Below are 452230 nucleotides of genomic sequence, written 5' to 3' on the forward strand. Positions count from 1 at the left end.
CGGCGGGCTGGAATTCGTCGGCACGCTCGCTCCGCTCAGGCCATGAGACCGCACCGCCGCGCCCTGTCTGCCGCCCTCGCCTGCGTGCTCGTCCTCCCGGCCGTCGTCGTCGCCAGTCCGGCTCTTGCCGAGACGTTCGCGGGCACCTACGCGCCCGTCGCCGAGCAGGTCGCCGACGGCATCTGGGTCGTGCGCGGCGCCGACGCTGAGATCCGCTTCGACAACGGCGGGGCCATCGCCAACTCGGTCTTCATCGCCACCGATTCCGGCACGGTCCTGGTCGATCCCGGCCCCTCGCTGGCCTACGGCAAGGCGCTGGCCACGCTGGCGCGGCAGGTGACCGGAAAGCCGGTGGTGCGGGTCTACCTCACGCACCTGCATCCCGATCACGGCCTCGGCGCGGCGGCTTTTGCGCCCGCCATCGTCCACGCGCTGCCCGCCACCCGCCACGACATCGAACGCGACGGGGCGGGGTTTTCCGACGCCTTCTACCGCATGCTGGCCGACTGGATGGTCGGGACCGGCGTGGTCGTGCCGCAGGGCGACGTCATCGAGGGCGCCGCCGAAATCGGCGGACGCAGGCTGCAGCTCTTCGCCATGGCCGGGCACAGCCACGGCGATCTCGTCATCCTAGACGAACGCACCGGCACGCTGATCGCGGGCGATCTGGTCTTCCACGACCGCGCGCCGTCGACGCCGCACGCCGATATCGCGGGCTGGCTCGCGGCGCTGGACCGGCTGGATGCCCTGCCGAAACGGATCGTCGTTCCCGGCCACGGCCCGGTCGATACCGGCGGCACCTCCATCGCGCAAACCCGCGGCTGGCTGGCCTGGCTGCGCGCATCGCTAAGGCAGGCGGTGGTCGAGGGAAAGGACATGAACGAAGCAGGCGCAATGCCGATACCCGCGCAGTTCGCCGCCATGAAGGTCGCGCGCTACGAACTGCAGCGCAGCGTGTCGCATTTCTACCCGGCACTCGAGGCGGAGGTCTTTCCCGAAATCGGTCGCTGACCGATCAGGCCATGCGCCGCAGCACCGTGTCGCGCAGCACGAAATGATGGCGCAGCGCCGCGCCGACGTGCAGCGCGATGAGCACCGCCGCGATGACCCCCATCGCCTCGTGCCCGTCGTGCATCACGGTGTAGATCGCGTCCGCCTTGGTCACGGCGAACCTGGGCACGGGGACCAGGCCGAACCAGTCGAGCGGGTACTTGCCCGCCGAAGAGAATATCCAGCCCGACAGCGGCAGGGCGATCATGAGCGCGTAGAATGCCGCATGCGTCATTTGCGCACCGGCCCGTTCCCACGCCGGCATCGCAGCGGGCAGCGGCGGCCTCGCACCGACGAATCGCCAGGCGAGGCGAAAGAGCGAAAGGGCCAGCACGGTCAGCCCGATCGACTTGTGGACCGGAATGACGCGCACGATCCCCTCCAGCGCGTCGTTGAGAAAGCCGCTCAGCAGGTTGGCAATGATCAGCACGGCCATCGCCCAGTGCAGCGCCCGCGCGACGGCGTCGTAACGCGCCAGCCTGTCGGACGATGCACGCACGCTCACAGGTCGAACCCGATGCCGATCCAGCCGGTGCGCGGCGCGCCGAGATCGATCGAGCCCGACTGGTTGCGGGTCTGCACGTCCTCGTCGGTCAGGTTTTCGCCGCGCAGCACCAGCGACAGGCCGCGCATCAGCGGCACGCGGGCATAGGCATCGAACGTCGTTGCCGCCGGCAGCACGTTGCTTTCCAGATCGTCCTCGAACTGCGCGCCGACGTGGCGCACGGTGCCGGAAACGAGCCAGCCCTTCGCCGGTTCGACCGCCAGCGTCGCGCCTGCGACCCACTTGGGGGTCTGCGCCGGGCGATTGCCGTCCAGTTCGTTGCCCGCGTATTTCGCCACCGCATCGGTATAGGCGACCGAGCCGCGCAGGCTGACGATGCCGCGCTCGATCCCCGCCGACAGTTCGACGCCGCGCGCGCGGATCGCGTCGATGTTCTGCCGCTCGCGCAGGTTGGTGGCGATGGTGACGTTGGCGATGGCGTTCTTCACCCGGTTGTCGAAGGCGGTGAGGCCCACCGTCACCCCCTCTCCCGGGGTCAGGTCGATGCCGGCCTCGTAGCCTTCCAGCTTCTCGTTTTCGAGATCGGCGTTGGCGTTGGTCACCACCGGGAAGACGGTGAAGCCGCGATAGAGTTCGTTGAGCGTCGGCAGCCGCAGGCCGGTGTAGGCCGCGGCGCGCAGTTGCACGATCTCGCCCAGGTCGTAGACGACGCCGCCGCGGAACGAACCCTGCCAGCCGGACCTGTCGGCAAAGCGGGTGTCGCCGGTCACCGTGCCCGCCGCGTTGCGGGTGACGTAGAACCCGTCGGTGATCGTATAGCGATCGGCCCGCGCGCCCGCCGTCAGGGTCAGCGCGCCAATCTTGATGTCGTCCTCCACGAAGAAGCCGAGATCGGTCGTGCGCCCGCCCGCGTTGCGCCGTTCGGTTACCGCGCCGCTGAAGGCGCTGATCGCGTCCTCGCGCAGTTCGCCGTCGGCCATGCGGAAATCCGCACCCAGCCGCAGGTTCTGGTTCGCGCCGACCGGGGGGCGGATCTCGAACTTGCCGCCAAGACCCGTCGAAGGCGTGTTGCGCTGGTCGAGCACCGGAGTGAAGCGGGTGCTCGAAATGACGATGTTAGTGAAATTGCGTGCCTGCACGTAGGCCAGCGCGTCGAAGGCCCAGTCGCCCCGGCCCACCAGCCGGATGCTCGCGTCCTGTCCCTCGCTCGACGAATTCGCGCCCTTGAACCGCAGCGTGCGATCGTCGCGGAAGACGAGGCCGTTGGCCTGCAGCTCGACGGTATCGGAGATCGGCGCCACAGCGCGGACCTGGCCCGACCACTGGTCGAAACGCGCCCGCGCGGTGGCAGGATCGCGCTGGTCGACCGGCGTGGTGTGGAAGCCTTGGCCGCGGTCCCACCGGCCCGAGGCGAGCACGAAGCCACCCCCCAGGCGCTGGCCCAGCGTGGCGCTCAGTTCGGTTTCCTCGCGATCGTTGACGAGGGCATGGCCGCTGAGCCCGCCGAGGAGGTCGTAACCGCCGCTGGTCAGCTCGATCGTGCCTGCCAGCGCGCCGGCACCGAACGGACCGCTGCCGCCGCCGCGCGTCACCCGCGCGCTGGCCAGCCGTTCGGGTGCCATCGCGGAAAAGGGAATGTAGCCGAAGAAGGGATCGGCCATCGGCACCCCGTCGAGCAGGACTTGCGCCCGGCTCGACGCGTTGCCGCCCAGCGCCCGAAGCGTCACGCCTTGGGCCGAGGGATTGGAGGAGCGGCTGTCGGACCGGCGGAACTGCTGGAAACCGGCGATGCTGCCGAGCGCATCCTCGATCCGCCCCGATCCGGTGGTGACGAGATTGCGATGGTCGAGCACCTGCACGTCGTAGGCTTCGACCGCCGGGGTCTCCGGCAGGCCTTCGCCGCGTACGACGATAAGGGTCGCGGTCGCGGCATCGTCCGCACCGGGTTCCGCTCCATCCTGCGCCACGGCGGGAACCGCGATCGCGGCGATGGATGCGGCGAGCATGGACAACAGCGGCTTGCGACCAATCACGGACATTTCCCCAGTCTTTTCATTATCGAAGAACGCATTCGAACAACCGGCGGCCACGTGAACGGGGCCGCCGGTCGCTCGATAGAGGATCGCACCGGGTGGCGATACCTCAGAAAAAGAGTATGCCGCCGACCGCGATGGCGTCGCTTTCCGCCTCGTTGCCGTTGTGCGCCTCGGCCTTCGAACGGACGTATTCGCCGATCAACGTGACCCAGCTGGTCAGCCCGTAGCGAACCTGCCCGACCCAGCTCGAATTGGTGCTGACGAGCGTGGGGTTGGCCAGCGCATCGGCGGCATTGGCGTAGTCGAGCCGGCTTTCGCCGTAGCTGCCGCCTACCGACAGCTTGCCGAACGTGGCCAGCGCCTGGAGGTAGAAGCCGTCGCTGTCGCGCGCATCGCCCGCGCCGTCGGTATCAAACAGGCCCAGCACCGTCGTGCCGAGACCGCTGGCGGTGTAGTAGTAGCCGACCGCGGTGATCGGCCCGGCGGTGATCTTGGCGCCCATGTCGACGCCCTTGCCGGTGTACGATCCGCTGACCGTCGATTCGTGCTTTTGCGTGATACCGCCCGCCCACAGGTGGGTGGACACCGCGCCGAAGCTGCCGTCGTAGGTCAGCTTGCCCTGGAACCCGGGAGAGCCGTTGGTCTGGTCGGTCCCGTCGGTCAGCGACTTCAGCGGCTGGAACACGCCGACGCTGGCCTGGAAGCCGCCCATGCTGGGCGTGGTATAAGTGATCTGCGGCTGGAAATCGGTGTAGATGTAGCCCGAACCGATCCGGCCCAGCGTGGTGTTGGCCGGGGCGACGTTGCCGCCGGTCGGCCCGCTCGACAGCAGGGTGATGTCGTTGAGGATCGCGTCGGACCCGAACAGGCCGATGTCGCGCCCGATCTTGAAGGTGCCGAGACCCTTGCGACCGAAGGTCATGAAGGTCTGGCGAAAATCGATGCCCGCGGTGGCGAGCGCGGTCGGCTGCCCGCCGTTGTTGGCGCCGAGCGCGCCCCAGCGGGCCGAGTTGATCCCCGGATACATGCCGAACGTCGCGCCGATGTCCCAGCCTTCCTGCTGCGTGCTGACGTTCACCACCAGGAACCCGGGCAGCAGGCCGTTGCGGATCGCGCTGGAATCCGATCCGACCGAGGCGATGCCGCCGGTCACCGCCGTCGTCGCCGAGGGCGTGTCGGGATTGTCGTGAACGTAATAGCCGTTGACCGAGCCCGAGAACCGGATCGTCGCCGGCCCGACCTGAAGCCCGATGCCGGTATCGGTCATGCGGACCATCTTGTCGGGATCGAAACTGGCGGGAGCCGGTGCGGGTGCGACAGCGGCGGGCGCCGCGGCGGCAGTTTCGGCCTGTTCCTGCGCCAGCAGCGCGGCATATTCGTCGTCGGTCAGAATGCCCTTTTCGTGCAGACGCTTCAGCAGGGCTTCGCTCGATCCCGCGTAGGCCGGAGCCGACGACAGGGCAATCGCAATGGCCGCGGCAGCGCCGCGCAGCATGATCCTGGAGATCATTTTCTCCCCCTTCCTTTCTTCTGTCGGATCGCCTTGGGCGACCCCGGATGAAAGGATGCGGCGGCGGCGCGCGGCACGATATTGGACTTTGGTTCTCGTACTTTAGGCCAATCCGGTTTGGCTGACCCCGGCGACAAGCCCCGCAACAAGCCCGGTGACGGGCGCCGACGATCAGGGCGCGATGACCACGCCCCACGGCCCCTTGCCGACGGCGATCCTGCCGGTCACCTGCCCGCTCGCGATGTCGACAACCGCGACATCGTCGCCGGTACCGTTGGCGACCAGCGCGGTGTGATCGTCGGGCGTGATCGCCAAGTGCCACGGCCTGCCGCCTGTCTCGACATATCCGGTCACCTTGCGGCTGGCGACATCGACCACCGCGACCCGATCCGCCCGGCCCAGCGCGACGATCGCGGTGCGCCCGTCGGACGTGAAGCGGATCCCGCAAGGCAGCACCTTGTAGGCAGCGACGCCGGGCGGCGCGAAGGACAGCGTCTCGACGATCCTGCGGCTGGCGACATCGACGACGTGAACCGTCCCGGCAACTTCGGCGGCGATCCAGACCTGCGCCCCGTCGGGCGTGAACTCGACATGGCGGGGCCGGAAGTCGGTCTCCATCTCCTCGACCACCTTGCGCGTCGCGACGTCGATCCAGCTGACCGTGTTGTCTTCCTCGCCAGTGACCAGCAGCCACTTGCCGTCGGGGCTCTGCGCGATGCCCTCCGGCTCCTCGCCCACCGCCACCTGCCAGCCGACGTGCCGCGTCCCGAGATCGACCGCGGTCATGGCGGCATCGTCCTCGTTGGCGATGAACAGGGTCGTTCTGTCCATGCTGACGAAGAACTGTTCGGGATCGTTGCCCGACGGCAGTGTGGCGACCAGCTCGCCGGTCTTTGCATCGCGCATCTCGACCGCGTTGTCGGCGCTGGCGCAGACGAGGAGGTAGCGGCCGTCGCGGGTCAGGGTGATGCCGCGCGGCCGCTTGCCGACGGGCCATGTCGCGATCGCCTTGCCTGTCGCGACGTCGATGACGGTCACCTCGTTCGACCGTTCGTTGCTGACATAGGCGGTGGCCGCCCGCCCCTCGCCCACCGGGGCAATGGCGAGGGCAAAGGCGAAGCCGGCGGCGATGCCGGGACAGATCCGACGTGATTTCATGCACATGTCCTACAGCCTGCCGAGGCACCGGCGACATTGTACCAAGGTTCAATGGGTCGGCGCGCCGGGGGGCCCTATACCATGATGCCAAGCAGGGGGCGTGCCTGTCCCGTCCCCCGGGGTCGCAGAACGAGGATGCCAGACATGTCGAAATTCGCCAGCCGCGTGGCGCTTGGTGCCATGACCATTGCCTTTGCCGGTCTCGCCGGTTCGCAACTGCTTGCCCACGGCGACGTGACGCCGCAGGCGGTCGACACCTCGGCGCTGCCCGATATCGAGGGCGGGAACGACGTCTGGCTGGCGAAGAACCCCTATTCGGGCAATGCGAAGGCGATCGAGATCGGCACTTCGGCCTATGCCCAGAACTGCGCGCGCTGCCACGGGCTGCAGGCGATCTCGGGCGGCATCGCGCCGGATCTTCGCTACCTCGAACTGGGCGAAAGCGGCGACGAATGGTTCATCGAACGCTACCAGCACGGATCGAGCCACGACGGCAAGGTCTACATGCCGCCCTTCGGCGACGTGCTGGGACAGAAGGCCGGCTGGGCGATCCGCGCCTACGTCGAATCCCTCCACACGGACGATTGACGGTGGCGATCGGGCGCAGGTCCTTCATCGGCGCGCTCATCGGCTTTGCCGGAACGAGCCTTGCCGGAGCGGGCGTCGGGGCGCTGGCCCTGCCCCGCATCGCGTCTGCCGCCCCGCTGGCCGCCGTGCGCGAACGCGGCGTGCTGCGCGTCGGGCTTTACGACAACAACCGCCCGTGGTCCTGGGACGAGGGCGGCAGGGTCATGGGCATCGACGCCGACATCGCCCGCGCGGTGGCGCAAACCTTCGGGGTCAGCGCCGACCTGGCGCTGTTCCCGGCGGACGAGGAAGTGTCGGACGACTTGCGCAACGTGGTCTGGCGCGGCGGGCTCCTGGGCTTTCGCAAGTGCGACGTGATGATGCACGTTCCGTTCGATCGGACGTTCGCGGCGCAGCAGGACCAGGTCGCGATCCTTGCCCCCTATTACCATGAAAGCTTCGGCGCGGCCTGTGCGCCCGGCATGACCGAATGCGAAGGCATGCCGACCGAGTTTCGAGGGCGGCGGCTGGCAGCCGAACTCGATTCGATCCCCGATTTCTACCTGATCGGCAGCTTCGGCGGAATTCTGCGCAAGGATGTCGCGCATTTCACCAGCGGCTACGACGCGGTCGCCGCGGTCAAGTCGGGCGAGGCCGACCTGGCCGTTGCCACCAGAGCGCAGATCGAGGCGGCCATCGCGACCGCGCCGGGCGACAAGGCCCGGGCGCGCAAGGGGCCGCTTCCCGCCATGCTCTCGCCCGGATGGGACGTGGGCATCGCGGTCGACGAAGCGAGCCGCACGCTCGGCTTCGCGATGGAGGAGGAAATGGACGCGATGATGGCGGACGGGCGAATGAAGACGATCTTCGCCGCGCACGGCGTCGCCTGGCGGCCCGCGCAGGCGGCAGCGCCCGCGGCCTGACGCCCTCGTCCTAAGGTGCAATTGCCGGTCGGCGGGGCGGCCCTACTCTCGGGAACATCAAGGATTGCCAACGGGACGCGCAACGCGCCCGACGAACACGACTTCGATCGAACGAAGGAGGGAAGGATGAAGGGGCGTTTCAAGATTCTGGCCGCGACGCTGGCGGCATCGTGCGTGGCGGCGGGCGTACCGGCGCAGGCCGACAACCACGGCGGCCCGACGATGGCCGACCTGATGAACGATGCGGAAACCACCGGCGACGTGCTGACCTACGGCATGGGCCCGTGGCAGCAGCGCTATTCGAAGCTGAACAAGATCAACACCGGAACCGTCAAGAAGCTGGTCCCCGCCTTCGCCGCCTCGCTCGGCGGGGAAAAGCAGCGCGGGCAGGAAGCGCAGCCGCTGGTGCACGACGGCACGATATACGTTACCGGTTCCTATTCGCGGCTCTTCGCCTTCGACGCGAAGACCGGCGAGAAGAAGTGGGAATACAACGCCCGCCTGCCCGACGGCATCATGCCCTGCTGCGACGTGGTCAACCGCGGCGCGGCGATCCACGGCGACAAGGTCGTCTTCGCCACGCTCGACGCGCATCTCGTCGCGCTGAACAAGGATACCGGCAAGGTGGTCTGGAACAAGCAGATCGGCGACTACAAGGCCGGCTATTCGGCCACCGCTGCGCCGATCATCGTCAAGGACATGGTCATCACCGGCAATTCGGGCGGCGAATTCGGCGTGGTCGGCGCGGTCCAGGCGCGCGACGTCAACACCGGCGAGCTGATCTGGGACCGCCCGACGATCGAGGGGCACACCGGCACTTTGCGCGGCAAGCCCAACGGCGTGACCGGCAAGACCAACGCGACGTGGCAGGGCGACCTGTGGAAGACCGGCGGCGGCGCGACATGGCTGGGCGGCACTTACGATCCGGGCACCAACCTCGTCTATTTCGGCACCGGCAACCCGGCCCCGTGGAACAGCCATCTGCGCCCCGGCGACAACCTCTACACCAGCTCCACCGTGGCGATCGACGCCGACACCGGCGTCATCAAGTGGCACTACCAGACCACGCCGCACGACGGCTGGGACTTCGATGGCGTGAACGAGTTCATCCCCTTCGACGCGACGATCAAGGGCAAGCCGATGAAGCTGGGCGCGAAGGCCGACCGCAATGGCTATTTCTACGTCCTCGACCGCACCAACGGGAAGTTCATCTCGGCCAGCAAGTTCGTCATGCAGACGACCTGGGCCGACGGCATCGACCCCAAGACGGGTCGGCCCAATTTCGTCGCGGCGAACCGCCCCGGCGCGCCGGAGGCGGCGGAAAAGGGCAAGAGCGTCTTTGCCAGCCCGTCCTTCCTCGGCGGCAAGAACTGGATGCCGATGGCCTACAGCCAGGATACCGGCCTGTTCTACATCCCCTCGAACGACTGGGGCATGGACATCTGGAACGAACCGATCGCCTACAAGAAGGGCGCGGCCTACCTCGGCGCGGGCTTCACCATCAAGCCGATCGCCGACGATCACATCGGCGCCCTGCGCGCGATGGATCCGAAGACCGGCAAGATCGTGTGGGAATACAAGAACCCGGCCCCGCTGTGGGGCGGCGTCCTGACCACCGGCGGCAACCTCGTCTTCACCGGCACGCCCGAAGGCTATCTCAAGGCCTTCGACGCGAAGACCGGCGAGGAACTGTGGAAGTTCCAGACCGGATCGGGCGTGGTCGGTTCGCCGATCACCTGGGAGGATGGCGGAGAGCAGTATGTCGCCGTCATGTCCGGCTGGGGCGGCGCGGTTCCGCTGTGGGGCGGCGAGGTTGCCAAGACCTTCAAGGAAATCAGCCAGGGCGGCTCGCTCTGGGTGTTCAAGCTCTCCAGCTGAGAAAGGCGCGGGCGGCCTTTCACGATCCCCCCGGCGTGACGGGCCGCCCCCGACCGGCTATGAACCACCTCGCAACCGACTTCCTCCCTCAGAGGCCCATGATGAACGAGGTTCCCGCACCCGAGCGCGTGCTCATCGTCGACGACCACTCGCTGGTGCGCGACGGGTTGCGCTCGATCCTCGAGATCAGCTTCCCGGATTGCGACATCCTCGAGGCGGACAGCTTCGAGCAGGCACTGGAAGAACTGCAACAGGCGGACGAGGTCGATCTCGTCCTGCTCGATCTCAACATCCCCGACGTCAATCGCCTGTCGGGCCTGAAGCAGCTGCGTGCCGATTTCCCCAGCACCCCGGTGGTCATGGTGACCGGCGTGTCGGACCCCGTCATCATGCGCGACGCGCTGGCCGCAGGCGCAGCGGGGTTTGTGCCCAAGTCGCTGAAGCGCCAGGCCATCGTCGATGCGCTGCGCCAGGTGCTGTCGGGCGAGATCTACCTGCCCGATCTCGAGACCAGCGAAAGCGACGATGCCCGCATGCGCGAGGACGAGGAGATCCGCGCCCGCATCGACAGCCTCACCCCGCAGCAGAGAATCGTTCTCGGCCACCTCGTCGCCGGGCTGCTCAACAAGCAGATTGCGCACGAACTGGACGTGTCGATGACGACGGTAAAGGCGCACGTCTCTGCCATCCTGCAAAAGATGAACGTCTTCTCGCGCACGCAGGCGGTGATCATGGCCAACCGGGTCGGCTTTACCGACTGACGAGAGAGCTACCATCCATCGACGCTACCGCGTCGCCTTTGGCCATTCCGCTCTCGGCAGAGACCGGCCTTGCGCCCCTGACCGGCCTGTCGCGCGTCCAGCCGGCCACGACGTAGCCGTCCTGCGTCAGGCACTCTTCCATCGCCGTGCGGATCCGCTTTTCCTTGCGCCCGCGATCGCCGCGCGAAATGCCCCAGACGATGCCGAGCACCGGCAGGGCGACGACCGCCACGGTGCCGGCCACCGCCGCCCCGCCCCAGCTTGCGCTGCCCGCGGTCATCCCGCCCGCCGCCGCCGATCCGGTCCCGGTCGCGACTTTCGTCGCCGTCGCCTTGCCGCCAAGGCCCGCGGTCCTCGCGCGGCAGGATGCCAGCGACGCCTCGTAGGCGTCCCGTTCCTGCGGCGCGGCCGCCAGTGTCGGCGTGAAGGACCGCGGCCTGGTCGAGCAGCCGCCCAACACCAAGGCCAGCGCCGCCACCGATGCGATCGTCCCCCTGTTCATCACCCTTGCTCCGCCCCACGAAAAGGCGACCCGGCCGCATGACTACGCGCGGGTCGCCCATGCGGTGAGGTGCAGCAGGCGGCAGGCGTGGGGACCGCCCAGTTGCAGGCACGTGCGTCCCTGATGCACCGCGTGGCGCAACCGCGATGCGGATCAGCCGGTCAGTTCCAGCTTGCGCAGCAGTGCCCGCAACTGCGCGGGCTTCACCGGCTTGGTCAGCACCGGCAGGTCCTGCGCGGCGAGGCTCTGCTTGACCTCGTCGGTGCGGTCGGCGGTGATGATGATCGCGGGAAGTTCGCCCGAGGCGCCGCCATCGGCATGGCGCCGGCGCAGCCGGGCCACCGCCTCGTCGCCGAGCAGGTCGTCGTCGAGGTGGTAGTCGGCGATGAGCAGACCGGTGCCGCGCTCCACGCTCGCCACCACTTGCGGATCGTCGGGATGGCTGCCGGTGACGACTTCCAGCCCCCAGTTCTCCAGCAGCACGCGCATGCCCTGCTGGACCTGCGCGTCGTTGTCGACGACGGTGACGGTGCCGCCGGTGCGCGGCAGGCGGCGGGCCTCGCGGCTTGCCTCCTCGCGCAGGGCCGCCGGCTCCGCGCGCGGCACGCGGATGGTGAAGGTGCTGCCCCGGTCGGGCACCGAATCGAGCGTGATCTCGTGCCCCAGCATGGCACTCGCCCGGCGCACGATGGCCAGCCCCAGCCCCTTGCCCGGCGTCTTGCTGGTCTTCTTCAGGCGGCGAAATTCCTCGAAGATCTCCTCGCGCATGTCGTCGTCGATGCCGACGCCGGTATCGCTCACCGCGATCAGCACGTCGCCGCCCTGCACGTGCGCTCGCACTCGCACCCCGCCCTCGCCGGTATAGCGGATCGCGTTCGACACGAAGTTCTGCAGGATGCGGCGCAAGAGGCGCATGTCGCTCGCCACCCAGAGCCCCGTTTCGGGAACGTCGAAGGCCAGCCCGCTCTTGCGCGCCAGCGGGCCGAACTCGATGCGCAGCGCCGACAGGATGCGGTCCAGCGCCAGCGGCTGCACCTCGGGCTGGATCGCGCCCGCGTCGAGCCGGCTGATCTCCAGCAGCGCCTCGAGCAGTTCCTCGACCGAATCGAGCGCCACCGCGCTCTGCCGCACCAGTCCCCGATTGGTCGTCGCCAGCCGCCGCTCGGCCAGCGCCGACACGAAAAGGCGCGCGGCGTTGAGCGGCTGCAGGAGATCGTGGCTGGCCGCGGCGATGAAGCTGGTCTTGGACCGGTTGGCGTGCTCCGCCTCGTTCTTGGCGGCGACCAGCTGGCGGTTCACCTCGACCAGTTCGGCGGTGCGTTCCCTGACCCGCTTTTCCAGCGTCTCGGCCTGTTCGGTCAGGCTGCGCTGGAAACGGATGCGGTCGGTCACATCGTCGAAGGCATAGGCCATGCCGCCGCCCGCCAGCGAGACCGAGCGGATGACGAACTGCCGCTCGCCCATCGAGCAATCGGTGCTGATCCTCGGCCCCTGTTCGCTGCGCCAGGCGATGGCCTGCGGCAGGTCGAGCCCGCGCCGCAGCGTGCACCATTCGTGCAGCCGTTCGTGCGTGCCGATCGCCTCGTGCAGGTCGTCGGCAATGCCGAGCATCCGGACCAGCGGCTCGTTCCACGCGATCAGCCGGCGTTCGGTGTCGAACAGGCACGCGCCTTCCGACAGGGTGTCGAGCGAGGCCTGCAGCGCCAGGTTGCGGCTGGCCAGTTCCTTCGCGCGCTGGCGCGCGTCCTCGGCTTTGACCGTGGTGATGTCGGTGTAGATGCCGACCGTCCCGCCCTCGCTTGTGCGCAGTTCGTTGATCTGCAGCCAGCGCCCGTCGGTCAGGAGCTGGACGTGCGCGCCCGATGCCTCGCGGTGGCGGGCGACACGCTCGCGCACCCAGCGTTCGGGCGCGATCTGCGAGCCGACGGTGCTGCCGCTGCGGGCCAGCCGTTCGGCGAGGTCGGAAAAGGTCGTCGCCTCGTCCAGCCCGCCGCGAAACTCGGGGAAGATGTTGAGGAACCCCTCGTTGTGCATGATCAGCCGGTCTTCGGCGTCGAAGATCGCGAAGCCGTCGGACAGGCTTTCGACCGCATCGCGCAGGCGCGCGCGGGCGGCATCGGTGGCCTCGTGCGCGGCGGACAGCCGGACGTTGGCGTCGGCCAGCTTCTCCAGGGTGGTTTCCAGCTCGTTGGTGCGATCGCGGACCATCGTCTCGAGCGCGATGGCGGTCTCGAACATCGAGTAGGAGCCGTCCATGTCCGCCGATCGCTCGACCCGGTCGATCAGCGCCTCGTTGATCTTCTCCAGCCGCCGGACGCGTTCGCGCAGCGCCGCGATCTCCGCATCGCGCGCGGCGTTGTCTGACGGGATTTCGAGCGCGCTCATCCCCGCCCCAGCGCCAGCCCGGTGAAGGTCTGGTTGACATGGGCCGAACGGAACTGCTCGCCATAGGTGTTGAACCCGACCACCCGCGACCGGCGGTAGAGGTCGGCGATGGCGCGGCCCAGTTGCCGTCTTTCACCGTCCATGCGGTTGAGCACGCAATCGAAGGCGATGACATGGTCGAGTTCGCCGACCTTGCGCTCCGCCTCGGCCAGGGTCTGCGCCATGCCGCCGATCCAGTCCTTGGGCTCGCCGATGGTCATCACCACGCCTCGGTCGATCGCGCAGTAGAAGGTCAGGCTGCCGTCCGGATTGACCGACTGGATCGAGCGGACGTGATAGGCCCCGCCGGTGCGCACCATCAGCGGGTGGGTCGCGAAATAGCCGGGGTCGAGCACCGCGCCCGGTTCGCCCACCAGCCGCATGTATTCCTCCGCCGCGGGGGCGGCGTTGATTTCGTAAACGGTGCGGGTCTCGGCATCGGCTTCGGTAATCACCATCCGCTGCGCGCCGGGGCTGTAGTGATTTTCGGAAAAGACGTGGATCGGGCGGGAGGAGGACAGCAGCCCGATCACTGCGGCGTCGCGCTGGAAGCGTCCGTCGACGAAGACCCCCGTCTCCTTGAAGGCGAGACCGTCACCGCTCGATCCGCCGATGAGGTCGATGTCGGCCAGCGCCTCCTGCGCGGTCATCGTCAGCAGTTCCTCGCGGTGCGACAGTCCGTCGACGAGGAAGATCGCCACGTGCGACAGGTTTTCGCCCAGCCGCGCGCCCGCCGCGCCGCGCGCTTCGGCCGAAAGCTGGCGCACCGCCTGGCGCGCGCCTTCCGGATCGAACCCGTCGAGATCGCGGAAGGTCAGGAGCTTCAGGTGATAGGCGCAGGCGGGGAAGCCGACGAAGACGATAGTGTCGCTGGCGTAGCCCTCCGTCCCCACCTCGCCCGCGCTGGTGCAGCCGAACAGCGGCTGTCCCGGCATCAGGCCGCACAGCGCCTGGGCGAGATCCTCGCGGTCGTAGCGATGCGAACAGAACACCAGCCCGCCCGCCAGCGGCACGCCGGCGATGGCCGAGGCGATGCGGGCAACGGCGGCGGCAGGATCGGCGGAATCGGTCGATACGACGACGAGCCCGTCGGACAAGGCTTCGGGCGGCCCGGCTGCCCGGTCGCCTGCTGGCCCGGTATTGGGGCGGTCGCACTCCGCGTGATCACTGGCGACTTGATCCAACGCCCTCTCCTCGATTGCCGCCGGTCAGTCGCCCCGCCTTCCTAAGAACGGGCGGGGTGCTGCCGGTCGTTGTTCGTGCCGCGATCCTAGCCGGTCACCGCCAGCGGGCCAAGCACGCCATCGTCGGCGCGGCGGCTTCAGACCTCCACTTCGTCGCCGCGCGGTGGTTCGCCCGCGGCCGCCAGCGCGGCGACCTCGGCATCGGAAAAAACCCGGCTGCGGACGATGAAGCGCACGCCTTCGGGCGCCTCCAGGCTCATGCCCGAACCGCGTCCGGGCACAACGTCGATGGTGACCTGGGTATGGCGCCAGTATTCGAACTGCGCCGCGCCGATCCAGACCGGGGTGTCGCTGGCAAGGATGCCCAGCAACACGTCCTGCGCGCCCACGCGGAACTCGCCTCGCGCAAAGCACATCGGCGCCGAACCGTCGCAGCATCCGCCCGACTGGTGGAACATCAGCGGGCCGTGCGCCGCGCGCAGCCGGGCTATCCAGCCCTCCGCCTCCGGCGTGGCGAGGATGCGGGCGGGCACATCGCTCATCGTGCCGATCCCGCCCGCAGACGCGCACGCGCCAAGGCCGGAACGGGCCGAAGCCCGCCCCGACCCGGGATGGCCCCGACCCCGTTCCGGCACCCGAGAGTGTCGCGCCGGCAGGATCGGGGCGGGAGGAGGTCCGCCCCGGCGACCGACATCAGAAGAAGCCGAGCGCCTTCGGGCTGTAGCTGACCAGCATGTTCTTGGTCTGCTGGTAGTGGTCGAGCATCATCCGGTGGTTTTCGCGCCCGATGCCCGACTGCTTGTACCCGCCGAACGCGGCATGGGCCGGATAGGCGTGGTAGCAGTTGGTCCACACCCGCCCGGCCTGGATCGCGCGGCCAAAGCGGTAGCAGGTGTTCATGTCGCGGCTCCACACGCCGGCGCCCAGGCCATAGAGCGTGTCATTGGCGATCGAGAGCGCCTCCTCGTCGGACCCGAACTTGGTCACCGACAGGACCGGGCCGAAGATCTCCTCCTGGAAGATGCGCATTTTGTTGTGCCCTTCGAGCACGGTGGGCTGGACGTAGTAGCCTTCGGCCAGTTCGCCTTCGTGCACCTTGCGACCGCCGCCGGTCAGCACCTTGGCGCCTTCGTCCCTGCCGATGCCGATGTACGAGAGGATCTTTTCGAGCTGGTCGTTCGACGCCTGCGCGCCGATCATCGTGGCGGGGTCGAGCGGGCTGCCCATCCTGATCGCCTCGACCCGCGCGATCGCCTTTTCCATGAACCGGTCGTAGATCGATTCGTGGACCAGCGCGCGGCTGGGGCAGGTGCAGACCTCGCCCTGGTTCAGCGCGAACATGGCAAAACCCTCGAGCGCCTTGTCGAGGAAGTCGTCATCCTCGCGCATCACGTCGGCGAAGAAGATGTTCGGGCTCTTGCCGCCCAGTTCCAGAGTGCAGGGGATGAGGTTCTCGCTCGCGTACTGCATGATCAGGCGGCCGGTCGTCGTTTCGCCGGTGAAGGCGATCTTGGCGATGCGCTTGTTCGACGCCAGCGGCTTGCCCGCCTCCACGCCGAAGCCGTTGACGATGTTGAGCACGCCGTCGGGCAGCAGGTCGCCGATCAGTTCGGTCAGGACCATGATCGACATTGGCGTCTGTTCGGCGGGCTTCAGCACCACGCAGTTGCCGGCGGCGAGCGCGGGGGCCAGTTTCCACACCGCCATCAGCAGCGGGAAGTTCCACGGGATGATCTGGCCGACCACGCCGAGCGGTTCGTGAAAGTGATAGGCGATCGTGTCATGGTCGATTTCCGAGATCGAGCCTTCCTGCGCGCGCAGGCAACCCGCGAAATAGCGGAAGTGGTCGATGCCCAGCGGCAAGTCCGCCGCGGTCGTCTCGCGGATCGGCTTGCCGTTGTCGATCGTCTCGACCAGCGCCAGCATGTCGAGGTTGTCCTCCATGCGCTGGGCGATCCGGTTGAGGATGTTGGCGCGCTCGGTGCTCGACGTGCGGCCCCAGGCGTCCTTCGCCTTGTGCGCGGCGTCGAGCGCCAGTTCGATGTCCTCCGCCGTGCCGCGCGCGACCTGGCAGACCGGCTTGCCGGTGACCGGGGAGATATTGTCGAAATACTGGCCGCGGACCGGGGCGACCCACTGGCCGCCGATGAAATTGTCGAACCGGTCGCGGATGAGCGACTGGCCGCTGAACTTGCTGAGCGCCTGTTCGAGCATGGTGGATTCTCCTCTCGCCAAATCTGTCGAGGGGCAATCTGCGCGCAAGGCTGGCGCTCGCCAATTATACCTTGGGTCGCCCCGTTCCCGACTGGTTCCCAAAGGCTGCGCCTGCCTGAACGTACCGGTTTGTATCGGTTCATCTGCGCGACAGGTCGCGGTCCATAGCCGGCAGGGCGGGGAATAAAGGGACAGATTTTTTGACAGGTGTATCGATGGCGACCCCAGTTTCCCGCGGACTGCTTCGCGTGCTCATGATCGGCCTTGCCGCAACCGCGATGGCGCCGCCCGCGCTGGCACAGAGCCGGGGTTGGGGCCAAGGACCGGGTGCCGCGGGCGGGCCGTGGATGGAACCGATGATGGACGGTCCGCGCAGCGCCGGGCGCGATGTCGCACCGGACCCGCGCGAAGGGCGGGTGGAAGTGAGCCGCTTCGTCATGGCCGATGCGGGCGTGCTGCTCGACCCCGGTCCGATGCGCATCGTCTCGCTGCCCGGCGGCACCGACGATGCCGCGACCCGCGCAGTCTACGAAGCGGCGCTGGTCGATCAGCTCGTGCGGGCCGGATTCGATACGCTGTCGCCGGCGCCCGCCGACGGCCGCGTGCTGGAGATGCGGATCGTGCGCGACGTTTTGGTTCCTGCCGAGGGGAAGAAGAGGCCGGTCAGCGGCACGGCCACCGTGGGCGTGTCGAACCGCGGCTCAATGATGGGCATGGCCGTCAACGTCGACCTGTCCGATCCGAAGACGGCGCTGATCGGCACCCGGCTCGAACTGCACTTGCGCGCAGGAGCCGACGGCCCGGTCCTGTGGGAAGGCCATGCCACGCTCGCCAGTCGCGACCGTGACGACGAATGGGGCGAGGCGGCGATCGCCAGCCGCCTTGCCGCGGCGTTGTTCGAAGGGTTCCCGGCCCATGCCGAGCTGGTGCCCGCCCCGATGCGCTGACGCGGCCGGTCAGAGCCGCGCGATCGCGACCCCGATCGCGGCATAGACCTCGTCCAGCGTGGCCCGGTCGATGCAGTAGGGCGGCATGACGTAGATCGTGTCGCCCAGCGGTCGCAGCAGCACGTTCGCATCGCGAAACATGGCGAGCAGGCGCGGCGCGATGTCGGCCATGTAGCCCTCTCCCTCGCCCACCTCGAACGCGGCGATGGTGCCGCACTGGCGCGCGTTGCGGATCCGGTGGGCACCTGCCAGCGCGGCGAGGCTTTCGCGCTGCATCGCGGCCAGCGCGTCGATCCGCGCGGCCACCGGTTCCTCGCGCCAGATGGCAAGGTTCGCCGCCGCCGCGGCGCAGGCGATGGGATTGGCGGTGTAGCTCGACGAATGGAAGAACATCCGCGCCCGGTCGGTCGACCAGTGCGCCTCGAAGATCGGCTCGCTGGCCATCGTGACGGCCAGCGGCATGGCTCCGCCGGTCAGCCCCTTCGACAGGCACAGGATGTCGGGCACCACCCCCGCCTGTTCGCAGGCGAGCAGCGTGCCGGTGCGGCCCCAGCCGGTCATGACCTCGTCGGCGATGAAGAGCGTTCCCGATGCCGCGCAGATCGCACGCATCTCGGCCAGCACGGCGGGCGGATACATCTTCATGCCACCCGCGCCCAGCACGAGCGGTTCGACCACGAAGGCGGCGGCGTCGCGGCAGGCGGCCGCCAGCGCATCGTAGGTCGCCTGCTCCTGCCCCTGTTCGGGAAACGGCACCCGCGTGACGTCGAACAGCAACGGTTCGTAAGCGCGATTGAAGACGCCGCGCTCGCCCACCGACATCGTGCCGATGGTGTCGCCGTGATAGCTGTGTTCCATGACGACGATGCGATGCCGCGGCTCGCCCCCGGCGTCGGCGCGGGCCAGCCAGTAGCCGAGCGCCATCTTCAGCGCGACCTCGACGCTGGTCGACCCGGAATCGGAAAAGAACACCCGGGTCAGCGTATCGGGCACCATGGCGCGCAGGCCCTGCGCCAACGTTTCCGCCGGTTCGTGGGTCCAGCCCGCGAAGATGACCTGGTCGAGCCGCCCGGTCTGGTCGCGGATCGCCTGCATGATGCGGGGATGGGCATGGCCATGCGTCGTCACCCACCACGACGAGATCGCGTCGATCACTCGCCGTCCGTCGGCGGTATGCAGGAACGCGCCCTCGCCCCGTTCCACCAGGGGGATCGGCTCCTGCAAGCCGTGCTGGGTGAAGGGGTGCCATACGGGCGAGGTCATGCGGTGAAGTCCGCAAGGTCGAAGCCGGCGGCGAAGGCGGCGGCAAGGCTCGCGCGGTCCAGCGGATCGACGCGCGGCAGGCGGCCAAGACGCTTCACGCCGGCGATGGCGCAGATGGTCGCCTCGCTATCCTCCACCGCGTCGCCGACGAAGGCGATGCCGAGGATCGGCACCCCGCGCGCGCGCAGCGCCTCTATGGACAGCAGCGAATGGTTGATCGTGCCGAGCGCCGTGCGCGCCACGAGCACGACCGGCAGGCCCCAGCGGGCGAACTGGTCGGCGTAGAGCCACTGCCGGTTGATCGGCACCAGCACGCCGCCTGCGCCTTCGATGACCATCGGGCCTTCGACCTGCGGCACGGCGAGGTCTTCCGGCGCGATCCGCACGCCTTCGATCTCCGCCGCGACGTGGGGCGAAGCGGGCGTCGCGAGGTCGTAGGCAGACGGCAGCGTCGGTGCCCCGGCCAGTTCGGCCACCCGGTCGCTGTCGCCGCGTCCCAGTTCGTCGCGCCCCGCCTGCACCGGCTTCCAGTAGGTCGCGCCCAGCGCGCGGGTGAGCGCGGCGGCGAAGATCGTCTTGCCGATGTCTGTGTCGGTCCCGGTGACGACGATCCGCGGCGCGCTCATTCCGATCTTCCGTAATGGCCGGTGACGACCTCGTACGTGACCGCACAGCCGCCGGCCTCGAACGCGGCCATGATCCGCCGCATCGCTGCCGGACCCAAGGCGCGATGACCGGCGGCAGGGGTGTGCGCGCCGATCGCCCGCAGCGCGCGCAGGAAGGACAGCGCGCTGTCATGTTGCTCGATCACCGGCTCGATCGCGGCGGCGATGCGGTGTTCCGGCAAGGCGGCGGCCAGCCGATCTGCCTCGGCAAAGGGCGGCGTGCCCGGCGTTGCCCCGACCGCGTCATGCGCCGCGCGCCATTCGGCAAAGCTGCCCGCGCCCAGGGTCGAGAACAGGCAATGCCCGCCCGGCGCCAGTGCCGCGATCATGCGGGCCAGCGCCGTAGCCTGGTCGTCAAACCACTGCATGGCGAGGCTGGAACAGATCAGATCGTAGCCGCCATCGGCCGCGATGCCGTATTCCCCGTCGAGCACCGCGAAACCACGTCCCGGCGCGTCGCCGACATGTGACCGGCAGCGCTCCACCATGGCGGGGGAGATGTCGGTGACGAGCCATTCGCCGGCCAGCCCGCGTTCGACCAGCGCGCGCGTCAAAAAGCCGGTGCCGCAGCCGATCTCGAGCACGCGCGGGCGGGCGGGCAGGTCAAGCGCGGCGATGCGGTCGGCCAGGTTTTCCGCGACCTGCCGCTGCACGCGGGCGTGCCTTGCGTAGCCGTCGGCACCGGCGAAGGCGCGCTCGATACGGCGGCGATGGGCGTTCATCGCACCCGCTCCGCCATGGCGCGCACCGCGTCGGCGCAGGCGTCGGGATGGGTCAGCGGCAGCAGGTGCCCGCCGTCCGCGATCGTGCGCCGCTCTATCCGTGCCGCCTCGGCAAGGACCACGTCGCGCATCGCCGGTGGCAGGACCGGATCGAGCGCGCCTTGCAGCGACAGGACCGGCGCGGCCAGACGGCCTGCCTCCGCCCGAAGGTCGTCGTGGCGAAGGGCGCGAAGGTCCCTTTCCAGCGCCTCACCGACGATCCCGCCCGCCGGCTCCTCGGTTCCGCAACGGGCGCGGAAATCGGCGAGCGTGCGCGCCGCATCCTCGGCAAGGCGCGCCTGCATCCGCTCGATCACGCGCACCGGCACGCCCGGCGTTTCGGGCGCGGCGGCAAAGCGATCGAAGCCGTTCACGGCGACAAGTCCGATGCAGCGGGCCGGAACATCGGCCAGCAGGCGCATCGTGCCGAAGCTGTGCGCCACCGCCAGCACCGGGCCTTCGGGCATCGCATCGCCCACCGCGCCGAAATAGCCGCGCTCGGCAAAGGCCATCGGATAGCCGTCGAGCCGCGCCGCGACATCGCGCCAGACGGTGAAATCGAAACCCCAGCCGTGGAGGAAAAGCAGCGTCGGCCTCATGCCTTCGGTCCGATCGCGGCGACGAGGGCGTCGATGTCAGCCTCCTCGTGCGTACTGCGCAGCGCGATCCGCAGGCGGCTGGTTCCGGCAGGCACGGTGGGTGGGCGGATGGCCCCGGCGATCATCCCGGCTTCGGCCAGCCGGTCGGCGAGCGCCATCGTCAGCGCCGCATCGCCGACGATGGCGGGGACGATCTGCGTCGTCGATCCCGCGACGTCGTAGCCCGCACCGGTCAGCCCGCGCCGCAGCCTGTCGCCCAGCGCGGCGAGCTTCGCACGCTCCGCGTCCATGCGCGGCACCAGGTCCAGCGCCGCGTCGATCGCGCCGAGCACGGCGGGCGGCAGGGCGGTGGCGTAGATGAAGCCGCCGCAAGCGTTGATCAGCCAGTCGACCAGCAGCCGCGACCCTGCGACATAGGCACCGAAGCTGCCGAGCGCCTTGCTGAAGGTGCCCATGGCGATGTCGACCCCGCCCGGCACAATCGAGGCAAGACCCGCCCCGCCCGGCCCCAGGACGCCGGTGGCATGCGCCTCGTCGACATAGAGCACGGCATCGCGTGCGCGCGCGATTTGCGCAAGGCGAACCAGGTCGGCCCGGTCGCCGTCCATGCTGAACACGCTTTCGGTCAGGATCAGCCGCGCCGGGGCATCGGCATGACGGGCCAGCAAGGCGTCGAGCGCGTCGAGATCGTTGTGCGCAAACCGGTGCTGCCGCACCCCCGCCGCCGCGCACCCGGTATGCATCGAATTGTGGTTGAGCCGGTCGGCAAAGACTTCCGCCCCCGGCATCGCCGCGAGCAGTGCAGGGATCACCGCCGCGTTTGCCTGCCAGCCGGAGCCAAGGATCAGCGCCGCTTCCGTCCCCTTGAACGCCGCGATCCGCGCCTCGAGTTCGAGCACCGCTTCGTGCGTGCCGGTGACGAGACGCGAGGCGCCCGATCCCGCGCCCAGCCGCGCCGCCCACTCCCGCGCCCGATCGACCAGCAGGGGATGTTGCGCCAGGCCCAGGTAGTCGTTGCTGGAAAAGTCGATGCACGTGCGCCTGTCGCGCGCGATGCGCCCGCCCGGCAGAAGCGCGGCGGGGCGAAGGGTGCGACGCAAGCCGACCTCGGCACGCTTGTCCAGCGCGCGCGTCAGGAACGGTGCCAGAAGGTCCGGGCGTTGCGTCATCGGGGCGCTTCTTGCCCTTTTCGCGAAGGACCGCAAGGCAGGGGTTTCCGTCATTGGCCACCATCACCGTCCGCGATCCGGCGAAGATGCCGGGCGCCATGTCGCCGGGCCCGCGCATGTCCGGATCGGCGCCGCGCGCGGGGGACCGCAATGCGGCGCCCACGCGAAGACCGCCCCCACCATCATGCGGATCGAGGACGTCGTCAGGCCAACCGCATGGTCCCCGACTCCTCGCGGCTGGCGTCTAGACTTGCCCGATTTTGCAGCGCAGGATCCGGGAACTGCCCGTCGGTGGCAGGTTCAATCCTGATCCGAACGCGCGAGAAGGGCCTGCGCCATTTTCAGATGCGGCGCATCGATCATCTTGCCATCGAGCTGCAACGCGCCGACCCCGGGATTGTCGGCGAATGCCGCGACCACCCGGCGGGCATGCTCCAGCGCAGCGGCCGAGGGCGTGAAGGCCGCGTTGATCACGGGAACCTGCGAGGGATGGATCGCCATCATCCCGGTGAACCCGTCACGCGCGCCGCGCGACGCATAGGCTCTCAAAGCTGCGAGATCGTGGATCGAGGGAAACACCGTCTCGATCGCTGCGACCCCGGCGGCATGGGCGCCGAACAGGGTCAGGGACCGGGCCAGCTCGTAAGGAGGCGTGAAGGAACCGTCCTCCTCGCGGGACGTGACCGCGCCGACCGATGACGGGAGATCTTCGGCGCCCCAGGTCAATCCGGCGAGATGGCTGCCGCAACCCGCATAACTGCCGAGGCCGAAGACGGCCCTCGGCGTTTCGGTCGCGATCGGCAGGATCGGTATGCGAACATCCGCAGGAAGAAGCGCGAGAAGCGCCTCGACGGTATGGCTCCCCTCGCATTTCGGAAGCACCAGTCCATCCGGCCCGGCCGGTACGATCTGCGCGATGTCGTCGGCTGCAAATTCCCCGTCGAGCGGATTGATGCGCACGAACAGTTTCGGCCCGCCGGAAGAAGACTTCAGGACGCTCGCGATATTTTCTCGCGCCACTTGCTTGTTCTGGGCAGCGACCGAGTCCTCGAGATCGAGGATCAAGGCATCAGCAGCCAACCCTTGCGCCTTGGCGATGCGGTCGGCCCTGTCGCCGGGCACGAACAGAAGCGATCTCAGCCTCATGCAACCTTCCCCAGTAAGAATGATCCTCGAGCAGGAGGGCCGTCATCCCACTGCTCGACCGACCCTTGTCGAAATCCCACCACACCGCAAGCGGGATCAACTGCGAGAGTTCGGAGCCTTTACCCGGTTCATTTCGCGCAAGCCAAAATGACCGTCCTCGGCATGCCAGGTTGTGAGACCCGAAACGCTGTCCGATCCAGTGGGCAGAGCGTGTATCTGGCGGCGACGATACAGGCGAGCCGGCATAGCTGCCAAGCCGCGCCACGACACATGCCTCACCCATTACAAGATGCGCCAAACAGAGCGAGTTCTGGGGAGCTGTCTTGCGCGGTCTCACTTCGACCCAAAACGCGCGAGGGGATGGTGGAGCCGAGGGGAATCGAACCCCTGACCTCGTCATTGCGAACGACGCGCTCTCCCAACTGAGCTACGGCCCCGTTCCATCCGGTGCCCGGCAGTCCGGGCGAGGCGCGCAATTAGCAGCGGACGCGCGCGAGTCAAAGGGTAAAATCGCGATTTCCCGCGCAGAATGTTCAGGATCCCGCCGGGATGCTTCCGGCCCCCGCGACAGGCGTTGCGGAGCCGGTCACCGCCGGGTTCGGAACCGGAGAGACGACGGGCGCACCGGGGCCGTAGGGCACGTCCGCCGAGGGCGCCAGCGGGTTCGCCACGGGCCGCCGATAGGGCACACCGTAGGTCGCCAGATAGCTCGCGTCCCAAGCCGTGGCGGCAACGCGATAGGCCTCGTACTCGTTGAAGAAGGCCAGATAGACCGCCTCGAGCTGCGGCAGCAGATTGGCCGCCGCGACATCGAGCCCACCGGCCGGCACCGTGGTGAGCGCAGTGCTGACGTTGAAGGCCGCGTCGCAAAAGCGCGGCAGGACCGGCGGCATCGCGAAATAGTTGTAGACCTGCGTCATGTACCGGTCGCGCACGTCCTTAAAGCCGGGGCCGTATTTCTGGCGGAACTCGCTGTCGAGCGCGCGGTTCGTCGCGGACAGTTCGCGAGCGTGGGTCTTGAGAAAGGCGCCGTAGTTCGCCGCCATGCTGGCATGGCCCGCATCCTGGCAGTTGAGAGCGGCGACGTTGTAGGCGGAACGCAGGTTCCAGACGGTCTGCGCCGCGGTCAGGCCGGTGTTCACCGTTTGGCGCACGCCCAGAGCGTTGACCGCGGGAACCAACAGGTTCTCCTGCGCGAAACCGGGGGCGACGGGCCGGGCGGGGAACGCCTGGACCACCGGCGGCGGGGGCGGCGGCGGGGCGGGCGGCGGCGGCGGGGTACAACCCGACAGCGTCGCGATGCCCACGACGGCACAGGTCTGCACGATCTTCACGATTTTCGACGCCACGAAACCGGCCCTCTTTCCCATGATCCAAGCTTTCCGGGCACTGTGCATGATCGCTGCTTGCGGCAGGATTAAGACGCGCACCGGATGTGCAGGGCGATTCATGCCCTCCCCAGGCCAGCGGTGCACCCGGCTCTCTCGATCCGTCCACAGCCAATTCGCCCGGCCGCGCGAATTCTGCGGTAAAATCAACGCTCTGCCCCAAACGCGAAACGCCCGGCGCGGGGTGACCCGGCCGGGCGTCGTCAGTTTGCGGGCATCAGGTCCGCAGAATTAGCGTCAGTCGCGCTGACCCATGAAGTGCAGCAGGAACTGGAACATGTTGATGAAGTCCAGGTACAGCGTCAGCGCGCCCAGGATCACCGCCTTGCCCATGAACTGGGTGCCGGCAAGATGGAAGTACTGCGCTTTCAGCCGCTGCGTGTCATAGGCGGTCAGGCCCGCGAAGATCAGCACGCCCAGGAAGCTCACCGCCCAGGCGAGGGCCGAGCTCTGCAGGAAGATGTTGATGACCGACGCGATGATGAGACCGATCACGCCCATGATCAGGAAGCTGCCGAAGCCCGAGAGATCCTTCTTGGTCGTGTAGCCGAACAGCGAGAGGCCGGCAAAGGCACCCGCCGCCGCGAAGAACGTGGCCGCGATCGACGCGCCGGTATAGACGAGGAAGATAGTCGACAGGCTCATGCCCATCAGGACCGCAAAGCCCCAGAACATGATCTGCAGCGTGCCCTGCGAGAAGCGGTTGGCGCCGAAGCTCATCGCGAAGACGATCGCGAGCGGCGACAGCACGACCAGCCACATCAGCGGCGAGCCGACCAGCGACGCGGTCATCCCGCTTGCGGCCATGGCCATCGCCACGATGCCGGTGAGCAGCACGCCCGACGCCATGTAGTTGTAAATCGAAAGCATGTACTTGCGCAGGCCCGCATCGTAGCCGGCCCGCGTGCTCGGCACGCTCGGATTCAGGCCCGGAGCAGCGCCGAAGCCACCGCGCGCCTCTGCGCGAGTGGACTGGGGGTCGTTCCAGTTTGCCATGTCTTCAAAAGCTCCTTCGATGGCCCTCAGGAAGGTGGGGCCGTCTTGTGGCAATATCGCAACGGTGCGCCGCGATTACAAGGAAAACCGGACATCGGTAAAACGGGGCCAAACGCTTCGTTTCAAAGGAAAACAAGGCGTTAAGCAGTGTCGCAAATTGTATCAGGTCGCCCCGTCAGGACCGTTCGCGCGCGTCTGCCGACATCGCGGCGCTGCGGTCCACGGCATCGCTCAGGGTGTCGGTGACGAGCGCCAGCAACCGGTCTTCGGCATCGAGCGTGCGCAATCCCGCCTCGGTCACGCCGCCCGGCGAAGCGACCCGGCGGGCGAGTTCGGCGGGGTCGTGCTCGCTCGTCATGGCCAGCGCCGTCGCCCCGTCGACCGTCGCCTTAGCCAGCCGCTGCGCCTGCTCGGCGGGAAGACCCAGCCGCGTCGCCGCCATGCCCAGCGCATCGATGAAGCGATAGACGAACGCCGGCCCCGACCCGGCCAGCGCGGTGACGAGATCGAAGCGATCCTCGCCGATCCACTCCCCCTGCCCCAGCGGGGCGATCAGAGCATCGACCATCGCGGTCTGCGCGGGCGAAAGCCCATCCCCCGCCAGCGCGACCGGCGACTTGCCGAGCGCCGCCGAGAGATTGGGCATGACCCGAACGACAGCGCCGGCGCGCGGAAACCGCGCCGACAGCGTGGCGAGTTCGACCCCGGCGAGAATCGACAGGAGGACGGTGGCGGGGCCCAGCACCGCCTCGATCACCGGCGCGGCAGCGGCCAGGCCCTGGGGCTTTATCGCCAGCAGAACCGCGTCGAACGTCTCGCCCGCGTCGAGATCGCCCATGTCGCGCAGCAGCCGCACGCCTTCGGGCACCGCCTCGACATAGGGATCGACGACCGTGAAACCCGATGGCGCCATGCCGCCGCGCAGCCAGCCGGCCAGCATCGCGCCGCCCATGTTGCCGCAACCGATCAGCAGGACGCGCGCGGGCAGGCTCATCACGCCTCTCCCGCCGCGTCGATCAGGGCGCCGGCCAGCGCCTCTGCCGGGCTGCGCCCGCCCCACATCACGAACTGGAACGCGGGATAGAACCGGTCGCATTCCTCCACCGCGTGTTCGACGGCCATCTGCGCCTGGCTGATCGACAGCAGGCCGTCGTCGCCGAGCATCAGGCCGTGGCGATAGAGCAGCACCGAGCCGGAGGACCACAAATCGAAATGGCCGAGCCAGAGCTGTTCGTTGACGAGGCTCATCAGCTCGAACATCTGGGTGCGCTTGTCGTCGGACACGCGCACTTCGGGCAGGCAGAGAAGCTGGAGCACGTTGTCCTCTCGCCGCCAGATCGCGCGCAGCTGGTACTTGGCCCAGGCGCCCTGGACCTCGCCCGAAACCTCGTCCTCGCCGATCAGTTCGTAGGGCCAGCCGCGCGCCTCGAACAGCGACACCAGCATGTCGACCGGTGCGGCATCGTCGTCGCGTTCCTCGTGCCTGTCCGTCCTCATGCCCGCCTGTCCGTCGTTGTCGTCACTGATCCGCGACCTTCATGAATCGAGCGGGCCGGTTTGCACAATCCGCGCTTCGGACAGCGGTGGGCATAAGTCGACAGGCTTGTTCATGGCTTGTGGACAAGCGCTGGGCCGGCGGTGAATTCGCCGCGGAAAGGCCGCCCGCCAACCCGGCGCGGATCAGCGGCGATTGCGATCGTCACGGCTGGCGGGCGGCGCCGGAGTGGACGCGGCCTGTGCCGCAAGGGCGGACAAATCGGGGAAGATTCCAAGGTTTGCCGCCGCCGCCTGCTGCGCCCGGCTGAGCAGCGGCATCGCGTCCATGTAGGGGCCGAGCTGCGCCGCGAGGTCGGCGGGCAGGGTCTGCTGCAGCACCTTGCGCGCCTCCTGCGGCTTGCGGTCGATGGCCAGCATGAAGGCATGGGTCCGCCAAGCGCCCCGGTCCTGCACGTTGAGCAGGGGGCGAAGCATCGCCGCCCCGGTTGCCGCATCGCCGCTGATCGCGAGCGACAGGGCATAGCGGCGCAGCACTTCGTCGTCCGGCGACTGGCGATGGGCCATCGCGTAGTAGTACTGCGCCGAGGGCTGGTCGCCGATGAGATCGTACCCGAGCGCCCGATCGGCGGCAAAGGCGCTTTCGGCCACGCCCGCCTTGTCGGCCTGCTCGAACAGGGCCAGGCCTTCGCGCGCCCGGCCGCGATGGATCTCGATTCCGCCGCGCGCCGCCATGATCATCGCATCCCTGGGCGCGAGCTGCTGCGCGCGCAGCGCATAGGCGGCGGCGATGTCGATCATGCCGAGCCGCATCGCCGCCTGCACCGCATCGCGCAGCGCGGAGAGATCGCCGGCATTGCGGCCCAGCCGCGTGCGCGCGTCCTGCAAGGCACGCTCGTTGGCGTCGGGCGTGCTGCGCAAGGCCTGCGCCCCGGCCGGCAGCGGCGCGGCGAGAAGGCAGGCCAGCGAAAACGCCGCCGCGAACTGGGCGGCAAAACCCGGTCGGCGACGGCGCATCATGTCACGCAGAAGTGTCTCAGCGATTGTGTCGACCCAGGAAGCGCGGGATGTTCAGCGCCGCCCCGTCGTCATCGTCGTCCCGGCGATTGTCTTCGGGCGCGGGCTGGCGCGACAGGCTGGTCATGCGTTCGAACAGCGTGCTGCCGCCCGCGGCCGGACGGGCCTGGGGCGCGGCGGCGGGCTGCGCGACCGGCGCGGCGGCGCCCTGCGCGGGCACGTCGTTCGCACCCGGCGTCAGCGTCGGGTGCCAGCCGGTAGCGGCGCGCTGCGGCGCAGCCTCGAAATCGTCGCCGAGCAGCAGTTCGTCGCCGCGCGGCACGGTCGGCGCCGCAGCGGGGGCCGGTTCGATCTCCTCGGCAAGGTCGAGCGAGAGGTCGAGCGGTTCGTCCGCCGGATCGGCCTGGGGCGGGGTCGCGCCGTAGCCCTGCGGCACGCGGGGCGCTTCGGCGGCGGGTGCCTGCACCGGGGCGGCAGGAGCCATGCCCAGGCGCATCGGGGCGCGGCCCGAACCCATCGAGAAACCCTGCGAGACCGGCGCGGCCTGCACGCTTTCCGCCGACTGGTCGATGCCGGTGGCGACGACCGAGACGCGGATCTTGCCGGCAAGGTCGGGGTTGAAGGCCGAACCCCAGATGATGTTGGCGTCGGGGTCGACCAGTTCGCGGATGTGGTTCGCGGCCTCGTCCACTTCCATCAGGCGCATGTCCTCGCCGCCGATGATGGAGACGATGACGCCCTTGGCGCCGGCCATCGACACGCCGTCGAGCAGCGGGTTGGCGATCGCCTTTTCGGCGGCTTCGAGCGCGCGGTTCTCGCCCTCGGCCTCGCCGGTGCCCATCATGGCCTTGCCCATTTCGCCCATCACCGAGCGCACGTCGGCGAAGTCGAGATTGATGAGGCCGGGCATGACCATCAGGTCGGTGATCGAGCGGACGCCCTGTTGCAGCACCTCGTCGGCGAGCGCGAAGGCTTCCTTGAAGGTGGTGTCGGGGCTGGCGACCAGGAACAGGTTCTGGTTCGGGATGACGATCAGGGTGTCGACGTGCTTCTGCAGCTCCTCGATCCCCGCCTCGGCGCTGCGCATGCGGCGCGAGCCTTCGAACATGAAGGGCTTGGTCACGACGCCGACGGTCAGCACGCCCTTTTCGCGCGCCGCCTTGGCGATGACCGGGGCCGCGCCGGTCCCGGTGCCGCCGCCCATGCCGGCGGCGATGAAGCACATGTGGACGCCTTCGAGCATCCGGTCGATCTCGTGCAGCGTCTCTTCCGCCGCCGCCTTGCCGACTTCGGGCCGCGAGCCCGCGCCGAGGCCCTGCGTGATTTCCGGGCCGAGCTGGATGCGGTCTTCGGCGATCGAGTTGTTGAGGGCCTGCGCGTCGGTGTTCGACACGACGAAATCGACCCCTTCGATCTCTGCCCGGATCATGTTGGCGATGGCGTTGCCACCGGCCCCGCCGACACCGATCACGGTGATGCGCGGGCGCAGTTCCTCGACTGCCGGTGGACCGATATTGATGCTCATGAACGTCTCCGCAAAATCGCTGCGTCCAGCGTGCCCCTACTTTAACCACTTTGTGCCACAGAACGAATCGGCGGAGCAAAGGCTTTGCGGCGATTGTGCACACCTGTCGTCGGGTTTTGGCACCGGTGCGACGACACGCCGCCGCCTCGGCACCGGCAAAGCCTTGGCGGCATCGATACCGGGACGCGGATTTTCCCGGCATGAACGGGCGGTTGGGCACGAACGGGCGGCAGGGCCCGGAAGGTGTCATCCGCACCCGCCGGGCCGCCGTTCTTCAGGCCGGTATCGTCAGAACGAGTAGCGGGCCGTCGCCAGCCAGGTCCGCGGTTCGATGATGAAGCGCGGCTGGATGACCGAGAAGCCGAAGCCGGTTTGCCAGCCTTCCTCCTGGGTCAGGTTCTTGCCCGCCACCTGCAGGTTCCACGGACCCGTCTCGTAGCCGAGGTAGGCGTTGAGGCTTTCCTGCGGTTCGATCAGGCCGATCGCGGCGTTGTCGGGCGTCGAGTAATAGCCGTCGCGCTTGCCGTAGTCACCGCCCAGCTTCACTTCGCCCCCGCCGAGGACGAAGCGATAGTCGACGCCGACGGTGAACGAATAGTCGGGCAGCGAGGGCGGGGCGTTGTTGATCAGCGAGGCGTTCTCGACACTGGCGTCGGTGTACTTGCCGTCGTTGAGCGCGGCGTTGCCCCAGATCTGGAGGCCCTGCACCGGGCGCCAGGCCAGTTCTGCCTCGATCCCCTGGATCCTGACGTCGTAGTTCTCGACCAGGAAGCCGCCGTCGCCGAGGCTGATCGGCTGCTGGCGGTCGACGATGTCGTTCCAGAAAACGGTGAGGCCGAAGCGGACGGTGCGCCCGATGTCGCCCTTGATGCCGACTTCGTAGGCCTTGGTGATCTGCGGCTTGAACGCCACGGCAAGCTGCGCGGCGGTGGAGGCAAGACCGTTGTAGCCGCCGGCCTTGAATCCTTCGCTGTAGGATGCGTAGAGGAGGACGTCGGGGGTCAGCTTGTAGTTGACGCCGAGCTTGGGGGTGAACTTCTTCCAGCTGTCGTCGCTCACCGCAGGCACGCCGCCGATCGTCGCGTCGAGGCTCTTGTCCTCCTTCGTGTAACGACCGCCGGCGACGACCGACAGCGCGTCGGTGAGGTTGACGGTTGCCTGGCCATAGGCGGCCCAGGCGTCGGTCTTGGCACCGAACACCGTTTTCGAAGGCGCGAAGAAGATCGTCGAATCGATGTCCTGGCCCGCGCTTTCGTGGAAGTAGAACAGGCCCGCGACGTAATCGACGATAGAGGCCGAGCCTGCGGCCTGCAGTTCCTGCGTGAACTGCCACTGGTCGGACACCGCGCCCCGCTCGAACAGGGCGTAATAGGCGTCGGGATCGATGCCAGGGATGAACGCGATGTACGATCCGGGCACCCCGCCCGAGAAGTCGATAAACCAGGAATCGTCGAGATCGGAGTAGCCGGTGATCGACTTGAGCGTCCCGCCGCCGAAATCGTAGGCGAGGTTCAGCGACGAGCCCCACTGCTTCACCTTGGTCGAGGACATGTCGGGCGACAGCACCGTCCGGTAGTCGCCGGAGATCGGGACGATCTCGCCGCTCTCGACCGTCGTGTTGCTGGCGAACAGGCCGTCGCTCTCGAGGTCGAGGTAGAAGACGTTGAGCCGCGCGGTCAGCGCCTCGCCCTTGTAGCCGAGGTCGAACTGGCCGCCGGCAAAGTCCTCCTCGCCCACCTTGCGGTCGAGCGTCGCGTTGTACCACTTGCCGCCGTCACGCCCGCGGATCATGCCGTTCAGCGAAAAGGCCCAGTCGCCGCTCGCGCTCAGCGGCACGGAGACGTAGCCCTTCAGCCGCCGCTCGTTCCACGAACCGTAGCCCGCCTGCACCGTGCCGGTCAGGTGGTCGGCCGGGGCCTTGGTGATGATATTGATTGCGCCGGCGGAGGAATTGCGACCGTAAAGCACGCCCTGCGGCCCGCGCAGCACCTCGATCCGCTCGATCTCGGCAAAGTCGACGAGCGCGGCCTGAAGCCGCGAGTTGTAGACGTCGTTGGTATAGAGCGCGACTTCGGATTCCGAGAGGACGAAGGCGCTGTCGGTCACCCCGCCGCCGCGGATGAAGGCCTTCAGCCCCGCCGAGCCGCCGGTCACGCCGTCGAGCTTCACGTTGGGCGACAGCCGCTGGATGTCGAGCGGGGCGGTGATCTGGCGGGTCTCGATCTCCTCGGCGGTGATCGCGGTCACGCTGACCGGCACGTCCTGCAGCCGCTGGTCGGTGCGCTGGGCGGTGACGACGATGTCGCCGAAGCCGTATTCCTCCTCGCCGCCATCCTGGGCAAACGCGGTGGCGGGCATGACGGCAATGGTGCAGGCGAGCAGCAGCGAACGGCACTTGGTGGTGTTCATGGGACCTCCCTTTGGTCGACGATCATGGGGTTGGACGTGACGGGCCGGGCGGAACGGGATCTTTCCCTGTCCAGTCCGGATAGCGACCGAGGGCGAGGAGCGACGCGCCGCCCCCGGCCATCAGCATGGCGGCAAGGTAGAGGGCCGGGTCGTAGCTGCCGGCGGCATCGCGCACGGCGGCAAAGGCGGTGGAGCCGACCCCGGCGGCCAGCGCGAAGCCGGCCCACTGCCAGGCATAGATCCGTCCGAAGCTGCGCATCCCGAAATAGCGGCTGCACAAGTAGGCGATGAGATCGAACTCGGCACCTCCGGCAAGGCCGACGAGCGCGGCGGCCAGCCCCGGCGAGACCTCGCGCGCGATGAGGATGCAGGCGATGCTCGGCACCCCCAGCAGGACCAGCGCGACGAGCGGCGCCCAGAAGCGGTCGAGCAGCCAGCCCGCCAGCAGGCGACCGGCGATGACCGTGACGCCGAGGATGCTGGCATAGAAGGCCGCGTCCGCCACCCCCGCCTCGGCGAGCATCGGCACGAGATTGGGAATGGCCCCGCCGACACCGAACGAGATCGCGGCAAAGGCGGCGAGGATCAGCCAGAAGCGATAGCCCCTCAGCGCCTCGGCCAGGGTTAGGCCGCTCTCCGGCACACTCGCCGCGTGGGCCGAGGAGCCTTTTGACGGGCGGGCATGAAACAGCAGGAGCGTGGTGGGAAGCGCGACGAGGGCGACCGCGCCGGCCATCGCGAAATAGGCCGCGCGCCATCCCGCTTGCGCGACCACTTCGCCGATCAGCGGCGGCGCGACGATGGCGGTTAGGCCGCTGCCCGAAAGCGCGATGCCGAGCGCCGTGCCGCGCCCGGCGTTGAACCACCCGGCGATGCCCCGCGACCAGGTGAGCGGCGTGGTGCCGAGCGAGACCGCGGCCATTGCGAACCAGGCGGCCTTCCACATCGTCGGACCGTCCCCCTGCAAGCCCAGTCCGGCGAGGCCGCAGACCAACCCGACCTGTCCGGCGATGGCGACCGCGCGCGCGCCGAACCGGTCGATCAGCGATCCGGTCGGCCCGGCCATCACCACGGTCGCGATCATCGAGAAGAGCAGGCCCGAAAGAATGTCGGCGCGGCTCCACCCCAGGTCCGCCGCCATCGGCCCGGCGACGACGCCCAGCGTGTAGAACGGCAGGGCCGAAAGGCCGAGCGACACGCCGACGAGCGAGGCGACCAGCACGCGCCAGCCGCCGCGCATCTCCTCGCGCATGCCCGGCCGGATGGCGGTGGCGGTCAAGACGCCGCCTCGTCCAGAAAGGCGCTTAGCGGCGCGGCGACCGCATGCTTGTCGCCTTCGTCGCCGTCGATCTCGGCAAGCCGCCCGAACGGCAGGAGTTCGAGCGCGCGGCGGGTCGGCCCGGCCAGCATGTCGCCGCGTTGCGCCAGGCACAGGGTCGGGCATGGCACCTGCGCCAGCATCGTCTCGGTGGGATAGGCGAAAGCGGCGCGATAGGTCGCCGGAATGGCCGACAGCCCTTTCAGCACGTCCGTCACGAAAGCGAAGAGCGAGCCCGCATCGGGCAGCCCGCCACCGCGCGCGGCGGCTGCCGACTTGTCGAACCAGGGGAAAAACAGGTGCATGTCGCGGGCAAAACCGTGCGCGCGCAGCAGGTGCGTGCCGTCGTGATCGGGCACGATCGCGGGCGCGTAGTCGCGGGCGAAGCGCGCGGCGGTCTGCGCGTCGAAGATCGGCACGCCGTCGATCACCAGGCGGCGGACCTTGCCGGGATGCCGTGCCGCGATCTCCACCGCGACGCAGGCCCCGGTGTGAGTTCCGTAAAGATCGACCGGCCCGCCAAGCGCGTCGATCAGCGGCAGGAGATCGGCGGCAAGATCCGCAATCGCGGGTTCCGCCATGTCGAGCGCATCGCTGTCGCCCAGACCGGGCAGGTCGGGCGCGACGACATGGCGCGGCGCCAGCGCCTCCATCAGCGGCACCAGGTGCCGCGACGAGGCGGGGAGGAGATGCAGGAGCACGAGGGTCGGGGCCGCGCCGGGCGCTCCGCCCTCGCGGAAATGGAGCTGCCGCTCACCACGGTCGAAGAAGCGGCGACGGACCACGCCCGCGCGTTCCGCTTCGGTTTCGGCAATGGCGCGCGCAGGTTTCGGCAATGTCGGCCCCCCGGTGACAGCGAGGGGTCAGAATGCCGGTCCGCGCGCAAGACGCACCGCCTTGCCGGCAAATGTTCGCAGGGTGGAGAGAATGGCGCCCCTCCCCTTCATGCGGCATACCCGCTCAAACCGGGAGAGCGACCGGATCTTAGGCGAAGATCGCGGGCGAAAGCGTGATGCCGGCCCTCAACGGCGCGAAGGCCGCGGCCTGTTCGCACAGCAGGACCTGTCGCCCCTGTCGCAGCAGCGCGAGCGAGAGGGCAAGGCCGGCAATGCCGCCACCGACGACGATCGCACGGTCCATGCCCGCCCGGTCCATGTCCGCCCCGTCCATGGCCGCCCGGTCCGCGCCCGGTCTGTCAGGCCGCGTGGGCGGGCGGGGCGCGCAGCGCGCGAGCCAGCGCCGGCACGAAAGCCATGCTGGCGAGGAAGAACGCCATCGGCACCAGCGAATAGGTGACGAGCACCCCTCTCAGCGCCCCGGCGTCCTGTTCGATGATCCCCCCGCGCGAGGATTCGAAGCCGAAGGCCGAAAGCGTGATCCCGGCGATCAGCGGGCCGAGCGCGAAGGCGAGCTTTTCCGCTGCGGACCAGATCCCGGCGTAGCTGCCCTCCATCGCCGCGCCGGCCCCGGTCTCGCCCTGGTAGATGCTGTCGGTGAACAGCGATGTCAGCAGCATCACGAATCCCGCGTTGGTCACCCCGATCAGCGCCCCGCGTACGAGGATCAGCCCGTCCTTCAGCGTCACCTCCCCCAGCACCGGCAGGGTCATCGCCGTGTCGGCGCCGAAGTCGATCCACAGCCAGCTGAGCGTGACGAGGCACCAGGCGAGAACCTGCCAGACGAACAGCGGCAGCTTGCCGATGCGGCGCGAAAGGGTGAGCCATAGTGGCTGGACCGACAGCCCGACCAGCGACATGACGAGGACGAAGGGCAGCAGCAGTTCGACGCTGCCGGCGAGGTAGATGAAGACCAGTGCCACCGCCGTGTAGGACGACGCCTGCCCCACAGTCTGCAGGAACTGGATCGAGAGCAGCAGGCGGAAGGTGCGATTGCGGGCGAGCGTCGCGAACTGCTGGCGCAGCGGCGGCGGCGCCTGCTGCCCGGCGGCCTTGCCGGCCAGGACCGGACGCAGCCCGAGCGCGCTGCCGAGCATGGTGACGAGGCAGATCAGCCCGAAGACCAGGCCCATCGCGTGCCAGCCAGCGTGGCCGCCGCCGAACCAGAACACCGCAGGCTGCGCCAGCCCGACCCCGAGCAGGACCCCCGCGGTCAGAAAGATCATCCGGTACACGAGAATGCGCGTGCGTTCGTGCGGGTCGGTCGACAACAGCGCCGCGATGCCGAGATAGGGCACCGAAAAGGCGCTGAACGCGGTCATCGACAGCAGGAAGATGCCGCTCACCAGGGCGGCGCTGACCAGCGAGTTGGCGAATTCGGGCACGCTGAACAGCGCATAGAAGCCGACGCTGGTCAGCACCGCTCCGGTGACGAGGAACGGCGTGCGCCCGCGGCGCGGTGCGGCGCGGTCGGACCACGCGCCCATCAGCGGATCGCACAGGATGACCCACAGCTTGGGCAGCAGGATCGCGAGCCCCGCGATCCATGCCGGGATGCCGAGGATCGTGGTCATGAACACCGGCAGCAGAGCGGCGGGCGTGTCGCGGAAGATCTGCGCCCCCGTCTGCCCCAGCCCGTAGCGGAGCAGGACGTTGACGGGCAGCGGTCCACTGGTCGGAAGCGCTTGCGAGGACTGGCCGTAGGGATTTTTCAAGTACGAGCCTTGCTGCGAGGGACGATACCGCAGGCTGCGGGCGCGATGCCGGGCTGCATACGACGCGCAGGGGATATCTCCGCGTGCCGGATAGGGCAATCGGCGCGGGCCGCCATCTCCGGCTGGCGGACAGACCGCGCCGCAGGCCTTTGAAGCCGCCGTCCGTGGCTTCTGATGCGTCGACCGGCCGCCACCCATGGCCGCCGCGCCATGAAAGGGACGCGTCATGACCGCCTTTACCCCGCGCCGCCACGCCGGTCGCATCCACTACTTCAAGAGCGAGGTCATCGCGGGGCGCGAGGATTTCGCCATCGACGTGCGGGCCGACGGGCGCACGGTCCGTTCCTATTGCGAGATGGCCGAGGGCGACCTGACCCGCGATGCCTCGTGGACGCTGGACCCGTCGCATCGCCCGGTCGAGGGCCATGTCCGCGTGGTCCAGCACGGGCGGCAGGCCGGGAGCGCCTGGTACCGCTTCGGCGACGGCTTCACCGAATGCGAATCGCTGACGGCGACGATGGGCCGGACCACGCAGCGGCTTGACGGGGACGCGCGCTATCTCGGCCTGCACCCGCTGGTCGGCGACGGACTGATCGCACTGGCCCGCGGCACCGACGCCCCAGGCACCGAGCGCCGGATCGAGAGCGTGACCTGTTCCTACGACGTCAACGGCGAGACCAGCCTCGTCGCGCTGCCCATCGACATCGGCGTGACGTATGTGGGCGAAGAGGACCTGACCGTTCCGGCGGGCACCTTCCGCGCCCATCGCCACGCGATCCGCTGGCAACCGCACTGGCCTGCCGCGCACCTGTGGGTGCTGGGCGAGGACGCGGTGTTCGTGCGCCTGCAATGGGATTTTTCCGGCCTCGACGCGCAAGCGGTCCGGCTGGCGACGGGCGGCGGCGCGATGTCGCCGCAGTTCGACTGGTAGCGCTCAGTCCGCGCGGGGCGGCGCATCGGGCCGGACGAAGGCGGCGACCGCCTCGGCCCAGGCCTCGCCTTGCTGGTCGACGATATCGACCCCGCCCCCCTCCAGCGCGGCATAGGCGAAGCGGGGGAACATCGCGCTGGCCCGCAGCGCATGTTCGTGAATCAGGTCGCCGGTGTTGGTGAGGATCAGCGTCGGCAGGTCGAGCAGCGCGAGCCGTTCGGCATGATCGTACATGAAGGCGGCGTAGTGGCCATGCCAGAACGGGCCGCTGCCGACGAGCGCCTGGACGACATAGTCGCTGAGCCGGTCCGCCGCGATCGTCCCCGCCGCCAGCCGGTCGCGCAAGTCGAAGAACTCGACCATGTGCGCCGCGTGCGGGCGCGGGCCAAACGCGCGCTCCCACGGGTGGAGGTTGGCGAGGAAATCGGCGCGGTCCGCATCGCTGACCAGCAAGGGGCCGTTGACGACGAGCGCGTCGAACCGGTCCGGCGCGGCGAGAACCGCCTCGGTCGCGACCAGCGCGCCGGTGTGATGGCCGAGAATCGCACTGCGAGCGAGAACGAGCGCGTCGAGTACCGGCCCGACGATGCGCGCGAAATCGGCGATGGTCGGGACACGGCCTACCGGGTCGGACCCGCCGAAGCCGGGAAGATCTATGCCGATGGGCCAGATCCCGCGCCGGGCCAGCGGCTCGTAGACGCGGTCGAACTGGCCCGATGTCATCGGCGCCTGATGCAGCAGCACCAGCGGCACGCCCCTGCTCGCCGCGCCGGCCAGTTCCTGGAAGTGGATCTGGCCGAACGGGCCATCGGCGTAATGCCGGCGCGGGCGGCTCATGCGCCTTCGGCTCCGGTGCGTTCCTGTTCGGCGGGGTCGTTCTCGACGAGGTTGACCAGCACCCCGTCGCAGTCGCGGATGCAAACCTCCCGCTGCGCGCGGTGCGCCATCACGAACAGTTGCGGCTCCGGCATCCAAGTCGCGCCCAGCGCGCGGGCGTCGGCCAGCGCGGCGTCGAGGTCGGCGACATAGAAGATCAGCGCGACCTCGCCGATGCGGGCCGGACCGGCGGGCGGCGGCAGTTCGGCGGCGCCGCTGTCGTCGGCAAGCCGGAACAGCCCGACCATGCCGTAATTCGGTCCGGGGCGCTTCAGGATGCGGATCTCGAACGGGCGCGGATCGGCAAAGCCGAGGATCGCCGTGGCGGACGGATGGTCGAGGCGGCCTTCGAAGTAGGTCTCGGTCAGGCCGATGGCGCGATAGAACCGGCTCGCCCGTTCAAGGTCGCGCACGAACATCGTGGCCCGCACCAGCGCGGACGACTTGTGGGCGATCATCCTCGTACTCCGCATCGTTCAAACCGCGAAAAGGCGGCGGATGGCAGGCCGGCGCCAGTCGTCATCCGGGATTCTCCGTCAGGCGGACATTCGCGTCCCCGCCCCGCCGTCGCGGACAGCGCCGTGAAATCCTTCGAGCCAACTCAGGGAGCCCAGCGCACATGACCGGCATCGCGGAAGTCATCCTCAGCGTCTACGACATCGACCGCATCTCCACGCCGCTGGTCGAGGCGGGCGGTTACGCGCGGGAGGACCTTGCCGACTGCCCGGCGGAACAGTGGAGCGCGTGGCGCGTGCCGCGGGATTGCACCCGCATCGCCCAGACACTGCTGCGCGCCCCCGGCGATCCGCGCGGGCGCATCCGCGTGGTTCGCTTCGACGGCGTGGACAAGGCGCTCATCCGCCCCAGCCAGCGGACCTGGGACAGCGGCGGCATCTTCGATCTCGACATGTTCTCCACCGACGTGCGCGCGCTTTATTCCCGGCTCGTCATCGACCATGGCTGGACCGCGTTCGGCGAGCCGGTCGACTACGTCATCGGCGAATTCGACGTGGCCCAGGTGGTGGCGCGCGGGCCGGACGGGCTGAACCTCGCGGTGATCCAGCCGCACAAGCCGCCGCTCTTCGCCCTGCCCGCATTCGACCGGCTGAGCCGGGTCTTCAACTCGACGCAGCTCGTCGCCGATCTCGACCGGGCGCTCGCGTTCTATCGCGGCGTCCTTGGCTGGCAGGTGCTTCTCCACGAAGAGGTGACCGGCGTGATCGAGCCGGGGGCCGACGTCCTCGGCCTGCCCCTGCCGCTCGCCCGCGAATGCCGCCGCCGGGTGGCCATCGTCCATCCCGAAGGGCGCAACGACGGCTCGGTCGAACTGATCGAGATCGGCGGCGTCACCGGCGAGGACCGTTCGGCGCGCGCCGTCGCGCCCAATGTCGGCCTTCTCGCCCTGCGCCTGGCGGTCGCGGATGCGCGGGCGGAGGCCGAGGCGATCGTCGCACGCGGCGGGACGCTCCATACCCCGCCGATGGCGGTGGACATCGCCCCGTTCGGCCCCGCCACGGTCTTCAGCGTGCGCGCGCCCGACGGCGCGATCCTCGAATTCGTCGAGTGCGCGGGTTTTTCAGGGCAGGACTGACCCGGCCCGACGCCGAGCGATCAAAAGTATTCGCGGATCGCCCGCATCACGCGGTTGGCCAGCTTCATCTGCCCGAACCGGCTCGTCGTCTGCCAGGCGGAGCCGTGCGTGCGGATGTCGATCGGATCGGCAGCGGCATAGAGGACGAGGCCGGTCAGCGCCGCGAAGCCGGGGCGGGCATGCGCTTCGGGCAGGCCCTTCATCGCCGGCGGGCGGCCGGTGCGCACGGGCTTGGCCAGCGCCTGCTGTACATGGTCGGCCAGCCCCGCCAGTTCCGCACCGCCGCCGGTGAGCACGATCTGCCGCCCGTTGCCGCCGCGTCCGGTAACGAAGCCGAGACCCTTAAGGGCCCTGGCCACGTCCTCGGTCCAGCGGGAGAGCTGGTTGCTGATGGTGCTGATCAGTTCGGCGCGGGGCACTTCGTCGCCGCCGTCGGCGAGCGGGATCTTCTCGCGGTGGTCGGTCGGGCTGGCGATGGCCGAGCCGCAGACGCATTTCAGCCGCTCGGCCTGCGCGCGGCGGATGCCGAAGGCGCCCGCGATCGCGTCGGTCAGTTCGTTGGAGCCGTAGGGCAGGACCGAGACGCCGACCAGCATGCCGCCGACATGGACCGAGACGTGCGTGACTTCCGCGCCGAAATCGACGACCGCGACGCCCAGTTCGCGTTCCTCCTCGGTCAGGCAGGCATGGCCCGTCGCGACCGCCGCGCCGACGACGCCTTCGACCTCGAGGTGCGCGTTCTGCACCGCTTCCATCAGGTTGCGCAGCGGCCCGGCCTCGGCCTCCATCACGTGGACCGCGACGGCGAGGCGCTGGGCATGAAGCCCGCGCGGGTTCGACACGCCCTGCGCGCCGTCCAGCACGTAATGCGCGGGCTGGGCGTGGAGCACGACGCGCGGCTCGCCCAGTTGCGGCACGATCCGCTCGCGCGCTTCGGCCAGCAGGTATTCGACGTCGTCCTGGTCGATCCGGCGACCGCCGATCTCGATGTCGACTTCGCGGATCTCGCTCATCAACCCGGCGTTGGCGCAGCCGATCCAGACGCTCGACACCTGTGTGTCGGCGGCGCGTTCGGCGCGTTCGATGGCGTCGCGGATGGCGTGGGTCGCCGCGTCCATGTCGGTGACGTAGCCGCGCCGGATCCCGTCCGCGGCGCGGTGGCCCGAACCCAGCACGATCATCTCGCCGTCGCCGGTCAGTCCCGCGATCATCGCGGAAATGCGGAACGAGCCGATGTTGATCGCGCCGAAAACCTTTTCGATCCTGAGGTTCGCCATCACTGTGTCCCCGTTGCCTGCGCTGCCATCTTCTTCGCTTCTTCGCGCGCCTTGCGCTCTTCCTCGGCCCGGCCCGGCACGCGCAGGTAGATCTTGCTCGGATCGCGCATGTCGAAGGCCGCGACCTTGCCGCCGAGCAACCGGTTCATCCCGTCCATCTGGGCAAAGGCGACGAGCGCCTTGGCCGCCTCCTCCTCGCCTTCGGGCAGGGCGACGACCTGGCCGGTCGCGAACGTGAGGTTCCAGCGGCGATGCCCGATCCACTCGGCGCCGCGCACCTGTTTCTGCAAGGCAGGCGCGGCCTCGAGCAGGACCGAGAGATCGGTTGCCATGTCGGCCGCGCCGTCACCCTTCAGCACCAGCATGTTGCCGGCGCTGGCGGCGGGCACCGGCTCCAGCTTGTGGCCGCTGGGATCGATCAGCACGAACTGCTCGCCCTGCTTCAGCACCGCGTGCGGCGTCCGCTCGATCACGTCGATGACCAGCGTGTCGGGCAACTGGCGCGATACGCGCGCATCGGCGACCCACGGCAACTGCACCAGCTCGTCGCGCAGCGCGGCAACGTCCAGTCGCGTCATCGGCTGCGCCTGCGCGGCGATGGCGCGGCGGTAGATGTCCTGCTCGTCCATGCGCTCGACGCCGTGGACCTCGACCCGCCGCACCGCAAAGCCGCTGTCGGCCGCCAGCCGGCCGATCTTCTCGTCGGCGAAGGCGGGTAGCCCGGCCAGCACGGCCAGGCCCCAGGCAGCGCCCAGCGCGGCAAGGATCAGCACGACCGAGAAGGTGCGCTGCAACGCCCGTTCCGACAGGCCGAGCATCTCGAACAGCGAATTGAACAGGCCGCCGGTCTTCGCCCTGGCCCCCGCGACCGCGCGCTTCTTGCCGCGCGCCGATGCCGCGCGCCTGACGCCCTTGCCGCCGCGCTTGATCGTCGTGCTCACGTCGATGTTCCCATGGGGGCGGGCACCACGTCGTTCGCGCCGAAGCGGCCGACGCGGCGGATTTCCCATTCCAGCGTTACGCCCGAATGCGCGTGCACCCGGCGGCGCACTTCCTCGCCCAGCGCCTCGATGTCGGCGCTCGTCGCCTCGCCGCGGTTGATGAGGAAGTTGGTGTGCTTCTCGCTCACTTGCGCGTCGCCGATGGCAAGGCCGCGGCAGCCCGCCTCGTCCACCAGCTTCCACGCCGATGTGCCGGGCGGGTTCTTGAAGGTCGAGCCGCCGGTCTTGGTGCGCAGCGGCTGCGAGGCTTCGCGCGCCTCCGAGATGCGGTCCATCTCCGCTTGGATCGCGGCGGGGTCGCCCGGCTCGCCGCGCATGGTGGCGGCGACGACGATGGCGCCGTCGGGCAGGTCGGAATGGCGGTAGGTATAGCCCATGTCGGCCAGCGACAGGGTGGCGGGCGTCCCGTCGCGCAGCACCACTTCGGCGCTGGTCAGGATGTCCTTGACCTCGCGGCCATAGGCGCCGCCGTTCATCCGCACGAAGCCGCCGACGGTGCCGGGGATCGACTTCAGGAACTCCATCCCCGCGATGCCGCGGTCGCGCGCGGTCGAGCTGGCAAGGATGCCGGACGTGCCGCCGCCGAAGCGCAGCGTGTTCTCGCCCGCGTCTTCGGCCCCGGCAAAGGCCTTGCCCAGCCGCACGACGACGCCCGGCACGCCGCCGTCGCGCACGATCATGTTGGAGCCGAGGCCAAGGCCCATGACCGGCACCTGCGGCGGCAGCGCGGCGAGAAAGGCGCAGAGATCGGCGGTATCCTCGGGCTCGAAAAGCAGTTCGGCGGGGCCACCGGTCTTGAACCAGGTCAGCCTTGCCAGCGGCGCGTCGGCGGTCAGGCTGCCGCGCGGCGCGGGCATGGTGAAGCGGCCGCTCTCCAGCGCGATCGCCAGCCGGTCGCCATCGGGCACGATCGTCGCCATCAGGCGCGGTCCTGCCGTGCGTTGACCGCGTCGGCCAGCCCCGCCGCCCACTTGGTAATGTCGCCCGCGCCCAGGCAGACGACCTGGTCGCCTGGCTGCACCGTTCCCGCCAAGAGGGTCGCCAGCGCATCGGCGCTCTCGATCACCCCGGCGCTGTGGTGGCCGCGTTCCTTGAGGCCGGCGACCAGCGCCTCGGCGTCGACGCCCTCGATCAGCTGCTCGCCCGCCGGGTAGACCGGGGTGATGTAGACCACGTCGGCATCGTTGAAGGCCTGCTGGAAGTCGGCCATGTGATCGCGCAGCCGGGTGTAGCGATGCGGCTGCGCCACCGCGATGACGCGGCCCCCGCCCGCGATCTTGGGCGCCCCCTCGCGCGCGGCGGCCAGCACGGCGCGGATTTCCACCGGGTGGTGGCCGTAATCGTCGATCACCAGCGCCGGTTCGGCCCCCGTGGCGATCTCACCCACCTTGGTGAAGCGGCGCTTGACGCCCGAGAAGCGAGAGAAGCCCGCCTGGATCGTCGCGTGCGGGCACTGCATTTCCAGCGCCACGGCGATCGCGGCCAGCGCGTTCTGCACGTTGTGCCGTCCCGCCATCGGCAGGTCGACGCCCTCGATCCGCTCGACATGCCCGTCGCGGTGGCGCACCGCCACGTCGAACCGGTTGCCGCCGGGATAGGGCTGCACGTTCTCGCCGCGCACGTCGGCCTGCGCCGAAAAGCCGTAGGTGACCACCCGCCGGTCGCGGATCTTGGGCAGGATCGACTGCACTTCGGGGTGATCGATGCACAGCACCGCCGCGCCGTAGAAGGGCACGTTCTCGATGAATTCGACGAAGGCGTCCTTCACCGCGTCGAAGCTGCCGTAATGGTCGAGGTGCTCGGGATCGATGTTGGTGACGACCGCGATCTGCCCGTCGAGGCGCAGGAACGAGCCGTCGCTTTCGTCCGCCTCCACCACCATCCATTCGCTTTCGCCGACCCGGGCGTTCGAGCCGTAGGAATTGATGATGCCGCCGTTGATCACCGTCGGGTCGACCCCGCCGGCATCGAGCAGGGCCGCGACCATCGACGTCGTCGTCGTCTTGCCGTGAGTGCCGGCAACCGCAACCGTCCGCTTCAGCCGCATCAGTTCGGCCAGCATCTCCGCCCGTCGCACCACCGGGATGCGGTGTTCGAGCGCGTAGACCACTTCGGGGTTGTCGCGCTTTACCGCGGTGGAGGTGACGAGCACGTCGACGCCCTCGAGGTTTTCGCCCTTCTGGCCGATCATCACCGGGATGCCGCGCGCGCGCAGCCCTTCGACGACGTAGCTCTCGTTGATGTCCGATCCCTGCACCGAATAGCCGAGGTTGTGCATCACTTCGGCGATGCCCGACATGCCGATGCCGCCGATGCCCGCGAAATGGATGGTGCCGATGTCGGTCGAGACGCCCCTCATGCGCCCGCTTCCGCCACTTCGCCCAAGCCCTGTGCCTTGTCGCGGGCGGGCTGGCGCACGCGGATCACGTCCATCAGCGGCGCGCCGCCGAAGCTTTCGACGAGGTCAGCGAGGTCCCTGGCCGCGTTGGGGCGGCCGCAGTTCCACGCCATGTGCGCGGCATTGCCGAGCGTTTCGGGATCGGCGGCCATCGCCTCGATCTGGCGGGCGAGTTCGGACGGCGTGAACCTGTCCTGCCGGATCGCGCGCGCGCCGCCCGCCTCTGCCATGTCGCGGGCATTGGCGGCCTGGTGATCGTCCATCGAGCCGGGCAGCGGGATCAGGATCGCCGGGCGGCCCACCGCGGTCAGTTCGGCGATGGTCGATGCCCCCGCCCGCCCGATGAACAGGTGCGTGTCGGCGAGCCTTTCGGCCATATCCTCGAAATAGGTGCCCAGTTCGGCGGGTATCTCGTGCTCGTGGTAGGCGGCGCGCACGCCCTCGATATCGGCGGCGCGGCACTGCTGCGTCACCTGCAAGCGGTGGCGCAGGCTTTCCTCCAGCATGGCGAGGCCCGCAGGCACCACCTGCGACAGGATCGATGCGCCCTGGCTGCCGCCAGTGACCAGCACCCGCAGCAGCCCGTCCGCGCCGAACGGCGGGAACGGGCGGTCGCGCAGCGCCAGCACTTCGGCGCGCACCGGATTGCCCAGCACGTGAACCTTGTCCTTGCACCCGTCGGGCATCTTCTCGACCCGCGCATAGGCGGTGACGATGGCCGCGGCCTTCCTGGCGAGGAAGCGGTTGACCCGGCCCAGCACCGCGTTCTGTTCGTGGATGACGGCGGGCACTTTCGCCGCGCGCGCGGCCAGCAGCGTCGGAAGCGCCGGATAGCCGCCGAAGCCGACGACCGCGCTCGGCTCGAAATCGCGCAGCAGGGCCAGCGCCATGCCGCGCCCCTTCCAGATCGCGAGCGCCGCCTTCAGCCGCGCCACGAGACCGCCCTGCATCCGCCCGGCGGGCAGGACATAGACGCCGAGGCCATCGGGCACGCCGGGAATCGCCCGGCCGCGTTCGTCGGTCACCAGCGCGACGCGGTGGCCGCGCGCGATCAGCTCGCTCGCCAGCGCGAAGGCCGGGATCATGTGACCGCCGGTGCCCCCGGCTGCCAGTACGTAGTGGCGCGAGACGCTCATCGTCCCCAACCTGGAAGCAACACGTCTATCTCCTGTGGCCCATCGGCAGGCCGTCCCGTGTCAGATACGGGTTTCGCCGCGTCACCGCCAGCAGCAGCCCGACGGTAAGGCACAGCGCAATCATCGACGAGCCGCCGTAGCTGATCAGCGGCAGGGTCATGCCCTTGGAAGGGAACAGCTGGAGGTTCACCGCCATGTTGATGAAGGCCTGCCCGCCCAGCAGCGCGGCAAGGCCGGTGCCCGACAGCAGCGTGAACAGGTCGTCCTCTCCCGCCAGGCGCCACAGCACCCGCACGACGAGCGCGCAGAACAGGAGCGCGATGCCCGCCACCGCGATCAGTCCGAACTCCTCGCCAATGACCGAGAGGATGTAGTCGGTGTGCGCTTCGGGCAGGATGTTCTTGCGCTCGCCCATCCACAGCCCGCGCCCGAACCAGCCGCCGCTGGTCAGCGTCTTGTTGGCAAGGTCGACCTGGCTGAACGCCTCGCTGCCGCCCAGGAACGCGTCGATGCGGTGGCGCGCGTTCTCGTAGAAAAAGTAGGACCCGACGACGAGGCCGACGATGCCGCCCGCGCCCCAGCCGACGAGCTTCAGCGGCAGGCCGGCGACGACGACCAGCACAAACCAAACCCCGCACAGCAGGATCGCCGTGCCGAAGTCGGGCTGGAGCATCAGGAACAGGCACGATGCGGCGAGCAGCGCGCCCGACAGGGCCATGACCGGCAATTGCGGATCGCGCACCCGCCACGAAAGGATCCAGGCGCTGAGGATGGTGAAGGCGGGCTTGTAGAATTCGGACGGCTGGAACCCGAAACCAAGCCGGATCCAGCGCCGCGCGCCGTTCACTTCGGCCCCGACGAAGGGCACCGCAATCAGCAGCAGGAACATCCCGGCGCCGAGCACGATGGCGAAGCGTCGCGCCGATTCGCGCGGCAGCAGGCTGACCGCCAGCATGACCATGATGCCGACCGCGAGAAAGCCCAGGTGCATCCAGAAGAAGTGCAGGTCCGACAGCGTCGTCTCCGCCGTCGACAGTCGCTGCGCGCTGGCGGCGGACCCCGCGGCCACGCCGATCACGCCGGTCAGCATCAGCGCGGCGACGATGGCCAGCAGCACCTTGTCGATCTCGCGCCACCAGACGGCCAGTTCGTGCCAGCGACCCTTGCGCCGGGGAGATTGCCGCCGCGCGATGTGAACGCCGCCTGCGCCGCGCTCGAAACCGCTGTCGATGTGGCTCGTGCTCATGCCGCTTCTCCGAGCGAATGGACCATGCTGGCAAAGGCCTCGCCCCGCTTCTCGTAATCGCGGAACTGGTCGAAACTGGCGCAGGCCGGGCTGAGCAGCACGACGTCGCCGGGCCGCGCGGCGGCGGCGGCGGCGCGGACCGCCTCTGCCATCAGCTCGCTGCGGGTGACTCGCGGCACCCGGCCTTCGAGAAGCTGGGCGAACATCACGCCGGATTCGCCGATGGTGTAGGCCGCCGCGACATTGCCGAGATGGGCTTCCATCTCGCCGAGAGTGTCGCCCTTGGGCAGCCCGCCGACGATCCAGTGGATGCGCGGGCCGTGATCCTCCGGCGCGAAGGCGGCCAGCGCCGGCGCGGTGGAGGCAGGGTTGGTCGCCTTGGAATCGTTGACGAACAGCACGCCGCGCAACGTCGCCACCCGCTCCATCCGGTGCGGCAGGCCGGGAAAGCTCTTCAGGCCCGCCTCGATCTCGGCGTCGGTCAGGCCGATGCGGCGGACCGCGGCGACGGCGGCAGCGGCATTGCCGAGGTTGTGCGGCCCCTGCAGCGCCGGCCAGTCGGCCTGCGCGCCGGGCACGGCGACATCCTCGATCACCACCGGCGCGCGGCCGTCGAGCGCGCGGGCCACCGAACCGATGCCGGTGAGCGTGGCGCGGTCGACGATGGCAAGGCCGTGGCCGCGCTGCATCTGGAACAGGCGTGCCTTTGATACCGCGTATCCGGCGAAACCCTCGTCATAGCGGTCGAGATGATCGGGCGAGAGGTTGAGCAGGATGGCGATCTCGCAGGCAAGGCTGCGGGTAAGGTCGATCTGGTAGCTCGACAGTTCGAGGACGTAGATCCCGCCCGCCGCCAGAGGTTCGGTCGAAAGGACGGGAACGCCGATATTGCCGCCCAGCCGCGCATCGTGCCCGGCGCTTTCCAGCAAGTGGTGGATCAGCGCGGTCGTCGTCGACTTGCCGTTGGTGCCGGTGATGCCGATGACCCGATGCGGCGGCAGCGCGGGGCGGGCCTGCGCGAACAGTTCGATATCGCCGATCAGCGGCACGCCCGCGGCGCGGGCGATGTCGGCGATGGGGTGGCGGTTGATCGGCACGCCGGGCGAGACGACGATGCCGTCGCAGCCGCGCACGCTCTCCACCGTCAGTTCGGCGATGACGCAGCGGCCGCCCGCCTCGCCCGCGCCCATCGCCGCCAGCGCGGCGGTGCGGGCATCCTCGTTCCGGTCCCAGGCGACGACGCTGGCGCCGGCCTTGGCCAACGCGCAGATCGTCGCGATCCCGGTGCGCGCTAGGCCCAGCACGGCATAGCGCCGGCCGGCGAAGACCGTTTCCGGCAGGATCGAGGCGGCGCCTTCGCTCACCGGACCTTCAGCGTGGCGAGGCCGATGACGGCGAGCACGATCGAGACGATCCAGAAGCGGATGACGACGGTGCTTTCGGCCCAGCCCTTCTGTTCGAAATGGTGGTGGATCGGCGCCATGCGAAAGATGCGCCGACCGGTGCGCTTGAACCAGAAGACCTGGACGATGACCGACACTGCCTCCAGCACGAAGAGCCCGCCGACGATCGCAAGCACGACCTCGTGGTGCGCGGCGACGGCGATGACGCCGAGCGCCCCGCCCAGCGCGAGGCTGCCGGTGTCGCCCATGAACACCGCCGCAGGCGGCGCGTTGAACCACAGGAAAGCGAGCCCGCCGCCGATGATCGCGGCGCACAAAATCGCCAGTTCGCCCGCACCCTCGACGAAGGGGATGCCGAGATAGCTCGAATAGTCGGCCCGCCCGACGAGATAGGCGATGATCGCGAACGTGCCGCTGGCGATGATCACCGGCATGATGGCCAGCCCGTCGAGCCCGTCGGTCAGGTTCACCGCGTTGCCCGCGCCGACGATGACGAAGGCGGCAAAGACGTAGTAGAGCGGCCCCATCGGGATACCGAAGGTCATGAACGGCAGGTAGAGCGTGGTATCGTCGACCACCAGCCACGCGGCGAGGCCCGCGACCGCGAACTCGAACATCAGGCGGACCTTGCCCGACACGCCCTTGTGGCTGCGCTTGGTCACCTTGTCGTAGTCGTCGAAGAAGCCGATCGCGCCGAAGCCGACGGTGACCGCGATGCAGGCCCAGACCATCCAGCTTTCGAGATCCATCCACAAGAGCATCGAGATCAGCACGGATGTGAGGATCAGCAGCCCGCCCATCGTCGGCGTGCCGCGCTTGGCGAGGTGCGTCTGCGGCCCGTCGAGCCGGATCGGCTGGCCCTTGCCCTGCCGCACCCGGAGATAGCCGATGAAGCGCGGCCCGATGACCATGCCGATGACGAGCGCCGTCAGCAGGCACGCGCCTGCGCGGAAGCTCTGGTAACGGATCAGGTTGGCCAGCCCTTCGAATTCAAAAAACTGGGCAATGATGTACAGCATCGAGTATCCTTCGACCGTGGGCCTTCAGCGGTTCAGCGGCCAGCCCGGATGGCCGGGCAGCAGGTCCGCGAAGCGCAGGGCGATACCGGCGTTCGGTGCGATGTCCAGCCATGCGCGAAGCGGCCCGCCTTGTGAAGCGGGCCGCTCGTCATTTCCCCGGTTGGCCTTGGCGGTTTGCGCCCGGCGGCGATCGCCCCCTTGGTGACGCCGCATCGCCGACACGCCCGCGTCAGGGCCGGATCAACCGGCGACGACGCGGCGCTGCGCCTCTTCCCCCGGCGCACCCGGCTGCATCACCAGCGCGGCGCTGCCCAGCGAGGCCCCGGCGGCCCGCATCGCGCCGAACACGGCCAGCGCGGCGCAAGGGTCGCCATAGGCATCGTCGAGCGCGAAGCACAGACGCTGGCCCATCATCTCGGCCGTGACCAGCCAGCCGCCGCCGAAGCCGCCGACCGCGTCGAGGAGGCAGATGTCGGCGCTGGCCTTGCGGCCATAGCCGTAGACCTGGGCTCCCATGTCGAGCGCGGCGGCGCGCCAGCAGGCGAAATCGGCATGGTCGGCAGGCAGGACCGCCGCGCCGCCGGCCATCAGCGATCCGCTCGCGCGGATGCCCTCGGCCCGGTTCAGCAGGTGGCCGCCGACGAACAGGTGCGGGCGCAGCCGGTCGATCGTCGGCAACCCGTCGATGGCGAAGATCGCGTGCGCGCGGTCGGCGGCAAGGCCGGCGAGCGCGGCGTCCAGCCCGTCCTCGCACGACGGGGCGTAGGCAAGCCCCCGGGTCGCCCCGTCGAGCGCGGCGCCGAGCGCGGTGGGCACGCCGCCGGCGGCAAAACCGGCGTGGCCGATGATCGTCGCGCGGGCGCGGTTGCGGGCGGCGCGGGCCAGCCGGGCCAGCGCCTCGTCGACGTCGTCGACCAGGATGTGCGGCCCGCGCACCGGGCGGGTCGAGACCACGCCCACCGCGCCACGCGCCAGCGCCGCGACCGCGTCCACCTCGCCGCGGGCGAAATAGAGCGCGCCGGGAATGACCCGGGCCGGGCTCATCGCGATCGAGTGCGCGGCAAAGTCGCCATGCGCGACGCCGCCCACCGACAGCGCCACCGTGTGGGCGCGCCATAAGGTGCGGTAGGCCGTGCCCTCGCTCTCCTCGATGATGGCGCGGCGGGTTTCGGTCGGTACGGGTTGGGCACTCATGCTGCACACTCCCTGGCTACGGTGACGTCGTCGAACGGATAGACGCGGGCATCGTCGCCGCGTCCGATGATCTGGCCCTGTTCGTGGCCCTTGCCGGCGATGAGGACGATGTCGCCCTTCCCCGCCTCGGCGATGGCGGCGGCGATGGCGTCGCGCCGCCCGCCGATCTCGCGGATGTTGTCGGCCCCTTCGGCCCCGGCGAGGACGGCGGCGCGGATCGTGGCCGGATCCTCGCCGCGCGGATTGTCGTCGGTGACGATGGCAATGTCGGAATGGGCGGCGGCGATCTCGCCCATCGGGCCGCGCTTGCCGGTGTCGCGGTCCCCGCCCGCGCCGAAGACGGTGACGAGCCGGCCGGTGACGTGCGGGCGCAGCGCGAAGATCGCGGCCATCAGCGCATCGGGGGTGTGGGCATAGTCGACATAGACCGGCGCGCCCGCGCGGTTGATCGCGGCCCGCTCGAGCCGCCCGCGCACGGGCTGCAACCGGGCCATTGCGTCGAAGACCTGCGTCGGCGGAACGTCGGAGCTTGCCAGCACGAGGCCCGCCGCGACCAGCGCGTTGGCGGCCTGGTAGGCGCCGATCAGCGGCAGCTTGACCGTGTGGGTCGCACCGCCGTGTTCCAACGTCAGCACCTGGCCTAGTTCGGTGGGCGTGCGCGAAAGCAGGCGGATGCCGTCCCGGACAATATCGGTCCCCTCGGCATCCGCCTGCTCGCCCACCGCGAACAGGCGCAGACCCCTGAGGCGCACGTGTTCGCAGACCGCGCGGCTGCGCGGATCGTCCATCCAGACCACAGCCGCTCCGCCGTCCGACACGACCTCGTCGAAGAGGCGCATCTTGGCGGCGAAATAGGCCTCCATGTCGGCATGGTAGTCGAGATGGTCGCGGGAAAGATTGGTGAAGGCGCCGGCGGCGACCTTCAACCCCTCGTTGCGGAACTGCGACAGGCCGTGGCTCGACGCCTCGTAGGCGACGTGGGTCACGCCTTCGCGGGCAAGCCCGGTCATGTTCGACAGGAACGTGACGATGTCGGGCGTGGTGAGGCCGGTCGACACGCTCTCGTCGGGCGTGGTGACGCCCAGCGTGCCGATGGAGGCCGCGGAAAAGCCGCACATGCGCCAGATCTGGCGGGTCATCTCGACCGTGCTGGTCTTGCCGTTGGTGCCGGTGACCGCGACGACGGTGGCCGGAACCGGGGTGAAGAAGCCTGCGGCGAGCCGGGCAAAGACCTGGCGCGGTTTGTCGGCGGCGACGTGGATCGCGGCGTCGACTTGCGCATCGGGCCGGGCGACGACGGCGACGGCCCCGCTGGCGACGGCCGCGGGGATGAAATCCTCGCCGTTGACGGCGCTGCCGCGGAACGCGCCGAAGACGGTGCCGGGCGCGACCTTGCGGTGATCGATCGCAAAGCCGGTGACGTCGGCGTCGCCGTCGACCGCGATCCCGGCCTTTGCGGCGAGGTCGGACAGCCTCATTCGTGGCCCCCGTCGTTGCCGATCAGCGGGCGCATGTCCGACAGGTCGATGTCGCGGTTCTCGTCCGGATAGACGCCGAGCATCGGCCCGATGCGCGGCACGATACGGCCCACCGCGGCGGCCGCGTTCCACGCGGCGGTCCGCTGGTAGCTCGTCGCCGCCGTGCCCTGCGGCTCGTCGAACATCGTGACGACGACGTAGCGCGGGTTGTCCATCGGAAAGGCGGAGGCGAAGGTGGTGACAAGCGCGGTTCGCTTGTATCCGCCCGCGCCCGGCTTTTCGGCCGAGCCGGTCTTGCCGCCGATGCGGAAGCCGGGGGCTTCGGCCTTGCGGCCCGTGCCGTCGGTCACGATCAGCCGCAGCATCTGGCGCATCCTGGCGCTCGTCGCTTCCTTGAACACGCGGCGGCCCTTGGGCACCTCGTTCGGGGCCAGCTTGTGCAGGGTCGACGGGCGCCAGATGCCACCGTTGACCATCGCGGCATAGGCGCTGGCAAGGTGCAGCGGGGTCACGGCGATGCCGTGACCGAAGGACACCGTCATCGTCGTGATCCGCGGCCATTCGCCGCTGCGCCAGATCGGGAACCCGCGGGCGGGCAGTTCGATGTAGGGCCGCTCGTTGAAACCGAGCCGCTCCATCGTCCGCTTCATCCGCGCGCTGCCCAGTTCGTCAGCGATCTGCGCGGTGCCGATGTTCGACGAATGCATCAGGATCTGCGGCACGTTGAGGCTGGGGCCGAGGCTGTGGCTGTCCTTGATCGCAAAGCCGCCGATGCGCAGCGGCGCGCCGGTTGGCCAGGTGCGGCCCAGATTGGTGATCGTGCCGGCATCGATGGCGGCGGCCACCGTCAGCGGCTTGAAGGTAGAGCCGAGTTCGTAGACCTGGTTGGTCACCCGGTTGAACATCTGCTTCATGCCGGCTTCGTCGATGTGGTTCGGATCGAAGCTGGGCAGCGAGGCGAGCGCGACGACTTCGCCGGTATCGACGTCGAGCACGATGCCGCCCGCGCCCTTGGCCTGGGACAAGCCCATGCCGCGCAGCAGTTCATCTTCCAGCGCGGCCTGGACCCGCGCGTCGATGGCGAGCACCTGTTCGCTGCCGCGCGTGCCGGCATCGGTGAGCTGATCGTCGAAAACCTGCTCCATCCCGACCCGGCCCTTGCCGTCGGCGCCGACATAGCCGAGCACGTGGGCGGCAAGGTTGCCTTCGGGGTAGTAGCGGCTCGGCTCGGCGGGCGGCGACAGCGCCGGTTCGCCGATGCGGAAGACGCGGTTGGCCTCCTCGGGCAGGATGCGGCGGCGCAGGTACTGCCCCTTGCCGCTGGCGAGCCGCTTCGCGAGTTCCGCCTCGTTCATGTCGGGGAAGATCTCGACCAGCTTGCGGGCGACTTCCTCCGGGCTGCGGGTCAGCGGCGGGCCGCCTTCCATCGCCTTGGGATTGAACCACAGCGCATAGGACTTGAAATCGCGGGCGAGCGGCATGCCGTTGCGGTCGACGATGGTGCCGCGATCGGGCAGCAGCGCGTTGCCGCCGGGGGTGAACGCGCTGGCCGAACCGAAGATGCCGATCATCGCCACGCGCAGCACCAGGATCGCTGTCGCCAGCGCAAAGGCGAAGGCGATCAGCGCGACGCGGGTGCGCGCCAGCTTCAGGGTCGTCGCGCGCAGGTCCGCCCGGCGCGCGGGCGCGGGCGGCGGTGCCTGGCGGGCGATGCGGTGAGCAGGGCCGGGCCCGGACAGCCCCTGGGCCGTACCGAGCGGGATCGATGCCATCAGCGCTTGCCTTCCGCGATCACGCTGTCGAGGTCGAACCGCTCGGCAAAGCTTTTCGGCGCGGCGGGGCTCTTGGACGCAGCGGGCTTGGCCGAAACGGCGGGTTTGGCGGTCGGTTGCGCAGCGAAGCGGGCCTCGCTCTTGGCGGCGGCCTTGGGTCCGACTTGCGCAGGGCGGATGCGGGCGTCGGTGGCGACCAGCTGGCGCATCATCGCCGGAGCCTTCGTCTCGGCCTGGGCCAGGCGGATGGCGGGCTTTTCCGCTTCGCCCTTCAGCGCGGGCGCGCTGGCGGGTTCCGCGCTCGCCATGCGGACCGGCGCGGCGGCTCTCGTGGCGACTTCGCCGCGATCCTCGCCCTGCGCATCGGCCACCGCCATGCGGACCGGCTGCGCGTCGATGATCTCGACCTGCTTGCCGAGCGAGGCGAGCTCGGCCCGGCCGTCGAGGAACTGGTCGGCGCGCGGCGCGACATAGCCGAAGTCCACCTCGTTCCAGCGGACCAGCTGCTGCTGGCGCGAACGGGTCTGGAACTCGGTCTCCAGTGAGGCGATCTGCTGCTTGGTCGCGACGATCGCCTTTTCGGTTTCCGCGATCTCGCTGTTCACCGCCTTGACCTGCAGCATGAGCACGAGGCTGAGCGCAGTGGCGACGACGACCGACCCGGTCCACATTACCGATTGCATGCGGTTGCGGCTGGTCATGCGGAAATCCTTTCGGGGGCGGGACGGGCGGGGGCGGCGGTGCGGATGGCGGAGCGCAGCACGGCGGAACGGCTGCGCGGGTTGCGGGCCAGCTCGGCCTGCGACGGGCGGACGGCCTTGGCGGGCTTGGCAAAGACGGGCGCGTGCACGGGCGCGACGTCCGGCATGTGGCGCGACGGCGCGGCCCCGGCCTGCGCGGCATCGCGCAAGTAGCGCTTGACGATCCGGTCCTCGAGGCTGTGGAAGCTGACGACGGCGAGGCGGCCGCCTTCCTTCAGCAATTCCTCCGCCGCGGACAGCGCCGCCATCAGTTCGTCCAGTTCGCCGTTCACGTGGATGCGGATCGCCTGGAAGCTGCGCGTTGCCGGGTCCTTCGGCGCGCCGGGGTGGTGGCCCAGCGCCTTCCTGACGACGGCGGCAAGCTGGCCGGTCGTTTCCAGCGGGCGGGCCGCGACGATGGCGCGGGCGACGCGGCGCGACTGGCGTTCCTCGCCATAGCGGTAGAGGACGTCGGCGATCGCCTCCTCGCTGGCGGAATTGAGGAAATCGGCGGCGCTCTCGCCCTCCTGGCTCATCCGCATGTCGAGCGGGCCGTCGACGGAAAACGCGAAGCCGCGACCCGCCTGATCGAGCTGCATCGAGGAAACGCCGATATCCATGACGACTCCATCCACTGCCGCCAGACCAGCTTCCTGCATTGCTGCGAGCATTTCCGAAAAGCGACGGGCGTGGAGGACGAGGCGGGGGTTTTCCCCGGCAGTTTCTTTCCACAGTTTCGCGGCGCGAATCGCATCGGGATCGCGGTCGAATCCGTGGACGGTGGCCCCGGCGTCAAGCAGCGCGCGCGAATAGCCGCCCGCGCCGAAAGTGGCGTCGATGATGACGCTGCCCGGCTTGGGATCGAGCGCGGCGATCACCTCGTCGAGGAGGACGGGAATGTGGGGCGCGTTCACTTGCGGCCCCGCTTCGGCTTGTCGTTTTCGGCCATGAGCGCCTTGCACGCGGCCTTCGCCGCGGCCCAGTCGTCGCCCATCGCCATCAGCTTGTCGGGATTCCAGATGGTGAAGAACGCGCCGCCGCCCTGGAAGAAGACCTGTTCCTCCAGCCCGCCAAGTTCGACGAGATAGTCGGGCATGATGAAGCGGCCCGAATCGTCGAACGGCAGTTCCATGAAGCCGTAGAGCTGGGCCGAACGGGTATCGCGGTCGAAATCCTGGCCGAGGCGGATGGCCCGCTCCTCTTCGCGGTCGAGCTGTTCTTCCAGCTCGTCCATGCGCGACAAGCCGAAGCCGATCAGGCAATCCCAACGTTCATGCTTGGCAAGGCACAGGACCTTGTTGTCGTGGCTGGAATCGCGGACGACCTTGCGGAACGCGGGCGGCAGCACGAAGCGGCCTTTTTCGCCGCGAAGCGAAAAGCCCTGCCCCCGATAGCTGAATGGCCGTCCCGCCAAGTGAAACCCCGATCCCCAACATCGCCTTGAAAAGGCAAGACTTCCCCGCACCCGGCTGCACACAGGCATGGCCCGGAAACACCCCCCTTGGGTGCGGCTGACACACGTTCCTTGAACGGAGTGAGTAATACTCCGGCTTTATCGGGGATGAAAGGGGAAATTACGGGAAAATACGTTTTGAAACCGTTTTCCGCGGGTTTGCGGCCTGCGTCTTCCGTCGGAACGAGGCGAGAATCGGCCAGGCTGCCGCCGGATTCAAGGCGAATCCCGTGATTTCCCCGAAGAATCGGGACCGATGGATCGGCGTTCCCGTCATTTCCCCGGCCAGACCGGGATTCGCGGCGCTCAGTCGCCCTGCGCGGGCGCTTCGGCGGCGGTCACGAGGGCGGCGAGCAGCGCGCCCCCGCCCTCTCCCGCGTTGTCCCCATCGGCGAGGAAGGTCGCGTCGCCCAGCAGGAGGACGTTGCCCTTGCCCAACCGGCACGAGGCGGTCAGCGCCTGCGCCGCGCCGTCGCCGAGCCGGCAGCGGCTTTCGTGGCCCTGCCCGGTCAGTTCGAACAGGCCGCCTTCGGCCACCGGGACCGCATGGCCCGACCAGCGGGCGACGTGATCGTCGCGCGCGTCGTCGACCAGCCTCAGGCCCCAGCGCGCCAGGATCGGCGAGAGCATGGCGATCGCCTCGGGCCGGCGGCGATCGCCGAGGCCGTAGCTCGAATGCGCGTCGAGCATCGGGTCGACGATGAGCAGCAGGTGCCCGCCCGCGCGCACCCAGTTGTCCAGCGCCACGTTCTCTTCGGGCGCGAGCGCGCGCGGCTGGGCCATGACCAGCGTGCCCCCGGCGGGAAGCTGGGTGAGGTTGTCGACCGGCTTCAGCGTGCGGTTCGTCTCCAGCACCTTGCGGGCCCAATGGACCGGGGCGTCGGCCGAAAGCATGTCGGCCATGCCCCCTTCGGCCCACAGGATCGGCAGGCTGGTGAAGAGCAGCAGGTCCGACCGCGCGACCTTCGCATTCGGCTCGGAAGCGGCGGCAGTGGCGCTCGGGGACGGTGCGGGATCGGGGGAATTGGCGGAGCAGGCGGCGAGCAGCAGCAGCGCCGCGACGAGCATGAGGCCCGGACGCGGCGGCATCACTCGCCGGCCGGAGCCGGGGCGGCATCGCCGCGCGTTTCGGGCGGCATCTGTGCGGCGGGCAGGTCCTGCACCACCGGCTGGTCAGCCGGCAGTTCGGGAGCGACGCCGATGTCGACCAGCGGGTCGTTCGCGTTTTCGGGCGCCGGATCGGTCGCCGTCGCGGGCGTGGCGGCATCGTCCGCGTTGCGCGTCATCTGCGCAATCGAGCTGGCCAGCGTGACCACCAGCAGCACCGACAGCAATCCGCCGACGCCGACTTTCAGCCGTTGCGCCGCCTCGGCGCGGGTGCCGAGGAGGCCGGGGGCGGGCGGCACGTCGGCGGTGTCGCCCAAGGGACGGCCTGCGCGGGACAGGATGTTGCGATTGCGCGCCATGCGATCCGCCGTCACCGCGCCAGCCAGGGGAAGACCGGCAGGCCCTTCGCCTCCAGCCATTCGCGGTTGTAGAGCGAGGAGAGATAGCGGAAGCCGGTGTCGCACAGGATCGTCGCGACCCGCGCCGGGCGGCCCAGCCGCTCGGTCAGTTCACGCCCCAGCCGCACCGCGCCCGCGACGTTGATGCCGCTCGACAGGCCGAGGCACAGCCCTTCGTCGGCAAGCAGCTTGCGCACCCACTCCAGCCCTTCCTCGTCGGAAATACGGTATTGCGTGTCGACCGGCGCGCCCTCGAGGTTGGCGGTGATGCGGCCCTGCCCGATGCCTTCGGCGACCGAATTGCCCTCGCTCTTCAGCTCGCCCGTCTGGTAATAGGAATAGAGCGCCGCGCCGTGCGGGTCGGACAGGGCTATGGTGACGGTTTCGTCAAATTCCTTCAGCCCCATGCCGACGCCCGCCAGCGTGCCGCCGGTGCCGACCGCGCAAGTGAAACCGTCGATCCTGCCTTCCATCTGCGACCAGATCTCGGGCGCGGTCGAATCGATGTGGGCGCGGCGGTTGGCGATGTTGTCGAACTGGTTGGCCCAGACCGCGTTATCGGTCTCTTCCGCGATGCGGCGGCTGGTGTGGACGAAGTGACCGGGATTGGAAAACGGCGCGGCGGGCACGGTGACCAGCTCGGCCCCTAGCGCGCGCAAGGTGTCCATCTTCTCGCGGCTTTGTGTTTCGGGCATGACGATGACCGTCCGGTAGCCCAGCGCATTGGCGACCAGCGCGATGCCGATGCCGGTGTTGCCCGCCGTCCCTTCGACGATGGTGCCGCCCGGCTGCAGCACGCCGCGCTTTTCCGCGTCGCGCACGATCCACAGCGCGGCCCGGTCCTTGACCGAGGCGCCGGGGTTCATGAACTCGCACTTGCCGTAAATGTCGCAGCCCGCCGCCGCGCTCGGCCCGGCAAGGCGGACGAGCGGGGTGTTGCCGATGAGCGAAAGGGTATCTGGAACGGTCGTCATGGTGGGCTGAGAGGTAGGGTGCGCGAGGGCCGAGGGCAATGAAGAAAACCCGACCGGCCTGTTAGCGCCGCCTCATTCGCGCGCGGCCCGGATCGCGGCGCCCGCGGCAAAGGGCGCGAGCGCGACGAGCACGAGGCTGACCGCGCCGGTAAGCGCGATGCCGCCCGTCCCGCCCGGCAGGAGACTGCCCGCCCCGAACACCAGCAGCGGCACGGCGAGCGGCATGACGAGCAGGCCCGCCAGCGCCGCCCCGCCGCGCAGCCCCGCGGTGATCGCCGCGACCGCCACGCCCAGCGCGGCCAGCCCCGGCGTGCCCGCCAGCAGGCCCATTTCCAACGTCAGCAGCTGATCGCCTGACAGGCCGAGCAGGACCGCCGCGATCGGCGTTGCCAGCATCAGCGGCACGGCAAACGACAGCCAGTGGGCAAGGATGCGCAACGAACAGGTCCACTCCTCGGCCAGGCCGCGCAGCGCCCACTGGTCGAAGAAGCCCGCTTCGAGGTCCGGTTCGACCAGCCGGTCGAGCGGCAGGATCGCGGCGAGCAGCGCGGCGACCCAGACCACCCCGCCGCCGGTGCGCGCCAGCAGCTTCGCATCCGGGCCGACGGCGAAGGGGTAAAGCATCGCCACGGCCAGGAAGAACAGCACCGGCAGCAGCGCCCCGCCCCGCCTGCCGCCGCCCAGCAGCAGCGCGATGTCGCGCCGCAGGATCGCCCACATCATCGCGCGAATTCCGCAAGCTCGAGCCGCGCCAGCCCCGGCACCGCCACCGGCTGGTGCGAGGCGAGCAGGCACACGCCGCCGTCGGCGCAATGGCGCGCGACCAGCCGCTCGACCATCGCCACCGACGCGGTGTCGAGCCCGTTGAGCGGTTCGTCGAGCAGCCAGATCGGCGCGCCTTGCGCGATCGTGCGGGCCAGCGCCGCCCGCTTGCGCTGTCCGGTCGACAGGTAGCGGACCGGTACGTCGAGCAGGTCGCCCAGCCCGACGTTGTCGGACACCCTTTCCAGCCGGTCGTGCGCCGTGCCGTCGACCCGGGCCCAGAAGGCGAGCGCCCGGCCCAGCGGCTGGTGCGTGTCGAGCGCGGGGCGTTCGTCGAGCAGGGCGAGCGCGCCACCGCGCGCGACCGAACCGGCATAAGGGCGCAGCAGGCCGGCGAGGATGCGCATCAGGCTCGACTTGCCGATGCCGTTCGCGCCGGCCAGGTGCAGCGCCTGTCCCGGTCCGACATGAAGCGAGAGCCCCGCGAACAGGATCCTGTCCCCCCGGCGGCAGGCCAGGTCTTCGGCGCTCAGGAAAGGCTCGCTCGCATTCATCCGCCTCGTGCCCTAAGCACTTCGCGCATGACTGCCAAGACGAAGGATGGACCAGTGGTGGAACGGCTGACCGGCGATGCGCTGCACGGCGCGGTGGCGGATCTGGATGGATGGGAACTGCGCGGCGATGCGCTGGCCATCGTGCGCACGTTCGCGTTCGCCGATTTCAGCGAGGCGTTCGCCTTCATGACCCGCGTCGCGCTGATCGCGGAAAAGAGCGACCATCACCCCGAATGGTGCAACGTGTGGAACCGGGTGGACATCACCCTGACCACCCACGACGCGGGCGGCGTGTCCGCGCGCGACATCTCGATGGCGCGGGCCGTGTCGGCGCTGCTCTGACGCGCAACGACCGTCGCACAACGAAAGAGGGGCGAGCCGAAGCCCGCCCCCCCGATCTGCGACCCTCAGCGGGTCCGCGATGCTCTCGCTCAGAGGCCGTCGACGGCCTTGCTGACCAGGATGTTGACCGCGACGCGGCGGTTCTGCGCCATGCCTTCGTCGCTGTCGTTCGGCGCGGCCGGATCGGATTCCGACATGCCGGTCGGGGTCAGCATGCGGTACGGCTTCCAGCCGCAGGCCTGCTGCAGGTAGTTCACCACGCTGCTGGCGCGCTTTTCGCTCAGCATCTGGTTGTATTCCTCGCTGCCGCGCGAATCGGTGTAGCCGACGACCAGCAGCAGGGCGTTGTCCATGGCTTCGGCCTGGCTCGCCGCCGAGCAGAGCGCCTGCTTGGCATCGTCGGTCAGGTTGGCCTTGCCGGTGTCGAAGTTGACGTTGGTGGTGCCCTTGATGTTGTACTGGTCGATGTCGCCCATCCGGCCCTTGAGCGCCTCGGTCGCGGCCTCGTTGCTGGTGAAGCGCTGGTCGGTGCCGTTGAAGATCATCGACGCGGTCTTGAGATCGTCGCTCTTCATCTTGATCGACGTGGCAAGCAGGTAGTTGCCCGCCTGCTTGGTCTTCACCTCGATGGGCAGGCCGTTGAACAGCGAGGAGGCCAGCTGGGTCTTGGAGTTAAGGCCGAGGAAGCCGCCCTTGGCCTTGATCTCGGTCGCGTCGTTGATCGCGATGATGCGGTCGCCGGTTTCGGTGCGCACCTTCATCTTGTCGCCCATGCGCGCGACGATCACGCCGTCCACGTCGGGGCCCTCGGTCATCTGCGACGGATCGGGCGCGTATTCGCCGTAGACGGTGGTGAGGGTGCCGTCCTCGGCATTCTGGGCGTGCACGGCGGGGACCGCCAGCATCGTTGCAGCCAGGAGGATCGGCGTCGTCGTCTTGAGGAAGTTCATCGTTCGGGTGCTCCAGTTCATTCGAATTCGTCTCGCCCGCCCCCCTGTCGTAAGCGCCCGGGCTGCCCCCCGGAACTGACGTGGCCGGCAGCGGAACAGGCCTCGCCGGCCCCGCCTGGTTGGTGTGATGCGACAAGGGACGTCGCACAGCGCGCAGGAGGCTGTTGTGGTTAACATTGCCTGTTAATGAACCGGTCGCCGATTGGCCGCGATTTCACGGACAGGCAGAGCCGACCCTGCGATGAACCGAGCGGGATTAAGGCAGGTCCGCCTCAATTCTGCGACGGGTCGCGACGCGATTCGCTGCCGCATAACGGCTTCGCGCGCGCCTGAAAGCCCCGGCCGCAGGCACCGCTCGGGGCCGACCGCACTGCCCAAAGTCAGAGTCCGGAACGAGGCTCGTCTGCACTAATCCGTTCGCCGGGAAGAACCGGGGAGGATGGCGGTGGACGACACAACGCAAGGGACCTTCGACTTCGTCGTCGTCGGCACGGGGGCGGCGGGATTGCTGGGCGCGATCACCGCCAGTCTGCGGGGCCTGCGGCCGATCGTCATCGAAAAGGCCGACCGCTGGGGCGGCACGACCGCCACGTCCGGTGGCGTGCTGTGGATTCCCAACAACGACCTGATGCGCAAGCAGGGCGCGAGCGATTCGCCCGAAGCGGCCCGCGACTACTTGCGCGCCCTCATCGGCGAGGATGCCGACGACCGGGTGGCGGCCAAGGCGGAGGCCTTCCTGGAAAACGCGCCGGACATGGCCCGCATGCTGGCGAAGCTCGGCCTGCGCTGGTTCCGCACCACCGACCATCCCGATTACTACCCGGGCATGCCGGGCAGCGGCGTCGGGCGCACCATCGAATCCGCGATGGTGGACGGCGCAACGCTCGGCCCGCGTTTTTCGACGATGCGCTATGCCGAAGTCGACATGCCGGCGATCCACAGCGGCCAATTCGGCTCGCTCACCCGCGCGAAGACCAGCCTGCCGCTCATGCTGGAGGGGGCGAAGACCGTGGCCCTGCACGCGGTGCGCAAGCTGATGGGCAAGAAACCGTTGGGCAACGGGCGCGCGCTTGCCGCCGCGCTGATGAAGATCGTCGACGAACGCGGCATACCGGTGCGCCTCTCGACCCGCCTCGTCGAACTGGTCGTCGAGGACGGCCGCGTCACCGGCGTGATCGCCGAAAGCGAGGGCCGGCGCGAACGGCTCGATGCCCCGGCAGGCGTCCTCCTCGCCGCCGGGGGCTTTGCGCAGAACGCCGCGTTGCGCCGCGAACTGCAAGGGCGCGACCGCACCTGGAGCAACGCGATTGCCGAGGACACGGGCGACGCGCTGCAAGTCGCGATGGCGGCGGGGGCGAGCACCGAGCTGACCGACGATTGCTGGTGGATGCCGACGATCCAGGTGAACGAACACCGCAATGGGCTGGCGCTCGGCCTGCGGGCGCTGCCGGGTAGCATCGTCGTGAACGGCAAGGGGGAGCGCTACATGAACGAGGCGCGCTCCTACATGACCACCGGCAGGGTCATGCACGAACATGGCGCCGCCGGCGAACGCCACTGGCTGGTCATGGATGGGCACTTCCTCAAGCGCTACATTTTCGCCGAGCTTTCGGACAAGGCCGTCCGCGCCGAGATGGAGGCGAACGGATACCTCGTGCAGGCCGACACGCTGGGCGAACTCGCCGCCAGATGCGGTCTCGACCCGGCCGCGCTCGAGGCGACGGTCGCGCGGTTCAACGGCTTTGCCCGGACGGGCAGGGACGAGGACTTCGGGCGCGGCGAGACCGCTTACGACCGCTACTGGGCCGATCCCGGCCATCGCCCGAACCCGAGCCTTGGCGAGATTGCCCGCCCCCCGTTCTGGGCGGCGGTGATCCGGCCCGGCGACCTCGGCACCAACGGCGGGCTGCGCACCGACCGCCACGCCCGCGTGCTCGACGCGGCGGACAGGCCGATCGAGGGGCTCTACGCCGCGGGCAACGGCAGCGGCTCTCCGTTCGGGCGGACCTATCCCGGCGCGGGCGCGACGATCGCGGCGGCGGCGACCTTCGGCTATCTCGCCGCCCGCCACGCGGCCCAGCGCCGCAGCAACGCGCCGGACTGAACGGTCGGGACCAGGCGCGCGCGACAAACCGCTTTCCTACACCGCGCGGCCCCGTCACAACGGGATCCCGCTCCTTGCCATTGTGATATCCTCGCCAGAACCCCGCCGCTCGCGCGGCTGGTGTAACCCGTCGCCCATGCCGCGAAATTGCCGCGTTCCTGCGGGTTTCAGGCGGACCGGCAGGGTGACACCGTGTCGCCTTTGTCACCCTGTCGCGGCGCGGCGGCCCATCTGCGCGTCGACCGGCTTGTCTAGGCGGCGGCCCGCAACCGGATGCAACATTGCAGCCCTTCGGGGGCGAAGACCTGTTCGACCGTTCCGTCAGGGGCGAGCGCGCCCGAGATCAGCATCGAACCGAAGCCGCTGCCGCGCGGCTGTGCCAGCGGCGGCCCGCCGCGCTCCTGCCAGTCGATCTCGACCTGGCCGTCCCGGCACCCGAAGCGGATCGCGACGGTGCCTTGGTTCGTCGACAGCGCGCCGTACTTGATCGCGTTCGTCAGCAATTCGTGAAAGACGAGCGCAAGACCCTGGCCGGCCGATGCGCCCAGACGCGCCTCTTCCTCGACCAGGACCTCGACCTGGCGGCGGGTGCCGACGAGCGCGGCCAGTTCCATCTCGAGTATGGCGCTCGGCATCGTCGCGCCCGCCGCGTCGCCGACCAGCAGGTTCTGCGTCCGCGACAGGGCGCCGACCCTTCCTTCGAGTGCCTGCGCAAAGCCGGTGACATCCTCCGCCCCGCGCGCCGTCAGCCTGATCATCGAGGTGATCATCGCGAGCATGTTGCGGACCCGGTGGTTCAGTTCCTCGGTGATAAGCCGGAGCCGCGCCTCGTTCTGCTTCGATTCGGTGATGTCGACGACCTGGCCGATCAGGCTGGTCATCGTCCCGTCCGCGGCGAAGATCGGGCGTCCGGACGCCTTGATCCAGCGGTTCTCGCCCGCCGCGGTCCGGATCTGGCATTCGAAAGACCACGCCTGCCGACCGGCGATGGCGGCTTTCTGCAAGGCGTCGACCCTGCTCCGCTCGCCTTCGGCGACATGCTCGAGAAAGCGGTCGTAGCTCCATTCCGGGCTCTGGTTGTAAAACCCGAAAATCTTGTCGTGGGCCTCGTTCTTGACCGCAAGACCGGTTGAGACGTCCAGCTCCCAGACGCCGATATGGCCGCTTTCGAGAGCCAGCCGCAGGTGCTCGGCGCTTTGCTTTTCGAACGGTTGGAGATCAGGCATCGGCGCGCTTGTAGCCTGCCCCTGCTTGCGAGTCATCCGGTCGGCGTTGCCGCTATTCCTTTTGGCGGGATCAGGCCCGGCGCCGGCCCTAGAGCGCCGCGTTCTGGTAGTAGTGCCAGATGAACACCGCCGCCGCGCCGCGATGCGGTCGCCAGGGCTCGGCAAGCTCGCGGGTTTCCTTCTCGCCCGGCCTTTCGGCAAGACCCAGCAGGCGGCCGAGGCCGACCTGGACGGCAAGGTCGCCGGCAGGCCAGATATCCTCGCGCCCTTCGGCAAAGAGCAGATAGATCTCCGCCGACCAGCGCCCGATGCCCTTGATCCGGGTCAGCGCGGCGATCGCCTCCTCGTCGTCCTGGGGAAGCTGGGCAAAATCGACCTCGCCCGCACTCACCAGCTCGCACAGCGAGCGGGCATAGCCCTGTTTCTGGCGCGACAGTCCGCAGGCCCGCAGCGCTTCGAATTCGGCGGCGAGCAGTTCCTCGGGCGGCATCGCCTCGCCCAGCAGGGCCTCCAGCTTGTTCCACACCGATGCGGCGGCGGCGACCGAGACCTGCTGGCCGACGATGGTGCGCAGCATCGTGCGATAGCCGCGCTCGCGAATCCGTTCCGCCGGATAGCCGACTGCAGCCAAAGCGCGGGCCATGGCCGGCTCTTTCGCGGCGATGGCGTCCAGCCCTGCTTCGAGCTGCTTGCGCGTCAGACCCACGGCGACCTCTCTTTCGGAATAGTTCGGCAAGCCGTGCCAGCATGCCTCTTGCCAATCTGTGCTCCAGCCACTAGCAGCGCCGACGACCGGCGAAAACGGGATGGCCCGGATTTGCCCCCAACGACAGGGAATTGCTTTACCGATGCCCAAGCTGATCGTGGTGAACCGTGAAGGCGAAGAATCGACCGTCGATGCGGCGGATGGTCTTTCGGTGATGGAAGCGATCCGCGACAACGGCTTCGACGAATTGCTGGCCCTGTGCGGCGGCTGCTGCTCGTGCGCCACCTGCCACGTCTATGTCGACCCCGCCTTCGCCGACAAGCTGCCGGCGCTGAGCGAGGACGAGGACGACCTGCTCGACAGTTCGGACCACCGCAACGAGACTTCGCGCCTTTCCTGCCAGATCCCGCTTAACGCCGATCTGGATGGGCTGAAGGTTACCATCGCGCCCGAGGACTGAGGGTCGCGAACAGATTTCGGGAAGGCCGCGCGCCTGCCCAAGGGTTCGGAGAGGAGAAGCCCCGGTGCCGCGCAGCACCGGGGCACTTTCGTGTAAGGGGCGGGCGTTTAGAGGGCTGGCGAATGCGCCCGCTCGATCAGTAGGGCGGCTTGTCCAGCCCGGTCGGGCTCTTGGTAAAGATCTCGCAGCCGTCCTCGGTAATGCCGATGGAATGCTCGAACTGCGCCGACAGCGAACGGTCGCGCGTCACCGCCGTCCAGCCGTCCTCCAGCAGCTTTACCGCCGGCTTGCCCAGGTTGATCATCGGCTCGATGGTAAAGAACATGCCGGGGCGCAGTTCAGGCCCGGTTCCGGGGCGGCCGGCGTGGATCACTTCGGGCGCATCATGGAACAGCCGGCCAAGGCCGTGGCCGCAGAAGTCGCGCACGACGCCGTAGCGCTGGCTTTCGGCATGGCGCTGGATCGCCGCGCCGATGTCGCCCAGCCGGTTGCCCGGGCGGGCCATCTCGATGCCGATCATCAGGCATTCGTAAGTGACATCGACCAGCCGCTTCGCCTTCAGCGGCGCGTCGCCGACGATGTACATCCGGCTGGAATCGCCGTGCCAGCCGTCGAGCAGCGGGGTCACGTCGATGTTGAGGATGTCGCCTTCCTTCAGCGCCTTCGGACCCGGGATGCCGTGGCACACGACATGATTGATCGAGATGCAGCAGGAATGGGCATAGCCGCGATAACCCATCGTCGCGGGCACCGCGCCGCCCGCCAGCGTCAGGCGGCGGACCTCGTCGTCGATCTGCGCCGTCGTCACGCCGGGGCGGATCAGCGGCACCATCGCGTCGAGGATTTCCGCCGCCAGTCGCCCGGCCCTGCGCATGCCTTCGAAGGCGGCGGGGCCGTGCAGCTTGATCGTGCCGTCGCGCGGCAGCATGTCGTGTTCGTCGACAACCATGTATTCCGTCATGCCTGCCCATGTAGCGCCTCGCCCCCGCAATTGCGAGGGGGCGCGCGCCGCCCGGCCCGGCCGGCTCGATTCAGCGCAGTTCGAAGGCGGCCCGGTACTCCGGCCTGATCGCGTCGAGGATGGCGGGCGTCACCGGCAGGGTGATCTCGTAGATTCCCTCGGCATAAGGACCGGCGTTGTAGGCGGGGATGAGGAATCCGATCCGGTCGAAGGCTCGCCCCTTGGCGGAGCCCAGGATCACCGTCGAGTTGGCGACGGGTTCGATGCAGGCATAGAACGGGTCGCTGGGCCTCGCCTCCTTCGGCAAGCTGCCCCGCCGGCGTGCCCGTTCCTTGTCCAGCGCGGCGCAGAACGGGCCTTGCGTGGCGGTATCGAGCGATGCGGCGGACCTGAACATGTCGATCGGCTCGATCGCCTTGCCCGCCGCGCGGTCCCAGACCAGCGCGTCGAAGACCGTGCCGCCGTGCGCGCCGCCGGTGTAGGTGTAGATGCTGGCGGAAAGAGACAGGTAGCGAGGAAGGTCGGTGACGATCTGCCACTCCTTGTGATAGGCCCGGCTGCGACACGGAACGCAATCGGGCGGACTGTCCGCTTCGGCCTTTTGCCATTCGCCCTTGTTCTCATCGAAAGCGGCCTGGCGTTCGGCATCGAGCCTTTGCCGCAGAACGGAGATCGCGTCGGCTGCGGCGGGCCAGGTGTATTCGAACTGGAACCTGCCGTTATCGCCCAGCGTCACTTTCTGCGCGAAGGCCTTGCCGGACAGGGCGGGCGTCGGCGCAGGAGCCGATGCGGCGGTGGCAGCATCGCCGCCGGACCCTCTCGCCTCCTGCCGCGGTTCGTCCCGGTCCCCCTCGGAACCGCAGGCCGCGAGCGACAGGGCCAACCCCGCCAGCGCCGATGATGCGACCATCATCCTATTTTTCCCTCGCAATCGGGTTCTCCAAACGGCTAACGCAGACACCATGACCGACAAGACCGCGCTGATCCAGCCCGACCGGGGGCAGGACGCCATCGCCATCCACCTCGTCAACACCGACGGCTTCGAAGCCTGGGCCAGGACGCTGTCCGCGCCGCAACGCGCGGCGCTGGCAGCACAGAAGTTCATCGGCAAGGGATACCAGACCGCGATCGTGCCCGACAGTGCCAAGGACGGACCGGGCTGGTTCGCGGTCGGCGGGGTCGCGGACCCGGACGAACTGTCGAGCTGGTGCCTCGCCAAGCTGGCCGAAGCGCTGCCGGCGGGTACGTATCGCCGCGTCGGCGGACCCACGGGGCCGGCGCTCTACGGCTGGCAGACGGCGCAATACCGCTTCACCCGTTACAAGGACGACAAGGAGGCCGAAGGCCCGCGCGTGCTGCTGACGCAGGACGCCGCCGCCATCCCCGCCGCCGAGGCCGAAGCGGAGGCCACCGCCATGGTGCGCGATCTCGTCAACGTGCCGGCAGAGGACATGGGGCCGGAACAGCTGGAGGCGGTTGCCGCCGACCTTGCCCGGGAATTCGGCGCGAAGCTGACCGTGACGCGCGGCGATGCTCTCGAAAAAGGCTTCCCCATGGTCCATGCCGTGGGCCGGGCGGCGGCGCGCAGCCATGCGCCGCGCCTGATCGAGCTGGAATGGGGCGCCGAGGATGCGCCGCGCCTCGCCGTGGTCGGCAAGGGGGTCTGCTTCGATTCGGGTGGACTGGACATCAAGACCGGCAGTTCGATGGCGCTGATGAAAAAGGACATGGGCGGCGCGGCGCATGCCCTCGCCCTTGCCCGCCTCATCATGGGTCAGCGGTTGAAGGTGCGGCTGCACCTGCTCGTCCCGGCGGTGGAGAACGCAGTGGCGGGCAACGCCTTCCGCCCCGGCGACGTGCTGAAAAGCCGCAAGGGCCTGACGGTCGAGATCACCAATACCGATGCCGAAGGGCGGCTGGTGCTGGGCGACGCGCTGGCCAAGGCGAGCGAGGACGGCGCGGGCCTGATCCTCGATTTCGCCACGCTGACCGGTGCGGCCCGGGTCGCGCTCGGCCCCGATCTGCCCGGCCTTTTCGCGCGCGAGGACGCTACGGCGCAGGCGCTGCTCGATGCCGGAACCGCGCATGACGATCCGGTCTGGCGGCTGCCGCTGCACGAAGGGTACCGCGAGATGATGGCCAGCGACATCGCCGACCTCGTCAACTCGGCCTCGGGCGGGTTCGCCGGGGCGACGACGGCGGCGCTGTTCCTCGACCGGTTCGTCGGCGACGGGATCGACTGGGCACACTTCGATACCTTTGCCTGGCGCCCCGCCGCCAAGCCGGGACGGCCCAAGGGCGGCGCGGCACTGGGGCTCAGGGCCGCATGGCACATGTTGCAGGCGCGATACCCGGACTGACGGTCGCCGAGCGGGCCGCATGGGGGCCGCGACCATCTGCCGCCTTGCCTCAGCCTGCCGCGCGGTTTAAGCGCCCCTCTCTCGCACTGACAAGATCGCAAACCACCGCCTTGACCGACAAGTCCCCCGCCGTTCCCCAGTTTTCGAGCTATGCCCTCGCTGGACCCTCGCGCCATGCGCGCGATGCCTGCCTGCCGGTGCGCGGCGACCTGGCGCACATCCGCCTGGCGGGAGAGGTCTTCGTGCCCCACTACGCGGTGCCGATGCGCCATGTCGCGACCGCCGCCGCCTCGCTGCTGGCCGCCGCGCGCACCGATGCCGCGCACCTTGCCGAGATCGAGGCAGGCACGGTGTTCGACGTTCTCGACATCGCGGGCCGGTGGGCCTGGGGCGTGGTGGGCGGCGACGGCATCGTCGGTTACCTGCCGCTCGACGCGCTTGCCGCCGAAGGGGATCCTGCCTGATGACCGCCAGCGTCTTTATCGACGGTGCCGCCGGCACAACCGGCCTCGAAATTGCCGAGCGGCTCGCCAGCCGTGCCGATTTCACGGTGCTGACCCTGCCCGACGACCGGCGCAAGGACGACGCGGCGCGGGCCGAATTGCTGAACGATGCGGACTTCGCGATCCTGTGCCTTCCCGATGAAGCGGCGGTGGCCGCTGTCGGGATGATCCGCAACGATCGCACGCGGGTCATCGACGCATCGACCGCGCACCGCGTCGCGGACGGCTGGACCTACGGCTTTCCCGAACTGGTCGGCGAAGCGGCGGTGCGCGAGGCGCGCTTCGTATCGAACCCCGGCTGCTATCCCACCGGCTTCCTCGCGCTCGTCGCGCCGCTGGTCCGCGCCGGGCTGATCCCCGCAGACTGGCCTTACGGCTGCCATGCGGTGTCGGGCTATTCGGGCGGCGGCAAGGCGCTGATCGAGCGCTACGAAGGGGCCGACGACGCTCGTGCCACCGCACCCAGCTTCCGCGCCTATGGCCTGGCCGGCGGGCACAAGCACCTGCCCGAGATGAAGGTCCACGCCGGCCTTGCGCGCGAGCCGCTGTTCTCGCCCGCCGTCCTGCCGACCTTCCGCGGCATGATCGTGGAGGTCGCGCTGCCCGCGTCCGCCTACATCGGCCACGATGCCGACACGCTGCGCAACGCCCTCTCGGGCTTCTACGCCGGCAGCCCGATCGTTACCGTCCGCGCGCCCGATCCGGCGATGGGCGAATTGCTGCTGCCCGCGACGATGGCGCCGTGGGACGGGATCGACCTCTACGTCTTCGGCGGCGCCAGGGGAGAGCAGGCGCGCCTGATCGCGGTGCTCGACAACCTCGGCAAGGGAGCGAGCGGCGCGGCGCTGCAGAATCTCAACGTCATGGCGGGCCTTCCCGCCGATGCCGGCCTGCGCCTCGATCGCTGAATCGGGCTCGGATGTACTGCCCTTTTTTTGGGCATCGCCTTATATTTGAGCAATAATTGCCCACCGGGCAGACAGCGCGGACGGATCGTTTCGCGGATGCGGCAAATTGTGCAGCAAAATGCGCTTTTCCGGGCCGCTTTCCCCTTTCGCCGGGTACATCCATCGCCTAAGTTGCGCCGCACGCAAGAGTGGCACGATTCTTGTAAAACATTGGTGATACCGCTGCATCGGCGCACGGGGTTCGAGGGGCGGGAAACCCACCGAACGGCGCCCGGCAACGGGATCGTACAGGACGCGGGGGCGCAAGAAGTACCGACGTGAAGAAGATCGAAGCGATCATCAAGCCGTTCAAGCTCGACGAGGTGAAGGAGGCGCTGCACGAAGTCGGCGTCACCGGGATAACCGTGCTCGAGGCAAAGGGCTTCGGCCGCCAGAAGGGGCACACCGAACTCTATCGCGGCGCCGAATACGTCGTCGACTTCCTGCCGAAGGTTAAGCTCGAGGTGGTCGTGGCCGAGGAATTGGCCGACCGCGTGATCGAGGCGATCGCCGGAGCGGCGCAGACCGGGCGTATTGGCGACGGCAAGATCTTCGTCTCCACGATCGAGACCGCCATCCGCATCCGCACCGGCGAGCGTGACGCCGACGCCGTCTGATTTTCACCGCGGGGCAGACCGGCCCCATCCGTGATGCCATCCCCCGGCATGGGCCGGGCACTTCCAAGTCGAAAGGTATGAACATGGCCTCTGCAAAGGACATCCTCAAAAGGATCAAGGACGAAGAGATCGAGTGGGTCGATCTCCGTTTCACCGACCCCAAGGGCAAGTGGCAGCACCTCCAGATGCTCGCCGGCCCGCTGGACGAGGATCAGCTTGAGCAGGGCCTGATGTTCGACGGTTCGTCGATCGAGGGCTGGAAGGCGATTAACGAGTCGGACATGATCCTCAAGCCCGACCTTGACGCCGCCTACATCGATCCGTTCTCGGCCACCCCGATGATGGTCCTCTTCTGCGACATCGTCGAACCCTCGACCGGCGAACTCTACTCGCGCGACCCGCGTTCGACCGCCAAGCGCGCCGAGGAGTTCCTGAAGTCGACCGGCCTCGGCGACACCGTCTACGTCGGCCCCGAACCCGAATTCTTCATGTTCGACGACGTGAAGTTCTACTCGGGCTACGACGGCTACGGCTACAAGATCGACGACATCGAACTGCCGACCAACACCAACAAGTCCTACGAAGGCGGCAACCTCGGCCACCGTCCGCGCGCCAAGGGCGGCTACTTCCCCGTTCCGCCGGTGGACAGCTGCATGGACATCCGCGGCGAGATGGTCTCGACCCTCGTCGAAATGGGCCTGCCGATGGACAAGCACCACCACGAGGTTGCCTCCGCGCAGCACGAGCTCGGCATCACGTTCGGCACGCTGACCGAAACCGCCGACCGCGTGCAGATCTACAAGTACGTCGTGCAGATGGTGGCGCAGGCCTACGGCAAGACCGCGACCTTCATGCCCAAGCCTATCAAGGAAGACAACGGATCGGGCATGCACACCCACATGTCGATCTGGAGCAAGGGCAAGCCGACCTTCGCCGGCAACGGCTATGCCGGCCTGTCGGACAACTGCCTCTACTACATCGGCGGCGTCATCAAGCACGCCAAGGCGCTCAATGCCTTCACCAACCCGACCACGAACAGCTACAAGCGCCTCGTCCCGGGCTTCGAGGCCCCCGTGCTGCTGGCCTATTCGGCCCGCAACCGCTCGGCTTCGTGCCGCATCCCCTACGGTGCGGGTGAAAAGGCCAAGCGCGTCGAGTTCCGCTTCCCGGATCCGCTGGCGAACCCCTACCTGTCGTTCGCGGCGCTGCTGATGGCGGGCATCGACGGCATCAAGAACAAGATCCACCCCGGCGACGCGATGGACAAGAACCTGTACGATCTGCCGCCCGCGGAACTCGCCCAGGTCCCGACCGTGTGCGGTTCGCTGCGCGAGGCGCTGGATTCGCTGGCCGCGGACCACGACTTCCTGCTCGAAGGCGGCGTGTTCACCAAGGACCAGATCGAAGCCTACATCGAGCTGAAGTGGGAAGACGTCTACAAGTTCGAAATGACGCCGAGCCCGGTCGAATTCGACATGTATTACTCGTCGTAAGCCGTTCGGCCCAAGACAAGACGAAGGGGCGTCCGGGCAACCGGGCGCCCTTTTCGCATCCGCTCGGCGCGCCGAGTTCGCACACGGGCGCGCCGCATGTTGCAATGCACCATCGACAGGCCATATTCCGCTCATGACATCAGACCCCGCGCGCGAGCCTGCCGACGAAAGTACCGTCCTCGTCCTGCAGGGCGGCGGAGCGCTCGGGTCGTATCAGGCCGGGGTGTTCGAGGCGCTTTGTGCCGATGGCACCGAACCCGGCTGGGTCGCCGGCATTTCGATCGGCGCGATCAATGCCGCCATCGTCGCCGGAAACCCGCCCGAACGGCGGCTGGAACGGCTGCGCGCGTTCTGGAATCTCGCCTCCAGCCGCGTGACTTGGCCCGCTCCTGCCCGGGACGGCGAGGCGCGGCGCTGGTTCAACGAGATGAGCGCCGCGACCGTGGCGATGATCGGCATACCCGGCTTCTTCGAGCCGCGCTGGATTCCGCCCGCCATGTTCTGGCCCGACAGCAACGTGGCGAAGGACGGCGCGATCAGCTTCTACGATACCGCGCCGCTGCGCCGCACCCTGCTCGACCTCATCGATTTCGACTATCTCAACGCACCGGGCGGCGTCCGCCTTAGCGTCGGCGCGGTCCACGTGCTGACCGGCAACTTCATCTATTTCGACAATCGCTCCTGCTGCATCGGCCCGGCACACATCATGGCGAGCGGCGCGCTGCCGCCGGGCTTCCCGCCGGTGTTCATCGACGGCGAACCCTACTGGGACGGAGGCCTCGTCTCGAACACCCCGCTGCAGTACGTCCTCGACAGCAGTCCTGATGGCGGGCTCACCATCTTCCAGGTCGACCTGTTCAGCGCGCGCGGGGCCATGCCGCAGACCCTGCCCGATGCGTTGCAGCGCGAAAAGGACATCCGCTATTCCAGCCGCACCCGTCTCAACACCGATCTCAACAAGCAGATGGAAAAGCTGCGCCAGGCCGCGCGCAGGCTGGTGAGGAAACTGCCGCCCGAGCTGCAGGACGATCCCGATGCGCAGTTTCTGGCCAACCTGCCCAGCCACGGCGGCATCTCGATCATGCACCTGATCAATCGCACCGAGATGACCGGCAGCCATTCCAAGGACTACGAGTTTTCCCGATACACCATCGACGAGCACTGGACCGCGGGGCGAAAGGATGCCGAACGCTCGCTGCGCCACGAACGCTGGACCGGGCGGCAGGCCCGGCCACGCGGGATCGTGACTTACGACCTGACCGCCGATTGAAAGTCTCCGTCACAGTCGGCTGAACCCGCGCTAAACGGCGCGTTCAGCGGGTTCTGCCCGTCCCGTCGCGCCCTCGACTCGTCCTGCCGCGGTCAACCGGTCCGTCGCATTTGCGGAACGGTGCGGCATGCCCGCCGTTAAGCGGGCAAAAGGAGACATTCGATGCGTAACTTCCTGATGGGCGTTGCCGCGGTCGCTTTGGCCGCCGGCAGCGCAGCGGCCCAGCCGGGCAACGGCAACGGGCCGGACAAACAAGGTGGCGGCAAGCCCCAGGCCAGCATGGACCGGGGCGGCGGCGACAAGGGCAATGGCAAGCCCCGCAACGAAGGCCCCGTCCGCGTGGCCCAGGCTGGCGGCAACGAGAAGGCCAATGGCAACGCCAAGTCCAATGGCAATGGCAACGCCAAGGCGGATCGCGGCGGGGATGCGATGCGCGGCAACGGCAATGCCGGCAACGACCGCATCAAGCCCGAACGTGGCAACGACGCCAGGGTCGTGCGCGCGAACGGCAACGGTAATGGAAATGGCAACGACAAGGTCAAGGGCGCAGCCGCAAAGGACATGCGCGGCGACGGGCAAGTCGTCCGCTACAATGGCCGCGAATACGTTCGTGAAGACCGTTTCCGCTATTCGGACCGGGACGGCATGGCCCGCAGCTACGGCCTGATCGACGGGTGCCCTCCGGGTCTTGCCAAGAAGGACAACGGCTGCAACCCGCCCGGTCTCGTGAAGCGGGGCGATTACGATTACGACCAGGCGAACTGGTGGCGCCTGCCCGGCCTTATCGGCGGTCGCTATCGCTATTACGACAACAACCTCGTCCGCATTTCGGACGCGGGCCGGATCCTGGGATACTACCCGCTGCTGGGCGGCGCGCTGGCCACCGGTAACGTCTGGCCGACTTGGTTCGACTACCAGCCCGTGCCTGACTACTACGAGAGCTATTACGGGCTCGGCCCTGTCGGCAGCTATCGCTATGCCGACAACGTGCTCTATCGCGTCGATCCGGAAACGGCCGCGATCACCTCGATCGCGGCGCTGCTGACCGGAGACACCTTCAACATCGGGCAGCCGATGCCGTCGGGCTACAGCGTCTATAACGTGCCTTACGGCTACCGTGACCGTTACTACGACACGCCCGACATGATGTATCGCTACAGCGATGGTTATGTCTACGGCATCGACCCGACCACGATGCTCGTCGCCTCGGCGATCGAGATGGTCCTTTGAGGAGAACGAAGATGATTGCGACCCGTCTTCGCGGCGGCCTGTTCACCGCAGCCGCCCTCGCCCTCGCCATGCCGCTCGCCGCCTGCAATTCGGGCACGGAGGAGGCCGCCACCGGGGAAACGGTGAGCACCGACACCCTTGCCGCCGAACTGGGCGATGCCGATGGCCTGTCGACGATCAGCACGGCCATGAAGGACACGGGCCTGGCCCAGGTGTTCGACGGTTCGGCCAGCTACACCCTGCTGGCGCCGACCGACACCGCGTTCGAGGCGGTGGCGGGTGCCGGGCTCGACAAGCCGGAGAACCGCGCGCTTCTCGCCGAAGTCCTGCGCGACCATGTCCTGCCGGGCGCGATGAGCGGCGAGGACATCGCCAAGGCGATCGAGACCAGCGGCGGCCCGGTCGAGATGAAGACGATGGGCGAGACCGCCGTCACCTTCAGCAAGGACGGAGACGCGCTCGTCGTCAAGAGCGCCGACGGTGCGACCGCAAAGATCACGGGCAAGGAAATGCTCGCCGCCAACGGATCTGCGCTCCCCATCGACACGGTGCTGCGCAAGTTCTGACGCACTCGGCACCGCCTGCCAACGCGAACGCCGGCCCCGCAACGGGCCGGCGTTTTCGCATCAGTAATCCTTGCTGACCTTGGCCGACACGGAATTGTTGCCCATCGACGACACCGTCGCCAGCAGCGAAAGCCAGCCGGTCACCCGGTATTCCAGCTCGGTCGCGCTGTAGCCTTGGCCGTCGGTGACCAGCTCGACGTAGAAGTCGCGGCCCAGGTATTCGCCCACCGCGACGCTCGTCCCCCGGCCCAGCGCCTCGTCCGCGCCGATCACGCGCAGCCGATCGAGGCCGAGCGCGCCGCGCAGCTTGTTGATAGGGTCGAGCCCGCCGCCCCCGCCGCCGCGCATCGACGCCAGCGCCGCACCCAGTTGCAACGCTTCGGGCGCGGAGATGTTGGCGATGGAATCGCCGAACAGCAGCCGCGACAGCACCTCCTCCTCCGGCAGCGCTGGAATCGAGCTGAAGGTGATGACCGGGGCGAGCGCGGTGCCGGTAATCGCGATCTTGGCGTTGATGCTGTTGATGTCCGCCTCTGCCACGATGTCGAGCCGCGGCGCGGGCGGGCTTTCTCCGGAAAAGCGGATGCGTCCGCGCGTGAGCTCGAAGCGCTTGCCGGCGAACTGGTAGCCGCCCCGCACGAGGTTCGCCTCGCCATTGAGGCGCGGCGCATCGGTCGTGCCGCGTAGCTGGATGTCGGCCCCCCACTCGCTGTCGAGGCCCATGCCGGTGACGGCGAACCGGTTGTTGGCGCGCACGTCGATCAGGTAGCGCCACGGTGCCATCGCCCTGGCACGAGGCTGACGGTCTGGCGGCGCGTTGACTTCGCGACGGGGAATGTTGGGCAGCGTGGCCGCCGCCTCCGCATTGCCCAGGCGCCAGCGCCCGCTGACAACGTCGAGGCGGCCCGCGATGGTGCCGGTGTTGTCCTTCGCCACGATGCGCAGGGGGCCGGTCACAACCGCAGCCATGTCGTCGCGGTTCAGCAGGCGGGCATCGCGCGCGGCGATCCGGATGTCCATGCCGACGCTGGTGGTGGCGATGTCGGAAAGGTCGACCGAGCCACTGCCGGAGACCGATCCGCCGTTCGCCGCCTTGCCCGCAAACCGCGAGATGCGCAGCACCGAACCGTCGAAGCTGCCGCGCGCGGCCAGTCCGGTGATGTCGGTGCCGGTCAGGGTCGATTGCAGGCGCAGGTTGTCGGCCTTCAGCGTACCGCGCACGACCGGTTGGTCGATCGTGCCCCGCACGTCGCCCGCCAGCGCGACCGGGCCGGTCAGGTCGAACACCTCGATCGCGGCCAGCCGCCACAGCGCATCCGCCGCGCCCGAATAGCGCATCTGGCCATAGAGCGAGCCGGCGCGCAGCCGGTCGAACAGCGCGCCGCGGGCGGGCAGGTTCGAAACGCGCACCTGGATCCGCCCGCTCTGCGCCCCGTCGTCATCGAGCACGGCGCGGGCCTGCAGCGTGTCGGGGCCCAGTTCGGCTACCAGAGACACGTCGACCGGGCGCGAGGTCAGGACGAGGCCCGAGCGGGTGAGATTGTCGAACTTCAGCCGCGCCTTGCCGGTGCCGGGTGCGCCGGGCGTGTCGAGATAGTCGACCACGCCCGACACGGTGCCGCCCAGCCCGAGATCGGGCATGACCAGATCGGCGATGTCCAGCGGCATCCTGGCGAAGCGCGCGGTAAGGCTGGTCGTCTCGCCCAGCCGGCCCGAGACCTGCACCGTGCCGCGGGCGAAATCGACTTGCGTCGTCTGCAGCAGCCAGTCGCCGTCTTCCTTGATCAGCACCGCGCGGCGGGGCATCCGGATCGGCTCTCCGGCATAGCGACCGCGCACGCCGAAGCTGATCCGTTCGGGCGCGACGTCGCCGATCATGCGCAAATTGAAACGGGCGTTGCGCTGCCCTGCGACGTCGGCGCGGAACGATCCGACGCCGTCCTTCATCTGCCCTTCTGCCGCCAACCGGCCGATGAACAGCGAACCGCGCTGCACGCCTTGCGCCATGACCTTGGCGGTGATGGTTCCGCCCTTGCCCAGCGTTCCGTCGGCGACGATACGGGCGATGCGGACGGTGATTGGGGTCGGCCCGTCGAAGCGGGCGTTGCGCAGGATCACGTCCGCCGCCACGCCCTGACCGGCCGGGGTCGGGGTCAGCACGACATCGCCCTCGACCCCGCCGCCCGACAGCGCCAGCGCGCCCGCCGCGCCGCCGTCGCGCAGCTCCAGCCGGCCTGCGACGCTGGTGCCCGACACGGTCAGGCGCGCGATGTCGACGGTGGTCGCGCCGCCCCTCGGCATCGTCACGAACAGTTCGCCGTCGAAAGGCCCGAGCGTGCTCATGCCCGAAGTGACGATGGCGAACCCGTCGTCCTTCGGATCGATGGCGACGCGCACGTCCTTCAGTCCCGCCGCGGGATAGGGATCGGCAAAGACCAGCACCGCGTGCGGTCCCTTGCCGTCGATCGTGCCGTCGACGGTAAAGGCGCCGTATGCGACCTGCTCGCCCCGACCGGTCAGCTTTACCGTGCCGTCGACGGCGCGGCTGCCCGCCAGCGTCATGCGCAGGTTGCGCGAAGTGATCCTCGCGTCGCGCACCAGCAGCGGCGCATTGCCCGCGGTCGAGACATCGGCGGTGATCGCGATCGCGGGACCGGCGATGTTCGCCAGCGTGGCGTTGGTCACCTTCACCAGCTTGCCGTCGATGCGCGCGTCGACGCTCCACCCCTGCGGCCCGCCGATCAGGGCGGAAACATCGGCGCGGGCATTGGCATTGCCCAGCCCTTCGAGCGGCAGGTTCACCACCTCGACCGGACCGTTGAGCGCATAGCGTCCGGTCGTGACGTTCCCGTCGAGCGAAAGGCGGGCGGTCAGGCCCTGCGCGGCCAGCGCCAGCGCTTCGGAGCGCAGCCGACCGGCGCCATAGACCAGGGTGCCGTCGAGGCGCACGTCGCGCAGCCGCGGGTCGAGCAGTTCGACGCCGGTTTCGACCCGGCCCGCCGTTCCGCGCACCGGCAGCACCAGCCTCGCGCCGTTCCACCGCGCGTCGCCAGCGGCCTTCAGCGCCGCGATCTGCGTCGTGCCGATGCCGATCCGGTTGGCGGACAGGTCGTAGGCGATGGCGAGATCACGGAATGGGCCGTCGACGGTCATGTCTGCGACCAGCCCCTCGGTCCGCGCGCCGAGCAGGTCGGGATCGGTGACGCGGGTCCGCATCCACATGTCCCGCACTTCGTTGTCGGCAAGATCGAGCACGCCGTCCGCGCCGACCCAGCCGCCGCGGCCGACCATGATGGCGCGGCCATCGAAGACGCTGCCGGCGAACTTGGTCGTCACCTTGACGTTGAGCTTCTCGCCGACCGCGCGGGCCGGCAGGCCGGTCAGCAGGTTGCCGGGCATCACCTGCCCAAGCGCGCCGTAGACGTCGTTGCGCTTGGTCAGTTGCAGCAGGGCAAAGGGCTCGCCGCCCTTGACCACTGCGAACCGGCCCTTCCAGTCGGTCCACTTGCCGTCGCCGTCGATGGTCGCGGCCACGTCCTCCTCGGCGCCGACGAGGCCGGCCAGCAGCCCGCCCGCCGGCGCGTTGTAGCGCGCCGTGAGGTCGAGCAGGTTCTTCGCCTCCGAAGCGTCGAGCCGGACGAAAAGCTGATCCTTGCCGCCCAGCTCGCTCATCAGGTTGATGCGCGCGCGTCCGTCGGCAATGTTCGCCTGCGCCTTGAGGTTCACGTAGCGGCCCACGCCCGCCACCGCCTCGTCGACATAGAGCCGCTGGATCTCGAACCGGTCGATGCGGATCGGGAAGTTCGGCAGGATCGGCGCATCGGGATCGCCCGGCTTCAGCGCGGGCAGGCGGCTGAGCGTGCCGCGCCGGGCGATGAGAGTCCGCACGTCGAGCCCGGTCGAAAACCACTTGAGCGGTCGCCAGTCGAGCTCGACCTCCGGCACTTCGAGGAAGCGGCCCTTGCTGTCGTAGAACTCGACATCGTGCAGCGTCGCCTTCGACAGCACCGACCCTTCGATCCGCCCGACCTTGACCCGGAGGCCCGATGCCGGAGCGTAGGAAGCGAGGCTGTCGACGAGGAAGCGATGGCCGATCGGGCTGTCGATCAGCAGCGCGGCCCCGCCGATCAGCATCAGCAGGCCGACGAAACCGGCGATGATCCGGTTGCGCCAATACTTGCCCCAATCGCGCCCCGGCCGTTCCTGCGGCGCCTCGACCTCGGGCTGGATGACGGAATCTTCGGCCATCAGAACGCCTGGCCCAGCGCGACGTAGACCGCGATGCGGCCGTCGCCGGGCCGCCGGTTGAGCGGGGTCGCGACATCGACGCGCAACGGCCCGAAGCTGGTGTGATAGCGCACGCCGATGCCGGCGCCGAACTGCAGGTCGCGCAGGCGCGGCGTCGTCGTCGTGTCAACCGCGCCGGCGTCGACGAAAGGCACCACCGACAGCGCGCCGTCGAACAGGCCGGTGCGCACGCGCGTTTCCAGCGAGAACTCGGTCAGAGAGCGGCCACCGGTGGGATCGCCCAGCGTGTCCTGCGGGCCGATCTGCTGATAACCGTAGCCGCGCACCGAACCGCCGCCGCCGGCATAGAGCCGGCGCGAAGGCGCGATATGGTCGAGCGAAGTGCCCTGGATCGTGCCCAGCCTGGCGCGCGCGGCGACGACGATGCCCTTGCCGACCGGCTGATAGTAGCGCCCTTCGATGGAGGCGCGGGCATACGTCGCCTCGGTTCCGTTGCTGGTCGATATCTCCGGCGAGAGCCAGCCTTCCAGCCGCCAGCCGCGCGTCGGGTCGAGCAGGCTGTCGCTTTGGTCCAGCAGCACCGAACCGGGCAGCGCGGCGACGAAATAGGTTTCGCGCGGCCCAGTCTGTCCGTCGAGCGTGCCTTCGCGTTCCTGGGTCGCGACCAGTTCGAGACCGACCGAGTAGGACAGTTCCTTCTGGAAGATCAGAGTCGACAGCTTCTCGAACCTGGCGATGGCCGACACGGTGCGCGCTTCATAGGCGTCGCGGTCGATGGTGTTGGCAAAGACGTCGAGCGAGATGACCTTGTCGCGCCCGTGCCAGTTGTTGCGCCGCAAGGTCGCGCCGATCAGCTGCTCCTGCGTGCCCGCGATGCCGCGCAGGCGCAGCGAGCCTTCGGGCGGGAACAGGTTGCGATGCTCCCAGCTCGCCTCCACCCGGATGCCGTCGGTGGTGGCATAGCCGATACCGCCAGCGATCGTGCGCAGCGGCCCCTCCGTCAGGTCGACGTCGAGATCGACCACGCCCGGCTCGCCGTTTGCCGGCGCTTCGACCTCGCGCGGCTTGACCGAGAGCGTGGACACGAGGCCCGTGGCGAGGATCGCGCGGCGCAGATCCTCGACATCGCTGGCGCGGTAGATTTCCCCCGGATCGAAGCGCGCGATTTCCGCGAGGTGCTTGCCCGACAGGAACCTGGGCATCGAACTGACGACGGTGCCGAAAACGTACTTGCCGCCGGGATCGACGGGGATGGTCAGGTCCGCCTCGTCGCGGGCGTGGTCGATCAGCAGGTCGGGCGGGCCGACTTCGGCAAAGGCATAGCCGTTTTCGCCCAGCGCCACGTCGAGGTCGACGCGTTCGTAGACGATCGCGTCCTCGTAGACCGGATCGCCTTCGGAGATCTGGAACGCGCCGCGCAGCAGGCCGTAGTCGTCGCCGGTGCTGTCCAGCCCGCCGAGGTCGATCGCGCCGAAGCGATAGCGGGTGCCCGGATCGATGGTGAAGGTGAAGCGCGCGTCGCTGGCGACGATGGCGCCGTCGGGTCCCGACCCTTTGCCCTCGGCGGGCGTGTCGACGCGCTGGGTGACGTCGGCGTCGTAGAAGCCGTAGACCGAAAGCAGGGTCTGCAGCAGCTCCTGGTCTGCCTTGGCCCGGTTGGCGAGCTGGGCGAGATTGTCGTCCCCGTCGGCGAGCTGGACGATGTCCGACAGGTCGCGGAACCGGTCGCGGAATTCGTCGATCCGCTCGAACTCGGCGAACGAGGGGGGATAGCGCAGCGTTATGCGCTTGCCGATCGTCGTCTCGACCGTGTCGGTCTCGGGCGGACGGTCGCGCGTCATTTCGGGCAGCGCGATGTCCTGCGCCGGGCGTGCCGCCTCTCGCGACAGCGATTCGGCGAGCGCGGGGTCTTCCTCCAGCGGTTCGATCGCCACGTCGACGTCGCCGTCGGGCCAGTCGAGCGTGAAGGCGGTGTCGCCGTTCATCGGCGTGTCGGGATCGGGCCCGTCCTGTTCCGGCGTCTGCGCCGCGACGGTGTCGACCGCCCAGCCTTCCGGATCGGCAATGGCCGAATCGGGGATCAGTGCTTCGAGTTCGGGATCGGCGTCGAGCGACTGGGCGCGGGCCGCGTGCGGCGCCAGCGTCGTCATGACCAGCGCCATGACCCCGGCCAGCAGCGCGGCGCGGCGTGGTGCGTCAGTCCTGCGCGACGTGGAGCCCGCTGCCGCCAGCGCTTCGCACGAGGCCATCGCCCATGGCGCCATCGCGGACGAGACCATCGCGGCCCATCCCGTCCTTGCGCAACCCGCCACCGTCGCTGCTGCGTCCGGGCGCGGCGACGACGTCGGCGATAAGCGCTTCCTGACGCTCGGGATCGAAGCGTTCCCACCCGTCGGCGCCGAGTTTTTCAAGCGGACGATAGCGCACCTTGTATTGCATCCGCGACGATCCCTCGATCCAGTAACCGAGATAGACGTAGGCCAGACCCGATGCCGCCGCGCGCTGGATATGATCGAGAATGATGTAATTGCCCAGCCCCGACCGCGTTGCATGGTTCGGATCGTAAAACGAATAGATCATTGAAAGACCATCGTTCTGCCGGTCCGTCAAGCATGCGCCGACCAGCCGGCCGGGCGCATCGCCTTCGCCGGGTTCGCGATATTCGATGACGTAGCTGGTGACGGGCGTCTGCTCGATCATGTCGGCATAGTCCATCTCGTCCATCGCGGACATGCCGCCGCCGGGGTGGCGCGAGGCGAGATAGGCCTGCAGCAATTCGAACTGCTCGACGGTGGACCAGGGGCGGCAGGCGGTGGCGATCAGGTCGCCGTTGCGCGCCAGCGTGCGGCCCTGGGTCTTCGACGGGCGGAATTCGGAGGCCACGACCCTGACCGAAACGCAGGCATTGCACCCCGCGCAGGACGGGCGATAGGCGACGGTCTGGCTGCGGCGGAAACCGATGCGGCCCAGCGCATCGTTGAGAGCGTCGGCATCGGGGCCGGACAGTTCGGTGAAGACCTTGCGCTCCTGTCGGCCCGGCAGGTACGGACACGGCGCCGGGGCAGTCACGTAGAAGCGGGGGAAGCGAACCGGGGCAGTCACGAAGCTGTCAGAGCCCTCTCGTCAGGATTGTCCGGGCAGGCAGGGTCGGCCCGGGCATTGGGCCGACCTGCCAACCGGCGCACACGCGACAACCAGGACAGTCGCGATGCAGCGCGTATCCCTCTTATGCCCGACAAGGCCCAAGTGTTAAAGCCCATTAACCACGAAAGCGGAGGGCGGCTAACGGCTTGCTTGCGCGCCCATCCCGAAACGGGACAGGGCGCCGGCAAGACGGTTCAGGCCAGTTCCGCCTCGGTCACCGCATAGCCCTGTGAGATGAGGGTCGCGATCAGCGCCTCGATCTGCCCGCGGTCGCGCGCCTCGCACTCGATGTCGGTAATAAGCCCCTTGGCCGGCAGCGTCGTGAAGATCCGCTGGTGATAGATCTCGATGATGTTAACGTGGTGCGCGTTGAAGGCGTGCATCACCTTGAACAGGGCGCCGGGCCGGTCCTGCAACGTGATCCGCAACCGCGCGAGACGGCCCGAACGGGCCAGATCGCGCAGCAGCACATTGGCCAGCAGGCGGGTGTCGATGTTGCCGCCGCACAGCACGAGGCCGATCTTCTTGCCGGCAAACCGCCCTCGGTGGCTCATGACCGCGGCGAGCCCCGCCGCGCCGGCGCCCTCCACCACGGTCTTCTCGATCTGCAGCAGCATGGCGACCGCGCTTTCCAGCGCGCTTTCGTCGACCAGCACGATGTCGTCGACCAGCGCGGCGATGACCTGGCTGGTGATCTCGCCCGGTTCCTTGACCGCGATGCCCTCTGCCAGGGTGTCGCCGCCGCATTCGTGGCTCTCGCCCTTGATCCGCGCGAACATCGAGGGATAGAGCGCCGCCTGCACGCCGACGACCTCGATGCCCGGCTTCATGTCCTTGGCGATGGTGGCGATGCCCGAGATGAGCCCGCCGCCGCCGATCGGCACGACAAGCGTGTCAAGTTCGGGCACATCCTCCAGCATCTCGACACCCACGGTTCCCTGCCCCGCGGCGACGACCGGGTCGTCGAAGGGGTGGATGAAGGTCAGGCCCAGTTCGACCTCCAGCTTGCGCGCGTGGGCGCTCGCCTCGTCGAAGGTTTCCCCTTCGAGCACGACCTGCCCGCCGACCGATTCGGTCTGCATGACCTTCACCGTCGGGGTCGTTCGCGGCATGACGATGGTGACCGGAACGCCCAGCCGGGTCCCGTGATAGCTCAGCCCCTGCGAGTGGTTGCCCGCCGATGCGGCGATGACGCCGCGCGCCTTCTGCTCGTCGGTCAGCTTCAGCAGGGCGTTCAGCGCACCGCGCTCCTTGTAGGCCGCGGTGAACTGCTGATTTTCGAACTTCAGCCATATCTCGGCGCCGGTAATCGCCGACAGCGTCTTGGAATGCATGATCGGGGTGCGCACGACCTGGCCGGCAATCGCCCTTGCCGCGGCCCGAACGTCGTCTGCTTCGAACGGCAGGGTCGCACCCTTTGCCGCCATTTCCGTCGCTGTGCTGCTGTTTGCCATAGGCTGCGGCCCCTATCGGATATGGCGCGCGATGGAAATGCCGTTTAGACGCGGCGGTCATGACTGGTCGCCCCCCGCTTTCCGCCCGCGCCCGCCGCGCGTCCGCCCTTCTCCTTTCCTCGATCGCGCTGATCGCCGCCGCTCCGGCCATGGCCGACACGCTGGTCGACAATATCCAGGGCATCCGCGTCGATGCCAGCGGCAAGGTGGAGCGGTTTGTCGCGATGATCATCGATCCGAGCGGACGGGTGAAGGAAACCCTCGCCCAGGCGCCGAAGAAGCCCAAGAACATCGACTACCGCGTCGACGGCAAGGGCCGCGTCCTGCTTCCCGGCTTCGTCGATTCGCACGTCCACCTGTCCGGCATCGGCTTCAACGCGATCGGCCTCGACCTGTCGGACACCAAGACGATGGCGGAGGCGCTGAATAGGATCGCCGACTATGCGCGGCGCAACCCGAACAAGGCGTGGATCATCGGCCGCGGCTGGAACGAGGTGGTCTGGAACACCGGCCGCCTGCCGACCGCCGCCGAGCTGGACGCCGCGGTGCCCGACCGCCCGGTCTGGCTGGAGCGTGCCGACGGCCACGCCGGCTGGGCCAACAGTGAGGCGATGAGGCGCGCCGGCGTCACCGCCGCGACGAAGGCCCCTGCGGGCGGACGCATCGACATCGCGAACGGCCAGCCCAGCGGCATCTTCGTCGACGCGGCGACCGCGCTGGTGACGAAGCAGCTGCCGCCGCCGCTGCCCGAAGAGCGCGATCTCGCCTTTCGCAAGGCCCAGGAACTGCTCCTTTCGAACGGCGTGACGGCGGTGTCGGACATGGGCATCGGCCTGCTCGACTGGCAGGCGATGCGGCGCGAGGGCGACGTCAACCGGCTGTCGCTGCGCATCGCCGCCTACGCCGCCGGGGTGGACGAGATGATTACCATCGCCGGACCGGGGCCGAGCCCGTGGCTCTATGGCGACAGGCTGAAGCTGGCGGGAATCAAGATCTACCTCGACGGCGCGCTGGGATCGCGCGGCGCCTGGCTGATGCAGCCCTATGCCGACATGCCGTCGAGCAGCGGGCTGCAACTGGTCGGCGGCACGCAGCTTCGCAACATCATCAGCCGCGCCGCGATGGACGATTTCCAGGTCGCCATCCACGCCATCGGCGATGCCGCCAACCGCGAGGCGCTGGACGCCATCAGCGAGATGAAGGACAGCTATCCCGGCGACCGGCGCTGGCGCATCGAACATGCGCAAGTCGTCGATCCGTCCGACCTGCCGCGTTTCGCGCAGGAGGGGGTCATCGCATCGATGCAGCCGCATCACCAGGTGTCGGACCGGACGATGGCCGAAGCGCGGCTCGGGCCGAACCGGCTGACCGGTGCCTATGCCTGGAAGTCGATGCTGAACGCGAAAACGCACCTCGCCTTCGGATCGGATGCGCCGGTCGAGGTGCCCAACGTCTTCGAGGGCATCGCCGATGCCGCGACCCGCGCCGACGCGAACGGCCAGCCCTTTGGCGGGTGGCAGCCGCAGGAAATCGTCAGCCGCGAGGATGCGCTGGCCGCCTATACCGCGGGCGGTGCCTACGCGATGGGCGCGGAAGGCCGCTTCGGCACCTTGGCCAAGGGGGAATGGGCCGATTTCGTGCTGGTCACGGTCGACCCGCTGCTCGCTCCCGTAGCGACGCTGCGGCAGGGGCGCGTCATGGAAACCTACATCGCCGGGCACAAGGTCTGGTCGGCAGGCGATCCGGGCGTTTCGGCCGCCACGATGCCCGAGATCGGAACGAAGGCGACCATCGACGGCCGCTGATCACCCGCCCAGCGGATCGTCAGCCGACGGGCTCCTCGTTCGGATCGGTCGCTTCGGTTTCCGGGTCCGGCTTCGCTGCGCCGCCCAGCCGCATGATCAGCAACGAGCCTTCGAACAGGACCAGCAGCGGCGCGGCCAGCATCAGTTGCGACACGACGTCGGGCGGCGTGATGACCGCCGCGACGATGAAGATCGCGACGATCACGTAGCGGCGCGACTTCGCCATGGTCTCGTGGCGGACGATCCCGGCGCGGTTGAGCAGGAGCATCAGCACCGGCAGCTGGAAGCTCGCCCCGAAGGCGAGGATGAACTGCATGACGAGGTCGAGGTATTCGCCCATCGCCGGCAGCGCTTCCTGCTGCAAGCCGCCGGTGCTGCCCTCGAACCCGATGAACCACTTGAAGGCGGTGGGCATCACGAAGAAATAGGCCAGCGACGCGCCCATGACGAACAGGATGGGCGAGGCGAAAAGAAACGGCAGGAAGGCCTTCTTTTCCTTCGCATAGAGCCCCGGCGCGACAAAGGCCCAGAGCTGGTTGGCGATGATCGGAAAGGCGAGGAAGAAGGCGGCGAAGATGCCGACTTTCACCTCGACGAAGAAGGCCTCGTAGAGCTTGGTGTAGATCAGACGGCCCTGCCCCGGCGGGAACGCCGCGGTCAGCGGGCGGACCAGCAGGCCGAAGATCTGGCCGGAAAACGGCAGGCAGATCGCAAAGGCCGCGATCAGCGCCAGAACCGCGCGCAGCAACCGGCGGCGCAGTTCGATCAGGTGATCGAGCAGCGGGGTTTCCGTCTCGTCGAGATCGCTGACCTTGAACACCATGGCGGGCGGCTCAATCCTTCGCCGGCTTCGCGGGTGCCGGATCGTCGAACAGCGGCAGCGAACCCGGTTCGGCCGTCGGGGTGGGGGCCGTCGGAGGCGCAGCGACAGATGGCGGTGCTTCCGGCGCGGCAGATTTGGCCGCCGCCTTCGCGTCCGGAGTGGCAACCGGAGGTTTCTCGCTCGAAGGTGCGGGCGAAGCCACGTCCGCCGCGGCATGGTCGAGCCGTCCGGTCTCGGGATCGGCGCTGGGATGCTGCCGCATGATCTCGGCGTTGCGCCGGTCCCACTCCTTCTGCATGTCCTCCAGCTCCGCCTCGCGCACCATGGCATCGAGGCCGGAGCGGAAATGCGCCGACACCCGGCGCATCTTGCCGATCCAGCGTCCCGCCGTGCGCAGCGCGAGCGGCAGGTCCTTCGGCCCGATGACGATCACCGCGACGATGACGATCAGCAGGAGTTCGGTGGCACCGATATCGAACATCGATCAGTGTTCCAGCACGCCGCGGGCGGGCGGCGAAATCAGAGCTTGGTCTCGCCGTCCACGTTCGTCTTGGTCGGGTCCGCCTTGGTCGGCGCGGGATCGGCGGCGGGCGTCACGTCGCGGGTCTGTTCGATCCGCATCATGTCCTTGCCGCTTTCGTCGTTCATGCCCTGCTTGAAGCTTTTGATGCCCTTGCCGAAATCGCCCATCATTTCGGAAATCCGCCCGCGCCCGAACAGCACGAGGATGACGAGCGCGATGATGATGAGCTGCCAGGGGCCGACGTTCACGGGAATTCTCCTTCGCAGGCTATACCGCCCGCTTGCCTGTTCGCGGGCGATGCCGCCCGGTTGCCTGTCTTCGGGCGACCGCCCGGTCGCGTCACTGCAGGCGATACCGCCCGGTATCAGGGCCTGTCTAGGCGCTTTGCCCGTATATATCCAGTGAGCCGTTCGGTTCGTCATCTTCCGCGCCATCGCCCGACTGGCGGTCATCGGTTTCCGCTTCGGCCGCATCCTCGCCGGGCACGGCCATCTCGCGTTCCATCGCCTCTTCCACCGGGTCCAGCAGGCCGGCGGCGCGCAATTCGGCCAGGCCCGGCAACTCGCGCCGGCCGCCGAGGCCGAAATGGGTCAGGAAAGCGGGCGTCGTCGCATAGATCACCGGCCGGCCGGGCACCTCGCGCCGACCCGCGACGCGGACCCAGCCTGCCTCCATCAGGACGTCGAGCGTCCCCTTGGCGGTCTGCACGCCGCGAATCGATTCAATTTCGGCGCGGCTCACCGGTTCGTGATAGGCGATGATGGCAAGGCACTCGGTCGCCGCGCGCGACAGCCGGCGCGCCTCTTCGCGTTCCCGCCGCAGCAGGTGCGCCATGTCGGGCGCGGTCTGGAAATGCCACAGCCGCCCGCGCTGAACGAGGTTCACGCCGCGCTCGCGATAGGTCTCCTCAAGCTGCGCCAGCGCCTCGCGCACGTCGGCGCCGTTCAGATGCTCGGCGATCTCCTCGCGGCTCAGCGGCGTTTCGCTGGCGAACAGCAGCGCCTCGACCGCGCGGACGAAGTCGTCGGGCTGGCTCATGCCTCCCTCTCCTTCGAACGTGTCCGCGAACGGAGCCGAAGCGGCCCGAACGTCTCCTCCTGCGAAAGGTCGGCCCGGCCCTGCTTGGCCAGTTCCAGCGCCGCGACGAAGCTGGAGGCGAGCGCCGACTTCCGCAATTGCGGGTCGGCGTGGGGCGGCAGGAACTGGCGCAGTTCCATCCAGTCGAGCGCGACGCCGAGCATGGCGGAAACCCGGCTCAGCGCCGATTCGAGCGTCATCACCATGCGTTCGCGCACCATGTGCACCACCGGCGCGGTGCGCGCCTTGACCCGGCCATAGGCATGGACGAGGTCGAACCATTCGCATTGCCACGCCCGGCGATTGAGCACGCGCAGCCGCTCTGGCGCGCCGCGCGCGAACACGTCGCGGCCCAGCCGGTCGCTCGCCATCAGCCGCGCCGCCGCCTCGCGCATCGCGGCCAGGCGCTGCAGCCGCAGCTGCAGCCGCAGGGCGAGCAGTTCGGGGCTGGGATCTTCCTGCTCTTCCTTCGGCAGGAGCAGCGCCGACTTCAGATAGGCGAGCCAGGCGGCCATCACTAGGTAGTCGGCCGCCAGTTCGAGCTTCATCTCGCCCGCCCGGTCGATGAAGGCGAGATACTGGTCCACCAGATCGAGGATCGAGATGCGCCGCAGGTCGACCTTCTGCCGCCGCGCAAGGTCGAGCAGGATGTCAAGCGGGCCTTCGTAACCGTCGATGTCGATATAGAGGCGGGCCGGATCGTCCCTCGTGTCCTCGGCCAGGTCGGTCGCGGTGAGCGCGGGCACGTCCCAGTCGTCCCCATCCGGCAGGGAGACACCCGGCGTGGAGGCGAGCGGCAGGTGCGGCTCGCCCCCCGTGCTCATGCCGAGACGCCTGCCGCGGCCAGCCCCGCCGCAGCCAGCAGCGCGTCGCGCTTGGCCACGGCCTCGGCCCGCTCCCCGGCGCGGTCGAAGGGCCGGGCGACATCCGCGCCCGCCATCGCCGCATCGAGCCGGCGGCGCGCATCGGGCGTGATTTCGGGCAGCGCGGCGCAGATGCCCTCCATGTCCTCCATCCGGGCCCAGCAATTGAGCACCAGGTCGCACCCGGCCGCGATGGCCGCGGCCGACCGTTCGGGGATCGTGCCCGACAGCGCCTCCATGTCGATATCGTCGGTCATCAACAGGCCGTCGAAGCCGATCCGGCGGCGGATCACCTCGGCAATCACCGTGGGCGACTGGGTCGCGGGATTATCAGGGTCCCACGCCTCGAAAACGATGTGCGCGCTCATCGCCATCGGCGCGTCGCGCAGCGTCTGGAACGGCTTGAGGTCGCTGGCGAGGTCCGCCTCGTTCGCGGTGACGCGCGGCAGGTCCTTGTGGCTGTCGCACAGCGCACGGCCATGGCCCGGCATGTGCTTGACGATGCCGACCACGCCCGCTTCGGCCAGCCCGTCCAGCACCGCGCGGCCGAGCGAGCCGACCCGCAGCGGATCGCGGCCCAAGGCGCGATCACCGATGACGTCGTGCGCGCCTTCCTGCCGCACGTCGAGCAAGGGCAGCGCGTCGCTGCTCACGCCGACTTCGGCCAGGTCGAGCCCGATCGCCAGCGCATTGCAGCGCGCCGCTTCCAGCGCGGTGATCGGCGCCACGTCGTAGAGCCGGTCGAACAGGCCCTGCGGCGGGTAGGCAGGCCACACCGGCGGCTTCATGCGGGTGACGCGCCCGCCCTCCTGGTCGATCAGGATGAGGAGGTCGTCGCGCCCGTGCAGCGCGCGCAGTTCATCGGTCAGCGCGCGCATCTGCGCCACGCTTTCGCAGTTGCGCCCGAACAGGATGTAGCCAGCCGGTTCGCAAGAGGCGAAAAACGCGCGCTCGGCGTCGGTGGGGGCAAGCCCGGAAAGGCCAAAGATCACAGGTATCATCGAGTCGCAACCGTCCGCGAACCGGCCCGCCAAGGCAAGACCCATCGCCCCGCCATGCCCGATTGAATGATCGATCGGGCGGAAGGGTCGATTTTGCCCAAGGCGAGCCGAAAATGGTGATGGGCCGCGACCCGGAGCGCAGCGTTCTTCAGTCCGCGAGCACCCGAAGCGTGCCGCATCGCGATTTGCACGATGTCATGGGCGAAATCCCCGCAGGTCAACGCTTGACCTGGCACTCCAGGCCGTTGCGGCGCATGTCGTCGCACAGGGCGAACGCGCCGGCCATCGATCCCGCCACTGCCTGCAACCGCCAGACCGTCCCGATGTCGGCCTGACCCTGGACGATGCGGCGGTCGTAGCTGCCGAGCGGTTCGTAACGGCTGCGCAGCTGTTCCCAGCCCTTCTGCGCGTCGCCCTCGCTCGAATAGGCGCCGATCTGCACGGCGACGCCCGACACGGGCGGTGCCGCCGAAGCGCTGGGGCTGGCAGCGGCGACCGGCGCCGACTCGTCCTGCTTGGCCAGGGTCGCCTCGTTGTCGTAGCCCTGACCGACCTTGTAGGCGGTGTCGCCGGTGCCGGCGACAATCGATCCGCCACGCTCCTTCGGCCGGACCTTGTAGGGTTGTTCGGGCGCTGCGATCAGGGACCCGTCGCCTTCGGGCGGGGCGCTGGCCCACTGGCCCAAAAACAGCACCGCCGCCGCGACGGCAACGACGAGGCCGGCCACCACCGCCGCGAACTTGCCGATGCGCGACCAGTCGAGCCCTTCGTCAACCGTCTCGTCCGCCGATTCGAGCCAGGGCAGGCGCAGTTCCGGCTCGCCCAGCGCGAGCCTGCCTTCGCTGTCCGGGAGTTCCCCGGCACCTGCCTCTGCATTCACGTCGGCGACCCTCGCTCAAGAAACGCTCAAAGCTGCTCCGCCGCCTCGACCCCCAGGATGGCGAGGCCGTTGCGGATCACCTGCCCGACTTGCGCCGCAAGGTAGAGCCGCGCGCCGGACAGGTCGGCATTGTCGGCGACGATGAAACGCTTGTCGACCCGGTCGTTGCCGATGTTCCAGTAGGAATGGAAGGCGGCGGCCAGATCGTTGAGGAAAAAGGCGATGCGGTGCGGTTCGCGCGCGCGGGCCGCGGCCTCGACCTGCCGCGGGAACTGCGCCGCGACCTTGACGAGATCCAGCTCCTCCTCGCCCAGCAGGTCGAGATGCGCGGACGACGGCGCAAATCCCGCCTCGGCACCCTTGCCGAGGGTCGAGCAGATGCGCGCGTGGGCATACTGGACGTAAAAGACGGGGTTGTCCTTCGACGCTTCGACCACCTTGTCGAAGTCGAAGTCCATCTGCGCCTCGGGCTTGCGGGTAAGCATGGTGAAGCGGACGACGTCCTTGCCGACCATCTCGACCACGTCGGCCAGCGTGACGAAATTGCCCGCCCGCTTGCTCATCTTGAACGGCTGGCCGCCCTTCAGCAGCTGCACCATCTGGACCAGCTTGACCTCGAACGGGATCGGCGTGCCATTCCCCTCCGGGCCAGCCTCGGTCAGGGCCGCCACCGCGGCCTTGATCCGCTTTACCGTGCCGGCGTGATCCGCGCCCCAGATGTCGACGAGCGCATCGGCCCCTTGCGCCTTCTGGTAGTGATAGGCGAGGTCCGCGCCGAAATAGGTCCAGCTGCCGTCGGACTTCCTGATCGGGCGATCCTGGTCATCGCCGAACCGGGTCGAGCGGAAGAGCGGCAGCTCGACCGGCTCCCAGTCCTCCGGCGTCTTGCCCTTGGGCGCTTCGAGCACGCCGTCATAGACGAGGCCGCGTTCGCGCAGGAACGCCTCGGCCGCCTCGGGCTTGCCCGCGGCCTGAAGTTCGGCCTCCGACGAAAACAGGTCGTGATGGATGCCCAGCAGCGCGAGATCGGCGCGGATCATTTGCATCATCGCGGCAACGGCGCGGGTGCGGAACAGGTCGAGCCATTCGCTTTCGGGCGCGGCGGCATAGCGGTCGCCGAACTCGGCGGCCAGTTCCTGCCCGATCGGGATCAGGTATTCGCCCGGATAGTAGCCTTCCGGGATCTCGCCGATGTCTTCGCCCAGCGCTTCGCGGTAGCGCAAGTGGGCCGAGCGGCCCAGGGTCTGCACCTGCGCGCCGGCGTCGTTGACGTAGTATTCGCGCACCACCGCGAAGCCCGCGAATTCGAGCAGGCCCGCCAGCGCATCGCCGACGACCGCGCCGCGGCAATGGCCCATGTGCATCGGCCCGGTGGGATTGGCCGAGACGTATTCGACGTTGACCGTCTGCCCCGCGCCCAGCGCGCTGCGACCGTAGGCATCGCCCAGCGAGGCGACGGCGGCGATCTCGCCCAGCCACGCCGCGGGGGCGAGGCGCAGGTTGATGAAGCCGGGACCGGCGATGCTCGCCTCGGTCACCAAGGGGTGCGCGGAAAGCTCGGTCACCAGCCCCTCGGCCAGCGCGCGCGGGTTCGTCTTCGCCGGCTTGGCGAGCACCATCGCGGCGTTGGTGGCCAGATCGCCGTGGGCGGGATCGCGCGGCGGCTCCACCGCGACGGCGGCGCGGCCGACGCCTTCGGGCAGAGTGCCGTTCGCGACGAGCGCATCGAGCGCGGCATCAACGGCCCGCGACATGATGGCGTGGATGGTGTCGGTCTGGATCGTGGTCTCGGTCATGCCCGCGCGCCTAGCCCACCGCGACGCGAGAGGGAAGCCAGGACAGGAGCGCAGAGGCCGAGCCAAAAGCCAGAATCGGGCGCGAAGCCAAGGCAGGCGGATGCCAAGCACCTGACGGCCTGAAACAATCGGGCCGCGAAGCGAGACCCGCAAGCCAAACGAGCGCCCGAGCTTATGCGAAGCAAACAAGCCAGGCGGATGCCTCGCACTTGATGGCCCCAGAAAAACGGGGCGCGGAGCGACACCCGCAAGGCCGAACGGCCGCCGCGCCTTATTGGCGCGAAGCCAAGCCGGGCGGATGCCCGGCGCCCGGCGTCTGAGGGGCCCGCAGGATTATCGCGTGGCGTTGTAGGCCAGCTGGTCCTGCGTCAGCTGGAACCCGATCAGCATCTCGAACGTGGCGCGCGCGATCGCTGCCTTGACCTCGGGATCGGCGAGCGGATCGAGCGCGGCATCCTCGTCGCCCGCCTTGCGGCGCTTGGTGATGCGTTCGCGGATGTCCGCCGGCAGGGTCGCCGCGGCGGCGTCGACATAGGCGCCGGCGCGGGCCGAGCCCTTGCCGCGTTCCTGCCCGGCGGCAAAATCGACGCGCACGGTGCCGACCTGCTTGGTCACCACCACGGTGCCGCCCTGCAGCACGGTCACGAAATAAGGCAGGTCGACGCTGCGCGCGGCGGACACGTCGCGGCGGGTGGCGAGGACGTCGAAGGTTGCCTCGGTATAGACCTGCGCGCCGCTGTCGTCGCAAGTCGAGCGCACGTTGGTGATCGCCGCTGTCACGTCGAGCGCGTCGAGCGTCCTGGCCCCCGGCTGCGTGAAGGTGGTGAGGTTGCCGAGATAGTCGGGAACGCCGACCGCCGGGCACACGCCGCGCACCGCGGTGATGCCCACGCCCTGGTCGACGATGATGTCGCCTTCGGACTTGCAGCCCGCAACCGTAAAGGCGGCGAGCATCGCCATCGCGGCGGAGGCTTTGAAACGGAAGGTCATCTCTGGCGGTACCCTGTGCCCAAATAAAGCGAACTGGTCTTGCGAACGTCCTTGCGCGCCTGCCCTAGCCGCAAGGGCCGCGCACGGCAATGCGCAGGCTTGTAACTTTGCCCTGTTGGCGCTGCAAACCTGTCTCCAGGGTTTACGAGGCGCGCATCCGCTTTACCTGGGGGCGATGCCGTGGCTAAAGGGCAGACGATGCCCGAAACAGCCCCGCTTTCGCCCGCCGCCACCGCCGAGCGGCCCCTTCGCCTGCTGATCGCCGCGCCGCGCGGCTTCTGCGCCGGGGTGGACCGCGCCATCGAGATCGTCGAGCGCGCGCTCGATCGCTACGGCGCGCCGGTCTACGTGCGGCACGAGATCGTCCACAACCGCTTCGTCGTCGATTCGCTGAAGGCCAAGGGCGCGATCTTCGTGGAGGAGCTGGACGAAGTGCCTGACGGGGTGCCGGTGGTCTTTTCCGCCCACGGCGTGCCGAAATCGGTGCCCGCCGATGCCGAAAGCCGCGGGCTCGACTATCTCGACGCGACCTGCCCGCTGGTGAGCAAGGTGCATCGCCAGGCCGAGCGGCAGGTGGAGGCCGACCGCCACATCATCTTCATCGGGCACAAGGGCCATCCCGAAGTCGTCGGCACTTTTGGCCAGGTACCGGACGGCGCGATGACGCTGGTCGAGACGGTCGCCGACGTGGAGGCGCTGACCTTCGGCCCCGAAGAGCCGCTCGCCTACCTGTCGCAGACGACGCTGTCGGTGGACGACACGCTCGACATCATCACCGCTTTGGAAGGACGCTATCCGCACATCGTCGGGCCGAAGGCGGAGGACATCTGCTACGCGACCTCGAACCGGCAGGCCGCCGTCAAGGCGATCGCCGGCGAATGCGACCTGGTGCTGGTGATCGGTGCGCCCAATTCGTCCAACTCGCTCCGCCTCGTCGAAGTGGCGGAGCGGATGGGCGCGACCGCGCGGCTGGTCCAGCGCGGCAGCGAGATCGACCCCGCCTGGCTCGATGGCGTCGACACCGTCGGCCTCACCGCCGGTGCCTCCGCGCCGGAACTGCTGGTCCGCGAAGTGGTCGCCGCGCTGGCCGCGCTGCGCCCCCTCACCGAGGAAGTGATCCGCACCGCGCAGGAACGCATCACCTTCAAGCTGCCCCGCCAGCTTCGCGACTGACCGGCTCTCGGGGGGTATCATGGCCGTCTACACGCGCATCGGGGCCGAGGCGATGGCCGCGCTGATCGCCGAATTCGACGTCGGCGAGATCGTCAGCGCCAAGGGCATCGCCGAAGGGGTGTCGAACAGCAACTGGCTGATCGAGACCCGCAAGGACGAGGTCAGCTCGCGCTACATCCTGACCGTCTTCGAAGGGCGGACCGAGATCGGCGACCTGCCGTTCTTCCTCGGCCTGCTCGACCATCTCGCCGCCGCCGGCTGCCCGGTGCCGCGCACGATCCACGACCGCACGGGTGCCGCGTTCCGCCGGTTCGAGGCCGACGGCGAGGAGAAGACGCTCGCTCTCATCGAATTCCTGCCCGGCGTCTCCGCCGACTGCCCGACCCCGGCGCAGGCCGAGGCGGTGGGCCGCGCCATGGCGCAAGTACACCTTGCGGCGCAAAGCTATGCCGGCTCCCGCGAGAATGGCATGGGACCCGATGCGTGGCGCCAATTCGCGCGCGCGTGCGACGGCCGCTGGCACGAGATCGATGAAGCAATGAAAGACGTTCCCGCCATCCTCGATAACGTGATCGCCGCGCTTCCCGCCGACCTGCCCCGCTCGATCATTCATGCCGATCTGTTTCCCGACAACGTTCTGCTGGTCGGCGAGGACGTGTCGGGCCTCATCGACTTCTATTTCGCCTGTTCCGGCCCGATGGCCTACGATCTTGCCGTCGCGCACGCGGCGTGGAGCTTCACCGCTGACGGGCGCCAGCATGACGCGCGAATCGGCGCGGCGCTGCTGCGCGGTTACGAAGCGGTGCGCCCGCTGGAACCGACGGAACGGTCGGCGCTCCCGCTGCTGGCACAGGGGGCGTCGCTGCGCTTCCTGCTGACCCGGTCGTACGACTGGCTCAACACGCCCGCCGACGCGCTGGTCACCCGCAAGGACCCCTGCGCCTTCTTTCGCCGGTTGCAGTTCTACCGCGAGCGCGGCGCGCAGGTCTTCGCGTGAGCGACGGGCACGGGAAGGACAGGCCCGCCACCCGGGTCGAGATCTTCACCGACGGGGCCTGCAAGGGCAATCCCGGCCCCGGTGGCTGGGGCGCGCTCCTCCGCAAGGGCGGGACCGAGAAGGAACTCTCGGGCCGAGAAAGGGCCACGACCAACAACCGCATGGAAATGACCGCGGTAATCGAGGCGCTGAAGGCCCTCACCCGCCCCTGCGAGGTCGATCTCTACACCGACAGCAAGTACGTCATCGACGGCATCACCAGCTGGGTGCACAACTGGCAGAAGCGCGGCTGGAAGACGGCGGCGAAGAAGCCGGTGCTGAACGAGGACCTGTGGCGCGCCATGCTCGACGCCGCCGCGCCGCACCGGATCCGCTGGCACTGGGTGAAAGGCCACGCCGGTCACCCGGAAAACGAACGCGTCGATACCCTCGCCAGCGACCAGGCGGTGCTGGCGAGCGCATCCTGATCGGCCGGTGCCCGCCGCCGGTTCGCGGCGCCGTCAGCTTGCGGTGGTATCGACGATCTCGGCCTTGGGGCCGTTCTTGAGGATCGAATCGATCGCGTTCCTCGCGCTCGACTTCGAGGTGTAGCCCTCGGTCCAGAACATCGTTTCGGCGTTGTAGCAGAAATAGGCGACGTACTCGCCCTTCTTGTTCTTCCGGATCTCGAAACGGTGCGCCATCGCGTCTTCCCCCATGGTCTTGCGGAAAGTCGCGCAAACTATCGCAAGACGACGCTCATGCAACCCAGCGTCAGCCGAAACGTGCGGGCGCGTAGACGGCGGGGTCGATGTCGGCGGCCATTCCGGCGTCGGTGTCGAGCAGCAGCGACGATGCCAGCGCCGCGGCCGCCGGCGCGGTCTGGATGCCGAAGCCGCCCTGCCCCGCGCACCAGAAGAAACCGGGCACGCGGGCATCGAAGCCGTAGACCGGCATCCGGTCGGGCGCGAAGCTGCGCAGGCCCGCCCACTTGCGCTCGACCGCCTCGACCCGCCAGTCGACGACCCGCTCCATCCGGTCGATCGCGACGGCGACGTCCAGTTCCTCCGCCGCGGCGTCGCAGGGATCGCTCGGCGTCTCGTCGTGCGGGCTGAGCCAGACGCGGCCGCTTTCGGGCTTGAAATAGAACGTCTCGTTGATGTCGAGCACCAGCGGCAGCGTGGCGGGCGCGGGCGGCGCGGTGCGCAACTGCGCGACCGTGCGGCGCAGCGGCGCGATGCCGAGCGGGGCGACCCCGGCCAGCCGCGCCACCGGATCGGCCCAGGCCCCGGCCGCATCGACGAGCACGTCGCAGCGCAGCGTCTCGCCATGGGCGAGGCCGAGCGACCAGCCGTGCCCATCGCGCGTCGCGGATACCAGCCGCGCATGAACCCGCAGGTCCACCCCGGCCCGGGCCGCGGCACCGAGGTAATGGGCATGCAGCGCGGCGACGTCGATGTCGGCACACGAATGTTCCCAGGCGGCGCAGGTCCATTCCGGACGCAGACCCGGCACGTGCCGCTCCATCGCCGCGCGGTCCAGCATCGCGATCCCGGCACCGAGATCGGCGAATCGCTCGGTAAAGTTGCGGACCGTCTCGCGGTCTTCCTCGCGCCCGATGTTGAGCGCACCGCGCGGTGTAAGGAACCCGCCTTCGTCGAGGTAGCGATACGAAGAGGCGGTCAGCGGATAGACCCCCGGCCCGCCATAGGTTTCGGCCCAGAACGCGGCGGAGCGGCCGGTCGCGTGATAGCCGGGCCGCTCCTCGCCCTCGATCAGGACGACGCTCGCGCGCCCGGCGATCGTGGCGGCAAGGCTTGCGCCCGCCATGCCGGCACCGACGATGGCGATGTCGAAGCGCGGCGCGCTCATCGCCGGGGTGCCCTGTCGTCGAGGAAGTCGCGAATCGCCTGCATCGCCCTGTCGCGCACCGGGTCCGCTTCCCGCAGGATCTCGTGCCGCGCCTCGTCGCCGTATTCGACCAGCCGCGCATCAGGCAGTAGGCGCGCCGCGCGGCGGATGGCACCGGGCGAAACCAGCTTGTCGGCCCGCGTCGCGAGCAGCAGCACCGGGATCCTGACCGAAGCGAGCGCGGCGGGGCTCGCGATCCTCGCCATAGATAGCACCGCCTGTTCCAGCCAGCCCCAGCTTGCCGGCCCCATCGCCAGTTCGGGGCGGACGGTCCGCCAGAATTCCTCGTCCGCGTAACGAGCCGGATCGTGAGTCAGCAGGTCGATGCGATCGGCCGGAAACTCGCCGGGCTTCTCGCTCCACTTCCACGCGGGACGGCGGGGATCGCCCATGCGGGCGCGCAGCGCGGCGAAGGCGCGGAGCAGCGCGAAGGGCACCGGCACCCCGGCAAAGCCGAGCATCGGCGCGACCAGCACGGCGGCATCGGGATCGATGGCACCTTCCTCGAGCGCGCGCAGCAGGATGTGCCCGCCCATCGAATGGCCGAAGGCGATTCGCGGTTCCGGTGCCGCCACCCTCCACCGGCGCCAGAACGCGGCGAGATCGGCCACCCACGTGGCGAAATCGTCGATGTGCCCGGTCAGCGGATCGGCGCCAAGCCGTCCCGATCCCGCCTGCCCGCGCCAGTCGATCGCCGTCACCCGCCATCCTTCGAGATGCCAGGCGTGCAGCGTTTCGAGATACTTTTCGTACGTGTCGCCCCGCCCGGGCAGGAACAGCAACGAACCGCGCGGCGCGGCGCCCGATGCGGCCCCCGGTGAACCGGGCCAGTCGATTCGCCGTATCGCGTGCCCGTCCCCTGCGCGCCAGACGGCTTCCGTCGCGATCGTCGGGATGGCGCGCCGCACCGACATCGCCGGATCGACCGCGGCGGGGTCTGCCCCGGCGGGATCGGCCCGATTCGCGGTGTCCGGAGGCGGGTCGGCGCTGATCGATCGGTCCTTTGGCACGCGCGGGAAACAGCGCGGAAATGGATGAAGGGTTGGTTACCGTTTGGTAAGCCATCCCGCCTAGACCGGGCCCATCAAGGTAAATTTTTCCAACCCGCCACGGCCTGTCGCCGCCGGCGGGAAGGGACCACGAGGGGCCCGACATGAACGCAGGACTGGTCGTTTACGGTTTGCTCGCCGGCTTGGCAATCGCGGTGGTCTATGGCGCGTTCACCGATATCCGCACGCGCAAAATCACCAACCGGCTGACCCTGACGGTCGCGGCTTTCGCACCGGTGTTCTGGTGGGCTTCGGGCCTTGCGCTCTGGCCGGGCGTCGCGGCGCAGCTCGCTCTGGCGGCAGGCATGTTCGCGTTCGGGGCGCTGATGTTCCGCCTGCGCCAGATGGGCGGCGGCGACGTCAAGCTGCTGACCGCCATCGCGCTGTGGCTGCCGCCGGCGGTGTTCGGGGTGCTGATGCTGATGATCTGCATCGCCAACGGGCTGCTGACGGCGTGGATGATCACGCGTCACCGCCGCCTTCGCCGCGCCGGGCTGGAGGCGGCCCAGCTCCAGATTCCCTACGGCGTTTCGGTCGCCGCCTGCATGCTTTTGCTGCTGGCGATCGCCTATGGCCCGGCCCTGCAGGAAACCCTGATGTTCGGTTCAACGCTGTCTTGACCTGATTTTAACCATTGCCGGCCAACTTGCCGGTTAGAGCGCTGGCCAGAAGACTCGGAAACCGGCCGGTAGCAGACACGACGAAGGGGCGACTTTTGCCATGGACAAGAAGAAGCTGATACTGCTGGTGGTTGCGCTGGTCGTCGCGGTGGGTACCGCGCTGATGGCCCGCTCGATGTTCGCCGGCAATGCCACTCCGACCGTTGAGGCTGCCACCGCCGAGCCGAAGGGACCCCGCGTCCTCGTCGCCACGCGCAAGCTGCCGATCGGCACCATCATCACCGCCGACGCGCTGCAGTTCAAGCTGTGGCCCGAGGAAATGGTGCAGGACGCCTACTTCGTCGAAGGCCAGGCCGACATGAACCAGCTTCTCGGCACCGTCTCCCGCTTCCCGATCACCGCGGGCCAACCGGTGACCCAGGGCGCGCTGGTCAAGCCCGGCGACCGCGGCTTCCTCGCCGCCGCGCTCGGCCCCGGCATGCGCGCCGTCACCATCCCCGTTTCCGCCAAGACCGGTGTTGCCGGCTTCATCTTCCCCGGCGACCGCGTCGATCTGCTGCTGACCCAGAAGGTGTCGGGCACCGAGAACGAGGACGGCTTCAACGCCGCCGAGACCGTGCTGCGCAACCTGCGCATCCTCGCCACCGACCAGCGCACCGACAGCCAGGTCGTCGACGGCAAGACGGTCGTCACCAAGACCAGCCTCGTCACCATCGAGGCGACGCCCCGCATCGCCGAGAAGGTCGCCGTCGCCGAAAAGCTCGGCACGCTGAGCCTGGCGCTGCGCCCGCTGGCCGACACCCGCGCCGAGCTCGACCGCGCCATCGCCAAGGGCGAGGTCGTGGTTCCCGATGGCGCCTCGCCCGAGCAGGAGGAGGAGATCCTCCAGCTTGCGATGAACGCGCCGCAGGAAGGTCGCTCGACCTACCAGACCGGCGGCGACGTCTCGCGCTTCCAGGCCCGCTCGTTCAAGCCCCGCTCCGCCGCGCCTTCGCCCTTCATGCCGGCGATGGCCAGCGGCCCGGCACCGGCGGCGGCTCCGGCCGTGCCGAGCGGTCCGGTCGTGCGGATCACCCGCGGCACCAGCACCTCGGCCGTTCCGGTGGCCCGCTAAGGCCCCGACGCACAAAGGGACGGAACCGACATGACCACGCTCATTCATTCCCAGGGGGGAACCAAGATGAAACGCATGCTCGCGAGCATCGCCTTCGCCGCCACCGCACTGGCGCCGATCGGCATCGCCGGCCTCTCCGGCACCGCTGCGGCCCAGTCTGCATCGCTGCCCAAGCCGACCAACGAAGTCGTTGTCTCGGTCGGGACCAGCCAGCTCGTCAACGTCGGCGGGCGCATGGCCGACATCTTCATCGCCGACGACAAGATCGCCGACGTTCAGGTGAAGTCGGCCAACCAGGTCTTCGTGCTGGGCAAGTCGCCCGGCGAGACGACCCTTTACGCCACCGACAACGTGGGCCGGGTCATCTGGTCCTCGGTCATCCGCGTCGGCAACAACCTCTCCTCGATCGACCAGATGCTCGATCTCGCGATGCCCGAGGCGCGCATCCAGACCGCGACGATGAACAACACCGTGCTGCTGACCGGCACCGTCGCCGCACCGGAGGACGCGGCAGAGGCCGAGCGCCTTGTCTCGGCTTTCGTCGGGCCCGGAACCAATGTCATCAGCCGCCTGCGGCTCGCCACCCCGCTGCAGGTCAACCTGCGCGTCCGCTTCGCCGAAGTCAGCCGTTCGCTGGTTCGCGTGCTGGGCGCCAGCGTCAACACCTTCGACGGCACCAGCGGCTTCAAGTTCGGCATCGCGCAGGGGCGTGACGGGTACTTGCCGCAGTGGACAGTCGGCGGCGACGGCCTTTTCGTCGGCGGCACCGAGGCAGGCGGCACGGGCAGCCTCATCAAGCAGAATTCCGGCACGTCCACGATCGGCGGCATCGGCAAGTTCCTCGGCCTCGATATCGCCGCCGCGCTCGACGTGGGCGAGACGACGGGCCTCGTGACGACCATCTCGGAACCCAACCTCACCGCGCTTTCGGGCGAAACGGCCGACTTCCTCGCGGGCGGCGAATATCCGATCCCGGTCAGCTCGGGCCTCGGCTCGACCTCGATCGAGTACAAGAAGTTCGGCGTCAGCCTCTCCTACACCCCGACGGTGCTGGCCAACGGCCGCATCTCGATCCGCGTCCGCCCCGAAGTCTCCGAACTGTCGAGCCAGGGCGCGGTCGTGGTCAGCGGTTTCCAAATCCCGTCGCTGACCGTGCGCCGCGCGGAAACGACGATCGAACTGGGTTCGGGCCAGAGCTTCATGATCGCGGGTCTGCTGCAGAACGGCTACAACAGCGCGATCGAAAAGACGCCCGGCGTCGCCGACATCCCGATCCTCGGCAATCTCTTCCGCTCGAACAGCTTCCGCAAGGGCGAGACCGAGCTGGTCATCGTGGTCACGCCGTACCTGGTGAAGCCGGTCGACGATGCCGACATCGTGCTGCCGACCGACGGCCTGCGCACGGTGCCCGAATTCGAGCGCCTGCTCCTCAACAAGAACACCGATGGCGTGACCGGTACCGCCCGCCCGATGCCCAGCGCGACCAAGGATGTCGTCGCCCCCGGCATCAGCGCGGCGACGCCGCAATCCGCCGACCCGGCCCGCCAGCCCGTTCGCAGCGCCGATGCTGCCGGATCGGCGCCCGGCTTCTCGTTCTGATCGCACGAAGGACAATGGTGATGACGATGAACACTGCAAACCGGTTCACCCGCTCCCTGCGCCCGCTGGCCTTCGCGCTGCTGGCCAGTGCCGGCCTCTCGGCCTGCGCCGGCGGGGTCGCGACCAACCGCACGCTCTATTCGGACAACCAGCCGGTGGTCAGCCGCACGAATTACGTGTTCGACGTGCAGGCCGGCCCGTCCGGCATCCCGATGAGCGAACAGCGCCGCCTGACCGACTGGTTCGACGCGCTCGAACTCGGCTACGGCGACAAGGTCTCGGTCGATGGCAGCAGCCTCAGCCCGGCGGCCCGCGACGATCTCGCCAAACTCGCCGATGCGCGCGGCTTCCTGCTCGGCATGACCGCGCCGGTCACCGAAGGCATGGCCCCTGCCGGGTCTGCCCGCGTGGTCGTGACCCGCGCCGTCGCCTCGGTCCCGAACTGCCCGAACTGGAGCGCGCAGTCCGATGCGAACCCCAACAACGCCACCAGCCCCGGTTACGGCTGCGCCATCAACGGCAACCTCGCCGCGATGATCGCCGACCCCGAAGACCTCCTGCGCGGCCAGCGCGGTTCGGGCGAGACGGTGGTGATGAGCTCGACCAAGGCGATCGAAGCCTACCGCGAGGCGAAGCCGACCGGCAACGGCAACAAGGTCAACGAAGTCGCGTCCGACAGCAAGTAAGAAGGGATAATCCGATGAATGCTCCCTGGGCTCCCGGCGGCGGTAACGCCGGTCATGGCGATCGCGACAGCTTCGCCGCGTTCCTGTGCGACGAGGCGACGACCGATGTCGTGCGCAACGCCGCCTCCGAACTCGGCCTGCCGCACGAAAAGTGCAACAAGGGCGGCCTGCGCAACGCGGTGCAGACCCTGTCGGTGTCGGCCAGCCCGTCGATCCTGCTGGTCGACCTGTCCGAATGCGGCGATCCGCTGAGCGACATCAACGCCCTGGCCGAGGTGTGCGAGCCGGGCACGGTGGTCATCGCCATCGGCCAGGTCAACGACGTGCGCCTCTATCGAGACCTCACCGCCAGCGGCATCCAGGACTACCTGCTGAAGCCGGTGACCGAGGAAGCGGTGCGCGACGCGCTGATTCAGGCGCAGACCAGCTTCAACGCTCCGCGCCATAGCGGCGGCGGCGAAAGCGCGGCGCGCGACCACGTGCTGACCGCGGTGGTCGGCACGCGGGGCGGCGTCGGCGCCTCGACTCTGGCGACCTCGATGGCCTGGCTGTTCAGCACCGAACACAAGCTGCCGACAGCGCTGCTCGATCTCGACGTGCATTTCGGCACCGGCGCCCTCACCATGGACCTGGAGCCGGGCCGCGGCCTGACCGACGCGATCGACAACCCCAGCCGCATCGACGGCCTGTTCATCGAACGCGCGATGGTGCGGGCGAACGACCATCTCTCGGTGCTGTCGGCCGAAGCGCCGATCCACACGCCGCTGATGACCGACGGTTCGGCTTTCGTGCAGCTGGAGGACGAGTTCCGCCAGGCCTTCGACATGACCGTAGTCGACCTGCCGCGCAACATGCTGATCAACTTCCCGCACATCCTGAACGGGGCGGACGTGTTCATCCTCGCGACCGAACTGACGCTCGCCTCGGCGCGCGATTCGATCCGCATCCTGTCGTGGCTGTCGAGCCATGCCGAGCACGTGAAGCCGATCGTCGTCGCCAACCGCGTCGGCCAGGGCGCGGGCGAGATCAGCCGCGCCGACTTCGAGGCCTCGATCGAACGCAAGATCGACTACATCATCCCCGCCGACGTGAAGGCCGCGATCCATGCCGCCAAGCTGGGCCAGGTGCTTGTCGAGGCGAGCCGCGGCTCGAAGGCCTCGGCGGTGATCCGCGACATCAGCCGCGCGATCGTGACCAGCGGCGGCGACAGCGCTTCCGCCCCCGGAAACGGCAAGGGCAAGGGCAAGGATGCGGCCAAGGGCGCATCGCTGATGAACAAGTTCGACCTGCGCTCGATGCTGGGGTCCAAGCAGAAGGCGTGACCCGCGCCCGCGCAAGGACTCCCGGCTGAACCGGTTCGACAAGGAAGGACGCGAAGACGATGGATATGGCGCAAATCGGCATCATCGCCCTGGGCATGTTCGTGATCATGTTCGTCGCGTACGTTGCGCTCTACGGCTCGTCCGCCTCGCGCGCGCAGACCAAGCGGCTGCAGCAGATCCGCTATCGCCACTCGGAAAACGGCGAGGCGAAGGTCGAGGCGCAATTCAAGAAGGCGGTCGCCGCCCGCCGGGTGAAGCCGCACCGGGTCGCCGGCGCCGATTCGAAGGCCGCGGCCCTGTCGCTGCGGCTCGAACGCACCGGCAAGGACATCACCGTCCAGCAGTATATCTACGCCTCCGTCGGCATCGGCGTGCTGGTGGCGCTGCCGATCGTCACTGTCTTCGGCGCGCCGCTGCTCGGCCTCGCCCTGGGCGCGATGATGGGCGCGGGCGTTCCGCACCTTGCGGTCAAGTACCTGATCGCCAAGCGGACCAAGGCCTTCAACACGCGCTTTCCCGACGGTATCGAGCTGCTCGTGCGCGGCCTGCGCGCCGGCCTGCCGGTGACCGAGACGATGGCGGTCGTCGCGGGCGAGATCGACGGCCCGGTGGGCGAGGAGTTCCGCAACGTGACCGACCGGGTGCGGGTCGGCAAGTCGCTCGACGACAGCCTGCAGGAAACCGCCGACAAGCTGGACCTGCCGGAATTCAAGTTCTTCTGCATCAGCCTCGCCATCCAGCGCGAGACCGGCGGCAATCTTGCCGAGACGCTTTCGAACCTCGCCAAGGTGCTGCGCGACCGCATGCAGATGAAGCTCAAGATCCGGGCGATGAGCTCGGAAGCCAAGGCCTCGGCCTACATCGTCGGCGCCCTGCCCTTCGTGGTGTTCACGATGGTCTACATGCTGAACCCCAAGTACCTCGGCGGGTTCTTCACCGACGACCGCCTCATCGTCGCGGGCCTCGGCGGCCTGGTGTGGATGAGCCTGGGCGGTTTCATCATGTACAAGATGGTCAGTTTCGAGGTCTGAGGGAAAGGCAAGGATCATGGTCAACAATCCCGCAGGCCCCACGCTTCTCGGCTTCGACGTCATCATGGTCGGCACGCTGCTGGCCGGTGTCGCCGCCCTTGCCGCGATGATGGCCGTCTACGCCGCCGTCACCGTGCGCGACCCGATGGCCAAGCGCGTCAAGTCGCTCAACGCCCGGCGCGACGATCTCAAGGCGGGCCTCATGGGCACGATCAACGTGCGCCGTTCGATCCGCCGTCGGACCGACGTGACCAACAAGGTCCGCGACGTCCTCGGCTCGCTGAAGATGCTGCAGGATTCGCAGATCGCGACGATCGAGCAGAAACTGATGCAGGCCGGCATCCGCCGCAAAGAGCTGGCCTATGTCGTCGTCGCCGCGCGGCCGGTGCTGATGATCACGCTCGGCCTGCTCGCCGCGACGGTGATCTACTGGACCGACATGTATCCCGACTGGGGTTCGATGCGGCGGTTCAACACCTTCGCCTTCATCCTGATCATGGGATACAAGGCGCCCGACATCTATCTCAAGAACATCATCGACAAGCGGACGAGCGCCATCCGCAAGGGGCTGCCCGACGCGCTCGACCTCCTCGTCATCTGCGCCGAGGCGGGCCTGACCGTCGACGCCGCCTTCGGCCGCGTGTCCAAGGAACTGGGCCGGGCCTATCCGGAACTGGCCGACGAATTCGCGCTGACCTCGATCGAGCTGTCGTTCCTGTCCGAACGCAAGCAGGCGTTCGACAATCTCGCCTACCGCGTCAACCTGGAGGCGGTGAAGGGCGTGACCACGACCATGGTGCAGACCGAACGCTACGGTACCCCCCTGGCCAGTGCTCTGCGCGTGCTGTCCGCCGAATTCCGCAACGAACGCATGATGCGGGCCGAGGAAAAGGCCGCGCGCCTGCCCGCGATCATGACCGTGCCGCTGATCCTGTTCATCCTGCCGGTGCTGTTCATCGTCATCCTCGGCCCGGCGGCCTGCGCCATCTCCGACACGTTCCTCAACCGGGAATCGTAGGAGCGGGTGCGCCGCCACACGGCGTGAACCGAAAAGGGCGGCGGGGGATGACCCTGCCGCCCTTTCTTCATGCAACGCCGACGGAAGGACAGGTCGGTGCGACCGTCCGGGGCGAGCCGATCAGTTGGTGTCGGTGGCGCGCACTTGCGCGAAGAGCTTGTCGAGGATCCGGCGCAGGTTGCGCTGCTCCGCCGCGGTCAGGCATTCGAGCAGTCGTGCCTCCAGGCTGAGCGCCAGGGGCATGATCTGGCCGTGCATCTCGCGGCCCGATTCGGTGAGTTCGAGCAGGTGGGAGCGTCCGTCACTGTCGTTCGGGCTGCGCTCGACCAGTCCGCGATCGGCCAGCACCTTGCACGCACGGTTGACCGCGACCTTGTCCATGAACGTCGCGCCAACCAGTTGCCGCTGCGTCAGCGCACCCACGTCGCCGAGCACGGCCATGACGCGCCATTCGGGCACGTTGACGCCGAATCGCGTCCGGTAATCGGCCGCAATGCGGTTGCTGACCGCATTCGAGGTCACCGAAAGGCGATATGGCAGGAAATCCGCAAGGCGAGGTTTCACGGGCGACATGAAGGGGGTTGATACGCAAATGTGCGCTGTCCGCCAATATAAAGTAACATCTGGAATGGAATGTTGTTTGAAAGTCACATTTCGTTTCATCCGCGCCGGTCACATCGGTAACCACCCTCGATTCACGTAACCGGGGAAACCGGTTTGCCAGCCCGCCGGTGATGACCAACGCACTCACCGTTGCATAAATCGCTGACAATCATTGCTATTTGCCGCGCGGACCGCGTGCCTGCCGGGGATTCGCGTGTCACGAATTTGCCGCGACCGACGTGCCATGATGGCCGATTGCGAGATGTGATCGATCGGCAACACTCGCAACCAATTCTTCTCAATTGAGACTATCTGGTTTTGCATTGTTCCATCCGATGGGGGATGCCTCGGCCAATTCCCCGCGCCTATCGCGACGCGCCGGGAAGCCACCCGGCGTTCGGGAAAAGCGCCGGGCCCAGAAATGCAAAGGGACTGCATCACATGACACTCACCACCATTCGCAAGCGTGCGCTTGAGGCGAGCTCCGCCCTCAACGCGCTCGCCCTGGTCGGCATCGGCGCTGCGGCGTCGGTCGCTCTTCCGACCGTGGCTGCCGCACAGGACGTGACTGCGGGCTCGCTGTCGGGCACCGTCACCGACGAAAGCGGCGCACCGGTCGCCGGCGCCACGATCACCGTCGATTCGCAGGATCGCGGCTTCACGCGCACGACCACGACCAACGCGTCGGGCCAGTTCAGCCTTTCGCAGCTGCCGATCGGCAACTACGCGGTCACCATCAGCGCGCCGGGCGTGCAGACGACCAAGAACGAGAACGTCGCGGTTGCCCTGGGTGGTTCGAACTACACCTTCCCCGTTGCCGCGGTCTCGACGACTGAAGGCGACGTGATCGTCGTCACCGGCCGCGCGGTCCGCACGGTCGACTTCTCGGGCACCGCCACCGGCGCCGTCTTCGATGTCCAGAGCATCGCGGAAAACCTGCCGGTCGCGCGCAACATCGAAGCGATCCAGCTGCTGACCCCAGGTGTGACCTCGGGCGACACCGCGTTCGGCGGCGTCTCGATTGCCGGTTCGTCGGTTGCCGAGAACATCTATTACATCAACGGCATGAACATCACGAACTTCCGTACGTTCGTGGGCGGCACCACCGTGCCGTTCGAGTTCTATGACCAGGTGCAGGTCAAGACCGGCGGCTACCAGGCCGAATTCGGTCGCAACACCGGCGGCGCGGTCATCGCCCTGACCCGCTCGGGCGGCAACGAATTCCACGGCGGTTTCAACGCCAGCTACATCCCGGATTCGATGCGCGAGACTTCGCCGAACACCTACTCGCAGGCGAACGAGCTCGACAAGCGCACCCAGGCCGAAGGCAACATCTGGCTGTCGGGTCCGATCCTGAAGGACCGCCTGTTCTTCTTCGGCTTCTACAACCCGCGCCACTTCACGCAGTCCGACACGGCGCGCGTCGAGGATCAGAACGAAGACGGCGAACTGCTCGGCACCTACACCAACACCACGCTGACCGAGCGCAAGCTCAACGATCCGTTCTACGGCGGCAAGCTCGACCTGAACCTGTTCGACGGCCACCGCGTTGAAGCCACCTACTTCAACGACAGCCAGGACGAGACCGTCAAGCAGACCGTTCTCGACACGGGCGAGGTCACGAACACCACCAACTTCGCCGGTGGTTCGAACATGATCTTCAAGTACACCGGTGCCTTCACCGACTGGCTGACCCTGTCGGCCCTGTACGGCAAGTCGAAGTTCGACCAGACCTCGGCGGGCGACGCGGACTCGGTTCCCTACGTCCTGGACGGTCGCAGCGGTTCGCTGGTCTACATCGCGGGCAATCCCAATGGCGTGATCGACACCGGCCGCGACAAGCGCGAGAACTACCGCTTCGACGCGGATCTCAGCTTCGACCTGCTCGGCTCGCACAACATGCGCTTCGGCTTCGACCGCGAGAACCTGACCGCCGTCAACGCGACGATCTACTCGGGCGGCACCTACTACCGCTTCTACCGTTCGGGCGCCGAAGGTGCGCTGGGCGGCCTGATCGACCCGAACACCGACTACATCCGCGTTCGCGTGCTGGATTCGGGTGGTGCGTTCAAGTCGAAGAACACCGCGTTCTACGTGCAGGACGACTGGGACGTCACCGACAAGATCAATCTGTCGCTCGGCCTGCGTAACGACACGTTCGAGAACACCGACGGCAACGGCGATACGTTCATCAAGCTGAAGAACCAGTGGCAGCCGCGTATCGGCATCAACTTCGACCCGACCGGCGAGAAGCGTGCCCGTATCTCGGCCTTCTACGGTCGCTACTACCTGCCCGTCGCGGCGAACACTAACATCCGTCTGGCCGGCGCCGAATTCTTCACCGAAGACTACTACACCCTTCCGGTGGACGGCAGCGGCAACTACAACGGCAGCCTGAGCGATCCCACGCTGGGAACCATCGTTCGTGAAACCGTGCTGAGCGACGGTTCGGTGGCCCCGGCTTCGACGCTGGTGTCCAAGAACCTCAGCCCGCAGTACCTGGACGAGTTCATCTTCGGCGGCGAATACAACGTCTCGCCGCTGGTCAAGCTCTCCGCCAACTTCACGTACCGCACCCTCGGCGCGGTCCTTGAAGACGTCGACTTCGACGGTTCGGGCGCCTACGAGTCCATCGTCGAGAACTACTGCGACACGCAGTCGCTCTCGTGGTGTGCGCCGGGCGTGACGCCCACGGTCGGCAGCGGCGGCTACGTCCTCCTCAACCCGGGCAAGGACCTGATCGTCGACGCTTCGGACGACGCCGGCAACCTGCACGAGCTGGTCATCCCGAACTCGTTCATCGGCCTGCCCAAGGCGAAGCGTAAGTACTACGCGGCCGAGTTCAAGTTCGACCGTGCCAACGACGGCATCTGGGGCATGAGCGCCTCGTACGTCTGGGCGCGTTCGAAGGGTAACTACGAAGGCGGCGTGAAGTCGGACAACGGTCAGGACGATACCGGCCTGACGCAGGACTTCGACGAACTCGGCTGGATGGACGGTGCCTACGGCTATCTGCCGAACCACCGCACCCACACGTTCAAGGTCTACGGCAACGTGACCCCGTTCGAGAACTTCAACCTCGGCTTCAACGCGATCGTCCAGTCGCCGCGCAAGTTCGGTTGCCAGGGCTCGTACCCGGTCGGCGACGGTCGTGCGACCGACGTCCTCGCCTCGTCGTGGTACTGTAACGCGCAGATCGCCGCCGGTAACATCGACGGCACGCTCGACCAGCCGGTTGGCCGTGGCAGCGTGTTCGACAGCGACTGGAACAAGCGGATCGACCTTCGCTTCGCCTACACCGTTCCGTTCCCGTCGACCGACGGCGGCGTGACGCTGAGCATGGACGTGTTCAACGTGTTCAACTTCAAGAGCAAGCTGGACTACAACGAGTTCGGCGATCTCGACGACGTCAACACGATCAACCCCTACTACCAGCGCGTCACGTCGTATCAGACGGGTCGCTACTTCCGCTTCGGCATTTCGGGCAGCTTCTAAGACTGTCCGCCAGCCAGGCAAAAAAGAGGGGGCGGTGCGCAAGCACCGCCCCTTTTTTCGTGCCGGTCGGCGCAAGGCCGACGATCGATGCCAAGCCAAGGGGGGCCTCGCCCCCACCGGCCCCTCAGCGGCGGAAGGAATCGAGCAGTTCGCGGTGCCCCGGCAGCGATGCGACCGCGCGGTCGTGCGTGTCGATGATCGTGCGTTTCAGCTTCGCCCACTCGCCCGCGTCGTACTTGCGCTCGGGATGAAGCTGCCCGCCCTTGTAGAACCCCTTGCCGAACAGCGCGGCGAGATAGGTGTTCTGATCGAAGTAGTTGGTCGGCTGCACGTCCGCCTGCACCGGCAGGGTATGGCGCCACGCTTCCAGGTTCGCGGCCAGCCGGTCGGGCAGGACCGGCTCGGTCCGCTGCGCCCGCCAGTACGCGGTGTCGTCGCGGTTCGACAGGCGGTAGTGCAGCGCGATGTATTCGACCACCTCGTCGTAGAGGGCGGCTGTGCGCTGGTTGTACCGATCGGCCAGTGCCGCCGGGAAACTGCTGTCCGGGAAATAGTTCATCAGCCACTTGAGCGAGGTCTCGACCGTGTAGATCGCGCTCGCCTCCAACGGCTCGACGAAGCCCGAACTCAGCCCCATCGCGATGCAGTTGCCAACCCAGTTGCGCTGCGCCCGGCCCACCCGCATCGGAATGATCCGCATGCGTTCCGCCAGCGCGGGATCGCCCAGGTGCGCCGCGAACTCGCGCCGCGCCGCGTCATCGTCGATGAAGCGGCTGGAATAGACGTAGCCGTTGCCGGTGCGGTGGTAGAGCGGCACGCGAAAGGCCCAGCCGTGGCCCAGCGCGGTGGCGCGCGTCGCCGGTTCGATCTCCCCGATCTCGGGCCAGTCGAGCTGGATCACCGCGGCCCGGTCGTTGAGCAGGGTCTGCGAATAGTCGACATGGCCGATGCCCAGCGCCTTGTTGAGGATGACACCGGAAAAGCCCGTCGCGTCGATGACCATCTCGACCGGATGGGCCCCGCGCCCGGCCAGTTGCAGGCTGTCGACGAAGCCGTCGTCGCGCAGCGTCACGTCCACCACGTCGTCGCTGACGTGCACCGCCCCGCGATGCAGCGCGACCGTCTTCAGCAGCGCGGCATAGCGGCTGGCATCCGTGTGATAGGCATAGCGCAGCACCGCTTCGAAGTCCGCCTGCCCGATCTGGCGCGGCCCCTTGGCCTGCTCGATCGCCGCACGGCAGGGCGAGATCGTCGCCGCGTAGTCCGGCGCTTCTCCGAAAGGCTTGCCGGCCAGTTCGAACCGCTCGAACTCGTTGCCCGCCGTCAGATAGCCGACAAAGGGATTGACCCAACTCGTCGGCTCGCCGCGAGAGCCGACGTCCCAGTTGAGGAAATAGCCCGCCAGCTTGAAGGTGGCGTCGGTCTCGATCATGAACAGCCGCTCGGGAATGCCGAGCGATTTCAGCGTCTCCGGCGCTGCGGGCGACAGCGATTCGCCCACCCCGATGATCGGGATGTTCGGCGATTCGATGACCGTGACCGACATCTCGCCCGCGGCAAGGTTGGTCTGGAAGCGGGTGGCGAGAAATGCGGCGGCCAGCCAGCCGGTCGTGCCGCCGCCGACGATGGTGATGCTTTTGACGGGAGAGGTCATGGCCCATGCCTCTCCCATCGCCATGATGGTGTCAATCGGCGCCGGTCGATCCGCGGCGCCCTGCCTGTCACCCCACCGCGAAGACCAACCCGCCGTCCCCGTCGGCGATGTGAACGGTGCTGCCGTCGGGGATCTCGCCGCCGAGCAGTCTTTCGGCGAGCGGGTCCTGCAGGTAGCGCTGCACCGCACGCTTGAGCGGCCGCGCGCCATAGACCGGATCGTAGCCGACCCGGCCCAGCCACGTCTTCGCCCCGTCGGTCAGGTCGAGCACGATCTTGCGGTCCTTGAGCAGTTTCTGCACGCGGCCGACCTGGATTTCGACGATCGGCGCCATGTGTTCGGCGCCGAGCCGGTGGAACAGGATGATCTCGTCCAAGCGGTTGAGGAACTCGGGCCGGAAATGCGCGCGCACGACCTCCATCACCTGCGGCTCGACATCCTCGACCTTCTGCCCATCGTCGAGATTGGCGAGATACTGGCTGCCCAGGTTGCTGGTCAGGATGATCAGCGTGTTCGAGAAATCGACCACCCGGCCCTGCCCGTCGGTCAGGCGACCGTCGTCGAGCACCTGCAACAGCACGTTGAACACGTCCTGGTGCGCCTTCTCGACCTCGTCGAACAGCACGACTTGGTAGGGCCTGCGCCGCACCGCTTCGGTCAGCACGCCGCCTTCCTCGTAACCGACATAGCCCGGAGGCGCGCCGATCAGGCGGGCGACAGCGTGCTTTTCCATGAACTCGCTCATGTCGATGCGCACCATCGCGCTGTCGTCGTCGAACAGGAATTCGGCGAGCGCCTTGGTCAGTTCGGTCTTGCCGACGCCCGTGGGGCCAAGGAACAGGAACGAGCCCAAGGGCCGGTTCGGGTCCTGCAGGCCCGCGCGCGCACGGCGCACCGCCTTCGACACGGCGACGACCGCCTGTTCCTGCCCGATGACGCGCGCGCCGATCGCCTGCTCCATCTGCAGCAGCTTCTCGCGCTCGCCCGCCATCATCCGGTCGACCGGGATGCCGGTCCACTTCGAGACCACGGCGGCGATGTCGTCCTCGGTCACTTCCTCGCGCAGCATGGCGTTCTCCGCCTGCCCCTGCGCTTCGGCGAGTTGCCTCTCGAGCTGCGGGATGCGGCCGTAGGAAAGCTCGCCCGCCTTGGCGAGGTCGCCGGCGCGCTGCGCCTGTTCCAGCTCGATGCGCGCGGCATCCAGCTCTTCCTTGATCTTGCCCTCGGCGGCGATCTTGTCGCGCTCGTTCTGCCAGCGGGTGGTCAGCTCGCTCGACTGCTGCTCGAGATTGGCGAGTTCCTCGCGCAAGTTGGCGAGCCGGTCGGCGGACGCGGTATCGGTTTCCTTGGCGAGCGCCATTTCCTCGATCTTGAGCTGGATGATCCGGCGGTCGAGGTTCTCGATCTCCTCGGGCTTGCTCTCAACTTCCATGCGGATGCGCGATGCCGCCTCGTCCATCAGGTCGATGGCCTTGTCGGGCAGGAAACGGTCCGAGATGTAGCGGTTCGAAAGCTGCGCCGCCGCGACGATCGCGCCGTCGGTGATGCGCACGCCGTGGTGCAGCTCGTACTTTTCCTTGAGGCCACGCAGGATCGAGATCGTGTCCTCGACCGTCGGCTCACCCACGAACACCGGCTGGAACCGCCGCTGCAGCGCGGGGTCCTTCTCGACGTACTTCTGGTATTCGTCGAGCGTGGTCGCTCCGATGCAATGCAGTTCGCCGCGAGCGAGCGCGGGCTTGAGCAGGTTGCCCGCATCCATTGCGCCTTCGGACTTTCCCGCGCCGATCAGGGTGTGCATCTCGTCGATGAACAGGATGATCTGGCCTTCGGCACCCTTCACCTCGTCGAGCACGGCCTTCAGCCGCTCCTCGAACTCGCCGCGATACTTCGCGCCCGCGATCAGGCTGCCCATGTCGAGCGCCATGAGCGTGCGGTCCTTGAGACTGTCGGGCACGTCGCCGTTGGCGATGCGCAGGGCCAGCCCTTCGGCGATGGCGGTCTTGCCGACGCCGGGCTCGCCGATAAGCACGGGATTGTTCTTGGTGCGCCGGGCAAGGATCTGGACGGTGCGGCGGATCTCCTCGTCGCGGCCGATCACCGGGTCGAGCTTGCCTTCGCGCGCCGCGGCGGTCAGGTCGCGGGCGTACTTCTGCATCGCCTCGTAGCTTTCCTCGGCGCTGGCGCTGTCGGCCCGGCGACCGCCGCGAAGGTCAGAAATAGCCGCCTCCAGCGCTTGCGGCGTCAGGTTCGCGGCCTTCAGCGCCTGCCCTGCCGTCGTGGTGGTGGCGAGAGTGAGGGCGAGCAGCATCCGCTCGACCGTGACATAGGCGTCGCCCGACTTGGTGGCGAGCTGTTCGGCCTGGTCGAGCACGCGCACCGCATCGTTGTCGAGGCCGGGCGTCTGTTGCGCCCCGCCGCCCGAAACGGCAGGCACCTTGGCCAGCGCCTTGTCCACCTCGGCCTGCGCGAAGGCGGGGTTGCCGCCCGAGCGGGTGATGAGGCCCGAGGCCATGCCCTCGCCATCCTCGAGCAGGGCCTTCAGGATGTGATCGGGCCCGATGCGCTGGTGGTTCATGCGGATGGCGACGGTCTGCGCCGCCTGCAGGAAGCCCTTCGCCCGGTCGGTGAACTTTTCGAGATTCATGTGGTCGCTCTCCTGAATGCCGACCTCAGATAGTGTTGCAATTCTGCAACACAAGGCCCCGTCTCGTCGGACACGAGATTTTCTCTGACGATGCCGATTTCAAGAGGCGCGCACTTTGCGCTGGCGCAAATAACCGCGCGGCCGGCGAGTAAGGAAAAAGGGCGCCGGAACCGCTCCCGACGCCCTTTCCCGCATTCGTTGCGAAGGATCAGCCCAGCTTTGCCTTCAGGATCTCGTTCACCACTGCCGGATTGCCCTGCCCCTTCATGGCCTTCATCGTCTGGCCGACGAAGAAGCCGAACAGCTTGTCCTTGCCGCCCCGGTATTCGGCGACCTTGTCGGCGTTGGCGGCAAGCACTTCGTCGATCACCGCCTCGATCGCGCCGGTGTCGCTGTTCTGCTTGAGCCCCTCGGTCTCGGCGATTTCATCGGGCGCGCGGCCGGTCTTCAGGACGATCTCGTAGATCTCCTTCGCCTGCCCGCCCGAAACCGTCCCGCCCGCCAGCAGCGCGAGGATCGCGGCGTTGGCCTCGGTCGTGTCGTTCGCCTCGTCCGCGCCTTCGGCGGCGTTGCGCACGCCCGGCGCGACCGAAAGCACCCAGTTGGCGACCTGCGTCGCGACATCGGCCTCGCCCTTGCCCAGCTTTGCCGCGGTCGCCGCCAGCAGCGCCTCGAACCGCTGGTACACCTCGACGTCGGCGGTCAGCTGCCCGGCGTTGTAGGCGCTCAATCCCAGGCCGTTCTCGTAGCGGTGCCGCTTCGCATCGGGCAGTTCGGGCAAGCTCGCCCGGCAATCCTCGAGAAACGCGTCGTCGAGCTCCAGCGGCAGCAGGTCGGGATCGGGGAAGTAGCGATAGTCGTGCGCGTCTTCCTTCGAACGCATCGTGCGCGTCGTGCCGGTGTCGGGATCGAACAGGCGGGTTTCCTGATCGACCGTGCCGCCGCTCTCGATCACGTCTACCTGGCGGTTCGCCTCGTACTCGATCACCTGCATCACGAAGCGGACCGAGTTGACGTTCTTCGTCTCGGTGCGGGTGCCGAATGCGTCGCCCGGCTTGCGGACCGACACGTTGACGTCGGCGCGCATGGACCCTTCCTCCATGTTGCCGTCGCACGAACCGACATACCGCAGGATCGAGCGCAGCTTGCGGACATAGGCGCCCGCCTCCGCCGGGCTGCGCATGTCGGGCTTCGAGACGATCTCCATCAGCGCGACGCCGCTGCGGTTCAGGTCGACGTAGCTCATCGTCGGGTGCTGGTCGTGCATCAGCTTGCCCGCGTCCTGTTCGACGTGGATCCGCTCGATGCCGATGCGCTTGGTGTTTTCGGGGTCCTTATCGTCCAGCGCGATGTCGAGATGCCCCTCGCCCACCAGCGGGTGGTAGAGCTGGCTGATCTGGTAGCCCTGCGGCAGGTCGGCGTAGAAGTAGTTCTTGCGGTCGAACCGGCTCCACTTGTTGATCTGCGCGTCGATCGCCATGCCGGTGCGCACCGCCTGGCGGATGCATTCCCGGTTCGGCACCGGCAGCATGCCCGGCATCGCCGCGTCGACGAGGCTGACCTGCGTGTTCGGCTCCGCCCCGAACGCGGTCGCCGCGCCGGAAAACAGCTTCGCGTTGGAGGTGACCTGGGCGTGGACCTCAAGGCCGATGACGACCTCCCATTCGCCGGTGGCACCCTGGATGCGGTATTCGGTCATTCTTCGTTCCAGTTCAAAGCGGCCGCCTGCTTGATGGCGGCGAACTGCCGGTCGAGGATCGGCTGCAGCTTGGCGAACAACTCTTCGGGCAGATGCTCCAGCGTCTGGGTCACCCCCTCGAGCGAGCCGTCGATGTCGTCGGGCGAGGCGAGCCCGGCGTTGGCGATCATGCGGATCGACTGCAGCGAGGCGTGCAGCGACGCCATCGCCAGAGTGTATTCCGCCGAAACCTTCACCACCAGCGCTCGGGCTTCGCGGTGAAGGCGGCGCGCTGCTCGATCGCGAGCCCGGCGTTGAGCACGCCCTGTTCGTCGAACGGGCGCCCGATGATCTGCAGGCCGAGCGGCAGGCCCTGGCTGTTGAGCCCCGCCGGCACGCTCATCGCCGGCAGGCCCGCCAGGCTGGCCGGCACGGCGAAGACGTCGTTCAAATACATCGACAGTGGATCGCTGGTCTTCTCGCCCAGCGCGAAGGCGGCGCTCGGCGCAGTGGGCGCGAGGATCACGTCGCACTGCGTGAACGCCTGCTCGAAATCGCGGGCGATGAGCGCGCGGACCTTCTGCGCCTGGCTGTAGTAGGCATCGTAGAAGCCCGCCGACAGGACATAGGTGCCGATCATGATGCGGCGCTTCACTTCGGCGCCGAAGCCCTCGGCCCGGGTCGCGGCATACATGTCCTGCAGGCCGGCGCCGTCTGGCAGGTCGCGCAGGCCGTAGCGCACGCCGTCATAGCGGGCGAGGTTCGACGACGCCTCCGCCGGGGCGATGATGTAGTAGACCGGCAGCGCGTACCGGGAGTGCGGCAGCGAGATGTCGACGATTTCCGCCCCCGCGTCCTTCAGCCAGGCGATGCCGTCTTCCCACGACCTGACGATTTCCGGATCCATCCCGTCCATCCGGTATTCGCGGGGAATTCCGACCTTCTTTCCGGAAAGGTCGGCGTTCAGACCTTCCTCCCACGCCGGGACGGGCAGGTCGAGCGAGGTCGAATCCTTGGGGTCGAAACCGGCCATCGCCTCCAGCATGATCGCGCAGTCGGTGACGTCGCGCGCCATCGGCCCCGCCTGGTCGAGGCTGGAGGCAAAGGCCACCACGCCCCAGCGCGAGCAGCGGCCATACGTAGGCTTGATGCCCGAAATGCCGGTAAAGGCGGCAGGCTGGCGTATCGAGCCGCCGGTGTCGGTGCCGGTCGCCGCGGGGCACAGCCGCGCCGCGATCGCCGCCGACGAACCGCCCGAGGACCCGCCGGGGGCAAGCGCGGCATTGTCGCCGTTCGCGCGCTTCCACGGGCTGATGACGTTGCCGAAATAGCTCGTCTCGTTCGACGAACCCATCGCGAACTGGTCGAGGTTCAGCTTGCCCAGCATGCCCGCGCCCGCGTCCCACAGCTTCTGCGACACGGTCGATTCGTACTGCGGCATGAAACCTTCGAGCATGTGGCTGGCGGCGGTGGTCTGGACGCCGCTGGTGGCGAACAGGTCCTTCATGCCGATCGGCACGCCGCCCATCCTGCCCAGCGGCTCGCCCCTGGCGCGCTTCGCATCGACGGCCTTTGCCGCTTCGATCGCATGATCGGGCGTGACGACGATGAAGGCGTTGAGCGCGCTTGCCGCCGCGACGTTGGCGTTGAACGCGTCCGCCACTTCCACCGCGGTGAAGTCGCCGTCGGCGACGCCCTTGCGGATCGCGGCGACGGTCAGGTCGGTCAGGTCGGTCATTATTCGATCACCTTGGGCACGCCGAAGAAGCCGTGTTCGGGCGCGGGGGCGTTGGCCAGCACCTTGTCACGCACGTTGCCGCCGGTCAGCGGATCGGCATCGACGATATCGTCGCGCAGGCGCAGGGTATTGGGGATGACCGCGGTCATCGGCTCAACCCCGGCGCAATCGACCTCGCCCAGTTGCTCGACCCAGTCGAGTATCTGGTTCAGTTCGGGGACCATCGCCTCCACCTCCGCGTCGGTGACGCGGATGCGGGCGAGCGAAGCGATCTTGGCGACCGTGGCTTTATCGACAGACATGGCGCGCGGGTTAGCTTCACCGCGCGCCCTTGCCAAGCGGGAGAGTGGAGGAAATGCGCCCGGACCTGGACAAAGTAGGCCCCGGACAAAGCAGGCCCCCGACAAAGTAGGCCCCGGACAAGGCACGCCCCGCGCCAAAGAGGCCGGGGCGGGCCGGTCGGCTTACTGGCCTGCAGGACCCTCTGGCATTGCACCTTGCGGAGCGCCCTGGGGCGCGCCCTGCAGCTGGCTCGGGTCGATGCCCATCTGCTGCATCTGGCGCTGCATCGCCTCGATCTCGGCCTGGCTGCGGAAGTCGATCAGGTCGACCGTGAAGTAGAGATCGCTGTTGGCGGGAATCGCGCCCTGCGCCTGCGCACCGTAGCCGAGCGCGGCGGGGATGAAGATCTCGTAGCGGCCGCCCTTCTGCATCTGCACCAGCGCCTGGCTGAAGCCGGGGACGACGCCGTTCACCGGAAACGGCACCCGCTCGCCCGAATCGAAGACGGTGCCGTCGGCCAGCCGGCCTTCGTAGTTGACGAGGACGATGTCGGTTTCGCCCGGCATCGCGCCGGTGCCGGCGGTGACCGTCTCGACCGAAACGCCCTTGTAGCTGGTGGCCCAGGCCGCGCCGGCGGCGAAGAGGATGGCGACGATGACGCCCAGCCACAGCTTGCCGAGAATGCCCTTGCCGACCGGCTGCAGGGGAACGCGGGTGACTTCGGTCATGATCGTCCTCTTCGATTCGCTGCGCCGGGCCCATCGGCCGGGCGCAAGGGTCTTTCCGTCAGGCCAGCAAAAAGGGCGCCCGACAGTGTCAGGCGCCCCTTTGGCTCATGCGGGCGGGCGCGGCAAGTAAGTTTGCGCGTCGCCTGACCCTATGATCAGCGGGTCTTAGCGCGAACCGTCGCGTTCCATCCGCTTGCGCTCCAGCTTGCGGGCGCGGCGGACGGCGGCGGCCTTTTCGCGGGCGCGCTTCTCGCTCGGCTTCTCGAAGTGGCGGCGCAGCTTCATTTCGCGATAGACACCTTCCCGCTGCAGCTTCTTCTTGAGAGCGCGGAGGGCCTGGTCGACGTTGTTATCGCGAACGATGATCTGCATAAAAAGCTTCTACCTCAGTTTTCCGTGGCGACGGCGGCGGCATCGATGACGGTCGCCACAACCGGTCGTAAATTGCAAACGGGCCGAATCCCGCACGGAATCGACCAGATCGGCGGCGCGGCTACCAGCAGGCGCGCCGAAAAGCAAGCGCCCAAAGCCGGAGCCAGGGCGGCTCGGGCCATCGCGAGCGACGCCGATCCGCGCTCCACCCCCTTGCAATGTTGCCTTCATACCACAAACCGCCCGGTTTCGCAATTTGCGCCGCAGCCCGGCAGCGCCGTCCCTCGCGCCCCGCCTGCTCGCCCCGCTCTTTCGCGTCGCCGTGCTCTTTCGCATCGGCGCGTCTGCGGCTAGGGCAGCGAGCATGATCCAACCGTCCACCTTGAACGCATCGCTCCTCGTCGCCCTTGGCGGCGGCGCGGGCGCCGTGCTGCGCTTCCACCTGGGCCGCGCGGTCGGGTCGGCCTTTCCCGCCGCGGCGACGGCTTTTCCCTATGCGACTCTCGCCTGCAACGTGATCGGCTCGATGGCGATGGGCCTGCTGGCCGGATGGCTGGCGCGGCACGGGGCGGATCGGGGGATCGGTGCCGAGGGATGGCGGCTGCTGCTCGGTGTCGGGCTGCTCGGCGGCTTCACCACCTTTTCGGCCTTCAGCCTCGAGGTCGTGAACCTGTGGCATCGCGGCGCGCCGGGCCTGGCGGCGACCTACGCGCTCGTCTCGGTATTCGCGGGCGTGGCGGGACTGCTGCTCGGCCTTTCGATGATGAGGACGGCGGCATGAGCGAGAAGCCCTCCGACACCGTCCGCCAGTTCACCGTCGGCCGCGACGACGAGGGGACCCGGCTCGACCGCTGGTTCAAGCGCCACTTGCCGCAAGTCGGCTTCGCGACGATCAGCCGCTGGGCCCGCACCGGCCAGATCCGCGTCGACGGCAAGCGCGCCAGGCCCGAGGATCGCCTCTCCGCCGGTCAGGTCGTGCGCGTCCCGCCGGGCGGCGAGCAGGCCGATCGCGCCGCGCGCGTCCGCGTGCCGCTGACCGAAGAGGAGCTGGAACGCGCCGACGCGATGCTGCTGCACCGCGACCGCGCTGCCATCGTCATCAACAAGCCGGCCGGCCTCGCCACGCAGGGCGGCACTGGCACCGAGATGCACGTCGACCGGTTGCTCGACGCTTTCACCGCTTCGGATCGCGATCCGCGCCCGCGCCTCGTGCACCGGCTCGACAAGGATACCAGCGGCGTGCTGCTGACCGCCGCCACGCCGGGCAGCGCGGCGTTCTTTTCGAAGCGTTTTTCCGGACGTTCGGCGCGCAAGGTATACTGGGCGCTGGTGGTCGGCGTGCCCGACATCGCGCAGGGCTTCATCGACCTGCCCATCGGCAAGCAGCCGGGCACCGGCGGCGAGAAGATGATGCCGGACGAGGAAGGCCAGCCCGCGAAAACCCGCTACCGCGTGGTCGACCGCGCGGGCAACCGCGCCGCCTGGGTTGAGCTGGAACCGCTGACCGGGCGCACGCACCAGTTGCGCGTGCACATGGCGGCCATCGGCCACCCGATCGTCGGCGACGGCAAGTACGGCGGTCAGCTTGCGTTCCTGACCGGCTCGATCAGCCGCAAGATGCACCTGCACGCGCGGCGCCTGATCATCGACCATCCCGACGGCGTGCCGCTCGACGTCACCGCCCCACTGCCCGAGCATTTCGCCGCGAGCATGGAGCAGCTGGGCTTCGACGAGGGGCTGAGCGACGCCGCGCCCGAACAGGGGCCGCCGCCGCCGACCCGCGAAGACGAGAAGCAGGCCGCCAAGCGGCACGCCAAGACCTATCGCAAGGAACGCCGCGGCGAGCGCCGCTCGCGCACCGCGGGCGCGCCGCGGGCCGGGGCGAAGCCGGGCGGCAAGGCCGCGGGCGCGAAGAAGACCGGCCCGAAGCCAGCTACGCCCAGGAAGGCCGGACCGGGTGCGGCAGGGGGCAAGCCGGGCGCGAGGCCCGGGACGAAACCGGGCGGTGCAAGGCCCGCCGGTGCCAAGCCACGTGCCGGCAAGCCCGGCGACGGCAAGCCTTCGGGTAGCAGGCCCACTGGCGGCAAACCCGGCGGGAGCCGGCGCCCCTGATGCATCCCAACGCCGCCTTCCGCCATGACGACCGGGCGCTTCACCTCGCGCTGATCGACGAGGTGGGGTTCGGCACGATCTTCGCGCAGACCGCGGACGGTCCGCGCGTCGCGCACGCGCCGCTGCTGCGCCTTGGCGAAGACCGGGTGCAGTTCCACCTGTCGCGCGGCAATGCGCTGACCCGCCATCTGGCCGGGGCCGAGGCACTGGCGGTGGTCAACGGCCCGGACGGCTACGTCTCGCCGCGCTGGTATGCCGACCAGCAGCAGGTGCCGACTTGGAACTACCTCGCGCTTGAAATGGAAGGGTGCGTCACCGCGCTTCCGGCCGAGGCGCTGGCCGCGCATCTCGATGCCGTGACCGCGCGCGAGGAAGGCCGCTTCGAAGGCGATGCGTGGACCACGGCGAAGATGGATCCCGCCCGCCTCGCCCGGATGCGCGAAGGCATCGTCGGCTTCGAACTGGCGGTCGGCGCGTGGCGTCCGACCTTCAAGCTTTCCCAGAACAAGCCCGCCGACGAGCGTGCGCGCGTGATCGAGGGGCTGGAGGGGCGTGGCGCGCGCGGGCTCGCCGCGCTGATGCGGACGCTGGTCCCATGAGCGGCCCCATGATCGGACCCCTGATCGGGTGCGCGTCGTGACCGGGCTCGCGATCTTCGACTGCGACGGCACGCTCGTCGACGGGCAGGCCAACGTCTGCATCGCGATGGAGGAAGCCTTTGCCGGCTGCGGCATGCAGGCGCCGCCCCGTGCGCTGATCCGCCGCGCCGTCGGCCTTTCGCTGCCGCAGGCGATGGCCATGCTGCTGCCCGACAGCACCGCCGAACAGCAGGACCGGCTGGCCGACCGCTACCGCGCCGCGTTCCGCGCCCAGCGCGAGGCGGGCCTTGTCTACGAGCCGCTGTTCGACGGGATGGCGGACCTGCTGCACCACCTTCGCGACACGGGCTGGACGTTGGCGGTCGCAACCGGGAAATCGGATCGCGGCCTCTCCCACTGCCTTGCCGAACACGGCATCACCGATCTTTTCGCCAGCCTTCAGACCGCCGATCGCCACCCGTCGAAACCGCACCCGGCGATGATCGAGCAGGTCCTGTTCGAAACCGGCATCGGCCCGGCGCGCACGGTGATGATCGGCGACACCAGCTTCGACATGATCATGGCCGAGAATGCCGGGGTGCGCGCCGTGGGCGTCGGCTGGGGCTATCACGACGCCCACGAACTGCTGGACTGCGGTGCGGACGGCGTGGCCGAAACGATCGCGGAACTGCGCACGTTGCTGGAATGGACGCGATGAGCGAGCGCGACCCCGCCGCCGCGAAATGGGCGACGATCCAGGTCCTGCGGCTGACCGGCGTGGCGCTGGCGGTCTTCGGCATGCTGGCCGCCAGCGGACGCGCGCCGTGGCCCGATGGCCTGGCGCGTGAATACGCGTGGATCCTTGCCGTCATCGGCATGGCGGACGCGCTGGTGATGCCGGTGCTGCTGGCCCGGATGTGGAGTTCGAGAGACAAGTGAAGCGGTTCTACAAGCTGGCCGAGGCCGCTCCCGTCGAGGGCGGATGGCAGGTGATGCTCGACGGGCGCGGTTTGAAGACGCAGGGCGGGCGAGCGCAGGTCGTGCCGAACCGCGCCCTGGCTGAGCGGCTGGCGGGCGAATGGGCGGCGCAGGGCGAGGAGATCGCACCCGGCACCTTCCCGCTGCGCGACATGACCGACTACGCGATCGACATGGTCGCGGCCGATCCCGCCGTCGCGATCGATGCCATCCTGCCCTACGGCGATACCGACACGCTGTGCTATCGCGCCGCCGGGGGCGACAGTTTCCGTACCCGGCAGGACGAGGCGTGGGAGCCGATCCTGGCCGCGGTCGAAGCGCGCGAAGGCGTCTGCTTCGCCCGGACCGAGGGCGTGCTCCACGCCGCGCACCCCGAAGGCACGCGCGAACGCCTGCACGCACGCTTGGACGGCATGGACGCCTTCACGCTGGTCGCGGTGCAGAACATGGCCGCGCTGGCCGCTTCGCTATGCGTCGCGCTCGCCGCGCTGGAGCCGGGGGCCGATCTCGACGCGCTCTACGCTGCCGCCAACCTGGAAGAGGATTGGCAGGCGATGCAGTGGGGCTGGGACGAGGAGGCGCGGGCCCGGCGCGACGCGCGGCTGAAGGGGTTCACCCTGGCGGCGGAACTGGCCGCGCTGGTCCGGCAGGACTAAGACGCACCTTCGTCGCAGCTTGACATGGCCCGGGCCAAAGCGAGGCTCGGGCGGCGCCTGTCAGCGGCCCAGCAGCCAGCCGCTGACTTCGCCCGCGACGTTATTGGCCGCCTCGTTCATCGCCGGGGCAACCGCTGCCGCCTCTGCCGCGATGCCGGGGAGGGTCGATCCGAACCGGCGCTGGCGCATCGTCCCGTCGGGCGAAACCGCGACCGCGTCGTAGGTCACCGTCACCGAGGATGTCCGCGCATCGTAGCCCGCCTCCACCAGCCGGCCGTAGAGCCGGGTCCGCACCTTGATGCCGGGATCTTCGCCCTCCACCACCAGCCCGCCGCGCCGGGCGCGCAGGGTTTCGGCGACGAGGTGCTGGAACAATCGCGACGGACGATCGACGTAAGTCGCATCCTCGAGATAGGCGACGCTCGTCGCGTCGATCTGCACCGGCACGCGGTTGACGTCGAGCCGGTCCTCGACCTCGGGCTCGAACACGAAGATCGCATCGGTCACCGCCCCCGCGCTCGCCGTGCCCGGTGCGGCGACTTCGCGCGGGGTGAAATTGATCAGCTGGTCCGGCACCTTGGGGCCGAGGCTGAGGCAGCCCGACAGGCCGAGCAGCATGGCAGGCGCGAGGATGGCGGCACCCAGACGGAGGGGGCGTTCGAACATGGTCTTCATCTCCCTCAGGGCTTGTAGTCGGGCAGCTTGCCGCCGCCGATCAGGCCACCGGCCCCGTTGTCGTCGATCTTCTCGGTGATGTTGCGCAGCGCCTTGGTCGTCGCGCGAAGGTCGCGGATCGCGGCTTCGGCGGCGGGCAGCGTGGATTCCGAAAGCTGGCGCGCGGCAGGGCGCGTATCGGCGGCGGCGGCCTGCAGTTCGTTGGCGGCGCGTTCGGCGGCGGCCAGCGTGTCGCGCATCTGGTCGGCCAGCGAGGCGCCCTCGCCGTTGATCAGCTTGTCGGTCGAGGCGGCGACGCGCTGGAATTCGGCCAGCGTCTCGCTCGCTTGGCGCAGCGTCGCCTGCAGCTCGGCCATCGTCGCGTCGATGCGCGGGGTGGCGTCGGCAAGGTCGCGGCTCATCCGTTCGGTGTTGGCGAGGATGCCCTCGATCGACTGCTGGTTCTTGTCCGACAGCATCATCGTCAGCCGCTCGGTCAGCGTCGCGAGCCGCTCCATCAGCAACGGCGCGTTGGCGAGCAGTTCGCCAAGGCCGCTGCGCTTGGTCGGGATCACCGGCACGCCTTCGGGGCCAATCTTGGTCAGCAGCGGCGCGTCCGAGCTCGCCCCTTCGAGCTGGATCGTCGACACGCCCGTAAAGCTGCCCTGGAGGCTGGCGAGCGTCAGCCGCGTGACCGGCACTTCCTCGTCGATGGAAATGCGCACGCGCACGAACTGCGGATCCTTGGGCCAAAGCTCGATCTTCTTCACCTGTCCCACGGGAACGCCGGAGAAGGCCACTTCGGAACCCCGGGCAAGGCCGCTGACCGATTGCTTGAAGAAGATGTCGTATTCGTTCTGCGAACCCTGGTTCAGGCGCGCGATCCAGATGACGAACGCCGCGAGCAGCGCCAGCAGGAGCAGCGTAACCGCCCCGACCCAGATATGATTGGCCCGTGTTTCCATTGCCGCGCTCTATGCCCCGCCCGAAAGGTTCTTGTCCATCGCGGCAGCTTTCCCCTGCTGCCCCGCCGTTTCCGCCGCCCGGCCGCGCGGGCCGTTGAAGTATTCCTGGATCCACGGGTGATCGGTGGCCAGCAGTTCGGGAATCGTCCCCACCGCGATCACCTTGTGGTCCGCCAGCACCGCCACCCGGTCACAGATCGCGTAAAGCGTGTCGAGATCGTGGGTGATCAGAAAGACGGTAAGTCCCAGCGTGTCCGCAAGTTCCCGCGTCAGGTTGTCGAAGGCCGCCGCGCCGATCGGATCGAGGCCCGCGGTGGGCTCGTCGAGGAACAGCAGTTCCGGGTCGAGCGCCAGCGCGCGGGCCAGGCCCGCCCGCTTCTTCATGCCGCCCGACAGTTCCGACGGATACTTGCTCGTCGCCTCCTCCGGCAGGCCGGACAGGCGCACCTTGTAGCGGGCGATCTCGTGCCGCAGGTCGTTCGACAGCTCGGGATAGAACTGCTTGAGCGGCACCTCGACGTTTTCCGCCACCGTCAGGGTCGAGAACAGCGCCCCGCCCTGGAACAGCACGCCCCAGCGGCTGCGGATGTCGATGTCCTCGTCCTCGCGCGCGTCGGTGATGGCGTTGCCCAGCACCTCGATCCGGCCTTCCTGCGGGATCTGCAGGCCGATGATCGAACGCATCAGCACCGACTTGCCGGTGCCCGATCCGCCGACGACGCCGAGAATCTCGCCGCGCCGCACCTTGAGCGAGAGGTCCTTGTGCACGACCTGCTCGCCGAAGCGGTTCGTCAGCCCCTCGACGATGATCGGGAATTCGCCGTCGAAACGGGTGGGAACGTCGTGCGCCTCGCTCTCCGCCTCCGCGATAAGCTCGTCCGCGCGGTCGAGATCGCGCTCGGCCTGTTCGTGCTCGGCCATCAGTTCCAGCCGATCTCGGTGAAGAAGACCGCGAAGAAGGCGTCGAGCACGATGACCATGAAGATCGCCTGCACCACCGCGAGCGTGGTGCGCAGGCCCACTTCCTCGGCGTTGCCGGACACCTGCATCCCCTGGTAGCAGCCGCTCATCCCGACGATCAGGCCGAAGACCGGCGCCTTGACCAGACCGACCCACAGGTCGGTCAGCGGCACCACTTCGCGGATGCGCGACAGAAAGGTCCAGAACGGGATGTCGAGCGCGAAGTTGGCGATGAAGGCCCCGCCGATGATCGCGATGACCGCCGAATAGAAGCCCAGCACCGGCATCATCAGCACCGCGGCAAGGATGCGCGGCACGACCAGCCGTTCGAACGGAGAGACGCCGATGGTGCGCATCGCGTCGACCTCTTCGGTCAGCTTCATCGTGCCGATCTGCGCGGCAAAGGCGCTGCCCGACCGGCCCGCGACCATGATCGCGGTCATCAGCACGCCCAGTTCGCGCAAGGTCAGCCGGCCGGTGAGGTTGATCGTGTAGATCTCCGCGCCGAACTGCTGCAGCTGCACCGCGCCCTGCTGCGCGACGACGATGCCGATCAGGAAGCTCATCAGGCCGATGATGCCGAGCGAGGATACGCCGACCAGCTCGATCTGGTGGACCAGCGCGAGGTGCGGAAAGCGCCGGGGGTGCCGGATCAGCGCGGCCATCGCCATGATCGTCGTGCCGAGGAACGAGACCATGTCCTTGAGCGAGGTGGCGAAGCCGGCGACCTTCGCGCCCACGGCCTGCGGCACCCGTTCGGTCAACCCGGCGCGATGCGGGATGATCGGCGCGCTGCTCTCGGCGTTCTTCACCGCGTCGATCAGCCGCTTCGCCCGGTCGTCCGCGCCGCGGATCTCCGCACCCAGCGCGCCCGACGCGCGCCAGATCGACCACGCGCCGACGGTGTCGATTTCATGGACCGCGCCGATGTCGATGGCGGAAACCTTGCCAAGCTCGCGCAGCCGGCGGTCCAGCGGCGCGATCGAGGAAACGGTCAGCGGACCGCGCACCCGCAGCACCGGCCCGCCTTCACCCTCGACCGTTTCGAATTCCGCCCATTCGCGCATATGCGCAGCCTCATGGGCGAAAATCACAGGTGCAGCAAGCACATCCGCGAAGCTCGTGCCGGAACGGGGCGCTCCTTCGCCACAGGTCGGGCTGACCGCGCCGTCCGCGCCTCCCGCATGCCCGCGGCCACAGGCGCGTGGCCCCTTGCCCCGCCCCTGCCGCGCTGGCAAAGGCGCAAGCCATGAGCGACACCGACATCAAGCAGGACGCGGCACCGGCGTCCCTGGCGAAAACCTTCGATCCGGCGGGGATCGAGGCGAAGTGGTATGCCCACTGGGAAGAAAACGGCCTGTTCCGCCCCGAACGGCCCGACGCGCAGCCCTTCACCATCGTCAATCCGCCGCCCAACGTGACGGGCGTGCTGCACATCGGCCACGCGCTCGACAACACGTTGCAGGACGTGGTGATCCGCTACGAACGGCTGCGCGGCAAGGATGCGCTATGGGTCGTGGGCACCGACCATGCCGGCATCGCGACGCAGATGGTGGTGGAGCGCAACCTCAATTCGCAAGGGGTGAAGCGCACCGACATGAGCCGCGAGCAGTTCCTCGACCATGTCTGGGAATGGAAGCACCAGTCGGGCGGCGCGATCACCCGCCAGCTGCGCCGCCTCGGCTGCTCGATGGACTGGTCGCGCGAGCAGTTCACGATGGACCCGCACTTCACCCGCGCGGTGGTGAAGGTCTTCGTCGACCTCTACAACAAGGGGCTGATCTACCGCGACAAGCGGCTGGTGAACTGGGACCCGGCGCTGAAGACCGCGATCTCCGACCTCGAGGTCGAGACCCGCGAGGTGCAGGGCGGCTTCTGGCATTTCCGCTATCCGCTGGCCGATGGCGTGACTTTGGATGACGGCCAAGACTACATCGAGGTCGCGACCACGCGGCCCGAAACGATGCTGGCCGACATGGCGGTCGCAGTGCACCCGGACGACGAACGCTACCGTTCGGTCATCGGCAAGGAGATCGAGCAGCCGATTACCGGGCGCCGGCTGAAGGTCGTCGCCGACGAACACGCCGATCCCGAACTGGGTTCCGGCGCGGTGAAGATCACACCGGGGCACGACTTCAACGACTTCGACGTCGGCAAGCGCGCAGGGATCGCGGCGAGCGAAATGCTCAACATGCTCGATGCCGAAGCTCGCGTGATGCAAGCAGACGGTCGGATTCCCGAAAAGTATATCGGCAAGGATCGGTTCGAGGCGCGCCAGATGGTCGTGGCCGAGATGAAGGCGCTGGGCTTCCTCATCCCGCACGTCGACAAGGACGGGGGCGAGCACGACGCCGAGCCGCGCACGATCCAGACGCCCTTCGGCGACCGCGGCGGCGTGGTCATCGAACCGTGGCTGACCGACCAGTGGTACGTCGATGCCGAAACCCTCGCCCAGCCGCCGATGCAGGCGGTGCGCAACGGGCGCATCGAGATCGTGCCGAAGACCTGGGAAAAGACCTTCTTCAACTGGATGGAGAACATCCAGCCCTGGTGCGTCTCGCGCCAGCTCTGGTGGGGACACCGGATTCCGGCGTGGTACGGGCCGACGAAAACCGAACTCGGCCTGCAACTCACCCACAACCAAGACAAGGGTGGGCAATCGCCCGTCTTCGTGGCGGAAACCTTCTCCGAAGCAGCCCAGCTTGCGTCAGAGTATTACGGTGTCGACGCCTCGACCGTATGGGAAGCCGAGAGCAGTTGGGATGCTGCTGGCGTAGCCCCCCCGGACACATTGGCTGAGAAGTACATTATTGGCGAAGGACTGTCTCTTGGCAGTCGCTTGCCTCTTTGGCGCGACCCCGACGTTCTCGACACGTGGTTTTCCTCCGCGCTCTGGCCCTTCGCCACATTGGGCTGGCCAGACGACACCGAGCTTCTCGCCAAGCACTATCCCAACGACCTGCTCGTCTCGGGCTTCGACATCCTGTTCTTCTGGGACGCGCGGATGGCGATGATGGGGATGGAGTTCATGGAAGAGGTTCCGTGGAAGAAGCTCTATCTCCACGGCTTGGTGCGTGCCGCCGACGGCGCGAAGATGTCGAAGTCCAAGGGCAACGTCGTCGACCCGCTGGGCCTCATCGACACCTACGGCGCCGACGCCTTGCGCTTCTTCATGGCGGCGATGGAAAGCCAGGGCCGCGACGTGAAGATGGACGAGAAGCGGGTCGAGGGGTACCGCAACTTCGCGACCAAGCTGTGGAACGCGGCGCGCTTCTGCCAGGCCAATGGCATCGGCGCATCGCAGTCCATTGCCGCCCCTGCCGCCACCAGCGCGGTCAACACCTGGATCATCGGCGAAGTCGTCGAGGCCGTCGCCGAACTGGACAAGGCGATGGCCGACCTGCGCTTCGACGCGGCGGCGAACACGATCTACCACTTCGTCTGGGACCAGTTCTGCGACTGGTACATCGAACTGGTGAAGGGCAACTTCGACGAAGAGACGAAGACCGTGGCGGGCTGGGTGCTCGACCAGATCCTCGTCATGCTCCATCCGTTCATGCCGTTCATCACCGAGGAACTGTGGCACGCGCAGGCCGACGTGGCGGGCACGAAGCGCCCCTACGACCTGATCGTCGCGCAATGGCCCGCGCCCGAGGCATCGGTGGACGCCGCCGCCAAGGCCGAGGTCGAGTGGCTGATTTCGCTCACCTCCTCGCTGCGCGCGGCAAAGAACGAACTGGGCCTCGCGCCGGGCGCGAAGCTGGAAGCATGGCTCACCAGCACCGCCGGCGTCGCGCCCAGTTCCACGCGGGGCATTATCGAGCGCAACTTCCCCGCCATCGACCGCGTCGCGCGGCTGTCGACCGTGAATTTCGGCGCAGCCCCGGCGGGTGCGGCGATGCAGGTCAACGTCGGCGCCGACACCTTCGTCATCCCTCTCGAAGGGCTGATCGACGTGGCGGCGGAAAAGGCGCGGCTCGAAAAGGCGCTCGCCGCCTCGCAGAAGGAAGCGAAGTCGCTCGAAGGGCGCCTGTCGAACCCCAGCTTTGTCGAACGCGCCAAGCCCGAAGCGGTCGAAAAGGCCCGTGCCGACCACGCCCACCATGCGGCAGAGGCCGAGCGGCTGGCCGCGGCGCTGGCGCGGCTGGGTTGATGGGGCTGGGATAAGCGCATGCCGCTGGTCCTCGCCACCGACGATACGGGAGGGCCGGAGATTTTCGCCTCGCTGCAGGGCGAAGGGCCGAGCGTGGGGCGGCCCGTCGCCTTCGTGCGGCTGTCGCGCTGCAACCTTGCCTGCACCTGGTGCGATACCGCCTATACCTGGCGGTTTACCGGCGACAACAGGCCGCACCGCGACGACATCGCCTTCGACCGCAAGGCCAACCAGGTCACGCTGGACGAGGCCGAAGCCGCCGCCCGCATCGCCGCACTGGGGCAGGACCGGCTCGTCATCACCGGAGGCGAGCCGTTGCTGCAGGGCGCGGCGCTGGCGCGGATGCTCGAACACCTGCCCGACATCCAGGTGGAGATCGAGACCAACGGCACCGTCCGCCCCCCCGTCCGCCTCGACGCGCGGGTCGACCAGTTCAACGTCAGCCCGAAACTGGCGCACAGCGGCAATCCGGCCGAACTCGCACTGGTCCCGGCCATGCTCGATTTCTGGGCGAGCGACCCGCGCGCCTTCTTCAAGTTCGTCATCGCGGAACCGGCAGACCTTGACGAGGTTGAGGCGCTGATGACCGCGCACCGCATGGACCGAACCCGCGTTTTCTTGATGCCCGAAGGCACCGACAGCGCCACCCTTCGCACCCGCGAGGCGTGGCTGGCCGAGGCCGCCCTGGCGCGCGGCGTGCGGATGACCGACCGGCTCCACATCCACCTCTACGGCGACACCCGCGGGACATGACCCGCCCCGAACTGAAGGGCGACCTGACCCGCGGGCCGATTCTCAAGACCCTCCTCGCCTTCAGCCTGCCGACCCTGCTGTCGAACATGCTGCAGTCGATCAACGGCACGGCCAATGCGATCTGGGTGGGCCAGCTGATCGGCGAGGATGCCGTCGCCGCCACCGCCAACGCCAACATCGTCATGTTCCTCGTCTTCAGCGCGGCCTTCGGCTTCGGCATGGCGGGGACCGTCCGCATCGGCCAGCGCTATGGCGCGGGCGACGTCGACGGGGCGCGCCGCACGTTCGGCACGGTGGTGACGCTGTGCGCGGCGGTCGGGGCGCTGGTGGCCCTGCTGGGCTGGATTTTCGCGCCCGCGATGCTGGCCGCGCTCGAAACCCCGGGCAGCGCCTATGCCCTCGCGCTCGCCTACTTGCGCGTGATCTTCGTCTCGATGCCGTTCGGGATCGTCACCATCGTTGTCGCGATGAGCCTGCGCGGCACCGGCGATGCGCGCACGCCGCTGATCTTCATGATCCTGTCGGTGGTGCTCGACGTGGTGCTGAACCCGATGCTGATCACCGGCCTCGGCCCGCTGCCCGAAATGGGCATCGCGGGCGCGGCGGCCTCGACCCTTTTGGCGAACCTTGTCAGCCTGGTTGCGATGATCGCCTATATCTACCGCAAGGACCTGCCGCTGCGCCTGCGCGAAAGCGAGTTCGCCTACCTGCGGCCGCGCCGCGACGAACTCGGCTTCATCTTTGCCAAGGGCCTGCCGATGGGCGCGCAGATGCTGGTGATGTCGGCGGCGGGGATCATCGTCGTCGGCCTCGTCAACCGCGAGGGGCTGGTCGCCGCGTCGGCCTATGGCGGGGCGATGCAGCTGTTCACTTATGTCCAGATGCCGGCGATGGCGGTGGGCGCGGCGGTCAGCGCGATGGCCGCGCAATACATCGGCGCGGGCAGGATGGACCGGCTGGACCGCGTGACGCGCGCCGGCTCGCTCCTCAACCTGGCGCTGACCGGCGTGATGACCGCGCTGGTGCTGGTGTTCGACCGGCAGTCGCTCGGCCTGTTCCTGACCCCCGGTGGAGAGGCGCTGGAACTGGCGCGGCACATCCAGTTCATGGCGGCGTGGAGCTTCATCCTGCTCGGCGTGACGATGGTCTATACCGGCACCTTGCGCGCCGGCGGCATCGTCTGGCGACCGCTGGCGATCATGTTCATCGCGCTCTACCCCGCGCGGCTCGGCTTCTATTACCTCGCCTATCCGCGCATCGGGGCGGACGCGATCTGGCTGACTTATCCGGTCGGCTCGCTCGTCGCGCTGGTGCTGGCCCTGTCGCTCTACCGCTTCGGCAACTGGCGCACGAAGGCACAGGCGGTGGCCGGCGGTCTCGCGGCAGAGCAGGCCTCGGCCGAATGCGAACCGACCGGACGGGCGCAACCGGCGATCTGACCTGGCACTCAGGGCAGGCTGCGAGCGGGATGAGAGTGTCGCTGCGGGGTCGATTGGCGATGGAAGCCGTCTGACAGCTAACGACCCCCTTTGCGGACATCCACGGCACGAAGCACTCACGGAAAAAGCGGACGAAGTAATTGAGGGAGCCGCCGGAGCGGCTCCCTCGCGGTGATTAGGTTAGTGACTTGCGGAAGGTTACTTTGTCGTCTCCGTCTGACCAGTAGTCACGGATCCGCGCTTCCCGCTGATATCCGAGTATGTCGTAGAACGCGCGTGTCCGTTTGAACTTTACTGTTCCCGACGTATCCACGAGCAGGATGCGGACGCCCTCCGTGGCAAGCTGCGTTTCGACAGCCTTCATGAGTTGGCTGCCGAGGCCCGCACCGTGGCGCTTCGGATCAACGGCTATCATCAGCAGATTCCATACGTTGTCGGCGAACTCTTCGGGAACAAAGTAGCAAGCTGCATCGACTTGACCGTCATCGAAGACGAGCCAGCGCTGGTCTTCGTCGTTGTCGAAGTATGCCGCCGTCATGCCGGGTAGCAATCCAGATGGAAACATCGCGTTTTCATCGATCAGATAGGCGACGCGGTTGAGGTCACGTCGCTCAAGCGGGCGAATGTGTTGGTTTTTCATGAAAATGCTTTCGGATGAATTTGACACGATAAAGCGAATGGCAAAGCCGAACTTGCCATTGGTTTCGTCAGCGAGCCGAACCTTAGTGGTTCAGCCGTTCGATTGGGTCGTGTTCAAAAAATCTCCGTGCGTCCTTAGGGGACAAGGGCGCTCTGCCGAATTCAAAACGCAGCTGCAAGATCAATGTCGTTATCTTGGATAATTCGAATAATTGCCGACCTTCTCCTTCCCACCCCAATTGCTCTCGTCCCCACCTAGACACCTCTCGTCCCGAAAGCCGACTGGCAGTTTTCCGCCAGTTTTCGCCAAAAGCGGAAATTCCACTAACGACCCCAAAACGGACTTCAAGCAGAAATCAAAAGCGGAGACGATTGCTGCCGCAGATCTAGAGGTTTACTGATAGGGAGATGGTCAGGATAGCACTAGGATATGGCTCGCTCTTCTGTGCGCTCTACTTCGCGAACAGGTCGAACGCCCGGAGGGCGAGAACAGAGTTCCAGGCTGCCTTAGCGCGATTGCGAACATCTCCCGATTTCACTGATGCGTTCGATGCGCGTATTTCGATGATGGAAGGGTACGGCGATGAAGCACGCCATAAGCTCGAGAGATCTATCGATACGCTCCAATCGAGGTGCGACGATAATGGTCGATATATCGCGCTTTACTGTCAGCACTTCCTAAATCTTTACCAACGAAGCAATCAGGCATGGGTCAGCAAATCGGAAGCCCGTTCGCTCTCGCCGAGCAGCTATCTTGTCTATTTCCTACCCTTCTTTTCTGACGAGGCTATTTCGCGGATCCTGCATGGGAAAGGCGCTAAACTCGATCCGAAACCGTAGTGCCTAGCTTGCCGCTAATCTTGCGCCGTCGACCTCCTCAACGTTCCAGCACATCGTCAAAAAAACACCCCATCCCCGTCATGCGGCCAAGATCGTAACGGGCTTGGAACCAGACGCCGTGGAATAGGGCTTGAACTGTCCTACAGGCTCGCCTTCGGTCATCGTCGACGCCGTCCTTTCCCATCGTCGCGATGTCGCCGTCAGGTGTAACCTGTCACCCGGCCCGGCCAGCCTGGGGATTTCGCCGGTTTCGGGACGGGATAGCGGGTGACAGGGTGTCGCCTTAGTCACCCTGCACGCCCAAGAAGCGGGCCGGCCAGCACCTACGGAGCGCCGCGGGCTACTCCCGCAAGGCCGAACGGGCGCGTGGGCGCGTGTGCGGAAGCCAAGCGGGCCGGATGGCCCGCGCCCGGCGTCTGAGGGCGTCGGGCAAGGCGGGACTCGAAAAACTACCGATGCTGCGCGCGCCAGCGGGTGACGATGCGTTCGACCGCCTCTTCCTCGCCGCCGCTCTCGTTCCACAGTTCGCTGAAGCTCGGGTCCTCGGACGCCGGACGCTTGCGTTCCTCGAGGTCGTCGAACGTGACGCGCATCGGGATCGCCGTGCCTTCGCCGCAGACGATGCATTCGCGGTTGCGGAGCGCCGGGATGGTGTCGAGGAAGCCGCGCGCGCCTTCGGGCATCGCCGCCTTCACGAAATCCTGGTCGCGTTCGTTGTTGAGGCGCATCGACAGGATCGTGCCGCACTGCGACAGCACGCCTTCGGCAAGGTCCGACGGGCGCTGCGTGATGAGGCCCAGCGAGATGCCGTACTTGCGACCCTCCTTGGCGATGCGCGACAGGATGCGGCCCACGCTCGACTTGTCGGCGTTCTTCTCGTTGGGCACGTAGCGGTGCGCTTCCTCGCAGACGAGGAGGATGGGCCGGGTCTTCTCGTCGCGGCCCCAGATCGCGAAGTCGAACACCATGCGGCTCAGCATCGCAACGACGGTGCTGGTGATTTCCGACGGCACGCCGGACACGTCGATGATCGAGATCGGCTTGCCGTTCGACGGCATGCGGAACAGGCGCATGATGACTTCGCTCATGGTGTCGGCGACGAGCATGCCGCTGAACATGAACTGGTAGCGCGGGTCGGCCTTGATCTCGTCGATCTTGGTCTTCACGCGCAGGAACGGGGCGGTGTTGGTCGCCTTGTCGAGCTTGCCCATCTCGTCCTGGATCGCGTTGGTCAGGTCGGACAGGAGGTAGGGGATCGGCGAATCGACGGTCAGCCGGCTCATCTGCTCGGCCATGCGGTTCTTCGACCGGGCCTTCAGCAGGCACTTCGACAGGATGTCCATGTCGGCCTGGCGGTCGGTGCCCTCGTTGGTGATGAACACCTCGCAGTGTTCCTCGAAGTTCATCAGCCAATATGGAACCTTGAGGTTGCCGACGTCAAGGATCTGGCCCGTGCCCCGGAACGCGGCGGAATATTCGCCGTGCGGGTCGACCATCATGATGTGCCCTTCGGGCGCGGATTCGACGATGCGGTGGAGGATGAGCGCGGCGCTGGTCGATTTACCCGTACCGGTCGAGCCGAGCAGCGCAAAGTGCTTGCCCAGCATCGCGTCGATGTAGAGGCCAGCCCGGATGTCCTTGGTCGGGAAGACCTTGCCGATCTGGATGTTCGAACGGCCGTCCGAGGCATAGACCTGCGCCAGGTCGGCGTTGGTGGCGGCGAAGACTTCCGCGCCGGGCACCGGGTAATGGGTGATGCCGCGGGTGAAGTTGCGGATGCGGCCGGTTAGCTTCTCTTCCTGCCCCTCGCCCAGGAAGTCGATCTCGGCGATGATTTCGCCGGTCGCGCGGTCCAGCGTCTGGGTCCGGACCGAGGCGAGCAGCCAGATCTGGCCGACGCGGACCTTGATCTGCGAGCCGACGAGCCCGGCAAGCTGCACGGACGGATCGGCTTCGCGGGCGCATTCGGCGAGCCGCTGCGGATCGAGCACGGCGCGGGATGAGGAACCGGCGATCTGCAGCACTTCGCCGATCGCGCGATGGGCGGTGGAGGTCCGCACTTCGGGCGCTTCGGCCTCTTCGTCCTCCGCGGCGTCCGAAGGTGCCTTGCTGTCGGCTGCCGGCTCCGACGCGGGATCGGGCTTGCGCAGGATCGACGGGCGCGTCGGCTGATCGGTCGCGGCGTCGGGCGCAGCGGGCGGATCGCGGCGGATCGAAGGGCGCGCAGGCGCATCGTGCGGCGCAGCGTCGAAGCCGCCGGGCGGCAGCGGCGGATCGATCGGGCGATAGCGTTCGCCCGATGCCGGTTCGACCGGCGCGGAATCGAAGGCTGGGGGCGCGGGCGGCGCAGTCGGTCGCGTCTCGCCCGCATGGTCATGCGCACGATCGCCCGCCGGCGGCGGCGACGCGGCATTCCGGTCATGGCCGAAGCCGCTGGGCGGTGCGGGCGGTTCGGTCGAGGGGTGCCCGGCAGCACCGTAGGAACTGGCGCCGGAGCGTCCCGAATCGTGATGACGCTCGCCCCGTTCGCTCGGCGGGGCGGGCGGCTCGATCGAGGGCGGCGGCAGGTCAGGCGGAGACGCGAAGCGGGCCTCGCCCTGTGGCGGCGCGGCGGCCGGAGTCGGCGGAACGTCCTCGCCCAGCGAGCGCCGTTCGCCCGGGCCGACCCGTTCGAACGGCCGACGGAAGGGGTGTCCGCCAGGGAACCGGTTCATGTCGTTCATCTGCGCGCGCCTCTTTGCCGCTGGTGTGCTGATGGGGTTGGTCAGGGGCAGCTTAGGGCGACAGGGTTAACGTGGTGCTAAAGATGCCCCGGCACCCGGCCCCGACGCCACAGGCGCGGGCGGCTGGTCACCCGTTGGCGAAGAGGCGACCGGCGACGAAGCCCATGCCGATCGAGAGCATCACCGCGGCAAGGCCGTAGAGCAGCGAATCCTCGCGGCTCCACACCTCGACCGCGCGTTCGAAGCCGCGCTTGGCCACGGTGACGTCGCTGGTCGCGGAAGCGACGACGCGGCCATTCTCCAGCGCGAAGGTCTCGGCGCGGTAGCGGCCGGTGATGACGCTGGATGGCAGGGGGATACGGGCCTGGTAGAGCACGTTCTGGCTGATCGTCACGCCGCTTTCGTCCTGCCGGTAGAGCCCCGCGGCGACCCGCTTTTCCACCAGGCCCGCCGAAAAATGGTCCTGCTGCTCCGGCTCGATCGAACCGATCGGCGAAAGCTGCAGCCAATCGAGCCCCAGTTCGTAGATGGCGCGGGTCTTCTCGTCGGTGATGTCGTCGAGCGAGCGGGAGGAGGCGAGCGCGTAGAACGACGGGGCGGAGCGGAACGAGGCGCTCTCGGCATTGATCCACATCCCCAGCCGGCGCTGCTTCTCGCGCAGGGAAATGGCCTGGCTCGGCCCCTTCAGGACGACGATGATGTCGTAGCGCGCCTGCTGGGACGGGCGCGTGCCGTCGGGTTGCAGGACCGCGCCGTAGAGCAGCAGGTCGGCCCCGGTGAAGCCTGTCCGCACGACGACCTCGTGTTGTGACACCTCTGGCACGAGGATCGGGTCGCGCGCGCCCGTCAGCGCGAAGAGCGCGGCGGCCAGCAGACCCGCGCGGGCGAGCCTGCCCCGCGTCACAGCGGCACCACCGTGAAGATCTCCTCGGGCCGGTAGGTCAGGCCCACCGCCATGCGGATCGCGATCATCAGCACCAGCATCGCCAGGACGAAGCGCAGGAGTTCGGGCCGCACGTCGGATGCGAAGCGCGCGCCGATCTGCGCGCCTGACACCGATCCGAACAGCAATAGCCCCGCCAGCACGATGTCGACCGCGTTGGTCGTCAGGGCGTGCATCAAGGTGGTGGCGATGGTGGTGAAAAGGATCTGGAACAGCGAGGTGCCGACGACGACATTCGCGCTCATGCCCAGGACGTAGAGCATCGCCGGGACCAGCAGGAAGCCGCCGCCGATCCCCATCAGCATGGTCAGCACGCCCACCGCCATGCCCAGCAACAGCGGCGCCAGCGGCGAGATGTAGAGGCCCGAACGATAGAAACGGTAGCGACCGGGCAGGCTGGCCACCAACGGATGGTGGCGGCGCTTGCTTGGCGTGCGGCGCAGCCGGGCGAGGCGGCCGCCGAAAACCTCGGGGATCGCTTCGCGCGCCATGATGACGCCGATCGAACCCAGCACCACGACATAAAGGACGCTGATCGCGACGTCGATCTGGCCAAGCGCGGAGAGCAGCCGGAACAGCAGCGCGCCAATGCCCGTGCCGATGATGCCGCCGCCCACCATCACGCCGCCCATCTGAAAATCGATGCCGCCGCGCTTGTGCTGGTAGATCGCACCCGATACGCTCGCCCCGGTAACCTGCGTCGCGGCGGACGCGGCGGCAACCGTGGGCGGCACGCCGTAGAAGATCAGCAAAGGCGTGGTGAGAAATCCGCCGCCCACGCCGAACATGCCCGACAGGATGCCCGTCAGCCCGCCCAGGAGGACGATGACCAGGCCGTTGACCGACAGGTTGGCGATGGGAAGATAGACGTCCATGGCTGACCTATCGGGTTAGGCGCTTGAACCTTTATTGCAAGCGAACAGGGCGCCTTCAAAGGACTTTGCTGCACGATTTTGCGCTAGAATCCCGCTGACAGGGTGACGACCGGGCCGGAACCGGGCTCGGCCTCGCCGAAGACGCGGTGCCGCCAGTCGATCGCGGCCCTGCCGAAGACGCGGCTGCCGATGGGAAAGCGCAGCGCCGCGGTCGGCCCGACATCGATGCGTTCGACCCCTTTTTGCGCCCCGCCCCACGCACCCAGCCCGGCCTCCAGCCGCAGCCGTTCGCTGTCCAGAAGGTCGAAATCGCGCACCACCCGGAGCTGCCCGTCGGCAAAGGCGCTCCCCACCTCGCCGCCGACATAGCCGACCTGGGCATAGGCCTCGGCCCGCGTCGCCAGCGGCAGCGCGACCGGCGGCGGGCCGATCACCGCCAGCGCGGCGGGGCGCAGGCGCGTTTCGCTCGGTCGCAACCTGGCATCGCCGAAGAAGCGCAAAGCCCGCCCCTCGACCAAGAGATCGATCGGCAGCGCCGCGACGGGCCGGACCGCGACGCCGGCCGCGGCCTCTACCTCGCGGTTGCCGGTGAGCGTGGTCGTCGCCCGCAGATAGGCGCGAGGATCGAATCGGCTGGCGGGCAGGAGGCGATAGCGAAGCACCGCGCCCGCCTGGCTCGCGCCATAGGTCCCCGCGCCGACCAGCGCCGCGCCGGGCCGCTCCTTGCCGCGCCACAGCACCCAGGCATCGGCGGACCAGCGCCGTCCGACGCGCGCCTCCGGCGGGACCGCGCCGAAGGGAATGGCGGCGGGCGGCAGTGGTGATGGCGAGCGGGCCGGCTCGGCAGGACCGGTATCGGGTGAAGGGGCGGGAGAAAGTGCGGGGCGCACCGTCGCGGGCGGGACCGCGATTGCGGGGCGTGGCACATCCGTGCGGGACACGAGGGGCGGCGGCGGGGTCGGGGCAGCGAACACCGCCCCCGCCGTGGGCAAGGGAAGTGTTGCGGTTTTTGCAGTTGCCAGCGGGGCGATCCGCGGCACCGGCCTGGAAACCGGCTCCACCCGGCCCTTGACGGTCGGCGGCAGCGGCAAGGGCACGTCGAGAATGCGGTCGACCGGTCCCCAGGCCCGCAGCCCCACCCACAGCGCCATGATGCCGACCAGCGCCGCGAGGGGCTGGCCGCGCCGCCTGGGCCGCGCCGTCACGCCTCTTGCGCCTCTGCTGCCGGGTGCCGGTCGTGCTCGGTCTTCTCCCAGGTCGCGGGCGTGCCCAACAGCGTGCGGGCATAGCGGATGACGGCGCGCCGCGTGGCCATGATGGCGATGACGTTTCCGACCGGTATGCGCAGCACCGCGCCCGCCGCTTCGCCCCAACCGTATTCGCGAGCCACCAGCACCGCCCGCACCAGCCCGCGCCAGGCGAACGTGGCGGTGGTCACCATCAGCGCCCAGTAGACCAGCGTCGGCAACTTGCCCGCCGGGTGCCAGCCCATGGCATCCGCCAGCCACAGCACGCCTGCCAAAAGCACGAGCAGATAGGCCGCCGCCAGCACGACCGCGACGAGCGGCCCGCGCCGGTCGCGAAGGCGCATCCACAGTTCGACTGGTCCGGCGCTCCAGCCAAGCTGGTCCCACCCGTCGAAGGCGATGCCGTGGACCCAGCGGGATTTCTGTCGCACGGCGGTTTTCAGCGTGGCGGGGAAATAGGCGCGCGTCGCGATCAGCGACCCGTCGTGCGAGCGGACGCGCAGGAACGCGCCGCCCTGGCCGCCGGGCCGCGAGCCCTTGCGCCCGATCAGCATGCCCAGTTCGTAGTCCTCGGTCATCGCGGCGGGGTCGAAGGGCGCGCCGTCGCGCCCGTGTCCGCGCCGCTCGGCCACCATCTCCAGCGCGTCGCGGGCGAAGGCGCAACCGACCCCGGCGGCGGGCAGTCCCGCGCCCAACCGGTCGCGGACCACCATCTCGCGCGCATGGGCGTCGGTGAATTCATCGGCGTAATGGTTGCCGACCCACGACGATCCCGGTTGCAGCTCGGGCCGGACCGGGATCTGCACGAAATCGGCATGATCGAGACCGGCGTCGATCAGGCTGAGCGCCTCGGGATGGACCATGTCCTCCGCATCGTGGAGCAGGACGGCACGAAAGCGTCGCCCGCTGGCCGCCTCCTCCTCGCGCATGGCGCGGTAAAGGCGGTTGAGGCATTCGCCCTTCGTCGTCGGGCCCGGTGTTTCGTTAATGACCACGGTCACCCGCGGATCGGCGCCGCCCGCCTCCACGATCGCCTCCCTCGTCGCGGGATCGTTGACGTAGCAGCCGGCAAAGACCCGCAGGTCCGCGTGGGACCACACGGCAAGGGTATGGCGCAGCATCGGGCCGATGACGCGCGCTTCCTGCCACGCCGGGACGAACAGGGCGATCGGGCCGGAGAGTGTCTGCGGAGCGGGCGCTTCGATCCGGGCGGTCCGGGCACGCCCGGTCAGCAGCAGCCAGAACCAGGCCAGGTCGACCATCAGTTCGTCGAGCGCGCCGACGACGAACCAGAAACCCGCAAACAGCAGGAGTTCGAGCCGCGCACTCTCCAGCAATTCGAAAAGCGGGGTAATCCACCCCTGGGCTGCGACCCCCATATGTCCCCCACGACCCGTGCGCCGAATGACCCCCCCGGCAGCGCACCACGACTGCATATGGAAGCGCGGTTCAGGTTGCAACGCCCCGTTATATCGGGAAAGGGAAAAGGCATGCTTCAGATCGTTTCCACCCTTCGACCGAAAGCCTGCATCGCCCGCCCTGCGGAGATGCTGCGATGAAGGCTGCCGCCTATGCGCTGAACCGCACGTTCAAGGCGTTTTTCGATAACGAGGCGGCCTCGGGCATCCTGCTGATCGTGATCGCTGTCCTGGCGATGATCGTCGCCAATTCGCCGCTGGCGCACGAATATCACGACCTGTTCCACGGCACGTTGCCGTGGACGCCGATCGGCAAGCTCGACAACCTGCACCTGTGGATCAACGACGCGCTGATGGCGATCTTCTTCTTCGTCGTCGGGCTGGAGATCAAGCGCGAGGTGGTGGACGGCGCCTTGTCCGACTCCTCGGCGAGGCGTCTGCCGGTGGTCGCGGCGGCCATGGGCATGGCGGTTCCCGCTGTAGTCTTCCTCGGCGTCGTCTTCGGCGACGGCGCGCCCGAACTCCAGCGTGGCTGGGCCATCCCGGCAGCGACCGACATCGCCTTTGCCATGGGCATCATGGGCCTCCTCGGCAATCGCGTGCCGCCCTCGCTCAGGCTGTTCCTGCTGACGGTAGCCATCGTCGACGACATCGGCGCGGTCGCGATCATCGCGTTGTTCTATACCGCCAACATCAAGCTGGCCTGGCTGATCGCCTCGCTGGTGATCCTCGCGGTGCTGGTGGGGCTGAACCGGTTCCGGGTGGACCGCTGGTGGGCCTATGCGCTGCTGTCGCTGGCGCTGTGGTTCTGCGTGCTCAATTCGGGCGTCCACGCGACGATCGCGGGCGTGCTGGCGGCGCTGACCATACCGATGCGGCTCGATGCGCATGGCGACAGCCTGCTGCTGCGTTTCGAACATGCGCTGCTGCCGTGGAACGCCTACCTCGTGGTGCCGCTGTTCGGCTTCGCCAATGCGGGCGTCGCGATGGCGGGCATCGGCCTTGCCGGCTTCCTTGATCCGCTGCCGCTGGGCATCGCGGCAGGCCTCGTCATCGGCAAGCAGGTCGGCATCATGGCCGCGATCCTCGCTTGCGACCGCCTCGGCGTCGCCCCCCGTCCCGAGGGTGCGAGCTGGGTGCAATTGTGGGGCACGGCGGTGCTGTGCGGCATCGGCTTCACGATGAGCCTGTTCATCGGCGCACTCGCCTTCCCCGGCTATCCGCACCTGATCGAGGAAGCCAAGCTGGGCGTGCTCGGCGGGTCGTTGATCTCGGCGCTGCTCGGATATGCGATCCTGCGCTTTGCCAAAGGCGTTCCCGAAGAGGCGGCGGCGGAACGCGGGGCCCGCCCCGCGTAATCGCGGACGGGCATGATTGCCGCCGGGCAGCCGTTACCAGGTCCCGGTATTCGCCATGCTGGCCCACGGTTCCTGCGGCGGCAGATGCCCGTCCTGCAGCAGTTCCACCGAGATCCCGTCGGGCGACTTGACGAAGGCCATGTGGCCGTCGCGCGGCGGGCGATGGATGATGTGCCCCGCGTCCATCAACGCCTGGCAGGTCGCGTAGATGTCGTCGACCCGGTAGGCGAGATGGCCGAAGTTGCGGCCACCGGTGTAGACTTCGGCGCTGCCATCTTCGGGCGGCCAATTGTAGGTCAGCTCGACCTCCGCGACGCCTTCCTGTCCGGGCGCGGCGAGGAAGATCAGCGTGAAGCGCCCCTGCTCACTGTCGAAGCGCCGGGTTTCCCGGAGGCCGATCAGCTCGAAGAAGGCGATGGTCGCATCCGGGTCGGTGACGCGGATCATGGTGTGCAGGTATCTGGTCATGCGCGCCAAGGTAGGCGCTTCGTCCCGCAGGGCAAGCAGCGGCAAACGAAAACGGCCCGCAACCGTCAGGCTGCAGGCCGCATCGTGTCTGGCGTTACGCCGTGACGGAAAGCTTAGAAGCTCGCCGACAGGGTTCCGACGATAGCATCGTCGGTCAGGCCGTCGATGCTCGGACCTTCGACGCCGACATACGCGACGCCCAGTTCAAGACCCTTGAAGCCGACCGAAGCGCCGACCGACCAGTCGAAGGCTTTGCCATCATCGGTGAAGGTCAGGTAACCGTCGGTGTAGCCCAGATGCGCCGAGAACGAGACGGGCGTTTCCGGGATCGAGAAGCCGAGGTCCGAATAGATGTACAAGTTGTCCTGGTCGCCGAGCGAGCTCTGGTCGGGAGCGTAAGCGACCCCGACGGTGACTTCGGCCGGGCCGACCGCTCCGGTCAGCGAGGCATAGGGTTCCCAGTAGTCGCAGTTGCAGCCCGAATCGTTCGGGTAGGCGTAGTAGAGGACGCCGACGTCAGCCGAGATCGTCTCGGTCAGAGCGCCCGTCCAGCCACCGTACACGTCCAGCTCCATAGAGCCGTAGCCGAGGTCCTCTTCAAGCGAGGAAGCCCACGTGCCGACATAGAAGCCACTCGAGTGGGCAACGTCCACGCCGCCCTGGATGGCCGGGTCGCCGCCCGAGAGCGAAACGCCGCGGAAGCGGTAGTCGGTGGTCAGCGCGACGTTGGCCGAGACGGTGACGTCGCCGGTTTCGTCCTGAGCGAAAGCCGGAGCGGCGGAAAGTGCGGTACCGGCGAGAACGGTGGCAGCAAGGAGGCTGCGGAAGGAAATGGTCATATCTATACCCTCATGATCTTCAAGGATCCTCTCCCTCCCACGCCAGCCGAACATCGTTCATTGCGTGCTCATGTCTTGGCGCGAAACAAAGGTGCAAGCATGTGGTGCAGTGCACAAGACAGATTCTACCGCAGCGCACAAAAGGGTCGTTTCGGTGTGGATTCTTTGCAACGCACCGTGCCGCGGTTGCAACCTTCGCACCTGCGGAAATCGCGCGGTTGTGAAGGCGATCGGGCAGCACTAGATTACAAGGACCTGCAAGTCATTCCCCTGCCGACAGACCGATGAACGCCCTGACCCGCATCTGGAACCGCGCCCTCGGGCGGCGGGAGTTGCAGCCGTCTCTGCCGGAGGGAGAGCGCGTCTATGCGATCGGCGACATCCACGGACACCTTTCGCTGTTCGAGGACATGATCGCGCGGATCGAGGCGGACGACGCCGCGAGAGAGCCGGCCGATACGACCGTGATCCTGCTGGGCGACCTCGTCGATCGCGGGCCGGACAGCGCCGGGGTGATTGCCGCCGCGCGCGACCGGGCCGGGCGCCGGCGGGTGCGGATGCTGGCGGGCAATCACGAAGAGATGTTCCTCCGCGCCTTCGCGGACGAGACCGCACTGCGCCATTTCCTGCGCGCAGGCGGCAGGGAAACGCTGCAGAGCTACTTTGCCGACCCCGACGAGTATCGCGCGCTTGCGCTCGACGACCTGCTGGCCCGGATGCCGCACGTCGTTCCCGCAGCGGACCTGGCGCTGATGCGCGGGATGGAGGATCTCATCCGGATCGGCGACTATGTCTTCGTTCACGCCGGGATCGATCCGTCCCGACCGCTGGACGGGCAGCGGACCGGCGACACCCGCTGGATCCGCGAACCGTTCCTCAGCCACCCGGACCGTCTCGACGTCTGCGTCGTGCACGGACACACGATCCGCAGCGACGTGGTGGTCCACGCGCCGCGCGGCTGGCCCAATCGCATCGGCATCGACACCGGCGCGTATCAGTCGGGCAAGCTGACCGCGATCGGCTTGCAGGGAACCGAGCGCTGGTTCATGGAGACCCGCGCGAATTGACCCGTCCGGCGTGCGCGAAGGAGAATGGCTCCGCGATCCGACCGGCAAGCTTCGGGGGAACTGAATGAAGATCGCGATGGTCGGCTCGGGTTACGTAGGCCTGGTGTCCGGCGCGTGCTTTGCCGATTTCGGGCACGAGGTCGTCTGCATCGACAACGATCCCGGCAAGATCGAGCGGCTGCTGGCGGGCGTCATGCCGATCTACGAACCGGGGCTTGCCGAACTCGTCGCGTCGAACGTGCGCGCGGGCCGGCTTTCGTTCTCCACCGACCTCTGCGAATCGATCAGGGGCGCGGGCGCGATCTTCATCGCCGTCGGCACCCCCAGCCGGCGCGGCGACGGCCATGCCGACCTCACCTATGTCTACCAGGTCGCCCGCGAGATCGGCGAAAAGCTGTCCGGCCCGGCGGTGATCGTGACCAAGTCGACCGTGCCCGTCGGCACCGGTGACGAGGTCGAGCGCATTCTTGGCGAAAGCGGCACGCCGCATCGCTTCGCCGTCGTGTCCAATCCGGAATTCCTGCGCGAAGGGGCCGCCATAGGCGATTTCAAGCGCCCTGACCGCATCGTCATCGGCGCGGAGGACGAGTTCGGCCGCGAGGTCATGCGCGACGTCTATCGCCCGCTGTTCCTCAACAAAGCGCCGATCCTGTTCACCGGGCGCCGCACCAGCGAACTGATCAAGTACGCCGGCAACGCCTTCCTGGCGACCAAGATCACCTTCATCAACGAGATGGCGGACTTGTGCGAGCGCGTCGGCGCCGACGTGCAGGACGTGGCGCGCGGCATCGGGCTCGACAACCGGATCGGATCCAAATTCCTCCACGCCGGGCCCGGATATGGCGGATCGTGCTTTCCCAAGGACACGCTGGCGCTGCTGAAGACGGCGGAGGATTTCGACAGCCCGGTCCGCATCGTCGAGGCGGTGGTCAAGGTCAACGACGCCCGCAAGCGCGCGATGGGCCGCAAGGTGATCGAGGCGCTGGGCGGCGCGGAAAAGGCGCGCGGCAGGAAGGTCGCGATGCTGGGCCTGACCTTCAAGCCGAATACCGACGACATGCGCGATTCCCCGGCGCTGGCCATCGCGCAGACGCTGGACGACGCGGGAGTGGCGATTGCCGCCTACGATCCCGAAGGCATGAATCTCGCCGCGCCGATGCTGCCCTTCGTGACCATGGCCGACAACGCCTATGCGGCGATCGACGGTGCCGATGCCGTGGTCATCGTGACCGAGTGGGATGCGTTTCGCGCGCTCGATCTCGATCGCGTCAAGTCGCTCGCGAAGGCGCCCGTCATGGTCGATCTTCGCAACGTCTACGACCCGGCCGACATGGCGGCGGCAGGCTTCGCCTACACCGGCGTCGGCCGCGGCTGAGGCACCGGAAGACACAAGGAGATCATCGAATGTCGCCCTTCATGCAAACCCTGCGCGCGTCATCCCACGGCCTCGCCCTGTTCCTCGCCGCCTGCACGTCGGCAGCGCAGGCGGCGCCCTATGTCATGTTCCGCGACGCCGGCTGCGGCTGCTGCCACCAATGGGCCGAGCATGTCCGCAGCAGCATGAAGACCGAAGTCGTCATGCGCGAGGATGTGCCCATGCCGGAAGTGAAGGCCGCGATGGGCGTACCGGCGGCGCTGGTATCTTGCCACACGATGGAAGTGGAGGGCTACGTAATCGAAGGACACGTTCCCGCTCGCGAGATCGAACGGCTGCTGCGCGAGCGTCCAGCCGATGTCAAAGGGCTGGCCGTGGCCGGAATGCCGATGGGTTCGCCGGGCATGGAAATGGGTAACCAGACCGAACCCTACGACGTCATCGCGTTCGGCGATTTCGGCACCCGGGTCTTCGCACACTACGATTGATTGCACTGGCTTCGGCTGTTGGACCAGCAATGTCCGGCCTAGGCATTCAGCACCGCAAACGGTCTGGCTGCGGGGCATGAAAGTAGAACTTGCTTGTCGGCAATATCGCACCGGGGGGCCTGTAAGCCGGGTTCTGTGACGCGGACGGTATGCCATAAGGCGGCACCGTATCCTCGCCGGCAGCCATTCCTCTCGGCCTTGCGTTGCCGCAAGGCTCCAGCAGCCAACCCGGACGGTCACGGGGCGAAACACCCCTGCCCTGCGCCTTGCGGCCGAGCGCGCCGTCCCTATTCGGCCTTGCTCCGGGTGGGGTTTGCCGTGCCGCTTGCCGTTGCCGGAAGCGCGGTGCGCTCTTGCCGCACCCTTTCACCCTTGCCTGTGACCCGAAGGTCCATCGGCGGTCTGCTCTCTGTGGCACTTTCCCTTGGCGAAGCCGCCCCGATTTCTCGCAGCGGTCCGCCCGGCGGGCGTTACCCGCCACCCTTGTTTCGTGGAGCCCGGACTTTCCTCGGCAGGCCTTGCGACCCGACGCGGCTGCCCGGCCCCCCGGTGCGGCGTCGGTGCCTACACCAACGCGGCGCCGACGCAAGAATTAACGCGTAAGGCCCCTGTCGCGGTCGACCAGCAGCTGGAACAGGATCGCGCGAACCTCGCCGTCGATCTCGCCGTCGATCCGTTCGGGGCGGAAGCGGCGCTGGAACGCCTTCACCGCCGCATGGCCGTCGCTGATGTCATAGCCGAAGCGTTCGAGCGCGAGGTAGAACGAACCGTCGTTGTCGAACGGATCGCCCAGCCCCAGCTTTTCGGGCCGGGCCAGCGCCAGCCGGTGCCTGGCCAGCCGGGCCCAGTCGAATTTCTCGCCCGGATCGTCCTTGCGCTGCGGGGCGACATCGGAATGGCCGACGACATTGGCGCGAGGTATGTCGTGGCGTTTCACGATATCGTTCAGCAGCAGGAGCAGCGCCTGCATCTGCTCCTCGGTGAAGTCCTCGTATCCCCACGAATGGCCGGGGTTGTCCAGCTCGATGCCGATGCTGGCGGAATTGATGTCCGACTTGCCGCGCCAGTACGAACGACCCGCGTGCCACGCGCGCTTCTCCTCCTCGACCATCTGCACGATCTGGCCTTGGCGGGTGATGCAGTAATGCGCGCTCACCTTGCTGTCGGGGCAGCACATCTTCTCGATCGCCTCGTGCACGTCGGGCATGTCGGTATAGTGCAGGACGACCATCGATACCGGCAGAGCGCGCTGGTCCCAGTTCGGCGACGGGGCCGACCAGTCGATATCGACGCGGGGACGGAAGATGCGCCGGTCAGGCATCGACCGCGTGGCCATGCGGCAGGATCGCGCCCAGTACGAGGGCATTGTCGGTCCGGGCGTGCTGAACCCCGCCGCCGCAGCCGGCGCTGACCAGGCGGATGAGTTCGGCGGGCGCGGTATGGGCGTTCAGTTCCTCCAGCGGGACACGGCCGTCGAGCGCGTCGCCGACATGCGCGTCGAACGCGATGCGGGCGCCTTCCGCCCGGATCGCGATCTCGTGCGCGGTGCCGCTGTCCTCCACCGCGAAAGTGACAATACCGCCGCGCGGCAGCGCCTCGATCGCGAAGAGCGCGAAGTTGAGCAGGACTTTCACCGCCGCCTTGGGCAGGCTGCTGACGCCGAGCGTCCATTCGACCCTTATGTCCCGCCCCTCGGCCGCGAGCGCGTCGATCAGTTCGCGCACTTCGGCCACCGGCAGTTCTTTATCGAAGCCGCCCGCCGCGCCGAAGGCCAGCCGGAAGAAACGCAGCTTGGTGGCGGTGCGGCGCGCGCCATGCGCGAGCAGCTCGATGCACTGTTCGCGCATCGCCGGGTCGGTCTCGTCCTGCAGCAACTCGATGCCGTTGGTCATGCCTCCGACCGGCGAGAGCAGGTCGTGGCACAGGCGCGAACACATCAGGTTGGCCAGAAGGGTGGGATCGACAGTCATGCAACGCTCCTGTTCAGGGCCACAGGCGATAGGCCGGACAGGTTGAGAAATCCTGTCCGTCCACGGAGGCAGCCCGGTCGGCAGCGGGGCCTGGACGACGGAAGCGAGAGGCGGTGCGCGATGGGATCGATCATAGACACAGCGTGCATAGCGAGGGTGGTCGACCGTGGGAAGGCGGCTCGGCACTTGCCCTTCCCGGCGGAGGGTATCCGACACGTCTCGGCGCTGTTCGGCAACGGTCTGGCGCGCGCTGATGAGGGCGGGGCGCGCCATTCCGTTTTTTCACGCAAAATCATAATCTTGCCGCATTTGGCGAACCTGCGGCGAAGCGCGCCGAAAGCGCGGCTGGCGGTGGACCTCAAATCCCTGCCGATCCGTTCAAGCCCTGTAACCCCGGCGAAAAGGGGAACGCACCGAACCGGGCCACAGCTGCCTGACCCGGCTCACATGCGACTGTTTCGACAAGGGCAGCGTCAGGAGAATTTACCATGGACGACCGTTATGACCGTCTCTCGAATCCCCAGCGCTATAATTCGGAACGCGACGATGAAGGCTATCGCCAGGCGCAGCAGTGGGACCAGACGCCCGCGCAGGCTGGCGACACGATGGACCGGGATGATTATCGCGTGACGCGTCGGTTCGGCACCGAGAACCGCGACCGCGATCGTAGCCGCGGCCTCGCGATGCAGGATCGTCAGCAAGCCGGCGGTTTCGAAGGCAGTCGTTCGATCGCCGCCGACTATCGTGACAACCGGGGCTATGGTCGTTTCACCAGCGACAGCTACGGCGGTCGGGACTATGCCTACCGCCAAGACCCGTCCTACGGGTATCGCGGCGCAGGCACAGCCGGATACGGCGCGAGTTACGGTGCCGGCGGGCGTGCCGACTACGACCATGATCGCGGCTTTTTCGAGCGCGCGGGCGACGAGATCGCCAGCTGGTTCGGCGATGACGATGCTGCTCGTCGCCGGGAGCAGGACCATCGCGGGGTTGGGCCGCAGAACTATGCACGATCCGACCAACGCATCCTCGACGACATCTGCGACAAGCTGACCGACGATCGCTATGTCGATGCCAGCGACATAACCGTTACGGTGCAGGAGAGGGAAGTGACCCTAGACGGTACGGTCACTTCGAAGCAGGCGAAGCGGCGCGCCGAAGACGTGGCCGACAACGTTTCCGGCGTCGGCCACGTGCAGAACAACTTGCGCGTCAAGGATCGGAGGACGACGGACGAGCGCCCGGCGCTCTGATCGGTCGAAAACGGATCCAAACTCAAAAAGGGCTCCCATCCGGGAGCCCTTTCTTGTTAAGACAGGTGTTACAGGCTCACGGCGCTTCCGCTCTGCCTCTCTGGCGGACGAAAGCTCGAGCCAGGGCTCGTGGCTCGTTCCATGTCACGGGTTTGCATCGATCATGTCCGGATCGGTGTCGCGGGGGCGATCTCTCGGGGGAAAGATCGCTCCCGCCCTCATGACCGCTCGACGAATCGTTTAGGGCTCAATCTTGCGGAAGTCGCTCGGGTGGCTGCCCGCATCCTTCGAACACGCCCGCCTTCGCCACGCCAAGGCCATCGCGCCACCAGCCGACCGCTCCTTGTGCGACGATGGCCCAGAACCTTCCGTCGCCCGCGGCCATCGCGGCATCGGTCGCCGACGGCTCGGCAAAGCCGCTGGGGTGCGAATGATAGTAACCCAGGATATCCGGCCCGTCGCCGCGCGCCGCGCGATGGGCGGCGATCAGCGCCGCGGGGTCGATCTCGAAATGATGCTCGGGCAGGGGGTGGACATTGTCGCAGGGCACCACGGCCTCCACCACTCCGTCACGCCCCAGCATGATGCCGCAGCATTCGCGCGGATGGGCAGCGGCGGCCTCCGCGATCAAACGTCGCTCGAGTCGGCTTGTCGGCGGGCGATCCATGGCCCATTTCGTTAGCCATGGGGAATGGGGAAGTCATTCGCGGCGTGATCGAAGCCGGTGGGCAAAGGCTGGACAAGGCGCTGGCCGACGTCACTGACATGTCGCGCGAACGCATCAAGTCGCTGATCGCGGAAGGGCGCGTGACGCTCGGCAACACGGTCGCGACCAGCGGTTCGGCCAAGCCCGCGGCCGGGACCCGTTATGCCATCTCCGTGCCGGAGGCGGCCCCGCTCGACACCGTGGCGCAGGATATCCCGCTCGACATCGTGTTCGAGGACGAGCACCTCGTCGTCATCGACAAGCCTGCCGGAATGGTCGTCCACCCCGCCGCCGGCAACGAGGACGGGACACTGGTCAACGCCCTCCTCCATCATTGCGCCGGGCAGCTTTCCGGTATCGGCGGCGTGGCACGCCCCGGCATCGTCCATCGCATCGACAAGGATACGTCGGGCCTGATCGTCGTCGCCAAGAGCGATGCCGCGCACGAGGGACTGGCGAGGCAGTTTGCCGAACACTCGCTCGACAGAATCTACAAGGCGGTGGTGAAGGGCCATCCGGTGCCGCCCGCCGGCACCATCGCCAACCGGATCGGGCGCAGCGACCGCGACCGCAAGAAGATGGCCGTGCTCGACGACATGTCACCGCGCGGCAAGCACGCGATCACCCACTACCGGACGGTGCAACCGCTGTCCCACGCGGCGCTGGTCGAGTGCAGGCTGGAGACCGGGCGAACCCACCAGATCCGCGTTCACATGGCGTCAATTGGTCATGCGCTAGTGGGGGACCCAATCTATGGAAGACCCGATTCGCGGCTCAGGCCCCATCTCCAGCGGCTCTCCTTCGCCCGCCAGGCGCTTCATGCCGCCGTTCTCGGCTTCGACCATCCGGTCCGCGGCGACCGATTGCTCTTTTCGAGCGATATACCGGGCGACATGCGGGAACTGATCGAAACGCTCGATGATTTCAAATGATAGAATCATCAACACTTCGGACGCTAACAGGTCTAGAAAGAACAGACGTGACCGCAAACCGGGATGCCCAGCCGGGGTCCCGGACAGCAGGTTGACGGTAGAAAGGTTCGGTAGGACGTGAAAAAGACACCCACAGTACCGGCGCTGGGCGGAGAGCAGAGCCTCAATCGCTACCTCGCCGAAATCAAGAAATTCCCGGTGCTTACGGCTGAGCAGGAATACATGCTCGCCAAGCGCTACGCCGAGCATGGCGACACCGAGGCGGCGGCCCAGATGGTCACCAGCCACCTGCGACTCGTGGCCAAGATCGCCATGGGCTATCGCGGCTACGGCCTGCCCGTCTCCGACCTCATCTCCGAAGGCAACGTCGGCCTGATGCAGGGCGTCAAGAAGTTCGAGCCCGATCGCGGCTTCCGCCTGGCGACGTACGCGATGTGGTGGATCAAGGCCTCGATCCAGGAATACATCCTGCGTTCGTGGAGCCTGGTGAAGATGGGCACCACCGCCGCGCAGAAGAAGCTGTTCTTCAACCTGCGCCGCATGAAGAAGAATCTCGAGGCGTTCGAGGACACCGATCTTCATCCCGACGACGTCGCGAAGATCGCGACCGATCTCGGCGTGCCGGAGCAGGAGGTGGTCAACATGAACCGCCGCATGCTGATGGGCGGCGATGCCTCGCTCAACGTGTCGATGCGCGGTGACGAGGAAGGCGCCGGGCAGTGGCAGGACTGGTTGACCGACGATCGCCCGCTGCAGGACGAAACCGTCGCCGAGGCCGAAGAGGCCAAGGTCCGCCACGAGATGCTGGTCGACGCGATGGACGTCCTCAACGAACGCGAGAAGCACATTCTGACCGAGCGTCGTCTGACGGAGAATCCGCAAACGCTCGAAGAGCTTTCGCAGCAGTACGACGTCAGCCGCGAACGCATCCGCCAGATCGAGGTCCGCGCCTTCGAGAAGGTGCAGAAGGCGATGCAGCGCATTGTCGGCGAAAGGCTGATCCCGATGGGTGCCTGAGCGCCTGGCAGCGAACACATGACGGGGCGGCGGCGATGGATCATCGCTGCCGCCCTTTTCGCGTCCGCCTTCTGGCCGCGCTTCGCGCCACACGACAATCTGCCCCCGACGCACAGGACGGCTACCGCGAGGAAGCGATCTCGACGTTCGGGCTGGCGCACGACAACCCGTTCGCGCGGATCGCGCTCCACCTGCTGGGCCAGCGGATCGCCGTGCGTGACTGGCGGGTCGATCCGGGCCGTTGCGATGCCGGCAGCACGACTTGGCCCGCGATCCGCGACGTGCGCACGACCGTCACCAGGCTCGGCCCTTGGGGCCTGCCGCTGTGGCCCGCGGCGCGGTGACCTGCGGCGGCGCCGGATGGCTCGGCGATGAACTCGTCCGACGCCTCCGCATCGCTTCCGGTGGCGCCCCGCCTCCTCCCCCAAGTCCCCCGCCAACGCTCTGAAGCAATTCCGCTTGCGGCCTTGTGGCAAGGCGGTATCACCTGCAACCTTTGGCGCTGCCCTTCCTGCCGGAGAGAACCGCAGATGACCGTGCATATCGAGGCCGAGTCCGGCGAAGATCCGCTTCACGCCAGCCCCGGCACGATCCGCCGCCCGGCCATCTTTGCCCCGCTCTTCGCGCCGTTCGGCGTCAGCAGCGGCTATGTCTCGGTCACGCTCGCCTATCTTCTGGGCGAAGCGGGGCTGTCGGTCGCGATCATCGCCACGCTCATCGCGGTGAACGCCTGGCCGCAGACGGTGAAGATGCTGTGGGCCCCCTTCGTCGACACCATCGGCAATCCCAAGGTCTGGTATGCCATCGGCGCTTTCAGCGTCGGCCTGTGCATCCTCGCCATGTCGGTCATGCCCAAGACCGAGGCGCAAGTGCCGATCTTCATGGCGCTGATCGTCATCATGTCGGTCACCTCCACCTTCGTGTCGATGTCTGCAGAGATCTTCATGGCCAACCAGGTGCCGGCGGCCATGCGCGGGCGGGCGAGCGGCTGGTCGCAGGCGGGCAATCTCGGCGGGGCGGGGCTGGGAGGCGGCGTCGGGTTGCTGCTGGCCGAAAACCTGGCCCAGCCGTGGATCTCGGGCGTCGTCATCGCCGCCTTCTGCATCGCCTGCTGGTTCGCGACGCTCGGCCTGCCCCGCTTCGTCAGGACGACCGCGGCGCGCAGCTACGCCGGAGAGCTGAAGGAAGTCGCCGTCAACGTCTGGGAAGTCGCGCGCTCCCGCGTCGGTTATCTGGCCCTGCTCATCATGCTCCTGCCCATCGGTTCGGGCGGTGTGCCATGGTCGGCCATTGCCGGGGAATGGGGCGCAGGCGGCAACACGGTGGCCATCGTCAACGGCCTTGCGGGCGGCCTTGCCGCGGTCGTCGGCGCATTGCTCGCGGGCTTCATCTGCGACAGGATGGAACTGAAGCGCGCCTATTCGATGTTCGGCATCCTGGTCGGCCTGGTCGCCGTGGCGCTGATCTTCGTGCCGCGAACGCCGATCGTATTCGCCATCGGCGTGCTGGCCTACCAGATGATGGTCGGCATGGCCTACACCGGCTATGCGGCCATCGTGCTGGAAGCGATCGGCAAGAAATCGGCGGCCACCAACTTCAACCTTATGGCGGCGCTGTCGAACATTCCCATCGCGGTGATGTCGATGGTCGACGGCTACATGCACGACAATTTCGGCACCGATGCGATGCTGCTTGGCGAACTGGCCTTTCCGGCCGCGGCCATCGTGCTGTTCTGGATCTTCGTCGCGGCTACGGCGAAACGCGGCAGGGCGGCGGCACGGCCCGCCTGACCCGGTTGGCAAGCGCCGCGTCCATCCGCTAGGGCATCGCCATGGCCAAGGCAGCTTCGCGCGGCATCGTGTCGCGCTTCATCGTCGGATCCCTCAAGCTCGTCTTCGCGCTGATCGTCATCAGCATCGCTTGGGTGCTGGTCTATGCCGTGGTGCCGGTGCCGGTGACCGCGACGATGCTGATGGACGACAAGGGCATCACCAAGGACTGGGAGCCGCTGTCCAACATCGATCGCGACATGGTGCGTGCCGTCATCGCGGCAGAGGACGGGAAGTTCTGCAGCCACGACGGTTTCGACCGGGAGGCGATCGAACAGGCGATGGAACGCAACGCGCGAGGCGGCCGCATCCGGGGCGGATCGACGATCAGCCAGCAGACCGCCAAGAACGCGTTCCTGTGGCAGGGGGGCGGCTATTTCCGCAAGGGGCTCGAGGCCTGGTTCACGTTCCTGATCGAGAAGACCTGGGGCAAGCGCCGGATCATGGAGGTCTATCTCAACATCGCGGAAACCGGCATCGGCACTTATGGCGTAGAGGCCGGCTCTATCCGCTATTTCGGCCATTCCGCCGACCGCCTGACCAAGACGGAGGCGGCGCGCATGGCCGCGGCCCTGCCCCTGCCCAAGAAGCGATCGGTCAAGAATCCGTCGGGCTGGCTGGCCCGCCACGGCCACACCATCCGCGGACGCATCGGCGTGGTGGCGCGCGACGGGCTGGACAGCTGCGTCTACGACTGAAAGCAGTGACGCGATGAAGGAACGGGACTGACATGGGCGGATCACACGCGCACGATCATGGCGGCGCTCACGGCGGCGATCACCATCGGGGCCATCACCACGGGCATTCGCACGCGCCCGCGGGGTTCGGTCGCGCCTTTGCCATCGGCGTCGCGCTCAACACCGGCTTTGTCGTCATCGAGGCGGCCGCCGGATTTCTCTACGGCTCGATGGCGCTCGTCGCCGATGCCGGTCACAACCTGTCGGACGTGCTCAGCCTGCTGATCGCCTGGGGCGCCAGCATCCTGACGACAAAGCCGCCATCCTCGCGCTTCACTTATGGCCTGAAGTCGAGCTCGATCCTTGCCGCCATGGCCAATGCGGCGCTGCTGCTGATAGCGCTGGGGGCGATCTCGGTCGAAACGATCCGCCGCCTGCTGTCGCCCCAACCGGTCGAGCCGGGGCCGATCATGATCGTGGCGGCCATCGGCATCGTCATCAACACCGCCACCGCGCTGCTGTTCATGCGCGGCCGCAAGGGCGATCTCAACATCCGGGGCGCTTATCTGCACATGGTCGCCGACGCGGCGGTCTCGGCGGGCGTGGTCGTGGCCGGGCTGCTGATCTGGTGGACCGGCCTTGCGTGGATCGACCCCGTGACCTCGCTGGTCATCGTCGCCATCATCGCGGTGGGCACCTGGGGCCTGCTGAAGGACAGTGTGAAAATGGCCCTGCTGGCCGTGCCCGACGGCATCGACGAGGGCGCGGTGCGGGCGCTGCTGGAGGGGTGTCCCGGCGTCACCGGTGTCCACGACCTGCACATCTGGCCGATGAGCACGACCGAAACCGCGCTCACCGCACACCTGATCGTGCCGGGCGAACATCCGGGCGATGCCTTCCTGCACGACGTCTGCCAGCGGCTGCACGACCGCTTCGGAATCGAGCACGCGACCATCCAGGTCGAGCGCAATGCCGCCGCCTGCGCGCTTCACGACGACGGGGTCGTCTGACAAGTCCTTGATTCCGGAACGAAGTAATTCGAGGCCGCATTCGCGCTCATGACAAATGCTGCCATGATGTTGCGCTGATAGCGGACGTGGAATACCTTTCCGAACGTAGGGAGCGCGGCTCTGCTACGTGGGGGGTGTTTCTTGAATACTGAGCGGCTGAAAAGCATCCTGCTGCGCGTCGGCTTGCTGATCGGCATCCTCGCCTGCATCCTGACTGCCTTCGTCAACCTGGCGCAGCTGCGTTGCTTCAACGCATTCGTCAACGCCGCGTGCAACGTGTCGACCACCCGCAACCTCGTCGCGCTGACGTTCGACGATGGGCCGAGCGCGGCAGCGCAGGGCACGATACTGCCGCTTCTGGCCGCCAACGGCGCGAAGGCGACCTTCTTCCTGTCGGGACAGAAGCTGGAGAAGGACCCCGCGGCCGCCCGCGCGGTCGTCGCTGCGGGGCACGAGATCGGCAATCTCGGCTATTCGAACCAGGTGCTCGAAAATCGGCCCCAGTCGTTCTACGCCGAGGAGATCGAGCGGACCGATGCGCTGCTGCGCAAGGCGGGCGTCGAGAAGCCCTACCTGTTTCGTCCGCCCTACGGCATGCGCTCAGTCGGCCTGCTCTGGGAACTGCACCAGCGCGACTACAAGCTGATCATGTGGGACGTATCCGACAACGGTCGGCGCGAAGCCCCGGCGCAGGCCTATGCCAGCGCGATCCTCGCGCAGGTGCAGCCCGGATCCATCGTCATGCTCCACGCCATGGGCGCGGACGACGAGGACGCGCGCGAGGCGCTGCCGCTGATCCTGCAAGGGCTGAAGGAGCGGGGACTGAAATCGGTGACCGTCAGCGAGCTTCTGGCCACGGACGGCAGGTAATCGTCGCAACGCGGAGCGGCCGAACGCAAACGGCGCGCCGTCCGCAGGAAAGCGCGCCGACTTGCTTCGCGTGTGAGGCGGCCGTCAAGCGGCGGCTTCCTGCCCCTTGTGCACCTGCACCGGCTCCTTGCGACCCTCGACGACATCCTTGTCGACGACGATCTCGGAAACGCCTTCCAGCGTCGGCAGGTCGAACATGGTGTCGAGCAGGATCGCCTCGACGATTGAGCGCAGCCCGCGCGCGCCGGTCTTGCGCTTGATCGCCTTCTGGGCGATCGCCTCGAGCGCGTCGTCAGTGAAGGTGAGCGCCACGTCCTCCAACTCGAACAGCTTCTGGTATTGCTTGACCAGCGCGTTCTTCGGCTCCTTCAGGATCATGACCAGCGCCGGGACGTCGAGATCCTCCAGCGTGGCGATCACCGGCAGGCGCCCGACGAATTCGGGGATCAACCCGAACTTCAGCAGGTCTTCAGGCTCCGCCTTCGACAGGAGTTCGCCGACCTTGCGCTTTTCCGGATCGGCGACATGCGCGCCAAACCCGATCGAACGCTTCTGCAGACGGTCGGAGATCAGCTTCTCCAGCCCTGCGAACGCGCCGCCGCAAATGAACAGGATGTTCGTGGTATCGACCTGCAGGAACTCCTGCTGCGGATGCTTGCGGCCGCCCTGCGGCGGGACCGAGGCGGTCGTGCCCTCCATCAGCTTGAGCAGGGCCTGCTGCACGCCTTCGCCCGAAACGTCGCGCGTGATCGAGGGGTTTTCCGCCTTGCGCGTGATCTTGTCGATCTCGTCGATGTAGACGATGCCGTGCTGCGCCTTCTCGACGTTGTAGTCGCTCGACTGCAGCAGCTTGAGGATGATGTTCTCGACATCCTCGCCCACGTAACCGGCTTCGGTCAGTGTGGTCGCATCCGCCATCGTGAAGGGAACGTCGAACGTGCGCGCCAGCGTCTGCGCGAGCAGCGTCTTGCCCGAACCGGTCGGGCCGACCAGCAGGATGTTCGACTTCGCCAGTTCGACGTCGTTGCCCTTGCCGCTGTGCTTCAGCCGCTTGTAGTGGTTGTGAACCGCGACCGAAAGCACGCGCTTGGCGCGATCCTGGCCGATGACGTAGTCGTTCAGCGTCTGAAAGATTTCCGCGGGCGTGGGCACGCCGCCGTCCTTCTTCCCGGCGATCCCGGCTTTCGTTTCCTCGCGGATGATGTCGTTGCAAAGCTCGACGCATTCATCGCAGATGAAAACGGTCGGGCCCGCGATCAGCTTGCGCACCTCGTGCTGCGACTTCCCGCAGAAGCTGCAGTAAAGGGTGCTCTTGCTGTCGGATCCACTGACTTTGGTCATAATCCATCCTGAAGCGCCCGGAATCGGGCCACTTTAACCGAATTTACGCAGGGTCGGCGGAGAATCAACCTCGCCGGACGCTGCAAGGGGGAGTCAGGTGCATAAACGCAACGCCCTGACCCGTTCGTGAACTTGCCCGGCAGGCCCGTTCGACCGCGCGCCTGGGCGCAGGCGGCACGCGCCTGCGAACCGGGCGTCGCCCGCGTCAGCCCGCGCTCTCGGCGTCGGTGCGGCTGACGAAGACTTGGTCGACGAGACCGAATTCCTTGGCCTCGTCGGCCTCGAGGAAGGTGTCGCGGTCCATCGCCTTCTCGATCGTGTCGAGATCCTTGCCGGTGTACTTGACGTACAGGTCGTTCATGCGGCGGCGGATGCGCAGGATCTCGCGCGCCTGGATCTCGATATCCGAGGCCATGCCGCGCGCGCCGCCCGAAGGCTGGTGGATCATGATCCGCGCGTTGGGCAGAGCGATGCGCATGCCCGGCTCGCCCGCGGCAAGGAGGAAGCTGCCCATCGAGGCGGCCTGGCCGATGCAGACGGTCGAGACGCGCGGCTTGATGTACTGCATGGTGTCATGGATCGCCATGCCCGCCGTGACGACGCCGCCCGGCGAGTTGATGTACATCGAGATGTCCTTGTTGCTGTCCTCGCTTTCGAGGAACAGCAGCTGGGCCACGATCAGCGAGGCCATCGTGTCCTCGACCTGCCCCGTCACGAAGACGATGCGTTCGCGCAGCAGCCGCGAGAAGATGTCGAAGCTGCGTTCGCCGCGGCTGGTCTGCTCGACCACCATCGGCACCAGCGCGCCGGTCACGGGATCGGTGGTGAATTGTCCCTGGGTGCCAAATGCAGTCGCGCCGGTGGCGCCAAACAGGTCGAGCATGGAAGTCCTCTTGAGATTTGCCCGCCCTATGTCGGCGCTGGTTTTGCCGACTTCAAGTGGTTTAACCCTTGCCGGGATAACTCGTGCCGAGGCAGAACAGCCGGTCATGACGATCTCCCCCGCGCGCATCGCCCTCCCGCTCCTTTCCCTGGCCATCGCGTTGACGCTGCCGCAGGCCCGGCCTGCCCAGGCCCGCGACTTGGCCGTCCCGCCCGAGGTGGTGGCCGAGCAGGAGCGCATCCGGCGTCACGAGGATGCCGGAGAGGCGATCGGCGCGATCATCGCGGCGGCTCTCGATGTCGAGGCGCAGGCGGCGAAGTTGGCCGCCAGCGGCCGGCCCCTCGCGGGCCGTACGGTGCTGGTGAAGGACAATGTCGAGACGCGCGAATGGCCAACGACCGCGGGCAGCCTCGCGCTTGTCGCCAACGACACCCGGCGCGATGCGCCGCTGATCGCCCGGCTGCGCGCGGCAGGCGGCGTGGTTTCGGGCAAGACCAACCTTTCGGAGTGGGCCAACATCCGCAGCACCCGCTCGACCAGCGGGTGGAGCGCGGTGAGCGGCCTCACCCGCAATCCCCACGCGCCGACACGCAATTCCTGCGGCTCGTCATCGGGCAGCGGCGCGGCGGTGGCGGCGGGGTTCGCGTGGGCGGCGATCGGCACCGAGACCGACGGATCGATCACCTGCCCGGCCAGCGTCAACGGCGTCGTCGGGCTGAAGCCGACCGTCGGCCTCGTCAGCCGGACCCACGTGGTGCCGATCAGTTCATCGCAGGATACCGCCGGGCCGATGGCTCGCAGCGTCAGGGATGCCGCGTTGCTCCTGTCCGCCATCGCGGGTAGCGATCCGCTGGACCCGGCCACACGGGATGCCGACGCGCATCGCGGCGACTTCACCGCCGGGCTGGACGACGCCTCGCTGCAAGGCGTCCGGATCGGCGTGCTGCGCAAGGCCGTCGGCAGCCGCAAGGATGTCGCCGCCCTGTTCGATGCGGCGCTGGCCGACATGCGGCGCGCCGGGGCCGAATTGGTGGAGATCGACTGGCAGCCCGACCCGGCCATGGGCGAGGCGGAATACGCCGTCCTGCTTTACGAACTGCGCGAAACGATTGATGCCTACCTGTCGGCCTCTCCCGCCGCGATTCCGGTGCGCAGCCTTGCCGAGGTGATCGATTTCAACGCCGCCAACGCCGATCGCGAGATGACGTGGTTCGGGCAGGAGATCTTCGAGCAGGCGGTGACGAAGACCGACCGCGAAGCCTACCTGAAGGCGCGCGCCGACAGCCTGCGCATGGCGCGGACCGAGGGGCTGGACAAGCTGCTGGCGGACAACCGCGTGGTTGCGCTCGTCGCGCCGACGGCGGGCCCGGCCTGGACCAGCGATCTCGTCAACGGCGACAATTACGCGTCCGACATCGGCATGGGCTCGATCGCCGCGATCGCGGGTGCGCCGCACCTGTCGGTGCCGATGGGGGCGGTCCACGACCTGCCCATCGGACTGTCGTTCATGGGTCCGGCGTGGAGCGACCACCGGATGCTGAAACTGGGCGCGGCCTACGAACGCGCACGCACCCCGCCGTTGCCGGTGCCGCCGATGCTGGCCGCCGCGAAGTCCGACTGAACCCACTGCGGCAACGAAAAGGGGCCGGAGAAGCATCGCTCCCCCGGCCCCGAATTCGCTGTCCAGGCGGTGAGGCCCGGCGCGCGATGGATCAGGCCTCGGCCTTCTTCGCCGCCTTCTTGGCCGGAGCCTTCTTGGCAGGCTTGGCCTCGGCCTTTTCCTCGCCGGCGTCGGCCTGCTCGGCCTTCTTGGCAGGGGCCTTCTTGGCGGCGGGCTTCTTGGCCGGCTTTTCCTCGGCGGCGGCGTCGTTCGCCTCCGCGCTCGCTTCGGTGGCCGGTTCGTCGGCCTTGGCGGCCTTCTTCTTGGCCGGGGCCTTCTTCGCTTCAGGCTTGGCCGCGGGGGTCTCGCCCTCTTCGGCCTCGATCGCGGCCTGCAGCTCTTCCTTGGTCACTTCGCGGGTCGTGACTTCGGCCTTGTCGAACAGGAAGTCGACGACCTTGTCCTCGTAGAGCGGGGCGCGCAGCTGGGCGGCGGCCATCGGCTCGTTGCGGACGTATTCGACGAAGCGCTGACGATCCTCGGGGCGATACTGCTGCGCAGCCTGCTGGACCAGCATCTGCATTTCCTGGTTGCTGACCTCGACGCCGTTGGCCTGGCCGATCTCGGACAGCAGCAGGCCCAGGCGCACGCGGCGCTCGGCGATGCGGCGGTAGTCGTCCTTTTCGGCCTCGATTTCCTTCATAGCGGCTTCGGGATCTTCCTCGCGCGCGGCTTCCTGGGTCAGCTGCGCCCAGATCTGGTTGAACTCGGCTTCCACCATGCTCGGCGGCACGGCGAAGTCGTGGCCGGCGGCAAGCTGGTCGAGCAACGCGCGCTTCATCTGGGTGCGGGTCAGGCCCGCGGTTTCCTGCTCGAGCTGGCCGCGGAGCAGTTCCTTGAGCTTGTCGAGGCTTTCCAGGCCGAGGTTCTTGGCAAACTCGTCGTCGGCCTTGGTCTCGGTCGGGACCTTCACTTCCTTGACGGTGATGTCGAAGGTGGCTTCCTTGCCCTTCAGGTTCTCGGCTGGGTAATCGGCCGGGAAAGTCACGGTGATGGTCTTCTCATCGCCGGTCTTGGCACCGACGAGCTGTTCCTCGAAGCCGGGGATGAAGCGGCCGGAACCGATTTCCAGCGCCGCGTCCTCGGCCTTGCCGCCCTCGAACTCCACGCCGTCGAGCTTGCCGACGAAATCGATGATGAGCTGGTCGCCCTCGGCGGCCTTCTTGGTCTTGGCGGCCGCCTTGAACGACTTCTGTTGGCCGGCGATACGCTCGACCGCTTCCATCACTTCCTCGTCGGAAACGGGAACGGTCAGCTTCTCGAGCTTGAGGCCTTCGATCGAGGGCGCCGCGATCTCGGGCAGCACTTCGAGTTCGACGGTGAGCGTGGCATCCTTGCCCTGCTCGTAATCCTCGCCCAGCGCGACCGAGGGCTGCATCGCGGGACGCAGCTTGTTCTCCGCCATCACCTTGTCGACCGATTCGCGGACGACTTGGTTCAGCATGTCGGCGTGGATCGACTCGCCGTGCATCTTCTTGACAAGGTTCGCGGGAACCTTGCCGGGACGGAAGCCCGCCATCCGCACTTGCGGCGCGATGCGCTTCACTTCGGCGCTGACGCGCGAATCGATCTCGGATGCGGGGATGGTGACGTTGTAGGCGCGAGCCAGCCCGTCGTTCTTCGTTTCGGAAATCTGCATGGGTATCCCTTCTAGGGGTAACTTTCTCGTCTGGCGCAAGTCTTTACGCCGCAAGGATCCGCTCCGGGTGCCGCCGTTTCGGCCTGGTGCGGGCGAAGGGACTCGAACCCCCACATCTTGCGATACCAGAACCTAAATCTGGCGCGTCTACCAGTTCCGCCACGCCCGCGGCACGCCTTCGCGCGCCCTGCGGCACGAAAATCGGCTCGCGGGCCTCTATCCAACGATCGCGAAAAGCGCAAGGGTTGCGGGATATCCCGCCGTAAAGGAGCGTTGATTGGTCATGGCCAAGCAACCAGATCCCAAACCCGACACCATCGAACCCGTCGCTCCGCCGGAGACTCCGCCGGTCGTAACGCCCGACGAACAGCCCCGTATAGACCCGAGCCCTGACCCAGAAATCACCGAGCCGGGCCCCGACATCGTCGAACCCGACATTGGCCCGATGGAAACCCCGCCGCCGCTCGACTGAACCGGCGAAAAAGGTGCGCTAACGCGTTGTCAGCGCCCTGAACGCGGCGAGCCAGCCGGGGAAGTCCGCCTCGTTGCGAAGCAGGCGCGCCGGCGGCGGGCAGACCAGGCAGCGCGCCTCGATCGAGGCGGTGCCCATCATCCGGGCCAAGTCCTCCAGCGTCGCGCCCAGCATGGCGTTGCGGCGCGCGGTCGCGAACTGGGCCAGCGTGACCGGGGCGTCGGCCTCGTCGTTGCTGGTCATGCCCTGGACGAACTCCTGGAACGCGGTCGGCTTGGCTTCGAGATAATCGGCATGCCAGTCGCCGTCCTTCAGCTTGGCCTGGGCCGCGGCGAAGGCCAAGGCATCGTCCAGTCCGCCGAATCGATCGACCAGGCCTGCCTGCCGCGCCGGCCCGCCGGCCCAGACACGCCCTTCGGCGAGTTGCAGCATCTGCTCACGGTTCTTGTTCCGTGCCTTGCCGGCGATCGAGAGGAACTGGTCGTAGACGTTGAGCGTCTGCGCCTGCAGCACCGCCTCCATCTCGGGCGAGAAGCCGCCGATGATGTCGGGCTGCCCGGCCAGCGGGGTGGTGCTGAGATCGTCCTGCGTCACGCCCACCTTGGCCAGCGTTTCCTCGAACGTCGGCACGACGAGGAAGACGCCGATCGATCCGGTGACGGTCGACGGGTCGGCGAAGACGGTGGTCGCGGGCGTCGTCACCCAGTAGCCGCCGCTCGCCGCGAGATTGCCCATCGACGCGATGATCGGGATGCCCTTTTCCTTGTGGCGCAGGATCGCCTGGCGAATGCGCTCGGCACCGGTGACGGTGCCGCCGGGCGAATCGACCCGGATGACGAGCGCGGCGAGATCCTTCGACAGCGCCTCGTCGAGCAGGTCGGCAATGCGGTCCCCGCCCGCCGTGCCCGGCCCGGCATCGCCGTCGACGATGTTGCCCGCGATGGTGATGATGCCGATGGCCTTGCCGTCGCTGCCGGGCTTGTTCGCCTTGCCCCAGACTTCGTAGCTGGTGGCGGCGAAGGCGGCCGGATCGTCGGGCGCGTCGTCGTCCTTGCCGACGATCTGGCGCACGCGGGCGGCAAAGGCCTCACGCGTGCCCAGCTTGTCGACGAGGCCGAGCGCCAGCGCCGCGCGGGCCGGATCGCCGTTGGTGGCCGTGATCGCCGCGACCGGATCGTTGGCCATCCGCGCCACTTGCGCCTTGGGCCGCGCCTTGCCGACATCGTCCTGCCAGGTCGTCCACATCGCGTCGAACAGCCCGGCGAGGTCCTGCTTCGCCGGATCGGAGAACTTCGTCAGCGTGTAGGGTTCGACCGCGCTCTTGTAGAGACCCGCCTTGAAGACGTGGACCTTCACGCCCAGCCGCTCGGCCAGCCCGCCGTAAAACGTGGCGCGTCCGCCCGGCCCGGCGATCATCGCGCCGCCCATCGGGTCGAGCCAGACCTCGCTACCGTGCGCGGCCAGCTGCATCGAATCGGCGGTATAGGCGATGGCATGGACCAGCACCGGCTTCCTGGCCGCGCGCACGCGGTCGAGCGCCTCGCCGATCTCGGTCAACGTCACCTGTCCGCCGCCGAGGAAATAGTCGAGGTCGAGCACGACGGCCTTGATCTTCTCGTCCTTGACCGCGCCGTCGATGGCGCGGATCACGTCGCGTGCGCGGTGCTCACGGGTCGGCACCCCGCGCGAGGCGATGAGTGCCAGCGGGTCGACCGCCTGCGGCTCTTCCACCACCACCCCGTCGAGCTTCACCAGCAACGCGCCCTCGCGCACCTCGTGCGGGGCGGGACGCATCGACAGCAGCGCATAGAGCGCGCCGAAGAACATCAGCATGAACAGGAGCACGAGCCCGTCCTTCACGGCGACGAGCAGTTTCCAGACCTTGCGTGCGAACGACATCGTGACCCTTTGTGAAACCCCTGCGGCGATGCGGAAAGACCCCGCCGTCGGCGTCTTGCTAAAGGGCGCGGGCGGGCGGGCAAAGGGGAAATCTGCGAATGACCCACAGCCGCGCAAAGCATCGATGCTTGCCCTGCGCGGCCAAGGTCACTACGGCACCGTTCTCAGCATGACAGCGACAGACCCTCCTGCCTCCACCCGCTACCCCGCCGGTGGAGAGGCGTTTCCGCACAAGGATCTGACCGGCATTTCGGAACTGGCCCCGTGGCAGATCCTCTACCTGCTGGACGAGGCGGAGCAGTGGGTCGAGCTGAACCGCCAGCGGACCAAGCATGTCGACGCGCTGGCCGGCCTCACCATCATCAACGCCTTCTTCGAGAACAGCACCCGCACCCTGCTCAGCTTCGAGATCGCGGGCAAGCGGCTGGGCGCCGACGTCGTCAACATGCACGCCGCGACCAGCAGCGTGAAGAAGGGCGAGACCCTGATCGACACCGCCGCGACGCTGAACGCCATGCGGGTCGATGCCATCGTCATCCGCCATGCCAGTTCGGGCGCGGTGCGGCTGATCGCCGACCAGGTCGACTGCCCGGTGCTGAACGCGGGCGACGGGCGTCACGAACACCCGACGCAGGCCTTGCTCGACGCGCTGACCATGCGCCGCTGGCTGCGTTCGCGCGGGCTGGAAGAATTCAACGGGCTGAAGGTCGCGATCTGCGGCGACATCCTGCACAGCCGGGTGGCCCGCTCGAACATCCTCCTGCTCACCGCGCTGGGCGCCGAAGTGCGCGTCTGCGCGCCGCCCGCCTTGATGCCGGCCGCCATCGAACAGATGCGCGTCACCCCCTTCCACCGCTTCGACGAGGCGATCGAGGACGCGGACGTGGTGATGATGCTTCGCCTCCAGAACGAGCGGATGAGCGGGCCGTTCGTCCCCTCGGCCCGCGAATACCGCCACCTCTACGGCCTCACGCAGACCCGGCTCGAACGCGCCGCGCCGCATGCGCTGGTCATGCATCCCGGTCCGATGAACCGGGGGGTGGAGATCGACAGCAACGTGGCCGATCTGCCCGAGATCGACGGCATGGTGCGCAGCGCGATCACCGGGCAGGTCGAGATGGGCGTCGCGATCCGCATGGCCTGTCTCGACGTGCTGACCCGCCGCGCCCGCGGCGTGCCGGGATGGGAGCCGCTGGCATGAAGCCGCTCGCCCCCCTCACCATCGCCGGCGGCACCCTGCTGACCGGAGATGCCGAACCGGCAAAGGGCAACCTGCGCTGCGAAGGCGACCGCATCGTCGCGGTCGGCGATGTCGCGCCGCAACCCGGTGACCGCATCGTCGAGGCGACCAACCGCATCGTCATGCCCGGTCTCATCGACCTCGGCGTGTTCGAGATCGACAAGCCCGCCTTCCACTTCGGCGGCATCACCCGGGCCGCGCTGATGCCCGACCAGCCGCCGCCGCTCGACTACCCGGCGCGGGTCCGCTTCGCGGCGAGCTATGGCAAGCCCGATTTCTGGGTGCACCCCATCGCCGCCGCCACGCGCGGGCTCGAGGGCAGCGAACTTCCCGAACTCGGCCTGATGCAGGAAGCGGGCGCACGCGCCGTCTCTTCGGGTCGCAAGTGGATCGCCGATTCGGGCGTGATGCTGCGCGTCCTGCAATATGCGGCGATGCTCGGCCTGCCGTTCATCGCCCATGCCGAGGATGCCGGACTGGCGGGCGACGCGGTGGCCACCGATGGCGAGACCGCGACCCGGCTGGGCCTGCCCAGCGCCCCGGCGGAGGCGGAAGCCCTGGCGGTGGCCCGCGACATCGCGCTGGCCGAAATGGCCGGGGCGCACCTGCACATCCGGCAGGTGACGACGGCCGCGGCGCTCGATCTCGTCCGCGCCGCCAAGGACCGCGGCGTGAAGGTAACCTGCGGCGTCACGCCGGCGCACTTCATGCTCTCCGACATCGCGGTCAACGGCTTCCTCACCTTTGCCCGCCTGTCGCCGCCACTGCGCGCCGAGAGCGACCGCATGTCCGTGCGCCGCGCCATCGCCGACGGCACCATCGACGTCATCGCATCCGGCCACGACCCGCGCGGGCCGGAGGACAAGCGTCTTCCCTTCGCCGACGCCGCGCCGGGCATGGCAGGCGCCGAAACCCTGCTGTCGCTGACGCTGGGCCTGGTCCGCGACGAGGTGATCGGCTTGGCCCGCGTTGCCGAACTGCTCTGCGCCAATCCGGCCAGGATTCTCGGCGTCGATGCCGGTCGGCTGGAAGCGGGGCTGGAAGCCGACATCGCGGTGATCGACCCCGACCGTCCGTGGATCGTCGATGCCGACCGGATGGAGGCGCAGGCCGGGAACACCCCGTTCGACAAGCAGCCGGTGCAGGGCCGCGCCATCGCCCTGTTCAAGGGCGGGATGGACCTGAAGGGCTAGCGGCCCTCGCCTCGGCCCCGCCCATCGGCGCGGGCAGCGACAGGATCGCGACGTTCGCGCCGATCACCACCGCCAGGATCGCCATCAGGATCGCGCGCTTGCGATCGCCGCGCTTCAGCGCCAGCCACGCGCCCCCCAGCAGGGCAAGCGCACCCAAGACCATGATCGATAGGACGATGTCGTTCATGCCTCCGCGCTAGCCGATGCCGCGCCCGCGCGAAAGCCCGCAGCGCAACGGCGCGCGCCGCCTTCCTCCGGTCGCAACGGCGGGAACGAACCGCTTCGCTCGCGCGCTCCTCATTCATGCGGCGCCGAAGCCCGGCCCGCCCGTATCGAAAGGGGAAATCCCATGAGCATTTTCGGCAAGATCAAGGATGCCATCTTCGGCAAGAAGAAGGCGCAGCCGGATGTCCAGATCACCGTGGACGGCAAGACCGTCGGACGCGACGGCAACCTGGTCGAAGCGCAGCCGGGCGGCGTGCCGCCGCCGACGGTAACGACCAGCAACGCCGGGGTGATGAACGACGTCGACGTCGAACAGCAACTTGCCGCGATGCCCGGCGCGTCGGACCTCAACTGGCGCTCCTCGATCGTCGACCTGATGAAGCTGGTCGGCATCGACCCCAGCTACGAAAACCGGAAGGATCTGGCGCGCGAACTGGGCGACAAGGACTATTCGGGCAAGGCCGAGGAGAACATCTGGCTGCACAGGGCGGTCATGCAGGGCCTGGCCAGGAATGGCGGCAAGGTCCCGGCAGCCATGCTGGACTGATTTGTCGCAACAGGCACGAAAAAGCCCGCCGGTCCGCGATGGACCGGCGGGCCTTTTTTCCGGGCCGAAGCCGCTGTCCCCTAAGACGGGAGAGCGTTCTTCGGCGCGATCTTAAGCCGGCAGAGCCTGCTTGGCCTGGGCGATGATCGCGTTGAAAGCGGCGCTTTCGTTCATCGCGAGGTCGGCCATGACCTTGCGGTCGAGTTCGATGCCGGCGAGCTTGGCGCCGTGCATGAACTGCGAGTAGCTCAGGCCTTCGGCGCGGACAGCGGCGTTGATGCGCTGGATCCACAGGGCGCGGAAGTTGCGCTTCTTAACCTTGCGGTCGCGATAGGCGTACTGGCCGGCCTTCTCGACGGCCTGACGGGCGACGCGGATCGTGTTCTTGCGACGGCCGCGATAGCCCTTCGCCTGTTCAAGGATCCGCTTGTGCTTGGCGCGGGTGGTTACACCCCTCTTGACGCGTGCCATGTTCCGTTACTCCTCAGTTCAGCCCGTAGGGCGCCCACTTCTTGATCGTCTTCGCGTCTGCGTCGCTGATCACGGTGGTGCCGCGGTTCTGGCGGATGTACTTGCCGTTGTGGCTGATGAGGCGGTGGCGCTTGCCGGCGACGCCGTGCTTGACCTTGCCGGTGGCGGTCAGCTTGAAGCGCTTCTTGACGCCGCTCTTCGTCTTGAGCTTGGGCATTTTCATCTCCTTGTAGAGACACGTCCCAACCAGCCCTGGCAGCCCTTTTGGCCAGGCCGGCAGATGAATCACGTGTCGTTGAAGTCGGCGCCCCTACAGAACCGGGGGCACGATGGCAAGGCCGCACGGCAATTTCGCGAGAGGCGCGGCGCTCAATCCATCGATTGCAGGATGAACCACGACAGCGCGGTGCCGCCGATGAAGAGCATCCACGACCACGGAAAGGCCATTTGCTGGATGTGAAGGGTGTGCACGTTGAGCACCCCGCCGGTCGAGCCGCCGTTCCTGAGAACCATCGACACGATCCACGAAAAGAGCGCGCCGGGTACCAAGGCCTTGTAGAGTGCGATCATGATCCCGTTCGACCGAAACAGACGTGTGGTCGATGGGAAGGATCGCGCAGGTGGGTTAAGATTTCGCTTACGCACACCCTTCGGAAGCGCGGCTCAGGCGGTGTAGATCATCCGCTTCGTCATCCCGCCGTCGACGACGATCTGCTGCCCGGTGACAAAGCCCGCGCCGTCGCCGGCGAGCCATGCGATCGCGGACACGATGTCGTCCGGAACGCCCACCCGCCCGACAGGGTGCTGCTCGCGCGCCTTCTTCGAATGCTTCGGCTCGGTGCGGTCCGACTGCTTCTGCCACGGCCCGGTCTCGATCCACCCGGGCGCGACCGCGTTGACGCGGATATCGGGGCCCAGCGAAACCGCCATGGCGTGGGTCAGGGCGGCCAGCCCGCCCTTGGCCGCGGCATAGGCGAAAGTGTCCGGCTCTGACTGGATGGCGCGGGTCGAGGTAATGTTGACGACCGACGCGGGCGCTCGCTTGCGCAGCAGGGGAATGGCGGCGCGGCTGCACAGGAAGGCGGCGGTCAGGCCGGCGTCGATCCAGCGATTCCAGTCGGCCAGCGCGAACTTTTCGAACGGGCCGCAATAAGGGTCGGCGATCCCTGCGTTGTTGACGAGAAGGTCCAGCCCCTCGGTCCACTCGCCGACTTCTTTGAACGCGGCCTCGACCGCCTGTTCGTCGCCCGCATCGCAGGGAACGGGGAGGAGGCGGCTCTCGGGCAGCAGATCGGCCAGTTCACCCAGAGCCGTCTCGTCGATATCGAACGCGGCGACCCGCCAGCCGGCAGCGGCGAAGTGCAGCGCGGTGGCCCGGCCGATCCCGGCCCCGGCCCCGGTGACGAGCGCGGTCCTCATCGGTTGATCTCCTCGTCTAGTTTGGCGAGCGTGGATGCCAGTGCCTTGCGATGGACCTCGGCGTCGATGGCGGGCGGTACGTCCCGCGCCTCGACCCGAACGAGCGCGCCGTCGGCGTTCGGCTCGATCGTCCAGCGTAGGGTCATCATCCCGGCTGCATTGCTGTCGTGGGAGGGAAATTCGACGACCTGTTCGATCATGCGGTCTCGCTCGACCTTCGCGAATTGCCCGACGACCTCGTCGCGACCGCCGCCCGCCTTGCCTTCGGGACGCTCGTCGCCGGTGTAGGACAGCGTCATCCGGTAATCCCCGCCCGGGCGCGGATCGAAGGCGTGGATTCTTGCCGTCATGCCCTCTGGTGGCAGCCAGCGTGCGACGGCAACAGGGTCGATCATCGCCTCGAAGATCGCGGTGGGGCTGGCATTTATACGGCGTTCGGCCTGGTCGATGCGGGGTTCCATGCCGGTCACAACGCGCCCGCCGCGATCAGGTGCCGTTGCGGCTCTTCAATATCGGCGCACCGGTCGCGGCGAGCAAGGCGAGAAAGTCGCCGCCCGGCACCGGCAGGGCCCCTGCCGGCAACGGTGCGCGCCAGAGATAGGCCTGTGCCGTGGCAAGACCCTTTGCGCCGCGCACCCGGACCGTGCCGCGCCGGTATTCGCGCCCCTCGTAGCGGTCGAGGCGGGCAAGTTCGCCCGGAGCCAAGCCGATCTCGGCCAGCATGCCCCTAACCCGGCCGCTGCCGGGCAGCAGCGCGGGGAACCAGCCGGAGGGGGAGGGGATGGCCAACATCCGGCCCGGCGCGGAGGCGGGAACCGCGCTCGCCACCCGCTCGCCGAGCCAGCGGGACATCGGCGTGTCCGCCGCGCCCATCAGCGTGCCGTAGAGAAACAGCCGCAAGGGCGCCGGCTCAGTGCCCGCAGGCCAGCGCCGCGACGACATCCTCCAGCCGTGCGGGATCGCCCAGCGCGATGACATGACCATCGCTTTTGGCGTGGAGCGGTTCGCCGTTCCAGTCGGCCATCGTGCCCCCGGCCCCTTCGACCACCGGAATTAGCGCGGCGAAATCGTGCAGCTTCAGGCCCGCTTCGCACACCACGTCGAGTTGCCCGCTCGCCAGCATGGCGTAGTTGTAGCAGTCGCCGCCCATGACCATGCGCTTGTGATCGGTCTTTGCGGCAAGCGCCATGAAATGCTCGCCCTGGTGATCGTCGAAGTAATGCGGGCCGGTCGTGGCCAACGTAGCGTCGGCCAGTTCGCGGCAGGGGCGCGTGCGGATTTCGCGCCCGTTGAACAGCGTGGGCATGCCCATCGCGCCGATCCACCGCTCGCCGCTCACCGGCTGGTCGATCACGCCCAGCACCGGCCAGCCGTCGACCATCAGCGCGATGAGCGTGCCGAAGATCGCCCGCCCGGCCAGGAAGCCCGCGGTGCCGTCGATGGGATCGAGCACCCATTGCCGGCTCGCGCCTTCGCGCTCGGCGCCGAACTCCTCGCCGATCATGCCGTCGCCCGGCCGCTCGGTGCCGAGGATGGCGCGCATCGCCTTTTCCGCCTCGCGGTCGGCGATGGTGACCGGGGTGGCATCGCCCTTGCGCCCGGAATCGAGCGGCGTGCGGAAATAGGGGCGGATCGCCGCACCCGCCGCGTCGGCAAGGCGCGCAGCAAGAGCGATGTCGTCGGTCAGGTTCATGGCCCTGCCCTCGCGCCCGGACTCGTTCGGGTCAAGCGCAATCAGCAGGACGTCAGGGCGCTGCCGGCGCGGTCCCGTCGCGCGGCACCAGGATTCGTTCGGGCTGATCCTTCACGTGGACCCGAAACGCGATGGCCCGCGCCCCGTCCGGGCCACCGATCGGTTCGTGAATGGCGCGCGGCGGAATGACGAAGCTCTCGCCCGCCTTGTAGAGCCGGTCGGGCTTGCCCTCCTCGACGTGGATGGCGCTGCCCTCGATCAGGTAGAGGAATTCCTCGCCCGGATGATAATGGCGGGGCACCTGCGAGCCTGCCGGGATGATGACGTCGGACACAATGACCTCGAGATCGGGCGCGGCGGTGATCGGCGCCCGCATCATCTCGTTCGATCCCGGCGGCAGCGCATGGCCCGGCGCACCATCGTGCGCAGACACAGGCGCGGCCACGGCTAGCATCACCGGCAGCAAACACTTCGACATCGCAATCCCTCCGGTTGTCCCGGGCGGAAAGCTACGCTTAATCGAACAGCGAGGAAACCGAGCTTTCGTCGGCGATGCGGCGGATGGCCTCGCCGATCAGGGTCGCGATCGAAAGGACGCGGATCTTGTCCGATTCCTTCGCGGCCTCGGTCGGCATGATCGTGTCGGTGATGACCAGTTCGGTCAGCGCCGAGTTCGTCACCTTGGCCACCGCGCCGCCCGAAAGGACGCCGTGGGTGATATAGGCGACGACCGACTTGGCGCCCTGGTCCAGCAGCGCCTGCGCTGCGTTGCACAGGGTGCCGCCCGAATCGATGATGTCGTCGATCAGGATGCAGTGGCGATCCTTCACTTCGCCGATGATGTTCATCACTTCCGATTCGCCGGGACGGTCGCGGCGCTTGTCGACGATGGCGAGCGGCGCGTTGTCGAGCCGCTTGGCCAGCGCGCGGGCGCGGACCACGCCGCCGACGTCGGGCGACACCACCATCAGCGACTGGTCGCCGTAACGGGCCTGAATGTCGGCAGCCATCGCGGGCGCCGCGTAGAGGTTGTCGGTCGGGATGTCGAAGAAGCCCTGGATCTGCCCGGCGTGGAGGTCCACCGCCAGAACGCGATCGGCCCCGGCGCGGGTGATGATGTCGGCGACCAGCTTGGCGCTGATCGGCGTGCGCGGGCCGGGCTTCCGGTCCTGCCGGGCATAGCCGAAATAGGGGACGACGGCGGTGATCCGCTTGGCCGACGCGCGCTTCAGCGCATCGATGCAGATCAGCAGTTCCATCAGGTTGTCGTTGGCCGGATAGCTGGTCGACTGGATGACGAAGACGTCCTCGCCGCGCACGTTCTCGTGGATCTCGACGAAGATCTCCTCGTCCGCGAAACGCCGGACGCTGGCGTCGGTCAGCGAGGTTTCCAGATAGCCCGCCACTGCGCGCGCCAGCGGCAGGTTGGCGTTGCCCGACATGATCTTCATCGCGTCACTCCCGTTGTGCCCCATGGGCGCAGATGCGGTCCGGGGTCCGATTCCCCGATGGCTGCGGCCTTAGCGGCGAGTCTCGCGATTGCAACACGGCCCATCGCGTTTGGGCGCATTATTTACCCCTCGCTGCCGCCTTCTCGCCAGTCGATCAGTTCGCGGACGAACCTGCTCTTCTCCTCGCGATAGGCATCCATGTCGCCGCCATCGTGCCGCCGTTTCAGCGCGTTGTAGGCGTCGACCGCTGCCGGATCGGCACGAAGCGCGCGGTGGAATTCGAGGAAAAAATCGTAGGCGCTGCCGAATGCCGTCAACTGGATGCCCAGCGGCGGATCGCGGTCGTCGTCCTCGAACGAGGCGAAGTCGGCAGTGCGGACGGTGCCGACGTTGCGGTCGAACCGCGCGGCCAGCGCGCGCTCCGCCGCGTCGAAATCGGCGGCGGGCAGGCGCACGTTGACGTCGAGATCGCCCTTGGTCAGGCAGCCCGGTATCGAAGTTGCGCCGACATGGTGGAATTCGGCCCCGGCGGGCAGCGCCGCGCGCAGGCCGGGGACCAGGTCGGCGAAGGCCGCATCGGCCCGGCGGCGGGCGCGGTCGGCGTCGGCAGCGAGGAGGAACCGCTCGCCCATCGTGCCGGCCCCGCCGCTTGCCGGTCACTCAGGCTTGTGATGCTCGCCGCGAATCCAGCGCACGGTGCCGGACGAGGCGCGCATGACGACGCTGTCGGTCGTCATCTTGCCGCCCTTCAGGTGCTTCACGCCCGCCAGCAGCGAACCGTCGGTCACGCCGGTCGCGGCGAAGATGCAGTCGCCCTTGGCCAGATCGGTCAGGTCGTAGATCCGGTCGAGGTCCTCGATCCCCCACTTGCGGGCGCGCGCACGCTCGTCGTCGTTGCGGAACAGCAGGCGCCCCTGGAACTGGCCACCGACGCAGCGCAGCGCCGCGCAGGCAAGGACGCCCTCGGGCGCGCCGCCCGACCCCATGTAGATGTCGATGGTGGTTTCCGGGTTGGTCGTGGCGATCACGCCCGCGACGTCGCCATCGGGGATCAGCACGATGCCGCAGCCCAGCGCGCGCAGTTCGGCGATCATCTCGGCATGGCGCGGCCGGTCCAGCACGCAGGCGATGATCTGGTCGGGTCGCACGCCCTTGGCGGCGGCGACGGCCTTCACGTTCTCGGTCGGCGACTTGCGCAGATCGATGGTGCCCTTGGGGTAGCCCGGGCCGATCGCGATCTTGTCCATGTAGACGTCGGGCGCGTTGAGCAGGCAGCCCTCCTCGGCGGCGGCCAGCACAGCAAGCGCGTTGGGCCCGGCCTTGGCGGTGATCGTCGTGCCCTCCAGCGGATCGAGCGCGATGTCGATCTTCGGCCCCTTGCCCGGCGCGCCGCCGACCTTTTCGCCGATGTAGAGCATCGGCGCCTCGTCGCGCTCGCCCTCGCCGATGACGACGGTGCCGTCCATGTAGAGGTTGTCGAAGGCCTTGCGCATCGCCTCGACGGCGGCGGCGTCGGCGGCCTTCTCGTCGCCGCGTCCGATGAGGTGCGAAGCGGCGATGGCCGCCGCTTCGGTCACGCGGACCATTTCGAGGACGAGAACGCGGTCGAGTACGTCGCTGGCATTGGGCACTGGCAATCTCCCCCTCGGGATGAAAATGGCTCCGTCGCTCGTGACGATGCGAACGGGCGTGAAGTGGTGACGGTCGCTAGGCGATCATTGTTTCAGGATGTGCATGACCAGCGGCGGCTCGGTCAGGCTGTCGGACCCGGCGAGCAGGTCGAGCGCCCTGTCGACGCAGCCCTCCTCGCCCTCGTGCGTGACCATGGCGACCATGACCGGCCCGCCGGCATCGCCGCCCTTCTGGATCAGGCTCTCGATCGAGACGCCGCCGTCGCGCATCGCGGCGGTAAGCTCGGCCAGGACGCCCGGACGGTCGGCGACCATGAAGCGCAGGTAGGCCTTGCCCACCCTGTCGCCGGGTGCGGCGGGGACGGTGGCGTCGAGCTCGGCCACGGGGATCGAGAACGGCGGGTCGATCTCGTTCTCGCTCTCCCACAGGCGGGCGATGTCGATGATGTCGGCGACCACCGCGCTGGCGGTCGGCCCGTCGCCCGCGCCAGCCCCCTGGAACAGCAGGCGGCCGGAAAAATTGCCCTCGGCAACGACGGCATTTGTTGCGCCGTCAACATGGGCCAGCGGGTGATCGCGGGGCACGAGATAGGGGTGGACCCGCTGGAACAGACGCTTGGCACCGTCTTCGGTGCCCTCGGTCCGCGCCATGCCGATCAGCCGGATGACGTAACCCAGCGAATCGGCCTGCGCGATGTCGGCGGCGAGCACGCGACGGATGCCGGTGGCGCTCACGGCGGAAAAGTCGAGCTGCGTGCCGAAGGCGATGGAGGCGAGGATCGACAGCTTGTGCGCGGCATCGATGCCGTCGATGTCGAAAGTCGGGTCCGCCTCGGCGTAGCCCTTGGCCTGCGCCTCTGCCAGAACGTCGGCGAAGTCGCGGCCGGTGTCTTCCATGGTCGAGAGGATGTAGTTGCAGGTGCCGTTCAGGATGCCGTAGACCCGCTCGATCTCGTTCGCGGCGGCGCCTTCGCGCAGCCCCTTGATGACCGGGATGCCCCCCGCGACCGCCGCCTCGAACCGCACCGGCACGCCCGCCGCCTCGGCACTGCGAGCCAGACCAAGGCCGTGGTGCGCGATCATCGCCTTGTTCGCGGTGACGAACGCCTTGCTCCCCGCGATCGCCTTGCGCGCGAGCGTCAGCGCCGGGCCGTCCGACCCGCCGACCAGTTCCACCACCACGTCTACGTCGTCGCGGGCGGGCAGCGCGGTCATGTCGTCTTCCCAGGCATAAGGGGAAAGATCGACACCGCGATCCTTGTTCCGCTCGCGAGCGCTGACGGCGACGATTCGCAAGGGCCGCCCGCAGCGGCGTTCGATCAGCGCGGCGTTGGTCTCGATGAGGCGAATGACGCCCGCACCGACCGTGCCGAGACCGGCCAGCGCCAGTCGCAAGGGTTGCTTGGGCGGATGTGCGTTCGCGTCGCTCACGTGGTAAGGCCTCTTTGCTGCGTCGCGCCGCCGTTAGGCGACACGCGCGCGAAAGGCCAGAGGCTATGACCCGGCACAGGCGACGTCGATGTCAGCATGCCGTAACGGCAGTTCGTCAGAACACGCGCTGCCGTCCGCAGGGACCGAGCTGCTGCATCACCAGCGCATAGTCGCGCGCCGCCGCCTGCCGCAGGCCGGGATCGCTTGCCGTCTGCGCGGATGCGGGCAGCCTTGCCGGAAGCGTGCAGGCCAGGCGATACCAGGCCAGCGTGCCGGGTTGCGGCGCACCCGCGCCGGCGTCGACCAGTTCGCCGAACGACAGGCCCCACTGCACCGGCGCATTGGGCGATCGCAGCACCGCGATCGTCGCCGGATCGCCGCTTGCGGTCTTCAGGAAGATCTGCGTCTCGCCCTCACCGGCGAGGGTTCCGGGGGTGTGGTGGATATCGCGCACGCCGGTCACGACCGGTGCCGAATTGGCCGCCACGATTTCCCGGAGGAGGGACCGCAACCGGGCCTCGCCCGCCTGCTCGAGCGGAACCTGCGCGTCGGGCGCGACCAGCTGAAGCTCGCCCGGACGACCCGCGACCGGCTGCGCGAACAGCACCATCGTCTGCTTCTTCAGCCGGGGCAGCTTGCCATCGACCAGCTTGACGTCGGCGAGGTATCGGACCTTGGCGCCGATCGTCGGGCCCGACAGCAGCGTCTTCGTATCCGCCTCGACATAGGCGCGCGCATAGCCGTCGCGCACCGGACCCGTGCGGGCCGGGTCGACCTTCGACGCCTTGGCAACCGTGACCACGACGACCATCGGCGCGGCGGTCGCCAGGTCGGCCAGGTCGGCAAACGGCATCAAGCTACTCGATTCGACAACGGGCACCTGCGCCTGCGCCGCTGCGGGGGTCAGCACTGTCGAAAAGATCAGGGTGGCGAGAACGGGGGCGAGCGTGGTCTTGATCATGATATGTCGGATTCCGTTCGACTGGTCGTGTGATGGCGGGAAGGCCGGCCTGCCCCCTTGGCCAAGGGGGCAAAGCGCGCACCGGCCGCCTGTTTCGGCATGGCCATGATAGCGCAAGATCGCGTGAATCCGCGCTTAATCATAAAGGAATTGCACGGCGCTGCCATCCTCGCTAACAATCCCGAAAAAAGGGGCTGGGCAAGACCTGGCCGATCTCGAGTGCGTGTTCAACGGTTTCGGACAAGGTCGATCCAATCGACAGGCGGGACCGGCAGCATGCACCCCGGAAACTTCCGGCAGGGTGGAAAAAATGGGGCGTTCGACCGGGCGGGTGACCGTCGGGTTGTGCGTTAGTCGGGTGCGCGCATGGCAATCCCTTGTAAGTTTTTTGGAGTGATCCGTCTGAATGGCCTATGCTGACCAACAGATGAGCGGGAGCAAGCTCACCGCTATTATCATCGTTGCGCTGATCCATATCGTGGTCGGCTACGCTCTCGTCACCGGGCTTGCCTACGAGGCGATCCAGAAGGTGAAGGAGACCGTGACCGCGGTAAACATCGAGGAACCGCCGCCACCGCCGCCGCCGCCGCCGCCGCCGCCCGAGGACATGCCGGACCTGCCGCCGCCGCCCGTGGCGCCGCCGCCGGCGATTTCGATCGAACGGCCCGCTCCGCAGATCGAGACGGTTCGCGTCGCGCCTCCGCCGGCACCGATCGTGCTGCAGGTGCCGCCCCCGGCCGTTGCCCCGCCGCCGGCCCCGCCCAAGGTGTCCCGCGCCCGCGGTGTCGCGCCTGACGGCCAGAGCCGCTGGGCCGCCCGCATCCAGGAAAACTACCCGAGCCGCGCGCTGCGCAACGAGGAAGAGGGCCGCGTCGGCGTTCGCGTCACCATCGGCCCCGACGGCAAGGTTAGCGCCTGTTCGGTGACCAGCTCGAGCGGCTCGTCCTCGCTCGACGAAGGTGCCTGCGACGGTATGCGCCGCTACGCCAAGTTCAAGCCCGCGCTCGACGACGACGGCAACCCGACCTCGGCGAGCTGGAGCACAACCATCGTCTACAAGCTGAGCTGATTTCAGGCCGGGCCCCGCGCCCGGCCGGTTCCCTCTTGAAACCAACAAACCTGTTTGACTGAAGGATATCCCGTAATGCTCATCGAAATCATGGCCGCGGCCGCCGAAGCGGCTCCGCAGAACAAGTTCGGCTTCAAGGAAGCTCTCGAACAGGGCGGCTTCATCGCCTACGCGACCGTCATCATCCTCGGCGTCATGTCGTTCGGTTCGTTCTACATCCTCTTCACCAAGTGGTTCGAACAGAACAAGATCCTTCGTCAGGGCCGCGAGGTCCGCACCACCTTCTGGCGCGCCAACTCGCTGCGCGAAGGCGCCACTAAGCTCGAGAAGAACTCGGCCTATCGCCAGATCGTCGATGACGGCATCGCCGCCGAAGAGCAGCACGCCAAGATGACCGACAGCCTCGAGGCCCACGACTGGCTGCACGGCTCGCTGGCCCGTTCGGAAGCCTCGATCAACGCCCGCCTCGCCGGCGGCCTGCCCTTCCTCGCCACCGTCGGCGCGACCGCGCCGTTCATCGGCCTGTTCGGTACCGTCGTCGGCATCTACCGCGCGCTGATCGCCATCGGCATCGCCGGTTCGGCCTCGATCGACAAGGTCGCCGGCCCGGTCGGTGAAGCGCTGATCATGACCGCGCTCGGCCTGCTCGTCGCCGTTCCGGCCGTGCTTGCCTACAACTACCTGCAGGCGCGCAACAAGCGCATTGCCGAGCAGCTGGTCGGCTTCTCGACGGACGTTCTGGCCAACATCAACTCGGGCGGCGCGGTGAAGCCCGTCGTGGTTGCGGCTCCGGCCAAGACCGCTCCGGCGACCACCGCCGCTCCGGTCAAGAAGTAAGCGTACGCGATTGGGGCGCGATGCCGAACGGCATCGCGCCCCTCTCTTCCGCCAAGGCGGCAGGGAGCCTTCCAGGCTACGGTGGTCCGGCCGACGGACCGAGTACGAGATAGGATGAGATAATGGCGATATCTGCGGGACCCGGTGGCGCTGAGACGCCGATGTCCGACATCAACACCACGCCGCTCGTCGACGTGATGCTGGTGCTGCTGATCATCTTCCTGATCGCGGTTCCCGTCGCGATCCAGTCGATCGAACAGCTCAAGGTGCCGATCCTCGTGTCCGAGGAATCGAAGGACAAGGTCGAGAACCTGTCGATCTCCGTCACGGCGACCGACGCCAACGGGGTCAGCCCCGGCCAGCCCGGTTACCAAGGTGCGGCGCGGAACGGCGAATGCCGGGTCTACATCAATGCGACCCCGGTCGATTCGGCCGAGCTGAACAAGAAGGCGTTCGACCGCCTGGACCAGATCATCAAGCGCGAGGGCGGCATCGAAGCGTTGGCCGATGATCCGGACAAGATCCCGCAGGTCCACATCCGCGGCGACGTCAACGCCCCGTGGAAGTGCGTTGCTGGCACGATCTACCAGGTCCAGACCGCCGGCTTCCCGACCGTGGGCTTCATTTCGAACCCCGTCGACCCCAACGGCTGACGGCCGCAACGACTAGTTAAAGGAGACATTCCATGGCAATGTCAGGCGGTTCAGACGACGGCTCGCCGATGATGGAAATGAACACGACGCCGCTCATCGACGTCATGCTCTGTATGCTCATCATCTTCATTCTCTCGATCCCGGTGGCGACCCACGCGGTCAACATCGACCTGCCGGCTCCCAGCTCGGTGCCGCAGAACGTCGTTCTCAATCCGATTAAGAACAAGGTCGTGATCACCCAGAGCGACGTCATCCTGTGGAATGGCACGCCGGTGAACCAGAACCAGTTCGTCGCGACGCTGCAGCAGGCGGTGGCGATGCAGCCGGAACCGGAACTGCAGTTCCAGCCGGAAGAGTTCGCGAGCTACGAGACTTCGGCCAATGTGCTGAAGATCATCAAGGGTTCGGGCGCTACCAAGTTCGGCTTCGTCGGGAACGAACAGTACCGCGACTTCGCCGCGGCTCCCAAGGACGTCAACGCGACCACGACGGTTCCGTAAGCGTTCGCGAAAGTGCAACGGATGGGGCGGGCCGAAAGGCTCGCCCCTTTTCGTTTGGGTCAGCGCGGACAAAATTTTCAGCGACCTGCCCGTCGACGATCAGACCGCGCTATCGTCGGGGCGCATCGCAAACCCTCCCAATGTCTCGGCTTCCAGAAGCAGTTCGTCATCCGCCCTTCCCGCCGGCATCGTTTCCCTGCCGATCACGACCATGACCGGCACGGCAAGCGGGCTGACCCGCTCGAGCCGCACATGGACCATTTCGGCCGCCGCACGATCGAGCACGCCGGCGAGCCTCCCGATGTCCGTCATGCGCGTCTGGGCCTCGGCCCAAGCCGCCTCGATCAGGACATGGTCGGGTTCGTATTTCTTGAGCACGTCATAAATGAGGTCGGTGGAGAAGGTCACCTGCTTGCCGGTCTTCCGCTTCCCCGGCTGCTGCCGCTCGACCAAACCGCCGATCACCGCGGCCTCGCGAAAGGCGCGGCGCAGGAGATGCGATTCTTGCACCCACTCGACAAATTCGTGCGCGAGGATGTCGGGTGACAGGATCGAGACCGGGTCCTCGATCGGCTTGAGGCCCCACACCGCGAGCGAGTAGTCGTTGGCGACGAAGCCGAGCGGAGAGAGCCCGCGCTCCTCCATCCGCCGGGTGACCAGCATTCCCAGCGACTGGTTCGCGTTCCACCCCTCGAAAGTGTAGAACACGCTGTACTCGCGCTTGGCGTGGGGAAAGCTTTCGACAAGGAGCTGGTTCGGGCCGGGCAGCCGGCTTCGCCAGTCCTGCACCTCCAGCCATTCGCGCACATCGTCGGGGAATCGCGCCCAGCCGGGCCGATCGACCAGCATCGCGCGTACCCTGTCCGCCAGATGGGTGGTCAGCGGCATGCGCGCGCCCCCATAGCTCGGGATCATCGCCGACTTCTTGCTGCCGCGGACGATGACTTCGCTTTCCTTGAGGCTCTCCACCTCGAGGCTGATCCCGGCGAACTGGAACGTGTCACCGGGCCTTAGAGCGGCCGCGAATCGCTCCTCCACCTTGCCCAGCGAGCGACCGTTGCGGAACCGCACGGTCAGCATCTCTCCGTCGATGATGATGCCCGCATTGAGCCTGTGCCGGGCCGCCTGTTCCGGATGCGTCAATCGCCAGACGAAGCCGCCGGTGCCATCGGCCTCGCGCGTGATGCGCTTGAACCGGTCATAGGCGCGCAAGGCATATCCGCCGTCGGCGACGAAGTTGACGACACGCTCGAACGCCGCTTCATCGACCCAGGCATAGGCCCAGGACGACCGGATTTCGCGCAGGAGATCGTCTTCCCGGAAGGGCGCGGCGCAAGCGCAGCCCATCACGTGCTGGGCCAGAACGTCGAGGCTGCCGGGGCGGAAATCCTCGCCGTCGCGCACGCCCTCCTCTACCGCATCCTTGGCGGCCTGCGCCTCCAGGAACTCGAAACGGTTGCCGGGGACGAGGATCGCGCGGCTCGACTGGTCGAGCCTGTGGTTGGCGCGGCCGATGCGCTGAAGCAGCCGCGACGAACCCTTGGGCGCACCCATCTGGACGACGCAATCGATGTCCCCCCAGTCGACTCCCAGGTCGAGGCTCGCGGTCGCGACAAGCGCGCGCAATTCGCCGCGAGCCATCGCTCCTTCGACTTTTCTTCGGGCCTCTACCGACAGCGATCCGTGATGGATGCCGATGGGGAGCGTGTCGTCGTTCACGTCCCACAGCAGCTGGAAGATATATTCGGCCAGGAACCGCGTGTTGGTGAAGATAAGCGTCGTGCGATTGCGGCGTATCTCCTCGTAGAGCTGCGGCACGGCCCAGGCAGCGGCATGGCCGCCCCACGGCACCCGTTCCTCGATGGGGAGGAGGATCTCGATTTCGGGCGGCGCGCCCGGCTCGCCGATGACGTGCGCGACGGTGTCGATATCCCCCCACGGGGCCAGCCATTCGCGATAGAGCTCCGGATCGGCGACAGTGGCCGAAAGCCCGATGCGGCGCATGTCCGGCGCAATGGCCGTCAGACGGGCGAGCGAAAGGGTAAGAAGATCGCCGCGCTTGCCGGTGGCAAAGGCGTGGACCTCGTCGATGACGACGCGCTGCAACCCGGCGAACATGGCGAAGCTCTCGGGGTAGGACAGCAGCAGCGAGAGCGATTCCGGCGTCGTCAGGAGCACGTGCGGCGGCCTGGCGCGTTGCCGTGCCTTTTTCTGCGAAGGGGTGTCGCCGGTGCGGCTCTCGACGCGGATCGGCAGGCCCATCTCGTCGATCGGCGTGGTGAGGTTGCGCTGAACGTCGGTCGCCAGCGCCTTCAGCGGCGAAACGTAAAGCGTATGAAGACCTTCGGGCGGCGGCGCTCCGGCAAGGCGTTCGGGCGTGAACGCCGCGAGCGTCGGCAGGAACCCGGCCAGCGTTTTTCCCGCACCGGTATCGGCCGTCAGCAGCGCGCTCTGCCCGGCGTCATCGGCTGCCAGCATCTCCGCCTGATGACGGCGGACACTCCAGCCCCGCGCGTCGAACCAGTGCTGAAGTGTGCCGGGGATCGCCATGGTTCGCTTGTAACGAACGAAACACGACGATGGATACGGGGTGCGAGCGATGGGCAAAAAAAGACCCGGCAGGAAAGACCGGCCGGGTCGTATTAGTTTGGGAGAGGATGCCTGAAAGGCCTGATCTTTGTGCACCGCAGCACGATTCGTTGCAACTGCGAAAGGCGCAAGTGAGCATGCGTTTTTTGCAAGAGTGTCAGTAGGTCAGTTCACGGCCTTGGTCGAAAGGCGTCCAATACAAGATTAAATCCAAATTGATCAGTCGTTTAGAGGAGGAAAAATGCCGCCTCGCGCCCCGAGATGACACCGGGCGCAGAAGTAGACCAAACCACCACGCACACCGATTTTTGCATTTGCGATGCAAACGTCTGCAAGAATCAGTGCCCTGCCTGCGGTCCGCGTTCCAGGCCGGATTGCGCCAACTGCGAATCGATCTGCTCCATCAGCCGATCCAGCCCCGCCTGCGAATCGCTCTCGGCGCGGGCGACAAGCACGTCCTGGGTGTTGGAGGCGCGCAACAGCCACCAGCCGTCCTCGCCCGTGACGCGCACGCCATCGGTGGCGTCGACCCGGTCCTCGCTGCCTTCGAGCCGCGCCTTCACTTCGTCGATCACCGCGAACTTGCGGCTCTCGTCGACCTGGAACCGCAATTCGGGCGTGTTGATCATCGCCGGCATCGCGCCGCGCAGTTCGGTCACCGACCGGCCCAGCCGCGCGCTCGCCACCAGGAGCCGGACCCCGGCATAGAGCGCGTCGTCGTAGCCATAGTACTCGTGCGCGAAAAAGACGTGGCCGCTCATCTCGCCGGCCAGCGGCGCACCCGTTTCCTTCATCTTGGACTTAATCAGCGAGTGGCCGGTCTTCCACATCATCGGCTGGCCGCCATTGGCCGCAACGCTGTCGAACAGCGCCCGGCTGGCCTTCACGTCCGCTATGATGGTGGCACCGGGGACGATCTTCAGCAGGTCCTCGGCGTAGATCATCAGCAGCTGGTCGCCCCAGATGACCCGTCCTTCGCCGTCGATCGCGCCGATCCTGTCGCCGTCCCCGTCGAAAGCCAGTCCGAAGTCGAGGTTCTTCTCCGCGACAAGGGCACGCAAGTCGGCGAGGTTCTTCTCCTCGGTAGGATCTGGATGATGATTAGGAAAATTCCCGTCGACCTCGGTGAAGAGGGTGAAATGCTCCCCTGGCAGCTGGGCGACCAGCGCTTCGATGGCCGGCCCCGCCGCGCCGTTCCCCGCGTCCCAACCGATCCGAAGAGCGGACAGCCGATCACGCCCTTCGGGCCCGAGATCGACGATCGGACGCAACAGCCGCTTGACGTATTCGTCCAAGATGTCGCGGCGCTCGACAGTGCCCGACCCGTCGAGCCAGTCACCCGCGTCCGCCATTTCGCCGAGCTTCAGGATGTCGGCGCCAAAAAACGGTCGCCCCTGAAATACCATCTTGAAGCCATTGTAATTGGGGGGATTGTGGCTGCCAGTTATCTGAACGCCGCCATGCACATCTTCGGCTGACGCTTCTGCATAATAGAGCATGGGCGTGGGGCCAAGGCCAACCTTCACCACGTCGCAGCCGCTCGCGGTCAGCCCTTCGCACAGGGCATGTTCGAGCATCGGCGAACTGATGCGGCCATCGTAGCCGATCGCCACCTTCTTGCCGCCGGCGCGGCGCAGCAGCGTCGCGAAGCCGCGGCCAATGGCGCGCGCATCGTCCGGCCCCAGCGTTTCGCCGATGATCCCGCGGATGTCGTATTCGCGAAGGATGGTGGGATGGAAGCTGTGCGTCATGAAGGGCCTTTCGCTTGGAAGACATGCTGTGAAAGACGGGCACACCGGCGCGATCGCCGGAGCGGCCAAAGGATTGCATTCCTTTAGGCGTTTTTCGAGCGCGTTTGTTCCAAGAGAATGTCGCGCGCCGCGTCGATTTCGTGGACGCGCTGTTCTGATCCGCCGCGGTCGGGGTGCGCCTCCAGCATGGCGCGGCGGTGCGCGGCGTTAATCTCCGCCTCGTCCGCAAAGCGCGACACGCCGAGCAGGACCCGCGCCTGCGCCTCTTTCTGGGCACGCTCGGACTTCGCCCAGGCCTGCCAGGGCCATGAACCGAACAGCAGGCGGAAGCCGATCCCCAGCAGAACCGCGAGGATGACGAGCTTGATCATGCGGCCTGTGCCTTGCCGGCGCCGGCCTCTCCCGCCTCCTCGCGATCGTCGGCGCTTTTCCGAGGCTCGAACGGCGGCAGGTTCAGCCCCTTGACGAGGTTGCGCAGTTCCTGCCGCGCAACCAGATGGCTGGTGCCCAGATCGCCAAGGTGCCCCTTGTCGAGCAGGGTCAGGCCCGACGGGAACAGTTCGCGATAGATGACGCGTTCGGACAGGCCCGCCGCGCTGCGAAAGCCGACCCGCCGCGACAGTTCGGCCAGCGCCTCGTCGATGCGACGCATGTTGCGCGCCTCGATATGCTGGACGCGGTTGCGCAGCACGATCCAGTCCATCTCGCGCCGGCCTTCCTTCACCGTGGCGAGGCCCCGCTTCTTGCGCGCCTCCCAGATCAGTTCGGCATAGAACGAGAGCTTCTTGACCTTGAACGTCTCGGCATCGACCTGGCCGATGAGGTCGAAGTCGACGAAACTGTCGTTGAGCGGGGTGACCAGCGTGTCGGCCTGCGTCGCGACGTGGCGAGCATACTTGTCGTCGCGGCCGGGCGTGTCGAAGACGAGGAAATCGAGCCCGTCGCTGATCTCGGCGACCATCTCGTCCAGCGCCTCCACGCTCGGCCCGCCGAAGACGCCGACGGCGGCGCCGGGCAGTTCGATGCCGCGACGCTTCTCGGTCTCCAGCCGGTTCTCGAAATATCGGTAGAAGGTGCGCTGGCGCGGATCGAGGTCGATCGCGCCGACCCGCGCGCCCTGATAGGCCAGCGCGACCGCGACGTGGACCGCGGTGGTCGACTTGCCGGTGCCGCCCTTTTCGTTGGCGAACACGATTTTGTGGGGGCCGGAAGATTGGCTCATCGTCGATCCTGTCAGGAGCCGACCCCCTTGCGGGGGTGGGCGCGCTCATGCATTCCGGCGCTGGTTTACCGGAAGGGTCGAGAGACATGCAAACAATCCGCGCGCTCAATCCACTACGGCAAGCGTGTGCCCACTTCCGGGCCGGGGCCGGGCCGGGCGCGAAACTGGCGCTCGTGCCGACGATGGGCGCGCTCCACGACGGGCACCTGACGCTGGTGCGCCGTGCCAGGGAACTGGCCGAGGTGGTGGCCGTCTCGATCTTCGTGAACCCGAAGCAGTTCGGCCCGAACGAGGACCTCGACGCCTATCCCCGCCAGATGGAACGCGATAGCGCGGCGCTGGTGGCCGAAGGTGTCGACCTGCTGTGGGCGCCCGATGTCGCCGCGATGTACCCGGACGGTTTCGCCACCAACATCAGCGTCGAGGGGGTCAGCGACGGCCTGTGCGGCGCGGCGCGGCCAGGTCATTTCGACGGGGTTGCGACGGTGGTGTGCAAGTTGTTCAACCAGGTCGCGCCCGATATCGCGCTGTTCGGCGAAAAAGACTGGCAGCAACTGGCCGTCATACGCCGCATGGCGCGCGATCTCGACCTGACCGCCCCGCATGCCGACGACATCATCGGCGTGCCGACCGTGCGCGAGGCGGACGGGCTCGCCCGTTCCTCGCGCAATGCCTACCTGTCGGCAGAGCAGCGCGCCGCCGCAGCCGTGCTGCCGGCCGCGATGCGCCGCGCGATCGAGGCGATGCTCGGCGGCGCAAATACCTCCGCCGCCCTTGCCGAACTGAGGGAGGCGCTGCTGTCCGGCGGCTTTGCCAGCGTCGATTACGCCGAGCTGCGCGATGCCGGGTCAATCGCGCCGCTCGATGCACCCAACGGGCAGGCGCGGCTTTTTGTCGCCGCACGGATCGGCGGAACGCGGCTCATCGACAACATGCCGGTCGCGTAGGGCGTCAGGGCTGCATCAGGACGCGGCCGAACGGGTGTCCCTCGGCCACGAAGCGGTGCGCCTCGACCACCTCGGCCAGCGGGAAGACCCGCTCGATCGGCATGACCAGATCGCCGCGTGCCATCCGGCGGGCGATGCTGGCGATGAGGGCATGGGCGCGCGGCGTGTGCATCTCGCCCCCGAAAGAGATCGCGTGAACCGTCGCGCTACGGCGGATTAGCTCGAAGAATTCGAAGCGCGGCGTATCGCCGGTCGCCGCGCCGATCACTTCGTAGCGGCCACGATAGCGCAAGGCCTGCAACAGGGTCGACACGCCCTTGCCGCCTGCCATGTCGAGCACCATGTCGACGCCCTTGCCGGCGGTCAGGTCGCGGCACACCTTGGCGATGTCCTGTTCGCGGTAGTTGATGCCGTGATCGAGGCCCCACTCCCTGAGCCTGTCGAGCCGCGCATCGCTCGACGCCGTGCCAATAACGGTCGCGCCCGCCTTCGCGGCAAGCTGCACCGCGGCCAGCCCGACCCCGCCCGCCGCGCCCTGGATCAGCACCGTTTCGCCCGGCTGCAGCCGCCCGAATTCGAACAGCGCGTCGCTGGCCGTGCCGAAGGCGACCGGGATGGTCGAGGCGGCCTTGAGGTCGAGGTCGTCGGGTACCGGGTAGCAGTATTTCTCCGGCACCGCGAAAAGCGAGGTGTGGCTGCCGTTCCAGTTGAAGCCGATCACCCGGTCCCCGGCGCGAAAGCGCGTGACGCCGCTGCCGACTTCGACCACGCGGCCCGCCGCCTGGTAGCCCGGCACGAAAGGCGTGACGCGCGGCGGGCTGACCAGCCGGTTAAGCAGGTCGCCCCCTTCGATGCTGATCCATTCGACCGCGATGACCACGGTATCGGCCTGCACCTCGGGATCGGGCAGGTCGCCGTACTGCATCACCTCCGGACCGCCGTTCTCGGTATACCAGGCTGCCTTCATCGCATCGCTCCTGTCATGATCAGCGACACGGGGTGCCGCCCGGCGCGGCGCTTGGCAACCTGACACAATGGCAGGAGATCAGGCGGAAAGGATGCGCTTCTTGATCCTGCGAATCGCGAGCCAGGTCGCCAGCACCACGAAGGGCACGACGGCGGCGGTGGCGAGCGTGGCGGGAATGGCGGGCCATTCCTTCTCGACCCCCTTCAGCACATAGCCGATCAGGCCGACGAGGTAGTAGCTGAGCGCGACCACCGACAGCCCCTCGACCAGCTGCTGCAGGCGCAGCTGCGCGCTGATCGACCGCTCCATCGAATGGAGCAGACGGGCGTTCTGATTCTCGATGCGGGTTTCCACCCGGCTGCGGAACAACGAGATGAACTGGGCGGTGCGTTGCGCGAGCTGGTCTTCGCGGCGGCGATGCGCGGCACAGGTGCGGATCGCGGGCAGGAACCGTCGCTGGGTGAAATCGGCCAGCGACAGGAAGCCGTGGCAGGGGCGGATGGCAAGATCGGCCAGCCGCTCCTCGACCAGGCGGCCATAGGCGGCCGTGGCGCTCATCCGGAAATCGCTGGCCGCCGCCTCGGTCATCAGCTCCATCGACAGGCCGGTCACTTCCTGCAGCAGCGCATCGTCGGTCACATCGGCGCTGCCGACGCGTTTTCCCAACGTCGCCAATTGCCGCTCGATCCCGTCGAGCACTTTCCACCCGCGCTGCGCCAGCGGCAGGCCGAGCAGCGCGAGGTTGCGGTAGTTGCCCAGTTCCTGCAACCGCTGCAGCGTGCGCGAAAGCTCGCCCGGCGGCATGCCGTTCGCCGCCACCAGCACCGCCCCGAACCCATCCGCGCGCAAGTGGAAGTCGGACCAGATCCGCGCGCCCGGTCCATGGTCCCTCGCTCCGACATGACAGGAGACGAGATCGTTCTGCTCGAACCCGAAGCGCGGCAGCATTCCGGCCGCCGCATCCTCGTCCGCGACGACGGCGATCCGGGTCGCGCGCACGACCTTGCCGGGAAGGTCGAGCATCCAGTCGAGCGCGCGGGCCACGTCGGCCTCGGCATGGGGATCGAGCGCGGCCTCGGCCCCGCGGGTAACGAAAAGCGTCGCGGTCGTCGCTTCGCTGTGCCGTTCCCAGTTGAAGACGATGCCGGGGGCAAATGCGGCCTGGAGGTGGCGCGGATTGGGCGAAGGCTCCGCCTCGGCTCCCAATAGCAGGCGGGCGAGCGCGGCCATCTCGGCCTCGCGCTCGTCCTCGGCGACCTGGCGCAGGAACTGGATGACGGTGCAGTCCGGCGACAGGGCCGGCCAGCGCCGCAAGTGCATCTCGCTGACGACCGACCGCCGCAGTTCGTGTTCGTTGCGCATGGCCCCCCCTTGGCCGGGGAGAATACGCCTGCTGTCGATTCAGTCCATAGTGCGAACGAACAAGGTGCGGATGGGGCGCGGACGGGCGCAAACGGGGCGCGCCCTGCCCTCGGCCCAACCGGTCAGTCTTTCGTCTTGATCCAGCCGATGCCCCGTCGCAGCAGGTCGTAGAAGACCGGCAGTTCCCAGGCGCAGCGGTCGACCGTCGGCCACCAGTCGGCCAGCGGCTGCAGGTCGTAGTGCCCGCGGCAATGCCCCAGGGTGTTGTAGAGCACCGCGCCCGCGCCCCGGCGCTTGATGTACATGACCGGGTGGATGCCCGGCGCGTCGGCGGCTTCGGCAAAGCCGGTTCCCGGTTCGGTGCACTCGGTTTCGAGCAGCACGTGCAGGTCGCCGTGCGTTTCCAGATGGTAGAGTTCGTCCGTCGTCTCGAACGCCTCGACGCCCCGGGTCAGTTCGTGGTCCGGGTCGGCAACCGTCACGGTATAGGGCGCGATCGGCGGGTGGGTCAGGAACTGGCTGCCCAGCACGTCCATGAACAGCGGCGCATCGCGCAGCGCATGGAACAGGCCGTCGTCCATCAGCTTCAGGATCGAGTTGGTGCCGTGCAGCGCGTACCAGCGGCCGCCCGCCTCCACCCAGTCGCGCAGCGTTTCCTGCGCGGAATGCGACGGAACGACGTTGCAAGTGTAGCTGATCAGGATGTCGGCACCCCTGATCGCCTCGAGGTTTTCGTAATCCTCGAACACCCGGGTCCGCACGCGCGGGTCCTCGGCCAGGAGCTTGAGCAGTTCGAGCCGGGCAAAATCGATGTCATGCCACTCGCCCCCGGCGATCAGCACGCAATCGATGCGGGCGGGATGATCCTTCGCGGTCGAAGCCGCCAGCGGATCGGGACCGTGATCGACCTTGCTCATTTGTCCTTCCAGCCCCCGAGTTCGCCGTTGATGTACTTCATCAGCGTATCCTGGAACTGGCGGATGCGAATCTCCTGGTAATTGCCCAGCTGCACTTCCCGGTTCTTCGAGGCTTGGAGGCCCTCCTGCACGTAAGGCAGGTTATCCATGTCCTGTTCGAACACGTCGGCCAGGATACCCAGCTCGGGTGCCTCGGTCCACTTCTGGTCGAGCGTCAGGAACTTGCGCGGCGCGGCGTTGGGCCGGGGATCGCCCTTCTTGACGCGGGCGAGAATGCGGACGTCCATCACGCAGGTATCGGGCGTCTTGCCGGGGAACCAGCTGTAGACGATGTTCGGCATGAACCCGCCCCAGGGACCGAAGTTGGGGAAGACGTTGTAGACCAGCGCGTCGAGCACTTCGGCGTCGGTTGCTTCCATGTGGTCGTAGCCGGTCGTTTCGGTGTAGACCTGGCGCATCTTGTCGCCCAGCGCCTCGCGCGCGGTCTTTCCTTCGGGTACGGTGACCGCCATCGGGTTGCTGGTGTCGTAGTTGTCCGAACTGCGGCCGTTGTACTTGATGAACTCGTCGACGATCCACTGCTCGCCCTGCCCTTCCTGGATGTGCGGGCTCATGATGCCGAACGGGGTCAGGTTGACGTTGATGTTGTCGCCCCAGGTGCGATAGGCGGCGTTGGAATCGCCGGTGAAGGGCAGCAGCTGCGGGTGGGTGACGATGGTGTGCCAGGCTTCCATGAAAGCCTCCATCACCACCTTCCAGTTGGCCGGCACTTCCTTGGCGACGTGGAGGACGGTCGCGCACTCCTCGTGCCGCCAGCGCTTGAAATGCTCGGGCAGCGGATCGAGGTATTCGATCAGGCTCGGCCCGCCCTTCTCCTCGCGGATGAAGATGTACCCGGCCCAGCGCGCCACTTCGGCATCGGGCAGGTCCATGTTCTTCTTGGCCAGGTGCGGAAAGTCCCACTGGCACGGCGCGTGATCGAAGCTGCCGTCCTTGTTCCAGGTGAAGGCGTGGAAGGGGCAGGTGAACTTGTCGGCGCTGCCGTCCTCGGTCCGCAGCTTGCGGCCGCGGTGCAGGCAGACGTTGTGCATGGCGCGGACCGAGCCGTCGTCCTGCCGGACGATCAGGTACGAACGGCCCGCGTTCTCGTAGACGACATAGTCGCCCGGCTCGTTCAGCTCTTCCTCGCGCGCGGCGAACTGCCAGACGTAGGGCCACATCCGCTCGCGCTCCAGCTTCGCGAATTCGGGGCTGGTATAGCGTTCCGACGGGATCGGGTCAGACCCGCGGAAGGTGTAGCTTTCCTCGGTCAGGATATCGGGAACGGGCTTGGAATCGAGCTTCATCAGCTCGTTCCAGCTGATTCCCTCGCTGCGATCCTCGCCGAAACTGGGGGTGGGGTCGATGTCGGCCATGACACGTACATCCTCTGCACTGAAATCAAACGATTACGGGCGCGTTTCGCGCCATTCTTGCGGCCACCTTGGCGAAGGCGCGGTGCGGCGTAAACTTGCGCAAGTCATAGGTTGTTTATGCGAGGCATCGGCGCAATCTCGTCTGAACGGGAAACGCTCTGGCAAATAGGGAGCTGGATATGTCTGACAGGCTTGCGGGCAAGGTCGCCCTCGTCACCGGCGGCACCGCCGGCATCGGCGCGGGTGCGGTGCGCCGGCTCAGCGCCGACGGCGCAAAGGTCATCTTCACCGGCTCGCGAGCCGAAGCGGCGCAAGCGCTCTGCGCCGAGACCGGCGCCACCTTCGTGTCGCACCGGGTGCAGGACAACGACGCATGGGAAGAGCTGACGGCGATGATCCGCAAGGATTTCGGACGGCTCGACATCGCCTTCGCCAATGCCGGGGTCGAAAAGGGCGACGGCAGCATCGAGAGCATCACGCTTGAAGGCTGGAACGGCATCGTCGAGGTGAACCAGACTGGCGTGATGCTGACCTGCCAGCACGCGATCCGCACGATGAAGGACAATCCGGGCGGGCCGACCGGTTCGGTGATCATCAACTCGTCGATGAACGCGCACCGGGCGATGGGCAACTACCTTGCCTATTCGGTGACGAAGACGGCGGTGACCGCGATTGCCAAGTCGGCGGCGATGTATTGCGGGCAGGCCGGTTACCAGATCCGGGTCAACGCGATCCTGCCGGGCGTGGTCGAGACCGAGATGATCACCAACATCATGAATTCGCAGCCCGATCCCGCGCTGGCTCGCCAGATGTACGAGGGGATGAGCCCGATGAAGCGCATGGCCAAGGTAGAGGAGGTCGCCGCCCTCGTCGCCTTCCTCGCCTCGGACGAGGCGGCCTTCATCTCTGGCGGCGAATACCACATCGACGGCGCATCGACCGCCGGGACGCTCGGCGTCTGATCGGATCGGGAACCATCGCATGACCAATCTTGCCAATACCGTCGCCCTCGTCACCGGGGGCCTGCGGGGGATCGGCCTTGCCTGCGCCGAAGGGCTGGCCAGCCGGGGCGCGAAAGTGTGGATCGCCGACCTGAAGCCGGAAGGCGATGCCGAGGTCGGCGAGGCGCTGTCCGCCATCGGCAACGGCGCGGCCTATCTTCGCCTCGACGTCGCCGACGAACAGTCGTGGATCGACGCGGTGGCGAGGATCAGCGACGCCGACGGCCGGCTCGATATCCTAGTCAACAACGCCGGGATCGACGGCACCGGCCGCATCCAGGACATGGACTTTTCGCTCTGGCGCAAGGTGCAGGCGGTCAACAGCGACGGCGCCTTCCTCGCCACCAAGCATTGCTACGCGCTGCTGGAGAAGAGCGGCAAGGACCGCAAGGGCGGTTCCTCGATCGTCAACATCAGCTCGATCATGGGCTTCGTCGCCTTTCCCGAAAGCAGCGCCTACGTCGCGTCGAAGGGCGCGATCCGCCTGTTCACCAAGGCCGCCGCGCTGGAATTCGCGACCTACGGCGCGCCGATCCGGGTGAACTCGGTTCACCCCGGCTTCGTCCAGACCCCGCTGCTCGACGAAGGGTTCAACCGGATGGTCGAGCGCGGCGTCGCCGAAAAGGCGGAGGACCTGAAGGCGCAAGTCGCCGGCTCCACCCCCGTCAACCGGCTGGCCGACGTGGAGGAGATCGCCAACGCCGTCGCCTTCCTCGCCAGCACCGAAGCCAGCTACATGACCGGCAGCGAAGTCGTCGTCGACGGCGGCTACCTGGCGCGTTGACCGAAAGGCCTGCCAAGTGACGATCGCTCTTCCCGACTGCATCGCCCTCGTCACCGGCGCCACCGGCGGCATCGGGCGCGAAGTGGTGAAGGCCATGAACACCGCCGGCGCGACCGTGATCGCCACCGACCTTGCTGAAAAGGCGGAGGTCGAGGGCGCGGCGCGCTACCTGCGGCACGACGTCACCAGCGAGGACGACTGGCACGATGTCGGCGCGATCATCGCCGAAGATCATGGCCGGCTCGACGCGCTGGTGCACAACGCGGCGATCTCCGTCGTCTCGCGGTTCGAGGATACGCCGCTTTCCGAATTCCACCGGGTGAACGCGGTCAACGTCGATTCGATCGTCATCGGCACGCAGGCACTGCTGACCTTGCTGCGCGCCGGCGGCGAGACGCGAAAGAGCGGGGCCTCGGTGGTCAATGTCTCCAGCGTCGGCGGCTTGCGCGGCGCACCGTTCAACGCGGCCTATTGCACCAGCAAGGCGGCGGTGAAGATGCTGAGCGTGTGCATGGGCGCGGAATTCGCGGCGCTGGGCTACAACATCCGGGTCAATTCGGTGCATCCCGGCGGCATCGCGACGCCGATGATGGAAGGCATCCTCGACCGCTACGTCGAACTGGGCGCGGCTCCTTCGCGCGAGGCGGCGAATGCGGCCAACAACGCCCGCCATCCGATCGGCCGTCTCGGCCGGCCGGAGGAGATGGCCGGCGGCGTGGTCTTCCTGTGCTCGGAAGCGTCGAGCTTCATGACCTGCGACGAACTGGTCATGGACGGCGGCTTTTCGCGCGTCTGACAGTCCCCCTGCCGGCGATGGACGATCAGCCGGCGGGGGACCGAGGATCAGCCCAAAGGCGCGGTATCAGCCGCCACGACCTTCGAGGTAGTCGTTGATCACCTCGTGGAAACGGCGCACGCGCGTTTCCTGGCGCGACAGCCACGCATCCTCCCAGGCCACCGATTTCAGGCCGTTCTGCTGCTTTACGGCGATCGACAGGTCCTGCGTCAGGAAATCGCCTTGGGGGATGTCCGCCTCGTAGTCCGAATAGTCACCGTCCTCGTAGGGCGCTTCGGCATAGGGGCGCATACCGTAAAGCGTCGCCACCTCGGTCGCGCCTTCGACCCGCGGCACCATGTACCAGTAATCGAAGGTCGACCAGTTCGGGTCGTCGACATCGGGTTCGGTGCGGAAGAAGTGCAGGCCCTCCGGCGTCCCGGTGATCGTCACGTTCGGGAACAGCGTGTGGTGGAACTGGTCGGTCAGTTCCCAGTCGGTGAACTTGTCGAAATAGGTGTAGCCCCGCTCCGGCCCCAGCCGCCGCCGCGCTTCCTGCAGGGCAAGCCGCCCCTCCTGCGCGCGGCCCTGGTATTGCTCGGGATCGATATCCCATTCCTTCAGCACTTCGGCCCAGAGCGGTTTCACTTGCTGCGCATCTTCGTAGCGGGACGAGGGCTGCAGCTTCTCGATCATGCGGTTGTGGCCGGTCGGGTACATCTCGAACACGGTGGTCGAGTAGTGATCGTCGATCATCGGCTCGAACTGCGGGTGCACCGCCGGGATGTGGTAGCTCTCGTTGAAGTTGTCGCTGGCAAACTTCCAGTTGGTGTTCACGCGCAGGCGGCGGTTCACCACGCGGACCCAGTTGTCGAGATCGCGATTGGCGAGCAGGTCGGGGATCGGATGCAGGTATTCGGCCAGCGGCACCGCGTCAGGGTTGAAGCTGAACCAGATGAACCCGCCCCAGGTATCGCACTTCAGCTCCTTCAGCTTCAGCTTGCCGCAGGGATTGACGTCGAAATCCTCGGGGTCCTGGACCTCGTCCAGCTCACCGTCCAGCGCCCACTTCCAGTTGTGGTAGGGGCAGGTGAAGTGGCTCGTCACGCCGCCTTCGCGGGTGCCCACCAGCTGGTTGCCGCGGTGCAGGCAGACGTTGAAGAACGCCTTCACCGATCCGTCGTGCTGCTTCACCATGATCACCGATTCATGTCGGAACTGGTGGGTGATGAAATCGCCCGCTTCCTCGAGCTGCGAAGTCCGGCCGCCGACGTGCCAGATCTTCTTCCACATGTGCTGCCACTCGCGTTCCGCGAACTCCTTCGACCAGTAGCGGTCGCCGGTGATCGCATCGCCGCGGGCGGCGGGGTATTGGGCGTCGGGGTGCGCCGGGTAAGCGGGGCGTTCGGTTCGATCCATAACGGTAGCCATGGCGGGATCTCCTGTCGTCAGGTGTTGCTCACGCTTCTCCGTGGATCTCGGTCAGGGAGCCGGGCAGCGGCATCATCGGCGAGATCGTGTAATGGCGGCACTTCCATGTGCCGTCCTGTTCTATGCATTCCATGCGGTACTTGACCTGCACGGTGACGGTGTTGCCGTCCTTGGCCCGGCCCATGCCGATGACGTAGCTGGTCATCGCGCCGACCGTGCCGTCCCAGCTTTCGGGACGGTAATTGCTCATGAAGTGGAAATGGTGGCTCATCGTCTCGAAGACGGTGTCGAAGAACGCCTTGATGTCGCCGCGCCCGTACATCATCGGCAGGCCGATCGCGGTCATGTCGACTTGCGCGTCGTCGGTGAACAGGTCGAGCAGGTTGTCGATGTCGCTCAGCGCATCGACCGCGTAGGCGTATTCGACCATGAGATCCTGAAGGGCATCACGGACGTGGCGGGGCATCTGGGTCATATCGGAAGCTCTTTCGTGGATCGTCGGCGGATCAGCCGACCGGCATCATGGCCTTCAGGGAGAAGTGGCGGCACTTCCAGGCATCGTCCTGCCGCACGCATTCCATGCGATAGCGGACCTGCACCTCGACCGCGTCGCCTTGTTTCGGTCGGCCCATGCCGATGACATAGGCGGTGATCGCGCCGACCTCGCCGTCCCAGCTGTCGGGCCTCAGGTTGGCGGGCATGTGGAATTCCCACGCCATGTTCTCGACCAGCGAGTTGTAGAAGGCGAGGATCTCGTCCCTGCCCCGCATCGTCGGAAAGGCGACGTCGGAAAAGTCGATCACCGCGTCGTCGGTGAACAGCACTGCGACGTCCTCGCCGCTGCGCCGGTTGTCGACGGCGTAGGTATAGTCGGTCATCAGGTCGCTCAGTGCCTCGAACACCTCGCGCGGCATGTCGCATCGGGCCATTGTCGTGTCCTTTCGCTCAGGTATGCCGCTCAGCGGTGCGGCGGGGGGCCGAGCACGACGTCGTTGAGCAGTTCGTGGAAGCGCTGGATGCGCTTTTCCTGCTGCGACAGGATGCAGCCGGTGAAGCCGCGCGAATTGAGGCCCTGCTGCTGCGTTGTGCCGATCGACAGGTCCTGGTCCGCGACGTAGCCGACCGAGACGCCGTCGCCGTAGACCGAATGACGCGCAAGCGCATCGTGGCGCAGCGGCAGGTCACCGAGCGGCGTGCCCTTCACCTCGTCCTGCCCCTCGACCGGCGGATAGAGGCACCAGTGCTGGAACACGCACTTGGCCGGATCGGTCGGGTGCGGTTCGGTGCGCAGGATCTGGCACTGCTCCGGGCTCATCGTGATGGTGAGGTTTGGAAACAGGGTGCAGTGGAAGTAATCGACGAGCTGCTGGTCGGTCATGTCGTCGTAGTTCTTGTAGCCGCGCCCCGGCCCCAGCTCGCGCTTGGCCTTGATGATCGCTTCGCGCAGGTCGCCGGTGCGGCCCTTGTAATCGGCGGGATCGAGCCCCCACGCCTTGGCCACGTCGTCAAGGATCGCGGGCACCTCGCCGCTGTGGAAGTCCTGCCGCGTCGTTGCCTGGTGGCCGACCATCCACATCGCGTTGTGGCCGTTGTCGTACATCTCGAACAGCGTGGTCGGCAGGCCGTCGTTGATGAAGGTCGACAATTCGGGGTGGATCGTCGGCAGGTGATAGCTCTCGTTGAAATTGTCACGGATGATCTTCCAGTTGAACTCGCAGTCCGCCGACACGTTGATCACGCGGATCCAGTTCTCGAGCCCGTAGTTGGCCAGCCGCTCGGGAAACGGCTTCAGCCATTCGAGCAGCGGCGCGGCGTTGGGATCCATGTTCCAGAACACGAACGGCCCCCACGTCTCGCAGCGCAGTTCGGACAGCTTCACCTTGCCGCAGGGATTGCCGCCTTCGAAATCGTCTGGGTCCTGGACGTGGACCAGCGTCCCCTCGGCATCGAACTGCCAGCCGTGGTAGCCGCAGGTGATGCGGGGGGTGGAGCCGGCATCGCCCAGCACCAGCCGGTTACCCCGGTGGGGGCAGGTGTTGTAGAAGGCGCGGATCGAGCCGTCGGCCTGCTTCACCATGATCACCGATTCGCGGCCGAAGTTGTGGCGGATGAAGTCGCCTTCCTCCTCCAGCTCTGCGGTCACGCCGCCCAGATGCCAGATGTGCGGCCAGAGCTTCTCGTACTCGCCTTCCATCCATTCCTTCGACGTGTAGCGGTCGGCGGTGATCGTGTCGCCGCGCACCGGCTGGTCGAAATCCGGAGAGTAGCGGGCGGCGCCGGTCTGAACGTTCATGATGCCAAGTCCTCGTATCCTGCTCCGGCCGGGCCGGAGAATGCGGTGGTCATGCGGGCCAGTCGCGGGTCTGGCTGAAATCGCGGCCCTCCCGCTGGCCGTGCGGCGCGGTCGGGTTCGCTTCGAAAAAGGCGCGGGTGCCTTCGCCATCGGTCATCCAGTCGGCGACCAGCGTCCGCTTCCAGATGCGCCAGTCGCCGTCCCGGCACTGGTATTCGTCGACGTAACGGCCCGAGATGAAAAGGTCGCGCGGTTCGCCGCCCTCTCCGGTCACGTCGTGATAGGCCTGAAAGTACCACTCGCCGCTGGCATTGGCGAGATCGTGGAGTTCGAGCGTGACCTGCCCCAGCATGTGGTGAGTGCGAGTCATCGAGCCGAGGAAGTCGAGCGCGAAATCGGCGAATTCCTCGCGGTTGCCCTGCATCGCGCCGCAGTTCACGAAGGCATCCTCGTGAAAGGCGGAAAGGAGCAACTCGCGGTCGATCCGGTCCAGCCCGCGCATGTAGCGGGCCGCCGCCGCCGCGATGTCGCGGCGGGCGGCCAGGTCGCGGATCTGTGCCTCGAGATCGAAATGGCTCATGCCGGCGGGCCTTCCACGTCCCATTCCAGACACAAGCGGCGGATCGAGGCGACGATGCCGCCGTCGTTGGTAAGATCGCTGTCGGCGGAGACGCGGAAATCGGGGATCCGAGCCAGCCACTCCTCGATGGTGATCGCGACTTCGGCGCGGGCCAGTTCCTGTCCCGGGCACATGTGCGTCCCGCTGCCGAACGTGGAGTGCGGCGCACGGCGGCGCGACGGGTCGACCGAGAACGGGCACTCGTTCTGCGCCGGGTCGATGCCGTGAACGGCGGTCGGCATGGCAATCATTTCGCCCGCCTTCAGTTTGACGCCGCGGAACACCATGTCCTCGCGCACCTCGCGGCCGATGGTGACGATGCCGAAGCGGCGGAACAGCTCGTTCGTCGCGGTGATCGTGCCGCCCGGATTGTCGCGCAGCGACTGACGCAGATCAGGGCGACGAGCCAGTTCGAGGAAGGCGTAGCCCATGAAGTTGACCACCGTGTCGACGCCCGCGATGAGCAGCTGCGTCACAAGGGCCAGCGCCTCGTCATGAGTCAGCGGACGGTTGCTGCCGTCGGGCAAGGTCAGCCCCGCGTCCAGCATCTTGCTGATCATGTCGTCGCCGGGATTGGCGCTGCGCTCCGTCACCAGCGGGCTGACATAGTCGTAGAAGGCAGCCTTGGCCTCCTCGAAGCTCATGTCCATGTCGGGCCGGGTCATGCACAGCGCCCAGTGGCGTATGGTCTCGGCATCGGACTGCGGCACGTCGACCATGGCGAGAAACACGCGCACCGGGAAGATGCGGGCGAATTCCTCGGTGAAATTGCAATGACCGCGGGCCCGGAACCCCTCGATCAGTTCGACCGCCACGTCGCGGATGGACTGGCGCATCCCGCGCACTTCGGACGGGCGCAGGCTGTCGTTCAGCAATTTGCGATAAGGGCGGTGTTCGGGCGGATCGATCGTCGTCGGGATCAGGCCGTGCAGCTCGCCGACCGACTTGGGGATGACGATGACGCGGTTGCTGAACTTTTCCCAGCTCGACTGCACCTCGGCCAGCGCCTCGCCGCCCAGCGCGATCCAGTGGCCTTCGTTGCGCGGTGTCCAGACCAGTTCGGGATTGGCCGCCTGGATCGCGGCCCAGGCGCGGTGGTAATCCTCGGCCTGGCCTTCGGGCGCATAGATGTCGACGTCGACCACCCGGGCGGGATCGACGTGCGGGGGGGCGCTTACGCCCGGAAGGGTATCGCTCGTCACGCTCGCCATCGCATCTCTCCTGTACCGTGAAACCCGCCGGCAGCGCCCGGTTCGGTCCGGGTCGTTCTTGCGATGGCGGGCGGGTCGTTCATTGTGTCGCTACATCCCGGTCGGTGCAATCCGCTGGTGGCGGCGGGCATCGCACCCGCCGCACGCCCGGTCAGAAACTGTACCGCAGATCGAGGCCATAGGTCCGCGGCGCCCCGATCGACGCCAGCGTGCCGATGCCCGCGAGATCGAGTTTCTGGTTGTAGTATTTCTTGTCCAACAGGTTGCGTCCCCAGACGCCGATGCGCCAGCCGCCCTTGTCCGGTCCCCAGCTCAGCGCCGCGTTGACCAGTTCCACCGCGCCGACCCGCTCGATCGGTTGGTTGGTGTAGCTGGTGAACTTGGCGCTGGTGTAGGTGTACTGGGCGCTCGCGTTGATCGTGCCCGGCCCGACCGGGGCCTCGTAGTTGAAGCCGAGGACCGCGTTCCACTTCGGCGAGTTCATCAGGCTGTTGCCGGCAAAGCTGATCGGCACCAGCCCGCCCGTCGACGGGTCGAGCACCTCGGTGTCGTATTCCTCGTACTTGGCGTCGAGATAGGCGAGCGCGGCGTTGAGGCGCAGGCCATCGGTCGGCACCAGGGTGGTTTCCAGCTCGAAGCCCTTGGTTTCGGCCTTGCCCGCGTTGGCGATCGTGGCCGAGTTCGCGCCGGACGGATAGGTGATGTTCTGCACCACCTGCATGTCCTTGTACTTGTTGAGGAATGCGGCGAAATTGACGCGCAGGACCCGATCGAGCAGGTCGGCCTTGAAGCCCACTTCGAAGGTGTCGAGATATTCGGGATCGAAGGGGCCGATATCCTCGGCAATCACGATGCGGCCCGTAAAGCCGCCTGACTTGAAGCCGCGTGCGTAATAGCCGTAGAGCAGGACATCATCGCTCGCCCGGTAGTCGAGGCCGACCTTGTAGCCGACATTGTCCCAGCTCTTCTTGCCGCTCGCCACGATCAGCGAACCGGGGATGATCGGGTCGTCGAACTGCGCCTGGCCGTCCGGATTGATCGAGTTGGCCGTGGTCGAGACCGCCTCGGTCTTTTCATGGCTGTAGCGGATGCCCGCCTGCAGGGTCAGGGCCGGGGTCAGTTCCTGGTAGACCTGCGCAAAGCCGGAAATCGACCAGTTCTTCTGGTCCTGAGTCTGCGGCTGGCCGAGGCCGGGCAGGAAGCCGTCGAGCTTGCCGTCCTGATCGAGGAAATACTTCTGGCTGAAGAAGTAGCCGCCGACGATAAGCCGCGTCGTGTCGGTCACTTCCGCGAGCGTGCGCAGTTCCTGGCTGAACTGCTTGTGGTCGGTCTGCCGCCGCGTCTGCAGGAGGACCAGCGTCGTCGCATCGTCGTCCGAATAGAGGTCGCTGTCGTATTCGCGGTAGTTGGTAATCGAGGTGATCTGACCGATGCCACTGTCGAGATTCTGGGTCAGCGTGGCGGAGTACGTATTGCGCCGGTTGTAGTCGGGCTGGTCGTCCGACAGACCGCGGTAGAAGTCGAAATCGTCGGTCGTCTCGCCCGGAACGTAGAACAGGTCGCCCGGCCCTGCATTGATGATGCCGGTCTGCGAACCGTTGCGGCTGCGCACGTATTCCCCGATCACGGTCGCGTCATAGTCGCCGGCGGCGTATTTCAGATAGCCGCGAAGCGAAGTGATGTTGCGCCGGCCGATCCGCTTGTCATCGGCATAGTTGCGGAAAAAGCCGTCCATCTCGTTGTGAAGGACGCTGATCTTGCCCGACAGGTTTTCACCGAGCGGGAAGTTCAAGGCGGCATTCGCCTCGATCTGGCCGAAGTTGCCGTAGACGAATTGCGCGTCGCCGCCGAATTCGCCGGTCGGCTGCTTCGTCACGACGTTGATGACGCCGCCGGTGGTGTTCGCGCCGAACAACGTGCCTTGCGGACCGCGCAGCACCTCGACCCGGTCGATATCGAACAGCGAGAGCAGCGCGGCGGTGTTCACGCCGACGACGACGCCGTCGATCACCACCGACACCGTCGTGCCGACATAGGGGTCGGCATCGTTCACGCCGACGCCGCGGATCGTGAAGACCGCCGAATCGGGAGAGTTCGAAAAGGTGTTGATCTGGACGTTGGGGATCGAATTCGACAGGTCGGCGACGTTGTTGACCTGCTGGTCCTGAAGGGTTTCTCCGGTGACCGCGGTGACCGAAATCGGCACGTCCTGAAGATTCTGCGCCTGCTTCTGCGCGGTGACGACGATTTCCTCGAGGCCGCCCGACTGCTGCGTCTCGCCCGATGCATCCTGCGCGTGCGCGGCGCCGGCCGCGGCGATTGCGACGATGCTGATGCCGGATGCGATGCCGTTCCTGAACTTGCCCATGACCATTCCCTCCCGTGTCCGCGTTTTTCGCGGAATTCTTGCGCCCCGGAATAAATACCGGCGCTGTTGCCGGTTTTCCCGCATGGCGCTATGCATCGATACTGAGCATTGTGATAGGTTTCGTGGCGGAGGGGTCGGGGAGATGGGACGCAGATGACGACGAGACACGCCGAAATCCTCCGCCAGATCCGTCCCCGCGGCGGGCCGGAGGACATCGAGCGCTGGCAGCAGCGCAAGGGTCAGATGACGCGCGAGGCGATGCTCGATGCTGCCGTCGACAGCCTCGTCGACAGTGGCTACGCCGGGCTGTCCACGAACGACGTCGCGCGGCGCGCGGGCGTGTCGCGCGGCGCGATGCACCACCATTTCGCGACCCGCGATGCCCTTGTCGAAGGGCTGATCGAGCACGTCTTCTATCGGCGCATGAGCCAGTTTCTCGACATCTTCACGGCTGCCATCTCCGACATCCGGCAGCGCGGCGGGGAAGTTCTGCCGCACGTGGTCGCGACGCAGCTTCACTGGCAATCGATGCAGACCCGCGATTACGAGGCCTATCTTCGCCTGGCCGTCGCCGCGCGCAACGATGCCGAACTCGAAGCGATCTTCCGCCCCGCCGCGCGCCGTTTCGACGAACTGTGGATCACCGAGATGACCCACGCCTTCCCCCAGTGGCGCAACGCCCGCGAACTGATGGTCCTAGCCAACGATTTTGTGCACGCGACGCAGATCGGCCTGCTCGTCAACGGCAGCACCATCGGCGAGGAGCGCAGCCGCCTGATCCAAGAACACCTGTGCCAGGTCGTGTCGCTGCTCGCCGCGCGGGCACCGGACTGACGGCTCCCCGCGGCAGGAGCGGCGGAAATTGCGGCAGACTGAAAACAGGCACGGTTGCCGCTTTTCCTGACGCATGTCATAGTTGCCGCAAGGGCCGGCGTGCATCAGCCTGCCCCCAGAACAGACCATCCGGGAAGAGGAACCGGCTCTCATGAACCAACAGACCGCAGTGCCGCCACCGATGGACGGCCGCGACCCGTCCAACCTGCGCGGCGACAGGATCACCGGCGATCGCTACTATTCGCCCGAATTCGCGCAGAAGGAATGGGACCACGTCTGGACCAAGATCTGGCACATCGCCGGACGGACCGCCGACATTCCCGAAGCGGGCGACTTCCTGGTCCACAATTTCATGAAGGAATCGGTCATCGCCGTCCGGCAGGAAGACGGATCGATCCGCGCCTTCTACAATTCGTGCGGGCACCGCGGGATGCGGATGGTCCACGAATCGAGCTCGGTCGAGAAGTTCCACTGCCCCTACCACGGGTGGAAATGGGGCATCGACGGGGTGCTCGCCTACGCGCAGGACGCCGACGTCGACTTCAGCCGCGGCAACCCGTGCGGCAAGCTGAAGCTGAACGAACTGCGCTGCGAAACATGGGGCGGGTTCGTCTGGTACTCGATGGACCCCGACGGCATTTCGCTGCACGACTTCCTCGAGCCGATGCCCGCGCTCTATCGGAACTATCCGATGGACAGGGCCGTGCGCGTCGCGTGGTACCGCATCGAGATCAACGCCAACTGGAAGTTCGTCACCGACAACTTCTCGGAAAGCTACCACACCCGCACCGCGCATCCGCAAGTGCCGCCGTGGATCGACCAGGACGTCGATTCCGCGCGTCACGAGATGTGGCCCAAGGGTCATGGCCGCACGGTCCAGCCGATGCGCCCGTCGCTGTCCGACCGGCCCGAGGGCGGCGGCAATGCCATGTTCGAGGCGGAACTGCGCAAGTGGGACATCGATCCGGCGCGCTACGCCACCTACGAGGACTTCGCGATGCAGGGCTGGCTCGACCTCAAGGCGGCCAAGCAGAAGCTGTGGCGCGAGAAGGGCTATCTCCACTACGAACACATGAACGACGAGGAGATCACCGATTCCCCTCACACTGTCATGTTCCCCAACGTCACGATCAGCTTCCTGCCCGATCACCTGATCCTGTTCCGCTCCGAACCGCACGCCACCGATCCGGAGAAGTGCTATTTCGACCTGTGGTGCATGGCCTTCCCGGTCGAAGGGCAGACCGAGGTCGAATCGATCATGGCCGGGATCAAGCCACTGAAAGAGGTGGCAGAGTGCGAGCACCGCATGTTCGACGCCGGGCGCGGCGTTCCCGAACTGGCGGGCCAGATCGTCTACCAGGACATGGAACTGGCCGAGGCGATGCAGGCGGGCATGCACTCGCGCGGATATACCGATGCCTATCTCTCTGATCAGGAGACACGCATCCGCTTCTTCCACGAGGTATTGAACGACTGGATCGAAGGCAGGAGACCCTGACATGGCGAATATCGTGATCACCGGTGCGGGGCGGGGCATCGGCCTCGACCTTGCCCGCAAGCATGCCGCGCGCGGCGACCGGGTCTTCGCGCTCGTCCGCGATACCGGCAAATCCAACGCGCTCGCCGCGCTGGCCGAGGGGTCGAACGGCGCCGTCAGCGTCCACCGGCTCGACGCTGCCGACGTCAAGGGCATTCCCGCCGCTGCGGCGGCCGTGCCGTGCGAGAGCGTCGACGTGCTCTACAACGTGGCGGGCGTAAGCGGTCCGATTGCCGGCGAACTGGAAGGCGATATCGATTGGGATGCGTGGGACGAGGCCTTCGACATCATGGTCAAGGCGCCCTTCGCCATCACCAAGGCGTTCCTTCCGAAGATGGGCGAGGGCAGCAAGGTCGTCAATTTTTCCAGCCAGCTTGCCGCCTCGACCTGGCCCTATGGCGGCTACTACGTCTATGTCGCGACCAAGGCGGGCCTCACCGCCCTGACCCGTTCGCTGGCCATCGATCTCAAGGATCGCGGGATCACGCTGATTTCGGTCCACCCCGGCTGGGTTCAGACCGACATGGGCGGCCCGGACGCGGATATCACGGCCGACGAGAGCGCGAACGGCATCGTCGCGCTGGCCGACAAGGTGGGCATCGCGGACAGCGGCGGCTTCTTCAAATGGAACGGCGAGCCTCACCCGCTTTGATCGCCACAGACTGACAGGGAGGCACGACATGCCCTTTACCGGACCGCTGGAGGATCGCGTCGCGATCCGCGAGGTGATGGAAACCTACGCCTACGGCGTGATGACGATCAATGAGGAGGTCTGGGCCTCGACCTGGGCCGACGACGCCTACTGGGCGCTGCCCGAATATCCCGACCTCGGCGGTTTTACCGGCAAGAAGGCGATCGTCGAGGCGTGGGCCGGGTCAATGAAGGCCTACGGTCTCGACAACATGACCAAGCCGATGGTCTACATCGCCAATCCGGGCCGGATCGAGGTCGACGGCGACAAGGCCGTGGCGACGACCTTCACCATCGAGGTCTACGAACACCCCGAAACGAAGGAGACGGTGTTCACCAACGGCCATTACGAGGACGAACTGGCGAAGATCGACGGCAAATGGGTCTTCACCCGGCGCGAATACCGGATCTTCCACGAACGCCGCTGATCGCGCGGCATCACGCCGGACGCAACGCGCGCTCTCAGCCGACGGCGGGGAGCGCGCTTTCGCGTTCGTCGACGTAATAGACCTTCATCGTGGCGCGGTCGAACAGCTTGTCCTCGTCGATCCGGATCTCCTCGGCCACCGCCTCGTCATCGCGGATCGAGGCGAAGAAGGCCTCCATCACCGCTTCGCTCGGAAAGTCGATTTCCATGACGACGTCGCGCTCGCTGCCGTCATCCTCGCGGCCCACCGGGGTGAGAAAGCGGCGCACGTAGCGCGTGGCGTAGCCCGACAGGACCTTTTCGCCGATCACCCGGTGGCTGCGTTCGTAGTATTCGACGAACTCGTCGTGGGTCATGCCGTCGCGGCGGCGAAAGATGCTGAGCAGGGTAATCGTCATCGTCTCGTCTCCAGCCATTGGCGGGTGGCCTGCGCCACCGCGCTCGCCCGGTCCACCGGGTCGGGAAATCCCTCGCGCAACGCCGCCGAGCGCAGTTCGATCGACAGCGGCAGGTCGTCGGGCAGCGCGCGATAGATCGCATCGAGATCGAGCGCGCCCTCGCCCGTCTGCTGGCGCAAGTCGACGGCGTCGACGATGACCGCGTCCCAATCGTGCACGTCGGGCCGTTCGGCCAACGCGTCGCAGAACTGCGCGTAGGAAATCAGCGACCGGTCCAGCGACGCGATCTGCGCCACCGGGGTGTGCGAACGGTCGACGTGGATCGGGTCGATCAGGATGGCGGCGCGTTCGTGATCCACTTTCTCGACGATGGCCTTCGCCTCGGCCAGGTCGTGCACCGCGCTGAACCAGCCAAACTCGAGGTTGATCCGCAAGGACGTGCCCTCGACATGACGGCAGAGCTGGGCCAGCCAGTCGGCGGTCCTGCCGTGATCGGGATCGGAACTGACGCACAGCGCATTGGCCGCGCCCAGTTCCAGCCCGACGTCGAGGATCGCCTTGTGATCGTCCATCGTCGCACCGTCGCGCAGCCACAGCACCTCGACGTCGATGACGCCGATGCCGGTTTCGGCCAGGGCCTGCCGCGTCGCCGTGGTCTGCGCCGGGCTCCATTCCGCCGGGTCGACCCAGAGCCCGGCCAGTTCGAACCCCGCGGCGTGGGCTGCGCGAACCACGGTCGCGGCGTCGAATTCTGGCAGGACGCCGGACGCCAGCCCAATGGGGTTCATGCTCACATTTCCGGTTCGGGCTGGGTGGGATCCTGCGCGACGTACCAATTCAGCCATTCGTGGAAGTACTGGTTGCCGCGTTCGTTCTTGCCGAAGATGAGGTTTTCGTGCGCGCCGCTTTCCAGGCCTTTCTGGATCTGCATGCCGATCACGTAATCCTCTTCATAGGTCACGTCGCGGAAGAAATCGGCCATGCCTTCAAGCTTCGCCTTTTCCTCCTCGTCCCTGGGCGGGTTGCGCGACAGGTAGGAGAGCACCGTGCGGTTCTCGTTCGCCTTCGGCCCCGGGAAAAGCTGCGCGACCTGCGTGATTTCGGGCGCGACGAAGATCGACACGTTGGGAAAGAGGATGCGGACGAAGTCGTAGCCGTAGTTTTCGCGCGTGCCCCATTCGCCACGCGGCACGTCCTTCAGCAGGTTGCCGATCTCGTGCTGGGGAAAGCCGATCCGCATCGACGGGCCGAACCCTTCGTAATGGGTGCAGTTGGTCGGCGTGCGCGGAAAGATCGTTTCCGGGTGCAGCGACTGGAAGTGGTACCCTTCCAGATAGCCGTCGAAGGCGATCTTCCAGTTCGCGCCGTGGATCGTGCGGTTGCCGACGAAGTGCCAGTCGGCAAGGCCCAGGTCCTCGAAATCGGCGAGATAGCCGCGATAGTAGGCATCGAGGTCGATCGCGCCGTTCGGGTCGAGCACGACGAAGATCATGCCTGCCCGCTCCTCGCAGGGCAGCTGGCGCAGGCCCAGTTCGGCCTTGTCGACATCGCCGAAGGTCTGCCGCTCGTTGATGCCGATCAGCTTGCCGTCGCGCCCGAAAGTCCAGGAGTGGTACTTGCAGGTGAAGCGCGGGCAGTTGCCGCGGCCTTCCTCGGCCACCGGCGCGCCGCGGTGCGAACAGACGTTGAGGAAGGCGCGCACGGTGCCGTCCTTGTCGCGGGTGATCAGCACCGGCTTGCCGACCGCGTCCATCGCCTTGTAGTCGCCCGGATTGGGCATCTCGGCGGTGAAGGCGAGAAGCAGCGGCAGCTTGTGGAAGACCACGTCCATCTCGTTGCGGAAGATCGCCTCGTCGCAATAGCTGGCGGCGGGGACGCGCATCGTGCCCTCGCCCTGGAACGTGGTCTTGTTCTCGACATAGCCGAGCATGGTTTCGGCGATTTCGCCGATGTGGCCGATGCGCGCTGCGCGATCCATCGTGGTCTCCCGGACTGGTTTGCGGGCGCGCGATGAACGCGGACCCGGATTTTCCGCCCAAGGCTGCGCGCCGAAAGGGAAAAGGACAACTCCCCAAGGTGACAGGTGCGCTTGGCCGATTGAGCCGCGAGCCGTGCTGCCCTACCCTTTTCGCCAATGGCACCGACGCCGTCGTCTGGCGAAGAGAGATCGGATGGCGACGCGCACGGCGCGACGGGCGCGCGGCGAATATCGAGGAGCATGCAATGGCGAAACTGGCGATGCCGTGGGACTGGCTCGAACTGCCGCCAGGGCACCTGCGCGCCTTTGCCGACCAGTGGGCCGGCAAGACCATCGCCGACTTCGCGCGCGAACGCGCCGCCGCCGATCCCGGCTATGTCGCGCTGGTCGACGGCGTCCGCTCGCTCACCTATCGCGAATGGCTGGGCGAGGCGCAGGCGCTGGCCAACGCCATGGCCGCGCGCGGGCTGGAGCCCGGCGACGTAGTCGCGTTCCAGACCCCCAACTGGCACGAGGCGGGCATCCTCAACCTCGCCTGCGCGATCCTCGGCCTGGTGGTGAACCCGATCGTGCCGATCTATCGCGACCATGAAGTCGCGATGATGCTGGCGGACTGCCGCGCGCGGGCGATCTTCACCTGCACCACGTTCCGCAAGTTCGACTTCGCCGAGATGGCGGCGCGGCTGAAGACGGACCTGCCCGATCTCGATTTCGCCTTCACCGTGCGCGGCGAAGGGCCGGACGATCTCGTCGCGCTGGTCGAGGAAGGGCGCTCGCTGCCCGACGTGGCGCCAGCGGTCGATCCGCGTTCGGTCAAGATGGTGCTGTTCACCAGCGGCACGACAGGGCGCCCCAAGGGCGTGCTGCACAGTCACGACACGCTCGAGAACATCGTGCGCAAGAGCTACGCGCACTGGGGCGTAAACGCGGGCGACACCACGATCATGCCCTCGCCCGTCACGCACATCTCGGGCTATGCCAACGGGCTGGAGACCCCGCTGATCAGCGGTACCCGCGTGATCCTGATGGAAGCCTGGAACGCCGACGAGGCGCTGGCCCTGATCGAGGAGCACGACGTCGTCGGCACCGTGGCGGCGACCCCGTTCCTCGTCGAACTGGCCCACGCGGCACGCAGCGCGGGCAAGCGGCTGCCCACGTTCCGATTCTTCGCCTGCGGCGGCGCGGCGGTTCCGGCCGACCTGATCCCGGCGGCGAACGCGGCCTTCGACAACCTCACCGCCTTCCGAGTGTTCGGCGCCAGCGAGGTGCCGCTGGTCACCTTCGGCTGGCCGCGCCACGAAGCGCTGGCCGCCGTGACCGACGGCGAGGTGATCGACTACGAGGTAAAGGTGGTGGACGACGAGGGCGCGGCCGTCCCCGTTGGTACCGAGGGCGAGATCCTCGCGCGCGGCCCCTCGATGATGCTGGGCTACGCCGACGAGGCGCAGAGCCGCGCCGCCTTCGATGCGGAGGGTTATTTCAAGACCGGCGACCTCGGGGTCCTGTCCGCAGAGGGCGCGATCACCATCACCGGGCGCAAGAAGGACCTGATCATTCGCGGCGGCGAGAACATCAGCGCCGTCGAGATCGAGGACGTGCTGCGCACCCATCCGCAGGTCCGCGACGCCAGCGTCGTCGCCATGCCGCACGAACGTCTGGGCGAAGGGGTCTGCGCCTACATCATCAGCGAGGGCGAACCGGCCACGGTCGAGGCGCTGTGCGCCCACGTGCAGGCGAGCGGCCTGGCCCGCCAGAAGACGCCGGAAAGGTTCGAGTTCGTCGAAGACTATCCGCGCACAGCGTCGGGCAAGATCCGCAAGGACCAGCTCCGCGCCGACGTGAAGGCAAAGATGGAGGCGGAGGCTTCTTCGGTTACGTAACGTTACAAGATATATCTTGAAAGATTCCCAGGAGGGCGTATCTGCCGTGTCATGAAACACGGAAACCATACGCGCGGTCATCGCGCCCATCGCGGCCCTCGCGGGCCTTTCGACGACACCTTTGGCTATCTTGGCGGCCACGATTGCGGCCATCACCGCGGGCACCAGGACATGAAGCATTTCGGCGGCCACGGCGGTGGGCGCGGACCCTTTCGCGGCGGGCCGGGCATGGGGCCGGGCATGGGGCCGGGAATGCGCGGACCGGGCGGGCGCGGTGCCAAGCGCTTCACCGGCGACGAACTGCGCCTGCTGGTGCTCGACCTGCTCGACCGCAACGGTCCGCGCCACGGCTACGACCTCATCAAGCTGTTCGAGGAGGCGAGCGAGGGCGGATACAAGCCCAGTCCCGGCGTGCTTTACCCGATGCTGACGATGCTCGCCGACATGGAGCTGGTCCGCGAAGGCGACGACGGCGAGAAGCGCCGAAGCTACGAACTGACAGAGGCTGGGCGCACCCTGATTGGTGAACAGGCGGAGACGCTTGCCCGCGCCCGCGAACGGCTGGCCGCGATGGCCATGCTGGCGCAGCGCACCGATCGCGGCCCGGTTCGGCGCGCAATGATGAACCTGCGCACGGCGGTCATGCAGCGCCTCTCGGACGAAAAGGCGGACGAGGAGCTGCTGCTCGACATCGCCGCCGAGCTCGACCGCGCGGCGAGCGCGATCGAGCGGATGCGGCGCTGAGCGTTCAGGTGGCCCAGTTCGCCCCGGCCGCATGGCGGCCGGCGCGGCGGCCGAAGTACGATCCCGGCCCGAGGCTCATGCCGCTGGCATAGGCCTTGCCGTTGCGCGGGATGTGCGCCGCGCTCGCCCCCACGGCGTAAAGGCCGGGGATCGGCTCCGCGCGCGGGGTCAGGCATTCGCCGTTCGGCCCCGTCTTCAACCCGCCCAGCGTGATGTAAAGATAGGTCGATCGGTCGAACGAGATGTCGAACGCGGCGTAGGGCGGCTGGTCGAGCGGCTTCAGCCATTCGGCCGACTTGTGCAGCACCGGGTCCTTCCCCTCCGCCGCCGCGGTGTTGTATTCGGCCATCGTCTTCACCAGCGAGCCGGTCGGCAGCCCCAGGCCCGCCTCCATTTCCTCGATCGTTTCCCAGCCATCGACCAGCTGGTGCCGGGCAAACGGATTTTCGGGATAGGCGAAGATCTCGCTGTCGAGGATCAGCCAGGCCTTCTGGTCGGGCTGTTCCATCACGAAGTTGCCGAGGCGGCCGTGATAGCTGTCCTCGGTCACGAAGCGTTCGCCGCGCTTGTTGACGACGATGCCCTTGATCAACTGGGCCGGCGGGTAGATCGATCCGGTCGGGATCACGCCGTCCATCGCGCTCGTCCCCGCACCTGCCGACAGGCCGAGCAGCACGCCCATGCCGTCGTTGCTGGGGATGCCGAGCGGCTCGCTGGTTTCGCCCAGCAGCGGCAGGTTCTTCGCGATCATGTCGCGGTTCATGTTGTAGCTTCCCGCTGCGATGATCACCGCGCGGCGCGCCTTCACATGGATCGTGCGGTCGCTCTGTTTTACGCGAACGCCCACCACCCGGCCCGAGGCGTCGGCGACCAGCGCGGTGACCGCGCTGTCGTACATCGCCGGAATGCCTTCCGCCTCGCAGCGGGCGAGGAGCGGCGCCATGCCCGCGTGCCCGGCGTTCTCGCCCTCTCCCGCCACCTTGTGGCCGCGCGGCGCGGGCCTTGCGACCAGCTTGTAGGGCCAGACCTTCTCGTTGCCGGTGCTCATCAGGCAGGTGGTGTCGAGCAGGTAGACCGCCTTGCCCTTGAACTCGGTACGCTCGAACGGAACGCCCTGTTCCTCCAGCCAGTCGAAGTGGGCCGGGCTGTCGTCGCAGAACTGGCGCACCGCCTGCGGGTCGAGCGGGTCGCAGCTGGCCATGATGAAGTTGGCCATCTCGTCGGGCGTGTCGTCGTAGCCCATCGCCTTCTGCACGGCGGTGCCGCCGCCAAGGTAGTAGATGCCCGATGACATCGCGCTCGCCCCGCCGCCGCCGCTGGCCCGTTCGACGATCAGCACCTCCGCGCCCGCGCGGTGCGCCTCCAGCGCGGCGCAGCTTCCCGCCACGCCCTGGCCGATGACGAGGACGTCGCATTCCCGGTCCCACTGTCCGATCGCGGCGGCATCCAGCAGATCGGGCACCCTATCGGTCGCTGCGGTCATGGCTTTATCCCTCCGCCGCGCCCGTGGCGGCCATGACGCTGGCTTCGATGTCCTGCTTGCTGGGGTTGCCGCGCAGGCACAGGCCGCCGTTCACCTGCAGGTTCTCCCCGCTCATGAAACATTCGTCGCTGGCCAGGAACACCGCCGCGGCGGCGATGTCGTCGCTGGTGCCGTAGCGCCCGCCGGGATAGCCCTTGAGGAAGGCATCGAACAATCCGGGGACATCGCCCGCATCCGCCGTCATCGGCGTTTCGGTAAGGCCCGGCGAGATCGAGTTGGCACGGATGCCCTCGTGGCCGAATTCGTTGGCGACGCAGCGGATGACGTGGTCGGCCCCCGCCTTGGTGCCCATGTAGGCGGCGTGATCCCAAAGCATGATCTTCGCCGTCGCGCTGCTGATCTGGATGATCGAGCCGCCCTCGCCGCCCATCGATCGCGCCATCTTGCGCACCATCGCCTGGTAGAACTGGAACGGGCCGATGAACTGCAGCGCAGTCATCTGTTCCAGTTCCTCGCGCGTGTTGTCGAGGAAGGGGGTAAGCAACCCCCAGCCGGTGGAATTGATCGCGATGTCGATGCCGCCGAGCTTATCCGCCGCCGCGTCGGCCAGCGCATTCACGCTCGCCTCGCTGGTCAGGTCGCAGGGGACATGATCGCAGCCCGTTTCGGCGGCGAAGTCGGCGAGGACCTCTTCCTTGCGCCCGGAAACGAGCACCCGCGCGCCCTCTGCCATGAAGCGGCGGGCGATGTGCTGGCCCATGTTGTCCTTGCTGCTCGCGCCCAGAATCACGGCGCGCTTGCCTTCCAGCCTGCCCATGGCAAATCCTCTCATCCTGTCGTTCGACCGGCAGGATTACCATTTGCCACGCGCGCATCGGCCTACGCAAAAGGGCAGTCGTGCAGGGCGTCCGCGCAGGCCTAGACCTGTACTTCGCTTCGCGTTCGGCCCCTCCTGCGGCCGATCCGCGACATACCGATCACAAAACCAGGGAAAGGATCATCTCATGGATCTCGGCCTCAAGGGCTTGAAAGCCATTCTCGTCGGCGCAAACGGCGGCATCGGCCGCCAGGTCGCCAAAGTGCTGGCGGCAGAGGGCGCGGACGTCGCGGTCTGCGGCCGCAGCCAGGAAAAAGTCGACAAGGTCGTCGGCGAACTGTCGCCCAGCGGCGGCAAGGTCTTTGCCGAGGCGATGGACGTGACCGACCCGGAAAGCGTGCCCGGCTTCGTCGAACGTGCCGCCGAAGCGCTGGGCGGCTGCGACATCTTCATCAGCTTTACCTCCACCAACCTCGGCGTCGACAGCGACGAAGGCTGGCAGGCGATCCTCGACGCCGACATCAAGCCGATGCGTCGCGGCATCGCGGCGGCCATGCCCTTCCTCGAGAAATCTTCGAACGGATCGATCATCTGCATGAGCTCGACCGGCGCGGTCGAGGAGTTCATGGGGGTCCAGCCCTACAACGCGCTGAAGGCGGCGGTGATGGTCTATTCCTCGGGCCTGGCGCAGTCGCTCGCCCCCAAGGGCATCCGCGCCAACTGCATCACGCCCGGCCCGGTGATGACCGATGACGGCCCGTGGGCCTACATCAAGGAGAACATGACCGACTTCTACGATGCGACCATGGCGCAGATCCCGACCGGTCGGATGACCACCGGCGAGGAACTGGCCAAGACCATCGCCTTCGTCGCGTCCCCTGCGTGCAAGGCGATGACCGGCGCCAACATCGTGGTGGATTCGGGTTACACGAAGCGGGTCCAGTTCTGACCTGAGCACGTTTGCGGCGGGCGCCCCCACCCGACCGTCCACGAAAAAGGCCCCGGACCTAGCCAAATGCGCAGGGTCCGGGGCCATTTTTGTTGATCGCGATCAAAAACAGGCAGGCCTGCCCGGTTTATCATGCTCCCCGCATCGACACAGGAGCATGGCGCACATGGCAGAAGCAGACCCCGCGCGTTTCGAACGCGCACGCTGCCCCGGACCGGGCTGGGAAGACATCCTGGCCGCGGACGATATCCAGCCGCCGGCCTTCATGGCCGAGGACCGGTACGCTTACCTGGGATCGGAGCCGATCGACGCCTCGCGCTATCATAGCCCCGAGTTCTTCCGCGCCGAGTGCGAGAGAATGTGGCCCCGCGTCTGGCAGTTCGCTGCTCGCGAAGAGGACATGCCCGAACCGGGCGACTACGTCACGTACGACAACGCCGGTCGATCCTATCTCGTCGTCCGGCAGGAGGACGGTTCGGTCCGGGCCTTCCACAACGTCTGCCTGCATCGCGGGCGCAAGTTGAAGACCGACTGCGGATCGGCCCACAAGTTCGTCTGCCCGTTCCACGCCTTTGCCTGGAACATCGACGGTTCGCTGAACTCGATCCCCTGCCGCTGGGACTTCGGCCACCTCAGTGACGAGAGGATGACGCTGCCCGAAGCCAGCGTCGCGCGCTGGGGCGGCTACATCTTCGTGCGCGAAGCCGAGGACGGGCCGTCGATCGAGGAGTTCCTCGCCCCCCTGCCCGACTTCTTCACCCGGTGGCGGCACGAGGATTGCACCACCATCGCCTGGGTCGGCAAGGTGGTGCCCGCGAACTGGAAGATCACGATGGAAGCTTTCATGGAGAGCTACCACGCCTATGCCACGCATCCGCAGCTGATGCCCTTCACCGGCGACGCCAACTCGGCCTACCACGTGCTGGGCGATCACGTGAACGTGAACTACACGCCGTTCGGCACGATCAGTCCGCATGTCGCGAACCAGGGCCTGTCCGAACAGTGGCCCGAGCAATGGATCGTCGACGAGTTCGTGAAATACAACGGTCGCAGCGCCGACAACTACGACCGGGATGCCGGCAAGTCCGCGATCACGGTACCCGATGGCGGAACCGCGCGGCAGGTGCTGGGCCAGGCGCTGCGCGCAACCAGCGAACGCGCATTCGGCGGCGACTATTCGGGCGTGTCGGAAAGCGAACTGCTCGACGCCCTCGTCTACAACGTCTTTCCAAACTTCGCCCCCTGGGGCGGGTTCATGCCGAACATCGTCTATCGCTGGCGCCCGTGGCCTGACGAAAACAGGTGCCTGATGGAAGTGCGCGTGCTGTCCCGCGTGCCCGCAGGCCAGCCGCGTCCCGCCGGCGTGCCGATGCACATGCTGTCCGATGACGAGAACTGGGCCGATGCGCCGGAACTGGGCGTGCTGGGCGCGGTGGTCGACCAGGACATGGAGAACATGATGCTGACCCACGAAGGGCTGAAGGCATCGAAGAACCAGCGGATCGAACTGGCCGACTACCAGGAAGTGCGCATCCGCCACTTCCACCAGGTGCTCGACCGCTATCTGGGCGAGGCGCGCTGAAATGACCGAACTCTACGCCAGGTACGGCGACATCGCCGAACGGATGCTCCATTTCGTCGAAAGCCGCACGACCGACCAGGCGCCCTCCACCCTGCGCGTGCCGGTGTCGAATTACCTAGACCCGGCGCGGTGGGAGCGGGAGAAGGAGCTGGTCTTCAAACGCCTTCCGCTGATGCTGGCGCTGACGATCGAGCTGCCCGCAAAGGGCGACTACAAGGCGATGGACGTGATAGGGATGCCGATCCTCATCACCCGCGCCAGGGACGGAAAGGCCCGTGCGTTCCTGAACGTCTGCAAGCACCGCGCCGCACACCTGGCGCCCGATGGCAAGGGCAACTGCTCGCGCTTTTCCTGCCCCTATCATGGCTGGACCTATTCGAACGAGGGCAAGCTGCTCGGCATCGCCGAGGCGAGCACCTTCGGCGAAGTGGATCGCAGCGACCTGCACATGACCGAGCTGCCCTGCGACGAGACGACCGGCATGATCTTCGTCATCCTGACGCCGGGGCTCGAGATCGACGCCAAGGCATGGCTCGGCGACATGCACGAGGATTTCGCCGCGCTGAGGCTGGAGGAGTGGTACTACCACAAGTCCAAGGAGATGCGCGGCGCCAACTGGAAGGTCGCTTACGACGGCTACCTGGAAGGCTATCACTTCGCGGCCGCGCACACCAATACGGTGGCCCCGCGCTCGCCTTCGAACCGCGCGCATTTCGAAGGGTTCGGCCCGCACATCCGGCTGGGCTTCCCGCAGAAGTCGATCGTTCACCTCAAGGACCTGCCGCGCGACGAATGGGGCCGGCACGAGAACGACGGCTACGACTTCATCCGGATGCTGTTCCCGAACTTTGCGCTCTTCCTCGCGCCGGAAATGTGCCAGTTCGCGCAGCTGTTTCCCGGCGACGCGCCAGACCGCAACGTCACGGTGATGAACTACGTCTTCCCGACCCGGCCCGAAACCGACGAGGAGATGGGCAAGCTCGACGAGATGTGCGACTTCTTCTTCGACGTGGTGGAGGAAGAGGACTACCGGCTGGGCCTGCAGGTGCAGAACGGGCTGGAAAGCGGCGCAATGACGCACCAGACCTTCGGCCGGAACGAACCGGGCAACCAGTTCTTCCACAAATGGCTCGACCATTTCCTCGACGAAACGGGAGAGACGCCGATGCCGGTGATGAAAGGCTGAACGGGCGCGGGCGACGGATGCGGACCGAAGTCCGCTTCCCGGCCTGCCGCCCCGCCGCCGATCAGGCCAGCTTCAGCAGCAGCTTGCCGGTGTTGGCGCCCGTGAAAAGGCGCATGAAAGCGGGGTAGGCGTTCTCGATCCCCTCCTGCACGTGTTCGTCGATGCGCAGCTTTCCCTCGGCAATCCATTGCGCGACTTGCGCGCCGCCCTCGGGGAAACGCGCGACATAGTCCATGATCAGGAACCCGTGCATCGTCGCCTCGTGCACCAGGATCTGCCACAGGTTCTTCAGGCCATGCGGCTCGACCGCGTTGTATTCGCTGATCAGGCCGCACAGGATAACGCGGGCCTTGCGCGCCAGGTTGAAGACTTCCGCTTCCATGACCGTGCCGCCGACGTTCTCGAACAGGATGTTGATCCCATCCGGAGCCGCCCGCGCGATTTCCTCCCGAAGCTGCTCCTCGCTCTTGCCGCGATAGTCGATCGCGACATCGTACCCGTAGTCGTCGACAAGGCGACGGCACTTTTCGAGTCCGCCCGCGATGCCGATGGTGCGGCAGCCGTGGATCTTGCCGATCTGGCCGACGACCGAACCGACCGCCCCCGCCGCCCCGCTGACGCACAGTGTCTCGCCGGCCTTCGGCTTGGCGATGTCGGTCATCGCGAAATAGGCGGTCAGGCCGACCGCGCCCATCGCCGAAAGGAACTTCGATGGGCTGCTGACCGCGGTCACATCGACCTTCTGGGTGAAGAACTCGGGCAGGATCGCGCTGTATTCCTCGATCCCGTTCAGCCCGATGACCCAAGTGCCGACGGGGAACTCGGGATTGTCGCTGGCCACCACTTCGCCCACCGTCGTCGCGCGGACCGGCGCGCCCAGCGGAATCGGCGGCATGTAGTTCGGCTCGTCCGACATCCAGCCGCGCTGCGCGGGGTCGAGCGAGGCGAAATGGTTGCGAACCACCAGCCCGCCGGCCGGCGCGCCCGGCACCGGTTCGCTGACCAGTTCGAAATCATCGGGCACCGGGTCGCCGACCGGGCGGCGGCGCAGCAGGAAACGGCGATTGACGGTCATGTCCTTGTCCTCTCTCGGCTTCGCGCGCAGCATAAGAGGTTTGCCGCACGCCTTGCGGTGATCTTCAGCGGACCCAGCGGATCGCGTTTTCGACCAGCCGGCGATAGTGCAGGTTCCCGTAGGCTCCCGGCCCGTCGCCGGGCTGGATATAGACCAGCCGCGACCGGCCAACGGTCCTCGCCCAGCCGACCAGATTGCTGCCCGGCGGATGGTCCCAGCCGTCGCGGCAATACATCCGGCCTTCTACCGCATGGGTCGCGGACCAGAAATGGTCCTTGTCGAACCGCGCATCGGACCAGAGCAGCGGCGTCACGTCGTCGCCGAACACCTCGGCAAGGTAGGGCTCGTCAGTCAGGGTGAAACATTCGGGAAGCCCCGCGGTCACCGGGTGGCCCTGTGCCACGGTGAATTGCTGCGCAACATCGTGCGCGAACCCGCTGTCCAGCCGATGTTCGCCGCGCAGCATGCCCGGGCGGTAGAGGAAGCGCCCGCCAAGGATCTCGGCATAACGCTCCCACGTCGGCCAGCCGGCCAGCGCGTGATGCAGCGCGACCACGCCCTTGCCGCTGTCGAGCAGTGCCTCGAAACCCGCCTCGAACCCGGCAGGCGGCGCGACGTAAGCGGGCGGATTGTCCGGCGCGGCAAAATCGAGGCCGGGCATGTCGTAGAGCACCAGCACGTCGAACTCGCGCATGCCGTCCGGGTTCATCAGGAACGCGGCGGCCGGCTGGTCGACCATCGTCGCCGATATCCCCGCCATCCCCTCGAACACCGAAGCAAAGGCGTCGCGGCCGAAGGGATGCCCCCGCACCGCGACGAGGCAGCGGATGTCGGCGCGATAGTCGATGGTGGGCATGGCCGATCAGCCGCGCACGTCGATCAGCGCCTTGCCGGTGTTCTTGCCCGTCAGCATCCGGGCATAGCCGATCAGCGTGTTCTCCAGCCCGGTCGTCACGTCGAAGGCGGCGGTGATCCGCCCTTCATCGTACCAGTCCTTGAGCGTCTGGTAGAAGCCGGGACCCTTTTCGGGCACGTCGGGCAGGAAGAATCCCTCGATCCGCAGGCGGCGCATCAGCACCTGGTCGTAGTGCGCCGGCCCCGGTGCACCCTGCGGCGCGTCGTAATTCGCGACCATGCCGCAGACCGCGATGCGGCCATAAAGCGCCATGTTCTGCAGCGCCGCGTCGAGCACGGCGCCGCCGACATTCTCGAAATAGGCGTTCACCCCGCCCTCGATCCGGCCCAGTTCGGCGACGAGATCCTCGTTCTTGTAGTCGATGCAGCGTTCCGCGCCGAGGCTTTCGACATAGCGGCACTTGTCCGGCCCGCCGGCGATGCCGATGACGCGCGCGCCCAGGTTGCGGCCGATCTGCACCGCCAGGCTGCCGGTCGCGCCCGCTGCGGCCGACACCACCATCACTTCGCCCGGCTGGATGCGCAGGATGTCCTGGATGCCGTAAAGCGCGGTCCAGCCGTTGAGGCCGAGGACCCCGAAGTGCTGCCGGATATCGTCGAGCGTGTCGTCCACCGCCACGGCCCAGGCCTCGTCGGGCCGGAAGGTCGAATAATCGGCCCACTGGCCGAAGGCGCGGACCAGCGTGCCGACCGGAAAGCGATCGTCGCGGCTCTCGCTCACCCGGCCCAGGCCGAGGCCGACCATCTTCGTGCCCAGCGGCAGCGGCGGCTGGTAACCGTCCTCGCGGCCGCCCATCCACATCCGCGTGCCGGCATCCATCGAGAGGTAGTCCGCCTTCACGCGGATCTGTCCATCCTCCAGCGGCGGCAACTCCTCATGCTGCAATGACAGCGCCGCAGCAAAGTCGTCGCCCTGGGGGTGGGCGTCGAGACGCCAGTAACGGTTGGTGGTCATAGGCATCCTCGGTTCGAAGTGTTGCACAATGTCTATAGTCTGCCGGGAATGCATGACCCTGTAATTTCGGTCAGGGAGGCAGTCGCGGGCTTTGTGGTAAGAGCATCGCCAGGAAAAGAGCTTTTTCCCAGGGAGAGACATTGATGTCATTCAGCAAGCATTCGCTTCTTGCCGCTTCGTGCCTTGCCGGCGCGGCCTTCGCCAACCCCGCCATCGCGCAAGACACCGCGCCGGCCAGTGAAGAAGTCCGCCAGGGCGGCCTCGACGAAATCGTGGTCACCGCCCGCAAGCGCGAGGAAAGCGTGCAGGACGTGCCGGTCGCCGTCACCGCGCTTTCGGAAAAGGTCATCGAGACCCGCGACATCACCAGCATCGAGAAAATCGCCGCCGCGACCCCGAACCTCAACGTCGGCCGCGCCTCGAACGGCTCGGCGGCGCAGATCACCCTGCGCGGCATCGGTTCGTCCTCGACCTCGATCGGTATCGAGCAGTCGGTCGCGATCGTCGTCGACGGTGCCTACTACGGCCAGGGCCGCGTCATCGAGGAAGGTTTCTTCGACCTCGGCCGCGTCGAAGTCCTGAAGGGCCCGCAGGCCCTGTTCTTCGGCAAGAACGCCACCGCGGGCGTGATCTCGCTGACCACCAATGACCCGACCAACGAATGGGAAGGCTCGGTCAAGGCCGGCTACGAGTTCAAGGCGGAACAGTACAGCCTCGAGGGCATTCTCTCCGGTCCGGTCAGCGATACCGTCGGCATCCGCTTCGCGGCCCGCTATTCCAAGATGGACGGCGGCTACTACAAGAACGTCTCGACCCCGATGAACTACACCACGGTCGACGTGGCGCAGGGCTTCGGCGATGTCGAGACGCTGGTTTCCCAGCCGACCGAAAGCCCGATGTCGCAGCAGGAGGAATTCCTCGCGCGCATGACGCTCAAGTTCGAGCCGACCGACAACCTGACCAGCACGCTCAAGGTCACCCGCGACCAGAACGACACGCTGAACAACAGCTGGAACTACGTCGCCTACTCGTGCGGCAACGGCACCGGTTTCAGCCAGCTGACGGTCTATCCGTGCAAGAAGGACTTCGTCACTCACCAGAACAACCTGCCGGTCGAACTGTCGTCGATCTCGCCCTATGGCCGCGATGACGGTTCCACCTACAACCGCTACCGCAGCTGGGCGATCAACAACAACCTCGAGTACGATTTCGGCTCGATGGTGCTTGCCTCGGTCACCAACTGGCAGCGCAACAACAACAGCTGGGCCTGCGCCTGCAACTTCCAGACCACCGACACCAATCCCGGCGGGATGATCTTCGCGACCGAGAACTCGACTTGGGAAGCCTGGTCGCAGGAACTGCGCCTGACCTCCAACTTCGACGGCATGTTCAACTTCATGCTCGGCGGCCTGTACCAGAAGACCGATCGCGATTTCGGTCAGTGGGGCTACTACGGCGGCGTGCGCGATAGCGCGGCGCGTCCCGACCTGCTCTACGCGGCGAGCGAGAAGATCAGCTGGACCAAGGGCGAGACGATCGCCATCTTCGGCCAGGTCCGCATCAACCTGATGGAGAACCTGGAGCTTGCCGGCGGCGCCCGCTACACCGACGAGAAGAAGGACAGCTACTTCGCGCAGGAATACGTCAACCCGGCTTATTCGGCGGTCTATCGCTCGGGCACCGATCCGCTCGGCACGATCACGGCCAACCAGAAGTTCGACAACTTCTCGCCGGAAGTGACGCTGACCTACAAGCCGACCCCCGACCTGCTGCTCTACGGCGCGTACAAGACCGCCTACAAGTCGGGCGGCTTCTCGAACGGCGGCATCAACTCGGCCCTGTCGGCCGATCCGTACAGCGACCTTACCTTCAACCCGGAAAAGGCGCGCGGTTTCGAAGCCGGCATCAAGTCGACGCTGGCCGACAACCAGCTGCGCGCGAACGTGACCGTCTTCCGCTATATCGTGAAGGACTTCCAGGTCGACTTCTTCAACTCGCCGGTCTTCGCGTTCAACACGCTGACCGCCGACGCGAAGACGCAGGGCGTGGAACTGGAACTGGAATACGCTCCGTACTCGGTCCCCGGCCTCAACGTCACGGCCGCGCTGAACTACAACGACGCGACCTATGACAAATTCCCCGAAGGTCCGTGCTACTCCGGCCAGACCCAGGCGGAAGGCTGCAACGTGGTCACCCCCAATGGCATCTTCCAGAATCTGACCGGAAAGTCGCTTTCGGTCGCGCCGAAGTGGACCGGCGTCGTCGGCTTCGTTTACGAAACCGACCTGTCGGACAGCATGATGATCGGCCTCAACGCCAATGCGCGCTACAGCGACGATTACAATCCGTCGGGCTTCGCCAATCCGATCGCCGTCCAGGACAGCTACTGGTCGATCGATGCGGGTGCGAAAATCGGCGCAGCCGACGGCAACTGGGAACTGGCGGTCATCGGCAAGAACCTGACCAACCAGTTCTACGTGACCGGCGTCGTCGACGGGCCGAGCTCGGGTACAGCTTCGGGCGGCGTCACCGGCGTCAAGGCCGACCAGCTCGGCTTCGGCAGCCTGCCGCGCACGGTCAAGGTGCAACTGACCAAGCGTTTCTGATCTTTCCGGATCCGAACAAAATGGGGGAGCCACTTTCGGGTGGCTCCCTTTCTTGTGTCGGCGCTTGGCACCGCTGAACGGGCCGAGGAACACAAAAAAGGGGAGCACGCCATGTGGCGGCTCCCCTTTTTTTCACCGGTGCCGCATCCGCGCAAACAACGCGGAGCGGTCTAGCGGAAAGCTCAGAGTCCCTTGGGACCGTGCTGGCGGTGGATGTTACGGAACACGCGCTTCGTGAAATACCAGCGCCCGTCGATCTTGACGCATTCGTCGTCATAAACGCCTTGGTCGCGCATCGTCTTGTCACCCTGATCGTAGACTTCGCTGGTATAAGACCGCATCGTCGCCCGGTCGCCATTCACTTCGATCGAGCCGGGCCAGGCGTGAAAGAGCACGCCGGGAAAGCTCTTCATCGCTTCTACCCACAGGCCGACGATATTGGCGCGGCCCTGCTGCGGCGGGAATTCGGGATAGTCGGGCATCTCCCAGCGCGAGTCCTCGGCCCAGCAGGCGCCCCAGGCATCGGCATCGTTGCGCACGACGGCGTCGGCATAGCTGTCCAGCAGTTCGCGCAGGGCCAGGCGGTCGGAATCGGGTCCGGTAAACGGCATCATGCTCTCCTTCGGTTCGATGGGCGCGAAGGTATAGGGCGCTCACCGCCGCGAAAGCTGGCCGATTGGGTAGGTCGCGGGCGGGCCGCTACCGCCCGCCGGCGCCGGTCAGCGCGCGACCGGCAGTTCTTCCATCGACGGGGCCTCGCCGGGCACGCAGACCTCGATCGTGTCGTTCTCGACCCGCACGGGGAAGGTGCGCAGGTCCTTGTAGGCGCCGCCAAGGCAGCGCCCGGTCGCCATCTCGAACCGCGCGCCGTGCAGGGGGCACATGATCGCGCCGCGCCGGACCCGCCCTTCGGACAGCAGCGCCGCCTGGTGGGTGCAGCGATCGTTCACCGCGAACAGGCCGTCCTCGGTCTTCGCGACTAGGACATACCAGCCCGCCACGACAGCCGCCGCCTTGCCGGTTTCGGGAAACTCGCTCATCGCGCAAAAGGTGTGCCAGCTATCGCTCACGTGTCTTGTCTCTGATTGATCGGATGCTCAGGCCTTATCGGCCCGATGACCCGGTTACACGCTAATCTTTGCGATAGCTACCGCCGGGCCGGGCCATTGGCGAGACTGCGGCGCAAGGCGATCCTAGGGAGTATATGGCTATGTCGCAGGAAACGATGGCACGCGTGGTCGATGCGCTTTATGCCGAATGCGCGCTGGGCAACTGGGACAAGGTTGCCGAAATGGTGACCGACGATCTCGAGATCGTGGAGGCGGCCGGCCTACCCATGGAAGGCACCTATCGCGGCAAAAACGCGCTGCGCGACCTGTTCACCAAGGTCTTCGGCATGATCGACATTGCGGGCGTCGACATCTTCGATCGCTGCTACGGCGAAGATCACGTCGTCGCGCTGGCGCGCATGAATTTCGCCGACCCATCGCTGGCACCGGCCGAACTGGCGGAGGCGTTCCGCTTTCGCGGCGATCAGGTCTGCGCGATCATTCCCTACTATTTCGACCAGGCCCCGGTCCGCGCCGCCGCCGCGCTGAAGGCCGGCTGACGCCGCACGGCGCTGAAACAGGAACGGGGGCCGCAGCATCATGCCGCGGCCCCCGTTTCGTTACCGTGACGCGATAGCGCCCGTCAGCCGAGCTTGCGCACCGGGTCGCTGCCGTCCCAACTGGTCGCCGCATCGCGCATCATCGCAAAAAGTTCGGCCCCGCCGGCCCCCAGCTGAATATATTCAACCAGCCCGCCGGGCCCGAAGCCTGGGTCGGCATAGAAAACGCGCCCGTCCTCGCCCACCTTGCCGGACACGACGACTGTGCCGCCCGCATCGAGAACCGCGCGCCGAGCCACCTCTATATCCTCCACCACGTGGCAGGTGTGGTGCAGCGCATCGCGCACGCCGTACTGGCCGCTGTAATGGGCAAGGCCGTCATTATCGGGACGAACCAGTTCGATCTGGATGTCGTTCCAGTAGGCGATCGCGACCGAGAAGACCGCGTCCGTCGGCTCGCCCATATAGGTCATGTCGCCGAGCCGGATATTCTCCATCAGGAAGAACGGCCCGACCCCCATGGTCTCGGTCCAGTAGCGCAGCGCCCCTTCGAAATCCGTCGGCACGAAGGCCATCTGCATGATCGGCGCCAGCGCCGCGATCGAGGCGGGCCGGGTCATGCGAACAGCCCTTCGGGCGCTTCGAGCAGGCCCTTCAGCGTGGCGAGGAACTTCGCGCCCGCCGCCCCGTCGATGGCGCGGTGATCGACCGACAGCGTCATCGACATCACGGTGGCGAAGGCGATGTCGCCGGTCTCGGTCTCGACCGCGCGCTTCTCCGCCGCGCCGACGGCGAGGATCGCGCCCTGCGGCGGGTTGATGATCGCGTCGAAGTTCTCGATCCCGAACATGCCGAGGTTGGAGATGGAGAACGTGCCCCCGTCCATGTCCTCGAAACCCAGCTTGCCGTCCTGCGCCTTGCCGATCAGTTCCTTCGTCTTCGCGGCGATCTGGTCGATGCGCATCCGGTCCGCCTGCCGCACGATCGGCGTGACGAGGCCCTTGGGGCTCGCCACCGCGACCGAGATGTCGGCGTGCCGGAACGAATGGATCTCCTCGCCGTGCAGCTGGACATTGACGTCGGGGTGCTGCGCCAGCGCCCTGGCGGCGGCCGTGACGATGTAGTCGTTGAGCGAGGCCTTGATGCCGAGCACCATGTTCGCGGTCTTGCGCAGTTCCATCAGCGCGTCGACCTCGACTGCCACCCGCAGGTAAAAGTGCGGGATGGTCTGCTTGGCCTGCGTCAGGCGGCGGGCGACGACCTTGCGGATCTTGTCGAAGGGCACGACCTGCGGCGCGTTCGCGACCATCTCGAACGGAGCGCCGAACGCGGCCGGGGCGGAGGGCGAAGCGGCGGCAGGCGCCGGTTCGGGCACCTTGGCCAGCACGTCCTTCTTCGAAATGCGTCCGCGCGCACCGGTACCGGTCACCCCGGACAGGTCGATGCCGTGGATCGCGGCCAGCCGCCGGGCGAGCGGCGAGGCGAAGACGTCGGTCTCCTCCGGCAGCACGGTGGTACCCTTGGGCGCGCCGGTGTTCGGTCCGTGCACGGCCTGCTGCACGTCCTGGAACGTGATGCGACCGTTGCGGCCGGAGCCTTCGATAGCGGACAGGTCGACCTGTTCGGCCTGCGCCAGCTTCAGCGCCTCGGGGCTGATCGGGCGGTTGGTCTCGATCGTCACCGGGACCGGCGCATCGTCATGCCCCTCGATCCCGGCTTCCTTGGGCTCGCCTTCCTTCTTCTTCTGCTTGCCTTCGGCCACGCCGCCCTGGGCGGGGACGAAGTCGGCGACGAACTGGGCGATCTCGTCGTCGCTGGCCGAACCGTCGTCGAACACCGCAAGCAGCGCGCCGACCGGCTCCGGCTCACCGCCCGCGGGAATCACGATCTTGCGGACGGTCGCGTCGTATTCGGCCTCGACCTCGTTGGTGATCTTGTCGGTCTCGATAAGGCAGATGAGCTGCCCCTTGGAAAAGCTGTCTCCCTCGCCGAACATCCATTCGGCGATGGTCCCTTCCGTCATTTCGATGCCCCATTTCGGCATCGTGAAGGCACGGATCTTTGACATGGCGTCGCGCCTCCTCAGTTGTAGGCCAGGACCTTGCGGACCGCGGCCTCGATCTTGGCCGGGTTCGGCAGGTAGGCGCTTTCGAGCTCGCGGGCGAACGGCACCGGGGTATGCGGCGGCGTCACCATCTCGATCGGCGCGCGCAGGCTGGCAAAGGCCTTGTTGGCGACGAGCGCGGCCAGATCGGTCGCGAACGAGCAGCGCGGCGGCGCTTCGTCGACGATGACGAGGCGGCCGGTCACTTCGATCGAATCGAGGATCGCTTCCTCGTCGAGCGGGCTGGTCGAACGGAGGTCGAGAACGTCGGCGCCGATACCGTCCTTGGCCAGCGCGTCGGCGGCGCCCTCGGCCATGCCGACCATCATGCCGGTGGCGAGGATCGTCACGTCCTGGCCCGCGCGGGTCAGGCGGGCGTGGCCGAAGGGGATGACGAAGTCCGGATCGTCGGGCACTTCGCCCTTCATGCCGTAAAGCGCCTTGTGTTCCATGAAGATGACCGGATCGTCCTCGCGGATCGCCTGGCGCAGCATGCCGGCGACGTCCGCCGGGGTGGCGGGCATCACGACCTTGAGGCCGGGCATGCCGGTCAGGATGGCGTGCGGGCTCTGACTGTGCTGCGCGGCGGCGTTGTAGCCCGCGCCGTAGATGCAGCGGATGATCGCCGGGCACTTGGTCTTGCCGCCGAACATGTAGCGGAATTTCGCGATCTGGTTCCAGATCTGGTCGAGCGACACGCCGATGAAGTCGGCGAACATCAGTTCGGCGATCGGGCGCTTGCCGGCCAGGGCCAGGCCGCCCGCCGCGCCGACGATGGCGCTTTCCGAGATCGGCGTGTCGATCACGCGATCGGGGCCGAACGCCTCGTAGAAGCCGCCGCTGGTCGACCAGATGCCGCCGATCGCCTCGGGCCCGCCCGCGGTGCCCATGCCGCCGACGACGTCCTCGCCCAGCACGACGACGCTGGGGTCGCGCTGCATTTCCTGAAAGATGGTGTTGCGAACGGCGTCGCGATACATGATTCGTGCCATTGTTTCGCTCCCGCTCAATAGCTGATGTAGACGTCGGCCAGCACGTCCTCGGCGGTGGGCCGGGGTGCCTTCTTGGCCGCTTCGACGGCGGCGGCGATGGCTGCGCCGACTTCAGCATCGATCTTGTCGAGGTCGGTGCCTTCGAGCAGCTTCGCCTCGGTCACCGTCTCGCGGAACTTCTTGATGCAGTCGCGCTCGGCCCGGATGCGGTCAAGCTCGCCCTTGCCGCGATAGCGCTGGGGATCGCCCTCGAAGTGGCCGTAGAACCGCTCGGTGTCGAATTCGACCGCCGCCGGGCCGTTGCCGGCGCGGACGTATTCGAGAACTTCGCTCATCGTGTCGTGCACCGCGCTGAAATCGGTGCCGTCGGCGCGCCAGACGCGCATGCCGAACGCCTCGGCCCGGCTGGCGATGTCCTTCTGGGTGCCGACCGCGTAATCGACTCCGGTGTGTTCGGAATAGTGGTTGTTCTCGAACACGAAGATCGCCGGGGCGTTGGTGACGACCGCCATGTTCATCGCCTCGAACGTCGTGCCCTGGTTGCACGCGCCGTCGCCCGAAAAGGCGATGGCGACCTTGAGCTTGCCGTTGGCATCGGGGCCGTCGAGCTTGGCGGCCAGTGCCGCGCCCACCGCGATCGGCGCGCCTGCGCCGACGATGCCGTTGGCGCCCAGCATGCCCTTGTCGATGTCGGCGATGTGCATCGAACCGCCCTTGCCCTTGCACAGGCCTTCGCGGCTGCCCCAGATCTCCTTCATCATCCCGTCGACATCGCAGCCCTTGGCAAGGCAGTGGCCGTGGCCGCGATGGGTGGAGACGATCTTGTCATCGTCGGACAGGTGTTCGCACACGCCGACCGCGACGGCTTCCTGCCCGCAGTAGAGGTGGGTGAAGCCGGCGATCTCGCCCTTGGCGATCTCGTCGTGCAGGAATTCCTCGAAATCGCGGATGATCTTCATCCGGCGATAGGCTTCCAGCAGGTCTTCGCGGCTGAGCTGCATAAGTCTCTCCCGAGTATGGTGTCTTAAAGGCCGAGGACGGTCTTGGCGATGATGGTGCGCTGCACCTCGTTGGTGCCGCCGAAGATGGTCCAGGCACGGCTGTTGAGATAGCGGGCTGCGGCGACCTGTGCCTTGTCGCTGCGGACCGGAGCGGGCGCGTTCTCGCCATAGAGCGGGCGCGCGGTGGGCAATTGCAGGCCGACAGGGCCGAACAGGTCGACGGCAAGGAGGTCGACCTCCTGCCGCAGGTTCGATGCCAGCAGCTTGCACAGCGAGGTCTGCGGCCCCGGCTTCTGCCCCTTGGCGATGCGCGAGAGGATCTTCAGCTCGATGATTTCGAGCGATTCGATGCCGAGCCGCAGCTTCGCGACCCGGCGGCGCCAGTCGCGATCGTCGGCCAGCCTGCCGCCGCGCCCGTCGGGCTGGTCCTTGGCCAGCGCGGCGATGTCGTCGAGGTCGTGGAGCAGCTTGGGCGCATGGCACGAACCGCCACGCTCGTTTTCCAGCAGGAACTTGGCGATCGTCCAGCCCTGCCCCTCTTCGCCGACAAGGTCGTCGACCGGCACGATCACGTCTTCCATGAAGACCTGGTTGACCTCGTGGTCGCCCGCGAGCGTCAGGATCGGACGGACCGAGATGCCCGGCTGGTTCATGTCGACGAGGAGGAAGCTGATGCCCGCCTGCTTCTTCACCGTGGAATCGGTGCGCGCCAGCAGGAACATCTTGTTCGCGAAATGCGCGTGGGTGGTCCAGATCTTCGACCCGTTGACGACGTAGTGATCGCCGTTGCGCACTGCCGTCGTCTTCAGCGAGGCGAGATCGGACCCGGCGTTCGGCTCGGAAAAGCCCTGGCACCAGTAATCCTCGCCCGACAGGATGCGCGGCAGGTACGTCTTCCGCTGTTCCTGCGTGCCGAACGAGAATATCACCGGGGCAACGAGCTTGAGACCCAGCACGGTGAGGTTGGGCGCGCCGGCGAGCGCGCATTCCTTCTCGAAGATGTAGCGCTGCGTCGGGGTCCAGCCAGTCCCGCCGACCTCCTCGGGCCACTGGTAGCCGAGCCATCCCCGCTCGTTGAGCCTGGCGTTCCAGTCCTGCCCGATGTCGGGTTCGACGAAAACGCTGGGCGAACTGATCGCGCCGTCGCGGATGCGGTCCGAGAGGTTGGCGCGGAGAAAGGCGCGGACTTCCTGGCGGAAAGCCTCTTCCTCGGGGCTGAGGTCGATGTCCATCTCAACGCTCCAGAATGGTGACGGCCGAGACGCCCGGCGCGCCGTAGACGTGGCTGTAGGCGGTCTTCGGCGTGCCCGGCACCTGCCGTTCACCGCCCTCGCCGCGCAGCTGCACGACGTTTTCGTAGACCTGGCGCAGGCCCGATGCGCCGATCGGTTCGCCGCAGGCAAGGCAGCCGCCATCGGTGTTGACCGGCAGCTTGCCGCCGATCTCGGTCAGGCCTTCGGCCAGCCACCTTTCCTGGTCGCCATCGGCGCAGAAGCCGTTCTCGGCCATGTGCATGATCTCCGCGCCCGCCTCGGTATCCTGGAGCTGGGCGACGTCGATGTCGGCGGGCCCGATGCCGGCGATGGCGAAGGCGTCGCGGCTGGCGATGTTGGTGGCGCTGCCGCCCCGCTCGATGTCGATGCTGGGCGCGAACACCTCGAAGCTGCCGGGCGGGCGGGTGCGCATCGTCGCGGCCTTCAGCCGGATCGGCGTCTTGCCCAGTTCGCGCGCCTTCTTCTCGCTGCCCAGGATCAGCGCGACGCCGCCCTCTGCCGGCGAGCAGAACATGTATTTCGAATAGGGGTCGGACACCATCGGCCCGTCGAGGATCTCGTCCAGCGGGACAGGCTGGCGACGCCAGGCATGGGGCGCCTTCGCACCGTTGCGGAACGCCTTTTCGGCGACGAGGCCAAGCGTCCGGCGGCTGATGCCGTTGAGGTGCATGTAGCGCATGATCTTGTTCGCGAAGAACTGCGTCGTCACCATGTAGCCGGCATCGCCGTACCATTCGGGCAGGTTGTATTCCGACGGCTTGGCATCGAAGGCACCGCGCGGGTGCTTGTCGAAGCCGACGGCAAGGCCGATGTCGCATTCGCCCGACTTGATCGCCATCTGCGCCGAGAACAGCGCCGATCCGCCCGCCGCGCAGCCGTTGCGCACGTTGATGAACTGCGCGCCGGTCAGGCCGAGCTGGTCGACCATCGTGTCCGGATTGCCCGCCGCGTCGGACGCGCCGTAGGCGAATTGCACATCATTCCATTCCAGCCCCGCATCGGCCAGTGCCTGGCGCACGGCAAAGACGCCCTGGTCGACGCCGGTCATGCCGTCGGTGCGGCCGAAAGGGTGGATGCCGATGCCGATGATGCACACGTCGGTCATGGGTTCAGGCCTTTCCTGCCGGACGGAACGCGGGGATCAGCACGCTGTCGGCGGCGTCGGGGTCGAGCGGGGTGGGCGTGAATTCGAGCGGCATGCCGATCGCGATGTCGTCGAAATCGACATCGACCAGCCGCGCCTCGACAATCGTTTCGCCGGGCAGCTCGACATAAGCGACCGGGAAAGGCTTGAACGCCTCGGGCCCCTTGTAGGGCGGGCTCTTGGGCCGGAACCGCTGGATCGTGTAGCTCCACAGCGTGCCGGTGCGCGACAGGGGCACTGCCTCGAACCGGTCGTTGGCGGGGCACGGGAAGACGATGCGGCCGGTCTCGCGGTTCCGCCCGCCGATCAGGCGCGGCGAAGCCTCTTGCGTGAACAGGCCTTCGGCGATGGCTTCCATGGATCTCCCCACCCGATCGTCGCCGCCGGCGGCGACGCTTGCTGAATCGACTTCGTGTGCAGTCGTTAAAGCGCAATCGCCGGGAAAGTGCAGGCTCCCTAAAACGATAGGAAGACGACGCCGCGCCCCGATCCTGCCGCTCCGCCGCGTCAGTTGAGCGAGATGTATCCCAGCTGCGCCGCCTTGAAGACGGTCTGGCTGCGGTTGACCGCGTTGAGCTTGGTCGAGGCATTGTGGATGTGGAAGCGCACCGTCGCGCGGCTGCGCGACATGATCATGCTGATTTCCAGGTCGGTCTTGCCGATCGCCGCCCAGCGCAGGCATTCGACTTCGCGCTTCGACAGGCGCGAACCGGGCGGCAGGGCCTGGATCGCGCCCATGACGCGGGTATAGCTCTCGATGAAGGTGCGCGAATAGACCGCGAAGAGATCGCCGTTCTTCTCGAAATCCTCCGACAGGTCGGTGCGCGTGGGATCGATCGGGTTGAAGCTGACCGCGCCGATCTTGCCGAAGGCCATGTGCACCGGCACGACGATCGCCGCACGGGTCCGCGCCCGGCTTTCGAAATTGGAGATGTCGATCGCATCGAGATAGGCGTTCGGCGCGCGCAGATGGAATCCCTCGGCGTTCACCCAGAAGGGCTCGTTTTCGAAGCGGAGCGCGGACGTGATCGGCGATTCCAGCGCGATGCGCGGATTGCGCCACCACACGTCGTCGCGGTCGGCCCAGCCGAAGATATCCTTGGCCAGCACGTTGCCGTCGGCATCGACCGGGGTGCGCTTGTCGGCGATGTCGTGCGCCGGCGCTGCAAGCATGTCGTTTTCTGCGGCGATTGCGGCCAGCGCCTGTGCGGCCGGCCGGATGTCTTCGGCCGTGCGGATGCGCACGGCATCGAGGTGATCGATCACGAATTTGGCCATGGATTTCCTCTCAGGCGCGAACCCTAAAGCGCATGCGTGACAAGGACAATGCACACCCTAACTTTTTTCAGAGCGTTTGCGGCAGCCCGGGCTTTGCTACTGCGGTACAGGATTGGAGGGCTCGTGAATTTCGAACTGAACGAAGACGAAGAGATGCTCAAGGCAGTCGTCGAACGGTTCGTCGCGGACCGTTACGACGTCGAGAGCCGCCGCGCTTACCTGAACGAAAGCGGAGGCTTCAGTGCCGAGAACTGGGTGCTGCTGGCCGAACTGGGCGTCATGGCGGTGCCCCTGCCGGAGGAATTCGGCGGCCTCGGCCTCGACGCGACCGCCCTTGCCGTCACGTTCGAGGCGCTGGGCCGCGGCATCGTCGTCGAGCCGGTGCTCGAAAGCGCGGTCCTGCCCGCCCTGATCCTGGCCCAGTGTGCCGACGACGGCCTGCGCGAGGATTGGATCGCGGCGCTCGTCTCGGGCGAAAGGCGCGTGGCGCTCGCCCATGCGGAGGAGAACGCACGCGGCGGATCGGTCTGGATCGAGACCCGCGCCACGGCCAGCGACGACGATTTCGTGCTCGAAGGGACCAAGGCCTACGCCATCGCCGGCGGCGATGCCGACGCTTACCTCGTCACCGCGCGCCTGTCGGGCGAAGCGGGCGACAAGGATGGGTGGAGCCTGTTCCTCGTCCCCGCCGACGCCGACGGGCTGACCGTGCGCCAGTGGCGCATCGCCGACGGCACCTGGACCGCCTCGATCGAGCTGTCGGGCGTGATCGTCCCGGCCGAGGCGCGGGTCGACTGCTCGCACCAGCAAGTCGTGCGCGTCCGCGCGCTGGCCGCGCTTGCCCGTTCGGCCGAGGCGCTGGGCATCATGGAGGCGATGTTCGCCGAAACGCTCGAATACCTGCGCACCCGCGAACAGTTCGGTACCCCGCTCGGCTCGTTCCAGGCGATCCAGCACCGCATGGCCGACCAGTACGCCGCGCTCGAACAGGCCCGCGCGCTGATCGAGCTGGCGGTGGTGAAGGAAGACGACGACAGCTTTGCCCATCATGTCGACGGGGCGCGGGCCTTCATCGCCGAAGCCTCGTTGCACCTCGGTCACGAGATGATCCAGTTCCACGGCGGCATGGGCGTCACCGACGAACTGTCGATCGGCCAGGGGCACAAGCGTCTGCTGGTCCTGTCTCGCTGGCCGGAGCCGGCGGAGACCACGCTGGACCGTTTCGCCGCCGCGGCCTGATTGGCGGGACCAGATCGGAGGAACGGTCGCGACAGCCGGCGGGGCAAGGCGCCCGGCGCTCAGGTCGGCGAGCTTTTTTATGACAATGCCGTAACGAGCCTGTAACATCGCTCGCACACAGCATGCCCCGTTCGCTCATGACCCATCGCGCGCCTGCCAAACCGCCTGTCGTCGGAACCGCCACCGAATCAGGCCCGTCGAGTGCGGCTGAACGCTATTTCAACCGGGAGCTCAGCTGGCTCGCCTTCAACGAGCGCGTCCTGGCCGAAGCGTGCAACCGCGAGTACCCGCTGCTCGAACGGCTGCGTTTTCTCTCGATCTCGGGCAGCAACCTCGACGAGTTCCTGACCATCCGCGTCGCCGGCCTTGTCGGCCAGATGCAGCGCGGCATCGACAACCGGTCGATCGACGGCAAGTCGCCCGCCCAGCAGCTGACCGAGATCCGCCGCAAGGTGGAGGAATTGGGCGACATCCAGCAATCCACGCTCGACGAACTGCGCGGGCTCCTGGCCGAACAGGGCATCCGCATCGCCGACATCGACGAACTGGGCAAGGATGCGCTGCGCGGGCTGCGCCGCTACTTCGTCGATGAGCTGAGCCGCGTGCTGACGCCGCAGGCGATCGACCCGGCCCATCCCTTTCCCTTCATCAGCAACCTCGGCCTGGCGCTGCTGTTCAAGCTGCGCCGCAAGGCCGACAATGCCTCGCTGATCGAGATGGTGCTGGTGCCTTCGGGCATCCCGCGCTTCGTGCGCCTGCCCGACCAGCCGGACCTGTTCGTGCCGGTAGAGGCGGTGATCGCCCGCTTCGCGTATATCCTCTTTCCCGGCTTCACCATCCGCGGCAGCGGCGTGTTCCGGGTGCTGCGCGACAGCGACATCGAGTTCGAGGAAGAGGCCGAGGATCTCGTCCGCTTCTTCCGCTCCGCGATCCAGCGCCGCCGCCGGGGCCGGGTCATCCTGCTCGAACTGGGCGAAGGCTTCGACCCGGATGCCGAGGCGCTGCTGCGCGAGGAACTGGCGCTCAGCGAAGCGCTCGTCACCCGGTCCGCCGGCATGCTGGCGATCGGCGGGCTGGGCGCGATCGTCGATGCACTCGACCGGCCCGACCTGTCGTTCGAACCGTTCACGCCGCGCTATCCCGAACGCATCCTCGAACACGACGGCGACGTCTTTGCCGCGATCCGCGCCAAGGACATCGTCATCCAGCATCCCTACGAAAGCTTCGAGGTGGTGGTCGATTTCCTGCGCCGCGCCGCGGCCGACCCGGCGGTGGTCTCGATCAAGCAGACGCTCTATCGGGCCGGCAACCAGTCGCCGGTGATCAACGCGCTGATCGCCGCGGCCGAGGCGGGCAAGTCGGTGACCGCCGTCGTCGAGCTGAAGGCGCGCTTCGACGAGGAGCAGAACCTGCACTGGGCGGCGCAGCTCGAACGCGCCGGGATCCAGGTCATTTACGGCTTCATCGACTGGAAGACCCACGCCAAGATATCGATGGTGGTGCGGCGCGAGGAAGAGGGGTTCCGCACCTATTGCCACTTCGGCACGGGCAACTACCACCCGGTGACGACGCGCATCTACACCGACTTGTCCTACTTCACCGCCGACCCCGCGCTGGGCCGCGACGCGGCAAAGCTGTTCAACTTCGTCACCGGCTATGTCGAGCCGTCGCGGATGGAGGCGATCGCGATCTCGCCGCTGAACCTGCGCGAAAGGCTGTTCGAACTGATCGACCGCGAGATCGAACATGCCCGCGAAGGCAAGCCGGCGATGATCTGGGCCAAGCTCAACGCGATGACCGAGCGCCAGGTGATCGACCGGCTCTACGAGGCGAGCCAGGCCGGCGTCGTCATCGACCTGGTGGTGCGCGGCAACTGCTGCCTGCGCCCCGGCGTGCCGGGCCTGTCCGAGAACATCACCGTCAAGTCGATCATCGGTCGTTTCCTCGAACACAGCCGCATCTGGGCCTTCGGCAACGGGCATCGCCTGCCCAGTGCCCGGGCCAAGGTCTTCATCACCTCCGCCGATGCCATGTCGCGCAATCTCGACCGGCGGGTCGAGGTCCTGGTCCCGCTCCGGAACAAGACGGTGCACGATCAGGTTCTACGTCAGGTGCTGCTCGCCAACCTGCTCGATACCGAACAGAGCTGGCGCCTGCAGGCCGATGGCAGCTATGTGCGCATGGCGACGGACGATGAAGGCAGGCGGTTCAACGTGCATACCTATTTCATGAAGAACCCCAGCCTTTCCGGTCGCGGCACCGCGCTCGACAGCGAAAGCGTGCCGACGCTGACCTTGCGCGGCGGCAAGCGGCGGTGACCCGCGCGCCGCGCCGGATCGCCGAAAGCACGGATCGAACGGGCCCCGACCGGGCGGTCATCGACATCGGTTCCAACACCGTCCGGCTCGTCATGTACGGCGGCTCGCTGCGCGCGCCCGAAGCGCTGTTCAACGAAAAGGTTTCGGCCAGGCTGGGGCGCGACCTCGCCGAAACCGGGCTGATCCCCGACAAGGCCACCGCGCTGGCGATGACCGCGCTGCGCCGTTTCGCCGCCATCGTCGAGCAGCTGCGCGTCCCGCAAGTCGACGTCGTCGCCACCGCCGCGATCCGCGATGCGACGAACGGCCCCGAAATCCTTGCCGCGATCCGCGGCATCGGGCTCGATGCGCGGTTGCTGTCGGGTGACGAAGAGGCGCGCGCCGCCGCATCCGGGGTCATCGCCGCGTTCCCGGACGCCGCCGGGGTCGTCGCCGACCTGGGCGGCGGCAGTCTCGAGCTTGTCGCGATCAGCGACGGGCAGGACCACCACGGCGAAAGCCTCCCGCTCGGCACCCTGCGCCTCGGCGCCTTGCGCGAGAAAGGCGCCGAGGCGTTCAATCGCGCCATCGCCCGTGCCTTCGACAAGGCGGGCTGGGCCAACGACCATGCCGACGTGCTCTACATGGTCGGCGGCACCTGGCGCGCCTTTGCCCGCTACGCGATGATCGCCAGCGACCATCCGCTGCACGACCCGCACGGGCTGCGCATCACCGCCGCGCAGGCCGACAAGATGGCGAAGAAGCTGCTCAACGCCGACCCGGCGCGCCTGCGCGAGGGTGACGGCATTTCCGGCACCCGCGCCGCGGCGCTTCCCGACGCGGCCGCGCTGCTGCGCGCGATGCTGGCCAATCTCGAGCCGAGGGAGCTGGTCTTTTCCTCGTGGGGCCTTCGCGAGGGCCTGCTCTACCAGCGGCTGAGCGATACCGAAAAGCGGCAGGACCCGCTGCTCGCCGGGATGACCCGGTTCACCGCGCCGCGCGGCGCATCGCTGGCGCAGGCGATGATGATCGCCGGCTGGACCGCCCCGGTGGTGCAGGGCGCGACGGCGGCGAGCGAGCGGCTGCGGCTGGCCGCGACGCTGCTGGCCATCGCCGCGTCCCGGGTGGAGCCCAACATCCGCACGCGCCATATGCTCGACTGGGCGCTGGAAAAACGCTGGCTGGGCCTGGAGATGTCGGACCGCGCGCTGATCGCCGCGGCGCTGCTGGGCAGTTGCGGCAAGCCTGCCTTGCCCGCGGACCTGCTCTCCGTCGCGCCGGAGGCGCAGCTGCGCGAGGCGATCGGCTGGGGCCTTGCCGTCCGCCTTTGCCGCCGGCTCGGCCCCGGGCCGAAGGGCAAGGTCGCGGACTGCGCTCTCTCGATCGAGGGGGACCGCATCGTCCTGACCGCCGGGCCCGCGGGGGCGGACCTCATCGGCGAAAGCGTGCGCGGCGATCTCGACCGGCTGGCGCAGTGGCTGGGGCTGGCACCGGACATTCGCCTTGCGGTCGCAAGCTGAGCGGAAAGGGTTTATGACACTGGTGTGACCGCGCGGCGCCGGGGCTGTTCACGGCGGGGCGCGCCACCCATGATCGAACCTTCAGCGCGAAAGGTACGCAATGGCCAAGTCGCAGACATCCGAAGCCGAGGCACCCGTCGCCGACGATGCGGCCCACGCGCCCGCACGCGAAACGTTGAGCAACAAGCAACTCGCCCGCGCGATCCTCGATCGCGCCTTTCGCCCCCGCATATCGGAAGTGCGCCGGCTTGCGGCAGCCGTGCTGGGAAAAAAGGCCGGCAAGGGCAAGAAGGACAGGAAGGCCAAGCTCGCCCGGCTGCCCGGCCAGCCCAAGGGCAAGCGGGCCAAGGGCCGCAAGAAGCGCACCTGATCGGGTGCGACACCGGCAAAATCGCATGCGGCGGCCGGTTTAACACCACCGTCGCCGAACCGTCACCCGTGCGTCACAAAAGCGCGGCAGAGCCTCCCCTGACAATGGGGCACGGGCATGCGGCGCATAGAGATACTGGTCACGAGCGAACCTTTCGGCGGGACCGCCCCGTTCGTCCATGACGATGTCGCGGTCCACTTCCATCGCTGGTCGCAACTGGGCGAACTGCCGCTGATCGAAGGCGAGCTGTGGGCCTTCGTCGATTGGGTGCTGCCGACCATGTCGGGGCTCGAGGCATGCCGCCGCCTGCGCTGCGACCCGGTTGCCGCCGAGGCCCACATCACGCTGGTGCTCGAGGAGGACGATGTCGACTTGCGCCGCCGCGCGCTGCGCCACGGAGCGGACGACTACATGCTAGGCCCCGTCGATCGCACCGCCCTGCTCGACCGCGTGCTCGCGGTGCAGATCGCCGACGACCTTTCCCGAGAGCCGCGCACGATCCACCACGGATCCATCGCCATCAACCTCGCCGCGCACCAGGCGTCGTACGATGGCGCGCCGGTGCCGCTGATGCCGAACGAACTGCGCCTGCTGCGCTATTTCCTCGAGCATCCGGGCCGGGTTTTCACGCGTGAGCAGCTGATCCACGCGCTGGGCAAGCAGGAACCCCCGCTCGACGAACGCACCGTCGATGTCTGGATCGGCCGCCTGCGCCGTGCGCTGCGCCAGGTCGGCGCGGGCAATCCGCTGCGCACGATCCGCTCGCTCGGCTACGTCTTCGACGGTTAGGCGCCGCCGCCGCCATCGCGCCCAGAAAAAGAGCCCGGCCCGCGCCTTCCCCCCATGGAGGCGCGGACCGGGCTTGCTCATCCGGATCCCGGCAGGATGGCGCCGATCCGGACGGAGACTCCTGCGGCTCCGGGAACGCGGAACCGCAGGAGCCGCAAGGTTCACATCTTGACGGTGGCCGACAGCGCCATCACCCTCCCGACATCGTAGGTGTTCTGGTCGACCCGGTTGTCGCCGAACTGCTGGTATTCCTCGTGCTTCTTGGCAAAGATGTTGCGGGCTTCGAATTTCCATTCGGTGTCGAGCCCGAACATCGCGATGCCCTGCCGTGCGACGAAGTCGACGACGAGACCGGGGTTCTCGATCACGTCGGGCTGGTTCGCGTTGCTCAGGCCGCGGCTCACCACGCGCTTGCTGGCATAAGTGAGGAGCAGGGTCTGCTGCGACAGCGAATCCCGGTCTTCGAGGCTCAGCTGGACATTGCCGATGTGCTTCGACTGACCGGTCAGAGGCGCGCCGTCGCGGAAGAAGTCCGCCGCGTTGGTGCTGCTTGCCGGATAGACCGCGACCGGGTCGCCATCCTTCACGTTGAGCTGCGATTCGGACCAGGTGTAGTTGATCCCGGCGACGATCCGGCGGCTGGCGAAGACGTCGAAATGCTTCTGCAATTCGAGTTCGACGCCGTAGAGATCGGCGCTGGGGGCGTTGGCGAAGCTGGTGACGAGATCGGTGCCGGTGATGAAGCTTTCGATCGGCTTGTCGATCTTCTTGTAGAAACCGGCGAGCGAAAAGCGCTGTTCGGGCGCGAAGTACCACTCGTAGCGGACTTCGGCGTTGGTCAGCTTGCTGTCGGTCAGCGACGGGTTGCCGCGATATTCGCGGTTACTGTCCGGGTCGAAGTAGAACTGGAACAGCAGCTCGCGGAATTGCGGCCGGGCGATCGTCTTCGACGCGTTGAAGCGCAGCTTCATGTCGGGCGTGACGTTCCACGTCACTGTCGCCGTCGGCAGCCAGTAGTCGTTATCGAGATTGGTCGATGCCGTCGATGCGCCCGGGGTGTTGAACACCACCAGCGGCGTGACCACTTCCTTCGCCGTCTCGTAGCGCACGCCGGCATCGATCTCGAACGCATCGCCGAGCTGCGCGTTGATCTTGCCGTACCCGGCGTGGTTGACCAGCGTCGCGACGAAAGCGGGATTGCCTTCGTTCGTCTCGATCAGCTCGATATCGAAATAGTCGATGATCGCATCGCCCAGAAGCAGGTCGGGGCGCAGCATGCCGACGCCCAGCGGGAAGTCGGTCGGCGCGGTGAACTTGAAGTCGCGGCGCGAACTGGTGCGGCGGGTGTCGGCATAGCTGTAGCCGATCGTGCCGACCATGCTGGCTGACAGTTCGTAGGACAGGTCGACGCTGCCCGACCACAGGTCTTCGTTGAGGTCCGAGAAGCTGACTTCGGCATCGCCGCGCTGCCCGTTGTCGAGCACGTTGACGAAGTAGTTGCCGTAGGGGTCGGCCGGATCGTTGGTCCGGGCATATTCGAAGCTCAACTCGTAGGGCGCCTCGCGCTGCGAATTGGCATATCCGGCCCGCAGATCGAGGCTGAGGCCGTCGGCCGGCTTCATTTCGGCCACGATCTGGCTGTTGAGCAGCTGCCGTTCGTACCAGCCGGTGTTCTGGCGGCGATAGGTCGCGATCGTCTGGTTGCGCGATCCTTCGGAAAGACGCGCGCTCTTCACCGTGTCGCGGATGAAGAGGTTGGTCCAGCGGACCTTGCTGTCGCCCGCCTCCAGCCCGAAACCGAGCAACCCGTTGACGACGATGCGGTTGTCGGTGCTGATGCGGTAGAAATCGGATTGCAGCGTCGAAAGGTCGCTATCGAGCGAATACTGGTTGATCGCCCCGCGCGAGCTCCACTTGTTCGAATAGCCGAAGTTGGCGATCACGCCGACCGTCGCTTCGCCCACGTCGAACGACTTGCCCGCGGTCAGGCCGCCGGAAAAGTTGGCCGGCAGGTTTTCGTAACGCTGCAGGATCGAATTGTTCTGGTTGACCAGCGCCTTGGCGATCGGCGCGGTGTCGACGTTGCCCGCGCTCAGCCGCTCGCGGCTGTCGAAAAAGGCCTGGAGGGGCGCCGGGACGTCGCGGGTGCCGTCGTCGAAGCCGGTCCAGTCGCTGCCGCTGCCGAAATAGGTGTAACCGAGCTGGCCCGTCGTTTCCGAATCGTACGACGCGCCCAGCTTCAGTTCGAAGAAGCCGTCGCGCGGCGCGGCCTTGGTCGTCAGGTTGATGACACCGCCGCCGAATTCGCCGGGAAAGTTCGCCGAATAGGTCTTCTGCACCAGCGACGAAGCGATGACGCTGCTGGGAAAGAGATCGAGGGGGACGACGCGCTTCAGCGGCTCGGGGCTGGGCAACGGCGAGCCGTTAAGCAGCGCCAGCGAATAGCGATCGCCAAGGCCGCGGACATAGACGTACCCCTTGCCCACGACCGACAGGCCGGTCACGCGCGACAGCGATCCGGCGATGTCGCCCTCGCCGGTCCGCGCGATCTGCTCGCTGGACAGGACCGAGACGACCTGCGGCGCGGTGCGCACGAGATCGCGCGAGCGGCGGCCCGTGACGACGATCTCGCCGGGCAGGGAGACTTCGGGAGCCTCTCCCTCTTCCGGCCCCTCGTCGGCCAGGCCGTCCTGCGCCGCGACGGTGGCGTCGCCCGTGGTGTCCGCATCTTGCGCCATGGCGGGTGTCGCCAGCGCGGTGGAAAGCAGCAGCAGGGATGCAAGCCGCGTCGTGTTCATTTGGGTGTCCCCCCGGAACAGAAAATTCATGTGAAAAGCGGGGGCGGCCAGAAACCGGCCGCCCCCGCAATCAGGTCGGGCGGCCGATCAGGTCGTCGGCAGCGCGGTGCACAGGCCCGAATTGCCGGTGCCGAAGTTGGCGTTACCGCTGTTGCAGGTCCAGCCGGTGTACCAGGTGTCCGCGCTGTCCCTCACCGCCCCGATGTAGGTGGTGGTGGTAAAGAAGGTGGAGACCGAGTTGGCGTTGAACGCGGTCACCGCCTCGTTCGTGCCGTTGATGAACAGGCTCGCCAGCGTCGACGTGTAGTCGTCGTCGTTGTTGTCGGTGCCGTCGCCGAACGCGGCTTCGGCCGTGCCGGCCGGAACGCCGCTGTCGATGTACTTGGGCGCAAGGCACTGCATGACCGTCGACTTGAAATCGGCGGTGACCGAAGTGCCGCTGAGGCGGAGACACTCGTTGTTCGGCGACACGACGATGCTGTTCATGATCAGGTTGTCGGAGTTGCCGCGCAGCAGCATCGAGGCCTGGTTCGAATTGGCCGCGTTTCCGGCGATCATCGTCGCGTTCGACAGCTTCACGTCGGTGCGCGGCGTGTCGGTCAGGAGGCCGTCCGAATCGATCTCCAACAGGGCGTCGGCCTTGCTCGCGCGCTGCTTGATGATCGCATACTGGATTTCGACCCGCGCGCCGGTGTCGGCGTCGATGCTGTCGTCTTCGGCACCGACCGCGATGTAGTGCTTCATCCGGGTGACGCCGCCGAAGAACTCGGTGCCGTCGTCAGAGCTGTTGTAGCTCATGATGTGGCTCAGCGTGGTGCCCGAACCGATCGCCGACGGGGTCAGCGACTGCAGCTCCTTGTCCGCGCCCAGCACGAAGCCGGAATAGCGGATCTGGACGTATTCCATCCTGCCGCTGTTGTCGGCATCGTTGTTGCCGCCGAACAGGGCCGGATCCGCCGCGCCTTCGACCTGGCGTTCGCACGTGCCGCCCGCCACGGTGCCGACGGTGCAGTCGGTGACCTTGCCACGGCCCATCAGAACGACACCGCCCCACTGGCCCGACGATTCGTCGTTGTTGAGGCCGAGCACGTTGTCGCGGCTGGTGAAGATGATCGGCTGGGTCGCGGTGCCGACAGCATTGATCTTGTTACCGCGGTTGACCGCGAGCCACGACACGCCGGTGCCGCCATAGACGATGACGCCCGGCTCGATGGTGAGCGTGACGTTGGTGTCGGCAGAGCTGGCGGTGAAACCGCCGTCGGTGCCGACGTCGACGCGCCCGGCCATCTGGTAAAGCAGGCCCGGCAGCTTCGGCAAGGTCGAGGAAGCGGTGAACCTGGCCGGCAGGGTGCAGACGCGCCACTCGCCTTCGGGGCCCTTGATCGTGCCGCCGTCGGTCAGGCCGGCGGGATTGGCGATGGTCGGGCAGCCCGCTGCGGGGGTGACGAGCGACGCACCGGGCGTCGGCGTCGGAGTCGGGGCCGGGGTCGGCGCCGGGGTCGGATTGTTGATGATCACGTCGCCGCCGGTGCCCAGCTCTGCCAGGTCGTCGGGTCCGCAACCGCTCAGAATGACGGCGCTGCAACCAGCAAGCAGCAGGCCATGGAGTTTTTTCACGATGAATCCCCCTCAAAAGGTCGAATCGACTGGCCCTGATTGCCAGTGCGTCTCGGCACCTAGGGGTGCTGCGTGACAGTTTGTTTTCGCTAATGTGACGAAATGAATATGACGATGATACGACAAGCATTTGACAAACTGCCGTAAATTTCACGCCCGATCAGTTGGTTGTCGGTTCGGGCGAATCGGATGCCGGTCCGCGCCGAAGGCGGAACATTGCAGTTTTATGACAGTGTGACGTTTTTGTTGCAGATCGGGGGGATGCGGGTGATCCTCGGCTCATAGAAGTTGGGAGAAAGCCGATGGGCCTTGCCGTTATCCTTGCCGCCGCCCTTGCCGCACAGCCGGCGATTCCGGCTGCCGACACCGCATCGAACGTCGAGAACGTCGATGTCGCCTACACCGAACTCGTCGATGGCCGCGATGCTGAAGCGTTGCACAAGCTCGAACAGTCCGCGCTCGTCCAGGCCGGCGATCCGGCTGCGCTGATCAACCTCGGCACCGCCTACGCGCGCGCGGGCGAAGAAGCCAAGGCACGCGCCAGCTTCGCCGCGGCGATGGCCAGCCGCGATCGCTACGTCCTCGAACTCGCCGATGGCACCTGGGTCGAATCGAAGGTCGCCGCCCGCATGGCCAGTGCCGCGCTCGGCGCCGGTGCGGTCCTCGCGCAGAAGTAGACCCGCCGACCGCGCCCGCGGTCCCTCCCCGGCTTGTTCCCCCGGCAAAGGCGATCCTTGCGGCCAGTCCGCAAGGATCGCCCTAACCTTGCAGAAATCGGTGACGATCTCGTCATACGTCTGTCATCAACCTCGCGCAGACGGGCGGCATGCAATGCGCGAGTCGTTCCTCCAGCCTGATCCGTAACGGACGGGCGCTGCCCGTTCTGGCCGGCGCCCTTCTGGCGTGCGGTCTTGCCCCTGCGTCGGCCCGCGCCGACGTGATGGAGATCGGCGCTAGCGGGGCGGTGTGGGTCGCGGGCGGGCCGCAGCTTCCCGCAGCGTTCGGCCCCGATGCCGACGCCCTCGTCCCCGACGATGACGCCGGAGCCTTCGCCGATCCCGCGCTGGCCGGCAACCGGGCTATGGTCACCGATGCCGCCGGCACCGCCGGTCCCGCCCGCTGGCAGGCGCGGGTGGCCGAGTTGGCCGCCAAGTACGACATCAGCCCCGCCCTCTTTGAAGCGCTCGTCTGGCAGGAAAGCCGCTGGAACGAGGGTGCGCGATCGCCCGTCGGCGCCCGCGGCCTCGCCCAGCTGATGCCCGGCACCGCCGCGCAGATGGGGGTCAATCCCGACGATCCGCACGCCAACCTCGAAGGCGGCGCGCGCTACCTGCGCCAGCAACTCGACACCTTCGGCGGCGACATCGAAAAGGCGCTGGCCGCCTACAACGCCGGGCCGGGCCGCGTTCACCGCGCCGGCGGCGTTCCCGCCATCACCGAAACCCGCAAATACGTCGCCGCGATCATGGCGCGACTGACCGATCCTGTCCGGAGATAACAAACCGATGCGCACATTCCGCCCCGCCCTTTTCGCCGCGGCCCTTTTCGCGACGCCCAAGGCCGCCTTCGCGCAGGCCGCCGCCGATCCCAACGGCTCCGGCCCGATCGTAGCCGCGCTCGGCTGGATGCAGGGCACGCTGCTCGGCAACGTCGCCACCGCCGTCGCGGTCATGGCGGTCGCCGCCGTCGGCTTCATGATGCTGACCGGCCGGATGAACTGGCGCTTCGGCGCCACCGTCATCATCGGCTGCTTCATCCTGTTCGGCGCCGGTGCGATCGTGTCGGGCATCCAGTCGACCGCCGCGGTCAGCTGATGAGCCTCGTCCGCCATCCGGTGCATCGCGCGCTGACGCGTCCGCAGATGTTCGCGGGCGTGACATATAACTTCTTCATCATCAACGCGGCCCTGACGACAGAGATCTTCCTCATCACGAAGAGCTTCTGGGCGTTGCTGGCCGCGCTGGCGATCCATGTCGTCGGCTATCTCGCCTGTCTTCGGGAGCCGCGCGTCTTCGACCTGTGGCTGACCAAGGTGAGCCGATGCCCGCGCGTGCCCAACTGGCAGCGCTGGGGTTGCAACAGCTACGCGCCTTAAGGGGGGCCGCACATGCCGAAGCTTTCAACGATGCTGCCCTGGTCGGCCAAGGAGACCAAGGCGGGCGACCGGCTGCCATACCGCGCGCTGATCGACGAGAACGTCGTGCTGCTGCGCGACGGTTCGCTGATGATCGGCCTGATGGTGCCCGGTTTTGCGTTCGAGACCGCCGATACCGCCGAACTGAACGCCCATGCCGCGACCCGCGAGCTGCTGCTGCGCAGTGTCCTCGACGCGCGCTTCGTGATGTACCACCACGTCATCCGCCGCCGCGTCCACATCGAACTGGAGAGCCGCGCCGACGATCCGCTGGCCGCGCATATCGACGATGGCTGGCGGCGCAAGCTGGCGGGCGGTTCGCTCTACGTGAACGACCAGTTCGTGACGCTCGTCCGCCGCCCCGCTCGCGGCAAGGCGGGGCTGGTCGAACGCCTTGCCCGGAAATCGAAACGGCGGGGCGACAGTGTCGAGGCCGATCCGGCGGACCTGCGCAGCCTGCGCGCGGCGGCGACCTCGCTGGTCGCCTCGCTGGGCGAATACGGCGGGCGGTTGCTGGGCGAATACGGGGGCGCCAACGGCCCCTGCTCCGAAGTGCTGGAAATGCTCTCGGCGCTCGTCAACGGCGAGATGCGGCCCGTGCGCCGCCCCGCAGAAGGCACCGACATCGGCCAGATGCTGCCCTACAAGCGGCTCAGCTTCGGCCTTGACGCGCTGGAACTGCGCGGTGCCGATGCGCGCCCGTCGTTCGCCGCGATGGTCAGCCTGAAGGACTATCCCGACACCACCGCGCCGGGCCTTGTCGATGCGCTGCTGCGCCTGCCGTGCGAGCTGGTGCTGACCGAAAGCTTCGCCCCCGCCGACCGGCAGATCGCCCGCGAACGCATCGACCTGTCGCTGCGCCGCCTGCGCTCCGCCGACGAGGAAGCAATGGCCGAACGCCGCGAGATGTCCGCCGCGCGCGACGCGTTGGGCACAGGCTCGGCCGGCTTTGGCGACCATCACCTGTCGCTTATGGTCCGCGCCGCCGATCTCGACACGCTGGACGAGGCGAGCGCGACCTGCGCCGCCGCTCTTGCCGATGCGGGCGCGGTCGCGGTCCGCGAGGACGTGAACCTGGAGCCTTCGTTCTGGGGCCAGATGCCCGGCAACGAAGGCTTCATCGTGCGCCGCGCGATGATTTCCACCGCCAACATGGCCTGCTTCGGCTCGCTCCACGGCTTTGCCATGGGCCAGCCCCACGGCAACCACTGGGGCGAGGCGGTGACGCTGCTGCAGACCACCAGCCTGACGCCGTTCTTCTTCAACTTCCACAATGGCGATCTCGGCAACTTCACCGTCATCGGCCCGTCGGGTTCGGGCAAGACGGTGGTGATGAACTTCCTCGCCGCACAGGCGCAGAAGTTCAATCCGCGCACCGTGCTGTTCGACAAGGATCGCGGCGCGGAGATCTTCGTGCGCGGTATCGGCGGCAACTACAGCCGCATCGCCGCCGGACACCCCAGCGGGTTCAACCCGCTGGCCCTGCCCGACAGCCCGGCCAATCGCGCGTTCCTGCGCGAATGGCTTGGCGTGCTGCTGAAGGTTTCGGGCGCGGAAGAGGAGGCGATGGTCGCCGCCGCCGTCGACGCCGCCTTCGCCAACGATCCGGCGCTGCGCCGCTTGCGCTATTTCCGCGAGCTCCTAGCCGGCACGCGCCGTCCGGAACCGGGCGACCTTGCCAGCCGGCTCGATGCCTGGATCGGCGAAACGGGCCATGGCGGGGGCGAGCACGGCTGGCTGTTCGACAACCAGCAAGACGAACTGGACCTGACGGCCAGGACGGTCGGCTTCGACATGACCGCGCTGCTGGAAAACCCCCGGCTGCGGACGCCGGTGATGATGTACCTGTTCCACCGCATCGAGGGACGGCTGGATGGCGAGCCGACCATGATCCTCATCGACGAGGGGTGGAAGGCGCTCGACGACGAGGTGTTCGCCCACCGCATCCGCGACTGGCTGAAGACGCTGCGCAAGCGCAACGCGCTGGTGGGCTTTGCCACCCAGTCGGCGCGCGACGCGCTGGAAAGCCGGATCGCCACTGCGCTGGTCGAACAGACCGCGACGATGGTCTTCATGCCCAACGCCCGCGCCCGGGCAGAGGATTACTGCACCGGCTTCGGCCTCACCGAACACGAGTTCGAGGTCATCCGTTCGCTCCCCGCGCACAGCCGCTGCTTCCTGGTGCGGCAAGCCGATGCCTCGGTCGTCGTCCGGCTCGACCTGTCGGGCATGCCCGACGTGCTGACCGTCCTGTCCGGGCGCGAAAGCACGGTGCGCAAGCTCGATGGGCTGCGCGAACGGTACGGCGATGCGCCGGCCGCATGGTATCCGGCGCTCACCGGCTCGGCCTGGCCCGAAGACCGGAATGGCGACGACGCCTTCGGCGGCGACATGTGGATCGAGGCGGCGGAATGAGCGCCTGCCAGGACCTGGCGATCAATGCCTCGGCGGGCGTCGGCCCGGCGCTGGGCGCGGTCGACTGCTTCGCCAACCAGACGGCGGCGAACGCCTTCGGGCGGCTGTTCGGCACGCAAGGCTCGCTGCTGCCCGCGCTGACCATCCTGCTGACGCTCTATATCGCGTTCTTCGCGATCTCGCTGCTGACCGGTCGCACCCGGCTCGGCATCTCGGCACTGACTCCCCGGATGATGACGCTTGGCCTCGTGCTGACCTTCGCGACCAGCTGGGTCGCCTACCAGGGCGTGGTCTGGAACCTCACCATCGGCAGCGCCGACCAGCTCGCCGCGATCCTGACCGGCACCAACGGTTCGGCAACGGCCGCCTTCGCGGGCAAGCTCGACCTCATCTTCAACGCCATCGCCGCCACCGCGAGCCAGACCGGCCAGGGCGCGCAGGCCGTCGCCGGCGGACCGGGGCTCGCCTCGCCCACCGGGGTCATGTGGCTGGCGGCGATGATCCTCCTCCTCGGTACTGTCGGCGTGCTGGTGACCGCGCGGATTGCGCTGGCGATCCTCCTCGCGGTTGGTCCGGTCTTCGTCGTGCTGGCGCTGTTTGGCGGCACGCGCGGGCTGTTCGTGGGTTGGCTGCGCGGGCTCGTCATGACCGCGATCACGCCGCTGTTCGTCGTCGTCGGCGGCTCGATCACGCTCGAACTCGTCGTCCCGCTCGTCGCGGGACTGGCCACCGGGGCAGAGATCAACGGGCAGGCCGCCATCGGCCTTTTCCTCGTCGCCTGCGTCCACATGGCGCTGATGATCATGGCGGGCCGTATCGGCGGCACGATGGTCGCCGGGTGGACGGTGTTCGGCCTGGCCGGGCAGAGCGCAGCGGAACGCGTGCCGGCCGTACCGGTCACCATCGCGCCGCAGGAAACCGCCGCCGCCGCCGCCGCGGCACAGGCCGCAGGCTCGCGAGAGCGGACCATCGTGGCGCCCGCCGCGGCCCCCGGCGCCAGCACGCCTGCCCCTGCCGCCGCATCGCATCGCGAAACCCGCGTCGTCACCGGCCCGGCGCCCCAGTTCAATCCTTCGCTGCCGCTGCTTCCGGCGCAGCGCGCGCGCGGGGTCGGAAGCCGCTTTCGCGCCGCCCCCAGCACCATCCGGGAGATGAAAGCATGACCCGCCCCTTGCGCACCGCCGTGCTGATCGCGGCGCTCGCCGCCAGCACCGCCGCGCAGGCCGAGAACCGGCCCCTCGAAACGCGCCCCGCCGCCTCGGCCCCGTCCGATCCGCGCCTGGTCAGCCGCCTCTACAACCCGAACGAGGTCGTTGCGATCGAAGGTCGCCTCGGCGTCCAGGCCTCGATCGAATTCGGCGAGGACGAGCGGATCGAGAACGTCGCCATCGGCGATTCCGAAAACTGGCAGGTGACCCCGAACAAGCGCGCGAACCTGCTCTTCGTGAAGCCGATCGCGGCCCGGGCGCAAACCAACCTGACGGTGGTGACCGACCGCCACACCTACTACTTCGACCTCGCGTCTAGCGCCACGGCGCGTCCGCTCTATGTCCTGCGCTTCACTTATCCCGCCGAAGCCGACAAGCCGAAGAGTGAGGTTCAGCAGGCATCGCTGTCCACCGACGAGAGCGCGATCCTTTCGGGCACGCTCGAAGGGCAGGAGCCGGTCGACCCCTCGCAGCTCAACTTCGCTTGGGAAAGCAAGGGCTTCCAGAAGCTGCTGCCGCGCCGCATCTACGACGACGGCGCGTCGACCTACCTGGCGTGGGGGCCGAAGCAGGACGTGCCCGCGATCCTGATCCTCAACGAAAAGGGCGAGGAAGGGCCGGTCAACTACGCCGTGCGCGACGGGGTGATCGTGATCGAGGACGTGCCCGCGCAGATCGTGCTGCGGTCCGGCAGCGCGAAGGCGACGCTCGTCAATGCGCAGCCGGCATCGCGCCTGGCCGCCGCCGCGCCTGCCAAGGGGAACTGAGCATGGCGCGCCATTCGAACCTCGCCGAAAAGCGCTTCGTCGCCAACGATATCGATCCGCGCGACGAAGGCGGGGCGCAGGTCATCGATCTCGCCACGCGCAATGTCCTGCCCACCGTGACGCAGCGGCGCAAGAGCGACAGCCTCGGCCTCGTCGCCGGAATCGCCATCGTCGCGGCGCTGGGCGGCTTCACCTTGTGGAGTCTCGATTCGGTGCGAAGCGGCCCGCAACAGCAGCCCGCCGCGCCGGCGCCCGCGCCGCAGCAGGCCGCGGCCCCTGCGGTCGCGCCGCCGATGGCCCCGCCGGTGGCCGCCCCTGCTGCCCCTGCCCAGCTTGCCGCGCCCGCACCCTCGCCGGTGCTCGCCGCGCCGCCGCAGACCGGGATCGCGATGGCGCCCACGTCCAATCCGCATGCCAGCCCGACCATCGTTTTCGATGCGAGCGGCCTGCCCGTTCCCATGGTCGGCCCTGCCGGCCAGGCCGGCAGCGCCGGCGAAGGCAACAGCAACGAGAGCTTCGCCGCCCGCCTCGGCGCGGTCGGCGGCACCAAGGCGACGGCGGAGGCCAGCTTCGACCCGCGCACCACGGTGACGCAGGGCACGCTGATCCCGGCGGTGCTGGAAACCGCCATCAACACCGACGTCCCCGGCTATGTCCGCGCGGTCGTCAGCGCCGACGTGCGCAGCTTCGACGGGGCACGGGTGCTGGTGCCGCGTTCGTCGCGCCTTATCGGCGAATACAAGAGCGGGCTCCAGGCGGGGCAGAAGCGCGCCTACGTCATCTGGACCCGGCTGATCCGGCCCGACGGCGTGTCGGTCAACCTCGCCTCGCCCGCGATCGGGTTCGGCGGCGAGACCGGGCTGGCCGGCAAGGTCAACGGCCACTTCTTCCAGCGCTTCGGATCCGGCCTGCTGCTGTCCATCGTCGGCGGTCTGGCCACCGGCGGCGCGGGCGTCATCCTGGGCGGCGGGCAGTCGGCGGCGAGCGAGGCGGTCAGCCAGAACGGCAAGATCGGCCCGACGATCCGGGTCCGGCAGGGCGAGCCGATCCGCATCTTCACCGCCAAGGACCTCGACTTCTCCAAGGTCGCGACCAAGTGAACGCGACGGTCCTGCCACTGGGCCTGCCGGGAATGGACGTGCGAACCGATGTCGAGGGCGTCTCCGAACCGGCGGCAGCCCCGGCGCGCAGCGTCTATCTCGACGCCTACCTCGCCCCGTTCCAGCCGTGGCTGGCGCGGCAGAGCGTGACCGAGATCCTCGTCAACCGTCCCGGCGAGTTGTGGATCGAGGACGGCGAGCAGCCCGGCATGCAGCGCATCGCCGTGCCGGCCATCGACGACCGTCTTCTCCAGCGCCTGGCCGAACAGGTCGCGCGGATCAGCCATCAGGGTATCAACCGCGAACACCCGCTGCTGGCCGCGACGCTGCCGGGCGGAGAGCGCATCCAGCTCTGCGGACCGCCCGCCACCCGCTCCGGCTGGGCGCTGGCGATCCGCCGCCACCGCACGCTCGACCTGCCGCTGGAGGCCTATGACCGCGGCCCCATCCTGCCGCGCGCCGATGCCCCCATGCCCGATCCGCTGATGCAGCCCATCGCGTTCCTGCGTGAGGCGGTCCTGCGCCGGCAGACCATCCTGATCTCGGGCGGCACCTCGAGCGGGAAGACCACCTTCCTCAACGCGATGCTGAGCGAGATCCCCTCGACCGAACGCGTCGTCCTTGTCGAAGACACCGCCGAATTGCGGCTGCCCGGTGCCAACGGCGTCGGCCTGACCGCGATCAAGGGCGATCTCGGCGAAGCGAAACTGACCGCGAACGACCTTGTCCAGGCCGCCTTGCGCTTACGTCCCGACCGGATCGTGCTGGGCGAGTTGCGCGGGATCGAGACCGTGTCGTTCCTGCGCGCGATCAATACCGGGCATCCCGGCTCGTTCTCGACCGTCCACGCCAACACCCCGCGCGGCGCGCTGGAACAGCTGGCGCTGATGAGCATGCAGGCCGGCATCGGCCTCACCCGGCGGGAAACGATCGAATATGCCTCGTCGGTCATCGACGTCATCGTCCAGCTCGACCGGCAGGACGGCAAACGCGGCATCGCCGCCATAGCTCGGCCCAGCGAGCTGACCTGACCGGCGAACATCGCCGACAGTTGAGGACCGTCGCGGAGTCTTGTGATCAGGCACTCGCTGACCGACAAGCGCCGGCAGCGTATGGGAAGTTGGAGCGGGTAGCGGGAATCGAACCCGCATAGCCAGCTTGGAAGGCTGGAGCTTTACCACTAAGCTATACCCGCCCGCGACGCAGCGCCCGGCTTGCGGTCTGCGCTTGCCATTGCCGGGGCTTGCTCGTCAACGCCTCTTTGCATTTTCCGGCCCGGCTTTCCTTTGCGTTAGTTTCGGCCAGCGCCTGTCCCGCTAGGATGCCGGGCCTGTGCAGGACTTTTCGGGAGACACGAGCATGCAGGTTATCGTTGCAGGTTGGATCAAGATGGCAGGCCCGGCCTCGCCCACCTTGCAGTCCGCAACGGGGCTGATCGAGGCCGCGCTCGCCGAGGATGGCTGCCTCGACTACGAGTGGGCCGTCTATCCCGACAGGCCCGACACGATCCTGGTGTTCGAGCGGTGGGAGACGGTGCAGGCCCTGATCGCCCACCTTAACGCCCCGCCCTATTTCGAAATGGGAGGCCACCTCGAAAAGGCGGGCATCGCCGGTGCCGACGTGCTGGTCCACTCGGTTCAGGGCACCCAACCGATCTACGGCGACGACGGCCTCATCGCGGAAGAGATCTTCGGCACGAAGACGCGCTGATCCGCAAACCGTCATAACGGGGCATCGTACGAGAAAGGGCCGCCGGATCGTCTCCGGCGGCCCCTTTTCCTGTGCCCGTCAGGCGCGTGACGCTCAGTGCTTCACGTTGCGCCAGACGTTTCGGTACGCGAGGTAGGCGAGGCCCGTCAGGATGATCAGGAAGATCACCACCGGCCAGCCGGTCTGGTGGCGCTTCGCCAGGGTCGGCTCGGCGGTCCAGACGAGGAACGCGGACACGTCCTTCGCCATCGCGTCGAGGTTGTTCGGCGAACCGTCGTCGAACGTGACCTGCCCGTCGCTGAGCGGCGGCGCCATCGCGAGGTTCAGGTTCGCGAAGTACGGGTTGTAGTGCAGGCCGTCCGGCGTCTTGGCGTCGGGGAACTGCTTGAGCAGTTCGGCCGGCTGTTCCTGGTAACCCGTCAGCAGCGAATAGACATAGGCGGCGCCGTCGTGGCGGGCCTTGGTCATCAGCGACAGGTCTGGCGGGATCGCGTTGTTGTTCGCGGCGCGCGCGGCGATGTCGTTGGCGAAGGGCTTGGGGAAGTAGTCGGTCGCCACGCCCGGACGGGTGTTCGCCTCGCCGGTCACCGGATCGACGCCGGGCACCTGCCAGGCGGCGGCCTCGGCCTTCACCTGCGCTTCGCTGTAGCCGAGCTGCTGCAGGTCGCGGAAGGCGACGTGGCGCAGCGAGTGGCAGGCCGAGCAGACTTCCTTGTAGACCTTGTAGCCGCGCTGAAGCTGTTCGATGTCGAACTTGCCGAACGGCCCGTCGCTGGCAAGGTGCAGCGCCTTGGGGTGCTTGTGGAATTCGTGCTCGACAGTGGGCAGGGCGGGTTCGGTCGCGGCCGAATAGGCCCCGACGGCGAAGGTGACGAGCAGCCAGCCGGTAAAGAAAAGGCCGACGAGGATACCGATGAGGCGGACCATGTGTCTGTTTCCCTTGTCGGCCGGTTACGCGGCGTGTGCTTCGCCGTGCTTGGCGAGCACCGCTTCGGTGATGGAATTGGGCAGCGGCTTCGTCTTCTCGACCATCGAGACGATGGGCAGGATGAGGAGAAAGTGCGCGAAGTAGTAGGCCGAAGCCAGCTGGCTCAGCATGACGTAGGGTTCCTCCGCCGGCGCGCCGCCGCAGTAGAACAGGATCGCCATGCAGGGCACGAAGCCGAACCACCAGAACTTGCGCATCGTCGGACGGAAGCGCGAGGACCGGACCGGCGAGGTGTCGAGCCAGGGCAGGAAGAACCAGACCAGGATCGCCGCGAACATCGCCAGCACGCCGAGCAGCTTCGCCGGTACGAAGAAGAAGTCGAAGGTGAAGGCGCGCAGGATCGCGTAGAACGGCCAGAAGTACCATTCGGGAACGATGTGCGCCGGGGTCGAGAGCGGATTGGCCGGGATGTAGTTGTCCGGGTGGCCCAGGTAGTTGGGCAGGAAGAACACGAAGATCGTGTAGAGCACCAGGAACGCGGCCAGTCCGAAGCCGTCCTTCGCCGTGTAGTACGGGTGGAACGGCACGGTGTCCGATTCCTGCTTCACCTCGACGCCGGTCGGGTTCGACGAGCCGGGGATGTGCAGCGCCCAGATGTGCAGGATGACGACACCCGCGATCACGAAGGGCAGCAGGAAGTGCAGCGAGAAGAAGCGGTTCAGCGCGGCGTTGTCGGGGGCGAAGCCGCCGAGCAGCCAGACCTGCAGCGGCTCACCCACCAGCGGGATCGCGCCGAACAGGCCGGTGATGACCTTGGCGCCCCAGAAGCTCATCTGGCCCCAGGGAAGCACGTAGCCCATGAACGCGGTCGCCATCATCAGCAGGAAGATCGTGACGCCGAGCAGCCAGATCATCTCGCGCGGGGCCTTGTACGAACTGAACAGGAAGCCGCGGAAGATGTGGATGTAGACCACCACGAAGAACGCCGACGCGCCGTTGGCGTGCGCATAACGCAGCATCCAGCCCCAGTTGACGTCGCGCATGATGTGTTCGGTCGAATCGAAGGCGACCAGCGCGTTGGGCGCATAGTGCATCGCCAGGACAACGCCGGTGACGATCTGGATGACGAGGCAGAAGCCGGCGAGCACGCCGAAGTTCCACCAGTAGTTGAGGTTGCGCGGCACCGGGTAGCCCGCGCCGATCGCGTTGTAGACGAGGCGCGGCAGCGGCAGCTTCTCGTCCAGGAACCGCATCAGCGGGTTGGTCGGCTGGTAATGGTTCGCCCAGGGAAAGCTCATCTCTTCAGTCCTCAGCCGACTTTGACGGTGGTATCGGAAGTGAATTCGTACTCCGGAACCTGCAGGTTCAGCGGAGCGGGGCCCTTACGGATGCGGGCCGCGGTGTCGTAGTGCGAACCGTGGCAGGGGCAGAAATAGCCGCCGAACTCGCCCTTCACCTCGCCCTCGCCCGCGCCCAGCGGCACGCAGCCGAGGTGGGTGCACACGCCCATGGTGATGAGCATGTCCTCATGCCCTTCCTTGGTGCGCTCCTCCAGCGTGGCCGGATCGCGCAGCGAGCCGATGTCGACCGCGTTCGCCTCGGCGATTTCCTTCGGCGTCAGGCGGCGCACGAACAGCGGCTGCTTGCGGAAGACGGCCTTGACCGCCTGGCCCGGCTGGATCGCGGACACGTCGAGTTCGGTCGAGCTTTCGGCCAGCACGTCCTTCGACGGGGCCATCTGGCTGATCAGCGGATAGAGCACCGAGAGAGCGCCGACGCCCCCGAACGACACGGCGGCGATTTCGATGAAGTCGCGGCGACGCACGCCGCCGTCTTCACCGTCCGCCACCCGCTTTTCCACGGGAGGGTTGTCGATCGTCGCCTCTGCCATGCCTGGCCATCCCTGATCTGGCCGTCCGGCACAATCGCCGGACAGGAAGGTTCGTATTACCCGGAGTGCGTCCGCCCCCGGACTTGCACGGAGACCCCGCACGCATGGGCAATTCGCCCCATGCAGGACCCGTCTTGGCGCGCCTCATAGACAGGCCGCACGGATTTTCCAACAGGCATTTTAGCCAGATTCCGCATGCGCGAAGCCCGAGCTTTGCGGCCAGGCAGCGGAGCGGGCGGCGAGCACGCGGAAAAGCGTGCCCATCTCGGCAGGGTCGACCAGCCGGTGCAGAGCGGTGGCGAGGGATTCGGCTTGGGCGGGATTCGCCCGCGCCAGCGCCGCCGCGCGCTGCCCGATGCCCAGCGAGAGCAGGAAATCGCCCTGCCCCGCGACTCCGTCGACGACGAGGCCGCCGTGTCGCGCCGCGCTGGCCAGGGCCCCGAAATCGACGTGCGCGGTCAGGTCCGCCGTGCCCGGTGCCGCAAAGGGGTCGGTCCTCTGGTGCCGGGCCACCGCCTGGAAGGTCGAACCGTGGCGCAGCACCTCGTACCCGTAGTCGATCGCCAGGATCGCCCCCCCCTGCGCCGCGACGCGTTCGGCCAGCGCGGCCATGATCGCGCTGGCGGCGGGACACGTCTCGATCAGGGCGCCGTCGGGCGCATCGGCGAGATCGGCGGGAACAGCGGCGTCCATCGGCCGGTCCCCGGCGACGGGCACGAGGACATCGCCGGCAAGCCCCACCATCCGCTCGCGCCAGCCCTGCGCCGTCTTTACCAGTTGCCGGATCGGCAGAGCGTCGAAGAATTCGTTGGCGACGACCAGCAGCGGGCGGTCGTCTGGCAGGGTGTCGATGTCGTCATGGTGGGTCACCGCGCCGAGCAGCGCCGACTGCGCGGCGCGCAGCACCGGCGACCCTTCGACGAGGTGCACGTCCGGCCGTCCGGCCGCCCGCGCCAGCACCCGCAGCGAATCGCGCGCCAGCGTGCCGCGACCGGGGCCGAGTTCGACATAGGCGGAATCCATCCGCCCGGCTCGCGCCCTGAGGTCGGCGAGCCAGCCGCCGATCATCTCGCCGAACATCTGGCTCACCTCCGGCGCGGTCACGAAATCGCCCGCTGCGCCCAGCGGATCGCGCACGGCGTAATAGCGGGCATTGGCCTCGGCCATGTATTGGCCGAGCGGGATGGGCCCGAAGCGGCGGATCAGGCGCTGGAAATGCGCGCCCAGATCGCCTTCGTCACCATCCTGGCGATTGGCCTCCACCGGCGTACGGTCAGGCGTGGTCGCGGGTCGGGGCATCGCCAGTGGCAGCATCGCCCTGGGGGGCGTTCACCGCAGTGCCGCGCTGGCCGATCGGCGGCCTGGTCAGCGCCCAGATCGCCATGCCGACACCGATGGCGATCATCGGCAAGGTCAGCCACTGGCCCATCGACAGGCCGGTCGCCTGCGCGAATTCGGCCAGCTGCGCATCGGGTTCGCGGAAGAACTCGACCGTGAAGCGGGCCAGCGCGATGCAGGCGCCGAACACGCCGACGAGCAGGCCGGGGCGATAGCGGGCACGCGTCAGCCAGAACAGCGAGAGCATGATGACGATGATCGCCAGCCCTTCCAGCCCCGCCTCGTAAAGCTGGCTGGGGTGGCGCGGCAGCGGCCCGGCGCGCGGGAAGACCATGGCCCACGGCACGTCGGTCGGCCGGCCCCACAGCTCGCCGTTGATGAAGTTGGCGATGCGGCCGAGGAACATGCCGAAGCCGACGTTGACCGCGATGTAGTCGCAGACCCGGATGAAGTTGAGCTTGCCGCGCCAGCACACCCAGGCGATCGCCAGCGTCACGCCGATCAGCCCGCCGTGGAAGCTCATGCCCCCGTTCCACAACTGCACCAGCTGGTCCGGATTGGCCCAGAGCGAGGGTTCGTAGAACGTGGCATAGCCCAGCCGACCGCCGACGATGATGCCCAGCGTGCACCAGAAGAACAGGTCTTCGGCGTGGCGCTGCGCCATCGGCGCGCCCGGCTGCTTAAGCATCTTCGTCAGGTGCAGGTAGGCGAGGACGATGCCGACCAGATACGCCAGCGAGTAGTAGCGCAGCGTGAAGAAGCCGAGATCGATGCCCGGGCGCAGGCCGAGGTCCGCCCAGTGGATCGGTTCGGGCGCCGTCTGGGCCGCGGCAGCTAGCATTTCGAGCAAGGGGCTGACTTTCCTTCGGTTCCGGCTCCGGTCCGATTCGGGGTCCGATCGGGTGCCCGATCGCAGGTAGCCGGTGGTTCGGGCGCGCTTTTGGCACAGCGCCGCCGCCGATGGTAGGGGGCAGTCGATGCCGGGGCGGACGCGATGGCCACTTCCCTTGGCCGCGTCGCACCCGATATAGGATGCAGGCCCGCTCCGCCCGGCGTCACGAAGGACCCCACTTGGCCAGTTCCCGCATTCCCAACCAGCGCGCCATCGTCGATCGCCGCGGCCTCGCCGCCCGGCTGGACGCGGCGGTGGCCGAGATGCCCTCGTTCGACCGCAAGCCGATCGTGGCGATGCTGCGCGACGCGCTGGACAAGGGCCGCCTGGAAATCGCCGCGCGCCTGGCCGAGGAGCCCGCCGCCGGGCACAAGGCCGCCGCGGCGCAGGCCTTCCTGATCGACCAGCTGGTCCGCGTCATCCACGACCACGTGATCGACCACGTCTATCCCCTGGCCAACCGGTCCTCGGGCGAACGGCTGACGATCATCGCGGTCGGCGGCTACGGACGCGGCGAGATGGCGCCCCAGTCCGACGTCGACATCGGCTTCATCACCCCGATCCGGAACACCGCGTGGTGCGAACAGGTGATCGAGGCGATGCTCTACTACCTGTGGGACCTGGGGCTGAAGGTCGGCCACTCCAGCCGCACGCTCGACGACATGGTGCGCATGGCGAAGCAGGACCTGACGATCCGCACCGCCATGCTGGAATCGCGCTTCCTGTGGGGCGACCAGGACCTGTTCGAACAGGCGCGGGTGCGCTTCTGGTCCGACGTCGTTCGCGGCACCGAACGGCAGTTCATCGCGGAAAAGCTGGAAGAGCGGGAGGCGCGGCACAAGCGCATGGGCGATTCGCGCTATGTCGTCGAACCCAACGTGAAGGAGGGCAAGGGCGGCCTGCGCGACCTGCACACGCTCTACTGGATCGGCAAGTACATCCACCGCGTGCGCGAACCGGCCGAGCTGGTCGGCGCGGGGCTGCTGACGCAGAGCGAATATCGCGCCTTCCGCCGGGCCGAGAACTTTTTCTGGGCCGTGCGCTGCCACATGCACATGATCACCGGGCGGGAGGAAGACCGCCTGACCTTCGACCTGCAGCGCGACGTCGCCGGGCGGATGAACTTCGTCGACCGGCCCGGCAGCAGCGCGGTCGAACGCTTCATGCGGTTCTATTTCCTGCAGGCCAAGCGCGTCGGCACGCTGACCGGCGTGTTCCTCGCGCAGATGGACGAACAGTTCGCGCAGAAGGCGAGCCGCAAGCTCTTCTCGCGCCTGCGCGAGCGCAAGCGGACGGTGAAGGGCTTCACCATTTCGGGCGGGCGCATCAACGTGCCCGGCGACACCTTCTTCCAGAAGGACCCGGTCCGCCTCATCGAGATCTTCACCCTCGCCAACAAGGAAGGCGTGGAGGTCCATCCCGACGCGATGCGCATCGCCGATCGCGACGCCGCGCTGATCGACCGGTCGGTGCGAAACGACCCGCGCGCCAATGCGCTGTTCCTCGATCTCCTCGCCAGCCACGACAATCCGGAACTGGCGCTGCGCTGGATGAACGAGGCGGGGGTCTTCGGCCGGATCATGCCCGAATTCGGCCGGGTCGTCGCGCAGATGCAGTTCGACATGTACCACCACTACACGGTGGACGAGCACACGATCCGCGCCATCGGCACGCTGGGCCGGATCGAGGCGGGCGAAGTCGCCGAGGCGCATCCGCTGTCGACCCAGCTCCTGCCGAAGCTGAAGCACCGCCGCGCGCTCTACGTCGCGACGCTGATGCACGACATCGCCAAGGGCCGCGGCGGCGATCACTCGGTGCTGGGCGCGGAGCTCGCCGAAAAGGTCGGCCCGCGCATGGGTCTTTCGGCAGACGAGACGGAGCTGGTCGCGTGGCTGGTCCGCCACCACCTGCTGATGAGCGCCACGGCCTTCAAGCGGGATCTGTCCGACCACAAGACCATCGTCGATTTCGTCGAGGTGGTGCAGTCGCTCGAACGCCTGCGCCAGTTGCTGATCCTGACGGTGGTCGACATCGGCGCGGTCGGCCCCGGCGTCTGGAACAGCTGGAAGGGCCAGCTGCTGACCGACCTCTACTACGCGGCGGAGGAACGCATCCGCCTCGGCCACAAGGTCCACGGGCGCGAACGGCGGATCGAGATCAAGCAGCAGCAGGTCGCCGACTTGCTGGGCGAGGACAGCGGCCTCGTCACCAGCATCGGCGCGCAGATGCCGCCATCGTACTGGATCGCCGAGGCCGAGGACGTCATCGCCGCCAACCTGCGCCAGCGCGAGGCGATGGGCAGCGCGCCGCTGTCGATTGAGACCCAGTACTACGCCGCGCGCGGCGCGACGCTGGTGACCGCGATGGCATCGGATCATCCGGGCCTGTTCAGCCGGATCTGCGGCGCAATCCACCTGGCCGGCGGCAATATCATCGACGCGCGCATCCACACGACGCGCAACGGCCTCGCCGTCGACAATTTCCTGGTGCAGGATCCGCTGGGCCGCCCCTTCCGCGAGGACGGGCAGATGCAGCGGCTGGTCAAGGGGATCGAGGACGCGCTGGCCAACCGGGTCAAGCTGGTGCCGCAGCTTGCCGCCCGGCCCACAGCGCGCACCCGCGCCCACGCCTTCGATGTCGCGCCGCGGGTAGAATTCGATAACGAGGCGTCGAACCGCTACACCGTGGTCGAGGTCAACGCCCGCGACCGGCCCGCCCTGCTCAACCGGCTGTCGCGCGCGCTGTTCGAATCGAAGACGCTGGTGAACTCGGCCCACATCACCAATTACGGCGAGCGGGCGGCGGATACCTTCTACGTGACCGACCTTCTGGGCGACAAGATCACCAGCGAAAGCCGGCTGAGGACGCTGGAAAAGAAGCTGCTCGAAGCAGTGGAGGCGACCGAGGAAGCGGCGGGCTGACCGGCGCCCTCGCCAGGATCAGTCAGCGGGCGCATCCTTGCCGCGCGCTGCGGCTTCGGCCATCATCGCCTCGAACCGGGCATCGCCACGCAGCGGCGCCAGATCCGGGTCGATCAAGGCGTGTTTCACGAAGGCCGGGCTGAGATTGGGGATGGCCGAGGCCAGCATCTCGATAGCCCCCTCGAGATCGCCGATGCCCGAGGCCAGCGTGCAAGCGAAATTGTAACGCGCGACGTAGTTTCCGGGATCGACCAGCAGAGCGCGGTTCATCCATTCGGTGGCGCGCCGGTTCTCGCCGATCTCGGCGAGCGCATCGCTGCCCATCGCCATTGCATCGGCGTTGTTGCTGTCCTTCTCCAGCGCTTTCTCGCACCGCTCGATCGTTTCCAGCGCGGCCTCGCGGATCTGGTCCTCGCGCCCCGTTGCGCGGTAGCAGGTCATCAACATGCCACAGGCCTTGTAGCTCGTCCGGTCGAGCGCGACGCAGCGTTCGAACAGCGCGGTCGCATCCTCGAAACGTTCCTGCCGGAAGCGGATCATCGCGGCGATATTGGCGACCTCGAACGAATTGGGCCCCAGACGCAGTGCCTTTTCGATCTGGCGATCGGCTTCGTCGAGGTCGCTCTTGTGGAGCGCGATATAGGCCAGCGCGCCGTAGGCTTCGGCCTGGTCGGGATTGAGCTCGAGCGCCCGCGCCGCCGCGGCGGACCCGTCTTCGTCGGAGCCTACCAGATTGTAGGCCATCATCGTCTGGATGGTGGCCAGCAGCGCCCATGCATCGGCGTAGCCGGGATCGATCTCCACCGCACGGCGCAGGATCCGGGACATCGGAACGTAGTTCTGAATGCTCGAGCCGACGCTGTTGTTGAGCTGCTGGCGCGCCATCAGGAACAGGTTGTAGGCTTCGGGGTTCTCGGTGCCGCGCCGCTCGATCGCCTGTTTTTCGGCGGGCATCAGCTTGACCTTCATCGCCCTGACGATGGCCTGCGACAGTTCGTCCTGCAGCGCGAAGATATCGTCGAGATCGCGGTCGTAGCGCTCTGCCCAGACGTGGTTGTTCGATGCGCCGTCGATCAGCTGCGCGGTGACGCGGACACGGTTCCCGGCCCGGCGAACGCTGCCTTCGAGAACGTGGGTCACGTCGAGATCGCGCGCGACCTTGGGGATGTCGACGATCTTGTTCTTGTACGAAAAGGCCGTGTTCCTCGACACCACGCCCAGCGCCGACACCTTGCTGAGGTCGGTGATGATGTCCTCGGTGATGCCGTCGCTGAAATAGTCCTGCTCGCGGTCGCCGCTCATGTTGGAAAAGGGCAGCACCACGATCGAGACGCCCGCCTGCCGCGTCTTGACGACGGGGGCGAGCGTGTTGCCCGCCGCGCGGCGCGATCCGCCCTCGTTGCCGACCATGCCTTCGACGGTGGCGACGAATTGCTGCCACGCCGGATCGTCGCCATCGCCGCTCCAGTCAGACAGGTCCGCCGTCTGCGTCATGCGGAAGACGATCGGCAACTGGCACGGCGTGATCATGGCCGGCACCATCGTCCGCTTCTGGTCGGCCAGGGTCGCCTCCGCCCGGACCCAGCGCGAGGCGACGGCATCGGGCGACCACAGGACGACGACGGCCTTGGCGTTGCTCAGGGCTTCCTCGATCACCTCGTCGAAGACTTCCCCCGCCTGCAGCGAATTGTCCCACCAGACGACGAGGCCGCGCGCCTCGAAGGCCTCCGCGATGCGGCGGGCGGTCTCGACGTCATGCCGAGCATACGAGACGAAAACGTCCGGAGCAGACACTGGCGAATCCCCACGCAGCGTGAACCCGGGGAGTTGTCCCGTATTTCAAGTGCTTTGGCAATCGCGGGGGGCCGTAACGGCATGGCCCGCCGCCGTCGGCGTGCTTCACCCTGCCGCGCGCAACCGCTCGACCGCCCGTTCCCGCCCGATCAGCGGCAACAGCACCGCCATGTCGGGCCCGTGGTCCATCCCCGTCAGCGCGAGGCGCAGGGGCAGGAACAACGGCTTGCCCTTGCGCCCGGTCGCCTCCTTCAGCGCGCCGGTGAGCGTCTTCCACGCCTCCGCGTCCCAGGCGATGCCTTCCGCCGTCACGGCGGCCTGTGCCACGAATGCGCGGTCGGCATCGGCGACGGCCGGCGCGGGCAGGTCACCGGCGATGACGTGCCACCACGCGTGCGCGTCGCCCACTTTTTCCAGGTTGGGCCGCACCGCCAGCCAGGCCGCCTCGTCCATCCCCTCGGGCAGCCGGTCGCGCGCTTCGGCATGGTCCATGGCGTGGACGATCTGGGCGTTGACGCGCAGCAGTTCGGCCTCGTCGAAGCGGGCCGGCGCGCGCCCGAAGGTGGCGAGGTCGAACCCGTCGGCCAATGCCGGCAACGAACGTTCGGCAACGACCGGCTCCGACGTGCCGATGCGGGCCAGCACGCTTAGCAGCGCCATCGGCTCCAGCCCCTGTTCACGGAATGCATCGACGCCGAGCGAGCCCAGCCGCTTCGACAGCTTGCCCTCGCTCCCGGTCAGCAGCGCCTCGTGCGCGAAGCGCGGCGGGGTTGCGCCCAGCGCGGTGAACATCTGCAACTGGACCGCGGTGTTGGACACATGGTCTTCGCCGCGCAGCACGTCGGTCACGCCCATCTCGATATCGTCGATGGCGCTGGGCAGCATGTAGAGCCACGACCCGTCGGCCCGGCGGATGACGGGGTCGGACAGGCGGTCGCCCTCGAACGCCTGCGGCCCGCGGATCATGTCGTCCCACGCAATCGGTTCGGCGCGGTCGATCAGGAAGCGCCAGTGCGGGGCAAGCCCCTGCGCCGCCTTCTCCGCATGGTCCGCCTCGGTCAGCGCCAGCGCGGCGCGGTCGTAGATCGGCGGCAGGCCGCGACCCAGCAGCACCTTGCGCCGCAGTTCCAGTTCCTGCGCCGTTTCGTAGCAGCGATAGACCCGGCCCGCCGCGCGCAGCCGTTCGAACGCGGCTTCGTAAATGGCGAGGCGGGCCGACTGGCGCTCCTCCGCATAGGGGACGAGGCCCAGCCATGCCATGTCGCGGCGGATCGCCTCGACATGATGCTCTTCGGACCGTTCCGCATCGGTGTCGTCGATGCGCAGCAGGAACCGCCCGCCGGCACGCCTGGCGAGCAGGGCGTTGTGCAGCGCCGTGCGGATGTTGCCGACATGCAGGCGTCCGGTCGGCGACGGGGCGAAACGGGTCACGGTGGTCATGTCTTGTCGCCTAGCCGTGCGCCCGCGGGATGGGAAGGCCCGGAGCAAGCGGCAGCGTTAACGCCAGATGAATTGGGGCTTGCGGGCGTGCCTGCCGCGCAGCATAAACAGCGCCGCACCGGGGCGACACGGACAACGACCCCGGACGGACGAGAGGCAAGGATGGCTGAAACGGCGCGGGTGCACTGGTGCCCGAACTGCAGGTCGTGGGGGCATGCGCTGCGCACCCTCGTCGACCCGCGGCAGGGATACGTGACGGGACACGAGAGCGACCCAGTGTCGTTCGATTACGTGCACGAGGAACATCGCTGCAACGCCTGCGAACGGCCCTTCGCCACCGCCCGGATCACCCGATGTTCGCCCGATCACATCTGGCGCGCCCGCGGCGTGCTCGACCGGCTTCATTCCGGCGCGGAAACGGCGCGGCGGCGCGCGATCCCGCAATCCTGGGACCACCACCCCGAACTGGCGGACTTCTCGGCGGCCATCCTGAAACGCGGGGCGCTGAGCGCCTGACGCTCCGCCTACTGGCGGAACAGGAGGACGGACTGGCTGCGCGTCGGGCCGCTGATCAGCACCCCGTTCTGCTCGGTCCGCCCGACCCGTTGGGCCATGTCGATCGCCGCGACCATCGCCTCGATCTGCGGCGGCAGTTTGGCGGCACAGGGCTGCGGTTTGGGATTCATGTCGATGGTGACTGCGGGCGTGCGCTCGGTGGCGATCCGCGCACCGTTCAGCGTATAGCGCCATGCGATCTGCTGGCAGTTGTCGAACTCGATCCGGTCCGGCCCGATGTGGATCGCCACACCCCTGCTGCCCGAAAGCGGTTCCTCGTTCACGCCCGCCACACGCCATTCGCCGCGTAACGAAGCGACGGGCGGGAGCGGCGGCGGGACATCGCTGGCAGCCAGGGCAGGAGAAGTCTCGGCGGCCACGCCCGGGCCGGTAGGCTCCGCCGTCGGCGAAACATCCGGCCCCGCCTCCACGCCTTGCGAATCGGCCCCACGCTCTGCGCCCTGCCCGCACGAGGCGAGCAGGAGGGCGAGCGCTGCCATCGCGACCCGCCGCATCAGCCCGACCGGAACCGGTGGGTAATCGGATAGCGGCGGTCGCGCCCGAAATTGCGCGCGCCCAGCTTCACGCCGGGGGGCGCCTGCCGCCGCTTGTACTCCGCGACATGGAGCAACCGCTCGATCCGGGTCACGGTGTCGCGGTCGAACCCTTCGCCGACAAGCTGGTCGACGCTCTTCTCGTGCTCCACCAGCCCCAGCAGGATGCCGTCGAGCACGTCGTAGGGCGGCAGCGAATCCTCGTCCTTCTGGTCGGGGCGCAGTTCGGCGCTGGGCGGCTTGGTGATGATCCGTTCGGGGATCACCCGGCCCGCAGGGCCGAGGCCGATCCGGGGCTTGTGCTCGTTGCGCCATTTCGCGGCGCGGAACACGGTGGTCTTGTACGCGTCCTTCAGCGGATTGTAGCCGCCCGACATGTCGCCGTAGATCGTGGCGTAGCCGACGCTCATCTCGCTCTTGTTGCCGGTGGTGACCAGCATCGGTCCGAACTTGTTCGACAAGGCCATCAACGTCACGCCGCGGATCCGCGATTGCAGGTTCTCCTCGGTGATGTCGATGTTCATGTCGGCGAAGTCTTCCGCCAGCATCGCGTCGAACCCGGCGACGGCGGGCTGGATCGGAATCGTGGAAAGGCGGCAGCCGATGAGCGCGGCACACTCGGCCGCGTCGTCGAGGCTTTCCTGGCTGGTGAAGCGGCTGGGCAGCATCACGCACCACACCCGGTCCGGCCCCAGCGCGTCGGCGGCGATGGCGGCGCAGATCGCGCTGTCGATCCCGCCCGACAGGCCGAGCACGATGCCGGGAAAACCGTTCTTGTCGACATAATCGCGCAGGCCCGTGACCATCGCGCAGTAGATATCCTCCGGATGGTCGGACAACCGGTGCAGCGCGCCGGGGATGCAGGACCATCCGTTCTTGCCCTTCACCCAGCGGGTGGTGATCTCGACCTCCTCCCAGTCGGGAAGCTGCGCCGCCAGCGTGCCGTCGCCGTTGATGACGAAGCTGGCGCCGTCGAAGGCCAGTTCGTCCTGACCGCCGATGCGGTTGAGGTAGGCCATCGGCACGCCGGTATCGATCGCGCGGCGCTTGGCGACGCCATCGATACGCAGCACGTCCTTGTCGATCTCGTAGGGGCTGCCGTTGACGCAGACGAAGATCTGCGCGCCCTGTTCGGCCAGGTGGCGGCAGACCGCGGGGTGCCAGATGTCCTCGCAGATCGGCAGGCCGAGCATCACGCCGCGAAACAGCACCGGATCGGGCAGGTCGCCGGGGCTGAACAGCCGCGCCTCGTCAAACGTGCCATAGTTGGGCAGTTCGTGCTTGAACCGGGTGGCGGTGATCCGCCCGCCGTCGAGCAGCGCGACCCCGTTGTGCAAGGCCCCGTCGCGCACGAAGACGCTGCCCACCAGCATGGCCGGCCCCTCCTTCTCCGTCGCCTCGGCCAGCCGGTCCAGTTCCTCTGCCGCGCGCTCGATCAGGGCGGGCTTGAGCACGAGATCCTCCGGCGGATAGCCGATAAGGTTCATTTCCGGAAAGACGACGAGGTCGCTCTGCATCTTCGCGGCCCGCGCCAGCGCGGCAAGCATGGCCTCTGCGTTGGCACGGATGTCGCCGACGATCTGGTTGCACTGGACGAGCGTGATGGCGAGCGTTTCGGTCATGGCGTGGTTGCGGATTCCCCGTTTGGCGTCGGGCCGGATGGCATGGTGGCGAGCCGCGCCGCGGAAGCGACGCGAGCCGGCGATGTCCTATCGGCTAGCGCATTCGTCAGCGGCTTAACAGGGCTTTGGCAAGGCTGCGCCAACACTCCGCCGGGGGATCGGTGCGGTCAGCGGCTCATCATCCGGGCCAGCCGGATCTGGAGCGGTTCGTCCATCAGTTCGCGCAAGTGGCGCAGCACCGTTTCGGTTAGCTTCTGGCGGAAACTGATGCCGATGAAGGCGCCGTTCTTCCAGCGCACGTCGGCGACCATCGGGCCGATATCCTCCAGCGTCATGTGGAACACATCGCCCGCTTCGCAGGCCATGTCGTGATCGCGGAGGCGGCAGCCGGTTTCGGAAAATTCGACGATGGAGATGATGCGACCGGCATAGGGGCCCGACTGGATTCGCCCGAAGGCCGTGCCGCGCCAGCGCTCCCGGGTCCGGGCATCGAGCGGCGACAATGGTCGGTAGGTCATGTCGCCGAATCTCGCGAAAGCCTTGTTCGCGGCCGCGTTTATCAGCAACGAAACTTGCTCAAAGTTAATTCGGCATCGCGCGCAATTCTGGCACAATTGTCATGATTGTCAGCGGGGCGATCACTCTTCGGCGATCGCCTGGGCGCAGGCGACCGCACTGGCCCAGGCCCACTGGAAATTGTAGCCGCCCAGCCAGCCGGTGACATCAACCGCCTCGCCGATAAAGTAGAGACCGGGGACGGCCTTCGCTTCCATCGTCCGCGACGACAGGCCCGCCGTCGACACCCCGCCGACGGTGACCTCGGCCTTGGCGAAACCCTCGGTGCCGCTGGGGTGGAAGGCCCAGCGCTTGAGCCTCTCTCCCGCCGCGCGCAGGGCCTTGTCGCGGGTATCGGCAAGGGGCGCGGCGATGCCCGCATGCGCGGCAAGCCGTTCCGCCAGATCGTGGGCCAGCCGCTCGGGCAGGTTCGCCGCCAGCGCCGAGCGCAGCGTGGCGCGCGGATTGGCGGCCTTCACGGCCAGCAAGTGGTCGGCATCGGCATCGGGCAGGAAGTCGATCGCCACCTCCTCTCCCGGCTGCCAGTAGGACGAGACCTGCAGGATGGCCGGACCCGAAAGCCCGCGATGAGTGAACAGCGCCGCCTCGCGGAAGCGCGCCTTGCCGGCCGAAGCGACGACCTCGGTCGCCACGCCCGAAAGCTCGCGGAACAGCGCGTCCTCTCCTCCCAGCGTCAGCGGAACCAGCGCGGGCCGCGGCTGCACCACCTTCAGCCCGAACTGGCGTGCGAGGTCATAGGCGAAGCCGGTCGCGCCCATCTTCGGGATCGACGGCCCGCCGGTGGCGACGACGAGGCGCGGCGCACGGACCTCCCCCGCCGGGGTCGCGATCACGAAGCGCCCCTCCGCGTGGCCCACCTGCGACACCGGGGATCCGCAGCGCACCACGGCCCCGCCCTTCGCGCATTCGGCAAGGAGCATGTCGACCACCTGCCGCGCCGACCCGTCGCAGAAAAGCTGACCCAGCGTCTTTTCGTGCCAGGCGATGCCGTATGCCTCGATCAGGGCGAGGAAATCGCGGGCGGTGTATCGCGCCAGCGCCGATTTCGCGAAATGCGGGTTGGCCGACAGATACCGGTCGGGCGCGACGTGGAGGTTGGTGAAGTTGCACCGCCCGCCGCCAGAGATCAGGATCTTCTTCCCCGGCCGGTCCGCGCCCTCGAGCACCAGCACACGGCGGCCCTGCTGCCCGGCGCGCGCCGCGCACATCAGCCCGGCGGCACCCGCGCCCAGCACGAGGACGTCGAATTGCGTCCCGTTCACTTGGGGGCGTAGGGGTTCTTCGCGCTGCGCAGCAGGATCCGCACCGGCACCGCGCCGAAGCCGAGATCGCGGCGGAGCCCGTTGACGAGATAGCGGCGATAGGATTCGGGCAGGTCGTCGAGCCGAGAGCCGAAGATCACGAAGCGCGGCGGGCGGGTGCCGGTCTGGGTGATGTAGCGCAGCTTGATCCGCCTGCCGCCGGGCGCGGGCGGCGGGTTTGCCCCCAGCGCATCGTCGAACCAGCGGTTGAGCGCGGCGGTCGGCACGCGCTTGTTCCAGATGTCGCGCGTCTCGAACGCGGCGTTGAGCAGGTTGTCGAGCCCCTTGCCGGTGCGCGCCGACACGGCGACGAGCGGCACGCCCTTGACCTGCGCCAGCCCTTCGTCGAGCGCATGGCGGATGCCGTTGAACAGGCCCGAGGGGTCTTCGGCCACGTCCCACTTGTTGATCGCGACGATGAGCGCGCGGCCTTCCTCGATCACGTGGCTCGCGATCTTGAGATCCTGATGCTCCAGCCCCTTGGTGGCGTCGAGCAGGAGGACCACAACTTCGGCGAAATCGACCGCGTGGCGCGCGTCGGCGACCGCCAGCCGCTCCAGCTTGTCGACCACCTTGGCGCGTTTGCGCATCCCGGCGGTGTCGATCAGCTTCACCAGCCGGTCCTCGCCCGACTTCGGATCGTGCCAGGTCCAGTCGATCGCGATCGAATCGCGGGTGATCCCGGCTTCCGGCCCGGTCAGCAACCGGTCTTCGCGCAGAAGCTGGTTGATCAGCGTCGACTTGCCCGCGTTGGGCCGGCCGACAATGGCGAGCTGCAGCGGACCGAGCGGCTTTTCCTCGTCCTCGCCCAGTGCCTCGAAGGTGTCCTCCTCGGGCTGCAGCGGCTCGAGGATCGGCAGCAGCGCCTCGAACAGGTCGGCGACGCCCTCGCCGTGTTCGGCGGACAGCGCGACGGGATCGCCGAAGCCCAGCGAATAGGCCTCGAAGATGCCGGCATCGCCCGCCTTGCCCTCGGCCTTGTTGGCGATGACCACGATCGGCACCGACGCGCGCTGCAGATAACGGGCGATCTCCTCGTCGAGCGGGGTGAGCCCTGCGCGGCTGTCGATGACGAACAGCGCGGCGGCGGCACCGACGAGCGCCGCCTCGGTCTGCTGCCGCATCCGGCCCGGCAGGCTCTCCGCATCCTCGTCCTCCCACCCGGCGGTGTCGACGATCTGGAATTTCAGGCCCAGCAGGTCGACATCGCCGAAGCGGCGGTCGCGCGTCACCCCGGGCTGGTCGTCGACCAGCGCGAGCTTCTTGCCGACGAGCCGATTGAACAGCGTCGACTTGCCCACGTTGGGGCGTCCGATGATGACGACTTGCGGAAGCATCCGCGCCAAGTGGCGACTTGGCGCGGTTATGGCAAGGAAATTAGCGGCCCTCCGGCTTGCGGAGGGCGCCGATCACAGCGTCGTGAAGATGCTGCCGAAGTCCTTGCCGCCAAGGCCCGCCTTGTCGGCTTCCTCGTAGATCTCGGTCGCTTTCCGGCCGAGCGGCACCCTGGCACCGCTGGCTTCCGCCGCCGCCATGGCAAGGCGCAGGTCCTTGAGCATCAGGGCCACGGCAAAGCCGCCGTTGTAGTCGTTGTCCGCCGGGCTCGCCGCACCGACGTTCGGCACCGGGGTATAGTCGTTCAACGACCAGCAGTAGCCGGTCGATTTCGAGCTGATCTCGTAGAACTTCTGCGGGTCGAGACCGTTGCGCTCGGCCAGCTTCATCGCCTCGCAGGTGCCGACCATGTGCGCGGCCAGCAGCATGTTGTTGCACATCTTGGCGACCTGCCCGGCCCCCGCCTCGCCGGCGCGGATCACCGCCTTGGCCATCGGTTCGAGCACGGGCTGCGCGCGGGCAAAGGCCGAATCGGTGCCGCCGACCATGAAGGTCAGGTTGCCGCCGTTCGCCGCCGCGATCCCACCCGAAACCGGCGCGTCGACCATCTCGTAGCCCGCGGCCGTCGCCGCATCGATCATCTCGCGCACCGTGGCGACGTCGATGGTCGAGCAGTCGAGGATCAGCACGCCCTCGGGCGCGTGGCCGATGACGTCGTTGGTCAGGACGCTGCGCACGATGTTGCCGTTGGGCAGCATGGTGACGACCGCGTCGACGCCCTGCACCGCTTCGCGCACCGTGCCGAACGTCGTGCAGCCGTTTTCGCGGGCGCGGGCGATCGCCTCTTCCGAAAGGTCGAAGGCGGAAACCTCGTGGCCCGCCTTGACGAGGTTCGCGGCCATGCCGCCGCCCATGTTGCCAAGGCCGATGAATGCGATCTTCATGTCGAATGTCCTCTCAGCCGGTGCGCCTCAGCGCCCCTTCCAGTTGCCCGCGCGCTTCTCGACGAAGGCGGCCATGCCCTCGGCCTTGTCCTCGGTCGCGGTCAGCACCTGGAACATGCGGCGTTCGGCGATCAGCCCCTGGTCGAGCGTGGTCTCGAACGCGGTGTTGACCATTTCCTTGTTCATCATCGCGGCAAGCGGCGGCATCGAAGCGATGGTCGCGGCGGTCTTCATCGCGTCCTCGACCAGGTCGGCCAGCGGCACGACGCGGCTGACGAGGCCGGAACGCTCCGCCTCTGCCGCGTCCATCATCCGGCCGGTCAGGCACATGTCCATCGCCTTCGACTTGCCGACCGCGCGGGTCAGGCGCTGCGACCCGCCCATGCCGGGCGCGACGCCCAGCTTGATTTCGGGCTGGCCGAACTTCGCCGTGTCGGCGCAGATGATGAAGTCGGCCATCATCGCGAGTTCGCAACCGCCGCCCAGCGCGAAGCCGTTGACCGCGGCGATCCACGGCTTGCGGACCTTCTTGACGATGTCGGCGGTCCAGCCGGCGAAGAAATCCTCGATGTAGAAATCGGCGGCGGGCTTGTCCGACATCTCCTTGATGTCGGCGCCGGCGGCAAAGGCCTTTTCGCCGCTGCCGGTCAGCACCGCACAGAGCTGCGACTTGTCCGCCTCGAACGTGCCGAAGGCGGCGGTCAGCTCGGCCAGGACCTGCGAGTTGAGCGCGTTCAGCGACTTCGGCCGGTTCAGCGTGATCAGCGTGACCGCGCCGCGGGTTTCGACGAGGATCGTTTCGTAACTCATAGCGGCTTCCATTCCTGGTCTGCGGGCAGCGGCGCGAAGAGGCTCTCGACCATCTCGTCGGTCACGTCCTCCGGCCTGGCCGGCTGCCACTGCGGGTTGTTGTCCTTGTCGACGAGCAGCGCGCGCACGCCCTCGATGAAATCGTGGCGGGTGATTGCGCGCGATGCACCGCGCAGCTCCATCGCCATGTTGTCGGCAAAGCTGTCGCACGCCGCGCCGAGTTCGAGCTGCTTCAGCACGTTCTTGCAGGCCGACGGACTTTTCGTGCGCAGCGTGGCGAGTTCCTTGCCGGCCCATTCGCCGCCGTCAGCTTCGAGCGCTGCAAGAATATCTTCCAGTCGGTCCGACGCGAAGAGCCGGTCGATCAGGGCAAGGTTGCCCTCGATCCGTGCGGGCGGCGGGGCAAAGGACTGCCCCTCCAGCGTCGCCTGGATATCGTCGGGGTGAGAGATGATCCGCGCCTTGGTTTCGGCCAACCGCTCGTGCGGGATGTAATGCGTGGCAAGGCCCACAGCGAGGCATTCCGCCCCGTCGAGCCGCGCCCCGGTGAGGCCTAGGAACTGGCCGAGCCGGCCGGCAAGACGCGGCAGGTACCAGCCGCCACCCACGTCGCAGATGAGGCCGATGCCGGTCTCGGGCATGGCGAACCGGGTGTTCTCGGTCGCGACGCGGTATTTCGCGGGCTGCGAAATGCCGACTCCGCCGCCCATCGTGATGCCGTCCATGAAGGCGACGATCGGCTTGGGGTAGGTGAACATCAGGTGGTTGAGCTTGTACTCGACATCGAAGAAATGCCGCCCGCTCGCGCCCTCGTCCTCCAGCGCCGACTGGCGGAGCAGCGTAACGTCGCCGCCCGCGCAAAAGCCGCGCCCCTCGGCATGGTCGACGATCACAGCAGTAATTGCCGGATCGTCGCGCCATTCGAGCAGCGCCGCGGTCATCGCCTCGCACATGTCGAGGGTCAGCGAATGGATCGCTTTGGGCCGGTTGAGCGAGAGATGGCCGACCGCGCCGTGGCGGTGCACGTGGATATTTTCGGTCACTTCACGAGGTCCCTGCCGACGATCATGCGCATGATCTGGTTGGTGCCTTCCAGGATCGAGTGGACGCGCAGGTCGCGCAGCAGTTTCTCGATCGGATATTCCTTGAGATAGCCGTATCCGCCGAACAGCTGCAGCGCGCGGTCCACGACCTTCGAACCCGTCTCGGTCGCGATCATCTTGGCCATCGCGGCGAAGCGTGTCTTGTCCGGCGCCCCGATCGTGACCTTGACCGCGGCAAGGTAGAGCAGCGCACGCGCCGCCTCCAGTTCCGCCGCCATGTCGGCCAAGGTGAACTGCGTGTTCTGGAAATCGGCGATGGCGCGGCCGAACTGCTTGCGATCCTTGGTATAGGCGATCGCTTCGTCCAGAGCGCGCTGCGCCCCGCCCAAAGAACAGGCGCCGATGTTGAGGCGCCCGCCGTCGAGGCCCATCATCGCGATCTTGAAGCCGTCACCCTCATTGCCGACGAGGTTCGCCTTGGGCACCTTCACCGCGTCGAAGTTGACCGCCGCGGTCGGCTGCGAATTCCAGCCCAGTTTCTTCTCGTTCGCGCCGAACGAGACGCCGGGCATGTCCTTGTCGATGACGACGCAGGAAATGCCCTTGGGACCGTCTTCTCCGGTGCGGACCATGGTCACGTAGACCTCGTTCTCGCCGCCGCCGGAAATGAACTGCTTGGAGCCGGAAACCTCCCAGTGGTCGCCCTTGTCGATTGCCCGCGTGCGCAGCGCCGCCGCGTCCGAACCCGATGACGGCTCGGTCAGGCAGTAGGACGCGATTCGGTCCATCGCGATGAGGTCGGGAAGGTAGCGATCCTTCACGTCCTGCGACCCGAAGCGGTCGATCATCCAGGCCGACATGTTGTGGATCGAGATGAAGGCGCTGGTGGAGGGACAGCCATAAGCCATCGCCTCCATGATCAGCGCGGCTTCGAGCCGCCCCAGGCCGATCCCGCCCGAATCCTCGGACACGTAGATCGAGGCGAAGCCGAGCTCGGCCGCCTGCTTGATGACGTCGCGGGGGAAGATCTTGTGCTCGTCCCATTCCGCCGCGTTGGGCGTGATCATGTCGGCGGTGAACTTCTGCGCCATCTCCTGGATGGCGAGCTGGTCCTCGGTCAGGGCGAACTGGTCGCTCATGTCGCTGCGTCTCTCCCCTTTATGGCGCCGGTCAGCCGCAGCTGATCTGCGTAATGATCATGTTGTCGTCGTAGGACACCGAAACCCGGTCGGGCCGGTAATCCATCGTCACCGCGGTGCGCGGCGGTATCCAGCGCAAGGTGCGCGAACCGGTCGAGGCCAGCAGCTCCGCGCCCATATCGGTGGTGGCCATCTTGCCCACCCAAACTTGCGCGGCGCGGGCGTCGCACGTGCCTTCCGGTTCGGAGACGACCGGATCGGACGGCGCCGTCGCAGTCGTGGCGCAACCGGACAGCGCAAGCGGCGCGGCGACGAGGATGATCAGGCGGTTCATGCAGGGCACCTTTCATAGTTCAGCGGCGCGGCCAGCGCGCCTTCGCCCGTCTCGCTGCGGACCAGCGTCTTGCCGCCGTCCGCGACCGCGAGCGTCATGTCGCGCGACCATGTCTGGCCTTCGCCGGTGAAGGCGAACGTCGCGCGGATGCGATCGGCGCCGCGTTCCGCGACCTCGCCCAGCGTGGCGGTGCTTTCGTAGAAGCGCAAGCGCTGCGATTCGATGGTGAGCAGGCCCTTCGCGTCGCCGCGGGTGGACGTGCAGTCGGCGGCGACAAGGCCCCAGCGACCCTGGATCGGGCCGGGGATGGTCGTTTCCATCTCGTCCTCGGCGGGCGCGGTTGCCATGTCCGAAGGCTGCAAAGCCGGGCTGGCCGGCGCGGGGGGCATGGGCGCGGCATCGCCGGCATCTGCGGTTTCGGCGTCCTGCGGTGTCGTGTCGCTGCCGCAGCCCGCCAGCGCCATCGCCAGCGTTCCGGCAAGAATCAATCGCGATCTCATCGGGTTCTCCTGTCAAATTAGGCAGATGGCCCGCTACGCGCGGGCCATCTCCTGAACGATGGAGGCGATCAGATCGTTTCCATGATCTCCTTGCCGAACAGCTCCTCGTCGCTCGGCAGGGTCTTGGGCGTGGCGAGGGGCTTCGAAACCCAGGTCTCGTTGATCAGGTCGCGCCAGGTGATGTTGTTGTTGGTGCCGTTGCCGCCCCACGAACCGCAGCCCAGCGAGAAGGTCTGGCGCATGCCGTTCCACAGGTTGCCCGAGTTCGACGGCGCCTGCGGCTGGTTCACCATGACGCGGCTGGTGCGGGTGCCCTCGGCCAGCTTCATGATGTTCTCGTCGGAATTCGAATAGATTCCGCACGAGTGCCCCTGGCCCTGGTAGCCCTGGATCCGGTTGGTCAGCGCGATCGCCTCGTCGATGTCCTTGACCCGGTAGAGCGCCATGGTGACGGTCATCTTCTCGCCCGAGAACTTGTGATCGGGGCCCGCGCCGGTTTCGGGCACGATGAAGAACAGGGTTCCTTCGGGGATCTCGAACCCGGCATAGTCGGCGATGAACTTCGCGTCCTGCGCCACGACCTTGGCGTTGATGTGCTCGCCGTCTTCCCAGATCGCGTTCTGCAGCTTCGTCTTCTGCTCGTCGTTCAGGACGTAGCCGCCCTCGGCCTTCAGCTTCTCGAGCATCTCGTCGTAGATCGCGTCGAACAGGATGACCGCGTTGTCGGACGAGCACGATGCGGCGTTGTCCAGCGTCTTGGAGATGCGGATCTTCTCCGCCGCGAAATCGAGGTCGGCGGTGTCGTCGACGGTGATGACCGCGTTGCCGACGCCGACGCCCAGCGCCGGGGTGCCGCTCGAATAGGCGGCGGTGACCATGGCCGACCCGCCGGTGGCAAGGACCCGGTCGCACTGCTTCATAAGCTCGTTGGTCTTGTTGACCGAGGGAGTCTCGATTGCCTGGACCAGGTCGGCCGGCGCTCCCATCTTGACGATGGCGTCGCGCATCAGGTCGACGATCTTCTTGTTGGTCAGCTTGGCGCGCGGGTGCGGGGCGATGACGATGGCGTTGCGGCCCTTGACCGCGCTGATCGCCTTGATCACCGGCGTCGCCTCGGGATTGGTCGAGGGCGAGAGCGCGCCGATCACGCCGACGGGCTTGGCGATCTTGACGATGTTGCGCTCGGGCAGTTCCTCGATCACGCCGACCGACTTGTCGTGGATGATGTCCTGCAGCGTGGCGCGGGTCTTGACCGAGATTTTCAGGAACTTGCCCTGGTAATTGCCGAGCTGCGTCTCGTCGACGGTGAACTGGGCGATTTCCTCGGCGACGCCGGGCTTGGCCACGGCCCAGACCATCGCGGTGATCAGCTTGTCGACCTGTTCCTGCGTGTAATGCGCGATCTGTTCCTGCGCCACGCGGCCGCGTTCGATCATCGCCGCGATCTCGGCATCGTCACTGGTTTCCATCTGAAGGGCAGTAGCCATGGCAGGGTATCCTCGAATTGCGCGTTGTGGGCACGTCACCCGCCGCGAGAGCCGCACAGCGAAGGCGGCGCAAGGACGGTCGTGCGGTCACACGTCGCCCACCGGGGCAACGGGTTGGTAACGCAGATGGCACTCGAGATGTTTGCATTCAACCTTTGATTGTGCAGCCTCGGCCTGCAATAATGCAGGCGGGCAACCGAGCCTGCGATCGCGCGTGGAGAATGCCGTGCAGAGCCTCAACTGGAACGACCTGCAGGATTTTCTGGCCATCGCCCGAACCGGTCAGCTGGGCCGGGCGGCGGATGCGATCGGGGTCGACGCGACGACGATGGGCCGGCGCCTGCGGCGGCTGGAGCAGCGCCTTGGCCGCACCCTGTTCGAGCAGACCCGGCAGGGCCAGGTCCTGACCGAGGCGGGCGAGGCGATCCTCGCCGAAGTCGAGGCGATGGAACAGGCGGCCAGCCGCATCCACGACGCCAGCGCCGAAGGCGAAGGCCCGGTCGGCACCTTGCGCGTCTCGCTGTCGGAAGGGTTCGGTTCGTGGTTCGTCGCCGACAACCTCAGCGAGTTCATCGAGGGCCATCCCCGTCTCATCATCGACCTTGCCATGTCGAGCGGGTTCCTCAGCCCCTCAAAGCGCGAGGCCGACGTCGCCATCGTCCTCTCGCGCCCGCGCGCGGGACCGCTGATCGCGGGCAAGCTTTCGGACTATGCGTTGCGCCTCTATGCCTCGCCCGACTATCTCGAGCAGCACGGGCGGCCGCGGGACGCCGCAGGCCTTGCCACCGGCCACCGCCTGATCGGCTACGTGCCCGACCTGCTCTTCGCCCCCGAACTGCGCTACCTCAGCCGCCTCCACCCCGACCTCGAACCGAGCCTGCGCTCGACCAGCATCAACGCGCAGCACCGGCTGATCGCGGCAGGGGCGGGCATGGGCGTACTGCCGTGCTTCATCGGCGACCGCGATCCGGCGCTCGAACCGGTCCTGCCCGAAAACCGCATCACCGGCAGCTTCTGGCTGGTGACGCACAAGGACACGCACCAGTTGGCGCGCGTGCAGGCGTTCAGAAACTGGCTGACCCGGCTGGTCCGCCGCAACCGGGAGCAACTGCTCCCGGCCTAGCGATTACGCCTTGGCGACGGGCGGATTGTCGCCGAGGTCTTCGTACCACGCCTCGACCGGGCCGTTCAGCTTGATCGTCAGCGGATTGCCCTTGCGGTCGAGCGACTTGCCGGCCTGGACCCGCACCCAGCCCTCGGAAATGCAGTATTCCTCGATGTTGGTGCGCACCGTGTCCTTGAACCGGATGCCGACGCCGCGGCGCAGCTTGTCCGCATCGAAATGCGGGCTGCTCGGGTGGATCGCGAGCCGGTCGGGCGGCACGTCGTTCGCGGCGGGCTGCGTCTGGGTGTTTTCGGCGGGGTTTTCGGGCTCTTCGGTCATGGGCAGCAGCCTCTAGCCCCGCACGCGGTCTTGTCAATCGCATGCTTGCCAAGCCCCGAAGCCTCTGGCAAAGGCGCGCCTCTGTTGGCGACACGGGCGATTCTGATCGTCCTCACACTCGCGAACGGGCGCGTAGCTCAGTGGTAGAGCACACCCTTCACACGGGTGGGGTCGCAGGTTCAATCCCTGCCGCGCCCACCATTTTTCCCGGCGCCCGCCTTCTGTCCGGTCGGATGGTCCGAAAGATCCCGCCTGCCGTCCGTCAGCCCGCGGTGCCGAGCAGGTTCTTCGCCCGCGCCAGGTCCTCCGCGCTGTCGATGTCGATCGCAAGATCGGCGTCCAGCGACACGCCCGGCGCACCGCGCAGCAACCGTCCCGCACCGCGATCCCCCTCCAGCGCCTCCAGCGCCGCGAAATGCCGCGCGCCAAACAGCGCGGGCGGCATCGGACCCGGGCCGCGCGTGCAGATCCGGTCCCCGTCGAAGCCGGCGATGAGCGCGCCGACGTGGTCACGCGGCACCAGCGGCATGTCGGCCAGCGCGATCATCACCGCCTCGACACCCTCTTTCCGCGCCGCAACGACGCCTGTCGCGATCGAGCGCGACAGCGGCGCGCCGGCCGGATCGAGCGGCACGCGCCGATAGCCGGGCAGGATCGGTGTGTTCGGCGCGCAGACGACGATGCGGGAAGCGAAGGCGACGTCCGCGTAGGCCAGCGCCGCCCTTGCCGCGACCGTCATGCCGCACAGCGATGCCGCGAGCTTGCCGCCCCCGAAACGGCTGGCGCGCCCGGCGGCAAGCAGGACCAGCGCGATCCCGCCCCCGGCCATGTCAGCCGACGCTTGCGGCGGGCACGACCGGCGCGATGGCACGATAGGCGGCCACCGTTTCGGCCAGGATCGACAGCGCCAGCGTGGCCGGATCGCGGGTCGAGGCGATGAGGCCGATCCTGCCCCTCAGTCTGCCCACCAGCGTTGCGGGGGTGCCCGCTTCCTCCAGCATGCGGAGCCGCGCGTGGTGCGTGCGGCGGCTGCCGATCGCGCCGTGGTAGAACCCGTCAAGGGCCAAGGCCGCGGGCAGCAGCGCCTGCTCCCAGTCGTGATCGTGGAACAGGAAGACGTGGGCGGTCCAGGCATCGCTCGCGATCGCCGGAACCTCGGAATGGCGGCGCAGCGCGTGAAGCGACACGGGCAGTGCCGTCACCTCCTCGCCCAAGGTGTCCAGCGGCGTGACCACCTCGACCTCTGCGCCCCAGAACGCGGCGAGCCGGGCGAAGACGGCAAGGTCCTCGCCTTGGCCATAGGCGATGATGCGAAGCGCCGGCGTCAGGGTCAGCGCAAAGGCTCCGTCGAGTGGCCCTGCGCCGACACCGCCCTCGCGCACCGCGAGGATGGCAGGCTCGCGCCGCTCGACCTGCGCGACCGCCCCGGCCAGCGCGGCGCGGCAGGGGCCGGGCGTGAAGCAAAGATCGATGCCGCCGCCACACGGCAGCCTGAGGTCGATGTAGGACGAGCCGACGCCGTAGCGCACCGTTCGCCCCGCGCCCGCGGCGATGACCTGCACGGCCTCCTCGACGATCGCCGCCTCGATGCATCCGGCCGAGAACGATCCGACCGACCGGCCGTCCGCCGCCACCGCCATCAGGGTCCCGGGCGAACGCGACGAGTTGCCCTCAATCCCGACGAGGGTGACGAGCGCGGTGGCGAGACCCTGCGCGTCCCAGTCGAGCAGGCGGCGCAGCACGTCGGCCTGCCGCGCGACGAGCGGCGTTGCATTCGCGGGGCTGGAACCGGGCTCTTTCACGTCGGCTACCTTGCCCGCGCCATGCGCGTTCGGCAATGCCCGGCGCCGCGCCGCGAAACACATTTATTTTCAGGCGCAACGATGCCGCATTGCAAAAGCCGACGCTTCTTTTGCATAGTGGCCATGGCCCGACCGGAAGCTAGTGTGGGGCAAGCGCGCGAACCGGCCTTTTCCTTGCCCTGGGCACTGGGCGCTCGGGCGAAAGGTCCCGTGGGGATCGTGCAGGGGCAAAGCGGGAGCAACGAGACAATGGCATCACTTCCTGTGGCAACTCGCCGGGGCGTGCTCGCTGGTGGCGGCGCGCTGGTCATCGCGCTGGCCATGCCGCTGCGCGCGCGGGCGGCGGGCACGGCAGCGGGCGCGGGCGCGGGCTTCGCGCCGAACGCCTTTGTGCGCGTGACGCCCGACAATCTCGTCACCGTGGTCATCAAGTCGATCGAATTCGGCCAGGGCGCGGCGACCGGTCTTGCCACGCTGGCGGCAGAGGAACTGGACGCGGACTGGAGCAAGGTGCGCCTCGAATTCGCGCCCAACGACGATTCGCGCTACGCCAACCCCTTGATGGGCACGATGCTGACCGGCGGCTCCTCGTCGATCGCCACTGCCCACACCCAGATGCGCAAGGCGGGCGCGACCGCGCGGGCGATGCTCGTCGCCGCCGCGGCGAAGGCGTGGGGCGTTCCCGTCAGCCAGGTCGTCGCCGCCGATTCGATGCTCAGCGCGCCGGGCCGCAAGGCGACGTACGGGGACATGGCCGCGATGGCCGCCGCCATGCCGGTTCCCGCCGACCCCGTGCTCAAGTCGCCCGCCAGCTTCAAGCTGATCGGAAAGACTCTGCCCAAGCTGGACAGCGCGGTGAAATCGGATGGCACGGCCACCTTCACGCAGGACGTGACCCTGCCCGGCATGATCACCGCGCTCGTCGCCCATGCGCCGATGCCGGGCGGCAAGGTCGCCAATTTCGATGCCGCCGCGGCCAAGGCGGTGCCCGGCGTGCTGAAGGTGGCCAGCGTGGAAAGCGGCGTTGCCGTCTATGCCCGGACGATGGCCGCCGCGCTGAAGGGCCGCGCCGCGCTCAAGGTCGACTGGGATACCTCGAAGGCGGAAACGCGCAGCAGCGCGCAGCTCGAGGCGATCGCCATGGGGCTGGCCGCCAGGCCGCCGCTGCCGGTCATGGACAACGGCCCGCTGCCCGCCGCGAGCGACGCGGTGAAGATCGTCGAGGGCACCTACACCCTGCCTTACCTCGCCCACGCGCCGATGGAGACGCTGGACGCGGTCATGCAGATGAAGGGCGACCGGATGGACGTCTGGCTCGGCTCGCAGATGCAGGTGAAGGAATGCGAGGCGATCGCCGCGGCGGCGGGCATCGCCAAGGACCGGATCACCCTGCACCAGCAATATGCCGGCGGCAGCTTCGGCCGGCGCGCCACCTTCGACGTCGCCTTCGGGCTGGAGGCGGGCCGCGTTGCGAAGGCCTGGGGCGGGTCGGAACCGGTGAAGTTCGTCTGGACGCGCGAGGACGACATGACGGGCGAATACTATCGCCCGATGACCGCGCACCGCGTCCGCGCGGCGATCGACGCCAAGGGCCAGGTCGTCGGCTGGGACCATGGAGTCGCCGGCCAGTCGCTTGGCAATTTCGCCGCAATTAACACGCTGAACGGCCAGAAGGTCGACGGCATGCTGCTCGAGGGCCTGCGCGAGCAGGGCTATGTCCTTGCCAACCACCGCATCGGCGCAGGCATGCTGGAAAGCCCGATGAAGGTGCTGTGGTGGCGCTCGGTCGGGCACAGCCACACCGGCTATGTCATGGAGACGATGCTCGACCGGCTGTTTGCCGCGCTGGGGATCGACCCCGTCGCGGGCCGGCTTGCGCTGCAGGAGGACGAGCGCGCCAGGGGCGTGATCAGGGAGGCCGCGCGCATGGCCGGCTGGGGCCGCAAGCCCGACAAGGGCCGCGCGCTGGGCATCGCCTACGTCAAGAGCTTCGCCAGCTATGTCGCCGAAGTCGCCGAGGTGTCGAGGGGCGCCGACGGCCTGCCCCGCGTCCACAAGGTCTGGGCCGCGGTCGACCTCGGCCTGGCGGTCAATCCCGACGTCATCGCCGCGCAGATGGAAGGCGGCATCGGCTTTGCGCTGGGCCACGTTCTGCACAGCGAGATCACGCTGGGCGAAGGCGGGGTGATCGAGCAGCGCAATTTCGACGACTACAAGTCGCTGCGGATCAACGAGATGCCCGAAGTCGAGGTCTCGATCATTCCCAGCGACAAGGATCCCACCGGCATCGGCGAACCCCCCGTGCCGCCGCTCGGCCCGGCCGTCGCCAACGCCTGGCTGGCGCTGACCGGACAGGCGGTGGAACGGCTGCCCTTTGCGCGCGGCATTGCGGGGAAGAGCGCATGAGCGTCGAATTCGAACTGAACGGCAAGCCGATCGCCTACGACGGCCCCGCCGATACCCCGCTGCTGTGGGTCGTGCGCGAAAGCGCGGGGCTGACCGGCACCAAGTACGGCTGCGGCGTCGCCCAGTGCGGCGCCTGCACCGTGCATCTCGACGGATCGCCGCGCCGGTCCTGCGTCACGCCCATCTCCATGGTCGCGCGCCGCGCGGTGACGACGATCGAGGGTGCGTCGTCCAAGGCGGCCAAGGCGCTGCAAGAAGCTTGGGTCGAGCTCGACGTGCCGCAATGCGGGTTCTGCCAGTCCGGTCAGCTGATGTCGGCGGCGGCGCTGCTTGAATGGGTCGAGAACCCCAGCGACGACGACATCGACGGCGCGATGGCGGGCAACATCTGCCGCTGCGCGACCTATCAGCGGATCCGCAAGGCCATCAAGCTGGCCGCCAGCCGGATGGGAGCGAAGGCATGATCCGGCGCCCGGTCTTGCGGCCTACCCGCGCACGCATCGCGCTGGCCGCCGCCGCAACCGCGCTGTTCGGCGCGGCGGTGGCGAGCCAGACCGTCGCCGCCCCGGCCCCGGTCCCGCCCCCCGTCGCGGCCAGCGACGCAACCGTGCAGGGTCCGGAAGCCTTCCGTTCCATCGCCGATCCGAAGGCGCGGTCCGTGGCGCTGTTCGGCGAGATGGCGAAGGTCATCGAATCGCCCCGCTGCCTCAACTGCCATCCGCGCACCGACACCCCGACACAGGGCGACGCGATGACCGTGCACAACCCGCCGGTGTCGCGGGGCATGGGCGGGATGGGCGTGCCGGGCATGACCTGCAACACCTGTCACGGCGAGGCGAACTTCACGTTCGCGAACGGCGAAGGCAGCATCCCGGGCGATCCCGCATGGGCGCTGGCGCCGCCGGAAATGGCCTGGGCCGGCAAGACCCGCGGCGAGATCTGCCGCCAGTTGAAGGACCCGGCCCGCAACGGCAACAAGACGCTGGCCGAACTGGTCGAGCACAACACGCACGACCACCTCGTCGGCTGGGGCTGGAACCCGGGCCACGGACGCACGCCGGCGCCGGGCACGCAGGAGCAGTTCGGCGCGCTGACCGCCGCCTGGGTCGCCAGCGGGGCGCACTGCCCGGACTGAGGCGCGCCGCCGCCGGCGTGGGCGCTCAGTCCGCGTAATCCTCGGTGTCGATGGTCGCGCGGATGGCGGGCGGATAGCGGTGCCCGCGGATCGTCCGCCGGTTGACCAGCGCATCGGCCCGCGCCAGCACGTCGGGCGACAGGGTCAGCGTCGCGGCGCGGTTGTTCTCGTCGAAATGCGCGACAGACCGGGTGCCCGGAATCGCGTGGACGTGGTCGCCCTGCGCCAGCACCCAGCCGAGCGCGAGCTGCGCCGGCGCAATCCCGGCCTCCGCCGCGAGGGTAGCGAAATCGCGCAGCACGGCGCGGTTGTGCTCCCAGTCTTCGCCCAGGAAGCGCGGCATCCTGCGGCGCAGGTCCTGTTCGGTCAGGGCTGCGACGTCGATGTCCGCCGCCAGCGCCCCGCGCGCCACCGGCGAAAACGCGACGAGCGCGATGCCGAGCTCGCGCGTCGCCGCCATCACGCCCAGTTCGACATTGCGGCTCCACAACGAGAATTCGTGTTGCGCGGCGGCGAGGGGATGCACCGCGTGCGCCTCGCGGATGTGCGCGGCCGACCATTCGGACACGCCGTAGCCGCCGATCTTGCCCGCCTCGATCAGCCGGACCATCGCGCCGACGGAATCGGCGATCGGCACCGCGGGATCGAACCGGTGCATGTAGAACAGGTCGACATGGTCGGTGCCCAGCCGCTTCAGGCTGGCGTCGATGTTGGCGGCGATCGCTTCGGGGCTGCAGTCGACGCCGCGCTTGGGGCCATCGACGACGATGCCCGTCTTCGTGGCCACGAACACCTCGTCGCGGCGCCCGGCGATCGCCTCGCCCAGCATTTCTTCGCACAGCCCGCCGCCATAGATGTTGGCGACATCGAAATGGTCGCACCCGGCGTCGAGCGCGTGGCGGAACAGGTCGATGGCCGCCTTGCGCGAATCGGGCGGGCCATAGGCCCAGGCGACGTTCATGCAGCCGAGGCCGACGGGGTTGAGCGCCTGACCGGCGATAGAGCGGGTTTTCATCGACCGCTGCCTTGCCGATCGATCCGCCCCGGTCAAGTGGGCGGCGCTGCCCGCACCCGCACGCCCCTTGTCAGGTGACGAGGCGAGTCATCGGCCCGGCGATCCCGGCGACGTCGACCTCCATCCGGACCACCGCGCCGCCCCGATCCTCGGGCTTCCGGCCGCCGGTCGAGATGTAGAGCCCGTGCGGATCGCCCGGCCCGAAGGCAGGGCAGATTATGTGGTCGTAAGGCAGCGTCAGTTCGTCGAGGATCGCCCCGTCGGGCGAACAGCGCAGCAGGCGCGGCACATCGTAACAGGCGAGCCAGAACGCGCCGTCCGTATCGACGACGAGGCCGTCGCCATCGGGCACCTCGATCACCAGCGTCCCCGCCGCGATGTCGGGCATGCCATCGTTCTGCAACGGATAGCGCCACACCCCGCGCGAGGTTTCCGAATGGAACAGATATCGCCCGCAGGCGCTCGTCGCGATGCCGTTGGACGCGAAGACGTCGCGGCGCAGGACGGTCACCTCGCCCCTTGCCGTGGCGTGGAACAGCATGCCGGGTTCCGGCGGCAGGCCCTTTTCGAACACCGACACGAAATCGAGCGTGCCGCCGAACAGGCCGCCACGCCCGTCGCCCTCCATGTCGTTGACCGCGACGATCGGCTGCCCCTCGATCTCGGTGAGCCAGGGGGCCGCGGTGCGCGTCGCCGGGTCGACCACGACGATGCCGCCGCGCCCGCCGCACACCCCCCTGCCCGATTCGTCGAGCAGCATGCCGCCGACCCAGATGCGATCGGGCAGCACCGTCTCGGCATCCCGTCCCGGCACGCGGCGATGGACGCCTCCGCCCAGCAGGTCGGCGAACCACACCGTTCCGTCGGCACCGACGCGGGGGGCCTCGATAAAGGCGTAACCTTCGGCGACGACCGCGAAGTCGCGGACCATCCGGGGGCTGGAAGCTTCGCTCATCGTCTTCTCCCGCGCTGGGCCCATCGCCTGGCGGGCCCGTTCTCCGGCCATGAGAATGGCCGTCACCGGGCGGCCCGCCACCTATCCTTTTGACGCAATTGCCGCGGGAAAGTCACCGGGTCATCCTGCGACGAAAGAGCACACGCACTCATTTCGCCGATCGGAGAGGGTAGGCCCATGAACGACATCCAGCAGATTATGCGCGATCGCTATCCGGGCAACACCTGGGCCGACGTCGCCCGCCGCGACGGCGCGCTGCCCGACGTGCTCGCGCTCCAGTCCAATCCCGACCAGGACCTGTCGGACATCCCCTTCGTCCGCTACACCGACCAGGCCTGGTTCGAGGCGGAGATGGAGCGGATGTGGCAGCGCACCTGGCAGTTCGCCTGCCGCGACGAGCACGTGGCCGAGCCGGGGGACTGGTTCGTCTACGACATCGGCCGCCTCTCGGTCCTGATCGTGAAGAGCGAGGAGGGTTTGAAGGCCTTCCGCAATTCCTGCCTCCACCGCGGCACCAAGCTGAAACCGTCGAAGGCCTGCGGCTGGTCGTCCGACATCACCTGCCCGTTCCACAACTGGTCGTGGAACCTCGACGGATCGCTCAAATCGATCCCCTGCGACTTCGAGTTCCCACACTTGGAAGTAGCGAAGTCGCATCTCGTCGAAGTGCGGTGCGAGATGTGGAACGGCATGGTCTTCGTCAACTTCGACGCCGATGCCGCGCCGCTGGTCGAATACCTCGAGGTGCTGCCCGATCATTTCCGCAATTGGGACCTGACCGGCTGGTACGTCGCGACCCACGTGCGCAAGCACCTGCCCGGCAACTGGAAGCTGGCCATGGAAGCCTTCATGGAGGCCTACCACACGCCCTACGTCCACCCGGAGATGACCAACGTCGTCGGCGACCACAACATGCAGCACGACGTGCTGTCCCGCCACATCAGCCGCGACTTGTGCGCGATGGCCTCGCCCAGCCCGACCTCGCAGGCCGGCCTGTCGGAACAGGACCTGCTCGACATGATGCTGGTCGGCGACGGCAAGATGGTGGGTGAGCGAGCCAGGGTGCCCGAGGGCAAGACCGCCCGCTGGGTCATGGCCGAACAACTGCGCGCCAGCATGAAGGAACAGTACGGGCTCGACTACTCGGCCCACTCGGTGCCCGAGATGATCGATTCGCTGAAATACCACGTCTTTCCCAACGTGATGATCTATCCCGCGCCCGGCCTGTGCCTGGTCCAGACCTTCCGCCCCGACGGGCACGACCGCGACCGGGCGATCTTCGACCAGTACGTGCTTCACCCCCGCCCCCGCGACGACCATTACGAGGTCGGCGAGATGGAGGAGATCGGCGAGGACGACAGCTTCGCCGGGGTCGAGAGCATGGACGCGTTCCTCGCCAGCGTGCTCGACCAGGATACCGACATCATGCGCATGCAGCGCGAGGGCATGTACGCCAGCGGCAAGGGCGCGCAGACCCTCTCGCTCTACCAGGAATCGCGCATCCGCCATTTCCACAAGACGCTGGGCGAATACGTCGAGGGCGCCCGGTGATGCGCGCGCACATGCAGGGCGTGCACCACTTCGCGCTGTCGGTGCCCGACATCGCCATCGCGCGCCGCTTCTACATCGACCTGCTCGGGGCCGAGGAGATCAGCGGAGGCGAGTGGGAGGCGGGCAACCCGTGGATCGACGCCATCGTCGGGCTTGAGAATTCCGCCGCCAAGACGTTTATCGCACGGCTGAAGAACGTGCAGGTCGAGATCTTCGAATATACCTCGCCCCGCTCTCCCGACGCCGATCCGATGCGACCGGTCAACCTCTACGGCTATACCCACGTCGGCTTCCAGGTCGACGACATCATGGCGACCTACGAGAAGATGCTCGCGGCGGGGCTGACCTTTCACACCGCGCCCGACATGACGACGATCGTCACCGACGAGCACGGCAACAAGACCGGCTTTGCCGCGACGTACGGACGGGATTTCTTCGGCAACGTCTTCGAGATTCTCGAGATCCACGCCAACGACACGATCCTGCCGGTCGCGGTCTGAGAGGAGGCGAGCATGGACCTGGAACTGGCCGGCAAGAAAGTCATCGTCAGCGCCGCGACGCGCGGCATCGGGCGCAGGATCGTGGAAGCGTTCCTCGACGAAGGCGCGATCGTCTCGTTCTGCGGGCGCCGCACCCGTTCGGCAGAGGCGAACCCCAGCGACACCAGCGTCTACGCCAACCCGCTGGCCGGCGACGGCGTGGAGGATGCGCTCGAAGACCTCGAGGGGCGCGGCACGGTGTACGGCAGCGTCGTCGACTGCGGCTATTTCGAGCAGGTCACCGCCTGGGTCGAAAAGGCGGCGCAGGACATGGGCGGGATCGACATCGTCGTGTCCAACGCCAGCGCGCTGGGCGGCATTCCGCGCAGCAAGAAGGGCTGGGACATCAACTACAACGTCGACCTCATGTCGGCGGTGGCGATGTTCGATACCGCGCTGCCGTTCCTGAAGGCATCGGGTGCGGGCGCCTTCGTCCAGATGTCGACCATCACCGCGATCGAGAACCATGCCTTCGGCGAGGCGGGCCTGAGCTACGGCGCGATGAAGGCGGCGCTGATCAACTACACCCACCAGCTCGCGATCGACTACATGAAGGACGGCATCCGCTGCAACTGCGTCGGCCCCGGCCCGGTCTATATCGAGGACGGCAGCTGGGGCTTCCTCGAGAAGGAAATGCCCGACTATTTCGAGGCGAACCGCCTCAAGCATCCCGCCGGTCGCTTCGGCCGGCCGGAGGAGATCGCCGACGCGGTGCTGTTCCTGTCCTCGGCCCGCGCGTCGTGGATCACCGGGGTCAACCTCACCGTCGACGGCGGCTTTACCCGCAACGTCAAGTACTAGCGCCGCGCCGGCTCAGGGCAGCATCGGCGTGTCGGCGAATCTCGTCATGCCCGGCGCGCAGGGGGGCAGCTTGCGCGCATAGCGCGGCAGGCCGGGGCCGATCTCGAACAGGCGATAGGTCTTGCCGTCGTAACCCCGCTCGATGAAGGCAAGTTCGCGGATCATCGGCGAGGATGCCATCGGCGCGTCGGTAAGGATGTAATAGCGGCCATGCTCGCTCGCCTCAGCCACGGCGCCGCGCTCCATCTCCTGGATCGTTCGATAGGGGCGCGCCTGGTTCCAGCGGATCATGTCCTGCATGCAGTCGTCCTCCATGCGCTGGAATCGGATCCCGGTCATCGCCGCGATGCCCTGTCCATGCTGCTGCGGGTAGGCGGCCCAGTGCTCGTCGGCCAAGCCCAGCGCGTGGATCCTGCGCGCCGCTTCCTTCGCGGTGTCGAAGGGGTGGACGAGGTTCACCGCCGCCGTGAAAAGCCCTGCCACGGCGACGATGCCGAGCCAGATCGCGAAGAGCCGTCGCATCGCCCCGCCCTCGTCCAGCATCCGCCAGGTCAGCGCGATCAGCAGGATTCCCGCCAGCATGACATGACGATTGGCCAGGGGATTGAGCGCGACGGAGAACGCCAGCGTCACCGCGAGGAAACCGAAGACGATCAGTCGCATGTCGCCGCGCCCCTCGGTCTGCAGCCATGCCACCGCGAAGAACCCCGTCCACATCGTCAGGCTGAGGGCGTCGGGCAGCGGTGCATCCCAATAGAGGAAGTTCGCACCCTGCAGCGGCAGGAACACGCTCGACACCCGCGCCAGCCAGATCAGGACGCTGCCCATGTCGCGCGTCGACGGCGCATAGACGGAGACGAAATCGGGTGCCGGAAGCACGATCCAAGCCGATACGAGCGAGATCACGATCCACAGCCCCGCCCCCGGCCACCAGATCGCCCTTTCCCGCCAGCGCAGGTACACGAAGCCGAGCGAGATCACCCCGAACAGGAAATCGGTGAACGGCAGCGCCGCGATCAGCAGCCAGACCAGCCGCCGCCGGTCCCACCAGGCCACCACGGCAAATGTCAGCATCACCCCCAGCGTGTAGCTGCGCGACACCGTGTTGTATTCGAACAGGACGAATTCGCTGAGCGCAACGAGCAGGCGGGCCCAGCGGGGGAACGGGCTTTCGAACAGGATGAGCCACAACGTTGCAAAGCCGAGCAGCAGAGTCGCGGCGGGCAGCGCATTGTAAGGGCCGAGCACTTCGGCAAGGCCGCGCAGGAGCAGATGCCAGAGCGGCGGATGCCCCTCGTAGCCGAGATTTTCGAGCAGTTGCGACCAGCCCGGCGACTGCACCGCGATCTGCACGGCCTGCCATTCATCGACGAACGGTTCGTGCCCGGCGACCAGCCAGGCCTGCAGCGCCATGACCAGCACGGCGATACCGCCCCAGACCGGCGGGCGTTCCAGTATCGCGAAGGCCGGACCGCGCGCCGGCTTTGCTGCATCGATCAAGAGAATGCGACCCCGCCCGTTGCCCGTGCGCCCTCTTAGGCCATGGGCCGATCCCCGCCAAGCGAAGTGCCCGGTTATCCCACCTGGTGGGCCACGGCATACAGAGAGGGTCGGCTGAAACGAATTCGCCGCTCGATCGCTATGATTCCCGACAAAGGAGCAAGACCATGGCGGCAAGGGCATACTGGCAGGGGCAGATCAGGCTGGCCCTCGTCTCGATTCCGGTCGAGATCTACGCGGCGACGAAGAGCGGCGCGCGCATCAGCTTCAACCAGATCCACGAACCCACCGGCAAGCGCATCGCCTACGAAAAGGTCGTGCCCGGCATCGGCCCGGTCGATCGCGACGAGATCATCCGCGGCTACGAGGTGTCGAAGGGCAACTACGTCTTGCTGGGGGACGACGAGATCGAGGCGGTCAAGGTCGAGAGCAAGCGCACGCTCGAACTGGTGCAATTCGTCGATGCCGACGAGATCGACCCCCTCTATTACGAGAAACCCTATTACGTCGCGCCGCAGGACGAACTGGCCGAAGAGGCCTTCATCGTGCTGCGCGAAGCGCTGCGCAAGGCGAAGAAGATCGCGCTCGGCCAACTGTCGGTGCGCGGGCAGGAGAAGCTGGTCGCGATCAAGCCCTGCGGCAATGGGCTGCTCCTGGAAACCCTGCGCTATGCCGACGAGGTAAAGCAGGGGCAGAGCTTCTTTCGCGAGATCGGTGCGGAAAAGCCGAAGAAGGAACTGCTCGACCTTGCCACCGCGCTGATCGACCAGCGCAGCGCGCCGTTCGACGCGAGCGAATTCCACGACCGCTATGCCGACGCCCTGCAGAAGCTGATCGAGAAGAAGGCGAAGTCGAAGACGGGCAAGAAGATCCTCGAGGAGGTCGAGGAGCCGGCGTCAAAGGGATCGAACGTCATCGACCTGATGGCAGCCCTCAAGCAGTCGGTCGGCCAGCCGGGCAAAGCCGCCGCAAAGCCTGCGAGCAAGGCACCGACAACCACCCGCAAACGCAAGAGCTCCTGATGGAACTCAACGACCCTGTCCTTGTCCACTGGATCGATTTCGATCTCCTGTCGCGTCTCGGCATCGCGGCGATCATCGGCCTGCTGCTCGGCCTCGACCGCGAGATGCGCGGGCATCCCGCCGGCATCCGCACGCATGGGCTGATATGCTTTGCCGCTGCGGCGATGACCGTCTCGCTCCTCGACCTTTACAGCGAACTCGGCGCAAACCGGGCCGATCCGTTGCGCATCTACGAGGCGGCCGGCGCCTTCGTCGGCATCATCGGCGCGGGGCTGATCGTCTTCAGCAAGGGACAGGTCCACAACCTGACCACGGCGGCGCACCTGTGGCTGGCGGCGGTCATCGGCATTGCCTGCGGCGCGGCGCAATGGCCACTGGTGCTGATCGCCTCGCTGGTCGCGGTGGTGATGCTGACAATCCTGCGGGTGTTCGAAAGCAAGCGCGACGTGGCCCGGATCGGCGCCGACGAGGACGAGGGATCGGCCGATGAGCAAGGCTGACCGCCTTGCCGAATACAACGCGAAGCGCGACTTCGCGAAGACCGCCGAGCCTGCGGGCAAGGCGGCGAGCAGCAAGGGCGGCAATCTCTTCATCGTCCAGAAGCACGACGCGACCCGCCTGCACTGGGACCTGAGGCTCGAGGCCGATGGCGTGATGAAGAGCTGGGCGGTGACCAAGGGCCCCTCGCCCGATCCCGACATCAAGCGGCTGGCGGTGCGGACCGAGGATCATCCTCTGTCCTATGCCGAGTTCGAGGGCACGATCCCCAAAGGCGAATACGGCGGCGGCACGGTCATGCTGTGGGATCGCGGCACCTGGGCGCCGGTCGCGGGCAAGAGCGCCAGCGACATCGAGGAAGGCCACCTGCACTTCACTCTGCAGGGCGAGCGGATGAAAGGCGAATGGCTGTTGATCCGCCTGAAGCCCAAGCCCGGCGAGAAACGAGAGAACTGGCTGCTGCGCAAGATCGGCGATCAATTCGCGCAGGACGGCGATCCGCTGGTCGAGCAGGCGTTGACCAGCGTGCTGACCGGCCGCTCGATGGCCGAGATCGCTGCCGACAAGGGGGGTGAATTCTCGCTTCAGGGCAGGAAGGACGACGCCTTCCTCGCGCAGATGGAAAAGGCTTCGGCGCACAATGCCGGCAAGGCCCAATCCAAGGCCAAGCGCAAGGCCCGCTCGAAGAACATGCCCGCGAAAGACGCGCCGTTGCCGAAGTTTCGCCCGCCGCAACTGGCCACGCTGGTCGATGAGGTCCCCGCCGGCAACGGCTGGATTCACGAAATCAAGTTCGACGGGTATCGCGCGCTGGTCGCGGCGAAGGGCAGCGACGTTCGCGTCTGGACCCGCAACGGCAAAGACTGGACCGACAAGTTCGGCCCACTGGTCGAGGCCATCGCCGCGCTCGATCTGCCCTCGTGCCTGATCGACGGCGAGATCGTCGCCACCGATGCCGGGGGCAACCCCGATTTTTCGACCCTGCAGTCGGTGCTGAAGCGCGGGCACGGATCGCAGGGCAGGAACGATGCGCTGCAATTCCACGCCTTCGACCTGCTCGAACTGGGCGGGCAGGACCTGACCGCCCTGCCCAACATCGAGCGCAAGGAAAGGCTGGAGGCGCTGCTGGGCGCGGCGACGCCGCCGATTCATGTCGCCGATCACGTCATCGGCGCGGGCGAGAAACTCTACAAGGCGATGTGTGCGGCCGGTCAGGAAGGGATCATCGCCAAGAAGATCGACGCGCCTTACGCCTCGCGCCGCAGCAAGGCCTGGGTGAAGGTGAAATGCACCCGCCGGCAGGAATTCGTCATCGTCGGCTTCAAGGCGTCGAAGGCGAAGGGTCGCCCGTTCTCGTCTCTGCTGCTGGCCCAGAACGAGGGTGAGCGCGGGGGCGGCACGCTGGTCTACAAGGGCAACGTCGGCACCGGCTTCGATGGCGACACGATGGAGGCGCTTTCCGGCAAGTTCCGCTCTCGCGTGCGCAAGACGGCGCCGGTCGAGGTCGGGCGAGCAGAGGCGCGCGGCGTGACGTGGCTGAGGCCCGACCTCGTCGCGGAGATCGCCTTTGCCGAATTCACCGCCGATGGCCGGGTCCGGCACGGCAACTTCATCAGCCTGCGCGGCGACAAGCCGGCGGAACAGGTTCAGCCGGAAATCGCCGTCGACGCCCCGCCGGTCGAGGAACCGGTGGCGATCAGCAGCCGCGACCGGGTGATCTTTCCCGAATCCGGCCAGACCAAGGGGCAGCTCGCCGACTATTATGCCATGATCGCACCGATCATGCTGCCTTTCGCGGCGCGCCGCCCGGTCAGCCTCGTCCGCTGCCCGCAGGGGCGCGGCAAGAAGTGCTTCTTCCAGAAGCACGACAGCGGCGCGTTCGGCGATGCGGTGCATCACGTGCCCATCCGCGAAAAGGACGGCGGGGCGGAGGATTATCTTTACGTCGAGGACATGCGCGGGCTGCTGCAGTGCGTGCAGATGGGCACGATCGAATTCCACGGCTGGGCCGCGCGCAGCGACGAGGTGGAAAAGCCCGATCGGCTGATCTTCGACCTCGACCCCGACGAGGGGCTTGACTTCGCGGCGGTGAAACAGGCGGCCAAGGACATCCGCGACCGGCTTTCCGATCTTGGCCTCGCCAGCTTCGCCATGCTGTCGGGCGGCAAGGGCGTTCATGTCGTCGTGCCCCTGACCCCCGGACATTCGTGGGACGCGCACAAGGACTTCGCGAAACGCTTTGCCGAGGCGCTGTCGCTGGCCGAACCCGAACGCTTCGTCGCGACGATGAGCAAGGCCAAGCGCAAGGGGCGCATCTTCATCGACTGGCTGCGCAACCAGCGCGGATCGACCGCCGTGCTGCCCTATTCGGCGCGCGCCCGCGCTGGTGCGCCGGTCGCGGTGCCGATCGCCTGGGGCGAACTCGACGCGCAGGCCAACGCCCATCCCTTCAGCATCGACGATGCCAAACGGCTGCTCGACCGGGCGGCATCGAAGACTCTCGCCGGCTGGGGCTTTGCTGAGCAGTCGTTACCCGACATCTGACCACGCCGATCGCGGCGCACCCCCTTCACGAAGCGGCAACCTTGCGGCATCACTGTGCCGGAAAGTCCATCGAAGAGGAGAACGAAGCCATGGCCAGCCCCTGGGAAAGTGCCGACGGCGGCATGATCGTCACCACCACCCCGACCGTGCAGGGCCGCGAGATCAGCGGCTATCTCGGCATCGTCACCGGCGAGGTGATCGTCGGCGCAAACCTGTTCCGCGACCTCTTCGCCTCGATCACCGATCTCGTCGGCGGCCGTTCGGGCAAGTACGAGGAAGTCCTCGCCCGCGCCCGGCGCGAGGCCATTTCCGAGATGAAGGAAGAGGCTATGAAGCTGGGCGGCAATGCCGTCGTTGGCGTCGATCTCGACTACGAGGTGCTGGGCCAGAACGGTTCGATGCTGATGGTCAGCTGCTCGGGCACCGCGGTGGTGCTGGGCTGACGGGGCGCGACGGGGCAGGGCGCGCGCCCCGCCCCGTCCTGCCATGCCTTTCGGGGCCAATCATTTTTCGGAATTGTCCTGCGTCCGGCAGGACACTCTCTGGTGCGGTCGAGAAGACTCGAACTTCCACGGGCTTTCGCCCACAACGACCTCAACGTTGCGCGTCTACCAATTCCGCCACGACCGCACCTGGAGTAGGAAGCAGCCGTTCGTCCCGGTGGGGTGCGAAGGGGGCCGTCCCTTGGTAGGCGCGTGCCATTAGCAACGGACCGAGAGGTGCGCAACAACCTTTATCGAAGGAATCGCCGCGTCCGCGAAAACGCCGGCGCGGGCGCCGGTCAGCCGGCCTTCCAGCCGATCTCGACCAGCCGGGCGGAGGCGGGAACGTCGGTCACCGCCTCGTTGATCGAGACGGTCTCGCCCGGGGCGATCTCGCGCTTGGGCGGCTCCAGCTCCCAAGTGTAGACGATGCGGTCCTGCGCGTCGCGCAGCACGACCTGCACGTCGGGCACCCGTTCGGTCGCCTTGCCGATATTGGTCACCGTGCCGCTGGCGGCGAAGAACTGCAGACCGTTGGGCAGGGTGCGGCGATCCTGCTTGTCGGCGGGAAAGTCGAGTTCGAGGTTTTCCGAGGGCGGGGCAAAGGCGACCTGACCGACCGGCAGCCACGCCGGCGCGCCGTAGTAGCGCACCGCGGCAAAGGCGGCGGCGGCCACCGCCAGCAGGACGAGGACGACGACGAGGATCAGCTTCAGCCGCGAACGGCGCGGGGCGGGCTCGTCCTCCCATTCCTCGACCGCGACGGATTCGTCGACCGTCGCCTCTTCGGCGGCCATCGGCTCGACTCGGATCGGCGCGGGCGCCGGTTCGGGTTCCGGCTCGGCCAGCGGCTGCTCGGCCATCGGCGGTTCGGCGGTCGGCTGTTCGGGCGGCTGGCGATCTTCGTTCTGGTCGGACCACGCACCGGGCGTGGTCGGCATCGTCTCGCCATGTGGCACGGGTCCCTCGGCGGGTCTCGCCCCCATCGGGCCCAGATAGCCCATGCCGCCATCGAAGGGGCGAGCCTGTGCGTAGGGCGATGCAGGCGGACTGCCGGGCTGCCCGGCAAAGGCCTCGGACCCGGGCGAGGCCGGGCGGGTGTCGGGGGTGTGGGGCTGGGCGAAATCGGGTTCGGGCTGCGGCGCTTGCGGCTCGGGGGCGGCTTCGTCCCAGCCGCCGCTGGTCGGCGCGGGCGGAGCCACCGGGCTGGCGAAATCGTCGGCGGCCGCTTCGCCACCGTCGCCCTTTTCGAACCAGGAATGGCGGCACTTGGCACACCGCACGGTGCGGCCTTCGGCGGGGATCGCGCCGTCCGGCACGGAATAGCGCGTCTGGCAGGCGGGGCAGGCGATCTGCATGAAGCGGACTAAACATCGCCGACGAATCGGGGGCAAGAGTCCGGCGCGCAGTTACTTGCACGCCCGGTGCTTTATCCACACCAATGGGCTGGAAATCGCGCCGCGCCGGGCGCTAGAAGCGGCGCAGACCCGATGTCCGCCCGTTGCGGCGACAGCGAACCGACAGGATCCGTGACCGCCACCCCGCCCCGAACCGAACTGCGCACCGATGCCCGCACGCTCGATCTTGCCAAACCCGGCTTCGGTTCGACGAGCGGGCCGATCGTGCGGTTCGAGAACGTCGGCCTGCGCTACGGCGCGGGGCGCGAGGTCCTATCCGACATCACCTTCAAGCTGCACCCGGGCCGCTTCTATTTCCTGACCGGCGCATCGGGCGCGGGCAAGTCGACGCTGCTGCGGCTCCTCTACCTCGCGCAGCAGCCGTCGCGCGGGGCGATCACCATGTTCGGAGAGGACGCGGCCAGCCTGTCGCGCGCGCGCCGCCCCGACCTGCGCCGCCGGATCGGCGTGGTGTTCCAGGATTTCCGCCTGGTCCCCCATCTCACCGTCTTCGACAACGTCGCCCTGCCGCTGCGGCTGGCGGGCGTGGCGGAGGAGGAACTGGCCGGGCCGGTCACCGACATGATCGAATGGGTCGGACTGACCGGCGCCATCGACCAGCGCCCCTCGACGCTTTCGGGCGGCGAGCAGCAGCGCGTCGCCATCGCCCGCGCGGTGATCACCCGGCCCGAACTGCTCGTCGCGGACGAGCCCACCGGCAACGTCGATCCGCAGATGGCGGTGCGGCTGCTCTACCTGTTCTCCTCGATGAACAAGCTGGGCACCACCGTCGTGCTGGCGACGCACGACACCTCGCTGATGCACCGCCAGCCCGACGCCGCGGTCTTGCGGCTGGAACGGGGGCGGCTGGTCGATCCGACCGGCATGATCCGCAATCCGCCCGAACGGAAGCGCGGGCCATGATCCTGACCCGCAAGGAACAGGCGAGGCTGTTTGCGCGCGAGGGCTTCGGCCGGGTGCGCGGCCTGTTCGCGCCGCGTGCCGCCAGCGCCCCGCTGCTGAGCCATAAGGCGGTGGCGGGGCCGGTGCCGTGGGTCATCGCGATCATGACCGCGCTGACGGTCGTGGCCGCGGCGGGCGGGCTGGCGCTGGCCTCCATCGCGCGCACGGCGCAGGCCGACCTTGCCGGCGGCATCACCGTGCAGATCGCCGGCCCGGCGGCGGGAGAGGCCGACCGGCAGGCCCGCGCGGCCCTGGCGGTGCTGTCGGGGGCCGAGGGCGTCGCGTCGACAAGGCGGCTGGGCGCAGGCGAACGCGAGGATCTGCTGCGCCCTTGGCTGGGCGATGCGACGCTCCGCACCGGCGCCTCGGGCGAGGACGACCTGCTGGTCATGCCCGAACTTATCGAGGTGCGGCTTTCGGGCGCCAGCGACCCCGCTGCGGTCGACCGGGTGCGGACCCTGCTCGCGAAGGCCGCGCCCGATGCCAGCGCCAGCGCCGACATGGACTGGCTCGGCCCTTTGCGCGAGGCGATCTCGGCGCTGCAGTGGCTGGCTGTGGCGCTCGTCGCGCTGCTCGTCTCCGCGACGACGGCGGCGGTCCTGCTGGCCAGCCGCAGCGCACTGACCGCCAATCGCGAGACGATCGAGATCATGCATCTTCTGGGCGCGCACGACCTGCAGGTGGCGCGCATGTTCCAGCGCTCCGCGGCGCTCAGCGCGGCGGCGGGCGGCGCGGCTGGCTTTGCCGTGGCGGAGGCGACGATCCTCGTCCTTGCGGGCAAGTTCGCCGCGCTCGGCCCCGGCAGCAGCGCGGCGGGCCTGCGCTGGTTCGACTGGGTGGTGCTGGTCCTCATCCCCGTGGCGGGCGTCGGGCTGGCGGCGGTGACCGCCCGGCTGACCGTGCTCGCGACGCTGCGCCGGATGCCCTGACGCGCTTTTGCACGGGAAGGGTCGCGCTCGCGCATTGCGGGTCGGGCGCAGCGGGCCTAACTATCCGCAACGATGTTCCGACGCCTCTTCGCCTCCATCCTGCTCGCCTGGGCGCTCGGCTTCGCCGCGTTCGCGTTGATGCTGCCGCGCCCGGCGGATGGGTCGAAGACCGACGGGATCGTCGTCGTCACCGGCGGACCGGGCCGCATCGCGCGGGGGATAGAGGCGCTGGACAAGGGCTGGTCGAAGCAGCTTCTCGTCTCGGGCGTCGATTCCGAAGTGAAGCCCGCCGAGCTGGCCGAGGAGTACGAAATCCCCGCCCGCTTGATGGAATGCTGCATCACGCTGGGCTACGATGCGGTCGACACCCGCTCCAACGCGTCGGAGACCGCGGCCTGGGCACGGGATCGCAAGATCGCCTCGGTCCGCCTCGTCACCAGCGACTGGCACATGCGCCGCGCCGCGCACGACCTGGAGGCGGTGGTCGGCCCCGACGTCAAGGTGCTGCGCGACGCGGTGCCGACGCGCGAACCGCGGCTGTCGATGCTGTTCCTCGAATATCACAAGCTGATCTTCGGCCACATCGCGCGCTGGCTGGACCTGTAAGGGACGACCGGCGTGCGGCACGTGCGGACATGGCTGTTCAAGCTTGCTTTCTATGGCGGCAGCGTGGTGATCCTCGTGCTCTGTTCGATCGCCCTGCTGCTGCCGCGCGCGGTCATCATGTGGCTGTGCCAGTTCTGGTCGCGCTATCACCGGGCCTGCTGCAACGGCGTCCTCGGCATTCGCGCGCGGGTCGAGGGCCGGCGGCATGACGGGCAGGCGCTCTACGCGATGAAGCACGAAAGCTTCTACGAGGCGATCGATGCACCGACGTTCCTCGAAGGGCCGGTCATCCCCTTTGCCAAGATCGAGCTGATGCGCCTGCCGCTGTGGGGCCGCGCCGCCAGTCGCTACGGCATGATCGGGGTCGAGCGCGACGCCGGCGCGCGGGCGGTGCGCCACATCACCCGCGCCGCGCGCGAACGCCTGCCCGAAGGCCGCGACTTCGTGATCTTTCCCGAAGGAACGCGGGTGCCGCACGATCGCGCCGGTCCGCTGCAGGCGGGGCTCTACGCGATCTACAAGATTCTCGGCCTGCCGCTGGTGCCGGTGGCGGTGGACAGCGGGCCGCTGTACCAGGCGCGGCCGATGCGCGGCGGCACGATCACCTATCGCATCGGCGAAGCGATTCCCCCCGGTCTCCCGCGCGAGGAGCTGGAGGCGCGGGTCCACGCCGCGATCAACGCGCTGAACGACCCGCCCGACAACGCCGGCCAGCCGCCCGCCTGAACCGCCGCTCAGTCGGTGGCGGCTTCGTCCTCCGGGAGCGGATGGACGTGGTCGGACCGGCCGAAGTCGGGCCGGGCGTCGTCCTGCCCTTCCTCGATGATCGAGCGGCGGATCTCGCGCGTCTTGGCGAAATGGCCGAACAGCTCGTCGCCCTTTCCCCAGCGGATCGCGCGTTGCAGCGCGGTGAGATCCTCGGAAAAGCGCTGCAGGATTTCCAGCACCGCGTCCTTGTTCGACAGGAACACGTCGCGCCACATCGTCGGGTCGCTCGCCGCGATGCGGGTGAAGTCGCGGAAGCCGCCCGCCGAATACTTGATGACCTCGCCGCGGGTCACTTCCTCGAGGTCGGAGGCGGTGCCGACGATGGTATAGGCGATGAGGTGGGGCACGTGGCTGGTCACCGCGAGGACGAGATCGTGGTGGTCGGGCGCCATCGTCTCGACCGTGGCGCCGATCCGCCGCCAGAAGGCGATGACCCGCACCGTCGCCTCGGGCGGGGCGCCCTTGATCGGGGTGACGATGCACCAGCGGTTCTGGAACAGCGAGGCGAAGCCCGCCTCCGGCCCGGAATGCTCGGTGCCCGCAACCGGGTGGGCTGGGACGATGACCTGGCCCGGCAGTTCCTTCGCGATCGCCTCGGCCACCGAGACCTTGCACGAACCGACGTCGGAGACGACGCAGTCCGGCTTCAGCTTGCCCGTCAGCATCGCGGCGACCGTGCCCATCGAGCGGACCGGGACGCAGAGCACGACGAGGTCGGCATCGGCGACGGCGGCCTCCAGGCTGTCCGGCACCTGATGGGCCAGGCCCCGGTTGCGGGCGACGGCGCGCACGCTCGAATCGGCGTCCCAGCCCGACACGCGGGCGGCGGGCATGTATTCCTGCACCGCAAGGCCGACCGAGCCGCCGATGAGGCCGAGGCCGATGATCGTGACATTGGCGAAGGGGACGTCGGCGCTCATCGGGCGGCCTCCGCCGCGTGCTGGATCGCGGCGGTCACCGCGTCCATCTGCGCCGCCGTGCCGATGGTGATGCGCAGCGCATCGGGCAGGCCCTGCCCCGGCAGGTGGCGAACGGCGAAGCCCGCCCCGGCTATGGCATCCATCGCCGCCTCTGCCGAAAGGGCCCCTTCGAACAGGACGAGGACGAAGTTGGCCTTGCTCGGCACCGGGCGGATGCCGTGATTGCCCAGCGCCGTCATCGCCGCTTCGAAGCGGGTGCGCTCGGCGGCGTTGTGGTCGCGGCTGGCGCGCACGAAATCGGCATCGCGCAGCGCGGCGACCGCCGCCGCCTGCCCGGCCAGCCCGACGTTGAACGGCCCGCGGATGCGGTTCAGCACATCGACGATCCCCGGCGCGGCATAGCCCCAGCCGATCCGGTCGCCGGCTAGGCCGTAGATCTTCGAAAAGGTCCGGGTGACGAGCACGTTGGCTTGGGCCTGCGCCAGCGCGAGGCCGCCGTCGTCCTCTTGCGGATAGAGGTATTCGCCATAGGCCTGGTCGACGACCAGCAGCACGTCGGGCCGCAGCCCGGCATGGAGCCGCGCCAGTTCGGCGGGTGGCAGCCAGGTGCCGGTCGGGTTGTTGGGATTGGCGACGAAGACGACGCGGGTCTTCTTCGTCACGCAGGCCAGCAGGGCATCGACATCGGTGCCGTAGTCGCGATCGGGCGCGACCACCGGCGTCGCCCCGCAGCGCCGGGCGGCGATATCGTAGACGGCAAAGCCGTAGCGGACGTAGACCACCTCGTCGCCGGGCCCGGCAAAGCCCTGCGCGGCAAGGTTGAGCAGTTCGTCGCTGCCGGTGCCGCAGACGATGCGCGCCGGGTCCAGCCCGTGCACTTCGCCCAGCACTTCGCGCAGCGCCCGGCTGTCGGGGTCGGGATACGTCGCAGGCGCGCTCGCCCCGGCCCGCGCGGCGAGCGCGGCGGCGCTGGTGCCCAGCGGGTTCTCGTTGGCCGAAAGCTTGATCAGCGGGCGTCCGTCGGCGCCCGCCGACTTGCCCGGGACATAGGCATGGATGGCGGCGATCCACGGCTTGGGAGCGGGAACGTTTGCGGTTGCGGATCCGGTGCCTGACATGCGGGCGGCTCTAAAGGGCGGCGGGGCAAGATCAAATGTATCTTTTGCAACCATGCTCCGGCTTGCGCGGAAAGCAACGCGCCTGCCACCTGCGGCGTTGACAGGGGCAGCGCTTCGCCGCAATCCCGGCGCCCCATGGCAACGCGCCTCGAACCCCTGACCGCGGGCCACGTGCTCGAGCTCGCAGAACCGCTGCCGCTGGACAGCGGGCGCAGCCTAGCGGGCGTGCGCATCGCCTACGAGACGTACGGCACGCTGAACCCGGACGCGTCGAACGCGATCCTCATCTGCCATGCGCTGACCGGCGACCAGCACGTCGCCAGCCCGCACCCGATCACCGGCAAGCCGGGCTGGTGGATCCGCATGGTCGGCCCCGGCAAGCCGATCGACACCGACCGCTTCTTCGTCATTTGTGCCAACGTCATCGGCTCGTGCATGGGTTCGTCCGGCCCCGCCAGCCCGGCGGACGACGGGCGGCCCTGGGGCATGCGCTTTCCGGTCATCACCATCCGCGACATGGTCCGCGCCCAGGTCGCGCTGGTCGATGCGCTGGGCATCGCGAAGCTGCACGCGGTCGTCGGCGGATCGATGGGCGGGATGCAGGCGCTGAGTTGGGCGGCCAATTTCGGCGACCGGATCGATGCGGCGCTGGTCATCGCCAGCACCTCGCGCCATTCGGCCCAGAACATCGCCTTCCACGAAGTCGGGCGGCAGGCGATCATGGCGGATCCGGCTTGGGCGGGCGGCGACTATTACTCCGCCGACGGGTCGGACCCGCGCAAGAGCGGGCCGGAAGCGGGCCTTGCCGTCGCGCGCATGGCCGCGCACATTACCTACCTGTCGGAACAGGGCCTGACCGAGAAGTTCGGCCGCCGCCTGCAGGACCGGCCCGACGGCAGCAAGGGGGCCAAGACCTTCGGCTTCGACGCCGATTTCCAGGTCGAATCGTACCTGCGCTACCAAGGCCTGTCGTTTACCGACCGGTTCGACGCGAACTCGTACCTCTACATCACCCGGGCGATGGACTATTTCGACCTGGCAGAGGAGGCGGGCGGCAAGCTGGCCGACGCCTTTGCCGGCACGAGGGCGCGGTTCTGCCTCGTCAGCTTCGATACCGACTGGCTCTACCCCACCGGCGAATCGCGGACCATCGCCCATGCCCTGAACGCGCAAGGCCTGCCGGTCAGCTTCGTCGAGCTGTCCGCCCCCTACGGCCACGACAGCTTCCTGCTCGACGTGCCGGAACTGGACCGGGTCGTCGCGGGGTTCCTGCAATGAGCCCGCTGACCCCCGGCGCGTTGCGCCCCGACCTCGCGGTCATCGCCGATCATGTCGAGCCGGGGGCGCGGGTGCTCGACATCGGCTGCGGCGACGGCGAACTGATGGCGGCGCTGACCGCCAAGGGCTGCGACGCGCGCGGGCTGGAACTCGATCCCGGCAATGTCGCCGCCTGCGTCGGGCGCGGCCTGTCGGTGATGCAGGGCGATGCCGATACCGACCTCGCGTTCTATCCGGACCGCAGCGTCGATTACGCCATCCTGTCGCAGACGCTGCAGACCACCCGCCGCCCCGATCTCGTGATCGAGAACCTCTTGCGCATCGCGCCGCGCGGCTTCGTCTCGTTTCCCAATTTCGCGCACTGGCGGGTGCGCCTGTCGCTCCTCCTGGGTGGGCGGATGCCGGTGACGCGGCTGATCCCGGTCGCCTGGTACGAGACGCCCAACATCCACCACCTCACCATCGCCGATTTCCGCGCGCTGATGGCCGAACGCGGCATCCGGGCCGAGCAGGCGTGGTACTTCACCAACGGTCGCCCGTCGCAGCAGGCAATGGCCAACCTGACGGCGGAACACGCGGTTTTCCTCGTCTCGCGCTGACGGTCCACAGGGGGTGGAAAACTCGCGCGGCGGATTGCCGCGGCGCCCCCTTGCACCGCGTCCGGCTTGGCCGCATTACGCTGCCCCATGCCTGCTGCCGATCCCATTCCGTTCGCCGCCGTCAACGATGACGAGGGCCAGAAGCTGCCCGCCAACGTGGAGGCGGAGGCCGCGTTCCTGGGCGCCGCGCTGATCGACAACCGGGTTATCGAGGAGATGAACATCCATCTCCTGCCCGACCATTTCTTCGAACCGCTGCACAAGCGCATCTACGAAAAGATGCTCACCCTGCTCGACCGCAAGGCGGTGGTCACCCCGGTCACGCTCAAGCCCTATTTCGAGGCGGACGAGGGGATGAAGGCGCTCGGCGGGATCAACTACCTCGCCCGGTTGACCTCCGATTCGCAGGGCCTGATCGCGCCGTGGGACCTGGCCGAGCAGATCTACGATCTCGCCCTGCTGCGCCAGCTCGTCAGCGTCGGGCGGCAGCTCGTCACCGATGCGATGGACACGTCGGAAACCGTCGATCCGATGCAGCAGATCGAGCAGGCCGAAAGCGCGCTCTACAAGGTGGCCGAAGGCTCGACCACCGGGACCGAGACGCAGAGCTTCGCGATGGCGACGCGCACCTCGATCAAGATGATCGAGCAGGCGCTCAATTCCGGCGGCCATGTCGCGGGCGTCACTACTGGCCTGTCTTCGGTCAACCAGAAGCTGGGGGGCCTCAAGAACTCCGACCTGCTGATCCTTGCCGGGCGTCCTGGCATGGGCAAGACCTCGCTCGCCACCAACTTCGCCTTCAACGCCGCCAACCGCCTGCGCCGCGACCTTGCCGACGGCATCAGCGAGGAGGAATCGGTGGGCGCGGCGACCGCGTTCTTCTCGCTGGAAATGAGCGCGGACCAGCTTGCCACGCGTATCCTTGCCGAACAGTCGGGCATTTCCTCGGAAAACCTGCGCACCGGCAAGATCAGCCGCGAGGATTTCCAGGCCCTGTCGCGCGCAAGCCAGGAACTGGCCGAACTGCCGCTCTACATCGACGACACCCCGGCGCTGACCATCGCCGCGCTGCGCGCCCGCGCCCGGCGGCTGAAGCGCAAGCACAACATCGGCTTCATCGTCGTCGACTACCTGCAACTGCTGCAGGGTTCGGGTCGCGCCAACGACAACCGCGTCAACGAGATCTCGGAAATCTCGCGTGGGTTGAAGACGCTGGCCAAGGAACTGAACGTGCCGGTGATGGCGCTGTCGCAGCTGTCGCGCGCGGTCGAACAGCGCGAGGACAAGAAGCCAATGCTGTCGGATCTTCGCGAATCCGGCTCGATCGAACAGGACGCGGACATCGTGCTCTTCGTCTATCGCGAGGATTACTACGTCAACGCGCTCGAACCCAAGTTCCCGGACGAGAACGACCCGGCCGACGTGCACGAGAAATGGGAAGCCTGGCGCGCGAGGATGGAGCAGGTGACCGGCATCGCCGAACTCATCGTCGCCAAGCAGCGCCACGGCTCGACCGGACGCGTGCGAATGCGGTTCGAAGCGCGGATCACCAAGTTCTCCGACCTCGCCGAAGACCAGTTCGGGGATTACGAGTAAGGCGGCAAATTCCCATTCGGTTTGCCCGACCGGTGTGCTATCGCTTCGCTCGCGGGCCGGTGCGGACGCCCGCACAGGTGCTCCGCGCACTCAAGCTCCGCTCCCAAGAGCCGTGTCGCACGGCCAGGAGCCGGTATGCCCGAGGTCGAAGAGCCCGCGATCCCACGTTTGTCGCTGCTTGCGCTGTTCGCGAAATTTCTGCGTTTCGGCCTTCTCGCCTTCGGCGGACCGGTCGCGCAGATCGCGATGATCCGGCAGTCGCTGATCGAGGATGAGCGCTGGATCACGCCCGCCCGGTTCAATCGGCTGCTGGCGGTGATGCAGGTTCTGCCGGGGCCGGAAGCGCACGAATTGTGCGTGCATATGGGCATGATGGCGCGCGGCCGCATCGGCGGGGTGATTGCCGGGCTGGGCTTCATGCTTCCGGGGTTCGTGCTGATGCTCGCCTGCGCCTGGGCCTACGCCCAGTATATCGACGGGCGGGCGATACTCACCGGCGTCCTGTTGGGCGTGCAGGTGGCGGTGCTGGCGGTCATCGCGCGGTCGGTGCAGCGGATCGGGCAACATATACTGATCGATGCGGCGCTCTGGGGAATTGCCGCACTCGCCACCGTCGCCACCTTGGCCGGGGTGCCGTTCTGGGTCGCGCTCGCCGCCGCGGCGCTGGCCTGCTCGCGTCCGGCCCGGCCCGCCACGGCGGTTGCCGTGACAGCCGCCATCGTCCTGACGGCGTGGCTCACGCTGCCCGCGTCCGACGGTGCAGCACTGACCGGCACCTCCCCCGCATTGCAGCCAGCAGGGCTTTTCGTGCTGTTTCTTGCCGGCCTCAAAGGGGGTCTGCTGACCTTCGGCGGCGCTTACACGGCAATCCCGTACGTCCGCGCCGACACGGTCGGTCGCGGATGGCTGGGCGATGGTGCGTTTCTCGATGGTGTTGCCATCGCCAACATGCTTCCCGCCCCGCTCGTGATCTTCGCCACTTTCGCGGGTTATCTGGCGGGCGGCTTCCCCGGTGCGCTGGCGACGACGGCGGGCATGTTCCTGCCCGCTTTCGCCTTCAGCCTGATCTTTTACGAAAGGCTGGAAATGGTCGTCGATCGCCCCCGGCTGCATCGCGTGCTCGATGGCGTGGCGGCCGCGGCGGTGGGGATCATCGCCGCCACCCTCATCCAGCTGGCGGTCGCTGCGTTTCACCGGCTGGAAATGCCCTGGCTGGCCATGCCGATCCTTGTCGCCGCAAGCGTCGCAGCCTGGCGGCTGAAGGGCAAATGGGTAACGCCCGCGATCGTGGCAGCCGGGGCCGCCGCGGGCGGTATTCTGTTGACCTGAACGGGAACCGGCAACCATTCGCCACACCGGCCTGGCGGGGCGGGAAATTTTGCGCTGTCCTACACGTCGTGCAAGCGCCATGCTCACCGCCGCTCTTTGCCATCGTCAGCCTCCGGTCGAAAACCTGTCACCCGTGACGCCTCTGCCGAAGGCCGCACGAACCCTCGGCTATTGGTGTCTTGCGGCGGGTGACAGGGTGTCGCCTTTGTCACCCACGGCCTCCCGGCAGGCGGGTGGGCGCGCGGCTAGAGACCCAGGTTGAGCCGGCGGCTGACGGTATAGTCGAGCACGCCGACGAGAAACCAGGAAAGCCGCCAGCGCAGGCGGTTCCACCAAGTCGCGCGCACCTCGTGCACCTCCGGCGTGATGGCGAGCGAGGCGTCGGCGTGCTGCGCGATGAACGCGCGCATCCGCTCGGCCAGCGAGGCATCCTCGATCAGCACCATCAGTTCGAGATTGATGTAGAGGCTGCGCATGTCGAAATTGGCGCTGCCGATATAGACCCGGTCATCGAGCACGATCAGCTTGGTGTGCAGCTTGCAGGGCACGAATTCCCAGACCATCGCGCCTTTCCGGAGCATCGGGCGATAGAGCGCGCGCGCCGCGCCGATCGTCGCGCCGTTGTCGCTCTTGCCCGCCAGCACCAGTTTCGTGTGCCCCTTGGCGGCGATCCGCGCGATGCGCCGCACCAGCCGTCGCGGGGGCGAGAAATAGGCCATCATCATGTCCAGCCGCTCGCCCCGGATGAGGTCGTTCGACACGCAGCGCGCCCAGGACGACAGGCCCCGCGTCGGTCCGCCCACCAGCAGTTGCACCGGCCCCTCGCCCGCATCCCATTCGCGCACGATGCGCCGGATCGTGCGCCAGCGCGGGCGCGGCTGCGACACCCAGCCCTGCATCCTGTCGAACCAGCGGTCGAGCATGGCGACGAGGCTTCCCTCGATCACCACGCCCAGGTCGTTCCAGCCGTTGGCCTGCGGCGGGTCGAAATAGCTGTCCTCGACATTGAAGCCGCCCACCATCGCCCGCGTATTGTCGGCGATCACCATCTTCTGGTGGTTGCGGATGAGGTAGCGCTGCGTCCAACGGGAGGAAAAGCGCCAGACCTCGCCGCCCGCGTCGCACAGCGGCTGGAAAAACGCGTCGCTCGCCGCCGCGCCGAAGCCGTCGATGACCAGCTTCACCTCCACCCCGCACAGCGCAGCCTCGACCAGCGCGTCGCGAACCCGCCGCGAACTCGCATCCTCGGCAAAGATATAGAAGCACAGGTTCAGGCTGGCCTTTGCCGAAGCGATCAGGTCCAGCAGCGCGGCGAGCCGGTCCGCCCCGGCGGGGTAGAAGGTCAGCGCCTGTCCCTGCGCCGAAAATTCGAAGGGGGGCGGATCGCGGTAGCCCGGCTCTTCCATCTTCGCCGGTTCGAGATCTGCGGGGGTGGCATCCATCGACCCGATGTGGACCCTGCCGCGCGCCGCCGCAATCCTTGACTCGCAGCGCCTTGGCCCCTAATTGCGGCCCTTTCCCGTATTCGAAGCTTTTTACGGAGTGCCCCATGGCGCGCGTTACTGTCGAAGATTGCGTCGACAAGGTTCCCAACCGGTTCGACCTCGTCCTGCTCGCCGCGCAACGCGCGCGCGAGATTTCGGCCGGTGCCGAGCTGACCGTGGACCGCGACCGCGACAAGAACCCGGTCGTCGCCCTGCGCGAGATCGCGGAAGAGAACGTCCATCCCAAGGACCTGAAGGAAACCCTGATCCAGGGCCTGCAGAAGGTCGCGGTCGACGATGACGACGAAGTCGATGAAATCGGCTCGCTGTCGCGCTCGGCGGAGGCGCTGCGCCTTACGGCCGCCGCGCCCACGCGCAACAATTCGCTGGGCGGCGACTACGACGGCTGATCGCTGACGCCACCGGCAAGAAGAAACGGGGCGGTCCTGCGGGGCCGCCCTTTTTCGTCGGGCAAGATCGCCTGCCACCTTTCTCCGTGACGCCGGTAAAGCTACACTCTGCGCCGGACAGGGAACGGACGATGAATGCCGATGCGATAGAGGGACTGGGCGGCGTGGTCGAGGGCGGTGCCATCGCACGCGCGGTCGAGCCGGGACACGGCGCCGCGCCTAACCCGCGCGACGGTCGCGCCGGCGCAGGCCATTTCCACGAGACCGCCTGTCTCAACTGCGGCGCGGATCTCGCCGGTGCCTATTGCGCGCAGTGCGGCCAGCATGCCCACCTGCACCGGACGATGGGCGCATTCTTGCACGATCTCGTCCACGGCGTGCTCCATCTCGACGGCAAGACCTGGCAGACGGTGCGGATGCTGGCGCTGTGGCCCGGCAAGCTGACCCGCGACTACATTGACGGGCAGCGCGCCCGCTACGTATCGCCGATGGCGCTGTTCCTCTTCGCCATATTCGCCATGTTTGCGGTTTTCTCGATCTCCGGCGCGTCGCAAGGCGCGCTGATCGGCGAGAGCGCGGCGGTGAACCTGGAACAGGCCAGCGCGCAGACGCAGCGCCAGCGCGATGCAGCGCAGGCCGAACTCGACGCGATGGCCGCCGACGATCCCGACCGCGCCGAGACCGAGGCGCGGATCGCCACGCTCGACCGGGATCTCGCCACGATCAAGACCATCCAGGTCGGCAAGGTGGAGGATTTCGCCGTAGAGGCCGAGGAAAGCGCGATCGGCCCGCTGGTTCACAAGTGGCGGGAGAATCCGCGGCTGATGCTCTACAAGATGCAGTCGACGGGCTACAAGTTCTCGTGGCTGCTGATCCCGCTGTCGCTGCCGTTCGTCTGGCTGCTCTTCGCCTGGAAGCGGCGCTTCGGGCTCTACGACCACGCGGTCTTCGTGACGTACTCGATCTCGTTCATGTCGCTCTTGTTCATCGCGGCGAGCCTGCTGTCCTTTGCCGGGGTGGCGGGCGATGCGCCGATCCTGATCGCCTGCCTCGTCGCGCCGCTCCATCTCTACCGGCACGTCAAGGGCGGCTACGAGCTTGGCCGCGCCGGCGCCTTGTGGCGCACCGCCGCGCTGCTGATCTTTGCCTTGGTCGTGGTGATCCTGTTCCTGCTGATCCTGCTCGCCCTCGGCGCGATGGGATAGCGCGGTGTCCTTTGAAATTGCGGGCTCGCGGCAGGCGCGCATGATCCGCCAGATGATTACCCGGACCCTCGTCGCCGTGTCCGCGCTTACGTTGCTGGCATCCTGCATCACCTTGCCGCATCGCCCTACGCCGGGATGGCAATGTCAGACGCAGGCACCCTCCGGCCATGCCCGCGCCTCTGCGGACCTTGCGACGGACGGCTCGCTCATCCTCGCGATCTGGTCGTGGAACATGCCCGGCTACGCGCCACCCTATGCCGTCGCGGCCTATTCGGGCGACGGCAACGCGCGCCGCTACGACGCGCCGACGACCGGCGTGGTGCGCCTGCCGCCAGCTTCGGGCAAGGCCGAAATGGCTCTCGCCCATATGCCCGGCGAGGCGGGATGGCAGGCAGCCATAGCGCGGGGCAGGGCGAAGGGCCTGCGCGACGAGGTTACGATCGACTGGGACCGGCTGACCGTTCTGGCCAAGCAGTCGGAGCCGCTGTGGGTCCTGCGCCGACACGCGACCGGACTGGTCGAGAGTGTCGAGGTTTCCAAGGAGGAGATCCTGGCCGGCGAGCACGCTCTGGCCGAAGTTCGGGCGGAATTGGCTGCTATGGTCGCCGATCCCGCCAATCGATGCGTGAAAGTCGACGACCTCTACCCCGAGATCATCGTGACCTGACCCAGTCAGTCGGTCCCGTCGAGCTTGCCGTCACCTTGGCTGAGGTCGGTCTGCTCGTCATTCTGCAACTTGGCCTGAAGCTTTTCGGCGCCTTCGCTGATCTTGTCGGCGGCGACGATCGCGCCTTCACGCGCCGCGTTTTCGACCACCTCGGCATTGTCGCGCGTGTCGTCAGCGGCCTTCTGTGCGAAGTCCTGCGCGTTTTCCTCGGTCCGCTCCGAGCACGCGGAGAGACCCAGGGCCGCAGTCGCGGCGATCAGGGCGGTCAGGGTCTTGCGCATGTCAGGTGTCCTCGTCGTAGTTCCGTCTGGTAACGGGACTACGCGGGGTGACACGGCTCGGTTCCCCGGCCGCCCTTCGCGGATCATGCCCCCTGCGGTGCGGTGCCGCCGAACTTGCGTCCGGCCTTCGGCACGCCGATCGCGCCGGTGCCGACCGGGCGACTGGGGCCCTTGGGCGCGTCGGGACGGTCGATCTTTCCGTCGGCCAGCAGCTGGTTGATCTCTTCGCCGTTCAGCGTCTCGTACTCCAGCATCGCCTGCGCCAGCAGGTGGAGCTTGTCCTCCTGCGTCTTCAGGATGTCGGTCGCCCGGGCATGCGCATCCTCGACCAGCTTGCGGATCTCGGCGTCGATGAGCTTGTTGGTCTCCTCGCCCGCCATGGTCCGGCTGGTCTGCCCCATGCCGAGGTAGCCTTCCTGACTCGCCTCGTACTGCAACGGGCCCAGCTTGTCCGACATGCCCCACTTGGTGACCATGTTGCGGGCCAGGTCGGTGGCGTACTGGATGTCGCTCGACGCGCCGGAACTGACCTTGTCGTAGCCGAAGATGATCTCCTCGGCGACACGGCCGCCCATCGCCACGGCGAGGTTCGCGTGCATCTTGTCCCGGTGGTACGAGTAGTTGTCGCGTTCCGGCAGGCGCATGACCATGCCCAGCGCGCGGCCGCGCGGGATGATCGTCGCCTTGTGGATCGGGTCCGATGCGGCCTCGTTCAACGAGACGAGCGCGTGGCCCGCTTCGTGATAGGCGGTCATCTTCTTCTCGTCGTCGGTCATTACCATGGAGCGGCGTTCCGCGCCCATCATGACCTTGTCCTTGGCGTCCTCGAACTCTTGCATCGCGACGAGGCGCTTGTTGCGCCGCGCGGCGAGCAGCGCCGCCTCGTTGACGAGGTTGGCGAGGTCCGCACCCGAAAAGCCGGGGGTACCGCGCGCGATCGTGCGGCTGTTGACGTCGGGCGCGAGCGGCACCTTCTTCATGTGGACCGACAATATCTTCTCGCGACCGTCTATGTCGGGCACCGGAACGACGACCTGGCGGTCGAAACGGCCCGGGCGCAGCAGCGCGGGGTCGAGCACGTCGGGGCGGTTGGTCGCCGCGATGATGATGATACCCTCGTTCGCCTCGAAGCCGTCCATCTCGACCAGAAGCTGGTTCAGCGTCTGCTCGCGCTCGTCGTTCGAATTGCCGAGGCCGTGGCCGCGATGGCGGCCGACCGCGTCGATTTCGTCGATGAAGACGATGCACGGCGCGTTCTTCTTCGCCTGTTCGAACATGTCGCGCACGCGGCTCGCGCCGACGCCGACGAACATCTCGACGAAGTCGGAACCCGAGATGGTAAAGAACGGCACGCCCGCCTCACCGGCGATGGCACGGGCAAGCAGCGTCTTGCCGGTACCGGGCGAACCGACCAGCAACGCGCCCTTCGGAATCTGGCCGCCCAGCTTGGAAAAGCGCGAGGGGTCCTTGAGGAACTCGACGATTTCTTCCAGCTCCTCGCGCGCCTCGTCGATGCCGGCGACATCGTCGAAGGTGACGCGGCCCTGCTTTTCGGTGAGCAGCTTGGCCTTGGACTTGCCGAAGCCCATCGCGCCGCCCGCGCCGCCACCCTTTTGAACCTGGCGTAGGGCGAAGAACGCGATGCCCAGGATCAGCAGGAACGGCAGCGACTGCGCGAGGATATAGAGCAGGAGGTTCGGCTCTTCGGGGGCCTTGCCTTCATACTTCACGTCGTTTTCGGCGAGCAGCGTCGTCAGCGTTGGGTCGGTGCCGACGGGAATGGTGCTGAAGGCTTGGTCGTTCTTCAGCGTGCCGGTGATCCGGTCGGGCGCGATCTGAACGTCGCGGACCGAGCCCGATTCCACTTTCTCGCGGAAGTCGGAATAGGCGATCTGCGTGCCGGTGGGCGCCGCGCGGTCGCCGAACATCGAGACGACGAGGAGCAAGCCGAGGAAGATGCCGCCCCAGATCATCAGGCTTTTCAGCCAGGGATTGCCGGAGGGCTGCGGATCGTTTTCGTTCATGGGCGTGGGACTCACCTTTCCTACGGCAATGTAGGGTTCGCGCGGTGAATGACAAGCGAACGAAACCGCGCGATGTCGGCGTTCGGGCCGGCGGGCTCAGCCCTCGCTGCGCGGCGGTGCGGCGGTGAAGTGCCAGACACCGGCACGCGGGGTGCACATCACCCCGGCCAGCGTCGCCTTCTCGCCGCTTTCCAGCGTGTCGAGCAGGCGGGCAACGTCCTCGCCGCGTGGCGTCCCCTCGGTCGCGTACCGGGCGACGATCTCTTCCAGCACGCGGAAGCGGACCGAGCGCGGGCCGGCCGGATTGTAGGCAAGTTGCCGCCCGTCCTCGCTGAGGTTGGTCTGCGCGGCGAATTCGTGGCGGGCGGCGAATTCCAGCACGTCGGCCATGTCGCGCAGGTGAACCGCGCTGGCCGCGAGCCGCATCGGGTCGAGCCAGTCGGCCTGCGCGAGACCCTGGCGGATGCGGGCGCGGTCGTAGGCGGGATCGGCGTTGGTCGGATCGTCGACCGGTTCCAGTCCGGCGCGCTCGACAATGCTGGCGAGGTCCGCGCGGGACAGCGACAGCAGCGGCCGGATCAGCATGACGTCGTTGCGGCCCGGCATCAGCGCCCGGTCCCGCATCGCGCCCAGCCCGCGCAGCCCCGATGCGCGGTTGAGGCGCATCAGCAGCGTTTCGGCCAGGTCGTCGGCGTGGTGCGCGGTGGCGACGAAGCGGATCTGCTCTCGCGCCGCCCACGCCCCCAGCGCGGCGTAACGCTCGCCCCGCGCCCGGGCCATGACGTTGCCGCCTTGCGGAACGTGGACATGGAGCGTTTCGTGCGGGATGCCGAAATCGGCGCAAAGTCCGGCGACATAGGCGGCCTCCTGCGCCGCTTCGGCTCGCAGTCCGTGGTCGACCGTCGCGACGCGGATCGCGGTGGGAATGATCTGCTGCGCAATGACCAGCAAGGCGAGACTGTCCGGCCCGCCCGATACGGCGAGGCCGAGTGGCTCGCCCTCGGTCAAGCCGAGGCGCCCGCATTCCTGCGCAAAGCGGACCGGCAGGTTCATGACGTGATGCTGTGCCTCCTGATCGCGCCGCTCCCGCTATGCCTTATGGCCTACTTGCAGCCCGCCTTCTTTGCGGTTTCTGCCGAGAGCCCGGCCAGGCGACCGCCCGCCTCGCTGGGGTAGACGAGGCGAAATTCCTCGAGCGCCTCGCAGGCCTTGGCCTTGTTGCCCAGCTGCATCGTGGCGATGGCGAGATAGACGAGGCTGTCGGGGGCCCGCGCACCGCCGCGGTTGTCGAGATAATTCTTGAGGAAGGCCTCTGCCGCCGGACGCGGCTTGCCATCGTCGAGGTAGGCACGCCCCAGAAGGTTCTGCGCGTAGCTCGCCTTGGAATGCTTGGGGAATTCCTTGACCGTGGCGGCGAGCTGCTTCTGCGCGGCGGCGTAGAACTTCGCGTCCCACAGGCGGTAGCCGTAGCTGTAGGCATCCTCGCCCGCATCGCCGGTGTTCGGCTTCTCGATGTCCGCGACGGTCAGCTTTGCCGGGGCCGCAGCGGGCGGAGTGGTGGGGGCGGCCGGTTTGGTGAGCGCCGCGGGGGTGGCCTTGATCGGAGCGGAGGCGGCGGGCGCGGGCGTCGAGCCGATGCCGCCGTCGGGTTCGACCGGGATCGCGTCGAGCTGGCGGGCCTTGGCCTCCAGCGTGTCAATCCGCGCGCTCATCACCCGCAGCGCGTTCTGGTTGACCTCCGTCTGCGCGGTCAGCGAGGCGAGCGCCGCCTCGACCGCGTCCATGCGGGTGAGCAGATCGGTGACTGCGCCGGTCGACGGAGCGGGAGCGGGGGTCGCGGCCTGCTGCGGCACGATCTCGGCCTCGAAGTACTTGCCGTCGGCGCCGGGGAAAACCTTGCGCTGCAGCGCCTTCACCTCGGCTTCGAGCTTGCGGATGCGGGCGGCGTCGTCCTGCGCGGCGGCGGGGATCGGCGCCAGCAGCGAGGCCGACAGCAACGTACCCAGCAACAGGGCCGGTACGCGTCCGGCAAGACCCGAATGGCGGCGGGCCGGATGGTGGGGGGCCGGATGCCGGGAGGCAGAACGGGCGGATTTCATGAAAACGGACCTCTCTGGTGCTCGTGTGTGGGGCCGTCGTGCCAAGGTCTTGCCAAACCGGCGCTTAACGGCCCCTGGAAGAACGGACGTCATCCGGCGGGCGCGCGGGGCTGGCCGGGGACGGGTGTCGCAGGTGTCGACTGGCGCGCGGTCAGCGAGGCGGCGTCGACCGGAACGTCCCTCATCGTTCGCTGCTCGGTCGCGAGCGGCGGCACCTGGCGCCCGCCGATGGTGATCTTCAGCGCGTCGGGCCGTCCGGTCCACAATTGCGGTCCATCCGCGCCGGCCGGAACCGTGAAGCTTTCGTTCAGCGCCATCTCCTTCTGGAACAGCTGCTTGCCGGTCCGGTCGTAGAACTTGACCCAGACCGCGTCCGCCGTGGCGGTAAAGGTGACGTCGCCCGTCGGTGCAGGGGCCGGGGTCGCTGCCGGTGCGACGCCAGGGGCGGCCGCGACAGTCGGCTGCGGCTGCTCCAGCGCGGGCAGCTCGCTGGCCGGCATGAAATAGCCGCGAAAGGCGAAGAAGCCGACGACGAGGATGATGACGAACAGCGCCGCCACGCCCCAGGCCAGCGCCGCCGAGGGGATGCGCGCCGGATCGCCGGGTTCGAGATAGTCGATATTGCGCGTCGGCACAGGCGCGCCGACGACACCCAGATCGTCGCGCACGCCTTCCACGACCGGCGCTTCGTCGATGCCCAGCGCACGGGCATAGCTGCGTGCGAAGCCGATGGCATAAGTCTTGCCGGGAAGGTCGGCGAAGCGCCCTTCCTCGAGCGCGAGGAGGTGTCGCTTGGCGATCTTGGTCCGTTCGCCCATTTCGTCGAGCGACAGGCCCTGCCGCTCCCGCTCCGCCTTCAGCGTCCCGCCGACGCCGTCGCCGGGAACCGCGGCATCCTCTGATTCGGGGCTGTTGCCGGTATCGATGTCGCCTTCGTCCACTCGCTCTGTGCCCTTGCTGGTATCGCCCCGGCGCAAGGCAAGCGCGCCACACCGGTCAAGTCAAGGCGGCCACGCGGGATTTGCGCTACTTGTTCTGGAAAGACGAAAAAACTCCGCCGCAACGAAGCTTCCGCGGCATGACCCCTGCCGAGCGGCGGCCCGGCGCGTCAGTCCCAGTCGATGCCGCGTTCCTCGGCCCAGGCGATCATCGCCCCGCGCAAATCCTGCACCGGTTCGCTCAGCCAGCGTTCCATCGCGCGGCGGATTTCGGACGTATCGATCTTGCGCACCATTTCCTTGATCGGCCCGACCGAGGCCGGGGTGATCGACAGCCGCCGGATGCCGATGGCGATCAAGGCCAGCGCTTCGAGCCGGCGGCCGCCCATCTCGCCGCAGACCGTGACGTCGATGTCGTGCCCCGCAACGCCCAGCACCACCCGGCGGATGAAGCGCATGATCGCCGGGCTCAGCCAATCGTAACGCTCGGCCAGTCGCGGATTGGACCGGTCCGCGGCGAATAGGAACTGGGTCAGGTCGTTGGTGCCGATCGACAGGAACGACAGTTTCGGCGCCAGCACGTCGAGCATTTCGGCTAATGCCGGCACCTCGAGCATCGCGCCGTAGCGGACCTGTTCGGGCAGCATCTTGCGCCGCGCGCGCAGGAAATCGGCCTGCTGTTCGAAGACGGCGCGGGCGGCATCGAATTCCCAGGGCTCGGACACCATCGGAAACATGACGTTGAGCGTCCGTCCGGCCGCGGCCTCCAGCAAGGAGCGGGCCTGCGCCTTCATCAACCCCTCGCGCGCAAGGGCGAGGCGCAGCGCGCGCCAGCCCATCGCGGGATTTTCCTCGTCCATGCCCTCTTCGCTGCCGCGCAGGTACGGGAGCGACTTGTCGCCGCCGATGTCGACCGTGCGGAACACCACCGGCTTGTCGCCGGCCGCATCGAGCACGTCGCGGTAGAGCCTGGTCTGCCGGTCGCGTTGCGGCAAGGTGGCGGAAACGAGGAACTGGAACTCGGTCCGGAAAAGGCCGATGCCGTCCGCGCCCGTCGCCGCGAGCATCGGCACGTCATCGCGAAGGCCCGCATTGACCATGATGGTGATGCGCTCGCCGTCCTTGGTGAACGGCTCCACGTCGCGCAGCGCGGCATAGCCGGCCTGCTTTTCGCGGTTGCGGGCGGACTTTGCCTCGAAGGCCTCGCTGATCGCGGGACCGGGGCGGATGTTGCAGATGCCCTGCGTCGCATCGAGCAGGATCTCGTCGCCTTCGCGGACATAACCGCGCAGGCCCGGTACGCGACCTAGCACCGGCACCCCCATGGCGCGGGCAACGATCACGACGTGCGCGGTCAGCGATCCTTCCTCCAGGATCACGCCCTTCAGCCGCCGCCGGTCGTATTCGAGCAGTTCGGCCGGGCCGAGGTTGCGCGCGATGAGGATCGCATCGCCGCGAAGCCCCATCGTCGCCGCCGTGCCGACCTGGCCGGACACGATCCGCAACAGGCGATTGGACAGGTCCTCGAGGTCGTGCATCCGCTCGGCCAGCAGCGGATCGTCGATCTGGCGCATCCGCATCCGGGTGCGCTGCTGCACCCGCTCGATCGCCGCTTCGGCCGTCAGGCCGGAATCGATGGCCTCGCGGATGCGCCGCGACCAGCCCTCGTCGTAGGCGAACATCTTGTAGGTCTCGAGCACTTCCTCGTGCTCTCCGCCCACCCCGAATTCGGCCTGGCTCGCCATCTTGTCGATCTGGTCGCGCATCTTGTCGAAGGCGAGGTAGACGCGTTGGATCTCGGCCTCGGTATCCTCGGCCATGACGTGTTCGATGTTGATGCGCGGCTGGTGGAACACCGCGTGCCCGGCGGCAAGGCCCTTGACCAGCGGAAGGCCGGTCAGCTGCTGCGGCTCGGTCATCTGCGGGCTGGCCGACAGGGCGTCATGTTCGTCGATCAGGCCGGCGTTGCTGATCAGCTCCGACAGCACCATCGCGACCGTCTGCAGCGCCTCGATCTCCACTTCCTCGTAGCGGCGCGGATCGGCGTGCTGGACGATGAGCGCGCCGACCGCGCGTTCGCGCCGCACGATGGGCACGCCGGCAAAGGAATGGAACTTCTCCTCGCCCGTTTCGGGGCGGTAGAGGAAGTCGGGGTGAGCCGCCGCCTCGGCCAGGTTCAGCATCTCGACATTGGCGGCGATGGTGCCGACAAGCCCTTCGCCGACGGCAAGGCGGGTGACGTGGACCGCGCTCTGTTCGAGGCCCCGGGTGGCGAAGAGCTCAAGCATCCCTTCGCGCAGGAGGTAGATCGAGCAGACCTCGCTATCGAGATTTTCGCCGATGACGTCGACGACCTGGTTCAGCTTCGCCTGCGCGCTCAGGCGCGAGGCCATCACCTCGTGCAGATTGGTGAGGATCGAGCGGGCGGAAGTGACGGCCGAGTTCATTTCGGCGCAATAAAGCACACCGGACAGGCAGGGTGAAAGGGCTAATCCGGGCGATGAGGCTGACCGGCAAAACTAACGCCCCCGAGCCGGATGGTCGGGGGCGTCGTCTATTGCGGCTTTTGGCCTGGTCAGTGGAGCGCGAGCTCTTCCTTGATCTTGAGCTTGGCGCGCTTCAGCCACTGGATTTTCGCACTATCGGGCACGGGACGTGCCTGCTCGTCGCGAAGCTGACGGTCGAGCCCGGCATGCTTGGTCTGAAGAGCGGTGATGTGCGTCGATTCCATGGCAATCTCCTGCGTTGGTGTTGAGTAAACCCCCGAACCCCGACTAGCGACCCTGGCGGTCAGCGATCCCGCGACTCGTTGGCCCCGGATCGATGACGTGGTGATTGAAACACGGTTTGCAGCGGTTGCGAAGCGGTGATGGCGAATTATTTCGACCACCCGTCGCGCCGCGGCGACCAGCCGTGATTGCCTTGGTGCTTGCCGCGCTCAGGCGATTGCAACGCGCGGCGGCCCGTGCGAAAGACGCGCGCCGCCGGTTGCGTCCGGCAGCGAACGGGGTTGAACTGGGGCTGCACCGGCCGGACCGGTGGCTGCTGGAGGGCATTGCGCGCATGACCGAGGACGAGATGCGCAAGCGGCTTGAGATCCTGCGTGTCGAGCATCGCGATCTCGACGCGGCGATCGCCGCGCTGGCCGAAAACCCCGCCACGCAGTTGCAGGTCGCCCGCCTGAAGAAGCGGAAACTGCTGCTGAAGGACCAGATCGCCCTGCTCGAGGATGCGCTGATCCCCGACATCATCGCCTGAGCGGCAGGCTCGCGCCCTAGTAGCCCAGCGCCTTGTAGATCCCGAACAGGCTGGTCGCGGTCAGGACGATGCCGACGAAGATGAGCATCGGCTTCAGCGGGATGTGACGCGCCGCATAGGCGCCGAGCGGCGCGGCGGCCATCCCGCCGATGATAAGGCCCAGCGTTGGCCCGGCCAGGTCATCCAGCCCGAGATGCGCGATGAACATCGCCGAAACCGCGATGGTCAGGAAGAATTCGACCGAATTGACCGTGCCGATGACCTTGCGCGGCTCCACCCCCTGCACCAGCAGGTTCGAGGTGACGACCGGCCCCCAGCCACCGCCGCCCGCCGCGTCGAGAAACCCGCCGACGAGGCCGAGCGGCGCGACATGCTTCGCCTCGCGCGGCTTGGGCGGCCAGAAGATGCCGCGCGCCAGAAGGTAGAGGCCGATCAGCGTCAGATATGCCAGCACGTAGGGCTTGACCACCGAGGCGTCGATGTTGGTGAGCAGGTACGCCCCGGTCAAACCGCCGATGACGCCGGGCACCAGCAGCTTGAAGAACAGCTTCTTGTCGATGTTGCGATGAAGCAGGTGGCTCATCCCCGACGTCGCGGTGGTGAAGCATTCGACGATGTGGACACGGGCCGAGGCCGCGGCCGGCGGCAGGCCGATCACGCCGACCAGCAGCGAATTGCAGATCACCCCGAAGGCCATGCCAAGCGCCCCGTCGACCAACTGCGCGGCGAATCCGACGCCAACGTAGGGCAGCAGCGCCTGTAAGGAGGCGAGGTCCATGTCCGATTCTCCGCAAGTCGAGCGCGGGAATTAAATCCGGATCGTGGCTTGGCCCAAGCAGATTTCCATCGGGGGACGAAAGCCTGTCTTTCGGTCCCCCTTCCGGGCGTTCAGCGGCGGCGGTAGCGGAAGTACCAGACCTCGTGCCCGAGGCGCCGGGCCTTGGCCTCGTACCGGGTCTCCGGCCAGCCACCGGGACGGTTGAGAAAGTCGGCGGGACCGTTGCACAGCCACTCGAACGCTTCGGCGTGGCGCTGCATGACCATCAGCGCGTGCTCGACATAGACCGGGTGGTCGGTGCCGAAGCGGAATTCGCCGCCAGGCTTCAGCTTCGCGGCGATCATCTCCACCGGCCCGTCGTTCATCATCCGCCGCTTGGCGTGGCGCGCCTTGGGCCAGGGGTCGGGGTGGAGCAGATAGACGAACGAGAGCGCGCCGTCGGGCACGCGCGCCAGCACGTCCAGCGCGTCGCCGTGCTGGATGCGGACGTTGGCGAGGCCGCCTTCCTTGACGTGGACCAGCGCCTGCGCGACGCCGTTGACGAAGGGCTCGGCGCCGATGAAGCCGTGGTCGGGCAGCAGATCGGCGCGAAAGGCCATGTGCTCGCCCCCGCCGAAGCCGATCTCGAAATGCAGCGGGCGGTCGTCGCCGAACAGGCGCTTTGCGGTCACAGGCCCTTCGGCGGGCACGGCGATCTGCGGCAGCAGGTTGTCGACGAGGTCCTGCTGCCCGGCGCGCAAGGCCTTGCCCTTGGCGCGGCCATAGAGCCGATTGAGCGTGGTCGGATCGCCTTCCTTGTGTGCCGTCATGGGTCGCAGCCGTTGGCGAAGCGGCGCGCCGCGGTCAAGCCGCCATCACAACAGGTGCGTTGCCAGCATCAGCACGAAGACCAGTTTCAGCCCCACGTTCATCGTGAACACGGCAGCCGAGGCCAGATCCTTCGCCGCCCCGATCATCGGGTGCATTTCCGGGTGAAGCCGGTCGCAGACCGATTCCAGCCCCGCGTTCAGCAGTTCGAGCGCGAGCGATCCGCAGATCGCGAGAACGACAAGCGCCCACCAAAGCGCCCCCGGCCCGACCACCGCGGTCAACGCGAGGAGGACCACGCTGGCGATCGCCTGGTCTCGAAACGCGCGTTCGCTGCGCCATGCGGTGGCGAGGCCCTTCATCGCGTAGCTCGCCCGCCGCAGCAGTCCGCCGTTCTTCTGCGCCAAGCAAGCCTCCGTCATGTCACCCGTGTCCGCACCTCGCGGCTTCCCGGCCCCAGCGCCGGATCGAACACGAACCGCACCAGTAGCATGGTCCATGACCGATGCGAGGGCAGCGTGTCGAACATTTCCGGTGCAACAGCGCGCAACAGGGGCAGGCGGTTCCACGGCACGCGCGGCATGTCGTGATGTTCGACGTGATAGCCGGCGTTGAAGGTCAGCCGGTTGACCCAGCCGTAGCAGGACGAGGTTTCCTGCCCCGGAAAGATCAGGAAGTGTTCCTGGATCCACCGCCCGCCGAGCGGATGAAGACCGAGGGCAAAGACGTTAGATAGCAGCAGGTAGGCCAGCGCCTGCCAGCCGAGCGTCGCCACGACCAGCGCATCGAAGGCGACTTGTGCGAACAGGCCGCCCGCGAACCAGCAATCGACGATCGGCACGCCCTTCATCCGCAGCGGACGGAGCATCTGCATGAACGGCATGGCCAGCAGCCAGAGCGCCTTGCGAAAAGTCGAGGTGCCGACCCATTGCACTTCCCAGCCGCTGGCGATGTCACCGTCGAGGATCGCGTCGCCCTGGTGGCGATGGTGGAGCAGGTGGTGCCGCCGGAACGGCACCGCGGCGGGCATGCCCAGCGGCAGGCCCGCGACGGCGCCGAGCAGCTTGTTCGCCCGCGTCGTGCGCAAGACGAGATCGTGGGTGGTTTCGTGGATCAGCACCCAGAGCATCAGGGCGAACAGCGCGCCCACGCCGTAGGCCATGGCAGGCGCCAGCCACCACGGCCCCATGCCCGCCAGCGCGGCAAGCCCGCATTGCCCGGCACCGACGACACCGATCCAGCCCGCAGTAGCCGGATTGCGTCCGACCAGCTTACGGACCTCGGGATGGGCCGCCACGATCATCCGCCGCCGGGCGGCGTGCGGTTCGCGGTCTTGGCGATGATGGCGCGGATCGGATGCGCGCCGGGCGAGCGGACCGGTGTGAATGGTAGTGTGGAGCATGATGCGACCTCTCCCGAAGGATCGCGTCATGATGCTTCGTCTCGATGCGACCTGGCAGGTGCAATGCCACGCGCCGTGCGCTGCATTTTCGCGCCACGGTGTTGCAAGAAGTTGCCGGCCAGTGACATTCCGGCAGGCCCGATCAGGCCATGCCCAACGAAAAGGCGGGCGCAGCCCAGCCGCGCCCGCCTTCAGGGAAAGGTTTTTTACGTCGCGGCGGTCAGGCCGCCTGCATCTCCGCGCCCGGATCGCGCAGCACGTAGCCGCGGCCCCAGACGGTCTCGATGTAGTTCTCGCCCCCGCAGGCCGTCGCCAGTTTCTTGCGCAGCTTGCAGATGAAGACGTCGATGATCTTCAGTTCCGGCTCGTCCATCCCGTTGTAGAGGTGGTTGAGGAACATTTCCTTGGTCAGGGTCGTGCCCTTGCGAAGCGAGAGGAGCTCGAGCATCGCGTATTCCTTGCCGGTCAGGTGCACGCGGGCACCGTCGACCTCGACCGTCTTGGTATCGAGATTGACCGACAGCTTGCCGGTGCGGATGACCGATTGCGAGTGGCCCTTGGACCGGCGCACCACGGCGTGGATACGGGCAACCAGTTCCTCGCGATGGAATGGCTTGGTCACGTAATCGTCGGCACCAAAGCCGAACGAGCGGACCTTGGAATCCATTTCCGAAATGCCCGAAAGGATCAGGACCGGCGTCTGCACCTTGGCGACGCGCAGCTTCTTGAGCACGTCGTAGCCGTGCATGTCGGGAAGGTTCAGGTCGAGCAGGATGATGTCGTAATCGTAAAGCTTGCCCAGATCCAAACCCTCTTCGCCAAGGTCGGTCTGGTAGACATTGAAGCCTTCGCTGGTGAGCATCAGCTCGATCGCCTTGGCCGTCGTCGGTTCGTCTTCGATCAGTAGGATACGCATTGCATGGCCCCCTGGTATGCCCGTGACCGGCTTCGCCCCCTTGAACCTTGCGAAGCTGGCGGTGTGAATCATTAACCATCACCAGATTCGTTTAGAAAGGTTAATAAAGCCTCAACGCGTTAACGATTCCCAATAGAGTCTTAATTGCAACAGGTTGCCGGCGCATATCCCGAGCTATCGCGGCGCTTGCCGCAAGGAGTGACTCATCCAGAAACGGAAGGATGCCACGGCCCTTTCTAGCGCACGCCCATCAGACGCTTCTGCCGTCGCCGCTGCACCGAACTGCCCAGCCCGATCGCCTCGCGGTACTTGGCGACGGTGCGCCGGGCGAGTGCGAAGCCCTGCGCCTTCAGCAAATCGACCAGGGTGTCGTCGGACAGGATGTCGTCGGGCTTCTCGGCATCGATCAGCCGGCGGATCGCGGCCTTCACCGCTTCTGCCGAGGCGCCGCCTTCCGCCGACGTGCCATCCGCGTCGTCGCGGGTGCGCGCCACGCCCGAGGAGAAGAAATACTTCAGTTCGAACGTTCCCCGCCCGCAATGGAGGAACTTGTTCGAGGTGACGCGGCTGACGGTCGATTCGTGCATCTCGACCGTTTCGGCCACTTCGCGCAAGGTCAGCGGGACCAGTGCGCTGACCCCGCGCTGAAAGAAGCCTTCCTGCCGCCGCACGATCTCGCGCGCGACCTTCAGGATGGTCTTCTGCCGCTGGTCCAGCGCCTTCAGCAGCCAGTTGGCGTCGGCCAGCTTTTCGCCCAGCCAGCCGCGCGAGGCGCGGTCCTTGCCGCAGCCCTTGCGCAGCGTGGTGTAGTATTCGCGATCGACGACCAGCCGCGGCAAGGTGTCGCGATTGAGCGCGATGTGCCAGCCCGAAGGCGTCGCGGCGCCTTCCCCGCCCGCGGCATCGCGGCCCATCGGGCGCACGAAGACATCGGGCACGACCGGCGGTGCGGCATCGCCGCCGATGCGGCATCCCGGCTTGGGATCGTAGCGGCGCAGTTCGGCGATCATGTCGGCCAGGTCCTCGTCATCGACGCGGCACAGCCGCCTCAGCTGCGCCATGTTGCCCCGCGCGACAAGGTCGAGGTTGCCGATCAGCGCCTTCATGCACGGGTCGTAGCGATCGGCCTCGATGGCCTGGAGCGCGATGCATTCGGCAAGGTCGCGCGCGCCGACGCCGGTGGGGTCCAGCGTCTGGACCAGCCGCAACCCTGCCTCCGCCTCTGCCAGGGTGATGCCGAGAAGGTCGGCGATCTCCTTCAGGGGTACGGTCAGGTAGCCGGCCTCATCGAGCTGGTCGACGATCTGGTGAGCGACGAACTGCTCGGCCAGCGGGCCTCCGGTCGATCCGATCTGGGCATGGAGATGATCGGCCAGCGTCTCGGCGCTGTCGCTCGCGCGCTCGACGGGATCGAAGTCGCCGCCTGCGCCGGGGTCCGAACCCGATCCGCCGCCCCCCAACGCGCCGCCCCCCAACGCGCCGTCGTCGAATGCGCCGGTGTCGAAGTCGCGGTCGAGCATCTCGCCCGCGATGTCGAGCGCGGCCTCGCCCTCGCCCGCGCTCATGTCGGCGCTGACGGGATCACCCTCGGTCGCCAGCGGCACCGTCTCGACCCCGCCGCCGCCGTCGATCTCGACCAGCGGATTGTCGGCCACCGCCTCGGCGATGAAGGATTCGAGTTCGAGGTTCGACAGCGCGAGCAGGCGGATGGCCTGCTGCAGCTGCGGCGTCATCACCAGCGATTGCGTCTGCCGCAGGTCGAGGCGTGGACCCAGCGCCATCGATCAATCGCAAGAAGGGGGCGAGGTGCGCATCGCGATCAGAGGGTGAAGCCCTCACCCAGGTAGAGCCGGCGCACATCCTCGTTCGCGACGAGGTCGGAGGGGCTGCCCGCGAACAGCACCTGCCCGCCGTAGATGATGCAGGCGCGGTCGACGATGTCGAGCGTTTCGCGCACGTTGTGGTCGGTGATCAGCACCCCGATGCCGCGGCTCTTCAGCTCGATGACCAGGTCGCGGATGTCGCCGATCGACAGGGGGTCGATGCCCGCGAAAGGCTCGTCGAGCAGCATGATCGAGGGTTTGGCGGCCAGCGCCCGGGCGATCTCGCAGCGCCGCCGTTCGCCGCCAGAAAGCGCCATGGCCGGGCTTTCGCGCAGGCGCGTGAGGCCGAATTCGCCGAGCAGCCGCTCCAGCTCCGCGGCCCGGACGCGCTTGTCGGGCTCGACCAGTTCAAGCACGCAGTTGATGTTCTGCTCCACCGTCATGCCGCGAAAGATGCTGGTTTCCTGCGGCAGGTAGCCGAGGCCGAGGATCGAGCGACGGTACATCGGCAGCTTGGTGACGTCGACGCCGTCCATCAGGATGCGCCCGGCATCCGGCTTCACCAGGCCCATGATCGAATAGAAGCAGGTCGTCTTGCCCGCGCCGTTGGGACCGAGCAGACCGAACACCTCGCCCTTGCCGACGCTCAGCGAGATGTCGGTCAGCACCGCTCGCTTGTCGTAGCTCTTGGCGATGGAGATGACCTCCAGCCCGCCCTGCGGCACGGGCCGAGAGGCTGCGGCAGGCTCGATCGCGGCGATGGTGTCGATGATTCGTCTCCAGTTCCTGCCCGCCCCGGCCATCGGCGAACGGCGGGCCTACCGCGCTCTCTTAATACGCCAAGACAGAGGTTTGAACCCCCCGGCGCTCCATCTGGCAGGATTCGTGCATGGCCTGCCCGCACGGCACGGCGGCGGGTGACCGTCCCGGGGTCGGACGGATTTCGCGAAATCGCGAAAATCCGGGCCTTGACCATACGGCCGGGGGCGTGATCTACTTCTCGCTTGGCGGGTTTCGGACCGACCGGCTCAGGCTGGTCGACTCGCCGGGGACAGGTACGATGAAAAAAGTCGCCCTCTTGGGAAAGGATACCGACATGGCACGCAGCGTGTCCCGACACGACGCGGACCATGACAACGCCCATCACGTTGCAAAGGACTGGCGACGCCGGATCAGCGACAATCTGGCCTATGGCCTTCTGACCTATACCGGCCTTCAGATCTTCGTCACGATGAAGCAGCTGAAGGAAGTCAGCAATTCGATGCTGCCCTACCTCGCGCTCGTCGTGCTGGTGGGCGCGATCATCCCCGCGGCAAGGATGCTGGAACGGCACTGGGACCGGCTGGACGATGTTGAGGCCCTCGACCCGGTCCATGCCTGCCGCTTCCGCCGTGATCGCATGATCATCTGGCTTTCCGCCATCGGCCTGCCCTTCCTCCTGGCAGGGCTGGCCCGCGGCTTTGCGATGATGGGCGGCTGACACCGCGACGCGCTCGCCTGCGGGAGGCACCTTGCCGCGCGCGGCGACTGCGCTTACTGCTGTCGCCATGATCATTTCATACGAAACCAGATGCTGAGCGGCGACAACGCGCTCGACCGCTGCGGAGAGCTGATCGCCTGCGCTCGCAGGCTGGGCGCGGACGGGGCCGATGCGGTCTATGTCGGCAGCCAGTCGGAAAGCGTGCAGGTTCGCCTCGGCGAACTCGAGGACGTCGACCGGTCCGAATCCGAACATTTCGGCCTGCGCGTCTTCATCGGCATGCGGCAGGCGACGATCGGGTCCAGCGCGGTCGATGCCGGCAGGCTCGAGGAACTGGCCAGCCGAGCCATCGCCATGGCCCGCGCCGCGCCCGAGGACGAAAACGCCGCGCTCGCGCCCCGATCGCTGCTGATGCGTCACGCGCCGCCCGATCTCGATCTCGTATCGACGCTGCCGGGTCCCGAAGAGCTGCGCGAAGCGGCGCTGGCGGGCGAGGACGCCGCACGCGCCGTGACGGGCGTGACCAACAGCGAAGGCGCCTCTGCCGGCACCGGGCACAGCGTCATCGCGCTGGCCACCAGCGACGGTTTCGGCGCCAGCTATGCCCAGTCGCAGCATTCGCTCTCCGCCGCGGTCGTCGCGGGCGAAGGCAGCGGGATGGAGCGCGGTTCCGAATGGCGCGTCGCGCGCCATCGCGGCGACCTGCCCGACGCGGCGTGGATCGGCCAACGGGCGGGGCGCCGCGCGGTCGACCGGCTCGGCCCGACCAGCGTCCGCAGCGGCGCGATGCCGGTGGTGTTCGATCCGCTGGCGGGTCGATCACTGCTCGGCCACTTCGCGGCGGCGATCTCCGGCCCGTCGATCGCGCGGGGCGGCAGCTTCCTGCTCGACCGGGAAGGCGGACAGGTTTTCGACAGCAGCGTGACGATCGTGGACGATCCGCTGGTCGCGCGCGGGCTGGGCTCGCGTCCGTTCGATGGCGAGGGGCTTGAAACGCGGGCCACGACGCTGATCGACAAGGGCGTGCTGACCGGCTGGATGCTCGACAGCGCCTCGGCGCGAAAGCTCGGTCGCCAGCCGACCGGCCACGCCGTGCGCCAAGGCGGAGCGGCACCGAGCGTGTCGTCGTCCAACCTGACCTTGCTGGCGGGCGAGCCCAGCGTCGCCGAACTGATCGCCGACATCGCCGAAGGCGTGCTCCTGACCGAGCTGATCGGCCCCGGCGTCAATATCGTCAGCGGCGACTACAGCCGGGGCGCTGCGGGCTTTCTCATCCGCGACGGGCAGATCGCCGGGCCGGTTTCGGGCATCACCGTTGCGGGCAACATGGCCGACATGTTCGCCAACATGCATCCCGCCCGCGATCTGGACGTCGTCTATGCGACCAACGTGCCGACGCTGCGGGTCGATGGCATGACCGTCGCGGGCTCCTGACAGCGGTGCGCGGGGCGGGCGGCGCGGCTCGCACGCTCGCGGCGCTGCTCCCGCTGCTGGGGTGTCGCCATCGCTGTCATCGCGCTGTTCCGCTGGCTCGCGGCCTGGCAGGGGCTGTGGCGCCGGATCGAGCCCAATCCCTTCGTCGTCGAAGTGGCGGCGTTCGCGGTGCGTTTCGTCGGCATCCTGGTGGGCCTCTATTTCGGGCTCAAGATTCTCGGCGCGACAGCCTTGCTCGGCGCGTTGCTGGGGGTTGGCGGGGTGATCGGCATCGCCATCGGCTTTGCCGTGCGCGACACCGTCGACACCTACATCTCGTCGATCATGCTCTCGGTGCGCCAGCCGTTTCGCGCCAACGACCATGTCGTGATCGAAGGGAACCAGGGTCGCGTCATCCGCCTGACCGGCCGCGGACCGTCTTGGTGTCGCTGGACGGCAACCACTTGCGCATTCCCGGCAGCACCGTGTTCAAGGCGTTGATCCTCAACGAAGCGCGCAACCCGCAGCGCCGGTTCGAATGCGATCTGGGCGTCGATGCCGACGACGATCCGGTCGCGGCGTTGGCGGTGGGGACGGGCGCGCTGGGCACGATGAAGTCGGTGCTGCGCTCTCCCGAACCCTCGGCTCGGATTATGGAGGGTGGCGATTCGAACATCGTCCTGCGCTTCCTCGGCTGGGTCGACCAATCTTTCCGCCGACTGCGACAAGGCGCGGCCGCGCTGGCCGGCCTGTCGCAGGTAGCAGCGGCGGGACTGAAGAAGCCGAGCGAGGCGGGAGCCGCGTCGCCCGTTGCCGAACCGAAAGTCGGTGCGAAGCCCGTCGCGCCCGACTAAACTCCGCCCGGCCGGCGGCAAGGCGGACCTGCTCGATGCGAGCAGGCCCGTCGAGTAGGGCTGGATCAGCCCTTCTTGTTTTCGTTGTAGCGGTCGATCGATTCGATGACGATGCGCTTGGCTTCGGCGGCATCGCCCCAGTTGCCGACGCGCACCCACTTCTCGGCCTCGAGGTCCTTGTAGTGGGTGAAGAAGTGCTCGATCTGCGAGAAGATGATCGAGGGCAGGTCCTTCGTCTCGCCGACGTCGGAGTAATAGGGGAAGGTCGTGTCGACCGGCACGCAGATCAGCTTCTCGTCGCCGCCGTGTTCGTCCTCGAGGTTCAGGACGCCGATCGGCCGGGCGCGCACGACGCAGCCCGGAATGAACGGGCTGCGCGCGATGACCAGCGCGTCGAGCGGATCGCCGTCGGGCGAGAGGGTATGCGGCACGAAGCCGTAGTTGGCCGGATAGCGCATCGGCGTGTGCAGGATGCGATCGACGAACAGCGCGCCCGATTCCTTGTCGAACTCGTACTTCACGGGTTCGCCGCCGGTGGGCACCTCGATGATGACGTTGAGGCTTTCGGGCGGATTGTCGCCGGTGGGGATCTTCTCGATCTGCATGGGAATGTCCTGTCGTCTGGCACGATTCGTCGTTTTGCACTGCAGCAACCGGCAGCGTCGCATGCGCCTCTAGCGCGGCCTTGGCACCGCGCCAAGGCCCGCTTTGGTCGTAGATGCTTTCTTGCCGCGCCTGCACAATCGAGCGAGCCGCGATCGCGCGGGGACGATCCCCTACTTGCGCCGCGGCTCGAGCCAGCGATCGATCGGGGCCGTCCCCTTCACCGCCTTTTCCAGCCATGGCCAGCGCAGTCCGCCCGTGTAGGGGACCGAAACCGTCATGTAGCGGTCGCCGCGCCTGACCAAGAGGTCGACCTTGCCGGCGGTCTTCGCCTCGGTGATCGCCTTCTTCATGACGTCGGCGCTGTATTCGGTGCCGTTGACCGCGACCACTTCCATACCGTTGACGAGGCCCGCCTTGAAGGCCGGGCTGTCCCAGACGGTGCTGCCGATCGCGCCCTTCTCGCTCAGCGTCAGGCCGAGCGAGTGCTCGAGCCGCAAGGCTCCCTTGGCCATGAGGGAAGCGTCGAAGGGATTGGGTTCTTCCTTGTAGACCAGCTTGTAGCCGCCCAGTTCGATGCCGCCGAGCGGCGGGGGCGCATCGGCCGCATAGACCCGGTCGCGCAGGAACTTCGCCCAATCGTGCGGGTGCACGGTGTTGAGCGCGGTGACCACGTCGTCAAAATCGTAGGTGATCTGCCCCCAGTCGCCCGGGTGGCCGCCGAAGAACAGCTTCGCGAAATCGTCGAGCGATCTGCGCCCCTTCGATTCGCTGCGGATCAGCATGTCGGCTTCGAGCCAGATGAGCGCGCCTTCGTTGTAGTACTCTTCCCCGCGCGAGAAGCTGTAATAGGGCTTGCTCGCGCGCTGGCCGATCTGCGGATCGTTGGTGGTGTCGACCAGCGGACGCCAGCTGCGCCCCGGCTGGTTGACGTAGCTCGCCGCGGTGCGCGCGATCTCGCCCAGCACCATCTCCTTGGACTGCATCCCCGAACGGGCCGAAAGCGGGAGGTCCCAGTACTGGGTCTGCCCTTCGTAGACCCAGAGCAACTCGTTCTGCATCGGCTGGCGATAGTCCGGCGTCCACGAACCGACGGGCCGGCGGAACTTGCCGTTCCAGCTATGCGTCAGCTCGTGCGGCAGCAGGTCGACCCGGTACTCGCTCTTCTTCCAGTCCTGAAACAGGTCGCCCGGCAGGGTGTTTTCCGACGAGCGATGATGCTCGAGCCCGATGCCGCCCAACCGGTCGGTGACGCCCAGCAGGAAGTCGTAGTGATCCCACTGCTGGTTACCGAACAGGATCACCGCCTCGTCCATAAGGGCGCGAACCTTGGCGATCTGGTCGTCCTTGACCGCAGCGAGCTGGTCGGGCTTGTCGGCGAAGACCTGCAGCTGCGCGTTCTGGCCCAGGTCGAATTCGCGGTGATGCGCGCCGGCAAAGATCGGCGAATCGATCAGCGTCTCGTAGTCGGTCTGGGCCCAGGTGACGGTGTCGCCCGTCCGGCTCATCCCGTCGAGCGCGGTCGCGACCTTCCAGTTCGTGGGAAACCTGACCGTCGGCACCACTGGGATCTGCCGCACGTAATGCCCAGCCGGATAGAGCGTCATTTCCTCGAACTTCAGGTTCAGCATCTCGCGCGTCATGACGACGCGCCCCTCGCCCGAGGTGAGGGGAGAGGTGTAGACGAGATTGGCAACGATCTCGGTCGCGCCTTCCGGCAGGTCGAGATGGAAGGCGTAGAGCTCCACCGGGTCGCGCACCCAGCCCACATCCTTGCCGCCAGCGCTGAAGTGGATGCCGGTCAGGTTCGCGATCCGCGCGAGGCCGGCGTGCTTGCCCGGCAGCCATTGCGGATAGAGCAGCGTCAGCTTGCGGCTGCCCGCCGGGATCGGGATCGTCTCCACGGTGCGGAACACGCCGCGTTCGAGATCGGTCGCATCGACGTCGATGCGGATCGTGCCGCCCGGCCACGGCCTGTCGACCGGATCGGGCACGCTGCGCGTGACGCGAAGCCCTTCGGCCGGCTGGCTGAGCGAAGAGGGCATGGTTTCGGCAAATGCCGGAACAACCGGAGCGCCAAGGGCGACGAGGGCGCAGGCCGATGCGAGCGCAAACTTGGGGGATGGTTTCATCGCCTACTATCTGGCAAGGCGGTCGTCGCATTGCAACCTTATTTCGCAGCGTGATTCCAGTGGTTTGTGCCGACACGCGGGGCCGTGCCGCAGCCCGCGCGGCATCGCCGGGCGTGCCGCTCGCCGTCCGACGCTTTTCAGTCCGCGCCGTTGGCGCTAAGGCGCGCGGCCATGAGCGACGGCAAACCCACGACCATCGAGACCCCGCAGGCGATCCGGGGCACGCAGGACATCTTCGGCGCGGAGGCGGAGGCCTTCGCCCACGTCGTCGCGACATTCGAGCGGGTGCGCCGCCTCTACCGCTTCCGCCGCGTCGAGATGCCGGTCTTCGAGAAGACCGCGGTGTTCAGCCGCAGCTTGGGCGAGACGACCGACGTCGTGTCGAAAGAGATGTATTCGTTCGAGGATCGGGGTGGGGAATCCCTGACCCTGCGCCCCGAATTCACCGCTGGCCTGGCCCGCGCCTACCTGACCGACGGGTGGAAGCAGTACGCGCCGCTCAAGGTCGCGACCCACGGCCCGCTGTTCCGCTACGAACGCCCGCAGAAGGGCCGTTATCGCCAGTTTCACCAGATCGACGCCGAGATCATCGGCGCGGCCGAACCGCAGGCCGACGTCGAACTGCTGGTGATGGCGGACCAGCTGCTGCACGAACTCGGCATCGCGGACGGGGTCACGCTGCAGCTCAACACGCTGGGCGACGGCGACAGCCGCGAGGCGTGGCGCGCCGCGCTGGTCGAATACTTCCGCGATCACGCCGCCGAGCTTTCCGAGGATTCGCAGGACCGGCTGGAGCGCAATCCCTTGCGCATTCTCGATTCCAAGGACCCGCGCGACCGGGCTTTCCTGCCCGACGCGCCGCGCATCGACGCCTATCTTTCGGGCGAGGCGCAGGACTTCTTCGGCGCGGTAACCAGCGGGCTCGATGCCGCGGGCGTCAGGTGGAACCGGATGGATTCGTTGGTGCGCGGGCTCGACTATTATCGCCACACGGCGTTCGAGTTCGTGACCGACCGGCTCGGCGCGCAAGGGACGGTACTGGGCGGCGGGCGCTACGACGGGCTGATCGAGACCTTGGGCGGGGCGCATACCCCGGCGGTCGGCTGGGCTGCGGGGATCGAACGGCTGGCGATGCTGGTGGGCACGCGCGAGGCGGAGGTAACCGACGTGATCGTGGTGGTCGAGGACGATGCGGCGATGGCCGAAGGCGTGGCCGCGGTGTCGCGTCTGCGCCGCGCCGGGACCAGCGCCGAACTGCTGGCCAGCGGGTCCCCCCGCAAGCGTTTCGACAAGGCGGTGAAGATGGGAGCCAGGGCGATCTACGCGCTGTCGGTCCGCGACGGGGCGGTCGCCAACCGCATCAAGGCCGAAGACGGCATGGCCGCGACGATCGAGGCGGCGCTGGCGCGCTGAACCGATGCAGATGTCCGCCGCCCAGATCTCCGACGAACGCCTGTCCCAGATCGCGCACCGCTTCGCCGAACTCGAAGCGCGCCTCGCGTCGGGCACGCTGGAGGGCGAGGGCTTCGTGCGCGCCAGCCGCGACTATGCCGAGCTGGAACCGGTGGCGCGCGAGGCGGCGACAGTCGCGGCGATGCGCGGCGAACTGGACGAGTTGCGCGCCATGCTGGCCGACCCCGAGATGAAGGCGATGGCCGCCGAGGATATCGCCCGGATCGAGAGCGAATTGCCCGAGGCCGAACAGCGCCTCGCCATAACGCTGCTACCGCGCGACAGCGCCGATGCGCGGCCCGCGATGCTTGAGATCCGGGCCGGCACCGGCGGGGACGAAGCCGCGCTCTTCGCTGCCGACCTGTTCCGCATGTACGAACGCTATGCCGCCGAACAGGGCTGGAAGGTCGAGACGATCAGCGTCAATGCCAGCGACATCGGCGGGTTCAAGGAAGTCGTCGCCAACATCAGCGGCACCGGCGTCTTCGCCAAGCTGAAATTCGAAAGCGGCGTCCACCGGGTGCAGCGCGTGCCCGTCACCGAAAGCGGCGGGCGCATCCACACCAGCGCGGCGACCGTCGCGGTCCTGCCCGAACCCGACGAGGTCGACGTGCAGATCGCCGACGGCGACCTCAAGATCGACATCTACCGCGCGTCCGGCGCGGGTGGCCAGCACGTCAACACGACCGATTCGGCGGTGCGCATCACCCACCTGCCCACCGGCCTCGTCGTCACGCAGCAGGACGAGCGCAGCCAGCACAAGAACAAGGCCAAGGCGATGCAGGTGCTGCGCGCCCGTCTCTACGAGAAGTTCCGCGAGGAAGCCCACGGCGCCGAGGCCGAGGCGCGCAAGGCCATGGTCGGCAGCGGCGACCGATCCGAACGCATCCGCACCTACAACTTCCCGCAAGGCCGCGTGACCGATCACCGGATCGGTCTGACGCTGCACAAGCTGCCCGAAATCCTCGAAGGGCCGGCACTGGCAGAGCTGATCGACGCGCTGATCGCCGAGGACCAGTCGTCACGGCTCGCGGCGCAGAACGAAGCCGCCTGACGTGAACGGCCCGGACCGCCGCGTCGCTGATGCGCTGCGCGAGGCGGCCCGCGCGCTCGAACCGGTGAGCGACGCGCCCCGGCTCGATGCCGAATGGCTGATGGCCCACGCGCTGGGCTGTTCGCGATCGGCGATGCTGCTGCTGCATGGCGCCGCGCCGGTTCCGCCCGCCTTCGCCGACCTGCTGGCCCGGCGCATGACCGGCGAGCCGCTGGCCTACATCACCGGCGAGCAAGAGTTTTACGGCCTTGCCTTCTGCGTGACGCCCGATGTCCTGATCCCGCGCGCGGACAGCGAGACGCTGATCGAGGCGGCGCGCGAGGAACTGGCCGCCGCGCCGCCGCAACGCATTCTGGACTGCGGCACCGGCCCCGGGACGCTGCTCCTCGCGGCGCTTTCGGCATGGCCCGAAGCGACAGGTCTCGGCATCGAGCGCAGCCCCGCCGCGCTCGCCGTGGCGCGGCAAAACGCGGTGACGCTGGGCATGGCGGACCGCGCCGAGATGCGCCACGCCGACTGGACCGCGCCGGGCTGGGCCGAAGGGATCGGGAGTTTCGACCTTATCCTCGCCAACCCGCCCTATGTCGAAACGGACGATCCCGACCTTGCCGCCGACGTCCGCATGTTCGAGCCGGCCGAGGCCTTGTTCGCGGGCGCGGACGGGCTGGCCGACTACCGCGTGCTGGTGCCGCAATTGCCCGCGCTGCTGGCACCGGGCGGGATCGCGGTGGTGGAGATCGGCTCGCGACAGGCCGAAGCGGTCGCCGCCATCGCCGGGGCCGCCGGCCTGTCCGCCCGGCTCACCCGCGATCTCGGCGATCGGCCCCGCGCGTTCGTCCTCGCGCACAACTGACGCACGGCCCGTGGCGAATTGCGGCGCGGCAAATTGCGATGTGGCGACGAATAAGGGTTGGCAGGACCGGTTTTTGCCGATAACCCCGGACATGGACATGCGGATGGAGGGAAATTCCCGTCACGCCTGTCTATCCTTCCGCTCCGAATTGTCGGTGTCTGCCTCGGGCAGGTTCGATCTTGGACCGTGGAGAGGGCCAGTCGCCTTGCGAATCGGAATGGGGGCGGCCGGATACGAGGGCTTGCCCGTTGCATGGTGCGCCGGGCGTTCCGACTGGTGTGCGTAGGGGCGAAGGTTCGCCCGCGCCGGACAAGGGAACAGTCTTACTTTGAACAACAATCGTGGCAACAACCGCCGTCGCGGCCGCAACAATCGGCAGCAGGGTGGCGGTCAGCACCTCAACCGGATCGACAGCCGGGCGCGCGGCAATGCGCCGCAGATGCTCGACAAGTACAAGAAGCTGGCGGAAGAGGCCCACCGCAACGGTGATCGCGTGCAGGCGGAATACTACCTGCAGTTCGCGGATCACTACTTCCGCGTGATCGCGGACGGAAAGTCGCGCCAGGAAGATCAGCAACAGCAGCGCAGCCGCCGCGACGACGATCGCGACCGCTACGACGACCGGTTCGACGATGCCGACGGCGACGGCCAGGACAGCGACACCGACGCCGAGCAGGAGGTCGAAGCCGCCCCCCGCCGCACGGGCCGCCGGGAAGACAACCGCCGCGACGACAACCGCCGCGACGAGAACAACCCCTTCACGCGCGAAAGCCGCCAGCGTCGCCAGCGCCGCGATGCCGATGACGGCGCGCAGCTCGCGGAGACCGAGGAAGCGGTCACCAACGACGGCGGCCTCGATCCGCAGGCGCTGCCGCCCGCGATCGGCGAGACCGAGGAACGGCCGCGTCGCCGCTCGCGCCTTGCCATTGCCGACAGCGTCGACGATGACGATACGCCCGCCGCGCCGACCGCGCCCGCCGCCGAAGAAGAGCCGAAGCCAAAGCGTCGCGGTCGCCCTCGCAAGGTCCGTCCCGAAGACGGTGAAGTCGCACAGGCCGTGAACGGCTGATCGCGCCGAGGTCAGCGCCGACCCGCCGCCAGCCATGATCCTGCCCGCAACCGGAGCGCAGCGGCGGCTTGCCGCCCTGCCCCGACCGATGACCGCCCTGCTCCCGGCCTTCCTGGCCGGAGCGGCGGCGGCCACGGGTTTCCAGCCTCTCGCGCTCTGGCCGCTGACGTTCGCGGCCGTCGCGGTTCTCCTCCATCTGCTGTCCCGCGCTGCCACGGCGAAGCGCGCCGCTCTGGTCGGGTGGCTGTTTGGCGTCGGCCATTTCTGGGTCGGCAACACCTGGATCGCGACCGCCTTCACCTACCAGGCCGAGATGCCCGCCTGGCTCGGCGGGATCGCCGTCTTCCTGCTTTCGCTTTATCTCGCGGTCTTTCCCGGTATCGCCACGCTGGCGGCATGGTGGGTCGCCCGGCCCGATCGCGCTCCGGGCCGACCGCTTGTTCTCGTGGCCGCGCTGGCCGGCGCGTGGATTGTCGGCGAATGGCTGCGCAGCTGGGTCTTCACCGGCTTTGCCTGGAACCCGCTGGGCGTGGTCGCGCTGGGCGGTTTTGCCCGGCCCGGGCTGGCCCTTGCCGCGCCGTGGCTCGGAACATACGCGCTGTCGGGTCTTGTCATCCTGTTGGCGGGTGCATGGTACTGGGGCGCGCTCAACCGCGCGCACCTTGCCCGCGCGATCCCGGCGCTGCTGGTCCCGGTTGCGCTGATGCTGGTCCCGTTTCCGGCACCGGGCCGGGGCGAAGGCCGCGTACCCTACCGCCTCGTCCAGCCCGACGTGCGGCAGGACGTGCTCAACGATCCGGCGCATTACGAGGACAACTTCGTCAAGACCGTGGCTCTGTCCGGCCCGCCCGCGCCTGCCGAAGTGCCGACGCTTTTCCTCTGGCCCGAATCCGGCGTGCCCGACTATCTGCGCGGCGGCTATCCGCGCCGCTACTATGTCGCCACGACCTTCGGCGCCGACCCCGATCTGGCGCGTCGCCGCATCGCGCAGGTCGTCGGCTCCGGCGGCCTCCTGCTGACCGGAGCCGTCGACCTGGTGCTGAGCGAGGACGGCGACCACGCCGTCGGCGCCCGCAACGTCGTGACCGCGATCGGCCCCGACGCCGGTATCCGCGGCAGCTACGCCAAGGCCCATCTCGTGCCCTATGGCGAATACCTGCCGATGCGCGCGATTCTGGAACCGCTCGGTCTTTCGCGGCTGGTCGCCGGCGCGCTCGACTTCGAGGCGGGGCCGGGACCGCGCACGCTGGACCTTGGCCCCTGGGGCCGCGCCGGGGTGCAGATCTGCTACGAGATCATCTTTTCCGGGCAGGTCGTCGACCGCGGCGATCGTCCCGATTACCTGTTCAATCCGTCGAACGACGGCTGGTTCGGAACCTGGGGCCCGCCGCAGCACCTCGCGCAGGCGCGGCTTCGCGCGATCGAGGAGGGCTTGCCGATCCTGCGATCGACGACCACCGGGATCAGCGCGGTGATCGACGCCGGCGGCGTCGTTCGCCAGCATGTCGATCCGCTCGCCGCGCAGCGGCTGGACGGCATGGTGCCGCCGGCGCTCGCTCCGACGCTTTTTGCAAGGGTCGGCAATATCCTGCCGCTGGGCTGGGCGCTGCTCCTGCTCGTCGCGGCAGCGGTTGCCAGCCGCCGCGCCCGCCGCTAGAGCGGCATATAAAGAAAGCTTTATACGTCGTTCGGGACAGTCATGCGCAGAAATTACCTCTTCACCTCCGAATCGGTTTCCGAAGGTCACCCCGACAAGGTGTCCGACCAGATCTCGGACGCCATCGTCGACCTGATGCTGGCCAAGTATCCTGAAGCGCGCGTCGCGTGCGAGACGATGACCACGACGCAGCTCGTCGTCCTGTCGGGCGAAATCCGCTGCAAGCCGATGTACGACGACAAGAACGAGGACTGGGCCGCCAACGGTTACTGGGCTCCGGGCGCGAAGGAAGAGATCGAGCGGACGGTCCGCGATGTCGTGCGCCGGATCGGGTACGAGCAGGACGGCTTCCATTGGGAACGCCTGCGTTTCGAAAACTTCCTGCACGGCCAGTCTGCGCACATCGCGCAGGGCGTCGACGCCGGCGAGACGAAGGACGAGGGTGCCGGCGACCAAGGCATCATGTTCGGCTTCGCCTGCGACGAAACGCCCGATCTCATGCCCGCGACGCTCGACTACAGCCACAAGATCCTGCAGCGGCTCGCGCAGGACCGGCACGACAAGGTCGCGCCCTTCCTCGAGCCCGACGCCAAGAGCCAGGTGACCCTGCGCTTCGAGAACGGCAAGCCTGCCGCCTGCACCGCCGTCGTCGTCTCCACCCAGCACAAGCCGGGCTACGATACCGGCGAGCGTGAGGCGGAGCTGAAGACCTACGTCAAGGGCGTGATCGCCGACGTCCTGCCGCACAACCTCCTGTCCGACCAGACCGAGTATCACATCAACCCCACCGGATCGTTCGAGATCGGCGGTCCGGACGGTGACGCAGGCCTGACCGGGCGCAAGATCATCGTCGACACTTATGGCGGCGCGGCCCCGCACGGCGGCGGCGCGTTCAGCGGCAAGGACCCGACCAAGGTCGACCGGTCGGCCGCCTACATCGCGCGCTACCTGGCCAAGAACATCGTCGCGGCGGGCCTCGCCACGCGGGTGACGATCCAGCTTTCCTACGCGATCGGCGTGTCGCACCCGCTCTCGCTCTATGTCGACACCCACGGCACCTGCGCCGACGGCGTCACCGACGAGGGGCTGGAGAACGCGATCCGCTCGATCGAAAGCCTTGGCGGGCTGACCCCGCGCGGCATCCGTACCCGGCTGAAGCTGAACCGGCCGATCTATGCGAAGACCGCGGCTTACGGCCATTTCGGCCGCCCTGCGGAGGGGGACCTGTTCCCCTGGGAAGCGACCGACCTCGTCGGCGAACTCAACGCCGCGCTAGGCCGCTGATCGCGCGCCTGCGCGCCGATTTTTATTTTCCTACAGGCCCGACGCGGCACCATCAGGCGGGTTTCCCGACAAGGAGACCCGCCCGCGATGGCCGCACCTTATGATCCGAATCGCCCCGCGCTGACGGCGCGGATCGCCGCCGAACTGATAGCCCACGAAGGGATCGTGCGCGAAGCCTATCGCGATTCGGTCGGCATCTGGACCTGGAGCGTCGGGCTGACCGATGCCTCCGGCCACCGCGTCGGCCGCTATCGCGACAACCCCCAACCGCTGTCCCGCTGCCTGGAGATCTATCTCTGGGTGCTGGAGAACCGCTACCTGCCACCGGTGCTCGCCGCCTTCGGACCGATCGCTCCTGCCGAACACGAGCTGGGCGCGGCGCTCTCGTTCCACTGGAACACCGGCGCGATCGGCCGGGCGGAGTGGATGCGGCTGCTGCGCGACGGCGACCGGGCGGGCGCGAGGGCGGCGATCATGGCATGGTGCCGCCCGGCCAGCCTGACCAGGCGGCGGCGGGCGGAGCAGGCGCTGTTCTTCGACGGACAGTGGGCGGGGGACGGCACCGCGCTGGTCTACGAGGTCGCGAAGCCGTCATACCGGCCCACCGCGGCGCAGCGACAGCCGGTGACGGAGATCCTGCGCGCGCTGCTGGGCGAATCCGAAGCGGCGGAGCTAGTTCCGGCATCGTGCCCGGCACCGCCGCCGATGGATGCGGCAAAGACCTCGCCTGAACCGGCGGCGGGCAACTGGTTCACCCGCCTCTTCCTCGCCTGATCCGTTGCAATTGCAACGAGAAGGGGGCTGACGCAGGGCACCGTCAGCCCTACCTCTGGCGGCGATGATTCGCCCGCTTCCCCTTCTCGCCGCGCTCGCCTTCCTTCCCGCCTGCGCCACGGTCCCGCCCGCCGCTGCTCCGACCGTCGAGATCCGCATTGCCGGGATCAACGACTTTCACGGCAACCTCAGGCCGCTGAAGACGCCGGTCGAAGTCGCGTCGCCGCGCGGCGAGGTTGCGCGGGTTCCGGCGGGCGGCGCGGCGTGGCTCGCGGCGACGATAGCGGCGGTCCGGGCCGAGGCTGCGCATTCGATGGTGATATCGGCAGGCGACATGATCGGGGCCAGCCCTCTCGAATCCGCGGCCTTTCTCGATGAACCGGCGATCGGCGTGATGAATCGCATCGGGGTCGACTTCAACGCGCTGGGCAACCACGAGTTCGATCGGGGCTGGCGCGAACTGAAGCGGCTGCACGGCGGCGGGTGCGAGACGTGGACCGCCCGCACCCCCTGCGCGGTGGAGCCGGACTATGCGGGTGCCGACTTCGACTTTCTGGCCGCCAATGTCGCGACCGCGGACGGGGGCACGCTGTTCCCGGCGCGGGGCACCAGATCGTTCGGGGACGGTGCGACGAAAGTCACCGTCGGCGTCGTCGGCCTGCCGCTGAAGGACGTGCCCCGTCTCGTCACGCCGGGCGGGGTCGCCGGGCTGGCTTTCGGCGACGAGGCCGATGCCGCCAACCGCGAGGTGGCCGCGCTGGTCGCCGAAGGGGCGGACGTGATCGTCGTCGCCATCCACCAGGGTCTCTACACCGAGCCCGGCTCGGCAGTGGACGGCTGCGGCGCGGTGTCGGGCGATCTCATGCCGATCCTCGCTCGGCTCGACAGCCGCGTCGATCTCGTCATTTCGGGCCACACCCACCGCGCCTATATCTGCGACTGGGCGCAAGTGGATCCCGGCAAGCGATTCCTCGTCACCAGCGCGGGCTATGGCGGCTCGTTCGTCACCGACATCGCGCTGACCGTCGATCCGGCGGCCGGGCGCGTGGTGGCGAGGGCCGCGCGCAACCTGGTGGTGCAGAGCGAGGGCAAGGCGAGGGACGGATCCCCGCTCGCGACCAGCGCCGCCCTGCCCGCCCATGCGCCCGATGCCGCCATCGCGGCCTATGTCGCGCGCTATGTCGCGGCGGTGGCAGACGTTTCGAAACGCCCGGTCGGCAAGGTTTCGGGCGAAGTCGTGCTGCCCGATGCCGACGATGTCGAAACCCCGCTGGGCAACATGATCGCCGATTCGCAACTGGCCGCGACTCGCGATGCCGGGGCGCAGATCGCCTTCATGAACAACGCCGGGGTGCGGGCGGGCCTTGTGCCGCAGTCCGACGGGACGGTGACCTTCGGCGATGTCTACGCCGTCCAGCCGTTCGGCAACACGCTGGTCACGCGCACCTTCACCGGCGCGCAGTTGCTGGCGGTGCTGGAACAGCAGTTCGCCGATGCGGCCAAGCGCCAGATCCTGAGCCCTTCGGCAGGCTTCCGCTTCGCCTACGACCGTTCTCGCCCGGCCGGTTCCCGCATCGTGGGCGCAACGCTTGACGGCCAGCCGGTCGATCCCGCCCGCCGCTACCGGGTGACGATGAACAGCTTCCTGGCAGGCGGGGGCGACGGGTTCGCCGGCTTCACGCAAGGGACCGACACGGTGATGGGCGGCGAGGATCTCGACGCGATGCAGGCGTGGCTTTCGGCCGTGCCGGTCCGCCAATTGCCTTTGGCGGGCCGGGTCACGAACCTCACCCCGACCCGATAGGATCGGGGGTCAGAGCGCGGCCTCGATCGCGGCGGTGAGTTCGGGATCGTCGGGCGCGGTGGTCGGTGAAAACCGGGCGATCACCTCGCCGTCGCGGCCGACCAGGAACTTCTCGAAGTTCCACAGCACCTCGGGATCCTCGTTCGGGGTCATGCCATAGTCGCGCAGCTTGGCGCGAAACCCGTCGGCATCGCCCTGCTTGGCGGGGGCCGCCTCGACCAGTTCGGCATAGAGCGGCTGCTTGTCCGCCCCCACGACGCTGGCCTTGGCAAAGACCGGAAAGGTCACGCCGAAGCTCGTTTCGCAGAACGTGGCGATCTCGGCATCGGTGCCCGGCTCCTGCGCGCCGAAGTCGTTGGCGGGAAAGGCGAGCACCTTGAAACCGCGGGCGGCATACTTGTCGTGCAGCGCCTGCAGCCCCGAATACTGCGGGGTCAGCCCGCATTGCGAGGCGACGTTGACGATCAACAGCACGTTGCCGCGATGCGCGGCGGTGCTGTCGGCGGCGCCGTCGCCGCGAGTCAGTGCGATATCCGATAGAGCCATGGCAGTTCCCTTCATCCCGTAACCCGCCAGCCGGGCCGATTCGTCACGAAACGTAGTGCGCCGTGGTCTTCTGCGCCACTTCCTCCGCCGTCACGCCGGGGGCCAGCTCGACCAGGCGGAACGGACTGTCGTGATCGGGGCGCTGGAACACGGCGAGGTCGGTGACGATCATGTCGACGACGTTCTTGCCGGTCAGCGGCAGGGTGCATTCGGGGATGAACTTGGGGTCGCCGTTCTTGCTGGTGTGTTCCATCACGACGATGATCTTCTTGACCCCGGCGACGAGGTCCATAGCCCCGCCCATGCCCTTGATCATCTTGCCCGGGATCATCCAGTTGGCGATGTCGCCCTTCTGGTCCACCTCCATCGCGCCCAGCACGGTGAGGTCGATGTGCCCGCCGCGGATCATCGCGAAGCTCGCCGCGCTGTCGAAATAGGCGCTCTTGTCGAGCTCGCTGATCGTCTGCTTGCCGGCGTTGATCAGGTCGGCGTCCTCCTCACCTTCGTAGGGGAAGGGGCCGATGCCGAGCATGCCGTTCTCCGACTGCAGGGTCACGTCCATTCCGTCCGGGATGTGGTTGGCCACCAGCGTCGGGATGCCGATGCCGAGGTTCACGTAGAAACCGTCCTCCAGTTCCTTGGCGGCGCGGGCGGCCATTTCGTCACGGGTCCAGGGCATCGCGTATCTCCTCGGGCAGAATGGTCGTGATCGCCGTCAGGCGAGGTCATCGGACAGGATAATCGAGCGGCGGGGGAAGAAGAAACCACCCCGCGCCCAGCAGGGAATCGAACGGCGTCGGCGCATCCGCGTCGCGCAGATAGTCGAACAGGGCGTCGAAATCGCCCTTCCGGTCGCCGACGATCGCCTTGATGCAGACGTCGCCGAGTTCGGCATTGCGACGGTCGGTCTTGCTTTCTGCCGGATCGCGGGTGAGCAGCAGGATGTCCCTGCCCGCGGGGTCGAGCCCGCTTGCCCGAAGCGCGCCGCGGACATCGTCCGCGCGGCTTTCATCGAGGATGCCGGACCACAGGATGGTCAGCCCCCCGGCCCGCGCGGTGGCGAGCGCGGCGACAAGGCCGGGCTGCGCGCGGGGCGGCTCCGCCTGCGGCTGGAACGCGACGTCACCGGGGTCGAGATCGACGAGCAGCGCAGGCCGCGCGCCCGAGCATGGCAGGACGGGCGCGGCATCGCCGTCCGCCGCCGGATCGGGGACGACGGACCTGTCGCTGCCGATGCCGTCGATGGCGAAGAGCGCGGCAGCCATGAAATCCTCGGCCCGGTTGGCGGCGAGGGCCGATTTCGGACTTGGTGGCGCGGTTGATGGCGCGATTGGTCCCGGGGCCGGTGTCGGGCTTGCGGCGGGGGCGGGCACGGGATTGCGCGCGTTCGGCGCCGCGATCCTGGCAGGTTCCTTGCGATCCTCGCCCTTCGCCGCCTGCCGCGTCAGCACCGTCCCGGCGGCAATCGGCAGGGCCGCGACGCAGCCCGACACAGCGGCACTCGCCAGCACGACGCCGGCAAGGCCCAAGGCGCGCGGAGACATCGTCAGCTTCCCCTCACCCGCAAGGGGTCTCAGGCCGTCTCGCGCTGGCGTGTCGTGCGGAACTCGATCTTCTTGTCGTAGGGCGCACCGACGATCATGCGCTGCACGTAAACCCCGGGGAGGTGGATGCAGTCGGGATCGAGGCTGCCGGTCGGCACGATTTCCTCGACCTCCACCACGCAGACCTTGCCGCAGGTCGCCGCAGGCAGGTTGAAGTTGCGGGCCGTCTTGCGGAACACGAGATTGCCGCTTTCATCGGCCTTCCACGCCTTGACCAGCGCGAGATCGGCGAAGATGCCGCGTTCGAGAATGTAATCGGCCGGTCCGTTCGGGCCGTCGAAGGTCTTCACCTCCTTGCCCTCGGCCACCTGGGTGCCGACGCCGGTCTTCGTGTAGAAGCCGGGGATCCCGGCGCCGCCCGCGCGCATCCGTTCGGCCAGGGTGCCTTGCGGGGAAAATTCGACCTCCAGCTCTCCAGCGAGGTACTGGCGTTCGAATTCCTTGTTCTCGCCGACGTAGGAACTGATCATCTTCCTGATCTGCCGCGTGCGCAGAAGCTTGCCCAGCCCTTCGCCATCGATGCCGGCGTTGTTCGACGCCACGGTCAGGCCCTTGACGCCGCTGGCCACCACCGCATCGATCAGCCTTTCGGGAACGCCGCACAGGCCAAAACCGCCGCTCGCGATCAGGAGGTCATCGCGCAGCAGGCCGTCGAGCGCGGTTTCGGCATCGGGATAGAGCTTTTTCATCGCGGTTCGGGCCTTTCCTCAGGATCCTGTATTTTGCGCGACCTGTTACATATGTCAGGGTCCCTGTCACGGCGGTACGCTTGCAAAAAGCGCAAGATGCGTTGCGCGGCGCGATCGTGCCCGGCTTCGGGCCGCGCCCCGCTTGCATCCGGCACGGCGCGAGGCCACGGTCGATCCATGATCTCTTCGCGCTCCGTTGACTGGTCAGACGCGCTGGCGCGTGCGCGCGGCCATTCGCCGTTCCTTGCCGGCCTGCTCGACAGATGGCCCGACCTCGAAGCCCTGCTCGCGGCGGGGAAGGGCGAGGCCGCGATCGCCCATGCGCGCGCCGCGGGCCGCGACGCGGCCGATGTCGCCACTGCGCTGCGGCGGGAAAAGCAGGCGCTCGCGCTCGCGCTCGGCATCGGCGACCTGGCGGGCGCATTGCCCTTGCTCACCGTCACCGGCGAACTGTCCGATTTCGCCAGCCGCGCGCTCCATGCCAGCATCGGCGAGGCGCTGGCCCACCGCGTGCCGGGCGCGGCCAACACCGCGATGACCGCGCTGGCGCTCGGCAAGCATGGCGCGGGCGAGTTGAACTATTCGTCGGACATCGATCCGATCCTGCTCTACGACCGGGTCCGCCTGCCGCGGCGCGAACGCGACGATCCGGGCGAAGCGGCGCAGATCGCGGCGCGGCGGGTGGTCCAGACGATGAGCGCACAGACCGCCGAAGGCTACGTCTTTCGCGTCGACCTGCGCCTTCGCCCGGCGAGCGAGGTCAGCCCGCTGGCGATCAGTTTCGATGCCGCGCTCACCCATTACGAGAGCAGCGCGCTTGCTTGGGAACGCGCCGCCTTCATTCGCGCCAGGTCGGTGGCGGGCGACATCGAGGCGGGGCAGCGCTTCCTGGCCGCGATCCGCCCCTTCGTCTGGCGCAAGTCGCTCGACTTCGGGGCGATCGCCGAAGTCGGCAGCCTCGTCCATCGCATCCGCGACGATTATTCCGGCCCGCCGCACCCCGGCCCCGGCTACGACATGAAGAAAGGGCGCGGCGGCATCCGCGAGGTCGAGTTCTTCGCCCAGATCCACCAGCTGATCCACGGGGGCCGCGATCCCTCATTGCGCGCATCGGGCACCCGCGCCGCACTCGACGCGCTCGCGGCGGCCGACATCGTCGCAGGGGAGGATGCGCGCGTCATGGGCGAGGCCTACGACCGGCTGCGCGTCGTCGAACACCGGCTGCAGATGGTGAACGACCGCCAGACTCACGCGTTGCCCGCGGGCGATGCGCTGGACAATGTCGCGCGTCTTGACGGCATGGCCGACGGCGCGGCGCTGATCGCTGAACTGGAGACGATCTGCAACGCGGTTTCGGCCCGCTTCGATCGGTTGGTCGAGGCGCATGGCGGCGCGCGGCGCGTGACGGTGCCTGCAATGGATCTGGACGAACTGGCCGACCTGCCCGCCTTTGCCGATGCGGAGATGATCGAGCGTTTCGCGAGCTGGGAATCGGGCCGGCTCAAGTGCCTGCGCAGCCAAGTCGCCCGCGCCGCCTTCGCCGCGATCCGGCCCCAGCTCCTCGCCGCGCTGGCGAGTGCGGCCGAACCCGAACGCGCGCTGACCCGCTGGGAGAACATGCTGGCCCGCCTGCCCTCGGCGATCAACATCTTCCACTTGCTGGAGGCACGGCCCGCGCTGCTTGAAACGCTGGCGCGTGTCCTCGCCCTCTCTCCGGCCCTCGCCGATGCGCTGGCCCGGCGCGGCGACCTGCTCGATGCGCTGATCGACCGCAGCGCCTTCGACCTGCCCGGCCCGGTCGATGACATCGTCGCGGCCATGACCGACGACGCGCTCGATTACGAGGCGGCGCTCGACAAGGTGCGCCGCGTGGTCGGCGACATGCGCTTCGCCCTCGGCGTTCAGTTGCTCGACCACGCGCACGACCCGCTCGACGTCGCCGCCGCCCTGTCGCGCGTGGCGGAAGCGGCGATCCGCGTCTGTTCGGCGCTGGCCGCGCGCGAATTCGCGGCGGCGCACGGCCGCCTGGGCGACGGGAAGCTGGTCGTGCTCGGGCTGGGCCGACTGGGCGGCGGCGTGCTCACCCACGCCTCCGATCTCGATCTCGTCTATCTGTTCACCGGCGATTTTGAAGCGGAGAGCGATGGCCGGCGCCCTCTCGGCGCGACGACCTATTTCAACCGGCTGGCCCAGCGCGTCACCGCCGCTTTGACCGTGCCGACGGCAGAAGGCGCCCTGTTCGAGGTCGACACCCGCCTGCGCCCGTCGGGCACGCAGGGCCTGCTGGCGGTCAGCGTGGCCAGCTTCGCCCGTTACCACGCCGAATCGGCCTGGACGTGGGAGCACATGGCCCTCATGCGGGCGCGCGTGCTCGACGGGCCCGCGCAGGCGCGCGCGGACGTGCGCGCGGTGATCGAAGGCGTGGCCCACGCCCCGCGCGACCCGGCGCGGCTGCGCGAGGACGTGCTGGTGATGCGCGCGGAGATGGCGACGCACAAGCCCGGCAAGGGTCCGCTCGACGTCAAGCTGTCGCGCGGCGGGCTGGTCGATCTCGAGTTTCTCGTCCACTTCCTGCAACTGCGCCACGCCGCCTGCATCGAGCCGGACCTGCGCCGTGCGGTGCGTTGCCTGGTCGACGCCGGGCACCTGCCGCCCGCCGTGGCCGACGCGCACGACCTGCTGACGCGGGTGCTGGTGACGCTGCGGCTGGTTTCGGCCGATGCGAAGATGCCCCCGCCCGCCGCCCGCGCGGTGCTGGCCGACAATGCCCGCGTCGCTGACTGGGACGCGCTCATCGCCGCTCTCGACAAGGCGCGGGCCTCGGTGGCAGAGGCCTGGTCCACGACTTTCGACGAAACGCTGGAGATTTCCGCATGACCGAACCCGCGCGCCCCGATGTCGGCGATCCCTTCCCGACGACGGCCATGACCACCCCCGACGGCAAGCCGGTGTCGATCGCCGACTTCAAGGGGCAGCCGGTCGTCGTGTTCTTCTATCCCAAGGCCAACACCCCCGGCTGCACGACCGAGGCGAAGGACTTTTCCGCCCTGCTTCGCGAATTCGCGAAGGCGGGCGTCGCGGTGCTGGGCGCGAGCAAGGATGCCCCCGCCGCGCAGCAGAAGTTCATCGACAAGCATGACCTGTCCGTCGCGATCGCCAGCGATCCGGCAGAAGACGGAGTGACCGATGCGCTCGGCGTCTGGACCGAGAAGCAGAACTACGGGCGCACCTACATGGGGATCGAGCGCTCGACCTTCCTCGTCGATGCCGACGGTCGCATCGCGCAAGTGTGGCGCAAGGTCCGCGTGAAGGACCATGCTGCCAGGGTCCTGGAAGCCGCCAGGGCGCTCTGACTGGCGTGCTGCACGGCCTGCCATCCGTTTCCGTCGCGATCCGCGCCGCGCTGCTGACCGGGGATGCGCGGGCCAAGGTGATGGCGACCCGCAAGCTGGTGCGCGACTGGCGGCAGGGGCGGCTCGCCTTCGCCTTCGACTGCGCGATGCCCGACGAACCGGCCCGGCCCGACCGGCCGGAACTGCTTCCGCCCGCGATGATGCCCAAGCGGGGCAAGGGCGGGTCGGAGCGTGGACGCATCGCGTTGTGGCACGCGCTGGCCCATATCGAGTTCGTCGCGATCGACCTCGCCCTCGACATGGCGGGCCGCTTCGGGGCAGAGATGGGCCGCGACTTCGTCGAAGACTTCCTTTCGGTCGCCGCGGACGAGGCGATGCATTTCGCGCTGCTCGACCGGAAGCTGGCGACGCTGGGGAGCCATTACGGCGCGCTGCCGGCGCATGCCGGCCTGTGGTCGGCGGCGCGGGAAACACGCCACGATGTCGCGGCCCGGCTGGCCGTCGTGCCGATGGTGCTGGAGGCAAGGGGGCTCGATGTCACGCCGGGAACCCGCGACCGGGTGGCGGCACTGGGCGACGAGAACGGGGCGCGAATCCTGGAACGAATCCTTGACGACGAGATTCGGCATGTCCGCTTCGGCACCAAGCACTTCGATGAACTGTGCCGTGCGAACGACGAGAACCCGCAGGAAAAATGGCGGAATCTGATCGGATTGCACTTCCGCGGTCGTTTGAAGCCGCCGTTCAACGACTCAGCGCGCGAGACAGCCGGTTTATCGCGCGAATACCGCGCCGGTATTGTCTGATTAACGAATCCGGCCATACCCCTAACTCACGAGAGCGACGGGGGGTTCCGACGATCTCAGATTTTACTACGCGGCGGCCACGATGCAGAGCGCATTTGGCCGGCGTGCCGAGGGGGATCACCCGGCGTTTCCTGTGACCTTTTGGGGGGTCGGGGCCACGCCGAGAAACGAGGTACTTGGCAGATGACGGACGGGTTCACGATTTCAGGTCTCAAGGCTGGCCGCGCGCTGGTGCTGGGCACGATGGCTGTCGCCACGATGGCGATGGCCCCTGCCCCCGCCCTGGCGAGTGCAAGCGCCGCCGCGACGGCCGAAATCAAGGCGCCGAAGCGCGAAACCGCCGAAATCCCGACCAAGGCCGACACCAAGTTCCAGCAGCTCTTCGCCTCGTGGAAGAAGAGCGAGATCGAAAAGCCCGCGATGAAGGGGGCGATGGGCGTGGCCTCGATGCCGTCGCGCATGCCGCTCGAAAACGCACGCTTCACCAGCCTTTACGGTTCGCGCATCCATCCCGTCACCGGCGGTCGCAAGAACCATGACGGCATCGACCTGGCCGCGCCGACCGGCACGCCGATCTACGCCACCGCCGACGGCCGCGTCGAAATGGCGCAGTGGTATGGCGGCTACGGCAACTTCGTCGAGATCGACCACGGCGGCGATGTCGAGACCCGTTACGGCCACATGAGCCGGATGAACGTTTCGTCAGGCCAGGCGGTCAAGAAGGGCGACCTGATCGGGTGGGTCGGCAGCACCGGTCGTTCGACCGGCCCGCACCTCCACTACGAAGTGCGCATCGCCGGCAACGCGGTCGACCCGCAGCCGTATCTGAAGGGCACGCTGGACGATGCCCGCCCCGCCGGACCCAGCGAGCGTTTCCAGCAGTCCTTCGCCGAATTCGCCAACCTTGGCGCCGGCGGCCCGGAGTAAGCCACCCGGTCATCATGGCATGACGCGCCCGAGCAGGCGCTTCATGGCCCGGCCCTTCCACCCGGAAGGCCGGGCCTTGTCATACCCGGCCGGATCGCATCTCGGGGGGCCGGATGTGATTGGCCGCTGACCCATCGGCCGACCCGTTCAGGCGACGACGCGCAGCGACGGGTACTGATCGCGCACCAGTCCCAACCGGTCCTGCCCGTCCTCGACAGGGCGCAGCCGGTCCTCAAACGTTCGCGCCCATTCGCCCAGCCGCGTTTCCCCGAAGTAACCCGCCGTTCCGGCCAGCTTGTGCAGCTGCATGGCCAGCGCGTCCCATTCGGTCGTGCCCCTGCCCTCGGCCACCTGCGCCGCTTCGAACAGCAGCTTTTCCTTGCGGGCGCGATAGCGGCTGGCGAGGTCGTCGTCGTTCTGCGACGACAGGGGCGCGGTGGGCGCAAGGGTAGCGGCGGGCGCCGGTCTTGCCGTCGACAGGGTGCCGCTCGATCGCGCTGGCCAGCGCATCCATGCGCAGCGGTTTGGCGAGATGGCCCTGCGTCCCGGCGCTGCGGCAGGCGACGATATCGTCAGCAAAGCCTTTCGCGGTCAGCGCCACAATTGGCAGCATGTCCGCCTCAAATCCGGCGGGGCGCAACCGTCGCGTCGCTTCCAGCCCGTCGATCCCGGGCATCATCATAGCGCCGCGCGACCGAGTTGTCGGCCTGCTGGAACGGTTCGAAGATCGCGCCGAGGCGGGCCTCCGGTATGCCGATGCCCGTGTCGATCACCGAAATCGCCAGCCATTCGCGGGCGTCCGGCCCGGTCTCCATCCTCGCTTCGAGCGTGACGCTGCCGTCCTCGGTGAACTTCACCGCGTTGCCCGTTTCCGCGATAAGCTGGGCATGCCGGCGCTGCCTGTCGTCCAGATCGCTTCCGAGCAACGGGTCCGCAAAGCCGAGCACGCCGTTCATCGGGGCGCGGATCTCGTGGCTCATGTTGGCGAGGAAGGCGGCCTTGGCCATTGCCGCTTGTTCGGCCTTGCGGCGCGATTCGGTCAGCGCCTGTTCCTGCTGCCTGGCCTGCGTGATGTCGCGGATCGAGGCGATGACGGCCTCCTGCCCAACATGCTGCGCACGGTGGAGATATGCGCGTCGAGCCCTGGGCGCTCCTCGCCGCCCTCGCCGCGGCGGAACTGGAAGGCGCAGGTCTCCTCCTCGCCCGCCAAAGCGGTTGCCGACCGCTCCGCGTTGGCCATCGCCGCCTCCTTGCCGAACAGCCCCGCGAATTCGCGCCCGGCAAGCTCTCCGGAAAGCGCATCGAACAGCGCTTCGGTCGGATCGCCCGACAGGTCGGCCTAGGCGGAGATCGGGAAAGTCATGAAAAACAGGTGGCCAGGTATTTTCCCGGTACGCCGCGAGGCAAGGCGGCGCTGGGGGATCAGGCGAGAAGCCGTTCGGCCATGGCGCGAACCTCGGCGGCCATATCCTCGCGCTCCAGCGCGAGCGCGAGCGTCGCCTCGACGAAGCCGAGCTTCGAGCCGCAGTCGAAGCGCCGTCCGGCAAAGGTCACCGCGTGGAACGGCTGCGTGCCGATCATGCGCGCCATGGCATCGGTCAACTGGATCTCGCCGCCCGCACCCTTGCCCTGCGTCTCGAGCGTGCGCATCACCTCGGGCTGGAGGATGTAGCGACCCGACACGATCTTGTTCGACGGCGCGTCCTCCACCTTCGGCTTTTCGACGAGACCCATGACCTCGGTCAGGTTGCCCCGGACCGCGCCCGGAGTGATGACGCCGTACTGGAAGACCTCCTCGTGCGGCACCTCGAGCACCGAGACGAGGTTGCCGCCGACGTCCTCGTAGGCGTCTACCATCTGCTTCAGGCAGCCGGGACTGCCCCACATCAGTTCGTCGGGCAGAAGGATGGCGAAGGGTTCGTCCCCCACCACGGCGCGCGCACACCAGATCGCGTGGCCAAGACCCAGCGGCTCCTGCTGCCGCACGGTAACGAGGTTGCCGGGCGTGAAGCGCGTCTGGTCAAGCGCGCTCATGTCCTTGCCCCGTTCGCGCATCGTCGCTTCGAGCTCGTAGGCGATATCGAACTGGTCGACGAGCGCGGTCTTGCCCCTCCCGGTGATGAAGATCATCTGCTCGATCCCCGCCTCGCGCGCTTCGTCGATCGCGTACTGGATCAACGGCCGGTCGACGATCGGCAACAGTTCCTTGGGAATCGCCTTGGTCGCGGGAAGGAAACGGGTGCCGAGACCGGCGACGGGAAAGACAGCCTTGCGAATGGGCTTGCGGGGGGCGTTCATGGAACTGCTTTTCGTCCTGTGCTGCGACCGGGGCATGACAGCCTAGGCGGATCGCCCGGCGGCAGGCAACCCGGCGATGCCAACGGGAAGCGGATTGCCCGGGCCGCAAAACGGGCTAAAGGCGAAGGGATGGACAAGATCATCATCGAAGGCGGCAAGCGCCTGTCGGGCAAGCTGCCGATCTCCGGCGCGAAGAATGCCGCTCTCACCCTCGTTCCCTGCGCGCTGCTGACCGAAGAGCCGCTGACGCTGCGCAATCTGCCCCGGCTTGCCGACATCGACGGGTTCATGCACTTGATGAACCAGTTCGGCGTATCGACCACCATCGCCGGTTCGCGGCCCGCCGATTTCGGCCGGGTCATGACGCTGCAGGCGCCGCGCCTCACCAACACCACCGCCCCTTACGAACTGGTGCGCAAGATGCGCGCGTCGATCCTGGTGCTCGGCCCGCTGCTGGGCCGTGCGGGAGAGGCGACGGTCTCGCTGCCCGGCGGCTGCGCCATCGGCAACCGGCCCATCGACCTTCACTTGAAGGCGCTGGAGGCGTTCGGCGCGACGATCGAGCTGACCAGCGGCTATGTCCGCGCCCATGCGCCCGACGGCGGCCTGCCGGGCGGCGACTATTCGTTTCCGGTCGTGTCGGTCGGCGCGACCGAGAACGCGCTGATGGCCGCGGTGCTGGCGAACGGCACCAGCCGGCTCGACAATGCGGCGCGCGAGCCGGAAATCGTCGACTTGTGCAATCTTCTCGTCGCGATGGGCGCCGAGATCGATGGCATCGGCGAATCGCTGATCACCGTGCACGGCGTGAAGCGGCTGCACGGCGCGACCTACCGTGTCATGCCCGACCGGATCGAGGCGGGTTCCTATGCGTGCGCTGCCGCGATCACCGGCGGCGACGTGACGCTGATGGGCGCGAACATGAAGGATATGAGCGCGACCAACCACGCGCTGCGCAACGCGGGGGTGCATGTCGAGGAGGTCAAGGGCGGCATCCGCGTCGCCTGCGACGGCCCGCTGCGCGCCGTGAACCTTTCGACCGCGCCTTTCCCCGGTTTTGCCACCGACATGCAGGCACAGATGATGGCGCTGCTGTGCGTGGCGCAGGGCACCAGCGTGCTGACCGAGACGATCTTCGAGAACCGCTACATGCACGTGCCCGAACTGAACCGGATGGGCGCGCATATCGAGACGCAGGGCCGCACCGCCATCGTCCACGGGGTCGAGCACCTGACCGGGGCCGAGGTGATGGCAACCGACCTGCGCGCTTCGATGAGCCTGGTGATCGCCGGGCTCCGCGCCGAGGGCGAGACGACCGTGCACCGGCTCTACCACCTCGACCGCGGGTACGAGCGGCTGGAGGAGAAGCTCTCGCTCGTCGGCGCGAACATCCAGCGCGTCGGCGGCGACTGAGCGGCGTGTCGGCGACGCGCCGCCTCCATTAGGGCCACGCCGGGATGGCGCTGTTCAAGGCCGTCATCGGCTGGATCGCGCGGCACGTCGTGCTGTGGATCCTGCTGATCGGCGCCATCCTCGTCTTCAATGCCTGGCGCACCGGAGCGGACCGGGACGCCCGCGCCGACCGGCTGGAACAGGTCCTGGCGCAAGTCGAGCAGGAACGCCGCGCCGGCGAGTCCGCGCTGCGCGAGGCGGAGGCCGACGCGCGGGGCCGCTCGGTCGAGGCGCTGCAGGCGATGCTGGCGCGCGCCGAGGCCGAGCGCGACCGGCTGGTCGCCCAGCGCCGGCCCGACATCCGCCGCAAGACCAGCATCGCGACGATGGACACTGAACTGGTGCTCGCCGACCAGGCGCTCGAACTGCGCATCGCGGTGGCGGAGCGCAAGGTGGCGGGGCTGGAGCGATCCATCGCGGCAACCCGCGCACAGCTCGACAGCGCGGCGATGATCGCCGCCTCGCAAAAGGCCTGGGTCGAAGCGGATCGCCGCTGGAAGGTCGCCCGTGCCGCCTGCAATGCCGCCGAACAGGCCGTCGACCGCTACGAGACGCGCGGCAGGATCGGGCGCTGGTTCGGCGACCTCACCGGCGAAGGCGACCGGCTGCGGCTGGACCGCGACCACAAGTGCCTTGTCGTCGACGACCTGGAAACGCGCGCCACGGCGATCAGGGACATCTGGGACCAGGCGCGACGCGGCGGCGCACAGGCGGCGCGGGCCGGTCAATGGCCGCGCGACAGGCTGGAGGCGGGCGATGCCATGATCCGCGAGGCGATCGCCGCCGACCGTGCCGGCGCGGCAAATTCGCCGCGGGGCTTCGTGCAGCGCAAGTGGCGCGAATGGAGCATGGCCGACATCCTGTGGCAGGCCTTTGTCGCGCTGCTGCTGATCGTCGCCATGCCCTACCTGTTGCGCCTGCTGTTCTGGTTCGTGCTCGCTCCCATCGCCGAACGGCGTCCCGCCATCCGCATCGCGGTGCCGGGCGGGGTCGCGGCGCCGATGCCGCCGGCCGAACGCTCGCGCACGTCGGTCAACGTCCGGCTAAACGCAGGCGAGGAACTGCTGGTGCGGCAGGATTACCTGCAAAGCACCATGGCTAGCGGCAGCAAGGACACGCGCTGGCTGCTCGATTTCGGACACCCGCTCTCCAGCCTTGCCAGCGGTCTCTATTTCCTCACCCGCGTGCGCGGTGCGGGGACCGACACGACCATCTCCGCCGTCGTCGATCCGTTTGCAGAGGTTACCGAGGTCACCCTGCCCCAGGGCGGTGCGGCGGTGCTGCATCCGCGCGCGCTTGCCGCCGTGGTCCAGCGCGAAGGCAACCCGCTGCGGATCACCAGCCACTGGCGGCTCGGCTCGCTCAACGCCTGGCTGACCCTGCAATTGCGCTATTTCGTCTTTCACGGCCCGTCCCGCCTCATCGTCAAGGGCGGGCGCGGCATCCGGGTCGAGCCGGCGGGGCCAGGCCGCGTCTTCGGGCAGGACCAGTTGGCAGGGTTCAGCGCCGACCTGGCCTATGCCGTCACCCGGACCGAGACGTTCTGGCCTTATTTCCTGGGCCGCGAATCGCTGCTCAAGGACCGCGTGCTGGGCGGCGAGGGGATGCTGCTGGTGGAAGAAGCGCCGATGGCCGGCCGGCGGGGCGGTGTTCGCCACGGTCTCGAGGGCGCGGCTGACGCGGTCCTGAAGGCGGTCGGGCTTTAAGCGCCTCTCCGCGCGGTTTCCGCAACGACCTAGCGCATTCGGCGAAACCATGAGGCCGTCCGGGCGTTGGTACGGGAAAGACAAGGAGATTTCCCGATGAGCCTCATCAAGATTGCCGCCCTTGGCGCGCTCGGTTACGCCGGGTATCGCTATTTCCAGAAGCAGGGCCACACCGCTCACGCCGCCTTTGCCGATGGCCAACCGGCACCCAGCCCCGCGATGTCCACCACCCCCGTCCGCGACGCCGGGGCGATGCGCGACAAGCCGAAGGCCTGGTCGAAGACCGACGAGGCGCTGGACGAAAGCTTCCCGGCCAGCGATCCGGCCACCAACTACTGATCCCAGTCGATCCCCAGCGAGAGGGGCGGGCATGTCCCGCCCCTTTTCCGTTGGGACGCACGACATTCTGGACCTGACATGACCTACAAGCGCTTCTTCGCGATGATCGCGGTTTCGACGTTCGTGATGTACGGCCTCATGTATCTCAACACCTACGAGGCTTCGCACGTCTGGTTCAGCCAGACACGGGCCTGGATGGCGCTGCTGATGGGCGCGGTCATGGCGATCATCATGCTGCTCTTCATGTGGACGATGTACGATCGCCCGCCGGTAAAATTCGCCATCGTCGGCGTCAGCGTCGCCGTTTTCGCGCTCTCGCTGTGGCTGGTGCGCAGCCAGGAGACGGTCGGCGACATCAGCTACATGAAGGCGATGATCCCGCACCACTCGATCGCGATCATGACCAGCCGCCGCGCGCACCTTTCCGATCCGCGAGTGCGCGATCTGGCCAACAACATCATCGATGCGCAAGTAAGGGAAATCGGCGAGATGGAAGCGCTCATCGCCGATATCGAGGCGAACGGCGACAAGGCCGGCCAACTCGCGCCGGTGCACTGATAGACGGTCGAACGTTCAGGGAAGGCGAGCGGTGACGAGCCAGACGCGGATCGCGCTGGCAAGGCCGGGCGGGGTCGGGCTGACGATCCGCTCGGCGTCGATCCTCGCGACCAGCGCGTTGACCGACAGGCCTTCTTCGGCGGCCACGTCCTTCAGCATGTCCCAGAAGACCGGCTCGAGACTGATCGAGGTCTTGTGCCCGGCGATATCGACCGAACGTTTCACCGGCGGGTGGTAGGGCGCGCTCACAGCACGATCCGCCACAGCGTCGATTGCGCGCAGGGGTGGTGAGCGTCGGCGTCGAACGGTCCGACGCGCTGGCCGCCGGCTTTCTCGATCGTGCGCACCGATGGCAGGTTGTCATCCTGCGCGGTCAGGTCGATGTGCGGCAGGCCCATGGCCCGCGCCTCCGCCGCGATGGCGCGCAAGGCCTGGGTCGCAAAGCCGCGTCCGCGATGGCGCGGATCCACGACATAGCCGACATGCCCGGGAACGCCCGGCGGCAGTTTCGCGGTGCCCGGTTGCCAGCGCAGGTTGATTGCGCCCGCAAAACCGTGGTCATGCCACATCCAGCGGGTGTAACCGGGCAATCGCGGCTGGATCGTGCCGTCGGGCCGGACGAAGGCCGGACCCTTCCCCTGCGGATCGTGCAATTCGTCCAGCAGCCCGGCAGGATCGTCGGCCAGCTTGGCCAGGTGGTCGCGGCGCGAACCTTCGGGATCGACGTTGCTGGGGGTAAAGCCCGCTTCGAGCGCGGCGCGATATTCGTCGAGCATGAACAGGGTCGGCCTGACGAGTTCCATGGGCGCGACCATGGCCCTGCGATGCGCTTCGGTAAAGCACTGATCGCGCGATCTATGTGTCGCGATCCTCCGCCGTGATCGCCCAGCGTTCGTGATCGCGCCACGCGCCGTCGATCATCAGGTAGCGCGGGCTGTAGCCCTCCCGCCGAAAGCCGGCCCTGCGAACCAGGGCAATCGAACGATCGTTGCCGGGCTGGATGTTCGCCTCCAGCCGATGAAGCCCGATCCCCTCGAACGCCTCTACCAGGAGGAGTTGCAGCGCATCGCCCATCAGCCCCCGGCCCGACGTGTCGGGATAGCCGTGATAGCCAAGGTACGCGCTGCAGAAATTGCCCATCACGATCTGCGTCAGGTTGAACACGCCGACCAGCGCCCGGCCGCGTACGGTTCGCGCCACGAACGATCGGTTGACCGGCTCGCTCGCCCGCGCCAGCCACGATGCGAAACCCTCCGGCTCGGTAAACAGTGCGACATAGGGCGCATGCCAGTCGCGCGATTCCAGGTTTGCTGCGACGAGTTCGTCGCAATCCGCCTCGCCGGCGAGATCGAGGCGGACGCGGGCGGACGGTGCGGCGCTGCCCATGTCAGGCCGCGCTCCAGTCGATCGGGCCGCGCCCGTGCGCGACGAGAAAGGCGTTGGCACGGCTGAAGGGGCGCGATCCGAAAAACCCGCGATAGGCCGAAAGCGGGCTCGGGTGCGGGCTGGCGATCAATCCGTGCCGTGTCCCGGGGCCAAGCCCTGCCACCCGCTGCACCTTGGCCTGCGCATGGCTGCCCCACAGGATGAAGACGCAAGGCTCCTCGCGCCCCGCGACCGCCGCGACACAGGCGTCGGTCAGCGCCTCCCACCCGCGGTTCTGGTGCGAGCCGGCGCGGCCCGCCTCCACCGTCAGGGCGTTGTTGAGCAGCAGGACGCCCTGCCGCGCCCAGCCAGAGAGATCGCCGGTCAGCGGCGGGGCGATGCCGCAATCCTCGGCCAGTTCCCTGTAGATGTTGCGCAGCGAGGGCGGCAACCTCTCTCCCATCGGCACCGAGAAGGCGAGCCCGTGCGCCTGGCCCGGCCCGTGATAGGGATCCTGCCCCAGGATCACGACCTTCACCGCGGCAAGCGGGGTCAGTTGGAGCGCGCGCAACCGCTCATGCGCTGGCGGATAGACCGTGCGCCCCGCCGCCTCTTCTCCCGCCAGCCAGCGGTCCAGCTCGCGCAGTTCCGCGCCGGACAGTGCGGGTTCGAGCGCGGCGGCCCAGTCGGCGGGGACGGTATCGGTCATGGCGGCGCTTCTTAATCGCGCAAACCGGCTCGTGCCAGCCGCCTCTTTTCCTTCGTGCCGGTTCCGCCTAAGGGCTGATCATGGCAGTCTACCTCCACGAAGAAGATCTCCCCGCAGACGTTCTCGCCCCCGGCCCGGTCGCGGTCGATACCGAGACGATGGGCCTCGTCACCCGGCGCGACCGGCTGTGCGTCGTCCAGATATCCGACGGCAGGGGAGACGAGCATCTCGTCCGCTTCGCCGCGGGCAGCGCCTACGACGCGCCGAACCTGAAGGCGGTGCTGGCCGATCCTGCGCGGGAGAAGTATTTCCACTACGCCCGGTTCGACCTTGCCGCGATCTGGCACTACCTCGGCGTCATGGCCGCGCCGGTGTTCTGCACCAAGATCGCGAGCAAGCTGACCCGCACCTATACCGACCGCCACGGGCTGAAGAACCTCGTCGTCGAACTCCTCGGCAAGGACATTTCGAAGCAGCAGCAGTCGAGCGACTGGGGCGCGCCCACCCTGATCGAGGCGCAGAAGGAATATGCGGCGAGCGACGTCCGCTTCCTGCACGACATGGTCGCGATCTTCCGCGAGCGCCTGGCTCGCGAAGGACGCACCGATATGGCGCAGGCCTGCTTCGATTTCCTTCCCACCCGCGCCCTGCTCGACCTGTCGGGCTGGGAAGATAAGGACATATTCAGCCACGAGGGCTGATCAGGGGCTGGCAACGCGCGCGCCCGCACCCGATATGGACCCGACATGACCGCACAGGCCGACATCATCCGCGACAAGCGCCGCCTGATCGCCCGGCCCGGCGGCGCGCACGACCGGCTGGTGCGGACCACCGTGATGATCCTGCCGGTGCTGATCGGTGCGCTTTTCGCGATGATGGTGCTCACCCCCCTGTCACCGCGCGGCGAGATCAGCTTCCTGCTCGACCGCGACAAGGTGCAGGTGACCCCCAACCGCCTGTCGGTGGACAAGGCGATGTACCGCGGCCTCGATTCCGGAGGGCGGCCCTTTGCGGTGATGGCCGGCAACGGGGTGCAGCAGACCCGCGACATCAAGCAGATCGCGATGAACGACGTGACCGCGCGCATCCTTCTCGACGACGGACCCGCCGAATTGCTCGCGCAGCGCGGCATCTACGATTTCGGCGCCGACATGGTGACCGTGCCCGGCGCGGTGAATTTCGTCGCCGCCGACGGCTATCGCATGATCGCGCGCAACGTCTCGCTCGACCTCAAGAACCGGCGGCTTGTCGGCGACGGTCGGGTGGAGGGGCGCATTCCCGCCGGAACCTTCAGCGCCAACCGGCTGGAGGCGGATTTGCAGGCTCGCACCATTTCCCTTATCGGCAATGCCCGGCTGCACATGCAGCCCGGATCGCTCAGGATGCCATGACCGTCATGACCTTCTCCCTTTCCCGTTCGCTTCGCCTCGGTCTCGCAGGCTTCGCCGTGACCGCCGCCGCGCTGATCGGGGCGCAGCAGTTGTCGGCCCAGTCGATCGCCGGGTTCAATTCGAACCAGCCGGTCGACTACGCGGCGGACCGCATCGAATTGCAGGACCGGGAAAATCGCGTCGTCCTGTCGGGCGCGGTCGACATCCGGCAGGGCGATCTCCGCCTCAACGCCGGGCGCACCATCGTCAACTATACCGATGCCGGATCGCTCAAGATCCAGCGCATCACCGCGACCGGCGGCGTGCGCGTCGCCCGAGGCAACGAGACGGCGAGCGGAAATGTCGGCGTCTACGATTTCAACCGGCGCATCATCACGCTCGTCGGCGACGTCAAGCTGCGCCGGGGCAGCGACACGCTGAACGGCGGGCGGCTGGTTATCGACCTGACCACGGGCGTTTCCAGCGTGGACGGGCGCGGTTCGGGCTCCTCCTCTGTCATCGGCGGGACCTCGACCGGTTCGGGCGGGCGGGTCAGCGGAAGCTTTTCCGTCCCCGGCAACTGAACGAGGGCGACGGCGTCAGGACTTGCGCCCGGCGGATCGCAAGACTTCGACCACGGCGCGGCGATAGGCTGCGAAGGTAAATTCGGCCGCGCGGGCGGGCGCCGCATCGCGCCAAGCCGCCATGCGCTGGCGGTCGTCGACAACCGCCATCATCGCGTCGCGGACCGCTTCGACCGTCAGTTCGGGCAGGAGCAGCCCCGTTTCGGGCGTGACGGCATGGCTTGCCCGCGGGGTCTGGATGATGCCCATACCGCTCGCCAGCGCTTCGTAGAGGACGATCCCGCCTCCTTCGAAAAAGCTCGGGAAGACCAGCACGTCGTGGGTAGCCATGATCGCCGGGACTTCGCTGCGGGGAACAGGCGGAACATGGACGACCCGATCGGCGAAGCGGCCCCATTGCCGGGCGGGAAGATCGAGCCGACCCACCAGCGTCAGGCTGGCACCCGATGCCGGGATATGGGCAAGGGCCTCGAGAATGAGATGCACGCCCTTGCGCGGGGTCACGCCGCCGACGAACAGGAAGCGGACCGGACCCTCACGCTCACCGGCATCCCGCGACGACGGCACCGCGAACAAGGTCTCGTCGTAACAGTACGGCACGACGCTGACGGGCGCGGTCAGGGGTGGCTCGCCCGGTGCCAGCAGCGATTCACGCGTGAACTCGCTGCCGGCGACGACATGACCGGCCAAGGCCAGTTCCTCGTCTTCGATCGCGATCCGCCTTGCCGAATGCCTCTCGCCCTTGCGAAGCAGCCATTCGGGAAACTGCTCCTCGATCTCGGCGAGAATGCGGTCGATCCGGCGCAACGACGGAGTCGTCCGGTCGAGGATGCGGACATGGTCGGCCGCTTCGGCAAAGGCGGTCAGCGAACTAGAATTGTAGCCCCAGAGAGCGGCTCCGGGCCTGTGCCGCGCCAGGTTCGCGACCTGCCGACCGAACGCGAGGTTGCCGGCAAGATCGATGCGATCCGCAAGCCGGTCTCGTCCTGACCGGCGGGCCATTCGCTCGATCCACTCGTGCCAACCGAAAGTGCGAACGAGCGCCGGATCGAGCGCGGGATGGCGATAGCGGGCGAATTCCCGCCGTATCGCCCGCCCCGGCAGACCGGGGATGAGGTTTTCGAGGCTGAACGGCAGCCGGTCGCGGCGATGGAAGATGGAGGTGGCGTAAGTATCGAGCAGGCGCTCCTGCTGGAACGCCAGCGCGGTCTGCCAGCTGTGCTGGGTGCCCGGATGGAAGACGATGGCCCGGCCGGATCTGTCGCTCGCAATGCTCACCGCGCAAGCCCTCGCGCATTCACGCGGACTTGTCCATCACGCCACCTGTGGCGCGATCAAGAAAACATTTTCCTACACGCCCGGATGTAGTTAACCGATTTGGTTCCTTCCTGCAATGGAGCGAACCATGCCTGATTCTCCGACCATCCAGATGCCGGCCGGTTACGCGCCGGCTTACGCCCTCGCGTTCCGCAACGCGGACGGCGGCCTTTCCGTGGTGGGGTCAGACACCCCCCTGCCGACGCAAGCGGCCGTCTCGCTCGCGCCCGCCCCGGAACCTGCCGTCCCCGCCGCACTGACCGGCCAAACCGCTGTCACCACGAGCGCGGGCCCCTTCGTTCCGCTGGCGGATCGTCCCGTCGTGATCACTCTTGCGGGCACATGGCAGGGAACCGTTCGCCTGCTGCGCTCGGTCGATGGCGGCACCACGCGCGTGCCGCTCACGGCCGGGGGTTTGCCGTGGGCAAGCTACACCGGGAACACCTGCGAAATCGCCTGGGTCGAGAACGAAAGCGGCGCATCGCTGTATCTCGACCTGTCGCCGACATCCGGTACCGTCAGCTACCGGGTGGCACAATGAGCGGGGTCGACATCGTCGCGCGCGGAATGGCCGTTGCCGCCGGCGCGTCGCAACCGGCGCTGTTCACGCAGTTCGCGGATCGCGCCTTGCCGGCCGGTCTCACCATCGTTCAGACCAGCGGCCACGCCACGGCAGGAATGGGCGCGGGTCGCTACTGCCACGACGCGCTGGCGACCGCGGCCCTTCTCGAAGCCCACCCCCGCTTCGCCTTCCGCGCACGCGACGGTCGCGTATTCCGCCTGCTTCCCGAAAATGGGGTCGTAACCGTGGAGCAGGGCGGCGCCGTCGGCGATGGCGCGGCCAACGATCAGCCCGCGATCCAGGCCACGATCGACTACGCGGCGGCCACGGGCATCGCCGAAGTCAAGTTCGAGGCGCGCCACTATGCGGTCTGGGCAATCCCGCGCAGCGCGCCGCGCATCGACAGTTCGACCGATGAAGGTCACCCGATCGTGATCCGCAGGACGGTTGCCCTGACCGGGCTTCCCGGTACCCGCACGGTTCTCGACTTTCGCGGTCTTGACGGGGCCGACCCGGAAACGAACTGGCAGGTCGTGCCGGAGAGCACCGGAGGAGCGCTGACCGCCTGGCGCGGCGGCGGCATCTTCGTCATGGGCGATCGCACGCTTCCGCCCGAAGGCGTTCCGCTGAAAGTCGAGGTGATCGAGTTGCACAATCTCGTGCTGCAGGGAAACCGCGTCCGGACCGGCAATTCGACGCCGGGCGCCGATCCCGACACCGGCGATGGCTGGGACATGTCGGACAAGGGCTTCAGCGTCCAGGATTGCCACGTCGGGGACGTCCGCGTGGTCGATTGCGAAATCCACGGCTTCAAGGGCGAACTGTTCTACGTCGGCGCGCTCAGCGGCGGGGATCTGGTCGCGCATCGCTGCCATTTCCACACGACCAACGCGAACGTGTGGAACCCCGGCACCAACATGAAACTCGATGCCATGCAGTGCGAGTTCGGCAACGGGCATATCGCGCACGAAGACACCGGGAAGCAGTTCGCACGCTATACCGCCTGCGTCTGGCGCGATGCTGCTTCGGCGAATTTCGGCGGCGGTCCCGCCAACGGCTTCGGCGCGAACTACCTCTTCCCGACTCGCAGCGACCAGAGCGAGCCGCCGCTGACACAGCTCGACGGCTGCGAATTCCGCAACATCGGCGACGTCTATGTCGGGTGCTGGGTTCGCGGCCGGCTTCGCACGGTGGATTCGCGCGTCCTGTTCTCGACGAACCTCTACAGCGAACTGCGCGATGTCGACATCGAGATCGAGGCGTGGATGGATCGACGCGGCAATTTCGCGCCGGTCGTCCTCGAAGGTCCCGACACGCTCACCGAGCAGATCCCCGGCGCGGCGGCGGGCACATACCGCAAGGCGCCGCGCAACATGCGCGTTCACGTGCGCGCGATGCGCACATCGCTGGCCATCGCCAACGGCATCGAATGGATCGCGCCGACCTGGTATGGCTATATCGAACCGAGCGTCCGGTTGATCGTCGAGGGGGAGGGAAACCTCACTCCCTACACCTGGTCGCCGACCTCGATGCCGAAGATCGACCTTCGCGACTACAATACCACGCACCCGGCACAATCGACGTTCGGCGGCGCCCAGTGGAGCGGCATCATCAATTCCTCGCGCAGCGTGACGCCCTCGGCGGTCCACATGGGCTTCGACCAGGAGGGAGCCGGACCGTTCGACATCACCTTGAACAGGTTCCCGAACGGCGGGGCCGGATTCGGCTATGCGAACGGCCAGAAACTGCGCATCTACCTCCAGTCGAACCAGGGCGCGCTGCGTTTCGTCAAGGACACGCCGGGCATGCGCCTTTCGCAAACCCGGACGCTAAAGGTGCGCAAGGACTTCATCGAGTTCACCTACAGCGCGTACGAGGGCGGTTACTGGGAGGAATCCGCCTTCTTCACCAGCGCCGATCCGGGGACCTGATCGTCGCCGTCAGGAATCGGCGAGAAGCGATCGCATCCCGTTGACGAAGTGGCACACGTCGCCGCGCATGGCGGAATCATGCGCGGCGGCGGCCATGGCGGCATGACGGTCTTCGTCGCTCGCCACGTATTCCATGGCCGCCACCAGCTGTTCGACCGATCGGGGCGCGATCACCACGCCATTGATCAGGTTGTCGATCACTTCGTCGACCGCACCGCAATTGCTCGATGCAATCACCGGCAGTCCGCACGCCAGCGCCTCGATCGCGACAAGCCCGAATTGTTCTTCGGTGCTGGGCATCAGCAGCGCGAGACCGCCGTGCATGAGATCGGTGACCGCCGCGGTTTCGAGCAGACCGCGAAATTCGACCTGTTCCGCAAGGCCTAGGGCGCGGGCCTGCTCCTCCAGCGAAGCGCGGAGGGGGCCATCCCCCGCGATGAGCAGCCGTCGCCCCGGTCCGTGCCGGGCGACGAAAACGGCCATGGCGTCGAGAGCCAGCGCGATGTCCTTCTTGGGCACCAGCCGCGCGACGACCACGAACGGCCGATCCGCGAAGGCCACGGACGATGCCGGAGATCCCTGCCTGCGCAACCGCGCAATCGACAACGTGTCGTATCCGGCCGCGATCTTCCGGACGCCGAGGAAACGCAGATACTCGCCGGTTCGCCGGCTTCCCGCGAGCGCGCCGCGGTAGGGACGCAGCATTTGCGCCTTGGCCGACTCCCGCTTCCAGTTACGGTCGTAGTCGTCGAATTTGGAATCGATCATCGTGAAGACCGGCATGCCCCGCATGGAAAGCATCGTCGCGGCCAGAAAGACGCCGGGCATCTCGTAGTGGCAGAAAAAAGCCGCCTGCGCGCCGCTGCGGCGCACTGCGCGCACGATGGCCCGAGCCATGGCCACCGGGCCCAGATCGCCCATGCCGGAGGCAAGGCTGACGACTTCGACGCCTTCGGGCGCGCCGGGTTCCCAATCGTAGGTGCCGGAGCGCTCGGCCAACTGGATCGCCGTTACCGAAAAACCGGCACGCGCCGCCGCCTCCAGCCTGTCCCAGTGACTGGGTCCGAAGTTTTCCCAAAGGATGGCCACGCGGCCGGGCGTCTGCATTGGCGTCTCGTTCCGCTTGTCACGATCGTGCCCGAACCGGCGGCGCAGCGGCGATTTGATCGCTCCGCTGCCGACATGACCTTGTCCGAAAAGGGTAAACCGGGGTAAAGCCCGACGCGCAAGGGCCAATGAGGAGTGATCCCCCGGTCGCCCGGCCAGTCGGTGCCCCGCTCCTCAAGGAAGCCACATGTACGATTTCGTCCTGCTTGCCTCCCTGCTGGTCTTCGTGGGCACCACACTGGTCTACGTGCGGCAGCCGGCAGCCTGCCTGATGCACCCCGCGACGATCTATTCCCTGTTCCACGGCTTCATCTTCGTGCTGCGGCCGATCGTGGCACGGATCAGCGATTTCACCTTCGTGTACACGACCTTCGGTTTCTATCCGTCGCTCAGCGACAAGATCACCGTCATCCTCGCCGCCAACCTGGGATACCTGACCTTCATGGCGGTCAGCCTTGCCGTGGCGCGCGATCCCGTCGTCTTCCGGCACGACCCGGAAATCGTCGCGCAGCGCAGGACGTTGCGCCGGCCTTTCGTCATCGCGGCCCTGCTGCTCGCGCCGGTGAGCATCGCGGCCATCCTCTACCAGTGGAATACGTCGAGCAACCTGACCTCGACGATGATCTATGACGAGACGACCCGCACCTCCATTAACACGACCGGCAGCGGCTATTTCTACGAATTCCAGCTTGTCGGCGCGACCCTTGCGGTGCTGTTCGCATGGCTTTTCCGGTTTCGCCTCTGGTCACTTCTGCCGTTCGGCTTGTTCGTCCTGCTGAAGGCCGGTTCGGGCGGACGCGGCGCGTTCATCTACGCCGCGGCCATGATGATCATCTTCTACCTCTACGATCAGCGCCGGCGCTGGCCTGAACTGAAGGCGTCGCTGCTGGGCATCATCGCGCTCACGCTGTTCAATCTGGTCGTCGTCGATCGCGGACGAAGCATTCGCGCCCTTTTTGTCGCGCAGCAGGGGGATGTCTATCGGCTCGACAACCTCAAGCCGCTGGAGCACATGGACTTCGCCAATCTCGAGTATTTCGAATACATCGTCTATATCGTGCCGCAGCGGACCGGGACGTACGACTACTTCCTGTCCAATCTCCAGATCTTCACCGAATGGGTCCCGCGCACGTTATGGCCGGGCAAGCCCGCGGGTCCGCCGGTGCAGCTCTTCAACATCTATGACTATGGTTCGCCCTTCGGCATGACGCTGTCGCTCCCGGGTTTTGGCTGGTTCGAACTCGGCTACCTGGGTGTCGTGATCCAGTGCGCGGCGTTCGCGGCGCTGTTTTCGCTCATCTATCGCCGCTGCATGCGCCCCGATGCCAATATCATGACGATCGTGACCAGCCTCCTGTTCACCGCGATCGGCATCGTCGGATTTCGCGACGGATCGCTGCTGTCGCTGATGAAGATGACGTTGTTCTACTTGGCGATTCCCCTGGGTCTCACCTGGGCGATCGGACGCATCATGGGGATCCGCACTCCGGGCGGTGTCGGTTCGAAGCGAGGGACGCGCCCGGTTGGTGCCGCGTCTCTTGAAGCCGAGACCGATGGAGTGAAGGCCGAGGCGATCCCGGCTACGCCGGCGGAACGGCGGCGGCGGCTCGCCGCGCTGGTGCCGGCACCCCGGTTCTAGCGGCCGCTCCGCAAGACCCGTTCCCGCAGCGCGCGTCGCACCGCGGGGGTGCGCACCTCGATCAGCGCTGCAAAAGCCAGTCCGGCACAGAAGACGACGAGGACAAGCACCAGGAGCACCGCGAGCGCGAGCGGGCCGGGTGACATCCGCGCGCCAGCAGTCAGGGTGTTGAGCGTCATCGCCGCCAGCAGCAAGGCCAGCGGGTAATGCAGGGCGTAGAGCGAATAGCTCCCCGTCTGGCCCCAGCGCTGCAGGAAGAGCGGCGCGCTTGGCAGGCGTGCCGACGAGCGGAACAGCGCCAAGAGCAGGAGCGCGAACATGCCCGCCAGGACAAGGTCGCTCGCCGCGCCCCCCCATTGTGAGGCGAGGACCGCCGTAACCAGGAAAGCCCCCGACGCGCCAATGCTTTCCAGAAGGGGCCAGCGCGCCCGTCCGGCACGGCCGCTATCGACCACCCACCAGACCGCGGCGCCCGCAAGCCAGCATGCAAAGCCGAAAGCGACCTCGGGCCACAGCGCCATCACCACGACTGACGCCAATGCCCATGTGACCCGTCGCCTTGCGAACAGGAGGAAGAGCGCCGGGAAGCAGACATAGAACCAGAACTCGTAGGCGAGCGACCAGAGCGGAGCGTTCGATCCGAAGGTCGGCGCGAACAGGCCTTGCCCGAAGGCAAGGTTGCCTACCAGCGACGATAGTCCCAAGTCCTGCGCGATGCCGTCCTTGACGCTATGAGCGCCGGACGTCCCTTCATAAAGCGGCCCGCCCACCCATGTCAGGCCCGCCTTGTCGACAACGAAGGTGAGCGCGAGCGCGGCGACCAGCACGACTTGCAGGCGGGTTACCCTATCGATCATGTAGAGCGGCCAGAACGAGGGCGCGTCGATGCGGCGCATGACGCTCGCGGTGATCCAGTATCCGCTGATCACGAAAAAGACGATGACCGCCTGATGGCCGAGCCCTGTCCCGGCGTAGGCGACCGCCCACCGCCAATCGCCGGCGTAATCCTGCCAGAGCATGTCGCGCAGGTGTCCGACCATGACCGCGAAGGCGGCGACGATCCGCATGGCGTCGATCCACCCGTGGACCACGACCTGCCGATCACTGGCGAGACTTTCGTCCATGACCTTGGTCGGCGCGGTCGCCATCAGGCGCCATCCCTGTGCAGGCGCCGCCCCATCGCCAGCACCCGCGCGGGCGCGGCGCGCAGCGCGGCCAGGTGGACCATGCCGATCGAGCGGGCCTGGTATGCGATCCACGCCAGCATGACGGCGTCGAACGCCGCGACGGCCGCCGCCGCGCCGACGACGCCGAACTGCCGCGCCAGGAACCACGCCGCGAGCACCTCGCAAAGCGCGAGGGCGGCGAAGAAGTAGCTGAACCGTCCCGGCTGGTTGATGGCCATGATCAGGTTGCTGAGCGGCACCCAAAGTCCGTTCAGCACCATGGCCGCCGTCAGGAAGAGGACTACGCCGATCGAGGGATGGATCGTCCCGCCCGTCCAGACCGTCACGAACCATTGGCCCAGAAAGGCGAGGCCGATCGCCGCCGGGACAAGCACGACAAGCCCGAACACGATCGACAGGGCGACGATGTCCTCGCTCTTGGCGCGATCTCCGCGAGCGTGGGACACGGTGTATTCCGGCATCGAGGCGACATTGACCACGCTTGTCACCTGGACGGCCGCTCGTGTCAGGGTGCGCACGCTGGTGAACAACGGCACCGCCGCCGCGCCAAGAGCGGCGCCGACGGCGATCACGATCCCCTGCATCGACAACGCGTAGCATAGCGGCACGAGGATCATGCCGAGCGCCGGCCGCAACAGGCCCTTGAGAGCGCCGTAGCGCGGACGCCAGTGCCATTGCGCAAGCCAGGGCACGCGCCGCGCGAGCGTAACGCGCATCAGGACGAGGAAGACGACGTGGCCGATCAGGTAGCACAGCGCCGCGCCGAGCAGGCCGCCCCCGGCCATCACCCAGATCCACAGCGCCACCGTTTCGCACAGGGTTGCCGCCGTCATCAGGTTGACCGCGGCGGGATAGTGGCCGCCGGCCCGCAAGCCGCCCAGCGCGACCGCGAGATGCTGCCCCAGCACGCACCACCCGACGATCGCCGCCATGACCCACAAGGCCTGCCCTCCGGTCGCCGCCTGCGCGAAATCGAGCCAGTGGGCGCCGGGCCCAGCCAGCACCAGCATGACAAGGACGGTGATGGTCAGCCCGATCCAGGTCATGAGCGTCTGCAAGGCCTGCATCAGGTCGAGCGCCGCGTCGTCGCGCCCCTGCGCCGCCGCCATCGACACCTCGTTCGTCGCTGCGCCGATCAGGCCCAGGTCGCTCATCGCGAGGTATTGCGGGAAGGCGAAGAGGATCAGCCAGATGCCATAGACCTCCAGCCCCCAGTTCGAGGCGAGGATCGGCACCGAGACGAGCTGCATCAGCATGTTCACCGCCTGGCTGGTGCCCTGCGCCCCGATGTTGCCGGCAAGCCCCGGACCGCGCATCCGGCGGAACACGTGCCCGATCATGCTGCGCGTATCCCGGCCCTGCGCCGCACTTCGCCTTCGGCCGTCGCGATGATGGCATCCTGCGACCAGCGTTCCCGGGCGCGCCGCCGCCCTGCATCGCCGAGCCGATCGGCAAGCGGCGCATCGTCGGCCAGCGTGGCGATGGCCGACGCCAACGCCGCCGCGTCCCCGGGCGGCGTGACCAGTCCGCACCCCTCGACTTCGTCGGCCAGTCCCGTCCCCGCCGCCGCCGTCGCCACGACCGGCCGCCCGGACCGGAGCATGTTGGTCAGCTTGGAGGGCAACACCAGGTCGGCCGCGCCCGCCAGCTGCGGCAGCAGATGACAGTGCGCCAGCGCAAGCAGTTCCCCCACTCGTTCCGCCGGCTGAAGATCGTGGAACTGCACATTCGCGAGCCTGGCGGCCTGTTGTTCGAGAAGGCGGCGGTTCGGCCCTTCGCCGCAGATGACGAAGACGATGTCGCGACGATCCGCCAACTGGCGCGCCGCCTCGATCACGATGTCCAGGCCCTGCTTGTTGGCGATGTTGCCGGAATAGAGCGCGACCTTCGCCTCGCCGAGCTGCCAGCGCGCCCGATAGCCGCCGTCGGGCGGAGAAGTCCCGCTATCCGGTGCATGGTTCGACCAGTTGCGCATCTCGAATATACGGTCGGGCGAAACGCCCTTGGCTGCAAGGCGCGCGCGCATGGCCGGGCTGATGGTGGAAACACAATCGCCAGAGCGAAGCAAGGCACGCTCGACCCACCGGCCGATGCGCGCCAGCAGTCCGTCGCCTGCCAGCAGGCCGGTAGCCTGCGCCGCCTCCAGCTCGAAATCCTGCACGTGGATCCACAGCATCGCCCCGCTCAGCCGCGCCGACAGCCATGCCACGGGCACCGCCAGCAGGGACGGCGCGACGACGAGGACCGCGTCGGGTCGCAAGGCGCGGGCCCGGCGAATCGCGGGGAACAGCGCCGCCAGCGAAAAGGAGCTCAGATGCACCAGTCGCTTCATCCCGCTCGGCATCGCGGGAATGTAATGCGGGCAGCGCGTAACGCCGACACCGCGCTCGACCCGGCGATGCCAGCGGGCCGGAAACCCGTCCGCCGCCTGCCACTGCGGATAATACGGCCGCCCGGCGACGACCTCGACCACGTGCCCGAGCGACGCGAGCCCTTCCGCAAGACCCGCGGTGTAGGGACCGATGCCGACCGGCTCCGGCGCGTAATTGAGACCGACGATCAGGATCCGCACGGCGGGCTTTTCAGGCTGGGCGGTCGAACCGGACGTGACGCGCGCCCGAGACGAGGAAATCCTGGTAGACCCGCGCAATTCCGTCCTGGAGGCCGATGCGCGGCTGCCAGCCCAGCGCCGTCAGCCGCGAGACGTCGAGGACCTTTCGCATCGTCCCGTCCGGGCGCCCGCGGTCGAAGTCGAGCGTTCCTTCGAAACCGACGGTGGCGCAGACCAGTTGCGCCAGTTCGGCAATCGAGAGATCCTTCCCGCAGCCGACGTTGATCGGCCCTGCTGCCGAGTGATGCCGCATCAGGAAGACGCAGGCGTCGGCAAGATCGTCGACGTGCAGGAATTCGCGCCGGGGCAGCCCGGATCCCCACACCGTCATCGTCTGCGCGCCGCCGAACTTGGCTTCGTGCGCCTTGCGGATCAGCGCAGGCAGGACATGGCTTGTCACCAGATCGAAATTGTCGCCGGGCCCGTAAAGGTTGGTCGGCATGGCCGAGATGAAATCGCAGCCGTATTCGGCGCGATAGGCGTCGCACAGCATGACCCCGGCGATCTTGGCGACGGCATACCACTTGTTGGTCTGTTCCAGCGGGCCGGTCAGCAGTGCGCTTTCGGTGATCGGCTGGGCCGCTTCGCGGGGATAGATGCACGACGAACCGAGCATGAGCAGCTTCCCGACCCCCGCCTGCCGCGCGGCCTCGATCACGTTGGCCTCGATCATCAGGTTGTCGTAGAGGAACTGCGCCGGGTAGCTGTCGTTGGCGAGGATGCCGCCGACGCGCGCCGCCGCCATGAAGACCGCGTCGGGCCTCTCGCTCGCGAACCAGTCTCGCACCAGCGCCTGTTCGCGCAGATCGACCTCGCGCCCGGCTGTCAGGACTTCGCAATCCTCCTGCGCGAGACGGCGCACGATCGCCGATCCGACCATTCCGCGATGCCCTGCGACATAGACGCGCTTGCCGGAAAGATCGTAGGTGCCGGTCATGCCGCAAGGCCCAGTTGCGTGCGATCGATCCAGTCGAGCAGGCCCGCCTCGCTGCTGGCGATCTTGCGCGCGAAATACCGGTCGCTCGTGGCGATCATATCCCTCGTCCGCTCGCCGTCCCGAAGCCAGCGACCCTCATCCCGCGCGACGAGGACCAGCGGCGCTTCGTAGATGTTTTCGCCGCCGTAGTCCGTGGTCGGGCCATGCTGGCGCCCGGCGCGCGGTCCGGCCGCGATGAGCGTCTGGAAAAACAGCTCGTCCGGGGCAAACGCCGTTCGCAGGGCATCGTGCAGCCGCCGATCGCGATCGTTGGCGGCGAGCACCTCCTCCACGGTCGCGCGGCTGAGGCACCACCACGAGGCGCCATGGTAGAGGGGCAGCCCACCGCTTTCCCGGTGGAAGTCGCGCCCCACGGAGCGGGCAACCCGGTTGCGCACCCGTCGCGCCGTGTCGTCGATCCGCGCGAGGATCGGCCAGCCCGCGCGGAGGCCGGCCGGCAGATAAGGCGCCTGTCGCCAATGACGTCCGACGAGCCCGGTGAGGATCGATCCCCGGTCGACGCGAACCATCTGGATGATGTCTTCGCCATTAAGCGCGGAAAGCTTCTGTCGCAGAGCCGCAAGCGGCCTGATCGGATAGCAATGACCCGACAGGAGCAGCGTGTGACGGGCGAGCCCGTCCGCCTGCGCCGCGCGAAGCAGGTCGAGCGTCGCCTCGACCATGGCGAAGCCGGCCCAGTCGATCGCATGGCGGCGATCCAGCACCGTGACGTGATCCATGTCGGCCAGCGTCGAAGCGTCGAGGTCCGCTGCCTTGGCGTCGAGATGGACGTAGACGCTAGACGGCGCAAAGCGATGGCATAGCCGCTTCAGCATGGCCGGATCGTCATGCGCCAGCACCAGGAATGCGAGATCCCCGCTCACCGGCCCGCCCCGGTCCCGACGAGCTTGCGCCCGACCCGGCGGGCGATGGCGCGCGCCGCCGGCAAGGCGAGCGCGGCGTGGCCGATGCCGGCCCCGACAGCAAGCCTGCGCAAGCCGTCGATTTCCTGTGTGATGGCATGCCGGACATCCGCGGCGGGCCCGAAACCGGGCAGTTGCGCCGGCGCACGGAAGCGCAGGACATATCCCTGCAGGATCGCCTCGCTCAAGTCTGCGCGGGCATCGGGCAGGTCGAACGCCATCGCCGGATCGGTCAGCGCCGCGCATCGCGCCAGCCAGTATCCCATGGTCAGGAACCACGGGCTGCTCGAGATCGTGATCGATCCCTCGTGCGCGGAAAACTGCGCGACTTCGGCCTTCGAGCACGAGACCGCACCCGCCTTGTCGTCGCCCAGCGCCACGAAGTAGAGCAGCAGATCGGGTCCGATCGCGCGCCGCCACATGAAATATTCGCGCAAGGGCGTGGCACGCGATACGGCTTCGACCCGGGCCAGCCACCGTTCCACCGCCAGGCGCGGGAAAAGGGCCGCCGCGGGGCTGACGGGCAAGGCAAACCCTTCCGCCCTGCCTTTCCGCAGATAGCCCGATGCCGCCGCGCCGCGCGAAACCTTGATCCGGCCGCCATCGCGCGAAAGCGGCTCTTCGCAGTCCATCGGCCTGATCGCCCCCGTGCCGATGGCGAGCGCAGCGCCCGCCTCCAGCGGCGGAAGCAGCGTGGTCAGGAAATGCGGCGCGACATAATCGTCCGACCAGATGAAGGTGGCATACTCGCCTTCGAACCCGGCCACGTTGTCGCACCAGCTTCGCGTCGGCCCCAGTCCACGGCGATTCTGGCGCAGGCGTACCCGGCTATCCTTGCCGAATTCGGCGTTGAGAGCTTCCCATGAACCGTCGTCGCTTTCGGAATCGAGAACGATCACCTCTCCGGCAACACCCGCGGTCTCGAGCGCGGCGAGGCAGGAACGCACCGTGCGAAGCACCATCGGATTGCGGTTGAGCGTGGGCACGAAGAAGCTGACCCCGGTCATTGCGCCACCTTCTCACGCTGCACGACGAAGCGGGCCAGAGCGGCTTCCAGATCAAAGCCGGGCGCTTCGGGGAGAAGGCGCGCCATAAGCGAAGGATCGCCGACGAGCGTATTGGCGGGAGCGTCGCCGGCAGGCGCGAACACCACGTCGTCCCGGCCCATCGACATCGCGAGCCGGGAAGCGATCTTTTCGATCGAGTGCCCCTGCCCGGTGCAGACATTGACCACGCCGCCGGCCCCCGACAGCGCCAGCGCGACGACCCGCTCGGCCAGCCACGCCGCATCGGCGATGTCCCGGACGCTGGTGCTGCCGAACAGGTCGAGCCGCGCACCCGGCCCGGCCGCGTCGATCCTGGCGGCGAGTGCGGGCACAACGAACAGGGAGTCCTGCCGAGCATCGAAGTAGCTAAACAACCGCATCACCAGCGGGTCGCCCAGAATGCGGCGGGCCCAGTCCTCGCCATGCAGCTTCGTCAGGCCATAATCGCTGACCGGTCCGACCGGATCGTCTTCCAAGAGCGGAAGGTCCGACGGGCGATAGACATGGCTGGTCGAAACCAGCGCCAGCCGCCCGCCGCCGTCCGCAAGGCCGCGCGCGACGTTGATCGTACCGCCGGCATTGACAGCCAGGGCGCGCGCCGTGTCGGCGGCGACCGTCGCGACCGGAACCAGCGCGGCGCAATGGATCACCAGTTCGCAACCGGCTGCCCAGGCGCGGGTTGCCCCCGCATCGGTCACGTCCCCCGCGAACGGGTCCACCGCGTGGCCTTGGCGCGCCAGCGCCGCCGCGACATGGCGCCCCAGCGTTCCGGTCGCCCCGGTGAGGCCGATGCGCGAGGACCGCCCTTCGATCACGCCCGCGCCGCGCGAGCCAGCGCCTCGCAGACGTAGGCTTCATCCTCGTCGCTCGGCACCGGGTTCAGGCCGATCATCAGGCCATTGTCGAAAACGGCATCGCAGTGCGGCAATTCGGCCTGATGCGAGGCCAGGCCCAGCATGCGCGACACGGGATGGCGCAGGAGATTGCCGACGATGATGGGCCGGGTCTCGACGCCGTCCGCTTCCAGCGAGGCCTGGGCGGCGAGCCGCCGTTCGCGGCTGGGGAACAGCAGCGGCGTGGTCATCCAGCTGTGCCGGTCCACGATGTCATCGCCGGGTATGCGGGCGTCGCCCCCGGCTATGGCGGCGATCCGTCCGGCCGCCACCTTGCGCCGCGCCTCGATCATCTCGCCCAGCCGGGCAAGCTGGACCGAACCGATCGCCGCGTTCAATTCGGTCGACCGGACGTTGTATCCGGGCAGCACGAAGCAGAACCGTGGATCGATCGCCGCGGAATCGAAGTCGAGAAAGCCCTCCAGCTTCAGGTTGCGCGACCACCCGTGCGCACGAAGCGCGTAGGCGACATCGGCCAGTTCGTCGCTGTCGGTCAGGATCGCGCCGCCTTCGATCGTCGTCAGGTGATGCGAGAAGTAGAAACTGAACGCGCTGGCCGAACCGATCGTGCCGACCGGCCGGCCGCGCTCGGTCACCGCGCCGATCGTCTCGCAGGCATCCTCGAACAGCAGGACGCCGCGTTCGGCGCAGAAATCGGCCAGGTCCTCGAGGTGGGAAGGGTTGCCGAGCACCGGCACCGCGATGACCAAACGCGTCCGTTCGGTGCACGCCGCCCTGACCGTTTCAACACTGGCGTTGAGGGTGTGAGGATCGACGTCGCAGAACACCGGCGTCAGCCCGAGGTTGGTCAGCGGCTTAAGAGTCGAGGGCCAGTTGAGCCCCTGGATGACCACTTCGTCTCCGGGCGCCACGGCACGCCCGCTGGCCACCAGATCGGGCCTGAGACGCGAAAGCTGGACCAGCGCCTCGATCCCGACGAGATTGGCCGAGGATCCCGAATTGACGAGAATGGCGTGCCGCACGCCGTGCATCTCGGCCAGTTCCCGCTCGAACGCCGCGACCCGCCGGCCCTGCGTGAGGAAGCCGGATGCCAGCACCTCGTGAGCCGCCGAAATCTCGGCGTCGCCCAGGGTGTTGTAGGCCAGCGGAATGCGATAGGGCATCAGGCGTCCTTGTCGATTGGCGCGTCGCGCATGGCTTCGAGATCGGCCTCCACCATTTCGCGCGCGAGTTCGCGCACGCTGGTTTCATGGTGCCACCCCAACTGTTGACGCGCCTTCGACGGGTCGCCCAGGAGGAGATCGACTTCGGTCGGGCGGAAGTAGCGGGGATCAATCTCCACCAGGCAGCGGCCCGTCTGCTGGCAGTAGCCCTTCTCGTCGATACCCTCGCCGCGAAATTCCAGCGGAAGCCCCACATCCTCGAACGACCAGCGCACGAAATCGCGAACCTCGGTCGTCTCGCCCGTCGCAAGAACGTAGTCCCCCGGCTCGTCCTGTTGGCACATCAGCCACATGCCGCGCACGTATTCGCGGGCATGGCCCCAGTCGCGCTTGGCATCGAGATTGCCAAGGTAGAGCCGCTCCTGCCGGCCCAGCCGGATCGCGGCGGCGGCGCGCGTGATCTTGCGCGTGACGAAGGTCTCGCCGCGCAGCGGGCTTTCGTGATTGAACAGGATGCCGTTGGACGCGTGCATGCCGTACGCTTCCCGGTAGTTCACGACGATCCAGTAGGCATAGAGCTTGGCGGCGCCATAAGGGCTGCGCGGGTAGAACGGCGTCGTTTCCCGCTGCGGAACCTCCTGCACCAGGCCGTAGAGTTCGGATGTCGACGCCTGGTAGAAGCGAACCTTGCGCTCCATCCCCAGGATCCGGATCGCTTCGAGCAGCCGCAGGGTGCCGATCCCGTCGGCGTTTGCAGTATATTCCGGTGTCTCGAAGCTGACCTGCACGTGGCTTTGCGCGGCGAGGTTGTAGATTTCGTCAGGTTGCGTTTCCTGCACGATGCGGATCAGGTTCGTCGCATCGGTCAGATCGCCGTAGTGCAGGTGAAAGCGCCGGTCGCTGGCGTGGGGATCCTGATAGATTCCCTCGATGCGGCCCGTGTTGAAGGACGAGGACCGGCGCTTGATGCCGTGCACCTCGTAGCCCTTTTCCAGAAGAAGCTCCGCGAGGTAGGCGCCGTCCTGCCCGGTCACGCCGGTTATCAGGGCAACCTTGCGATTTCCTGCCATTTGCGGTGTTTTCCTTGAAACGAAAGCCAATTAAGGACGAATCCCTACGCGGGCGCACCGTCGGGTGGCAAGATTAAACTGGATGCGCCGCAGCCTGCGCTTTGCTGCTCGCCGCAGGATGGAGAACACGATTGGAAACGCCACTCGGCGGACTGCGAATTGGCCTCCTCACCGCGTCCGCATCGCGGCTCGGCGGGGGCGTGTTCGAGGCAGTGGCGGCGCAGGCGGCGATGCTGGCCGGCCTTGGCGCACAGCCAGCGGTCTTCGCGCTTGCCGATGCGCATGCCGAAGAGGATCGGGGCCGCTTCGGCCCCGTTCCGGTCACGACCCGCGCCGTCCTCGGCCCGCGGCAGGTCGGCTATGCGCCGGGCCTGATCGACGCGCTTCTGTCGGCCGACCTCGACGCGCTCCACCTGCATGGCATCTGGACCTATCCGTCAGCGGCGGGCGCCGCGTGGGCGGCACGCAGCAGCAAGGGTTATGCGATTTCGCCGCATGGCATGCTCGATCCCTGGATCACCGGGCGGGGGCGCTGGAAAAAGGCGCTGGCCCGCGCCGGTTACGAAAGACGCGGCTGGCGCGCAGCGACCTTGTTGCACGCCCTTACCGGGCGCGAGGCGACCGATATCGAGCGGGAGATCCGCGCGGCGGGATCGACCGCTGACATTCGCGTCATCGGCAATGCCGCGCCAGCCGCGAAGCCGCCGCGAAGCGACCCGGGCCGCGATACCGTCTTCATCGGACGCATTCATGCCAAGAAGAACCTCTCGGCGCTGGTCGCAGGGTTTTCGCTGGCAAGGCGCAGGAACGCGATGCCGGCCAGCGCACGCCTGGTCATCGCCGGATGGGGCGATGCGGGCGACATCGCGGCGTTGCGATCCGCCATCGCCGAGGCCGATGCACCGATCGAATTCGTCGGCCCGGTCTTTGGCGAGCGCAAGCAGGCCCTGCTCGACAAGGCCCGTTTCGTCGCGCTCCCGTCGCTGAGCGAAGGTCTGCCGGTCGCCATTCTCGAGGCGTGGGCGGCGGCGACGCCGGTCCTCATGAGCACGGAATGCAACATCCCCGATGGCTTCAAGGCCGGAGCCGCCATCGATTGCGGCATGACCGCGGAACGTGTCGCGCAGGCCTTGGCGCGCGGATACGCCCTTGATGCGGAGGGATGGCGAGCGATGAGCGCTGCCGCTATGGCTCTTGCCGGCGGACCGTTTTCGGCACGGTCGGTTTCGCGGGACTGGGTCGCGTTCTACAGGGAGCTTGCCGCGATGGGGTCCGACATCTCGTGAAGGTTCTCGACGCCAGGGAGAACCGGCCTCTCGACGGGGGCGCCAGCTTCACGGTCGGCAACCGCCTGTTCCGTGTCGCCTGGACGATCGCCTGGTTCGTCGCCGCGCGCTTCACGCCCCCGCCGCTGCACCGCTGGCGGCGGATGATCCTTCGTTTGTTCGGGGCGAACGTGGCCCGCGGCGCGCGCGTTCACGCCAGCGTCCGGATCTGGCACCCCGGCAACCTGACCGTGGGCGAAAGCGCGCTGATCGGCCCCGGCGCGATCATCTACAACCAGGGCCATGTCACGATCGGCGATCGCACCGTGATTTCGCAGCGCGCCCATCTTTGCGCCAGTTCGCACGACGTCCGCGATCCCGCGTTTCAGCTTATCCTGCGGCCGGTGGTTATCGGCAGCAGCTGCTGGATCGCGGCAGAGGCCTTCGTCGGCCCCGGCGTCGCCATGGCCGACGGATCGGTCCTCGCCGCACGGGGCGCGCTCTTCGAAGATGCCCAGGCGGACACGATCTATCGCGGCAATCCCGCAGCGGCGATCAGGAATCGCTGGTAGCGCGATCGGCGGGCTCGACCGCGAGCCGATCGATGCTCACAGCCCCCCGGCCGGGCGCGAGCCACAGACCCACGGTGGCGACGGGGCAGGAAAGCGCCGGCAAGGCCTGGGCACCGTACTGCCCATCGCGGGTCTGCGGCAGCCACGGCGCGCCGCAGGTCAGCGATACCGAAATCCGGCTGGACACCGTCCCGTCCGCCTCTGCCGCGCGCCACGTCACGCGCCGTGCCGTGGCGGGAATGCGCAGTGGCCGGGTCGCCACGAGCCGACTCGCGCTGCTCAGATTTTCAGCCATGAAGGAACCCGAAGGCGAACGCGGCACCTCGATGACCAGATCGCCCTGGGCCGAAAGGGTCCAGCCGAAGGGATCGTTGCTCGCATCCCGCCACAAGCCCAGCGATCCATCGGTGCCCGGCCCAAGTCCCGATCCGCCCGGACAGTGCTGGCGCCAGGTCGTCTCCGCCACGTCGATCCGGCCCCGGTCGCGCAGGGCGCGGGCCATCGGGGCGATGGTGTCGCAGCCCAGCGGGGGCGAGGTGGCGGCGACTTCCCGCACGATGGCCGCGCGCTGCAGCAGCACAGCGGTCGGCGTCGCGGCATCCACGTTCACGTAGGGCGTCAGCCAGACCGGGCGAGCGGCGAGCTTTGCGGCCAGCGCGGTCCGGCCCCGCGGATCGTCTTCCAGCAGGGCGCGGATGCGGTCCGCCTGATCGATGGTCGGATTGGCGCGCAAGACCGCATCGATGCGCGCTGCAGCCAGGTCCCAGTCTCCGCCGAAGACCGACTGTTCGGCCCAGTATAGCTGGGTAACGATATTGCGCCAGCCGCCCGCCGCCGAGACGCGAAACGCGGCATCGGCCCCCGGGAAATCCTTCGTCAGCAGCAATCCCGTTGCCAGCGCCGCAGATGCGTTGCTGTCCATGGGAGCCTTTTCGACAGCCCGCTCGGCGAACCGGATGGCCATGCGCGGATCGTTCGCCGCCAGCGCGATGCGGGCGGCCGCGACGTCGGCGTGGGCGCGGAAGGGGCCCGGCACGACGCGCTCCACCATCGGGGCCGACGCGCTGATCCGGTCCAGCCCCGCGAAGATCGCGGCGAGCGCGTAGAGCGCGACGATGACCGCCGCGATCCCGCGCCAGTGGCGCCGTGCCGGCCGGCTGGGCTCAGCCGCCGGCATGATCCGGCGAGGCGTAGCGATAATATTCGTATCCGTAGTATTCGGAATAGGTGTTGGCCGAGTGCGACGGATCGAACTTCGTCAGCACGGCGCCCAGGATCACCGGGTTCATCGCACGCAGCCGGCGCAGCGCGGTTCGCAGGACGCCGGTCCGGCTGCCCGCCGATTCGACGACGAAGACGACACCGTCCGAAAGCGCGCTCAGGACAGGAGCGTCGGCGAGGCCGAGGACCGGCGGGCTGTCCAGCACGACGCAGTCGTAGCGCCGGGCGAGTTCCTCCAAGAGGTGCGCCATCCGCGGGCTCGACAGCAATTCGGTCGGGCTCGGCGGAACCGGGCCGGACGTGATGACGTCCAGATTCGGCGCGATCTCGTGCAAGGTGTCGGCCGTCAGCGTGTCGGCGCCTGTCAGCAGCCCGGACAGGCCGTGCTGGTTGGCCAGCCGATGACGCTTGTGCTCCGACGGTCGGCGCAGGTCCGCATCGACCAGCACCACGCGCTTGCCCATCCGGGCGAGACCGGCGGCGATGGCGTTGCTCGACGTCGTCTTGCCTTCGGACTGTCGGGCGCTGGTAACCTGGATGATCTTCGGCAGCCCTTCCGAAGTCGAGTAGAGAAGCTGACCGCGCAGCGAATTGTACGCTTCGGACATCGGCGACTTGGGATCGGCCAGATCGTCGTCGGGGTTGTCTGCCGACGCCACCGGGATGACACCGAGCAGCGCCATGTTCATCTTCTGCTCCACGTCCTCCGGCACGCGGATGGCGTCGTCGAGGAGATCGCGCACGAACACGAAGACGCCGGCAAGGAAGACGCCGATCACGAAGGCGATGAGAAGATTCTTCAGCAGGTTGGGCGATGACGGCCCGCCTGGCACTTCAGCCCTGTCGATGATCGACAGGTTGCTGGACGAGATACCGGCCGAAGCGTTCAGCTCCCGATACCTTTGCAGCAGTCCGTCGTAGATCGACCTGTTCGTGTCCGCCTCGCGCGCCAGGGTGTTGTACCGCACCGTCCGGTCCTGTTCGGCAAGGGTGTCGCCCTTCAGTCCGTCGACCTTGCTGCGCAGCGCCTGTTCCGCCTCGAGGGCCGAGACGTACTGCGAACGAACGCTGTTGCGGACCGATTGCGCGACCGAGGCGATCTGCTCGTTTATCGACTTGCGCTCGGCCTGGAGCTGCACGATTTCCGGATAATCGTCGAGATAGCGTGCGCGCAGCGTCTCTAGCTTCGCATCGACGCGCGCACGGTCGGTCATCAACTGCTGCACGGTCGGATTGGCCAGAACGGTCGGAGACGAAAGCGCGGGCATCGCGGCCTCGGCCTGCCAGCGCGCTTCGGCGGCGATCCGTTCGGCGCTGAGGCGATTGGCGGCCTCGTTGATCTGGCTCAGGCTGGCGGTGGTGACGCTGGACGATCCGGTCGCCGGCCCGTCCTCGCCGTTCGAACCGTCGCGGCTGCGGATGAGCCCGGCCCGGCGTGCGTAGGCATTGAGTTCACGTTCGGACCTCTCGAGCCGGGTCCGCGCCTCCTGCAACTGGTCGGCGATGAAGGTCCGCGCATAGGACGAGCTGTCGTAGCGCCGCTGCAGCGTCGACTGGATGAACTGCTCGGCAAAGGCATTGGCGATCCTGGCCGAAACCTCGGGGTTGGCGCTGTTGAAGCTGATGCGAACGACACGGGTTTCGTGGGGCAGGTCGGTGCCGAGATTGGATTGCAGCAGGCCGACGACCATCTGGCGCCGCGCCTCGACCGGTCCGGCCGCGGATTCGGCCGGAAGCTCCATCGCCGCGATGAAGGCGGGATCGTCGTACAGCTTCAGGCTGTTGGCAACGCGCTCCGCGACATCGCGGCTTCGCAGCACCTCGAGTTGCGTGTTGAGGAAACGCTCGACATCCCAGCCGACGTTGGAATTGCTGTCCGCGCCGAGATCTTCGCCAAGTACGTTTTCCGACTGGTCGTTGATCTGCACCGTGGCCGTCGCCGTGTAGCGCGGCGTGGCCAGCATCGTCACGACGACCGCGGCGGCGAGCGCAAGCGCGATGATCAACAGGATCGACAGCAGGTTGTGGCGGATGCGCGACAGGATGTAGCGGACGGTGGCGTTCATCTCGCCAGCGGACGCACCGTATCCCGGCTCGATGAATTCGACTCGCTCCGGTCGCGTCGTTTGGGGGTTGCTCGCCAAGGTGTGTCGGTTCCTGTCAGGTCTGGAAGGGGCAGGTCAGTAGTAGGCAAAGACGTTGAGCAGCGGGACGGTCTTCAGGAAATCCTGAAACGCGCTGCGGACCCGCGAATAGCCGACGACGATGACATCGCCCTGAAGCAGCCGCGGATCCGCCGCCTCTCCGGCGCGGATCATCGCGACATCGAACCGGCCGCCCTGGCGGCGACCGTCGACGTTGCGAAAGATCATCACCTCGTCGAGCTTGGCGAGATCGGTCGGGCTGCGCGCCTGGGCAAGGGCGGTCAGCAGCGTCTGCCCCGGCATCATCTCGTAAACGCCCGGCTGCTCGACCTCGCCCTCCACCGAGACGGTGGCGAGTGCAGGCGTATCGACCATGATGGATACGCGCGGATCGCGAAGATAGCGCGCGGCGAGCATGTCCTTCACTTCGGAAGCGAACTGCGCCTGCGTCTTCCCGGCCGCGCGGACCGTGCCGAGCATCGGCAGAGTGACATTGCCGCTCGCGTCGACCAGCGCCTTGGCGACGCTGAAATCCGCTTCTCGGAAGACGTTCACGTTCAGGCGGTCGCCGGGACGCATGACGTATTCGGCAGGATCGAAGATCGCAGGCGGCACTTCGATCGCGGCATAGGCGTCGGTCCCCACCGGCAACCTGCTCTCGACCGTCTTCTGGCATCCGGAAAGCACCAGCATGGCACCGGCGACAGCAGCGACGCGATTGAACTTCAAGGTCGTGATCCTTCCATCGGAACGGTTCCGGTCGGACGTGTCAGCAGGCCTGCGGCTACGGCAAGAAGACCGGCAATCGCCATCGAACGCAGCGGATAGTCCAAGATGGAGTGCGCGGCAATCGTCGTCAGTGTTCCGCACGAGAAAAGCAGTGTTAATGCAGATACTTCGCGGTCCTTCCCGCCTGCCGCGCGATACCGCTTCCAAGCCTGGAGGATCATCACGGCGACAACGATTGCAACCGCCAGCAGGACCGCTATTCCGGGCAGGCCAGCCTCGATCAGCCATTCGAGATAATCGTTATGTGCACGGTTGGGGCTCGTCTCGTCGAGGACCTCGAGCCGCTCGAACGGCAGGAACAACTGCACGAAACCGCCCACGCCGCCGCCGATCGGCCAATAGGCAAGAGCGGCCGACCAGCCGTCTGTCCAGAGTTCCAGCCGGAAGTCGCGCTGTCCGTCGAAACGCTCGACCGCGCGTGTCAGCGATGGAACGCGCAATGCAAGCCACACCGCGGCGGGCAAGGTCAGGATGCCCGCCGCAAATGTCGCCGCAATGCGCCGATTGCCCACACGCAGCAGGCGCAGATGCGCGAATACGACCGGCAGCAGCATGACCGCGAGGATGGCAATCCCCGTACGCGAACCGGTCAGCACGGTCGCAAGAGCCAGAAAGCCCACTCCGACCGCGGCAATCGCCGCGCGAACGGCCCGCGCCTGCCCTCGGGCGGCCTGGGCGGCGGTAAAGGCGAGGAGCCCGATGACCAGCACGTCCGCTTCGGCGTTGCGGTTCGCCTGAAAACCGGTGAGCCATTCGAAATGGCTGTAATCGTAGAGGTAGAAACCCCGCCCCCCGACAACTTGCGCGGCGCCCAGCAGACCGCCGGCGAAAACGGTTACCGCGATGGCCAGCAGCACGGCCTGCCGCTCGCGGAGGTCCAGTTGCGAAACCATCCAGAGCAGCGCCAGGGGCGGCCCGAGCGCAAGCAGGGAGGAAAGCGTGGCGGCCGGGACCAACGAGACCGGACGCCACGAATCCGCCAGGCCGACCAGATCCAGCGCCGCCCTGGTCATCTCCCTGCCGGGCAACGCCTGCCACAAGAAGGGTGGAAGCGGCACCAGTTGCAGGACCGGAACGATAAAGACGAGCCCGACGAGGATCCACACGCTGGCTGGAGCCGTCCGGCCCCGTACCGTAACGAGCCAGGCAAGAACGCAGACGACCGCGACAAGCTCGAGGGCGATTTCCGTGCCGGGATTGACCGTACCGCCCCCGCCCAGCACGATCGTCGCGACGAGCAGGACGATGCAGATCAGCGCCGCACGCGATTGGATGAGAAAATGGCCCATGCGTTAGCCAGGGAGCGCCAGATCGGCCCGGCTCGCGTCAATCCGTCAATTGGATTGAACGGCGCCACCTTGCCGAAGCCGGGATGTGCGCGCGCCGAAGCCCGAAAAGAAGAAACCCCGCCGGTTGGGCGAGGTTTCCTTTCCAGATGATCTGACCTTGCCGGATCAGGCGGGGCTGTCGGCCTTGTCGTCGCCGTCGCCGAGAACGAGAGCGCCGCCGATGAAAAGCGCGACGCCGAGCAGAGCGAGAATCCAGCCGCTGCCGCGACCGATGACCTCGTTGGTTTCCGCAGCCGGAGCCGAGGCGCGTTCGGCGAACGACGATTGCGGGAGCATGTTGACCGAAGCGGAACCCTTAGCATGCGCAACAGAACCAAGGGCGAGACTTGCGGCGGCAGCGACGCCGAGAACGGTCTTGATGGTGCTCATCGAATGCTCCTACCGGGAAAATGTTAAATCTTGCTGATACTTGCGAGATATGTATCGCGTCGGGACGTCTGTAAACCAAAAAAAGTGTGCAACTGCAAAAAGTTCGCCGACCGTTCGTTCAGAACGCGCGATCGTGGACGACAACGCGGCAGGTCGCGATAAGGATCCCGATGTCGGTCCAAAGCGACCAGTTGTGAAGGTATTCCAGGTCGGCCTGCAATCGGTTGACCAGGTCCGTCTCGGTCTCGGTCGCGCCGCGAAAGCCGCGAATTTGCGCCAATCCGGTGAGCCCTGGCTTCAACGTGTGGCGCTGCCAGTACCGACCATCGACTTCCCAGAAAAGTTTTTCTCCGGCCTGTGAACCGGGGGCATGCGGGCGGGGGCCGACAAGGCTCATGTCCCCCTTGAGGACGTTGAGAAGCTGGGGAAGTTCATCGATCGAAGTGCGGCGAAGGAACGAGCCGATGCGGGTCAGGCGCGAATCGTTGCGCGATGCGGACACCGCGCCATGCTCGTCGGAGGCGGCGATTCGCATCGTGCGGAACTTGTAGATCGTGAAAAACCGGCTGGACCGGCCGGTCCGCTTCTGGGCGAAGATCGCGGGACCGCGATCGTCGAGCCGGATCAGGATGGCGACAGCCAATAGCAGCGGCGACAGAAGGAGGATCGCGGGAACGGTCACCACGAGGTCGAGCGCCCGCTTGATGGCCCGGTCCCGCAGTCCGAGCGGCCGATGCGAAACCCGCAGGAAGCCCTGCCCTCCGGCGCGGCGTGCACCCAGCGCACCCATTTCCTCGACCCGCTCGTCGATCACCTCGCCTTCGACCGCCAGTCCCTTCAGGGCCATCGCCCAGCCGACCCGCGCCTCCTCGGGACAGCTGACCAGCACCCGATCCATCGGGGCGAACCAGGCACCCAGCCGGTCGACCGCGAGCGGATCGCCGATATCGGGTTTCAGCCCAGCCGAATCGGCATCGACACAAAAGGCCTCCGGTACTTCGACCTTGGGCCCGCCGGCGTCGACGATGAGGACGTTCTCGACCCGGTCGCCGCAGCGCCACCTGACGAACCCCTGCATAAGACCGCGGATCGCCGGAAGGGTCAGCGCGGACACCATCATACCCGAGGTGAAAACGACGCGCGAGAAGGTGCTGCTCGTCCCTGCAATGTAATTCAGCAGCACCATGGCCAGCCCTGCCAGGGCAAGCGATTGCAGGGCCTTGCCGACGAGAACGGCCGTGTTCGCAAGGGCGGCAACCGAATAGGCCCGGTTATAAAGGGCCAGGGTCAGGAACAGCGGCAGCATCAGCTGCGCCTGGGTCAGGGCGTGCGAAGGCAGGCTCAGGCCGAAAATCGCGATCGAACCCAACGAAAAACCCAGCAGGATCGCCACGATGTCGGCGAGCATGATGGCAAGGTAACACTGGAGTCGCCGCTTCTCGAGCGAACGGACCGCTGGAAGCGGCAGGACCGGATCGCTGATCGAAAGCAGTTCCATATCCACCGGCAACGGTACCGCGCGCGACGCACGGCCATGCTGTTTCCAGCTGCTTTCAATCGACGACGTATGCGCGTCCATATAGCCCGCTGCCTGTGGTATGACCGAATTTCAATCGCTTAATAGGTGATTCTACATAGATTGCCAGTGCGCTTGCGACCAAGGCCCGCGCAGACCGCACCATTGGCCTTATGGCCGCGACGACGGCTTGGCAGCGCGAGCGATCTGATTGCAACCGGCCGCGAAGAGGAGCGGCGCCGACTGGCTGTCGAAAATGAGGGAGCGGTGCAGTTCGATCAGCCTTTCGCCCAGCCTCGCCAGCCGCGCGCCGCGCCAGCACTGTAACTGACGGGTGATCGCCCCCTGCTCCTTGAAGAACACGCGGCGGGCCTGGACTTCGGCGCTGACGAATCCGGCAACATCGCCCGCGCCGTTCATGCGCGCGGAAATCTGCGCCAGTTGCGCAACGCGCCTCTCCATCGCCAGCACGGTGCCGACGGGATTGAGACCGAGCTGGCGAAACCGCGCCAGTTCGCCGGGCAGCTTCGCCGCATCGCCGGAAAGCACGGCATCGACCAGCGCCATCATCCCGTCGTCCTCGGTCTCCGCCGCAATGGCATCGAGATCGGCGGAGGTGGCATTGCGCGGCGCCTGCGGGTCGGCGTCGAGAAACAGGGCCAGTTTCTGCACCTCCGACGCCGCCATGCGGACATCGAGGCCGACCGAGCCGGCGATGCGCTGGGCGAGATCCGCGCCCATCCGCAGGCCCGCTGCATCGGCCAGGCGGCGTACTTCCGCGGCGACCGACCCGATGTCGGGCGGATAGAACATCGCGACGAGCGCATCGTCCCGCTTCTCGAGCAGCTTGGCGGAGCGCGACTTGTCGGTCGCGCCGCTGGCGATGACCAGGACCGGCCAGCCCTGCGCGATGTCCGCATCGTTGGCATCGGTCAGGATCTTTAGCGCGTCGTGCGCCTCTTCGCCATTGGCGCGCACGACGATGTGGCGGCGATCGCCGAACAGGGAGGTCGAGCGCGTCTCGTCGGCAAGGCGCACCGGATCGCGCTTCAGGTCGCCGCCGTCGATCTCGACCTTTTCACCGGGATCGGGAAGCTGCGCGATGACGCGGACGGCGGCGGCGTGGGCGCCGGCTTCGTCCGGGCCGCAGAAGAAAAAGACCTTGGCGTTGCGGGCGGCCCCGGCGGCCAGTTGCGCGAAGTTCTTTTGCGTTGCCTTCACGGCTCAGCCGGCAGGTTGCCGGGGGGCAGACCGCATCTTCAGCGCGACGTTGGTGACGATCATGTCGGCCACCTCGCGCGTCAGGTTCTCGAGCGCGGTCTGCTCCGCCGCGATGGTCGCATATTCGCTCGACACCACGTCGATGCCCGCGTCCGACCCGGCGGTCGCGTCGAGCAGCGTCTCGCCCGTGGTCAGGTCCACCAGGCGATAGCGCGCGCGCAGGGTCCGGCGTTCGCGCCCGATGGTGTCGTCGCCCAGCAGGCCGAGACCATCGAGCTGATCGTCGAGCCGGACGTCGAGCCGGTAACGTGCGCCGGCATCACCCGATCCCAGTTTCTGGACCAAGGCGTCGCGCATCAGCCAGCCCTGCTGGCCGGGGATGGCCGCGACAGTGACCGCATCGAGGCTCGCGGCAACACGTCCTTCGCCGCCGCCGGCATACATCGGCGAAAGACCGCAGGCAGAGAGCAGGAGCGCGAGAGGAAGGGCGAGGAAGCGCATCACACCACGATATTGACGAGCCGGTCGGGCACCACGATCACCTTGCGGACCGGAGCGCCTTCGAGATTACGCTGGACCTTCTCACTCGCGAGTGCAAGCGCCTCGAGCTCGTCCTTGCCGGTTCCCTTGGCCACCGTCAGCGTGTCGCGCAGCTTGCCCCTGACCTGCACCGCGATGGTGACCTCGTCCTCGACCAGCATGGCCGGATCGTGGGCGGGCCATTGGGCCTGGACGATGAGGCCGGTAAAGCCGGCGCGGGCCCAGGCCTCTTCGGCCAGGTGCGGCATCATCGGCGCGACCAGCATCATCAACGCGCGGATCGCCTCGCTGCGGCTGGCCGAAGACGGGGCTTTTTCGGCGGCGTTGGTCAGTTCGTAGATGCGGGCGACCGCCTTGTTGAAGCTCAAGGCCTCGATATCGTCGGCCACCGCCGCGATGGTCTGGTGCATCTTGCGGGCCAGCGGCCTGTCTTCGCCTTCGGCGCTCTCGTCGTACTGCCCGAACAGCCGCCACAGGCGCTGGACGAAGCGGCCGCAGCCCTCGATGCCCGCCTCGCTCCACGGCAGGTCGCGTTCGGGCGGGCTGTCCGACAGCATGAACCAGCGCACCGCGTCCGCCCCGTAGCGGGCGACGATCTCGTCCGGGTCGACGACGTTCTTCTTCGACTTGGACATCTTGATGACCCGGCCGATCTCCACTGGCCGGCCATCGTCCTTCAGCGTCGCGCCATTTCCGTCGCGGGTGACCTCGCCGGGGCTGTAGTAGACCGGGCGGCCATCGACGCGGCGCTCGTAGGTCTCGTGCGTCACCATGCCCTGGGTAAAGAGCTGCGCGAAGGGCTCCTTCACCTCGACCATGCCGCAATGGGCCAGGGCCCGGGTCCAGAAGCGGGCGTAGAGCAGGTGAAGGATCGCGTGCTCGACCCCGCCGATGTACTGGTTCACCGGCAGCCAGGTCGCCACTTCGGCCGGATCGAACGGCTTGTCGGCGGGCTGGCTGGCAAAGCGCAGGAAGTACCAGCTCGAATCGGCGAAGGTGTCCAGCGTGTCGGTCTCGCGCCGTGCCGGCTTGCCGCATTTCGGGCAATCGACGTGCTTCCATGTCGGGTGACGGTCGAGCGGGTTGCCCGGGGTCCGGAAGTCGACATCGTCGGGCAGCAGGACCGGCAGCTGGTCGGCCGGAACCGGCACTACGCCGCAGCCTTCGCCATGATCGTCGCCGCAGTGGATCATCGGGATCGGCGTGCCCCAGTACCGCTGACGCGACACGCCCCAGTCACGCAGGCGATACTGCGTCTTGGGCACGCCCCAGCCGTCTTCCGCCGCGCGGGTGATGATCGCGGTCTTGGCGTCCTCTACCGGAAGGCCGGTCAGGAAGTCGGAGTTGACGACGATGCCGTCGCCTGCCTCGGCCTCGCCCGCAAAGGCCTTGTCGGCATCGGCGGCGCTGGTGGCGACGACGCGCTTGATCGGCAGCCCGTACTTGGTGGCGAATTCGAAGTCGCGCTGGTCGTGGCCCGGCACCGCCATGATCGCGCCGGTACCGTAGTCCATCAGCACGAAGTTCGCGATCCAGACCGGAATGTCCTCGCCGGTGAAGGGGTGGGCGACCTTCAGCCCGGTGTCGAAGCCCAGCTTATCCGCCGTTTCCAGCTCCGCCGCGGTGGTGCCGCCGGCCTTGCACAGCTTGATGAAGTCCGCCGCCTCGTGGTTCGTCCGGGCGAGCGCCTGCGCCACCGGGTGATCGGCGGCCACGGCGACGAAGCTCGCGCCGAAGATGGTGTCGGGGCGGGTGGTGTAGACCTCGATCGTCTCGTCGAATTTGCTGCCCTTGAAATGGGCCTGCATGCCGGTCGACTTGCCGATCCAGTTCTCCTGCATCAGGCGCACCTTGTCGGGCCACTTGTCGAGGCTTTCCAGCCCTTCGAGCAGGTCGTCGGCAAACTGCGTGATCTTGAGGAACCACTGGGAAAGCTTGCGCTTCTCGACCAGCGCGCCCGAACGCCAGCCGCGCCCGTCGATCACCTGTTCGTTGGCCAGCACGGTCATGTCGACCGGGTCCCAGTTCACCGCCGATTCCTTGCGGTACACCAGCCCGTGCCGGTAGAATTCGAGGAAGAGCGCCTGTTCGTGGCCGTAGTATTCGGGGTCGCAGGTCGCGAACTCGCGGCTCCAGTCGAGCGCGAAGCCGAGGCGCTGGAGCTGCGCCTTCATGTTGGCGATGTTCTCGCGCGTCCAGCCGCCCGGGTGGACGCCCTTTTCCATCGCGGCGTTTTCGGCCGGCATCCCGAAGGCGTCCCAGCCCATCGGGTGCAGCACCTCGTGCCCGGTCATCGCCTTGAAGCGCGCCAGCACGTCGCCCATCGTGTAATTGCGGACGTGGCCGATGTGGATGCGCCCCGAGGGGTAGGGGAACATCTCGAGCACGTAGCTCTTGGGCTTGCTGCTCGCCGAATCGGCGCGAAAAGCCTGCGCCTGGTCCCAGGCATGCTGCCAGCGCCCGTCGGCGACCGACGGTTCAAAACGGTCGTCACTCATCCTGTTTGCCCCTGGCGTGGATCAGCCGTCGAGCGCGTCGCGGCGCAGTTCGCGGGCGCGGGTGAGGATGATGTCCTCCAGCTTCTGGATCGTCGCGGCCTGGACCGGCGCGGCCACCCAGGTGCCGCCCTGCGCCAGCTCGCGGCTGGCCGCGACGCGAAGCGCATCGGCGCGCAAGTCGGTGTCGAGGATGGTGACGGTCACCTTCATCCGCTCCCCGGGATTGGCGGGGTTCGAATACCAGTCGGTGACGATCACGCCGCCGTTCGAATCGGTCTGCAGCAGCGGCATGAAGCTGAGCGTGTCGAGGCTGGCGCGCCACAGGTAGGCATTGACGCCGATCGTGGTGACCTGGCTGGCGGCAAGGTCGGCCTTGACCTCGTCCCGGCTGCCGCCGCAGGCGGACAGCGCGGCAAGCGCCGCCGAGGCCAGCAACATCTTCGCGGGGGTGGAAATAAGGGTCTTGCCGATCATCGAATCTTCCGTGTCCTAAAGCCCGAATGGCTGTCTCTCGCAGGCGGGTCTGCCCCGTCGTCTGGCACGCTCTATCCCGCACGGGCGCGGGCGGCAAGCGATGAACCCGCTTTGCCGGATGCCCATGTGCGGGAGGGTGCGCAACGGTCCATCCCCGACCGGTTCGCCAAGGCGCCCGGCGAACCCATAGGCGCGATCCGGCCTGAACGGAATATGGCCGGACAGCATCGCTTCGTCGCATGACGCGGCAAGACCTGTCGATTCCTTGCAACATGTTGGATAGGAATCGGATATTGCTCGCAGAATTGAGTGGAACGGGCCGCGGCAAAGGCTTAATAAGGAACCCTGCGGATCGGAAGCAGGAGCCGGGAACCGAATGCCTTTCAGGGCGTATCCCGGTGGTTCGAGGAGGAAATTCGGCCGTTATGGCTCAGGGGAATGACACCGGATGGCGACGCGCTGCGCGTGCGGGCTTGGGCCTGCTCGCCGGTTCCGCGTGCGTCATGGGCCTGTCTTCCGCCCTTGCCGCCGTGTCTCCCGGCACGATCACCATCCGCGACCTGAGCGTCGCCGCTGCCGGTGACCTCGGGGCCTTCACGCCCGCTTCGGTCGATCCCCGGCTGATGGCCACTTTCCGCCGCGTCAGCGATGCGAAGGGCGAGAGCGCCAGTTCGCTGTTCCGCTTCACGCCCGCTGGCGCGACCAAGCCGGGCTCGCGCTCGGTCACCGTCGCCGTACGCGTCGATGCCGACACCGCGCGCATGATCTCCAGCCGCAAGGCTCTCGCCGAGGCCGGCCGCGGCATTTCCGCGATCGATCCGGTCGCCTTCAACCTCGGCGTCGCACGCGGCTATCAGAGCTTCACGCAGGCACCTTCCGTGGCCACGGCCAGCGCGCGCGGACTGACCCTGCCGAGCGAGATCGGCAAGATCAGCGCGCCCGACCTGCGCAGCTTTACCCCGGCCAAGTCGGCCTCTGGCAAGAGCCGGTTCAGCCCCACCGTTGAACTCGACAGCGACAATGCGCTTCCGGGCAGCACGCCGCGCACCTTCAACGGAGAGGGCGACCTTTCGGTCGACGTCGGCGGCGCCTATCGCGTGGCCGACAACCTGAAGGTCACCGCTGGCATCCGCTATTCGAGCGAGCGCGATCGCCTGGGCCCGCTGACCGACAGCCAGCAGGACAGCCAGTCGGTTTACGTCGGAACCCGCTTCCGCTTCTGATCCGCGCCCGGCGCGTCTTTCGTCACAATCCCGCAACGATGCGCCGCCAGGCGACGCTTGCGGCTGCGCGCGCGTGATTGGGCACTTCGCATCTGCACAAATTCCCTTGCATTATGCTGCATTGCACAATAGCCGTGCGGGTGCGGGCGGGCGCGACCAAAGTCCGCTTGTGGGCAAGGGCGCAGCGACATAGGCTGCTGCCCGAGGAGATAAACTGAAAGGGAATTCTTGATGACTCGAGTGGCAGTGGTCACCGGCGGCAGCCGCGGGATCGGCGAAGGCATCAGCCTCGCGCTCAAGGACATGGGCATGAAAGTGGCGGCGAACTACGCCGGCAACGAGGCGGCGGCCAAGGCGTTCACCGATCGCACCGGCATCCCCACCTACAAGTTCGACGTGGGCGACCACGAAGCGGCGCTCGCCGGCTGCGCGCAGATCGCCGAAGATCTGGGTCCGATCGACGTGGTGGTCAACAATGCCGGCATCACCCGCGACGGCGTGCTGCACAAGATGAGCTGGGAAGACTGGAACGAGGTGATGCGCATCAACCTCGGCGGTTGCTTCAACATGGCCAAGGCCACCTTTCCGGGAATGCGCGAACGCGGCTGGGGCCGGATCGTCAACATCGGTTCGGTGAACGGCCAGGCGGGTCAGTACGGACAGGTCAACTACGCGGCGGCCAAGTCGGGCATCCACGGCTTCACCAAGGCGCTGGCCCAAGAGGGCGCCAAGTACGGCGTCACCGTCAACGCCATCGCGCCGGGCTACATCGACACCGACATGGTCGCCGCCGTGCCCGAACCGGTTCTGCAGAAGATCATCCAGAAGATCCCCGTCGGCCGGCTCGGCCATGCCGACGAGATCGCCCGCGGCGTGGCGTTCTTCTGCTCGGACGACGCGACCTTCGTGACCGGCTCGACGCTGTCCATCAACGGCGGCCAGCACATGTACTGAGCCTTGGCGGCGAACGGGAAACACCCCGTTCGCCGCTATCCGGCCTGTCGATGCCGGGTCGAAAGCGCCGCCCCATCCTGCCGGGGCTGAACGGTCAACGCGCCAGACCCGACGCGCCTGCCGCCCTTTCTGCCCCGTGTCGCAGGATCGCCCGATCGTCACGCCTGCCCGGTCATGCCGGGCGGCATCGTGCCCGGGCGGACATGGACGAACATGTGCGGCACGTAATCGGCCTTGCCCAGCGCCACCCCGTTGGCCCTCAGGATCGCATAGGCGGTCATCACGTGAAAATAGAACTGCGGCAGGGCCCAGTCCCGTACGTACTGGTCCTCGGTCAGGTCGAAGATCATCCCCATCGGCAATTCGTGCGCGATCTGTCGCGACCCGCTGCCATCGTCGGCGTCCCAGACCAGCGCATCGATCCACGCCAGCGTCCCCTCGATGCGGACGAGCGCGCCATCGATCGTGCCCGGCGCGTCGTCCGCCCTGCGCCCCTCGTCGAGCATTGCGGCCACCAGCGGCGGGAAATCCTCGTCCCGCAAGCGGCACAGCCCCTCGACCGCTTGCACACAGGCAAAGCGCACTTGCGTTGCCAACGGGAACATGTCGGGCGCCAATCGCGCCGAAAGCAGCGCATCGGCCTCCGCCTTGTCCAGCGGAGCAGCGGCCTTGCGCAGCCAGTTGGCCAAGGCGGCAAGGTATTGGGCGTAAGTGGCACGGAGCATTTCGCGGTTCGTCATGGCCGGCGGTGTCACTCATATCTTCGTCAGGCGCAAGACGGACGCCAACGTGCCATCGTCCGCAGCATCGAGACATGCGGCCAGCCCGCGGACGAGTCAGGAGACGAGAGGATGAACAGCGCGAACGAGACCGTCGAAGCCTTCATGGCGATGTGGGCACGGCCCGGCGGCTTTGCCGAGGCGATCCACCGCTACTTCACGCCCGAGACGCATTACGAAAACATCGGTATGTCCGACACGACCGGAATCGATCAGGCCGTCGCCTTCATCGAAGCCTTCGAAGCAGCGTGCGGTTGCCCGGTGACGATTCGCGTAACGACCCTTGCCACCGCGGAGAACGGCGGCACGGTGATGAACGAGCGGATCGACGAAGTGATCGACGACAAGGGCGCGGTGATCTCGACCATACGCCTGATGGGCATCTTCGAGGTCGAGGACGGCAAGATCACGCAGTGGCGCGACTATTTCGACACCGCCGGGCTCGCCGCGGCGCGGGCCAAGTGACAGGGCCACGAAAAAGGGCGCGCTTCCGGCCGGAAACGCGCCCTTCTGTTGTTGTTCGGCCTGTCAGCGCGGCAGTTCGGTGACGCCCATCAGCGCCTCGTCGACGCTGCGCGCACACTGGCGCCCTTCGCGGATGGCCCAGACGACGAGGCTCTGGCCGCGGCGCATGTCGCCGCAGGCCCAGATCTTGCTGTCGCTCGACCGGTAGCTGGCGGTATCGGCGGCGACGTTGCCGCGCGGATCGTATTCGAGGCCCGCCTTGTCGAGCATGCCCGACTTCTTCGGCCCGACGAAGCCCATCGCCAGCAGGATGAGATCGGCGCGCAGGGTAAATTCGCTGCCCTCGATCTCGCGCATCTCGCGATCGACCCATTCGACGCGGACGCATTCGAGCCCGGTGACCTTGCCGTTCTCGCCGACCACTCGCTTGGTTAGGATCGCCCAGTCGCGGTCGACGCCTTCCTCGTGGCTGGACGAGGTGCGCAGCTTCAGCGGCCAGTTCGGCCAGGTCAGCGCCTTGTCCTCCTTTTCCGGGGGCTTGGGCATGATCTCGATCTGCGTGACGCTCGCCGCGCCCTGGCGGTTGGAGGTGCCGACGCAGTCCGAACCGGTGTCGCCGCCGCCGATGACGATGACGTGCTTGCCGGTCGCGGTCAGGGTGCCGCGCGGGGCGGCGCGCTGTTCGTCGTCGCCCGCGTTGCGCTTGTTCTGCTGCGTCAGGAATTCCATCGCGAGGCGCACCCCGCTCATCTCCGAACCCGGGATGTCGAGCGTGCGGGCATCTTCGGCGCCGCCGGCCAGCACCACCGCGTCGAAGTTTTCCTTCAGCGTCGACAGCGCGATGTCGACACCCACTTCGGTGGACGTGCGGAAGCTGACGCCCTCGGCCTCCATCTGCGCCGCGCGGCGGTTGATGAGGTGCTTTTCCATCTTGAAGTCGGGAATGCCGTAGCGAAGCAGGCCGCCGACGCGGTCGCTCTTCTCGAACACCGTCACCGAATGGCCGGCGCGCGCGAGCTGCTGGGCGCAGGCCATGCCCGCCGGGCCCGACCCGACGACCGCGACCGACTTGCCGGTGCGCCGCTCGGGCACCTGCGGCTTGATCCAGTCGTTATCCCATCCCTTGTCGACGATCGCGCATTCGATCGACTTGATCGTGACCGGCTGGTCGACAATGTTCAGTGTGCACGCCGCCTCGCACGGCGCGGGGCAGATGCGGCCGGTGAATTCGGGGAAGTTGTTGGTGGAGTGCAGCGTGACCAGCGCCTCCTTCCAGTTCCCCTCGTACGTCAGGTGGTTCCAGTCCGGGATGATGTTGTTCACCGGACAGCCGTTGTGACAATAGGGAATGCCGCAGTTCATGCACCGCGAGGCCTGGGCGCGCAGCCCGTCCTCGGTGTGCGGAATGACGAATTCCTTGTAGTGCTGCAGCCGTTCCGCGGGGTCCGCGTATGTGCGGTCCACGCGATCGAGTTCGAGGAATCCCGTTTCCTTGCCCATCGTAGTGACCCTTATTCCGCCGCTTCGCTCTGGGCGGCGTGACGCTCGGCTTCCATGGCCTTGAGCGCGTTTTCGTAATCGCGCGGCATCACCTTCACGAACTTGCCGACCGCGTTGTCGAAGTCGTCGAGCAGGGCCCGCGCCTTGGCGCTGCCGGTGTGCAGGTGATGGCGCTCGAGCAGCATCCTGAGGCGTTCGGCGTCGTGGTAGAGCGGATCGCCCATGCCCATGTCCTCGACCGAACGGCCGCGCTGGGTGGGACGGCCCGCGCCGTCATCCTCGTCACGCGTGTTCGACACCGGTCGCAGGTCCACCATCGCGGTGTTGCAGCGCTTCTCGAACGTGCCGTCCTCGTCGTAGACGTAGGCGATGCCGCCGCTCATCCCCGCCGCGAAGTTGCGGCCCGTGGGGCCGAGCACGCAGACCATCCCGCCGGTCATGTATTCGCAGCCATGGTCGCCGGTGCCTTCGACGACCGCGACCGCGCCCGAGTTGCGGACCGCGAAGCGTTCGCCGGCGACGCCGTTGAAATAGGCCTCGCCCGCGATCGCGCCATAGAGCACGGTGTTGCCGACGATGATGTTCTGGCCCGGCTCGCGCGGCGCCCCTTCGGGCGGACGGACGATGACACGGCCGCCGGAAAGACCCTTGCCGACATAGTCGTTGGCATCGCCGACGAGGTCCAGCGTGACGCCGTGCGCCAGCCAGGCGCCGAAGGACTGCCCCGCCACGCCGCTGAAGTTCACGCGGATGGTGTTGTCGGCAAGCCCGGCATGGCCATAGCGGCGCGCCACTTCGCCCGACAGCATCGCGCCGGCGGTGCGGTTGACGTTGCGGATCTCGCGATCGATGCGCACGCTTTCGCCGCGTTCCAGCGCCGGGGCGCTGGCCGCGATCAGGTCATTGTCGAGCGCAGCTTCGAGGCCGTGGTCCTGGGTCTGGGTCCAGAACAGCGTCTTGCCTGCCTCGAGCGGGACCTGGTGGAGCAGCTTCGACAAGTCGACGCCATGCGCCTTCCAGTGGCTGACCGCCTTCTTCATGTCGATCCGGTCGACCCGGCCGATCATCTCGTCGATGGTCGCAAAGCCCATCTCGGCCATGATCTGGCGCAGCTCCTCGGCGACGAAGAAGAAGTAGTTGATGACGTGTTCCGGCTGGCCGGTGAAGCGCTTCCTCAGTTCCGGGTTCTGCGTCGCGACGCCGACCGGGCAGGTGTTGAGGTGGCACTTGCGCATCATGATGCAGCCGGCCGCGATCAGCGGGGCGGTGGCGAAGCCGAACTCGTCCGCGCCGAGCAGCGCGCCGATGGCGACGTCGCGCCCGGTGCGCAGGCCGCCGTCGACCTGGACCGAGATGCGGCTGCGCAGGTCGTTGAGCAGCAGCGTCTGCTGCGTTTCGGCAAGGCCGATTTCCCACGGCGACCCGGCATGGGTCAGCGAAGTCAGCGGCGAAGCGCCGGTCCCGCCTTCGTAACCCGAAATCGTGACGTGGTCCGCCTTGCACTTGGACACGCCAGCGGCGACCGTGCCGACACCCACTTCGGAGACCAGCTTGACCGAGATGCGCGCCCGGTTGTTGACGTTTTTCAGGTCGTGGATCAGCTGCGCCAGATCCTCGATCGAATAGATGTCATGGTGCGGCGGTGGCGAGATCAGGCCGACGCCCGGCGTCGAGTGCCGGGTCTTGCCGATGATCTTGTCGACCTTGTGGCCGGGCAGCTGGCCGCCCTCGCCGGGCTTCGCGCCCTGCGCCATCTTGATCTGGATGTCGTCGGCGTTGACGAGGTACTCGGTGGTCACGCCGAAACGGCCCGAGGCGACCTGCTTGATCGCCGAACGCATCGTGTCGCCGTTGTCGAGCGGCTTGAAGCGCGTCGGGTCCTCGCCGCCCTCGCCGGTGTTCGACTTGCCGCCGATCCGGTTCATGGCGAGCGCAAGCGTGGTGTGCGCCTCCCAGCTGATCGAGCCGTAGCTCATCGCGCCGGTGACGAAGCGCTTGACGATGTTCTCCGCGCTCTCGACCTCTTCGATCGGCAAAGGCTTCTCGGCCTTCTTCAGCTCCATCAGCCCGCGGATGGTGAGCAGTCGTTCGGACTGCTCGTTGATGTCCTTCGCGAACTCCTGGTACGTGGCATAATCGTTGCCGCGCACCGCGTGCTGCAGATTGCTGATCGTCGCCGGGGTCCAGGCATGGTCCTCGCCGCGCAGGCGATACTGGTAGATGCCGCCGACATCGAGCTGGTTCCTGTAGATCTCGGCTTCCGAATAGGCCGCCTCGTGACGGCGCACCGTCTCCTCGGCGACTTCGGCGAGGCCGACGCCCTCGATCGTAGTGGCGGTGCCGGTGAAGTAGGCGTCGATGAACTTCGTCGACAGCCCGACCGCGTCGAAGATCTGCGCACCGCAATAGGACTGGTAGGTCGAGATGCCCATCTTGGACATGACCTTCAGGATGCCCTTGCCGATGGCCTTGATGTAGTTCTTCTCGACCTCGTAGGTTTCGAGCGGGACGTCCTTCTCGACCCGCATCCGCTCCAGCGTCTCGAACGCGAGATAGGGGTTCACCGCTTCCGCGCCGTAACCCGCCAGCACGCAGAAGTGGTGCACTTCGCGCGCTTCGCCGGTCTCTACGACAAGGCCGGTCTGCATGCGCAGGCCCTGCCGCACGAGATGCGCGTTGACCGCCGCCGTCGCCAGCAGCGCCGGCATGGCGATACGGTCGCGCGACTGTGCCCGGTCGGACAGGATGAGGATGTTCTTGTCCTGCAGCACCGCTTCGGTCGCGGCCCAGCACATTTCCTTGATCGCCTGTTCCAGCCCGTCGGCGCCGGTGGCCGCGTCCCAGGTGATGTCAATCGTGGCGGTGCGGAACGCGCCGTCCAGCGCCTCTTCCACCGAACGGATCTTGGCGAGGTCGGCGTTGGTCAGGATCGGCTGGCTGATCTCCAGCCGCTTGTGCGTGCCGGCTTCCTTGCCCAACAGGTTCGGGCGCGGGCCGATCATCGACAGCAGGCTCATCACCAGTTCCTCGCGGATCGGGTCGATCGGCGGATTGGTGACCTGGGCGAAGTTCTGCTTGAAATAGTCGTAGAGCAGGCGCGAACGCTTCGACAGCACCGCGATCGGCGTGTCGGTGCCCATCGACCCGATCGGATCCTCGCCGCTGAACAGCATCGGCTCGAGGAACTTGGAGATATCCTCCTGCGTGTAGCCGAAGGCCTGCTGGCGATCGAGCAGGTCGCCCACGGGCAGCGGCACGTCCTCGGCCTCGGGCTCGATCGGATCGAGGTCCTCGAGCTTGTACTGCGAGTGGTTCAGCCATTCGGCATAGGGCTGCGCCGCGGCGAGTTCGGCCTTGACCTCCTCGTCCTCGATGATGCGGCCCTGCTCGAGGTCGATGACCAGCATCTTGCCGGGCTGGAGGCGCCACTTGCGGGTGATCGAATCGTCGTCGAACGGCAGTACGCCCGATTCCGAGGCCATGCAGACCAGGTCGTCGCTCGTCGTGCAGTAGCGCGCCGGGCGCAGGCCGTTGCGGTCCAGCGTCGCGGCGATCTGGCGACCGTCGGTAAAGGCGACGGCGGCGGGGCCGTCCCACGGCTCCATCAGCGCGGCGTGGTATTCGTAGAACGCGCGGCGGGCCGGATCCATCTCCGGGTTTTTGGCCCAGGCCTCCGGGATGAGCATCATCATCGCGTGGCTGAGCGAGTAGCCGCCGGCCAGCAGCAGTTCGAGCGCGTTGTCGAGGCAGGCGGTGTCCGACTGTCCGTGCGGGATGATCGGCCACATCTTGTCGAGATCGGCGCCCAGCAGCGGCGATTCCATCGTGCGGCGGCGCGCGTTCATCCAGTTCACGTTGCCGCGAACGGTGTTGATCTCGCCGTTGTGCGCGATGAGGCGGAAGGGCTGCGCCAGCTTCCAGCTGGGGAAGGTGTTGGTGCTGAACCGCTGGTGCACCAGCGCCAGCGCCGAGGTGCAGTCGGGGTTGCGCAGGTCGTCGTAGAAGCTGCCGACCTGGTTCGCCAGCAGCAGCCCCTTGTAGACGATCGTCCGCGAGGAGAAGCTGGGCATGTAGAGTTCGGTTAGGCCCGGCAGGCCATGCTTCCTGGCCAGATCCTCCAGCGGGTTCTGCACCTGCTTGCGGATGGCGAGCAGCTTGCGCTCGAACGCGTCCTGGTCCTTCACCGCGCCGCCGCGGCCGACGATCGCCTGTCGGATCACCGGCATCTGCGCGATCACCGTCTTGCCGAGGCCGTCGAGCGTGGTCGGCACGTCGCGCCAGCCGATGAGGTCTTGGCCTTCCTTGGCGATGAACGTCTCGAACCGCTGGACGATGAAATCGCGCGCGGCCGCGTCCTGCGGCAGGAAGCACATCGCGACGGCATAGTCGCCTGCCGGCGGCAGGGTCTTGCCGTGCGCGTCCGCCCACTTGCGGAACAGGGTATCGGGCATCTGGATCAGGATGCCCGCCCCGTCGCCCAGCAACGGATCCGCGCCCACCGCACCGCGATGGTCGAGATTCTCCAGAATGGTCAGGCCCTGTTTGACAATCGCGTTGGATTTGGCGCCCTTGATGTGAGCGATGAAACCCACGCCGCAGGCATCATGTTCGTTGCGCGCATCGTAAAGGCCTTGAACCGGCGGAAAACCCATTGTCACCTATCCTGTCGGGGCCCGGACCACAGTGTCCGGAAATAAAATGCGACTCACTCGCCGCGAATGCGCAGCGAAATGGCGCATCGGACCCCCATGGCGATACAATCGAGTTTTTGCAACTGCACAGAGAATGAAAAGTCACGCGCCCGCGCGAGGGGGCGGCTCTTTTCCTTTGGGATCAGGACTTTGCCTTAGCCGCGATCGAGCCTTTGCAGTTCGGCCAGCGCTTCGCGAAGGCGGAAATCCTGCGGCTTGCCGTGCGGAACCGTCGCGATCGCGCCGCCCATCGGCACGAGGCCCGCTTCGCCCCGCTGACCCGCCTGCTGTCCGCGCGGGGCATGCGACTTGCCCAGCCCGATGTCGATGAGCGAGCCATAGCCAGCGCCGTCGTCCTCAGCGTCTTCCTCCTCGTCGCCCGCGCCGTCGTACCAGTCCGATTCGCTGGCCGAGGAAAGCGAGAAGCGCGGTTGCGCCGGCTCGACGGCGGGAGGCGGCGCGTACGCTTCGGCGACCTGTCGCGGCGGGACGAAGGCAGCCGCCGGTTCGACCGGGGCGGCGGATTCGGGGGCCGGGGCGCCGCGGGAAGCGGGTCCCGCCTCCGCCGCGCATTCGCGTTCGCCATCATAACCGGGCGAGGCTTCGCCCAGCGACGCGGTCGCGGCGGCGGGCGCATCGTCCTCGTCGAACCAGGTCAGGCCGAGTTCGTCCGGCATCGGTACGGAAACGGAAACGGGAGCGGGATCGGCATCCTCGCGCGAAGGCACCGCACTGACCGGCTCTTCCGACGCGACCGGGTCTGCGGCAATCGGCACAGGCGCTTCCCGCTCCGCCTGCGCCGCAAGCAGACGGGCCTGTGCGGCGGCTTCGGCGCGAGCCGGCGAGATCTGCGATCCGGCCGCATGCGGCGGCGGTCCGGGCACCGCCGAGGCCAGGTTGGGTGCCGGCGCGTCCCATTCGTCCGATGCGCTGCCGGCGTGTTCGGGCCGGTCGCGCGTTTCGGCGAAATCGAGATCGTCGCCGTCTTCGGACCCGTGACCCGCCGGCATCGGGTATTCGCTGGCGTGCGGATGGTCGAGGCCGAGTTCGGCAAACGAGACGGCAACAGGCTTCGTCGGGGCAGGATCGGGATCGAGATAATCTGGAATGACCGACCCGCGCTTCTGCCCATCGCCCACCAGATGGCGGCGCAGGCGCGGCACCGATTCGGCCGCCTCGCTCCGCGTGCCGTGCGGGGTGCGGCCGGGCCGTCCGATCAGCCCGACGATCTGCGAGGCGATGACGAACCCGACGATGCCGCCGATCGCGAAGGCACCGATGCGCAGCATTTCCGTTTCGACCACCCCCGCCTGACCCACCGCGGCGAGCAGTTCGAGCAGCTTGGCGTCCGGCACCAGATAGGCGCCGCCGATACCGGCCAGCGCGCCGCCGATACGCAGTAAAGTCGCCAGAATCGGATTGAGCGTGTTCATCGTCCATCTTTCGCAGGGGCCCTGAAAAGATGTCTTAAACACGGGTGGTTAACGGCCCGATAATTCTCCTGCTTCCCGCGCACGCACCGTCAGGCGCCTGTCGCAGCTCGCCTCAGGCGACTGCCTGGAGCCGGCCGCGCGCATGATCGGCCATCCAGCGTTCGGCGATGGGCGCGATCTGGCTGCGCCACTTCGACCCGTTGAAGATGCCGTAATGGCCGACACCCGTCGCGAGGTGATACTGCTTGCGCGCGTCCGGAAGGTTCGGCGTGATGTCGAGCGCGGCGCGCGTCTGCCCGACGCCGGAGATGTCGTCGCGCTCGCCTTCGATGCACAGGATCGCGGTGTCGGTGATCGCGCCGGCATCGACCTTGCGCCCGCGGTGGGTCAGCAGGCCGCGCGGCAGGAGGAACTCCTTGAAGACCGCGTTCACGGTCTGGAGATAGAACTCCGCCGTCATGTCGCACACCGCGAGGTATTCGTCGTAGAAGATCTTCGTCGCTTCGGCGCTTTCTCCGTCGCCGACGACGAGATGCTTGAACATCGCGTAGTGGCTCATCATGTGGTTGCCGAGGTTCATCGACATGAATCCGGCCAGCTGCAAGAAACCCGGATAGACCCGGCGACCGCCGCCCGGATACTGCACCGGCACGGTCTGGATCAGGTTCTGGCGGAACCAGGCGAGCGGCCTTGTCGTCGCCATGTCGTTCACCTCGGTCGGCGCCTGGCGGGTATCGATCGGGCCGCCCATCATCGTCAGGGTCGCGGGGCGGCACGGATGCCGGTCCTCGTTCATGACCGCGGTCGCGGCAAAGGCAGGGACCGACGGCTGGCACACGGCCATGACGTGGGTGCCGGGGCCGATATGCTCGAGAAACGAGATGACGTAGTCGATGTAGTCGTCGAGGTCGAAGCTGCCCTCGGCCATCGGCACCAGCTTCGCGTCGGCCCAGTCGGTGATGTAGACCTCTGCGTTTTCCAGCATCCGCTCGACCGTGCCGCGCAGCAGCGTGGCGTAGTGCCCGCTCATCGGCGCGACGATAAGGAGCTTGGGCGCATCGGCGGGCAGACCGGCATGTGTAAACCGCTTGAGGTTGCCGAAGGGGCGATGCAGCACGTCAGCTTCGATGACATCGCGGGTCTTGCCGCCGCTTTCCACCGTGCGGATTCCGAAAGCGGGCTTCGTGCGCGGCGCGGCGGCGTGCGAGAACACCTCCATCGCCGAGGAGATCGCGGGGCCGAAGCCGGTATAACCGAGCGGATTGCGCGGATTGGCGAGCCATTCGGCACCGATCGAGGCCGCGGCGCTGGCTCCGGCCAGCCATGCCCTCTGCACCTCGTAGATCTGGTAGAGCAAATGTCTTCTCCTGATAACGCGTATCGTCAATATCTGCCTTGGGCACCGTTGTTGCAATGCACAAAGATGTTAGTCGATTGCAAAGCGCGCAAGTCCTGCAAACCTTTGCGATTTTTTTCACCGCGACGCCGCCTGACCGCTTAGAGGCCGTTGCGGCTGGCGATTACCGGCCGGGCGGGCTTTGCGCAGGGTGCAGTTTCGTCTAGGGCGCTGGCCATGGCACGCAAGCGGCGGGGCGGGGCGCCGGAACCCTCGCATCAGCATGAAGCGCCCCGGGCCGAAAGCATCGGCCCGCTGCGGCTGCTGGCCAAGGCGGCGGGCGAATATCCCGGACTGGTCGCAGCGACGCTGGTGGCGCTGGTCATCTCTTCGGCGGCGACGCTCGCCATCCCGTCGGGTTTCAAGCTCATCATCGATCGCGGCTTCGGCCCCGGTGCGGGAGGCGACATCGGGCGCTGGTTCCAGTACCTGCTGCTCATCGTCATCGTGCTGGCCATCGCCACGGGCCTGCGCTTCTTCTTCGTGTCATGGCTGGGCGAACGGGTCGTCGCCGACTTGCGGACGCGGGTGAACCGCCACCTGCTGACGATGCCCCCTTCCTTCTACGAGGAGAACAGCCCCGCCGAGATCGCCAGCCGGATGACCAGCGACACCGCAATCATCGAACAGGTGGTGTCGAGCACCGTGTCGGTCGCGCTGCGCAACGTGCTGACCGCGATCGGCGGCGTGGCCTACATGTTCTATCTCGCCCCCGGCCTGTCGATCTACCTGGTGCTGGCCATTCCGCTGGTGATCGGGCCGATCGTGATGTTCGGCAAACGGGTGCAGTCGCTGTCGCGCGACAGCCAGGACCGCCTGGCCGATGTCGGCGCGATGACCAACGAGGTCCTCGGCGCGATGCAGATCGTGCAGGTCTTCAACCAGGAAGAGCGCGAGCGCGACCGGTTTCGCGCCGCCGTGCAGCGCGGGCTCGACACCGCCAAGGCCCGCATCAAGACCCGCGCGCTCCTCACCACGGTCGTCATCCTCATGGTCTTCGGCGCGATCACGCTGCTCTTGTGGAAGGGAGCGATCGACGTTTCGCAAGGGCAGATCAGCGGCGGCACGATCGCCGCCTTCGTCATCACCGTCGGCCTGGTGTCGGGCGCGTTCGGAGCGCTGACCGAAGTCTACGGCAGCCTGCTCCAGGCGGCCGGCGCGGCGCAGCGGATGGAAGAACTGCTCGCCACCCGGCCCGCGATCACCGCGCCCGAAAGGCCGCAGACCCTGCCGGTGCCGCCGCGCGGCGCGATCGCCTTGCAGGGGGTCACCTTCCGCTATCCCAGCCGCGCGGATCGCGCGGCGCTCGACGCGTTCACCCTGACGGTCGAACCCGGCGAGACCGTGGCCATCGTCGGCCCGTCCGGCGCGGGCAAGTCGACGCTGTTCCAGCTCGTCGCCCGTTTCTACGACCCGCAGGCGGGCAGCGTGAGGATCGACGGGGTCGACCTAACCCGCGCGGACCCGGCCGAAGTGCGCCGCCGCATTGCGATGGTGCCGCAGGAATCGGTGCTGTTCGCCGCCAGTGCCCGCTACAACATCCAGTACGGTCGCCCCGACGCGAGCGACGAGGAGATCTGGGACGCCGCCCGCGCCGCGAATGCGGAGGATTTCCTGCGCGACCTGCCCGACGGGCTCGACACCTTCATTGGCGAAAGCGGCGCGCGCCTTTCCGGCGGCCAGCGCCAGCGCCTCGCCATCGCGCGCGCCCTGCTGCGCGACGCGCCGATCCTGCTCCTCGACGAAGCGACAAGCGCGCTCGACGCCGAGAGCGAGCGCCTGGTGCAGTCGGCGCTCGAACGGCTGATGGCCGGGCGCACGACGCTGGTGATCGCCCATCGCCTCGCCACCGTGCGCGCCGCCGACCGGATCGTGGTGATGGACCGGGGCCGGATCGTGGAGGAAGGCGATCACGACAGCCTGACCGCGCGGGGCGGCATCTATGCCCGGCTCGCCCGGCTGCAATTCCACGAACCGTCGCGCGAGGCGCTGGGCCTGGCCTGACGTCCGGCGGCTCTGCGGGGCATGGGCACGGCGTCGGCACGGGGCCCTGGCACGGCTCGCCCGTCGCAACGGCTTGACCTCGCGACAGGCTCGGTTCATCGATCAAGTATCAAAAGAAACCGACGAGCGTCGTCCCCCGGTCGGCGCGTTCAGGCTATGGCCCTTGGCCATCGAAAACACGAAAAGCGGGACTGAAGCCATCACCATGAAGCGTATCATCCTTGCCGCCGGCTGCTCGGCGCTCACCCTCGCCCTCGCCACCCCGACCTTCGCGCAGGATGCGCCGACCGCCGCGACACAGGCTGCCGCGCCAGTCATCGTCGATCCCGATCCGATGACCTGGCCCGCGATGGGCTTCAACCCGGCCGACGTCGACGCCTCGGTCAAGCCGGGCGACGACTTCCACGCCTACGTCAACGGCAAGTGGGAAGTGGCCAACCCGATCCCGCCGCAGTTCCGCGCCTACGGCGTGACCACCGATCTCGCTCTCAAGGCCGAAAAGCAGGTCGCGCAGATCATCACCGAGATGGGCGCCGCGCATGCCGCCAAGGGCACCTTGCAGCAGAAGGTCGGCGACACCTACAACTCGTTCCTCAATCGCGATGCGATCGACGCCAGGGGCATGGCCCCGGCGCAGGCTATCCTGAACGATCTCTACGCGGTGCAGAGCCAGGAAGACCTGGCCCGCTTCTTCGGCAGGCCCGGCATGCCCGACCCCTTCGGCCTCTACGTCGGGGCCGACGACCTGCATCCCTCGGTCAACCAGGTCTTCTTCTCGATCGGCGGGCTGGGCCTGCCCGACCGCGACAACTACCTGGTCGACAGCGAGAAGAATCTCGAGACCCGCGCCAAGTACAAGGACTACCTCGCTTTCCTGCTCGGCAAGGCCGGCTACCAGGATCCGCGCAGCGCGGCAGAGGCGGTCTACGCGCTCGAACGCCGCATCGCCGTGCTCGACTGGGATCGCGCGGTGTCGCGCAATCCGCAGCTGATCTACAACGAGCTGACCCGCAGCGAGCTGACCGGCATGCCGAGCCAGTTCCCGATGCAGACCTATCTCGACGCGATGGGCCTGGGCGCGAAGGATACCTTCCAGGTCATGGAAATGCGCCCCGACGCGGCAGAGGCGAAGACGCTGGGCCTGAGCGATGCCGACATGGCCAAGCTGGGCGCGGGCTTCCCGGCGCTGGTCAAGCTGGTCGGCGACACCGACCTTGCCACGTGGAAGGCGTGGACCGCGGCGCAGTTCCTCAACTCCTACGCCTCGGTCCTGCCCAAGGATATCGAGGACGCGCAGTTCGCCTTCTGGGGCCAGTACATGGGCGGCCAGCAGGTGCAGCGTCCGCGCGACAAGCGGGCGATCAGCCTCGTCAACAGCCGCCTGGGCGAGGCGGTCGGTCAGATCTACGTCGAACGCAACTTCTCGCCCGAGGCGAAGGCCGCGATGTTCGACCTCGTCGCCAACCTGCGCACCGCGATGCGCCATTCGATCGATTCGCTGTCGTGGATGGACCCGGCGACGAAGGCGCAGGCGCTCGACAAGCTGTCGAAGTTCAACGTCAAGATCGGCTATCCCGACAAGTGGGAGACATACGAGACCCTCGAGATCAGCCCCGACGACGCGCTGGGCAACAGCCTCGCCGCGGCGAAATGGAGCTGGGAACAGGATCTCGATGACCTGTCGAAGCCGGTCGACAAGGAAAAGTGGCACATGTCGCCGCAGACGGTGAACGCCTACTACAACACCTCGAACAACGAGATCGTCTTCCCCGCCGCCTACCTGCAGGCGCCCAACTTCGCGCTGAGCGCCGACCCGGCGGTGAACTACGGCATCATCGGCACGACCATCGGGCACGAGATCAGCCACGGTTTCGACGACCAGGGATCGCAGTACGACGGCGACGGCGTGATGCGGAACTGGTGGAAGCCCGAAGACCGCGCCAAGTTCGAGGCGGCGGCGAAGAAGCTGATCGCGCAGTACGATGCCTTCTGCCCGCTCGACGACGGCAAGACCTGCATCAACGGGCGGCTGACGCTGGGCGAGAACATCGCCGACCTCGCCGGGCTGAAGATCGCCTACGACGCCTACAAGCTGAGCCTGAACGGCAAGGAAGCGCCGGTGATCGACGGGCTGACCGGCGACCAGCGCTTCTTCATCGCCCACGCCATCGGCAACCGCGGCATGTGGACCGAACAGCTGACCCGCACCATCCTGCAAACCGATCCGCATTCGCCCGACAAGGCGCGGACCAACGTGGTGCTGGCCAACTTCGATCCGTGGTACAAGGCGTTCAACGTGAAGCCGGGCGACAAGATGTACATCAAGCCCGAGGACCGCGTGCGGGTGTGGTGATCGCCGCCTGATCTGCCGCAAAGCCGCCAACCGCCCGGCGCACAAGCCCCCGGTCGCTCTTGACTTGGGACTGGCGCCGGGCGACCGGTCGCGCACATGGAAAATCTCGCCCTGACCGCAGTGCTCCTCGGCATCGTCGAGGGACTGACCGAATTCATCCCGGTGTCCTCCACCGGGCACCTGATCCTCGCATCGGCCCTGTTCGGCTACGATGCCGAGGAGTGGAAGGTGTTTAACGTCGTCATCCAGCTCGGCGCGATCCTCGCAGTCGTGGTGCAGTACTGGCGCACGTTCTGGGCGGCCGGCATCGGCATCCTCAACCGCCATCCCGAATCGATCCGCTTCTTCGTCAACCTCGTCGTCGCGTTCCTGCCGGCGGCGGTGATCGGACTGATCCTCAAGGATTACATCGACATCCTGCTTGGTAGCCCGATGGTCGTGGCCTGGGCGCTGATCGGCGGCGGCATCGCGATCCTGGTGGTCGAGAAATACGCCCGCCACGACGGCGGGCCGAGCGGGATCGGCCAGCTGCCGGTCAGACAGGCGCTGGGCGTCGGCTTCATCCAGTGTCTGGCGATGATTCCTGGCGTCAGCCGATCTGGCGCGACGATCATGGGCGCGCTGGCGATGGGCATCGAACGGCGCACCGCGGCCGAATTCAGCTTCTTCCTCGCCATCCCGACGATGCTCGGCGCCTCTACGCTGGAGATCATGGACAACCGCGCGCTGCTCGCATCGAACGCGATGACCGTCGGCTGGACCGAGATCGCGATCGGCTTCGTCGTCTCGTTCATCGTCGCGCTGATCGTGATCCGCGCTTTCGTCGCCTTCGTCAGCCGCAAGGGTTTTGCCCCTTTCGCGTGGTACCGCATCGTCATCGGCATCATCGCGCTTTTCGTGCTCGGTGCCGCGACAAACGGCTGATCCGCCACGCTTTCACGCCTTCATGGGGCTCTGTATCGCACTCGGCTCGTCGACTTTTCCACATCCTCCCGGAACCATATCAGGGCTCGCCACGTTTCCCGATCAAACACCAATTCAAGGAAACGTGCGATGGGCATCATCATTCTTATCATTGTCGGTGGCATCATCGGCTGGCTCGCCAGCATCGTGATGCGCACCGATGCGCAGCAGGGCATCCTGCTCAACGTCGTCGTCGGCATCGTCGGCGCGCTGCTGGCCGGCCTGATCGTCGGCGGGAACACGATCATGAACGGCTTTAGCCTCACGGCGCTGCTGTTCTCGTTCCTGGGCGCCGTCGTCCTGCTTGCGATCGTCAACCTGTTTCGTCGTGGTCGGGTTCGCTAATAGCGGCGTGAACACATGAAAACTTGGGGGGTGACAGCCGATCTGTCGCCCCCCGCCTTTATAAAAGGGGAAAGTAGCATGAAGAAGATTCTCACCGTCGCGGCCGCCGCCGCTCTCGGCCTGACCCTCGCGGCTTGCGACAGCGGCGCCGAAAACCAGATGGAAGATCAGGCCGAGGCCGTCGACGAAGCGGCGGAAGCGACTGCCGACGCGATGGAAGACGCCGGCCAGATCACCGACGAGCAGGCCGACGCCATCGAAGACGCCGGTGAAGCGACCAAGGACGCCATGGAAGACCAGGCCGACACCATGGACGCCGCGCCGCAGTAATCTGCGCGCAATCGCATCCAGACAGGCGGCACCGGGGCAAACCCGGTGCCGTTTGCATTTGGGGTGAAGGGGCTTTTCGGCTATCGCCCACCCTGCTCGCGCTTGACTTGGCAGCCCCTTTCGCGCAAAGGCGCACCGCTTTGCAACACGGCTGCACCGATTCCGTGTTCGCAGATTTACGATTTTCGCGAGTTTGACCGTTCGCGAGGCTGGATCCGTCCCGCCCCGCGGCCACAGGAATTATCAGGAATACGCCATGGCGAAGCCCGCAACCGTAAAGATCCGGCTGGTCTCCACCGCCGACACCGGCTTCTTCTACGTCACGAAGAAGAACCCGCGCAACCAGACCGAGAAGATGGTGCAGCGCAAGTACGACCCCGTCGTGCGCAAGCACGTCGAGTTCAAGGAAGCCAAGATCAAGTGATCCGGCAGCGGCGGGAGCATCGCTTCCGCCGCGCCTGAACGGACCGCGGGCCCACCCCGCGGCCGTCTTGGGCCTGGGTCCATCCTGCGAACCGGCCCACTACCCCGCGCTCCCGCGCCGTCCTGTCGGCAGACGGTATTCGGCCGTTTTTCGGGAACGCCCCCGGTTCACGACGGGTTCAATGCCCGATTGGTAAACGAACCGGGATGAACATGACCACATTCAAGACCCGCACGGCCCGCGCTATCGGCGTCGGCCTCCTTGCGCTCGCGGCCCCCGCGACGCTCATCGCCCCTGCCGCGCCCGTCGCGGCGGCGACATCCTCTTCCGCCCGCATGGACAACGCGGTGAAGGCGCTTCGCGCGATCACCACGATGAAGGCCGACTTCACGCAGGTCGACCGCAGCGGCCAGCGCGTGTCCGGCACGATGACGCTGAAGCGGCCCGGCAAGATCCGCTTTCAATACCAGAAGGGCATCCCGATGCTGATCGTCTCCGACGGCAGCCGCCTGACGATGCTCGACTACGAAGTGAACCAGAAGCAGGTCTGGCCGATCAAGAACAGCCCGCTTGGCGCCCTGCTGAAGCCGGATGGCGACATCTCGCGTTACGGCAAGCTGATGCCGACCGGCAGCTCGGCGGTGACCAGCATCCGTATCAAGGATCCGTCGCATCCCGAATACGGCACCCTGACCATGATCTTCGAAAACAAGGCGAGCGCGCCTGGCGGCATGGAGCTGGCCGGCTGGGTGTCGGTCGACGCGCAGAACAAGATCACCAAGGTGCACCTGGACAATCATCGCTACGGCATGAGCGTGGGCGACGGAACTTTCACGTTCAAGGACGTTCGGGCCCGCACGAAGCGGTAACCGCTCGCCTCGAGGACTGATAAACATCGATGCCGGGCCGCCGTTCAGGTTGGCCCGGCATTTCTCGTTCACCCGTGCGAGGGCGGCGATGAAACGCGGTTAAGGCCGGGTTTCCGTTCATCTGGGCGACAGGGCCGCAGCCCTAAAACTGGTGGCACAAGATGAGCGGGTCCGGGTTTCCCCCCTGTTGCCCGGTTCCAAGCGAAGTTCATCTTGCCGAGCGTGACGAACGCGAATGGAAGCCCTCGACCCACTGCCCCCGGGTCGGGGGTTTTTCATGTCCACGGTGCGCGCGACGGCTTTGGCCGGTGGACTTTGCGGGCGCGGTCACTATTTGCGTCTCCCATGGTTTCTGTTGCCACCTGGAACATCAACTCCGTCCGCCTTCGCATCGACCAGGTCGAGCGCGTCCTGGCCGAGCAATCGCCCGACGTCCTCTGCCTGCAGGAGATAAAGTGCGCCGAACACCTGTTCCCGCACGAAATGTTTGAACGACTGGGTTACAGCCACCGCGCGATCCACGGGCAGAAGGGCTATCACGGCGTCGCAACCGTCAGCCGCATTCCCTTCACCGAGTTCAGCCGCCACGACTGGCAGGACAATGGCGAGGCGCGCCACGTCGGGGTCGAACTGCAAGGCACCGGCCAGGGCCTGATCGTCGAGAACGTCTACATCCCCGCCGGCGGCGATGTCGCCGACCGCGAGGTGAACCCCAAGTTCGGCCAGAAGCTCGACTTCCTCGAACGCATGACCCGCTGGGCCGAGGCGATCGACCGGCCGACGCTGCTGGTCGGCGATTTCAACATCGCGCCGCTGGACTGCGACGTCTACGATCACAAGGCGCTGCTCAAGGTGGTCAGCCACACCCCGGTCGAGGTCGAGACGCTGGGCCGCCTCGCCGATGCGCACGGCTGGGTGGACCTGGGTCGCAAGCACATACCCGCTCCGGAGCGCAATTATTCGTGGTGGTCCTACCGCTCCTACTGGCGCGACAAGGACCAGGGGCGCCGGCTCGACCACATGTGGGCCTCGCCGGACCTTGCCGCGCAGTCGGTGTCGCACCGCTTCGTCGAGGAAACGCGCCGCTGGGAACAGCCGTCGGACCACATCCCCCTCATCACCGAGTTCGCTCTGTGAACCGGTTCCGCCCTGCGAGTGGTTGGAAGCCTTGCGGGTGACGCACCCCAACGCCCGCCACGCCGCGCAGGCGATCGACGCGCTGCGTCACGGCTGGCCGATCCGGCTGGCGGGCGAGGATGGCACCCTGACGCTGCTCTGCGCCGAGACGGGGTACGAAAGCGGGGCGACGACCGCGCCGCGCCTGCTCATTTCCGCCGCCCGCGCCGCCACGCTGAAGCTGGCCAACCAGCGCGAGGCCGCCCTGCCCGATGCGCCGGCGCTGATCCGCGCCGCAGACCCCTTCACCCTGCCGCTGGCCCGCGCGCTGGCCGACCCGTCGCAGGACCTGTCGCATCCGCTGGCGGGCCCGTTCAAAGCCGAAGCCATCGAGGCGGCGCAGGCCGCGCAGGCCGCGATGATCCTCGCGCGCCTTGCCGGGGTGCTTCCCTGCTTCCTCGTCGATCCCGACCCGTGCGAGAACGCGGTCGGCTGCACGGTCGCCGACCTTGCCGCGTTCCAGGATCCCGCCCGCCTGTCGATCCAGGCCCGCGCCCACCTGCCCACCGCCGCCGCGGACGCCTGCGAGATCGTCGCCTTCCGCGCGCCCGACGACTTGCGCGAGCATGTCGCCCTGATCGTCGGCGAACAGCGGTCCGACAGGACACCGCTCGTCCGGCTCCACTCCGAGTGCCTGACCGGCGATGTCCTCTCCAGTTTGAAATGCGATTGCGGGCCGCAGCTCGACGCCGCGCTCCACGCCATGGCGGATGAGGCGACGAGCGGCGGCTTTGGCGTACTGCTCTACCTGCGGCAGGAAGGGCGCGGCATCGGCCTCATCAACAAGCTGCGCGCCTATCGCCTGCAGGACCAGGGCTACGACACGGTCGATGCCAACAACCGGCTCGGCCTGCCGACCGAGGCGCGCGATTTCCCGGTGGCGGCGCGGATGCTCCAGCTCCTTGGCATCGGCGCGATCCGGCTGATGACCAACAACCCGGCCAAGGTCGCCGCGTTGGAGGACGTGGGCGTGACGGTGAGCGACCGCGTGCCGCACCGCCTGCCCGCCAATCCGCACAATGCCCGCTATCTCGACACCAAGCGCGATCGGACCGGTCACCTGCTCTGAAACGGCGGGGCGGAAAAAGCCCTTGCAATGGAACGGCGCCGTGCCCATTTTGATGGCGCGGTACCGGGCCCCTCTGGCGCGGCGCCTTTCGGCTCATGCACAGGAAGTCGCCACGTGATGTCGGACCGCATCGGGCAATCCCGATGCATGGTCCGGACTGGCGTTCCCTCGCGAAACCCGTCGGCTTCATCGTCTTGCCCGATCGAACGCAACGTTTCGGCAGGGAATGAACGATGACCAATTCGATGTATCTGCTTCTCGAACGCCTGCAGCGGATCGATGAGGCGCTGCGCCTAGCCCGGTCGGCCACGCGGCCGGACAACCGCAGGATCGCGCTGCTCGGCCTGCGCCGCGCCTGGCTGCGTCACCGGCTGACGCGGATGTCGCGCAGCGCCGCCCCGCGCCCCGTCCTGACCGCCTGACCGGGAGCGCACGACCATGGAATTCCTCTTTGCCGACTGGCTCGGCACCCCGGCCTGGTTCTGGCTCGCCTTTCTCGCGCTCGTCGCGGCGCTGACTGCGTTCGACCTCGGCATCCTGCACAAGGAGGACCGGGAAATGGGCATCGGCGAATCGCTGAAGCTCACCGGCTTCTACATTGGCATCGCGCTGCTGTTCGGCGGTTGGGTCTGGTACGCCAAGGGCGACACCGCCGGGATGCAGTACTTCACCGGCTTCTTCATTGAAAAGGCGCTGTCGATCGACAACGTCTTCGTCATCAGCCTGATCTTCACCTTCTTCGCGATCCCGGCGAAGTACCAGTACCGTGCACTGCTGTGGGGCATCATGGCGGTGATCGTGCTGCGCGGCCTGATGATCGCGGGCGGCGCCGCGCTGGTGCAAGAAGCCTACTGGGTTCTCTACATCTTCGCCGCGTTCCTGGTGTTCACCGGCATCAAGATGTTCTTCACCTCGGACCACGATCCCGACATCGGCAACAACCCGGCGGTGCGCTGGATCAGCCGACACATGCGGGTGACGAAAGAACTGCACGACCAGCATTTCTTCGTGAAGGTGCCCGACGAGAAGACCGGCAAAATGGTGCACGCGGCGACCCCGCTGTTCCTCGCGCTGGTGGTCATCAACCTTGCCGACCTCGTCTTCGCGGTCGATTCGGTGCCGGCGATCTTCGCGATCACCACTGACACCTTCATCGTCTACACCTCGAACATCATGGCGATCCTGGGCCTACGCGCACTCTATTTCGCGCTCGCGGCGATGATCGATCGCTTCACCTACCTGAAGTATGCGCTCGCCGCGGTGCTGGTGTTCATCGGCAGCAAGATCTTCGTCACCGACTTCGTGCTGGGCGGGGACAAGTTCCCGCCGGTGCTGAGCCTGGGCGTGACGTTCGCGCTGATCGCGGGCGGCGTGGTCTTCTCGCTGTGGAAGACGCGAAAGCAGGAGCCTGCCGTCCTGAAGTAGAAGTGCAGCCGCCGCGGCGGACAATCCCGTCGCGGTGGCCTGCCGGGGATCAGTCGTCGTGCCGCGGCGGCCTGCGGATCAGTCGTCCTGCCGCGGCGGCCTGCCGCGACGGGGCCGCTCGGTCTTGCCGACCTTGACCCCCCGCTTGCCCAGCGCCTCGCGCAGCAGACACTCGATCTCGGCGTTGACCGAACGCAGGTCGCGCGCCGCCATTTCCTCGACCGCGGCGTGGAGCGCCGGGTCGAGGCGAAGGGCAAAGGGCTTTCTCGTACTCATCGCTCCCTAGTGATTGTAGAGCGTGCCGGTGTTGACGATCGGCTGCGTCTCCCGCTCGCCGCACAGCACGACCATCAGGTTCGACACCATCGCCGCGCGCCGTTCGTCGTCGAGATCGACGATATTGCCTTCCGAAAGCTTGGCCAGCGCCATCTCGACCATCGTCACCGCGCCCATCACCAGCTTGGCACGCGCCGCGATAACCGCCTCGGCCTGCTGGCGGCGGAGCATCGCGCCGGCGATCTCGGCTGCGTAGGCAAGGTGGGTCAGCCCCGCCTCGTCGACGACAATGCCCGCTACCTTCAGCCGGTCGTTCAGTTCGGCGAGCAGCTCGCCGTTCACCAGTTCGCCGTCGCCGCGCAGCGTCGTCTCGCCTTCCTCGATGTCGTCGTAGGGATGGCGCGAGCCGACCGTGCGCAGACCCGCCTCGATCTGGATGTTCACGAATTCGCGATAGTCGTCGACGTCGAAGCTGGCCTGCGCGGTATCGCGCACGCGCCACACGACGTTGCAGGCGATCTCGATTGGGTTGCCGCGCTTGTCGTTGATCTTGATCCGTTCGGAATGGACGTTGTTGGCGCGAACGCTGACCTTCTTGCGGATCATCCACGGCCAGACCCAGCGCAGGCCGTGCCGCCGGTCGGTGCCGCGATAGGACCCGAACAGCGTGATGACCGCCGCCTGGTTGGGCTGGAGCATGTAGAAACCGCTCGTCACGAAGGCGAGCACCACCGCCGAAAGCACCAGTGCGACCGGCGAGGGTTCGGGCATCAGCGCGAATTGCGCGCCGATTGCCAGTGTCGCCGCCAGCGCGACGACCAGCATGACGTAGCCGCTGCCCGTGCGAGCCGCCGATTCGCGGCTGGTATCCATCGAATGCAGTTCCATGATTTCCCCCTTCGACGGCCGGTCGCCGCCTTAATTATGATATCATATTTATATCATGTCCGGGGGAGGAGCAAGCGATTCAGGCGTGGCGTCGGATCACCGTCAGGAATTGCTCGCCATAGGCATCGAGCTTCTTGGCGCCGATCCCCGGCAGGTCGGCCAGCGCGGCCCGGCTCTGCGGCCTGAACCCGGCCATGTCGCGCAATACCGAATCGTGGAAGATCACGTAGGGCGGCACGCCCAGCTCCTTTGCCAGCTCGCGGCGCAGTTCGCGCAGCGCGTCGAACAGCGCGTCGCCCACGGGGTTGAGCGCCTGGCTGCCGCCCTTCGCTCCACGCGGGCCGCCCTTCTCGCGCCGGGGCGGGATGACGAGGTCGAGCGGCTGCTCGCCCTTCAGATAGGCGCGCGCTTCCGGCCCCAGCATCAGCCCGCCGTGCTCGGTCGGCAGCAGCGCGCCGCGCACCAGCAGCGCGCGCTGCACCGGCTTCAGCAGCGCGACCTCCTCGCCGGAAACGATCCCGAAGACCGACAGGGAGTCGTGGCCCTGGCTGCTGGCCCGTTCGCTCGACTGGCCGGTCAGCACGCTCTCGATGTAGCCGGCACCGAACGTCTGCCGCGTGCGCGCCACGGCAGAAAGATACTTCTGCGCCGTCACCGTCGCGTCGACCGACTTGGGCGGGGCGAGGCAGTTGTCGCAATTGCCGCAGGTCTCGGGCGGGGTCTCGCCGAAATGGCGCAGCAGGATCGCGCGCCGGCAGCCCGCCGTCTCGACCAGCGCGCCGAGCGCGGCCAGCCGCGCCCGCTCGCCCTGCTGGCGCGCGGCGTCGACCTCCTGCACCCGCATCCGCGCCCTCGCGAAGTCGTCCGCACCCCAGAACAGGTGCGCGACCGAAGGGTCGCCGTCGCGCCCCGCGCGTCCGGTTTCCTGGTAATAGCCCTCGATCGATTTCGGCAGGCCGGCATGGGCGACGAAGCGCACATCGGGCTTGTCGATGCCCATGCCGAAGGCGACCGTCGCGCACATCACCATGTCCTCGCTCGCCACGAAGGCGGACTGGTTCGCGGCGCGCACGTCGGGCGCCAGTCCCGCGTGATAGGCGCGCACCTCGCGCTGGCCGTCCGACAACGCCTCGGCCAGCCGTTCGGTCGCGGCGCGGGTGGGGGCATAGACGATGCCGGGGCCGGGCTGCGATGCCAGCAGGCGGCGCAGCTGCTGGGTCAGCCCGTCGCGTGCGTGGATGGAATAGCGGATGTTGGGCCGGTCGAACCCGGCGACGATCATGCCTTCGGCCGGGATGCCCAGCTGGTTCAGGATGTCGGACCGGGTGTGCGCGTCCGCCGTCGCCGTCAGCGCCAGGCGCGGCACGTGCGCGAACTGGTCCATCAGCGGACGCAGCAGGCGATAGTCGGGGCGGAAGTCATGGCCCCATTCGGACACGCAGTGCGCTTCGTCGATGGCGAAAAGCGCGATGCGGCAAGCGGAGAGGAGATCGCGGAAATGCGGCTGGCTGGCGCGTTCGGGCGCGACGTAGAGCAGGTCGAGATCGCCGCTGCGCAGCCGCGCCACGGTTTCGGCGCGGTTCTCGTCGACGCTGGTCAGCGTGGCGGCGCGGATCCCGTTCGCCTCCGCGCTGCGCAACTGGTCGTGCATCAACGCGATCAGCGGGCTGATGACCACGCAGGTCCCGCCCAGCAGCGTGGCGGGCAACTGGTAGGTCAGCGACTTGCCCGCCCCCGTCGGCATCACCGCCAGCGTCGACTGCCCGGCCATGACCCGGTCGAGCACCTGCCGCTGCACCCCGCGAAAGGCGCGAAACCCGAACAGGTCGTGCAGCCGCACCAGCAGCGTATCGTCAGGCTCGGCAGGGTCGGTCAGCAGGTCGGCCATGGCGACCGGCCATGCCAGACTTGCCGCCCAAGGCAAAACCGGGGGCAGGGATAAGACGAGGCCAGGCGTGGATATCCCCGGCTGGACCGCGCCGCACGCAAGGGCTAGCCATGCGCCGATGAGCGAGCACGGCGACCAGAGCTTCGAACCCCCGTTCCGCCGCGTGCTGGTCACCGGCGCGGCGGGCTTCATCGGCTATCATCTCGCCGACCTGCTGCTGCGCGAAGGAATCGCCGTCCACGGCTACGACGGGATGAGCGACTATTACGACGTCAATCTCAAGCGTCGCCGCTGGCAGATGCTCAAGCAGCATCCCCATTTCACCGCGACCGAGGCGCTGCTGGAGGACATGGACGCCCTGTCCGCGGCGGCAGAGGCCTTTGCGCCCGACGCCATCGTCCACCTCGCCGGACAGGCGGGCGTGCGCTACAGCCTTGAGAACCCGCGCGCCTATCTCGACAGCAACCTCGTCGGCAGCTTCAACGTGATGGAGGTGGCCCGCCGCTTGCGGATCGGCCACCTGATGATGGCGAGCACGTCCTCCGTCTACGGCGCGAACGAGGCGATGCCCTTTGCCGAGACGGACAAGGCCGACACCCCGCTGACCTTCTACGCCGCGACGAAGAAGGCGAACGAGGCGATGGGCCATGCCTATGCCCACTTGTGGAACCTGCCGATCACGATGTTCCGCTTCTTCACCGTCTACGGTCCGTGGGGCCGGCCCGACATGGCGCTGTTCCAGTTCGTCGACGCGATCCTCGAAGGACGGCCCATCGACGTTTACAACCATGGCGAGATGGCCCGCGACTTCACCTACGTCGGCGATCTCGTGCGCGGCATCCGCCTGCTGCTCGACGTGCCGCCGGTGCGCCCCGCGCCGGGCGAGGCGATCCCCGCGGGCGACAGCCTGTCGCCGGTCGCGCCGTGGCGGGTGGTCAACATCGGCAACGGCGAACGGGTGCGGCTGACCGACTTCATCGACGCGATCGAGGCGGAACTCGGCGTGCCCGCGATCCGCAACCTGATGCCGATGCAGAAGGGCGACGTTCCCGCGACCTGGGCCGATGCCTCGCTGCTGCGGCAACTGACCGGCTATGCCCCCGCCATGCCGGTGCGCGAGGGGATCGCGCGCTTCGTCGCCTGGTTCCGCGACTACTACGGCAAGTAGCGCCGCCCGCCTCAGTCGCCGCGAAGCTTCGGTACGCGCGGCCGCGCGCCGTCCTTGATCGCCTCCATCGCGACGAAGGTGGAGGTGCTGGCGACATGCGGCAGGCTCGATATCCGTTCGCCCAGCACCTCGCGATAGCGGCGGATGTCGGCGGTGCGCACCTTGAGCAGATAGTCGAAGCTGCTGGCGATCATGTAGCACTCCTCCACTTCGGGCACGCGGCGGACGGCGGCGTTGAACTCCTCCAGCGCGCGTTCGCGGGTGTCGGACAGCTTCACTTCGGCAAAGGCGACATGGTCGAGATCGAGCGCGGCCTGGTCGACGATGGCGGTAAAGCCCTTGATCACCCCGCTGTCGATCAGGCGGCGCAGGCGATTCTGGCACGGCGTCTTCGACAGGCCGACCTGTTGCGCCAGGTCCGTCACCGACATGCGGCCGTCAAGAACCAGCGCCGCCACGATTTTTCGGTCGAACGTATCCAGATCGTCCGGATCGGGGCGTTTTGGCATCCGAAATCTCCGCTTGCTGACATGATTTAAGTCTTTTCCCCTGAGAATGCCACAATGAAAGGTCGGATCGACCTAACGGCGCGGGATATAAGGAGCGCATGGAATCCCCTGCCGCATTCGCGAACTTTGCGATGCCCATCCGCCCGGCGACTCCCCTCCGCCGGGCCATCACCGCCTCCACCCGCCGGCCTGAACGGGACTGCGTCGCCGCGCTGGTGGAGGCGGCTACCCTGCCCCCCGCGATGAAAGCCGAAATCGCCGCACTGACCGTGCGCCTGGTCGAGGCGTTGCGCCGCGACGGGCAGCGCGGCGGGGTCGAGGACCTGGTCAAGGAATACTCGCTCGATAGCCAGGAAGGCGTCGCGCTGATGTGCCTCGCCGAAGCGCTGTTGCGCATTCCCGACGATGCCACCCGCGACGCGCTGATCCGCGACAAGATCGCGCCGGGCGACTGGCAGGCGCACTTGGGCGAAGGGCGCTCGCTGTTCGTCAATGCCGCCACCTGGGGCCTCGTCGTCACCGGCAGGCTGACGGCCAGCGTCAACGACAGCGGCCTGTCCTCGGCGCTGACCCGGCTCGTCGCGCGGGCCGGCGAACCGGTCATCCGCCGCGGCGTCGACCTCGCGATGGAACTGATGGGCGAGCAGTTCGTGACCGGCGAGACCATCGCGGAAGCGCTGAAGCGCGCCCGCAAGCAGGAGGCGAAGGGCTTCGGCTACAGCTACGACATGCTGGGCGAAGCGGCGACGACCGCGGCGGACGCGGATCGCTACTACGCCGACTACGAACGCGCGATCCACGCGATCGGCAAGGCGAGCGACGGGCGCGGCGTCTATGCCGGTCCGGGCATCTCGATCAAGCTGTCGGCGTTGCACCCGCGCTATGCCCGTTCGCAGGCCGGGCGAGTCATGGGCGAACTGCTGCCCCGGGTGCAGGCGCTGGCGTTGCTGGCCAGGCAATACGACATCGGCTTCAACATCGATGCCGAGGAAGCGGACCGGCTCGAACTCTCGCTCGACCTGCTGGAAAGCCTCGCCGCCGGTCCGGCCCTGGCGGGATGGAACGGGCTGGGCTTCGTGGTGCAGGCTTATGGCAAGCGGTGCCCGGCGGTCATCGACTGGATCGTCGACCTCGCCCGCCGCACCGATCGCCGGATCATGGTGCGGCTGGTCAAGGGCGCCTACTGGGACAGCGAGATCAAGCGCGCGCAAGTCGACGGGCAGGCCGACTTCCCGGTCTTTACCCGCAAGATCCACACCGACGTGTCCTACCTCGCCTGCGCGCGCAAGCTGCTGGCCAGCCGCGACGCGGTGTTCCCGCAGTTCGCGACGCACAACGCCCAGACGCTGAGCGCGATCCATCACATGGCCGGGCCGGATTTCGCCATCGGCGACTGGGAGTTCCAGTGCCTCCACGGCATGGGCGAGCCGCTCTACGAAAAGGTGGTCGGCCCGCTCGGTCGCCCGTGCCGCATTTACGCGCCGGTCGGCACGCACGAAACGCTGCTCGCCTACCTCGTGCGGCGCCTGCTCGAAAACGGCGCGAATTCCAGCTTCGTCCACCGCATCTGGGACGACAGCGTGTCCCCTGCCGAACTGGCCGCCGATCCGGTCGATCTGGCCCGCGCGGTCGAACCGTTCGGATCGCCGCACCCGCTGATCGCGCTGCCCCGCGACCTGTTTGCCGACCGCGCCAATTCGGCGGGACTGGACCTTGCCGACGATCTGACGCTTGCACAGGTGAGCAAGGACCTGCGCGACGCGGCTCGGCACAGCGTCCGCGCCGCGCCGTCGATTGCCGGTCTCGGCGCCGAGCGCACGGCCCATGCCGTGACCAACCCGGCCGACCGCCGCGACGTGGTCGGCCACGCCGCCTTCGCCCTGCCGCGTGACGTGGCCTTTGCGATGAAGGTCGCCGCCGACGCCGCGCCCGGCTGGGCCGCAACCCCGGTCGCCGAACGCGCCGCCTGCCTCGATCGCGCGGCGGACACGATGGAGGCGGACATGCCGCGCTTCATGGCGCTCGCCATGCGCGAGGCGGGCAAGAGCGCGGCGAACGCCATTGCCGAAGTGCGCGAGGCGGTCGATTTCCTGCGCTATTACGCGGTGCAGGCCCGTACCACGCTGGCTGGCACGGTCCCGCTCGGCCCCGTCGTCTGCATCAGCCCGTGGAACTTCCCGCTGGCGATCTTCACCGGACAGGTGGCCGCCGCGCTGGTCGCGGGAAATCCGGTGCTGGCCAAGCCGGCCGAGGAAACGCCGCTGATCGCTCACGAAGCGGTCCGGGTGCTGCACGCGGCGGGCATCCCCGCAAGCGTGCTGCAATTCGTGCCCGGCGCGGGCGATATCGGTGCGGCGCTGGTGGCGGACCGGCGCACGCAGGGGGTGATGTTCACCGGTTCGACCGAGGTCGCCCGCCTGATCCAGCGCGAACTCGCCAGGCGCCTGTCCGCCGAGGGCGGACCGATCCCGCTGATCGCCGAAACCGGCGGGCAGAACGCGATGATCGTCGATTCCTCGGCGCTGGCCGAACAGGTCACCGCCGACGTCATCGCCAGCGCCTTCGACAGCGCGGGCCAGCGTTGTTCGGCGCTGCGCGTGCTGTGCCTGCAGGACGACATCGCCGACCGGCAGCTGGCGATGCTGCGCGGCGCGATGCACGAACTGGTCATCGGCAATCCCGACCGGCTGGCGACCGACATCGGCCCGGTCATCACCGCAGAGGCGCGCGATACGATCGAGGCGCACGTCGCCGCCATGGAGGCCGCAGGTTGCCGGGTCGATCGCCTGCCCCTCCCCGCGGAAACCGCGCACGGCACCTTCGTCGCGCCGACGCTGATCGAGATCGACGGCATCGACCGGCTGCGGCACGAGGTTTTCGGGCCCGTGCTCCATGTCGTGCGCTTTGCGCGCAAGGATCTGGCCCGCACCGTCGCGGCGATCAACGCTACCGGCTACGGCCTGACCTTCGGCCTGCACACCCGGCTCGACGACACCGTGCGCGCCGTCACCGCAGCGGTCGAGGTTGGCAACATCTACGTCAATCGCAACACCATCGGCGCGGTTGTCGGGGTGCAGCCGTTCGGCGGGCGCGGACTGTCGGGAACCGGGCCCAAGGCGGGCGGGCCGCTTTACCTGGGACGGCTGGTGCGCACAGGCTTTGCCGCAGCGCTGCCCGAGGCGCCGGTCGAGCTGCCCGGCCCGGTCGGCGAGCGCAACACTTACGCCCTTCATCCGCGCGGCGCGGTGCTCCTCGTCCCCGCCAGCGCCGATGGGCTGGCCGCGCAGCAGGCGGCGGCGCGAGCGGCAGGTTGCACCACAAAGGTCCTGCACGAAGGCGAGGCGCTGCCGGACACGAACCGCTGGGCCGCCGTGCTTGTCGAGCGTCCGACCCCGGAGCTGCTGACCCGCATCGCGGCGATGGACGGGCCGATCCCGCTGGTCCAGTCGCCCGGAGCGGACGGCGGCTATTGCCGGGCGTGGCTGTGCGAGGAGGTCTCGACTTCGGTCAACACCACGGCGGCGGGCGGCAACGCCAGCCTGATGGCGCTGGTCTAGGACCGGGCGGCGCGGGCCGCTTCGGCCAGCATCAGCGCGCCGGTCAGGCCCGAGTTCTCGCCCAGGCCCGGAGCCTCGATCCGGTGGCGCGCACCGCCGGGGAGGTAATCGTTCGAAAGGGCGCCCGCCCCTTCGCGCACGCGGTCGAGCAGGCCCGGCGCCTTCGTCACGCCGCCGCCCAGCACCACGACCTCCGCCGCGGTCATGGCAAAGAGCGAGTAGCAGAGTTGCGCGAGGTAGCCCGCGATCCTTTCGTGCGCCGGATGGTCGGGCGGCAAGTGCGACAGCAACTGGCCCCAGCGCGCGATGATCGCCGGCCCGCTCGCCAGTCCTTCGAGACAGTCGCCATGGATCGGGCAGTGCCCGGCGAAGTCGGTGTCGTCGACCGCGCGGCGCACGAAGACGTGGCCCATTTCCGGATGCGCCGCGCCGTGGACGGGCTGGCCGTTCAAGACCAGCCCGCCGCCGATCCCGGTGCCGACGGTGACGTAGGCGAGCGAGGACACCCCCCGCCCCGCGCCGTGCGCCGCTTCCGCAATCGCCGCGCCGTTGACGTCGGTATCGAAGCCGACCGGCACGCCCAATCCGCGCGCGAAGTGACCGGCAAGGTCGCAATCCGACCAGCCGGGTTTCGGCGTGCGGGTGATATGGCCCCAGGTCGGCGAAGCTAGGTCGAGATCGACCGGCCCGAAGCTGGCGATGCCCAGCGCCTCGATACTCGCCTGCCCCGCGAACCACTCCATCGCCTCGGCCAGGGTTTCGGCGGGCGTGCGGGTGGGAATGACGTGGCGTGCGGCGATCCCGGTCGGCGTCGGGCCGACCGCGAGGACGAACTTGGTCCCGCCCGCTTCGATGCCGCCGATCATGTCGCGGCCAGCGCGGCGAGCGTGGCCCGGTCGCCTTCGAGTTCCAGCCGCAGGATCGGGGCGGGCACCCCGCCGAAATGACGGTTGGCCTCGGCCACGTCGCCCGGCACCGGTTCCCCTCGCAGGCCCCAGAAATCGACAAAGGCCGAAACCTCGAGATCCCCGGTCACGAACCAGCTATAGGCCTGGAGCGGCTCGTCTTCGGGATTGCGCAGCACTAGGCCGCTACCGTTGAGGGGGCGATAGGGGCCGAACAGATCGTCTGCGACCATGCCGTAAAGACCGTTGGGCATCGTGCGAACGTCGGGCGCGAAGGTGAAGCGCTGGGTCGCCCAAAAGACGTAGTAGCGTCCGTCGTGAAACACCGCGTGGGCGCGTTCGAGTTCGTTGTTGACCCCGTCCGCGTGGATCAGCGGCGGCAGCAGATGCCAGCCATCAGCCTCTAGCCGGGCAATTCCGACCGCGCCGTTGTAATCGCTGCGCGCACCCGCGAGCGACCCTGTGAACAGCAGGTATTCCTGCCCGTCGGCAGGGTCGCGGAAATAGGCCGGGTCGCGGAATGCCTTGATCCGGCCCGCGGCGCCTTCGTGTTCGTCTGCGGGCATGTAGTCCGCGCACCCGGCGACGATGGACGGACGGGGAACGCTCCATCCCTGAGGCAGCCCGTCGGGGCCGATCGTGGCGTGGGCTTCGTAGAGCACCTGCTGGTAACCGCCCGCCCGCTCCGCCGTTCCGGCCGCGGTGAAGAACAAGGACACGCTCGTGCCGTCGCTCATCGCCGATCCCGCCCATTCGCGCTCGTAAGGCACGGGTTGGTCGGGAAGCACGGGTCCCAGATCGCGCCAACCGTCGGCGAGCCGTTCGAGCAGGCGCACCTTCGCTTCGAAATGACGGAGCGAGGGATCGCCCCGGGCGGGCGCGCTCAGCGCCATCCACAACTCGCGCCCCGCGATCGGCTGGGTTCGCCCATCGGCGCCGGCGACGGGCCACATGTCCCAGTAGATGATGCCTTCGGCAAGATCCGACCGGTCGATACCGGCGATCACCGGCACCGCCGGCGCGGCGGCGGGATCGCGGCTTTCGAGGTCTTGCGCCGTCCAGGCCGTGGTCATGCGGATTTCCCGTGTTTCTAGCGTGGATCTGGATAACCGAATCGGGCCGGCCGGCCAAAGGAGGGAGAAGCCGGCCAGCCCGATGTGGCCGCCTCGATCAGAAATCGAAGCGGACCGAGGCCGAGATAGTGCGGCCGTTGATGGAGCGGGCGCGAACGTAGTTGTCGACGCCCGCGACGATCGAACCTTCCTCGGATTCGGTGATGCCGACCGTGTTGAACAGGTTGTTGGCGTTCACCGAAAGCTCCAGCCCTTCCATCGGCCGCACGTTCACGAAGGCGTTGACCTGGGTATAGGCGGGGAAGACCAGCTCGTTGCTGTCCTGCGCGTAGGCCTTGGTCGTGCCGACGATGTTGAGGCCGGTGCGCACGATGTCGAATTCGAGCGCCGGGGTAACCTGATACACGAATTCGGCCTGGCGGCGCGGGGTGTTGCCTTCGTTCGCCGGGGTGATGTTGTCCTTGGCGATTTCCGCGTCGGTCCAGGTGGCGCCGGCGCGCAAGTCGAAGATGCCGCTGCGATAGGCGGCTTCGAGTTCGATGCCCTTGGCCTTGTAGGTACGGTCAAAGAAGCGCTGGCTGGTCGCCTCGAAGTTCTGCTCCTGCGTCTTGGCATAGAAGCCGGTGACGAAGAGACCGAAGCCGCCCGCGCGGTACTTCACGCCCAGTTCGTACTGGTCGACGAAGTCGATCGCGTCCTGCTTGCGGACCGAACCGTCGGGCTGGACCACGCCGAACAGCAGGCGGTCGGCATTGGCGCGTCCGCCGCGGCTGACCCGAGCGAAGACCGCGGCATCGGGATTGAACTGGTAGTTCGCACCCGCGGACCACGACCAGTAGCTGACATCGTAGTCGACCGGGCTGGTATTGGCGTTGTCGATCAGCGAAACGCTGCGTTCGACCGGCGAGATCGTGCCGTCGCCGTTCACGTCGAAGTTGGCGGCCTGCAGCGTGCCCGCGTAAGTGCCCTTGGCCGAGACGTTGTCGTAACGGATGCTGGCATCGAGCGTGAGCGCATCGAGTTCGGCGTTGACCGCGGCATAGGGCGCGTCGATGTCGTAGGTGACGTCGTAACTGCGCTGGCAGCAGTTGCCCCAGAAGGGCACGCCATAGGCGTAGAGGCCGTCGTTGGTCAGGACCGCACCGGTGACCGGATCGACAACGTCGACCAGCGCGGCATTGTGGCCGTCGACTTCGAGCAGGAAGCTGTCCCAGGTCCAGTCCATGTCGATCTTCTGCCGCGCCTTGTAGAAGCCCGCGGTGAAGGTGGCCGAGCCGAGGTCCTTCGAGACCTTGATGTCATTGGTGTAGTTGCCGAAATCGTTGATCTCGGTGTTGAACAGGTGGGTGCGCATCAACAGGCCGTTGGCGTTGTTGAACGGCTGTCCGGCGTTGTCGCCGTTGGCATAGACGAGGTTGTAGTTGCCCGCGACGCCGGTGAGGAGCTCGCCGACCGAATTGCCGATCGCAGCCGCGCCGCCGATTTCCGACGGGAAGGGCGAAACGAAGCGACCCTTGACGTCGGACCAGCGGAAGCGTTCCTCGATGGTCAGGCCGTCGGCCACCTCGAACTGCGCTTCGAGGCCGAGCGAGGTGACATTGGGGTGCATCCCGTCCTTGATGTCGGTGGTGCGATAGCGATTGTTGCCGTCGAGGCCCGAGGCGCTGGTGAAGTTGGCGCTGTGCGGGGTATCCGACAGGATGTCGAAGTTGGTGAAGGAGCGGTACTTGGGATCGGAGTTGCTGCCCGTGACGAGCATCGGCATCGGCAGGTAGCCGATCGCATGGTCGTTCAGATGCTTGGCATAGAGCTTGACGTAGCCGCCGTCGAACTCCTGGGTCAGGTTGGCCTTGATCTGGTAGCCGCTGTTGCCGTTGTACCCGGCATCGCGCGGGCCTTCGCCTTCGCGCCAGAAGCCGCCGACGTTGAAGCGGGTGTTCTCGCCCAGCGAAGCGCCGTAATTGAAGTCGAGCCGGTATTCCTCGTAGTCGAGGCCGACGGTCGCCATGACCGTGCCGCCGTCCTGGCTGCCGTCCTTCGAGATGAAGTTGATGACGCCGCCCGGCGAATTCGACGCGAGGGTCGAGGCCGAGCCGCCGCGCACCGCCTGGATCGAGGCGACGGTCTGGTCCGCGCGCAGGAAGATGTCGGCGTTGCCGAAGGCGATGTCGCCGAACTGCAGGACCGGCATGCCGTCCTCCTGGAGCTGCAGGAACTTGGCGCCGCCCGATGCGACGGGCAGACCGCGCACCGCGATGTTGGCGTTGCCGTCGCCGCCGGTCGATTCCGAACGGATGCCCGGGATCTGGCGGAAGATTTCGGCAGTGGTGCGCGGCGCGGCGTCGGCCACCGCTTCGCTGTCGAGCGCGCTGACCGAGATCGAGGTCTGCAGCTTGTTGGCCGGGCGGGCCGAGGCGGTGACGATGATCTCGTCGAAGCCGAGCGAATCGTCGTTGCTGCTGCTGGCGGCGGCGTCGGCAGGAACCGGCTCTCCATCCTGCGCCAGGGCGGGGGTGGCAATCGTGGCGGTAACCATCGCCGAAAGGGCGGAACCGACCGTCAGGGCATAACGCAAACGCATCTCATCTCTCCTGCTGGATCGCGCATCTTCCGTCGCGAGTCGCCACGTTGGGATACGACATCTGCAATCGTTTGCAACCGTAAACTTGCAAACGATTGCAAAACGGCGCGGTTCGTGTCACCCAAGACGCACGGACCGGCGCAAGGCCGGCTGTCTGGAAGAGGACCGCGCCAATGAAAACGGCTGCAAAACCGCGCCTTTCGCTGCTGCGAATCATCGAGATGAACATCGGCTTCTTCGGCCTGCAGTTCAGTTTCGGCCTGCAGCAGGCCAACATGGGTCCGATCTACGGATTCCTCGGCGCCGACGAGGCAACGATGCCGCTGCTCTGGCTCGCCGGCCCGATGACGGGGCTGCTCGTCCAGCCGATCATCGGCGCGATGAGCGACCGGACCAACACCAGGCTGGGCCGCCGCACGCCCTATTTCCTGATCGGCGCGGTGATCTGCACGATCTCCCTGTTCCTGATGCCCTATTCGCAGGCCCTGTGGATGGCCGCCTCGCTCCTGTGGATCCTCGATGCCGGCAACAACATCACCATGGAGCCCTACCGTGCCTATGTCGCCGACCGGCTGCGCCCCGACCAGCGCTCGATCGGGTTCCTGACGCAAAGCGCCTTCACCGGGCTTGCCCAGACGCTCTCCTACCTCGCCCCGACACTGCTGACATCGTTCGTCGCCAAGGACGTGCTCGACGCCAACGGCATCCCGGTCATCGTCCGCATCGCCTTCATCATCGGTGCGATCCTGTCGATCAGCACGATCGTCTGGTCGGTCGTGCGCGTGCCCGAACTGCCCCTCGATGCCGACGAACAGCGCGCGATGGCGGCCCATCCGCTGACGGTGCGGGGCACGTTGTCCGACATCGGGGCCGCGATCCGCGAGATGCCGCGCCCGATGCGCCAGCTCGCGGTCGCGATGCTGTGCCAGTGGTACGCGATGTTCGCCTACTGGCAGTACATCACCTTCGCCGTCGGGCGCGCACTCTACGACACCAGCGATCCGGCCAGCGCCGCCTTTCGCGACGCGACGCTGACGACGCAGCAGGCCGGGGCGCTCTACAACTTCATCGCCTTTGTCGGCGCGCTGACGCTGATCCCGCTCGTCGCGCGGCTCGGGGCGCGGCTGGTCCACGCGGTCTGCCTGACCGCATCCGGCGCGGCGATGCTGATGATCCCCGGCGTCGATACGCCCGCCGTCCTGTTCGTGCTGATGATCGGCATCGGCATCGGCTGGGCCGGCATGATGGGCAACACCTACGTCATGCTGGCCGATGCGATTCCCCCGCAACGCACGGGCATTTACATGGGCATCTTCAACATGTTCATCGTCATTCCGATGCTGATCCAGACGCTGACCATGCCGCTGATCTATCGGTCGGTGTTGGGCGGCGATCCGCGCAACGTGCTGATGCTGGGCGGGGCATTGATGATCGCGGGCGCCATTGCCACCTTGTTCGTCGATGCCGGACACCGCATACGTCGGAGCGAAGGCGCGATGGCGCATTGACCGGACAAGGGCGAGAACCGATGGCGAGATCGGATACCGATGGCAAACCGGGGGTCGGGCGGGCGCGCACGATCACCGATCTGGCACGGTTGGCCGGGGTCTCGGCGGGCACCGTGTCGCGGGCGCTGGCGGGCAACAGTCTCGTCAATGCCAAGACCCGCGACCGCATCCAAGAACTGGCCCGCGACCACGGATTCCAGCTCAACCGCGTCGCCAGCAACCTGCGCAGGCAGAAGACGGGCGTCATTGGCGTGGTCATCCCGCTCGGCCACGATCGTCGGCAGCAGGTGTCCGATACCTTCTTCATGACCCTGCTCGGCCACCTCGCCGACGCGCTGACCGAGGAGGGCTACGACCTCATGCTGCGCCGGGTCATCCCCGACCACGACGGAGACTGGCTCGACCGGTTCATCGGATCAGGCATGATCGACGGGGTGATCGTGATCGGCCAGTCCGACCAGTTCGCCCGGATCGAGGAAGTCGCCGCGCGCTATCGCCCGATGGTGGTGTGGGGCAACCGCGAACCGGGGCAGGTCCACTGCGCGGTCGGGTCCGACAACCGGCTGGGCGGACAGCTGGCAGCCCGGCGGCTGATCGAGGGCGGGGCCACCCACCTCGCCTTCCTCGGTGATCCCGAACCGATCGAATTCGCCGCCCGCTACGCCGGTGCCCGCGATGCCGCCGAGGCCGCGGGCGTGCCGATCGATGTCTATCCGACACACCTCTCGCCGGACCGGATGGCAGGGGAAATCACCGCGCACATCGACACCATCGTCGGCCGGGCCAACGGCATCTTCGCCGCGACCGACACGCTGGCCGTCGCGGCGCTGCGCGAATTGCGCGAACGCGGTGTCGCGGTGCCGGGGCGGATGCGACTGGTGGGGTTCGATGACCTGCCGATCTCGGCCCAGACCATGCCGCCGCTGACCACCGTGCACCAGGACATCGCCGCGGGCGCGCGCGGGCTTGTCGACCTGTTGCTTCGCCGGATCGCGGGTGAGGACGCGGCAAGCCTGGTCATGCCGCCCGCGCTCGTCGCGCGCGACACGGCCTGACACGCCCTGGCAAACGGGCGCAGGGCGGACCGGACCGCCCGCACCTGTCCCTTAAAGACCCGGATCCTCGATCGCGACAACTTCCTCGGTCGTCGTGCGGCGGCCGTCCTTGGCAACACGCGGCGCTTTGAAGCTGGCGAGCACCGGCTCGTCTCGGCCGTAAATGTCCTTGAAGCTGCGCATCTGCCCGTCGATGTCCTGCGCCATCGTGAAATAGGTGATGTAGACCGGCAGCTGCTTCTTCAGCGGAACCTTGGTGTATTCGCCCGACTTGGAGATGGCGACCGCCTCTTCCTTGGGCACCTGCCCCAGCACCATGGCCAGCGTCAGGGCCAGTTCCAGCGCCCGCTCGGTCCGGATGCAACCGTGCGAATAGGCGCGGTCCGGGTTGTTGAACAGCGCCTTGGCCGGAGTGTCGTGCAGGAAGATCGCGTGCGGGTTGGGCATGTCGAGCTTCATCAGGCCGAGCGAGTTGTTCGGTCCCGGCTGCTGGACCACGGTGACGGTGCCGTCCTCGTTCTTCCAGCCCTTGTAGTTGTGCGACCGCGCATAGGCCGGGCTGCCCAGCACTTTCGCGCCGAGGCCTTCGCCCACCACGATCGACTGCGGCACCGTCCAGGTCGGGTTGAAGATCACGCCCTCGACCGTTTCGGCGAGCTGCGGCGTGCTGGTCCTGCCCGGCTTGCCGACGACGGTGCGATAGGACCGCACGATCTTGTCGTTCACCGTCAGGCGCAACTGGTATTCGGGCACGTTGGTGAGGAGATAGCTGTGCCCCAGATCGCGCGCCAGCCAGCGCCAGCGATCCATGTTGGCGCGGATCTTGGCGAGCTTGGCGCTGTCCGACGCGGGCGTTTCGGCCAGCATCCGCTTGAGCACCGCATAGTCGGGGTGGATCGGATTCAGCGATTCGAGCGCGGGCACGATGCCCCCGCCGGCCAACGCCCCTTCGAGCAGGTCCTTGATCGGCAGGCGCTCGGCATCCGGGTCGGTCACGAACCACTGCTTGCGGGCGTCCATCTCGGTCCGCCCATCGCGCAGGTCCTGTGCCACCCAAGTAAAGGTCCGGCTCGCGATCTCGTTGATGCGGGCCTGGTCCGCGGAGGCGATTGCCGCCTCCAGTTCCTCGGGGCGATAGTCCTTCGGAAACAGGCCTTCCCGGCCCAGCGTGCCGACATAGGCGAGGAGCGCCCTAGCCTGTGCGGAGCTCCACGTCGGCGCGGTGACGAAGAAATCGGTCGGAATCTGCTGCACGACCGCACCCGCGGCCTGCGGCACTTGCGGCGGGGCCTGTGCCGGCGCGGGCGCCGGGACCGACTGCGGCTTGGGGAGCTGCCCTTCGCCGACGAAATCCCGCCCGATCTTGGCGGGCGCCTGCGGATCGGCCTGGGCCAGCGCCGGGGCGGCCATGGCGAACGTGGCAAGGCCCAGCACCGCGGGTCCGAAGACGGCATGGCGACGGGAGACGGGGACGGATCGAACGGCAGGTTTCAAGAAAAGCTCCGACAGGTTGGGTCGCGTTACTACGCCGGCGGGGGCCTCTATGCCCCCGGTGACCGGTCAACGTCTACCGCGACCGGGAGTTTCACGCAGGACTTTGCATAACCTCGCCTTTCGTCACGCTGAATTGCCCCCGCCGGATCGTCTGCCCGCGCATTGACCTCGGCGTGGTCGCAGAGCAGGAAGTGCCGATGTTCGACAAGGCCCACTTCCGCACCGTTCTCGGCTCCTATCCCACCGGCGTCTGCCTGATCACGGCCATCGACGCCGCGGGCGTGCGCACCGGCATGGTGGTCGGCTCGTTCACCTCGATCTCGCTCGATCCGCCGCTGGTCGGCTTCTTTCCCGACAAGGGTTCGAACACGTTCCCCGGCATCGAGCGTGCCGGACGCTTCTGCGTCAACGTGCTGGGATCGGAGCAGCTTGCGCTCTGCCAGCGGTTCGCTTCGAAGCAGCCGGACAAGTTCCTCGACCTGGCGCACGGGGAAAGCCCGTCGGGCCAGCCGGTGTTCGACGAGGCGCTGGCCTGGATCGACTGCCGCATCGAGCGGATCGAGGACATCGGCGACCACTGGCTGGTCGTCGGCCGGGTCGAGGCGCTGGACCTGTGCGGCGGCGATGCCCCGCTGCTGTTCCACCGCGGCGGCTACCACTCCTCGGTCGCGCTGGACCGCTGATCGACGGGCGCCGCCCCCTTCCCGGGCCGCGCGCCGATCAGTGCGGGATGTCGGCCGGCGCGTCGTCGCCCTGCGGCTTCTTCCTGACCCGCGCCAGCAGAAGCAGCGGTATCGCGCCCCAACACATCAGCGCCATCAGCCAGAAATTGTTGAGATAGGCGATCATCGCCGCCTGCTGCGTGACCAGCCCGTCGATCGCGGCAAGCACCGCCTGCCCGGTCGAGCCCAGGATCTCGTGCTGGTCGACGTTGATCGGGAAGGTGGTGTCGGTGATGCGCGCGCCCAGCTCGGCATGGTTGATCTGGATGTTGCGCGACAGCAGCACGGTAGTCAGCGCAATGCCGACCGAACTGCCGAGATTGCGCAGGAGATTGAGCAGGCTGGTCGCATCAGTCCGGTATTCGCCGGGCAGCGTCGAGAAGGCGAGGATGTTGAGTGGCATGAACCCGAAGGCGACGCCGACGCCCTGGATGAACCCCGCCAGGACGATCGAACTCGTGGGCATTTCCGGCGACCAGGCGGTCATCAGCCACAACGACCAGCCCATGATGACGAGACCGATGCCGATCGACAGCCGCGGATCGAGCTTGGCGATAGTCCGGCCAAGCAGCGTGACCGCGATCATCATGCCGATCCCGCGCGGGGTCATCAGCCACCCGGTATCGACCGCCGGATAGCCGTAGATCGACTGCAACAGCGAAGGCAGCAACGCCATCACCGCCAGCAGCACCGCCCCGAACAGGAAGTTGATGGCAAGGCACAGGACGAGGTTGAGATCGGCGAACATCTGGCGGGGGAACAGCGCGTCGCGCCTGGTGATGAAGTGCACGCCCGCCATCCAGAACGCGCAGGCCGCGATAACCGCATAGACGACAATCTCGGCCGAGGCGAACCAGTCCTTGTGCTGCCCGCGGTCGAGGATCAGCTGGAATGCCGCCACCGCGATGCCGATGAGCGCCCAGCCGGCGAGGTCGAATTTCTTGTAAGCCCCCCGGCGGTTGGGCAGGAGCGCCAGCAGGGCGAGGCTCGCCAGCACGCCGACCGGCACGTTGATCAGGAAGATCCAGCGCCAGCTCGCGCTTTCGGTGATGTAGCCGCCGAGAACCGGCCCCATGATCGGGCCGAGCAGGACGCCCTGGCTGAACAGGATCATCATTCGCGGCCGCTCTTCCTCCGAACTGACGTCGAGCAGCACGGTCTGCGCCAAGGGCGCGAGGAAGGCGCCGCCGATGCCCTGGATCACGCGGAAGGCGACCATCTCCTCGATGGTCTGGGCCGCGGCGCAGAGGATCGAGGCCACCGTGAAGGCGATGATCGATCCGACGAAGATGGTGCGGATGCCGAAGCGCCCGACCAGCCAGCCCGCTGCCGGCAAGGTGATGGCGGTGGCCAACACGTAGCTGGTCAGCACCCAGCTGATCGTGTCGGTCGTGGCCGAAAGCGATGCCTGCATGTGCGGCAGGGCGACGTTGGCGATCGTCGTGTCGAGCACCTGCATGACCATCGCGGCCATCGCCGCCGCGATCAGCAGCGGGCGGTTGCGGGTGTGCATAATCGCACCCCCGGCAGGGGGTGCCGCAGGCGGCGCCCGATTGCCGGCAACCGCCTCAGTCATCGCCGGTGAAGACGGTGACGTCGGTCGACAGGCCCGAGATCAGCGGCCGGGACGAGCGCGAATCGATGGCGATGCGGACCGGCACCCGCTGCGTGATCTTGACCCAGTTGCCGGTGGCGTTCTGCGCGGGAAGCACGGAGAATTCCGAACCGGTGCCCGAACCGATCGAATCGACGTGGCCCGAAAGGCGCAGGTCGGGATAGGCGTCGATGCGGATCTCGGCCTTCTGTCCCGGTCGCATCTGGGCAAGGTCGGTTTCCTTGAAGTTGGCTTCTATCCGCGCGCCGTCTTCGCGCACGATCGACAGCATCGGCAGGGCGGCCACGGCGGACTGGCCGACCTGCAGTCGCTCGACCTGCACGACCCGGCCCGAAACCGGTGCGCGCACCACCGTCCGGCCCAGGTTGACCTGCGCCTTTTCCCGCGCAGCACGGCCGGCGGCGACTTGCGGATCGACGCCGGGCACTTGCGCGCCGGTGGCCAGCTGCGCCCTCGCCTTCTGGACCTGCGCCTGCAGCGAGAGCAGCTCGTCGCGCGCGCTGGCGACCGCGTGGGTTGCCGCATCCATCCGGGCGCGGGTGTTGAAGCCGCGATCCATCAGTTCCTTTTCGCGCCGGTAGTTCGCCTGCGCCAGCGCGAGATCGTCGCGCGCACCGGCCAGATCGGCGGCATTGGCATCGACGTCGGCGTCCAGCGCCGTCACCCGCGCCTGCGCCTGCGCGATCTGGGCGTCCGCCTGGGCGATGGCGATCTCGTAGTCGGTGGGATCGATCGCGAAGAGCACGTCGCCCTTCCTGACCATCTGGTTTTCGCGCACGTTCACCCTGACGATCGTGCCGGGCACCTCGCTGGCGACCGAGACGATGTCGAGCTTGAGATAGGCGTTGTCGGTCGAGACTTCGCCCGGACGACCGAACCACCAGGCGAGCGCCCCGGCGACGATGGCCAGCGGCACGCCGAACATCAGCACCTTGCGCGCCAGGCCGCGCTTCGGCTTTTCGTCCCTGGCGCCGCTGTCCTGCCTGGGAAGGGTCATCGGATCGGCCTCAGCCATTGGCGACCGCCCGGCTTTCGCCCTCTTCGATCAGGTTCTGCCGCACCCGTTCCAGCGCATCCGTCACCGACGCGCGTTCGTCGCGATCGAGGCCGTCGAGCGCGGTTTCGATGAGCGCGCCCAGTTCATCATCCATTTCGGCAAGAAGAGTGCGGCCGAGTTCGGTCGGGAAGAGCCGCCACACGCGCCGATCGGTCGGGTCGGCCTGCCGCTCGACAAGCCCGGCGGCGACCATTCGGTCGATCATGCGTCCGGCGGTAATCGGTTCGACTTCGAGAAAGCCCGCCAGCGCGGCCTGGTTCGCACCCGGTTCACGGCGCAGGACGAGAAGCGCGCGAAGCTGGGCCGTGGTGATGCCCGAAGGGCGCGCCACGCAATCGAGCCGCTTGCGGAACAAGCGACCGATATCGGTGGCGTAGTAGATGAAGTTGCGGTCCATAAGCGCCGTTATAATAGCCATGCTTATAATCGGCAAGCTAGCTGAGAGGGCTGGAAGGTGGCACAGCCCGATCCGGCTTTTTCTCCAGATATGATATTGCCATTCATTATCGATTAGGAGTAGGTTCAGACTGTTTTAGCCCTTCCGCTACCTTGACGTAGCGCCCTTTCCCGCGCATCGCGCCCCCGCACGAACGCACGCATCACGCCGCGGCGCGACTCGGATCGACACTCGACCGGATCGCGACACCGCGCCAGGCAAGGGGAATGATCGCATGACCGCAGTCGGCAAGGACACGCTCGGTACCCGCTCGACGATGACCGTCAATGGCAGGACGTTTGCCTATTACTCACTCAAGAAAGCGGCCGAGAAGCTGGGCGACGTTTCGCGCTTGCCGTTTTCGATGAAGGTCCTGCTCGAAAACATGCTGCGGTTCGAGGATGGCGGCTTCACCGTCGCCACCGCCGACGCGCAGGCGATCGTCGACTGGCAGAAGAACCCCGTCGGTCCGCACCAGGAAATCCAGTACCGCCCCGCGCGCGTCCTCTTGCAGGACTTCACCGGGGTTCCCTGCGTCGTCGATCTGGCGGCAATGCGCGACGCGATCGCGAAACTGGGCGGCGACACCGCCAAGATCAACCCGCAGGTTCCCGTGAACCTGGTGATCGACCACTCGGTCATGGTCGACGAGTTCGGCCACCCCAAGGCGTTCGAGGAGAACGTCGAGATCGAGTACCAGCGCAACCTCGAGCGCTACGACTTCCTCAAGTGGGGGTCCAAGAGCCTCGACAACTTCTACGCCGTTCCCCCGGGCACCGGCATCTGTCACCAGGTGAACCTGGAGAACATCGCGCAGGCGGTGTGGACCTCGAATGACGAGAGCGGCGCGGCGATCGCCTATCCCGACACTTGCGTCGGCACCGATTCGCACACCACGATGATCAACGGCCTCGGCGTGCTGGGCTGGGGCGTCGGCGGGATCGAGGCGGAGGCGGCCATGCTCGGCCAGCCGGTCTCCATGCTGATCCCCGAAGTCGTCGGCTTCAAGCTGACCGGCCGCCTGAAGGAAGGCGTCACCGCCACCGACCTCGTTCTGACCTGCACCAACATGCTCAGGAAGCACGGCGTCGTCGGCCGCTTCGTCGAATACTACGGCCCCGGTCTCGCTTCGCTGAGCCTCGCCGATCGTGCAACGCTGGCGAACATGGCGCCCGAATACGGCGCGACCTGCGGTTTCTTCGGCATCGACGACAAGACGCTGGACTACATGCGCCTGACCGGTCGCGAGGAGGACCAGATCGCACTGGTCGAAGCCTATGCCAAGGAGCAGGGCTTCTGGCTGGACCCCGACGGCCCGGCCCCCGTCTTCACCTCGACGCTCGAGCTTGACATGGGCACCGTCGTCCCCTCGCTCGCCGGGCCGAAGCGCCCGCAGGACCGCGTCGACCTCGACGCCGTCGACGACGTCTTCGCCAAGGACATGGCCGAGACCTACAAGAAGGCCAACACCCGCGTGCCGGTCGAGGGCAAGGATTTCGACATCGGCGACGGCGACGTGATGATCGCGGCAATCACCAGCTGCACCAACACCTCGAACCCGAGCGTGCTGGTCGCCGCCGGGCTCGTCGCCAAGAAGGCCGACGAGCTGGGCCTGAAGCCCAAGCCCTGGGTCAAGACCTCGCTCGCACCGGGGTCGCAGGTCGTCACCGACTATCTCGTCAAGGCGGGGCTCCAGTCGCATCTCGACAACATCGGCTTCAACCTCGTCGGCTATGGCTGCACCACCTGCATCGGCAACTCCGGCCCGCTGGCCGAACCGATCAGCAAGGCGATCAACGAGAACGGGCTGGTCGCCAGCGCCGTCATCTCGGGCAACCGCAACTTCGAGGGCCGCGTGTCGCCCGACGTGCGCGCCAACTTCCTCGCCAGTCCGCCGCTGGTCGTCGCCTACGCGCTGAAGGGCACGGTGGTCGAAAACTTCACCACCACCCCCATCGGCACCGGCAAGGACGGCCAGGACGTTTACCTCAAGGACATCTGGCCGACGAACGAAGAAGTCTCCTCGACCATGACCTCATGCATGGACCGCGCCATGTTCCAGGCCCGCTATGCCGACGTCTACAAGGGCGACGCGCACTGGCAGGCGATCGACGTCACCGGTTCGGAGACCTATTCGTGGCGCGCCGGTTCGACCTATGTCGCCAACCCGCCGTACTTCGAGGGCATGACCATGACCCCGCCGCCGGTGAACGACATCGTCGGCGCCAGGCCGCTCCTGATCCTCGGCGATTCGATCACCACCGACCACATCAGCCCCGCCGGTTCGATCAAGGCGGACAGCCCCGCCGGCCAGTGGTTGCAGGAGCACCAGGTCGCCAAGGCGGACTTCAACTCCTACGGCTCGCGCCGCGGCCACCACGAAGTGATGATGCGCGGCACCTTTGCCAACATCCGCATCAAGAACGAGATGGTGCCGGGGACCGAGGGCGGCTTCTCGAGCTACGAAGGCGAGACGATGCCGGTCTACGATGCGGCAATGAAGCACAAGGCCGACGGCACGCCGCTCGTCGTGATCGCCGGCAAGGAATACGGCACCGGCTCGTCGCGCGACTGGGCGGCCAAGGGCACGATCCTGCTGGGCGTGAAGGCGGTCATCGTCGAAAGCTTCGAGCGGATCCACCGCTCGAACCTGGTCGGCATGGGCGTGCTGCCGCTGCAGTTCAAGAACGGCGACACGCGCGAGACGCTCGGCCTTACCGGCGACGACGCCTTCACCATCCATGGCGTCGCCGAGCTGAAGCCGCAGCAGGACGTGATCGTCGACGTCACCCGCAAGGACGGCTCGACCTTCAGCTTCACCGTCGCCTGCCGCATCGATACGGCGAACGAGCTGGAATACTACCGCAACGGGGGCATCCTGCAGTACGTGCTACGCAAGCTCGCCGCCTGAATCAGCCGGGCCGCGGCCTGTTAGAGTCAGGGGCCGGGAACAAGTCGGGGCCCTGGAATGGGCCTGAACGAGACAAGGGCCTCCCCTCGCGCCGGCGGGGGGAGGCCCTTTCGTGTGGCGGACCTCGCGGGGCCGCGGGGTCAGGCGGCCTCGCGGTCCTCGTAGGCCTGTGCTTCCGCCGCGATCAGCAGGTCGGCCAGCATCCAGTACGCCTCGCCCCAGGCGGCCAGCACCTCGTCGGTGGCGACATCGGCGCCCAGCACATCGCGGATCGCGGGGAGCAGGGCATTGGCGACATGCGGGTAATGCTCGGCCCGGACCCCGGTCTCGACATGGCGCGCGACCATCCTGGCCACCGCCGGGCCCAGCACGTCGAGCCGCTCGATGTTCTTCGCATAGGCCAGGATCGCCGCGGCCAGTCGCCTGGGCTGCTCGCCGCTTTCCTGCGCGGCCTGGTCGAACAGGGCGGCGATCGCGGGATCGCGGAACAGCCGCTCGTACATGCGGGTGGTGATGGCGACGCCGTGCTTTTCCAGCGCGGGCGAAGTGCTCTTGACGATGTCCATGGCCTGTTGCGAGGCAACGCGCATACCGGTTCTCCTTATACTGGTATTGATTATGCTAGTATACGGTTTGCCACCGCACCGCAACCCGAATATAGTCGGATCATGCAGCTTACCTTGCACACCGATCTCGCGCTCCGGCTCCTGGTGGTCCTTGCACGATCCGATGGCGCGCCCATGGCCCTGCCGAGCTTTTCGGCAGAGCACCGGGTTTCCTACAATCACGTGGCGAAAGTCGCGCAGAAGCTCGTGCGGCACGGCTACCTACGGTCGGTGCGCGGGCGTACCGGCGGGATGCAGCTGGCCCTGCCCTCCGAAGAGATCGTCATCGGCGATGTCATCCGGCGGATGGAGCCGACCATGCAACTCGTCAATTGTCCGAACTGCACGCTCAATCGCGATTGCGGCCTGATCTCGCCGCTCGATCGGGCGAAGCAGGCGTTTCTCGACGTGCTCGATGCGGTGACGCTGGCCGACGCCGCGAAATCGCGGACGATGGTGGCGGCCTGAGGGGCTAGCTTGCCGTCTCGAGCGCCGGGACGCTGATCTTGCGCCCGCCGCCGAAGATCTCGCGCACCACGATCAGACCCTCGCGCTCGAAATGGTCGAGCAGGCGGCGCACCCGTCCCGGCGAACTGGTACCGTAGGCGCGGGCCAGCTCGTCCTCGTCCGGCGCATCGCGGCCTTCGAGGGCGGAGCGGGCGATGACCAGGAACGGCCCGAGCACGTCGTCGGCGATGCCGCTGCCCAGTGCCCGGATCCGCGCGGCATCCTCGTCCTCCAGCCGGTCCAGCCCGGCGAGGGCGACGGCGAACTCGCGGCGAAAGGCGGCCATGTCGAGCGGCGGGATGTGGACGCCGCGGGCGCGGCAGCGAGTCAAGAACGCCTGGTACAGCGTCGAGGCCGTCTGATACGCCGAATCGGGATGCGCGGCCATTTCGGCCATGACCGCCGCGACCGCGCCGCCGACGTCGACTTTCGGCCCCTCGCGCCGCGAGGCTGCCACCGGGGCCTCGGCCCGCTCCGCCATTGCTGCTCCCAGCGCTTCGACCGGCGGGGCGGGCGCGCGGGGCGGCGGGGCGGGCCGCGCCTCCTGCGCAAGGGCATCGGTCAGGAGCGCGGCCATGTCCGCCTTGGGCGCTTCGGGAAGCGGCATCAACCCGGTCGCCGCCGCCTTGTGCCCGGTGCGGACCGGGCCGATCTTCACCGTCACCGGGCGCCGGCTGATCGCCGGGCCGAGACCGACGAAGCGGCCGCGTTCGAGGTCGCGGATCCGCTCGGCCTGCCGCCGCTCCATGCCGAGCAGGTCGGCGGCGCGCACCATGTCGATGTCGAGGAAGGTTCGGCCCATCAGGAAGTTGGAGGCTTCGGCAGCGACGTTCTTCGCCAGCTTCGCCAGACGCTGCGTCGCGACGATGCCGGCCAGCCCGCGCTTGCGGCCCCGGCACATCAGGTTGGTCATCGCCGACAAGGTCGTGCGGCGCACGTCCTCGGCCATTTCGCCCGCCGCGCTGGGGGCGAACATCTGCGCCTCGTCGACCACGACCAATGCCGGGTACCAGTGTTCGCGCGGCGCATCGAACAGCGCGTTGAGGAACGTGGCGCAGGCCTTGATCTGCTGCTCGACCTCCAGCCCCTCCAGCGCCAGCACGACCGATGCACGATGCGCCCTGACGCGCAGGGCCAATGCTTCCAGCTCGCCCTGCGAATAGGACGCGGCATCGACGACGATGTGGCTGAAGGCATCGGCCAGGCCGACGAAATCGCCTTCGGGGTCGATGACGATCTGCTGGACCATCCCGGCGCTTTCCTCCAGCAACCGGCGCAGCAGGTGCGACTTGCCGGAGCCGGAATTGCCCTGCACCAGAAGGCGCGTGGCAAGCAGCTCCTCGATATCGATGAGGACGGGACGACCCTGCTCATCGCCAATGACGATCTCGGCGTTCACGCCAGTGGCGATACCCCGCGCGGCCGCTCCCGGCCAAGGGTGCGCGGCCCGCTTTCCCCGGTTGCGACGGGGCCGCGCGGAACGCTGCGTGTGATCCGGTGCGGCTCAGCCGCCGAACATCACCGCCCGCTGGCGAAGCTGCGCCAGCGCAGCCTGTTCGGCATGGTTGCGGCACAGCGCCTGTGCGTCGTGTTCCGCCGGCGAACCAGCCTGCCGTCGCGGGCAGACTTTGCGCGCCGCGCTGCGGATGCGCTTTTCGGCCTTGGCGATTTCGGCGGGGTCGGTAAGGTCGTAGCCAGCGAGATCGACTTGCGCCGCGCGCGGCCGTTCCTCCGGTGCCTTGGCAAAGGCCGGGCCGGAACTCAGGACCAGACCGGCACTGGCCAAAGCGGCAAGCAGGAATTTCATCATCTTTCTCCTCGTTCCGGAGAGCCGCTGGCCCTCCCCGAAACGGGAAATGCACGCCAAACGCAGGATTATCGCGCCCGGCTCGACGGCGAGGCGACCCAGTTCGACGGAGGTGCAAACGCGGCGACGAACGCCCGACCGCGTTCGACGGAGGACGTGAGCGCGCGCCTAGTCCTCGAACAGGCCACCCTGCGGCGGCCGGGTGTCGGGGGCGGCGAGGCCGAGGTGTTGCCAGCCGCGATCGTTGAGGCAGCGTCCCCGCGCGGTGCGGGCGACGAGACCGAGCTGGATCAAGTAGGGCTCGATCACTTCCTCGATCGTGTCGCGCGGTTCGGACAGGCCCGCCGCGAGCGTTTCCACCCCGACCGGCCCGCCCTTGTAGATGTCGGCGATCATGTGGAGATAGCGCCGGTCCATCGCGTCGAGGCCGAGCGAATCGACTTCCAGCCTGGTCAGCGCATCGTCGGCGATGGCCCGGGTGACGGTGCTGCTCCCCGCCACTTCAGCAAAATCCCGCACCCGGCGCAGCAGGCGTCCCGCGACGCGGGGCGTCCCGCGGGCGCGGCGGGCGATTTCCGTCGCGCCGTCGGGAGCGATGGCGAGGCCGAGCAGCTTCGCGGCGCGGGTCACCACCCGCTCCAGCTCCGGCACGGTGTAGAACTGGAGACGGATCGGGATGCCGAAACGATCGCGCAACGGCGTGGTCAGGAGTCCCTGCCGCGTCGTCGCGCCGACGAGCGTGAAGGGCGGCAGGTCGATCCGGACCGAGCGCGCCGCCGGTCCTTCGCCGATGATGAGGTCGAGCGCGCGATCCTCCATCGCGGGATAAAGCACTTCCTCGACCACCGGATTGAGCCGGTGGATCTCGTCGATGAACAGGACATCGCCGGGTTCGAGATTGGTGAGCAGGGCGGCGAGATCGCCCGCCTTGGCGATCACCGGCCCGCTGGTGGCACGGAAGCCGACGCGAAGTTCCTTGGCGACGATCTGCGCCAGCGTCGTCTTGCCCAGCCCCGGCGGGCCGAAGAACAGGACGTGGTCCATCGCCTCGGCCCGGCCGCGCGCCGCCTCGATGAAGACGCGCAGGTTCTCCCGCGCCGCTTCCTGCCCGACGAATTCGGCCAGCGACTTGGGGCGCAGCGCCGCGTCCGGGTCTTCGGGCAGGCGTTCCGGGGTCAGGAGTTCGGAGGGTTCGGCCATCGCCACCGGCTATAACCCGCCCTTGCGCGCAAGTCGTCCCCGCAGAAGAAACCATGAACAGGCGAATTCGAAGCGGCGTCCGATATCGCCTCGCGCATGGCCCCGCTTGCCTGTTTGGCCGCTTTGCGAATATGCACGCGCCACTTTGCCGATGGCCATCGGGCCGGCGTGGGGGGGCGCAGGGGTTTGACCGACAACGTGACGACTGGCCCGGCGCATGGCGGGCATCGCGACTGGCGCGTGCCGCTGGCGCTGTGCCTCGCCGTGGCGGTCGTATTCCGGGCGGTGATCTGGGACACGCTTTCGTATCACCACCCGGACGAGATCTTTCAGTACCTTGGCCAGACGCACAAGCTGGTCACCGGCATCGGCATCGACACCTGGGAACAGCACGAGGGCATTCGCGGGCGGCTGATCCCGCAGATGCTGACCCTGCCGATGTGGCTGGGCACGCTGCTCTCGTCCGACGGGACGGTCGCCTATCTCGTCATGCGGCTGTTCGGGGCGGCCATCGCGCTGCTGATCGTGCCCGCCGCCTTTGCCATGGGGGCGGGGGAGGATCGCCGCACGGCCATCGCGCTGGCGCTCGGCGTGGCGACCTGGCCCTACATCGCCGACCTGTCGAGCCACGTCCTGTCCGAAAGCATCGGCGGCGCGGTCGCGCTGTGCGGCGTGGCAGCGGCGATGCATGCCGGCGGCAGCCTGCGTCGCTGGGTGCTGGCCGGATTGCTGCTGGGTCTCGCCACGCTGCTCAGGGTGCAGTTCGCAATCTTCATCGGCGTCTTCGTGCTGGCGACCGCGCGGCTCGACCGGACGGCGTGGACCGGGCTGGTCGCAGGAGGCGCGGCGGCGCTGGCGATCGGCGCGGTGAGCGACCTGATCGCTGGCGCGATGCCGTTCGCCTGGGTGGTGAAGACCTACTGGTTCAACATCGTCGAGAACCGGTCCGCCGCCTTCGGCCTCGACGGGCCGAGCTACTACCTCGTCCGCTTCATCCGCATCTTCGGCATCGCGATCCCCTTCCTGCTGTTCGGCCTGCGCTGGCTGCCGCGGCGCTGGTGGCCGCTCGCCCTCGCAGTGGTCGCCGACATGACCTTGCTGACGGTGATCGGGCACAAGGAGGCGCGCTTCGCCTACCTGTCGGTCGCGGCCTTCCTGATGCTGGCGATGGTCTCGACATCGAAGGCGGTCGACGAGCTTACCGCGCTGTCGCCGCGCACCCGGCTCGCCGGATACGCGATCGCGTGGATCGGCGCGCTCGTGCTGGTCTCTTCGATCTGGCCCGCGCCGCGCGGAAACGACACGTGGTCGCGCCTTGCCGACACGGCGACCGCCGACCCCGCGACTTGCGGCATCGGTTCGTCGCTGGAGAGCTGGTCGGTCATCAACCTTGCCGCGCTGCGCCGCGACGTCCCGGTCTATGCCGATGTGCGCACGGGAGAGGCGCAGGACGATGTCGCCCCGCGCGTCAACGCGTGGATCGCCGACGATCCCGCCACCGTCCCGCCGGGGTTCGCCCAAGCCCGGTGCCTGCCCTATGGCGGAGCACAGATCTGCCTCTACCGCCGGGTCGGATCCTGCCGGTCAGGCCCGCCTTCGCCCAGCGTGATGCAGGCGGTGGTCGACCGGCGACAGGCCGCGCAGTTCATAAATCTGCCGAAGTGACCGGACACTCGGTGCCGGTTAACCCGCGGCCTTCTTCAGGGCGACGCGGACGAGGTCCTTGAGCCCGGCATCCTCGCCCAACTCGGCTTCGGCATGGGCGACCGCCGCGGCGGCGACGCCCGGCTTGAAACCCAGGTTCTCCAGCGCGGAGACGGCGTCGGCGCTGGCGCTGCCCGCCGGATGAACGACCATGTCGCCCCCGCCGATGCCGCCAACAGCCTCGGCAAAGCCGCCGGCCTTGTCCTTCAGCTCGTTGACGATGCGCGCGGCCAGTTTCGGCCCGACGCCATTGGCCCGCGCCACCATCCGGGCATCGCCCCCGGCGCAGGCGCGGCGCAGTTCCTCGGTCGACAGCGCCGACAGGATCGCCAGCGCGACCTTGCTGCCCACGCCCTGCACTTGCGTCAGCAGGCGGAACCAGTCGCGCTCCGCCCCGCTGGCGAAACCGATCAGGCGCATGTCGTTCTCGCTCACCTGCAGGTCGGTATAGACGGTGCAGGCCTCCCCCCGGTTGCCCAGCGCGGTCAGCGTGCGCGCGCTGCAATGGACAAGGTAGCCGACGCCGCCGACGTCGATGACGGCCCAGTCGAGCCCGCTTTCGTCCAGCCTGCCGGAAAGTTTGGCGATCATCGCGCGACGCTAGCGCACCCTCGCCGGCGCGCAAACGCAGCCGGCGACACTATCCCCCGCGCCCTGCCCGCCCCGCGCCCTGTCCGGTCGTGGGCGTATTCAGTCGTTGGCCTGCAGGTCCTCGGGCACGTCGTCCCACGGGCGGAAATAGAGCGGCGCGCATTCGTCGGCGCGGACCCCGCCCACCAGCGTCAGATCGTCCTTGTAGGCGTCGGCGATGAAGTCGAGCGTGGAGAGGTGCCGGTCCTCGAAATACATCGCGTGAACATCGTCGCGCCCCGCGCCATAGACGACCCGCGACACCCCGGCCCAGATCGAGGCCATCGTGCACATGCCGCAGGGCTGGAGCGTGGAATAGAGCGTCGCGCCCGGAAACCGCATCTCGCCCAGCGCCGCGCCCGCCGCGCGCAGGGTGACGATCTCGGCATGGGCGGTGGGGTCGCAGCATTCGGCAGTGTGATTGACGCCCTTGGCGACCAGCTTGCCGTCCTTCACCACCAGCGCGGCGATCGGCGTATCGGCCGGATCGGTGCCCTTCTCGGCGATGGCGTGCTCTATCGCGAGCGCCATCCATGCGGCATCGTCGGTGTCCGGCGTGTCGGTCGTTTCAGTGGCCATGGGGGGCGAGATGGGCATGGGCGATGGCCACCGCAAGCGCATCGGCGGCATCGGCACCGCTGACCTTGGCCAAGGGCAGCAGCACCTTGAGCATCGCCTGGACCTGCGTCTTGTCGGCAGCGCCCGTGCCGACGATGCATTTCTTGACCAGCCGGGTCGCGTGTTCGTGCACCGGCAGCGACGCGCGCCCGCAGGCCGCCAGCACCGCGCCCCGCGCGTGGGCGAGCTTCAGCGTCGACTGCGGGTTCTTGTTGACGAAGACTTCCTCGATCGCGGCGACATCGGGATGATAGGCGCCCAGTACCGCGAAGACCGCGTCGTGCAGGTGGTGGAGCCGGGTGGCGAGATCGGACTTCGTATCGGTCGCGATCTGCCCGTTGGCGATGTGCGACAGGCGCGGCCCATCGACGCGGACAAGGCCCCATCCGGTGCAGGTCAGCGACGGGTCGAGGCCCAATACGATCATGGCCGTGCGATCATGCAGGGACGATCATCGTGCGGCCATCAGATCGGCAGGCCCAGTTTCGGCGCGACCAGCCGCATCAGGCCGTAGAGCACCACCGTCAGCGCGCATCCCGCCGCCAGCGCGGCCCAGAAGGAAACGCCGTGGCGCAGCAGCCACGGAATGGCGAGGAACATCGGCAGCGAGGGCAGGACATACCAGAACGTCGCCTCGCTATGCCGGGCCATGTTCTCCGCATCGGGGCGCGCGTGCCACAGGAACACCATGCCCAGCACCGAGACCAGCGGCAGCGAGGCGACCAGTGCCGCTACCGTCGGCAGGCGTCGACCCAGTTCGGCAATGGCCGCGATCATCGCACCGGCCAGCAGCGCCTTCGCGAGCCATCCCCAGATCATCGCCGCGCCGCCCCCGCCAATCGATCAGCCCAGCTTTTCCATGACCTCGTCGGACACCTCGTAGTTGCCCCACACGGTCTGCACGTCGTCGTCGTCTTCCAGCGTGTCGACCAGCTTGAGCAGGGTCTGCGCGTTCGATTCGTCGAGGTCGACGGTGATGTTGGGCTTCCACGCGAGCTTGACGCCTTCCGGCTCGCCCAGCGACGTCTCGAGCGCGGTGGCGACTTCGTGCAGCGCGTCCATCTGGGTCCAGACGATGTGGCCGTCCTCGCTCGATTCGACATCGTCGGCCCCCGCCTCGATCGCGGCCTCGAGGACCTTGTCCTCGTCGCCGATAGCGGCAGCGTATTCGATCATGCCCAGCCGCTCGAAACCATGGCTGACCGCGCCCGATGCGCCGAGGTTGCCGCCGTTCTTGCTGAACGCGGTGCGCACGTTGGTCGCGGTGCGGTTGCGGTTGTCGGTCAGCGCCTCGACGATCAGCGCGACGCCGCCCGGGCCGTATCCTTCGTAGCGGACTTCCTCGTAATCCTCGCCGCCGGCTGCGGCGGCCTTGTCGATGGCGCGCTGGATGTTGTCTTTGGGCATCGACTGCGCCTTGGCGTTGTTGATCGCCAGGCGCAGGCGCGGGTTCATGTCGGGATCGGGCGCGCCCATCTTGGCGGCCACGGTGATCTCGCGGCTGAGCTTGCTGAACATGGCCGAGCGCTTCTTGTCCTGCGCGCCCTTGCGATGCATGATGTTCTTGAATTTGGAATGGCCGGCCATTGCCGCTGATCCTCGTCTATTTCATCCAGTCTGGCTTGGCCGCGCCCTTACACCCGGCGCGCGGGGTTCGGCAACACGTCAGTCCAAGTTCGGGCGCAGCAAGCGTTCCGCCGTCGGCAGGTCTACTCCGCGCCGCGCCGCATAGTCCTCGAGCTGGTCGCGCCCGACCCGGGCGACGCCGAAATACTGGCTTTCGGGATGGGCGAAGTAGAACCCGCTCACCGCCGCGGTGGGCAGCATGGCAAAGCTTTCGGTCAGCGTCGCGCCCGTGGCCTTCTCGGCATCGAGCAGGTCGAACAGGATCGGCTTCAGCGAATGGTCGGGGCAGGCCGGGTAGCCGGGCGCAGGGCGGATGCCGCGGTATTCTTCGCGGATCAGCGCCTCGTTGGTCAATTGTTCGCCAGCTGCATAACCCCACAGGTTCGTACGGACATGCTGGTGCAAGCGTTCGGCAAACGCCTCGGCGAACCGGTCGGCCAGCGCCTTCAGGAGGATGTCGGAATAATCGTCGTGCGCGGCCTTGAACCGCTCGATGTGCGGCTCGATGCCGTGGATCGAGACCGCGAAGCCGCCCAGCCAGTCGCCCGCCGGGTCGATGAAGTCGGCGAGGCAGAAATTGGCACGGTCACGGCTTTTTTTGACCTGTTGCCTCAGGAACGGCAGGCGCGTCTCCCCGGATGCCCCTGCGTCCAGGACAACATCGTCGCCATCGCGGCGGCAGGGCCAGAAGCCCGCCACGCCGCGCGCGGTGAGCCATTTCTCGCGCACGATGGTGTCGAGCATCGCCCGCGCATCGGCGTAGAGGCTGCGCGCGGATTCGCCGACCACCTCGTCTTCGAGGATCGCCGGGAAGTTGCCCGCCAGTTCCCACGCGCGGAAGAACGGCGTCCAGTCGAAGGCGTCGACCAGGTCGGCGAGGTCCCAGCTGTCGAAGACATGCACGCCGGGCTGCGCCGGCGCCGGAGCCTTCAGCGCCATGTCGGCGGCAAAGCCGTTTTCGCGCGCCTCGGCCAGCGTTAGCAACTCGCTCTGCCCCTTGTTGGCCCGCGCGATGCGCACCTTTTCGTAATCCTGCGCGGTCGCATCGACGAAACCGTCGCGCTGGGTGTCGGACAGGAGCTGCGAGGCGACGCCGACCGCGCGGCTGGCGTCGAGAACGTGGATCACCGGGCCTTCGTAGGCCGGATCGATGCGCAGCGCGGTGTGCACCTTGCTCGTCGTCGCGCCGCCGATCAGCAGCGGGATCGACATCCCGGCGCGCTGCATCTCCTCGCCCACGGTCACCATCTCGTCCAGCGAGGGCGTGATCAGGCCCGACAGACCGATGATGTCGGCATCGTTCTCGTTCGCGGCATCGAGGATCGTCTGCCACGGCACCATGACGCCGAGGTCGATCACCTCGTAGCCGTTGCACTGTAGCACCACGCCGACGATGTTCTTGCCGATGTCGTGAACGTCGCCCTTCACCGTTGCCATGATGATGCGGCCCTTGGCCTTGGCGCCGGGCTGCTTCTCCGCCTCGATATAGGGGATGAGGTGGGCGACCGCCTTCTTCATCACGCGGGCGGATTTCACCACTTGCGGCAGAAACATCTTGCCGCTGCCGAACAGGTCGCCGACGACGTTCATGCCGTCCATCAGCGGGCCTTCGATCACCTCGATCGGCCTGCCCCCCGCTTCCGCGGTGGCGGCGCGCATTTCCTCGGTATCCTCGACGATGTGGGCGTCGATACCCTTGACCAACGCATGCTCCAGCCGCTTCGCCACGGGGTAGGAGCGCCACTCCGCCGCCTGCTTCTCCGCCTCGACCGAGACGCCCTTGTAGCTTTCGGCGAGTTCGATCAGACGCTCGGTCGCAGACTGGCCTGCGCTGCCCGCGAGGGGGCGGCGCATGAGGATCACGTCCTCGCACGCCTCGCGCAGCTTCGGTTCGATCTGGTCGTAGACGTCGAGCTGGCCCGCGTTGACGATCGCCATGTCCAGCCCCGCCGGAATCGCGTGGTAGAGGAACACCGAGTGCATCGCGCGGCGCACCGTCTCGTTGCCGCGGAAGCTGAACGACAGGTTGGACAGGCCGCCCGAATAGTGCGCGTGGGGGCAGAGTTGCCGCAGTTCCGCCACCGCCTCGATGAAGTCGAGCGCGTATCGATCGTGCTCCTCGATCCCCGTCGCCACGGCAAAGACGTTGGGGTCGAAGATGATGTCCTCGGCCGGAAAGCCGATGCCGAGGAGGAGGTCGTAGGCCCGCTTGCAGATCTCGACCTTGCGCTGCTTCGTGTCGGCCTGCCCCGTCTCGTCGAACGCCATGACGACAACCGCCGCGCCGTAATCCATGCACTTGCGTGCCTGGGCGAAGAACGGCGCTTCGCCTTCCTTCATGCTGATCGAGTTGACGATGGGCTTGCCCGACACGCACTTCAGGCCCGCCTCGATCACCTCCCACTTGGAACTGTCGATCATCACCGGCACCCGCGCGATGTCGGGTTCGGCGGCGATCAGTTTCAGGAAGGTGGTCATGGCCTCGACCGCGTCGAGCAGGCCTTCGTCCATGTTGACGTCGATGACCTGCGCGCCGTTCTCCACCTGCTGGCGCGCGACTTCGACCGCGGCCGGGTAGTCGCCCGCCATGACCAGTTTCTTGAACCGGGCCGAGCCGGTGACGTTGGTCCGCTCGCCGATGTTGACGAAGCGCGAGGAGGCGTTGGGATTGTCCATCAGGCAGCCATGATAAAGGGTTCGAGACCGGCGAGCCGGGTCCTGGTTTCAAGGTCGGGCAAGGCGCGCGGGGCGAGTCCTGCCACCTTGCGCGCCATCGCCGCGATGTGGTCGGGGCTGGAGCCGCAGCAGCCGCCCAGCACGTTGACCTGCCCCGCGATGGCCCATTCGCCGACGAAGCCGGCGGTCGTTTCGGGCATCTCGTCGTATTCGCCCAGTTCGTTGGGCAAACCGGCGTTGGGATAGATCATGATGTAGGTATCGGCGATCTGGCTCAGCGTCTTGACGTGCGGGCGCAGCTGCGTCGCGCCGAACGAGCAGTTGAGCCCGACGGTCAGCGGCCGCGCGTGGCGCACCGCGTACCAGAACGCCTCCACCGTGTGGCCCGACAGGTTGCGGCCCGACAGGTCGGTCAGCGTCATCGACAGCATGATCGGCACTTCGCGGCCCAGCTTCTGTTCAAGCTGGCGCACCGCCATGATGCCCGCCTTGGCGTTGAGCGTGTCGAACACCGTCTCGATCAGGATGAAATCCGCCCCGCCCGCGACCAGCGCCTCGGCCTGTTCGAGATAGACCTGCGTCAGGAAATCGAAATCGATCTCGCGGTAGCCCGGATCGTTGACGTCGGGCGACAGCGACAGCGTCTTGTTGGTGGGTCCGATCGCGCCCGCGACGAAGCGGGGCTTGCCATCCCTTGCGGTGAACTCGTCGGCGACGCGGCGGGCGAGCTTCGCGCTTTCCACGTTGATCGCCTCGACCAGGTGCTCCGCGCCGTAATCGGCCTGGCTGATGCGGTTGGCGGAGAAGGTATTGGTCTCGGCAATGTCGGCGCCCGCCTCGAAATAGGCGCGGTGGATCGCTTCGGGCACGTCCGGGCGGGTCAGGGCGAGGATGTCATTGTTGCCCTTCTGGTCGTGCGACAGGCCAAGGTCGCCCGCATAGTCCGCCTCGACCAGGCCCTTGGTCTGGATCTGCGTGCCGAAGGCCCCGTCGGTGATGAGGATGCGCTCCTTCGCCGCGGCTTCGAAAAGGGCGCGGGCCTTGCTGGAAATGAGGGTCATGCTTCGTCTCCGCTCGGGCGCAGGCCGAGGAGGTGGCAGATCGCGTAGGACAAGTCCGCGCGGTTGAGCGTGTAGAAGTGGAAGTCGCGCACCCCGCCCGCGTAAAGCGCGCGGCAGAATTCGGCGGCGATCGTCGCGGCGACGAGCTTGCGCGCGCCGGGGCGTTCGTCCAGCCCTTCGAACAGGCGGTCCATCCAGTCAGGGATGCGCGCGCCGCACATCGCTGCCATCTTGCGCGTCTGCGCGACGTTGGACACGGGCAGGATGCCCGGCAGGATGGGCCGGTCGATCCCCGCCGCCGCCAGCTTGTCGCGGAATTCGAAGAAGCATTCGGGGCTGAAGAAGAACTGGGTGATCGCCCGGTCCGCGCCCGCGTCGAACTTGCGCTTCAGGTTGTCGACATCGCTGTCCGCGCTCAACGCCTCGGGGTGGGTTTCGGGATAGGCGGCGACGCTGATCTCGAACGGGGCGATGGCCTTCAGTCCGGCGACGAGATCGGCGGCGCTGGCGTAGCCGTCGGGATGCGCCTCGAACCGGCCGCCCGGGGTCGTCGGATCGCCGCGCAGGGCGACGATGTGGCGCACGCCCGCTTCCCAGTACTGTTCGGCGACGGCGCGGATCTCGTCCCTGCTCGCCTCGACACAGGTGAGGTGCGCGGCGGCGGGCAGCTTCGCCTCGGCGATGATGCGCGCGACGGTGGCGTGCGTGCGCTCGCGAGTCGATCCGCCCGCGCCGTAGGTGACCGAAACGAATTCGGGCCGCAGCGGAGCAAGCCTGGTCACCGCGTCCCACAGCTGCTCTTCCATCTTCTCGCTCTTGGGCGGAAAGAATTCGAAGCTGACGTTCACGTCGCCCGGCAGATCGGCGAACAGCGGCACCCCCGCCGGAGCGGCGGCCTGGTTGAGACGGAAGGTCATCGGCTGGCTTTTCTCTGGAGATCCTGGCCCCGGCCGGGCGTTGCCGGGCGGGACGAAAGGGCATGAAGCGAAGCGGCGCGGCGGCCGATCCAGATGCGGACGGTCAGTTCCGATCCGGCCAGCGCGCTGTCGGCGATCGGCGCGAAGCCCGCACCGGTCAGCAGCGCCTGCATCTGCGCATCGGTGAAACCGAGACGGGCGTGCGCCTGCTCGTCGCGCAGGTCTTCGCGCGCATGGGCGGCGAAATCGACGATGGCGATGCGGCCGCCGGGCCGGGTCACCCGCGCCGCTTCGGCCAGCGCGCGTTCGGGCGCCTGGGCATAGTGCAGCACCTGGTGGAACATCACCGTGTCGAAGCTTTCGTCGGCGAACGGCAGGTCGAGGAAATCGCCCTGCAGCAGCGAAAGCCGGGCCGGGGGGAGATGCTGCAACCGGGCGCGGGCGATGCGCAGCATTTCCGGGCTCTTGTCGATCGCGGAGACGTGATCGGCGCTCGGCGCGTAGAGTTCGGCGATGCGGCCCGTGCCGGTGCCGATGTCGAGCATACGGCCCAGCCGCGCATCGGCCCCCGCCTCGATGCCAAGCAGGCGGGTCAGTTCGGCCTCCACCGCGCCGTCGGGACTGTGCAGGCTGCGCAGCGCGTCCCATTCCTCGGCATGGCGGGCGAAATACTTGCCCGCGATTTCCTCTCGCGCGGCGCGGATCGCGGCAAGCCGCGCGCGGTCCGCCTCGCACGTCGCGGCAAATTCGGCGTCCTCGTCCTCGGCGGTGGCGAGCAGGGCTTCGGCGGCGGCGGCCATGCCGCCTTGCTCCGCGGCGCGCAGGAAGACCCAGCTGCCTTCCTTGCGCTTTTCCACAAGTCCCGCCTCGGTCAGGATGCGGACATGGCGGGAAATGCGCGGCTGGCTCTGGTCCAGCACTTCGGCGAGTTCGCCCACGGCCAGTTCCATGCGCGCCAACAGCCGCAGCAGCCTGAGCCGCGTCGGATCGTCGAGAGCGCTGGTGAGGTCGTGAACGGTCATCGTGGCGCACGCATATAAAGAAACCTTTATATGTTTGCAACGCCGCCCCTGCGATTGCCGTGCGCGCGGCCTTCGACTAGGCAGGGCCGCGAAACTTTACCCCATCGAAAAGGTCCGCTCCATGAAGAAGACTGCTCTCCGCTCGCTGGCCGTCGTCGCGCCGCTGGCCCTCTCGCTCGCGATCGCCGCCTGCGGTTCGACCGACGATCCCGACGCCCCGGCAGAGGCCGACACGGTCGAAATGCCCGCCGATGAAGTGATGACCCAGCCGGGCATGGATGCCGATCCGGCGATCGACGAGACGGTGACCGACGACGCCACCGCCAGCGACGCGGCGACCGAAGCGCCCGCCGATGCCGCCGCCGATGCCGCCGCCGATGCCGCCGCCGATCTCGAAGCGGCGATGAACACCGACGCGGCCAGCGAATGAGGCTCGCGCTCCCCGCCATGGCCTTGGCCGCGCTCACCGCGCTGGCGGGCTGCGGCGGGGAAGCGGCCGACCCTGCCCCACCGGTCGTGGACGAGGCGCAGGTCCTGTCCGACGCGGCGGAAATGCTGCCGCCCGAGCCCGGTTCGAGCGAGAGCGAGAGCACGAGCGCCGACTAGGCGCGGCGCGGCTGCCCGCCGCGCCGCGCCTTGCGCCTGCCCCGTCTTTCAAAGCTCCTGGGTGATGGTGTTGCCCCAGGTCCGCCGCAGGCGGGGCGAGGCGTAGCTCCACACCCCCTGCACATCGTAGCCGATCGTCCCGTCCCTCTCGTTGTTCAGGTTCTTGCCGAACAGGCTGACGGTCGTGCGGTTGAACTTCACGTTCGCCGAAGCGTCGACCAGGTATTGTGCGCTATTCCTGAGGTTTGGGTTATTGAGGAACGTCACGTCATGCGCGCCGATGGAGTGGACCTCGCGCGCCAGCCAAGCCGAAGCGTCGCTGCCGATGTCGATTTCGTAGAGCGCGCCTGCGGTAAGCGGAATTTTTACAGGTCGTTCGACAACGTGAACGGGTGCGACGATACGTGGTCGATGCGGCCAACCAAGCCGCGAAGCGCGCGCCGCTGACGAGGAGAGAGCCGGTGTTCAAGGTCCTGATTTTGATCAAGCGCAAGCGCGGAATGAGCATCGAGGATTTCCGTCGTCACTACGAGGAAAGCCATGCCCCGCTCGCGATGCGGATGGTGCCGAACCTCAAGCGATACGTTCGCCACTACGCCGCTCCCTATCCCGACGCGGCCTCGATGCCGGACATCCCCTGCGACGTGATCACCGAGTTCGGCTTCGACGACCGCGCCGACTTCGAGCGCGGCATGGCCTATATCCAGGACCCCGAACGCTCGCCGATCCTGGTGGAGGACGAGGAACGGTTCATCGACCGCGATTCGGTCCGCTTCTTCGTGATCGAGGACTGCGAAACGCCGATCCCCGGATAACGCGAGCGGGTCGGGTCCGGCCCGGCTTGCGCTCAGTCCCAGCCGGTCACCTTGCCGCGCCCGGCCTTGACCTGGCCGCGCGACTTCTTGACCTTCAGCCGCTCGGCCTTGCCGACGCGGTTGACGCGGCTCTTCGCCCGCTTCTTCGGCTCGACCTGCGCGTCGACCAGCAGCGCCGCCAGCCGCGCGCGGGCATCGGCGCGGTTCTGTTCCTGCGTGCGGAACCGGCGCGCATCGATGATGAGATCGCCGCTCGCCGAAACGCGGCTGCCCGCCAGCGCCTTGAGGCGGTGGAACACCGGCGGGGTGAGGCCGAGCCGATAGATGTTGACGCGCAGCTGCACCGCGGTCGCCACCTTGTTGACGTTCTGCCCGCCCGGGCCGGAGGCGGTGACGAACCGCTCCTCGGCCAGCGCATGGGCGCGGGCGACCAGCGGATCCGGCTCCTCAGCCACCCGGTTGGTCAGCCATCGGGATCGTCGAAGAAGGGATCGGCCTCCGGCTCGTCCACCGTCGCCGCGAACAGCGGTTCGGGCGCGGCAAAGCCCAGCCGCGCGAAATCGGCGGGAAAGGGCGCGCTCGCCGCGATCGGCGTCTTGCCCTCGCGCTGGACGACGAGGCTGCTGGCGTGGAGCATCGTGCGCGCCGCGCCGCCTTTACCGGATTTCGGCCCGCTGCCATAGACCGGATCGCCGAGCAGCGGCGCGCCCAGTCCGGCCAGCGCGTGGATGCGGATCTGGTGCGTGCGGCCGGTTTCCGGGCGGAACTCGATCAGGGTCGTCCCGTCGCGTTCCTCGAGCTTGCGCCAGCGGGTGAGCGAGGGCTTGCCCTTCTTCGCCGCGATCATTCGCCAGCCGCCCTCCTTGCTGCTGATCTTGGCCAGCGACAGCGCGATCTCGCCCTCGTCCTCGATCACCGTCCCGGCGAGCACGCCGAAATAGACCTTCTCGACCAGCCGATCCTCGAACGCCTTGTTGAACCGCTTCAGCGCCTTGGGGTTGCGGGCCAGCAGCAGGCAGCCGGAGGTGTCGGTGTCGAGCCGGTGGACCGGCGCGGGCGCGCGCTGAAAGCCGAACCGCAATTTGTCGAGATGATCCTCGAGGCTGCGGCCCCCGGCGCGCGGCCGGTCGATGGACAGGCCCGCCGGCTTGTCGATGACCAGAGCCTCGCCGTCTTCGTAGAGGACCGGGATGCTCATCGTGTCTTCTCCAGGGCGCCGACCGCCCGTTCGATCCTGTCCAGCGCCTCGTTCAGCGTCGCCTCGCTCGCGGCGAAGCTGATGCGGAAACCGGCCAAGCCGCAATGATCGCCGCCAAAGGCCGAGGCGGCGACCACCGCCACCCCGTGCTCGAGCAGGTGCAACGCCAGCGCGGCGTCGTCCGCGATCGCCCCGCCGATCAGCGGGTCGGCATCGACGAAGCAATAGAACGCGCCTTGCGGCAACGGGGTCGACAGGCCGGGGATGGCATTGACCCGCGCCACGACGAGATCGCGGCGGCGGCGGAAGGTCTCGCGCCAGTCGGCGAGGAAATCCTGCGGCCCCTCGAAGGCGGCGACGGCGCCGGCCTGGCTGATCGAGGCGGGGTTGCCGCTCGAATGCGACTGCAGCTTTTCCATCGCGCGGACCAGCCATTCGGGCCCGGTGGCGACACCGATGCGAAGGCCGGTCATCGCGTGGCTTTTCGACACGCCCGACACCGTCAGCACCCGGTCCGCCAGATCGGGGCGCAGCGCGGCGAGCGTCGCGTGACGCTCTCCGGTGTAGATCAGCGGCGCGTAGATATCGTCGCTCATCACCATGACCTGCGGGTGGCGATCGAGCACGTCGCCGATGGCCAGCAGGTCTGCCGCCGGGAACACCGCGCCGGTCGGATTGCCCGGACTGTTCAGCAGCAGCCAGCGGGTGCGCGGGGTGATCGCCGCCTCCAGCTGGCCCGCGGTGAAGCGGAAATCGTGTTCGGGCCGGGTCGGCAGCGGCACGACCTCGCCGCCCGCAAAGCGCACGATCTCGGGATAGGAGACCCACCACGGCGCGGGGATCACCACCTCGTCGCCGGGGTTCACCGTGGCGAGCAGCGCGTGGAAGATCGCCTGCTTGCCACCGGCGCTGACGGTGATTTGCGATACCGGCACATCCAAGGCGAGGTCGCGCGCGAAGTGCAGCGCGGCGGCGCGC

At 67.6% G+C, this 452230-nt stretch carries 427 protein-coding genes, 5 tRNA genes, 1 other RNA gene and 1 pseudogene (2 of these 434 cut by a window edge); 171 read left to right on the plus strand and 263 right to left on the minus strand.

The genetic code is table 11. From position 1 onward, the window contains the following. Window positions 1-46, plus strand: partial view of a quinoprotein dehydrogenase-associated SoxYZ-like carrier gene (locus J2X37_RS04270; protein WP_310018194.1) — the end only. The gene continues 719 nt to the left of window position 1, outside the view; 46 of the gene's 765 nt are visible here — the last part of the coding sequence; its start codon lies off the left edge, out of view; its stop codon occupies window positions 44-46. Further along, window positions 43-1011: a quinoprotein relay system zinc metallohydrolase 1 gene (locus tag J2X37_RS04275; protein ID WP_310018196.1), complete on the plus strand. Its 969-nt coding sequence runs from the start codon at window positions 43-45 to the stop codon at window positions 1009-1011. The genes J2X37_RS04270 and J2X37_RS04275 overlap by 4 nt, the downstream gene beginning before the upstream one ends. A gap of 4 nt (window positions 1012-1015) precedes the next feature. On the opposite strand, the gene J2X37_RS04280 is transcribed toward J2X37_RS04275, so the two are convergent. The 4 genes from J2X37_RS04280 to J2X37_RS04295 all read right to left on the minus strand — a co-directional run bounded on the left by J2X37_RS04280 (window position 1016) and on the right by J2X37_RS04295 (window position 6259). Next, a complete protein-coding gene (locus J2X37_RS04280; RefSeq protein WP_310019486.1) occupies window positions 1016-1528 on the minus strand; it encodes a cytochrome b in 513 nt (170 codons plus the stop codon). A gap of 23 nt (window positions 1529-1551) precedes the next feature. Further along, window positions 1552-3594, minus strand: coding sequence for a TonB-dependent receptor domain-containing protein (locus J2X37_RS04285; protein ID WP_310018198.1), 2043 nt, complete (start codon window positions 3592-3594; stop codon window positions 1552-1554). Window positions 3595-3697: 103 nt separating this feature from the next. Continuing rightward, entirely contained in the window at window positions 3698-5101 is a 1404-nt protein-coding gene (locus J2X37_RS04290) for a porin (RefSeq protein ID WP_310018201.1), read from the minus strand. Window positions 5102-5272: 171 nt separating this feature from the next. Then, window positions 5273-6259, minus strand: coding sequence for a PQQ-dependent catabolism-associated beta-propeller protein (locus J2X37_RS04295; protein ID WP_310018204.1), 987 nt, complete (start codon window positions 6257-6259; stop codon window positions 5273-5275). A 144-nt stretch (window positions 6260-6403) separates the two neighbouring features. Between J2X37_RS04295 and pedF the strand changes: the two genes are divergently transcribed. From pedF to J2X37_RS04315, 4 genes are all read left to right on the plus strand, one after another. Continuing rightward, complete coding sequence (pedF, locus tag J2X37_RS04300; RefSeq protein WP_310018206.1) at window positions 6404-6847, plus strand: cytochrome c-550 PedF; 444 nt, start codon at window positions 6404-6406, stop codon at window positions 6845-6847. 8 nt (window positions 6848-6855) lie between these two features. Next, the gene (locus J2X37_RS04305; RefSeq protein WP_310019489.1) at window positions 6856-7749 is read left to right on the plus strand and encodes a transporter substrate-binding domain-containing protein; all 894 of its coding nucleotides are present in this window, start codon (window positions 6856-6858) and stop codon (window positions 7747-7749) included. 126 nt (window positions 7750-7875) lie between these two features. Beyond that, on the plus strand, window positions 7876-9627 hold the full coding sequence (locus tag J2X37_RS04310; protein WP_310018209.1) for a methanol/ethanol family PQQ-dependent dehydrogenase: 1752 nt from the start codon (window positions 7876-7878) through the stop codon (window positions 9625-9627). A 98-nt stretch (window positions 9628-9725) separates the two neighbouring features. Beyond that, on the plus strand, window positions 9726-10388 hold the full coding sequence (locus J2X37_RS04315) for a response regulator transcription factor (RefSeq protein WP_310018211.1): 663 nt from the start codon (window positions 9726-9728) through the stop codon (window positions 10386-10388). On the opposite strand, the gene J2X37_RS04320 is transcribed toward J2X37_RS04315, so the two are convergent. From J2X37_RS04320 to adh, 5 genes are all read right to left on the minus strand, one after another. Continuing rightward, the gene (locus J2X37_RS04320; RefSeq protein ID WP_310018213.1) at window positions 10378-10890 is read right to left on the minus strand and encodes a hypothetical protein; all 513 of its coding nucleotides are present in this window, start codon (window positions 10888-10890) and stop codon (window positions 10378-10380) included. The two genes, J2X37_RS04315 and J2X37_RS04320, sit on opposite strands and share 11 nt — an antisense overlap. A gap of 153 nt (window positions 10891-11043) precedes the next feature. Further along, entirely contained in the window at window positions 11044-13275 is a 2232-nt protein-coding gene (locus J2X37_RS04325) for an ATP-binding protein (protein WP_310018215.1), read from the minus strand. Next, the gene (locus tag J2X37_RS04330; RefSeq protein ID WP_310019493.1) at window positions 13272-14411 is read right to left on the minus strand and encodes an FIST N-terminal domain-containing protein; all 1140 of its coding nucleotides are present in this window, start codon (window positions 14409-14411) and stop codon (window positions 13272-13274) included. The genes J2X37_RS04325 and J2X37_RS04330 overlap by 4 nt, the downstream gene beginning before the upstream one ends. Window positions 14412-14635: 224 nt before the next feature. Further along, the gene (locus tag J2X37_RS04335; protein WP_310018217.1) at window positions 14636-15040 is read right to left on the minus strand and encodes a DUF779 domain-containing protein; all 405 of its coding nucleotides are present in this window, start codon (window positions 15038-15040) and stop codon (window positions 14636-14638) included. Window positions 15041-15191: 151 nt separating this feature from the next. Then, complete coding sequence (gene adh / locus J2X37_RS04340) at window positions 15192-16712, minus strand: aldehyde dehydrogenase (RefSeq protein WP_310018219.1); 1521 nt, start codon at window positions 16710-16712, stop codon at window positions 15192-15194. 215 nt (window positions 16713-16927) lie between these two features. On the opposite strand from adh, the gene J2X37_RS04345 reads away from it, so the two are divergent. Continuing rightward, window positions 16928-17659, plus strand: coding sequence for a hypothetical protein (locus tag J2X37_RS04345; protein WP_310018222.1), 732 nt, complete (start codon window positions 16928-16930; stop codon window positions 17657-17659). 9 nt (window positions 17660-17668) lie between these two features. On the opposite strand, the gene J2X37_RS04350 is transcribed toward J2X37_RS04345, so the two are convergent. The 18 genes from J2X37_RS04350 to J2X37_RS04435 form a co-directional block, all read right to left on the minus strand. Continuing rightward, the gene (locus J2X37_RS04350; RefSeq protein WP_310018224.1) at window positions 17669-18922 is read right to left on the minus strand and encodes an adenosylmethionine--8-amino-7-oxononanoate transaminase; all 1254 of its coding nucleotides are present in this window, start codon (window positions 18920-18922) and stop codon (window positions 17669-17671) included. After that, entirely contained in the window at window positions 18919-19548 is a 630-nt protein-coding gene (bioD, locus tag J2X37_RS04355; RefSeq protein ID WP_310018226.1) for a dethiobiotin synthase, read from the minus strand. The genes J2X37_RS04350 and bioD overlap by 4 nt, the downstream gene beginning before the upstream one ends. Then, window positions 19545-20309 carry a methyltransferase domain-containing protein gene (locus J2X37_RS04360; RefSeq protein WP_310018228.1) on the minus strand — a complete coding sequence of 255 codons (765 nt, stop codon included), beginning with the start codon at window positions 20307-20309 and terminating at the stop codon, window positions 19545-19547. Before J2X37_RS04360 ends, bioD begins: the two co-directional genes overlap by 4 nt. Further along, complete coding sequence (locus J2X37_RS04365; protein WP_310018230.1) at window positions 20306-20947, minus strand: alpha/beta fold hydrolase; 642 nt, start codon at window positions 20945-20947, stop codon at window positions 20306-20308. The genes J2X37_RS04360 and J2X37_RS04365 overlap by 4 nt, the downstream gene beginning before the upstream one ends. Next, window positions 20944-22116: an 8-amino-7-oxononanoate synthase gene (locus tag J2X37_RS04370; protein ID WP_310018232.1), complete on the minus strand. Its 1173-nt coding sequence runs from the start codon at window positions 22114-22116 to the stop codon at window positions 20944-20946. Before J2X37_RS04370 ends, J2X37_RS04365 begins: the two co-directional genes overlap by 4 nt. A 300-nt stretch (window positions 22117-22416) precedes the next feature. After that, the gene (locus J2X37_RS04375) at window positions 22417-23262 is read right to left on the minus strand and encodes a CoA ester lyase (protein WP_310018234.1); all 846 of its coding nucleotides are present in this window, start codon (window positions 23260-23262) and stop codon (window positions 22417-22419) included. A gap of 361 nt (window positions 23263-23623) precedes the next feature. Further along, window positions 23624-23699, minus strand: a tRNA-Ala gene (locus tag J2X37_RS04380). 96 nt (window positions 23700-23795) lie between these two features. After that, window positions 23796-24632: a hypothetical protein gene (locus J2X37_RS04385; protein ID WP_310018236.1), complete on the minus strand. Its 837-nt coding sequence runs from the start codon at window positions 24630-24632 to the stop codon at window positions 23796-23798. 255 nt (window positions 24633-24887) lie between these two features. Further along, window positions 24888-25646 (minus strand): Bax inhibitor-1/YccA family protein, encoded by a 759-nt coding sequence (locus J2X37_RS04390; RefSeq protein ID WP_310018238.1) that lies wholly within the window; start codon window positions 25644-25646, stop codon window positions 24888-24890. Between the two features lie 175 nt (window positions 25647-25821). Continuing rightward, the gene (gene proC / locus J2X37_RS04395) at window positions 25822-26640 is read right to left on the minus strand and encodes a pyrroline-5-carboxylate reductase (protein WP_310018240.1); all 819 of its coding nucleotides are present in this window, start codon (window positions 26638-26640) and stop codon (window positions 25822-25824) included. Next, on the minus strand, window positions 26640-27143 hold the full coding sequence (locus tag J2X37_RS04400) for a YbjN domain-containing protein (RefSeq protein WP_310018242.1): 504 nt from the start codon (window positions 27141-27143) through the stop codon (window positions 26640-26642). Before J2X37_RS04400 ends, proC begins: the two co-directional genes overlap by 1 nt. A 183-nt stretch (window positions 27144-27326) precedes the next feature. After that, complete coding sequence (locus J2X37_RS04405; protein ID WP_310018244.1) at window positions 27327-28157, minus strand: hypothetical protein; 831 nt, start codon at window positions 28155-28157, stop codon at window positions 27327-27329. A 19-nt stretch (window positions 28158-28176) separates the two neighbouring features. Next, window positions 28177-29682 carry a cell division protein FtsZ gene (gene ftsZ / locus J2X37_RS04410; protein WP_310018246.1) on the minus strand — a complete coding sequence of 502 codons (1506 nt, stop codon included), beginning with the start codon at window positions 29680-29682 and terminating at the stop codon, window positions 28177-28179. Between the two features lie 288 nt (window positions 29683-29970). Beyond that, window positions 29971-32091 (minus strand): TonB-dependent receptor, encoded by a 2121-nt coding sequence (locus J2X37_RS04415; RefSeq protein WP_310018248.1) that lies wholly within the window; start codon window positions 32089-32091, stop codon window positions 29971-29973. A gap of 22 nt (window positions 32092-32113) precedes the next feature. After that, the gene (locus tag J2X37_RS04420; RefSeq protein ID WP_310018250.1) at window positions 32114-33370 is read right to left on the minus strand and encodes an MFS transporter; all 1257 of its coding nucleotides are present in this window, start codon (window positions 33368-33370) and stop codon (window positions 32114-32116) included. Then, window positions 33367-34245, minus strand: coding sequence for an alpha/beta hydrolase (locus tag J2X37_RS04425; protein ID WP_310018252.1), 879 nt, complete (start codon window positions 34243-34245; stop codon window positions 33367-33369). The genes J2X37_RS04420 and J2X37_RS04425 overlap by 4 nt, the downstream gene beginning before the upstream one ends. Before the next feature lie 148 nt (window positions 34246-34393). Further along, window positions 34394-34579 carry an NAD(P)-binding protein gene (locus tag J2X37_RS04430; RefSeq protein ID WP_310018254.1) on the minus strand — a complete coding sequence of 62 codons (186 nt, stop codon included), beginning with the start codon at window positions 34577-34579 and terminating at the stop codon, window positions 34394-34396. Window positions 34580-34604: 25 nt separating this feature from the next. After that, window positions 34605-36020, minus strand: a complete 1416-nt coding sequence (locus J2X37_RS04435) for an MFS transporter (protein WP_310018256.1) — start codon at window positions 36018-36020, stop codon at window positions 34605-34607. A 226-nt stretch (window positions 36021-36246) separates the two neighbouring features. On the opposite strand from J2X37_RS04435, the gene J2X37_RS04440 reads away from it, so the two are divergent. Continuing rightward, the gene (locus J2X37_RS04440; RefSeq protein WP_310018258.1) at window positions 36247-36951 is read left to right on the plus strand and encodes a hypothetical protein; all 705 of its coding nucleotides are present in this window, start codon (window positions 36247-36249) and stop codon (window positions 36949-36951) included. Between the two features lie 3 nt (window positions 36952-36954). Here J2X37_RS04440 and J2X37_RS04445 read toward each other — a convergent pair whose 3' ends face one another. Both J2X37_RS04445 and J2X37_RS04450 read right to left on the minus strand, forming a co-directional pair. Then, complete coding sequence (locus J2X37_RS04445; protein ID WP_310018260.1) at window positions 36955-37788, minus strand: alpha/beta fold hydrolase; 834 nt, start codon at window positions 37786-37788, stop codon at window positions 36955-36957. Then, complete coding sequence (locus J2X37_RS04450) at window positions 37785-38285, minus strand: VOC family protein (RefSeq protein WP_310018262.1); 501 nt, start codon at window positions 38283-38285, stop codon at window positions 37785-37787. Before J2X37_RS04450 ends, J2X37_RS04445 begins: the two co-directional genes overlap by 4 nt. A 161-nt stretch (window positions 38286-38446) precedes the next feature. On the opposite strand from J2X37_RS04450, the gene J2X37_RS04455 reads away from it, so the two are divergent. After that, window positions 38447-39418, plus strand: coding sequence for a VOC family protein (locus J2X37_RS04455; RefSeq protein ID WP_310018264.1), 972 nt, complete (start codon window positions 38447-38449; stop codon window positions 39416-39418). Window positions 39419-39438: 20 nt separating this feature from the next. On the opposite strand, the gene ftsA is transcribed toward J2X37_RS04455, so the two are convergent. The 20 genes from ftsA to ccmA form a co-directional block, all read right to left on the minus strand. Further along, complete coding sequence (gene ftsA / locus J2X37_RS04460; RefSeq protein WP_310018265.1) at window positions 39439-40695, minus strand: cell division protein FtsA; 1257 nt, start codon at window positions 40693-40695, stop codon at window positions 39439-39441. After that, window positions 40695-41636, minus strand: a complete 942-nt coding sequence (locus J2X37_RS04465; RefSeq protein WP_310018267.1) for an FtsQ-type POTRA domain-containing protein — start codon at window positions 41634-41636, stop codon at window positions 40695-40697. The genes ftsA and J2X37_RS04465 overlap by 1 nt, the downstream gene beginning before the upstream one ends. Further along, complete coding sequence (murB, locus tag J2X37_RS04470; protein WP_310019496.1) at window positions 41633-42553, minus strand: UDP-N-acetylmuramate dehydrogenase; 921 nt, start codon at window positions 42551-42553, stop codon at window positions 41633-41635. The genes J2X37_RS04465 and murB overlap by 4 nt, the downstream gene beginning before the upstream one ends. Window positions 42554-42615: 62 nt before the next feature. Then, window positions 42616-44055, minus strand: a complete 1440-nt coding sequence (murC, locus tag J2X37_RS04475) for a UDP-N-acetylmuramate--L-alanine ligase (protein ID WP_310018269.1) — start codon at window positions 44053-44055, stop codon at window positions 42616-42618. Further along, window positions 44052-45230, minus strand: coding sequence for an undecaprenyldiphospho-muramoylpentapeptide beta-N-acetylglucosaminyltransferase (gene murG, locus J2X37_RS04480; protein ID WP_310018271.1), 1179 nt, complete (start codon window positions 45228-45230; stop codon window positions 44052-44054). Before murG ends, murC begins: the two co-directional genes overlap by 4 nt. Before the next feature lie 25 nt (window positions 45231-45255). Further along, entirely contained in the window at window positions 45256-46476 is a 1221-nt protein-coding gene (locus J2X37_RS04485; protein WP_310018273.1) for a putative peptidoglycan glycosyltransferase FtsW, read from the minus strand. Beyond that, the gene (gene murD / locus J2X37_RS04490; RefSeq protein WP_404979601.1) at window positions 46473-47819 is read right to left on the minus strand and encodes a UDP-N-acetylmuramoyl-L-alanine--D-glutamate ligase; all 1347 of its coding nucleotides are present in this window, start codon (window positions 47817-47819) and stop codon (window positions 46473-46475) included. Before murD ends, J2X37_RS04485 begins: the two co-directional genes overlap by 4 nt. Window positions 47820-47836: 17 nt before the next feature. Further along, on the minus strand, window positions 47837-48898 hold the full coding sequence (gene mraY, locus J2X37_RS04495) for a phospho-N-acetylmuramoyl-pentapeptide-transferase (protein ID WP_310018277.1): 1062 nt from the start codon (window positions 48896-48898) through the stop codon (window positions 47837-47839). A 24-nt stretch (window positions 48899-48922) separates the two neighbouring features. After that, the gene (locus J2X37_RS04500; protein ID WP_310018279.1) at window positions 48923-49111 is read right to left on the minus strand and encodes a hypothetical protein; all 189 of its coding nucleotides are present in this window, start codon (window positions 49109-49111) and stop codon (window positions 48923-48925) included. Between the two features lie 27 nt (window positions 49112-49138). After that, window positions 49139-50092, minus strand: a complete 954-nt coding sequence (locus J2X37_RS04505) for a hypothetical protein (RefSeq protein ID WP_310018281.1) — start codon at window positions 50090-50092, stop codon at window positions 49139-49141. After that, window positions 50089-51570, minus strand: a complete 1482-nt coding sequence (locus J2X37_RS04510; protein WP_310018284.1) for a UDP-N-acetylmuramoyl-L-alanyl-D-glutamate--2,6-diaminopimelate ligase — start codon at window positions 51568-51570, stop codon at window positions 50089-50091. The genes J2X37_RS04505 and J2X37_RS04510 overlap by 4 nt, the downstream gene beginning before the upstream one ends. Continuing rightward, window positions 51567-53342, minus strand: a complete 1776-nt coding sequence (locus J2X37_RS04515) for a peptidoglycan D,D-transpeptidase FtsI family protein (RefSeq protein WP_404979593.1) — start codon at window positions 53340-53342, stop codon at window positions 51567-51569. The genes J2X37_RS04510 and J2X37_RS04515 overlap by 4 nt, the downstream gene beginning before the upstream one ends. After that, window positions 53342-54043: a hypothetical protein gene (locus J2X37_RS04520; RefSeq protein ID WP_310018286.1), complete on the minus strand. Its 702-nt coding sequence runs from the start codon at window positions 54041-54043 to the stop codon at window positions 53342-53344. Before J2X37_RS04520 ends, J2X37_RS04515 begins: the two co-directional genes overlap by 1 nt. After that, window positions 54040-54996 carry a 16S rRNA (cytosine(1402)-N(4))-methyltransferase RsmH gene (gene rsmH / locus J2X37_RS04525; protein ID WP_310018288.1) on the minus strand — a complete coding sequence of 319 codons (957 nt, stop codon included), beginning with the start codon at window positions 54994-54996 and terminating at the stop codon, window positions 54040-54042. The genes J2X37_RS04520 and rsmH overlap by 4 nt, the downstream gene beginning before the upstream one ends. Continuing rightward, the gene (locus tag J2X37_RS04530; RefSeq protein WP_310018289.1) at window positions 54993-55496 is read right to left on the minus strand and encodes a division/cell wall cluster transcriptional repressor MraZ; all 504 of its coding nucleotides are present in this window, start codon (window positions 55494-55496) and stop codon (window positions 54993-54995) included. Before J2X37_RS04530 ends, rsmH begins: the two co-directional genes overlap by 4 nt. Window positions 55497-55841: 345 nt before the next feature. After that, window positions 55842-56624: a DUF4350 domain-containing protein gene (locus J2X37_RS04535; protein WP_310018292.1), complete on the minus strand. Its 783-nt coding sequence runs from the start codon at window positions 56622-56624 to the stop codon at window positions 55842-55844. Continuing rightward, on the minus strand, window positions 56624-57001 hold the full coding sequence (locus J2X37_RS04540; protein ID WP_310018294.1) for a hypothetical protein: 378 nt from the start codon (window positions 56999-57001) through the stop codon (window positions 56624-56626). The genes J2X37_RS04535 and J2X37_RS04540 overlap by 1 nt, the downstream gene beginning before the upstream one ends. 11 nt (window positions 57002-57012) lie before the next feature. Further along, the gene (locus tag J2X37_RS04545; protein ID WP_310018296.1) at window positions 57013-58014 is read right to left on the minus strand and encodes a cysteine synthase A; all 1002 of its coding nucleotides are present in this window, start codon (window positions 58012-58014) and stop codon (window positions 57013-57015) included. Between the two features lie 72 nt (window positions 58015-58086). After that, window positions 58087-58737, minus strand: coding sequence for a heme exporter protein CcmB (gene ccmB / locus J2X37_RS04550; protein ID WP_310018298.1), 651 nt, complete (start codon window positions 58735-58737; stop codon window positions 58087-58089). Further along, on the minus strand, window positions 58734-59330 hold the full coding sequence (gene ccmA, locus J2X37_RS04555) for a heme ABC exporter ATP-binding protein CcmA (protein ID WP_310018301.1): 597 nt from the start codon (window positions 59328-59330) through the stop codon (window positions 58734-58736). Before ccmA ends, ccmB begins: the two co-directional genes overlap by 4 nt. Window positions 59331-59357: 27 nt before the next feature. On the opposite strand from ccmA, the gene J2X37_RS04560 reads away from it, so the two are divergent. Then, window positions 59358-59672, plus strand: a complete 315-nt coding sequence (locus J2X37_RS04560) for a 4a-hydroxytetrahydrobiopterin dehydratase (protein ID WP_310018303.1) — start codon at window positions 59358-59360, stop codon at window positions 59670-59672. 89 nt (window positions 59673-59761) lie between these two features. On the opposite strand, the gene J2X37_RS04565 is transcribed toward J2X37_RS04560, so the two are convergent. Further along, the gene (locus J2X37_RS04565; RefSeq protein WP_310018305.1) at window positions 59762-60622 is read right to left on the minus strand and encodes an OmpA family protein; all 861 of its coding nucleotides are present in this window, start codon (window positions 60620-60622) and stop codon (window positions 59762-59764) included. Window positions 60623-61067: 445 nt separating this feature from the next. Here J2X37_RS04565 and J2X37_RS04570 point away from each other — a divergent pair, with 445 nt between their 5' ends. Further along, window positions 61068-62726: an FAD-binding protein gene (locus tag J2X37_RS04570; RefSeq protein ID WP_310018306.1), complete on the plus strand. Its 1659-nt coding sequence runs from the start codon at window positions 61068-61070 to the stop codon at window positions 62724-62726. A gap of 251 nt (window positions 62727-62977) precedes the next feature. On the opposite strand, the gene J2X37_RS04575 is transcribed toward J2X37_RS04570, so the two are convergent. Continuing rightward, the gene (locus tag J2X37_RS04575; RefSeq protein WP_310018309.1) at window positions 62978-63952 is read right to left on the minus strand and encodes an HWE histidine kinase domain-containing protein; all 975 of its coding nucleotides are present in this window, start codon (window positions 63950-63952) and stop codon (window positions 62978-62980) included. 88 nt (window positions 63953-64040) lie between these two features. Beyond that, window positions 64041-64658, minus strand: a complete 618-nt coding sequence (locus J2X37_RS04580; RefSeq protein WP_310019501.1) for a DNA-3-methyladenine glycosylase 2 family protein — start codon at window positions 64656-64658, stop codon at window positions 64041-64043. Window positions 64659-64800: 142 nt separating this feature from the next. On the opposite strand from J2X37_RS04580, the gene J2X37_RS04585 reads away from it, so the two are divergent. After that, complete coding sequence (locus J2X37_RS04585) at window positions 64801-65118, plus strand: 2Fe-2S iron-sulfur cluster-binding protein (RefSeq protein ID WP_310018311.1); 318 nt, start codon at window positions 64801-64803, stop codon at window positions 65116-65118. A gap of 136 nt (window positions 65119-65254) precedes the next feature. Here J2X37_RS04585 and map read toward each other — a convergent pair whose 3' ends face one another. Together map and J2X37_RS04595 are read right to left on the minus strand one after the other, a co-directional pair. Next, on the minus strand, window positions 65255-66079 hold the full coding sequence (gene map, locus J2X37_RS04590; RefSeq protein WP_310018313.1) for a type I methionyl aminopeptidase: 825 nt from the start codon (window positions 66077-66079) through the stop codon (window positions 65255-65257). Between the two features lie 70 nt (window positions 66080-66149). Beyond that, window positions 66150-66992, minus strand: a complete 843-nt coding sequence (locus J2X37_RS04595; protein WP_310018315.1) for a PdaC/SigV domain-containing protein — start codon at window positions 66990-66992, stop codon at window positions 66150-66152. A gap of 49 nt (window positions 66993-67041) precedes the next feature. On the opposite strand from J2X37_RS04595, the gene J2X37_RS04600 reads away from it, so the two are divergent. From J2X37_RS04600 to J2X37_RS04635, 8 genes are all read left to right on the plus strand, one after another. Next, window positions 67042-68439 (plus strand): leucyl aminopeptidase family protein, encoded by a 1398-nt coding sequence (locus J2X37_RS04600; protein WP_310018317.1) that lies wholly within the window; start codon window positions 67042-67044, stop codon window positions 68437-68439. A 110-nt stretch (window positions 68440-68549) separates the two neighbouring features. After that, window positions 68550-68903 carry an SH3 domain-containing protein gene (locus J2X37_RS04605; RefSeq protein ID WP_310018319.1) on the plus strand — a complete coding sequence of 118 codons (354 nt, stop codon included), beginning with the start codon at window positions 68550-68552 and terminating at the stop codon, window positions 68901-68903. Then, entirely contained in the window at window positions 68903-69850 is a 948-nt protein-coding gene (gene argC, locus J2X37_RS04610) for an N-acetyl-gamma-glutamyl-phosphate reductase (protein ID WP_310018322.1), read from the plus strand. The genes J2X37_RS04605 and argC overlap by 1 nt, the downstream gene beginning before the upstream one ends. 317 nt (window positions 69851-70167) lie before the next feature. Continuing rightward, window positions 70168-70506: a P-II family nitrogen regulator gene (locus tag J2X37_RS04615; protein WP_310018324.1), complete on the plus strand. Its 339-nt coding sequence runs from the start codon at window positions 70168-70170 to the stop codon at window positions 70504-70506. 83 nt (window positions 70507-70589) lie between these two features. Further along, entirely contained in the window at window positions 70590-71999 is a 1410-nt protein-coding gene (gene glnA, locus J2X37_RS04620) for a type I glutamate--ammonia ligase (protein ID WP_310018326.1), read from the plus strand. 133 nt (window positions 72000-72132) lie between these two features. Next, window positions 72133-73269, plus strand: coding sequence for a patatin-like phospholipase family protein (locus J2X37_RS04625; RefSeq protein ID WP_310018327.1), 1137 nt, complete (start codon window positions 72133-72135; stop codon window positions 73267-73269). A 162-nt stretch (window positions 73270-73431) separates the two neighbouring features. After that, window positions 73432-74499 (plus strand): hypothetical protein, encoded by a 1068-nt coding sequence (locus J2X37_RS04630; RefSeq protein ID WP_310018329.1) that lies wholly within the window; start codon window positions 73432-73434, stop codon window positions 74497-74499. An 11-nt stretch (window positions 74500-74510) separates the two neighbouring features. After that, window positions 74511-75065, plus strand: a complete 555-nt coding sequence (locus J2X37_RS04635) for a fasciclin domain-containing protein (protein ID WP_310018332.1) — start codon at window positions 74511-74513, stop codon at window positions 75063-75065. Window positions 75066-75125: 60 nt separating this feature from the next. Here the strand turns inward: J2X37_RS04635 and J2X37_RS04640 are convergent, their stop codons facing one another. The 4 genes from J2X37_RS04640 to J2X37_RS04655 all read right to left on the minus strand — a co-directional run bounded on the left by J2X37_RS04640 (window position 75126) and on the right by J2X37_RS04655 (window position 83884). After that, window positions 75126-79313, minus strand: a complete 4188-nt coding sequence (locus J2X37_RS04640; RefSeq protein WP_310018334.1) for a translocation/assembly module TamB domain-containing protein — start codon at window positions 79311-79313, stop codon at window positions 75126-75128. After that, on the minus strand, window positions 79313-81562 hold the full coding sequence (locus J2X37_RS04645) for a BamA/TamA family outer membrane protein (RefSeq protein ID WP_310018336.1): 2250 nt from the start codon (window positions 81560-81562) through the stop codon (window positions 79313-79315). The genes J2X37_RS04640 and J2X37_RS04645 overlap by 1 nt, the downstream gene beginning before the upstream one ends. Next, window positions 81510-82415, minus strand: coding sequence for an arginyltransferase (locus J2X37_RS04650; RefSeq protein ID WP_310018338.1), 906 nt, complete (start codon window positions 82413-82415; stop codon window positions 81510-81512). The genes J2X37_RS04645 and J2X37_RS04650 overlap by 53 nt, the downstream gene beginning before the upstream one ends. A gap of 236 nt (window positions 82416-82651) precedes the next feature. After that, complete coding sequence (locus J2X37_RS04655; RefSeq protein WP_310019503.1) at window positions 82652-83884, minus strand: threonine ammonia-lyase; 1233 nt, start codon at window positions 83882-83884, stop codon at window positions 82652-82654. Between the two features lie 86 nt (window positions 83885-83970). Between J2X37_RS04655 and J2X37_RS04660 the strand changes: the two genes are divergently transcribed. After that, complete coding sequence (locus J2X37_RS04660) at window positions 83971-85716, plus strand: amidohydrolase family protein (protein WP_310018340.1); 1746 nt, start codon at window positions 83971-83973, stop codon at window positions 85714-85716. 19 nt (window positions 85717-85735) lie between these two features. Here the strand turns inward: J2X37_RS04660 and tatC are convergent, their stop codons facing one another. From tatC to J2X37_RS04705, 9 genes are all read right to left on the minus strand, one after another. Then, complete coding sequence (gene tatC, locus J2X37_RS04665; RefSeq protein WP_310018342.1) at window positions 85736-86539, minus strand: twin-arginine translocase subunit TatC; 804 nt, start codon at window positions 86537-86539, stop codon at window positions 85736-85738. 10 nt (window positions 86540-86549) lie between these two features. Further along, window positions 86550-87020 (minus strand): Sec-independent protein translocase protein TatB, encoded by a 471-nt coding sequence (tatB, locus tag J2X37_RS04670; protein WP_310018344.1) that lies wholly within the window; start codon window positions 87018-87020, stop codon window positions 86550-86552. A 38-nt stretch (window positions 87021-87058) separates the two neighbouring features. Further along, window positions 87059-87310: a twin-arginine translocase TatA/TatE family subunit gene (gene tatA, locus J2X37_RS04675; RefSeq protein WP_310018345.1), complete on the minus strand. Its 252-nt coding sequence runs from the start codon at window positions 87308-87310 to the stop codon at window positions 87059-87061. Window positions 87311-87437: 127 nt separating this feature from the next. Next, a complete protein-coding gene (gene scpB / locus J2X37_RS04680) occupies window positions 87438-88100 on the minus strand; it encodes an SMC-Scp complex subunit ScpB (protein ID WP_310018347.1) in 663 nt (220 codons plus the stop codon). Further along, window positions 88097-88963, minus strand: coding sequence for a ScpA family protein (locus J2X37_RS04685; protein WP_310018349.1), 867 nt, complete (start codon window positions 88961-88963; stop codon window positions 88097-88099). Before J2X37_RS04685 ends, scpB begins: the two co-directional genes overlap by 4 nt. Next, on the minus strand, window positions 88960-90003 hold the full coding sequence (locus J2X37_RS04690; protein WP_310018352.1) for a glycoside hydrolase family 3 N-terminal domain-containing protein: 1044 nt from the start codon (window positions 90001-90003) through the stop codon (window positions 88960-88962). The genes J2X37_RS04685 and J2X37_RS04690 overlap by 4 nt, the downstream gene beginning before the upstream one ends. Window positions 90004-90220: 217 nt before the next feature. Next, a complete protein-coding gene (locus J2X37_RS04695) occupies window positions 90221-90883 on the minus strand; it encodes an SPOR domain-containing protein (protein ID WP_310018354.1) in 663 nt (220 codons plus the stop codon). Window positions 90884-90909: 26 nt separating this feature from the next. Beyond that, a complete protein-coding gene (gene argS, locus J2X37_RS04700; RefSeq protein WP_310018355.1) occupies window positions 90910-92679 on the minus strand; it encodes an arginine--tRNA ligase in 1770 nt (589 codons plus the stop codon). Window positions 92680-93012: 333 nt separating this feature from the next. After that, the gene (locus J2X37_RS04705; RefSeq protein WP_310018357.1) at window positions 93013-93669 is read right to left on the minus strand and encodes a hypothetical protein; all 657 of its coding nucleotides are present in this window, start codon (window positions 93667-93669) and stop codon (window positions 93013-93015) included. A gap of 198 nt (window positions 93670-93867) precedes the next feature. Here J2X37_RS04705 and ispH point away from each other — a divergent pair, with 198 nt between their 5' ends. The 3 genes from ispH to rnhA are packed head-to-tail and all read left to right on the plus strand — an operon-like array spanning window position 93868 to window position 96306. Next, window positions 93868-94842, plus strand: coding sequence for a 4-hydroxy-3-methylbut-2-enyl diphosphate reductase (ispH, locus tag J2X37_RS04710; protein ID WP_310018358.1), 975 nt, complete (start codon window positions 93868-93870; stop codon window positions 94840-94842). A gap of 19 nt (window positions 94843-94861) precedes the next feature. Beyond that, on the plus strand, window positions 94862-95839 hold the full coding sequence (thrB, locus tag J2X37_RS04715) for a homoserine kinase (RefSeq protein ID WP_310018360.1): 978 nt from the start codon (window positions 94862-94864) through the stop codon (window positions 95837-95839). Next, window positions 95836-96306, plus strand: a complete 471-nt coding sequence (gene rnhA / locus J2X37_RS04720; protein ID WP_310018362.1) for a ribonuclease HI — start codon at window positions 95836-95838, stop codon at window positions 96304-96306. Before thrB ends, rnhA begins: the two co-directional genes overlap by 4 nt. Before the next feature lie 33 nt (window positions 96307-96339). Here rnhA and J2X37_RS04725 read toward each other — a convergent pair whose 3' ends face one another. From J2X37_RS04725 to J2X37_RS04735, 3 genes are all read right to left on the minus strand, one after another. Further along, a complete protein-coding gene (locus J2X37_RS04725) occupies window positions 96340-96522 on the minus strand; it encodes a DUF1508 domain-containing protein (RefSeq protein WP_310019506.1) in 183 nt (60 codons plus the stop codon). 70 nt (window positions 96523-96592) lie between these two features. After that, entirely contained in the window at window positions 96593-97690 is a 1098-nt protein-coding gene (locus tag J2X37_RS04730; RefSeq protein ID WP_310018365.1) for an FAD-dependent oxidoreductase, read from the minus strand. After that, window positions 97687-98739 (minus strand): alpha/beta hydrolase, encoded by a 1053-nt coding sequence (locus J2X37_RS04735; protein ID WP_310018367.1) that lies wholly within the window; start codon window positions 98737-98739, stop codon window positions 97687-97689. Before J2X37_RS04735 ends, J2X37_RS04730 begins: the two co-directional genes overlap by 4 nt. Before the next feature lie 143 nt (window positions 98740-98882). Here J2X37_RS04735 and J2X37_RS04740 point away from each other — a divergent pair, with 143 nt between their 5' ends. From J2X37_RS04740 to J2X37_RS04770, 7 genes are all read left to right on the plus strand, one after another. Then, the gene (locus tag J2X37_RS04740) at window positions 98883-99398 is read left to right on the plus strand and encodes a prepilin peptidase (RefSeq protein ID WP_310018369.1); all 516 of its coding nucleotides are present in this window, start codon (window positions 98883-98885) and stop codon (window positions 99396-99398) included. A gap of 100 nt (window positions 99399-99498) precedes the next feature. Then, window positions 99499-100512, plus strand: coding sequence for a Flp pilus assembly protein CpaB (gene cpaB / locus J2X37_RS04745; protein WP_310018371.1), 1014 nt, complete (start codon window positions 99499-99501; stop codon window positions 100510-100512). Between the two features lie 66 nt (window positions 100513-100578). After that, window positions 100579-102111: a type II and III secretion system protein family protein gene (locus tag J2X37_RS04750; RefSeq protein WP_310018373.1), complete on the plus strand. Its 1533-nt coding sequence runs from the start codon at window positions 100579-100581 to the stop codon at window positions 102109-102111. 26 nt (window positions 102112-102137) lie between these two features. Next, window positions 102138-102797 (plus strand): CpaD family pilus assembly protein, encoded by a 660-nt coding sequence (locus J2X37_RS04755; RefSeq protein ID WP_310018375.1) that lies wholly within the window; start codon window positions 102138-102140, stop codon window positions 102795-102797. Between the two features lie 14 nt (window positions 102798-102811). After that, window positions 102812-104119, plus strand: coding sequence for a pilus assembly protein CpaE (locus tag J2X37_RS04760; RefSeq protein WP_310018377.1), 1308 nt, complete (start codon window positions 102812-102814; stop codon window positions 104117-104119). 59 nt (window positions 104120-104178) lie between these two features. Then, the gene (locus J2X37_RS04765; RefSeq protein ID WP_310018379.1) at window positions 104179-105150 is read left to right on the plus strand and encodes a type II secretion system F family protein; all 972 of its coding nucleotides are present in this window, start codon (window positions 104179-104181) and stop codon (window positions 105148-105150) included. A gap of 16 nt (window positions 105151-105166) precedes the next feature. Further along, window positions 105167-106168 (plus strand): type II secretion system F family protein, encoded by a 1002-nt coding sequence (locus J2X37_RS04770; protein ID WP_310018382.1) that lies wholly within the window; start codon window positions 105167-105169, stop codon window positions 106166-106168. A 120-nt stretch (window positions 106169-106288) separates the two neighbouring features. Here J2X37_RS04770 and J2X37_RS04775 read toward each other — a convergent pair whose 3' ends face one another. After that, on the minus strand, window positions 106289-106690 hold the full coding sequence (locus tag J2X37_RS04775; RefSeq protein WP_404979595.1) for a MarR family winged helix-turn-helix transcriptional regulator: 402 nt from the start codon (window positions 106688-106690) through the stop codon (window positions 106289-106291). 522 nt (window positions 106691-107212) lie between these two features. On the opposite strand from J2X37_RS04775, the gene J2X37_RS04780 reads away from it, so the two are divergent. Further along, the gene (locus J2X37_RS04780; protein WP_310018388.1) at window positions 107213-110266 is read left to right on the plus strand and encodes a TonB-dependent receptor; all 3054 of its coding nucleotides are present in this window, start codon (window positions 107213-107215) and stop codon (window positions 110264-110266) included. A gap of 124 nt (window positions 110267-110390) precedes the next feature. On the opposite strand, the gene J2X37_RS04785 is transcribed toward J2X37_RS04780, so the two are convergent. The 9 genes from J2X37_RS04785 to J2X37_RS04825 form a co-directional block, all read right to left on the minus strand. Further along, window positions 110391-111920, minus strand: a complete 1530-nt coding sequence (locus J2X37_RS04785) for a tryptophan 7-halogenase (RefSeq protein WP_310018390.1) — start codon at window positions 111918-111920, stop codon at window positions 110391-110393. A gap of 67 nt (window positions 111921-111987) precedes the next feature. Next, window positions 111988-114567: an ATP-dependent chaperone ClpB gene (gene clpB / locus J2X37_RS04790; protein WP_310018392.1), complete on the minus strand. Its 2580-nt coding sequence runs from the start codon at window positions 114565-114567 to the stop codon at window positions 111988-111990. Window positions 114568-114775: 208 nt separating this feature from the next. Then, window positions 114776-116266, minus strand: coding sequence for an Asp-tRNA(Asn)/Glu-tRNA(Gln) amidotransferase subunit GatB (gene gatB / locus J2X37_RS04795; RefSeq protein ID WP_310018394.1), 1491 nt, complete (start codon window positions 116264-116266; stop codon window positions 114776-114778). Beyond that, window positions 116263-116502 carry a hypothetical protein gene (locus J2X37_RS04800; protein WP_310018396.1) on the minus strand — a complete coding sequence of 80 codons (240 nt, stop codon included), beginning with the start codon at window positions 116500-116502 and terminating at the stop codon, window positions 116263-116265. Before J2X37_RS04800 ends, gatB begins: the two co-directional genes overlap by 4 nt. Next, window positions 116499-117983 (minus strand): Asp-tRNA(Asn)/Glu-tRNA(Gln) amidotransferase subunit GatA, encoded by a 1485-nt coding sequence (gatA, locus tag J2X37_RS04805; protein ID WP_310018398.1) that lies wholly within the window; start codon window positions 117981-117983, stop codon window positions 116499-116501. The genes J2X37_RS04800 and gatA overlap by 4 nt, the downstream gene beginning before the upstream one ends. Further along, entirely contained in the window at window positions 117983-118285 is a 303-nt protein-coding gene (gene gatC, locus J2X37_RS04810) for an Asp-tRNA(Asn)/Glu-tRNA(Gln) amidotransferase subunit GatC (RefSeq protein WP_310018400.1), read from the minus strand. The genes gatA and gatC overlap by 1 nt, the downstream gene beginning before the upstream one ends. A gap of 162 nt (window positions 118286-118447) precedes the next feature. Next, complete coding sequence (locus J2X37_RS04815) at window positions 118448-118993, minus strand: FKBP-type peptidyl-prolyl cis-trans isomerase (protein WP_310018401.1); 546 nt, start codon at window positions 118991-118993, stop codon at window positions 118448-118450. A gap of 165 nt (window positions 118994-119158) precedes the next feature. Continuing rightward, window positions 119159-119365: a 30S ribosomal protein S21 gene (rpsU, locus tag J2X37_RS04820; RefSeq protein ID WP_310018403.1), complete on the minus strand. Its 207-nt coding sequence runs from the start codon at window positions 119363-119365 to the stop codon at window positions 119159-119161. A 14-nt stretch (window positions 119366-119379) separates the two neighbouring features. Next, entirely contained in the window at window positions 119380-119547 is a 168-nt protein-coding gene (locus tag J2X37_RS04825; RefSeq protein ID WP_310018405.1) for a hypothetical protein, read from the minus strand. A gap of 182 nt (window positions 119548-119729) precedes the next feature. On the opposite strand from J2X37_RS04825, the gene crcB reads away from it, so the two are divergent. Genes crcB through J2X37_RS04855 form a run of 6 tightly spaced genes read left to right on the plus strand, consistent with a single transcriptional unit; the run spans window position 119730 to window position 123689 of the window. Continuing rightward, window positions 119730-120146, plus strand: coding sequence for a fluoride efflux transporter CrcB (crcB, locus tag J2X37_RS04830; protein ID WP_310018407.1), 417 nt, complete (start codon window positions 119730-119732; stop codon window positions 120144-120146). Then, window positions 120143-121477, plus strand: a complete 1335-nt coding sequence (locus J2X37_RS04835) for an RluA family pseudouridine synthase (protein ID WP_310018409.1) — start codon at window positions 120143-120145, stop codon at window positions 121475-121477. Before crcB ends, J2X37_RS04835 begins: the two co-directional genes overlap by 4 nt. After that, window positions 121477-122076, plus strand: a complete 600-nt coding sequence (locus J2X37_RS04840; protein ID WP_310018411.1) for an FMN-binding negative transcriptional regulator — start codon at window positions 121477-121479, stop codon at window positions 122074-122076. Before J2X37_RS04835 ends, J2X37_RS04840 begins: the two co-directional genes overlap by 1 nt. 37 nt (window positions 122077-122113) lie before the next feature. Further along, window positions 122114-122773, plus strand: coding sequence for an HAD-IA family hydrolase (locus J2X37_RS04845; protein ID WP_310018413.1), 660 nt, complete (start codon window positions 122114-122116; stop codon window positions 122771-122773). After that, the gene (locus J2X37_RS04850) at window positions 122770-122994 is read left to right on the plus strand and encodes a hypothetical protein (RefSeq protein ID WP_310018415.1); all 225 of its coding nucleotides are present in this window, start codon (window positions 122770-122772) and stop codon (window positions 122992-122994) included. The genes J2X37_RS04845 and J2X37_RS04850 overlap by 4 nt, the downstream gene beginning before the upstream one ends. After that, entirely contained in the window at window positions 122973-123689 is a 717-nt protein-coding gene (locus J2X37_RS04855; RefSeq protein ID WP_310018417.1) for an ATP12 family protein, read from the plus strand. The genes J2X37_RS04850 and J2X37_RS04855 overlap by 22 nt, the downstream gene beginning before the upstream one ends. A 60-nt stretch (window positions 123690-123749) precedes the next feature. Here the strand turns inward: J2X37_RS04855 and J2X37_RS04860 are convergent, their stop codons facing one another. From J2X37_RS04860 to J2X37_RS04875, 4 genes are read right to left on the minus strand one after another with little or no spacing between them, the layout of a single operon-like run. Further along, window positions 123750-124355 (minus strand): ABC-type transport auxiliary lipoprotein family protein, encoded by a 606-nt coding sequence (locus J2X37_RS04860; RefSeq protein WP_310018419.1) that lies wholly within the window; start codon window positions 124353-124355, stop codon window positions 123750-123752. A gap of 14 nt (window positions 124356-124369) precedes the next feature. Further along, window positions 124370-125308, minus strand: a complete 939-nt coding sequence (locus tag J2X37_RS04865; protein WP_310018421.1) for an MlaD family protein — start codon at window positions 125306-125308, stop codon at window positions 124370-124372. A 9-nt stretch (window positions 125309-125317) separates the two neighbouring features. Beyond that, window positions 125318-126229, minus strand: coding sequence for an ABC transporter ATP-binding protein (locus J2X37_RS04870; RefSeq protein ID WP_310018423.1), 912 nt, complete (start codon window positions 126227-126229; stop codon window positions 125318-125320). After that, window positions 126229-127335: an ABC transporter permease gene (locus tag J2X37_RS04875; protein ID WP_310018425.1), complete on the minus strand. Its 1107-nt coding sequence runs from the start codon at window positions 127333-127335 to the stop codon at window positions 126229-126231. Before J2X37_RS04875 ends, J2X37_RS04870 begins: the two co-directional genes overlap by 1 nt. 182 nt (window positions 127336-127517) lie before the next feature. Here J2X37_RS04875 and J2X37_RS04880 point away from each other — a divergent pair, with 182 nt between their 5' ends. From J2X37_RS04880 to J2X37_RS04890, 3 genes are read left to right on the plus strand one after another with little or no spacing between them, the layout of a single operon-like run. Then, on the plus strand, window positions 127518-130421 hold the full coding sequence (locus J2X37_RS04880; protein ID WP_310018427.1) for a valine--tRNA ligase: 2904 nt from the start codon (window positions 127518-127520) through the stop codon (window positions 130419-130421). An 18-nt stretch (window positions 130422-130439) separates the two neighbouring features. After that, window positions 130440-131174 (plus strand): 7-carboxy-7-deazaguanine synthase QueE, encoded by a 735-nt coding sequence (locus tag J2X37_RS04885; protein WP_310018429.1) that lies wholly within the window; start codon window positions 130440-130442, stop codon window positions 131172-131174. Beyond that, window positions 131171-132613 (plus strand): MATE family efflux transporter, encoded by a 1443-nt coding sequence (locus J2X37_RS04890; protein ID WP_310018431.1) that lies wholly within the window; start codon window positions 131171-131173, stop codon window positions 132611-132613. The genes J2X37_RS04885 and J2X37_RS04890 overlap by 4 nt, the downstream gene beginning before the upstream one ends. 175 nt (window positions 132614-132788) lie before the next feature. On the opposite strand, the gene J2X37_RS04895 is transcribed toward J2X37_RS04890, so the two are convergent. From J2X37_RS04895 to J2X37_RS04920, 6 genes are all read right to left on the minus strand, one after another. After that, window positions 132789-133253, minus strand: a complete 465-nt coding sequence (locus tag J2X37_RS04895) for a GNAT family N-acetyltransferase (protein ID WP_310018434.1) — start codon at window positions 133251-133253, stop codon at window positions 132789-132791. 1288 nt (window positions 133254-134541) lie between these two features. After that, window positions 134542-136152, minus strand: coding sequence for a helicase HerA domain-containing protein (locus tag J2X37_RS04900; protein ID WP_310019509.1), 1611 nt, complete (start codon window positions 136150-136152; stop codon window positions 134542-134544). 790 nt (window positions 136153-136942) lie between these two features. Beyond that, a complete protein-coding gene (locus J2X37_RS04905; protein WP_310018435.1) occupies window positions 136943-137719 on the minus strand; it encodes a TIGR02186 family protein in 777 nt (258 codons plus the stop codon). After that, window positions 137716-138633, minus strand: coding sequence for a sulfite exporter TauE/SafE family protein (locus J2X37_RS04910; protein WP_310018437.1), 918 nt, complete (start codon window positions 138631-138633; stop codon window positions 137716-137718). The genes J2X37_RS04905 and J2X37_RS04910 overlap by 4 nt, the downstream gene beginning before the upstream one ends. Before the next feature lie 83 nt (window positions 138634-138716). Beyond that, window positions 138717-139838, minus strand: a complete 1122-nt coding sequence (locus J2X37_RS04915) for a hypothetical protein (protein ID WP_310018439.1) — start codon at window positions 139836-139838, stop codon at window positions 138717-138719. Further along, window positions 139835-141259: a glycosyl transferase family protein gene (locus tag J2X37_RS04920; RefSeq protein ID WP_310018441.1), complete on the minus strand. Its 1425-nt coding sequence runs from the start codon at window positions 141257-141259 to the stop codon at window positions 139835-139837. Before J2X37_RS04920 ends, J2X37_RS04915 begins: the two co-directional genes overlap by 4 nt. A 176-nt stretch (window positions 141260-141435) precedes the next feature. Here J2X37_RS04920 and nhaA point away from each other — a divergent pair, with 176 nt between their 5' ends. Further along, window positions 141436-142656, plus strand: a complete 1221-nt coding sequence (gene nhaA / locus J2X37_RS04925; protein WP_310018443.1) for a Na+/H+ antiporter NhaA — start codon at window positions 141436-141438, stop codon at window positions 142654-142656. A 33-nt stretch (window positions 142657-142689) separates the two neighbouring features. Here nhaA and J2X37_RS04930 read toward each other — a convergent pair whose 3' ends face one another. After that, window positions 142690-143124 (minus strand): VOC family protein, encoded by a 435-nt coding sequence (locus J2X37_RS04930; RefSeq protein ID WP_310018445.1) that lies wholly within the window; start codon window positions 143122-143124, stop codon window positions 142690-142692. Window positions 143125-143237: 113 nt separating this feature from the next. Further along, complete coding sequence (locus J2X37_RS04935; protein WP_310018447.1) at window positions 143238-143963, minus strand: TorF family putative porin; 726 nt, start codon at window positions 143961-143963, stop codon at window positions 143238-143240. A gap of 284 nt (window positions 143964-144247) precedes the next feature. Here J2X37_RS04935 and J2X37_RS04940 point away from each other — a divergent pair, with 284 nt between their 5' ends. The 3 genes from J2X37_RS04940 to J2X37_RS04950 all read left to right on the plus strand — a co-directional run bounded on the left by J2X37_RS04940 (window position 144248) and on the right by J2X37_RS04950 (window position 146893). After that, window positions 144248-145030, plus strand: coding sequence for a metallophosphoesterase (locus tag J2X37_RS04940; protein ID WP_310018449.1), 783 nt, complete (start codon window positions 144248-144250; stop codon window positions 145028-145030). A gap of 64 nt (window positions 145031-145094) precedes the next feature. After that, window positions 145095-146405, plus strand: a complete 1311-nt coding sequence (locus tag J2X37_RS04945; protein WP_310018451.1) for a UDP-glucose/GDP-mannose dehydrogenase family protein — start codon at window positions 145095-145097, stop codon at window positions 146403-146405. 29 nt (window positions 146406-146434) lie between these two features. Then, window positions 146435-146893: a DUF411 domain-containing protein gene (locus J2X37_RS04950; protein WP_310018454.1), complete on the plus strand. Its 459-nt coding sequence runs from the start codon at window positions 146435-146437 to the stop codon at window positions 146891-146893. A 106-nt stretch (window positions 146894-146999) separates the two neighbouring features. Here the strand turns inward: J2X37_RS04950 and rnpB are convergent. From rnpB to J2X37_RS04965, 3 genes are all read right to left on the minus strand, one after another. Then, window positions 147000-147443, minus strand: an RNA gene (rnpB, locus tag J2X37_RS04955) — RNase P RNA component class A. 42 nt (window positions 147444-147485) lie between these two features. After that, window positions 147486-148214, minus strand: a complete 729-nt coding sequence (locus J2X37_RS04960; protein ID WP_310018456.1) for an N-acetylmuramoyl-L-alanine amidase — start codon at window positions 148212-148214, stop codon at window positions 147486-147488. After that, complete coding sequence (locus J2X37_RS04965; RefSeq protein WP_310018458.1) at window positions 148207-148863, minus strand: histidine phosphotransferase family protein; 657 nt, start codon at window positions 148861-148863, stop codon at window positions 148207-148209. Before J2X37_RS04965 ends, J2X37_RS04960 begins: the two co-directional genes overlap by 8 nt. 488 nt (window positions 148864-149351) lie before the next feature. On the opposite strand from J2X37_RS04965, the gene J2X37_RS04970 reads away from it, so the two are divergent. Then, on the plus strand, window positions 149352-150116 hold the full coding sequence (locus tag J2X37_RS04970) for a BON domain-containing protein (RefSeq protein WP_310018460.1): 765 nt from the start codon (window positions 149352-149354) through the stop codon (window positions 150114-150116). 247 nt (window positions 150117-150363) lie between these two features. On the opposite strand, the gene J2X37_RS04975 is transcribed toward J2X37_RS04970, so the two are convergent. Then, window positions 150364-150747: a M67 family metallopeptidase gene (locus tag J2X37_RS04975; protein WP_310018462.1), complete on the minus strand. Its 384-nt coding sequence runs from the start codon at window positions 150745-150747 to the stop codon at window positions 150364-150366. Between the two features lie 53 nt (window positions 150748-150800). Here J2X37_RS04975 and J2X37_RS04980 point away from each other — a divergent pair, with 53 nt between their 5' ends. The 7 genes from J2X37_RS04980 to J2X37_RS05010 all read left to right on the plus strand — a co-directional run bounded on the left by J2X37_RS04980 (window position 150801) and on the right by J2X37_RS05010 (window position 157157). Continuing rightward, window positions 150801-151754, plus strand: a complete 954-nt coding sequence (locus J2X37_RS04980; RefSeq protein ID WP_310018464.1) for an RluA family pseudouridine synthase — start codon at window positions 150801-150803, stop codon at window positions 151752-151754. 117 nt (window positions 151755-151871) lie between these two features. Further along, entirely contained in the window at window positions 151872-152771 is a 900-nt protein-coding gene (gene rpoH / locus J2X37_RS04985; RefSeq protein ID WP_310018467.1) for an RNA polymerase sigma factor RpoH, read from the plus strand. A gap of 35 nt (window positions 152772-152806) precedes the next feature. Beyond that, complete coding sequence (locus J2X37_RS04990) at window positions 152807-153115, plus strand: hypothetical protein (protein WP_310018469.1); 309 nt, start codon at window positions 152807-152809, stop codon at window positions 153113-153115. 186 nt (window positions 153116-153301) lie between these two features. Next, window positions 153302-154561 (plus strand): MFS transporter, encoded by a 1260-nt coding sequence (locus J2X37_RS04995; RefSeq protein ID WP_310018471.1) that lies wholly within the window; start codon window positions 153302-153304, stop codon window positions 154559-154561. A gap of 41 nt (window positions 154562-154602) precedes the next feature. Then, window positions 154603-155298: a monofunctional biosynthetic peptidoglycan transglycosylase gene (gene mtgA, locus J2X37_RS05000; RefSeq protein ID WP_310018473.1), complete on the plus strand. Its 696-nt coding sequence runs from the start codon at window positions 154603-154605 to the stop codon at window positions 155296-155298. 32 nt (window positions 155299-155330) lie between these two features. Next, a complete protein-coding gene (locus tag J2X37_RS05005; protein ID WP_310018475.1) occupies window positions 155331-156287 on the plus strand; it encodes a cation diffusion facilitator family transporter in 957 nt (318 codons plus the stop codon). A gap of 141 nt (window positions 156288-156428) precedes the next feature. Continuing rightward, window positions 156429-157157, plus strand: coding sequence for a polysaccharide deacetylase family protein (locus J2X37_RS05010; protein WP_310018477.1), 729 nt, complete (start codon window positions 156429-156431; stop codon window positions 157155-157157). Between the two features lie 84 nt (window positions 157158-157241). Here J2X37_RS05010 and clpX read toward each other — a convergent pair whose 3' ends face one another. Together clpX and clpP are read right to left on the minus strand one after the other, a co-directional pair. Next, window positions 157242-158498 carry an ATP-dependent Clp protease ATP-binding subunit ClpX gene (gene clpX, locus J2X37_RS05015; RefSeq protein ID WP_310018479.1) on the minus strand — a complete coding sequence of 419 codons (1257 nt, stop codon included), beginning with the start codon at window positions 158496-158498 and terminating at the stop codon, window positions 157242-157244. Window positions 158499-158703: 205 nt separating this feature from the next. After that, on the minus strand, window positions 158704-159381 hold the full coding sequence (clpP, locus tag J2X37_RS05020) for an ATP-dependent Clp endopeptidase proteolytic subunit ClpP (protein ID WP_310018482.1): 678 nt from the start codon (window positions 159379-159381) through the stop codon (window positions 158704-158706). Between the two features lie 106 nt (window positions 159382-159487). Between clpP and J2X37_RS05025 the strand changes: the two genes are divergently transcribed. Then, a complete protein-coding gene (locus J2X37_RS05025) occupies window positions 159488-161002 on the plus strand; it encodes an amidase (protein WP_310018484.1) in 1515 nt (504 codons plus the stop codon). 91 nt (window positions 161003-161093) lie between these two features. On the opposite strand, the gene tig is transcribed toward J2X37_RS05025, so the two are convergent. Both tig and J2X37_RS05035 read right to left on the minus strand, forming a co-directional pair. Beyond that, entirely contained in the window at window positions 161094-162680 is a 1587-nt protein-coding gene (gene tig / locus J2X37_RS05030; RefSeq protein ID WP_310018486.1) for a trigger factor, read from the minus strand. Between the two features lie 84 nt (window positions 162681-162764). After that, window positions 162765-162849 (minus strand) — tRNA-Leu (locus tag J2X37_RS05035). A gap of 114 nt (window positions 162850-162963) precedes the next feature. On the opposite strand from J2X37_RS05035, the gene J2X37_RS05040 reads away from it, so the two are divergent. Beyond that, a complete protein-coding gene (locus tag J2X37_RS05040; protein WP_310018487.1) occupies window positions 162964-163152 on the plus strand; it encodes a hypothetical protein in 189 nt (62 codons plus the stop codon). Window positions 163153-163170: 18 nt separating this feature from the next. On the opposite strand, the gene sppA is transcribed toward J2X37_RS05040, so the two are convergent. Then, window positions 163171-165051, minus strand: coding sequence for a signal peptide peptidase SppA (gene sppA, locus J2X37_RS05045; RefSeq protein ID WP_310018489.1), 1881 nt, complete (start codon window positions 165049-165051; stop codon window positions 163171-163173). 169 nt (window positions 165052-165220) lie between these two features. On the opposite strand from sppA, the gene J2X37_RS05050 reads away from it, so the two are divergent. Next, window positions 165221-166252: an aspartate carbamoyltransferase catalytic subunit gene (locus J2X37_RS05050; RefSeq protein WP_310018491.1), complete on the plus strand. Its 1032-nt coding sequence runs from the start codon at window positions 165221-165223 to the stop codon at window positions 166250-166252. Continuing rightward, the gene (locus J2X37_RS05055) at window positions 166249-167484 is read left to right on the plus strand and encodes a dihydroorotase (RefSeq protein ID WP_310018493.1); all 1236 of its coding nucleotides are present in this window, start codon (window positions 166249-166251) and stop codon (window positions 167482-167484) included. The genes J2X37_RS05050 and J2X37_RS05055 overlap by 4 nt, the downstream gene beginning before the upstream one ends. On the opposite strand, the gene J2X37_RS05060 is transcribed toward J2X37_RS05055, so the two are convergent. Further along, window positions 167456-167671 carry a hypothetical protein gene (locus J2X37_RS05060; protein ID WP_310018495.1) on the minus strand — a complete coding sequence of 72 codons (216 nt, stop codon included), beginning with the start codon at window positions 167669-167671 and terminating at the stop codon, window positions 167456-167458. The genes J2X37_RS05055 and J2X37_RS05060 overlap by 29 nt on opposite strands. A 162-nt stretch (window positions 167672-167833) precedes the next feature. Here J2X37_RS05060 and J2X37_RS05065 point away from each other — a divergent pair, with 162 nt between their 5' ends. Continuing rightward, window positions 167834-168256 (plus strand): DUF3597 domain-containing protein, encoded by a 423-nt coding sequence (locus tag J2X37_RS05065; RefSeq protein ID WP_310018497.1) that lies wholly within the window; start codon window positions 167834-167836, stop codon window positions 168254-168256. Between the two features lie 111 nt (window positions 168257-168367). Here J2X37_RS05065 and rplT read toward each other — a convergent pair whose 3' ends face one another. The 13 genes from rplT to J2X37_RS05130 all read right to left on the minus strand — a co-directional run bounded on the left by rplT (window position 168368) and on the right by J2X37_RS05130 (window position 177313). Further along, window positions 168368-168727: a 50S ribosomal protein L20 gene (gene rplT / locus J2X37_RS05070; RefSeq protein ID WP_310018499.1), complete on the minus strand. Its 360-nt coding sequence runs from the start codon at window positions 168725-168727 to the stop codon at window positions 168368-168370. A gap of 13 nt (window positions 168728-168740) precedes the next feature. Continuing rightward, window positions 168741-168944, minus strand: a complete 204-nt coding sequence (gene rpmI / locus J2X37_RS05075; protein WP_047821885.1) for a 50S ribosomal protein L35 — start codon at window positions 168942-168944, stop codon at window positions 168741-168743. 152 nt (window positions 168945-169096) lie between these two features. After that, window positions 169097-169297 carry a hypothetical protein gene (locus tag J2X37_RS05080; protein WP_310018506.1) on the minus strand — a complete coding sequence of 67 codons (201 nt, stop codon included), beginning with the start codon at window positions 169295-169297 and terminating at the stop codon, window positions 169097-169099. 93 nt (window positions 169298-169390) lie between these two features. Then, window positions 169391-170146 carry an SDR family oxidoreductase gene (locus J2X37_RS05085; protein WP_310018508.1) on the minus strand — a complete coding sequence of 252 codons (756 nt, stop codon included), beginning with the start codon at window positions 170144-170146 and terminating at the stop codon, window positions 169391-169393. After that, entirely contained in the window at window positions 170143-170607 is a 465-nt protein-coding gene (locus tag J2X37_RS05090) for an SRPBCC domain-containing protein (protein ID WP_310018511.1), read from the minus strand. Before J2X37_RS05090 ends, J2X37_RS05085 begins: the two co-directional genes overlap by 4 nt. A 25-nt stretch (window positions 170608-170632) precedes the next feature. Beyond that, window positions 170633-171046: a gamma-glutamylcyclotransferase family protein gene (locus J2X37_RS05095; RefSeq protein ID WP_310018513.1), complete on the minus strand. Its 414-nt coding sequence runs from the start codon at window positions 171044-171046 to the stop codon at window positions 170633-170635. Between the two features lie 10 nt (window positions 171047-171056). Next, window positions 171057-171839, minus strand: coding sequence for an inositol monophosphatase family protein (locus J2X37_RS05100; protein ID WP_310018516.1), 783 nt, complete (start codon window positions 171837-171839; stop codon window positions 171057-171059). 52 nt (window positions 171840-171891) lie between these two features. Continuing rightward, on the minus strand, window positions 171892-172284 hold the full coding sequence (locus J2X37_RS05105) for a cupin domain-containing protein (protein ID WP_310018518.1): 393 nt from the start codon (window positions 172282-172284) through the stop codon (window positions 171892-171894). A gap of 70 nt (window positions 172285-172354) precedes the next feature. Further along, the gene (locus J2X37_RS05110; protein WP_310018520.1) at window positions 172355-173290 is read right to left on the minus strand and encodes a ribose-phosphate pyrophosphokinase; all 936 of its coding nucleotides are present in this window, start codon (window positions 173288-173290) and stop codon (window positions 172355-172357) included. 122 nt (window positions 173291-173412) lie between these two features. Further along, window positions 173413-173922 carry a GrpB family protein gene (locus J2X37_RS05115; RefSeq protein WP_310018523.1) on the minus strand — a complete coding sequence of 170 codons (510 nt, stop codon included), beginning with the start codon at window positions 173920-173922 and terminating at the stop codon, window positions 173413-173415. A 24-nt stretch (window positions 173923-173946) separates the two neighbouring features. Continuing rightward, on the minus strand, window positions 173947-174921 hold the full coding sequence (glpX, locus tag J2X37_RS05120; protein ID WP_310018525.1) for a class II fructose-bisphosphatase: 975 nt from the start codon (window positions 174919-174921) through the stop codon (window positions 173947-173949). A gap of 84 nt (window positions 174922-175005) precedes the next feature. Next, a complete protein-coding gene (locus J2X37_RS05125; protein WP_310018527.1) occupies window positions 175006-176352 on the minus strand; it encodes a homoserine dehydrogenase in 1347 nt (448 codons plus the stop codon). A gap of 115 nt (window positions 176353-176467) precedes the next feature. Continuing rightward, a complete protein-coding gene (locus J2X37_RS05130) occupies window positions 176468-177313 on the minus strand; it encodes a hypothetical protein (RefSeq protein ID WP_310018529.1) in 846 nt (281 codons plus the stop codon). Between the two features lie 427 nt (window positions 177314-177740). On the opposite strand from J2X37_RS05130, the gene J2X37_RS05135 reads away from it, so the two are divergent. From J2X37_RS05135 to J2X37_RS05150, 4 genes are all read left to right on the plus strand, one after another. Next, entirely contained in the window at window positions 177741-178382 is a 642-nt protein-coding gene (locus J2X37_RS05135) for an energy transducer TonB (protein ID WP_310018531.1), read from the plus strand. 75 nt (window positions 178383-178457) lie between these two features. Then, on the plus strand, window positions 178458-179219 hold the full coding sequence (locus J2X37_RS05140; protein WP_310018533.1) for a MotA/TolQ/ExbB proton channel family protein: 762 nt from the start codon (window positions 178458-178460) through the stop codon (window positions 179217-179219). A gap of 122 nt (window positions 179220-179341) precedes the next feature. Then, window positions 179342-179872 carry a biopolymer transporter ExbD gene (locus J2X37_RS05145; RefSeq protein WP_310018536.1) on the plus strand — a complete coding sequence of 177 codons (531 nt, stop codon included), beginning with the start codon at window positions 179342-179344 and terminating at the stop codon, window positions 179870-179872. A gap of 32 nt (window positions 179873-179904) precedes the next feature. Further along, window positions 179905-180372 (plus strand): biopolymer transporter ExbD, encoded by a 468-nt coding sequence (locus tag J2X37_RS05150; RefSeq protein ID WP_310018538.1) that lies wholly within the window; start codon window positions 179905-179907, stop codon window positions 180370-180372. A 99-nt stretch (window positions 180373-180471) separates the two neighbouring features. On the opposite strand, the gene J2X37_RS05155 is transcribed toward J2X37_RS05150, so the two are convergent. The 4 genes from J2X37_RS05155 to J2X37_RS05170 all read right to left on the minus strand — a co-directional run bounded on the left by J2X37_RS05155 (window position 180472) and on the right by J2X37_RS05170 (window position 185934). Then, window positions 180472-182922 (minus strand): ligase-associated DNA damage response DEXH box helicase, encoded by a 2451-nt coding sequence (locus J2X37_RS05155; protein ID WP_310018541.1) that lies wholly within the window; start codon window positions 182920-182922, stop codon window positions 180472-180474. Window positions 182923-183299: 377 nt separating this feature from the next. Beyond that, window positions 183300-184712, minus strand: a complete 1413-nt coding sequence (pgmG, locus tag J2X37_RS05160) for a phosphoglucomutase/phosphomannomutase PgmG (RefSeq protein WP_310018543.1) — start codon at window positions 184710-184712, stop codon at window positions 183300-183302. An 83-nt stretch (window positions 184713-184795) separates the two neighbouring features. Next, complete coding sequence (locus tag J2X37_RS05165) at window positions 184796-185083, minus strand: J domain-containing protein (RefSeq protein ID WP_310018545.1); 288 nt, start codon at window positions 185081-185083, stop codon at window positions 184796-184798. Next, entirely contained in the window at window positions 185080-185934 is an 855-nt protein-coding gene (locus J2X37_RS05170; protein WP_310018547.1) for a division plane positioning ATPase MipZ, read from the minus strand. Before J2X37_RS05170 ends, J2X37_RS05165 begins: the two co-directional genes overlap by 4 nt. An 86-nt stretch (window positions 185935-186020) precedes the next feature. On the opposite strand from J2X37_RS05170, the gene panC reads away from it, so the two are divergent. Beyond that, entirely contained in the window at window positions 186021-186881 is an 861-nt protein-coding gene (gene panC, locus J2X37_RS05175) for a pantoate--beta-alanine ligase (RefSeq protein WP_310018550.1), read from the plus strand. A gap of 4 nt (window positions 186882-186885) precedes the next feature. On the opposite strand, the gene J2X37_RS05180 is transcribed toward panC, so the two are convergent. From J2X37_RS05180 to J2X37_RS05195, 4 genes are all read right to left on the minus strand, one after another. Then, window positions 186886-187848 (minus strand): zinc-binding alcohol dehydrogenase family protein, encoded by a 963-nt coding sequence (locus J2X37_RS05180; protein WP_310018552.1) that lies wholly within the window; start codon window positions 187846-187848, stop codon window positions 186886-186888. A gap of 78 nt (window positions 187849-187926) precedes the next feature. After that, the gene (locus J2X37_RS05185; RefSeq protein WP_310018554.1) at window positions 187927-189210 is read right to left on the minus strand and encodes a DUF3422 domain-containing protein; all 1284 of its coding nucleotides are present in this window, start codon (window positions 189208-189210) and stop codon (window positions 187927-187929) included. Between the two features lie 122 nt (window positions 189211-189332). Beyond that, a complete protein-coding gene (locus tag J2X37_RS05190; RefSeq protein WP_310018556.1) occupies window positions 189333-190127 on the minus strand; it encodes a ThuA domain-containing protein in 795 nt (264 codons plus the stop codon). Next, entirely contained in the window at window positions 190124-191542 is a 1419-nt protein-coding gene (locus J2X37_RS05195; protein WP_310018558.1) for an aromatic ring-hydroxylating dioxygenase subunit alpha, read from the minus strand. The genes J2X37_RS05190 and J2X37_RS05195 overlap by 4 nt, the downstream gene beginning before the upstream one ends. Window positions 191543-191721: 179 nt before the next feature. Between J2X37_RS05195 and J2X37_RS05200 the strand changes: the two genes are divergently transcribed. The 3 genes from J2X37_RS05200 to J2X37_RS05210 are packed head-to-tail and all read left to right on the plus strand — an operon-like array spanning window position 191722 to window position 194123. Continuing rightward, complete coding sequence (locus tag J2X37_RS05200) at window positions 191722-192504, plus strand: SDR family oxidoreductase (RefSeq protein WP_310018561.1); 783 nt, start codon at window positions 191722-191724, stop codon at window positions 192502-192504. A 19-nt stretch (window positions 192505-192523) separates the two neighbouring features. After that, a complete protein-coding gene (locus J2X37_RS05205) occupies window positions 192524-193327 on the plus strand; it encodes an SDR family NAD(P)-dependent oxidoreductase (protein WP_310018563.1) in 804 nt (267 codons plus the stop codon). Between the two features lie 16 nt (window positions 193328-193343). Beyond that, a complete protein-coding gene (locus J2X37_RS05210) occupies window positions 193344-194123 on the plus strand; it encodes an SDR family oxidoreductase (RefSeq protein ID WP_310018565.1) in 780 nt (259 codons plus the stop codon). A 66-nt stretch (window positions 194124-194189) separates the two neighbouring features. On the opposite strand, the gene J2X37_RS05215 is transcribed toward J2X37_RS05210, so the two are convergent. The 7 genes from J2X37_RS05215 to J2X37_RS05245 form a co-directional block, all read right to left on the minus strand. Next, window positions 194190-195533, minus strand: a complete 1344-nt coding sequence (locus J2X37_RS05215) for an aromatic ring-hydroxylating dioxygenase subunit alpha (protein ID WP_310018567.1) — start codon at window positions 195531-195533, stop codon at window positions 194190-194192. A gap of 28 nt (window positions 195534-195561) precedes the next feature. Then, the gene (locus J2X37_RS05220; RefSeq protein ID WP_310018570.1) at window positions 195562-196008 is read right to left on the minus strand and encodes a nuclear transport factor 2 family protein; all 447 of its coding nucleotides are present in this window, start codon (window positions 196006-196008) and stop codon (window positions 195562-195564) included. A gap of 31 nt (window positions 196009-196039) precedes the next feature. Then, entirely contained in the window at window positions 196040-196462 is a 423-nt protein-coding gene (locus tag J2X37_RS05225; protein WP_310018573.1) for a nuclear transport factor 2 family protein, read from the minus strand. A gap of 29 nt (window positions 196463-196491) precedes the next feature. Next, complete coding sequence (locus J2X37_RS05230) at window positions 196492-197826, minus strand: aromatic ring-hydroxylating dioxygenase subunit alpha (protein WP_310018575.1); 1335 nt, start codon at window positions 197824-197826, stop codon at window positions 196492-196494. Window positions 197827-197875: 49 nt separating this feature from the next. Continuing rightward, window positions 197876-198406 (minus strand): nuclear transport factor 2 family protein, encoded by a 531-nt coding sequence (locus J2X37_RS05235; RefSeq protein WP_310018577.1) that lies wholly within the window; start codon window positions 198404-198406, stop codon window positions 197876-197878. Then, window positions 198403-199656 (minus strand): cytochrome P450, encoded by a 1254-nt coding sequence (locus J2X37_RS05240; RefSeq protein WP_310018579.1) that lies wholly within the window; start codon window positions 199654-199656, stop codon window positions 198403-198405. Before J2X37_RS05240 ends, J2X37_RS05235 begins: the two co-directional genes overlap by 4 nt. Window positions 199657-199807: 151 nt before the next feature. Next, window positions 199808-202024, minus strand: coding sequence for a TonB-dependent receptor (locus tag J2X37_RS05245; protein WP_310018581.1), 2217 nt, complete (start codon window positions 202022-202024; stop codon window positions 199808-199810). 153 nt (window positions 202025-202177) lie between these two features. Between J2X37_RS05245 and J2X37_RS05250 the strand changes: the two genes are divergently transcribed. From J2X37_RS05250 to J2X37_RS05265, 4 genes are all read left to right on the plus strand, one after another. Beyond that, window positions 202178-202858 carry a TetR/AcrR family transcriptional regulator gene (locus tag J2X37_RS05250; RefSeq protein ID WP_310018584.1) on the plus strand — a complete coding sequence of 227 codons (681 nt, stop codon included), beginning with the start codon at window positions 202178-202180 and terminating at the stop codon, window positions 202856-202858. A 151-nt stretch (window positions 202859-203009) separates the two neighbouring features. After that, window positions 203010-204356, plus strand: coding sequence for an aromatic ring-hydroxylating dioxygenase subunit alpha (locus J2X37_RS05255; RefSeq protein ID WP_310018586.1), 1347 nt, complete (start codon window positions 203010-203012; stop codon window positions 204354-204356). Window position 204357: 1 nt separating this feature from the next. Continuing rightward, window positions 204358-205047: an SDR family NAD(P)-dependent oxidoreductase gene (locus J2X37_RS05260; RefSeq protein WP_310018589.1), complete on the plus strand. Its 690-nt coding sequence runs from the start codon at window positions 204358-204360 to the stop codon at window positions 205045-205047. A gap of 28 nt (window positions 205048-205075) precedes the next feature. Next, window positions 205076-205513 carry a nuclear transport factor 2 family protein gene (locus J2X37_RS05265; protein ID WP_310018591.1) on the plus strand — a complete coding sequence of 146 codons (438 nt, stop codon included), beginning with the start codon at window positions 205076-205078 and terminating at the stop codon, window positions 205511-205513. Window positions 205514-205547: 34 nt separating this feature from the next. On the opposite strand, the gene J2X37_RS05270 is transcribed toward J2X37_RS05265, so the two are convergent. Genes J2X37_RS05270 through J2X37_RS05280 form a run of 3 tightly spaced genes read right to left on the minus strand, consistent with a single transcriptional unit; the run spans window position 205548 to window position 207888 of the window. Further along, window positions 205548-205928 (minus strand): EthD domain-containing protein, encoded by a 381-nt coding sequence (locus tag J2X37_RS05270; protein WP_310018594.1) that lies wholly within the window; start codon window positions 205926-205928, stop codon window positions 205548-205550. After that, entirely contained in the window at window positions 205907-206698 is a 792-nt protein-coding gene (locus tag J2X37_RS05275; protein WP_310018596.1) for a TIM barrel protein, read from the minus strand. The genes J2X37_RS05270 and J2X37_RS05275 overlap by 22 nt, the downstream gene beginning before the upstream one ends. A gap of 2 nt (window positions 206699-206700) precedes the next feature. Then, window positions 206701-207888 carry an SRPBCC family protein gene (locus tag J2X37_RS05280; protein WP_310018598.1) on the minus strand — a complete coding sequence of 396 codons (1188 nt, stop codon included), beginning with the start codon at window positions 207886-207888 and terminating at the stop codon, window positions 206701-206703. Between the two features lie 245 nt (window positions 207889-208133). On the opposite strand from J2X37_RS05280, the gene J2X37_RS05285 reads away from it, so the two are divergent. Next, window positions 208134-209768, plus strand: coding sequence for an AMP-binding protein (locus tag J2X37_RS05285; protein WP_310018600.1), 1635 nt, complete (start codon window positions 208134-208136; stop codon window positions 209766-209768). 51 nt (window positions 209769-209819) lie between these two features. Beyond that, window positions 209820-210512 (plus strand): PadR family transcriptional regulator, encoded by a 693-nt coding sequence (locus J2X37_RS05290; protein WP_310018603.1) that lies wholly within the window; start codon window positions 209820-209822, stop codon window positions 210510-210512. A 4-nt stretch (window positions 210513-210516) separates the two neighbouring features. Here J2X37_RS05290 and J2X37_RS05295 read toward each other — a convergent pair whose 3' ends face one another. Together J2X37_RS05295 and J2X37_RS05300 are read right to left on the minus strand one after the other, a co-directional pair. Then, window positions 210517-211995, minus strand: coding sequence for an FAD-dependent oxidoreductase (locus J2X37_RS05295; RefSeq protein ID WP_310018605.1), 1479 nt, complete (start codon window positions 211993-211995; stop codon window positions 210517-210519). Between the two features lie 4 nt (window positions 211996-211999). Next, entirely contained in the window at window positions 212000-212812 is an 813-nt protein-coding gene (locus J2X37_RS05300) for an SDR family oxidoreductase (RefSeq protein ID WP_310019511.1), read from the minus strand. Between the two features lie 187 nt (window positions 212813-212999). Between J2X37_RS05300 and J2X37_RS05305 the strand changes: the two genes are divergently transcribed. The 3 genes from J2X37_RS05305 to J2X37_RS05315 all read left to right on the plus strand — a co-directional run bounded on the left by J2X37_RS05305 (window position 213000) and on the right by J2X37_RS05315 (window position 216529). Then, on the plus strand, window positions 213000-213761 hold the full coding sequence (locus tag J2X37_RS05305; RefSeq protein WP_310018607.1) for an SDR family oxidoreductase: 762 nt from the start codon (window positions 213000-213002) through the stop codon (window positions 213759-213761). Window positions 213762-213927: 166 nt separating this feature from the next. Further along, complete coding sequence (locus J2X37_RS05310; protein WP_310018610.1) at window positions 213928-215343, plus strand: aromatic ring-hydroxylating dioxygenase subunit alpha; 1416 nt, start codon at window positions 213928-213930, stop codon at window positions 215341-215343. A 1-nt stretch (window position 215344) separates the two neighbouring features. Continuing rightward, a complete protein-coding gene (locus tag J2X37_RS05315) occupies window positions 215345-216529 on the plus strand; it encodes an SRPBCC family protein (protein WP_310018612.1) in 1185 nt (394 codons plus the stop codon). Window positions 216530-216590: 61 nt separating this feature from the next. Here J2X37_RS05315 and J2X37_RS05320 read toward each other — a convergent pair whose 3' ends face one another. From J2X37_RS05320 to J2X37_RS05330, 3 genes are all read right to left on the minus strand, one after another. Next, window positions 216591-217604 (minus strand): NADP-dependent oxidoreductase, encoded by a 1014-nt coding sequence (locus tag J2X37_RS05320; protein WP_310018615.1) that lies wholly within the window; start codon window positions 217602-217604, stop codon window positions 216591-216593. A 64-nt stretch (window positions 217605-217668) separates the two neighbouring features. Next, complete coding sequence (locus J2X37_RS05325; RefSeq protein WP_310018617.1) at window positions 217669-218460, minus strand: ThuA domain-containing protein; 792 nt, start codon at window positions 218458-218460, stop codon at window positions 217669-217671. Window positions 218461-218466: 6 nt separating this feature from the next. After that, window positions 218467-219474: an NADP-dependent oxidoreductase gene (locus J2X37_RS05330; protein WP_310018619.1), complete on the minus strand. Its 1008-nt coding sequence runs from the start codon at window positions 219472-219474 to the stop codon at window positions 218467-218469. Between the two features lie 143 nt (window positions 219475-219617). Between J2X37_RS05330 and J2X37_RS05335 the strand changes: the two genes are divergently transcribed. After that, the gene (locus tag J2X37_RS05335; RefSeq protein WP_310018621.1) at window positions 219618-222080 is read left to right on the plus strand and encodes a TonB-dependent receptor domain-containing protein; all 2463 of its coding nucleotides are present in this window, start codon (window positions 219618-219620) and stop codon (window positions 222078-222080) included. A 182-nt stretch (window positions 222081-222262) separates the two neighbouring features. Here the strand turns inward: J2X37_RS05335 and J2X37_RS05340 are convergent, their stop codons facing one another. Together J2X37_RS05340 and J2X37_RS05345 are read right to left on the minus strand one after the other, a co-directional pair. Then, window positions 222263-222691, minus strand: coding sequence for a nuclear transport factor 2 family protein (locus tag J2X37_RS05340; protein ID WP_310018623.1), 429 nt, complete (start codon window positions 222689-222691; stop codon window positions 222263-222265). 108 nt (window positions 222692-222799) lie between these two features. Then, window positions 222800-223150, minus strand: a complete 351-nt coding sequence (locus tag J2X37_RS05345; RefSeq protein WP_310018625.1) for a nitrite reductase (NAD(P)H) small subunit — start codon at window positions 223148-223150, stop codon at window positions 222800-222802. A gap of 140 nt (window positions 223151-223290) precedes the next feature. Here J2X37_RS05345 and J2X37_RS05350 point away from each other — a divergent pair, with 140 nt between their 5' ends. Next, entirely contained in the window at window positions 223291-223689 is a 399-nt protein-coding gene (locus J2X37_RS05350) for a nuclear transport factor 2 family protein (RefSeq protein WP_310018628.1), read from the plus strand. An 83-nt stretch (window positions 223690-223772) separates the two neighbouring features. On the opposite strand, the gene J2X37_RS05355 is transcribed toward J2X37_RS05350, so the two are convergent. The 8 genes from J2X37_RS05355 to J2X37_RS05390 all read right to left on the minus strand — a co-directional run bounded on the left by J2X37_RS05355 (window position 223773) and on the right by J2X37_RS05390 (window position 231482). Further along, window positions 223773-224309, minus strand: a complete 537-nt coding sequence (locus J2X37_RS05355; RefSeq protein ID WP_310018630.1) for a VOC family protein — start codon at window positions 224307-224309, stop codon at window positions 223773-223775. Continuing rightward, window positions 224306-225757, minus strand: a complete 1452-nt coding sequence (locus tag J2X37_RS05360) for a 2-oxo acid dehydrogenase subunit E2 (protein ID WP_310018632.1) — start codon at window positions 225755-225757, stop codon at window positions 224306-224308. The genes J2X37_RS05355 and J2X37_RS05360 overlap by 4 nt, the downstream gene beginning before the upstream one ends. A 14-nt stretch (window positions 225758-225771) precedes the next feature. Continuing rightward, the gene (locus J2X37_RS05365; protein ID WP_310018633.1) at window positions 225772-226785 is read right to left on the minus strand and encodes an alpha-ketoacid dehydrogenase subunit beta; all 1014 of its coding nucleotides are present in this window, start codon (window positions 226783-226785) and stop codon (window positions 225772-225774) included. Window positions 226786-226799: 14 nt separating this feature from the next. Next, window positions 226800-227786, minus strand: a complete 987-nt coding sequence (locus tag J2X37_RS05370) for a thiamine pyrophosphate-dependent dehydrogenase E1 component subunit alpha (RefSeq protein ID WP_310018636.1) — start codon at window positions 227784-227786, stop codon at window positions 226800-226802. Between the two features lie 23 nt (window positions 227787-227809). Continuing rightward, the gene (locus J2X37_RS05375) at window positions 227810-229018 is read right to left on the minus strand and encodes an acyl-CoA dehydrogenase family protein (protein WP_310018639.1); all 1209 of its coding nucleotides are present in this window, start codon (window positions 229016-229018) and stop codon (window positions 227810-227812) included. A gap of 1 nt (window position 229019) precedes the next feature. Next, window positions 229020-230165 carry a thiolase family protein gene (locus tag J2X37_RS05380; protein WP_310018642.1) on the minus strand — a complete coding sequence of 382 codons (1146 nt, stop codon included), beginning with the start codon at window positions 230163-230165 and terminating at the stop codon, window positions 229020-229022. Window positions 230166-230169: 4 nt separating this feature from the next. Further along, window positions 230170-230562: an OB-fold domain-containing protein gene (locus tag J2X37_RS05385; protein WP_310018643.1), complete on the minus strand. Its 393-nt coding sequence runs from the start codon at window positions 230560-230562 to the stop codon at window positions 230170-230172. 149 nt (window positions 230563-230711) lie between these two features. After that, window positions 230712-231482 (minus strand): helix-turn-helix transcriptional regulator, encoded by a 771-nt coding sequence (locus J2X37_RS05390; protein ID WP_310018645.1) that lies wholly within the window; start codon window positions 231480-231482, stop codon window positions 230712-230714. Window positions 231483-231605: 123 nt separating this feature from the next. Here J2X37_RS05390 and J2X37_RS05395 point away from each other — a divergent pair, with 123 nt between their 5' ends. The 5 genes from J2X37_RS05395 to J2X37_RS05415 all read left to right on the plus strand — a co-directional run bounded on the left by J2X37_RS05395 (window position 231606) and on the right by J2X37_RS05415 (window position 237697). Then, the gene (locus J2X37_RS05395) at window positions 231606-232721 is read left to right on the plus strand and encodes an acyl-CoA dehydrogenase (protein WP_310018647.1); all 1116 of its coding nucleotides are present in this window, start codon (window positions 231606-231608) and stop codon (window positions 232719-232721) included. A 122-nt stretch (window positions 232722-232843) separates the two neighbouring features. Beyond that, window positions 232844-235039: an RNA degradosome polyphosphate kinase gene (locus J2X37_RS05400; protein ID WP_310018650.1), complete on the plus strand. Its 2196-nt coding sequence runs from the start codon at window positions 232844-232846 to the stop codon at window positions 235037-235039. Beyond that, window positions 235036-236538: a Ppx/GppA family phosphatase gene (locus J2X37_RS05405; RefSeq protein ID WP_310018652.1), complete on the plus strand. Its 1503-nt coding sequence runs from the start codon at window positions 235036-235038 to the stop codon at window positions 236536-236538. The genes J2X37_RS05400 and J2X37_RS05405 overlap by 4 nt, the downstream gene beginning before the upstream one ends. Before the next feature lie 100 nt (window positions 236539-236638). Beyond that, window positions 236639-236908: a hypothetical protein gene (locus tag J2X37_RS05410; protein WP_310018654.1), complete on the plus strand. Its 270-nt coding sequence runs from the start codon at window positions 236639-236641 to the stop codon at window positions 236906-236908. Window positions 236909-237025: 117 nt separating this feature from the next. After that, complete coding sequence (locus J2X37_RS05415) at window positions 237026-237697, plus strand: response regulator transcription factor (RefSeq protein WP_310018656.1); 672 nt, start codon at window positions 237026-237028, stop codon at window positions 237695-237697. Between the two features lie 161 nt (window positions 237698-237858). On the opposite strand, the gene J2X37_RS05420 is transcribed toward J2X37_RS05415, so the two are convergent. Then, entirely contained in the window at window positions 237859-240495 is a 2637-nt protein-coding gene (locus J2X37_RS05420) for a TonB-dependent receptor domain-containing protein (RefSeq protein ID WP_310018657.1), read from the minus strand. Between the two features lie 87 nt (window positions 240496-240582). After that, a complete protein-coding gene (locus tag J2X37_RS05425) occupies window positions 240583-242112 on the minus strand; it encodes a hypothetical protein (RefSeq protein WP_310018659.1) in 1530 nt (509 codons plus the stop codon). A 302-nt stretch (window positions 242113-242414) separates the two neighbouring features. Between J2X37_RS05425 and J2X37_RS05430 the strand changes: the two genes are divergently transcribed. From J2X37_RS05430 to virB11, 9 genes are all read left to right on the plus strand, one after another. Beyond that, window positions 242415-242789 carry a hypothetical protein gene (locus tag J2X37_RS05430; protein WP_310018661.1) on the plus strand — a complete coding sequence of 125 codons (375 nt, stop codon included), beginning with the start codon at window positions 242415-242417 and terminating at the stop codon, window positions 242787-242789. Between the two features lie 263 nt (window positions 242790-243052). After that, window positions 243053-243610, plus strand: coding sequence for a lytic transglycosylase domain-containing protein (locus J2X37_RS05435; RefSeq protein WP_310018663.1), 558 nt, complete (start codon window positions 243053-243055; stop codon window positions 243608-243610). Between the two features lie 7 nt (window positions 243611-243617). After that, window positions 243618-243926, plus strand: a complete 309-nt coding sequence (locus J2X37_RS05440) for a TrbC/VirB2 family protein (RefSeq protein WP_310018666.1) — start codon at window positions 243618-243620, stop codon at window positions 243924-243926. Next, window positions 243926-244207 (plus strand): type IV secretion system protein VirB3, encoded by a 282-nt coding sequence (locus tag J2X37_RS05445; protein WP_310018668.1) that lies wholly within the window; start codon window positions 243926-243928, stop codon window positions 244205-244207. The genes J2X37_RS05440 and J2X37_RS05445 overlap by 1 nt, the downstream gene beginning before the upstream one ends. Before the next feature lie 12 nt (window positions 244208-244219). Next, a complete protein-coding gene (locus tag J2X37_RS05450) occupies window positions 244220-246661 on the plus strand; it encodes a VirB4 family type IV secretion/conjugal transfer ATPase (RefSeq protein ID WP_310018669.1) in 2442 nt (813 codons plus the stop codon). Continuing rightward, the gene (locus tag J2X37_RS05455) at window positions 246658-247824 is read left to right on the plus strand and encodes a type IV secretion system protein (protein WP_310018671.1); all 1167 of its coding nucleotides are present in this window, start codon (window positions 246658-246660) and stop codon (window positions 247822-247824) included. The genes J2X37_RS05450 and J2X37_RS05455 overlap by 4 nt, the downstream gene beginning before the upstream one ends. Beyond that, window positions 247821-248636 (plus strand): TrbG/VirB9 family P-type conjugative transfer protein, encoded by an 816-nt coding sequence (locus tag J2X37_RS05460; RefSeq protein WP_310018673.1) that lies wholly within the window; start codon window positions 247821-247823, stop codon window positions 248634-248636. Before J2X37_RS05455 ends, J2X37_RS05460 begins: the two co-directional genes overlap by 4 nt. A gap of 2 nt (window positions 248637-248638) precedes the next feature. Further along, the gene (locus J2X37_RS05465) at window positions 248639-249736 is read left to right on the plus strand and encodes a TrbI/VirB10 family protein (protein ID WP_310018676.1); all 1098 of its coding nucleotides are present in this window, start codon (window positions 248639-248641) and stop codon (window positions 249734-249736) included. 32 nt (window positions 249737-249768) lie between these two features. Next, complete coding sequence (gene virB11 / locus J2X37_RS05470; protein ID WP_310019513.1) at window positions 249769-250767, plus strand: P-type DNA transfer ATPase VirB11; 999 nt, start codon at window positions 249769-249771, stop codon at window positions 250765-250767. A gap of 90 nt (window positions 250768-250857) precedes the next feature. On the opposite strand, the gene J2X37_RS05475 is transcribed toward virB11, so the two are convergent. After that, window positions 250858-250931, minus strand: a tRNA-Gly gene (locus tag J2X37_RS05475). A gap of 164 nt (window positions 250932-251095) precedes the next feature. Between J2X37_RS05475 and J2X37_RS05480 the strand changes: the two genes are divergently transcribed. Next, window positions 251096-251446 carry an antibiotic biosynthesis monooxygenase family protein gene (locus J2X37_RS05480; protein WP_310018680.1) on the plus strand — a complete coding sequence of 117 codons (351 nt, stop codon included), beginning with the start codon at window positions 251096-251098 and terminating at the stop codon, window positions 251444-251446. Window positions 251447-251539: 93 nt separating this feature from the next. Here J2X37_RS05480 and J2X37_RS05485 read toward each other — a convergent pair whose 3' ends face one another. From J2X37_RS05485 to lgt, 5 genes are all read right to left on the minus strand, one after another. Further along, entirely contained in the window at window positions 251540-252373 is an 834-nt protein-coding gene (locus J2X37_RS05485) for a cytochrome c1 (protein WP_310018684.1), read from the minus strand. A 24-nt stretch (window positions 252374-252397) separates the two neighbouring features. Further along, complete coding sequence (locus tag J2X37_RS05490; protein ID WP_310018686.1) at window positions 252398-253672, minus strand: cytochrome b/b6; 1275 nt, start codon at window positions 253670-253672, stop codon at window positions 252398-252400. A gap of 11 nt (window positions 253673-253683) precedes the next feature. Next, a complete protein-coding gene (gene petA, locus J2X37_RS05495; RefSeq protein ID WP_310018688.1) occupies window positions 253684-254265 on the minus strand; it encodes a ubiquinol-cytochrome c reductase iron-sulfur subunit in 582 nt (193 codons plus the stop codon). A 180-nt stretch (window positions 254266-254445) separates the two neighbouring features. Then, the gene (locus tag J2X37_RS05500) at window positions 254446-255564 is read right to left on the minus strand and encodes an SAM-dependent methyltransferase (RefSeq protein ID WP_310018690.1); all 1119 of its coding nucleotides are present in this window, start codon (window positions 255562-255564) and stop codon (window positions 254446-254448) included. Beyond that, window positions 255539-256444 (minus strand): prolipoprotein diacylglyceryl transferase, encoded by a 906-nt coding sequence (gene lgt / locus J2X37_RS05505; RefSeq protein WP_310019516.1) that lies wholly within the window; start codon window positions 256442-256444, stop codon window positions 255539-255541. The genes J2X37_RS05500 and lgt overlap by 26 nt, the downstream gene beginning before the upstream one ends. Window positions 256445-256674: 230 nt before the next feature. On the opposite strand from lgt, the gene J2X37_RS05510 reads away from it, so the two are divergent. After that, a complete protein-coding gene (locus J2X37_RS05510) occupies window positions 256675-259416 on the plus strand; it encodes a [protein-PII] uridylyltransferase (RefSeq protein ID WP_310018692.1) in 2742 nt (913 codons plus the stop codon). An 18-nt stretch (window positions 259417-259434) separates the two neighbouring features. Here J2X37_RS05510 and J2X37_RS05515 read toward each other — a convergent pair whose 3' ends face one another. Both J2X37_RS05515 and J2X37_RS05520 read right to left on the minus strand, forming a co-directional pair. After that, window positions 259435-261210, minus strand: a complete 1776-nt coding sequence (locus J2X37_RS05515) for a TIR domain-containing protein (protein WP_310018694.1) — start codon at window positions 261208-261210, stop codon at window positions 259435-259437. Between the two features lie 105 nt (window positions 261211-261315). Further along, window positions 261316-262650, minus strand: coding sequence for a glutamate--tRNA ligase (locus J2X37_RS05520; RefSeq protein WP_310018697.1), 1335 nt, complete (start codon window positions 262648-262650; stop codon window positions 261316-261318). A gap of 162 nt (window positions 262651-262812) precedes the next feature. On the opposite strand from J2X37_RS05520, the gene J2X37_RS05525 reads away from it, so the two are divergent. Next, window positions 262813-263166, plus strand: coding sequence for a hypothetical protein (locus J2X37_RS05525; RefSeq protein WP_310018699.1), 354 nt, complete (start codon window positions 262813-262815; stop codon window positions 263164-263166). Between the two features lie 8 nt (window positions 263167-263174). Here the strand turns inward: J2X37_RS05525 and J2X37_RS05530 are convergent, their stop codons facing one another. From J2X37_RS05530 to J2X37_RS05585, 12 genes are all read right to left on the minus strand, one after another. Then, window positions 263175-263705, minus strand: a complete 531-nt coding sequence (locus J2X37_RS05530) for a hypothetical protein (RefSeq protein ID WP_310018701.1) — start codon at window positions 263703-263705, stop codon at window positions 263175-263177. Window positions 263706-263719: 14 nt separating this feature from the next. Continuing rightward, the gene (locus J2X37_RS05535; protein ID WP_310018703.1) at window positions 263720-265381 is read right to left on the minus strand and encodes an NAD+ synthase; all 1662 of its coding nucleotides are present in this window, start codon (window positions 265379-265381) and stop codon (window positions 263720-263722) included. A gap of 167 nt (window positions 265382-265548) precedes the next feature. Further along, entirely contained in the window at window positions 265549-265899 is a 351-nt protein-coding gene (locus J2X37_RS05540; RefSeq protein WP_310018705.1) for a hypothetical protein, read from the minus strand. Between the two features lie 120 nt (window positions 265900-266019). Then, entirely contained in the window at window positions 266020-267219 is a 1200-nt protein-coding gene (locus J2X37_RS05545) for an NAD(P)/FAD-dependent oxidoreductase (RefSeq protein ID WP_310018708.1), read from the minus strand. Further along, on the minus strand, window positions 267216-268595 hold the full coding sequence (gene der, locus J2X37_RS05550; protein WP_310018710.1) for a ribosome biogenesis GTPase Der: 1380 nt from the start codon (window positions 268593-268595) through the stop codon (window positions 267216-267218). Before der ends, J2X37_RS05545 begins: the two co-directional genes overlap by 4 nt. Before the next feature lie 72 nt (window positions 268596-268667). Further along, window positions 268668-269537, minus strand: coding sequence for a 3-hydroxyisobutyrate dehydrogenase (gene mmsB, locus J2X37_RS05555; RefSeq protein WP_310018713.1), 870 nt, complete (start codon window positions 269535-269537; stop codon window positions 268668-268670). A 27-nt stretch (window positions 269538-269564) separates the two neighbouring features. After that, window positions 269565-270347, minus strand: a complete 783-nt coding sequence (locus J2X37_RS05560) for an enoyl-CoA hydratase-related protein (RefSeq protein WP_310018716.1) — start codon at window positions 270345-270347, stop codon at window positions 269565-269567. Beyond that, a complete protein-coding gene (locus tag J2X37_RS05565; protein ID WP_310018718.1) occupies window positions 270344-271390 on the minus strand; it encodes an enoyl-CoA hydratase/isomerase family protein in 1047 nt (348 codons plus the stop codon). Before J2X37_RS05565 ends, J2X37_RS05560 begins: the two co-directional genes overlap by 4 nt. Further along, window positions 271387-272529, minus strand: a complete 1143-nt coding sequence (locus J2X37_RS05570; RefSeq protein WP_310018720.1) for an acyl-CoA dehydrogenase family protein — start codon at window positions 272527-272529, stop codon at window positions 271387-271389. Before J2X37_RS05570 ends, J2X37_RS05565 begins: the two co-directional genes overlap by 4 nt. A gap of 31 nt (window positions 272530-272560) precedes the next feature. Beyond that, window positions 272561-272863, minus strand: coding sequence for an I78 family peptidase inhibitor (locus tag J2X37_RS05575; protein ID WP_310018722.1), 303 nt, complete (start codon window positions 272861-272863; stop codon window positions 272561-272563). Continuing rightward, the gene (locus tag J2X37_RS05580) at window positions 272860-273363 is read right to left on the minus strand and encodes a hypothetical protein (RefSeq protein WP_310018725.1); all 504 of its coding nucleotides are present in this window, start codon (window positions 273361-273363) and stop codon (window positions 272860-272862) included. The genes J2X37_RS05575 and J2X37_RS05580 overlap by 4 nt, the downstream gene beginning before the upstream one ends. Window positions 273364-273431: 68 nt before the next feature. Further along, window positions 273432-274850 (minus strand): aldehyde dehydrogenase family protein, encoded by a 1419-nt coding sequence (locus J2X37_RS05585; protein WP_310018727.1) that lies wholly within the window; start codon window positions 274848-274850, stop codon window positions 273432-273434. 226 nt (window positions 274851-275076) lie between these two features. Here J2X37_RS05585 and J2X37_RS05590 point away from each other — a divergent pair, with 226 nt between their 5' ends. Further along, window positions 275077-275973, plus strand: a complete 897-nt coding sequence (locus tag J2X37_RS05590) for a LysR family transcriptional regulator (protein WP_310018730.1) — start codon at window positions 275077-275079, stop codon at window positions 275971-275973. Window positions 275974-275976: 3 nt separating this feature from the next. On the opposite strand, the gene J2X37_RS05595 is transcribed toward J2X37_RS05590, so the two are convergent. Next, window positions 275977-276294, minus strand: a complete 318-nt coding sequence (locus tag J2X37_RS05595; protein ID WP_310018732.1) for a DUF3297 family protein — start codon at window positions 276292-276294, stop codon at window positions 275977-275979. Window positions 276295-276420: 126 nt separating this feature from the next. Between J2X37_RS05595 and J2X37_RS05600 the strand changes: the two genes are divergently transcribed. After that, window positions 276421-276495, plus strand: a tRNA-Val gene (locus tag J2X37_RS05600). Window positions 276496-276556: 61 nt separating this feature from the next. Here J2X37_RS05600 and J2X37_RS05605 read toward each other — a convergent pair. Beyond that, complete coding sequence (locus J2X37_RS05605; RefSeq protein ID WP_310018735.1) at window positions 276557-277123, minus strand: NTP transferase domain-containing protein; 567 nt, start codon at window positions 277121-277123, stop codon at window positions 276557-276559. 1 nt (window position 277124) lies between these two features. Then, complete coding sequence (locus J2X37_RS05610; protein ID WP_310018738.1) at window positions 277125-278096, minus strand: XdhC family protein; 972 nt, start codon at window positions 278094-278096, stop codon at window positions 277125-277127. A gap of 249 nt (window positions 278097-278345) precedes the next feature. On the opposite strand from J2X37_RS05610, the gene J2X37_RS05615 reads away from it, so the two are divergent. From J2X37_RS05615 to J2X37_RS05625, 3 genes are read left to right on the plus strand one after another with little or no spacing between them, the layout of a single operon-like run. Continuing rightward, entirely contained in the window at window positions 278346-280502 is a 2157-nt protein-coding gene (locus J2X37_RS05615) for a molybdopterin cofactor-binding domain-containing protein (RefSeq protein WP_310018740.1), read from the plus strand. Further along, window positions 280499-280966, plus strand: a complete 468-nt coding sequence (locus J2X37_RS05620; RefSeq protein ID WP_310018742.1) for a 2Fe-2S iron-sulfur cluster-binding protein — start codon at window positions 280499-280501, stop codon at window positions 280964-280966. Before J2X37_RS05615 ends, J2X37_RS05620 begins: the two co-directional genes overlap by 4 nt. After that, window positions 280963-281637: an Isoquinoline 1-oxidoreductase subunit gene (locus J2X37_RS05625; protein WP_310018744.1), complete on the plus strand. Its 675-nt coding sequence runs from the start codon at window positions 280963-280965 to the stop codon at window positions 281635-281637. The genes J2X37_RS05620 and J2X37_RS05625 overlap by 4 nt, the downstream gene beginning before the upstream one ends. 25 nt (window positions 281638-281662) lie before the next feature. Here the strand turns inward: J2X37_RS05625 and J2X37_RS05630 are convergent, their stop codons facing one another. Then, window positions 281663-282652 carry an aldo/keto reductase gene (locus J2X37_RS05630; protein WP_310018746.1) on the minus strand — a complete coding sequence of 330 codons (990 nt, stop codon included), beginning with the start codon at window positions 282650-282652 and terminating at the stop codon, window positions 281663-281665. Window positions 282653-282722: 70 nt separating this feature from the next. Beyond that, on the minus strand, window positions 282723-283607 hold the full coding sequence (locus J2X37_RS05635) for an SMP-30/gluconolactonase/LRE family protein (RefSeq protein ID WP_310018748.1): 885 nt from the start codon (window positions 283605-283607) through the stop codon (window positions 282723-282725). Between the two features lie 177 nt (window positions 283608-283784). Here J2X37_RS05635 and J2X37_RS05640 point away from each other — a divergent pair, with 177 nt between their 5' ends. Genes J2X37_RS05640 through J2X37_RS05650 form a run of 3 tightly spaced genes read left to right on the plus strand, consistent with a single transcriptional unit; the run spans window position 283785 to window position 286498 of the window. Continuing rightward, window positions 283785-285158: an aromatic ring-hydroxylating dioxygenase subunit alpha gene (locus J2X37_RS05640; RefSeq protein ID WP_310018750.1), complete on the plus strand. Its 1374-nt coding sequence runs from the start codon at window positions 283785-283787 to the stop codon at window positions 285156-285158. Next, window positions 285158-285658: a VOC family protein gene (locus J2X37_RS05645; protein WP_310018752.1), complete on the plus strand. Its 501-nt coding sequence runs from the start codon at window positions 285158-285160 to the stop codon at window positions 285656-285658. The genes J2X37_RS05640 and J2X37_RS05645 overlap by 1 nt, the downstream gene beginning before the upstream one ends. 12 nt (window positions 285659-285670) lie before the next feature. Beyond that, a complete protein-coding gene (locus J2X37_RS05650; RefSeq protein WP_310018754.1) occupies window positions 285671-286498 on the plus strand; it encodes an SDR family oxidoreductase in 828 nt (275 codons plus the stop codon). 12 nt (window positions 286499-286510) lie between these two features. On the opposite strand, the gene J2X37_RS05655 is transcribed toward J2X37_RS05650, so the two are convergent. After that, the gene (locus J2X37_RS05655) at window positions 286511-287998 is read right to left on the minus strand and encodes a hypothetical protein (RefSeq protein ID WP_310018756.1); all 1488 of its coding nucleotides are present in this window, start codon (window positions 287996-287998) and stop codon (window positions 286511-286513) included. Window positions 287999-288165: 167 nt separating this feature from the next. Here J2X37_RS05655 and J2X37_RS05660 point away from each other — a divergent pair, with 167 nt between their 5' ends. From J2X37_RS05660 to J2X37_RS05675, 4 genes are all read left to right on the plus strand, one after another. Then, window positions 288166-289020, plus strand: a complete 855-nt coding sequence (locus tag J2X37_RS05660) for a Ku protein (RefSeq protein WP_310018757.1) — start codon at window positions 288166-288168, stop codon at window positions 289018-289020. Beyond that, window positions 289020-289520: an MgtC/SapB family protein gene (locus J2X37_RS05665; protein WP_310018758.1), complete on the plus strand. Its 501-nt coding sequence runs from the start codon at window positions 289020-289022 to the stop codon at window positions 289518-289520. Before J2X37_RS05660 ends, J2X37_RS05665 begins: the two co-directional genes overlap by 1 nt. Next, a complete protein-coding gene (ligD, locus tag J2X37_RS05670) occupies window positions 289507-292062 on the plus strand; it encodes a DNA ligase D (protein WP_310018759.1) in 2556 nt (851 codons plus the stop codon). The genes J2X37_RS05665 and ligD overlap by 14 nt, the downstream gene beginning before the upstream one ends. Before the next feature lie 122 nt (window positions 292063-292184). Next, entirely contained in the window at window positions 292185-292505 is a 321-nt protein-coding gene (locus tag J2X37_RS05675) for a YbjQ family protein (protein ID WP_310019519.1), read from the plus strand. Between the two features lie 100 nt (window positions 292506-292605). On the opposite strand, the gene J2X37_RS05680 is transcribed toward J2X37_RS05675, so the two are convergent. Together J2X37_RS05680 and J2X37_RS05685 are read right to left on the minus strand one after the other, a co-directional pair. Continuing rightward, window positions 292606-292692 (minus strand) — tRNA-Leu (locus J2X37_RS05680). A gap of 151 nt (window positions 292693-292843) precedes the next feature. Further along, window positions 292844-293902 carry a zinc-ribbon domain-containing protein gene (locus J2X37_RS05685; RefSeq protein WP_310018762.1) on the minus strand — a complete coding sequence of 353 codons (1059 nt, stop codon included), beginning with the start codon at window positions 293900-293902 and terminating at the stop codon, window positions 292844-292846. A gap of 261 nt (window positions 293903-294163) precedes the next feature. On the opposite strand from J2X37_RS05685, the gene ftsE reads away from it, so the two are divergent. The 4 genes from ftsE to J2X37_RS05705 all read left to right on the plus strand — a co-directional run bounded on the left by ftsE (window position 294164) and on the right by J2X37_RS05705 (window position 297165). Beyond that, window positions 294164-294865 carry a cell division ATP-binding protein FtsE gene (gene ftsE, locus J2X37_RS05690; RefSeq protein ID WP_310019521.1) on the plus strand — a complete coding sequence of 234 codons (702 nt, stop codon included), beginning with the start codon at window positions 294164-294166 and terminating at the stop codon, window positions 294863-294865. Continuing rightward, complete coding sequence (locus J2X37_RS05695; RefSeq protein ID WP_310018764.1) at window positions 294862-295833, plus strand: cell division protein; 972 nt, start codon at window positions 294862-294864, stop codon at window positions 295831-295833. The genes ftsE and J2X37_RS05695 overlap by 4 nt, the downstream gene beginning before the upstream one ends. Before the next feature lie 72 nt (window positions 295834-295905). Next, window positions 295906-296439 (plus strand): YdcF family protein, encoded by a 534-nt coding sequence (locus J2X37_RS05700; RefSeq protein WP_310018766.1) that lies wholly within the window; start codon window positions 295906-295908, stop codon window positions 296437-296439. A 12-nt stretch (window positions 296440-296451) separates the two neighbouring features. Then, window positions 296452-297165 (plus strand): lysophospholipid acyltransferase family protein, encoded by a 714-nt coding sequence (locus tag J2X37_RS05705; protein WP_310018768.1) that lies wholly within the window; start codon window positions 296452-296454, stop codon window positions 297163-297165. Window positions 297166-297173: 8 nt separating this feature from the next. Here the strand turns inward: J2X37_RS05705 and J2X37_RS05710 are convergent, their stop codons facing one another. Continuing rightward, a complete protein-coding gene (locus J2X37_RS05710) occupies window positions 297174-298127 on the minus strand; it encodes a prephenate/arogenate dehydrogenase family protein (RefSeq protein ID WP_310018770.1) in 954 nt (317 codons plus the stop codon). Continuing rightward, window positions 298124-299245 carry a histidinol-phosphate transaminase gene (locus J2X37_RS05715; RefSeq protein WP_310018772.1) on the minus strand — a complete coding sequence of 374 codons (1122 nt, stop codon included), beginning with the start codon at window positions 299243-299245 and terminating at the stop codon, window positions 298124-298126. Before J2X37_RS05715 ends, J2X37_RS05710 begins: the two co-directional genes overlap by 4 nt. 135 nt (window positions 299246-299380) lie before the next feature. On the opposite strand from J2X37_RS05715, the gene J2X37_RS05720 reads away from it, so the two are divergent. The 4 genes from J2X37_RS05720 (at window position 299381) to chrA (ending at window position 304047) form a co-directional block, all read left to right on the plus strand. Further along, window positions 299381-300523, plus strand: a complete 1143-nt coding sequence (locus J2X37_RS05720) for a homoserine O-acetyltransferase (protein WP_310018774.1) — start codon at window positions 299381-299383, stop codon at window positions 300521-300523. Continuing rightward, window positions 300520-301122: a methionine biosynthesis protein MetW gene (metW, locus tag J2X37_RS05725; RefSeq protein WP_310018775.1), complete on the plus strand. Its 603-nt coding sequence runs from the start codon at window positions 300520-300522 to the stop codon at window positions 301120-301122. Before J2X37_RS05720 ends, metW begins: the two co-directional genes overlap by 4 nt. An 87-nt stretch (window positions 301123-301209) precedes the next feature. Next, on the plus strand, window positions 301210-302718 hold the full coding sequence (locus J2X37_RS05730; protein ID WP_310018777.1) for a replicative DNA helicase: 1509 nt from the start codon (window positions 301210-301212) through the stop codon (window positions 302716-302718). A gap of 135 nt (window positions 302719-302853) precedes the next feature. Further along, window positions 302854-304047 (plus strand): chromate efflux transporter, encoded by a 1194-nt coding sequence (gene chrA, locus J2X37_RS05735; protein WP_310018779.1) that lies wholly within the window; start codon window positions 302854-302856, stop codon window positions 304045-304047. Between the two features lie 245 nt (window positions 304048-304292). Here the strand turns inward: chrA and J2X37_RS05740 are convergent, their stop codons facing one another. Next, on the minus strand, window positions 304293-305489 hold the full coding sequence (locus tag J2X37_RS05740; RefSeq protein WP_310018781.1) for a phosphatidylserine/phosphatidylglycerophosphate/cardiolipin synthase family protein: 1197 nt from the start codon (window positions 305487-305489) through the stop codon (window positions 304293-304295). Window positions 305490-305596: 107 nt separating this feature from the next. On the opposite strand from J2X37_RS05740, the gene rpoZ reads away from it, so the two are divergent. The 3 genes from rpoZ to J2X37_RS05755 all read left to right on the plus strand — a co-directional run bounded on the left by rpoZ (window position 305597) and on the right by J2X37_RS05755 (window position 307813). Next, window positions 305597-305941, plus strand: a complete 345-nt coding sequence (rpoZ, locus tag J2X37_RS05745; protein ID WP_310018784.1) for a DNA-directed RNA polymerase subunit omega — start codon at window positions 305597-305599, stop codon at window positions 305939-305941. Window positions 305942-306072: 131 nt separating this feature from the next. Beyond that, window positions 306073-307146: a DUF3667 domain-containing protein gene (locus J2X37_RS05750; protein ID WP_310018785.1), complete on the plus strand. Its 1074-nt coding sequence runs from the start codon at window positions 306073-306075 to the stop codon at window positions 307144-307146. Window positions 307147-307186: 40 nt separating this feature from the next. Next, complete coding sequence (locus J2X37_RS05755) at window positions 307187-307813, plus strand: hypothetical protein (RefSeq protein ID WP_310018787.1); 627 nt, start codon at window positions 307187-307189, stop codon at window positions 307811-307813. A 5-nt stretch (window positions 307814-307818) separates the two neighbouring features. Here the strand turns inward: J2X37_RS05755 and J2X37_RS05760 are convergent, their stop codons facing one another. From J2X37_RS05760 to J2X37_RS05790, 7 genes are all read right to left on the minus strand, one after another. Next, the gene (locus J2X37_RS05760) at window positions 307819-308094 is read right to left on the minus strand and encodes a hypothetical protein (RefSeq protein ID WP_310018789.1); all 276 of its coding nucleotides are present in this window, start codon (window positions 308092-308094) and stop codon (window positions 307819-307821) included. Window positions 308095-308177: 83 nt separating this feature from the next. After that, complete coding sequence (gene ftsH, locus J2X37_RS05765) at window positions 308178-310118, minus strand: ATP-dependent zinc metalloprotease FtsH (RefSeq protein WP_310018790.1); 1941 nt, start codon at window positions 310116-310118, stop codon at window positions 308178-308180. Window positions 310119-310214: 96 nt separating this feature from the next. Continuing rightward, window positions 310215-311171, minus strand: coding sequence for a tRNA lysidine(34) synthetase TilS (gene tilS / locus J2X37_RS05770; RefSeq protein ID WP_310018794.1), 957 nt, complete (start codon window positions 311169-311171; stop codon window positions 310215-310217). A gap of 50 nt (window positions 311172-311221) precedes the next feature. After that, window positions 311222-312217, minus strand: coding sequence for a hypothetical protein (locus J2X37_RS05775; protein ID WP_310018796.1), 996 nt, complete (start codon window positions 312215-312217; stop codon window positions 311222-311224). A gap of 89 nt (window positions 312218-312306) precedes the next feature. Continuing rightward, the gene (locus J2X37_RS05780) at window positions 312307-313158 is read right to left on the minus strand and encodes a RodZ domain-containing protein (protein WP_310018798.1); all 852 of its coding nucleotides are present in this window, start codon (window positions 313156-313158) and stop codon (window positions 312307-312309) included. A gap of 167 nt (window positions 313159-313325) precedes the next feature. Continuing rightward, a complete protein-coding gene (gene ptsP / locus J2X37_RS05785; protein WP_310018799.1) occupies window positions 313326-315602 on the minus strand; it encodes a phosphoenolpyruvate--protein phosphotransferase in 2277 nt (758 codons plus the stop codon). Between the two features lie 128 nt (window positions 315603-315730). Next, window positions 315731-315886 (minus strand): DUF465 domain-containing protein, encoded by a 156-nt coding sequence (locus tag J2X37_RS05790; protein WP_310018801.1) that lies wholly within the window; start codon window positions 315884-315886, stop codon window positions 315731-315733. Window positions 315887-316218: 332 nt separating this feature from the next. On the opposite strand from J2X37_RS05790, the gene J2X37_RS05795 reads away from it, so the two are divergent. Next, window positions 316219-316413 carry a DUF465 domain-containing protein gene (locus J2X37_RS05795; RefSeq protein WP_310019524.1) on the plus strand — a complete coding sequence of 65 codons (195 nt, stop codon included), beginning with the start codon at window positions 316219-316221 and terminating at the stop codon, window positions 316411-316413. Window positions 316414-316429: 16 nt separating this feature from the next. On the opposite strand, the gene J2X37_RS05800 is transcribed toward J2X37_RS05795, so the two are convergent. The 7 genes from J2X37_RS05800 to lptB all read right to left on the minus strand — a co-directional run bounded on the left by J2X37_RS05800 (window position 316430) and on the right by lptB (window position 322942). After that, window positions 316430-317191: a sulfite exporter TauE/SafE family protein gene (locus tag J2X37_RS05800; protein ID WP_310018803.1), complete on the minus strand. Its 762-nt coding sequence runs from the start codon at window positions 317189-317191 to the stop codon at window positions 316430-316432. A 110-nt stretch (window positions 317192-317301) separates the two neighbouring features. After that, complete coding sequence (gene trmB / locus J2X37_RS05805; protein WP_310018806.1) at window positions 317302-318000, minus strand: tRNA (guanosine(46)-N7)-methyltransferase TrmB; 699 nt, start codon at window positions 317998-318000, stop codon at window positions 317302-317304. A gap of 45 nt (window positions 318001-318045) precedes the next feature. Beyond that, on the minus strand, window positions 318046-318405 hold the full coding sequence (locus J2X37_RS05810) for a diacylglycerol kinase (protein WP_310018808.1): 360 nt from the start codon (window positions 318403-318405) through the stop codon (window positions 318046-318048). Window positions 318406-318416: 11 nt separating this feature from the next. Beyond that, on the minus strand, window positions 318417-319430 hold the full coding sequence (locus J2X37_RS05815; protein ID WP_310018810.1) for a fatty acid desaturase: 1014 nt from the start codon (window positions 319428-319430) through the stop codon (window positions 318417-318419). A gap of 190 nt (window positions 319431-319620) precedes the next feature. After that, window positions 319621-320316, minus strand: coding sequence for a response regulator transcription factor CtrA (gene ctrA / locus J2X37_RS05820; protein ID WP_310018814.1), 696 nt, complete (start codon window positions 320314-320316; stop codon window positions 319621-319623). Window positions 320317-320552: 236 nt separating this feature from the next. After that, window positions 320553-322097, minus strand: a complete 1545-nt coding sequence (gene rpoN / locus J2X37_RS05825; protein ID WP_310018816.1) for an RNA polymerase factor sigma-54 — start codon at window positions 322095-322097, stop codon at window positions 320553-320555. A gap of 38 nt (window positions 322098-322135) precedes the next feature. Further along, on the minus strand, window positions 322136-322942 hold the full coding sequence (lptB, locus tag J2X37_RS05830) for an LPS export ABC transporter ATP-binding protein (protein ID WP_310018817.1): 807 nt from the start codon (window positions 322940-322942) through the stop codon (window positions 322136-322138). A gap of 293 nt (window positions 322943-323235) precedes the next feature. Between lptB and J2X37_RS05835 the strand changes: the two genes are divergently transcribed. The 4 genes from J2X37_RS05835 to J2X37_RS05850 all read left to right on the plus strand — a co-directional run bounded on the left by J2X37_RS05835 (window position 323236) and on the right by J2X37_RS05850 (window position 325886). Beyond that, window positions 323236-323619 carry a hypothetical protein gene (locus tag J2X37_RS05835; protein WP_310018821.1) on the plus strand — a complete coding sequence of 128 codons (384 nt, stop codon included), beginning with the start codon at window positions 323236-323238 and terminating at the stop codon, window positions 323617-323619. A 90-nt stretch (window positions 323620-323709) separates the two neighbouring features. Continuing rightward, window positions 323710-325053 carry a TldD/PmbA family protein gene (locus J2X37_RS05840; RefSeq protein ID WP_310018823.1) on the plus strand — a complete coding sequence of 448 codons (1344 nt, stop codon included), beginning with the start codon at window positions 323710-323712 and terminating at the stop codon, window positions 325051-325053. A gap of 153 nt (window positions 325054-325206) precedes the next feature. Further along, the gene (locus J2X37_RS05845; protein WP_310018825.1) at window positions 325207-325533 is read left to right on the plus strand and encodes a mechanosensitive ion channel domain-containing protein; all 327 of its coding nucleotides are present in this window, start codon (window positions 325207-325209) and stop codon (window positions 325531-325533) included. Beyond that, window positions 325476-325886, plus strand: coding sequence for a hypothetical protein (locus J2X37_RS05850; RefSeq protein ID WP_310018827.1), 411 nt, complete (start codon window positions 325476-325478; stop codon window positions 325884-325886). Before J2X37_RS05845 ends, J2X37_RS05850 begins: the two co-directional genes overlap by 58 nt. Window positions 325887-325951: 65 nt before the next feature. Here the strand turns inward: J2X37_RS05850 and ppa are convergent, their stop codons facing one another. After that, window positions 325952-326491, minus strand: a complete 540-nt coding sequence (gene ppa, locus J2X37_RS05855; RefSeq protein ID WP_310018828.1) for an inorganic diphosphatase — start codon at window positions 326489-326491, stop codon at window positions 325952-325954. Between the two features lie 171 nt (window positions 326492-326662). Continuing rightward, window positions 326663-328621 (minus strand): peptidase M61, encoded by a 1959-nt coding sequence (locus J2X37_RS05860; protein WP_310018830.1) that lies wholly within the window; start codon window positions 328619-328621, stop codon window positions 326663-326665. A 171-nt stretch (window positions 328622-328792) separates the two neighbouring features. On the opposite strand from J2X37_RS05860, the gene hisS reads away from it, so the two are divergent. From hisS to J2X37_RS05900, 8 genes are all read left to right on the plus strand, one after another. Beyond that, a complete protein-coding gene (gene hisS, locus J2X37_RS05865; RefSeq protein ID WP_310018832.1) occupies window positions 328793-330034 on the plus strand; it encodes a histidine--tRNA ligase in 1242 nt (413 codons plus the stop codon). 4 nt (window positions 330035-330038) lie between these two features. Continuing rightward, entirely contained in the window at window positions 330039-331127 is a 1089-nt protein-coding gene (gene prfA, locus J2X37_RS05870) for a peptide chain release factor 1 (RefSeq protein WP_310018835.1), read from the plus strand. Between the two features lies 1 nt (window position 331128). After that, a complete protein-coding gene (gene prmC, locus J2X37_RS05875; protein WP_310018837.1) occupies window positions 331129-331980 on the plus strand; it encodes a peptide chain release factor N(5)-glutamine methyltransferase in 852 nt (283 codons plus the stop codon). A 328-nt stretch (window positions 331981-332308) separates the two neighbouring features. Beyond that, window positions 332309-333049 (plus strand): DUF4167 domain-containing protein, encoded by a 741-nt coding sequence (locus tag J2X37_RS05880; RefSeq protein WP_310018839.1) that lies wholly within the window; start codon window positions 332309-332311, stop codon window positions 333047-333049. Window positions 333050-333083: 34 nt separating this feature from the next. Further along, window positions 333084-334706 (plus strand): apolipoprotein N-acyltransferase, encoded by a 1623-nt coding sequence (gene lnt / locus J2X37_RS05885; protein ID WP_404979596.1) that lies wholly within the window; start codon window positions 333084-333086, stop codon window positions 334704-334706. Window positions 334707-334748: 42 nt separating this feature from the next. Next, window positions 334749-335990, plus strand: a complete 1242-nt coding sequence (gene metK / locus J2X37_RS05890; RefSeq protein WP_310018842.1) for a methionine adenosyltransferase — start codon at window positions 334749-334751, stop codon at window positions 335988-335990. Window positions 335991-336077: 87 nt separating this feature from the next. Continuing rightward, window positions 336078-336764 (plus strand): glycoside hydrolase family protein, encoded by a 687-nt coding sequence (locus J2X37_RS05895; RefSeq protein WP_310018845.1) that lies wholly within the window; start codon window positions 336078-336080, stop codon window positions 336762-336764. A gap of 64 nt (window positions 336765-336828) precedes the next feature. Continuing rightward, entirely contained in the window at window positions 336829-338568 is a 1740-nt protein-coding gene (locus J2X37_RS05900) for a bifunctional metallophosphatase/5'-nucleotidase (protein WP_310018847.1), read from the plus strand. Window positions 338569-338577: 9 nt separating this feature from the next. Here the strand turns inward: J2X37_RS05900 and J2X37_RS05905 are convergent, their stop codons facing one another. The 4 genes from J2X37_RS05905 to J2X37_RS05920 are packed head-to-tail and all read right to left on the minus strand — an operon-like array spanning window position 338578 to window position 341407. Continuing rightward, a complete protein-coding gene (locus J2X37_RS05905; protein ID WP_310018849.1) occupies window positions 338578-339114 on the minus strand; it encodes a glutathione peroxidase in 537 nt (178 codons plus the stop codon). A gap of 43 nt (window positions 339115-339157) precedes the next feature. Further along, window positions 339158-339793 (minus strand): CoA transferase subunit B, encoded by a 636-nt coding sequence (locus J2X37_RS05910; protein ID WP_310018851.1) that lies wholly within the window; start codon window positions 339791-339793, stop codon window positions 339158-339160. A 46-nt stretch (window positions 339794-339839) separates the two neighbouring features. Continuing rightward, entirely contained in the window at window positions 339840-340658 is an 819-nt protein-coding gene (locus tag J2X37_RS05915) for a hypothetical protein (protein WP_310018853.1), read from the minus strand. 29 nt (window positions 340659-340687) lie between these two features. Then, complete coding sequence (locus J2X37_RS05920; RefSeq protein WP_310018855.1) at window positions 340688-341407, minus strand: CoA transferase subunit A; 720 nt, start codon at window positions 341405-341407, stop codon at window positions 340688-340690. A gap of 177 nt (window positions 341408-341584) precedes the next feature. Here J2X37_RS05920 and glnE point away from each other — a divergent pair, with 177 nt between their 5' ends. From glnE to J2X37_RS05940, 4 genes are all read left to right on the plus strand, one after another. Further along, window positions 341585-344284, plus strand: a complete 2700-nt coding sequence (glnE, locus tag J2X37_RS05925; RefSeq protein ID WP_310018857.1) for a bifunctional [glutamate--ammonia ligase]-adenylyl-L-tyrosine phosphorylase/[glutamate--ammonia-ligase] adenylyltransferase — start codon at window positions 341585-341587, stop codon at window positions 344282-344284. Next, window positions 344281-344760, plus strand: a complete 480-nt coding sequence (locus J2X37_RS05930) for a peroxiredoxin (protein ID WP_310018858.1) — start codon at window positions 344281-344283, stop codon at window positions 344758-344760. Before glnE ends, J2X37_RS05930 begins: the two co-directional genes overlap by 4 nt. Before the next feature lie 17 nt (window positions 344761-344777). Continuing rightward, a complete protein-coding gene (locus J2X37_RS05935) occupies window positions 344778-345566 on the plus strand; it encodes a ferritin-like domain-containing protein (RefSeq protein WP_310019530.1) in 789 nt (262 codons plus the stop codon). 183 nt (window positions 345567-345749) lie between these two features. Further along, the gene (locus tag J2X37_RS05940) at window positions 345750-346493 is read left to right on the plus strand and encodes a M23 family metallopeptidase (RefSeq protein WP_310018860.1); all 744 of its coding nucleotides are present in this window, start codon (window positions 345750-345752) and stop codon (window positions 346491-346493) included. Window positions 346494-346640: 147 nt separating this feature from the next. Here J2X37_RS05940 and J2X37_RS05945 read toward each other — a convergent pair whose 3' ends face one another. The 4 genes and pseudogenes from J2X37_RS05945 to J2X37_RS05955 all read right to left on the minus strand — a co-directional run bounded on the left by J2X37_RS05945 (window position 346641) and on the right by J2X37_RS05955 (window position 348791). Beyond that, complete coding sequence (locus tag J2X37_RS05945) at window positions 346641-347003, minus strand: Hpt domain-containing protein (protein ID WP_310018862.1); 363 nt, start codon at window positions 347001-347003, stop codon at window positions 346641-346643. A 37-nt stretch (window positions 347004-347040) separates the two neighbouring features. Beyond that, window positions 347041-347175 (minus strand): annotated as a pseudogene (locus J2X37_RS16525) (hypothetical protein); the annotation flags it as partial. After that, complete coding sequence (locus tag J2X37_RS05950) at window positions 347114-347500, minus strand: ATP-binding protein (protein ID WP_310018864.1); 387 nt, start codon at window positions 347498-347500, stop codon at window positions 347114-347116. The pseudogene J2X37_RS16525 and the gene J2X37_RS05950, both read right to left, overlap by 62 nt. A gap of 415 nt (window positions 347501-347915) precedes the next feature. Then, the gene (locus J2X37_RS05955; RefSeq protein ID WP_310018866.1) at window positions 347916-348791 is read right to left on the minus strand and encodes a UTP--glucose-1-phosphate uridylyltransferase; all 876 of its coding nucleotides are present in this window, start codon (window positions 348789-348791) and stop codon (window positions 347916-347918) included. Between the two features lie 129 nt (window positions 348792-348920). Here J2X37_RS05955 and murA point away from each other — a divergent pair, with 129 nt between their 5' ends. The 4 genes from murA to J2X37_RS05975 all read left to right on the plus strand — a co-directional run bounded on the left by murA (window position 348921) and on the right by J2X37_RS05975 (window position 352846). Then, a complete protein-coding gene (gene murA / locus J2X37_RS05960; protein WP_310018868.1) occupies window positions 348921-350204 on the plus strand; it encodes a UDP-N-acetylglucosamine 1-carboxyvinyltransferase in 1284 nt (427 codons plus the stop codon). A 44-nt stretch (window positions 350205-350248) separates the two neighbouring features. Then, window positions 350249-351949, plus strand: coding sequence for a hypothetical protein (locus J2X37_RS05965; protein ID WP_310018870.1), 1701 nt, complete (start codon window positions 350249-350251; stop codon window positions 351947-351949). Window positions 351950-352045: 96 nt separating this feature from the next. Continuing rightward, complete coding sequence (locus J2X37_RS05970; RefSeq protein WP_310018872.1) at window positions 352046-352288, plus strand: hypothetical protein; 243 nt, start codon at window positions 352046-352048, stop codon at window positions 352286-352288. A 78-nt stretch (window positions 352289-352366) separates the two neighbouring features. Further along, entirely contained in the window at window positions 352367-352846 is a 480-nt protein-coding gene (locus J2X37_RS05975) for a DUF305 domain-containing protein (protein ID WP_310018875.1), read from the plus strand. A gap of 15 nt (window positions 352847-352861) precedes the next feature. On the opposite strand, the gene J2X37_RS05980 is transcribed toward J2X37_RS05975, so the two are convergent. Genes J2X37_RS05980 through J2X37_RS05995 form a run of 4 tightly spaced genes read right to left on the minus strand, consistent with a single transcriptional unit; the run spans window position 352862 to window position 354920 of the window. After that, entirely contained in the window at window positions 352862-353095 is a 234-nt protein-coding gene (locus J2X37_RS05980) for a ribbon-helix-helix domain-containing protein (protein ID WP_310018877.1), read from the minus strand. Beyond that, window positions 353092-353649: a GNAT family N-acetyltransferase gene (locus J2X37_RS05985; RefSeq protein ID WP_310018880.1), complete on the minus strand. Its 558-nt coding sequence runs from the start codon at window positions 353647-353649 to the stop codon at window positions 353092-353094. The genes J2X37_RS05980 and J2X37_RS05985 overlap by 4 nt, the downstream gene beginning before the upstream one ends. 52 nt (window positions 353650-353701) lie before the next feature. Further along, on the minus strand, window positions 353702-354232 hold the full coding sequence (locus tag J2X37_RS05990; protein WP_310018882.1) for a GNAT family N-acetyltransferase: 531 nt from the start codon (window positions 354230-354232) through the stop codon (window positions 353702-353704). Between the two features lies 1 nt (window position 354233). Beyond that, window positions 354234-354920 carry a uracil-DNA glycosylase gene (locus J2X37_RS05995; RefSeq protein WP_310018884.1) on the minus strand — a complete coding sequence of 229 codons (687 nt, stop codon included), beginning with the start codon at window positions 354918-354920 and terminating at the stop codon, window positions 354234-354236. Between the two features lie 80 nt (window positions 354921-355000). Here J2X37_RS05995 and J2X37_RS06000 point away from each other — a divergent pair, with 80 nt between their 5' ends. Genes J2X37_RS06000 through J2X37_RS06010 form a run of 3 tightly spaced genes read left to right on the plus strand, consistent with a single transcriptional unit; the run spans window position 355001 to window position 356874 of the window. Beyond that, window positions 355001-355621, plus strand: a complete 621-nt coding sequence (locus J2X37_RS06000) for a ribonuclease D (RefSeq protein ID WP_310018886.1) — start codon at window positions 355001-355003, stop codon at window positions 355619-355621. A 45-nt stretch (window positions 355622-355666) separates the two neighbouring features. Continuing rightward, complete coding sequence (gene lptC, locus J2X37_RS06005; protein ID WP_310018888.1) at window positions 355667-356311, plus strand: LPS export ABC transporter periplasmic protein LptC; 645 nt, start codon at window positions 355667-355669, stop codon at window positions 356309-356311. Between the two features lie 5 nt (window positions 356312-356316). Further along, complete coding sequence (locus tag J2X37_RS06010; RefSeq protein ID WP_310019533.1) at window positions 356317-356874, plus strand: LptA/OstA family protein; 558 nt, start codon at window positions 356317-356319, stop codon at window positions 356872-356874. 15 nt (window positions 356875-356889) lie between these two features. Here J2X37_RS06010 and J2X37_RS06015 read toward each other — a convergent pair whose 3' ends face one another. After that, entirely contained in the window at window positions 356890-358152 is a 1263-nt protein-coding gene (locus tag J2X37_RS06015; protein ID WP_310018890.1) for a glycosyltransferase family 4 protein, read from the minus strand. Between the two features lie 127 nt (window positions 358153-358279). On the opposite strand from J2X37_RS06015, the gene J2X37_RS06020 reads away from it, so the two are divergent. Then, a complete protein-coding gene (locus tag J2X37_RS06020) occupies window positions 358280-358732 on the plus strand; it encodes a hypothetical protein (RefSeq protein WP_310018892.1) in 453 nt (150 codons plus the stop codon). Then, a complete protein-coding gene (locus J2X37_RS06025) occupies window positions 358729-360684 on the plus strand; it encodes a hypothetical protein (RefSeq protein ID WP_310018894.1) in 1956 nt (651 codons plus the stop codon). Before J2X37_RS06020 ends, J2X37_RS06025 begins: the two co-directional genes overlap by 4 nt. A gap of 9 nt (window positions 360685-360693) precedes the next feature. On the opposite strand, the gene J2X37_RS06030 is transcribed toward J2X37_RS06025, so the two are convergent. Then, window positions 360694-361791, minus strand: a complete 1098-nt coding sequence (locus J2X37_RS06030; protein WP_310018896.1) for a glycosyltransferase — start codon at window positions 361789-361791, stop codon at window positions 360694-360696. A gap of 187 nt (window positions 361792-361978) precedes the next feature. Here J2X37_RS06030 and J2X37_RS06035 point away from each other — a divergent pair, with 187 nt between their 5' ends. Beyond that, window positions 361979-363430, plus strand: a complete 1452-nt coding sequence (locus J2X37_RS06035) for an O-antigen polymerase (protein ID WP_310018898.1) — start codon at window positions 361979-361981, stop codon at window positions 363428-363430. Here the strand turns inward: J2X37_RS06035 and J2X37_RS06040 are convergent. From J2X37_RS06040 to gmd, 9 genes are read right to left on the minus strand one after another with little or no spacing between them, the layout of a single operon-like run. Beyond that, entirely contained in the window at window positions 363427-364578 is a 1152-nt protein-coding gene (locus J2X37_RS06040; protein ID WP_310018900.1) for an acyltransferase, read from the minus strand. The genes J2X37_RS06035 and J2X37_RS06040 overlap by 4 nt on opposite strands. Further along, on the minus strand, window positions 364578-365957 hold the full coding sequence (locus J2X37_RS06045; protein ID WP_310018904.1) for a hypothetical protein: 1380 nt from the start codon (window positions 365955-365957) through the stop codon (window positions 364578-364580). The genes J2X37_RS06040 and J2X37_RS06045 overlap by 1 nt, the downstream gene beginning before the upstream one ends. Then, window positions 365954-367189 carry a WcaI family glycosyltransferase gene (locus J2X37_RS06050; RefSeq protein ID WP_310018906.1) on the minus strand — a complete coding sequence of 412 codons (1236 nt, stop codon included), beginning with the start codon at window positions 367187-367189 and terminating at the stop codon, window positions 365954-365956. Before J2X37_RS06050 ends, J2X37_RS06045 begins: the two co-directional genes overlap by 4 nt. Before the next feature lie 10 nt (window positions 367190-367199). Continuing rightward, a complete protein-coding gene (locus J2X37_RS06055; RefSeq protein WP_310018908.1) occupies window positions 367200-368165 on the minus strand; it encodes a GDP-L-fucose synthase in 966 nt (321 codons plus the stop codon). Then, window positions 368162-369088, minus strand: coding sequence for a beta-1,6-N-acetylglucosaminyltransferase (locus J2X37_RS06060; RefSeq protein WP_310018910.1), 927 nt, complete (start codon window positions 369086-369088; stop codon window positions 368162-368164). The genes J2X37_RS06055 and J2X37_RS06060 overlap by 4 nt, the downstream gene beginning before the upstream one ends. Beyond that, entirely contained in the window at window positions 369085-370134 is a 1050-nt protein-coding gene (locus tag J2X37_RS06065) for a glycosyltransferase family 2 protein (protein WP_310018911.1), read from the minus strand. Before J2X37_RS06065 ends, J2X37_RS06060 begins: the two co-directional genes overlap by 4 nt. Next, a complete protein-coding gene (locus J2X37_RS06070; RefSeq protein ID WP_310018913.1) occupies window positions 370131-370988 on the minus strand; it encodes an NAD(P)-dependent oxidoreductase in 858 nt (285 codons plus the stop codon). The genes J2X37_RS06065 and J2X37_RS06070 overlap by 4 nt, the downstream gene beginning before the upstream one ends. Continuing rightward, complete coding sequence (locus J2X37_RS06075; RefSeq protein ID WP_310018915.1) at window positions 370985-372190, minus strand: DegT/DnrJ/EryC1/StrS aminotransferase family protein; 1206 nt, start codon at window positions 372188-372190, stop codon at window positions 370985-370987. Before J2X37_RS06075 ends, J2X37_RS06070 begins: the two co-directional genes overlap by 4 nt. Next, window positions 372190-373260: a GDP-mannose 4,6-dehydratase gene (gmd, locus tag J2X37_RS06080; protein ID WP_310018917.1), complete on the minus strand. Its 1071-nt coding sequence runs from the start codon at window positions 373258-373260 to the stop codon at window positions 372190-372192. Before gmd ends, J2X37_RS06075 begins: the two co-directional genes overlap by 1 nt. Window positions 373261-373391: 131 nt before the next feature. On the opposite strand from gmd, the gene J2X37_RS06085 reads away from it, so the two are divergent. Together J2X37_RS06085 and J2X37_RS06090 are read left to right on the plus strand one after the other, a co-directional pair. Continuing rightward, window positions 373392-374546, plus strand: coding sequence for a glycosyltransferase (locus J2X37_RS06085; protein ID WP_310018919.1), 1155 nt, complete (start codon window positions 373392-373394; stop codon window positions 374544-374546). Next, window positions 374543-375097 (plus strand): putative colanic acid biosynthesis acetyltransferase, encoded by a 555-nt coding sequence (locus J2X37_RS06090; RefSeq protein ID WP_310018921.1) that lies wholly within the window; start codon window positions 374543-374545, stop codon window positions 375095-375097. Before J2X37_RS06085 ends, J2X37_RS06090 begins: the two co-directional genes overlap by 4 nt. Here J2X37_RS06090 and J2X37_RS06095 read toward each other — a convergent pair. The 10 genes from J2X37_RS06095 to J2X37_RS06140 all read right to left on the minus strand — a co-directional run bounded on the left by J2X37_RS06095 (window position 375081) and on the right by J2X37_RS06140 (window position 387218). Beyond that, window positions 375081-376274, minus strand: a complete 1194-nt coding sequence (locus J2X37_RS06095; protein ID WP_310018923.1) for a hypothetical protein — start codon at window positions 376272-376274, stop codon at window positions 375081-375083. The two genes, J2X37_RS06090 and J2X37_RS06095, sit on opposite strands and share 17 nt — an antisense overlap. Further along, window positions 376261-378384, minus strand: coding sequence for a polysaccharide biosynthesis tyrosine autokinase (locus tag J2X37_RS06100; RefSeq protein ID WP_310018926.1), 2124 nt, complete (start codon window positions 378382-378384; stop codon window positions 376261-376263). Before J2X37_RS06100 ends, J2X37_RS06095 begins: the two co-directional genes overlap by 14 nt. 114 nt (window positions 378385-378498) lie before the next feature. Continuing rightward, the gene (locus J2X37_RS06105; RefSeq protein ID WP_310018928.1) at window positions 378499-379191 is read right to left on the minus strand and encodes a polysaccharide biosynthesis/export family protein; all 693 of its coding nucleotides are present in this window, start codon (window positions 379189-379191) and stop codon (window positions 378499-378501) included. Beyond that, window positions 379188-380540, minus strand: coding sequence for an O-antigen ligase family protein (locus J2X37_RS06110; RefSeq protein WP_310018930.1), 1353 nt, complete (start codon window positions 380538-380540; stop codon window positions 379188-379190). Before J2X37_RS06110 ends, J2X37_RS06105 begins: the two co-directional genes overlap by 4 nt. 165 nt (window positions 380541-380705) lie before the next feature. Beyond that, window positions 380706-380969, minus strand: a complete 264-nt coding sequence (locus J2X37_RS06115) for a hypothetical protein (RefSeq protein WP_310018932.1) — start codon at window positions 380967-380969, stop codon at window positions 380706-380708. A gap of 118 nt (window positions 380970-381087) precedes the next feature. Beyond that, the gene (locus J2X37_RS06120; protein WP_310018934.1) at window positions 381088-382548 is read right to left on the minus strand and encodes a sugar transferase; all 1461 of its coding nucleotides are present in this window, start codon (window positions 382546-382548) and stop codon (window positions 381088-381090) included. 108 nt (window positions 382549-382656) lie between these two features. Next, window positions 382657-383706, minus strand: coding sequence for a DNA polymerase III subunit delta (holA, locus tag J2X37_RS06125; RefSeq protein WP_310018936.1), 1050 nt, complete (start codon window positions 383704-383706; stop codon window positions 382657-382659). 3 nt (window positions 383707-383709) lie between these two features. Next, on the minus strand, window positions 383710-384207 hold the full coding sequence (gene lptE, locus J2X37_RS06130; RefSeq protein ID WP_310018938.1) for an LPS assembly lipoprotein LptE: 498 nt from the start codon (window positions 384205-384207) through the stop codon (window positions 383710-383712). Next, a complete protein-coding gene (leuS, locus tag J2X37_RS06135; RefSeq protein WP_310018942.1) occupies window positions 384207-386744 on the minus strand; it encodes a leucine--tRNA ligase in 2538 nt (845 codons plus the stop codon). The genes lptE and leuS overlap by 1 nt, the downstream gene beginning before the upstream one ends. Window positions 386745-386765: 21 nt before the next feature. Further along, window positions 386766-387218 carry a DUF3576 domain-containing protein gene (locus tag J2X37_RS06140; RefSeq protein ID WP_310018944.1) on the minus strand — a complete coding sequence of 151 codons (453 nt, stop codon included), beginning with the start codon at window positions 387216-387218 and terminating at the stop codon, window positions 386766-386768. A gap of 473 nt (window positions 387219-387691) precedes the next feature. Between J2X37_RS06140 and J2X37_RS06145 the strand changes: the two genes are divergently transcribed. Further along, window positions 387692-388441, plus strand: coding sequence for a hypothetical protein (locus tag J2X37_RS06145; RefSeq protein WP_310018946.1), 750 nt, complete (start codon window positions 387692-387694; stop codon window positions 388439-388441). Window positions 388442-388672: 231 nt separating this feature from the next. After that, a complete protein-coding gene (gene phbB, locus J2X37_RS06150) occupies window positions 388673-389395 on the plus strand; it encodes an acetoacetyl-CoA reductase (RefSeq protein ID WP_310018948.1) in 723 nt (240 codons plus the stop codon). 158 nt (window positions 389396-389553) lie between these two features. Here the strand turns inward: phbB and J2X37_RS06155 are convergent, their stop codons facing one another. Beyond that, window positions 389554-390135 carry a DUF1993 domain-containing protein gene (locus tag J2X37_RS06155; RefSeq protein WP_310018950.1) on the minus strand — a complete coding sequence of 194 codons (582 nt, stop codon included), beginning with the start codon at window positions 390133-390135 and terminating at the stop codon, window positions 389554-389556. A gap of 111 nt (window positions 390136-390246) precedes the next feature. Here J2X37_RS06155 and J2X37_RS06160 point away from each other — a divergent pair, with 111 nt between their 5' ends. After that, complete coding sequence (locus J2X37_RS06160) at window positions 390247-390639, plus strand: limonene-1,2-epoxide hydrolase family protein (protein ID WP_310018952.1); 393 nt, start codon at window positions 390247-390249, stop codon at window positions 390637-390639. 63 nt (window positions 390640-390702) lie between these two features. Here J2X37_RS06160 and J2X37_RS06165 read toward each other — a convergent pair whose 3' ends face one another. The 4 genes from J2X37_RS06165 to J2X37_RS06180 all read right to left on the minus strand — a co-directional run bounded on the left by J2X37_RS06165 (window position 390703) and on the right by J2X37_RS06180 (window position 399620). After that, window positions 390703-392139 carry a glutamate synthase subunit beta gene (locus J2X37_RS06165; RefSeq protein WP_310018954.1) on the minus strand — a complete coding sequence of 479 codons (1437 nt, stop codon included), beginning with the start codon at window positions 392137-392139 and terminating at the stop codon, window positions 390703-390705. 11 nt (window positions 392140-392150) lie between these two features. Then, a complete protein-coding gene (gltB, locus tag J2X37_RS06170; RefSeq protein ID WP_310018956.1) occupies window positions 392151-396791 on the minus strand; it encodes a glutamate synthase large subunit in 4641 nt (1546 codons plus the stop codon). A gap of 194 nt (window positions 396792-396985) precedes the next feature. Further along, entirely contained in the window at window positions 396986-398263 is a 1278-nt protein-coding gene (locus J2X37_RS06175; protein ID WP_310018958.1) for a hypothetical protein, read from the minus strand. 112 nt (window positions 398264-398375) lie between these two features. After that, entirely contained in the window at window positions 398376-399620 is a 1245-nt protein-coding gene (locus J2X37_RS06180) for a polyhydroxyalkanoate depolymerase (protein WP_310018962.1), read from the minus strand. Window positions 399621-399836: 216 nt separating this feature from the next. Between J2X37_RS06180 and J2X37_RS06185 the strand changes: the two genes are divergently transcribed. From J2X37_RS06185 to J2X37_RS06235, 11 genes are all read left to right on the plus strand, one after another. Further along, window positions 399837-401663, plus strand: coding sequence for an ABC transporter transmembrane domain-containing protein (locus tag J2X37_RS06185; protein WP_310018964.1), 1827 nt, complete (start codon window positions 399837-399839; stop codon window positions 401661-401663). A gap of 205 nt (window positions 401664-401868) precedes the next feature. Further along, complete coding sequence (locus J2X37_RS06190) at window positions 401869-404016, plus strand: M13 family metallopeptidase (protein WP_310018967.1); 2148 nt, start codon at window positions 401869-401871, stop codon at window positions 404014-404016. 96 nt (window positions 404017-404112) lie between these two features. Next, window positions 404113-404940 carry an undecaprenyl-diphosphate phosphatase gene (locus J2X37_RS06195; protein ID WP_310018969.1) on the plus strand — a complete coding sequence of 276 codons (828 nt, stop codon included), beginning with the start codon at window positions 404113-404115 and terminating at the stop codon, window positions 404938-404940. Between the two features lie 129 nt (window positions 404941-405069). After that, window positions 405070-405324, plus strand: a complete 255-nt coding sequence (locus tag J2X37_RS06200) for a GlsB/YeaQ/YmgE family stress response membrane protein (protein ID WP_310018972.1) — start codon at window positions 405070-405072, stop codon at window positions 405322-405324. 78 nt (window positions 405325-405402) lie between these two features. Then, complete coding sequence (locus tag J2X37_RS06205) at window positions 405403-405654, plus strand: hypothetical protein (protein ID WP_310018974.1); 252 nt, start codon at window positions 405403-405405, stop codon at window positions 405652-405654. A 256-nt stretch (window positions 405655-405910) separates the two neighbouring features. Further along, a complete protein-coding gene (rpmG, locus tag J2X37_RS06210) occupies window positions 405911-406078 on the plus strand; it encodes a 50S ribosomal protein L33 (protein ID WP_310018975.1) in 168 nt (55 codons plus the stop codon). A gap of 212 nt (window positions 406079-406290) precedes the next feature. After that, complete coding sequence (locus tag J2X37_RS06215) at window positions 406291-406947, plus strand: outer membrane lipoprotein carrier protein LolA (RefSeq protein WP_310018978.1); 657 nt, start codon at window positions 406291-406293, stop codon at window positions 406945-406947. A 345-nt stretch (window positions 406948-407292) separates the two neighbouring features. After that, window positions 407293-408084 (plus strand): exodeoxyribonuclease III, encoded by a 792-nt coding sequence (locus J2X37_RS06220; protein WP_310018980.1) that lies wholly within the window; start codon window positions 407293-407295, stop codon window positions 408082-408084. Window positions 408085-408121: 37 nt separating this feature from the next. Next, window positions 408122-409192: a GTP cyclohydrolase II gene (ribA, locus tag J2X37_RS06225; RefSeq protein WP_310018982.1), complete on the plus strand. Its 1071-nt coding sequence runs from the start codon at window positions 408122-408124 to the stop codon at window positions 409190-409192. A 233-nt stretch (window positions 409193-409425) separates the two neighbouring features. Next, window positions 409426-409614, plus strand: coding sequence for a hypothetical protein (locus J2X37_RS06230; protein WP_310018984.1), 189 nt, complete (start codon window positions 409426-409428; stop codon window positions 409612-409614). A gap of 16 nt (window positions 409615-409630) precedes the next feature. Further along, entirely contained in the window at window positions 409631-410617 is a 987-nt protein-coding gene (locus J2X37_RS06235) for a TerC family protein (protein ID WP_310018986.1), read from the plus strand. A 78-nt stretch (window positions 410618-410695) separates the two neighbouring features. Here the strand turns inward: J2X37_RS06235 and J2X37_RS06240 are convergent, their stop codons facing one another. The 3 genes from J2X37_RS06240 to recQ form a co-directional block, all read right to left on the minus strand. After that, window positions 410696-410893: a toxin-antitoxin system HicB family antitoxin gene (locus J2X37_RS06240; protein ID WP_310018989.1), complete on the minus strand. Its 198-nt coding sequence runs from the start codon at window positions 410891-410893 to the stop codon at window positions 410696-410698. 6 nt (window positions 410894-410899) lie between these two features. Continuing rightward, entirely contained in the window at window positions 410900-411781 is an 882-nt protein-coding gene (locus tag J2X37_RS06245) for an SPFH domain-containing protein (RefSeq protein WP_310018991.1), read from the minus strand. A gap of 79 nt (window positions 411782-411860) precedes the next feature. Beyond that, complete coding sequence (gene recQ, locus J2X37_RS06250) at window positions 411861-413669, minus strand: DNA helicase RecQ (RefSeq protein WP_310018993.1); 1809 nt, start codon at window positions 413667-413669, stop codon at window positions 411861-411863. A 118-nt stretch (window positions 413670-413787) separates the two neighbouring features. On the opposite strand from recQ, the gene J2X37_RS06255 reads away from it, so the two are divergent. Continuing rightward, window positions 413788-414837, plus strand: a complete 1050-nt coding sequence (locus tag J2X37_RS06255) for an NAD-dependent epimerase/dehydratase family protein (protein WP_310018994.1) — start codon at window positions 413788-413790, stop codon at window positions 414835-414837. Window positions 414838-414848: 11 nt separating this feature from the next. On the opposite strand, the gene J2X37_RS06260 is transcribed toward J2X37_RS06255, so the two are convergent. Next, a complete protein-coding gene (locus tag J2X37_RS06260; RefSeq protein WP_310018997.1) occupies window positions 414849-415346 on the minus strand; it encodes an Lrp/AsnC family transcriptional regulator in 498 nt (165 codons plus the stop codon). 98 nt (window positions 415347-415444) lie between these two features. Between J2X37_RS06260 and putA the strand changes: the two genes are divergently transcribed. Beyond that, the gene (gene putA, locus J2X37_RS06265; RefSeq protein ID WP_310018999.1) at window positions 415445-418903 is read left to right on the plus strand and encodes a bifunctional proline dehydrogenase/L-glutamate gamma-semialdehyde dehydrogenase PutA; all 3459 of its coding nucleotides are present in this window, start codon (window positions 415445-415447) and stop codon (window positions 418901-418903) included. Here the strand turns inward: putA and J2X37_RS06270 are convergent. The 3 genes from J2X37_RS06270 to J2X37_RS06280 form a co-directional block, all read right to left on the minus strand. Continuing rightward, entirely contained in the window at window positions 418900-419769 is an 870-nt protein-coding gene (locus J2X37_RS06270; protein WP_310019002.1) for an ROK family protein, read from the minus strand. The two genes, putA and J2X37_RS06270, sit on opposite strands and share 4 nt — an antisense overlap. Then, window positions 419766-420881, minus strand: a complete 1116-nt coding sequence (locus J2X37_RS06275) for a glycoside hydrolase family 68 protein (protein WP_310019004.1) — start codon at window positions 420879-420881, stop codon at window positions 419766-419768. The genes J2X37_RS06270 and J2X37_RS06275 overlap by 4 nt, the downstream gene beginning before the upstream one ends. 97 nt (window positions 420882-420978) lie before the next feature. Then, window positions 420979-423462 (minus strand): TonB-dependent receptor domain-containing protein, encoded by a 2484-nt coding sequence (locus tag J2X37_RS06280; RefSeq protein ID WP_310019006.1) that lies wholly within the window; start codon window positions 423460-423462, stop codon window positions 420979-420981. A 173-nt stretch (window positions 423463-423635) separates the two neighbouring features. Between J2X37_RS06280 and J2X37_RS06285 the strand changes: the two genes are divergently transcribed. Then, window positions 423636-424970, plus strand: coding sequence for an MFS transporter (locus J2X37_RS06285; RefSeq protein ID WP_310019009.1), 1335 nt, complete (start codon window positions 423636-423638; stop codon window positions 424968-424970). A 20-nt stretch (window positions 424971-424990) separates the two neighbouring features. Beyond that, complete coding sequence (locus J2X37_RS06290) at window positions 424991-426025, plus strand: LacI family DNA-binding transcriptional regulator (RefSeq protein WP_310019011.1); 1035 nt, start codon at window positions 424991-424993, stop codon at window positions 426023-426025. A gap of 51 nt (window positions 426026-426076) precedes the next feature. On the opposite strand, the gene J2X37_RS06295 is transcribed toward J2X37_RS06290, so the two are convergent. Next, window positions 426077-427519 (minus strand): L,D-transpeptidase family protein, encoded by a 1443-nt coding sequence (locus J2X37_RS06295; RefSeq protein ID WP_310019012.1) that lies wholly within the window; start codon window positions 427517-427519, stop codon window positions 426077-426079. A 197-nt stretch (window positions 427520-427716) separates the two neighbouring features. Here J2X37_RS06295 and J2X37_RS06300 point away from each other — a divergent pair, with 197 nt between their 5' ends. Further along, window positions 427717-428202 (plus strand): flavin reductase family protein, encoded by a 486-nt coding sequence (locus tag J2X37_RS06300; RefSeq protein WP_310019535.1) that lies wholly within the window; start codon window positions 427717-427719, stop codon window positions 428200-428202. Window positions 428203-428239: 37 nt separating this feature from the next. On the opposite strand, the gene J2X37_RS06305 is transcribed toward J2X37_RS06300, so the two are convergent. From J2X37_RS06305 to J2X37_RS06315, 3 genes are read right to left on the minus strand one after another with little or no spacing between them, the layout of a single operon-like run. Then, the gene (locus J2X37_RS06305) at window positions 428240-429754 is read right to left on the minus strand and encodes a DHA2 family efflux MFS transporter permease subunit (protein WP_310019013.1); all 1515 of its coding nucleotides are present in this window, start codon (window positions 429752-429754) and stop codon (window positions 428240-428242) included. Between the two features lie 55 nt (window positions 429755-429809). Further along, window positions 429810-430871, minus strand: a complete 1062-nt coding sequence (locus J2X37_RS06310; protein WP_310019016.1) for an HlyD family secretion protein — start codon at window positions 430869-430871, stop codon at window positions 429810-429812. Next, complete coding sequence (locus tag J2X37_RS06315) at window positions 430864-431331, minus strand: MarR family transcriptional regulator (protein WP_310019018.1); 468 nt, start codon at window positions 431329-431331, stop codon at window positions 430864-430866. The genes J2X37_RS06310 and J2X37_RS06315 overlap by 8 nt, the downstream gene beginning before the upstream one ends. Before the next feature lie 253 nt (window positions 431332-431584). On the opposite strand from J2X37_RS06315, the gene acnA reads away from it, so the two are divergent. Continuing rightward, a complete protein-coding gene (gene acnA / locus J2X37_RS06320) occupies window positions 431585-434260 on the plus strand; it encodes an aconitate hydratase AcnA (RefSeq protein WP_310019019.1) in 2676 nt (891 codons plus the stop codon). 140 nt (window positions 434261-434400) lie between these two features. Here the strand turns inward: acnA and J2X37_RS06325 are convergent, their stop codons facing one another. After that, a complete protein-coding gene (locus J2X37_RS06325; RefSeq protein WP_310019021.1) occupies window positions 434401-434850 on the minus strand; it encodes a globin domain-containing protein in 450 nt (149 codons plus the stop codon). A 78-nt stretch (window positions 434851-434928) separates the two neighbouring features. Here J2X37_RS06325 and J2X37_RS06330 point away from each other — a divergent pair, with 78 nt between their 5' ends. Next, window positions 434929-435333, plus strand: a complete 405-nt coding sequence (locus J2X37_RS06330; protein ID WP_310019023.1) for an Rrf2 family transcriptional regulator — start codon at window positions 434929-434931, stop codon at window positions 435331-435333. Between the two features lie 4 nt (window positions 435334-435337). On the opposite strand, the gene J2X37_RS06335 is transcribed toward J2X37_RS06330, so the two are convergent. The 3 genes from J2X37_RS06335 to ruvB all read right to left on the minus strand — a co-directional run bounded on the left by J2X37_RS06335 (window position 435338) and on the right by ruvB (window position 438379). Continuing rightward, window positions 435338-436771 carry a helicase HerA domain-containing protein gene (locus J2X37_RS06335; RefSeq protein ID WP_310019025.1) on the minus strand — a complete coding sequence of 478 codons (1434 nt, stop codon included), beginning with the start codon at window positions 436769-436771 and terminating at the stop codon, window positions 435338-435340. Window positions 436772-436876: 105 nt separating this feature from the next. Next, complete coding sequence (locus tag J2X37_RS06340) at window positions 436877-437179, minus strand: UrcA family protein (protein WP_310019027.1); 303 nt, start codon at window positions 437177-437179, stop codon at window positions 436877-436879. Window positions 437180-437347: 168 nt separating this feature from the next. Further along, window positions 437348-438379: a Holliday junction branch migration DNA helicase RuvB gene (gene ruvB, locus J2X37_RS06345; RefSeq protein WP_310019030.1), complete on the minus strand. Its 1032-nt coding sequence runs from the start codon at window positions 438377-438379 to the stop codon at window positions 437348-437350. Window positions 438380-438565: 186 nt separating this feature from the next. Here ruvB and J2X37_RS06350 point away from each other — a divergent pair, with 186 nt between their 5' ends. After that, the gene (locus J2X37_RS06350) at window positions 438566-440044 is read left to right on the plus strand and encodes a hypothetical protein (RefSeq protein ID WP_310019032.1); all 1479 of its coding nucleotides are present in this window, start codon (window positions 438566-438568) and stop codon (window positions 440042-440044) included. An 18-nt stretch (window positions 440045-440062) separates the two neighbouring features. On the opposite strand, the gene ruvA is transcribed toward J2X37_RS06350, so the two are convergent. From ruvA to J2X37_RS06395, 9 genes are all read right to left on the minus strand, one after another. Then, window positions 440063-440674, minus strand: coding sequence for a Holliday junction branch migration protein RuvA (gene ruvA / locus J2X37_RS06355; RefSeq protein WP_310019034.1), 612 nt, complete (start codon window positions 440672-440674; stop codon window positions 440063-440065). A 99-nt stretch (window positions 440675-440773) separates the two neighbouring features. Next, window positions 440774-441292 (minus strand): nucleoside deaminase, encoded by a 519-nt coding sequence (locus J2X37_RS06360; protein WP_310019038.1) that lies wholly within the window; start codon window positions 441290-441292, stop codon window positions 440774-440776. Next, entirely contained in the window at window positions 441282-441758 is a 477-nt protein-coding gene (gene ruvC / locus J2X37_RS06365; RefSeq protein ID WP_310019040.1) for a crossover junction endodeoxyribonuclease RuvC, read from the minus strand. Before ruvC ends, J2X37_RS06360 begins: the two co-directional genes overlap by 11 nt. A gap of 38 nt (window positions 441759-441796) precedes the next feature. Beyond that, complete coding sequence (locus J2X37_RS06370) at window positions 441797-442150, minus strand: DUF3147 family protein (RefSeq protein ID WP_310019042.1); 354 nt, start codon at window positions 442148-442150, stop codon at window positions 441797-441799. Window positions 442151-442174: 24 nt separating this feature from the next. Continuing rightward, the gene (locus J2X37_RS06375) at window positions 442175-442918 is read right to left on the minus strand and encodes a YebC/PmpR family DNA-binding transcriptional regulator (protein ID WP_310019044.1); all 744 of its coding nucleotides are present in this window, start codon (window positions 442916-442918) and stop codon (window positions 442175-442177) included. Window positions 442919-442996: 78 nt separating this feature from the next. Continuing rightward, window positions 442997-445633: a methionine synthase gene (metH, locus tag J2X37_RS06380; protein ID WP_310019046.1), complete on the minus strand. Its 2637-nt coding sequence runs from the start codon at window positions 445631-445633 to the stop codon at window positions 442997-442999. Next, window positions 445633-446694: a homocysteine S-methyltransferase family protein gene (locus J2X37_RS06385; protein WP_310019049.1), complete on the minus strand. Its 1062-nt coding sequence runs from the start codon at window positions 446692-446694 to the stop codon at window positions 445633-445635. The genes metH and J2X37_RS06385 overlap by 1 nt, the downstream gene beginning before the upstream one ends. After that, entirely contained in the window at window positions 446691-447611 is a 921-nt protein-coding gene (gene metF, locus J2X37_RS06390; protein WP_310019051.1) for a methylenetetrahydrofolate reductase, read from the minus strand. Before metF ends, J2X37_RS06385 begins: the two co-directional genes overlap by 4 nt. Then, window positions 447608-448633 carry a metalloregulator ArsR/SmtB family transcription factor gene (locus J2X37_RS06395; RefSeq protein WP_310019053.1) on the minus strand — a complete coding sequence of 342 codons (1026 nt, stop codon included), beginning with the start codon at window positions 448631-448633 and terminating at the stop codon, window positions 447608-447610. The genes metF and J2X37_RS06395 overlap by 4 nt, the downstream gene beginning before the upstream one ends. Before the next feature lie 121 nt (window positions 448634-448754). On the opposite strand from J2X37_RS06395, the gene J2X37_RS06400 reads away from it, so the two are divergent. Then, the gene (locus J2X37_RS06400; RefSeq protein ID WP_310019055.1) at window positions 448755-449063 is read left to right on the plus strand and encodes a hypothetical protein; all 309 of its coding nucleotides are present in this window, start codon (window positions 448755-448757) and stop codon (window positions 449061-449063) included. Next, window positions 449060-449239: a hypothetical protein gene (locus J2X37_RS06405; protein WP_310019058.1), complete on the plus strand. Its 180-nt coding sequence runs from the start codon at window positions 449060-449062 to the stop codon at window positions 449237-449239. The genes J2X37_RS06400 and J2X37_RS06405 overlap by 4 nt, the downstream gene beginning before the upstream one ends. Window positions 449240-449287: 48 nt before the next feature. Here J2X37_RS06405 and J2X37_RS06410 read toward each other — a convergent pair whose 3' ends face one another. Beyond that, the gene (locus tag J2X37_RS06410; protein ID WP_310019060.1) at window positions 449288-449506 is read right to left on the minus strand and encodes a hypothetical protein; all 219 of its coding nucleotides are present in this window, start codon (window positions 449504-449506) and stop codon (window positions 449288-449290) included. Window positions 449507-449631: 125 nt separating this feature from the next. On the opposite strand from J2X37_RS06410, the gene J2X37_RS06415 reads away from it, so the two are divergent. Next, complete coding sequence (locus J2X37_RS06415) at window positions 449632-450054, plus strand: EthD domain-containing protein (protein WP_310019062.1); 423 nt, start codon at window positions 449632-449634, stop codon at window positions 450052-450054. Window positions 450055-450086: 32 nt separating this feature from the next. Here the strand turns inward: J2X37_RS06415 and arfB are convergent, their stop codons facing one another. The 3 genes in view from arfB to J2X37_RS06430 are tightly spaced (at most 8 nt apart) and all read right to left on the minus strand, a layout consistent with a single transcriptional unit that may run on beyond the window. After that, window positions 450087-450509, minus strand: coding sequence for an alternative ribosome rescue aminoacyl-tRNA hydrolase ArfB (arfB, locus tag J2X37_RS06420; protein ID WP_310019066.1), 423 nt, complete (start codon window positions 450507-450509; stop codon window positions 450087-450089). Between the two features lie 8 nt (window positions 450510-450517). Continuing rightward, window positions 450518-451252: an RNA pseudouridine synthase gene (locus J2X37_RS06425; protein ID WP_310019068.1), complete on the minus strand. Its 735-nt coding sequence runs from the start codon at window positions 451250-451252 to the stop codon at window positions 450518-450520. After that, on the minus strand, window positions 451249-452230 hold the 3' portion of the coding sequence (locus J2X37_RS06430; RefSeq protein ID WP_310019070.1) for a pyridoxal phosphate-dependent aminotransferase. The gene runs 242 nt beyond the window's last position; 982 of the gene's 1224 nt are visible here — the last part of the coding sequence; its start codon lies off the right edge, out of view; its stop codon occupies window positions 451249-451251. The genes J2X37_RS06425 and J2X37_RS06430 overlap by 4 nt, the downstream gene beginning before the upstream one ends.

It is taken from the genome of Croceicoccus sp. BE223, from assembly GCF_031457155.1.
Taxonomy (GTDB): Bacteria; Pseudomonadota; Alphaproteobacteria; order Sphingomonadales; family Sphingomonadaceae; genus Croceicoccus.

Excerpts from the sequence above, each read along its gene's own strand:
- J2X37_RS04310 (WP_310018209.1), top strand. The coding sequence starts at position 7,876 with ATGAAGGGGCGTTTCAAGATTCTGGCCGCGACGCTGGCGGCATCGTGC.
- J2X37_RS06205 (WP_310018974.1), top strand. The coding sequence starts at position 405,403 with ATGAAGAAGATTCTCACCGTCGCGGCCGCCGCCGCTCTCGGCCTGACC.
- gltB (WP_310018956.1), bottom strand. The coding sequence starts at position 396,791 with ATGGGTTTTCCGCCGGTTCAAGGCCTTTACGATGCGCGCAACGAACAT.
- J2X37_RS05455 (WP_310018671.1), top strand. The coding sequence starts at position 246,658 with ATGAGCGCCTGCCAGGACCTGGCGATCAATGCCTCGGCGGGCGTCGGC.
- J2X37_RS05380 (WP_310018642.1), bottom strand. The coding sequence starts at position 230,165 with ATGACCGACGTGTGCATCATCGGCATCGGCATCCACCCTTTCGGCCGC.
- J2X37_RS05760 (WP_310018789.1), bottom strand. The coding sequence starts at position 308,094 with ATGCGCAAGACCCTGACCGCCCTGATCGCCGCGACTGCGGCCCTGGGT.
- J2X37_RS05660 (WP_310018757.1), top strand. The coding sequence starts at position 288,166 with ATGGCGGCAAGGGCATACTGGCAGGGGCAGATCAGGCTGGCCCTCGTC.
- J2X37_RS04945 (WP_310018451.1), top strand. The coding sequence starts at position 145,095 with ATGAAGATCGCGATGGTCGGCTCGGGTTACGTAGGCCTGGTGTCCGGC.
- J2X37_RS06330 (WP_310019023.1), top strand. The coding sequence starts at position 434,929 with ATGCAGCTTACCTTGCACACCGATCTCGCGCTCCGGCTCCTGGTGGTC.
- J2X37_RS05255 (WP_310018586.1), top strand. The coding sequence starts at position 203,010 with ATGAACCAACAGACCGCAGTGCCGCCACCGATGGACGGCCGCGACCCG.
- J2X37_RS05180 (WP_310018552.1), bottom strand. The coding sequence starts at position 187,848 with ATGAAGGCAGCCTGGTATACCGAGAACGGCGGTCCGGAGGTGATGCAG.
- J2X37_RS05750 (WP_310018785.1), top strand. The coding sequence starts at position 306,073 with ATGAATGCCGATGCGATAGAGGGACTGGGCGGCGTGGTCGAGGGCGGT.
- J2X37_RS05940 (WP_310018860.1), top strand. The coding sequence starts at position 345,750 with ATGACGGACGGGTTCACGATTTCAGGTCTCAAGGCTGGCCGCGCGCTG.
- J2X37_RS04500 (WP_310018279.1), bottom strand. The coding sequence starts at position 49,111 with ATGCGGCGTCACCAAGGGGGCGATCGCCGCCGGGCGCAAACCGCCAAG.
- J2X37_RS05230 (WP_310018575.1), bottom strand. The coding sequence starts at position 197,826 with ATGAACGTTCAGACCGGCGCCGCCCGCTACTCTCCGGATTTCGACCAG.
- J2X37_RS05130 (WP_310018529.1), bottom strand. The coding sequence starts at position 177,313 with ATGATCAAGACCACGCTCGCCCCCGTTCTCGCCACCCTGATCTTTTCG.
- J2X37_RS05615 (WP_310018740.1), top strand. The coding sequence starts at position 278,346 with ATGGCATCACTTCCTGTGGCAACTCGCCGGGGCGTGCTCGCTGGTGGC.
- rpsU (WP_310018403.1), bottom strand. The coding sequence starts at position 119,365 with ATGCAGATCATCGTTCGCGATAACAACGTCGACCAGGCCCTCCGCGCT.
- J2X37_RS04750 (WP_310018373.1), top strand. The coding sequence starts at position 100,579 with ATGAAACGCATGCTCGCGAGCATCGCCTTCGCCGCCACCGCACTGGCG.
- J2X37_RS04870 (WP_310018423.1), bottom strand. The coding sequence starts at position 126,229 with ATGGCCGAGCACGAACAGGCCGAGCGCGATCTCGACCGCGCGGACGAG.
- J2X37_RS05315 (WP_310018612.1), top strand. The coding sequence starts at position 215,345 with ATGACCGAACTCTACGCCAGGTACGGCGACATCGCCGAACGGATGCTC.
- J2X37_RS06300 (WP_310019535.1), top strand. The coding sequence starts at position 427,717 with ATGTTCGACAAGGCCCACTTCCGCACCGTTCTCGGCTCCTATCCCACC.
- J2X37_RS04940 (WP_310018449.1), top strand. The coding sequence starts at position 144,248 with ATGAACGCCCTGACCCGCATCTGGAACCGCGCCCTCGGGCGGCGGGAG.
- J2X37_RS05605 (WP_310018735.1), bottom strand. The coding sequence starts at position 277,123 with ATGGCCGGGGGCGGGATCGCGCTGGTCCTGCTTGCCGCCGGGCGCGCC.
- J2X37_RS05090 (WP_310018511.1), bottom strand. The coding sequence starts at position 170,607 with ATGGAACCCCGCATCGACCAGGCCGAACGCCGTATAAATGCCAGCCCC.
- J2X37_RS05245 (WP_310018581.1), bottom strand. The coding sequence starts at position 202,024 with ATGGGCAAGTTCAGGAACGGCATCGCATCCGGCATCAGCATCGTCGCA.
- J2X37_RS04545 (WP_310018296.1), bottom strand. The coding sequence starts at position 58,014 with ATGACGACCGTTCCAGATACCCTTTCGCTCATCGGCAACACCCCGCTC.
- J2X37_RS05250 (WP_310018584.1), top strand. The coding sequence starts at position 202,178 with ATGACGACGAGACACGCCGAAATCCTCCGCCAGATCCGTCCCCGCGGC.
- J2X37_RS06165 (WP_310018954.1), bottom strand. The coding sequence starts at position 392,139 with ATGGGCAAGGAAACGGGATTCCTCGAACTCGATCGCGTGGACCGCACA.
- J2X37_RS05340 (WP_310018623.1), bottom strand. The coding sequence starts at position 222,691 with ATGCCGTTTACCGGACCCGATTCCGACCGCCTGGCCCTGCGCGAACTG.
- J2X37_RS05370 (WP_310018636.1), bottom strand. The coding sequence starts at position 227,786 with ATGCAGCTCAGCCGCGAAGACCTGCTGGAAGCCTATCGCCGGATGAAG.
- J2X37_RS04640 (WP_310018334.1), bottom strand. The coding sequence starts at position 79,313 with ATGGCCGAAGATTCCGTCATCCAGCCCGAGGTCGAGGCGCCGCAGGAA.
- thrB (WP_310018360.1), top strand. The coding sequence starts at position 94,862 with ATGGCCGTCTACACGCGCATCGGGGCCGAGGCGATGGCCGCGCTGATC.
- J2X37_RS06195 (WP_310018969.1), top strand. The coding sequence starts at position 404,113 with ATGGAAAATCTCGCCCTGACCGCAGTGCTCCTCGGCATCGTCGAGGGA.
- J2X37_RS05520 (WP_310018697.1), bottom strand. The coding sequence starts at position 262,650 with ATGACCACCGTGACCCGTTTCGCCCCGTCGCCGACCGGACGCCTGCAT.
- lnt (WP_404979596.1), top strand. The coding sequence starts at position 333,084 with ATGATCCTGCCCGCAACCGGAGCGCAGCGGCGGCTTGCCGCCCTGCCC.
- ppa (WP_310018828.1), bottom strand. The coding sequence starts at position 326,491 with ATGCAGATCGAGAAGATCCCCACCGGCGACAATCCGCCCGAAAGCCTC.
- J2X37_RS05420 (WP_310018657.1), bottom strand. The coding sequence starts at position 240,495 with ATGAACACGACGCGGCTTGCATCCCTGCTGCTGCTTTCCACCGCGCTG.
- pedF (WP_310018206.1), top strand. The coding sequence starts at position 6,404 with ATGTCGAAATTCGCCAGCCGCGTGGCGCTTGGTGCCATGACCATTGCC.
- J2X37_RS06000 (WP_310018886.1), top strand. The coding sequence starts at position 355,001 with ATGGCAGTCTACCTCCACGAAGAAGATCTCCCCGCAGACGTTCTCGCC.
- recQ (WP_310018993.1), bottom strand. The coding sequence starts at position 413,669 with ATGGCCGACCTGCTGACCGACCCTGCCGAGCCTGACGATACGCTGCTG.
- J2X37_RS04520 (WP_310018286.1), bottom strand. The coding sequence starts at position 54,043 with ATGACCAGCCGCAACCGCATGCAATCGGTAATGTGGACCGGGTCGGTC.
- J2X37_RS06360 (WP_310019038.1), bottom strand. The coding sequence starts at position 441,292 with ATGGCCACTGAAACGACCGACACGCCGGACACCGACGATGCCGCATGG.
- J2X37_RS05295 (WP_310018605.1), bottom strand. The coding sequence starts at position 211,995 with ATGACCGCAGCGACCGATAGGGTGCCCGATCTGCTGGATGCCGCCGCG.
- J2X37_RS05910 (WP_310018851.1), bottom strand. The coding sequence starts at position 339,793 with ATGCCCTGGACCCGTGACGAAATGGCCGCCCGCGCCGCCAAGGAACTG.
- J2X37_RS05500 (WP_310018690.1), bottom strand. The coding sequence starts at position 255,564 with ATGCCCCGACCCGCGACCACGCCTGACCGTACGCCGGTGGAGGCCAAT.
- J2X37_RS04740 (WP_310018369.1), top strand. The coding sequence starts at position 98,883 with ATGAACGCAGGACTGGTCGTTTACGGTTTGCTCGCCGGCTTGGCAATC.
- J2X37_RS05080 (WP_310018506.1), bottom strand. The coding sequence starts at position 169,297 with ATGATCGCACTCTACAAGGCCTTGGTACCCGGCGCGCTCTTTTCGTGG.
- J2X37_RS04540 (WP_310018294.1), bottom strand. The coding sequence starts at position 57,001 with ATGGCGCGCAATCGCAACATCCTGTCCCGCGCAGGCCGTCCCTTGGGC.
- J2X37_RS04320 (WP_310018213.1), bottom strand. The coding sequence starts at position 10,890 with ATGAACAGGGGGACGATCGCATCGGTGGCGGCGCTGGCCTTGGTGTTG.
- J2X37_RS04685 (WP_310018349.1), bottom strand. The coding sequence starts at position 88,963 with ATGAGCACGGGGGGCGAGCCGCACCTGCCGCTCGCCTCCACGCCGGGT.
- J2X37_RS04485 (WP_310018273.1), bottom strand. The coding sequence starts at position 46,476 with ATGAGCACGAGCCACATCGACAGCGGTTTCGAGCGCGGCGCAGGCGGC.
- metK (WP_310018842.1), top strand. The coding sequence starts at position 334,749 with ATGCGCAGAAATTACCTCTTCACCTCCGAATCGGTTTCCGAAGGTCAC.
- J2X37_RS05270 (WP_310018594.1), bottom strand. The coding sequence starts at position 205,928 with ATGGCTGGAGACGAGACGATGACGATTACCCTGCTCAGCATCTTTCGC.
- J2X37_RS04935 (WP_310018447.1), bottom strand. The coding sequence starts at position 143,963 with ATGACCATTTCCTTCCGCAGCCTCCTTGCTGCCACCGTTCTCGCCGGT.
- J2X37_RS05100 (WP_310018516.1), bottom strand. The coding sequence starts at position 171,839 with ATGAACCTGACCGACGACATCGCTCTTGCTGCGCGCCTTGCCGACGCG.
- J2X37_RS05490 (WP_310018686.1), bottom strand. The coding sequence starts at position 253,672 with ATGAGCTTTCCCTGGGCGAACCATTACCAGCCGACCAACCCGCTGATG.
- J2X37_RS06065 (WP_310018911.1), bottom strand. The coding sequence starts at position 370,134 with ATGACCGGGGTCAGCTTCTTCGTGCCCACGCTCAACCGCAATCCGATG.
- J2X37_RS05170 (WP_310018547.1), bottom strand. The coding sequence starts at position 185,934 with ATGAGCCAATCTTCCGGCCCCCACAAAATCGTGTTCGCCAACGAAAAG.
- J2X37_RS05945 (WP_310018862.1), bottom strand. The coding sequence starts at position 347,003 with ATGCGCTGGCCAGCGCGATCGAGCGGCACCCTGTCGACGGCAAGACCG.
- J2X37_RS06405 (WP_310019058.1), top strand. The coding sequence starts at position 449,060 with ATGAGGCTCGCGCTCCCCGCCATGGCCTTGGCCGCGCTCACCGCGCTG.
- J2X37_RS06160 (WP_310018952.1), top strand. The coding sequence starts at position 390,247 with ATGAACAGCGCGAACGAGACCGTCGAAGCCTTCATGGCGATGTGGGCA.
- J2X37_RS05150 (WP_310018538.1), top strand. The coding sequence starts at position 179,905 with ATGGCAATGTCAGGCGGTTCAGACGACGGCTCGCCGATGATGGAAATG.
- J2X37_RS04865 (WP_310018421.1), bottom strand. The coding sequence starts at position 125,308 with ATGGAAACACGGGCCAATCATATCTGGGTCGGGGCGGTTACGCTGCTC.
- J2X37_RS06310 (WP_310019016.1), bottom strand. The coding sequence starts at position 430,871 with ATGGCTGAGGCCGATCCGATGACCCTTCCCAGGCAGGACAGCGGCGCC.
- ruvA (WP_310019034.1), bottom strand. The coding sequence starts at position 440,674 with ATGATCGCCAAACTTTCCGGCAGGCTGGACGAAAGCGGGCTCGACTGG.
- J2X37_RS04895 (WP_310018434.1), bottom strand. The coding sequence starts at position 133,253 with ATGAAAAACCAACACATTCGCCCGCTTGAGCGACGTGACCTCAACCGC.
- J2X37_RS05220 (WP_310018570.1), bottom strand. The coding sequence starts at position 196,008 with ATGACCCAGATGCCCCGCCACGTCCGTGATGCCCTTCAGGATCTCATG.
- J2X37_RS05570 (WP_310018720.1), bottom strand. The coding sequence starts at position 272,529 with ATGAGCGACCAGTTCGCCCTGACCGAGGACCAGCTCGCCATCCAGGAG.
- J2X37_RS06025 (WP_310018894.1), top strand. The coding sequence starts at position 358,729 with ATGAGCGGGGTCGACATCGTCGCGCGCGGAATGGCCGTTGCCGCCGGC.
- J2X37_RS05480 (WP_310018680.1), top strand. The coding sequence starts at position 251,096 with ATGCAGGTTATCGTTGCAGGTTGGATCAAGATGGCAGGCCCGGCCTCG.
- J2X37_RS05265 (WP_310018591.1), top strand. The coding sequence starts at position 205,076 with ATGCCCTTTACCGGACCGCTGGAGGATCGCGTCGCGATCCGCGAGGTG.
- J2X37_RS05060 (WP_310018495.1), bottom strand. The coding sequence starts at position 167,671 with ATGAACGACATCGTCCTATCGATCATGGTCTTGGGTGCGCTTGCCCTG.
- J2X37_RS04375 (WP_310018234.1), bottom strand. The coding sequence starts at position 23,262 with ATGAGGCTGAGATCGCTTCTGTTCGTGCCCGGCGACAGGGCCGACCGC.
- J2X37_RS05285 (WP_310018600.1), top strand. The coding sequence starts at position 208,134 with ATGGCGAAACTGGCGATGCCGTGGGACTGGCTCGAACTGCCGCCAGGG.
- J2X37_RS04725 (WP_310019506.1), bottom strand. The coding sequence starts at position 96,522 with ATGGCGCACCGTTTCGAGATCCGGAAGAACAAGAAGGGCGAGTACGTC.
- J2X37_RS04515 (WP_404979593.1), bottom strand. The coding sequence starts at position 53,342 with ATGGCATCGATCCCGCTCGGTACGGCCCAGGGGCTGTCCGGGCCCGGC.
- J2X37_RS06290 (WP_310019011.1), top strand. The coding sequence starts at position 424,991 with ATGGCGAGATCGGATACCGATGGCAAACCGGGGGTCGGGCGGGCGCGC.
- J2X37_RS05165 (WP_310018545.1), bottom strand. The coding sequence starts at position 185,083 with ATGATCAAGCTCGTCATCCTCGCGGTTCTGCTGGGGATCGGCTTCCGC.
- J2X37_RS04760 (WP_310018377.1), top strand. The coding sequence starts at position 102,812 with ATGAATGCTCCCTGGGCTCCCGGCGGCGGTAACGCCGGTCATGGCGAT.
- J2X37_RS04835 (WP_310018409.1), top strand. The coding sequence starts at position 120,143 with ATGAGCGAGAAGCCCTCCGACACCGTCCGCCAGTTCACCGTCGGCCGC.
- map (WP_310018313.1), bottom strand. The coding sequence starts at position 66,079 with ATGACGGAATACATGGTTGTCGACGAACACGACATGCTGCCGCGCGAC.
- J2X37_RS04980 (WP_310018464.1), top strand. The coding sequence starts at position 150,801 with ATGGGGAATGGGGAAGTCATTCGCGGCGTGATCGAAGCCGGTGGGCAA.
- J2X37_RS06045 (WP_310018904.1), bottom strand. The coding sequence starts at position 365,957 with ATGATCGGGCACGTGTTCCGCCGGATGCGCGGTCCGGGGCTTGCCGGC.
- J2X37_RS05620 (WP_310018742.1), top strand. The coding sequence starts at position 280,499 with ATGAGCGTCGAATTCGAACTGAACGGCAAGCCGATCGCCTACGACGGC.
- putA (WP_310018999.1), top strand. The coding sequence starts at position 415,445 with ATGGAATCCCCTGCCGCATTCGCGAACTTTGCGATGCCCATCCGCCCG.
- mtgA (WP_310018473.1), top strand. The coding sequence starts at position 154,603 with ATGGCCAAGGCAGCTTCGCGCGGCATCGTGTCGCGCTTCATCGTCGGA.
- J2X37_RS04920 (WP_310018441.1), bottom strand. The coding sequence starts at position 141,259 with ATGGGGGTCGCAGCCCAGGGGTGGATTACCCCGCTTTTCGAATTGCTG.
- gatB (WP_310018394.1), bottom strand. The coding sequence starts at position 116,266 with ATGACCGAATACCGCATCCAGGGTGCCACCGGCGAATGGGAGGTCGTC.
- J2X37_RS05225 (WP_310018573.1), bottom strand. The coding sequence starts at position 196,462 with ATGGCCCGATGCGACATGCCGCGCGAGGTGTTCGAGGCACTGAGCGAC.
- J2X37_RS04785 (WP_310018390.1), bottom strand. The coding sequence starts at position 111,920 with ATGACCTCTCCCGTCAAAAGCATCACCATCGTCGGCGGCGGCACGACC.
- J2X37_RS04360 (WP_310018228.1), bottom strand. The coding sequence starts at position 20,309 with ATGAACGCCCATCGCCGCCGTATCGAGCGCGCCTTCGCCGGTGCCGAC.
- argS (WP_310018355.1), bottom strand. The coding sequence starts at position 92,679 with ATGACCGAGACCACGATCCAGACCGACACCATCCACGCCATCATGTCG.
- ptsP (WP_310018799.1), bottom strand. The coding sequence starts at position 315,602 with ATGAACTCGGCCGTCACTTCCGCCCGCTCGATCCTCACCAATCTGCAC.
- J2X37_RS05385 (WP_310018643.1), bottom strand. The coding sequence starts at position 230,562 with ATGGAAGCCATCGCCGAAGGCCTGTTCACGCAAGAGGCTTCGCCGCGC.
- mmsB (WP_310018713.1), bottom strand. The coding sequence starts at position 269,537 with ATGAAGATCGCATTCATCGGCCTTGGCAACATGGGCGGCGGCATGGCC.
- J2X37_RS05085 (WP_310018508.1), bottom strand. The coding sequence starts at position 170,146 with ATGAGGACCGCGCTCGTCACCGGGGCCGGGGCCGGGATCGGCCGGGCC.
- ispH (WP_310018358.1), top strand. The coding sequence starts at position 93,868 with ATGCCCGAAACAGCCCCGCTTTCGCCCGCCGCCACCGCCGAGCGGCCC.
- J2X37_RS05205 (WP_310018563.1), top strand. The coding sequence starts at position 192,524 with ATGACCAATCTTGCCAATACCGTCGCCCTCGTCACCGGGGGCCTGCGG.
- J2X37_RS05645 (WP_310018752.1), top strand. The coding sequence starts at position 285,158 with ATGCGCGCGCACATGCAGGGCGTGCACCACTTCGCGCTGTCGGTGCCC.
- J2X37_RS06240 (WP_310018989.1), bottom strand. The coding sequence starts at position 410,893 with ATGAGTACGAGAAAGCCCTTTGCCCTTCGCCTCGACCCGGCGCTCCAC.
- J2X37_RS04635 (WP_310018332.1), top strand. The coding sequence starts at position 74,511 with ATGATTGCGACCCGTCTTCGCGGCGGCCTGTTCACCGCAGCCGCCCTC.
- J2X37_RS05640 (WP_310018750.1), top strand. The coding sequence starts at position 283,785 with ATGAACGACATCCAGCAGATTATGCGCGATCGCTATCCGGGCAACACC.
- gmd (WP_310018917.1), bottom strand. The coding sequence starts at position 373,260 with ATGGCAGGAAATCGCAAGGTTGCCCTGATAACCGGCGTGACCGGGCAG.
- J2X37_RS04575 (WP_310018309.1), bottom strand. The coding sequence starts at position 63,952 with ATGCCTGATCTCCAACCGTTCGAAAAGCAAAGCGCCGAGCACCTGCGG.
- J2X37_RS05995 (WP_310018884.1), bottom strand. The coding sequence starts at position 354,920 with ATGACCGATACCGTCCCCGCCGACTGGGCCGCCGCGCTCGAACCCGCA.
- J2X37_RS04660 (WP_310018340.1), top strand. The coding sequence starts at position 83,971 with ATGACTGGTCGCCCCCCGCTTTCCGCCCGCGCCCGCCGCGCGTCCGCC.
- J2X37_RS04930 (WP_310018445.1), bottom strand. The coding sequence starts at position 143,124 with ATGACCAGATACCTGCACACCATGATCCGCGTCACCGACCCGGATGCG.
- J2X37_RS04440 (WP_310018258.1), top strand. The coding sequence starts at position 36,247 with ATGACCGCCTTTACCCCGCGCCGCCACGCCGGTCGCATCCACTACTTC.
- J2X37_RS05685 (WP_310018762.1), bottom strand. The coding sequence starts at position 293,902 with ATGCAGATCGCCTGCCCCGCCTGCCAGACGCGCTATTCCGTGCCGGAC.
- mraY (WP_310018277.1), bottom strand. The coding sequence starts at position 48,898 with ATGCTGTACATCATTGCCCAGTTTTTTGAATTCGAAGGGCTGGCCAAC.
- J2X37_RS04415 (WP_310018248.1), bottom strand. The coding sequence starts at position 32,091 with ATGAACACCACCAAGTGCCGTTCGCTGCTGCTCGCCTGCACCATTGCC.
- J2X37_RS05715 (WP_310018772.1), bottom strand. The coding sequence starts at position 299,245 with ATGTCAGGCACCGGATCCGCAACCGCAAACGTTCCCGCTCCCAAGCCG.
- ftsH (WP_310018790.1), bottom strand. The coding sequence starts at position 310,118 with ATGAACGAAAACGATCCGCAGCCCTCCGGCAATCCCTGGCTGAAAAGC.
- J2X37_RS04780 (WP_310018388.1), top strand. The coding sequence starts at position 107,213 with ATGACACTCACCACCATTCGCAAGCGTGCGCTTGAGGCGAGCTCCGCC.
- rpoZ (WP_310018784.1), top strand. The coding sequence starts at position 305,597 with ATGGCGCGCGTTACTGTCGAAGATTGCGTCGACAAGGTTCCCAACCGG.
- J2X37_RS05795 (WP_310019524.1), top strand. The coding sequence starts at position 316,219 with ATGACCGAGGACGAGATGCGCAAGCGGCTTGAGATCCTGCGTGTCGAG.
- virB11 (WP_310019513.1), top strand. The coding sequence starts at position 249,769 with ATGGACGTGCGAACCGATGTCGAGGGCGTCTCCGAACCGGCGGCAGCC.
- J2X37_RS06315 (WP_310019018.1), bottom strand. The coding sequence starts at position 431,331 with ATGGCTATTATAACGGCGCTTATGGACCGCAACTTCATCTACTACGCC.
- J2X37_RS05950 (WP_310018864.1), bottom strand. The coding sequence starts at position 347,500 with ATGGCCAAGGCCGCCTTCCTCGCCAACATGAGCCACGAGATCCGCGCC.
- J2X37_RS06175 (WP_310018958.1), bottom strand. The coding sequence starts at position 398,263 with ATGAACACGCTCAATCCGATTCTGGCGACTTTACTGCGTATCGGCGGC.
- J2X37_RS04350 (WP_310018224.1), bottom strand. The coding sequence starts at position 18,922 with ATGACCTCGCCCGTATGGCACCCCTTCACCCAGCACGGCTTGCAGGAG.
- J2X37_RS06140 (WP_310018944.1), bottom strand. The coding sequence starts at position 387,218 with ATGATCGGCAAGACCCTTATTTCCACCCCCGCGAAGATGTTGCTGGCC.
- J2X37_RS04825 (WP_310018405.1), bottom strand. The coding sequence starts at position 119,547 with ATGGCCCGAGCCGCCCTGGCTCCGGCTTTGGGCGCTTGCTTTTCGGCG.
- glnE (WP_310018857.1), top strand. The coding sequence starts at position 341,585 with ATGATCTCTTCGCGCTCCGTTGACTGGTCAGACGCGCTGGCGCGTGCG.
- J2X37_RS04565 (WP_310018305.1), bottom strand. The coding sequence starts at position 60,622 with ATGAACTTCCTCAAGACGACGACGCCGATCCTCCTGGCTGCAACGATG.
- phbB (WP_310018948.1), top strand. The coding sequence starts at position 388,673 with ATGACTCGAGTGGCAGTGGTCACCGGCGGCAGCCGCGGGATCGGCGAA.
- J2X37_RS05525 (WP_310018699.1), top strand. The coding sequence starts at position 262,813 with ATGGCTGAAACGGCGCGGGTGCACTGGTGCCCGAACTGCAGGTCGTGG.
- J2X37_RS04625 (WP_310018327.1), top strand. The coding sequence starts at position 72,133 with ATGACATCAGACCCCGCGCGCGAGCCTGCCGACGAAAGTACCGTCCTC.
- J2X37_RS05930 (WP_310018858.1), top strand. The coding sequence starts at position 344,281 with ATGACCGAACCCGCGCGCCCCGATGTCGGCGATCCCTTCCCGACGACG.
- rpmG (WP_310018975.1), top strand. The coding sequence starts at position 405,911 with ATGGCGAAGCCCGCAACCGTAAAGATCCGGCTGGTCTCCACCGCCGAC.
- J2X37_RS05195 (WP_310018558.1), bottom strand. The coding sequence starts at position 191,542 with ATGGCCGACATCGACCCCACCCCCAGTTTCGGCGAGGATCGCAGCGAG.
- J2X37_RS05005 (WP_310018475.1), top strand. The coding sequence starts at position 155,331 with ATGGGCGGATCACACGCGCACGATCATGGCGGCGCTCACGGCGGCGAT.
- J2X37_RS04400 (WP_310018242.1), bottom strand. The coding sequence starts at position 27,143 with ATGAGGACGGACAGGCACGAGGAACGCGACGACGATGCCGCACCGGTC.
- J2X37_RS05895 (WP_310018845.1), top strand. The coding sequence starts at position 336,078 with ATGGCCGCACCTTATGATCCGAATCGCCCCGCGCTGACGGCGCGGATC.
- J2X37_RS05110 (WP_310018520.1), bottom strand. The coding sequence starts at position 173,290 with ATGAAGATCATGTCGGGCAACGCCAACCTGCCGCTGGCGCGCGCAGTG.
- J2X37_RS05955 (WP_310018866.1), bottom strand. The coding sequence starts at position 348,791 with ATGAACGCCCCCCGCAAGCCCATTCGCAAGGCTGTCTTTCCCGTCGCC.
- J2X37_RS05325 (WP_310018617.1), bottom strand. The coding sequence starts at position 218,460 with ATGCCCACCATCGACTATCGCGCCGACATCCGCTGCCTCGTCGCGGTG.
- J2X37_RS04755 (WP_310018375.1), top strand. The coding sequence starts at position 102,138 with ATGAACACTGCAAACCGGTTCACCCGCTCCCTGCGCCCGCTGGCCTTC.
- J2X37_RS04510 (WP_310018284.1), bottom strand. The coding sequence starts at position 51,570 with ATGAGGCTGTCCGACCTCGCCGCAAAGGCCGGGATCGCGGTCGACGGC.
- murA (WP_310018868.1), top strand. The coding sequence starts at position 348,921 with ATGGACAAGATCATCATCGAAGGCGGCAAGCGCCTGTCGGGCAAGCTG.
- J2X37_RS04445 (WP_310018260.1), bottom strand. The coding sequence starts at position 37,788 with ATGAGCCGCCCGCGCCGGCATTACGCCGATGGCCCGTTCGGCCAGATC.
- J2X37_RS05330 (WP_310018619.1), bottom strand. The coding sequence starts at position 219,474 with ATGACCACCAACCGTTACTGGCGTCTCGACGCCCACCCCCAGGGCGAC.
- J2X37_RS06010 (WP_310019533.1), top strand. The coding sequence starts at position 356,317 with ATGACCTTCTCCCTTTCCCGTTCGCTTCGCCTCGGTCTCGCAGGCTTC.
- clpP (WP_310018482.1), bottom strand. The coding sequence starts at position 159,381 with ATGCTCGACCTGTTTGGCGCCACCGGCGCGACTGCATTTGGCACCCAG.
- J2X37_RS05350 (WP_310018628.1), top strand. The coding sequence starts at position 223,291 with ATGTCGCAGGAAACGATGGCACGCGTGGTCGATGCGCTTTATGCCGAA.
- J2X37_RS04890 (WP_310018431.1), top strand. The coding sequence starts at position 131,171 with ATGACCCGCCCCGAACTGAAGGGCGACCTGACCCGCGGGCCGATTCTC.
- J2X37_RS06340 (WP_310019027.1), bottom strand. The coding sequence starts at position 437,179 with ATGAAATTCCTGCTTGCCGCTTTGGCCAGTGCCGGTCTGGTCCTGAGT.
- J2X37_RS04365 (WP_310018230.1), bottom strand. The coding sequence starts at position 20,947 with ATGAGGCCGACGCTGCTTTTCCTCCACGGCTGGGGTTTCGATTTCACC.
- J2X37_RS05775 (WP_310018796.1), bottom strand. The coding sequence starts at position 312,217 with ATGAAATCCGCCCGTTCTGCCTCCCGGCATCCGGCCCCCCACCATCCG.
- J2X37_RS06280 (WP_310019006.1), bottom strand. The coding sequence starts at position 423,462 with ATGCGTTTGCGTTATGCCCTGACGGTCGGTTCCGCCCTTTCGGCGATG.
- J2X37_RS04990 (WP_310018469.1), top strand. The coding sequence starts at position 152,807 with ATGGATCATCGCTGCCGCCCTTTTCGCGTCCGCCTTCTGGCCGCGCTT.
- J2X37_RS04595 (WP_310018315.1), bottom strand. The coding sequence starts at position 66,992 with ATGATGGTCGCATCATCGGCGCTGGCGGGGTTGGCCCTGTCGCTCGCG.
- J2X37_RS04275 (WP_310018196.1), top strand. The coding sequence starts at position 43 with ATGAGACCGCACCGCCGCGCCCTGTCTGCCGCCCTCGCCTGCGTGCTC.
- J2X37_RS05145 (WP_310018536.1), top strand. The coding sequence starts at position 179,342 with ATGGCGATATCTGCGGGACCCGGTGGCGCTGAGACGCCGATGTCCGAC.
- J2X37_RS05650 (WP_310018754.1), top strand. The coding sequence starts at position 285,671 with ATGGACCTGGAACTGGCCGGCAAGAAAGTCATCGTCAGCGCCGCGACG.
- J2X37_RS05280 (WP_310018598.1), bottom strand. The coding sequence starts at position 207,888 with ATGGATCGCGCAGCGCGCATCGGCCACATCGGCGAAATCGCCGAAACC.
- J2X37_RS06075 (WP_310018915.1), bottom strand. The coding sequence starts at position 372,190 with ATGCCCTATCGCATTCCGCTGGCCTACAACACCCTGGGCGACGCCGAG.
- ligD (WP_310018759.1), top strand. The coding sequence starts at position 289,507 with ATGAGCAAGGCTGACCGCCTTGCCGAATACAACGCGAAGCGCGACTTC.
- J2X37_RS06285 (WP_310019009.1), top strand. The coding sequence starts at position 423,636 with ATGAAAACGGCTGCAAAACCGCGCCTTTCGCTGCTGCGAATCATCGAG.
- J2X37_RS04885 (WP_310018429.1), top strand. The coding sequence starts at position 130,440 with ATGCCGCTGGTCCTCGCCACCGACGATACGGGAGGGCCGGAGATTTTC.
- lgt (WP_310019516.1), bottom strand. The coding sequence starts at position 256,444 with ATGCTAGCTGCCGCGGCCCAGACGGCGCCCGAACCGATCCACTGGGCG.
- J2X37_RS05025 (WP_310018484.1), top strand. The coding sequence starts at position 159,488 with ATGACGATCTCCCCCGCGCGCATCGCCCTCCCGCTCCTTTCCCTGGCC.
- ccmA (WP_310018301.1), bottom strand. The coding sequence starts at position 59,330 with ATGAATGCGAGCGAGCCTTTCCTGAGCGCCGAAGACCTGGCCTGCCGC.
- J2X37_RS06325 (WP_310019021.1), bottom strand. The coding sequence starts at position 434,850 with ATGCGCGTTGCCTCGCAACAGGCCATGGACATCGTCAAGAGCACTTCG.
- J2X37_RS04370 (WP_310018232.1), bottom strand. The coding sequence starts at position 22,116 with ATGACGCAACGCCCGGACCTTCTGGCACCGTTCCTGACGCGCGCGCTG.
- J2X37_RS06305 (WP_310019013.1), bottom strand. The coding sequence starts at position 429,754 with ATGCACACCCGCAACCGCCCGCTGCTGATCGCGGCGGCGATGGCCGCG.
- proC (WP_310018240.1), bottom strand. The coding sequence starts at position 26,640 with ATGAGCCTGCCCGCGCGCGTCCTGCTGATCGGTTGCGGCAACATGGGC.
- crcB (WP_310018407.1), top strand. The coding sequence starts at position 119,730 with ATGATCCAACCGTCCACCTTGAACGCATCGCTCCTCGTCGCCCTTGGC.
- J2X37_RS05695 (WP_310018764.1), top strand. The coding sequence starts at position 294,862 with ATGATCCTGACCCGCAAGGAACAGGCGAGGCTGTTTGCGCGCGAGGGC.
- J2X37_RS06185 (WP_310018964.1), top strand. The coding sequence starts at position 399,837 with ATGGCACGCAAGCGGCGGGGCGGGGCGCCGGAACCCTCGCATCAGCAT.
- J2X37_RS04765 (WP_310018379.1), top strand. The coding sequence starts at position 104,179 with ATGGATATGGCGCAAATCGGCATCATCGCCCTGGGCATGTTCGTGATC.
- J2X37_RS05240 (WP_310018579.1), bottom strand. The coding sequence starts at position 199,656 with ATGGCGAGCGTGACGAGCGATACCCTTCCGGGCGTAAGCGCCCCCCCG.
- J2X37_RS05310 (WP_310018610.1), top strand. The coding sequence starts at position 213,928 with ATGGCAGAAGCAGACCCCGCGCGTTTCGAACGCGCACGCTGCCCCGGA.
- J2X37_RS04995 (WP_310018471.1), top strand. The coding sequence starts at position 153,302 with ATGACCGTGCATATCGAGGCCGAGTCCGGCGAAGATCCGCTTCACGCC.
- J2X37_RS06275 (WP_310019004.1), bottom strand. The coding sequence starts at position 420,881 with ATGACCACGGCCTGGACGGCGCAAGACCTCGAAAGCCGCGATCCCGCC.
- J2X37_RS05580 (WP_310018725.1), bottom strand. The coding sequence starts at position 273,363 with ATGAGATCGCGATTGATTCTTGCCGGAACGCTGGCGATGGCGCTGGCG.
- J2X37_RS06375 (WP_310019044.1), bottom strand. The coding sequence starts at position 442,918 with ATGGCCGGCCATTCCAAATTCAAGAACATCATGCATCGCAAGGGCGCG.
- J2X37_RS04690 (WP_310018352.1), bottom strand. The coding sequence starts at position 90,003 with ATGATACCTGTGATCTTTGGCCTTTCCGGGCTTGCCCCCACCGACGCC.
- J2X37_RS06055 (WP_310018908.1), bottom strand. The coding sequence starts at position 368,165 with ATGACCGGCACCTACGATCTTTCCGGCAAGCGCGTCTATGTCGCAGGG.
- rpoN (WP_310018816.1), bottom strand. The coding sequence starts at position 322,097 with ATGGCGCTGGGTCCACGCCTCGACCTGCGGCAGACGCAATCGCTGGTG.
- prfA (WP_310018835.1), top strand. The coding sequence starts at position 330,039 with ATGCAGATGTCCGCCGCCCAGATCTCCGACGAACGCCTGTCCCAGATC.
- J2X37_RS06245 (WP_310018991.1), bottom strand. The coding sequence starts at position 411,781 with ATGGAACTGCATTCGATGGATACCAGCCGCGAATCGGCGGCTCGCACG.
- J2X37_RS05460 (WP_310018673.1), top strand. The coding sequence starts at position 247,821 with ATGACCCGCCCCTTGCGCACCGCCGTGCTGATCGCGGCGCTCGCCGCC.
- ftsZ (WP_310018246.1), bottom strand. The coding sequence starts at position 29,682 with ATGAGCATCAATATCGGTCCACCGGCAGTCGAGGAACTGCGCCCGCGC.
- trmB (WP_310018806.1), bottom strand. The coding sequence starts at position 318,000 with ATGACGGCACACAAGGAAGGCGATCCGACCACGCTCAATCGGCTCTAT.
- J2X37_RS05365 (WP_310018633.1), bottom strand. The coding sequence starts at position 226,785 with ATGGCACGAATCATGTATCGCGACGCCGTTCGCAACACCATCTTTCAG.
- scpB (WP_310018347.1), bottom strand. The coding sequence starts at position 88,100 with ATGAGCCAGCCCGACGACTTCGTCCGCGCGGTCGAGGCGCTGCTGTTC.
- J2X37_RS04450 (WP_310018262.1), bottom strand. The coding sequence starts at position 38,285 with ATGATCGCCCACAAGTCGTCCGCGCTGGTGCGGGCCACGATGTTCGTG.
- J2X37_RS05675 (WP_310019519.1), top strand. The coding sequence starts at position 292,185 with ATGATCGTCACCACCACCCCGACCGTGCAGGGCCGCGAGATCAGCGGC.
- J2X37_RS04390 (WP_310018238.1), bottom strand. The coding sequence starts at position 25,646 with ATGGCAAACTGGAACGACCCCCAGTCCACTCGCGCAGAGGCGCGCGGT.
- J2X37_RS06395 (WP_310019053.1), bottom strand. The coding sequence starts at position 448,633 with ATGACCGTTCACGACCTCACCAGCGCTCTCGACGATCCGACGCGGCTC.
- J2X37_RS05635 (WP_310018748.1), bottom strand. The coding sequence starts at position 283,607 with ATGAGCGAAGCTTCCAGCCCCCGGATGGTCCGCGACTTCGCGGTCGTC.
- J2X37_RS05965 (WP_310018870.1), top strand. The coding sequence starts at position 350,249 with ATGGCGCTGTTCAAGGCCGTCATCGGCTGGATCGCGCGGCACGTCGTG.
- leuS (WP_310018942.1), bottom strand. The coding sequence starts at position 386,744 with ATGAGTGACGACCGTTTTGAACCGTCGGTCGCCGACGGGCGCTGGCAG.
- J2X37_RS05920 (WP_310018855.1), bottom strand. The coding sequence starts at position 341,407 with ATGAAAAAGCTCTATCCCGATGCCGAAACCGCGCTCGACGGCCTGCTG.
- J2X37_RS05720 (WP_310018774.1), top strand. The coding sequence starts at position 299,381 with ATGGCAACGCGCCTCGAACCCCTGACCGCGGGCCACGTGCTCGAGCTC.
- J2X37_RS05235 (WP_310018577.1), bottom strand. The coding sequence starts at position 198,406 with ATGAGCCATTTCGATCTCGAGGCACAGATCCGCGACCTGGCCGCCCGC.
- J2X37_RS04535 (WP_310018292.1), bottom strand. The coding sequence starts at position 56,624 with ATGCCGCCGCGTCCGGGCCTCATGCTCGTCGCGGCGCTGCTGCTGCTC.
- J2X37_RS05200 (WP_310018561.1), top strand. The coding sequence starts at position 191,722 with ATGTCTGACAGGCTTGCGGGCAAGGTCGCCCTCGTCACCGGCGGCACC.
- petA (WP_310018688.1), bottom strand. The coding sequence starts at position 254,265 with ATGGCAGAGGCGACGATCGACAACCCTCCCGTGGAAAAGCGGGTGGCG.
- J2X37_RS04405 (WP_310018244.1), bottom strand. The coding sequence starts at position 28,157 with ATGCGCCGTCGCCGACCGGGTTTTGCCGCCCAGTTCGCGGCGGCGTTT.
- J2X37_RS05040 (WP_310018487.1), top strand. The coding sequence starts at position 162,964 with ATGGCCAAGCAACCAGATCCCAAACCCGACACCATCGAACCCGTCGCT.
- J2X37_RS04325 (WP_310018215.1), bottom strand. The coding sequence starts at position 13,275 with ATGAGCGCGCTCGAAATCCCGTCAGACAACGCCGCGCGCGATGCGGAG.
- J2X37_RS04860 (WP_310018419.1), bottom strand. The coding sequence starts at position 124,355 with ATGTTCGAACGCCCCCTCCGTCTGGGTGCCGCCATCCTCGCGCCTGCC.
- J2X37_RS04655 (WP_310019503.1), bottom strand. The coding sequence starts at position 83,884 with ATGGCGGCAAAGGGTGCGACCCTGCCGTTCGAAGCAGACGACGTTCGG.
- tig (WP_310018486.1), bottom strand. The coding sequence starts at position 162,680 with ATGCAGATTTCCGAAACGAAGAACGACGGGCTGGCTCGCGCCTACAAC.
- J2X37_RS05700 (WP_310018766.1), top strand. The coding sequence starts at position 295,906 with ATGTTCCGACGCCTCTTCGCCTCCATCCTGCTCGCCTGGGCGCTCGGC.
- J2X37_RS06120 (WP_310018934.1), bottom strand. The coding sequence starts at position 382,548 with ATGGACGCGCATACGTCGTCGATTGAAAGCAGCTGGAAACAGCATGGC.
- J2X37_RS05710 (WP_310018770.1), bottom strand. The coding sequence starts at position 298,127 with ATGAGCGCCGACGTCCCCTTCGCCAATGTCACGATCATCGGCCTCGGC.
- J2X37_RS05790 (WP_310018801.1), bottom strand. The coding sequence starts at position 315,886 with ATGGAATCGACGCACATCACCGCTCTTCAGACCAAGCATGCCGGGCTC.
- J2X37_RS04645 (WP_310018336.1), bottom strand. The coding sequence starts at position 81,562 with ATGGCCTCGTGCGAAGCGCTGGCGGCAGCGGGCTCCACGTCGCGCAGG.
- panC (WP_310018550.1), top strand. The coding sequence starts at position 186,021 with ATGCAAACAATCCGCGCGCTCAATCCACTACGGCAAGCGTGTGCCCAC.
- J2X37_RS06190 (WP_310018967.1), top strand. The coding sequence starts at position 401,869 with ATGAAGCGTATCATCCTTGCCGCCGGCTGCTCGGCGCTCACCCTCGCC.
- J2X37_RS05905 (WP_310018849.1), bottom strand. The coding sequence starts at position 339,114 with ATGGCTCTATCGGATATCGCACTGACTCGCGGCGACGGCGCCGCCGAC.
- J2X37_RS06030 (WP_310018896.1), bottom strand. The coding sequence starts at position 361,791 with ATGCAGACGCCCGGCCGCGTGGCCATCCTTTGGGAAAACTTCGGACCC.
- J2X37_RS04600 (WP_310018317.1), top strand. The coding sequence starts at position 67,042 with ATGACCGACAAGACCGCGCTGATCCAGCCCGACCGGGGGCAGGACGCC.
- J2X37_RS06035 (WP_310018898.1), top strand. The coding sequence starts at position 361,979 with ATGTACGATTTCGTCCTGCTTGCCTCCCTGCTGGTCTTCGTGGGCACC.
- J2X37_RS06100 (WP_310018926.1), bottom strand. The coding sequence starts at position 378,384 with ATGAACGCCACCGTCCGCTACATCCTGTCGCGCATCCGCCACAACCTG.
- clpB (WP_310018392.1), bottom strand. The coding sequence starts at position 114,567 with ATGAATCTCGAAAAGTTCACCGACCGGGCGAAGGGCTTCCTGCAGGCG.
- J2X37_RS04970 (WP_310018460.1), top strand. The coding sequence starts at position 149,352 with ATGGACGACCGTTATGACCGTCTCTCGAATCCCCAGCGCTATAATTCG.
- J2X37_RS04950 (WP_310018454.1), top strand. The coding sequence starts at position 146,435 with ATGTCGCCCTTCATGCAAACCCTGCGCGCGTCATCCCACGGCCTCGCC.
- J2X37_RS05630 (WP_310018746.1), bottom strand. The coding sequence starts at position 282,652 with ATGAAAACCCGCTCTATCGCCGGTCAGGCGCTCAACCCCGTCGGCCTC.
- J2X37_RS04560 (WP_310018303.1), top strand. The coding sequence starts at position 59,358 with ATGACTGCCAAGACGAAGGATGGACCAGTGGTGGAACGGCTGACCGGC.
- J2X37_RS05155 (WP_310018541.1), bottom strand. The coding sequence starts at position 182,922 with ATGGCGATCCCCGGCACACTTCAGCACTGGTTCGACGCGCGGGGCTGG.
- ruvC (WP_310019040.1), bottom strand. The coding sequence starts at position 441,758 with ATGATCGTATTGGGCCTCGACCCGTCGCTGACCTGCACCGGATGGGGC.
- gatC (WP_310018400.1), bottom strand. The coding sequence starts at position 118,285 with ATGTCTGTCGATAAAGCCACGGTCGCCAAGATCGCTTCGCTCGCCCGC.
- J2X37_RS05355 (WP_310018630.1), bottom strand. The coding sequence starts at position 224,309 with ATGACCCGGCCCGCCTCGATCGCGGCGCTGGCGCCGATCATGCAGATG.
- J2X37_RS06260 (WP_310018997.1), bottom strand. The coding sequence starts at position 415,346 with ATGCCAAAACGCCCCGATCCGGACGATCTGGATACGTTCGACCGAAAA.
- J2X37_RS06110 (WP_310018930.1), bottom strand. The coding sequence starts at position 380,540 with ATGGGCCATTTTCTCATCCAATCGCGTGCGGCGCTGATCTGCATCGTC.
- J2X37_RS06235 (WP_310018986.1), top strand. The coding sequence starts at position 409,631 with ATGGAATTCCTCTTTGCCGACTGGCTCGGCACCCCGGCCTGGTTCTGG.
- J2X37_RS06115 (WP_310018932.1), bottom strand. The coding sequence starts at position 380,969 with ATGAGCACCATCAAGACCGTTCTCGGCGTCGCTGCCGCCGCAAGTCTC.
- murG (WP_310018271.1), bottom strand. The coding sequence starts at position 45,230 with ATGAGCGTCTCGCGCCACTACGTACTGGCAGCCGGGGGCACCGGCGGT.
- J2X37_RS05215 (WP_310018567.1), bottom strand. The coding sequence starts at position 195,533 with ATGGCTACCGTTATGGATCGAACCGAACGCCCCGCTTACCCGGCGCAC.
- J2X37_RS05445 (WP_310018668.1), top strand. The coding sequence starts at position 243,926 with ATGAGCCTCGTCCGCCATCCGGTGCATCGCGCGCTGACGCGTCCGCAG.
- lptB (WP_310018817.1), bottom strand. The coding sequence starts at position 322,942 with ATGGCCGGGGCGGGCAGGAACTGGAGACGAATCATCGACACCATCGCC.
- J2X37_RS05410 (WP_310018654.1), top strand. The coding sequence starts at position 236,639 with ATGGCCAAGTCGCAGACATCCGAAGCCGAGGCACCCGTCGCCGACGAT.
- J2X37_RS05435 (WP_310018663.1), top strand. The coding sequence starts at position 243,053 with ATGGAGATCGGCGCTAGCGGGGCGGTGTGGGTCGCGGGCGGGCCGCAG.
- tatB (WP_310018344.1), bottom strand. The coding sequence starts at position 87,020 with ATGTTCGATATCGGTGCCACCGAACTCCTGCTGATCGTCATCGTCGCG.
- J2X37_RS05450 (WP_310018669.1), top strand. The coding sequence starts at position 244,220 with ATGCCGAAGCTTTCAACGATGCTGCCCTGGTCGGCCAAGGAGACCAAG.
- J2X37_RS04770 (WP_310018382.1), top strand. The coding sequence starts at position 105,167 with ATGGTCAACAATCCCGCAGGCCCCACGCTTCTCGGCTTCGACGTCATC.
- J2X37_RS05115 (WP_310018523.1), bottom strand. The coding sequence starts at position 173,922 with ATGGGCGAGCGGTTCCTCCTCGCTGCCGACGCCGACCGCGCCCGCCGC.
- J2X37_RS04730 (WP_310018365.1), bottom strand. The coding sequence starts at position 97,690 with ATGAGCGCGCCGCGCTTCGACATCGCCATCGTCGGTGCCGGCATGGCG.
- J2X37_RS06400 (WP_310019055.1), top strand. The coding sequence starts at position 448,755 with ATGAAGAAGACTGCTCTCCGCTCGCTGGCCGTCGTCGCGCCGCTGGCC.
- clpX (WP_310018479.1), bottom strand. The coding sequence starts at position 158,498 with ATGACCAAAGTCAGTGGATCCGACAGCAAGAGCACCCTTTACTGCAGC.
- bioD (WP_310018226.1), bottom strand. The coding sequence starts at position 19,548 with ATGAGCGCGCCGCGGATCGTCGTCACCGGGACCGACACAGACATCGGC.
- J2X37_RS05055 (WP_310018493.1), top strand. The coding sequence starts at position 166,249 with ATGAAGCCGCTCGCCCCCCTCACCATCGCCGGCGGCACCCTGCTGACC.
- glnA (WP_310018326.1), top strand. The coding sequence starts at position 70,590 with ATGGCCTCTGCAAAGGACATCCTCAAAAGGATCAAGGACGAAGAGATC.
- J2X37_RS06255 (WP_310018994.1), top strand. The coding sequence starts at position 413,788 with ATGAGCGAGCACGGCGACCAGAGCTTCGAACCCCCGTTCCGCCGCGTG.
- J2X37_RS05560 (WP_310018716.1), bottom strand. The coding sequence starts at position 270,347 with ATGAGTTACGAAACGATCCTCGTCGAAACCCGCGGCGCGGTCACGCTG.
- J2X37_RS05970 (WP_310018872.1), top strand. The coding sequence starts at position 352,046 with ATGAGCCTCATCAAGATTGCCGCCCTTGGCGCGCTCGGTTACGCCGGG.
- metW (WP_310018775.1), top strand. The coding sequence starts at position 300,520 with ATGAGCCCGCTGACCCCCGGCGCGTTGCGCCCCGACCTCGCGGTCATC.
- lptE (WP_310018938.1), bottom strand. The coding sequence starts at position 384,207 with ATGCGCTTCCTCGCCCTTCCTCTCGCGCTCCTGCTCTCTGCCTGCGGT.
- J2X37_RS05985 (WP_310018880.1), bottom strand. The coding sequence starts at position 353,649 with ATGGAACTCGTCAGGCCGACCCTGTTCATGCTCGACGAATATCGCGCC.
- J2X37_RS04430 (WP_310018254.1), bottom strand. The coding sequence starts at position 34,579 with ATGGACGGGGCGGACATGGACCGGGCGGGCATGGACCGTGCGATCGTC.
- J2X37_RS05530 (WP_310018701.1), bottom strand. The coding sequence starts at position 263,705 with ATGGCAGCGCTCGCCCTCCTGCTCGCCTCGTGCGGGCAGGGCGCAGAG.
- J2X37_RS05485 (WP_310018684.1), bottom strand. The coding sequence starts at position 252,373 with ATGGTCCGCCTCATCGGTATCCTCGTCGGCCTTTTCTTTACCGGCTGG.
- J2X37_RS05535 (WP_310018703.1), bottom strand. The coding sequence starts at position 265,381 with ATGACCGAAACGCTCGCCATCACGCTCGTCCAGTGCAACCAGATCGTC.
- J2X37_RS05815 (WP_310018810.1), bottom strand. The coding sequence starts at position 319,430 with ATGACGCGATCCTTCGGGAGAGGTCGCATCATGCTCCACACTACCATT.
- J2X37_RS05065 (WP_310018497.1), top strand. The coding sequence starts at position 167,834 with ATGAGCATTTTCGGCAAGATCAAGGATGCCATCTTCGGCAAGAAGAAG.
- adh (WP_310018219.1), bottom strand. The coding sequence starts at position 16,712 with ATGCTCGAACAGGCGCTCAGCAAGTTCAGCGGCCAGTCGCTCATCCGC.
- J2X37_RS04585 (WP_310018311.1), top strand. The coding sequence starts at position 64,801 with ATGCCCAAGCTGATCGTGGTGAACCGTGAAGGCGAAGAATCGACCGTC.
- metF (WP_310019051.1), bottom strand. The coding sequence starts at position 447,611 with ATGACCTTCCGTCTCAACCAGGCCGCCGCTCCGGCGGGGGTGCCGCTG.
- J2X37_RS05915 (WP_310018853.1), bottom strand. The coding sequence starts at position 340,658 with ATGTCTCCGCGCGCCTTGGGCCTTGCCGGCGTCGTGCTGGCGAGTGCC.
- J2X37_RS04285 (WP_310018198.1), bottom strand. The coding sequence starts at position 3,594 with ATGTCCGTGATTGGTCGCAAGCCGCTGTTGTCCATGCTCGCCGCATCC.
- J2X37_RS05800 (WP_310018803.1), bottom strand. The coding sequence starts at position 317,191 with ATGGACCTCGCCTCCTTACAGGCGCTGCTGCCCTACGTTGGCGTCGGA.
- rplT (WP_310018499.1), bottom strand. The coding sequence starts at position 168,727 with ATGGCACGCGTCAAGAGGGGTGTAACCACCCGCGCCAAGCACAAGCGG.
- sppA (WP_310018489.1), bottom strand. The coding sequence starts at position 165,051 with ATGTCGTTCGCACGCAAGGTCTGGAAACTGCTCGTCGCCGTGAAGGAC.
- J2X37_RS05740 (WP_310018781.1), bottom strand. The coding sequence starts at position 305,489 with ATGGATGCCACCCCCGCAGATCTCGAACCGGCGAAGATGGAAGAGCCG.
- J2X37_RS04880 (WP_310018427.1), top strand. The coding sequence starts at position 127,518 with ATGAGCGACACCGACATCAAGCAGGACGCGGCACCGGCGTCCCTGGCG.
- J2X37_RS04850 (WP_310018415.1), top strand. The coding sequence starts at position 122,770 with ATGAGCGAGCGCGACCCCGCCGCCGCGAAATGGGCGACGATCCAGGTC.
- J2X37_RS04385 (WP_310018236.1), bottom strand. The coding sequence starts at position 24,632 with ATGGGAAAGAGGGCCGGTTTCGTGGCGTCGAAAATCGTGAAGATCGTG.
- J2X37_RS06425 (WP_310019068.1), bottom strand. The coding sequence starts at position 451,252 with ATGAGCATCCCGGTCCTCTACGAAGACGGCGAGGCTCTGGTCATCGAC.
- J2X37_RS04315 (WP_310018211.1), top strand. The coding sequence starts at position 9,726 with ATGATGAACGAGGTTCCCGCACCCGAGCGCGTGCTCATCGTCGACGAC.
- J2X37_RS05190 (WP_310018556.1), bottom strand. The coding sequence starts at position 190,127 with ATGAGCAAGGTCGATCACGGTCCCGATCCGCTGGCGGCTTCGACCGCG.
- J2X37_RS05275 (WP_310018596.1), bottom strand. The coding sequence starts at position 206,698 with ATGAACCCCATTGGGCTGGCGTCCGGCGTCCTGCCAGAATTCGACGCC.
- J2X37_RS06220 (WP_310018980.1), top strand. The coding sequence starts at position 407,293 with ATGGTTTCTGTTGCCACCTGGAACATCAACTCCGTCCGCCTTCGCATC.
- J2X37_RS04705 (WP_310018357.1), bottom strand. The coding sequence starts at position 93,669 with ATGACCTTCCGTTTCAAAGCCTCCGCCGCGATGGCGATGCTCGCCGCC.
- J2X37_RS05860 (WP_310018830.1), bottom strand. The coding sequence starts at position 328,621 with ATGAAACCATCCCCCAAGTTTGCGCTCGCATCGGCCTGCGCCCTCGTC.
- J2X37_RS05430 (WP_310018661.1), top strand. The coding sequence starts at position 242,415 with ATGGGCCTTGCCGTTATCCTTGCCGCCGCCCTTGCCGCACAGCCGGCG.
- J2X37_RS05540 (WP_310018705.1), bottom strand. The coding sequence starts at position 265,899 with ATGACCTACCGACCATTGTCGCCGCTCGATGCCCGGACCCGGGAGCGC.
- J2X37_RS05305 (WP_310018607.1), top strand. The coding sequence starts at position 213,000 with ATGGATCTCGGCCTCAAGGGCTTGAAAGCCATTCTCGTCGGCGCAAAC.
- J2X37_RS04335 (WP_310018217.1), bottom strand. The coding sequence starts at position 15,040 with ATGAGCGATGTGCCCGCCCGCATCCTCGCCACGCCGGAGGCGGAGGGC.
- tatC (WP_310018342.1), bottom strand. The coding sequence starts at position 86,539 with ATGGTGTTCAAGGTCAGCGATCTCGACGAGACGGAAACCCCGCTGCTC.
- ccmB (WP_310018298.1), bottom strand. The coding sequence starts at position 58,737 with ATGATGTGGGCGATCCTGCGGCGCGACATCGCGCTGCTGCTGGGCGGC.
- J2X37_RS06040 (WP_310018900.1), bottom strand. The coding sequence starts at position 364,578 with ATGGCGACCGCGCCGACCAAGGTCATGGACGAAAGTCTCGCCAGTGAT.
- J2X37_RS06230 (WP_310018984.1), top strand. The coding sequence starts at position 409,426 with ATGACCAATTCGATGTATCTGCTTCTCGAACGCCTGCAGCGGATCGAT.
- J2X37_RS05440 (WP_310018666.1), top strand. The coding sequence starts at position 243,618 with ATGCGCACATTCCGCCCCGCCCTTTTCGCCGCGGCCCTTTTCGCGACG.
- J2X37_RS05415 (WP_310018656.1), top strand. The coding sequence starts at position 237,026 with ATGCGGCGCATAGAGATACTGGTCACGAGCGAACCTTTCGGCGGGACC.
- J2X37_RS05625 (WP_310018744.1), top strand. The coding sequence starts at position 280,963 with ATGATCCGGCGCCCGGTCTTGCGGCCTACCCGCGCACGCATCGCGCTG.
- J2X37_RS04455 (WP_310018264.1), top strand. The coding sequence starts at position 38,447 with ATGACCGGCATCGCGGAAGTCATCCTCAGCGTCTACGACATCGACCGC.
- J2X37_RS06155 (WP_310018950.1), bottom strand. The coding sequence starts at position 390,135 with ATGACGAACCGCGAAATGCTCCGTGCCACTTACGCCCAATACCTTGCC.
- J2X37_RS04965 (WP_310018458.1), bottom strand. The coding sequence starts at position 148,863 with ATGACTGTCGATCCCACCCTTCTGGCCAACCTGATGTGTTCGCGCCTG.
- pgmG (WP_310018543.1), bottom strand. The coding sequence starts at position 184,712 with ATGACGCACAGCTTCCATCCCACCATCCTTCGCGAATACGACATCCGC.
- J2X37_RS05135 (WP_310018531.1), top strand. The coding sequence starts at position 177,741 with ATGAGCGGGAGCAAGCTCACCGCTATTATCATCGTTGCGCTGATCCAT.
- rpmI (WP_047821885.1), bottom strand. The coding sequence starts at position 168,944 with ATGCCCAAGCTCAAGACGAAGAGCGGCGTCAAGAAGCGCTTCAAGCTG.
- J2X37_RS05290 (WP_310018603.1), top strand. The coding sequence starts at position 209,820 with ATGAAACACGGAAACCATACGCGCGGTCATCGCGCCCATCGCGGCCCT.
- der (WP_310018710.1), bottom strand. The coding sequence starts at position 268,595 with ATGCTTCCGCAAGTCGTCATCATCGGACGCCCCAACGTGGGCAAGTCG.
- J2X37_RS05320 (WP_310018615.1), bottom strand. The coding sequence starts at position 217,604 with ATGACCGTCAATCGCCGTTTCCTGCTGCGCCGCCGCCCGGTCGGCGAC.
- J2X37_RS04910 (WP_310018437.1), bottom strand. The coding sequence starts at position 138,633 with ATGGACGTCTATCTTCCCATCGCCAACCTGTCGGTCAACGGCCTGGTC.
- ftsA (WP_310018265.1), bottom strand. The coding sequence starts at position 40,695 with ATGGCGAACCTCAGGATCGAAAAGGTTTTCGGCGCGATCAACATCGGC.
- ruvB (WP_310019030.1), bottom strand. The coding sequence starts at position 438,379 with ATGGCCGAACCCTCCGAACTCCTGACCCCGGAACGCCTGCCCGAAGAC.
- ctrA (WP_310018814.1), bottom strand. The coding sequence starts at position 320,316 with ATGCGTATCCTACTGATCGAAGACGAACCGACGACGGCCAAGGCGATC.
- J2X37_RS04960 (WP_310018456.1), bottom strand. The coding sequence starts at position 148,214 with ATGCCTGACCGGCGCATCTTCCGTCCCCGCGTCGATATCGACTGGTCG.
- J2X37_RS04505 (WP_310018281.1), bottom strand. The coding sequence starts at position 50,092 with ATGAGTGCCCAACCCGTACCGACCGAAACCCGCCGCGCCATCATCGAG.
- J2X37_RS05185 (WP_310018554.1), bottom strand. The coding sequence starts at position 189,210 with ATGCGCAACGAACACGAACTGCGGCGGTCGGTCGTCAGCGAGATGCAC.
- J2X37_RS05990 (WP_310018882.1), bottom strand. The coding sequence starts at position 354,232 with ATGGGCAGCGCCGCACCGTCCGCCCGCGTCCGCCTCGATCTCGCCGGC.
- argC (WP_310018322.1), top strand. The coding sequence starts at position 68,903 with ATGACCGCCAGCGTCTTTATCGACGGTGCCGCCGGCACAACCGGCCTC.
- J2X37_RS04630 (WP_310018329.1), top strand. The coding sequence starts at position 73,432 with ATGCGTAACTTCCTGATGGGCGTTGCCGCGGTCGCTTTGGCCGCCGGC.
- J2X37_RS04345 (WP_310018222.1), top strand. The coding sequence starts at position 16,928 with ATGGCGACCCCAGTTTCCCGCGGACTGCTTCGCGTGCTCATGATCGGC.
- J2X37_RS05585 (WP_310018727.1), bottom strand. The coding sequence starts at position 274,850 with ATGGCTACTGCCCTTCAGATGGAAACCAGTGACGATGCCGAGATCGCG.
- J2X37_RS04840 (WP_310018411.1), top strand. The coding sequence starts at position 121,477 with ATGCATCCCAACGCCGCCTTCCGCCATGACGACCGGGCGCTTCACCTC.
- J2X37_RS04815 (WP_310018401.1), bottom strand. The coding sequence starts at position 118,993 with ATGACCGAAGTCACCCGCGTTCCCCTGCAGCCGGTCGGCAAGGGCATT.
- J2X37_RS04295 (WP_310018204.1), bottom strand. The coding sequence starts at position 6,259 with ATGAAATCACGTCGGATCTGTCCCGGCATCGCCGCCGGCTTCGCCTTT.
- J2X37_RS06095 (WP_310018923.1), bottom strand. The coding sequence starts at position 376,274 with ATGCCGGCGGCTGAGCCCAGCCGGCCGGCACGGCGCCACTGGCGCGGG.
- murB (WP_310019496.1), bottom strand. The coding sequence starts at position 42,553 with ATGCCCGCGCCGCGCGGCAGCCTGACCGCCGACGCGCCGCTGGCAAGG.
- gatA (WP_310018398.1), bottom strand. The coding sequence starts at position 117,983 with ATGACCGACCTGACCGACCTGACCGTCGCCGCGATCCGCAAGGGCGTC.
- J2X37_RS05730 (WP_310018777.1), top strand. The coding sequence starts at position 301,210 with ATGCCTGCTGCCGATCCCATTCCGTTCGCCGCCGTCAACGATGACGAG.
- J2X37_RS06200 (WP_310018972.1), top strand. The coding sequence starts at position 405,070 with ATGGGCATCATCATTCTTATCATTGTCGGTGGCATCATCGGCTGGCTC.
- J2X37_RS05300 (WP_310019511.1), bottom strand. The coding sequence starts at position 212,812 with ATGGGCAGGCTGGAAGGCAAGCGCGCCGTGATTCTGGGCGCGAGCAGC.
- J2X37_RS05465 (WP_310018676.1), top strand. The coding sequence starts at position 248,639 with ATGGCGCGCCATTCGAACCTCGCCGAAAAGCGCTTCGTCGCCAACGAT.
- J2X37_RS05755 (WP_310018787.1), top strand. The coding sequence starts at position 307,187 with ATGATCCGCCAGATGATTACCCGGACCCTCGTCGCCGTGTCCGCGCTT.
- J2X37_RS05375 (WP_310018639.1), bottom strand. The coding sequence starts at position 229,018 with ATGGACATCGACCTCAGCCCCGAGGAAGAGGCTTTCCGCCAGGAAGTC.
- metH (WP_310019046.1), bottom strand. The coding sequence starts at position 445,633 with ATGGACAATCCCAACGCCTCCTCGCGCTTCGTCAACATCGGCGAGCGG.
- J2X37_RS05975 (WP_310018875.1), top strand. The coding sequence starts at position 352,367 with ATGACCTACAAGCGCTTCTTCGCGATGATCGCGGTTTCGACGTTCGTG.
- chrA (WP_310018779.1), top strand. The coding sequence starts at position 302,854 with ATGCCCGAGGTCGAAGAGCCCGCGATCCCACGTTTGTCGCTGCTTGCG.
- J2X37_RS06270 (WP_310019002.1), bottom strand. The coding sequence starts at position 419,769 with ATGATCGGCGGCATCGAAGCGGGCGGGACCAAGTTCGTCCTCGCGGTC.
- J2X37_RS06020 (WP_310018892.1), top strand. The coding sequence starts at position 358,280 with ATGCCTGATTCTCCGACCATCCAGATGCCGGCCGGTTACGCGCCGGCT.
- J2X37_RS06370 (WP_310019042.1), bottom strand. The coding sequence starts at position 442,150 with ATGATCTGGGGATGGCTCGCGAAGGCGCTGCTGGCCGGTGCGATGATC.
- nhaA (WP_310018443.1), top strand. The coding sequence starts at position 141,436 with ATGAAGGCTGCCGCCTATGCGCTGAACCGCACGTTCAAGGCGTTTTTC.
- tilS (WP_310018794.1), bottom strand. The coding sequence starts at position 311,171 with ATGAACCTGCCGGTCCGCTTTGCGCAGGAATGCGGGCGCCTCGGCTTG.
- J2X37_RS05900 (WP_310018847.1), top strand. The coding sequence starts at position 336,829 with ATGATTCGCCCGCTTCCCCTTCTCGCCGCGCTCGCCTTCCTTCCCGCC.
- J2X37_RS05335 (WP_310018621.1), top strand. The coding sequence starts at position 219,618 with ATGTCATTCAGCAAGCATTCGCTTCTTGCCGCTTCGTGCCTTGCCGGC.
- murC (WP_310018269.1), bottom strand. The coding sequence starts at position 44,055 with ATGAGGGGCGTCTCGACCGACATCGGCACCATCCATTTCGCGGGCATC.
- J2X37_RS05260 (WP_310018589.1), top strand. The coding sequence starts at position 204,358 with ATGGCGAATATCGTGATCACCGGTGCGGGGCGGGGCATCGGCCTCGAC.
- J2X37_RS05665 (WP_310018758.1), top strand. The coding sequence starts at position 289,020 with ATGGAACTCAACGACCCTGTCCTTGTCCACTGGATCGATTTCGATCTC.
- hisS (WP_310018832.1), top strand. The coding sequence starts at position 328,793 with ATGAGCGACGGCAAACCCACGACCATCGAGACCCCGCAGGCGATCCGG.
- J2X37_RS05400 (WP_310018650.1), top strand. The coding sequence starts at position 232,844 with ATGCCCCGTTCGCTCATGACCCATCGCGCGCCTGCCAAACCGCCTGTC.
- acnA (WP_310019019.1), top strand. The coding sequence starts at position 431,585 with ATGACCGCAGTCGGCAAGGACACGCTCGGTACCCGCTCGACGATGACC.
- J2X37_RS05575 (WP_310018722.1), bottom strand. The coding sequence starts at position 272,863 with ATGAACCGCCTGATCATCCTCGTCGCCGCGCCGCTTGCGCTGTCCGGT.
- lptC (WP_310018888.1), top strand. The coding sequence starts at position 355,667 with ATGACCGCACAGGCCGACATCATCCGCGACAAGCGCCGCCTGATCGCC.
- J2X37_RS05360 (WP_310018632.1), bottom strand. The coding sequence starts at position 225,757 with ATGTCAAAGATCCGTGCCTTCACGATGCCGAAATGGGGCATCGAAATG.
- J2X37_RS04290 (WP_310018201.1), bottom strand. The coding sequence starts at position 5,101 with ATGATCTCCAGGATCATGCTGCGCGGCGCTGCCGCGGCCATTGCGATT.
- J2X37_RS06385 (WP_310019049.1), bottom strand. The coding sequence starts at position 446,694 with ATGACCCTCATTTCCAGCAAGGCCCGCGCCCTTTTCGAAGCCGCGGCG.
- J2X37_RS05050 (WP_310018491.1), top strand. The coding sequence starts at position 165,221 with ATGACAGCGACAGACCCTCCTGCCTCCACCCGCTACCCCGCCGGTGGA.
- J2X37_RS05390 (WP_310018645.1), bottom strand. The coding sequence starts at position 231,482 with ATGGCCAAATTCGTGATCGATCACCTCGATGCCGTGCGCATCCGCACG.
- cpaB (WP_310018371.1), top strand. The coding sequence starts at position 99,499 with ATGGACAAGAAGAAGCTGATACTGCTGGTGGTTGCGCTGGTCGTCGCG.
- J2X37_RS06215 (WP_310018978.1), top strand. The coding sequence starts at position 406,291 with ATGACCACATTCAAGACCCGCACGGCCCGCGCTATCGGCGTCGGCCTC.
- J2X37_RS05840 (WP_310018823.1), top strand. The coding sequence starts at position 323,710 with ATGCTGAGCGGCGACAACGCGCTCGACCGCTGCGGAGAGCTGATCGCC.
- J2X37_RS05140 (WP_310018533.1), top strand. The coding sequence starts at position 178,458 with ATGCTCATCGAAATCATGGCCGCGGCCGCCGAAGCGGCTCCGCAGAAC.
- J2X37_RS05595 (WP_310018732.1), bottom strand. The coding sequence starts at position 276,294 with ATGACCGAAGAGCCCGAAAACCCCGCCGAAAACACCCAGACGCAGCCC.
- J2X37_RS04875 (WP_310018425.1), bottom strand. The coding sequence starts at position 127,335 with ATGCGCGAATGGGCGGAATTCGAAACGGTCGAGGGTGAAGGCGGGCCG.
- J2X37_RS05835 (WP_310018821.1), top strand. The coding sequence starts at position 323,236 with ATGGCACGCAGCGTGTCCCGACACGACGCGGACCATGACAACGCCCAT.